This is a genomic window from Brenneria rubrifaciens, from assembly GCF_005484945.1.
In the GTDB taxonomy this organism is placed as follows: domain Bacteria; phylum Pseudomonadota; class Gammaproteobacteria; order Enterobacterales; family Enterobacteriaceae; genus Brenneria; species Brenneria rubrifaciens.
The window spans coordinates 2,939,813-3,401,185 of sequence record NZ_CP034035.1 but is presented as its reverse complement, the minus strand read 5'-3'; the positions used below and the strand labels follow the sequence as shown (position 1 = coordinate 3,401,185).

The following is a 461,373-nucleotide window of genomic DNA, read 5'->3' as shown; positions in this document are numbered from 1 at the left end:
GTTATAAATAGCGGCACTAAAAAGCGACAGGCTGGAGAAGAGACTTTATAATGGTCGCCTTAATAAACTGCCCCGACGATCAGCATGAAATACCGTGACTTACGCGAATTCCTCTCGCTGCTGGAAGAGAGGGGGGAATTGAAACGCATTAGCCAGCCCATTGATCCCTATCTTGAAATGACGGAGATTGCCGACCGGACCCTGCGTGCGGAGGGCCCGGCGTTGTTGTTTGAAAATCCGAAGGGCTACGACATGCCCGTGCTGTGTAATTTATTTGGCACGCCGAAGCGCGTCGCGCTTGGGATGGGGCAGGAGGACGTCAGTGCCTTGCGGGAGGTCGGGAAACTGCTGGCATTTTTGAAAGAGCCTGAGCCACCGAAGGGATTTCGCGATCTGGTGGATAAAATGCCGAAATTCCGACAGGTGTTGAATATGCCGACCAAACGGCTATCGTCCGCGCCGTGCCAGGAACAGGTTTGGCAAGGTGATGACGTCGATTTGCGGCGGATACCCGTCATGCAATGCTGGCTGGAAGATGCGGCGCCGCTCATCACCTGGGGACTGACCGTGACTCGGGGGCCGAATAAAGAGCGCCAGAATCTGGGCATTTACCGGCAGCAGATGTTGGGAAAAAACAAATTGATTATGCGGTGGTTGTCGCATCGCGGCGGCGCGTTGGATTTTCAGGAATGGCGTCAGGAAAATCCCGGCCAGCGTTTCCCTGTTTCCGTCGCGTTGGGGGCTGACCCGGCCACCATTTTGGGCGCGGTGACCCCTGTGCCGGATACCTTGTCCGAGTACGCCTTTGCCGGTTTGCTGCGCGGTCATAAAACCGAAGTCGTGAAATGTCTGTCTAACGATCTAGAAGTGCCGGCCAGTGCGGAAATTGTGCTGGAAGGCTATATTGAAGCAGGTGAGATGGCGCCGGAAGGACCGTACGGCGATCACACCGGCTATTATAATGAGGTCGATAATTTTCCCGTGTTCACGGTGACGCATATTACCCAGCGACATGGTGCGATTTATCACTCCACGTATACCGGTCGCCCGCCTGATGAGCCCGCTGTATTGGGCGTGGCGTTAAATGAAGTCTTTGTTCCCATTTTGCAAAAGCAGTTTCCTGAAATTGTCGATTTTTATTTACCGCCTGAGGGTTGCTCTTATCGTCTGGCGGTCGTTACCATGAAGAAACAGTACGCCGGTCATGCGAAACGCGTGATGATGGGCGTTTGGTCTTTTTTGCGGCAGTTTATGTACACGAAGTTTGTCATCGTCTGTGACGATGACATTAACGCCCGTGACTGGAAAGATGTGATCTGGGCGATCACAACGCGTATGGACCCGGCGCGCGATACCGTATTAGTGGAAAATACACCGATAGACTACTTGGATTTTGCCTCGCCGGTTTCCGGTTTGGGTTCCAAAATGGGACTGGACGCCACCAATAAATGGCCGGGCGAAACGCAGCGCGAGTGGGGACGCCCGATCAAGAAAGATCCGCAGGTGTGTGCCCGCGTTGATGCCATATGGGATGAGCTTGACATTTTTAGCGGCAGAGAACCCCGGCGTTAAGTGGCTGTTGCTCTGTTCTCCGTTTTGCTTTTATGACCCTACAGAGGGAATGCATGACAACATTGAGCTGTAAAGTGACTTCGGTAGAGGCCATAACCGATACGGTTTATCGCGTTCGCTTGTTACCCGGGGCGCCTTTTTCTTTTCGTGCGGGTCAGTATCTGATGGTTGTGATGGACGATCGCGATAAACGTCCTTTCTCGTTGGCATCCACGCCGATGGAGCGGAGTTTCATCGAGCTGCACATTGGTGCGTCAGAGCTTAATCTTTACGCAATGGCGGTGATGGAGCGCATCCTTAAAGAGAAAACGCTGACGGTGGATATTCCCCATGGTGAAGCCTGGTTGCGCGAAGATAGCCAGCGTCCGTTAGTCCTGATTGCTGGCGGAACCGGCTTTTCCTATGCCCGCTCTATTCTGCTTACCGCGCTGGCACAGCAGCCTGAACGCTGTATTTCCATCTACTGGGGCGGCAGGGAAAGCAAGCACCTTTATGACCTTGCCGAACTGGAAAAGCTGACGACCCAATATCCCAACCTACAGGTGATTCCCGTAGTCGAACAGCCCGAAGATGGCTGGAATGGCCGAACCGGGACGGTGCTAAGCGCGGTATTACAGGATTACGGTTCATTAGCCGATCAGGATATTTATATTGCTGGCCGCTTTGAGATGGCGAAAATTGCGCGGGAACGTTTCTGTAATGAACGCGGTGCGCTTGCAGCACACATGTTCAGCGATGCTTTTTCGTTTATTTGAAACGATTATCCTGATCTGTAGGGATAAAATCCCGCTAACATCAGTGGGATTTCCCACAGGGAAAAGTTGTAGGCTAACTCAAGTTCGCTCAAAAACCGTAGCAATGCCTTGTCCTAATCCAATGCACAGGGTTGCCACACCAAACTGGATATCGCGACGTTCCATGAGGTTGATTAGCGTAGTCGATATCCGGGCGCCTGAGCAGCCCAGTGGGTGACCGAGCGCAATGGCGCCGCCGTTAAGGTTGACTTTCTCATCCAGTTGTTCCAACAGCCCCAGATCTTTAATACAGGGCAGGATTTGCGCGGCGAAGGCTTCATTAAGTTCAAAGAGGCCAATGTCGGACAGGCTGAGCCCGGCGCGTTTCAACGCCAGCCTGGTGGCGGGTACAGGGCCGTATCCCATGATGGAAGGATCGCAACCAACGACGGCCATTGCCCGAATTCGTGCGCGCACCGTTAAGCTCAATGAAGCTGCGCGTGATTCGCTCATGATCAACATGGCTGAAGCGCCATCGGAAAGGGCCGACGAATTGCCCGCTGTCACCGTGCCGTTGACGGGGTCAAAGGCGGGTTTTAACACGGTCAGACTGGCAATGCTGGTTTCTGGGCGGATGACATCGTCATAATCGAAGCGCTGTAAAACACCCTCTGCGTCATGACCGGCGGTTGGCACGATTTCATTGTGAAAAGCGCCCGATTTCGTCGCGCTATCCGCCCTTTGATGGGAGCGGGCGGCAAACTGATCCTGCATTTCCCGGCTGATACTGTGCATATGCGCCAGCATTTCTGCGGTCAATCCCATCCTGACTGCGGCTTTAGCTACGGTTCGGCTGAGACCGGGATGAAAATCCATACCGTGACTCATGGGAACGTGTCCCATATGTTCAACACCGCCAATCAAACAGACATGGGCATCGCCGACCATGATGGCGCGGGCCGCATCATGCAGCGCCTGCATGGATGAACCGCATAGCCGGTTCACGGTCGCGGCAGGAACGCTCGCCGGAATTTCTGCCAGCAATGCGGCATTGCGGGCAATATTGAAACCCTGCTCCAGCGTTTGCTGCACACATCCCCAATAGATATCATCAATGCTGGTGGCTTCAAGCGCCGGGTTCCGGCTAAGCAGGCTGCGCATCAGGTGGGCGGACAAGTCTTCGGCCCGCACTTGTCGGAATGCGCCTCTTTTGGAACGGCCCATGGGGGTGCGCACGGCATCAACAATCACTGCGTTTTCCATATTTTCTCCCTTCATGCCGGTTGCCCTGAAAAATATCCGCGTGTGGTGCGACCAATGGGTAATAACTTTCATTACTTCTTGCTTTTAGTTTCAGGCCGTCGGGAACCTGATAAAGCGGCCCCAGTGATGACAGCCGCTGCGCCATTTCCAGATAACGCGCGCTGCCGAGCGTATCCAGATAGCGGCATGCTCCGCCGTGGAATGGCGGGAAACCCAGCCCATACACCAGCGCTATATCGGCTTCCGCCGGACTGTCGACAATGCCTTCTTCCAGACAGCGCGCCACCTCGTTAATCATCGGGATCATCATCCGGGCGATAATCTCTTCCGTGCTGAGAGGCTTTCCTGGCTGGCCGATCGCGGTCAGCAGCGCTTCGACGCTTTCATCCTGTTCTTTACGCAGTTTTCCTTTATTGTCGGTTTGATAGCGATAGAAGCCCTGCCCGTTTTTCTGGCCAAACCGCTGATTGTCGAACAGCACGTCGACAGCGTCCCGATAATTTTTGGCCATGCGCTGCGGGAACCCTTGCGACATCACGGCCTGTGCGTGGTGAGCGGTATCAATGCCGATTACATCCAGCAGGTAGGCCGGGCCCATCGGCCAGCCAAATTGCTTCTCCATAACGTTGTCAATTTCACGGAAATCCGCACCGTCGCGTATCAGCAAACTGAAGGCGGCAATGTAGGGAAACAGCACGCGGTTGACAAAGAAGCCAGCGCAGTCGTTGACGACAATGGGGGTTTTCCCCATTTTGCCGGCGTAGGCCACCACGCGGGAGAGGGTTTTTTCATCTGTTTGCGGGCCGCGAATAATTTCCACCAGCGGCATGCGGTGAACCGGGTTAAAGAAATGCATGCCGCAAAAGTTCTGTGGCCGCTTTAATGACGCTGCCAACTGTGCAATGGGAATCGTCGACGTGTTGGAAGTCAGCACAGTATGCAGGCCTACCTGAGATTCGGTTTCAGCCAGTACGCTGGCCTTCACTTCCGGGTTTTCAACCACCGCTTCAACGACGATGTCAATGCGTTCAAAACCGGCATAGTCCAACGTTGGATGAATATTGGCGAGTACCCGCGCCATTTTCATACCGTCCAGCTTGCCGCCTTCCAGTTGTTTATTCAGTAGTTTCGCCGCTTTGTTCATGCCAAGGGAGAGTGGTTTCTCGTTGATATCCTTCATGCGAATCGGGATGCCTTTGCAGGCGGATTGGTAGGCAATCGCGCCGCCCATAATCCCCGCGCCCAGCACGGCGGTCTGTTTCGGTGGCGACAACTCGCCGACGCGCTTTTTCGCTTTCTCTTTTACATACTGATCGTTGAGGAAGAGACCAATCAGCGCGCGGGCGGCATCTGAACGAGCCAACGGCACAAAGTTTTGCGTTTCAAGCCGCAACGCGGCATCGCGTGGCAGGGATGCCGCGGATTCGATGGTTTTTACTGCCGTCATCGGTGCCGGGTAATGTTTTCCTGCGGTCCGCAACACCGTGGCTTTCGCTGTGGCGAAACTCATGCGCGCTTCAATTTTGCTTAGCTTCAACGCTTCAAGTTTGGGGCGTCGACAGGCCTGCCAATCCAGATCGCCAGCAATCGCCTGCTTCAATATTTTCAGCGCGGCCGCGTTGAGTTTTTCCTCTGCGACAATCGCATGCACCAGACCTATCTTCAACGCTTCCTCTGCGCCGATCTCTTTGCCTGCGGCGATAATTTCCAGCGCACTGTCAGCCCCCAACAGACGTGGCAGACGTACCGAACCACCAAAACCCGGCATAATGCCCAGCCTGGTTTCGGGCAAACCGATGCGCAGATCTGTGGCGGCAATGCGAAAATCGGTGGCCAATGCACATTCACATCCGCCGCCGAGCGAATAGCCCTTAATGGCAGATAATGTGGGCACCGGCAAATCTTCCAGACGGTTGAAAATGCCGTTCGCGAAGCTCAGCCACTCATGAAGTTTGTCGACCGGGGCGGCAAACAAAGAGAGAAACTCGGTGATATCTGCGCCGACAATAAACGCAGGTTTGTCTGAACGTAATAACAGTCCCTGCAACGATTTTTGTGCCGCCAGAACGTCTAACGCTTTACCCAGGCTGGCAACCGTGCGGGTATCCAACTTATTGACGGAAGCTGTGGCGGCAAACACCAGCTCTGCAATGCCATCTTCAACCCAGCTAAGGTAGAGAGTTTCCCCTTGATAAAGCATGTTTATCTCCGAATTTAGGTAAGCAATCTGGTACGACCAGATGATTGAATTGTGGCTATAGTGTTAATTTATTGCAAACAATAGGTTGAGTTTTTGCTATTGGGATCACATCGGACCGGACACTGCCGTTGATTCATGGCTGTGTTAAAATGGAAAGATTGTGTTGTGACGAACAGGAAAATTCATGGAAAAGCTGGCTTTTTTATATCACCACCATTTGGCGACTTTGCAGCAGCGCACGCAGGTCGTTCTTGAACGTCATCAGCTTGATGCATTGTTGATCCATTCCGGTGAGTTCTTGAGCGTATTTCTGGACGATCACGACTATCCTTTCAAGGTCAACCCACAGTTTAAAGCTTGGGTTCCGGTCACGCAGGTTCCCAATTGCTGGCTTTGGGTAGATGGTGTTAATCCGCCAAAACTGTGGTTTTATTCGCCGGTCGACTACTGGCACAACGTCGCACCCGTACCGGACAGTTTCTGGACCAACGATGTAGAGATTTCGGTTTTGCGTCATGCCGACGACATCGGGAAGCGACTCCCGGCTTCGCGGCAACGCGTGGCCTATATTGGCTATACCCCGCAGCGTGCGATAGATCTGGGCATTCATGCGGAAAATATCAATCCTCAAGGCGTGCTTGATTATCTGCATTATCATCGTGCTTATAAAACGGACTATGAACTGGCCTGCATGCGGGAAGCGCAGAAAACGGCGGTACTGGGACACCGTGCCGCGCATGAAGCTTTTTTGTCCGGCATGAGCGAGTTTGATATTAATTTGGCCTACCTGACGGCAACCGGTCATCGCGATACCGATGTGCCTTATAGCAATATCATCGCGCTGAATGAACATGCCGCCGTGCTGCATTACACCCGCTTGGAGCACCAGGCTCCATCGGAGGTTCGTAGTTTTCTGATTGATGCGGGTGCTGAATATAACGGTTATGCGGCCGATCTGACCCGTACGTATTCTTCACTGGGTGATAATGCGTTTGCCGCTCTGGTGAAAGATCTGAATCAGGCGCAGATCGGTCTGATCGATACGGTTCAGGCTGGCGTATGCTATACCGATTATCATCTGCAAATGCACCAGCGTATTGCGAATCTGTTGAAATCACATCAGTTGATTCAAGGGGTCAGTGAAGAAGCGATCGTGGAAAACGGACTGACTTTCCCCTTCTTCCCGCATGGATTAGGGCACCTCTTAGGGTTACAGGTGCATGATGCAGCGGGCTTTATGCAGGACGATCGCGGCACTCACTTAGCTGCGCCTTCCCAACATCCTCATTTGCGCTGCACCCGGACGATTGAGCCTGGCATGGTATTAACTATCGAACCCGGTGTTTACTTTATTGATTCGCTGCTTGAGCCCTGGCGCTCTGGTGCATTCAGCCAGCATTTCAACTGGCAGAAAATTGATGCCTTAAAACCTTTTGGCGGCATCCGTATTGAGGATAATATCGTCATCCATGAAAAGCGTGTTGAAAATATGACCCGCGATCTGAATCTGGCCTGATGTAGTGCGATTCGGTTCCCATTGGATCAGTGAGTTTCAGTGCGAAACCAAGAAACGTCGTTTTATCACCATGCCGGGGCAACTATCGGGCAGCGGTATCGAAGAGATTACCGCAGTCGTCGTCCATTACTGTGTTGGTGTTCAACCGGGTACTGGCGGGATGGCCATGGCCTATGGCGGTGCGATTGCGCGGTCTGAACCGCGGTTGGTGGCATTAATTGCTAATTTCACAGTAATCTCAGCGCTGTTTTATGAATCACTAAGGAATTTTCTGCAATGCATTTGCGTGCCATAACTCGAATTGTGGGCCTGTTGGTTATCCTTTTTTCCGGGACAATGTTTATCCCAGGACTGGTGGCCTTAATCTATCGTGATGGCGCCGGTCGGGCTTTCACCCAGACATTTTTTGTCGCACTGGCTATCGGGGTCATACTCTGGCTACCTAATCGAAAGCAACGGCATGAATTGAAATCCCGTGAAGGATTCCTGATTGTGGTCCTGTTCTGGACCGTGCTCGGCAGTGTCGGGGCGATGCCTTTTCTATTTGCAGAACATCCGAATCTTGGTGTGACGGATGCCTTTTTCGAGTCTTTTTCCGGCCTGACGACGACGGGGGCAACCACGCTGGTGGGGCTGGATTCACTGCCCAAGGCAATACTCTTTTATCGGCAAATGCTGCAATGGTTCGGCGGTATGGGGATCATCGTTCTGGCCGTCGCCATTTTGCCTATCTTGGGCGTTGGTGGCATGCAGCTTTATCGTGCAGAAATGCCGGGACCGTTGAAAGACAACAAGATGCGTCCGAGGATTGCCGATACTGCAAAAACGCTATGGCTAATCTATTTGTTGCTTACCCTCGCTTGCGCCCTATCGCTATGGCTGGCCGGTATGCCGGTTTTTGACGCGATTGGTCACAGCTTTTCCACGGTATCGGTAGGCGGTTTTTCTACCCATGACGCGAGTATCGGCTATTTTAATAACCCGACGATTAATACCATCATTGCCATCTTTTTGTTGATTTCCGGCTGTAACTTTGGTCTGCACTTTGCCGTATTGAGCGGGCGCAGCCTCCGGGTTTACTGGCGAGACCCCGAATTTCGGATGTTCATTTTCGTCCAGATGTCTCTTGTCGTGGTATGTACTGTTGTACTGTGGTTTCACAATGTCTATGCCAGCGGTATGCAAACGCTGAATCAGGCATTTTTTCAGGTTGTTTCCATGGCGACGACGGCCGGTTTCATGACCGATAGTATTGCTTCATGGCCCTTGTTTTTACCTGTTCTTCTATTATGTTCCGCATTCATTGGCGGCTGCGCGGGATCTACCGGCGGGGGATTGAAGGTGATTCGTATCCTACTGCTTTTCCTGCAAGGTTCGCGTGAGTTGAAACGACTGGTGCATCCTAATGCGGTTTACACGATAAAATTGGGTCATCGAGCCCTGCCTGAAAGGATACTGGAAGCCGTATGGGGATTTTTCTCCGCCTACGCGCTGGTTTTCATTGTTAGTATGTTGGCGGTCATTGCTACAGGCGTTGATGATTTCTCTGCGTTTGCAGCTGTCGCGGCAACGTTAAATAATTTGGGGCCAGGCCTGGGCGTGGTCGCAGATAACTTCACCTCCATGAACGATGCTGCGAAATGGATTTTGATCCTGACGATGCTGTTCGGACGTTTGGAGGTATTTACTCTTTTGGTTTTGTTTACGCCGACATTCTGGCGTGATTAAAGCGGTAAAGGAATAACGTAATGAAAGCGTTAATTTTGTTTTCGAGCACAGATGGACAAACAAGAGTGATAGCCTCTTATATTGCCAACACGTTAAAAGGGAGGGTGGAGTGTGATGTCATTAATTTACTCAGGGCTCATGATATTGATTTGACTAATTACGATCGCATTCTGATAGGTGCTTCTGTTCGATATGGTCGGTTTCATCCTGCGGTTAATCAGTTCATCCGCCAAAATCTTTCATTCCTACAACACGTGCCCAGTGCTTTTTTCTCTGTCAATCTTACAGCCCGTAAACCGGAGAAGCGTTCAATTCAGACGAATGCTTATACGCGTAAATTTCTGTTGAGTTCGCCCTGGCAACCGGACTTATGCGGTGTGTTTGCGGGGGCGTTGCGTTATCCACGCTATCGCTGGTTTGATCGTGTAATGATTCAGCTCATTATGCGGATGACGGGCGGAGAAACCGATAGCAGCAAGGAAATCGAATACACGGATTGGCAGCAGGTAACACAATTCGCACAGGCATTCGGGCAGTTAGCGGCCCCAAAAGCCCCATAACGCTGGCTTTATCAGCCGGTTGATGAAAAAAAACGCACTCAATCATTTTTTTGCATTTAGCGCTTGTAAGCCGCCGTGAAGTCCCTATAATGCGCCTCCACTGACCCGGGAACAGCGGCAACGCGGTTATCGGGAAGATAGGAAGTCAGGCATCAATCGCTTGACTTTACAGCGGAACCGCGTAGATTATGCGGCCCGCGCCGCAGGATAATGCGGCACTGCTCTTTAACAATTTAATCAGACAATCTGTGTGGGCACTCACAAGACCGTATCTCAAAGATATACCAAGTCTTGAAGAGTGACTGACAGTAAATTCATTACGAATAAACAGTTATTGATTCTTTGAGCAAAGCTATTTACTTAGCGAATCAAACCATTCTTAAATTGAAGAGTTTGATCATGGCTCAGATTGAACGCTGGCGGCAGGCCTAACACATGCAAGTCGAGCGGCAGCGGGAAGTAGCTTGCTACTTTGCCGGCGAGCGGCGGACGGGTGAGTAATGTCTGGGGATCTGCCTGATGGAGGGGGATAACCACTGGAAACGGTGGCTAATACCGCATGACGTCGCAAGACCAAAGTGGGGGACCTTCGGGCCTCACGCCATCGGATGAACCCAGATGGGATTAGCTAGTAGGCGGGGTAATGGCCCACCTAGGCGACGATCCCTAGCTGGTCTGAGAGGATGACCAGCCACACTGGAACTGAGACACGGTCCAGACTCCTACGGGAGGCAGCAGTGGGGAATATTGCACAATGGGGGAAACCCTGATGCAGCCATGCCGCGTGTGTGAAGAAGGCCTTCGGGTTGTAAAGCACTTTCAGCGGGGAGGAAGGGGAAAGGTTTAAGAGACTTTTTCATTGACGTTACCCGCAGAAGAAGCACCGGCTAACTCCGTGCCAGCAGCCGCGGTAATACGGAGGGTGCAAGCGTTAATCGGAATGACTGGGCGTAAAGCGCACGCAGGCGGTCTGTTAAGTTGGATGTGAAATCCCCGGGCTTAACCCGGGAACTGCATTCAAAACTGACAGGCTGGAGTCTCGTAGAGGGGGGTAGAATTCCAGGTGTAGCGGTGAAATGCGTAGAGATCTGGAGGAATACCGGTGGCGAAGGCGGCCCCCTGGACGAAGACTGACGCTCAGGTGCGAAAGCGTGGGGAGCAAACAGGATTAGATACCCTGGTAGTCCACGCCGTAAACGATGTCGACTTGGAGGCTGTGGTCCAGAACCGTGGCTTCCGGAGCTAACGCGTTAAGTCGACCGCCTGGGGAGTACGGCCGCAAGGTTAAAACTCAAATGAATTGACGGGGGCCCGCACAAGCGGTGGAGCATGTGGTTTAATTCGATGCAACGCGAAGAACCTTACCTACTCTTGACATCCAGAGAAGACTTCAGAGATGAGGTTGTGCCTTAGGGAGCTCTGAGACAGGTGCTGCATGGCTGTCGTCAGCTCGTGTTGTGAAATGTTGGGTTAAGTCCCGCAACGAGCGCAACCCTTATCCTTTGTTGCCAGCGATTCGGTCGGGAACTCAAAGGAGACTGCCGGTGATAAACCGGAGGAAGGTGGGGATGACGTCAAGTCATCATGGCCCTTACGAGTAGGGCTACACACGTGCTACAATGGCGCATACAAAGAGAAGCGAGCCTGCGAGGGTGAGCGGACCTCATAAAGTGCGTCGTAGTCCGGATTGGAGTCTGCAACTCGACTCCATGAAGTCGGAATCGCTAGTAATCGTAGATCAGAATGCTACGGTGAATACGTTCCCGGGCCTTGTACACACCGCCCGTCACACCATGGGAGTGGGTTGCAAAAGAAGTAGGTAGCTTAACCTTCGGGGGGGCGCTTACCACTTTGTGATTCATGACTGGGGTGAAGTCGTAACAAGGTAACCGTAGGGGAACCTGCGGTTGGATCACCTCCTTACCAGCAGAGCGGATTGAGTGAAGTGCTCACACAGATTGTCTGATGAAAATAACGAGCAAAAGCGTCAACAAAGTACGGTGTCGTGTCCCCTTCGTCTAGAGGCCCAGGACACCGCCCTTTCACGGCGGTAACAGGGGTTCGAATCCCCTAGGGGACGCCAGCGCATCCGACCATTCCGGTGAAAGCGGGGGTCTTCAGTAAGTGTTCATGCTTATCTTTTATCTTAAAACTGACTAGCGATAGTCAGGGTTTGCGATATTGCTCTTTAACAATCTGGAACAAGCTGAAAATTGAAACGATGCGGCGGCATGAGTCTTTAGCGATAAAAAGGCGGTCGCATCAGAGTCTCTCAATAATCACGGCGCGAAGAGGCTTTGAAGAATCAAAGACACCTTCGGGTTGTGAGGTTAAGCGACTAAGCGTACACGGTGGATGCCTAGGCAGTCAGAGGCGATGAAGGGCGTGCTAATCTGCGATAAGCGTCGGCAAGGCGATATGAGCCGTAATACCCGACGATACCCGAATGGGGAAACCCGGTGCACTAGTGCATCATCGTTTGATGAATCCATAGTCAAACGAGGCGAACCGGGGGAACTGAAACATCTCAGTACCCCGAGGAAAAGAAATCAACCGAGATTCCCCCAGTAGCGGCGAGCGAACGGGGAGAAGCCCAGAACCTGAATCAGTTTGTGCCTTAGTGGAAGCGTCTGGAAAGTCGCGCAACAAAGGGTGACAGCCCCGTACACGAAAAGGCACAGACGGTGAGTTCGATGAGTAGGGCGGGACACGAGACATCCTGTCTGAAGATGGGGGGACCATCCTCCAAGGCTAAATACTCCTGACTGACCGATAGTGAACCAGTACCGTGAGGGAAAGGCGAAAAGAACCCCGGCGAGGGGAGTGAAACAGAACCTGAAACCGTGTACGTACAAGCAGTGGGAGCCTCTCTTAATGGGGGGTGACTGCGTACCTTTTGTATAATGGGTCAGCGACTTATATTCTGTAGCAAGGTTAACCGAATAGGGGAGCCGCAGGGAAACCGAGTCTTAACTGGGCGTTAAGTTGCAGGGTATAGACCCGAAACCCGGTGATCTAGCCATGGGCAGGTTGAAGGTTGGGTAACACTAACTGGAGGACCGAACCGACTAATGTTGAAAAATTAGCGGATGACTTGTGGCTGGGGGTGAAAGGCCAATCAAACCGGGAGATAGCTGGTTCTCCCCGAAAGCTATTTAGGTAGCGCCTCGTGAATTCATCTTCGGGGGTAGAGCACTGTTTCGGCTAGGGGGTCATCCCGACTTACCAACCCGATGCAAACTGCGAATACCGAAGAATGTTATCACGGGAGACACACGGCGGGTGCTAACGTCCGTCGTGAAGAGGGAAACAACCCAGACCGCCAGCTAAGGTCCCAAAGTCATGGTTAAGTGGGAAACGATGTGGGAAGGCCCAGACAGCCAGGATGTTGGCTTAGAAGCAGCCATCATTTAAAGAAAGCGTAATAGCTCACTGGTCGAGTCGGCCTGCGCGGAAGATGTAACGGGGCTAAACCATGCACCGAAGCTGCGGCAGCAATAGCGATATTGTTGGGTAGGGGAGCGTTCTGTAAGCCTGCGAAGGTGGCCTGCGAGGGCTGCTGGAGGTATCAGAAGTGCGAATGCTGACATAAGTAACGATAAAGCGGGTGAAAAACCCGCTCGCCGGAAGACCAAGGGTTCCTGTCCAACGTTAATCGGGGCAGGGTGAGTCGACCCCTAAGGCGAGGCTGAAAAGCGTAGTCGATGGGAAACAGGTTAATATTCCTGTACTGGGTGTTACTGCGAAGGGGGGACGGAGAAAGCTAGGTTGGCCGGGCGACGGTAGTCCCGGTTTAAGCGTGAAGGTGGATGACCCTGGAAAATCCGGGTCGTCATTAACACTGAGGCGTGACGACGAGCCACCAAGGTGGCGAAGTAACCGATGCTACGCTTCCAGGAAAAGCCTCTAAGCACCAGGTAACACGCAATCGTACCCCAAACCGACACAGGTGGTCAGGTAGAGAATACTCAGGCGCTTGAGAGAACTCGGGTGAAGGAACTAGGCAAAATGGTGCCGTAACTTCGGGAGAAGGCACGCTGGATTTGGTGAAGTCCCTCGCGGACGGAGCTGAGACCAGTCGCAGATACCAGCTGGCTGCAACTGTTTAATAAAAACACAGCACTGTGCAAACACGAAAGTGGACGTATACGGTGTGACGCCTGCCCGGTGCCGGAAGGTTAATTGATGGGGTCAGCCGCAAGGCGAAGCTCTTGATCGAAGCCCCGGTAAACGGCGGCCGTAACTATAACGGTCCTAAGGTAGCGAAATTCCTTGTCGGGTAAGTTCCGACCTGCACGAATGGCGTAATGATGGCCAGGCTGTCTCCACCCGAGACTCAGTGAAATTGAACTCGCTGTGAAGATGCAGTGTACCCGCGGCAAGACGGAAAGACCCCGTGAACCTTTACTATAGCTTGACACTGAACCTTGAGCCTTGATGTGTAGGATAGGTGGGAGGCTGCGAAATGCGGACGCCAGTCTGCGTGGAGCCGACCTTGAAATACCACCCTTTAATGTTTGATGTTCTAACGTGGGCCCCTGAGCGGGGTCGCGGACAGTGTCTGGTGGGTAGTTTGACTGGGGCGGTCTCCTCCCAAAGCGTAACGGAGGAGCACGAAGGTCAGCTAATCCTGGTCGGACATCAGGAGGTTAGTGCAAAGGCATAAGCTGGCTTGACTGCGAGAGTGACGGCTCGAGCAGGTGCGAAAGCAGGTCTTAGTGATCCGGTGGTTCTGAATGGAAGGGCCATCGCTCAACGGATAAAAGGTACTCCGGGGATAACAGGCTGATACCGCCCAAGAGTTCATATCGACGGCGGTGTTTGGCACCTCGATGTCGGCTCATCACATCCTGGGGCTGAAGTAGGTCCCAAGGGTATGGCTGTTCGCCATTTAAAGTGGTACGCGAGCTGGGTTTAGAACGTCGTGAGACAGTTCGGTCCCTATCTGCCGTGGGCGTTGGAAGACTGAGAGGGGTTGCTCCTAGTACGAGAGGACCGGAGTGAACGCACCGCTGGTGTACGGGTTGTGATGCCAATTGCATTGCCCGGTAGCTAAGTGCGGAAGAGATAACCGCTGAAAGCATCTAAGCGGGAAACTTGCCTCGAGATGAGTCTTCCCTGGGACTTTAGGTCCCCATAAGGGCCGTTGAAGACGACGACGTGGATAGGCTGGATGTGTAAGCGTAGCGATACGTTGAGCTGACCAGTACTAATGACCCGAGAGGCTTAACCTTACAACGCCGAAGGTGTTTTGAGAGAGAAGAGATAGTCAGCTTGTTCCGTGATAGGTTCTGGTGGTTGTGCGAGAGGAAAGGCGCATGACGGTCGGGACGGAAAAGAATTTGCCTGGCGGCGATAGCGCGGTGGTCCCACCTGACCCCATGCCGAACTCAGCAGTGAAACGCCGTAGCGCCGATGGTAGTGTGGGGTCTCCCCATGTGAGAGTAGGGAACTGCCAGGCATCAAATAAAACAGAAGGCCTCATGCGAAAGCATGGGGCTTTTTGCGTTGGGGCCGGTTATGAGCTGCCTCCAAAGCACTAGTTGGTACATCATTTTGCATTGAAAGTTTTCTGTAGGGTATGCGGTTAGTTTAATCCCGAGCTTTATATAACCTATTCATTAATATCATTATTTCCATCTTGTTGTTTCCTTTTTGCAATAACTCATCTTCTACATATATCAAAAGTGCATAAACTTATTTGAATAGTGATGAAACATTTTCACCTTAGTCAGTGACTACTCGACATTCGCATAAAAACTCGCTATCTTCGGGCATCTAGAAGTCTAAACGTATAAACGTATGTAGTGAGGATGTAAGGTTATGCCAATCCGGGTTCCTGACGAGTTACCAGCCGTTAATTTTCTGCGCAATGAAAATGTCTTTGTGATGACTTCATCGCGCGCCAAAACGCAGGAAATTCGTCCTTTGAAAGTGTTGGTACTGAACCTGATGCCGAAGAAAATCGAAACGGAAAACCAATTTCTGCGGCTGCTATCGAATTCACCATTACAGATCGATATTCAACTGTTACGCATAGATAGTCGTGAGTCGAAGAATACGCCAACTGAGCATTTGGATAATTTCTACTGTAATTTTGATGATATTCAGGATGAAAATTTTGACGGCTTGATTGTTACCGGTGCGCCGTTAGGGCTGATAGATTTTTGTGACGTTGTATATTGGCCACAAATCGAGAGAGTGATTAAGTGGGCAAAAGAGCATGTCACTTCAACATTGTTTGTGTGTTGGGCTGTGCAGGCAGCATTGAATATTCTGTATGGCATTCCCAAGATGACCCGTCAGGAAAAACTGTCAGGTGTATATTCGCATCAGACCTTACAGCCACACGCGTTGCTGACTCGTGGCTTTGATGAAACCTTTTTAGCACCACATTCCCGTTATGCGGACTTCCCAACTGAGGTCATTCGTCAGCATACCGATTTGGATATTCTGGTGGATTCTGAGCAGACAGGAGCCTACCTGTTCGCCAGCAAAGATAAACGTCTGGCTTTTGTTACCGGCCATCCTGAATATGAGGCGCATACCCTGGCAGGTGAATATTTCCGTGATTGCGAGGCAGGTTTGAAACCAAATGTGCCAGCGAACTATTTTCCCGATAACAACCCTGATATTGCGCCAAAAGCGACCTGGCGCAGCCACGGTCATCTGTTATTTGTGAATTGGTTGAACTATTACGTTTACCAGATCACTCCGTATGATTTACGTCGTATGAATCCAACATTGGAATAACTCCTTCCTCATGCTCTTTAGGGCGTTTTTTGCCTGCTTCTTCGAACTATGGGAATGCTTTTTGGCTATACGTCAAGGCAGCATGTGATACGTAAATTCTACTTATGTCTTTCGTTAAAAATGGGGACATTACCATGTGACACCATGTCAGCAGATTCGCAACGTATGTTAGGATAAATAAGCGCTCGCATTGGCGAGCTGTGTATCGGCTGGGTATGAGGTTCAAGTGATTAATCGGGTGGACGAATTGCGCCGTCACTTAGCGCAACGCATTATGGTGCTGGATGGCGGTATGGGAACCATGATCCAGAGCTACCGCTTGCAAGAGGAAGACTATCGTGGTGAGCGCTTTGCCGACTGGCCGAGCGACTTAAAAGGCAATAACGATCTTCTGGTATTAACTAAACCGCAGGTGATTACGGAAATCCATGATGCTTACCTGAAAGCTGGCGCTGATATTCTCGAAACCAATACCTTCAATGCCACGATGATCGCGATGGCGGATTATTCGATGCAGTCGTTGTCGGCGGAGATTAACACGACGGCGGCGAAACTGGCCCGAGCCTGTGCCGACAAATGGAGCGCGCTGACGCCGGATAAACCGCGTTATGTCGCAGGCGTGCTGGGTCCGACCAATCGAACCGCGTCGATCTCCCCGGATGTGAACGATCCCGCCTTTCGTAATGTCAGCTTTGATCAACTGGTGGATGCCTACCGCGAATCAACCCGCGCGCTGATCGAAGGCGGGGTGGATTTGATCATGATCGAAACCATCTTCGATACCCTGAATGCCAAAGCCGCAATATTTGCGGTTGAAAGCGAATTCGACGCATTGGGGGTCGAACTACCTGTGATGATTTCCGGCACCATCACCGATGCGTCCGGGCGAACCTTGTCCGGTCAGACCACAGAGGCGTTCTACAACTCACTGCGTCATTGCCGCCCGCTCTCTTTTGGTCTGAACTGTGCGTTGGGGCCGGATGAGTTGCGGCAGTATGTTGCTGAACTGTCACGCATCGCTGAATGCTATGTGACGGCGCATCCGAACGCAGGATTGCCTAATGCGTTTGGCGAGTATGATCTGGATGCGGCTGATATGGCGAAGCATATCAGCGAATGGGCGCGCGCCGGTTTCCTGAATATCGTTGGCGGCTGCTGTGGCTCAACGCCGGAACACATTGCGGCCATCGCCAGGGTTGTCGAGGGCGTCGCGCCAAGAAAACTACCGGAAATACCGGTTGCCTGCCGGCTTGCGGGTCTTGAACCGCTGAATATTGACGCCGGTACGTTGTTTGTCAATGTGGGCGAACGCACCAACGTGACGGGCTCTGCTCGCTTCAAACGGCTGATTAAAGAAGAAAAATATAATGAAGCGCTGGATGTCGCCCGTCAGCAGGTGGAAAGCGGCGCTCAAATCATCGACATCAACATGGATGAAGGCATGCTGGATGCCGAAGCCGCGATGATCCGTTTTCTGAACCTGATTGCCGGTGAACCCGATATCGCCCGCGTGCCGATCATGATTGACTCCTCGAAATGGGCCGTCATCGAGCAGGGGCTGAAATGTATTCAGGGTAAAGGTATCGTCAACTCGATTTCCATGAAGGAAGGGGTTGAGGCTTTTATGCACCACGCCAAACTGGTCCGGCGTTATGGCGCGGCCGTGGTGGTGATGGCGTTTGATGAGGTCGGGCAGGCGGATACCCGCGCCCGGAAAATTGAAATTTGCCGTCGAGCCTACCAGATTCTGACCGAAGAGGTGGGTTTCCCGCCGGAAGACATTATTTTCGACCCGAATATTTTTGCCGTCGCTACCGGGATTGAAGAGCACAACAACTATGCGGTGGATTTCATCGAGGCCTGCGCGGATATCAAGGCCCAGTTGCCCCATGCGATGATCTCCGGCGGGGTTTCCAACGTCTCGTTCTCCTTTCGCGGCAACGATCTGGTGCGTGAGGCGATCCACGCCGTCTTCCTTTACCATGCGATCCGCAACGGTATGGATATGGGGATCGTGAACGCGGGACAGTTGGCGATCTATGACGATCTTCCGACTGAACTGCGTGACGCCGTTGAGGATGTGGTCCTTAACCGCCGCGATGACGCCACTGAACGTATGCTCGATCTGGCCGAGAAATATCGTGGCAGCAAGGCAGGAGACGAAAGCAATAAACCGCAGGCTGAATGGCGGGGCTGGGAGGTTAATAAACGCCTGGAATACTCCCTGGTCAAAGGTATTACCGAGTTTATCGAACTGGATACCGAAGAGGCCCGCCGGCAGGCGGCACGCCCCATCGAAGTGATCGAAGGCCCTTTGATGGACGGTATGAATGTGGTCGGTGATTTGTTTGGCGCCGGGAAAATGTTTTTGCCGCAGGTGGTGAAATCTGCGCGCGTCATGAAGCAGGCGGTGGCTTATCTTGAACCTTACATTGAAGCCAGTAAAGCCAAAGGCAGCACCGCTGGCAAGGTACTGCTGGCGACAGTGAAAGGGGATGTGCACGATATCGGCAAGAACATTGTCGGCGTGGTATTGCAGTGTAATAACTACGAGATTATCGATCTTGGCGTGATGGTGCCGACGGATAAGATCCTGAAGACCGCGCGCGAAGAGAAGGTGGATATCATTGGTCTATCCGGTCTGATCACGCCTTCGCTGGATGAAATGGTTAACGTGGCGAAAGAAATGGAACGACAGGGCTTTACCCTGCCGCTGATGATTGGCGGCGCGACGACATCCAAAGCGCACACCGCGGTGAAGATTGAGCAGAACTACAGCGGGCCGACAGTCTATGTGCAGAATGCTTCCCGCACGGTGGGGGTGGTTTCCGCGCTGCTGTCCGCTGCCCAGTATGATAATTTCGTGGCCCGGACTCGCAAGGAATACGAAACGGTGCGTATTCAGCACGCCCGTAAGAAACCCAGAACGCCGCCGATTACGCTAGAGGCCGCCCGTGACAACGCTGCCGCACTGCATTGGGAAAGCTATACGCCGCCGGTTGCTCATCGTTTAGGGGTACAAGCGGTCACCGCCAGCATCGAAACGCTGCGTCATTATATTGACTGGACGCCCTTCTTCATGACGTGGTCGCTGGCGGGGAAATACCCGCGCATTCTGGAAGATGAGGTGGTGGGAGAAGAGGCGAAACGTTTGTTTGCCGATGCTAACACCATGCTGGACGATCTCTGCGCCGGTGGTTTGCTGAATCCTCGTGGTGTGGTCGGGCTGTTCCCAGCCAACCGGGTGGGGGATGATGTGGAGATCTATACGGATGAGCGGCGTAATGAGGTCCGGTTAGTCAGCCACCACTTGCGTCAGCAAACGCAAAAAACGGATTTCCCAAATTATTGTCTGGCCGATTTTGTCGCGCCAAAGTCCAGCGGCAAGCCAGATTATCTTGGGGCATTCGCGGTGACGGGCGGTCTGGAAGAGGGGGTGCTGGCCGACCAATGGGAGGCCCGGCATGATGATTATAATAAGATTATGGTGAAAGCGCTGTCAGACCGACTGGCGGAGGCGTTTGCCGAGTATCTGCACGAATGGGTGCGCAAAGTCTATTGGGGTTATGCGGCGTATGAAAACCTCGGTAACGACGAGCTTATCCGCGAAAGCTATCAGGGCATCCGCCCGGCACCCGGCTATCCGGCCTGCCCCGATCATACCGAAAAAGCGCAGATCTGGCGGTTGTTAGATGTTGAGAAACATACTGGTATGAAACTCACGGAATCGTATGCCATGTGGCCGGGGGCATCGGTATCCGGCTGGTACTTCAGCCATCCTGACAGCAAGTATTTTGCCGTGGCTCAGCTACAGCGCGATCAAATCGAGGACTACGCCAAACGTAAAGGTATGAATATCAGTGATATAGAGCGCTGGTTGGCGCCAAATCTGGGGTATGACGCAGATTGAATCTGCGCCTGACAGATGATGTCCGGGTACAGAGGGCAGCTGCGTTTGAGCGCCCGGCGTCAGAGGCGGCGTCTCGCTTGAGAATGGTTATCACTCTTATTGATGCTCGGAGGCGCTGATGATATGGTGATCCTGTTATTCATTTCTCTGGTAACGGTTTCTCCAGATTGATCAGGCCTGACGTTTGATACGAAACATGATGAACGCACACTCTCCCGCGATGTTGAAACGCCAATTTTCGATAGAGGATTTTTTTGATTTTGGTGAACGCTATGGGATTCGCTACCATTTTCCCGCGCTGGCAGGGAGCTGTGATCGTTATAAAGAAAAACGTCCTGTCGTTCAGGGAAACATTGAAGAGATGGTGCTGTCATCCGGCATTTGTCTGACGAATTCCAACGTGCAGGTTTTGCAACCCTATGAATCCACCTCGTTGCACTGCTCTCCGCTTTACACGTTGATTGTTCTTGAAGGCCGAGTGGTGATTCGGCTGAATAACCGTGAGGTTATCGTACAATCAGGGATGGCGTTTAGTACCCGGCTCGGCGAGCAACTGGTGATGAATGCCAGTCATCTGGCGGATGAACACCTCAAGACGTTAACGCTCGGCATCAATCCTGCCAGTTTCCGGCCCCAGCCGCTGATTTCCGCTTTGCTGCATGAATGGGAATGCGGAGAAAGCCCGGCATTTGTGTGGCAGGTGCCGGGCCATCTCCTGTCCGGTCTGCAATACGCGCTAGAAAGTAAGGCGTCCGGTATATCGCGCCAGTTTATGCTGGAAGGCGTCATGTTACAGCTTCTGGGGTATGGGCTGTCAGCGGAGCCGCTGGCGCTGGAGCGCGGCTGCCTGCTGTCTCCCGGTGAACAAAACCGGCTGGAGCATGTTCGTCAGTTATTACAGCAACAGCCGGAAAAAGCCTACACATTGCAGGAATTAGCGCAAACCGCCGCCATGAGCCCCAGTAGCCTGAGAACCAAGTTCCGCCAGACTTATGGCCACGCCGTGTTCGATTATCTGCGGGATTGCCGGCTGGAGCTGGCCCGCCGCTATCTGGAGCAGGGCTACAGCGTTCAGCAGGCAGCCTGGATGTCCGGCTATCAGCACGCCACCAATTTCGCCACCGCGTTTCGGCGGCGCTACGGTTTCGCACCGAGCGTGGTACGACTCCCTATCTGAGGACGATTCGTTCTTCTCTCTGGATGGCTTTTCTCTCAAAAGTTCCCGGCGCTGAGCACTTTTGTCATTGCTCATACGTAAGCTGTCATTGCGCATAGCCATGATGTCCGCAAAAACGGTAATAATTCTTATTTACAACAAAATGTCTTGCGGAGATTGTCATGTTCAGAAAAACGCGGCTGGCGCTGGTGGTTGGGTTTATAGCGGGCGGCTTTAGCGGATCGACGATGGCGGAGGAGGAGACGGCCTCGCCGTCCTCTGCCAAAAACGATACGATCGTGGTTGCCTCGCAAACACAAAGCGGTGCGACCAAGCTGGCTACGCCGGATATTGAAACACCGCAGGCGGTTTCTATCGTAACGCGCGATCAGATTCAGGAGCAAGGCGCGATCAGCGTACGACAAGCCGTGAGCTATACGCCCGGCGTGTTCAGCAACCAGATCGGGGCGTCCAACCGCTTTGACTATATGGTGCTGCGCGGTTTTTCTGACGGCAGTCTGGATAATGTCTATCTCGACGGTCTGAAAATGATGGGGGATACCAATTCCCACAGTTCTCTGGTTGTCGATCCCTGGTTTCTGGACAGCATTGAAGTGGTAAGAGGCCCGGCGTCCGTGCTGTATGGGCGTGCTTCCCCGGGCGGGATTGTCGCGTTGAATTCCCGTCAACCCTCGTTTGAGCGTAGCGGACAGATCAAACTGTTCGCCGGAAATAACGCACAGCGCGGCGCGGCGTTTGATGTCACCGGGCCATTGGATGACGACGACCGTCTGGCGTTTCGCCTCAGTGGTATGACGCGATACGCAGATACCCAGTTCGGACCGCTGAAAGAGGCGCGTTATGCCATCGCCCCCAGTCTGACATGGCGTATTTCCGATAAGACCCGGTTGGATCTGATGGCTTATCTACATCGCGATCCGGAAGGCGGCAGTCATTCAGGTCTACCGTATGAAGGAACGGTGGTTGCCCATAACGGTCTGAAAATCTCTAACAACTTCTTCGAAGGCGAAGAGGATAACGAGAAATATGACCGTAAGCAAAATATGGTGGGATACAACTTCGAGCACGGTTTTGATAACGGCTGGTCGGTGCGTCAGAAATTGCGTTACCTGCGAACTAAAGTTCATTTGGATCAGGTTTACGCCTACGGCTGGAGTACGGGCAACACGTTGAATCGCTATTTTTCCGGTGCGCGTGAGACGCTTTCTGCGCTAACGCTGGATAACCAGCTTGATGGCAGCTTTGATACGGGCGCGGTGAACCACCGTCTGCTGGTGGGGATAGACTATCAGCAACGCCATAATGATGTGGACTGGCCTTCAGGCGAATTCCCTGGAATTGATGCATTCAACCCCGTTTACGGCGCCTTGCCGACGGCCATGTATGCCTCAACGCTTGAGAAACATAAGCTGCAACAAACGGGCATCTACCTACAGGATCAGATGAGCTGGGATCGCTGGCGTTTCACGCTGGGCGGCCGCGAGGATCGGGTGAAAGTGACCAATATCAGTAAGAATGGGGGTTCACGCAGCGAACTGGATAAGGATAATTTTAGTTCACGTGCCGCCTTACTCTATTTATTTGATTCTGGCTTTGCTCCTTACGTCAGCTATTCCACCGCCTTCACGCCGACCAGTTTTGTTGGAGAGGATGGCAAGGTGCTTGAACCGATGGAAGGCAAACAGTGGGAAGCCGGGGTGAAATATCAGCCGGAAGGTTCGCAAAACCAGTACAGTATGTCGGTATTCCGCATCAACCAGAGGAATGTGGCAACCAAGAATCAGCCGACCGATCCGTATCGTTCCGTGGGTGAAATCGAATCCGAAGGAGTGGAACTGGAAGCCGTTAGCTATCTTACCGACAATCTGCGACTGCAAGCCGCGTATACCTATACGGATATTCGTTATAAGAAAAGCGATGATGCGAGCGAACAGGGAAATCGCGCGGTTTACGCCCCCCGCAATCAGGCCAGCGCCTGGGCCAGTTATGACGTGAAAAGCGGCCCGCTGGACGGTTTGACTATCGGGACGGGCGTACGTTATGTCAATGGGATAACCACCGATCGCGCCAATACTTACAGGCTGCCTTCTTACACGCTGGTGGATATGGCGGTAGGTTATGACCTGTCGAAAGTCGGTTTGAACGGATTGAGCGCGCAACTTAACGTAAATAACCTGACGGATAAACGTTACGTTGCGGCCTGTAACTCACTGGAGTTCTGCTACTTTGGCGCCGAGCGCAGCATTGTAGGCAGCGTGTCTTATTCATTCTGACGCCATTTTTTTAAATCGATAAAACTCATCAGGCCAGAGGTTATCCCGGCCTGATTTTTTTTTACACGTATTGCGCCTCCGGTTTTTTAATACAAGCCAATCGCTTTCCACCACAGCAAACCGGCGCCCATAAAAATCGCCTGATTGACGAGGCTAATCACGAAGCCCGTCCGCCACCAGACGGCTGTGGGGACATAGCCGGCACCAAACAGGATCGGGCCGCGAGCATGCGTATACTGCGTCAACGAGCAGTACAGGCTACTGGTGAAAGCCAGCATGAATGCCATAGGGACGGCTGGGATGTTCAGGTTAATCCCCACGCCGAGGAACACGGCAAACAGCGCGGCAATTTGCGCGTTGCCGCTGGCAAAGAAATAGTGGGTATAAAAGTAGGCGGCATTGAGCAGCAACAGCACCAGCACCCAGCTTGTGCCTTGCATCATGTGGCCGATACTGTTACCGATTAAGTCGCCAAACCAACTGGTAAAACCCAGTTTTTTCAACTGATTCGCCATCATCAGCAACGCGGCGAACCAGATCAGCGTATCCCATGCCCCTTTTTCACTCTTCACATCTTCCCAACTGAGGACACCGGTCAACAGCAGGAAGGACAGGCCCACGAAAGAAGCGGTGGTCGCATCAACCCCTAAATGTTCGCCGAAAATCCACAGAACCAGCAACAGGATAACCGTGAAAGCCATTAGCCACTCACCGCGGGTCATGCGCCCCATTTTTTCCAGCTCGCTGACCGCCAGTTTGGGCGCGTCGGGCGTATGTCGAATTTCCGGTTTGGTCAGCCAGTAAACAAACAAGGGAACAACGCTTAACGAGATCAGGCAAGGAACCAGCGCGGCAAGGAACCAACTGCCCCAGGTGATGGTGACTCCGGCGTTCGCGGCCAGCTTTACCGCCAGCAGGTTACCGGTATAGGCGGTCATGAACATGGATGCGGTAACGTCATTGACGTTACCGATACAGGTGATCAGGAATGTTCCGATTTTACTGCGTGAGGCGTCATCTGGTTTTGAATCAAAGCTGCGCGATAACGAATCCGCGATAGGATAGATAATACCGCCGCAGCGTGCGGTATTGCTTGGCATGGCCGGCGACAGCACCAAATCGGCAAAGGCCAGGCCGTACGCCAGGCCAAGCGTACGCTTACCTAGCAGACGGATCATTTGTAACGCGATACGGCGACCAAGGCCGGTTTTGATAAAGCCGCGAGCGATCATAAACGCCACGACGATCAGCCAGATCAGTGAACTGTTCAGATCGCTGAGTGCGGTTTGTATCGCGCCCGTCGCGGTGGTATCACCTGCCGCATATGTCAGGGCAAACAGCGTTATGCTGATAATACCGATGGCGCCAATGGGAAGAACATTGGCAACAATACAAACAATGGTAGCAACAAAAATGAGGGTCGAATGCCAGGCGGCCTGGCTCAGTCCTGTGGGGGGAGTAAATTGCCAAAGAACGCTGGCGATAGCCAAAATGATGACAAGCGGAAGCCAATTGAGGCCATATGATGTTTGGGTCTTCATCCATTTTCCTTACAGCTTAAGAGGTGTCTGGAGCTCGGTTATTTCCATAACCAATTATGGTTACAGGAGGTGAGAAAGCATAGCGTTTGTCATCTGACCAGAAAAAAGAAACAGACCTCTTATTGATTTAGGTTCTATTTTGTAAATATTGTCATTTTATTAATTATTTGTACTGAATCATGTCAGCAGATTTGTTCCACTCAAAGCTGGCCGGACATTTCAGGCGGGAAACATTTGGTAATATGTTGATTACCGAATGTTTAATTTATATTTGCTTAGAGGTATTAACTTTGTGTTAACACTGCTGCATTTACTTTCTGCAATTGCGTTGCTGGTTTGGGGGACTCACATTGTTCGTACCGGCATCATGAGGATCTATGGCGCCAACTTACGGCGGGTACTGAGCGAAAGTATCGAGAAGAAGCCTCTGGCATTTATGGCGGGAATTGGTGTCACGGCGTTAGTGCAGAGCAGTAACGCCACTGCGTTGCTGACAACCTCCTTTGTCTCGCAGGGATTGGTGGCGTTGCCGCCGGCGCTGGTCATTATCCTCGGCGCGGATGTCGGTACTGCGCTGATGGTGAGGGTACTGACGTTCGATTTCTCCTGGCTTTCTCCGTTGCTGATTTTTCTGGGGGTGGTTCTTTTCCTCGGCCGCAAGCAGACGCGTATTGGTCAGATTGGCCGGGTGGCTATCGGACTCGGACTGATTCTGCTGGCGTTGGAAATGATTGTGGCGGCGGCCACGCCTATTACCCAGACCGCAGGGGTTAAAGTGCTTTTCTCGTCGCTAACCGGCGACACGTTGCTGGATGCGCTGATCGGCGCCCTGTTCGCGGTAGTGAGCTATTCCAGTCTGGCGGCGGTGTTATTGACCGCAACCTTGACGGCCAGCGGTGTGATTTCCCTGGAGGTGGCGATGTGTTTGGTCATCGGCGCCAATCTGGGCAGCGGGGTGCTGATCATGATCGGCTCCACGTCGCAGAATGCGGCGGGCCGGCGGGTAGCGTTGGGCAGTGTGCTGTTCAAGCTGATTGGCTGTCTGGTTGTGCTGCCCTTTGTCTCGCCCTTGTCTCACTGTCTTAAGCGGTTACCGCTCGCCCCGGAAGAGGTGGTAATTTACTTCCATCTTTTCTACAACCTTATTCGCTGCTTGATACTCATTCCGTTTACCGAGATGGTGGCCCGTTTGTCCTGCATGATGATCGCCGATTCGCCAGAGGTGGATATCCAGATGAAACCCCGGCATCTGGATACCAGTGCGTTGGATACGCCAGCACTGGCGCTGACGAATGCCGCGCGGGAAACCCTGCGTATCGGTGATGTGCTTGAGCAGATGCTGCGGCTTTACCGGAAAGTTTTGCAGGGCGACCCTATGCAGCGGCGGGAGATTCGGCGGCTGAACGACGATGTCGATGTGCTCTATACCGCAACCAAGCTCTATCTGGCGCAGATCCGAAAAGATGATCTGGATGAACGGGATTCCCGACGCTGGGCCGAAATGATCGAAATGGCGCTGAATCTTGAGCAGGCGGGCGATATCATCGAGCGTATGGCGGATGAAGTCGCCGATAACGCGTCCAGAGTGCGTCGTGCTTTTTCTTCTCAGGGGTTGGAGGAGTTAAATCATTTGCACGAACAATTGCTGGCAAACCTACGGCTTGGATTGGCGGTGTTTCTTTCTGAAGATATCGCCAGCGCCAAACGTCTGCGCCGCGCCAAACACCGTTTCCGCATTCTGAAGCGACGTTATGCCCATGCTCACGTTGATCGATTGCATCAGCAGAATGTGCAAAGCCTGGAAACCAGCTCACTGCATTTGGGCTTGCTGGGCGATATGAACCGGTTGAATTCGCTCTTTTGCGCGGTGGCTTATAACGGGCTGCTCTTGTCGCATGATGGAGATGACGAGCGTGAGGAGATGCCGCTGACGTTGTAATGATTGTTGAGGGTTAAACAAATGGGAAAATGTTTCCCCATTTGTTTAAGACGCACAGTGAGCGCGAGGCTTGTTACTCGAACAGGCTGTGATGCAAGGTTTGCACGACGCGCTCGGCATCATTGCCGGGAACGAGAAAACACAGGTTATTGCTGCTGGCGCCGTAGCAAATCAAACGGATATTGAACGGCTCCAGTACGCCAAAAACTTCTTTACCCACGCCACAAGCCTGCGACAGTTTGTTGCCGATAAGCGCGACCAGCGACAGGTTTTCTTCCACTTCCACCCGGCACAGTGAAGACAGTTCGGTCAGCAAGGCGCTGGACAGCAGGCTATCCCCCGTTGACGTAGAGCCGGTGGTATCCAGGGTCAGGGCCACATTGACTTCTGATGTGGTAATCAAGTCCACGGAAATATTATGACGGGCGAGGATGCTGAATACTTCGGCCAGAAAACCGCGTGCATGCAGCATATTCAGGCTATGCAGGGTGAGCAGGGTTTGTTTGCGACGCAGCGCCAACGCACGGAATAACGGGAGGTTTTCGGTTTTATTGCACACGAGCGTGCCGCCTGCGGCCGGATCTTTACTGGAGCCGACAAACACCGGAATATCACTGCGGACGGCAGGCAAGAGTGTCGCCGGATGCAGGACTTTCGCACCGAACGTTGCCATTTCCGCGGCCTCTTCAAACATAATTTCGTCAATACGTTTTGCCGCCGGCACCACGCGCGGATCGGTGGTGTAGATGCCGGGAACATCCGTCCAGATATCGATGCGGCTGGCGTTCAAGGCTTCTCCCAGCAGCGCGGCGGTGTAATCGCTGCCGCCGCGCCCTAAAGTGGTGGTTCTGCCTTTGGCTTCGCTGCCGATAAAGCCCTGGGTGATGATTAACCCTTGTGCAAGACGTGGTTGCAACTGGCTGCGCGTCAGTTCGCCCAACGCCTGACAGTCGGGTTGCGCCCGGCCGAAATGATCGTCTGTACGCATGATCTTACGGACATCGAACCACTCCGCCGCCACATCACGCTGTCGCAGAACCTCAACGAACAGCAGAGTGGACATCACTTCGCCGTGACTGACCAGCTCATCCGTCAGGGCGTTGGACGTCGCCAGCGCAGCCGCTTCCGACAACGTGGAGATGTTTTCCAGCATCCGATCAATTTCATCCCGGATGACGTCAGGTTTTTCCAGACGATCGATAATGGCATATTGGATTTGACGAATCCTGGCCAGATGCCCAGTACGTTCTTCCTGACGCTGGCCTTCAGCCAGCGCGACCAGCAAGTTTGTCACACCTGCTGACGCTGACAGAACAACAACCCGTACCGCGGGGTTGGAAAGAACGACATCGGCGCTACGATTCATGGCGTCAAAATCGGCGACGCTGGTCCCGCCGAATTTGGCAATAACAATAGGATGCGCTGGTGCAACGACTTCAGTAGCAGACATTTAAAGAACCTCGTGTCAGGGGCGCGGTTGTTTCCGAGTGAACAACGGCAGTCCATTAATCAGCCTTGGCACAAGGGAAGAGCGGTAAGCAGGGAGCAGGCGTAGAAAGCGAAAACTACGATACACCCAGAAGCGCTCCACCTTGCTGAACGTCCTAATCAGGACGAACCGGGTGACAACCCAGGGGATTCAGCCCCTGCGGTCGATGATGTGCATACCGTATCGCACGTCATCTCGGCGTCGCTCCCCCTGGGGTATCATTATCGGATTACGGCTCCTCCGATACCCTACCTGGGCAACGCTCCTCTTCTGGCTTGCACACTGAATGTGCAAGTACGGCATTAGAAATAACGGGTAATTTTGCTGCTGTCAATAAGCAAAAGTGGGTGAGGGGCATTTAGCAAGAAAAGGGATCTCAATCGGCGTTTTACGGGATACAATCGGTTTAGTAACTTTTGAATTCAAACTGAGAGAGAACGAGTCGTTATGCAAAATATCAATCCAAGTCAGACTGCCGCGTGGCGGGCGCTGCAACAGCATTTTAAAGTGATTAAAGACCTGAAAATCAGTGAATTATTTGCACAGGACGACGAGCGTTTCACCCGTTTTTCCGCAACATTTGACGATCAGATTCTGGTGGATTACTCCAAAAACCGCATTACCGGTGAAACGCTGGAAAAACTCCAGGCGCTGGCGCGGGAAACGGATTTGGCCGGATCGATCAATGCTATGTTTTCCGGTGAAAAAATCAACCGGACGGAAGGGCGGGCCGTGCTGCATGTTGCGCTACGTAACCGCAGTAATACCCCGATTCTGGTCGATGGCCAGGATGTAATGCCGGAAGTGAACGCGGTGCTGGAAAAGATGAAACAGTTCAGCGAGCGCGTTATTGGCGGAGACTGGAAAGGATTTACCGGTAAAACGATAACCGATGTTGTGAATATTGGTATCGGTGGCTCCGATCTGGGGCCGTACATGGTGACCGAAGCGATGAAGCCCTATAAAAATCATTTGAATATGCATTTTGTCTCCAATGTGGATGGCACGCATATCGCAGAGACGCTCAAGCCGCTGAATCCTGAAACCACGTTGTTTCTGGTGGCGTCCAAGACCTTCACCACGCAGGAAACCATGACCAACGCACATAGCGCCCGTGAGTGGTTTCTGAAAACGGCGCAGGACGACAAGCATGTCGCAAAACACTTTGCAGCCTTGTCGACCAATGCGAAAGCCGTCAGCGAATTCGGCATCGATACCGACAATATGTTCGAGTTCTGGGACTGGGTCGGCGGACGTTATTCACTGTGGTCGGCCATTGGCTTGTCGATCGCTCTTTCACTGGGATTTGATCACTTCGAGCAACTGCTGAGTGGTGCTCACGCCATGGATAAACATTTCGCTTCAACGCCGGCGGAACAAAACCTGCCGGTATTACTGGCGCTGATCGGGATTTGGTACAACAATTTCTTCGGTGCGGAAACGGAAGCGATTTTGCCTTACGACCAATATATGCACCGTTTTGCCGCTTATTTCCAACAGGGGAATATGGAATCCAACGGGAAATATGTCGATCGCAACGGTAATCCGGTGGATTATCAGACCGGCCCAATTATCTGGGGGGAGCCGGGCACCAATGGTCAGCATGCGTTTTACCAGCTAATTCATCAGGGAACAAAACTGGTTCCCTGCGACTTCATCGCACCGGCATTGAGTCATAATCCGCTGGGCGATCACCACAGCAAACTGTTGTCCAACTTCTTCGCGCAAACTGAAGCGCTGGCATTCGGTAAGCGCCGTGACGTGGTCGACGCGGAATTTGCCGCAGCGGGTAAAACAGCGGAAGACATTCAGCATGTGGCGCCTTTTAAAGTCTTTGAAGGTAACCGTCCAACCAACTCGATTCTGCTGCGTGAGATGACGCCTTTTAGCCTGGGCGCACTAATCGCGCTTTATGAACACAAAATCTTTACTCAGGGCGCGATTCTGAACATCTTCACGTTCGATCAGTGGGGAGTGGAATTGGGTAAACAACTGGCTAACCGTATTTTACCGGAGCTGGAAGACGCAGCAGAGGTGACCAGCCATGACAGTTCAACCAATGGCCTGATTAACCGCTTCAAAAAATGGCGTGCCTGATTTATCTAATCGTTTATTTTTCAATTACATGGAGGGGAAAATGCAGATTCGCAAGTTACTGGCTATCTCTGCGGTCGTCTTGCTTGCCGGCTGTAATACAACCAATCAGCTCAGTGCCGCGGGACAGGCTGTCTCGTTTACGGATACCAAACCGGGGGATGAGTGTCAGTTACTGGGGCAGGCCAGCGGTAGCCAGTCTAACTGGTTATCCGGCAATGAAAGCGATGGCAGCTCAATGCGCGGTGCGGCGAACGATTTGCGTAATAAAGCCGCGGCGATGGGAGGAAATACCCTTTATGGCGTGACCAGCCCAAGTGAAACCTTCTGGTCAAGCTTCGCACCGCTGGACAGCGAGATGGTTGGCACCGTGTATAAGTGCCCCTAAGCGAGCGCTATTTTCCCTGACGGGAGCGTGTACTCAAAATACATAACCTGGCGAATGCACTCTGTGAATTCGCCGGTTCTTTTTACGCAAAGGGGCTGTCGTCCTGAGTTTGCCTGAGTCTCAGATCCAGCGGCGTTTTGCTGTCTTCGCCGCCGATTTCTCGCGCCAGACGGGGAACCAGATAGCCAGACACTTTTTTCATCAGTGATTTGACCAGCGAGCGGGCTTCATCGTCACTGACCAGAAAATGTGCCGCACCCTGCACTTTATCCAGCACATGGAGATAGTAGGGCAGTATACCTGCATCAAACAGCCTATTGCTCAGGTCTGCCAGCGTGTCCGAATTATCGTTCACCCCACGCAGCAAAACACTCTGATTCAGCAGGGTGACGCCTGCGCGACGCAAACGGGCCATACTTTGTATTACATCAGCATCAATCTCCTGCGGATGATTAATATGCGTGACCAGCAGAATCTGAAGTGATGTTTGTGATAACCGCTGGCACAACGTATCGGTAATCCGCGCCGGGATCACCACGGGCAAGCGTGTATGGATACGCAGCCGCTTCAGATGCGGTATGTTTTCCAGTTTGGCGATCAGCCAGTCAAGCTCATGGTCTTTCGCCATCAGTGGATCGCCGCCGGAGAAAATGATTTCATCCAGTTCGGTATGTGCCTGGATATAGTCCAACGCCTGGCGCCAGTTTGTCTTGTTTCCCTGATTGTCCTGATAGGGGAAATGCCGGCGAAAACAGTAGCGGCAGTTGACCGCACAGCCGCCTTTTACCAGCAGCAGCGCACGGGTGTGGTATTTGTGCAGTAATCCCGGAACGACGCTATGCTGTTCATCCAGCGGATCGCGGCTGAAACCCGGCGTGGCGATGAATTCTTCGCGTGAGGTAAGCACTTGGAGTAAAAGCGGGTCGTTCGCGTTGCCTTTTTGCATGCGTGCCGCGAATGCGCGGGGAACACGCAACGGGAAAAGTCGACGGGCATCATCGCCTTGCCGGAGTTTGGCGTTGTCACTCAGCGCCAAAAGTTGCAGTAATTCTTCCGGATCGGTAATTACGTCCGCAAGTTGCTGCAACCAATCTTCTCTGGAGGGTATATTTAGGGTTACAATGTTTGCCATTTTTTGGCTTAGTACCAGTATCAAATGTAGAGGGCCTTTATGGCGACTTATTTTAGCAACGATTTCCGTTCCGGTCTTAAAATCATGTTCGAGGGCGAGCCTTATGCCGTCGAATCAAGTGAGTTCGTCAAACCGGGTAAAGGTCAGGCTTTCGCACGCGTGAAAATGCGTCGTCTGCTGACGGGCAAGCTGATCGAAAAAACATTCAAATCCACTGATTCTGCCGAAGGTGCGGATGTTGTCGATATGAACCTGACTTACCTGTACAACGACGGTGAGTTCTGGCATTTCATGAATAACGAAACGTTCGAACAATTGGCTGCGGATGAAAAAGCAGTTGGCGATAACGCCAAATGGCTGCTTGATCAGGCCGAATGCATCGTGACGCTGTGGAACGGTCAGCCGATTTCCGTGACGCCGCCGAATTTTGTTGAACTGGAAATTACTGATACCGATCCCGGTCTGAAAGGTGATACTGCCGGTACTGGCGGTAAACCTGCGACGCTGAACACTGGCGCGGTAGTAAAAGTGCCGTTGTTTGTGCAAATTGGCGAAGTGATTAAAGTGGATACCCGTTCTGGCGAGTATGTATCTCGCGTTAAATAATTTAATTCTTTTTAAAACCGCCGCAATTATTCTGCCCACGAAAGTCGGACCGTTTAACGCAGGCGGTTTTTTCTTATTTGGACAGACCGGTTTGCATTAAGCATAAAAAATGCCACAGATATGGCCAATATTGACTACGCTTAAAGAGACGTTTTTTCTTATCACTAAGAAGGAATTACCTATGTTGAAGAAAAGTCTTGCCGTTATTCTTTCTGTGCTGATTCTATCTGCCGTAGCTGGGTGTAACACGACTCGCGGTGTCGGGCAGGATGTTGAGGCCGGTGGGGAAGCAATACAGCGTAGTACGCAGTAAGCAGGAAAAGGTTTTCCCATGAGGGAAGCGCCGTAATGGCTTTCCTCTGGTTGGCGATTTTAAAAGGCATATTCTGAATGGACTGTATTATAAACAGGTTATTTATAATTCTTCTTTGATTGATATTCCGTTTTTCTCATCCCGGTCTGATTATTAATTTCTGAGCTTTTTAACCCTTCACTTAATTATGTTTTCCAGTCTAGCCGACTTAGCAGTCATATAAATTAATCAATTAACCGGGAAACTATCAAGCGTTCAGCGGCCTTTGCTTGTTTGGATAAAAAACGGCCTGCGTAGAGGCAGGCCGTTAACGACGGGTAACGTCATTACAGCGTGACAACGCCAATGATCGTCACGATGCTCAAAATTGCCGCCAGACCGTAGAATACCCATTTCCCGGCAGGGATATGAATTTTCAAATCGTGCATGGCATGGTGAAGACGGTGCAAGCCACACCAGATTGGCAAGGTAATCATCAGCAACAGGAAAACACGGCCGATAAAGCTTTGGCTGAATGTGGCGATGCGCTCATAAGTCAGCGCGTTCGGGAACAGGCCTAGCGGCAACAGTACACCAACCAGCAGGATAATGACGGGAGCGAAAAATGCGCTCCACATACCACCGGCGCCGAACAAACCCCAGAAAGGGGGTTCGTCGGAACGTTTTGGCGTTTGATTAATCATGTTATTCCTCCTGATCAGAATAGTAAGGCGATAGCCAGTACCGCTAGCGTTACTACAATGGTGACAGCCCAGAGCCCCTTAATGATTGGCTCCGGCCCCATTTTCTCGTCATTTATCACGATGATGGATGCTTTCGGCGCCAGCTCAAACCAGGTTTTGGTATGCAGCACGGCAGCCAGCAACGCAATGATGTTGACAAGCAACACCAATGGGTTTTGCAGGAATTCAACAAAGCGCGCCCAGCTTTCCGGGCCATTTTTGAGTGAGAATACGCCATACAATAATATGATGCTGAACCAGACGGCAGGTAAGGCCGTCCCTTCGCGCAACATATAAAAGCGATAGAATCCCAGTTTCTTCCACCAGGTTGGCGACATGTCACGGACATACGCTTTACGTTTGGATGTCATTATTGCCCCTCCCTTATTGTGGTTTCAGCATGGCAATCATAAAGTCTTTAGCACTTTCAACCTTGCCTTGTTGGATTGCAGCGGCCGGATCGACATGCTTAGGACAAACCTCCGAGCAGTAACCCACAAAGGTACAACTCCATACCCCGTTATTACCGTTCAACTGCGCCATACGCTCTTTTTTACCGTTATCGCGGTTGTCCAGATTGTATCGGTGAGCCAGTGTGATCGCCGCCGGGCCAATGAATTCAGGATTCAGGCCAAACTGCGGACACGCGGCATAGCAAAGACCACAGTTGATACAGCCAGAGAACTGGTGGTATTTGGCCATCTGTGCCGGGGTTTGTTTGTTCGCGCCATCAGCCGGTTTACGATCGTTACCGATGATATAGGGCTTAATCGCTTCGAGACTTTCAATAAAGTGGGTCATGTCGACCACAAGATCGCGCTCAATGGGAAAGTTACCCAACGCTTCAACCTTTAGCCCGTCCTGATAATCACGCAGGAAGGTCTTGCAGGCCAGTTTGGGCACGTTGTTCACCATCATGCCGCATGAACCGCAGATTGCCATACGGCAGGACCAGCGGTAGGAGAGATCCGCCGCCAGGTTATCTTTGATATAACCCAGCGCGTCCAGCAAGGAGGTCTGCTTGTTGAACGGGACGTCAAACGTCTCGAAATGCGGCTCGCTGTCCTGTTCCGGGTTGTAGCGCATGACCTCCATTTTCAGGGTTTGCATCTCAGCCATTCGCCTGCTCCTTCTTGCTTTTATCCTGAGCATCGCCTTCGGCACCGTAAACGCGTTTGGCCGGCGGCAATTTGGTGATTTTCACATCGGAGTAATCCAGCCGGGGCGCCCCTTCGGGGTTATAAAAAGCCAGCGTGTGCTTCAGGAAATTAACATCATCACGCTCAGTGCAGCCTTCATCCAGACGTTGGTGGGCGCCTCGGGATTCTTTACGGTTAATGGCGGAGTGCGCCATACATTCCGCGACATCCAGACTGTGTCCCAACTCGATGGTATAAAGCAGGTCAGTATTGAATACGCTGGAATGGTCGGTAATTTTCACCCGCTTGAAGCGTTCTTTGAGTTCGGTCAGCTTGTCGACGGTTTTTTGCATTAGATCCGTTGTACGATAAATACCGCAGCCTTCTTCCATGGATAAGCCCATCTCATCACGGATTTTCGCCCAGCTTTCGGTGCCTTCCTGTTTCATCAGATCGTTCAGGCGTTGTTCCACATCGCGAGTTTGGGCATCGAGTGCGCGAGCGTTGGCTGGCGCGGCGGACTGCGAGCGTTGTACCGCGTGTTCGCCCGCCACGCGCCCAAATACCACCAGTTCCGCCAGCGAGTTGGAACCGAGGCGGTTGGCGCCGTGCAAACCGACAGAAGAACATTCGCCGACGGCAAACAGACCTTTGATGCGGGTTTCGCAGTTTTGATCGGTTTCGATCCCTCCCATGGTGTAGTGTGCGGTAGGTCGAATCGGAATCGGTTCTTTAACCGGGTCAACGCCAACATAGGCTTTCGCCAGTTCGCAGATGAACGGCAGGCGCTCTTTGAGTTTCTTCTCGCCGAGGTGACGCAAGTCAAGGTAGACCACGTCGCCTAGCGGAGTGGAAATGGTGCGTCCTGCCCGCCACTCATGCCAGAAAGCCTGAGAAACCTTGTCACGCGGACCCAGTTCCATGTATTTGTTTTTCGGCTCGCCCAGCGGTGTTTCAGGGCCCATACCGTAGTCTTGCAGATAACGGTAGCCGTCTTTGTTGACCATAATGCCGCCTTCACCACGACAGCCTTCCGTCATCAGAATACCGGAACCCGGCAGGCCGGTCGGGTGATACTGCACGAATTCCATGTCGCGCAAGGGTACGCCGTGGCGGAATGCCATGCCCATACCGTCACCGGTGACGATACCGCCATTGGTATTGTAGCGATACACCCGTCCTGCGCCGCCAGTGGCGAGAACCACGGCGTTTGCGCGGATCTGGATTAACGCGCCTTCCATCATATTGATGGCGACGACACCGCGTGCATGGCCGTCATCAACCAGCACGTCCAGAACAAAATGCTCATCGAAACGCTGAATTTGTGGGTATTTGAGGGAGGTTTGGAACAGCGTATGCAGCATATGGAAGCCGGTTTTATCGGCGGCAAACCAGGTTCGTTCTATTTTCATTCCGCCAAATCGACGAACGTTGACAGAACCATCTGGTTTACGGCTCCACGGGCAGCCCCATTGTTCCAGTTGGATCATTTCTTCGGGGCAGTGCTTGACGAAGTGTTCGACAACGTCTTGTTCACACAGCCAGTCGCCACCAGAAACGGTGTCGTTGAAATGATAATCAAAGCTATCGTGATCCTGAGTGACTGCTGCTGATCCGCCTTCTGCCGCCACGGTGTGGCTACGCATAGGGTAGACTTTCGAGATCAGCGCAATTTTCAGTTGGGGATTCGCTTCGGCGGCGGCAATCGCCGCGCGTAAGCCTGCACCCCCGGCCCCGATAATGGCCAAGTCGGCATTAAAGGTTTGCACTGCATTCCTCCAGTTACTTAAGTTAATTAAGTTAAAATAAAAAATAATATCTATTCATTTCTATCTTTTTATATCCGCATATATCTGCGAACGTTTTGTGCTTGTCACTGAATAAAAAATTGATTCGCAGGTATATGGGAATAGACATAACGCTATTTTTTGTATGGGATTGAGTATAACGAATTAGAGGTGGGTGAAATTTGATGTGATCCCGCATTTTGCAGTTTTTTCAGAGAGTATTGTAATAAGAGATAAAAACGTGATCGAAAGGCTCATTTTTATTAAAAGTGTGCTTTTATTTCTTTAATAACGCCTTTGCAGGCTTTATAGGAAAATGTTTCACTGGATATACCCGTCTCCTCTTTTTTCGCGTTGCAGGTGTGAGGGCTACCTCTGCTCGCCGCCGCGCCGATTTATTTTAAAATTTCCCTTAAAAAATTTTTGTTTGTCTGTGCAGGGACGAGTAGACTGCTCCACTTGTTTGACTTTGGAGTAACAACCATGAGCGAGACGGCAAGTTGGCAACCTAGTGCTTCTGTCGCTAATTTGTTGAAGCGAGCGTCGATAGTCGCAGTTATCCGGCGTTTCTTCACCGATCGTGGGGTACTGGAGGTTGAAACGCCGGCGATGAGCCAGGCGACGATAACGGATGCTTATTTATGCCCGTTTCAAACCCGCTTCATAGGGCCAGGTGCTGCTAACGGGATGACATTGTATTTGATGACCAGCCCTGAATATCACATGAAACGCCTGCTGGCCGCGGGCAGCGGTCCGATATTCCAGTTATGCCGCAGCTTTCGTAACGAAGAGTCAGGTAGACACCACAATCCAGAATTCACCATGCTGGAATGGTATCGACCGCATTACGATATGTACCGGCTGATGAATGAAGTCGACGATTTACTACAGCAGGTGCTGGATTGCGAAAGCGCGGAAATGCTTTCGTATCAACAGGCTTTCTTGCGCCATCTGGAAATTGATCCGCTGACTGTGGACAAAGCTCAACTGCGTGAAGCGGCGGAAAAGCTGGGGCTGGGCGATATCGCCAGCCGTGAAGACGATCGTGATGCGCTGGTACAAATGCTGTTTACCTTTGGTGTAGAGCCGAATATCGGCCGCGACAAACCGGCGTTTGTTTACCATTTCCCGACAACCCAAGCTTCGCTGGCTGAAATCAGTAGCGAGGATAATCGGGTTGCCGAACGTTTTGAAGTCTATTTCAAAGGCATTGAACTGGCGAACGGTTTCCGCGAACTGACCGACAGCGATGAACAGCGTCAGCGCTTCGAGCAGGATAACCGCAAGCGCGCAGCGCGCGGTTTGCCTCAACTACCGATTGATGAAAACCTGCTGGCCGCGTTGGAGCATGGCATTCCCGAATGCGCAGGCGTGGCGTTGGGCGTCGATCGCCTGATTATGCTGGCGTTAAACGCGGAAAAACTGAGTGACGTGATGGCGTTTTCGGTCGAGCGCGCCTGAACTTTCTGCGCGGAAAAGCGGGAGTGGTCTTGCTGTTCCCGCCTTAATCCTTCCTTCATATTATAAACTGCCTGTCGTTCGGTTACTGGATGTCAGGGTGTTCCCTTTACGCGATAGGTTATCCATGCGTACCTGGAATGGCGGGAAGGGCAACGCCATGTTGTGTTTACGGTAATTTTCCAGAATCAACTGGTGCAGTTCATGGCGTAATGGCATGCGGTGAATCATTTCCGCGGCAAAAATACGCAGCTCAAAAATTTGAATACCTTGCTGCAAATCGACCAGAAAGACTTCCGGCGGTGGATTTTCCAATATCAGCGAGCAGCGCCTGACTGCATCCATCAGTAAATCGGTGACCTCTTTGCTGTTCGCTTCGGCAGGGGCCGGAACCGTCAACACCACGCGCGTTACGGAATCCGACAGTGACCAGTTGATAAATTGCTCGGTAATAAAGGCTTTGTTCGGCACGATAATCTCTTTGCGGTCCCAATCGGAAATAGTGGTCGCGCGCGTATTGATGCGCATGACGCTTCCGGTGAGGTCGCGGATCGTGACGGTATCGCCGATACGTATCGGTTTTTCAAACAGGATAATCAGGCCGGAAATGAAGTTGGCGAAGATTTCCTGCAAACCAAACCCTAATCCCACACCCAGCGCCGCAACCAGCCATTGCAGTTTGGACCACTCAATCCCGATAAGTGAGAAACCCATCAGGCAACCAATCAACATCAGAACATATTTGCTGATGGTGGTGATGGCGTAACCGCTGCCCGGCGATAAATTCAAATGCTGCAACAGCGCCAGTTCCAGTAACGCCGGCAGGTTACGCACCAACTGGGCGGTAATCACAAAAATCAGCACGGCAATTAAGACGGAGCCCAGCGTAATCGGCTGAACGCTTTCCACGCCTTTTACCGTGCTGCTGACATCCCACAGACTGATATTTTCCAGGAACGCAAACGCGGAATGAATTTCAGACCACAACACGATAACGGAAACCAGTGCGATAAGGGTCAGAATGGAGCGAACCAGTTGCAGGGATTTGGCGCTGATCGTATCCAGATCCACCACGGGTTCTTCGATCGCTTCTGAATTGCCTTCGTGCGTTGAACCCGGCAGCGTTTCCTCTTCGCCACGGGCCCGCTGCGCCAAAATTTCCGAACGACGCTGCTTGGCACGGTCAAAGGCGATGCGCCGCCGTTGAATGAGCATCCACCGGCGGATGATGTGGTAAATAACCAACAGGAAAAACCAGATCGACACTGACTTTTCCAGACGTACCAACAGCGCCTGCGCCGTTGCCAGATAGCCGATGCAGGATGCTAATGCGGCAGCCAGAGGAACGCATATCAGCAGGTTCCACATGGCGCGATTGAGCGAATTTTCTCCTGACCCCTCTTTGTCCAGATAAAGTGGGATACCGGCACGTTTAAGACTGTTGGTCACCAGACTCAGCGCCATACAGAGCAGGATAAAACATAAACGTCCCAGCGTACTGGAAAACTCGCGATCGTTCAGCTTATCGAAAGTAATCAGCGCCATAATTAACGGCACAATAAACGCGATGGAAAGGCGGTAATAGCGCATTGCCCTGGCCACTCGATCAGGCGACCAGCGAAAGTGAACAATAAACAGCCCCTGAGGATGTGCGAATGACGCGCTGATCATCACCAGCCACATTAAAGGAACGGTGGCGGTAACGCTGTCGCCAATCGCCACCGCGACCGGGTAAGGCCAGGCATTTTGCAAACCATAGCCCAGCGCGGCCCAGAGCACCGGCAGGGGCAGCGCCGTCAGGATTGACCAGAAAACGGTACGCAGCGTCAACATGAAGTGGTCGAGCGTGACTTTACCCACCCGACTGCTGGCGCGTTCCAGAAATGCCAGGTAGTGGCGACGGGAACTGATACTGAATCCCACCAGTAACAGGGCACCCAGCAGCGGGATGACGGTTTCACGGCTGGTCACCATCATGATCATGGCGTTGCTGAGTTGGGTAAAGGTATCCAAAGACAGCAGGCGCGTCAGATCACGTGCCAGAGCCAGCGGATATGAGAAGGTGATCGGGTCAACGTCGGCCACCCAGAAAAGGTAGCGGTGGGCGGCTTCCTGCGTCTCTTTTAACGCGTCTTCCAACTGGTTATTGGCCACTTTGAGTTTGGTTAATTCCAAAATCTGGGTGTCGCAGCCGGAAATCAGCGAGGTCAGCAAATCGCGCTGGGTCCGCAACTGATCGGCCAGAATGCGTTGCTGCGCCGTGCTTAGTGGCGTGCCGTCATCCTGTTTGGCCTTCTCAACATCATGCGGCTTATTGATCAAATCTTCAAAATGCAGACGCTGCACCCGTAGCTGCGCCATATCGCTGTCCAGTAGCTGCGGCTTAGGCATTTCCGGTAGCCGTGAGAGCTGCGCACGTAAGGTTTCGCCCAAGACGGGCGAGACGCCAAGCCATTGCGCCTGTTCGCGGATAGTGCTTAGCGCCTGGCGGACCTGAAGCGTGTGCGTGGTGGCCTGACGCTGTTGAGAGGCGATCAGATCCATGCGTTGCGCTTGTTGATTCAGCGCAACCGAAAGTTCACGGTTAATCTTTAACTGGGCGCTGATCACGCCGGGCAAATCGCCGCCCTGTTCCGCCAGCAGTTCGGTTCGCTCCAGCACTTGTTCGGCTTCTTTTTGACGCTGGCTATTGATGCTGCTGCGTAACGCCTGTAGCTGAATATCCAGTCGGTCATGCCGTTTTTTATACAGTTCGGCGCGTAGTCGGGAGAGTTCCTGGCGATTGCTGGCTGATAGCTGCGCCAGTTCCAATTCGTCCACACGGCTTTTCCACATGCCGGCTTCGGCTTGTAACGCCGCCAACTGCGCCTGTGCCAGCGGGGTAGTTGGCGAACCGAGAGACTGGATACGGCGTTCCATGTCGTTCAGTGAACGACTGGCCTCGGTTTGCTGCTGGGGAAGCTGTCCGAGTGAATCACTGATTTCGCGTAACCGATCCTGTTCCTGCTGCAACTGGCGGCCTTGTTCCAGTAGCTGGCTGCTGATTTGCAGGATCTGCTGTTCAAGATCGTTAGTTGAAACGCTATCCGCGGTTGCGGTGGATGACAGTTTCTCTTCTTCCGCAGCCAACTGGCGGCGTAGTTCCTGAACCAGCTTGGGGAAATCATCAATAATACGTTGATACTGCGTCGCGCGTTCGCGCGACTCTTTGGCTTCCTGTGTCGTATTCAGCGCAGATTGCAGCTCTTCAACAATCTGCGTCTGATCGGCTGCGCCTTTATTGGACTCTGCCTGTTGCAGTTGCTGACGTAACTGCGTCTCGCTAGGGGCGGAGGCTGCCGACGCGATGGTTGATAATAAACAACTCAACAGAAAAGCCAGAATCAGACGCACGTTTAGTTTACCTTTCGCTCACAACTAGGGGGGGAATTGACGGCGTTCAGCCCGGATTATCTGATGCGTCAGTCTCAACATGCACATCGTCAGACTGCACCGGATCGACGATTTCGTCCTGCGATTCAGACACCCTCTCGGCAAAGAGTTCGCCCATGCGGGTAACGCTGAGACTATTGAGATGAGCCGCGAACTGTATCTGATTAGGGGAAAACAGGTTAATCACGGTCGAGCCCAGTTTAAAGCGGCCCATCTCCTGACCTTTTTCCAGAACAACCGCGCCTTCGCCTGCCTGCGGATATGTCCAGCGTTGAATAATGCCTTCCCGTGGTGGCGTAACGGTGCCCGCCCAAACGGTTTCGATGCTGCCGACGATGGTGGCGCCGACCAGAATCTGTGCCAGTGGGCCAAACTCGGTATCAAACAGACAGATCACGCGCTCGTTGCGGGCAAACAGATTCGGCACGTTGTCCGCGGTCAGCGGATTGACGGAGAACAGATCGCCCGGCACGTAAATCATTTCCCGCAGAACGCCGTCGCACGGCATATGGACGCGGTGATAGTCGCGCGGCGATAAATAGGTCGTGGCGAACAGGCCGTCACGGAACAGTTCCGCCATGACATAGTTACCGGCAAGCAGCGCTTCCAGTGAATAAAGATGGTTTTTGGCCTGAATCAGTTGGCCATCCGTGATGGAGCCCAACTGAGATAAAACGCCATCCGCAGGTTGAACCAGCCGGTGGGCATGCGGATCGACAGGACGTACTTCAGGTTTCAGCGGACGAACAAAAAACTCGTTGAACGTACGATAGGCGGCGGTATCCGGCTGCCGCGCCTCCTGCATATTGACCTTGTACTGACGGACGAACAGATCGATAACCAGCTTGGTGAGTTTACCCGCCGGTTTATTCGCTCCCCAGCCAGCCAAACGCGTCAGCCAGATTTTGGGAAGCCAATACTGTAGTTTGATTTTGATATTATCCAGCACAGTGAGCCTCTTGGGTTAATGGTGCGCCATGATGTAAAAGGGGCGCATTGTAGCGGTGGATACAATAAATGTCAGTTATCCGTATCGGAAAAGGTTTTACGCGTTTTTACCTGCGCCATGCTTTCCAAGATACGGTGATAGTTATCGAAACGCTCGGCGGCGATGTCGCCACGGTCGAGAGCGGCGCGAATGGCGCAGCCCGGATCGTTGTCATGCTTGCAGTCACGGAATTTACACGAACCGATGTATTGCCGGAATTCGATAAAACCACGGGTGATCTGATCGGGGGCCAGGTGCCACAGACCAAACTCGCGTACGCCCGGCGAGTCAATCACATCTCCGCCGTGGGGGAAGTGATAAAGACGGGCAGCGGTCGTGGTATGTTGCCCCAGTCCTGAGTTATTGGAAACCTTGTTAACCAGAATGCGTTCTTCACCGAGGGCGAGCAGGGCGTTGAGCAAGCTGGATTTGCCTACCCCGGATTGTCCGGCGAAGATACTGATACGGCCGGTTAACGCCTGCTCCAGTTCCGCCATCCCTTCCTGAGTGTGGCTTGATGCCATCAGTACGCGATAGTTAAGCGCCCGGTAGATATCCATCAGTTCATTGACGAACCGGCAGGCATCTTCATCCAGTAAATCGACTTTGTTCAGAACGATCAGCGGTTCGACGTCCAGTGTTTCGCAGGCCACCAGATACCGATCGATAATATTGAGCGAGAGCTCAGGTAAAATGGCGGAAACGATCACGATCTGATCGATGTTGGCCGCGATCGGCTTGACGCCATCGTAGTAGTCAGGACGCGTCAGGACGGAGTGACGCGGATGAACGGCTTCAACAATCCCGCTGATCCCGGCAAGCGCTTCATTACCGGCCCGCCACACGACGCGATCGCCCGTGACCAGTGATTTAAGGGTGCGGCGGATATTACAGCGATGTACGACGCCGTTTGCGGCTTCCACATCGGCATGCATACCGAATCGGCTGATGATAACGCCTTCCTGGGTGTCGCCCAGTTGACTATCTTCCCATTCGATTTTACTTTCAGAATGTTTAAGGCGGCGCTGATGATTCGCACTTACCCGTCGTTCCTGACCTTTCGACAGTTTCTTTTTGCTCACTGAGCCTCACTTAATACGCTATTGATCGTCATGGTGCGATGAATGCCATAAGACAGGGTTATCGCCCATAATGATTGAAGCGATTATAATACACCCTATTTGATTTTAATTAACTGATGCCGCCAGATAGCGTCCGGTACTGGCGTTACAATCGACGATGGCGGTTGACAATACACGGCAAAAATGGGAATACCAACGATGGTAGATGAAAATAACCTGATCTGGATCGATCTTGAGATGACGGGATTGAACCCTGAACAGGATCGTATCATTGAGATTGCGACATTGGTGACAGACGCCAATCTGAATGTGTTGGCGGAAGGGCCGGTTCTAGCCGTTCATCAGTCGGATAGCCAGCTCGCGCTGATGGATGACTGGAATGTGCGCACGCACGGGGCTAGCGGTCTGATCGACCGAGTGAAAGCCAGCCCGGTTGACGAGCGTGAGGCTGAACGGGTCACGTTGGCTTTTTTACAACAGTGGGTGCCCGCGGGTAAATCACCGATTTGCGGTAACAGTATTGGTCAGGATCGCCGTTTTCTGTTCCGCTATATGCCGGAGCTGGAAGCCTATTTCCACTATCGTTATCTGGATGTCAGTACGCTTAAGGAGCTGGCACGCCGCTGGAAACCGGAGATTCTGGCCGGGTTTAAAAAGCAGGGCACGCATCAGGCGATGGATGATATTCGCGAATCGCTGGCGGAACTGGCTTATTACCGCGAGCATTTTATTCAGCTTTAAGCTGATTCAGGCGTTCATGGACAGCTTGACCGTCAGAGATGTCGACCTGACGGTCTTCAGTGCGGGTAATGCGTGTTTTCACACCGCTTTGCTCTTTTTATCGGCAAACAAACATTTTTTCATTTTTCAGGGCTTGCGGTTGAAAGGATTTCTCGTATAATTCGCACCCCGTACCGATACAGAATTTTGTTTCCGGTGCGGCGGTATCCCGAGCGGGAATAGCTCAGTTGGTAGAGCACGACCTTGCCAAGGTCGGGGTCGCGAGTTCGAGTCTCGTTTCCCGCTCCAATTCAGTCATGCGGCCCTGTGCGGTGTGGCAAATAAAAGCAGTAACCCTGTGACGCGGGAATAGCTCAGTTGGTAGAGCGCAACCTTGCCAAGGTTGAGGTCGCGAGTTCGAGCCTCGTTTCCCGCTCCAGTTTCTTTTCTATAGATATTCACTGATGTCTGTAGCTCTCTGATTCAACAGGGTAATCGCTCTGTTGAGCATCAAGCGAAATCCACTGAAAACCACCCAAAGCCAGCCTTTTTAAGACCAGAATTGAGGCCAAACAAACAGGGCGGCAACACGTTGCGGATTGTTGCTGGGATCAAATAAAGGCAATGACAAGCATAGAGCCTGAGTCTCAACCTGGGCGCGCTTGTCATGGCACTTTCCGATCTGATTATCCGGCAGGCTAAAGCCATCACCCCTGCACCGTTCGCAAACAGAAGCGGCAGGCGGAGCGTCTGCCGCCGGACTCCGCTTCAAAGCCGGCTATTCTCTTCGGCCATTTCCTGCCTTTTTGTATTGCTACTTTAGCGTCAGAAAAAACCTTGCTAGCGTCCAACCGTGAGCAGCATAACTGTAACCTTTCATACCCCAGATCCCAACTGGTGGTCTGCGTGCCTGACGATCGGGGTTTCATTGCATTGGTGTCAGCGAGTTATGGCTGGGGACGCTGGCGGGTCGTTCGAAGGTTTCAGCGCATCATTACGATTTTGCCGGGCGCGTATCAATAGCGATGCCTCTCTGAATGTTTCATCGAACGATCAAAAAAAATTCATGCAATAACTGATGCTAATAAAGATTTTCAATTAATAATAAAATGTAACAATTTTCCTATCACTAAACGATAAGGAAGGTGTCTATGTTCATGGCCGCATGGCCGCATGGCCGCATGGCAGGATGCTCCGCCGGTGTGCAGATCTTTCCGTCAGGAGGTTTTGCGCTTGTATCTCCCCAAGGGTCGGTTAAGTGCCTGGGTCCTGATCCCGGAACAGATGCGATCCGACCTGCCGCCGTTGGTGGCGTTGCATGGGATATCTCGCGATGCCCGGGCGATCCGTGAGGCGTTCGCCGTCCATGCCCTGACGTCGGGGCGAGTGCTGGTCGCGCCGCGTTTTTCGCAAACCGACTGGCCGGGCTTTCAACGCATCGGCGCGCGCCGTCCCGATCACGCGTTGTTGGCGCTGTTTATGGAACTTCAAAGCATCGGCATCAATACTACGCGGGTAGAGCTGTTCGGTTTCTCGGGGGGCGCGCAACTCCCGCACCGCTTCGCCATGCTCTACCCGCAACGCATCGCTCGACTGCATGTCGCCGCCGCAGGTTGGTATTGCCTGCCCGATACCAGCATTGCCTTCCCCGCTGGCCTGGGGGATGGGGGCGGCAAGCCGGGGCCGGACCGGACCGATATAGCCGCGATCTGCCGGGTGCAGCTTCCCGAATACCTTCGCTTACCGTTGCGGCTCTACGTCGGCGCTGAGGACACCGAGCGTGATCCGGCACTGCGTGCCGATCCGTTGCTCGATGCAATACAAGGTTGTGACCGGGTGGCCCGAGCTCGAACCTATGCCGCGGCCTTTGCCTCCGCTGCGCGGGCGCATGGGATCATTCCCGACGTCACATTCTCGGTCCTGCCGGACAGCGGCCACAACTTTGCCCTCTGCGCACGCAGGGGAGGTCTTGCCGCCCGGGTGCTTGCCTGACCCCCGTTACAAGAAAACCAATATGACCTTTTCCATTTCGACTATCGCCCAGGCTAAATGGGCTTTTTCCACCCGGCGTATCGACCCCGCGCTCGTCGCCGGGATCAATGCCGACGTCACCGCTGCGACGGCGGGGCAACTTATCCTCGGTCGTGTGGTCTCCATCGGCCAGCACCAGCGTATCCAGCTTGTCGTCGGGCGGCACGCGACGCTTTATCCTGGCGATCTGGTGGTGCTGCCTTGCGGGGCGCGTTATGCGCCTGACCAATTCGAGGGGGTGGGCGATCTTGCCGCCGGGAACGGATACGGAAACATTGGCGCGGGTGCTTTCCGGCGCCGAGCCGGTGGAGAAGGGCCGGGTTCTGCTTCAGGGGGTCGATATTACCGGGGTTTCTCCGGGCACGCTGCGCCGGGGAGTGTCGGTACTGACTGCCTCGCCGGTGGTACTGCGCGGCAGTCTGCGCCGGGTGCTGACGCTCGGGCTAAGCATTCGGCCCCAAGATGAGGCGATCTTGAGGCAATTGAAAATCAAGGGACTCGACGGGGTTCTAGCGAGTTTCGGCGGGCTTGACCGTCAGATCGCCGAGGACGCTCAGGATGTGGCGCCGACGGGCCGCTTCGCGCTGAGCACGCTGCGCGCTGCGCTAAAATGTCCCGCGTTGATACTCGTGACCGAGCGGGTCGAGGACCCCGACATCGCCGCATGGCTCGACCGCCAGAAGGCCACCCGCCTGTTTTACGAACCGAAAGTGCAGGCGGGGGCAAAGCAATAAAGGCGCCTTCCGTATCAACGTTAATCGCCCAAATCATCAGGATAGTGCTTTATCCGTTCACGTAACGGTGCTCCGCAATGGAACAATAAATCCCTGATACACCAAAAGCGACTTCAAATTGCCCGGCTATGAGCGCGTGGCCGTTTCCCCGCCACCGGCTGACGGTGCCGGTTGGTTATCTACGGTCCCGTTCGATGCCGGTTTGTCGGCCGTTACAGCGGCGGCAATCCGACGCATGCCTTGGCTTACACCGCGATCCAGCAGACTCATCGCCTCGGTGGTGGCCTGGGGCGCGACCTGTAACACCCCACGCAATGCGTGGTAAGTGTTCTCCAGCGGGCGAAGACGGCTGTTCTCGCTGGTCGCACGCGGGAGCTGGGTCCGGTGTTGGGCTGCGATGTTGAACGCGGCGTTGGCAAGGCGATCGCCTGGTTCGATTTGCTTTTTGCGCGCTTTTATCTCCGCAGGAACGGCCTGATTGCTGTAGATAGAGGATAGATAGGTGATCGGCGCTGTCATCCCAAGTAAAGCATTTGTGGAACGCTGTCCGGCGCTGAGCGATGCCGAGCTGCTGGCTTCCGGCGTCAGATCGGTCAAGAGCGAACCCTGTACCGCCGATGCCATTTTGCTATAGAAATTGCTGCGCACCCTTTCTTGCGTGAGGTCCAGGCTCTGCTTGAGTTTGTCGCCGATGCTCGTCTGGGAGGTCTTCTGCGGCTCGAAGATTGAGAATTTACGTCCCTGAGGATCGGTATAGGTGGTATGAAGTTGCACCATCGCCTTAATCGCGCCTGCCGCAGCGGAACCGAGAGCGCCGAATAACGAGAGAAAATGCGGCGTTGACAGATTCGTGGCGCTGACATCATCAATGCCCTGACGCATTGCCTGAAGGGCGCTGCGCGGGATAAAGGCCATCGAATCCCCCAGTGCCAGGACGGTATCGCTGCGTAATTGTTTGTTGCTTACCTGCTGACGTTCTTGATCCGCTTTGCTCGTTTCCTCAGCCAGGGTGTGAGAAGATTTTTTCACCACCTCGCCGTACTCGCCTACTGCCGAACGCAGGGGTTTGGGTACGATAGTATCAGCCTTGATGGGTTTAAGCCCTGGGACCCCCAATGCCTGCAAACCGTTTTCCAGAATGGGTTTCGTCAGTCCGCCGACAGCTTCGTGTGCGAACCCGGTGACGCTGCCGGCCATCACTGCCCGCCCCAGATAACCCAGCGCGTCGTTTCGGGTAATCTTGTTGCTGGCGGCGACGTTCATCCAGGAGCGCACTTCCCCCAGGTGCAGGAAGGTCTGAACGCCCTGAACGATAGCCGACCCCATAATGACTTTGCCTTTGTCGGTTGCTTGCAGCGGCTTGGACAGGCGCTCCTGAACATCCTCCAGATTGAGGTGAGCCTGCACGGTAGCGAGATGCTTCACCTTAGAATGCTCCTGATAGTCGGCCTGTACGCCTTGCAGGAACGACAGCGTCTGCTCATGAGTTTTAAGTTCTGTCTGGATCGTCTTAACACGATCATCCGAAGGCGAGGTCTCGGTAAGCTCATGTTCCAGCAGCGTCATATTGGCTTTAACCTTGTTCTGGCTCGTTTCAAACGCGTCGGGGACGCGCTTGATTGCCTCTCGCGCCGTTGACGCCAGCGATGTCTGGCTGCGACGGATGTCCGCGCGATCCGTCTGGTTAAGGTCCGGCTCGCGCAACGCGGTATCGTGCAATAGATGAGCATGTTCCAGGTAGTCGCCCAACTTTCCTGCATATTCAACGAAAACCTTGGCGGTTTCCTTCACGTCCGGGGGCAAATGCGGTTCACTGCGTGCCGCAATCTCATTAAGCCGGTCGGCAATACTGGGATCGGTCAGGCGCGGCGGCGGCGACATTCCTGGCAGAAAAGCCGCCACATCGTCGAAACGCGAACCGGGGTTGGCTTCCAGCAAACCCCCTAACAGGCGGGGAAGCGCGCTATTGAGCTGGGACGTGTCCGGGCTGCCTCGTTCCATCAGATCCAACCGGTAACTATCAAAGAGTTCCTGATGACGCTCCGGCAATTTTAAAGCCTGATGTTGAGGGGCATTGAAGGATGCGGGGCGTTCACGCTGCCCGCTTACCAGAGGAGGATTATTGGATGGGCGGACATTGGCCGTTGATGTCGACGCGACGTCGGACGCCTTTGTCTGAGTGGGATGGTCGCCCAGTGTGAGTGGATGTGGCTGTGTGTTATTAATACGCATGTCTGTGTTCCTCTTAATAGGATTGACCGTGCGAAACGGCGGCTGGCATACGGGAAAAACCTGTGACGGTTGACTCGCGCCACTCGTGAACGAAGGCGGCGCAGGCAGAAAGCGCAGACAACAGTGTAGCCGCAGAGGGGTGCTCAAGGCTGACCGCGGCCATGAGCAGAATGTTCCCGGTTTTGGGATTGCGTGCCAACACCGCGCCATAGGGTGCGTCGAAAAGGTGAAAATTCATATTCAGCAGAGCGATGGATTGTTGTGTCGAATACTCGCTATGCAGCGCCCCCAGATCGGTGTGGATCGCCATGTGACCCGGCTCTGGCTGTGTGACATAAGGTAAGGAAAAATCGACACCATCGATTTCGAAATGGGGGCGTTCGTACAACACGCCGCTGCGGGGAATCTCGGCCAGGTCGCAGATACCATCTATCAGGGCCCGATAGGTTTCCAGACTCATCTTGTATTTTCCTGTCATGGTGGTAAAAAAGCCGTCAGCTTCAGGGTAGGAAGTTGGCGGCGCGAAGTAAGTTAGGGCAAGGTTTATTGAAACCTCAGTTCAGGCTCATAGGCGAAACCCGAAAGGGGGAACGTTTATCTTTCGTTCAATTCTGAGTTGCTATGGAAGAAAAGTGAGTTCCATTACGAATAAGTATTATTTATGACAGAATCTTCTATGCGGCGGCGCATCGGGAAAGGTGTAACGAGAGTTTACGCTAGCCGAGGTATGGTCGGTGACGCATGCCCGCACTGGCGCGGTTTGCGCCAGTGCGGTTTATTGATTCCCTGTCTGCGACAGGTCATATCGAATAGATTACCTTATGCTTCAAAGGTGGAGAGTTCTTCGCAGACCGTACTCAGCGCTTTGATGAAGTACTCGGCTTCGTCCAGCGATAGAACCAGCGGCGGCTGGATTCGCATCACTCGGTTATTGTTCGCCGTCACAAAGGTCAGAATGTTGTGTTCCTGAGAGAGCTTGGTCATGATGCGCAGCACAAACATGTCCGACATCGTGGATTCCAGCTCTTTCATGGCGGCTTCCAGATGTACTCGCGCTTTCATGGGCATCATTCGATAGGTTGCGGCGGCTTTGGCAGGCAGTCTGCTGGTCATTTCCCGTAAGAAGGCGTCCATACCGCCCGATACATCGTTCTGGAATTCAATGGCAAGCATTAATCCTCGCCCGCGGACTTCTTTGATGAAGTAGTGCTTGCGGGCTAAATCTTCCAACCCCTGCCGCAAATGCGCCCCGACCAGAAGAGCATTGCCGGCCAGATCTTCCTGTTCAATCACATCCAGTGAGGCCAGCGCCGCTGCCGCCGCAAAATTTCCTCCGCCAAACGTTGAGGTGTGCAAGGCAAAACGATCGATATTACCGTAGGCGCGTTGCCAGACTTCTTTCGAAGAAAGGGTGGCGCCAATGGGCACCAGTCCGCCGGAAAGGGATTTGGACAGCACCATGATGTCGGGAGAAACGCCTTCCCACTGGCAGGCGAACATCTTTCCGGTACGGCCAAGTCCTGTCTGGATTTCGTCAAGGATCCACAGGCATTGATGTTCGGAGCACAACGCCCTTACTGCGGAGAGGTAACCCTCCGGCGGCAGGGTGACGCCGCCTTCTCCCTGAATGGGTTCCATAATGAAAGCCATAACATCTCCTTTTTGCAACCGGGCTTGCAAGGCGGCGATGTCGCCGAACGGAATTTCCTCGCAGTGGGGCAGCAGCGGTTCAAATATCTGGCGGTGCTTCTCGCGGCCTGTTACCGACAACGCCCCCAGCGTTTTGCCGTGATAACCGTTAGCGCAATACAGCAGCGTGGGTTTATCGCTGGCGGCCATCGCCAGTTTCAATGCCGCTTCCACGGCTTCGGTTCCCGAGTTACTCAGAAACACGCGTTCCAATCCGTCCGGCGTCAGTGTGGACAGACGCCTGGCCAGAAGACTGGCATGCAGCGGTGCGGACAGATATTGCACAAAGGTGGGATGCTGCTGCGCGAGGTAGTGTTGTAGTTTGGCGGTCACGCCCAAATGATTATGGCCGGTATTGAGGCAACCGTATCCCGCTAAAAAATCCAGATAGCGGCGGCCATCCAGATCGGTGAGCCAGCATCCCTGCCCGTGGTTGAACACCCGTTCGATATGATTGAACGCATAGAATTCCTGCAAGACGGGGTTGATGTGTTCGCCAAAACAGCGCAGCACTTCCGCGCGGAGGTGTTGAGCGTCGTCTCCTATATCGAAGACGGCCGCTGGCTGTTTGCCGCCGTGGAATCGCCGTAATTTATGGAATTTCGCTTCGCTTACCGTTTCGCCATGACTTGTCAGGGGGCGGGGGGTAAAGCCGTGACGCCCGGCGATACGGCCAATTTCCAGCACCCGTTCAACGGGCAATTCACGGCCGATCGAAAAAGGCTCCGCCCGGCCCTCCAACGCGAGGATGATGGTTTCGGCGAGGCAACCGTTGAGGTTGCGCTTTGGGTCAAGCCCTAGCGCCAAAGCGCCGAAACTTACGGCGTCGGAGGCGGATACCAGTCCGCCGTCGATCACCAAAATGTCGTCACGCTTTTCCCAGCCTGGCTGCATGTCTTTCGGCAGCGCCGCGTCGACGATCACGCTGCCCGGCGCCAGCCGCAGTGGATCAATCACGCCGCCGCTGGACGTTGCGGCCACGAACAGTTTGGTTTCGTCATAGCAATCGTCCACGTTGTCGTAGAGCGTGACTTGTCCGTGCAACTGCGCCGGCAGGTAATCCAGCAGAAGGGCCGATTGCTGTTTTTTATCCCGATGCACCAGGCGCAACCTGCATCCTAATGGGATCAGTAACCGGGCGACAGCAAGGGCGATCGAACCGGGATATCCCAGTATGGCGACGTCTGACTGCGCTGGCGGGATATTAAGGGCGGACAGAACATCCAGCAGGTTCATATAGGCGGCATACGCTGTCAGCGAGTTGCCGGTGGTTACCGGAACCTGCGTACGTTCGAGTGTCTGTAGGCCGCGGTTGCCAACGATGGACGTAAAGCCGCCCAGCCCGACCAGTTCTGCGCCCTCGTTTTTGAGCGCATTGACGCCTTCGACCACGCGCTCGGCGATACGCTTTGGCTGGCTCAACATCTGTTCTGCCGTTAATGGCATGTATTGTAAAATGCCATCGCATTGCGCGCCGCAGGCGCTGACTATGCGGCCGAATTCAACGAAGGGAACCAGATTGCGCTGACGCCAAAGCGCAGGGTCGTAGCCGTTGGCCTGTTCCTCAAGCATACGGCCAGTCATATCAATCAGTTTGACCTGATGCAGCAGTTCCCTGGAAGTGGGATGGGCGATAAAACCGAATTTCATAGTGTTCCCTCGTTAGAAATAGGCAGACGGCTCCAAAAGTCCTCTGAGATTAGGCCCAAGCCGTCACCTTCAGAATTGTGTCCAAGCCAGACATCAAAGAAGTTGATGCGGTCAGGCGCGATTAACGCTTCGCGCCACTGTGCAGGGCAAAATTGCCGGAGTAGGCGGCGATGGACGCTGACGCCATTAATAACGCTGTCGCTAGGCTTGGTTTCCCACCCGGCCATCGGCACATCGACTTGCTTATAGCCGTTCGGCGTACAACGCTTGTCCAGATAGCTCTGGATCATGGAGAGCCCGCCATTGGTCAGGTACAAGACCGTGATGTTGCCGCCGCGGTCCACTACCCCTTTGGCCGACGACAAGATCAAACGCTGTTCTATGTCCGGCACGAGCGCACGAGCGCCATCGCCAATGAAAGCCAGCACGTTGCGTTCATTGTTAAGCGCAATGTAAGGCAGCGACATCAGGCCATCCCCCATCAAGGCGCGGCCATACCAACCGGAGAAGCCGGGATCGGTGCGCGCGACATTACGGATGGCCGATAGGCTGCAACGGCCCACATCGTAGACCCCGGTATAGCGATAACCCTGCCGTTGAATCAGGTCGGTTAGCAGCAGATTTAACTGGTGGAAGAAGTAATTGGGCGTCATCGGCATCGTTTCGATGAGATCGCTTGGCAATGCCGTCGGTATATTCCGCAATCGTTCAATGAATGTCCGGCGTTGAGACAGTACCGCGTCGTCGACCGCCAGACGCGGCTCGACATAGTCAAGAAAATCTGTCAGCCGCATATCCAGCGCCAGATGCGTAAAGGGAGACAGATGCGCGGCATTACAGTTGACCTGGGCAACGTTGAAGTTGCGCTTGAGCTTAATCGCCGAATAAGGCGTGGCTGACTGCTCAATCCTGCTTTTGAGGAAGAACAGCCAGGGCTTGCTTTCCCCTTGCTGAGGCGGGGTTTCCAGAAACTCGTAGATCGCGCGGTTAAAACCGTACAGAGAAAGCGTGCCAAGATAGTTCTCCACGGCGACGCCTTCCCGGTAAGCCGGTACGCTGCCGGGATGAATGATACTGTCGACCAGGCCAATGCCCGCTTTCTCCGACAGTTGCAGAACGCGATCCCGTTCGTCTGGGGTGAGCCGGTCACAGTGCCATAGCATCCGTGTATTATCATGGTTGATGGTTGCGACCGCCTGATCGAGCCGTTCACGCTGAGCCGCGGAAAGCGCCGTCGTTTTGATCGCGGGCAGCGGCGTGGCGATCGCGGGTTCATCCAGTTGCGATTCGAGGATGGCTTGCGTCGCCATGATAAAGGTTGGCGCCGGATGATTATCAAGCGCCTGGAAAGCGCCCTCCATGCAGACTGACATATCATCGGGCGAGACGATGAAACAATGCCACAGGCCGCGAGCGGCGATCACCGCATGACCGTTGTTATCCGCGTCAAGCGTTCCCTGAAACGGATACCAGATGGTTGACGGGGAGTCGGCGCAGACAATAATGCCTGGCGCGGCAGCGTGTTTGAGGTTTGCCAGGGTGCCGCGCATCTCGTCGATCATGCCGGAGGTCAGGGCTATCACATAGGCCCGGCCATATAATTGCCAGCCTGCCAATGCGCTGACGGCGAGAGCATGCTCGTTGTTGCCGGTCAGACAACGGTGGTCTGAATCCTGTAGTAATTCCTTCATGGAATTGATGAAGCGAGCCACCATCGATCCCGTAAAATAGTGAAAGTCCCACTGGTCGCCCCAGCGAGCGGTCATATGGCGGTGAATTGTCTTTGCCACTGTCACCGGATCTGTCGAATTCTGATAGATGCGCACCAGCATACGGTTGAAATAGGCGTGCTCCAGGTGGTCCAGAATCAATCGCAGCATGTCGGCACGACGTTGCCACGAATTGGGATGAAGTACCCGCACCAGCCTGTTGTTTCCCAACCGCCCAATCCATTCTCCCAGACATTCCTCTTGGCATAACAGCATCGCCGAATAAGGAGAAAACCGGGCATTTGGCTGGTTGTGGACAAACGGCAGAAAGGGATCTTCTTCGTCGGACGGTTTCTCGTGTCTGGCGTCAAGCAAAACGCACTCGATCCGGAATGACGGTTGATGACCAGCCGAGAACGGCTGAAGGGCCGCTGAAAGCGAGTCGAAACGCTGCAATGACAGGACGAGGTCCGTGTGTTGATGTTGCGATAGGTAATGGCTTGCCTGTTCAAGAATCCGGTTATATGGCATGCAATCGCTGTCAGGTGGCGTACATGATTGAGTCCTTGCATGATTGCCCAGCAATGTATTGATGTGACTAAGGACTACGTTTAAATCCTGTATCAACCCGTTATCCTGGCTGATCAAGCAAACGTTGATGGTTCGAGCTTCTGGTCGCATACGTATTACCTCTCCCTTTGATTGTTGCTAATGACGTCAATTTGGCTCAGGCAGGCAACAGCCCTGAGTGCGGCAACTCCTTCTGCAACTGCCGTATGGACCTTAGGCGCCAGCAACGCCTTCTTCCCTAATTTGAATTATTCAGTGTATTTATCGGGGAAGTTCCGGTTAAGTATTCAATGAGTGAATGCGCTTTTTCTCATCAGCAGAAAAAAATTTTTAATGTGCTTTTGTCGATTAAAAAACAGCGCTGTACGCTTGGGTATCTTCAGCGGTAATAAGGAATAAGTTTTATTTTAAATAGATTTAGCCGCTCGGTTTTTATTATTTCGATGAAGGTCAATATCTATTTGCCTGACGTTATCAATAGCAAGCAATATAGTCGAATGATTGGCACATTGAAATAAATACTTTGATACAAATTGAAATTATTTTGTTAAATTTATATTTATTGTTTTATTTCAATTGGTTATATATGATATCGCTATTTTGTGGAATAGATGGGGAAAAATAGTTACGATGTAAATTAAATAATCACTACCAATATTATTGTTAATACATCATTTTTTGCCAAATTATCAAAATATGTCCGTTATATTTCAAGTCACAGATGCGTTGGCTTCTCCCGTTTGTCGACTTTTCGTATCTTGCAATAAAGCGGATGAGGTGTTTTTACTATCTAAAATATTTTTGAGCGATTTATTAACTTAAATAATATCCATTGTTTGAGCATGCGATTTAGTGAATAAGTAAAGTGTGTTTTCGATCGGAAAATAAAAAGCAGCAGTATTAACGCTAACATATTCGGTGAGTCACGATTGCTTAAGGGCTGGCGGGCGAGGTGTTGGAGACCGTCTGACCTAAAGGCGAGCCGCCGAATATCCGCACGCGTTACGGAGCCTTTGTATCAGTTAAGTGGAGAACCGTCGTCAGAACCCGACTTCAACCTTCAGCGAGAGGTAACCGGCGGGCTTACTTGCGTCGCTGCTCTGGCTATCATCCTGACGAAAACGTGATGAGGGCATGAACCAGCCAAGAACTGATTCCACTTCAATATTGTCACGAGGACGCCAGCCAACCATCAATTCCACGGCTGAACCAAGATGTTTGGTCGAGAGGCGATCGTTTCTGGGGCTGATCTCGGTGGTGTCATCTCGCAATGCGGCGAGCCGGTCTTGCCTGTAATCATGATAGAGCAAATCCAGTGTTGCCTCTGGCGCGATATTGATACCGATACCACCGGTCAGGATATGGATATTGCTCAGTTCGGGATCAAAGGTGTTGCCGTAGACTTTATATTTACCTATCCCGCCGAAACGGGCTTCATTGGAATGCAATCCGGTTTGGCGATAGCTTTTATCAATCTGGTCGCTCTGTTTGTCGTCGCCGCTGCCCCAGGCATAGCCAAGCGTTATTCTGGGACGCAGCGCCGCGCGATCAAAGATATAGGTGCCGCCCGCATCAACGGCATAGCCGCGCAGACGGTGCCCCGCTTCGCGGCCATGCATTACGCCAAACTCAAACCAGTGCTGCAATCCTTTTTTGGGAAAAGCATGTGAGCGGATACCGGTATTGATCTGACGATCGTTATCCGTGGTGATATCGCGTTGCAGTAGGCCATAAATGCCCAGACGCCACGTTTTATCCAGAGAGTAACGAGCCAGAATACCGCCGGTGTTTACCGGGTCCTGCTTTGTGTCGCTGTCAAAAAGATCTTTTTGCCAATGATTGACTCGTCCGGCGATGGCATCCACTTCAATATCTCCTTGATTGATACGAGCGTGTACGCCATCCAGGTTTTCATCAAACAGCCACTCGCGCTCGTCACGTATTAACCATCGTCCCAGGCGTAATTCGGTATGCGGTATGATGGTGTCGCTGATCTTAATGTAAGCCTGATTCAGCTCCAGTTTGTCGGTTTCCACTTTTTCCTCGCGGGATTCGCGCTCAATTTTTTTTATCCATTCCAGTTCAGCGACCCCGGACACCGGCGCATCTTTCTTTAGCTGTAACTGTAGCCGCAGGGCGGGTTCAAGTTCTGTGGCGTTATCTTTTTTCTCGCCTTGCCTTAGATCTGTGTTGCGTTGGTGTTGTCCCTCCAGGATCAGTCGGGGTTTTGCCGTTATCCACGGTATCTCCTCTTCACGCTTCTCTTTGGCGGTACCGGATGATGAGACATTACCGACCGCTTCCACGGCCAATGGCATCAGAGATAAAAAAGGGAAAATAAGGTAATGACGTATCATAAATAATCCGTTGACTAACCAGACCTGACGCCAAGACGCGCTTCACAGCGATACAGCAGCGCTGCCGTTGTCTGTGCGCGGGCGGGGAATTGAGTGCTTAAAAAAATGTGGCGTGCCAGTGATAGCGTTGTCAGCGCCTGAATCTCTTCTGCGGCGACGGTCGGCGAGCGGGCCAGAAAAGCCTGAAGAAAGGCTGACTCATGGGCGGCCAGCGCCTGAATATCGCCGAATTGACGCAACGCGAGTTCCTGAACATGTGCGATGTAATTCCCTGCATCGATAGCGGGGCAGCCGATGCAGCACAAGTCAAAATCGAGCAATGCTACTTTAAATGGCGGCTCTGCATAGATCATGACTTGATCAGGATAAAAATCACGGTGGATCACCGTTGATTCCGAGGGGATCAGGGAGGCCGCCAGTTGTTCGCAGCCGGCCAGCACCTGCTTAATACGCGCCGACCACCGGGGGCGCAACGCCGCCGCCTGATTCAGCCGTTGTCGCAGTACCGCTACTTCATCTGATAAGCGCCACTGTTTAGCCGCCGATAACGCGCGTAGCGCCTGGCTCTGATGCAAGGCCGCCAGCGCCATCGCGACGCGGTTTCCTAATATCGATAAATCATGGCTGGCCGGGTGCAACAACTCGGTCAATAAACGTGCGCTGATTTTACGCTGTAGCCACAATTGTTCCGCTTCCATCAGCGCTAACGGTTCCGGTACGGATACCCATGACGATGCGTTAAACCCGTTCTGCCATAAAGCGCGCTGTTTGTTAAAAGCCGCGTGATCCACGCCTTTTGCCCGATATTTACCCAATACGGTCATCGGCGCCGTTTGTCCCGGCAACGACCACTGATAGGCGATTAACGCTCGGCGTCCGAGCTTATGGCGGATCACCTCCGCTTTCACCCATTGCGCGCTTTCAGGCAGCGACAGCGCCTGTCGCATGGGTTTTTCGATGGCGGACGGGTCCGTTAATGTCAGCAGCCGATCGGTGGGGATATGGAGAGTGGATGTTTGCGCCTGCGCCACATAGTGCGCCGCACGGGTTAGCAGGGCTTCAATCTGTTCAGGCCAATGAGGGGCGCGTTTGCGGAACGGTTCGGTGGCTAAACAGAGCAGTTTGGCCGCGACATGCCAGGTTAATTGCGACAAGGATTGCCGGACGTCAGGCGCGGCCCGCGCCGTGTAACCCGATAAAAAACAGGAGACGGCAAGATCTGCCTGAGCGTGCGTCACCACCTGTTCGATCGCCTGTAACTCAAGACGCGCCTGCAAGCTGGCGAGATCGGTCAGCGGATCGCCGTAAGCCGCGTGATCCCAGTCTAAAAAACACAGGGTCCGATCGGCCACATGGACAACCTGATCCAGCGAAAAATCGCCATGAATTAGCGCCGGCGCTGATTTCCCCGGCAGCAGCGCCTGTGCGATCCGTTGCGTCAACTGACGAAACCTCGCTTCTCCCGCCGGGTAAATAAATGACAAGGTATTGAGGACATTCCACAACGCCTGTATTTCATCCTGTAGCGTGCGCCGCGTGGACAGGGTTAATGCGGTTTGATGTGTTGTGGCCAGCGTTTCCCCAACCGGGCCGAGATCGCCCGGACGCCATTGCGCATGCTGTTCGGGACAGAGAATGTCGCCTGCCTGCCACTGGGTAAGCAGAAGGCGATGCCCGACATCGTGACCCAGCATGCGGGTATGTCCCAACGCTTCGCCCAGCGATGCGCCGGCTAGCATGGCGCCAAATGTTTCGCTGTGACAGCAGCGCAATACCGCATGGCGGCCTTCAGGGGTGTTCAGCGCCGCGACGAAACGTCGCTCAGGCTTATAGCGCAATAGCTGCCAGGTTAGGATAGCGCTTTGCGCGAACGGCCAAAGACCGCACAGCGCATTGGCTGCTGATTGTAGATAAAGTGGCCGGAGATGGCTGAAAACAGGATCGTTCAGCGGGTGAAACAGTATCAGGGAAAAGGCGGCGAGCGCGGCGGGCGCATAGGGATCTTCCGTCGACACCAGTGTCTGATAGCGGCGGCGATGCCAGGTTTGCATAAAACGTTCGGTTGTCAGCGCCTTAGCATAGTAATGACCCTGTTCTCCCGACGCGGAAACCAGCGTCAGCCCCGCCACGCAACTGGTTCGTGGTTTATAGCGCAAATAGGTCACGGTCAGGGATCGCGTGTCGGCGAAGCGCGGCAGGCGGCGCAGCGTCTCCAGCAACGCTTGCGTGTCCAGCAGTAATCTCAGGCCGGGAAGCGCCGTATCGGTCTGAATCATAGCGATATCCGCATCCTGTAACATCACGCAATCCTTATGCCCGGCCCAGGCCTTGCAGATGCCATAACTCCGCATAGCGTCCCTGACGGGCGAGTAATGCGTCGTGGCTGCCTTGCTCCATAACGCAACCGTTCTCAATGAAGAGGATTTTGTCCGTCAGTGCCGCGAACGCAAGATTATGGGTGATCAACAAGCTGGTACGATGCTGCATCAGCCGCACCAGCGCCTCGATAACGGCCTGCTCATTCTCACTGTCCAGCCCGGTGCTGGGTTCGTCCAGAATCAGAATCGGGCTATTGCGGATCGCCGCGCGGGCGATGGAAAGACGCTTTTGCTGCCCGCCCGATAAGGATTGCCCGCGTTCGCTCAAAATGGTGTCGTACCCCTGGGGTTGCGCGGTAATAAACTCATGGGCATTGGCCAGTTTCGCCGCATCGGTAATTTGCGTATCGGTCACTTCTCCCGGAACGGCCAGCGCAATATTTTCACGAATAGAGAGCCCGAACAGCAGGCTCTCCTGCGGCACAAAACCAATTTGTTGACGCAGGCTCTCCAGGGTGTAATCACGAATATCCCGCCCGTTGACCATGATGCGTCCGTCATGAGGGTCATACAACCGTAATAACAGACGTGCGATTGTTGATTTTCCCACGCCGGACACGCCGGTAATGGCGACGGATTCTCCCGTCTGTAGCGAGAACGTGGTGTGATCCAATATCCGGTGCTGGCGATCATCGCGCCCATAGTGAAAGCCGACCTGGTCAAAGCAAATTTCATCGATCACCTTGTTCAACGCGATAGCATTGGGACGATTGGTGATATCGGGCTGCCGTTGAAACAGGTCGACGATGCGCTCCCCGGCGGCCAGCGCTTTGGAGAGGCGGCCGGTATATTTTGCGTATTCACGTATCGGCCGGAATGAATTCTTTAAATAAGAGAAGAAGATCACCAATTCACCCACTGACATTCGGTCATTTAATACCGCCAGCGCCCCTTGCCATAACACCAGCGCGGTGGCAAAGGCGATAATCAGGTCAACGCTGCGCTCCAGACCGGCGGTTAACCGTTTCGAGCGTACGTTTTGTTGCAGGCTGTTGGCGTCATCGCCCTGAAAACGCTTGATGGTTTCGGTTTCCAAAGAGAGCGCCTGTACGGTGCTGATCGCCCCCATAAACTCGGTGACATTCGCCGCCAGGATGCCTTCGCATTTACGCTGTCTGCGGCTGGTATCGTGGATCTTCCGGCTGGTTCGGCGGGTGTGCCAGATTAACCACGGTATCGGCAGCAGCGCGCACAGCGTCAGTTGCCAATTGAGGTACAGCATAATGCTCAGCATTCCGCCCAGGATCAGGATATTCACCAGCATGGGCATCAGCGCGGTAATCGTGGTTTCACGCAGCATACCGATATCGCTGGTTAAGCGCATGGCGAGATCGCCCGTTTTCACCCTATAGTGAAAGTTCAACGACAGGCGCTGTAAATGCGCAAACAGGTCACTGCGCACCGCACTGAGTACGCGGCTTCCCGCCAGCGCCAGCCCGATAGTACTGAGATAACTCATGGCCGCTTGCAGCGCGGCAATCAGGATCACGCTGACAACGCTTACCATTAAAAGCGTTGATACATCCCAGGCGTTAAGCCAGTGCGCACGGTTTTTATTGGGGGATAAAATATGGTCGATGACAAACGCCAATGGCCAGGGTTCAAGCAGGCGCATGCCGGTTGAAAGCAGCAGGGCGGCCAATGCCCCGCTGATGAGCGGATAATGAACCCGGATATAGGGCCAGAATTGACGCGTGACCGCGCGCCAGGGGCGCAGTTTCATGCTTGTCCCTCCGGTAAAATGCTATTGGCAAGGCGGAAAATCCGTTGTACGACCGCATCCCAGCTCTGATTAGCGATGATGGCCCGGTGCCCGTTTTCGCCCAGTTGACAACACAGCGTGCGGTTGACGACCAGCTTTTCCAGGGTATGGCACAGCGCAAGCGGGTTATCCGGCGCGGCCAGCAAACCGGTTTTTCCCTCTTCGACGACACTGGCCAGATGCCCGACCCGGGTGGCGATAACGGGTAATCCCGCGGCCATATATTCATAAATCTTGAGCGGCGAAAAATAAAAATCTGGCAGGGCGGGGTAGGGGGCGACGGCGATATCCATTTCTGCTAGCCGGGCTGGAATCTCCGTATGGGGCAACGCGCCGGTGAAGTGAACCCTGTCGGATAGACCCAGCCGCGCGACCCTGTCAGAGAGTGACGCGTGTTGCGGGCCGTCGCCCACGATCAACAGACGTACCGGGTTGCCCCGTAGATGTAATAACGCAAACGCATCAATCAGTGTCTCTACGCCATGCCACGGTTTTAAGCTGCCTAAAAAACCGATCGTACTGTCGCGTGGCGGGCCGTGCGTCAGGCGTGCCTGTCTGATGCTAATCGCCTGACTAAAGCGCAGGGGATCAACCCCATTGGGCACCACATAAACTCGCTGCCTTGCCTGGGGAAACTGCGTTAAATAGGCTTTCACGCCCGGAGAAACCGCCACAATCGTGGCGGCATGAGTTAACACTGAACGCAGGATGCGCAGGGCTTCTGCCTCCAGCGGTAATACCCGATACCGTTTTTGTTCTTCAATCAACGGGGCGTTGACTTCCAGTATCCCCTTGCAGCCGGTCTGTCTGGCATAGGCCATTCCCGCGGCGCTCCACAGGGCGTAACGTTCATAAACCACATCAAAACGGGGATAACGCATTAAAGCCTGTTGCAGATGGTGGTTTGCGGCTAACGCCGCCTGAGCGCGTACCTCAGGGGTGTCGTCAGGCAATGCGGGTAACCGGTGCAGATGAACGCCAGCCAGTTCCGCCGGCGGTTCTCCGCCGGTCCGCTGTGCGAACAGGGTGATATCCGCGCCTGTTTTCAGCAGGCTGCGCAGCACTTCCTGAATATGGATTGAAGCGCCTTTACAGCCAAAAACAGGGATACCCGGATCAGTACAGATATACGCAATACGCATATGATGATTCCTTTTGAGTACCTGTTAACGATCATGGCCTTACGCTGGCAGAGAACATGTCGCGTAACCGGCTGGCATTCCGATTGATATCGTACTCCGCGCTTATCAGTGCGCGCGCGTGGTGAGACAAACTGAACCGCTGATCCGCATCGTTGAGCAGACAGGCGATCGCGTCCGCTAACGCATGGGGGTTCTGAGGGGGAATGCACAATCCCGTTTTCTGGTTTATCACCACTTCGGGAATACCGGCGACGGTGGTTGAAACCACGGGCGTTCCCAACGCCATCGCTTCCAGTAAAACAGTGGGCAGGCCATCCCGGTCGCCATCATCGCTGATTACGCACGGGGCGACCAACATCGCGGCTTGCCGCATCTCGGCAATGACTTCCTGCTGTGGTTTTGAGCCCGCCAGCGTCATACGGTCATGCAGCTTTAAGGTGTCGATCTGACGTTGCAGGGGGGCAAATAAGTCGCCGTTGCCTATCAGGGTACAGTGAAAATCCAGACCCCGCTGTTTCAGCAGCGAGACGGCTTCAATCAGTACATCAAATCCCTTTTTCCTGACTAATCGCCCTACCGCCAGAATTTCCTTTGAGTGCTGTGCGGGCGGTGAATACGGAAATTGTTGCAGATCCACCCCATTGTACAAACGCACCAGCCGCTCGGCGCAGGCGCCGTATTTTTTGCGCAAATAGGCGAGGTTATAATCCGATACGGTGACGACGCAAGCGGCATCACGCAGTTTGATATCCAGTTCGGTTGGCTCGCCGTAGCAGTAGTAGATATCTTTGGCATGCGCAGTAAACGAATACGTCACGCCGCTGAAAATCGCCGCCAGACGCGCCACGGTGGTGGCGAGCGTGCCGAAATGCGCATGAAGATGTTGAATGCCGCGGGCTTGCACATCCAACGCGAGCTTAATCGCTTGTGCAAACGAATGAGGCGATCCCCACTGCACCTGGGTCATCCTCTTGTCGAAATCGGGCAGTCGCTCACGTGCGGTTTGCAGCAATTGCCAAAAGATTTCCGGATCGTATTGTCTGTCCTTATAACGTGTGACGGGCGCTTTCACGCGGGCGATACCGTCCTGAAAATGCGTTTCGCTCACCGGGCCTAAAGCAAAAATATCAACTTTCATGCCCGCGCGTTCGTGAGCCAGGATCTCATTAACGACAAATGTTTCTGAAAATCGCGGATAACGTTTCAATACATAGCCGACATAGACCGTTTGACGGGGTGACGGCGCGCCATTGTCCATCAGATTAAGACTCCGTTGCGTATTTTGTTGCGTAAAACGCCGTCAACCTGCGTAGCAACATGCTCTAACCCCTGAAAATCCAGGACCTCCCGCGGGTTGGCGAAGGTCTGAGGCTGAGCCAGCCAGTGCTGAATAAACGCAGGACTTAATTGTTCAGGGGCCAGACAGGTCACCAGATTGTGTTCAGCCAGCTTTGTCGCCCGTATCCACTGTTCCTGACGCGGTGAGACGCGGGGTATGATCAACGCCGTTTTCTGAAGGGCCAGTATCTCGGTAACAGTGTTGTATCCTCCCATTGATACGATGCGCTCCGCCTGGCGTATCAGTTCCAGAGGTTCCGCCACAAATTCCGCCATCGTCATATCATCGCGCTGCCTGACCCAATGGTGCAGTTGACCGCGCTCCTCGTCGGGCATCATGGAGCCGGTAATCAGTACCCCGTGGCGGCCTGCGGGTAACTGCGCATGGACAAAGGCTTTCGCCAGCGCAAAGCCGTCTTGTCCTCCTCCCACCATGCACAAGACATAGGGAGCGTCGAGTTGGCAGGGGCGTTCAGCGGATACCGTTTTCCGACGCCGCTTTGCGGCATCCAGATAACCGACAAAGGTGATTTTCTTTGTCAGTTCGGCATCAAACCCGTATTGCCGCGGGAGATCGTAAAAGTTGGCATCTCCGTAAATCCACACCTGAGTAAAATAGTTCCGAATGGCCGCGGCGTTTCCCAGCTTTGCCCATTGGCGCTGAACGACCTCGGGATGATCAATAATATCCCGCAGGCCAAGCACCACGTCTGTGCCTTTTGCCGCCAGCACCGGCAAAATGGAGTCGAGTTCCGACATAGCGCCGCGCGGAACGTTATCCACCACGACGATATCCGGTTCGAACGCGTTAATGGCAGCATGAAGGATGTTCGAGCGAAGGGTGACCAAATGGTTGATATCCTTACCCAATGTCCTGGGCAGATAGCGCCCGTCAGCCGTTTTCAGGTAAGTTGGCAGCGTCACGACATCCGCGCCTTTGGGCAGAGGGAATTGCCCGGCTTCACGTACGCCAGTCGTTAACAGGATCGCCGCGTCAGACCATATATTTGCCACCGCCTGAGCAAGTAGCATATTTCTTCTTACGTGACCTAATCCCATCGTGTCATGGGAATAAAAGACTATCCTGGGCTCACGGGGTCGTTCTGCTTTAGTTAACATGGCAATATATCCCTATGATATTAAAAAATTAATTATCCTTGGAATACGGCTATGTCCTATTTACCTAACGCGAACCTTTATCATTACAGCCCGAGCAGCTCGGCTATTTATTAGATGGCTCATTATTTAAACCTAAACCCATCCCCGTCATAAAAATGTCAAGTGAGTCGTTTTTTTATTAATCTATGTTGTTTTGTAATTAAATTTAATCAGATCATTGAAATTGTTTCAACATTTATTATTTCGGGCGTTATATTTGTTGTGGACAACATTTCTGGCGAAATAAAAATATGTTCTCCAGTTTGATATTCATTTCCGCATTTTCGTTTTACAAATTTCTACTGCCGTCGATGTGCCGGGGGAGCGCGTTTAGCACCCTGGGCCGCGGAGCGAGGATGAAATGCCTGAGCCGGAAGCGGTGTTATGCTTCTCTGTATTGACGTCCTGTGTGTATTTTGCGTAAGGAGCTTGTTTATGACCGCGATCCTTCTGCTGGATCTTCGCGCTGATGAAATCCGCGCTGTGCTGCATGATGAAGCGCCGGAACTGGATCTGGTGTTGTCGGATGGAACCGCGACCCAAGCTGGCGACTGTTCGATCTGGCTTGGTGAACCCGATGCGGCGGCTGGCCTGCTGGCTCAGGGGGTCAAACCGAAATGGCTGCAATCTACCTGGGCCGGATTCAAGCCATTGTTGGCCGACAAGTTACCGCGGGATTATCGCCTGAGCCGTGCGGTAGGCGTTTTTGGTCAACCGATTGCCGAATATGTGATGGCCCATATGCTCAGGCATGAGCTACGGCTGGGCGAGCGTCAGGTCAGTCAACGGCAGCATGAGTGGAATCACCGTTTGCCCGGATCGCTGGCAGGCAAAAATGTACTGATTGTCGGTGCGGGTGAGATTGGGTGTGAGGTTGCCGATTTTCTGAAACCTTTCGGGGTTGCACTTGACGGGATTGTGAATACGCCCAGAGCCCTGCCGCATTTTCGGCGGGTCATGGGAATGGGCGAGCTGGAAACGGCGGTGCGGGATGCGGACTCCGTAATCAATATTCTGCCCGATACCACCGCAACGACCGACATCTTTCACGCCGACGTGTTTGCCGCCATGAAGTCGTCGGCCTTGTTTATCAATGTGGGACGGGGAACCGCGGTGGTGGATGGGGATCTGCTGGCTGCGTTGCGGGCAAAACAGATCGCGGGGGCGGTCCTGGATGTGTTTCGCCAGGAGCCATTACCCGCGGCGCATCCGTTCTGGGATGAGCCAAAGCTGACGCTTACCGGCCATATTGCCGGCCCGATGGTGCCAACCCTGATGGGGCGTTTATTCCTGCATAATCTGGCGCGTTTTCATGAAGGCGGCGCATTACGGGGCGAAGTGGACTTCTCCCGCGAATATTAAAAGCCGTTCACAGCACGGCCTACAATTATGCGCGGTATGTGGAACAGCGGCGGCGCAGGATGCGGCCGTGGGCGGATATGCTGGAACGCTGAGAGGCGAACGGTGCCGGTGAGGTCGATTAGGGTATTGCAAAATCAGCCTACTTGAAAACGCGCTGAAAGCGATGGCTGACGGTCGGATACCGCCCGGCGTGGGCATACCGTTTTTACGTGAATTTAGTTTGCAATGAGCGGGTTATCCCTTTTTCCACTGAACGACGTCACCGTCGTACAATTTCAGGATGATTTCCGCAAAGTCGTCATCAAGGGGATAAAAATGGCTTTCGGGGACGTTAAGAACGCGGGCAAAGGCGCACATCATTCAAATGCCGGGCGATGTATCCCGTTTTCGTACTGCGCGGTTTCCTCTTCAAAACCCGCCGGCGTCCCCCGTTTTTGCTGAGTAAGATGCGCGTTTAACCGCGCGGATTCAAGACGTCCGGGAAGCATGATTCACACCGTAGGTTAGCTTCAGCTACATTAGCAAATGCGCTGACGCGACACTGGCCGAAGGGCGAGCGCTTGATTGCTGAAGCGTTGAACAAACGGCCGAAGCGATCTGGCCTTCCCGCGATCAGGGCATCAGCCGTGGTCAGGGCAGGGAAGCGGGATTGAAAATCTGAGGGGGTTGGCCTGCCTGTTCGGTAAACTACTGTCGGGAGCCGTGAGTTCAGCGATCTTAAACCGAGGGTTAAGTCAGCGCTAACCGAGGGTTAATTAGCGCTGATGTCGACACGGTCGCTGAGTACGAGAGGAACTGGCTGCGGGATTACTTCGCCGCGAGCTCAGCCGCATTCAGGATGGCTTTGCGATATCCGTCGGCGGCATGATCGGCCCAAACGACCGGATAGCGGATATCCGGCACCATACCCACGCCTTCATGGTTCTTCCCGCGGGAGTCGCGATAAATTTCTGTAGACATGGACAGCGTCCACCCGTTGGGCAGGCTTTTTTCCGTTGAGTCTGAAAAAACGCCTTGCGTAGTTTCACCCACCTGAGTGACATGCGGAAATTCACGCATTCGCATAGTGAAGACTTCCGCTGCGCTGGCGGTGAGTTCGCTGGTGAGCAGAGAGATGGGTTTGAGGTAACGAACGCCGCGATGAGGGGTTGTCGCGAACGGCTGTTCTTCGCCATTGCGGAAAGCCCGTTTGTAATACGCTGGCCGATGTTTGTCGGCAAAACGTGAGGCGATATCGGCTGAGATTTCATCGTAACCGCCTAAATTGTGCGAAATATCCACTACCAGCGCGGGCGAGTTCTTGAGATCGGTGAGCGCCCGATCCAACGCGGGGCCGAGCAGGGCTCGGTCGGCGGCAAGATCGCCGTCGTCTGAGAATCCGCCCATTCTGTTGATGGCGAGATAGCCGATATTGCCTTGCAGTCTCCCCCAGACTAATCCGTTGTTGAGCGCCTGCCGCCTTGTGCCCGGCAACAGCGCCGCCGATGCCTGCTCAAGCTCTTTTGGCATCCACGAGCGCATAAACCAACTCAGGAAAAGTGTTTCCTGATTCTGCCGCGCGAACACCGTCTGCAACCATCGGAAATCGTCGCCGCGAAATCCCCTGATACTGAACGGACGGGCATTCAACGTGCCGGAGATGCTGGTATGCAAGTCCTCCACGCCGCGAAAAAGTTCCGTCAAAATCGCCTGTAACTCGCGGTCTGAACGTGCGGCCATCGCGCGCGCCTGCCATTCTTTTTTGCGCGACGCCCAATCGACATTGTGTTCTTTCTCAAAGGGATAGAAATCGATCAACGATGCAGTGATGGCGTTGAAAATATAGCCCGGCGCGGTGCGGTTTATCGTTTGGGCGCAAACGGACGGGATGGCGGTGACCGATCTGACGTGGTATTGCGTACCCTCGGGCGCCGAGGCGAATACCCTCGACCGCGATGACTCTGCCGTAGAGTAAAAAGGAATCAGACTGTTCAGCGATGGCGCGTTCACATAGCCGGAGTCGCGCCAGCACGCGCCTTTGGCGTAATTGTAGACAGTAACCGCATTATTTCTGAAGTCGAACAATCTGCCATAGCCCGGCGAAAGCCATAGCCCCTGCGCCGGCGGGTCGACTCTGTCTTTTCTGATGCTGGGAATAAAGGTGTCAGCAGGCAAAGGTTTCGCCCACCCGTGCTGCACGCCGCCGAACAGGATGGTCATTGCTATCATCGTCTTACATAATAGCGACCGTCGATTTCTGTATTTCATTGTCACTCCGGTTTGTGATTGATGTCGAAAAAGCCCGATGGTGTTAACGTCCGGCAAGGCCCGTTTCCCTTAAAAGGCCATCTCACCAGGGCTGTTTCGTTTGCGATTTGGGCTAGGTTTTCCACATGCCACGCTGACGGATTGCATGTATGCCGCAGCCGCCGAGTACGGGCCATGTCCCGATAGGCTGCGCCAATCGCCTACCGGGATTAACGTTGAGTGGCGCTGAGTGAGGAATTCGCGCACTCAGCGATAGATCACGCGACATCGAAAACGACGTTTATCGCGCCGCCGTCGCTGAAGGTGGCGAAAGTGGCTGATGTGCCGGTGTCGAAAAAAATCTCCACCACCTGTCGATCAATCAACACATCCCACCTGGTTGGCGTGGTAGGCAACGTCATCCGGTGAGGTTTGAGGAAGGGGGGGTTATTTTCCAATAAGACCGACCATCGGGTGACGGTGCAGACACCCGTGGCGCAAACCATCGCCAGTGAAATCCGCCACTTATCGTTGCCGAGGGTGAGCGTCAGATTTTCGGCGTTATTATCCTCCAGCGTGATGCGCAAACGGCCGCAGCCGTTGCTGAATGAATCAAGTGCGTAGCTGCCGGCGCTCGTCGCCGTTTTCGTGGTCATCAATGTTCCGAGCGGCATATCGCAGGCTGGTTCGGTTTCAAGACGATAACGGTTGTCGAGATACCGCAATGTCACCTTGCGCGGCATGCTGGCGCAACCGATGATGCCGTTTCTGTCGACGGCGGGCGGTGCCGCCGTATATTGCCAATAGCCCCAGTTGGATACCCATGCCAGACAGTGCAGATTGTCGTAAGCGCCTTCCGTCTGGTAGCCGATATGGGCACCGTAAAAATCGGCGCCGAGGTCAAGTGCAAGCGGCGTCGGTGTTTCGATCGCATGAAAAAGCATGTTGTCATCGAGTGTGCCGACATGCAGGAACGTTCCGCTGGTTTCGAGTCCGCCGCCGTTGCCGCCGAACACCAGCACCGCTTTGTCCATCTTGAGATCGGTGCAATGCAGCGTCGTTATTGCCGGGCATTCAACCATGCCCATATATTCTATCGGAACGCTGCCGAGGTAATCGAACGGCGCTTTGCCGTTCGCGGATCGATAAACCCCGAATTCGTTCTCTTCAGCCAGATAGAGATAAACGTGGTTGTTATGGATAAAGGCGAAAGGATCGCGGTAATCCGTTTTCTTAAGCGAATTCGGCTGCACCGGATTGGATTCGGAGGGAGAAAAGGTGTATCCGTTATCGGTGGAATACCAGAGATTCGTGGTCTGAATCCCGGCGCCGTAGCTGGTGACATACGCTAGCCAGGCACCCGCGCCGTACCCGCACAGATTGTCGTTATCAATCACGATCGAACCGCCGGAAATATCCCCTTCCTTGGTTTGGTATTTGTGGATAGCGATGCCATGATCGGTAAAGTTCTCCCAGTTCGATGTGATGTAATGACGCCAGGAAGAACCATTGCCTCCCCAGGAAAAGTCCCCGTTCCACAGATAGTATCCGTTCCACGAGCGTTGGTTTTCATCATAAAAGAGTGTTTGAATATCATTCATGAAGCCCGGCTCCGGGCTGGTCAGATGGAAACTTGCGTTGTACGCGTATTGCTCAAGAGTCATGTTCATCGGTGCGATTCCTGTATATTTGCTAATATTTTTAACTGTGATAAGCCAATGTAGATGGCTTAAATTGTGAGCTTCAATTAAAACTTGAAGCTATAATGATTTAAATTGAAGATGCTAAATAATGCAAATCGAACTTGATGCCATGGAAAAAAAAACGCATTCGCTCTCCGCCGCACGCATTGCGCAGGTTCTGGCTGAAAACGGCTGGAGCCAATCCGAGCTTGCCCGCCGACTGGGGGTCACGCCACAGTCCGTCCAGTACTGGGTAAGCGGGAAAAATGCGCCCGCCGGCAAGCGATTACAGGCGTTGTCGGCGCTGAGCGGTTATCCTGAATACTGGTTTTTTATGCCGATTGAGGCTGAAAGCGCTGACGCCAGCTATCGTGTGGACATTCTGGATATCAGCGCCAGCGCAGGCAGCGGGCAGATCGTCTCATCGGACTTCGTCGAAACGGTCAGAGCGATCGAGTACAGCCAGGGACAGGGAAGGGCTTTGTTCGGCGGCAAGCCTGACGGCGTGATCAAAGTGATTACGGTGAATGGGGACAGTATGTCGGGCACCATTGAACCCGGCGATCAAATCTTTGTGGATATTTCAGTCAATACTTTTGAGGGGGATGGCATTTACGTTTTCACGTATGGCGCTACGCTGCATGTAAAACGTTTACAGATGCTGAAAGATTGTTTGATGGTGCTTTCGGATAATCAGAAATACCGTCCCTGGTCTGTCGACAAGCATGATGAGGCGCAGTTTCACATTATGGCGAAGGTGTTGCTGCGTCAGTCGATCGACTACACGCGTTTGGGGTGAACGGATACCCGAAAATCGGGTGCGGCTTGTTCGCTAAGTCTCGATGAGCGGTTTATGGCTGGGGTGTTTGTCAGGTTACACAGGGAACTATCTCTGAAATGGCTGCACCCAATGCTGTTAATAATCGGCGGCGCAATAAGAACACTATTTCACCCGAACAATGAAAATTCGTAATTTCGATACTGCGTTTACCGCGAAGGCTTCCCCAGCATCTGAGTCAACCTCTCGTCCCCCTGAAGCAAAGAGAGTAAAAAGAGAATCCGTGGCGCAATCAGACCCCTCCGGCAGCCGGGGCAGGTCCGGGCGTCTTCTTCAACCGGGGCTGCGGGCGCAAATTATCGGAAATACTCACCCTAAAACCGGTTCATCATCCGGCGGCGAGGCGGGCTCCTCGCGAAAACGTCCGGCGGAAACCTCGTCGGAACATCTACATTCAGAGCACGCTTCTGGCGCGTCGCGCCCGATGCCGGAAGCGGGATGGGTCGAGGCGCTCGACTACCCTGAACATCATCTTGAACATCAAGAGGCGCAAACATTAAAAGCGCAGCGCGAGGAACAACGGCATGAACTTCATCGTCACAGCGATTCCGGGTTTCCGGAACGCTGTTTCGCCATGGCAGAAGATAATGTACTTGCCCGGCGTAATCATACCGGCAGGGCGCTCATTTTTTTGCAGTCGGCCAATGATGCCGGAACGAATAGTTATTGGCTCGCGCGGTATCTGGTGAAGCTGGCCGCGCCTCATGCCCCCCCTCATCAACCCTATCAGTTTCACCAATGCGTTATGGAATGTGCGGAGCTGGCCGCGCGTTACTTCGTGCTGCATCCCGACTGGTTTAAAGGCGAACCGCTGCATCAGTACGCGTCAATCGCCAGCCATCTGGGGAAATACCCGGACAGTGAGATCGCTATGCGGGCGCTGGCGTGCATTGCGGACGAGGCGCTGCATGTCCGTGATATCGGTTCGCTGGACATCAGATCACGCACGCAACTGGTCGGTTCGTTTGCCAAGAATGCGGGCAGCGGGCGCTGCCGTGATGCGGCCTTGAGAATTATCGCGGATTCTTTGCAGGATCGGCGCTGTGTCTTGGGTTCGCGTGACACGCTTATGTTTATCAATGCGCTGGGCAAATGGCCTGAACACCCCCGGGCGGAGGCGGCGGCCTGCATGCTGGCCGAGCGGATCGCCGATCCGCATTTACGGCTGAAACAAAAAATGCAGGCCGCCGATGTGACCGGGATGCTGAATGTTTTCAGTCAATGGCCGACGCGCGGGGTAATAAAACATCAGGCCATCGTACTGGGCAACGCCATCACCGAGGATCGTGATCTGCGACAAAATTTGGGATGCAAAGAGGTCAGTCGCGCTTTGCTCGCGTTGAGCCAGTGGGCGGGCGAGGGGTGGGCCAGGCAAGCGACGCTGGCGCTGGCGGCGGAGATGCGGTTGAACCGGTCGCTGCTGGATGAAATGAGTGCGGAAAGTCTGTGTGATGGGCTGAATGCCCTTGGCAAGTGGTCTGCTGAACCGAGGATAGCGGAGTTCATCCCGCTACTGGCCGGGAAAGTTTTCAAAGACGGCGGACTGCGCCGGGAAATGGATGCACAGGGCGTGAGCGTTACCCTGAACGCGTTGAGCAAATGGCCGACGGCGGTGAAGGTGCGGGAGTCGGTGCTGGCGCTGGCGGACAGACTGGCCGGGGATGCGCGCCTGAGATGGCAATTGGATGCACAGGGCGTGAGCGTTACCCTGAACGCGCTGAGCAAATGGCCGACGGCGACGCGCGTGACGGAGGCGGTACTGGCGCTGGCGGCGCGGCTGGTCAGCGATGAGGCGCTGCGGCGGCAAATGAGCGCTCAGAATTTGGGGAGTACCCTAAGCGCGCTGGGCAAATGGCCACAGCAGAGGCAGATCAGCGAGGCGGCGATGGTGCTGGCGGGCAGGTTGGCCGGGGACGAGGGCTTGCGGCGGCAAATGAAACCCCAGGGGGTGGGGGGAGCCTTAAATGCGTTGAGTAAGTGGCCGACGGCGCCGCAGGCCACAGACGCGGCGCTGGCGCTGGCGGGGCGGCTTGCCAGAGACAACATGATGCAGCGGCAAATGAATGATCAGCATGTGAGCAACAGCCTGAACGCGCTGAGTAAATGGCCGGCGGCGCCGCAAGCCGAAGACGCGGCGCTGGCATTGGCGGGACGGCTGGCCAGAGACGGCATGTTGCGGCGGAAAATGAATGCGCAGCATGTCAGCAACAGCTTAAATGCATTGAGCAAATGGCCGGCGGCGCCCCAAGCCGCAGACGCGGCGCTGGCATTGGCGGGGCGGCTGGTCAGGGACGGGGCGCTGCGGCGGCAACTGAGCGCGCAGCAGGTCAGCAACAGCCTGAATGCGCTGAGTAAATGGCCGGAAGTACCGCAGGCCGAAGACGCGGCGCTGGCAGTAGCGGGGCGGCTGGTCAGAGACGAGGCGTTGCGGCGGCAAATGAATGCGCAGGAGGTGAGTTCGACCTTAAACGCGCTGAGTAAATGGCCGGAAGTACCGCAGGCCGAAGACGCGGCGCTGGTGCTGGCGGGGATGCTCGCCAGAGACGGGACGCTGCGGCGGCAACTGAACGCGCAGCATGTGAGCAACAGCCTGAACGCGTTGAGCAAATGGCCAGAGGCGGCGCAGGCCGCAGACGCGGCGCTGGGGCTGGCGGGGCGGCTGGCCGGGGACGAGGCGCTGCGGCGGCAAATGAATGCGCAGAATGTGAGCAACAGCTTAAGCGCGTTGAGCAAATGGCCGGCGGCGGCGCAGGCCGCAGATGCGGTGATGGGGCTGGCAAAGAGGCTGGTCGGAGACGGTATGCTGCGGCGGCAAATGAATGCGCAGCATGTGAGCAACAGCCTGAACGCTTTAAGCAAATGGCCTGAGGCGCCTCAGGCCTTAGACGCGGCGCTGGCGCTGGCGGCGCGGCTGAACAGCGATGAAGCGCTGCAGAGGCAAATGAATGCGCAGAGCGTGAGCAACTGTTTAAGCGCGCTGAGTAAATGGCCGGCGGCGCCGCAGGCCGCAGACGTGGCGCTGGCGCTGGCAGACCGGGTTGTCAACGACGAGGCGTTGCGACGCAAAATGAACGCGCAGGATGTGAGCAACAGCTTAAGCGCGCTGAGCAAATGGCCGGCGGTGCCACAGGCCAGGGCAGCGGGGCTGGCGCTGGCGGAGAAACTCGGCCTCGACGAGACGCTGCGGCGGCAGATGAACGCTCAGGAGTTCAGCTCGGCCTTAAATGCGCTGAGCAAATGGCCGGAAGCGCCGCAGGCCAGGGAAGCCGCACGGGAACTGGCGAAGCGGCTGGCCTGCGATGATGCTCTGCTGCGGAAAATGAGTGTTCAGAATATAAGTAATAGTCTAAATGCGCTGAGCAAATGGCTGGGGCAAGCGCAGGCTAAAGACGCGGCGCTGGCGTTGGCGGGCAGGCTTTCCAGTGAGGATATTCTGCGGCAGCAAATGAATGCGCAGCATGTGAGCAACAGTTTAAACGCGCTAAGCAAATGGCCGGCGTCGCGGCAAGCCAGAGACGCGGCGCTGGGGCTGGCGGAGCGGCTTGGCCTCGACGACGCGCTGTGCCGGCAACTGAGCGCTCAGGAGTTAAGCTCGGCCTTGAATGCGCTGAGCAAATGGCCGCTGGAGCCGCAGGCCAGGGAAACCGCCTGGCTGCTGGCCGCGCCATTGGGCACGCGCGCCCGCGCCTGGGGAAGATTCGAGCTTTCCCACATATCGCAGATTGCCAATGCCATGCACACGATAAGCCGGAATGACGAGCAGGAGGCCGCCGAATGCCGGACGCTGCTGGAGGGACTTTCCGTCTATCTGGAGCTGCACCCGGAGCGTTTCGGCGATGCCGGCGCCCGTGCGATCGGCGTCTTGTTTAAAGCCTATGAAAGCCTGCATATGCCGCGCGCGCTCCGCCCGCTGGCCCGGCCGGCGCTGGCGAGAGTTGAGGCGCTGCTTCAGGAAAACAGGATGCGCGATGAGCCGCTGGAGTCCGTGGCGGCGCTCTGTATGGGGCTGTTGCCGCTGGCGCGCAGTTCGGATCTGCTGCGTTATCGTCCCCAGGCGCTAAAAACGCTTGAGGCGCTCCAGCCGGTGGTGGCGCGTAAAATCGAGGGGTATCTGCGTCGTGAAGGGACGCTGCCGTCAGGCAATGCGCTCCATCTGCGGGATGACGGCGAAGCTTGCGGGACGCGTCGTCCCGCGCTCAGCTTTTATCAGGTGCTGAAAGCCTACAGTCTGGTGGCCCGGCAATGGAAAATCCCGCATGTCGACGGCGAGCGAAACGCCACCAAAGCACGGCAGGAAGCGCTCACCCGTTGGGTGCAGGAGACGCTGGCGCGTACGCAGCAAACGATCCAGGCCGATCTTCAGGAGATGAGCTGGAATCTTATCGCCCAAATCGAAGCGGGCGATGGGTTGTATGATGCGCTGGATCTGCGGCTTAACAGGGAGACGGCGGCTATTGTGGCGCGCCATCCGCCCATCACTTTCGAGCTGGCGCAGCTCAGGCATCAGTTGCGCTCGCCCCCCGGTCGCCCCGGCGCGCTTGCGCCCGGTACAGGCGCCACGCGTCATATCATCGTGGACACCCTGGGCCGGCAAGTGAAAACGGATGATGACGAAACGCAGCGGCCCTATTCCTTTTATGCACGGCTGACGGGGCAGCCGCTGGTGGAGGTAGAGCTTCCCGGCGAGTTCAGCGCTTTCGTTCTGGCGCGCACCTTTCAGTTTCAGGGCGAGCCGTGGCGTTTCGATATGTTCGGCGGCAGCCACCTGAAGAAAGGGGCGCAAAACCAGGTCACGGACATTCTGAGCGGCAAAAAGCCTCACAAATCGCTGTTGCCCGCGGTCCGGTACGCGGATACCGTGCCAGGCAGCGACTTTATGCGTCTGGTTGAAAAGCTCTCGCCTCAGCGTGAGGACTGGTCGCGTATCCAGCGCGCCCTGTTGGAGATGGTGCCGCCGGATCATGTTGTCGAGGGCACATTGCGTCTGGGGTGGTGCGCGGATGTGCCGGGGCCGCAGCATCCCTTCAGGCTGACGGGGCCGTCCGGCGAGCGCGTGGCGTTGTGTCCCAATGATGGCTGCGGTTTTTTGAAATGGTCGGTGGCGCGGCAGATCCCCGCGGTGCGCGAAATGATGATGGCCTGGGAAGCGTCACGGGCGGGACAGGCCACGGCCTCCCAGCATCCGCTGCTGAAAACGCAGGTAGTGGGAATGAACACGATACCGCCCCAAGCGTTGATGCACTATCCGCGCAGTCAGGCCGTTCAGGAGGAAGCCCACGACGCGATGCAGCAAAGAGTGGCTGAATGGCGGGCAAAAAATGCGGCCCGGCAGCCGGGCGGCGCGGCGTCCTCATCAACCGGTCACAATGAAAATATTGACTCGTTAACGCTTTACCAGATGATTGTCAGCGGCGGTTATCAGGGCAGGCGGGTACGCGCGGTGCCGTCTGCCGATGAGCGGCTCTACCTGCCGACCATCACGCTGCCGGGATTCCAGCGGCCTGAAAGCGATGTGTTGCTGGGCAAACCGCCCTATGACAATGAAAACCTGCAACCGATTGCCGTCAGCCGGGTCGTGACGCCGGCCGACGGGGACAGCACCGCCCGTTTTCTTGACCAGTGTTTTTCCATCCAGTACAGCTATACCGGGTTTGACGAGGATTCCGGCGAGGACGCCGATATGCTGCACAGCAAAGGGATGCTGATTATTCCGCCGCCCGGCTACTGGTCACCCGCTCACGCCGGGCAGGATATGGTGTGTTCGCGGGAAGATCTGAAGATATTGTCGCGCTGGAAGTCCCGGCGTGAGCGGGACACACTGCCGGCGCAGATGCTCTGCACGGGCAGCCTGAGAGTCAAAGAGATCCTGGCGCCGGGCCGGTTGGGTGCGGTGCCCATCCCGGAGCTCCGCAAGCGCAGCATGGACACCGATGGCGACGAGGCGTTTGTCTATGCGGGCTATCCCGCGCTGGCGGCGCATATCCGTGAGGTGATGGCGGCGCGCGGGCGGCGGCGCGGCGCGGTGGTCTCTTTCAAACCGCCCAAGACCGCGACGGCGGCGTTTGACGAGCAGGGCCGTTATCATACCGGGCGGGCCCGGGAGATAATGAACCAGCAACTGGGCGGGAAACTGCTTGGCAAAGCGAGCATCGCCGCCAGACGGTTTCTTGCCCAGCCGGATGCGCTGCGTGAGAAGATGGCCCGCGGGATGATGTTCGGCGTCTATGACGGCGTGGAGCGCAGTCTGCGCAACGGTCTGCGGCGGTGGCTGGCCGACGGGCGCGACGCGCCCGCGCTGAATGACCTGCGCGGGCAGGCGAGAGCGGCCATTGACCGGGCGCATTTGCCGGAAGCGCGGGAAGCGGCGGCGCTGCTGCATCATCTGACGTTGCGACTGGGGGAGGGCGATGAAGAGAGGCCGCCGGCGATGTCCGACGCGCTGGCCCAGGCGATGCCCGGGCTGGCGATGGCTTACGCGCAGGCGACGGATGCCCCTTCGCGCATTCACGCCGTGCTGGACAATTATCCGGTTTGCCGGTTGTCGCATGAACAGTTTCCCCATGGTCAGCCGGGACTGGTGCCCGGCGAGCCGGAGCTGACGATCCGCAACCTGTTTACCCTGGCGGTGAAGGTGGGCACCGATGCCCTGAAATCGGATACCGGTGTCGGGCTGTTCAGTAAAATCATCGATCGGTGCGAAATGACCGAGCGCAATTATGCCGAGCGGATACGCAAAGTCCCCTACGGCAAACAGACGGCGTACGAGGTGCGAAACGGGCGGTTTAACCCCGAACAGGCGAAAACCACGCTGGCGTCAATCCCCACGCTGGCGGCGGCGGTGATGGAGGATGCCGTGGAGACGTTGCAGAAGGCCGGGCTGCTCAGCGCGCCGCCCACCGCTCAGGAGCAGGCGCAAACGCTGTCGCCGAAGACGTTGCGTAACACCGCGCTGGCGTTGAACGGTCAGGCACGGCAGGCGCAGCGGCGTATCACCCATACACTGCAACGGTTGCTGCCTGGCGGCGCGTATCTGGCGGGGCTTGAACACAGCGTTAAATCGGTGTCTTCGCTGGAAGACAAGCTCACAGACCAGTTTGCCCGACACCGGCAGGATTGGGAGCAGGCTGTCGCGCATATCAACGATGCACTGCGCTACAGCGTGGTGCTGCCGCACCACGCTTTTGTTGAGGCGTACCGCCAGGTCGTGGTGGCGCTGGAAGACGAAGGGCATGAGTTGCTCCAGCGCAAGAACTATTTTGCCCGGTGGAATATGCCGTTCCGGTCGATAAACGTCAGCCTGCGGGAGGCGGAGAGCGGGCAGCGCTGGGAGATCCAGTTCCATACCGGGGAAACCTTCCCGCTCAAGGCGCGTTACCATGACGTTTACAAGGATCAGCAGCGGCTGTCCCGTCAGGGCCAGACATCGGAGACGGTCAAGGCCCGGATGAATGAGGCGCTGCAAGCTTTCCGGCGCGTACCGGTTCCGGCGGGGTGCGAGGAGATTGATGACTGGCAGGCCACTACCGCGCCGGCGCGGGTTCCGCGTCCCGCGCCTGAACCGGCGGGCGCGTCTTCCACGGCGGGTCAGGTGGAGGCGATCCTCACACAAGCGCGTCAGCTTGAACACGAGGTGACCCCCCGGCTGGTTCAGGCGTTGCAGGCGCACGGCGGCCAGTTGCGCCGGGATGAACAGGGAGACTGGCGGGCGTTTATTTTCAAGAAACCCGCCTCTATCGCCCGCAAACTCGCCCTGATTCAGGCGTCCGGATCTCAGGGGGCAACGTCGACGGCCTTGTCCGTCCGTGATGCGCTGAGGTACGAAATTATCCTGCCTGCGGAAAAGTTCGCAGACAGGGCGCAGGCTATCCTGAATCTGCTGGAAAGAGAACGCTTCGAAGCGATGCGGTTACGCAACGGATTTGTGGAGCCGGATACCACTTATGCCGGGGTCAATGTCAAACTGCGCAGCACCGGGGCGCCATCGGGCGACCGGTATTTTGAGGTGCAGTTCCATACGCGTGACAGCCTGAAAGCCAAACTGAAGTCGCACAAAGATTATGAGTCCCTGCGTAAACTGCCTGGTGACCGGGCGGCGGATCACAGCGATGAAGCCTGGGCGGATATCCAGGACAAGCGGGCATACCTGTTGGAGAAGATTCAGGGTATGGCGGCCTGCGTGTCGTTGCCTGAACACATTCACCGTCTGCGGGCGTTTGAACATGAGTGATAAGCGTCTGAGGGTTGATCATGCTTAAGCTCGCTTCTCATGGGAAGCGAAGGGTAATTGAGCGGGTTATCTGCGGGAATAGAACATCAGTCGGCAGAGCGCCACCTTGCCAGGGTTGCGGTCGCGGGTTCGCGCCTCGTTCTCCACTCCAATTACTGGCTGGGTAAACAGAAGCGATTCTCTCTGGGGCGTTATCCTGAAATCGGCTATCCCAAAATCTGGATTGAGGCGCAGCTTCCCCATGTCGACCCCAACAAAGTCAGCGCGGCCTACAATCAAGCGCAGTATGTAGAACAGCGGCGGGGCATGATGCAGGCGTGGGCAGCATTTTAATAATAACCACGCCCAAGCCGCCATCAAATGCCAAAGTCCTCTCGAAACCGATCGATCTGATGCATCCGCTCGTGCAGAACCGTCACGATACCGATGTTGCCGTTTGATAGTCTGCGCCAGTAGACAACATGCCGCTCGTAGCGAAAGAAGAAACCTTCTACTCCAAATTCGGCGGGGACGGGCTGTGAAACGACCTCGTGGTTTTCTATCCTGGCAAATGCCTGAAACATGCCGGTAATGTAGCGGTCCGCTTGCTCTGTACCCCATCGCTCGCGCGTGTATCGGTAGATCTCGTCAAGACGATAAGAGGCGGCGTCCTGTATGCGAACATTAGCCATACGGTCAGCCCTTGTTGCGTGCAATGATATCTGCGGCAGTCAAGGATACGTATGAAGACTCTGGTGCAGCAAAGGCACTGGTCAATTCCACCTTGAGTCGTTCGAATGCTTCTGACTCCACCCGCTCTTTGTCCCGGCGGATCAAGTCCCGGACGTACTCGCTGACGTTGTCGTAAGCGCCGTTTTCGCCTACATTGGCGGCCACGAAGTCACTCAGCGGCCCTTTGAGGCGAACGGTCATTGTCGTGGTTCGGGACATGGTGTGTTCCTCATTTATGAATTTCGTATTGAATATAAGCAAAAAATAATACAAAAAACAACGCAGCGCTTATCTCGTTTCCCGCGCCAATTTCTCATCCATAGACATCCACCCACGCCTGTAGCGCGGTGATCCAACAGGGTAATCGCGCGGTTGCACCTCCAGCGCAATCCGCTGAAAACCACCGTCAACCACGCCGAAATCGTAAACAAATTCATCCACCAAAGTCGGGGGCGGTTTGTTTGCTAAGTCTCGATGAGCGGTTTATGGCTGGGGTGTTTGTCAGGTTACACAGGGAACTATCTCTGAAATGGCTGCACCCAATGCTGTTAATAATCGGCGGCGCAATAAGAACACTATTTCACCCGAACAATGAAAATTCGTAATTTCGACACCGCGTTTACCGCGAAGGCTTCCCCAGCATCTGAGTCAACCTCTCGTCCCCCTGAAGCAAAGAGAGTAAAAAGAGAATCCGTGGCGCAATCAGACCCCTCCGGTAGCCGGGGCAGGTCCGGGCGTCTTCTTCAACCGGGGCTGCGGGCGCAAATTATCGGAAATACTCACCCTAAAACCGGTTCATCATCCGGCGGCGAGGCGGGCTCCTCGCGAAAACGTCCGGCGGAAACCTCGTCGGAACATCTACATTCAGAGCACGCTTCTGGCGCGTCGCGCCCGATGCCGGAAGCGGGATGGGTCGAGGCGCTCGACTACCCTGAACATCATCTCGAACATCAAGAGGCGCAAACATTAAAAGCGCAGCGCGAGGAACAACGGCATGAACTTCATCGTCACAGCGATTCCGGGTTTCCGGAACGCTGTTTCGCCATGGCAGAAGATAATGTACTTGCCCGGCGTAATCACACCGGCAGGGCGCTCATTTTTTTGCAGTCGGCCAATGATGCCGCAACGAATAGTTATTGGCTCACGCGGTATCTGGTGAAGCTGGCCGCGCCTCATGCCCCCCCTCATCAACCCTATCAGTTTCACCAATGCGTTATGGAATGTGCGGAACTGGCCGCGCGTTACTTCGTGCTGCATCCCGACTGGTTTAAAGGCGAACCGCTGCATCAGTACGCGTCAATCGCCAGCCATCTGGGGAAATACCCGGACAGTGAGATCGCTATGCGGGCGCTGGCGTGCATTGCGGACGAGGCGCTGCATGTCCGTGATATCGGTTCGCTGGACATCAGATCACGCACGCAACTGGTCGGTTCGTTTGCCAAGAATGCGGGCAGCGGGCGCTGCCGTGATGCGGCCTTGAGAATTATCGCGGATTCTTTGCAGGATCGGCGCTGTGTCTTGGGTTCGCGTGACACGCTTATGTTTATCAATGCGCTGGGCAAATGGCCTGAACACCCCCGGGCGGAGGCGGCGGCCTGCATGCTGGCCGAGCGGATCGCCGATCCGCATTTACGGCTGAAACAAAAAATGCAGGCCGCCGATGTGACCGGGATGCTGAATGTTTTCAGTCAATGGCCGACGCGCGGGGTAATAAAACATCAGGCCATCGTACTGGGCAACGCCATCACCGAGGATCGTGATCTGCGACAAAATTTGGGATGCAAAGAGGTCAGTCGCGCTTTGCTCGCGTTGAGCCAGTGGGCGGGCGAGGGGTGGGCCAGGCAAGCGACGCTGGCGCTGGCGGCGGAGATGCGGTTGAACCGGTCGCTGCTGGATGAAATGAGTGCGGAAAGTCTGTGTGATGGGCTGAATGCCCTTGGCAAGTGGCCTGCTGAGCCAGTGATGTCGGAGTTTGTTTCCTTGCTGGCCGGGAAAGTTTTCAAAGACGGCGGACTGCGCCGGGAAATGGATGCACAGGGCGTGAGCGTTACCCTGAACGCGTTTGGTAAATGGCCGACGGCGCCGAAGGTGCGGGAGTCGGTGCTGGCGCTGGCGGACAGACTGGCCGGGGATGCGTTCCTGCGATTGGAGCTGGATGCATACAGTATGAGCGTTACGCTGAACGCGCTGAGCAAATGGCCGACGGCGACGCGCGTGACGGAGGCGGTACTGGCGCTGGCGGCGCGGCTGGTCAGCGATGAGGCGCTGCGGCGGCAAATGAGCGCTCAGAATTTGGGGAGTACCCTAAGCGCGCTGAGCAAATGGCCACAGCAGAGGCAGATCAGCGAGGCGGCGATGGTGCTGGCGGGCAGGTTGGCCGGGGACGAGGGCTTGCGGCGGCAAATGAAGCCTCAGGTGGTGGGGGGAGCCTTAAATGCGTTGAGTAAGTGGCCGACGGCGCCGCAGGCCACAGACGCGGCGCTGGCGCTGGCGGGGCGGCTGGCCAGAGACAACATGATGCAGCGGCAAATGAATGATCAGCATGTGAGCAACAGCCTGAACGCGCTGAGTAAATGGCCGGCGGCGCCGCAAGCCGAAGACGCGGCGCTGGCATTGGCGGGGCGGCTGGCCAGAGACGGCATGTTGCGGCGGAAAATGAATGCGCAGCATGTCAGCACCAGCCTGAACGCGCTGAGTAAATGGCCGGAAGCGGCGCAGGCGCTGGAGGCGGCGCTGGCATTGGCGGGGCGGCTGGTCAGGGACGGGGCGCTGCGGCGGCAACTGAGCGCGCAGCAGGTCAGCAACAGCCTGAATGCGCTGAGTAAATGGCCGGAAGTACCGCAGGCCGAAGACGCGGCGCTGGCAGTAGCGGCGCGGCTGGCCAGGGACGAGACGTTGCGGCGGCAAATGAACGCTCAGCAGGTCAGCACCAGCCTGAACGCATTGAGTAAATGGCCGACGGCGGCACCCGTGACCGAGGCGGCGCTGGTGTTGGCGGGGCGGCTGGTCAGAGACGAGGCGTTGCAGCGGCAAATGAATGCGCATGATGTGAGCGCCAGCCTGAACGCGCTGAGCAAATGGCCGGCGGCGGCGCAGGCGCTGGACGCGGCGCTGGCATTGGCGGGGCGGCTGGCCGGGGACGAGGCGCTGCGGCGGCAAATGAGCGCTCAGCATGTGAGCAACAGCCTGAACGCATTGAGTAAATGGCCGGAAGCGGCGCAGGCGCTGGACGCGGCGCAGGCACTGGCGGCGCGGCTGGTCAGAGACGGGGCGCTGCGGCGGCAAATGAGCGCTCAGGATGTGAGCAACAGTCTGAACGCGCTGAGTAAATGGCCGGAAGTACCGCAGGCCGAAGACGCGGCGCTGGCAGCAGCGGGGCGGCTTGCCAGAGACGGGGCGCTGCGGCGGCAAATGACCGCGCAGCATGTGAGCAACAGCCTGAACGCGCTGAGTAAATGGCCGGCGGCGCCGCAAGCCGAAGACGCGGCGCTGGCATTGGCGGGACGGCTGGCCAGAGACGAGGCGCTGCGGCGGCAAATGAGCGCTCAGCATGTGAGCAACAGCTTAAATGCATTGAGCAAATGGCCGGCGGCGCCCCAAGCCGCAGACGCGGCGCTGGCATTGGCGGGGCGGCTGGTCAGCGACGGGACGTTGAGGCGGCAACTGAGCGCGCAGCAGGTCAGCAACAGCCTGACCGCGCTGAGTAAATGGCCGGAAGCGGCGCAGGCGCTGGACGCGGCGCTGGCGCTGGCGGAGCGGCTGGTCAGAGACGAGGCGTTGCGGCGGCAACTGAATGCGCAGGAGGTGAGTTCGACCTTAAACGCGCTGAGTAAATGGCCGGAAGTACCGCAGGCCGAAGACGCGGCGCTGGTGTTGGCGGCGCGGCTGGCCGGGGACGGGACGCTGCGGCGGCAACTGAACGCGCAGCAGGTCAGCAACAGCCTGAACGCGTTGAGCAAATGGCCGGCGGCGGCGCAGGCCGCAGACGCGGCGCTGGGGCTGGCGGAGCAGTTGGCCGGGGATGAGGCGCTACAGCGGCAACTGAATGCGCAGCATATGAGCAACAGCTTAAACGCGTTGAGCAAATGGCCGGAAGCGGCGCAGGCGCTGGAGGCGGCGCTGGCATTGGCGGCGCGGCTGGCCGGGGACGAGGTGCTGCGGCGGCAAATGAATGCACATGATGTGAGCAACAGCCTGAACGCGTTGAGTAAATGGCCGGCGGCGCCTCAGGCCTTAGACGCGGCGCTGGCGCTGGCGGCGCGGCTGGCTGGGGACGAGGCGCTGCGGCGGCAAATGAATGCGCAGGGCGTGAGCAACAGCCTGAACGCGTTAAGCAAATGGCCGGAGAAGCAGCAAGCCTTAGACGCGGCGCTGGCGCTGGCGGCGCGGCTGAACAGCGATGAAGCGCTACAGCGGCAAATGAACGTTCAGGAAGTGAGCGCGACCTTAAACGCGCTGAGCAAATGGCCGAAGACGCCACAGGCCAGAAACGCGGGGCTGGCGCTGGCGGAGCGGCTGGTTGGGGATAGCGCGCTGCGCGAGCGAATGGATGCGTTGAACATGAGCAATAGCCTGAACGCGCTGAGCAAATGGTCGGAAGTGCCGCAGGCCGAAGACGCGGCGCGGGTGTTGGCGGAGATGCTCGCCAGAGACGGCATGCTGCGGCGGCAGATGAACGCTCAGGAGGTGAGCGCGACCTTAAACGCGCTGAGCAAATGGCCGGCGTCGGCGCAGGCGCTGGACGCGGTGTCGGCATTGGCGGAGCGGCTGGTCAGTGACGAGGTGCTGCGGCAGCAACTTAGCGCTCAGCATGTGAGCAACAGTTTAAACGCGCTAAGCAAATGGCCGGCGTCGCGGCAAGCCAGAGACGCGGCGCTGGGGCTGGCGGAGCGGCTTGGCCTCGACGACGCGCTGTGCCGGCAACTGAGCGCTCAGGAGTTAAGCTTGGCCTTGAATGCGCTGAGCAAATGGCCGCTGGAGCCGCAGGCCAGGGAAACCGCCTGGCTGCTGGCCGCGCCATTGGGCACGCACGCCCGCGCCTGGGGAAGATTCGCGCTTTCCGATATGTCGCAGATTGCCAATGCCATGCACACGATAAGCCGGAATGACGAGCAGGAGGCCGCCGAATGCCGGACGCTGCTGGAGGGACTTTCCGTCTATCTGGAGCTGCACCCGGAGCGTTTCGGCGATGCCGGCGCCCGTGCGATCGGCGTCTTGTTTAAAGCCTATGAAAGCCTGCATATGCCGCGCGCGCTCCGCCCGCTGGCCCGGCCGGCGCTGGCGAGAGTTGAGACGCTGCTTCAGGAAAACAGGATGCGCGATGAGCCGCTGGAGTCCGTGGCGGCGCTCTGTATGGGGCTGTTGCCGCTGGCGCGCAGTTCGGATCTGCTGCGTTATCGTCCCCAGGCGCTAAAAACGCTTGAGGCGCTCCAGCCGGTGGTGGCGCGTAAAATCGAGGGGTATCTGCGTCGTGAAGGGACGCTGCCGTCAGGCAATGCGCTCCATCTGCGGGATGACGGCGAAGCCTGCGGGACGCGTCGTCCCGCGCTCAGCTTTTATCAGGTGCTGAAAGCCTACAGTCTGGTGGCCCGGCAATGGAAAATCCCGCATGTCGACGGCGAGCGAAACGCCACCAAAGCCCGGCAGGAAGCGCTTACCCGTTGGGTGCAGGAGATGACGGCGCGTACGCAGCGAACGATCCAGGCCGATCTTCAGGAGATGAGCTGGAATCTTATCGCCCAAATCGAAGCGGGCGATGGGTTGTATGATGCGCTGGATCTGCGGCTTAACAGGGAGACGGCGGCTATTGTGGCGCGCCATCCGCCCATCACTTTCGAGCTGGCGCAGCTCAGGCATCAGTTGCGCTCGCCCCCCGGTCGCCCCGGCGCGCTTGCGCCCGGTACAGGCGCCACGCGTCATATCATCGTGGACACCCTGGGCCGGCAAGTGAAAACGGATGATGACGAAACGCAGCGGCCCTATTCCTTTTATGCACGGCTGACGGGGCAGCCGCTGGTGGAGGTAGAGCTTCCCGGCGAGTTCAGCGCTTTCGTTCTGGCGCGCACCTTTCAGTTTCAGGGCGAGCCGTGGCGTTTCGATATGTTTGGCGGCAGTCGCCTGAATAAAGGGGCGCAAAATAAGGTCAAGGATATTCTGGACGGCAACACGTCTCAAAAATCGCTGTTGCCCGCGGTCCGGTACGCGGATACCGTGCCAGGCAGCGACTTTATGCGTCTGGTTGAAAAGCTCTCGCCTCAGCGTGAGGACTGGTCGCGTATCCAGCGCGCCCTGTTGGAGATGGTGCCGCCGGATCATGTTGTCGAGGGCACATTGCGTCTGGGGTGGTGCGCGGATGTGCCGGGGCCGCAGCATCCCTTCAGGCTGACGGGGCCGTCCGGCGAGCGCGTGGCGTTGTGCCCCAATGATGGCTGCGGTTTTTTGAAATGGACGGTAGCGCGGCAGATCCCCGCGGTGCGCGAAATGATGATGGCCTGGGAAGCGTCACGGGCGGGACAGGCCACGGCCTCCCAGCATACGCTGCTGAAATCGCAGGTCGTGGGGCAGAACAGCATACCGTCCCAGGCGTTGATGCACTATCCGCGCAGTCAGGCCGTTCAGGAAGAAGCCCACGACGCGATGCAGCACAGAGTGGCTGAATGGCAGGCTAACAATGAACATTTTGATTTATTAACGCTTTATCAGATGATTGTCAGCGGCGGTTATCAGGGCAGGCGGGTACGCGCGGTGCCGTCTGCCGATGAGCGGCTCTACCTGCCGACCATCACGCTGCCGGGATTCCAGCGGCCTGAAAGCGATGTGTTGCTGGGCAAACCGCCCTATGACAATGAAAACCTGCAACCGATTGCCGTCAGCCGGGTCGTGACGCCGGCCGACGGGGACAGCACCGCCCGTTTTCTTGACCAGTGTTTTTCCATCCAGTACAGCTATACCGGGTTTGACGAGGATTCCGGCGAGGACGCCGATATGCTGCACAGCAAAGGGATGCTGATTATTCCGCCGCCCGGCTACTGGTCACCCGCTCACGCCGGGCAGGATATGGTGTGTTCGCGGGAAGATCTGAAGATATTGTCGCGCTGGAAGTCCCGGCGTGAGCGGGACACACTGCCGGCGCAGATGCTCTGCACGGGCAGCCTGAGAGTCAAAGAGATCCTGGCGCCGGGCCGGTTGGGTGCGGTGCCCATCCCGGAGCTCCGCAAGCGCAGCATGGACACCGATGGCGACGAGGCGTTTGTCTATGCGGGCTATCCCGCGCTGGCGGCGCATATCCGTGAGGTGATGGCGGCGCGCGGGCGGCGGCGCGGCGCGGTGGTCTCTTTCAAACCGCCCAAGACCGCGACGGCGGCGTTTGACGAGCAGGGCCGTTATCATACCGGGCGGGCCCGGGAGATAATGAACCAGCAACTGGGCGGGAAACTGCTTGGCAAAGCGAGCATCGCCGCCAGACGGTTTCTTGCCCAGCCGGATGCGCTGCGTGAGAAGATGGCCCGCGGGATGATGTTCGGCGTCTATGACGGCGTGGAGCGCAGTCTGCGCAACGGTCTGCGGCGGTGGCTGGCCGACGGGCGCGACGCGCCCGCGCTGAATGACCTGCGCGGGCAGGCGAGAGCGGCCATTGACCGGGCGCATTTGCCGGAAGCGCGGGAAGCGGCGGCGCTGCTGCATCATCTGACGTTGCGACTGGGGGAGGGCGATGAAGAGAGGCCGCCGGCGATGTCCGACGCGCTGGCCCAGGCGATGCCCGGGCTGGCGATGGCTTACGCGCAGGCGACGGATGCCCCTTCGCGCATTCACGCCGTGCTGGACAATTATCCGGTTTGCCGGTTGTCGCATGAACAGTTTCCCCATGGTCAGCCGGGACTGGTGCCCGGCGAGCCGGAGCTGACGATCCGCAACCTGTTTACCCTGGCGGTGAAGGTGGGCACCGATGCCCTGAAATCGGATACCGGTGTCGGGCTGTTCAGTAAAATCATCGATCGGTGCGAAATGACCGAGCGCAATTATGCCGAGCGGATACGCAAAGTCCCCTACGGCAAACAGACGGCGTACGAGGTGCGAAACGGGCGGTTTAACCCCGAACAGGCGAAAACCACGCTGGCGTCAATCCCCACGCTGGCGGCGGCGGTGATGGAGGATGCCGTGGAGACGTTGCAGAAGGCCGGGCTGCTCAGCGCGCCGCCCACCGCTCAGGAGCAGGCGCAAACGCTGTCGCCGAAGACGTTGCGTAACACCGCGCTGGCGTTGAACGGTCAGGCACGGCAGGCGCAGCGGCGTATCACCCATACACTGCAACGGTTGCTGCCTGGCGGCGCGTATCTGGCGGGGCTTGAACACAGCGTTAAATCGGTGTCTTCGCTGGAAGACAAGCTCACAGACCAGTTTGCCCGACACCGGCAGGATTGGGAGCAGGCTGTCGCGCATATCAACGATGCACTGCGCTACAGCGTGGTGCTGCCGCACCACGCTTTTGTTGAGGCGTACCGCCAGGTCGTGGTGGCGCTGGAAGACGAAGGGCATGAGTTGCTCCAGCGCAAGAACTATTTTGCCCGGTGGAATATGCCGTTCCGGTCGATAAACGTCAGCCTGCGGGAGGCGGAGAGCGGGCAGCGCTGGGAGATCCAGTTCCATACCGGGGAAACCTTCCCGCTCAAGGCGCGTTACCATGACGTTTACAAGGATCAGCAGCGGCTGTCCCGTCAGGGCCAGACATCGGAGACGGTCAAGGCCCGGATGAATGAGGCGCTGCAAGCTTTCCGGCGCGTACCGGTTCCGGCGGGGTGCGAGGAGATTGATGACTGGCAGGCCACTACCGCGCCGGCGCGGGTTCCGCGTCCCGCGCCTGAACCGGCGGGCGCGTCTTCCACGGCGGGTCAGGTGGAGGCGATCCTCACACAAGCGCGTCAGCTTGAACACGAGGTGACCCCCCGGCTGGTTCAGGCGTTGCAGGCGCACGGCGGCCAGTTGCGCCGGGATGAACAGGGAGACTGGCGGGCGTTTATTTTCAAGAAACCCGCCTCTATCGCCCGCAAACTCGCCCTGATTCAGGCGTCCGGATCTCAGGGGGCAACGTCGACGGCCTTGTCCGTCCGTGATGCGCTGAGGTACGAAATTATCCTGCCTGCGGAAAAGTTCGCAGACAGGGCGCAGGCTATCCTGAATCTGCTGGAAAGAGAACGCTTCGAAGCGATGCGGTTACGCAACGGATTTGTGGAGCCGGATACCACTTATGCCGGGGTCAATGTCAAATTGCGCAGCACCGGGGCGTCATCGGGCGACCGGTATTTTGAGGTGCAGTTCCATACGCGTGATAGCCTGAAAGCCAAACTGAAGTCGCACAAAGATTATGAGTCCCTGCGTAAACTGCCTGGTGACCGGGCGGCGGATCACAGCGATGAAGCCTGGGCGGATATCCAGGACAAGCGGGCATACCTGTTGGAGAAGATTCAGGGTATGGCGGCCTGCGTGTCGTTGCCTGAACACATTCACCGTCTGCGGGCGTTTGAACATGAGCGATGAGCGTCTGAGGGTTGATCATGCTTAAGCTCGCTTCTCATGGGAAGCGAAGGGTAATTGAGCGGGTTATCTGCGGGAATAGATCAGTCGGCAGAGCGCCACCTTGCCAGGGTTGCGGTCGCGGGTTCGCGCCTCGTTTCCCGCGGCAACTCTTGTTCCATAGACATCCACCCACGTCTGTAGCGCTGTGATTAAACAGGGTAATCTCTCTATTGAGCCTCCAGCGAAATCCGCTGAAAACCCCCATTAAACACGCCGAAGCAGTACACAAATTCGTCCATGAAAATCGGGTGCGTTATGGATCTTCCGGTGAAATTAAGGGAAGGTGCGCCAGATAGCCGTTAAAAAACAATGCCGGACAATTTAAGCGAACTGCATTGAACAAAGTGACCGATTTTCCCTGTCGTTTTTTTTCGACAACGGGAACCAGAAGATTCTTAACACTACTTAACTAACTGATGACATAGTTTACACTAGAAGGGCACTGGCTATCGAAAGTGTAAATAGCGTATTTGTGCCGCAATCAATAAGGCCGGCAGGTGTAAAGAACGACCATAAAAAACACGCCGCGCCAAATGAAGTCGTCGCGCAGTTCGAAACTCGACTGGCGTCAGAAAAAACGCAGTACCAATTATTAAGCGGCTACCGGCAACGATCCGTTTTTCCCGCTGGGTGTCAAAGAATCTTTTAAAAGCCATTTATCGGGCAGTATTCGACAAAAACGTTTGAGCATCAGAGCATTGTTAATGACTAACAGCAATAACAATAAATTATATTTAAACGGTAATCGGTTTTATCGAATGCTTCCAAAGACAGAGTATATTTTCAGATCGTTCAGGTGTCAGGAAAATGGCATTGCGGACGGCAGCCCTTATGAAAATATAAAGCTGATTTTCTTTTAATGGCGAGCGGGAAAAGAAGGGACCGCCAGAGAAATTGCTCAGGCCGGTGAATTTATTTCTCGCGGTCTTAATTAAGCAATTAAAAAAAGAGAATTGGGGGGAAGGATTGATTCACTGTTTTAACAACGGTAAGGAGAAAACAATAATGACACACTATCAACGACAGGTTGAACGCTGGTTGCAGCATCTTGCCAAACGCTATGGTACTTCACTCTCTCTGAAGAACGGCATATGCGCGTTGTGCGACGAAGAAGGGGGCGAAGCGGCGGTGATTGAGATGCCGGCGCAAAGCGATAGCCTGTTATTGCACTGCCAGATGCCGGTGTTGCCGGAAGAAATCTCCGAGGTGTACGCGCGTTTCTGTTTGCAACTGAATTTTGAAATGAACGCTATGCGCGGCTGTTGGTTGGCGCTGGATGACTATCAAACGCTGCGTCTCTGCACCCAATACACCGTGAATTCGCTGGATGAACAAACATTCACTGCCCTGGTCGAGGGCTTTATTCAGCAGGCTAAAGAAGCGGGCGATTTTTTGCGGGATGCGCTTGCTCGGTTTAACGCCGCATAAAACGCACTGAGTTTTATTTTTTAACTAAATAAACAATAAAAAAGTATATTAATTAATCGATAAGGATATCGAAATAATAAAAATAAAGGTTTTTACTAAAGAGTCTGAATAAATCTGACCTTGTTTTATACCCGACAATATTTATTTTTTGAGAAATAAACTGTTATTTTAAATTTATAAATAGGGGATTTTATGTTTGGGAGCAAGGGCCATATAACGTCTACATCGCACACTATTACGCCTGTCGTAATAGGATCGGAAACCACAGCAACGCCAAAACTGCAACAAAAGGGGATTCGGCATACGCCTAAAGCCGGTGCCGGATCGCTGATAGAAAAGAGCGAACAAACCGCCAGACGTTCGCCTGTCCACCAGGCTACAGGCAGCGAACAGGGAGACGCGCCGGCGCGTCAGCGCGGCCGTGGCGGAAAGCTCAGCGGCATATTTCACCGCTTGCCGTTTATGAAAAAAACGTCCCCCGCGCCAGCCCAGACAGACCCGCAGGGCGGCGTGCGGCAGTCGAATTCAAACCGTGCCGTGCTTGACAGGATGCAGGGCTGGCCGAAGGGGATTCTGCGTGACTTCGCCGCAACCCCATCTGTTAATCGCGAGCACTCATCTAATGGCGAGCACTCATCTAATGGCGAGCACTCATCGCCGCAAGATGTACAGCGCTATCAGAAAAACTTTGCCCAGGTGCGGCAAACTATTCTCAATAAAATCGCGCAAAATTCGCCGGCCGGAGAAATCGAGTCCAGCACGTCCTCTGGTTCATCCCGCTATGCTTCACCTCTTTCTTCGCCCAGCCGTTTTTCCACTGATTCATTGGTTCAGGAGTCGGACAACGAAGACGCAGACTTTGATCATTTGTATCGGGAAATGCAGCAACGGCAGGCTAAACAGCCAGCTAAGGTGTTTGACCCGGTTGAGTTTTATGGCGCGCAGGCGAATACGAGCGGTTCGGCCTCCTCTGAAGTGCCGGACGACGATGCGCCGCAACAGTCAGGCAAGATGGCGCAGCAAAATGATGAGGTTACCTCGACGGGAAGATCGTCAGGTTTTAAGCAAGACGGGCCGATGCACAAACGGTTTCAACTGTCGCTGCCCACTATCGCGGAAGACATTTCGTCACGCCAACTGCCGAATCAGGAGGTGGCGCTGAGCCTGGATAACAAAGGCCGACTCAAGGTGAACGAGGCGCCCTCACCGGCGATGAAGACGTTGCTGAATGAAACCCTGGGCAAAGAGAATCAGCGTTTTTTGGCCCATGCGACACTCGGCGGGGAGCAGGACGAACGGCGCCATCTGCTGCTGAACAACGAGGGTAAGTTGTTTGTACTGACGAGTGTGGAAAAAAACTGTACGGCCCTGCACTCCAGCGCACCCGGCGCGGATAAACCTACGCTGGCACTGGCGGAGAAAGGTAAAGCCGCCTATCGCCTTGAGCCATCCCAAGACGGCACCAGCGTCAGCGTGCAGGTGCGGGAGAAACACCATGTTCAAAATGTGACGCAATCGACGCTGGCGTTGCCGGGGAGGTTGCATAATTCCCTGTTGAGCGGCATTTACCGTCATCCTGCGACGCGGGCGAACCCCGCAGGGGAACAGGTACGTTTGCACGAAGGGAAACTTTACGCGTTGAACGAAGCGCGGGGCGAGTGGATCAAGAAGAGCGATACCGCGCTCGATAAACTGTCCGCCCAGGCGGATAACAAGCTGTATGCCGTGCAGGATAAAAAGACGCTCGTCAACTTGACGGACAACGTGCACGGCGGAACATTCAACGACGATATCGTCACGTTTGCGGTAAATAAGCGCGGACAGACTGCCGTGTTGACGGACAGCGGCACCAGCGCACAGGTCTTCATCACGCCGTCGCAGGGAGAGCCGTCAGCACCGATACCGGTGACCTTAAGGATGGCCGAGTCGTCACTGGCGTTGGCGCGCGGCGATGATCGGATTGATGCGAAAACCCTCGGCATAACGGATAACCAGATTTATGTGACCGACAGCGAAAATACGCTGTTCGTCGGCGAACTGCCGTCCCCAGGCCAGAAGGACGTGGTGTTGACGTCAGCGCCGCAGCCGGAACTGGAAAAAACGTTTCCGAAGCATTATCAAATTGAAGGATTTGCCAACGATGAGCATGGTCAGCTCAATGCGCTGGTGAAAGATCATCTCAAACAAATTCACACCAGTCCGTTGGACGAAAAAGGGCAATTCCACGCCGGCTGGAACCTGAGCGACACGCTGGTGATCAACAACCAGTCCGGGCTGATGCAGGTGCAGCCCAGCGTTCAGGAGTCCGTCGACCTGAAACATTTGGGCAAAGTCGCCCTACACGACGGGGCGCTGTACTACAGCGATAAACTCACCCAGGCTTGGGCCAAAGCGGATAGCGGCTTCGATCAGTTGAAACGGGGCGTTGACGGCATGGCTTATGTGTTGAAGGAGGGCGAGGTCAGAAAAGTAAGCATTTCGGTAACAAGCGGGGGCTTTAGGGAAGGCACGGATAACGTGTTTTCGTTCGCTCAGGTGCGCAACAAGCCCTCCGCCGGAGGAGGACTGCTGCCGGATGCGAAGCCCGACAAAGCGGTGGCGATGGCAGTCATCAATCCCTACCAGTTTCTGGTGGTGTCCGATAAGGGCGAAATCCGTTTCCATCAGGCCAAACCGAACACCAATCAGTCGCTGCATCCGGCGCAGACATTGCCTCAGACCGGCATTCGCGGCGAAGTTAAAGACATCGTGCTCGACCGCGATCAGAACCTGTTTGCCTTAACCAAGGAAGGCCGCGTGTTCACACTGGCGAAAGATCAATGGCAGCAACCGTCGCATTTGCAGGCGCGGGCCGTTTGGCAGCCGGTCGCGCTGCGTTATGAGGGCGCCCCGATAACCCATATTCACACTGACGACGACGGGCGCCTGGTGGCTGGCGGCAAGCATGGCAGCCATCAACGCATCGGCAATACGTGGCAGCCGTTCAAGGGCGCCGAGCCTGCACAACTACCGCTGCCGACGAAACTGCCGAAAGATGAAGTGTATGACCGGCTGGGGAAATCGATGATAGTGAGGCGTATCCCAAAAACCGATACGTCGGTGCAGAACTCGGTCACCGTCGGCGGAATGAGCGGCATTGAAAGCCGGAAGGTAAAGAGCAAGTTTTCCGATCGGGTCAGCGCACATATGTTTTCGCCTACCCTAGAGATGCCCCGGCCGATCAAAAATCTGGCTTACTCCGTTCAGCATCAGTGGCAAGGACGTGAAGGGATAAAACCGCTGTATCAGATGCAAAGCCTCCTGTTCAAACAGCTGGAAGCGGGAAGCATTCGCCATAGGATCGCTGTGGTGCCCATTGACGAAGAGGTTGCGGAAGATCTGCATACCCGCCTGCAAAAACTGGATTTGGGTGAAGGCGGCAAAGAAGTGGTGGCGCTGATGCAACGCTTCCTCGGCGAGCTGGAAAGCAGCGCGCTGAACGCCGCTACCCGGATTGGGAAATTGAAGGGTATCGTCAAGTCAAACGGCGATCTAAACGAAAAATTTAAGCCATCCTTGTTGAAACCGGTGGTACAGGCGTTCAACCCGCAGCGTTCCGGGCACGACCTAAGTCGTACTCTGCTGGATGCATGGAGGGCGCTGCCAGCGCCGAAGGACGATGTCCCCAGCGGCAGTCTCTATAAGAAAGTGGAGACGCTGCTGACCGGTTTTGTCGATAAACAAGCCAACATCAGCCACCAGAAAACGGATATGACGCGTCAGCGCGATCCCAACGATCAGAGTTCATTGCTGAAATCCCGCCTGATTCTGGACACGCTGACGTTGAAAGATTTTCAGCAGTTGGTGGACAAAGCGGAGCTGTTGTCCGGCAAGTCGCCGGATGCGGATCAGGTGACGCAAATAAAGAATACGGTTCTGAAAATGCGGAATCAGGAGTACGGCGAGAACCCGGTTAAGCAGTTCACCGACATGGGGTTCGTCAGCAACCGGGCGTTGGAATCCAATTACGATGTGGTCAAAGCGTTCCTCAACGGGTTCCGCAAGGAGGATCATGGGGTCAATATGACGACGCGTACGGTATTACAGGCGGAAAATCAGACGCAGTTGGCGTCGAAACTCGTCGACACATTACAGTCGCTTGAAGATGAAGAAGCGCTTGTTTTTGATAGAAATTATGGCGTTAACGTCAGTTTGTCCTATGGGATTGAGCCGAAAGCGATACCGCTACCGCTGTATCCTTCCGCAGGCATGGGGTTTAGCCGCATGCACTCGCTTTGGGTAACGCGCACCGGTGAGGAGTATCTGTTCGAATTCGACAGGAGAGGCAATACCAGCAGTACGCTTTCCCTATCAACGGGCCATAGCCTGATACCGAATTTAACCTCGGACAGCATTAAAGAGAAGATGAATGTTCAGATAAATGAAGAACATAATTTAGCGCTTGATCTCCGCGCCAGCGCATCGCTGGGTGGAACGCTTACCGCGGGACAAAAAAACGGCCTTTACTTCTATTTACCTGATGAAAAATTGCCTGAGTTTGTTAAAAAATTGACTGAAGGCACTCTGACTCCGGTGGATTTAATGCTCGCGGGGAACCGCCATCGGGTCATGGAGGGGAATAAACTCAGTTTCAGTATGGATGTTAGCGCTTCTCTGGAGGCCCGGGCCACCATCAATGTGACGGATAGCGACGCCGATCGCACGTCATTGCTGGCGCGCGTGGCTGGCGGCGTGAGCGCCGGAGCGAGACTGGTTTCGGTTAACCGGGAGCGCTCCACTGAAGAGAGCGAAAGACAGACCATCATCTCTCACCGGGACAGCCGGGTGCGCTTTTTCAATCAAGCGAGTGTGGATGTTCATGCTTCCGCTATTACCGGTCTAATCCATAACGTCAGCGACGATCCGCAGGATGGAATGGTGACATTTTTCACGCCGGTATCGGCCTCTTTCAGCGTCAGCATGGATAAAACCGCCACTAAGCGGCTGGATGTCACGATGAAGGATGCCGAACCGGTGACGGGGGACCGCGTGGCGAGTCTGGCCAAACTTGTGGGGAAACATTTTACGGACAACACCAGCCGCAAGGTTCTGGATGCATTGAAGGATGTGCCCGATATCACGGAAAAACTGACGGTTATGCACAAGCATTTCAGCGGGCAGCACATCAACAACGATGAGCGTTATGATGCCGTCAACAAGGTCAAGACCGCGCTGTACGAACATATCGCCGCTCAGAATGGCGAACGGGTCCTGTCCGTCGCGAGAACTCGCTCTTACTATAGCTGGGTGCCGGACCTGAAGCGGGAAGGGTTTACGCATTTTCTACACCGGAAGCTGGATAGCTCACTGGCGCCAGACACCGCCCAACGTATAAAAAAGCTGATGGACACCACGCCAGAGGCCAAATGGGTGATTGATAAGTTGAAGAAAGAAATCCCTATTCTTCTTATTTTCAGACAGGATTTGAAAGAGGATATCAAGCAGAACCTGATTGACGGTATCCATGAGAAGAAAGTCAGCCACCAGGATGTTGTCAACATGTTCAACGATCGCAACCATATCCGAATGGAGTACCTCGCGTTTTACCAATTGCTGAGTAAAAAGGAGGGGTTCAGCTCACCGACGCTGGTGTTAGGCGGAAACAGCAATGCCAGCATGTCCATGTTGAAAAATTTAGGTACTCTCCGTTTTCAGTACGGGAAGGATCCGGATATGCCGATCGGATTCATTCTGGAAGGGGACATCGCTAATGCCAGTGACGAAGTGAGCAAAGCGGTGAGTCAACTGAAAAAAGAGGGGAGGGAAATTAATTAATGAGGGAGAAAACGCGTTGACACGCCGTCAGCGGGCCGTGCTTTATCGGAGAGGCGTCTGACGCATTTTCCGGCATGGCGAAAGGTGGGGAGGGCGCCTGTAACGCAAGCGCCCTTTCCCTTTTCCTGATTGAAGGGGCCGACGCGGGAGTGGATTGGGGGCCAGGGTTTCCAGCCAGCCGGACAACACCGGCTAATGAGCCCGTAGCTCAGTGAGAAATTTTCGGGCGCGCTCGCTTTGCGGTCTGGAAAAAAACGCATCTGGCGCGGCGGTTTCCACCAGGCTTCCGTTATCCATGAACAGCACGCGGTCGGCGACTTCCCGCGCAAAATTCATTTCATGAGTGACGCACATCATGGTCATTCCTTCCCGCGCCAGTCCCTTCATAACCTGCAACACTTCTCCCACCATTTCCGGGTCCAGCGCGCTGGTGGGTTCGTCAAATAGCATGGCGGGCGGGTCCATCGCCAATGCGCGCGCGATGGCGACCCGTTGCTGCTGGCCTCCCGAAAATTGCCCGGGATAGGCGTCTATTTTCGCCGCCAATCCCACTCTGTCGAGCAACGCTTCGGCGCGTTCACGCGCTTCGCGCTTATTTTTCTTCAGCACATTTAATGGCGCCAGCATAATATTTTCTGCCACGGACAGATGAGGAAAGAGATTAAAACTTTGGAAAACAAACCCGACCTGGCTGCGGAATTTATTCAAATCCAACGCCGGCGAGTGAATATCCTGTCCGTCGAATTGTATTGAGCCTTGGTGTATATCCTCCAGACGATTCACCGTGCGGATCAACGTCGATTTCCCAGAACCGGAAGGGCCGCAGACAACCACGACTTCTCCTTTGGATATATGGGTCGTCACATCATTCAGCGCATGGTAATGCCCATACCATTTATTGACGGACTTAAAGTCGATCATCGGTACTTTACGCGTTGTGTTATTTGTCATAATAAGATTCCCCTGGTGTGGAATTCATGAGTGATTCAAGGCGTCGCGGTAGAGGATAGCGCTGCGGCCATCGTCTTTTTTTCGCCGTTGCGTTTTTTATTAATGCGCCGCTCTACATACCGCGCCAATTGCGTCAACGAAAAACACAATGCGAAGTACATTACCGTCAGGATGAAAAATACCTCAAAAGGTTTAGTCAACAGCGTGCTGTTGATTTGATTCGCGGCGAACGTCAGCTCATTAACGCTGATCACATACCCCAAAGAGGTTTCTTTAATGGTGGAGACAAACTGGCTGATCATCGCCGGCAGCATATTATAAAGCGCCTGTGGCAGAATGACTTTCACGGTCGTCTGCATATAGCTCAGCCCGACCGCGCGCGCGGCTTCCGTTTGTCCTTTAGGCAGACCTTCGATGCCTGCGCGGATGATCTCGGCAAGATAGGCGGCCTGATAAATGACCAGCGTCACCAGCATCGTGGTAAAGCCGTTTACCGAGCGGCCAATCAACTGAGGAATAAAAAAATAAACCCAGAAAATCAGCATGATCAAAGGTACGCCGCGCACGCCATAGACCAGAACCGCGGCCGGCAGGCGCAGCCAGCGAAAAGGGCTGACGCGTGCCAGCGCAATCGATACGCTGAGCGGAAAAGCAAGCAGCAGGCCGAAAAGAGACAGCAGAAAGGTAATCGCCAGTCCGCCAAGCGGACCGTGGGGATATTGGCCCACCAGCAAGAGTAGCCAGTTATCTTTCAGGATTAGCAGTAAATCGCTCATTCCTACCTCGCTTTAATACGGTAACGATGCTCAAGCATGGAACCGGTAAACATAATGAGCAAAGAAACCGCCAAATACAAAACGGTAACCACCAGATAGATTTCAACGGTACGAAATGATTGGTTTTCGATTTCCCTGGCGACGTAGGTTAACTCCGCGACGCCGACCGTCATCGCCAGACTGGTGTTTTTGAACAACAATACGGTGTGGTTGATCAATGTCGGCAGCGCAACGCGCACCGCCTGCGGGAGAACAACCAATCGGAAAGCCTGTATATATCCCAGCCCCAGCGCGCGTGACGCCTCAAGTTGTGACTTGGGGATGGTGCGTATGCCCGCGCGCAGGGCCTCCGAGACATACGCACCCATGCAAAGCCCAACCGCGATAAACGCAAACAGGAACTCGCTGTTATGTGCATTCGTCCACTGTTGTATGCTGTCGGGGAGCAGCGTGGGAATGCCGAAATACCACAGGAAAATCTGCACCAGCATTGGGACGTTCTGATGGTATTCAACATAGCTGGCCACCAGTATTTCCCCAATACGGCTATTACTCATGCGGATCAGGGCGAGCAGGATGCCCACCACCACCGCAATCATCCATGCCAATGCGGTCAGTTCAGCGGTGGTGAGAATCCCCTGGAGTATCCATCGCGGATACTCGCCTTGTGTCAGAATGGAGAAATCTAATTCAGTTCCCATGACGACTCCTGATATATTTCAGCGGGATCAACGCCTATCAGCCATTAATGGGCTTGATAGTAAAACTGCGTTGCAGGCCATAAGGTGTTTCTTCTCCCAGCCACTTATCAAAGATTTGCCGTGCTTCACCCGATGCTTCCATTGATTGCAGAATGCCGTTGACCTTGTCGATCAACGCGGTTTCGTCTTTTTTCATTCCGATACCCCATGCTTCCGTCATCAACTCGGGCTCAAGAATGTCGATCGGCGCACTGCTCTCAACCTGTTTTTTGAATTTCATCAACATAATTTCAGAAACGGCAAAACCTTCCACCTTACCCTGCTGCATGGCGAGAAAGGCGGCGGGAGGGTCCTGGAAAGTGACGACTCTGGCGCTGGGTAAACGACTTTTCACCGCCATTTCAGAGGTTGAGCCTTTGGGCGCGCTGACGCGTTTACCTGCGAGATCGTCCAGCGTTTTATAGCCCTGGCTGCGTTTAGCCGCGACTTTCTGCAAACTGACATAATAACTGTCGCTGTAGGCGATTTGCTGCGCACGCTCCGGCGTCCAGCCGAGATTAGCGACCAGCACATCGACCCGGCCCTGTTGCAATTCAGGGATGCGCGCGGCGACAGAGATCAATTTGAGCGCCGGTTTAACCCCCAGTTCTTTGGCGATAGCATGACAAAAATCAACGTCATATCCCTGAATTTCCCGTGACTGGGGATTGGGAGAACTAAACGGTTCGGCCGTGCCCAGTGTTCCACATACCAGCGTCCCTTTATTTTTGATATCGGCAAGCTGGTCGGCATGGGCAAATGTAGCCGTCAGCAAAGACATTGCCGCCGCGCCCAATGTCACTATTACTGTTTTACGCATTGTCATTCTCCTCGGTTAAAAGAAAGGTCTGTCCCCCATCAAAAAGAGGGTATATAGCTTCAAGCGATAGCCTATAAATATCAGTAATAGACTATTCATTGCGGTAAAAAAAGTGATTTTTTATGCTACTTTAAAATTACTTTTTTTCATGTTTCAGCCAGTGCAACAACCAGACCGACACCTATTTCTGATGGAGAATAAATATCAATTTTTATTATGGTACAAAGATAAAAAATAAAATTTTAATAGGTAAAAAAGGATGGTGAATGAAAGTACAGTTTCGAGCTAACGAACATGACAACATTGGTTTATTAAAAAGGGTATGGCTTTTATTTGTTCAGATGCGAACGTATCAATCCTATTTTTTCAGCAGCAATAAGTAGCCGGTATTCGGGTAATGCCGGGCGTGTGCAAAGGGCGCTCATCCTTGAGAATGCCCCGATAATCAGATCGCAACAGGCTGCGCGGCGATAGCATCATGCCAATAGGGATAACGCGCTTTTAATCCGGCGGCATCCCTCTTCAATATTGTCCAGCGAACTGGCAAAGGATACTCGGATATAAGGCGACATGCCGTAAGCGCGTCCGCTCACGGTGGCGACACCGCTTTCGTGGAGTAAATACGTCACCACGTCGTCATCCGAACGGATGTGTCGGCCTGTAGGCGTTGTTTTTCCCAATAGTCCAGCGACGTTGATAAATAAATAAAATGCGCCTGCTGGCGGCGTAAATTGCAACTCCGGCACCTCACCCAGCCGTTCCGATATCCGATTGCGGCGCTGGCGGTAAATTTCCAGCATATGTTGAACGGGGGCCTGGTCGCCGGAGAAAGCGGCAATGGCGGCCGCCTGGCTGACCGAACTGGGGCAGGTTGTCGTCTGCGAAATCAGTTTGGCAATGGCGGAAATCAGCCACTTCGGGCCGGCGCCATAGCCCAGACGCCAGCCGGTCATGGCATAGCCTTTAGAAGCACCGTTAATGATTAAAATGCGCGCTTTCAAGTCAGGGGCAATCGCCGCCATTGAGATGTGTTTATTATCCTCATAGACAAAATATTCATAGATTTCGTCCAGCATAATGAGCACGTTGGGATGTTTTCTCAACACATCGGCAAGGGCGGCAAGCTCGCCGGCTGTATACACGGCGCCGCTCGGATTGTTCGGCGAGTTTAATACCAGCCATTTGGTGTTAGAGGTTATCGCGTTTTCCAGTTCGTGCGGCGTAAGTTTGAAATCCGTCTCTTCCCGCCCTTCAATAATAATCGGACGTGCGTCGTTCAATAGCGCTAAATCCGGGTAAGAAACCCAGTACGGCGCATGAATGATGACGTCGTCCTGTTCAATCAATGTAGACGCAAACGCATGGAAAATAATGTGTTTGCCTCCGCAGCCGCAGACAATCTCATCCGGCGCGTAATCCAGCCGGTTGTCCCTGCTTAATTTTTCACTTACCGCTTTTCTCAGCGCCAGCGTCCCACTGGCAGGCGTATAGTGGGTTTCACCGTTGCGCATGGCGGAAATCGCCGCGGCGATGATATGTTCAGGCGTATCAAAGTCCGGTTCGCCGACGGTGAAATTGATAATATCCCTGCCTTCGGCGCGCAGTTGAGTGACCAGATCGTTGGCGGCAAGGCTGGGAGAGGGCTTGATACGGCTCAGGCGATCGGATATTTGCTGTTTATTTGCCATCATTTACATAAGACCTTTTTGTCTGAGTACATCGGTAAACCAGGTCTGGTCTTGCGCCTGGGAGGCGATTTGTCGTTTGATCGCGTGTTCTTTCGCGGCGTGCCGGGCCGCCAGAGCCAGTAGATCGTCAGCAAATTCAGGCGCAAAGCAGACAGCGCCGTCCTCATCGCCCACGACGATATCGCCTGGATTGACAATTTGACCGCCGATAAAAACCGGCACATTGACTTCGCCGGGGCCATCTTTATAAGGTCCCCGATGCGTCACGCCTCTGGCATAGCAGGGCGTATCGACAAAGCTGGCGACATCCCGTATCGCGCCATCCACAATGAAGCCGACGCAGCCGCGCCTTAACGATTCCAGTTTGATCAATTCACCGATCACTGCATTATTAAGACTTCCTTCGGCGTCGATCACCAGCACGTGGCCGGGTTTGATCATGGTCATGGCCTTATAGACTAAAAGATTGTCACCCCCGCGGGTTTTTACCGTAAGCGCGGTGCCTACCAGCTTCCCGCTTCGGTGATAACGAGTCAGACCGCCAATACCGATACTACGGGATACATTGTCACTGATATGGGGAGTGACGACATCCATAAAGGCGTCGCGGACTTGCGGGCTGATAGGGTTTGGCGCAGGATTGATCACGCTTCCGGGCAGGTTCATTTTTCCCCCTCTTCATCAAAGTATCCGTTTGTGTCTTGCTATTTACCGCGCTGTTGGGTGCGGGCGGACACAATCGTTGTCTGGTTGTTTGTTATCTGTACGTAACGCAGCAGTGATACTACTGATAGAATTTAAATAGTTTTAGCGATATTTTATAAAGAAAAACCATCACTTTTAGTAATGAGAGGCCGCAATGATTACATTCAAACAGATGGATGCGCTTTATTGGATAGTGACGTCAGGCAGTTTCGAGTCGGCCGCCAGTAAACTCAACATGTCCCAATCAGCGATCTCAAAGCGTATCCACGAACTGGAGGAGTCATTCAATATTGAAATTTTCGACAGAAGCAGTCGTAGCGCCCAACTGACAGAAAAGGGACGGGAATTGCTGGATTATTGCACAGACATTATCCATCGACGTGATCAACTGCTGGAAAGGATCAGCGACAAAAAAGTGCTGATCAGCCGGTTACGTCTGGGAGTAACGGAATTGACGGCCATGACCTGGCTGCCAAGTTTGATCGAATCGATCCGAACACTGTATCCCAAAGTACGGATCGAACCTTCAATCGAATTAAGTTCGGTGTTGTACGAAAATATAAACAACGACTTATTGGATTTAATCATCGTTCCCGATATCTTTAATGATGTACGGTTAATCTCCGTGCCGCTAAAAAACGTTGAAAATGCGTGGATGTGTTCTCCTAAGCTTATTCCTCCTGGGACTGAGTTGGACTTATTGGATATCCCCGAGTATTCCTTTTTATTACAAGGATCGCATTCCGGGACCGGCCTGATTTATGAACGCTATTTTTCAAGCCGGGGCGTAACGTTTAATAAACACATCATCAGCAACAATCTACTTGCCCAAATCGGACTGGCGATTTCAGGTATCGGCATCACCTACCTTCCTGTGAAATGTTTAAACTTTCTGGTAGAACAAAAAAAACTGGGAATTATAAGATTAAAACCGGCTCCTCCTCTGGTGCGTTATTCCGTTATGTATCGAACCGACCGTACATTTGGCATTGTTCCCGCCATTGCGGAAAAAGCGGTTGAATTATGTGATTTCTCAAACTTGCAAATAGCGGTGATGGCACAAGGGTACTAGCCGGAAAACTTCCTGGCCAGGAAGCGGGTTCACAGTTAACTCGGCCCTATCCGGCGATCGTCACGTGAAATGCCTCATACAGAATGCCGGCCACCTTATTGATGACCTCTTAGCCTTGCTCTTCGGGAAAGTGGCGATTCTGTCGCGGACGCGACGCGGAGATGCAAGGAGCGGATGTTTGCTCGTGACAACGCGGACTCGTGATCGAAGAGATCGCCTTAAATGCCATACGTCACATCTGGACATAGACCTATGAGGGTATTTGGTGCGGGATTGAATCAAGGAAAACAGCATATTCATGTTGTTCGGGGAAAAGCCTTATTCTGCCAGGTAGTATCTTCTTTAATTATACAAAATCTCTGAAATTATTACCCCTCGGCGAAAGCTAATATAACGATGAATGATCCATTTTTTTAGTGGTCCAGTGAATTGAAGTGATATTTTTATGGTTTTAATCGACGAATTTTCAAAATGGGTGTGTGTACTCAGTGTGGCGTATTTTTTATTTAAATAATTCGATCGTAATTCCATTAATATGGTTAATGCTATTATAAGGGAAAGTGCTCATCATCATGATGATATTATTCAGAGGCGATTGGTTATGCGTGTTTTAGCCCCCAATTATCCGTGTGGAAAAGAGCGAATTCCGCGTTGTAAAAAATTAATCAAAGAGACGAATGCTGATAATTTTTTCTATTCACAATATCTCTCATTGATAGTAGTGATCTTGATGGCGGCTGATTCGCGTCATTGAGTCTGTGTTTTACTGCTGAAATGCAAAGAAAAATTAGTTACGGCGCCGATTTTTAGAAAATGGCGTTAAGCAAAAATTCTTTGCGCCGCCTTGCATCTCGCTTGGCGTGTGCTAAATAAAATATACAGTACGTATTTTTTTCAGGTAATCACACCCATCAATTTTCGAGGAAATAAAATATATTAATTATAGTAATAGAAGGCAAGCAACTCAGCGGTAGACAGTTTTTTACCGCTATATATTCATTCGATTTTTCTAAAAAAAACAGGGTTTTCTTATTTGTCAGGAAGCTATTTCTTAAGGTTTCTTTAGCCCGGATCGCCATTTTGAGAAATTATTAATAATAAATTAATTAGTGTGTTAACTAATATTCTAGCAGATATGCCGAACCCGTATTCAATTATTCTTTTTTAAAACCGAAGATCATCAATACTCGATGGGGAGTGAAGATTAAATGAAAACTTTCTCCATCACCGCAAAGGACAGCGGTGTCAACTCTGTGGTTAATATCTCTTCGGGAGAACTGAATTTGCCTTCTCCTTCCATTGTGAAATTGCAGGCTGGTCGGCAAGAAATTAGTGCGATGACCCGCTCTGGCGGTGATTTGGTAGTGGAATTGCACACCGGTGAAAAAGTGGTATTAAAAAGCTTTTATGTCTCTGGTGAACCAGGTGTCAGTGAATTGGTGCTGGAGGACGAGGGTGCGCTCTGGTGGATAAAGGATCCTGCAAATCAACCTCAATTTGAATCTATTTTTAGTATTGATGAGATTATGGTCGGCGCCGAAGGCGCGGCCTCCGTCGGCGGTAGTGCACTGCCGTTTGCTTTGGCCGCGGCGGGCGTCGCCGGGGTAGCGGGCGTGATTGCTGTGATGTCTGATCACAGCAGTGATGGCGAACGCGCCGCCCCGAGATCCCCCGATGTGCCGACCGTCAATATCAGTGAGGATGGCTCCACCATTAGTGGTGGAGCGGAACCAGGCCATACGGTGACCGTGATGCTGCCGGACAACACCACCCTGACGGCAACCGCGGATGGGACGGGCGTTTACAGTCTTGATGTGCAGCCTGCATTGACTAACGGCGAAGTCGTGACGGTAACCGCAACGGATTCGGCGGGGAATGTGTCGGAACCCGCTACCGCGATGGCGCCGGATACTACCGCCCCGGCCGCCCCGACTGCCGCCGTCAGCGATGACGGCCAGATGGTGAGCGGGACGGGGGAGCCGTACCATACGATGACCGTGATGCTGCCGGATAACACGGCGATGACGGCAACGGCAGATGCGTTTCGCGTTTATCACATCTTTCTGCGAAGCGCATTGACCAATGGCGAAATCGTGACGGTGACCGCAACGGATGCGGCGGGGAATGTGTCGGCGCCTGCTACCGCGATGGCGCCGGATACTACCGCGCCGGCCGCCCCGACTGCCGCCGTGAGCGATGACGGCCTGACGGTGAGCGGGACGGCGGAGCCGTACAATACGATGACCGTGATGCTGCCGGATAACACGGCGATGGCGGCAACGGCAGATGTGACTCGCGCTTACCACATCTTTCTGCGGACCGCATTAACCAATGGCGAAACCGTGACGGTAACCGCAACGGATGCGGCGGGGAATGTGTCGGCGCCCGCTACCGCGACGGCACCGGACATCACCGCGCCTGCGGCGCCAGTTGATCTGCTGGTGTCGGAAGACGGTTCATCGGTGAGCGGCACAGCCGAAGCGGGGAGTACTGTCACCATCACTGACTCTGCCGGGGTTGAACTGGGCAGCGCCACTGCCGGAGACGATGGCGGCTATACCGTGCCGCTAACGCCAGCACTGATCAACGGTGAAGCCGTGACGGTAACCGCAACGGATGCGGCGGGGAATATCTCCGCACCGGCCACGGCGACCGCACCGGACCTCACCGCGCCGGATGTGCCGAATGCTTATATCACCGAAGACGGCGCTGCGGTAAATGGTACTGCTGAAGCGGGGAGTACCGTCACGGTGACGTTGCCGGACAACAGTACGCAGACCGTTACGGCAGCGGAAATTGGCACCTGGAATATCACGCTACCGGAAGCATTAACCGCCGGAGAACAACTGATTGTCACTGCCACGGACGGAGCTGGGAATATTTCCGCCCCCGCCACCGTGACGGCCCCGGATATATCCGTACCGGACACCACTGCGCCGGCCGTACCGGAAGCGGTGGTCAGTGATAATGGTCTGACGGTAAGGGGCACCGCCGAGCCGAACAGCACGGTGACCGTCACATTGCCGGACAACACGATTCTGACGGCAACCGCGGATACATTTGGTGTTTACAGTGTCGGTCTGCCGACCGCATTGACCAACGGCGAAACCGTGATGGTGACCGCAACGGATGCGGCGGGGAATATTTCCGCACCGACCACCGTGACGGCCCCGGATACCACCGCACCCGACGCCCCGGTCGCCGTCATCAGTGATAACGGTCTGACGGTGAGCGGCAGCGCCGAGCCGAACAGCACGGTGACCGTCACATTGCCGGGCAATACCACTCTGACGGCAAGCGCGGGCACGTCCGGCGTGTACAGCATCAATCTGCCGACCGCGTTGACCAACGGCGAAACCGTGATGGTGACTGCAACGGATGCGGCGGGGAATATCTCCGCCCCCGCCACCGTGACGGCCCCGGATACCACCGTACCTGCGGCGCCAGCCGATCTGCTGGTGGCGGAAGACGGTTCATCGGTGAGCGGCACAGCCGAAGCGGGGAGTACTGTCACCATCACTGACTCTGCCGGGGCTGAACTGGGCAGCGCCACTGCCGGAGACGATGGCAGTTTTACCGTGCCGCTGACGCCAGCGCTGACCAATGGCGAGGCGATAACGGCCGTCGCCAGCGATGCGGCAGGGAATATCTCTGTTTCAGTTACTGTCACCGCCCCGGATATCACCGCGCCGGATGTGCCGAATGCTTATATCACCGAAGATGGCGCTGCGATAAATGGTACAGCCGAAGTGGGGAGTACCGTCACGGTGACGTTGCCGGACAACAGTACGCAGACCGTTACGGCAGCGGAAAATGGCACCTGGAATATCACGCTGCCGGAAGCATTAACCGCCGGAGAACAACTGATAGTCACTGCCACGGACGGAGCTGGGAATATTTCCGCCCCCGCCACCGTGACGGCCCCGGATATATCCTTACCGGACACCACTGCGCCGGACGTACCGGAAGCGGTGGTCAGTGATAATGGTCTGGCGGTAAGGGGCACCGCCGAGCCGAACAGCACGGTGACCGTCACATTGCCGGACAACACGATTCTGACGGCAACCGCGGATACATTTGGTGTTTACAGTGTCGGTCTGCCGACCGCATTGACCAACGGCGAAACCGTGATGGTGACCGCAACGGATGCGGCGGGGAATATTTCCGCACCGACCACCGTGACGGCCCCGGATACCACCGTACCTGCGGCGCCAGCCGATCTGCTGGTGGCGGAAGACGGTTCATCGGTGAGCGGCACAGCCGAAGCGGGGAGTACTGTCACCATCACTGACTCTGCCGGGGCTGAACTGGGCAGCGCCACTGCCGGAGACGATGGCAGTTTTACCGTGCCGCTGACGCCAGCGCTGACCAATGGCGAGGCGATAACGGCCGTCGCCAGCGATGCGGCAGGGAATATCTCTGTTTCAGTTACTGTCACCGCCCCGGATATCACCGCGCCGGATGTGCCGAATGCTTATATCACCGAAGACGGCGCTGCGGTAAATGGTACTGCTGAAGCGGGGAGTACCGTCACGGTGACGTTGCCGGACAACAGTACGCAGACCGTTACGGCAGCGGAAATTGGCACCTGGAATATCACGCTACCGGAAGCATTAACCGCCGGAGAACAACTGATTGTCACTGCCACGGACGGAGCTGGGAATACTTCTGCTGCGGCCACGGTCACCGCGCCGGACACCACCGCGCCTGTGGCGCCAGCCGATCTGCTGGTGGCGGAAGACGGTTCATCCGTCAGTGGTACTGCCGAAGCAGGCAGTACCGTCACCATCACCAACTCTACCGGGACTGAACTGGGTAGCGTCACTGCCGGAGACGATGGCGGTTTTACCGTGCCGCTGACGCCAGCACTGACCAATGGCGAGGCGATAATGGTCGTCGCCAGAGATGTCGCAGGGAATGCTTCAGCTGCGGCCACGGTCACCGCGCCGGATATCACCGCACCCGTGGCGCCAGCCGATCTGCTGGTGGCGGAAGACGGTTCATCCGTCAGTGGTACTGCCGAAGCGGGGAGTACCGTCACCATCACCAACTCTAACGGGACTGAACTAGGTAGCGTCACTGCCGGAGACGATGGCGGTTTTACCGTGGCATTAACGCCAGCGTTAACCAACGGTGAAGTGATCACCGTTATCGCCAGCGATACGGCGGGGAATGCTTCTGCTGCGGTATCGGTCACCGCCCCGGATATCACCGCGCCGGATGTGCCGAATGCTTATATCACCGAAGATGGCGCTGCGATAAATGGTACAGCCGAAGTGGGCAGTACTGTCACGGTGACGTTGCCGGACAACAGTACGCAGACCGTTACGGCAGCGGAAAATGGCACCTGGAATATCACGCTGCCGGAAGCATTAACCGCCGGAGAACAACTGATAGTCACTGCCACGGACGGAACTGGGAATACTTCTGCTGCGGCCACGGTCACCGCGCCGGACACCACCGCGCCTGTGGCGCCAGCCGATCTGCTGGTGGCGGAAGACGGTTCATCGGTGAGTGGTACTGCCGAAGCGGGGAGTACCGTTACCATCACCGATGCCGCCGGGACTGAACTGGGCGGCGTGACGGTGGGTGACGATGGCGGTTTTACCGTGCCGTTGACGCCCGCGTTAACCAACGGCGAGGCGATAATGGTCGTCGCCAGAGATGTCGCAGGGAATGCTTCAGCTGCGGCCACGGTCACCGCGCCGGATATCACCGCACCCGTGGCGCCAGCCGATCTGCTGGTGGCGGAAGACGGTTCATCCGTCAGTGGTACTGCCGAAGCGGGGAGTATTGTCGTCATCACCAGCTCTGCCGGGACTGAACTGGGCAGCGTCACTGCCGGAGACAATGGCGGCTTTACCGTGCCGCTGACGCCAGCGCTGACCAATGGCGAGGCGATAACGGCCGTCGTCAGCGATGCGGCAGGGAATATCTCTGTTTCAGTTACTGTCACCGCCCCGGATATCACCGCGCCGGATGTGCCGAATGCTTATATCACCGAAGATGGCGCTGCGATAAATGGTACAGCCGAAGTGGGGAGTACTGTCACGGTGACGTTGCCGGACAACAGTACGCAGACCGTTACGGCAGCGGAAAATGGCACCTGGAATATCACGCTGCCGGAAGCATTAACCGCCGGAGAACAACTGATAGTCACTGCCACGGACGGAGCTGGGAATACTTCTGCCCCCGCCACCGTGACTGCCCCGGATATATCCGTACCGGACACCACTGCGCCGACTGCCCCGGTCGCCGTCATCAGTGAGGACGGTCTGACATTGAGCGGTAGCGCCGAGCCGAACAGCACGGTGACCGTCACATTGCCGGGCAATACCACTTTGACGGCAAGCGCGGGCACGTCCGGCGTGTACAGCATCAATCTGCCGACCGCATTGACCAACGGCGAAACCGTGACGGTGACCGCAACGGATGCGTCGGGGAATATTTCCGCACCCGCTACCGTGACGGCCCCGGACACCACCGCACCCGCGGCGCCTGCCGATCTGCTGGTGGCGGAAGACGGTTCATCCGTCAGTGGTACTGCCGAAGCAGGCAGTACCGTCACCATCACCAACTCTACCGGGACTGAACTAGGTAGCGTCACTGCCGGAGACGATGGCGGTTTTACCGTGCCGCTAACGCCAGCACTGACCAATGGCGAGGTGATAATGGCCATCGCCAGCGATGTAGCGGGGAATACTTCTGCTGCGGCAACGGTCACCGCGCCGGATATCACCGCACCCGTGGCGCCAGCCGATCTGCTGGTGGCGGAAGACGGTTCATCGGTGAGCGGCACAGCCGAAGCGGGGAGTATTGTCGTCATCACTGATGCCGCCGGGACTGAACTGGGCAGCGTAGCGGTTGGGAACGATGGCAGTTTTACCGTGCCGCTGACGCTCGCGCTGACCAATGGCGAGGCGATAACGGTCGTCGCCAGTGATGTAGCGGGGAATGCTTCTGCTGCGGTAACGGTCACCGCGCCGGACACCACCGCACCTGTGGCGCCAGCCGATCTGCTGGTGGCGGAAGACGGTTCATCGGTGAGTGGTACTGCCGAAGCGGGGAGTACCATCACCATCACCAACCCTGCCGGGACTGAACTGGGCAGCGCCACTGCCGGAGACAATGGAAGTTTTACAGTGCCGCTGACGCCCGCGTTAACCAACGGCGAGGCGATAACGGCCATCGCCAGCGATGCGGCGGGGAATGCTTCAACTGCGGCAACGGTCACCGCGCCGGATATCACCGTACCTGTGGCGCCTTCTGATCTGCTGGTGGCGGAAGACGGTTCATCGGTAAGCGGTACTGCCGAAGCGGGGAGTACCGTCACCATCACTGATGCTGCCGGGACTGAACTGGGCAGCGCCACTGCCGGAGACAATGGAAGTTTTACCGTGCCGCTGACGCCCGCGTTAACCAACGGCGAGGCGATAACGGCCATCGCCAGCGATACGGCAGGGAATGCTTCAACTGCGGCAACGGTCACCGCGCCGGATATCACCGCCCCAACTACCCCGGTCGCCGCCATCAGTGATAACGGTCTGACGGTAAGCGGCAGCGCTGAGCCAAACAGCACGGTGACCGTGACATTGCCGGGCAACATCACTCTGACGGCAACCGCGGATACGTCCGGCGTGTACAGTGTCGGTCTGCCGACGGCGTTGATCAATGGTGAAACCGTGATGGTGACCGCAACGGATGCGGCGGGGAATGTGTCGGCGCCCGCTACCGCGACGGCGCCGGACACCACCGCGCCTGCGGCGCCAGTTGATCTGCTGGTGGCGGAAGACGGTTCATCGGTGAGTGGTACTGCCGAAGCGGGGAGTACCATCGTCATCACTGATGCCGCCGGGACTGAACTGGGCAGCGTAGCGGTTGGGAACGATGGCAGTTTTACCGTGCCGCTGACGCCAGCGCTGACCAACGGCGAGGCGATAACGGCCATCGCCAACGATGCGGCAGGGAATATTTCTGTACCGGCCACGGCGACAGCGCCGGATATCACCGCGCCGACTGCCCCGGTCGCCGTCATCAGTGAGGAAGGTCTGACGGTGAGCGGCAGCGCCGAGCCGAACAGCACGGTGACCGTCACATTGCCGGGCAACACGATTCTGACGGCAACCGCGGATACGTCCGGCGTGTACAGTGTCGGTCTGCCGACGGCGTTGATCAATGGTGAAACCGTGACGGTAACCGCAACGGATGCGGCGGGGAATGCTTCTGCTGCGGTAACGGTCACCGCGCCGGATATCACCGCACCCGTGGCGCCAGCCGATCTGCTGGTGGCGGAAGACGGTTCATCGGTAAGCGGTACTGCCGAAGCGGGGAGTACCGTCACCATCACCAACTCTACCGGGACTGAACTAGGCAGCGCCACTGCCGGAGACAATGGCAGCTTTACCGTGGCATTAACGCCAGTGTTAACCAACGGTGAAGTGATCACCGTTATCGCCAGCGATACGGCGGGGAATGCTTCTGCTGCGGTAACGGTCACCGCGCCGGATATCACCGCGCCGGATGTGCCGAATGCTTATATCACCGAAGATGGCGCTGCGATAAATGGTACAGCCGAAGTGGGCAGTACTGTCACGGTGACGTTGCCGGACAACAGTACGCAGACCGTTACGGCTGCGGAAAATGGCACCTGGAATATCACGCTGCCGGAAGCATTAACCGCCGGAGAACGACTGATAGTCACTGCCACGGACGGAGCTGGGAATACTTCTGCCCCCGCCACCGTGACTGCCCCGGATATATCCGTACCGGACACCACTGCGCCGGACGTACCGGAAGCGGTGGTCAGTGATAATGGTCTGACGGTAAGCGGCACCGCCGAGCCGAACAGCACGGTGACCGTCACATTGCCGGACAACACGATTCTGACGGCAACCGCGGATACATTTGGTGTTTACAGTGTCGGTCTGCCGACCGCATTGACCAACGGCGAAACCGTGATGGTGACCGCAACGGATGCGGCGGGGAATGTGTCGGCGCCCGCTACCGCGATGGCGCCGGACATTACCGCGCCTGCGGCGCCAGTTGATCTGCTGGTGGCGGAAGACGGTTCATCGGTGAGTGGTACTGCCGAAGCGGGGAGTACCATCGTCATCACTGATGCCGCCGGGACTGAACTGGGCAGCGTAGCGGTTGGGAACGATGGCAGTTTTACCGTGCCGTTGACGCCCGCGCTGACCAATGGCGAGGCGATAACGGTCGTCGCCAGTGATGCGGCAGGGAATGCTTCTGCTGCGGTAACGGTCACCGCGCCGGATATCACTGTACCTGTGGCGCCTTCTAATCTGCTGGTGGCGGAAGACGGTTCATCGGTGAGTGGTACTGCCGAAGCAGGGAGTACCGTTACCATCACCGATGCCGCCGGGACTGAACTGGGCGGCGTGACGGTGGGTGACGATGGCGGTTTTACCGTGCCGTTGACGCCTGCGTTAACCAACGGCGAGACGATAACGGCCATCGCCAGCGATGCGGCAGGGAATATCTCTGTTTCAGTTACTGTCACCGCCCCGGATATCACCGCGCCGGATGTGCCGAATGCTTATATCACCGAAGATGGCGCTGCGATAAATGGTACAGCCGAAGTGGGGAGTACTGTCACGGTGACGTTGCCGGACAACAGTACGCAGACCGTTACGGCAGCGGAAAATGGCACCTGGAATATCACGCTGCCGGAAGCATTAACCGCCGGAGAACAACTGATAGTCACTGCCACGGACGGAACTGGGAATACTTCTGCTGCGGCCACGGTCACCGCGCCGGACACCACCGCGCCTGTGGCGCCAGCCGATCTGCTGGTGGCGGAAGACGGTTCATCCGTCAGTGGTACTGCCGAAGCAGGCAGTACCGTCACCATCACCAACTCTACCGGGACTGAACTGGGTAGCGTCACTGCCGGAGACGATGGCGGTTTTACCGTGCCGCTGACGCCAGCACTGACCAATGGCGAGGTGATAACGGCCATCGCCAGCGATACGGCGGGGAATGCTTCTGCTGCGGTATCGGTCACCGCGCCGGATATCACCGTACCTGTGGCGCCAGCCGATCTGCTGGTGGCGGAAGACGGTTCATCGGTGAGTGGTACTGCCGAAGCGGGGAGTACCGTTACCATCACCGATGCCGCCGGGACTGAACTGGGCGGCGTGACGGTGGGTGACGATGGCGGTTTTACCGTGCCGCTGACGCCAGCACTGACCAATGGCGAGGTGATAACGGCCATCGCCAGCGATGTAGCGGGGAATATTTCTGTACCGGCCACGGCGACAGCGCCGGATATCACCGCGCCGACTGCCCCGGTCGCCGTCATCAGTGAGGACGGTCTGACGGTGAGCGGCAGCGCTGAGCCAAACAGCACGGTGACCGTGACATTGCCGGGCAACACGATTCTGACGGCAACCGCGGATACGTCCGGCGTGTACAGCATCAGTCTGCCGACCGCGCTGACCAACGGCGAAGCTTTGACGGTGACTGCAACGGATGCAGCGGGGAATATTTCTGCACCGACCACGGCAACTGCACTTGACACCACCGCTCCAACTGCCCCGGTCGCCGCCATCAGTGATAACGGTCTGACGGTAAGCGGCAGCGCCGAGCCAAACAGCACGGTGACCGTCACATTGCCGGGCAATACCACTCTGACGGCAACCGCGGATACGTCCGGCGTGTACAGTGTCGGTCTGCCGACCGCGTTGACCAATGGTGAAGCCGTGACGGTGACCGCAACGGATGCGGCGGGGAATGTGTCGGCGCCAGCTACCGCGACGGCCCCGGATATCACCGCGCCTGCGGCGCCAGTTGATCTGCTGGTGGCGGAAGACGGTTCATCGGTAAGCGGTACTGCCGAAGCGGGGAGTACCGTTACCATCACCGATGCCGCCGGGACTGAACTGGGCAGCGCCACTGCCGGAGACAATGGCAGCTTTACCGTGCCGCTGACGCCAGTGTTAACCAACGGTGAAGTGATCACCGTTATCGCCAGCGATACGGCGGGGAATGCTTCTGCTGCGGCCACGGTCACCGCGCCGGACACCACCGCACCTGTGGCGCCAGCCGATCTGCTGGTGGCGGAAGACGGTTCATCCGTCAGTGGTACTGCCGAAGCGGGGAGTACCGTTACCATCACCGATGCCGCCGGGACTGAACTGGGCAGCGCCACTGCCGGAGACAATGGCAGCTTTACCGTGGCATTAACGCCAGTGTTAACCAACGGTGAAGTGATCACCGTTATCGCCAGCGATACGGCGGGGAATATTTCTGTACCGGCCACGGCGACAGCGCCGGATATCACCGCGCCGGATGCCCCGGTCGCCGCCATCAGTGATAACGGTCTGACGGTAAGCGGCAGCGCCGAGCCGAACAGCACGGTGACCGTCACATTGCCGGGCAACACGATTCTGACGGCAAGCGCGGATACGTCCGGCGTGTACAGTGTCGGTCTGCCGACGGCGTTGATCAATGGTGAAACCGTGACGGTAACCGCAACGGATGTCGCGGGGAATGCTTCTGCTGCGGCAACGGTCACCGCGCCGGATATCACCGCCCCAACTACCCCGGTCGCCGCCATCAGTGATAACGGTCTGACGGTAAGCGGCAGCGCCGAGCCAAACAGCATGGTGACCGTGACATTGCCGGGCAATGCCACTCTGACGACAACCGCGGATACGTCCGGCGTGTACAGCATCAATCTGCCGACCGCGTTGATCAACGGCGAAGCTTTGACGGTAACCGCAACGGATGTCGCGGGGAATGCTTCTGCTGCGGTAACGGTCACCGCGCCGGACACCACCGCACCCGTGGCGCCAGCCGATCTGCTGGTGGCGGAAGACGGTTCATCCGTCAGTGGTACTGCCGAAGCGGGGAGTATTGTCGTCATCACCAGCTCTGCCGGGACTGAACTGGGCAGCGTCACTGCCGGAGACAATGGCGGCTTTACCGTGCCGCTGACGCCAGCGCTGACCAACGGCGAGGCGATAACGGCCGTCGCCAGCGATGCGGCAGGGAATACTTCTGTTTCAGTTACTGTCACCGCGCCGGATATCACCGCCCCGACTACCCCGGTCGCCGCCATCAGTGATAACGGTCTGACGGTAAGCGGCAGCGCCGAGCCGAACAGCACGGTGACCGTCACATTGCCGGGCAATACCACTCTGACGGCAACCGCGGATACGTCCGGCGTGTACAGTGTCGGTCTGCCGACCGCGTTGACCAATGGTGAAGCCGTGACGGTGACCGCAACGGATGTCGCGGGGAATGCTTCTGCTGCGGCAACGGTCACCGCGCCGGATATCACTGCCCCGACTACCCCGGTCGCCGCCATCAGTGATAACGGTCTGACGGTAAGCGGCAGCGCCGAGCCGAACAGCACGGTGACCGTGACATTGCCGGGCAATACCACTTTGACGGCAACCGCGGATACATCCGGCGTGTACAGCATCAATCTGCCGACGGCGTTGATCAACGGTGAAGCCGTGACGGTGACCGCAACGGATGCGGCGGGGAATGTGTCGGCGCCCGCTACCGCGACGGCGCCGGATATCACCGCGCCTGCGGCGCCAGTTGATCTGCTGGTGGCGGAAGACGGTTCATCGGTGAGTGGTACTGCCGAAGCGGGGAGTACCGTCACCATCACCAACTCTACCGGAACTGAACTGGGCAGCGCCACTGCCGGAGACAATGGCAGCTTTACCGTGGCATTAACGCCAGTGTTAACCAACGGTGAAGTGATCACCGTTATCGCCAGCGATACGGCGGGGAATGCTTCTGCTGCGGCCACGGTCACCGCGCCGGATATCACCGCCCCAACTACCCCGGTCGCCGCCATCAGTGATAACGGTCTGACGGTAAGCGGCAGCGCCGAGCCAAACAGCACGGTGACCGTCACATTGCCGGGCAACACGATTCTGACGGCAACCGCGGATACGTCCGGCGTGTACAGCATCAATCTGCCGACCGCGTTGATCAACGGCGAAGCTTTGACGGTAACCGCAACGGATGTAGCGGGGAATGCTTCTGTTGCGGTAACGGTCACCGCGCCGGATATCACCGCCCCGACTACCCCGGTCGCCGCCATCAGTGATAACGGTCTGACGGTAAGCGGCAGCGCCGAGCCAAACAGCACGGTGACCGTCACATTGCCGGGCAATACCACTTTGACGGCAACCGCGTATACATCCGGCGTGTACAGCATCAATCTGCCGACCGCGTTGATCAACGGCGAAGCTTTGACGGTAACCGCAACGGATGTGGCGGGGAATGCTTCTGCTGCGGCAACGGTCACCGCGCCGGATATCACCGCCCCAACTACCCCGGTCGCCGCCATCAGTGATAACGGCCTGACGGTGAGCGGCAGCGCCGAGCCAAACAGCACGGTGACCGTCACATTGCCGGGCAATACCACTCTGACGGCAAGCGCGGATACGTCCGGCGTGTACAGTGTCGGTCTGCCGACCGCGTTGACCAATGGTGAAGCCGTGACGGTGACCGCAACGGATGCAGCGGGGAATGTGTCGGCACCCGCTACCGCGACGGCGCCGGATATCACCGCGCCTGCGGCGCCAGTTGATCTGCTGGTGGCGGAAGACGGTTCATCGGTGAGTGGTACTGCCGAAGCGGGGAGTACCGTTACCATCACCGATGCCGCCGGGACTGAACTGGGCAGCGCCACTGCCGGAGACAATGGCAGCTTTACCGTGGCATTAACGCCAGTGTTAACCAACGGTGAAGTGATCACCGTTATCGCCAGCGATACGGCGGGGAATGCTTCTGCTGCGGCCACGGTCACCGCGCCGGACACCACCGCACCTGTGGCGCCAGCCGATCTGCTGGTGGCGGAAGACGGTTCATCCGTCAGTGGTACTGCCGAAGCGGGGAGTATTGTCGTCATCACCAGCTCTGCCGGGACTGAACTGGGCAGCGCCACTGCCGGAGACAATGGCAGCTTTACCGTGGCATTAACGCCAGTGTTAACCAACGGTGAAGTGATCACCGTTATCGCCAGCGATACGGCGGGGAATGCTTCTGCTGCGGTAACGGTCACCGCGCCGGATATCACCGCACCCGACGTCCCGGTCGCCGCCATCAGTGATAACGGTCTGACGGTAAGCGGCAGCGCCGAGCCAAACAGCACGGTGACCGCCACATTGCCGGGCAATACCACTCTGACGGCAACCGCGGATACATCCGGCGTGTACAGCATCAATCTGCCGACCGCGTTGATCAACGGCGAAGCTTTGACGGTAACCGCAACGGATGTCGCGGGGAATGCTTCTGCTGCGGTAACGGTCACCGCGCCGGATATCACCGCCCCAACTACCCCGGTCGCCGCCATCAGTGATAACGGTCTGACGGTAAGCGGCAGCGCCGAGCCAAACAGCACGGTGACCGTCACATTGCCGGGCAATACCACTCTGACGGCAACCGCGGATACGTCCGGCGTGTACAGTGTCGGTCTGCCGACCGCGTTGACCAATGGTGAAGCCGTGACGGTGACCGCAACGGATGCAGCGGGGAATGTGTCGGCGCCCGCTACCGCGACGGCGCCGGATATCACCGCGCCTGCGGCGCCAGTTGATCTGCTGGTGGCGGAAGACGGTTCATCGGTGAGTGGTACTGCCGAAGCGGGGAGTACCGTTACCATCACCGATGCCGCCGGGACTGAACTGGGCAGCGCCACTGCCGGAGACAATGGCAGCTTTACCGTGGCATTAACGCCAGTGTTAACCAACGGTGAAGTGATCACCGTTATCGCCAGCGATACGGCGGGGAATGCTTCTGCTGCGGTATCGGTCACCGCGCCGGATATCACTGTACCTGTGGCGCCTTCTGATCTGCTGGTGGCGGAGGACGGTTCATCGGTGAGTGGTACTGCCGAAGCGGGGAGTACCGTTACCATCACCGATGCCGCCGGAACTGAACTGGGCAGCGCCACTGCCGGAGACAATGGCAGCTTTACCGTGGCATTAACGCCAGTGTTAACCAACGGTGAAGTGATCACCGTTATCGCCAGCGATACGGCGGGGAATGCTTCTGCTGCGGCCACGGTCACCGCGCCGGACACCACCGCACCTGTGGCGCCAGCCGATCTGCTGGTGGCGGAAGACGGTTCATCCGTCAGTGGTACTGCCGAAGCGGGGAGTATTGTCGTCATCACCAGCTCTGCCGGGACTGAACTGGGCAGCGTCACTGCCGGAGACAATGGCGGCTTTACCGTGCCGCTGACGCCAGCGCTGACCAATGGCGAGGCGATAACGGCCGTCGCCAGCGATGCGGCAGGGAATACTTCTGCTGCGGCAACGGTCACCGCGCCGGATATCACCGCCCCAACTACCCCGGTCGCCGCCATCAGTGATAACGGTCTGACGGTAAGCGGCAGCGCCGAGCCAAACAGCACGGTGACCGTCACATTGCCGGGCAATACCACTTTGACGGCAACCGCGGATACATCCGGCGTGTACAGCATCAATCTGCCGACCGCGTTGATCAACGGCGAAGCTTTGACGGTAACCGCAACGGATGTGGCGGGGAATGCTTCTGCTGCGGCAACGGTCACCGCGCCGGATATCACCGCCCCAACTACCCCGGTCGCCGCCATCAGTGATAACGGTCTGACGGTAAGCGGCAGCGCCGAGCCAAACAGCACGGTGACCGTCACATTGCCGGGCAATACCACTCTGACGGCAACCGCGGATACGTCCGGCGTGTACAGTGTCGGTCTGCCGACCGCGTTGACCAATGGTGAAGCCGTGACGGTGACCGCAACGGATGCGGCGGGGAATATTTCCGCACCGGCCACGGCGACAGCACTTGACACCACCGCGCCTGTGGCGCCAGCCGATCTGCTGGCGGCGCCAGACGGTTCATCGGTGAGTGGTAAAGCCGAAGCGGGGAGTACCGTTATCATCACCGATGCCGCCGGGACTGAACTGGGCAACGTGACGGTGGGTGACAATGGCAGTTTTACCGTGCCGCTGACGCCAGCGCTAATTAACGGCGAGGTGTTAACGGCCGTCGCCAGCGATGCGGCGGGTAACAGCAGCGTTTCGGCTACGATCACTTTACCTGACATTACCGCGCCGGACGCGCCGACCGCCACTATCAGCGACGATGGCGGCAGTATCAGCGGGGTGGCTGAAGGTGGCAGCAGTGTGGCTATCACGTTGGCGGACGGTACGGTCGCCAGCGTACAGGCGGATGCGGACGGTAACTACATCTACACCTTCCCGTATGCGCAAGCCAACGGCGAGCTGTTGTCGGTTACGGCCACCGATGCGGCGGGGAATGTCTCGGCAGCGATAAGTGTTACCGCGCCGGTGTTGGTGTTGGCGGCGAACGACAACGAGGTGTTATTGGCTTTGACCAGCGATGCGGCAGTCACCAGCGAATCGTACAGTGACTGGGGATTGTTGGTCGTGGGGGCGTTGGGCAATATCGCATCATTGCTGGGGGATGACAACGCGCAGGTTACCTTCACGATTGATGACGGCGCCACGGCGGATGTGGTGCTGGAGGCCAATGCCACCGGCGGGGTGCTGTCGCTGCTTAACACGATGGGCGTCATGGTGCAGCAATATAGCGCGGATACCGATGCCTGGAGCACGGTGATCGATACGTCGAACTCGCAGTGGGCCGGCCTGCTGACCATCGGCAATAACGGCGTTACGCTGAACCTTGAGAATTTAGGTGAAGGCACTTACCGCGTGCTGGCTTATAACACCACTTTGCTGGCGGTTGGCTCCTACATCAGCGTGGCGGCGGAGGTTATCCAGACCGCCGCAGGCGTGGTAAGCGGGGAAACCCGCTACACCGGTAACCTCATTACGGATGACGACCCTGCCCATGGTACGGATATCGCGCCGGCCGGTACGGTGGTGACGCAGGTCACAAACAGTGCGGGGGAGGTGGTTTCTGTCACGGCGGATGGCACCATTGTCCAGGGAGAATACGGCACGCTGACCATCAATCTGGATGGCAGTTATACCTACACGCTGACTAACACTTCCACGGCGGTGCTAGGCCAAACAGAAAGCTTTACTTATACGTTAACCGGGAATGGCGCAACGGTCGCGGCTGATTTGTTGGTATCGCTGGGGACGGAAATCAATGCGCCCGGTAATGTGATTGCCGTGGATGACTCGGCTTCCATTACCTTTGAAACCACGGTGGATGCGATCGATAACGGCAGTGGGTCGCAAGGCGGTTACACCGTGCTGAACATTGGACTGGGCAGTGTGCTGGATGTCGGCGTGTTGGACGATCTCACCAACCCGATCATTTTTGATGTGGAAGAGGGCGCAACCCGGACGATGACGGTTCAGGCGTCAGTGGGCGGTGTATCTGTGTTGTCCGGCTTTGATCTCTATATCTACAAATTTAATGACGCTACCCAGCAGTATGATCAGTACCGCACGGTGGAAGGCTGGCTGACCGTCCCATTGCTGGGTGGCTCATCCGATGAACTGACGCTGACGCTGACAGACGGTGAGTACCTGTTCCTGCTGGATACCGCTTACGGTATCAGTGTGCTGACGGGGTACACACTGAATATCCTGGAAGATCATGTTTATACCGTGGAAACGGTCAGCGCCAGCACCTCCGGCAACGTGATGGAAGATGACACCGCGCCTGTGGGATCGTCGATCGGCTCAGTGAACGGGATAGAGGTCGCCGCCGAGGGCAGCACCAGCGTTACCGGCGCGTACGGCGTGTTGAGCATCGACGCGCTGGGCAACTACACCTATACGCTAAACGCCGGTGTGGGCGCGGATAGCATTACCGCCCCGGACAGCTTCGTGTATACGGTGACGGCGCCGGATGGCGAATCCGACAATGGCACCCTGAACATCGCTCTGGTTTCCCGCCCGTTGATCGCGGTGGACGACAGCGTCACCCTGCCTGCGACAATGGTGCAGCAAGAGACGGATTACAGCGACAGCGATGCGGGCTCCGTCACCTGGAGCTCCAGACTTCTTAGTTCTACCTCAGCGAGCGCCAGCGGTATGGTTACGGTGGCGGAGCAGACGGCGGTGAAAGACGCCGTCATCACCTTTAATGTGGATTCATTACTCAGCTTGAGCAATCTGAGTATTAGCTGGACATTGCTGAGCAGCGACCGAACACAACTGGCATCGGGTACGGTGGCCAGCGGTACCTTGCTTGGCGGCAGCGCGACCGCCTCGCTGGGGAGTCTGGAACTTGCGGCTGGCGACTACACCTTAAACTTTACCGGTTCCATCGGCGCGTTAGCCGTGGGAGGGATTACGGTGAGCGCCGAAGTGACAGGCACCAAGGTGCTTCTGGGTGATTTCCAGACCGAAACCGCCACCGTTGCGGGGAATATCTTTGATGGCAGCGGTTCGGAAGAGAACGCTGCCGACCAACTCGTTTCCGTGGATACCACGCTTTCCATTACCGATGTCAATGGCAATGTCACTACGCTGGACTCCACCCTCACCAGCGACGCGACGGCGACGGTGCAGGGTAAATATGGCGTGTTGACGCTCAATATCGACGGCGGGTACAGCTATACTCTGAACAGCGATGTGGCGCTCACCGCCATTACCCAGAAAGAAACCTTCAATTACACCCTGAACGCCGCGGACGGGGAAACCGCCAGCTCTACGCTGACCATTGACTTGGCGCTGCAACTGAACGGCGGCAGCCATAGCGACATCACCATCAGTTCGGCTTATGACGACACTTTTACACTCGGCGGCGGCAGCGACTCATTAATTTTCAACCTGCTGGATACAGCGGACGCAACGGGAGGCAACGGCAGCGATACCTGGACGGACTTCTCGCTGGCGGATGGTGATCGGATTGATATCAGCTCGTTACTGCAAGGCTGGGACGCTGGAACCAGCGATGCCGGCGACTGGCTTTCCGTGGAAACCATTGATGGCAACACGGTGATCGCCCTCGACCGTGACGGCCAGGGTACGGCGTTCAACTCCGCACAATTGGTCATGTTGCAGGGAGCACGCGTTACGCTGGATGAATTGCTGGAACATGATTCCATTATTGTCTGACACATAACAAAAGCCCACGGGCGCAGTGATGCCGCCTCGCCGGTGGTGACTCTATTCATATTATTGATTTTTTTTAGGTATTGATATGAAAGGCAGTTGTGAATATACGATGGGATTAGCGTGTTTGCTGGCATCAGTCGGGGGGATTTACAACGGTGTCGGCACTGCGCGGGCGGCGTTACCGCCAGGTGTTATCAGCACCGGGCAGATCATTTATCGGGAGCAATTGCCTTCGCTTTCCGGCCCGGTTGCGCCGCCGGTCGCTTCCCGTGCGCCGGAACGCCTTGATATTCGCCTTGCGGTCGCACGCGCCGTCTCCTGGCATCCGAATATTCGTGAAGCTATCGGGCAGTTGTTCGAGCAATCGGAAGCGGTCGACGTGGCGCGATCGCAATATTATCCGCAAGTCAATGGCGGTATTAACAACGGGATAACAAATACATATAGCAACAGCGGCTTTAGCCCGTCGCTGGTATTGTCAATTTCTCAGATGTTGTATGACTTCGGTAAGGTGGAGGGTCAGGTGCGCGCCGCCAACGCCGGCGTGGCGCAGCAGCAGGCCAACGTACTGGTGAGTATTGATACGGTGGCGCTTAATACCGCCTCGGCGCTCGTCCAGGTACAGGGCTATCAGAGACTGGTGAAGGTAGCCAGAGAGCAACTGACGGCCCTTGACAATATCAGCCGGTTGGCGCGTCAGCGCAACGATGAGGGCGCCAGTTCGCTGTCGGATGTGGTGCAGACCGAGGCGCGTATCGAAGGCGCGCGCTCGACGCTGCTACAGTATCAGGCCAATCTCGACCGCTGGCGGGCGACGCTCGCGTCAAGTTTGGGCTGGGAGCGCATCCAGCAGGTCAGTGACGATTTCCCGAAAAGTCTGCAACGCGCCTGCGAGGTTAGCGAGCCGGATGACCGGCTGATACCGGCGGTATTAGCGGCTTACGCCCAGGCCAACAAAGCCCAGGCGCAACTGGATGAAGCCAATGCCCGGATGCTCCCCACGATCTCATTGCAGCCGGAAGTCAGCCACTACCTGAATGACCGTTACGCCAACAGTGAAACGCTGGATCGCACGCAATATTCCGCCTGGGTAAAAGTTGAAATGCCGCTTTATCAGGGGGGCCGGTTAACCGCCAGCCGTAATGCGGCGGCGCACTCGCGCGAAGCCGCCAACGCTGCGGTGCAGGCCGCGCGGCTGGACGCGCGCCAGCAACTGACGGAATCGCAAAACGAAGCCGAAAGCTTGGCGCGGACTCTGCAAATCCAGGTACGGCAACAGGAGCTGGGCAAGCAAACCCGCGAGCTCTATCAACAACAGTATCTGGAGTTGGGGACCCGGCCGTTGCTGGATGTGCTGAACGCCGAACAGGAGGTGTTTCAGGCGCGCTTTACCGAACAGCAAACGCTGATCCAGCTTCACCAACTGCAACTCCAGTGCCTATACAGCACCGGCAAGATGCGCAGTGCGTTCGCACTGAATAATCGCACTATCCAGACTGTGGAGATCCAGCCATGAAGCGGTTTACCGATGCAAAGGATGATGCGGTGCCGAAAAACGATGCGCACTCTTTGTCGCGCTGGGCCTCCGCCATCACTTATGTGGGCAGTCACTATCGGCTGGCTTTTTCACCAGGCGCAATCAAAGCTAGCACGCGGTGGCAGGAAGGGCAGCCGCTCCTCCGCGCATTGCAAAATCTGGCGCGCCAGGCGGGGTTGACGGCTCGCGTCCTTCAGGGGAATCAGGATATCGCCGCCTGGCGTCTGCCGCTGGTGGTACAACTGATCAGCGGCCAGGTGGTCGTCATCGAACAGTTTGACGGTCAGGACACCGTCAGTGTCTGTTTTATGGCGGACGGTAACCCGTTTAGCCGGCTGGCCCTGAGTAAGCTTTTGCCGGAGATCCGCTATGTGGTGGCGCTGAGGCCGTCGGCGGCGGTGAAAGACAGCCGTGCCGGATATTATCTGAAGGATTACCGCCCGGACTGGTTATGGGAACTGGTGCTGCGGGATCTCAAACCTTACGGCTATGTGATGTTGGCTTCGTTGCTGGTTAACCTCCTGTCGCTGGCCGGAATTCTGTTTTCCATGCAGGTGTATGACCGCGCGATCCCGGCGCAATCTTATCCGACGCTGTATGTCCTGGCGATTGGCGTGTTGATCGCGGTGATCTTCTCTTTTCTGTTGCGGCTGGGGCGCGGGCACATTATGGATATTCTCGGTAAACGTGCGGATCTCCGCGTTTCCGACCGCGTGTTTGGCCATGCCTTGCGATTACGTAACAGCGCCATTCCGCGATCTACCGGGAGTTTTATTTCCCAGCTCCGTGAACTGGAGCAGATCCGCGAAATGGTCACCTCCACCACGGTTTCCGCAGTGGTGGACCTGCCGTTCTTTCTGCTGTTTTTACTGGTGCTGGCGATCATCGCGCCGTCGCTCTCTTGGATCGCCCCCGTAGCGGCGCTGCTGATGATCCTGCCCTGCCTGCTGATGCAAAAGAAACTGGCGCAGTTGGCGCGTCAGTCCACCCAAGAAATCACGCTGCGTAACGCGGTGTTGGTGGAAAGCGTTCAGGGTCTGGAAGATATCAAACTGATGCAGGCGGAAGGGCGTTTTCAGCAGCAGTGGAACAGCTATATTCGTATCAGCGCCGAATCCGGGGTGCGCAGTCGTAAACTTACTCAGTGGCTGATGAGCTGGGGCGTGAGTGTTCAGGGGCTGGTGTACGCGCTGGTGGTAATGATTGGCGCACCGTTGGTGATTGAAGGCGGGATGACCACCGGGGCGATTGTCGCCGCTTCGTTATTGTCGTCGCGCATGATTGCGCCGATGACCACGCTGTGCAGCGTACTGGCGCGTTGGCAGCAGGTCAAAGCCGCGAAAGAGGGGCTGGACAACGTCATGCAATTGCCGGTGGAGAACGGCCATGATGAAAGCAAAGTGCATTGTGATGTGTTGTATGGTCATTACCAGTTCCTGAACGCGGCGTTCCGCTACCACATTGAAGATAGCGTCATCGCGCTAAAAATCGCCAAACTGGAAATCCGCGCTGGAGAGCGAGTGGCGATTCTGGGGGCCAACGGCGCCGGTAAATCCACCCTGCTTCATGCGATGGCTGGCGGTATGGCGTTGGTGGAAGGCGAGCTACGGCTCGATAACCTTAACTTGGCGCATATCGATATGGAGGATGTGCGTCGCAACATTGGCCTGATAACCCAGAACGCCCGGCTATTTTTTGGCACCTTGCGCGAAAACCTGACGCTGGGCGCGCCCCGCGCCAGCGACGCGGAGATCTTTGCCGCGCTGGAAGTTTGTGGCGCGGATCGTTTTGTGAAAAAACTGGCGCTGGGGCTGGATCACCCGTTGATGGAGGGCGGGATCGGGCTTTCCGGCGGCCAGCGGCAGTCGATCCTGCTGGCGCGCATGCTGCTGCGCGATCCGAATATTGTGCTGCTGGATGAACCCACCTCCTCCCTGGATGAACATACCGAACGGGAATTTATTCAGCGCCTCGCCAACTGGCTGGGCGGGCGCACGTTGGTGGTGGCGACCCATCGCGTCGCGGTGCTGGAACTGGTGGATCGCATCATCGTATTGAGAGAAGGACAACTGGTGATGGATGAACCGAAAGACCAGGCGCTGAATACGGGTCATCACCAAAACGGCCGTCAGGAGTCAAAGGATGAAAGAATACATAATTGATGACCTGGAAAACGAATATGACCGTGAAAACCGGTACACAGGTGCGGTGCGGATCATTGTGATCACCGCGCTGTTGCTGCTGGCGACGGGGATTTGGGCATGGTTTGGCACGCTGGACGAAGTTTCCACCGGCAGCGGGAAAGTGGTCCCCAGTATGCGCGAACAGACTTTACAGTCGCTGGATGGCGGGATTCTGGCGGAACTGAAAGTCCGCGAGGGGGATCTGGTGGAGGCCGGAACGGTGGTAGCGCGATTGGACCCGACCCGCCAGGAGTCCAACGTGGGTGAGAGCGCCGCCCGCTATCGGGCCGCGCTTGCCGCCGGCAACCGCCTGAACGCGGAGGTTAACAACGAACCGATAACATTCCCGGACACGTTAAGCAACTGGCCGGAACTGATCGCGGCGGAGACCCGGCTCTATAAAAGTCGCCGCGCACAGTTTGAGGACGCCGAATCACAGATAAAAAAAGCGCTGGAACTGGTTGAGAGCGAACTGACGATAACCGAACGGTTAGTGAAAACCGGGGCGGCGAGCCATGTGGAGGTTTTGCGTCTGCGGCGCCAGAAAGCGGAGCTTGATCTGAAACTGACCGATCTGCGTTCACAATATTATGTCCAGGCGCGCGAGGAGCTGGCCAAAGCCAATGCGGAGGTGAATATGCTCTCGGAAGTGATTAGAGGGCGAACGGACTCCGTTACACGTTTGGTGGTTCGTTCACCGGTGCGAGGTATTGTGAAAAATATCCAGGTGACCACCATCGGCGGGGTGATCGCGCCCAATGGTCATCTTATGGAAATTGTTCCGGTAGATGACCGCCTGTTGGTTGAAGCGCGCCTGTCGCCACGGGATATCGCGTTTATTCATCCCGACCAAAAAGCGCTGGTGAAAATCACCGCTTACGATTATGCCATTTACGGTGGGTTGAGCGGCGTGGTAAAAACCATTTCGCCGGACACGATTCAGGATGAAGTCAAACCGGAGATCTTCTATTACCGGGTATTTATTCTCACCGACCAGGACTATCTGCAAAATAAGGCCGGTCGCCGTTTTTCCATTGTGCCGGGGATGATTGCCACGGTGGATATCAAAACCGGTGAGAAAACGGTGATGGATTACTTAATCAAACCGTTCAACCGCACCAAAGAAGCGCTGCGCGAGCGCTAAATAACTGTCCATAATAGGCCCGGCGTATCGCTAAGTAAGGTATTACTTATCGATTCAATAATGACAACGGATTGGTGATGTCGGTCACAATTCTGTACTTTACACCTCATGTAAACACACATGAGGATAAAGTGATGTCTGTAATCAATACTAAAGTTAAGCCATTCAAAAACATGGCCTTCAAAGACGGTCAGTTCATCGAAGTGACTGAGAAAGATATCGAAGGTAAATGGAGTGTGTTCTTCTTCTATCCGGCTGACTTTACTTTTGTTTGCCCGACTGAGCTGGGCGACGTTGCTGATTTTTACGATGAATTCCAACAGCGCGGCGTTGAAATCTACTCTGTTTCCACCGATACCCACTTTACTCACAAAGCGTGGCACAGCAGTTCTGAAACTATCGCCAAAATCAAATACACCATGATCGGCGACCCGACTGGTCAACTGACTCGCAACTTTGAAAACCTGCGTGAAGCCGAAGGTCTGGCTGACCGCGGTACTTTCATTGTTGACCCGCAAGGCATTATCCAGGCTGTGGAAATCACTGCAGAAGGTATCGGTCGCGATGCGTCAGACCTGTTGCGCAAAGTGAAAGCGGCTCAGTACGTTGCTGCTCACCCAGGTGAAGTTTGCCCAGCCAAATGGAAAGAAGGTGAGGCAACGCTGGCTCCGTCTCTGGATCTGGTTGGTAAAATCTAACACAGGCCCATTGAACACATTGATGTTTTTATCGGGTGCCAGGCACCCGATTTTTCTGCACTGAGGATAACCCATGCTCGACAATAATATGAAAGTTCAGTTGAAAGCCTATCTGGAAAAGTTAACCAAGCCTGTTGAGTTGATTGCGACTCTGGATGAATCAGCTAAATCGTCTGAAGTAAGAGAGCTACTGACCGAGATCGCTGGGTTATCCGAACAGGTGAGTTTTATTGAAAACAACACCCTGGCAGTGCGTAAGCCTTCATTCCTGATTACCAACCCAGGTTCTGAGAGCGGCCCGCGTTTTGCCGGTGCGCCTATGGGACACGAGTTTACCTCGCTGATTCTGGCGTTGTTGCAGGTGGGGGGACATCCGTCAAAAGAAACGAAAGAATTACTCGATCAAATCCGTCATCTTGACGGTAAATTCCATTTTGAAACCTATTACTCGTTGTCCTGCCACAACTGCCCTGATGTGGTGCAGGCACTGAATTTAATGGCCGTTCTGAATCCGAATATTAGCCACACCGCGATTGACGGCGGCGTGTTTCAGGATGAGATCCAGAGTCGTAACGTCATGGGCGTGCCGACCGTGTTCCTCAACGGTGAGCATTTCAGCCAGGGGCGGATGAGCCTCGTTGAGATCGTGACCAAGATTGATAGCGGCGCGGGCGCAAAACAGGTTGAGAAACTGAATCAGCGTGACGTGTACGATGTGCTGATCATCGGCAGCGGCCCGGCGGGCGCGGCGGCGGCGGTTTACTCCGCTCGTAAGGGGATTCGCACCGGTCTGATGGGCGAGCGTTTTGGCGGCCAGATATTGGATACCGTGGACATTGAAAACTATATTTCCGTGCCGAAAACGGAAGGCGCGAAGCTGGCAACCGCGCTGAAAAGCCACGTTGATGACTATGATGTTGATGTAATTGATGCCCAGAGTGCCGAAGCACTGATCCCAGGTAGCGAACCGGGCGCGCCACACCAGGTGATAACCGTTTCCGGCGCAGTATTGAAATCCCGTAGCGTGATCATTGCGACCGGCGCACGCTGGAGAAACATGAGCGTACCGGGCGAAGATCAGTACCGCACCCGTGGTGTGACTTACTGTCCGCACTGTGACGGCCCGTTGTTTAAAGGCAAGCATGTGGCGGTGATTGGCGGTGGTAACTCAGGCGTGGAAGCGGCGATCGATCTGGCCGGGGTCGTCAAGCACGTTACCCTGTTGGAATTCGCACCGGAACTGAAAGCGGACTCCGTATTGCAGGATAAGGTGCGTAGCCTGCCGAATGTCGATGTCATTCTTAACGCGCAGACCACGGAAGTGAAGGGCGATGGACAGAAAGTGACCGGCCTGACCTATAAAGATCGCGTGAGCGATACGCAGCACGAACTGCCGCTGGAAGGTATCTTCGTCCAGATTGGTCTGTTGCCCAACACCGGCTGGCTGGAAGGTACGGTAGCCCGTAACCGGATTGGCGAAATTGAAATTGACGCCAAGTGCGAAACCAGCGTCAAAGGCGTATTTGCCGCCGGCGACTGTACTACGGTCCCGTATAAACAGATCATTATCGCCACAGGTGAAGGCGCAAAAGCTTCGCTGAGTGCGTTTGATTACCTGATAAGAACACAGCCCGCGGTGTGATATTGACCACATCGGCGACAAACTGCCGGTATGGTTGATTTGATAGCTAACACCCCATCCTTGTTATATTGAGATATACACAGGCAATGGCTGCGTAATGCATTGCCACATTTTTCTTGGTGTTTCTGTGCCTTTGCCCATTGAGTCATTGCTCAATGGGCCTTTTTGTTTTAAAGGCGCAAGCGATGCCTATAAGACGTTCCTGATGTTTTTTTCATGGGTAAAAATGATGGAGGGGCTTGTCAATGGTCGGCAACCACTCCATAATGCCGCCACTCTGATTCGCAGGATGCGGGGAAAATGATGATAATCAACGTATTCACAGCGAATGCTTATCGGTTTCCTGTTCTCTGTTTTATGGCTAATTTTTATCCTTGTAATTACTCCCCTTTTATTAATTCATATAAAAAATCATAATTTTTTGAACAGACTTATCCACAGGCTGTCTGTGAGTGTTTTACTCACGACCTTGTCTTGTTGACGATGCGATATTTTTCATTCTATTGATAAATAATGATAAAAATTAATTATAAAACATTATCTCGATCGCTTGTACTTTTTGTGACAATTGATTGTCAAAGACTTTTTATATTTATACACAGGCTGGGGTGAAAATTGACGACCTGGACGCCTATGTTTCAGGCATCACGCGGTAAGCCTTTTTCAACTGCCCGAATCAGCCTTTTTTTCTGCGGAGATTGAACCTCAATTCCCTGTTCGGCGTGGCGAGTCAATTGCTGTTTAATCGCCCAATGGATATGTTCATCCAGCAATTCGCTTTCACCGAGGCGATTGCGCAATGCCAGCACAATATGATCCTGATAAGGCGCGTTGCCGAGTGCGACCGCGATGTTGCGCAACCAACGGACGTGACCGATGCGGCGAATTGCCGAACCTTCCGTTATTCGCAAAAATTTTTCTTCGCTCCATAAAAATAGCGTCACCAATTCCGGTGCATGTAAAGCTGCACGCGGGCTGAAATCCGCCTCTTCGGTTAACGGTGAAAAGCGGTTCCAGGGGCAAATCAACTGGCAGTCATCACAACCGTAGATACGATTACCCATCAATGGGCGGAGTTCTTCGGGAATCGGACCTTCGAGTTCAATTGTCAGGTAAGAAATACAGCGTCGGGCATCCACGGTATAAGGCGCGATGATTGCCCCGGTGGGGCAAGTTGTCATACAGGCGACGCAGCGTCCGCACTGTTCTTCCTGTGGTTGATCAACCGGCAACGGCAGGTCGATCAGCAACTCGCCGAGAAAGAACCAGGAGCCGGATGCTCTGTTGAGTATAAGTGAGTGTTTGCCAATCCAGCCAATGCCCGCTTTGGCGGCCAGCGGACGCTCCATTATCGGCGCGGAATCGACGAACGGGCGAAAATTCAGCTCTCCGCAATAGTTCTGAATCCGATCGCCGAGCTTCTTAAGGCGCTGGCGCAGCAACTTGTGATAATCGCGGCCGAGAGCGTAGCGGCTGACGTAGCCCAACTGAGGATTCTTCAGCGTACTGGCAAAAGCCGCTTGAGCGGGGAGATAGTTCATGCGAACGCTGATGACTCGCAGCGTTCCCGGCAGCAGCTCATGCGGGCGGGCGCGCAGCATGCCGTGGCGAACCATCCACGCCATTTCGCCGTGATATTGCTTATCTAGCCAGTCCTGTAATTTTGGCTCTTCTTTGGACAGATCCGTGTCACAAATACCGATTTGCTGGAATCCCAGTGCCTGGCCCCATTGCTTGATAAGTTGCGCTAATTCACCGAGATCGTAGGGGTATGACATGACTAACCGTAAGAAGAATAAACACTCGCTTACTTTACCACATTACCTTTTGCTGGCCGACTTTGTAGGCGCGCCGTCTAACAGACGATCCCAATCGGCGCTAAGTCTGGCGATTACGTCAGTTGCTTGCTAAGTTGAAGTCATTCATTAGCCCCTCCAGGAGACGCGATGAGTGACCACCAACAACGGGGCGCGGACGCTTTGCCGTGCGCGGTATTTGGCGCAGGATGGCTGCGTGATGAAGAAACGCGCGCCGCCAGCGAGTCGGGCGTCACGCTAAGCACGCTGATGCAGCGTGCGGGCGAAGCGGCATTTCAGATTGCTTGCCAATCTTATCCCTCGGCCCGGCACTGGCTGATCCTTGCCGGACACGGCAACAACGGCGGTGATGGCTACGTGGTCGCAACGCTTGCGCTCACTGCCGGGATAACGCCGCATGTGATTGCCTGTTCCGGGCAGCGGCCTTTGCCTGCGCAGGCGCAGGCGGCGCGTCAGGCGTGGCTGGCTCAGGGCGGGAAAGTTCATGATGCTGACGGGGTATGGCCTGACGCTGTCGATCTGATCATTGACGGACTGCTGGGAACGGGTCTTTCTGCCGCGCCGCGCGCGCCCTACGACACGTTAATCGCCCAGGCAAACGCTCACCCTGCGCCGGTTGTCTCGCTCGATGTGCCTTCCGGGTTAAATGCGGAAACGGGCTGGTGTGCGGGCGAAGCCATTCGCGCGGCACATACGGTCACGTTTATTGCGCTGAAACCGGGCTTGCTGACGGGAAACGCGCGCGATCGTGTAGGGCAACTACACTGTAGCGCACTGGGTCTATCAAGCTGGCTGGCGGAACAGAATGCTCCAGTCAAGCGACTTGCTGCGCCAGCGCTGGTGGAATGGCTAACGCCACGGCGTCCGGCGTCCCATAAAGGCGACAATGGCCGGCTGCTGATCGTTGGGGGCAACAACGGCATGGGAGGCGCGGTGTTGATGGCGGGAGAAGCATCACTGCGAGCTGGCGCGGGACTGGTGCGAGTGCTCACTCACAAACAATATGTGCCGGCATTGTTGACGGCCCGTCCTGAACTGATGGCGCAGGAGCTGACGACGGATACGCTGCGGCAAGGGCTTGAGTGGGCGGATGTTGTGGTGATTGGCCCTGGTATGGGACAGGATGAGTGGGGGAAAAATGCGCTACGGTTGGCGGAAAATTGTAACAAACCCATGTTATGGGATGCGGACGCGCTTAACCTGCTGGCAATCAATCCGCATAAACGGCAGAATCGCGTGTTGACTCCACATCCTGGAGAAGCGGCCCGTTTGTTGAATTGCCGTGTGTCCGATATTGAAAGTGATCGCTTACTTGCAGCTCAAAAACTGGTAAAACGCTATGGTGGCGTTGTGGTGTTAAAAGGCGCGGGAACGGTGATTGCCAGCGAGCAAGGGCAGCTTGCCATTGCTGATGTGGGTAATCCGGGTATGGCGACCGGCGGCATGGGAGATGTGCTGGCTGGTATCATCGGCGGTTTGCTGGCCCAAAAGTTACCGTTGTATGATGCGGCCTGCGCAGGCTGCGTCGCGCATGGTGCGGCGGCCGACTGGCTGGCCGAGCGACGCGGAACCCGAGGTATGTTGGCAACCGAGCTGATGCCTGTATTGTCCCAATATGTGAATCCAGAGCGGATACCCTTAGAAAAGAAAGAATGAAAAAAATCGTATTACCTCTGCCGGATGAGGCAGCAACCCTCGCGTTGGGCGCGGCACTGGCTATAGCTTGCGATAGTGTCAGCGTTATTCATCTGTATGGCGATCTTGGGGCGGGGAAGACTACGTTCAGCCGCGGTTTTTTACAGGCGCTCGGTCATCGTGGGAACGTAAAAAGCCCGACATATACACTCGTCGAACCTTATGACCTTTCACCACTGGCGGTCTATCATTTCGATCTCTATCGTCTTGCCGACCCGGAAGAACTTGAATTTATGGGGATACGCGATTATCTGGATCAGGAGGCTATCTGTCTGATTGAGTGGCCTCAGCAAGGGACGGGGGTATTGCCCGACGCCGATGTCGAACTGCGTCTGCACTATCAGGATCAAGGTCGACAGGCTGACCTGTCCGCGGTATCGGCGCAGGGAGAGGCCATTCTGCAACGGATGGTCGATCAGACAGGGATAAACGCGCCATGATGAGCCGTATGATCAAACTGTTGCTGTGTGTGTGGTTAACGCTTGCCGGAACGGGCTGGGCGGCCAATCTGTCTGATATTAAAGTGGATAACGCTTCCGGTCAGGCGACGGTTAGCCTGAGTTTTAGCGGGCAGCCCATCTATGCGTTCTTTCCGCTCAGTAACCCTGCCCGGGTGGTGATTGATATTCGCCAGACCGCTTTAATTCAGGGGCTGCCGCTGGATTTCAGCGGACAAAATCTGATTAAACGTATTCGCACCAGTAATGCACAAGATGCGAAAAGCCTGCGTTTAGTGCTGGATTTGACCCGGCCCGCCAAAACCCGCGCGGTGACGCAGAAAACAGACTCCGGCTATACCGTGGTCTTCACCATGACGGGGAATAAACCGAAAACGGCGGCGAGAAATGCGCCGACTGTTTCCGTTCAGCAGCGTCCGGCGACATCTGAGCCGGCTAAAAACCCGTTTGCCAACAAGCCAACGGGGGTCGTTAACAGCAACGCGTCAGCCGTGATGCCTGCGCGTGCCACGGAGAGCAGTGAACGGGTGGTGGTTGCCATTGATGCAGGGCACGGTGGACAAGATCCCGGTGCGATAGGATTGAACGGACTGCGCGAAAAGAATGTCACCATTGCCATTGCGCGTAAACTACAAACCTTACTGAACCGCGATCCCGCCTTCAGACCGGTACTCACGCGTGATGGCGACTATTTTGTCTCGGTGATGGGACGCTCGGACGTCGCGCGTAGACAGGGCGCTAATATTCTGGTGTCGATTCATGCGGATGCGGCGCCGAATCGCAGCGCGACCGGCGCTTCAGTGTGGGTGTTGTCAAACCGCCGGGCGAACAGCGAAATGGCGACCTGGCTGGAACAACATGAGAAACAGTCTGAGTTACTGGGCGGAGCGGGCGATTTGCTGGCCAACAACAGCGCCGACCCGTATTTAAGTCAGGCGGTATTGGATTTGCAGTTCGGGCATTCGCAGCGTGTAGGGTATGACGTTGCGACCAACGTGTTGCGTGAGCTGCAACGCGTCGGCAGATTGCATAAACGCCGACCTGAACACGCCAGTCTGGGCGTGCTGCGTTCGCCGGATATTCCGTCGTTATTGGTTGAAACCGGGTTTATCAGCAATGTAGAAGAAGAACGTTTATTGGGAAGTAACGCCTATCAGGAGAAAATCGCCTATGCGGTTTATCAAGGACTAATAAGCTATTTCCAGACCCATCCGTTGCAATCTGCCCCAAAGCAGGAAAGCCCCAGGGTTCAGTCGGCGGCAAATAAAACGTCTGCCGCCGTCACCACGCCGGCAGATAAAAGCAGCGGGGATATGGGGAGCAATGCCACCACCCGACATACCGTTGTGCGTGGTGAAACGTTGTCTGCCATCGCGACGCGTTATGGTGTGAGCATGGCATCGATCCGCAAGATGAATAGGCTGAACAAGGATATCGTTTGGGTCGGGCAACGTTTAGCGATCCCCGTGACAGGCGCCAAACCGCCGGTTTCGACGACAAGTACGAAAAAAGCTGCGCCCGTGAAGCATAAAGTGGTGCGTGGCGATAGCCTGAGTACGATTGCCGCTCGCTATGGCGTCAGCATGAAAGCGATTCAGCAGGCAAACGATATGAGTTCAGGAACCGTGCAGTTAGGTCAGACGTTAATTATTCCTTCAGCCTGAGTTTACTTTTGATCTGATTTTTCATTCTGACCGTATTTTTTATTATGACGATGTAAGAGGGAAACGCCATGCCGATTCAGGTTTTGCCACCACAATTGGCCAACCAGATTGCCGCCGGGGAAGTGGTGGAGCGCCCCGCATCGGTGGTTAAAGAGCTGGTGGAAAACAGTCTGGATGCTGGGGCGACCCGTATTGATATCGACATAGAGCGCGGCGGCGCCAAACTGATACGTATCCGGGATAACGGCGCCGGCATTGAAAAAGACGATCTGGCACTGGCGCTGGCTCGTCATGCGACCAGTAAGATTGCCACGCTCGACGATCTGGAAGCCATTGTCAGCATGGGATTCCGTGGTGAAGCGCTGGCCAGTATCAGTTCTGTTTCACGTTTGACGCTGACTTCGCGGACCGCCAGGCAATCCGAAGCATGGCAGGCCTACGCGGAAGGCCGGGATATGGCGGTCACCATCAAACCTGCGGCGCATCCGGTTGGCACCACGCTGGAAGTGTTGGATCTGTTTTATAACACGCCCGCACGCCGCAAATTCATGCGCACGGAGAAAACCGAATTCACTCATATTGATGAGGTTGTTCGCCGGATTGCGCTGGCACATTTCGATATTGCCATCACGCTGCATCACAACGGTAAACTGATCCGGCAATATCGGCCTGCAAGCGATCCCTCCCAGCATGAACGCAGGTTGGGCAGTATCTGCGGCAGCGCGTTTTTACAGCACGCGTTGGCCGTGTCATGGCAGCATGATGATTTGACTATTCATGGCTGGGTAGCCGACCCTGCCGAAGCAAAACAACTGCCTGAAATGCAGTATTGCTATGTTAACCGGCGCATGATGCGCGATCGGTTGATCAATCATGCGATTCGACAGGCATATCAGGATCGGCTTGACAACGATCGACAACCCGCTTACGTACTGTATCTGGAGATTGATCCCCATCAGGTGGATGTCAATGTGCATCCGGCCAAGCATGAAGTCCGGTTTCATCAGGCACGTCTGGTGCATGACTTTATTTATCAGGCTGTGATGACAGTATTGCAGGAGGCCGCCGCCCCCAGGCTTGCCCCCTCTGAACCGGGAGCAGTTCAGCCGACGCCCTGGCGACAGGAAAATCGTACCGCTGCCGGTGAAAACCATTTTTCACAGTCGGCTTCCATACCGGCTGAGAAATCCGCCGGTCGGTCGGGTAAGGCCCGTGAGCCTCATTATCCCGCAGGGACTTCGTACCAGAAGAAACAGGGCGAACTGTACAGGAAACTGCTGCAAGCTGAAGATGTTGGTGACTCTTCCTCCTGCCAGGTTTCGTCAGCGCCGATTACCGCGCCCGCGCAACCTCGTTCCGGCGTGAAAGCTGAACCGACTGCGGTTCAGCCCGCCCACGGAGCGACGCCGATGACGGATACAGCTTGTGCGCAAGCCGAAAAAACACGTTCTTCGGTCGAGTCGCCGCTTGAAAGCAACACGGCTGGGTTTGGACGCGTGCTGACGGTTTATCCGCCTTGTTACGCTTTGCTGGAATATCGCGACGGGCTGGCCTTGCTTTCTTTACCGGTCGCGGCGCGTCATCTGAAAGTGGTGCAGTTGACGCCGCCCGACGAAGGACTACGGGCGCAGCCGCTTTTAATTCCGCAACGTCTGACGCTGAACAAGTTCGAACTTTCCGTACTGGCGACGCATCAAGCATTGCTGCAAAGATTTGGTATTCACGTGCAGGTCGAAGCGCAGCGCGCCACGCTAAGCGCCGTCCCTTTACTATTACGCCAACAAAATTTACAAAACTTGATCTCTGAACTGTTAGGCTATCTGGCCGATTACCAAACAGTAGAGCCGAAAGTTCTGGCAGGCTGGCTGGCGGCCCGGTTGAAGAGCGAACAGGAAGTCTGGGGACATTCTCAGGCGATACAACTCTTGACGGATGTCGAGCGACTTTGCCCGCAGTTGATGAAGTCCCCACCGCCGGAACTTTTACAGATGGTGGACATCAATACCCCCATCAAGGTTTTGCAGCATGAGTGATTTTGAAAAAACGTCGCTGCCAACCGCCATCTTTATTATGGGGCCGACGGCATCCGGTAAAACGGCGCTGGCGATGGCATTGCGTCAATATTTACCCGTAGAGTTGATTAGTGTGGATTCAGCCCTCATTTATAAAGGGATGGATATCGGAACCGCGAAACCGAGTGCGGAAGAATTGGCTCAGGCGCCGCACCGTTTGATCGATATTCTCGACCCGGCCGAGTTCTATTCGGCTGCGGATTTTCGGCGTGACGCGCTTCGGGAAATGGCGCAAATTAGTGCATCCGGGCGTATCCCCCTGTTGGTCGGGGGCACAATGCTTTACTTTAAAGCCTTGCTTGAAGGGTTGTCTCCCTTGCCTTGTGCTGATGCGGCAGTGCGTCAACGTATTGAAGCGCAGGCGAAAGAGGTGGGTTGGGAAGCCATGCATCGACAGTTATGTGAGATAGATCCGGATGCTGCGTTTCGGATTCATCCAAATGATCCACAGAGACTTTCACGGGCACTGGAAGTTTTTTTCGTTTCAGGTAACACTTTAACTGAATTGACAAAAATGTCTGGTGAAGCGTTGCCGTATCAGGTTCATCAGTTCGCTATCGCCCCGGCGATGCGCGAGTTGTTGCATCAGCGTATTGAACTGCGTTTTCACCAGATGTTGGCGGCGGGTTTTGAGGCGGAGGCCCGGGCGCTTTTTGCACGAAAAGATCTGCATACGGGGTTGCCTTCCATTCGCTGTGTCGGTTATCGCCAGATGTGGTCATATTTATCCGGTGAAATTGATTACGATGAAATGGCTTATCGTGGGGTTTGTGCGACAAGGCAACTTGCCAAGCGACAAATTACCTGGTTGCGTGGTTGGGATGAAGTCTGCTGGTTGGACAGTGAAAAGCCAAAAGAAGCGCTGGACAAGGTAATACAGGTTGTTAGTGCATAGGTTGGGTGATTGTGTACAATTGGCGGGTCTCAGCTCGCAAATTTTGACATCGTTATTTTAGAACCCTAGGGTTCTTTGTTACAAACAACAAACAAATAAGGAAAATATAGAATGGCTAAGGGGCAATCTTTGCAAGATCCGTTCTTGAACGCATTGCGTCGCGAACGTGTTCCGGTTTCGATCTATTTGGTTAATGGTATCAAGTTGCAAGGTCAGATTGAGTCTTTCGATCAGTTTGTCATTTTGTTAAAAAATACGGTGAGCCAGATGGTGTATAAGCATGCCATTTCTACCGTTGTTCCATCCCGCCCGGTGTCTCACCATAGCAATAATCCAGGCGCCAGCAACTATCATGGTAACAACACGGCTGGCCAGCAACAGCCACAGGAAAGTGATGACGCTGAATAAAGCGTATTGTCAATTCACCACGGCGGGGACACTGCATGCATCGCCAGTTGCCCTCGCTTTGGTGTTTTTTGTTTTTTTGAGAGGTTACTCGCTTGTTTGACCGTTATGAAGCCGGTGAACGGGCCATACTAGTTCATATTTACTTCTCGCAAGATAAAGATTCGGAAGATCTGCTGGAGTTCGAGTCTCTGGTGTCTTCCGCAGGCATTGAGTCGCTACAGGTTATTACCGGCAGTCGTAAGGCACCTCATCCCAAGTATTTTGTTGGTGAAGGCAAAGCCGAAGAAATTGCTCAGGTAGTGAAAGAAACAGATGCTTTTGTGGTGTTGTTTGATCATGCCCTGACACCCGCTCAGGAACGTAATCTTGAGCGCTTGTGTGAGTGCCGGGTCATTGATCGCACCGGATTGATTCTGGATATTTTTGCCCAACGCGCACGCACCCATGAAGGTAAATTGCAGGTAGAGTTGGCGCAATTGCGTCATCTCGCTACGCGTCTGGTTCGTGGCTGGACGCACCTTGAGCGTCAAAAAGGTGGGATCGGCTTACGCGGCCCGGGGGAAACCCAGCTTGAAACGGACCGTCGTTTGCTACGTAATCGCATCAGCCAGATTTTATCCCGGCTTGATCGGGTGGAAAAACAACGTGAGCAGGGACGACGGGCGCGAGTACGCGCGGATGTGCCGACCGTCTCATTGGTGGGATATACCAACGCCGGTAAATCGACGTTGTTTAACCGAATCACATCGGCGGGCGTGTATGCCGCCGATCAGTTATTTGCTACGCTGGACCCGACATTGCGCCGTATTGAGGTGGATGATGTCGGGGATACGGTGTTGGCGGATACCGTAGGTTTTATCCGTCAGCTACCGCACGATTTGGTGGCTGCGTTTAAGGCTACATTACAGGAAACGCGTCAGGCTTCCCTGTTACTGCATGTTGTCGATGCCGCCGATCCTCGTCTTGACGAGAATATCGATGCGGTAGATACCGTGCTGGCAGAAATTGAGGCGGATGAAATTCCTGCGCTGTTGGTAATGAACAAGATTGATATGCTGGAGGATTTCACACCGCGTATCGATCGAAACGAAGAAAATTTACCGGTCCGAGTCTGGCTTTCAGCGCAGACCGGTGAAGGTATTCCGTTGCTATTTCAAGCGTTGACTGAGCGTCTATCCGGGGAAATTGCACAATACACATTGTCTCTTCCCCCGCAGGCAGGACGTTTGCGAAGTCGCTTTTACCAGCTTCAGGCAATAGAGAAAGAATGGATTGAAGAGGACGGGAAAATCGGTCTGGTTATCCGTATGCCGATTGCCGACTGGCACCGCCTCTGTAAACGAGAGCAGGAACTGACGGATTATATTGCCTGACTGGCAGAACGGCGAAGTAGTCTGACGGACTCTGGGACATTGAACCTGAAGAACACCTATCATAAAAGAATGGAGTTAAAACATGGCGTGGAATCAGCCCGGTAATAACGGACAGGACCGCGACCCGTGGGGGAGCAGCAATAATAATAGCGGCAACTCTGGCGGAAATAACAATAAAGGTGGCCGAGATCAGGGGCCACCGGATTTGGACGATATCTTCCGTAAACTGAGTAAAAAACTCAGCGATCTGGGAGGCGGAAGAGGTTCGGGTTCCAACGGCGGTACTTCCGGCGGTTCTGGTCTTGGCGGCCGGGTAGTCGGGATTGTGGCCGTCGCTGCTGTCGTCATCTGGGCGGCCAGCGGCTTTTATACCATCAAAGAAGCCGAGCGCGGCGTCGTTACGCGTTTTGGTAAATTCAGCCATCAGGTTGATCCTGGCCTTAACTGGAAGCCCACGTTTATTGATTCTGTCAGAGCCGTTAACGTGGAATCCGTACGTGAACTGGCAACGTCTGGCGTAATGTTGACCTCGGACGAGAATGTCGTTCGTGTGGAAATGAATGTCCAGTATCGGGTGACGGAACCGGAACGCTATCTGTTCAGCGTGACGAATGCGGATGACAGTCTGCGTCAGGCCACAGACAGCGCTTTGCGCGGCGTGATCGGTAAATACACGATGGATAAAATCCTGACTGAAGGCCGGACCATCGTGCGAACCGATACCCAACGTGTATTGGAGGAAACGGTACGACCTTACAACATGGGAATCACCCTGCTGGACGTCAACTTCCAGACGGCACGTCCGCCGGAAGAGGTCAAGGCCGCGTTTGATGACGCCATTGCCGCCCGAGAAAACGAGCAGCAATACATTCGTGAAGCAGAAGCGTATGCGAACGAGGTTCAGCCGCGCGCGAATGGTCAAGCTCAGCGTATTCTGGAGGAGTCGCGCGCGTACAAAACGCGTACCGTTCTGGAAGCCCAAGGTGAAGTGGCTCGTTTTGCCAGAGTGTTGCCGGAATACAAAGCCGCGCCTGAGATTACTCGTGAGCGTTTGTATATTGAAACGATGGAGCGTGTTCTAAGCCATACCCGTAAGGTGCTGGTCAATGATAAAGGCGGCAACCTGATGGTGTTGCCGTTGGATCAGATGCTGCGCGGAGCGGACAGCGGCGAAAGCAACAGCAACAGCAATAGCAATAGCAGCAGCGCCAATCCGCTGCGTTTACCGGCAACATCGGGTAACAGTAGTGCGAGCAGTAATCAGACGCGAAGCGGTAACAGCGGAAATATCATGGATCAGCGCAGAGCGAATGCGCAGCGTGATGATGTCACTCGAGTAGGGAGAGAATAATCGATGCGTAAGCCCTTACTATTTATCCTGATCCTGGTACTGATGGTGGTCTATGCGTCACTGTTTGTAGTGCAGGAAGGCCAGCGCGGCATCGTGATGCGTTTTGGCAAAGTGTTGCGTGATGATGAGAATAAACCTCTTATTTATGCCCCGGGACTACAGTTTAAAATTCCGTTCATTGATTCGGTGAAAATGCTGGATGCCCGTATTCAGACTATGGAAAATCAGGCCGATCGCTTTATCACTAAAGAGCAGAAAGACCTGATCATTGACTCCTATATCAAATGGCGGATCAGCGATTTCAGCCGCTATTATCTAGCGACGGGCGGAGGGGATGTCTCTCAGGCGGAGGTGCTGCTCAAGCGTAAATTCAGTGACCGTCTGCGTTCCGAGATCGGTCGTCTGGATTTGCGAGGCATCGTTACCGACTCCCGTGGTCAGTTGATGACCGATGTGCGCAATGCATTGAACACCGGGACCGGTGAAACCACCGAAGCCGATAACGCGATTGCTTCGGCCGCTGCACGTGTTGCACAGGAGACGACTGGCGCGCAGCCTCATGTTAACCCTAACAGTATGGCTGCGTTGGGTATTGAAGTGATTGATGTGCGGATTAAACAGATTAACCTGCCGACGGAAGTCTCAGATGCCATCTACCAACGTATGCGTGCGGAACGTGAAGCGGTAGCGCGCCGCCACCGTTCACAAGGCCAGGAAGAAGCGGAGAAATTAAAAGCCACTGCCGACTATGAGGTCACCCGTACGCTGGCGGAAGCTGAGCGTCAGGGACGTATCACCCGTGGTGAAGGCGATGCGGAAGCGGCAAAATTGTTTGCCAGCGCATTCAGCGAAGATCCTGATTTTTACTCTTTCATTCGTAGCTTGCGTGCGTATGAAAGTAGCTTCAGTTCTAATCAGGACGTAATGGTATTGAGCCCGGACAGTGATTTCTTCCGCTATATGAAATCGCCGGAGACGACGCTTCGTCGTTAATTATTACCCTGTATCAATTCTATCTAAAGCCCGTGTTTGCGGGCTTTTTTACGACGGGCCATTCTGCCTGTCATCCTTACGGGCCGTGGCGGGCGACGTTTAAAATCGCGCTGGCGATATTTTATGGAGTTTTTATGAATGCAACCGTGTGGATGGCTCTGGGGCTGGTGTTGATTATCGAAGGGCTGGGCCCCTTGCTGTTTCCCCGTATCTGGCGGCGCATGATCCTAGCGATGGCACAGTTGCCTGATAACACATTACGGCGTTTTGGCGGAGGGATAGTGGTTGCCGGATGTGTGATCTACTATATGTTGCGTAGCCGAATAGAGGGCTAAAATTCCTTTGAAAAATGTGCGCAAACGTGTGCTAAAAGTACTGAAAGCGAGCAGATGAGATGTTAGAATCCTTTTTTAAGCAACCTGGTGATTTTTGAGATGGGTAAGAACGTCGTCGTACTGGGCACTCAATGGGGTGACGAAGGTAAAGGTAAGGTCGTCGACCTGCTGACTGAACGGGCTAAATATGTTGTGCGCTACCAGGGTGGCCACAATGCTGGTCATACTCTGGTTATCAACGGTGAAAAAACCGTTCTTCATTTAATTCCTTCGGGTATTCTGCGTGAAAATGTCACCAGCATCATCGGTAACGGTGTGGTGCTGGCGCCTGACGCACTGATGAAGGAAATGACGGATCTTGAAGCGCGTGGCGTCCCGGTACGTGAACGTTTGCTGCTCTCTGAAGCTTGTCCGTTGATTCTTCCTTATCATGTTGCGCTGGATAACGCGCGTGAAAAGGCGCGTGGCACCAGGGCAATTGGCACCACCGGTCGTGGTATCGGCCCGGCTTATGAAGATAAAGTCGCGCGTCGTGGTCTGCGAGTGGGCGATCTGTTCGACAAAGAAACGTTTGCCGTTAAGTTGAAAGAGATCGTTGAATACCACAACTTTCAGTTGGTTAACTACTATAAAGTCGAAGCGGTTGATTACCAGAAAGTGTTGGATGACGTTCTGGCGATTGCTGATATTCTGACCGCTATGGTGGTCGATGTTTCCGACCTGCTGTACAAAGCACACTTGCGTGGCGATTTTGTTATGTTCGAAGGGGCGCAGGGTACGCTGCTGGACATCGATCACGGTACTTATCCTTATGTGACATCTTCCAATACCACGGCAGGTGGCGTGGCGACCGGTTCCGGTCTGGGTCCACGTTACGTTGATTACGTCCTGGGTATTGTAAAAGCCTATTCTACCCGCGTTGGCGCGGGCCCATTCCCAACCGAGCTGTTTGATGATGTCGGCGAATATCTTACCCAGAAAGGGAATGAATTCGGCGCAACGACGGGTCGCCGTCGCCGAACGGGCTGGCTTGATGCGGTTGCTGTTCGCCGCGCGGTACAGATTAATTCCCTGTCCGGTTTCTGCATGACCAAACTGGATGTGCTGGATGGTCTGAAAGAGGTCAAAATCTGTGTGGGATATCGTATGCCTGATGGCCGCGAAGTGGATACCACACCGTTGGCCGCAGACGGCTGGGAAGGGATTGAGCCGGTTTACGAAACACTGCCGGGTTGGTCTGAAAGCACCTTTGGTGTTCAAGAGCGCAGCAAATTACCTCAGACGGCGCTGAACTACATTAAACGTGTGGAAGAAGTCACTGGCATTCCGGTGGACATTATTTCTACTGGCCCGGATCGTAGTGAAACGATTGTTCTGCGCGATCCGTTTAGCGTTTGATTCGCAAAGCGACAGGCGACGTCAAACACCGCCTGTTTATGACCTGGCGAACTCATCCGGCGGACATAAAACAGGACGGGATTCCCGTCCTGTTTGCTAGCTTCTCACTGTTCTATTTACCTGCGGCGATCCCTGCTTTAGCCTTGTTTTTCAAGGCATCCAGCAGTCGGTTATGGATGTTGCCAAAACCACCGTTACTCATTACCAGTATGTGATCGCCTGGCTGGGCGGTTTTCACAATCATATCGACCAGCGTATCGATGTCTGCGCTCCAGTGTGCTGGCTGCACGCACGATTCAGCTACCTCCGCGACCTGCCAGAGAATATGCGGTGGCTGGAATAAAAAGACTTCATCGGCACGGCCCAGTGATGGCGCCAGTTCATTTTTACACATACCTATTTTCATGGTATTCGAGCGGGGTTCAAGCACGGCCAAAATACGGGCAGTTCCGCCAACCTTGCCGCGCAACGCGGCCAGCGTCGCGAGGATCGCCGTGGGGTGGTGGGCGAAATCATCGTAAACGGTAACGCCGTATTCGGTGCCGCGTAACTCAAGGCGGCGGCGGGCATTGATAAATCCCCCCAGGGCGCGGCAGGCATCGGCGGGTAGTACGCCGACATGATGGGCGGCGGCGATGGCCATTAGCCCGTTGTGCATGTTGTGCTCGCCGACCAACGGCCAATGCACTTCACCTACCAGTTCGCCATTCAGGTAAACCTGATACTGGCTGGCATCGGTCGACAGTTTCTTCGCACGCCACACGCCTTCCTCACCTACCAGTTCCTGCTCGCTCCAGCATCCCATTCCCATGACTTGCTTGAGGTGAATATCATTGGTCGGCAAGATGATTTTTCCAGTACCGGGCACCAGACGTATCAGATGGTGAAACTGTTTTTGAATGGCTTTGAGATCGTCGAAGATATCGGCGTGATCGAATTCGAGGTTATTCAAAATAAGCGTGCGCGGGCTGTAATGAACAAATTTAGAACGTTTATCGAAGAACGCACAGTCATATTCGTCGGCTTCAACAACCATAAACGCGCTGTCGCCTAAGCGAGCTGAAACGGTAAAATTACCCGGCACGCCGCCGATGACAAAGCCGGGCTTATAGCCGCAATCCTCCAGAATCCAGGTCACCATGCCTGCGGTCGTTGTTTTACCGTGCGTCCCGGCAACGGCAATCACCCAGCGATCGCGTAAAACATAATCATGCAGCCACTGTGGACCGGACACATAAGGAAGCCCTTGTTCCAGCACGGCTTCAACACAAGGATTGCCTCGCGACATCGCGTTGCCCACAATCACCAGATCCGGGGCAGGATCGAGCTGTGCGGGATCGTATCCCTGAATCAGCGTGATTCCCTGCTCTTCCAGTAAGTTACTCATGGGGGGATAAACGTTTGCATCTGAGCCTGTTACCTGATGTCCCAATGAACGGGCCAGCAGCGCCAGGCCACCCATAAAGGTGCCGCAAATACCTAAGATATGAATACGCATACATTTTCCATTTATACTGTGAGTCTGCCTCACATTCCAACGCTATGAATACACCATAAAAATGGATTTGACTAGGTACTCGGTTTCTCTTTGGGCTACACTGCAAACGCAAACGTTAGCGGTGTAGTAATGAAGCCGCTTATCATCCGTAGATTCTGGAAGAGTGTTATGAAAACGCTAGGCGAATTTATCGTTGAAAAACAGCACGATTTCTCTCACGCCACCGGTGAGCTTACCGCGCTGTTATCAGCCATCAAGCTGGGCGCCAAAATTATCCACCGCGATATCAATAAAGCGGGTCTGGTGGATATTTTAGGCACCAGCGGTATCTCCAATATTCAGGGCGAAGTACAGATGAAACTCGATCTGTACGCCAATGAAAAATTGAAGGCCGCTTTGAAAGCGCGTGGTGAAGTTGCTGGTATCGCTTCTGAAGAAGAAGACGAAATCGTCATCTTCGACGGGGATCGGGCTGAGAACGCCAAGTATGTGGTATTGATGGACCCGCTGGACGGTTCTTCCAACATTGATGTTAACGTCTCCGTCGGCACCATTTTCTCTATTTACCGTCGTATTACCCCGCTTGGCATGCCGGTAACGGAACAAGACTTTCTACAGCCGGGCCACAAACAGGTTGCCGCTGGTTACATCGTTTACGGTTCCTCTACCATGCTGGTATACACGACGGGACACGGTGTCCACGCGTTCACCTATGATCCCTCTCTCGGTGTATTCTGCCTGTCGCATGAAAAAGTTTGCTTCCCGGAAAAAGGGAATATGTACTCTATTAACGAAGGGAACTACATTAAGTTTCCTACCGGTGTGAAGAAATATATCAAATACTGTCAGGAGCAGGACGAAGCGACGCAACGTCCTTACACCTCGCGCTATATTGGTTCACTGGTGGCGGATTTTCATCGTAACCTGTTGAAAGGCGGTATTTATCTTTATCCAAGCACCGCAAGTTATCCGAAAGGCAAACTGCGTCTGCTGTACGAATGCAACCCGATGGCGTTTTTGGCGGAGCAGGCGGGCGGTAAAGCCAGCGATGGCAAAAACCGTATTCTGGACATCACGCCGGAGAAATTGCACCAGCGTTCGCCTTTTTTTGTAGGGACAGAAACCATGGTGAATGATGTTGAGCGTTTTATCCGCGAGTTCCCGGACGCATAATCTCACCTTCGCCGTGGTGGTGTTCTGAGTAAGAGTTACATCAATTTTCCTTCAGTGTGCCCACACCGCTGGTGCACACTGAACACCTATTTGCCGTCAGCTTTTCCCGTCATTTCACGACGTTTGCGCATCAAACCAGCTTTCCAGAATAATGACCGCCGATTCAGCGTCGATGCTGTCTTTATCCAGTGCCCGAAAACCGCCGCGTTCGAACAGGTCGGCCCGAGCTTCCACGGTACTCAGACGCTCATCGTGCAGCGCTATCTGGACACCAAATCGTCCATGCAAGCGATTGGCGAATTTTCTGGCGCGTGCTGTCAGCGGCTGTTCCGTTCCGTCCATATTGAGCGGCAGGCCGACAACGACGAGGGCTGGCCGCCACTCTGCCATCAATTTTCCCACCTTCTGCCAGTCAGGTGTTCCATCTTGGGCTTTAAATGCGGTGAGCGGACGGGCGGTCCGCGTAATGTCCTGACCGATAGCCACACCGATGCTCTTGGTCCCGAAATCAAAAGCAAGAATCGTTCGGCTTGCCATCAGGCGTGCCCTACTTCAGTTGAAATGTTATGGATGTCTATTCCCAGCTTTTTCGCCGCCAAGCGCCAACGTTCTGCAATCGGCGTGTGGAACAGAATCTCTTTATCCGCAGGTATCGTCAGCCAGGCGTTTTCCAGTAATTCATCCTCAAGCTGGCCGCTCTCCCAGGCGGAATAGCCCAATGCGACCAGGGTATTTTGTGGCTGTTTAGCGGTTCCCAGTGTTTCCAGCACATCTTTTGAGGTGGTGATCATTGTGTCTTCAGAGATACCGATGCTCGAAGCAAAACCAGAGCAAGGCGTATGCAGAATAAATCCGCGATCGTCAGCCAACGGGCCGCCAGCAAAAACCGGCTTATCCAAACGGATGGAGGGTTCAAGTGGCGTGGGGGCTATTTTCAGCTTTTTCAGCACATTATCCACAGTAAACTGCTCCATCGGCTTATTGATGATTAGCCCCATGGCGCCGTCTTCATTATGTTCGCAAATATAGACCACCGAACGTTTAAATACCGTGTCTTGTAGTGCTGGCATAGCGATGAGGAAGTGATGCTGTAAATTCATTATGTAATTTTATCGATCCTTGTCAGCGTTTGATAAGCGGTTCGCCAAAAAGACGAGCCGTTTCCGGTTTAAGAAACAGATTAGCTGTTGCGCGTAGCCAGGCGTTTTTCAATGGCGTCCATCAGCATGCCCGTAATGGAGACATCCTGGTAAGCGGCTTCAATTTCGCGTACGCAGGTGGGGCTGGTGACGTTAATTTCCGTTAATCGATCGCCAATGATATCCAGACCAACAAAAATCAGCCCTTTTTGCTTTAGCGTCGGTGCGACGTCGCGGGCAATTTTCCAGTCGCTGTCGCTGAGCGGTCGGGCCTCTCCCCGGCCGCCGGCCGCCAGATTGCCGCGTGTTTCGCCAGTTTTCGGAATACGCGCCAGGCAATAAGGAACGGGTTCGCCGTCGACCACCAGCACGCGTTTATCACCCTCTTTAATCGCTGGCAGATAGTTTTGCGCCATACAGTAGCGGCTAGCATGTTCGGTCAGCGTTTCAATGATGACCGAAACGTTGGCATCATCCTGTTTCAAACGGAAAATCGACGCGCCGCCCATGCCATCCAGCGGTTTCAGGATCACATCCCCGTGTTTCTGATGGAATTGACGCAGCTTGTCCGCGCTGCGGGTAACCAGCGTATCCGGTGTCAGATGCGGGAACCAGGCGGTGAAAAGCTTTTCGTTACAGTCGCGTAGACTCTGGGGTTTGTTGACGATCAACGTACCTTTCTCTTCCGCGCGCTCCAGAATGTAGGTTGCGTAAATGAATTCCGTATCGAAAGGCGGATCTTTACGCATTAGCACGGCGTCCAGCTCTTCCAGCGCGATATCCTGTTCGCCGGAGAAATCATACCAGCCATCGTAATCGTACTGGACGTTCAAACGGCGGGTGGTTGCCCGTGCAACGCCTGCGTGCAGGTAGAGATCGTTCATCTCCATATAATGAAGTTCCCAACCGCGGCGTTGTGCTTCCAGCAGCATGGCGAAGCTGGTGTCTTTCTTGATATTGATGGCGTCGATAGGGTCCATCACAATACCGAGTTTAATCATTTTTTTCTCCTTTACCCCAGATCGCCGAAACGTACCTGTAAGGCTGTAATCACGGTGAGTGCAGTTGTTTCTGTGCGCAATATGCGCGGCCCCAGCAGGATGTCGGTAAATCCGTATTCTGAAGTCAGCAAAATTTCATTGGAGGAGAGTCCTCCTTCGGGGCCAATCAACAGCCGAACCTGACTGACCGACAGTGACAATGTATTGATACTCTGTGTCGCGCGCGGGTGCAAATTGAGCTTTAATGCCGCATCCTGTTCTGCACACCACGCTTCGAGCATCATGGGCGGACGGATGACGGGCAGGCGGTTACGGCCGCATTGTTCACAGGCTGAAATCGCGATTTTTTGCCACTGCCCGACTTTCTTCTCCAGACGCCCGGTATCCAGTTTTACGCCGCACCGTTCGGAAAACAGCGGGGTGATGATATTCACGCCAAGCTCAATGGATTTCTGAATGGTGAACTCCATTTTTTCTCCGCGCGACATGACTTGCCCGAGATGCAGGTGCAACGGTGATTCTTTGTCTTCCAACTTACCCGCTGTGAAACACACCCGCACACTTTTTTTTCCAGCCAGCACGATTTCTGCGTCAAAAACATGATTACTGCCGTCGAACAGTTGCAGGGGTTGGCCGGTATTCATCCGCAGCACGCGGCCAATATGGTTGGCGGCATCTTCGCTCAGTTCGACTTCCCCCCCGATAATGGGGAGCGTTTCGGGATGAAAAATGCGCGGTATTCGCATGCTGATGTTCTGACCTTATGAAGAATAAATTTGAGTTGGACAGCGTATTGTTAGAGATAATCGACTCACCGCCATCTTGAACGGTGATTTTACTGGTAAACCGTTATAGTAGGTAGGCCAGCCATTACTGGCAAGCCTGTTGAACGTAAGGGTTGTGGTTACCTTGTTTTGCGGCGATGCGCCGATCGCGCGTGCATTCCCACTGCGTTACCGGAAATTGTTCATTCCAGGCTTCAAACAACCGGGTTTGCTGGCGGGATAAACGCAATTGATAGCGGTCGCGCATATAGAAGTAAGTACGGGCAATGGCGCCACGGGCGCGGGCTGGCGGCTCCGCCCGATTATTTTTGAAATCGACTTTCATCTCACATTGACCATATTGACCGCCGCCGCCGTTCCACTGTCCATACATGGTGTTGCCGCGATCGCCGTTGACTTCACCGATGGCGGGTTGCAGGTTATGCAGGTCGGTTTCCATTTCACGATAAATATGGTCTTTGCTGCAATTTTTTCTGCCGCCATCCTGCCAGCATCGGCGCTGATGACCGAACTGCCAGGCAGGGACGATATGTTCCCATTCAATTCGGCTGGCGCGTTGTTCGTTTTTTCTGACCTTATAGCCGCAGGATTCAAGATCGGGAATCCCTTTTTTACCTTGCCATGTAATGGCGCAGCCACAATAAAATGTTCCCGGCGCGCCCTGATTGACCTCTACCGACGCCGCTTTTGCCTGCGTGAAGTTATTGATATTTTGACTCAATGCCGCGGCGGAAATGAAACCGACCCCGGCAGAGGCGGTAACAAGAATTTTGCGTAGCATATTCCAAATAATCCCCTGGTAATGAAGCTGGCAGACTACCGGATGTCATCACGGCAGGCAAATGCAAAAATTAGTTTTTTGGGCTGAAGATTTTCTTTTAAATAGGATTTATTACTTTGAATTGTAAGGTTTTCCCGCAATCACGGCAGCGATACTCTGTTTCGCCGCGCTGTACCCGGTTATGGCGTCGCACAGTCAACTCATGTTGTCGACAACTACACTGATAAGCGAAAGTTCGACCCTGTACGGATTTCACGGCAAAGCGATGTGTACGCCTTGCCGGAACCTGTAACACATTCTCCATCATCCAGCGCCACTCTTTACCATGTGGCTGCACTTTGCCGAAACGGGCAAAGACCAGCAGATGCGCCAGTTCATGGGGAACAACCTCATCGATGAAGGCTTGCTGGTTTTCCTGCAACAGTAAAGGATTCAGCCGAATTTCCCAGTGCTGTAGCCAGGCGCTGCCCGCCGTCGTACCGCGTTGCTGATAGTTGACCGCAGGTTCCGGGTAATGGGCGTTAAGGGCGAGATTAGCCAACAGTAGCTTATCGCGAAGGCAACGCATAACCGCCTGATGATGAGCGATGGGAAGTCGTGGTGTGTTCATTGAAGGAGCATAAATCGAGTCGCAGGGGGGATGCAATAGACAGGGAGACAGGAAAGAAACGGCAACACGGCGAGTTTTCATTCGCCGTGTTGCGCTAACCGTTTGAAGCAGGGAAATTATAAACCCGCGGCTTCACGTAATTGCACGGCCTTGTCGGTTTTTTCCCAGGGGAAGTGCTCGCGGCCGAAGTGACCGTAAGCTGCGGTTTCCTGATAGATGGGGTGCAGCAGATCCAGCATCTGGATTAATCCATAAGGCCGCAGGTCGAAAAACTCACGTACCAGTTGGGTGAGGCGTTCGGTGGAGATCTTTTCCGTTCCAAAGGTTTCGAGCATGATCGAAGTCGGCTCTGCCACGCCGATCGCGTAGGAAACCTGGATCTCACAACGATCCGCCAAACCTGCGGCAACGATATTTTTGGCGACATAACGCGCGGCATAAGCGGCTGAACGGTCAACCTTAGAGGGATCTTTACCAGAGAAAGCGCCACCGCCGTGGCGCGCAGCGCCACCATAGGTATCCACGATGATTTTACGCCCGGTCAGCCCGCAATCACCCATTGGACCGCCGATAACAAAGCGTCCGGTTGGGTTGATGAAGAATTTTGTACTGGCGGAGAGCCATTCAGCCGGAAGGACAGGTTTAATGATCTCTTCCATAACCGCTTCATGCAGGTCTTTCTGGGTAATCTCTTCCGCATGCTGGGTAGACAACACTACCGCATCAATACCGGCAATTTTACCATCGTCATACAGGAAGGTGACCTGGCTTTTCGCATCCGGGCGCAGCCACGGCAGCGTGCCGTTTTTACGCACTGCTGACTGACGTTGAACCAGAAGGTGGGCGTAAGTTATCGGCGCCGGCATCAGCACAGCCGTCTCGTTGGTTGCGTAACCAAACATCAGACCCTGATCACCTGCACCCTGTTGTAGCGGATCGCTGCGGTCAACGCCCTGATTGATATCAGGAGATTGCTTGCCAATGGCGCTCAGCACCGCACAAGAGTTGGCATCAAAGCCCATCTCGGAATTCACATAACCGATCTCACGTACGGTACGGCGCGTGATCTCTTCAATGTCGACCCAGGCGCTGGTGGTAATTTCACCACCAACTAACACCATTCCGGTCTTTACGTAAGTCTCGCAAGCGACACGAGCTTTAGGGTCTTGCCCCAGAATAGCGTCAAGTACCGCATCGGAAATCTGGTCAGCAATTTTGTCAGGATGTCCTTCAGAGACGGACTCAGACGTAAAAAGGTGTTTAGCCATGAGTTTCTTTACCTTCAAATCAAAGCCGTTAAGCAGTATATCAGTTAATCAGTATAGATGGATTAACATCTGGATGGCTATTCTAGGTTACATTTTGGCCTGAGTGCCAGTAGTTTTTCACTTCAGTGCGCCATCGTTCTTTAGTCATCGGTAATTTTTTCTTTTGTAATAGCACGCTGAGGACATTTTCATTTTGCTTTTCCTGTGTCATATCTGTATAAACGGCGAGCGGTTTGGGTTTGTTACCCGCGATGTGATAGTTGATGGTTTCATTGGTTGCTGACCGCATACCTTGCGGCGCGCGTGGAGGTGATAGGATTAATGATCCGCTGTTTACTGAGTATGTTGCGCTCGCAACGCTTTTTTTTTGACGCTATCGCGTCAATCGCTCAACCCTTCTTTTTATTTGCCCGAAGTTGCCTGTCGTTAAGTTCGACACAGGATTACAGGGCTGGTTAATCCGCGATTTTTCCTGGACCAGACGTGCACGGCGCTGTATTAGTAAGCGTTTTTCCTGTGATTTTCACAACGAGTTTTCCCTGACCCGTTCCACGGAGTCTGACAACGTGTTTTACACTAACAAGAGTAATAATACGGCGGCATACTGTTTTCAGCCGACTTTTTCACTGCCGCTGCTGCGTGTTGCAGGCACGATTATGCGGGTTACTTATGCAGGTACTGATGTGATTAGCAGTATAAAAGAAGAGGTTCGTTATGTCTGACGGCGTGATCCAACAAGGCTCGTCAGCGACGGGTAAACATGAAAATTTGCGCTCCATGCAGGAGGTTGCCATGAATGACCGGAATGCCAGCGAAATGCTTCGTACCTACAATATTGCCTGGTGGGGTAATAATTACTACGATGTCAATGAGTTAGGGCATATCAGCGTTTGTCCCGACCCCGATATTCCTGAGGCCCGCGTCGATCTGGCTCAATTGGTCAAAGCGTTGCAGGAAGAGAATCATCAGCGTCTTCCCGCATTGTTCAGCTTCCCGCAAATTCTTCAGCATCGTCTGCGTTCCATCAATGCCGCATTCAAACGGGCGCGTGAGTCGTTTGGTTACGAAGGGGGGTACTTTCTGGTTTACCCCATCAAAGTAAACCAGCATCGGCGCGTTATTGAATCTCTGGTCAGTTCGGGAGAACCACTGGGACTGGAGGCGGGTTCCAAGGCTGAGCTCATGGCCGTATTGGGTCATGCCGGTATGACGCGTACGGTCATTGTCTGTAACGGTTATAAAGATCGTGAATACATTCGGCTGGCCCTGATTGGCGAAAAGCTCGGGCACAAAGTGTATTTGGTCATTGAAAAAATGTCTGAGATCAAGACGGTTCTGGAAGAGGCGGAGCGTCTTAACGTGATCCCGCGCCTGGGTGTGCGCGCGCGACTGGCCTCGCAAGGTTCTGGTAAATGGCAGTCCAGCGGCGGCGAAAAATCCAAATTTGGTCTGGCTGCGGTCCAGGTGCTGCAACTGGTTGAAATGCTGCGTGCCGCAGGACGGCTGGAAAGTCTGCAACTGCTGCACTTCCATCTGGGCTCTCAACTGGCGAACATTCGCGATATCGCCACGGGCGTGCGTGAATCTGCCCGCTTCTATGTGGAGCTGCACAAACTGGGCGTCAATATTCAGTGCTTCGACGTGGGCGGCGGTTTGGGCGTGGATTATGAAGGAACCCGCTCGCAGTCGGATTGTTCCGTAAATTACGGTCTGAATGAATATGCCAACAATGTGATTTGGGGCATCGGTGACGCCTGTAATGAACACGGATTGCAGCATCCAACCGTCATTACGGAATCGGGTCGCGCGGTGACCGCACACCATACCGTGTTGGTGTCCAACATTATTGGCGTCGAACGCAACGAATTCAGCGAACCAACAGAGCCGGACGAAAATGCGCCGCGCGCATTGGAGAGCCTGTGGTCAACCTGGCAGGAAATTAAACAGCCTGGGAACCGGCGTTCGCTGCGCGAGTGGTTGCATGACAGCCAGATGGATTTGCATGATGTGCACACCCAATATACGCACGGCATGCTGGATTTAACTCAGCGGGCAAAAGCGGAACAGCTCTATCTGAGCATCTGCCAGAAAATTCAGCAACAGTTAGATCCCAGCAATCGCGCTCACCGCCCAGTGATTGACGAATTGCAGGAGCGTATGGCGGATAAGCTCTATGTAAACTTCTCCTTGTTTCAGTCCATGCCGGATGCGTGGGGGATCGATCAGTTGTTCCCGGTCATGCCGTTGGAAGGGCTGGACAAACAGCCGGTACGTCGTGCGGTTTTGCTGGATATTACCTGTGACTCTGATGGCACCATCGATCACTATATTGATGGCGACGGTATTGCGACCACGATGCCGATGCCGCCTTACGATCCAGATAATCCGCCGCTGTTGGGGTTTTTCATGGTTGGCGCCTATCAGGAAATTTTGGGAAATATGCATAACCTGTTTGGCGACACCGCTACCGTCGACGTCTTTGTGTTCCAGGATGGTTCTGTCGAGATTGAAGAGTCTGACGGAGGGAATACGGTTGCCGAAATGCTGGAGTATGTTCAACTGGATCCTGAAGTGCTGATGGCGCGCTTTCGTGATCAGGTTAAAGAAACCGATCTGGACACGGCGTTGCAGTTGCAGTTTCTGGAAGAGTTTGAAACTGGCCTTTACGGTTATACCTATCTGGAAGATGAGTAATTCGTCACGGTTGATAAAAAGGAGGATGGGGCGACACATCCTCCTTTATTAACGTCTTTTCATCAGATGAAAGATCCCATGGTATTGTTGTTTTTCAATGAGTTATGGCTATCCCCGGATTCTTCGATTATGTTATCTCTGAAGAGAATCTTTGCAATAAGCAGTAAGGAGTTTTTATCCTGAAGCCCATATTTATTCAGTAATCTTGATTTACTGTTCAGGACTGATTTTTTATTTAGCCCGGTGATTGCGGCGATCGCTTCTGCTGTGTAACCCGCACACCAATACTGAAAAACCGCATACTCCGATTTGGATAACCTGACAGGATTGAAGAAACGCCTGTCATTAAGGTGCACGGTGTCGAATAGTTGATAAAGGTAATCTATCGGTGTTGACTTAGAAATAAGAATCGTTTTTTTATCAATACACACCGGCTGATGGTTAAGTGAGTTATTGATGATAATGAATGATGAGGCCATATTATAAAAATGCGTTCTTATGGATTCGTAGTATTCCTCAAACCCTTCACTGCTGCCATCAATGATGAAAATACACTGCTTTCTTGCTTGTTGCAGCGTAAACCTATTAACAGGCTTTACGGATAGCATCGGCGTGCCGGTGAGCACTTCTCGCAAGCCCACCGTTGTAAAGTGACATTTACTAAAAATTCTCACATCCATGATTTTTAACACATATGAGCTTATCTTTAAGAAAAAACACAAACCAGTGATGGTTGCCAATGTTACCCAGCTATGAATAATGCGTCACCCTGCGCTACGCATATAGTCGTCACCTCTACGTTGCCGGCGCGCCATCGGGATTATTCTCTCACTTGCCGTCTTTCTGCAACTCGAAATTTATAGGGTGGAGTTTTTATAAGATGGATTTCTTGAGATGATCACGGATACGATAATATGGTTAATCGATATCCCTATGATTATATTTAGAAAATTATTTTCGCTGATTCAAGGCAGTATGCTCGATTCGCAAAACCATTTCTATCTTTAAAATAGATTGGCCGGGTATTTTGACGCTCGCAGGTGAAGACTTGAATTTTAATCAGAAAAAACTAGTAAATTTTACTCACTCATTTCATAAGGCTATTGGCGCCGCTGGAGGATTCGGGTTCGTATCGCTAGTCAGGACTAAGATATGCGACATATTGGCATCCGAATAGACCTTAATGCCAATGTGCCGGTGTGATGAGCTAACGGGTTTTGATGGCTAATTGTGACTAGATCCGCCGGTATTACTTTTCGGCCGCAATGCGCTCACGAATGTGATTTGCACGCTCCACCGATGAAGGATGCGAGTCAAACAGGCTGCTTTGACGTCCTTCGTCTAATTTGGCCAATTTCTCAAAACTGGTTGCCAGCCCTTCGAGTTTAACGCCGCGTTTCTTCAGCAGATCGAATGAATAATCATCGGCTTCGCGTTCCTGTGTCTGTGAGAATTGAGCATTAACCAGCTTTTCACCCAGATCGGCAAGCTGTGACTGTGATAAAGAGGCGGCGACACCGCCGGCGGAAGAGAGCGCGGTACGTGCTGCCGTGGCGGCATAGGCCACCTGCATTGCTTTACGTGTGTGTCCAAGCGCAACGTGGCCCATCTCGTGACCCAGAACCCCTTCGACTTCGTTATCGGTCATCATATCCATCAGGCCGCTGTAGACGCGGATGCAACCATTGGCCATCGCCCACGCGTTCACGTCTTTTGTCAGATATACCTTATAATTGGCCGGTGTACCGTTAATCTCGTGGCCCAGCGCATCGGCAATTTTATTCAATCGTTTGGTGTACGTACTGCTGTCGGGCGCGATTTGGGCCTCTTTATCCATTTGCTCGCAGGATTGATTACTGAAGGCTTTCACCTGCTCATCATTCAGCGTGGCGGCTTGAAATGCCTGAGCGCCGGATTGAACCAATGTATCGGTATTAAGATTCTGACAACCGCTCAGCAATGTTGTGAGACACAGAGCGAGGGTGGAAGTACGAATGGTAGAAGTATGAAGCGCCATAACATCATCTCCCGACGATAGTGGTTACAAATGTTAATCATTAAATTGAAACAGCCGGTGTTCAGAAAAACCAGCGTCAACGTAACTGAAAACCGTGGAGATAACTAGATGTTAATTCTGATTTATGCGCTATTGCGCGCCTGTCGAGCAGAACAAATGAGGTGTTATTTCTTTGTGGAATGTTTGGAAAAAGCACGGTGAATTTGCCAATCATTAAATCCTCTTTTTTGCTCACGGTTCCATGTGCATTCACCTTGATTTTAATGTACATTTGTAATCATATTTTCTTTGCCTTTTTTATATAACGTATTGATTAGTATACCATATATCTAACAAGGCATCTGTTCAATCCGATCTGGAGTAAAGCATGTCCTCTCGTAAAGATCTTGCCAATGCTATTCGTGCGCTGAGTATGGATGGCGTGCAAAAAGCCAAATCCGGTCATCCGGGCGCACCGATGGGTATGGCGGATATCGCTGAAGTGTTGTGGCGCGATCACCTGAACCATAATCCCGCCAACCCCAACTGGGCCAACCGCGATCGCTTCGTCCTGTCCAACGGTCACGCCTCCATGCTGATTTACAGCCTGCTGCACCTAACGGGCTACGACCTGCCGATCGAAGAGCTCAAAAACTTCCGCCAACTGCACTCCAAAACCCCGGGCCACCCGGAATACGGTTACACCCCTGGGATCGAAACCACCACCGGCCCGCTGGGGCAGGGGATTGCCAACGCGATCGGGATGGCGATTGCCGAGCGTACGCTGGCGGCGCAGTTCAACCGTCCGGGTCATGAAATTGTCAACCACCACACCTACGCGTTTCTGGGGGACGGCTGCATGATGGAAGGGATTTCCCATGAAGTCTGCTCGCTGGCCGGCACCATGAAGCTCGGCAAACTGACCGCGTTTTATGATGATAACGGCATCTCCATCGACGGCCACGTCGAAGGCTGGTTTACCGATGACACCGCTACCCGTTTTGAAGCCTACGGCTGGCATGTGGTGCGCGGCGTAGACGGTCACGATACGGATGCCATCGAAGCCGCCATCGCGCAAGCCCAACTGGTGACGGACAAACCGTCGCTGCTGATGTGCAAGACCGTGATTGGCTTTGGTTCGCCGAACAAAGCGGGCACGCACGATTCTCACGGCTCGCCGTTGGGTGACGCGGAAGTGGCCGCATCACGCGAGCAACTGGGCTGGTCTTATCCGGCGTTTGAAATTCCGGCCGAGATTTACGCCGCCTGGGATGCCAAAGCCGCCGGACAGCGTAAAGAAGCCGCCTGGAATGAAGCGTTTGCCGCCTACGCCGGCGCCTACCCGGAACTGGCTGCTGAGTTCAAACGCCGCACCGCGGGCGACTTGCCGGCCAATTGGCAGGCGGATGCCCAAAAATTCATTGAGCAGTTGCAGGTCAACCCGGCGAAAATTGCCAGCCGTAAAGCTTCTCAGAATGCGCTGGAAGCCTACGGTAAACTGCTGCCTGAGTTATTGGGCGGCTCGGCTGACCTGGCGCCCAGCAACCTGACCATCTGGTCTGGTTCCAAATCACTGGATAAAGACGCGGCGGGCAACTACATCCACTATGGCGTGCGCGAATTCGGCATGACCGCTATCGCCAACGGAATAGCGTTGCACGGCGGTTTCCTGCCGTACACCGCCACCTTCCTGATGTTTGTGGAATACGCCCGTAACGCGGTGCGTATGGCGGCGCTGATGAAAATCCGCAGTATTTACGTCTATACCCACGACTCCATCGGTCTGGGGGAAGACGGCCCGACGCATCAGCCGGTCGAGCAGTTGGCCAGTCTGCGTGTGACGCCGAACATGAGCGTATGGCGTCCGGCGGATCAGGTGGAAACGGCGATAGCGTGGAAATATGCCATTGAGCGTCAGGACGGCCCGACGGCGCTGATTCTGTCCCGACAAAATCTGGCGCAGCAGGAGCGTACTGCACAGCAACTGGCGGATGTGGCTAAAGGCGCGTACGTGCTGAAAGACAGCGGCGGCCAGCCGGATGTCATCCTGATAGCCACCGGTTCGGAGGTCGAGCTGGCGGTTGGCGCATATGACAAACTGACGGCGGCAGGGCATAAGGTTCGCGTGGTGTCGATGCCGTCAACGGATGCATTTGACAAACAGGATGCGACCTATCGTGAGGCGGTGCTGCCGAAATCGGTGAGCGCGCGGGTAGCGGTTGAGGCGAGTATCGCCGATTACTGGTACAAGTACGTGGGCCTGAACGGGGCTATTGTTGGAATGACGAGCTTTGGTGAGTCTGCGCCCGCTGAGCTGCTGTTTGAAGAGTTCGGCTTCACTGTGGATAACGTGGTCGCAAAAGCGCAGGCATTACTGAAGTAATCACGTTTTGCTTTACCGCACGAAGTCTTGAAACCGCCAGCATTTTGATCTGGCGGTTTTTTTATGACGCAGGTCACTCTTCTGAGGTGTGTCGAGCGAGAATATTTCTTTTTAAACACTAATTCGTTTATGCTGGCTGAAGCGTTTCAGTTGTGATGTTGATTGCATTCTGACAAGGGATTTCCGGCATCGTTTTGGCCTTGCGTTCGAGAAGCGGCTTCCCCCTTGCAACTCACTGACTCTCTTCGAAGGAAGGGGCGCAACTGTGCTGCAACTTCATGCAAGAAGGGTATATCCTATGGCGATGATATGAACACCACAACACAGGGAACGCCATGACAATCCGTATTGCGATAAACGGCTTTGGCCGTATTGGTCGCAGTGTTTTACGTGCGCTGTATGAATCGGGCCGCCGGGCAGAAATTAGCGTTGTTGCCATTAATGAACTGGCGAGTGCGGAGGGGATTGCCCACCTGCTCAAATACGATTCGAGTCACGGTCGTTTCCCCTGGGATATTCGCCAGGAGTGCGATCAGCTATACGTTGGGGATGATTGCATCCGCCTGTTGCACCAGGCGGAGATCGAGCAGTTGCCCTGGGGTGAACTTAGCGTAGATGTGGTGCTGGATTGCAGTGGCGTATATGGCAGTCGCGCCGATGGCGAAGCGCATTTGGCGGCAGGAGCGAAGAAAGTCTTGTTCTCACATCCGGGAACCGCGGATTTGGATGCAACGGTGGTATTTGGCGTGAATCATCAACAATTAATGGCCGAACATCGCATCGTTTCCAATGCCTCCTGCACAACCAATTGTATTATTCCTATAATTAAACTGCTGGATGATGCATTCGGCATTGAAAATGGAACGGTGACCACAATCCATTCATCAATGAACGATCAGCCGGTGATTGATGCCTATCATCATGACCTGCGGCGTACCCGTGCGGCCAGTCAGTCCATCATTCCGGTGGACACCAAACTGTCGGCAGGGATAACCCGGGTTTTCCCGCAGTTCCTCGATCGTTTTGAGGCGATATCGGTGCGGGTCCCCACGATTAATGTCACGGCGATCGATCTAAGCGTCAGCGTAAAGAAACCAGTAAATGTTAATGAAATTAATGCATTACTGCAAAAATCAGCGCATGAGGCATTTCGTGGTATAGTTGACTACACCGAATTGCCGTTAGTTTCGGCTGATTTTAACCATGATCCGCACAGTGCTATTGTTGATGGCACGCAGACCCGGGTCAGTGGCCGGCACCTGGTTAAAACACTGGTCTGGTGCGATAACGAATGGGGCTTCGCCAATCGAATGTTGGATACAACACGGGCAATGGCGGCCTGCGGTTTCTAGTACGACGATATTGATCAGGGATCAATATCTCGCTCAAGCAACTTTAAAAGAGAATCAACAAGAGGATTCACCATGTCTGTAATTAAGATGACCGATCTGGATCTGGCTGGCAAACGCGTACTTATCCGTTCCGATCTGAACGTGCCGGTAAAAGAAGGTAAAGTGACGTCTGATGCGCGTATCCGCGCTTCTCTGCCGACCATTGAACTGGCCCTGAAACAGGGGGCGCGCGTGATGGTGACTTCCCACCTGGGGCGTCCGACCGAAGGAGAATACAACGAAGAGTTTTCTCTGCTGCCCGTCGTTAACTATTTAAAAGATAAAATCTCTTCTCCGGTACGTCTGGCTAAGGATTATCTGGACGGCGTGGATGTCGCGCAAGGTGAGCTGGTTGTGCTGGAAAATGTTCGTTTTAATAAAGGTGAGAAGAAAGACGACGAAGTTCTGGCGAAGCAATATGCCGCGCTGTGTGACGTGTACGTCATGGATGCATTTGGTACGGCGCACCGCGCTCAGGCGTCGACACACGGCGTGGGTAAATTCGCGCCTATCGCCTGTGCGGGCCCGCTGTTGTCTAATGAGCTGGAAGCATTGGGTAAAGCGCTGGGCAATCCGGCCCGTCCGATGGTTGCCATCGTCGGCGGCTCCAAAGTTTCCACCAAACTGACCGTATTGGACTCTTTGTCCAAAATCGCCGATAAACTGATTGTTGGCGGCGGTATCGCCAATACCTTCGTCGCCGCTCAAGGCCACAACGTGGGTAAATCGCTGTATGAAGCAGACCTGATTCCTGAAGCGAAGAAATTGCTGGAAACCTGCGATATTCCGGTGCCGAGCGATGTTCGCGTTGCGTCTGAATTTTCTGAAACTGCCGCCGCGACGCTGAAATCGGTCACGGCAATCAAGGATGAAGAGCAGATTCTGGATCTGGGCGACGTTTCCGCCGAGCGCCTGGCGGAAATTCTGAAAAACGCCAAAACCATTCTGTGGAATGGTCCGGTCGGCGTATTTGAATTCCCGAACTTCCGCAAAGGCACCGAGATTGTCGCCAGAGCCATTGCGGAAAGCGACGCCTTCTCTATTGCCGGTGGCGGCGACACACTGGCGGCGATCGATCTGTTCGGCATTGCCGACCAAATCTCCTACATCTCTACCGGTGGCGGCGCTTTCCTGGAGTTTGTTGAAGGGAAAAAACTACCGGCGGTCGTTATGCTGGAAGAACGTGCCAAGCAGTAATATTTTGATTTAAGCGGAGCGTAAGATATTACCTTCGCTTCGGCTACTCTGGCGTGTGCCTGAGTAGCCTGTCGATTTAAACATCGATATCTCTAAACCCTCTACGACCAACGAAACAGGACACGTAACATGTCTAAAATTTTTGATTTCGTAAAACCTGGTGTCATCACTGGTGATGACGTTCAGAAAGTTTTCGCAGTAGCAAAAGAAAACAAATTCGCCCTGCCAGCAGTAAACTGCGTCGGTACTGACTCTATCAATGCGGTTCTGGAAGCCGCGGCCAAAGTACGCGCGCCGGTTATCGTTCAGTTCTCCAACGGCGGTGCGGCATTTATCGCTGGTAAAGGTATGAAGGCTGAAGGTCAGCAGGCGGCTATTCTGGGCGCGATTTCCGGCGCTCACCATGTCCATCAGATGGCGGAACACTACGGCGTGCCGGTGATTCTGCACACTGACCACTGCGCTAAAAAACTGCTGCCGTGGCTGGACGGATTGCTGGATGCGGGTGAAAAACATTTTGCCGCGACTGGTAAGCCACTGTTCTCTTCACACATGATCGATCTGTCTGAGGAGTCACTGGAAGAAAATATTGAGATTTGTAGTCAGTATCTGGTTCGCATGGCCAAGTTGAATATGACGCTGGAAATCGAACTGGGCTGTACCGGTGGTGAAGAGGATGGCGTGGACAACAGCCATCTGGACAACTCCGCGCTCTACACTCAGCCGGAAGATGTGGCTTATGCTTATGAAAAGCTTAACGCCATCAGTCCGCGTATTACTATCGCGGCATCATTCGGTAACGTCCACGGCGTCTACAAGCCGGGTAACGTGCAACTGACGCCAAAAATCCTGCGTAACTCTCAGGATTACGTGTCAGAAAAATACAACCTGCCGCACAATAGCCTGGATTTCGTGTTCCACGGCGGTTCTGGTTCTTCTGCCGAAGAGATTGAGGAAGCCGTCGGCTACGGCGTGGTGAAAATGAATATCGACACCGATACCCAATGGGCGACCTGGGAAGGTATTCTGCACTACTACCAGAAGAACGAAAGCTATCTGCAAAGCCAATTGGGTAACCCCGAAGGTGCGGACAAGCCAAACAAGAAATACTATGATCCTCGTGTGTGGTTGCGTGCTGCCCAGGCTTCGATGGTGGCGCGTTTAGAAAAAGCCTTTAAAGAACTGAACGCGGTTGACGTTCTTTAAGCTTAAGGTTCATAAAGATTTATCGCTAAGGCTCCAATTGGAGCCTTAATTGTATGCGGATTTTGCCGCAGATTGCGGTTCTTGGCGTGAAGATTATGCTTTGTCAGAGAGTACAAGAAACAGGAGTGAATAAATGGAAGAACTGAATGTTGGTGTAGAACAGGCGACGGGCTGGTTGGCCAGCCATCAGAATATTTTTTTGCAGTATGCTGTTAACATCGTTGCCGCGTTAGTGATCCTCATCGTTGGTCTGGTTGTGGCCCGTGTGTTGTCGGGGACGCTGAATAAAGTGATGGTCAGCCGTTCCATTGATTCCACCGTGGCGGATTTTCTTTGCGCGCTGGTACGTTATGGCATTATCGCGTTTACGCTAATTGCCGTGCTGAGCCGGGTCGGTGTGCAGACGGCCTCGGTGATCGCAGTACTGGGTGCGGCGGGTTTAGCGGTGGGGCTGGCGTTGCAAGGATCGCTGGCCAACTTTGCCGCCGGTGTACTGTTAGTAATTTTCCGGCCTTTTCGGACCGGCGAGTGGGTGGATCTTGGCGGCGTGTCCGGATCAGTGACGCAAGTCCAGATCTTTTCCACCACGCTGCTTACGGCTGACGGTAAAATCATCGTGGTGCCGAATGGTAAGATCATCGCCGGGAATATCATCAACAGTTCGCGTGAACCGGATCGCCGTACCGAGATCGTCGTCGGGGTGGCCTACGATGCAGACATTGATGTGGTGAAAAAGCTGCTGGGCGACATCGTCGCCGCGGATAGCCGTATTCAGCATGATAAGGGCGTCACTATTCGTCTGAATGAAATGGCGGCATCCTCTCTGAACTTCGTGGTGTGGGTGTGGACGAAAAATGGCGATGCGCAGGCGGTTTACTGGGATCTGCTGGAAACTTTCAAGCGCGTGCTGGACGAGCACCGCATCGGCATCCCTTATCCGCAGATGGATGTGCATCTGTATCGTGCCGATCAGCAGGAAGCCCACTGATTTATCGTCTGACATATCCGGGATTTGTATTCCCGGATATGTTGTCGTATCCGCATAGTCAATATTGCGCAAAAGGCGTTTTAACAGTATGCGACCGCCTAAAAGGTGAAAATTTTCCTCTGTTTTTGTTTTACCTTATCTCACCCTATTTTGCCTTTGTCTGAAAATTATAATGAAGCTAGACCGTTCGATCTCTTCGCACACTGTCGCCATTTTTCTTTTTGCCTTGTTTCTGCCTTATATCGGGCATCATTCTTATGCAGCCCGACAGGAAGTAATCAATGTCGTTGAGTTGCTTCAATCTCTGTTGCTGTTATTTGGCGCGTTATTCACCTGGTTTTATATCAAACCGCTCAGGTGCAAGAGGGATAAACGCATTTTCTGGTTATGGAGCATCAGTTGGTGGGTTTTACTTTTTGCCCGAGGGATCAGCTGGGGCAGAGACTATTTTCCGGACTTCCCGAGGAGCTATTTTCGGGTGATATCTGTCGTGCTGATAGGCATTACTCTGTTGATGTTTTTGCTCCCTTCTCTCCGGCGTGAAATTGTGCGCCGTGTCCGAACAGAAGTCATGCCTGTTTGGGATGGGGGGTTAATGGTAGTTTATTTTCTGATTTCCGACACAATAGAGCATCATCGCCTGTTATCGTTTCTGTTTGTGTATGACACGCAATATAAGGATTTGATGGAGGAGCTATACGAGCTGCCATTTATTTTCTCACTTTTTTTTGTCGCGTTCTATTTGCAGAAAAGAGATCGCTATGCCTGCTGAAAATCCGCAGGATTGGCTCAACTGATTTGGTTTCTCTATACGCAATCTTTTCCAGCACAACGGCACGGCGGACTTCTCAGTAACTGGGGTTGTTACCGATGGTTTGTTATTCATTATGCTAATGAATAATTAGAAGTATCCATTTCACCTAATGATTTTCTCTTCGTATGATACCGGCTCTGAACCGGGAACCGGGCCTGCCGGATCGCCGCAAGCGGCGTTAAAAGCATTCCCGATGTTTCAATACGAGGAGCAATCAATGTTAGCGGTTTTTCTGCAAGGCTTTGTGCTTGGCGCGGCAATGATTTTGCCTCTGGGACCGCAAAATGCGTTTGTGTTGAACCAGGGCATTCGTCGCCAATATCATTTGATGATTGCGCTGCTATGTTCACTCAGCGATGTCGCGCTTATCTGCGCCGGTATTTTTGGCGGGAGCGCTTTGCTCAGCCAGTCTTCGATGCTGTTGGCGCTGGTGACCTGGAGTGGCGTCGCGTTTATGCTGTGGTATGGCTGGGGCGCGCTGAAGATGGCTTTCAGGAAGGATCTGACGCTGGCCGGCGCGGAGATCATGAAGCAGAACCGCTGGCGGATCATTGTCACTATGCTGGCGGTAACTTGGCTTAATCCTCATGTCTATCTGGATACGTTTGTCGTGCTCGGGAGCGTGGGAAGCCAGTTTAGCGGGGGGGCTCGCAGTTGGTTTGCGATGGGGACGATTGCCGCGTCGTTTATCTGGTTTTTTGTGCTGGCCCTGCTTGCCGCCTGGCTTGCGCCATGGCTGAATACGCCCCGTTCGCAGCGCATGATTAACCTGTTTGTGGGCTTGGCGATGTGGGGAGTTGCTTTACAATTAGCCCGATACGGCTGGCAATAGCCTACTCTGATTTACAGCAGGTTTCAGAAATTAACCTATATTTTGTTGTGTCAGCAATGCGTTATGTTAACCGGCATTCAGCATTTACCGTCAATGCGGGAAACGGTTTATCGGTAAACGAAGTTTGTGCCTGTCTCAGCGACAAAACATGAGGGAAGGAGATATTGTGAAGCTAAAAGCACTGGCATTAGCCGCGATGGTGGGGTTAGGTTTGTCGCCGCTGGCGATACAGGCCGCGGAACTGCCGGATGGCCCGCATATTGTGACGTCTGGCACCGCCAGCGTTGAGGCCACGCCGGATATTGCTCGTTTGGCCATCGAAGTGAGCGTGTCATCGAAAGATGCCGCCGATGCGAAAAAGCAGGTTGATGACCGCGTCGCTCAATATTTTGATTTTCTCGGCAAGAACGGCATCGAGAAAAAAGATATCAACGCCGCCAATTTACGCACACAGCCTGAATATGATTACCTGAAAACCGGAGGATCGGTGCTGAAAGGGTATCGTGCGGTACGTCAGGTGGAAGTGACGTTGCGTCAGTTGGATAAGCTCAATGAACTCTTGGATGGCGCGTTGAAGTCAGGTCTGAATGAGATCCGCACCGTCGATTTAGGCGTGGCGAACCCGGAAACCTACCGCGAAGAAGCCCGTAAAAAGGCGATGGAACAAGCGACGGCGCAGGCGCAGTCCCTGGCGCAAGGATTTAATGCCAAGTTGGGGCCGATCTACAGTATTCGCTATCATGTCGCCAACTATCAGCCTATGCCGGTGGCCCGGATATTTAAAACCGCAGACGTCGCGGCGCAGAGCGAAGCCGCGCAAACCTACGAGCAGCAAAACATTAACTTTGACGATCAGGTTGATGTGGTGTTTGAATTACAGCGTAATCCCTAACGCCTGGTGACACAGGTGTTGACGAGCGTTAAGACTGTCTCAGTACCTGATGTCCGTGCGCGAGCAGGGCATCAGTGACTTTTTTCATCATCCTGCTCTCCGGGGCGAAGCGGTGCCAATAGAGCATACGGCGCTGAAACAACCCAGGGGTCAGATCAATCAGTTCATTATCAGCCAGTTCTTTTTCGATTTGCAGATGCGGGATCATGCAACAGGTCGTGCCTTGTCGGGCTAACTGCACGAACGCCTCTGAAGAGTTCACAATATGGCAGGGTACGCTGCCGGGCGATAAATCGAAGTTTTGCTGTAAAAATGCCTGATGCATATCATCAAGATGATCAAACGCGACCGCCGGGGCGAGCAACAGCGCCGAACGCGTTACACCGTTTCTGAAATAGCGGGCGGCAAACGAGGGCGACGCGACGAACAGATAATCCAGCGCGCCCAGTTTATCCACCAGACAGCTCGGCAGCGGCTGTGGCTGAATACTCACGGCGCCAACCACTTCACCACGGCGTAACCTCTCCTGGGTACGCGTTTCATCCTCCACCTGTAAGTTCAGACGGATGGGGGAATCAGCCAAAACGGGTTGTAGTGCGGGTAGCAGCCAGGTCGCCAGACTGTCGGCGTTTACCGCCAGCGACAGCAGCAACGGAATATCGCTGCTGGTTTCATTGCCCAGCCATTGTTCTTCCAGCAATTCAACCTGATGCAACAACGCCAACAGTTTCTGCCCTTGCTCGGTAGGGCGTGGCGGAATCGTTCTGACTAACAATGGCTGTCCGAACAAATTCTCCAGTTGTTTAATGCGCTGGGATACGGCTGATTGGGTAATACATAGTTTTTGTGCGGCGCGTTCAAAACCACGTTCACGGATGACGGCATCCAGAGCCTGAAGCGTTCGATAGTCCGGGCGTTTCATGAAAGTAAAAAATCCTCTGAATGAAGTCTGCTTTTTCACTATGCCACATTTTGCTGTTTTACCATGCAGAAATCTTATTCCCTGATTTAGTGTTTATGCGATGAGTTTGCTGCCCGTGAAATAATACAAGGGTGGCAAAATGAATTCGCGCCATTTCTCTGGGTGCTTGTTCTATAATACGCACTCGTTTCGTATCTACGGGCCTGAAGCAGACTATGACACAAGATGAACTGAAAAAAGCGGTGGGATGGGCGGCACTTGATTATGTCCGTCCTGATACCATTGTTGGGGTGGGCACGGGTTCCACCGCAGCCCATTTTATTGACGCGCTGGGTTCGATAAAGCACCAGATCAAAGGTGTGGTATCCAGCTCGGATGCTTCAACGGCCAAGCTTAAAAGCCTGGGCATCCCGATTTTTGACTGCAATGACGTTGATTCTCTGGATGTCTATGTGGACGGCGCGGATGAAATCAACGGGCATATGCAGATGATTAAAGGCGGAGGCGCCGCGCTGACCCGCGAAAAAATCATCGCGGCGATTTCCCGTCAGTTCGTCTGCATTGTTGATGCCTCAAAACAGGTGGATGTGCTGGGCAAATTCCCGTTGCCGGTTGAAGTAATCCCGATGGCCAGAGCCTATGTAGCCCGTGAGCTGGCAAAAATGGGCGCGCAGCCTGAATACCGTCAGGGGGTTGTGACGGATAACGGCAACATCATTCTGGATGTTCACAACCTGAACATCATGGACGCGGTGGCGGTAGAGAACCATATTAACGGGATTGCGGGCGTCGTGACCGTCGGGTTGTTCGCCAACCGTTGCGCAGACGTGGCGCTGGTCGGCACCGCCAACGGTGTGAAAACCGTGGTGAGGTGAGCCTCTGATTGTTGCGGGCGCGGGTGCGTCCTGTTTCTGAAAATTTCTCCATAATGAACTTTTTATTTAACAGTTCATTTTTGGTACTTAATATCACTTTTACTTATTTTGTTCGTCGTCGATATGGCAATGCACCTTTCTGGCAATATTTTTCGCCAGAAATCTTTTCTCTGCCTGTGTTTGCTGTCTCAGCAAAGCAATCGTTTGTATTGATGACTGCGTAATTTTTGTTATGTTGGCAGGGGCGATTTAGCAAACTGCCGCATCTGAAGTCTGAAAATAAGGTCGGGAAATGGCAAAGGTATCACTGGAAAAAGATAAAATTAAGTTTCTGCTCGTAGAAGGTGTACACCAGAGTGCGTTGGAGAATCTGCGTGCAGCCGGTTACACCAACATTGAATACCATAAAGGGGCACTGGCTCCAGAAGCGCTGAAAGCATCCATTCGTGATGCGCATTTCGTGGGTATTCGTTCGCGTACGCATCTGACGGAAGAGATTTTCGCCGCCGCTGAAAAACTGATTGCGGTTGGCTGTTTCTGTATCGGTACGAATCAGGTTGAGCTACCGGCAGCGGCGAAACGCGGTATTCCGGTATTCAACGCGCCATTTTCCAATACCCGTTCCGTGGCGGAAATGGTAATCGGTGAAATGCTGCTGCTGCTGCGCGGTATTCCGGCGGCGAATGCGAAAGCGCACCGGGGTGTTTGGCATAAGTTGGCCGTTGGCTCCTTTGAAGCGCGCGGCAAAAAGCTGGGCATCATTGGTTACGGTCATATCGGAACCCAATTGGGCATTCTGGCCGAAGGGCTGGGGATGCATGTTTACTTTTATGATATCGAAAGCAAGCTGCCGCTCGGCAATGCGCAACAGGTTCGGCATCTCTCCGACCTGCTGAATATGAGTGACGTGGTCAGTCTGCATGTGCCGGAAACCAGCAGCACACAGAATATGATGGGCGTCGAAGAACTGGCGCTGATGAAGCCAGGTTCCATTCTTATCAACGCTTCGCGTGGTACGGTGGTGGATATTCCAGCCCTGTGCGATGCGCTGAGCAGCAAACACCTTGCTGGCGCTGCGATTGACGTATTTCCGCAAGAGCCTGCCACCAATAGCGATCCGTTCCTGTCGCCGCTGTGCGAGTTTGACAATGTGCTGCTGACGCCGCATATCGGTGGTTCAACGCAGGAAGCGCAGGAAAATATCGGTGATGAAGTGGCCGGTAAACTGGCGAAGTATTCGGATAACGGCTCGACGCTGTCTGCGGTCAACTTCCCTGAAGTTTCACTGCCGACGCATGGCGAACGTGCCAGCCGACTGTTGCATATCCATGAAAACCGCCCCGGCGTTATTACCAAGATTAACCAGATTTTCGCTGAGCAGGGCATCAACATTGCCGCACAGTATCTGCAAACCACGGCCGAGATCGGTTATGTGGTGATTGATGTGGAAACTGACGGCGCACAGACGGCATTGCAACTGATGAAGGCGATCCCCGGCACTATCCGTGCCCGTCTGTTGTATTAAGCGCCAATGAGAGGCATTGTTGTGATGGCCCGCGAGTGCGGGCCATTTTTTTATGCTATTACTTGGACATCTTTTTGTATTTGATGCGGTGGGGTTCTAGTGCTTCCGCGCCGAGCGTACGTTTTTTGTACTCTTCGTATTCGGTGAAGTTGCCCTCGAAGAACGCCACTTTACCTTCATCCTGATAATCCAGAATGTGGGTTGCGATGCGGTCCAGGAACCAGCGGTCGTGCGAGATAACCAGGGCGCAGCCCGGGAACTCCAACAGGGCATTTTCCAGCGCGCGCAGGGTTTCGATATCCAGGTCGTTGGTCGGTTCGTCAAGCAGCAGAACGTTGCCGCCAACCTGCAACAGCTTCGCCAGATGCAAACGGCCACGTTCACCGCCAGACAATTCGCCTACGCGTTTGCCCTGATCAACGCCTTTGAAGTTGAAACGGCCCACATAGGCGCGGCTTGGCATCTCGGTGTTGCCAATTCGCATAATATCCTGCCCGCCGGACACTTCCTCCCACACGGTTTTACTGTTATCCATCGCGTCGCGGAACTGGTCGACTGACGCCAGTTTCACCGTTTCACCCAGCTCAATACTGCCGCTATCCGGTTGTTCCTGACCTGACATCATGCGGAACAGCGTTGATTTCCCCGCGCCGTTCGGTCCGATGATCCCGACAATCGCCCCTTTCGGTACGGAAAAGGACAGGCCGTCGATCAACTGACGTTCGCCATAGGACTTGCTCAGGTTGGTGACTTCAATCACCTTATCGCCGAGACGTGCGCCGGGTGGAATAAACAGTTCATTGGTTTCGTTACGTTTCTGGTATTCCGTGTTATTAAGTTCTTCAAAGCGAGCCAGACGCGCCTTGCCTTTGGACTGCCGGCCTTTGGCGCCCTGACGCACCCACTCAAGCTCTTTCTCGATGGATTTACGGCGCGCTGCTTCCTGAGAGGCTTCCTGCGCCAGCCGCTGATCTTTCTGCTCCAGCCAGGAAGAGTAGTTGCCTTCCCACGGAATGCCTTCGCCACGGTCCAGTTCCAGAATCCAGCCCGCGACGTTATCGAGGAAGTAACGGTCGTGGGTAATGGCGACCACGGTGCCTTCAAAGTCATGCAGGAAGCGTTCCAGCCAGGCGACGGATTCCGCGTCCAGGTGGTTGGTCGGTTCGTCGAGCAGCAGCATGTCCGGTTTTTCCAACAGCAGACGGCACAGTGCGACGCGACGGCGTTCACCACCGGAGAGATTGGCGATTTTTGCATCCCACTCCGGCAGGCGCAGGGCATCCGCCGCACGTTCCAACTGGTTGTTCAGGTTATGGCCGTCATGGATCTGAATGATCTCTTCCAATTTGCCCTGCTCTGCGGCCAGTTTGTCGAAATCAGCATCTGGATCGGCGTACAGCGCGTAGACTTCATCCAGACGTTTCAACGCGGTAACCACTTCGGCAACGGCTTCTTCAACCGATTCGCGTACGGTGTGTTCCGGGTTCAGTTGCGGTTCCTGCGGCAGATAGCCAATTTTAATACCGGGTTGCGGGCGAGCCTCGCCTTCAATGTCCTTATCAATGCCGGCCATAATGCGCAGCAGCGTAGATTTACCGGCCCCGTTCAAACCCAATACGCCGATCTTGGCGCCAGGGAAGAAACTGAGGGAGATGTTTTTCAGAATATGACGCTTCGGCGGAACGACCTTACCGACGCGATGCATGGTATAAACATATTGAGCCACGTTGCGACTTCGCCTCTTTCTGTCTGTGTAATTGTCGACACATCGTTATTGACACAGGGTTATGGGTTATAGACACGCTGATTCATGTGCCACATTGGGGTGGCGATGTTGTAACTTATTGCCGAAGATAGCGGCCGTCCGGCTGGTGATAAACCCTCTTCGGCGGATCGATAATTCTGATAACGGAGTGTAGCTGGTTTCGAAGTCTGATCCCAGCTATCCGGCGATTTGCTGTTTTCGGGATGTGAAGCAGTAGCTCTGCCGGCAAAAAGAGGGCGTATCGTTGTTCGTTATGATGTGCCACACTTGAGGCTGACAGGATGAAAGCGAGCGTGCATGGCGTTTTGACCGGCACGGTTTGATAGTGGAAGGTTTCATAGCGGAACCGAAAACGGATAAGGTTAGCGCAGATTATGGTTAAAGCAGGTTATTGGCGGTTCGTTATTGCGGCGGTGTGTCTGGCAGGGGTTTCGGGTCATGTGCTGGCGGATTCTTTGGATGAGCAACGTCAGCGCTATCAACAGATTAAACAGGCATGGGATGGCAACCAGTTGGATACTGTCGCTCAACTTATGCCGACGTTACGCAACTACCCGCTTTATCCCTATCTTGAATATCGCGCATTAACGCAGGATCTGACGCAGGTCAGCGCCGCTCAGGTCAGGCAATTTATCGCCACGCATCCGACGTTGCCGCCGGCGCGTAATTTGAATACCAGCTTTGTCAACGAACTGGCCCGTAGACAAGATTGGCAAGGGCTGTTGGCGTTCAGCCCGCAGCCGCCCAAGCCGGTCAGCGCCCGTTGTAATTTCTATTATGCTCAATGGGCGACGGGGCAGCGTCAGGGCGTGTGGGATGCGACGCGCGAGATCTGGCTGACCGGGCGTTCTCTGCCTTCCGTCTGCGACAAACTGTTTTCCGCCTGGCAAGCGGCGGGTGAACAAAGCCCGTTGACGACGATGGAGCGCATTCGTCTGGCGATGGACGAAGGCAGTACCGGGCTGGTGAATTATCTGGTCAAACAACTTCCCGCCGATTACAAAACGATCGCTGATGCGTTGATGAAACTTCAGAATGAACCGAATACGCTGGAAAGTTTTGCCCGTTCCGTTGGACCAACGGATTTTACCCGCAAAGTCACATTATCAGCATTCAGCCGCGTGGCGCGCCAGGATATCGAGAATGCCCGCTCAATGTTGCCGGTCATTGCGCGTTTGCAAAAAATGAGTTCGACCGAACGTCAGGAAATGAAAGAAACCGTTGCCTGGCGTCTGATGGGAAATGATGCCACGCCTGAGCAGGCGCTTTGGCGCGACGGCGTGGTGCAACACAGTGCGTCGACGAGCTTGATTGAGCGTCGCGTGCGGATGGCGCTGGGGAGCGGCGATCGGCAGGGATTGATCAACTGGATGGCGCGTTTGCCAGCGGATGCTTTGCAGAAGGATGAATGGCGTTACTGGCGGGCTTCGGCGATGCTGGATCAGGGTAAACGCCAGGAAGGCGAAGCGCTGCTGCGCGATTTGATGAGAGAACGCGGTTTTTACCCTATGGCGGCGGCACAAAGGCTCAATGAGCGTTATACCCCTACCATCATGACGGCGGTCAAACCTGACCGTTCATTATCGCAACTGCCGGAAATCACTCGCGTAAGGGAGTTAATGTTCTGGCAAATGGATAATCTGGCGCGAAGCGAGTGGGTGGGATTGGTCGCCAACAGCAGTAAACCGCAGCAGGAAGCGCTGGCCCGCTATGCGTTTGAACAACGTTGGGCGGATTTGAGTGTGCAAGCCACGATTGTCGGCAAACTGTGGGATCATCTGGAGGAGCGTTTTCCGCTTGCCTGGAACGACGAGTTCCGACGCGCCACGCAGGATAAAGGGATCAGCCAGAGCTATGCGATGGCGATTGCGCGGCAGGAGAGCGCCTGGAATCCCAAGGCGCGTTCGCCCGTTGGCGCGTCCGGTCTGATGCAATTAATGCCCGCCACCGCGCAACAGACGGCTCGGATGAGCAACGTTGCCACTTATATGAATAGCAGCCAACTATTTGACCCTCAAACTAATATTCTGTTGGGAACCCACTATCTGGAATATGTCTATCAAACATTTGGCCGCAACCGTATTCTGGCCTCAGCCGCCTATAACGCCGGACCGTCCCGCGTGAATACCTGGCTAAGAAACAGTTCCGGCCGCATTGACCCCGTGGCGTTTATTGAGAGCATTCCGTTCTCTGAAACGCGCGGATACGTAAAAAACGTACTGGCCTATGATGTCTTTTATCGTTATTTCCTGCATCAGCCTGCACGCGTCTTGACGGATGCGGAGTGGCAGCGTCGTTATTAAGGCTTGCCGTGCGTTCATTTTCCGCATTTTGTGCTATGCTGCCGTACTAGTTAAATAGTATGGCAGCCTGTTATGAATCCGTTATTCCCTACCGATCCTGTGCTTTCTGAACAAGACAATGAGAACTGGTTGCGTTTTGTGGCATTGCTGCAACAGTCCATGCATGAAGATCTGCAACAACCGTTATTACAGTTGTTGCTGACGCCGGATGAGCGAACGGTGCTGGGAACGCGAGTACGGATTATTCAGGAACTGATGCGGGGAAAAATGAGCCAGCGTGAGTTGAAAAACGAGTTGGGTGCTGGAATTGCCACGATTACCCGTGGCTCCAACAGTTTGAAAGCCGCGCCTCCCGCACTGAAACACTGGCTGGAGGCACAACTGCTATCTGCGGAACATGGTTGTGCAGAGAAAAGAAGGCGCTAATTCGCGGTCTTTACCGGGGTCTGATAGATAGGATTATGAAACGGAACTAATGCCAGCAGCAGAGCCTGATGATACACGCTGGTGCGCGACAGTTTTCCATCTGTGAAAACACCAATTGCGCCGCCTTTGTGTTTGATATTCTGTACACCCGTCAGGCGTTCCATTTCATCCCCCAATTCCCGCCCTTCACGAATACCTTGTAATATACTTTCGGGAAGAACCAGGCTTGCAGAGCGAGACTCGCCACGCAAATAAGCGTTTTCGACCACCATCCAGGCAAATGTCATGCATTCTTCAATCCCTGCTTCAACGCCGACCCAGAAATCGGCTTCCGGGCGCACCTGCCGGGCCATCATTACGCGATTTCGGGCGCCTGTGCGGGTTTCTAACGAACCGAGAGGCTGGCGTGGGACGCCGCTGTCGACGTCAACACCTTCAATGTGGCAATTGTCTGCGCCAAAGACGTCCGTGAATGCTAAAGTAATAGCTTTGATTTTTGCCGGATTGGTAGTTGCAGCGACAACATGATACATACGGTTTCGTACTCTTTAGTTAATTTGACGCATTATAACGGAAAATAACCATGTTACAGGTATATCTTGTTCGCCACGGCGAAACAGAATGGAATGTGGCGCGACGTATTCAAGGTCAATCCGACAGCCCACTGACGCCACGGGGTGAGCAACAGGCTTATCAGGTGGCCGAGCGTATCAAGACACTGGGTATTACGCATATCTTTACCAGCGATTTGGGCAGAACTCGGCAGACGACGGACATTATCGCCAAAGCCTGTCATGACTGCCGCATCGTGCTGGAACCGGGGCTGCGGGAATTGAGTATGGGTATTCTGGAAGAACGTGATATTGATTCATTAACCCCTGAAGAGGAAGCGTGGCGTAAACAACTGGTAGACGGTACGCCTGACGGCCGCATTCCCGAAGGGGAATCAATGGTTGAACTGGCGGCGCGTATGCACCGCGTTCTGGCCCGCTGTCTGGAATTGCCAGAAGGTAGCCGACCGTTACTGGTTAGTCATGGCATGGCGTTGGGCTGCTTGCTCAGTACGATCTTGGGATTACCCGCGTCGGCTGAGCGACGTTTGCGTTTGCGCAACTGCTCCCTGTCGCGCATTGATTATCAGCAGAGCCCGTGGCTGGCTTCCGGGTGGGTGGTTGAAACCGCCGGAGATATTTCGCACCTGGATATTCCGGCACTGGATGAACTACAGCGCTGATTGGCCTTCAGGGTGCAGGATGGGTATAAAGTATTCGCACTGGATGATTTCGGGAACCTGATCGGGCTCTGTCTCGGCGTTAGGATGAAAACGCTCCGCATCAAAACCTTTCCGGCGGGTGAGCTGGAAGGTTGGCAGACAGGTGTCATACAGCGTAATAATAAAATCCTGTAGTCCGTCTGTCGGGCCGTTATAGATAAATAAGGCGTAATCCCCGCCGGGTAAGGTCATCGCCTCGCCGGGATGTACGCCTTCTGACAGATGTCGCGGCTCCAGCGCCGTGGTATAAAGCACTTCCTGTTCATCATCTTTTTCCTTGCTGGGCTGTGAGTGATGCAGGCCGTATAGTACCGGAGGAACCGCTTGAGTCTCTCCCAGGAACTGACGCCAGTAATGAAGACGAATTTCAGTCCTGAAGTTACTGATCTGTTCCAGACGGCAGTTATAAGTTTGCGTCAGCCCAATCAACTGCGTTTCAGGCAGTTCAACGAATCGAAGCTGCGGCAGCATGAATTCACCTAACCTGATGGGGGGATGAAGGCCAAAAGTATTCCAGTTATCGGCCCGGCGATAGGATGCGGGTGTCTGGGCGAACTGTTTTTTGAATGCTCGCGTGAATGTTTGCTGGGAATCAAAGCGATATTGCAGAGCAATATCCAGGATCGGTCTACTGGTCAGGCAAAGGGCGACAGCGGCTTTGGTAAGGCGGCGAGCACGAATATAGGAGCCAATAGCGTGGCCTGTGACATCTTTGAACATTCGTTGTAGATGCCATTTTGAATAGCCAGCTTTCGCCGCTACATTATCGAGCGATAAAGGCTGGTCGAGATGACTTTCCAACCAGTTGAGCAGATCTCGTATAATACCGGCTTGATCCATAGAACTTCCTCATCAAACACATTGAGCATTAACTATTAAATGTATAGAGATCTTGCATCATAGCAATTTTTTCACATTGTCACCGCTTAAGATTTCTAAAGCTATTCGGCAAGTAATTTAGATAATGTAAACGATGATGTTGGTTTATTTAGTAAATGTCGTGTGATGAGTAATTTGTGATGAACAACCAGAGAATCTGAAATATGAATAAAAAGTTAATGATAGGTATCGGTTTGTTGATGTTATCGGTGTCGGGAGCAGTGCGGGCAGAACAGATCGGTTCTGTCGACACGGCGTTTAAGCTGCTGGGGCCGGATCATAAAATTGTGGTGGAAGCGTTTGACGATCCCGATGTGAATAATGTCACCTGTTATATCAGCCGAGCAAAAACCGGTGGCATCAAGGGGGGGTTGGGACTGGCGGAAGATACCGCAGATGCGGCGATTTCTTGCCAACAGGTCGGGCCTATTGTATTGACGGATAAAATTAAGAATGGCGGCGATCGGGGCGAGGTGGTTTTCCAGAAACGGACATCGCTGGTTTTCAAAAAATTACAGGTTGTGCGGTTTTACGATCAAAAGCGTAATGCGCTGATCTACCTGACCTACTCGGATCGTCTGGTCGACGGGTCGCCGAAGAATGCGTTGAGCGCGGTTCCGGTTATGCCGTGGGTTAAAAACTAAAAGCGCACACGGAGGGTAAAAGAACGGTTGCATGACTCGGTATGGTGGAGTGAAAGCGCCGAAGCAGTCAATTGCTTCGGCGGGAGGATATTAGTCTTCCAGGTCACCACAGAAACGATAGCCTTCACCATGGATAGTGGCGATGATTTCCGGCGTATCAGCCGTTGACTCGAAGTGTTTACGGATACGGCGAATCGTCACGTCGACGGTGCGGTCATGAGGCTTCAGCTCACGTCCGGTCATTTTCTTCAGCAATTCCGCACGAGACTGGATTTTTCCAGGGTTCTCGCAGAAATGCAGCATGGCGCGAAACTCGCTGCGCGGCAGTTTGTATTGCTCGCCCGCGGGGCTTACCAGCGAACGGCTGTTGATATCCAGTTCCCATCCATTGAAACGATAGCTTTCAACCAGACGGCGTTCTTCTGTGCCACTGCCCAGATTCATGGTGCGGGAGAGCAGGTTACGAGCGCGAATCGTCAGCTCACGCGGATTGAACGGCTTGGTAATATAGTCATCCGCGCCAATTTCCAGACCAAGGATTTTATCGACTTCGTTATCACGCCCGGTGAGGAACATCAATGCAACGCTGGCCTGCTCACGCAGTTCGCGGGCTAGCAACAAGCCGTTTTTACCTGGCAGGTTGATATCCATGATGACCAGATTGATGTCGTTTTCCGACAGGATGTGATGCATTTCTGCGCCGTCAGTGGCTTCGTGGACAATGTATCCTTCCGCCTCAAAAATACTTTTGAGGGTATTACGAGTTACCAACTCGTCTTCAACAATTAGAATGTGCGGCGTCTGCATGTTTGCTACCTAAAATTGCCAACTAAAATATAGAGTTCGGAAGTACAGAAGTCGCTGTTATCATTGGTGCTATATGAGGTTAAGGTCACCATCTCACTCAACATTAGACTAAAGTACGTAAAAACGATCCTGGCGCACTTTTTCCCGCCAGAGGATTAACAAGGGTGCGCGACGCTGATTTAACAGCACTCAAAAAGTGGTGCACAGTTTAACCTTATTAACAGCAACATAACAGTAAGCACTGATTTTGCTGGCTAACAAATCTACGGTTCCGTTGACATATATCAAATTTCATTGTGGCACGTTAACTCTTTTGTGAAAAAGACTTACAGGATTGCCAGTTTGAGTCACAATTTAGCATCTTTTGTGAACGATTCAGCATAGCAAATGCTGATGACAGGAATAAGAGCGTTCGGCTGAAAATACGTGGCCCAGTTGGGATGGAGTGAAATTAATCATTTAATTTCTATTGAAAATAATCAGGCAGGGTGGCGTATCTACGATAAATCCCCGTTTCTCTTCAGAGGCAGAATACTGCCCGGCAAATTGTTGTGTGGTTGTTAATTCCTCACGCGATTAATGTCCGGTATTTTTCCTGTTGAAAACGTTTTCGCAAGCGTGTTTTTATACAGCAGAGGACATTTATGCAGTTCCATATCATTTTGGTCGCTCCCGCACGTGCGGAGAACGTTGGCGCGGCGGCTCGGGCAATGAAAACCATGGGATTCAGTAGCTTGCGTATCGTTGACAGCACCGTGCATCAGGAACCCGCAGCGGGCCGGGTGGCGCACGGTTCCGGGGACATACTTAAAACTGCCGCCATGTTTTCCACTTTGCAGGAAGCGCTGGTCGATGTAGATTTTACCATTGCGGCCTCCGCGCGCAGCCGTGCCAGATTTCGCTATTATTGTACGCCAGCCGAATTGCTGGGCGTCATGCGGGAAAAGGCGCATTGGGTAGGCTCCGCCGCCCTAATTTTTGGGCGTGAAGATTCCGGGCTGACCAATGAAGAACTCGAACTGGCCGATGTGTTGACCGGCGTGCCGATGCAGGCGGACTACCCGTCGCTGAATCTGGGACAGGCGGTGATGGTGTATTGCTATCAACTGGCCGAATTAATGCAGGTCCAGCCGGATAAGGCGCTCCCGCCGCAGGCAGGCGCGTTGTCGGCGTTGCGACAGCGCCTGGAACGGTTGCTTTTAACGCTGGGCGTGAGCGATGATCAGAAACTGCGCGACTGGATTCATCAACGGCTGGGGCGATTAGAACAGCGCGACACGGCAATGCTGCACACCCTGCTGCATGACGTCGAGAAAATGATATCCAAAGAAAATAGCGGCAAGTGATTTTTTTTAGTGAAATATATCGACTTACTTTTTTGGGTAAATAATCATCTTGCCTATTCTCTGCCTTATGGTTGATTTAACGTTTTTTGCTGGTCGGTCAATTGGATGAAAAAAAAAGAAATCCATTGACTTCAAGAGGCGATTGCCCTAACTAATAGGGCAGAATTTTTTTTAAATATTTTGAGACAAGCTTTTACCATGCGTACTGTCAGTCTGATCACCACGATTATTACCATCACCGGTACGACCAGTAACGGTGCGGGCTGACGCATACAACGAATCTGAATAAGCCCGCACCGAATAGTGCGGGCTTTTTTTTTGCGGCGGGCTACCGTCCGCCGCCAGTTGAACCGTCATAGACGGCGCGCAAAAACGCCCTAGGCGTTTTTGCAGGCAGAAATTCAGGAGAAAAGATAAAAATGCGAGTGTTGAAATTTGGCGGGACGTCAGTAGCAAATGCGGAACGTTTTATGCGCGTTGCCGACATTATCGAAAACAATGCGCGCCAGGGACAGGTTGCCACCGTACTGTCAGCCCCGGCAAAAATTACCAACCACCTGGTCGCGATGATCGATAAAACCGTCGCCGGACAGGATTTACTGCCGAATCTTAACGACGCTGAAGCTATCTTTTCCGCTTTATTGCAAGGCCTTGCCCAGTCTCAGCCCGGTTTCGATCTGGTTCGTATCAAGGCGCTGGTTGATCAGGAGTTCGCCCAGTTAAAACAAGTTTTGCATGGTATCGCGCTGCTGGGGCAGTGCCCTGACAGCGTGAATGCCTCCATCATCTGCCGCGGCGAAAAATTGTCGATCGCCATCATGGAAGCGGTATTCCAGGCGCGCGGCTATGCGGTTTCCGTCATTAATCCGGTAGAAAAACTGCTGGCTCAGGGGCACTATCTTGAGTCCACCGTCGATATCAGCGAATCTTCCCGCCGTATTGCTGAAAGCGCCATCCCGAACGATCATGTGATCTTGATGGCGGGTTTTACTGCCGGCAATGATAAAGGTGAACTGGTGGTGCTGGGCCGTAATGGTTCTGATTATTCCGCTGCGGTGCTGGCCGCCTGCCTACGTGCCGACTGCTGTGAAATCTGGACGGATGTCGATGGCGTTTATACCTGCGACCCTCGCCAGGTGCCGGACGCCAGGCTGTTGAAGTCGATTTCTTATCAGGAGGCGATGGAGTTATCCTACTTCGGCGCCAAAGTTCTTCACCCACGTACTATCGCTCCCATCGCCCAGTTCCAGATCCCTTGCCTTATCAAAAATACCGAAAATCCTCAGGCTCCTGGCACGTTGATCGGCATGGTGGATAGCAGCAGCACGCCATTTCCGGTCAAGGGCATCACCAACCTAAATAACATGGCGATGTTTAACGTCTCCGGCCCCGGTATGAAAGGCATGGTCGGTATGGCGGCGCGCGTGTTTGCGGCAATGTCCAGCGCTGGTATCTCCGTGGTGCTGATTACCCAGTCATCCTCCGAATACAGCATAAGTTTCTGCGTATCACAAAACGAATTGGCGCTCGCCAGAAAGACGCTGGAAGATGAGTTTTATCTGGAACTGAAAGAGGGCGTTCTGGAACCGTTGGATGTGATGCAGCGTCTTGCCATCATCTCCGTGATCGGTGACGGTATGCGTACGCTGCGTGGTCTTTCCGCACGTTTATTTTCCGCGCTGGCGAGCGCCAATATCAATATCGTTGCCATTGCTCAGGGGTCGTCCGAACGTTCCATTTCGGTTGTCGTTAATAATGACGTGGCGACAACCGGGGTGCGTGTGGCGCACCAGATGTTGTTTAACACCGATCAGGTTATTGACGTGTTCGTTATCGGTGTCGGTGGTGTCGGCGGCGCGTTGCTGGAACAAATTCAACGTCAGCAGCCGTGGCTTAAACAGAAACACATCGACCTGCGGGTGATCGGGATTGCCAATTCCAAAGCGTTGCTGACCAATGTCAACGGTATCCCGATGAACGGCTGGCGCGATGAACTGGCAAAAGCCCGTGAGCCTTTTAATCTGGGGCGTTTGATTCGTCTGGTAAAAGAGTATCACTTGCTGAACCCGGTGATTGTCGATTGTACCTCGAACCAGGCTGTGGCCGAGCAATACGCAGACTTCCTGGCCGATGGCTTCCATGTGGTCACGCCGAACAAGAAAGCCAATACCGGTTCCATGAGCTACTACCAGCAACTGCGCAGCGCCGCCGCGAAATCACGCCGCCGCTTCCTGTACGATACCAACGTGGGGGCGGGGCTGCCGGTTATTGAAAACCTTCAGAACCTGCTGAACGCGGGGGATGAACTGATTCGCTTCACCGGTATTCTGTCGGGTTCGCTGTCCTTCATTTTCGGCAAGTTGGATGAGGGGATGACCTTGTCGGAAGCGACGGCGCAGGCCAAAGAGAAAGGCTATACCGAGCCCGATCCCCGTGATGATTTGTCCGGTATGGATGTGGCGCGCAAATTGCTGATTCTGGCGCGTGAAGCGGGTTATGAGCTGGAGTTGGATGATATTGAGGTCGAGTCTGTTCTTCCAGCCGGTTTCGACGCCTCCGGCGATGTGGACAGTTTCATGAGCCGTCTGCCGTCAGTCGATGATGAATTTGCCAGCCGAATCGCACAAGCGCGCGATGAGGGTAAGGTGTTACGCTATGTCGGCATGATCGAGGAAGGGCGCTGCAAAGTGCGGATCAGTGCGGTCGGTGGAAACGATCCGTTATTCAAAGTTAAAGATGGCGAAAACGCGCTGGCTTTCTACAGCCGTTACTATCAACCATTGCCGTTGGTGTTAAGAGGGTATGGCGCAGGTAATGATGTTACCGCCGCCGGCGTGTTTGCAGATTTGCTGCGTACCCTGTCATGGAAGTTGGGAGCTTAATATGGTTAAGGTTTATGCACCTGCATCGATTGGTAACGTCAGCGTCGGGTTTGATGTGCTGGGTGCGGCGGTCTCTCCGGTTGATGGTTCACTGCTGGGGGACTGTGTCACGGTTGCTGTCGCAGATCAATTCAGTCTGCGTAGCGAAGGCCGGTTCGTCAGCAAGCTGCCTGATGATCCAAAGCAAAACATTGTTTATCAATGCTGGGAACGTTTTTGTCAGGAGATCGGTAAAACCGTGCCGGTCGCCATGACGCTCGAAAAAAACATGCCGATAGGGTCGGGACTTGGCTCCAGCGCCTGCTCAGTGGTTGCTGGTCTGCTGGGGATGAACGAGTTTTGTGGCAGACCACTGGATGATACCCGGTTGTTGACCCTGATGGGCGAGTTGGAAGGCCGTATTTCCGGCAGCGTGCATTATGATAATGTGGCGCCCTGCTTTCTCGGCGGTATCCAACTGATGCTGGAAGAGGGCGGCATCATCAGCCAGTCCGTACCGGCTTTTGACGATTGGCTATGGGTGATGGCGTATCCGGGAATCAAAGTTTCAACGGCCGAGGCGCGGGCGATTTTGCCCGCGCAATATCGTCGTCAGGATTGCGTTAGCCACGGTCGTTATCTGGCTGGGTTTGTTCACGCCTGCCATACCGGACAAGCGTCGCTGGCGGCCAAACTGATGAAAGATGTTATCGCAGAACCTTATCGCACCAAACTGCTGCCCGGTTTTGCCGAAGCACGCCAGGCCGCGGAAGATATCGGGGCGCTGGCTTGCGGTATTTCTGGTTCCGGCCCGACATTATTTTCCGTATGCAGTGATATGGATAGCGCGCAGCGTCTGGCCCATTGGCTGCGGGACAACTATTTGCAGAACGACGAAGGTTTTGTTCATATTTGCCGTCTGGATACAACAGGCGCACGACAACTGGGATAATGCATGAAACTGTACAACCTTAAAGATCACAACGAGCAGGTCAGCTTTGCTCAGGCCATCAAACAGGGCCTGGGAAGCCAGCAAGGGCTATTCTTTCCGCTGGAATTGCCTGAGTTTGAGCGTACTGAAATTGATGAACTGCTGAAGCTGGATTTTATCGCCCGCAGCAGCCGTATTCTTTCCGCTTATATCGGTGATGAAATTCCGGCGGAAACGGTATTTCAGCGTGTGAAAGCGGCGTTTGCGTTCCCGGCCCCTGTCGCGCCTGTCACAGAAGCTATCGCCGCGCTGGAACTGTTCCACGGTCCGACGCTGGCATTTAAAGATTTTGGCGGCCGTTTTATGGCGCAGATGCTGACGGAAGTCTCCGGCGGCGACAAGATTACGATTCTGACGGCGACCTCCGGCGACACCGGCGCGGCAGTCGCACATGCGTTTTACGGTTTGGAAAATGTTCGTGTGGTGATCCTTTATCCGCGCGGCAAAATCAGCCCATTGCAGGAAAAACTGTTCTGTACGCTGGGTGGCAATATTCATACCATCGCGATCGACAGTGATTTCGACGCCTGTCAGTCGCTGGTTAAACAGGCTTTCGATGACGAAGATCTGAAAAAGGCTATCGGGCTGAACTCGGCCAACTCCATTAACATTAGCCGCCTGCTGGCGCAAATCTGCTACTACTTTGAAGCGGTCGCACAGTTGCCGCAGGAAGCGCGTAACCAATTGGTTGTGTCTGTACCGAGCGGTAATTTTGGCGATTTGACCGCGGGGCTGCTGGCCAAATCATTGGGGCTGCCGATTAAACGCTTTATCGCGGCGACCAATGCGAATGACACTGTACCGCGCTTCCTGAGCAGTGGCGCCTGGGAACCGAATAAAACGGTCGCTACGCTATCCAACGCGATGGATGTGAGTCAGCCGAATAACTGGCCACGCGTGGAAGAACTGTTCCGCCGTAAAAACTGGCAGTTGAAAACGCTGGGCTTTGGCGCGGTGAGTGATGAAACCACCAAACAAACGCTGCATGAACTTGACGCGCTGGGCTATACCTCGGAACCCCATGCGGCCATTGCTTATCGCCTGCTGCGCGATCAGCTCCAGCCCGGGGAATTCGGTTTGTTCCTGGGAACGGCGCATCCGGCGAAATTCAAAGAAAGTGTGGAAGCTATTCTGGGTAAAGAGTTGGCCCTGCCGGAAGCGTTGGCGAAACGTGCCGATCTGGATTTGTTGTCGCATAGCTTCCCGGCTGATTTTGCGACATTGCGTCAGTTCCTGATGTCGTTGCCGCAATAATCTCTTTTCAAGGGCGGAGCCTTCCGCCCTTGTCTGGTGACGCGTCTTATTGCTGGTGGCGTTTAAATACCAGTTCGTGATCGGATGACTCCGCCTCTTCAAAAAAATAACCTTCCAAATCAAAGTATTTTAGTTGATCTGGCTGTGTCAGACGATTCTGGATAATAAAGCGGCTCATCAACCCGCGTGCTTTCTTGGCGTAGAAACTGATGACTTTGAATTTGCCGTTTTTCTCATCTAAAAATACCGGCTTGATCAGTGTCGCTTGCAGTTTTTTCGGCTGCACCGCTTTGAAATATTCGTCAGAGGCCAGATTGACCAGAATGTCGTCGCCTTGTTCGCTTAAAGCCTGATTCAGCTTGTCGGTTATGGTGCCGCCCCAGAAGCTATAAAGATCTTTACCTGCTTTATTACTGAGTTTGGTACCCATTTCCAACCTGTAGGGCTGCATTAAATCCAGCGGTCGCAAAACGCCGTATAAACCGGACAGCATGCGCAAATGCTTTTGGGCAAAATCAAAATCTTCCTCGCTGAAGTCTTCGGCAGCCAATCCGGTATAGACGTCCCCTTTAAACGCTAATAAAGCCTGACGCGCATTGTCGGGTGTAAAGTCAGGATGCCAGTCATTGAAGCGTGCAGCATTCAAACCCGCCAGCTTGTCACTGAGACGCATGAGCGAGGCGATTTCTGCCGGCGTCAGTGTTTTGCAAACAGCAATCAACTGGCTGGAGTAGTCCAGCAGTTCCGGCTGGCTATAGCGCTGTGTTGGTAACGGACTGGTGTAATCAAGCGTTTTTGCGGGTGAAAGGGTTATCAGCATGCGCTATGTCCTGTAAGTCTGTTCTTGTTGCTCTACTGTAGCAAATATCCGACAAGAAAACGGCGATGGTTATAACAGGAGAGGGTAATCATCGTGACGTCGGTATGAAGGGCAAAAGGCTGGCTTGCGCGGGGGAGCGCGCGTGTTATTATCTGGCTCTGGCTAAAACATGATGCCGCCGGTTCATGCCCTAGACATTCATGTACAAATAATTCATGTAAAAACAATGAGAAATACCAACATGACGGATAAACTGACTTCCCTGCGCCAATTTACGACGGTAGTGGCTGACACCGGCGATATCGCAGCCATGAAATTATATCAACCGCAAGACGCGACAACTAACCCTTCCCTGATTCTGAATGCGGCTCAAATTCCTGAATATCGCAAACTGATTGACGATGCGGTTTCTTGGGCCCGTTTGCAGAGCAACAATCGCGACCAGCAACGGGTGGATGCAACTGACAAACTGGCGGTGAACATTGGCCTTGAGATTTTAAAACTGATCCCCGGCCGTGTTTCCACGGAAGTCGACGCACGCCTGTCTTACGATACGCAAGCCAGCATCACCAAAGCAAACCGCCTGATTAAGCTGTATAACGAGGCTGGCATCAGTAATGACCGCATACTGATAAAACTGGCGTCTACCTGGCAGGGTATTCGCGCAGCGGAGCAGTTAGAAAAAGACGGGATCAACTGTAACCTGACGCTACTGTTCTCCTTCGCTCAGGCTCGAGCGTGTGCTGAAGCGGGGGTGTTTCTGATCTCTCCGTTTGTAGGTCGTATCCTGGATTGGTACAAAGCTAATGGCGACAAGAAAGACTTTGCGCCGAGCGAAGATCCTGGCGTGGTTTCCGTCAGTGAAATCTACAGCTACTATAAAGAACATGGCTATGAAACCGTTGTTATGGGCGCAAGCTTCCGTAACGTAGGCGAAATTCTTGAGCTGGCTGGATGTGACCGCCTGACTATCTCGCCGTCTCTGCTGAAAGAGCTGTCTGAAAGCGAAGGAGAAGTGGTTCGCAAACTCTCTTACTCGGGAAATGTGAAAGCGCATCCGACGAAGATGACTGAAGCACAGTTCTACTGGCAGCATAATCAGGACCCCATGGCGGTGGATAAATTGGCTGAGGGTATCCGCAAATTTGCTGTCGATCAGGAAAAACTGGAAAAAATGATTATCGAATTACTGTAATCAAACAGATATTGATGCGAGAAGCCGGATGGTATCCGGCTTCTTAAAATCTGTTGAAAATAAGCTGCTTACCGCTGCGGTTATTTTTCCACGGTATTTCGGATTTTTTTTGCAATATAAAGATTTTCGTCGGCTCGTTTCATGACTTTTATTAAATCTTCTTCGCCAATATTATATTCAACCAGCCCGATGCTAACCGCCAGGTTTATGTTGTTTTCTCTCATTTTTACATCATTGCTATCGTTGACCCGTCTTCTGGCCCGTTCCGCCACCTTGTAGGCATCATTCAGTCCAATATTCGGTAAAACAATAGCAAACTCATCGCCGCCAATGCGTCCATAAATATCTTCCCGGCGGAATGATTTTTTTAAAATATCAGCAACGTACTTCAAGGCGTCGTCGCCCGCGCTGTGGCCAAAGGTGTCATTCACATTCTTGAAATGATCAATATCAATCAGGAGCACGCAAACCGGATGCTTGGTAAGATTGGCGATATCCAGGGCTTTATTCGCCGCCACAAAAAAGGTATCCCGCCGGAGGTATCCCGTCAGATCGTCATATCGGGCGATGGTGGGTAATTCGATTAGGTATTTTTTGGCCAATACCGATAAAAGGCTGCCTGAAATAGCGGAAATAAGCACAATAACCAGCATGCCGATGATCGTGGACCATGAATCAAACGTATCCAACAAAGAGGGAGGCGGTGCTTCTGAATTGCTTCTTATACGTATGCCCAGCAGTTCATCCGTAGGCGACAAAATAGGAACGATGCTGGTTAATGTGCCCTTTCTCTCGAATTCACCAGTAAAAGGTAATTTATTCTGGCAGATTCTGATGACCAACATATCATTAAATTTTAGTTCTGTTTCTGACAGTCGATGAATACACTCGCTGCGCGCATCTTTGGTATTAAATGCAAGGGTTCTGATGCGGGAAAAAATATAGTTGCCCGTTTTATAGGTAAAATCGCTATCTTTGACGTCCACCCCTAATTTATAGGATTCATAGGCTTTAATCGTTGTGACAAGGCGTTGTTTTTCCATCTTCCAGGCGCTTTTGTCTGATTCATGCATAAAAGCGATAGCGATAAAAAAAGCCAAAGTGCCGACCAGAAGAAAGGCTGAGGTTGGATGGGAAAGTGCCTTTATTATCTTATAGTTAGTTTTGTTCATAGGTGCTTCCTTGATATGGCCTTTTCTACTTGTTAAGGCCCTGTCGGGCGCGTTGATTTTATCATATGATGTAAAATTCAGGTTACGGTAAATCGCCCCCTATTCCGTTATTTTTCTTTCCCTTACGTGATGTTTTATCCTGTAAAAGTCACAACTGGCCCCTGTGGGTGAAAGACGCTCATTGTATTGCTGTTATTTGGTTTTTTGTTTTAGATTTCAGTTTGTTATTTTTTTTGCACCGCATTTCATTTTTGAGGTGCTATTTGATCACTATTATCTTAAGTGGCGAAAGTCGCTTTCCAAGACGGTCTCGATTGCACAAATTTTTTATCCGCATAATGGTCTGGTGGCATGAATCACATAACATTTTAATATAAATGGGTTTTAGCGAGGTTTTATGAACACATTGTACATTGGCTTGGTATCCGTTTCTGACAGAGCATCCAGCGGTGTGTATCAGGATAAAGGAATACCGGCACTGGAAACGTGGTTGTCCAGCGCCCTGACCACGCCTTTTGAAATTGAAACCCGATTGGTGCCTGATGAACAAACGGTGATTGAACAAACGCTATGCGAATTGGTGGATGAACGCGGCTGCCATCTGGTATTAACCACGGGAGGCACCGGTCCTGCCCGCCGCGATGTGACGCCCGATGCAACGCTGGCGATCGCCGATCGCGAAATGCCAGGGTTTGGGGAGCAGATGCGGCAGATAAGCCTGCGATTCGTCCCCACGGCCATTTTATCAAGGCAGGTTGGCGTGATTCGTAAGCAGGCGTTAATTCTCAATTTGCCGGGACAGCCCAAGTCGATCAAAGAAACGCTGGAAGGGTTGAAAGCTGAAAGCGGCAAGGTGGTGATGGCGGGGATTTTCGCCAGCGTGCCTTATTGCATCCAGTTATTGGAGGGGCCTTACGTTGAGACCGACCCGAAGGTGGTCGTCGCTTTTCGTCCTAAAAAAGCCATACGTGAAATACAAAATGGAGGTTAGAGGATTTCAAACACAAGATTTAGCGTTGCTGGTGTATCATAATTTTGCCGCTAGGGTAATTTTGCTTTACATAAAGCGGAAGGATTTCACTGATCACTCTCGCACGACACGGTAACTTATGACTCACGAGCATCTTCACCCCCATTCACCACATCGCCGATTAAACCGGCAAGATTATAAAACGTTGTCTCTGGCTGCGCTGGGTGGCGCGCTGGAGTTTTATGATTTCATCATCTTCGTTTTTTTCGCGGCGGTCATCGGCAATCTCTTCTTTCCGGCAGATATTCCTGAGTGGTTACGTCAGGTTCAGACCTTCGGCATCTTTGCCGCTGGCTATCTCGCTCGTCCGCTGGGGGGCATCGTTATGGCCCATTTTGGCGATCTGGTCGGGCGTAAAAAAATGTTCAGCCTGAGCATTTTGCTCATGGCTTTGCCCACGCTGGCAATGGGGATGCTCCCTACTTACGAGGCGATGGGCATCGCGGCGCCGCTACTTCTGTTGCTGATGCGTGTGCTTCAAGGCGCGGCAATCGGCGGTGAAGTCCCAGGGGCATGGGTATTCGTCGCCGAACATGTCCCACGTTCACGTATGGGTTTTGCCTGCGGCACCCTGACCGCGGGGCTGACAATGGGTATTCTGCTAGGATCGTTGGTCGCCACGTTACTGAATACCCTACTGACACCTGAGCAGATGTCGGGCGGCGGCTGGCGATTGCCATTCTTTATCGGCGGGATCTTTGGACTGGTGGCGATGTATTTGCGCCGCTGGTTGCAGGAAACGCCGATTTTTATGGCAATGCAGGCTCAAAAGAAACTGGCGGAGGCGTTACCGCTAAAAATGGTCGTAGTGAATCATCGCAGAGAGGTGGTGATTTCCATGTTGCTGACCTGGATGCTGTCCGCTTGTATTGTCGTGGTGATTCTTATGGCGCCGACCTACCTGCAAAAAGTGCACGGCGTTTCTGCGGCGCTGGCACTACAGGCAAACTGCCTGGCGACAATTATGTTGATGGCGGGCTGTATTGGCGCCGGCCTGTTTGTCGACCGCTTCGGCGCCAGTAAAATGTTTATCCTGGGCAGTTCGTTGCTGGCGCTATGCAGTTGGTTCTTCTACAGTACGGCGGCGAGCGACCTGAGTCTGCTTTTCGTCGGCTACGGGATTGTGGGATTAAGCGTCGGCGTTGTTGGCGCGGTGCCTTACGTGATGGTTCGCGCGTTTCCGGCGGAAGTCCGTTTCTCTGGCATCTCATTTTCCTATAACGTCTCCTATGCAATTTTTGGTGGTTTAACGCCGATCTTTGTCACGTTGATTATGAAGGTGACCCCGTTGGCGCCGGCATACTATGTGCTGACGCTGTCAGGCGTCGGTGTGCTGGTGGGGATTTATTTGCACCGTGATTTGAATAGTGAAAGGAGCGGCAAAGCGGACGAAGAAAAGCGTTCCCGTTCGCACGTCAGTGCGTAAGGGGTTTGCTTGCCATTCTAAAATAAAGCCCGGTCATTTGGCCGGGCTACGTCTAGCGCTGAATCGCCGTGAAACTCAGTGTGCGCCGCGAGCGCCAATTGGCAGGATGGTACGGCCGTATTGCTGGTTCAGCACTTCAGCCATCGCGAGATAAATCGCGCTTGCGCCGCAGATAATGCCTTCATAACCCGCAAAGATCAGAAGGGAGTGGTTACCGGTAAAATTACCGATGGCCAGTAAAGCAAACAGTACGGTCAGGCTGGCGAACACAAACTGCAACGCGCGGTTGGCGCGCAATGTTCCGAAGAACATAAATAGGGTGAAGATCCCCCACAGTCCAAGAAAAACACCGAGGAATTGTGCATCGCTGGCTTCCGCCAGGCCCATTTTCGGCAGCATGATAATGGCAACCAGCGTCAGCCAGAAAGCGCCGTAAGAGGTGAATGCGGTCATGCCAAAGGTATTCCCTTTTTTATATTCCAGTAATCCCGCCAGGATCTGGGCAATACCACCGTAAAAAATGCCCATGCTGAGAATAATGGAAGAAAGCGGGAAAAATCCTGCGTTGTGCAAGTTCAATAAAATAGTGGTCATCCCGAAGCCCATCAGCCCTAATGGACCGGGATTCGCCAATGTGTTCGTATTCATAAAACCTCTGTGATAACAGATAATCAAAATAATAGATGTTTTTTAAGGTGTTATCGTCCGCCATAACGCCGGGAATTTTCTTTTTTTGTGTCAGGCTATCCTGCCTTTTACCCTTGCGGGCTGTTGCGGGACAATGACAAAAGTTTTTCCTGAAAATTTTTTACAGCGAGCGCCGCATCATATCGGGCGTGCAGAACGGACACAACATGGCGAAGAAAGAATAATTTGATCCTACAGGGGATAAAGGTCATTTTTTTCATCTCTCCCCCTTGATGATGGAATTGTTGACCCCATCTTATTTTCAACCAAAACAGTTTAACCGCACCGCAAAGGTGTATGTGGGGTTGTTGAACTTGTCTGGCTGCGGTGTAACAGGCGCGGCGATGCAAGAAAAAACAAAGTTATGGCGTTGAAAAACGACATACCGTCCGCATAGTAGGTTGAGCTACCACACCGAATATGACTTTTTAGTGGAGATGTTTAGATGGGTAAGATTATTGGTATCGACCTGGGTACAACCAATTCTTGTGTCGCGATTATGGACGGTACGCAGGTTAAAGTACTAGAAAATAGCGAGGGCGATCGCACGACGCCTTCAATCATTGCTTATACGCAAGACGGCGAAACTCTGGTTGGCCAACCGGCTAAACGTCAGGCGGTCACTAACCCGAAAAATACCCTTTTTGCGATTAAGCGTCTGATTGGTCGTCGTTTTAAAGATGAAGAAGTGCAGCGTGACACCAATATTATGCCGTACAAAATCATTGCGGCTGATAATGGCGATGCCTGGTTGGAAGTGAAAGATCAGAAAATGGCGCCGCCGCAGATTTCGGCTGAAGTGCTGAAGAAAATGAAGAAAACGGCTGAAGATTATCTGGGTGAAACGATCACCGAAGCGGTGATTACCGTTCCGGCCTACTTCAACGACGCTCAGCGTCAGGCGACCAAAGATGCAGGCCGTATCGCAGGTCTGGAGGTTAAACGTATCATTAACGAACCGACGGCAGCGGCGCTGGCGTACGGTTTGGATAAAGAGGTGGGTAACCGCACCATTGCCGTATATGACCTGGGCGGCGGTACTTTCGATATTTCTATCATCGAAATCGATGATGTGGATGGCGAAAAAACCTTTGAAGTGCTGGCAACCAACGGTGATACCCACTTGGGTGGCGAAGACTTCGACAGCCGTCTGATCAACTATCTGGTTGATGAGTTCAAGAAAGACCAGGGCTTTGATCTGCGTAACGATCCGCTGGCTATGCAGCGTCTGAAAGAAGCGGCGGAAAAAGCCAAGATTGAATTGTCTTCCGCGCAACAGACGGATGTGAATCTGCCGTACATCACCGCGGATGCCACTGGCCCGAAACACCTGAACATCAAAGTGACTCGCGCCAAACTGGAATCGCTGGTGGAAGATTTGGTGAATCGTTCTCTGGAACCGTTGAAAGTGGCTTTGCAGGATGCCGGGTTGTCTGTGTCAGAGATTCAGGACGTGATTCTGGTTGGCGGTCAGACTCGTATGCCGCTGGTACAGAAGAAAGTGGCTGACTTCTTTGGTAAGGAGCCGCGCAAAGACGTGAATCCGGATGAAGCGGTTGCTATCGGCGCCGCGGTTCAGGGCGGTGTTCTGTCTGGTGATGTGAAAGACGTTTTGCTGTTGGACGTGACTCCGCTGTCTTTGGGTATCGAAACCATGGGGGGGGTGATGACGGCGCTGATTGCCAAAAACACCACTATCCCGACCAAACACAGCCAGGTGTTCTCGACGGCGGAAGACAACCAGTCTGCGGTAACCATTCACGTGCTACAGGGTGAGCGTAAACGTGCGCATGACAACAAGTCGCTGGGCCAGTTTAACCTGGATGGTATCCAGCCTGCGCCGCGCGGTATGCCGCAGGTCGAAGTGACCTTTGATATTGATGCCGATGGTATCCTGCACGTTTCCGCGAAGGACAAAAACAGCGGTCGCGAGCAGAAGATCACCATCAAAGCTTCCTCCGGTCTGAATGAGGAAGAAATCCAGAAGATGGTTCGTGATGCTGAAGCAAATGCAGAATCAGATCGTAAGTTTGAAGAGCTGGTTCAGACGCGCAACCAGGGCGATCACCTTTTGCACAGTACGCGCAAACAGTTGGAAGAAGTGGGCGATAAACTGGCTTCCGACGATAAAGCCGCCATTGATGACGCACTGAAAGCGCTGGAAGGTTCGCTCAAAGGCGAAGACAAAGCGGATATCGACGCCAAGATCCAGGCGCTGGTTCAGGTTTCCGGCAAATTGCTGGAAGCGTCTCAGCCGCAGGCTCAGGCCGGCGCTGAAGGCGCCAGCGGTGATGCTTCTGCTGGTAAAGACGACGACGTCGTTGATGCTGAGTTTGAAGAAGTAAAAGATAAAAAATAATCGCCCTTTGAGCGGGCGTAGTGACAGTGACATACCCGAATTTAAAGGGAGAAAGACTGTTGCTGACAACCAGCACGGGCGTTGAGGAAACTCTGCGCCCGTGCACGCATGTTGAGGGCAGGATAAAAGCATGGCGAAGCAAGACTATTACGAGAGTTTAGGCGTTTCTAAAGGTGCCGATGAGCGTGAAATAAAGAAGGCGTATAAGCGTCTGGCAATGAAATATCACCCGGATAGAAACCCGGGAGATAAAGAAGCGGAAGCTAAGTTTAAAGAGATCAAAGAAGCCTACGAAATTCTTACCGATCCTCAGAAACGCGCTGCTTATGATCAATATGGTCATGCCGCCTTCGAGCAAGGCGGTATGGGAAGCGGCGGCGGCGGCTTTAGTGGCGGCGCCGATTTTGGTGATATTTTTGGCGACGTTTTCGGTGATATTTTTGGTGGCGGACGCCGCCAGCGCGCAAGCCGCGGTTCCGATTTACGCTATAACATGGAACTGTCATTGGAAGAGGCTGTCCGTGGCGTCACCAAAGAGATCCGTATTCCTACGCTGGAAGAGTGCGACGTGTGCCACGGCAGCGGCTCGAAGCCGGGCAGTTCACCGGTTACCTGTCCGACCTGTCACGGTAACGGTCAGGTACAGATGCGTCAGGGCTTCTTTACGGTGCAGCAGGCTTGTCCGCACTGTCATGGGCGCGGCAAGATTATTAAAGATCCGTGCATTAAATGCCACGGTCATGGCCGCGTAGAGAAGAGCAAAACACTGTCGGTGAAGATTCCTGCGGGTGTGGATACCGGTGACCGTATCCGCCTCTCTGGGGAGGGAGAAGCCGGAGAGCACGGCGCGCCAGCGGGTGATTTATACGTCCAGGTACAGGTGAAAGCGCATCCGATTTTCCAACGCGAAGAGAACAACCTCTATTGCGAAGTGCCAATCAATTTTGCGATGGCGGCGCTGGGTGGCGAAATCGAAGTGCCGACGTTGGATGGACGGGTGAAACTGAAAGTTCCGGCGGAAACCCAAACCGGAAAACTGTTCCGTATGCGTGGTAAAGGCGTTAAGTCTGTTCGCGGCGGCGCACAGGGTGATTTACTGTGTCGGGTGGTGGTGGAAACGCCGGTTAATCTGAACGAGCGTCAAAAGCAACTGTTGCAAGAGCTTGAGGAAAGCTTTGGCGGCCCGTCAGGAGAAAGGAACAGCCCGCGATCCAAAAGCTTTTTCGACGGTGTGAAGAAGTTTTTCGACGATCTGATTTAAGCTAAATAGTCGTTCGGCGGTGGTAAAACAAAAAAACCGGCTGGTAGCAACAACCAGCCGGTTTTTTATGGTTCTAACCAAATTGTTATCTTTTTCTCTTACCCGTTTTTTTCGTTTTGAACCGCTTTCAATGAGTGGTGGAGTTGCGTAACTTTACTCTATACGATGAGGGTACAAGGCAGGAGTGTCCAGCTCCTTGAAATGGAGATTGCATCACATGATAAATATGCTTCGCCGCTTTACCAGTCTTGATGCCGCGGCGGGTTTGATGCTGCTTGGTGCGACGGTACTGGCCATGATGTTGGCGAATCTTTCTTTTAGTGCGGATGGCTATCAGCAGCTTTTGACGATACCGGTGGAAATCCGCTTTGGCGCATTGGAAATCAACAAGAATCTGCTGTTGTGGATCAATGACGGCCTGATGGCGATTTTCTTCCTGATGATTGGCCTTGAGGTCAAACGCGAGTTGATGGAAGGCACATTGGCAAGTCGCAGTCAGGCATTACTGCCTCTCGTTGCGGCTGTTGGCGGTATGATATTCCCCGCACTGATCTTTCTATTATTTAACTTTAACGACGCCGATACGCGTTCTGGCTGGGCGATCCCTACGGCAACGGATATCGCGTTTGCTATTGGCGTTCTGATTTTATTAGGAAAACGCGTTCCTCCCGGATTGAAAGTATTTTTATTGGCGCTGGCCATTATCGACGATCTGGGGGCAATTCTGATTATCGCGCTGTTCTATACCCAGCAGATATACTGGCCGGCATTAGGTGGCGCTATATTGGCTGTTGCAGTATTGGCGTACATGAATAGTCAGAATGTGATGAAAACATCCGCTTACTTGCTGATAGGGATCGTGCTGTGGATCTTCATTCTGAAATGCGGCGTGCATGCGACGTTGGCTGGCGTGATAGTTGGTTTTTTTATTCCTTTACGCGCCGCAGATAGTCAGCATTCGCCGGCAACCGCGCTGGAACATGGCCTGCATGTTTGGGTTTCTTTCCTGATTATTCCGCTCTTTGCTTTTGTTAACGCGGGGATCGCGCTGGAGGGCATCGAGATCGGGAGACTTTTTTCACCGCTGAGTTTCGGTATCGCGGCGGGATTGCTGATTGGTAAACCGTTAGGCGTCACGTTGTGTAGTTGGCTGGTGATAAAATCAGGGTATGCCCGATTGCCTGCTGGCGTGAACTTCGGTCAGATCATGGCGGTGTCTGTGCTGTGCGGTATAGGCTTCACAATGTCAATTTTTATCACACTGCTGGCGTTTACCAATAGCGATGCCGAATTTATTACTTATGCAAAACTAGGGATCTTGCTGGCGTCAGGATTGGCGGCATTTTGGGGCTATATCGTGTTGCGTTGCACGCTACCTAAACTGCACCACGCGCTGGATTCCGTGCCCCAGCGTTAACAAGCGTGGATGAGCAATTTATAGAAGACGCAAAAAAACCGGCCTGGGCCGGTTTCTTTAACAATAATACACGAAACGCGATTATTGCATGGCGTTGATGCGTGCGATCAGATTGGATTTATGACGCGCAGCTTTGTTTTTGTGGATCAGGCCTTTGCTTGCCTGACGATCCACGATCGGTTGCATATCATTAAACGCATTCTGTGCCGCTTCTTTATCGCCAGTAGCGATCGCCGCATATACTTTCTTGATGAAAGTACGCATCATGGAGCGACGGCTTGCATTATGCTTACGGCGCTTCTCAGACTGTACGGCGCGTTTCTTAGCTGATTTGATATTAGCCAAGGTCCAACTCCCAAATATTTTCTATTGAGGACAATTCAAAGGCCGAGGAATATGCCCTTTTAGCCTTCGTTTGTCAATGGATTTGTGCAAATAAGCGCCGTTTGTACGTCGACGCTTGTTACGTTGTGATGGCGCAGGATTTTAACAGCTTCACGCGGTGGAATACAGCTTTTCGCATCATAAATTCCCTCCGATGCTATCAAACCGCGATAAAACAATTAATCATGGATAAACCCTTTGTCGGAATACCCTGGTTCTTGGGGGTAATCGCCGATGATCCGTGCCAAAACAGCAAAAATAGCAACAGCATCCAAAATGCTGACGGCAAAAGGCGTTAATCGCGGGTTAACCTTACTCGCTGTACAAGGTATAATCCGCCGATTTCCATTATTTTAACCCATATTGTTCTGAGCCAGCCATGCAGCTAATTCGCGGTATACACAATCTTCGGACGCACCATTATGGCTGTGTGCTTACTATTGGTAATTTTGACGGCGTGCACCGCGGACATCAAATGTTGCTGGAACGCTTGAAGCAGGAAGGGCAATCGCGCGGTTTACCCGTCATGGTAATGATTTTTGAACCGCAGCCGCTGGAGTTGTTTTCTGCTGAAAGAGCGCCCGCGCGTCTGACTCGCCTGCGCGATAAAGTGAATTACCTGGCAAAGGCTGGGGTGGATTACCTGCTGTGCGTGAAGTTTGATGCGCGTTTTGCCGCCAACGATGCCCAAACGTTTGTATCCAAACTGCTGGTGGAAAAACTGGGCGTCCGGTTTCTGGTGGTTGGCGATGACTTTCGTTTTGGCGCTGGTCGGCAGGGTGATTTCCTGTTATTACAAAGCGCCGGGCTCAAGGCAGGGTTTGAGGTCATCAGCACCGACTCATTCTGTAACGGCGGCAAACGAGTGAGCAGTACGGCGGTTCGTGAGGCGCTCAGCCATGATGACTTAACGCTGGCGGAAAGTCTGTTGGGGCATCCCTACAGTATTTCCGGGCGTGTAGTGCATGGTAATGAATTAGGGCGGACGATCGGTTTTCCGACCGCCAATTTGCCGTTAAAACGCCAGATTTCGCCAGTCAGCGGCGTTTATGCCGTCAGTGTATATGGTCTGGGCGATGTACCCTTGCCAGGCGTTGCCAATATTGGTACGCGTCCGACGGTAACGGGAGACAAGCGCCAGCAGCTTGAAGTGCATTTACTGGATGTGACGATGGATCTGTATGGTCGTTATATTGAAGTGGTACTCCGTAAAAAGATACGTAATGAACAGCGTTTTGCCTCGCTTGAAGCATTAAAGCAGCAAATCGCTGATGATGTGGTGACGGCCCGGATATTTTTTGGGTTAAAGACACCGGTTTAATTTTTCTAGCCGAAAACGAAATCGAGAATCTAATGAGTGATTATAAGACTACCCTGAATTTGCCGGAAACAGGGTTCCCGATGCGTGGCGATTTGGCCAAGCGTGAACCTGACATGCTGAAACGCTGGTATGAGCAGGATCTGTACGGGGTTATTCGTAATGCCAAAAAAGGTAAAAAAACCTTCATTCTGCATGATGGTCCTCCGTATGCGAATGGCAGCATTCACATTGGTCACTCGGTTAACAAGATTCTTAAAGATATTATCGTCAAGTCTAAAGGTCTATCCGGCTACGACTCTCCTTACGTACCGGGCTGGGACTGCCATGGCTTGCCTATCGAACTGAAAGTCGAACAACTGATCGGTAAGCCGGGAGAGAAGGTGAGTGCGGCGGAGTTCCGCGCCGAGTGCCGTAAATATGCCGCCGAACAGGTCGAGGGTCAGAAAAAAGACTTTATTCGCCTGGGCGTGTTGGGTGACTGGACGCATCCTTATCTGACGATGGATTTTCAGACTGAAGCGAACATTATCCGTGCGCTGGGCCGTATCATTGAAAACGGCCACCTGCATAAAGGCGCGAAGCCGGTTCACTGGTGTGCCGACTGTGGTTCTGCGCTGGCCGAAGCAGAGGTGGAATATTACGATAAGACCTCTCCTTCCATTGATGTGGCGTTTGGCGCCATTGATGCCGCTGCGGTTTGTGCAAAATTCGGCGTGAGTCAGGTCGAAGGGCCGCTTTCGCTGGTTATCTGGACCACCACGCCGTGGACACTGCCCGCGAACCGTGCGATCGCGCTGAATTCAGAATTTATTTATCACCTGGTGCAAATCGAAGGACAAGCGCTGATTTTGGCCGCCGATCTGGTTGAGAGCGTCATGAAGCGTCTGGGTGTGGCGCATTGGCAGGTTCTAGGCGAATGCAAAGGCAGTGATCTGGAGCTGCTGCGCTTTCAGCATCCGTTTATGGGCTTTGATGTTCCGGTGATTCTGGGTGAACACGTCACGCTGGACGCGGGGACGGGGGCGGTGCATACCGCGCCGGGACATGGCCCGGAAGACTATGTTATCGGTCAGCAATATGGATTGGAAATCGCCAATCCGGTAGGGCCGAACGGCTGCTATCTGACCGGGACTTATCCTGAGCTGGACGGTAAGTTCGTCTTTAAAGCCAACGACATCGTTGTTGAAATTCTGCGTGAAAAAGGCGCTTTGCTGCATATTGAAAAACTGCTGCACAGCTACCCGTGCTGCTGGCGTCACAAAACGCCCATCATCTTCCGTGCGACGCCGCAGTGGTTTGTCAGCATGGATCAGAAAGGCCTGCGTCGGCAGTCGCTGTCTGAAATCAAAGGCGTGCAGTGGATTCCTGACTGGGGACAGGCGCGTATTGAAGCGATGGTGGCTAACCGTCCTGACTGGTGTATTTCCCGTCAGCGCACCTGGGGCGTACCGATGTCGCTGTTTGTTCACAAAGAAACGGAGGAACTGCACCCGCGTACCGGTGAACTGATTGAGGCCGTCGCCAAACGTGTTGAGCAGGACGGCATCCAGGCATGGTGGGATCTTGACCCGGCCGATGTGCTGGGGGCCGACGCCGAGCATTACGTCAAAGTCCCGGACACGCTGGATGTGTGGTTTGACTCCGGCTCGACGCATGCTTCCGTGGTGGGTGTGCGCCCTGAGTTTAACGGGCACGCGGCGGATATGTATCTTGAAGGTTCCGATCAGCATCGCGGTTGGTTCATGTCTTCACTGATGATTTCGACGGCGATCAAAGGCAAAGCTCCCTACCGTCAGGTGTTGACGCACGGTTTCACCGTTGATGGTCAGGGACGTAAAATGTCCAAGTCGATCGGCAATACCGTCAGCCCTCAGGACGTGATGGATAAGCTGGGCGCCGACATTCTGCGTTTATGGATCGGCTCAACCGATTACTCAGGCGAGATTGCGGTTTCCGATGAAATTCTGAAACGCTCCGCCGATGCCTATCGCCGTATTCGTAACACCGCGCGTTTCCTGTTGGCCAACCTGAACGGGTTCGACCCGAAGTTGCATAGCGTGAAACCTGACGAGATGGTGGTCTTGGATCGCTGGGCGGTTGGCTGCGCGAAAGCGGCGCAGGAAGAGATTATCGAAGCTTACGAGAGCTATGATTTCCACCGTGTCGTACAACGTCTGATGCAATTCTGCTCCATTGAAATGGGGTCGTTCTATCTGGACATCATCAAGGATCGTCAGTACACGGCAAAAGGCGATAGCGTTGCCCGCCGCAGTTGCCAGACGGCGCTGTATCATATTTCCGAAGCATTGGTTCGCTGGATGGCGCCGATCCTGTCGTTCACCGCGGACGAGATCTGGAACTACCTGCCGGGTGAGCGGGCTCAATATGTCTTTACCGAGGAGTGGTATGACGGCTTGTTCGGCCTGGATTCGGCTGAAACCATGAATGACGTTTTCTGGGCGGATATTCTGAAAGTGCGTAGCGAAGTAAACAAAGTGATTGAGCAGGCGCGTAATGACAAACGTGTCGGCGGATCGCTGGAAGCTGCCGTCACGTTATATGCCGATGCTAATCTGGCGGGTAGATTGAATCGATTACATCAGGAACTGCATTTTGCGCTGTTGACCTCGAAAGCGTTGGTTGAGCGGTATGAAAATGCGCCTGTCGAAGCGCAAGATACGGAACTCTCCGGCCTTAAAATTGCCTTAAACAAGGCGGAAGGGAACAAGTGTCCTCGCTGCTGGCACTATGAGTCAGATATCGGAACTCACGCCGATCATCCTGACATTTGTGGTCGCTGCGCAACTAACGTCGGCGGCAATGGAGAAGAGCGTAAATTTGTCTGATGAATAAATCGATCTGTTCGAGTGGATTGCGCTGGCTTTGGCTGGTGCTGGTTGTTTTCGCTATCGACTTTGGCAGCAAACAGTGGATTCTCACTCACTTTGCCCTGGGGGATACGCAGCCTCTGTTTCCTTATCTAAACCTGCACTATGCGCGGAATTATGGCGCGGCGTTCAGCTTTCTGGCGGATAAAGGCGGCTGGCAGCGCTGGTTCTTTGCGGGGGTCGCGGTGGCGATTGTGGTCGCTTTACTGGTGATGATGTATCGTGGCAGTGCGCAGCAAAAGTTAAATAACATTGCTTACGCACTGATTATCGGCGGTGCGTTAGGCAATCTGTTTGACCGGACATGGCATGGATTTGTGGTGGATTTCATCGACTTCTATGTGGGGGACTGGCATTTTGCCACCTTCAATCTGGCAGACACGGCCATTTGTATCGGCGCGGCTCTGATTGTGCTGGAAGGCTTTTTCAATCCGCATGGTGATACCGTCAAACAAAAAGGTCACTGATGTCTGAGACAGTACAAAGTAACAGCGAGGTGCGGGTGCACTTTATCCTGACGCTGGCGGATGGTTCTGCGGCGGAGTCCACCCGTGAAAGCGGTAAACCTGCGCTGTTCCGCCTGGGTGATGGCAGTTTGTCCAGTGAACTGGAAAAGAACCTACTGGGACTCAAGTGCGGCGACAGGCGTCAGTTCACACTATCGGCAGAATCCGCTTTTGGCCTGACGAATCCCGATCTGATTCAATTCTTTCTGCGTCGTGATTTTGCCGAAACCGGTGTGCCGGATGTGGGCACCATTATGTTGTTCAGCGGTATAGGCGGTGATGATATGCCAGGGATTATCCGTGAAGTGGCGGAGGAGTCCATCACGGTGGATTTCAACCACCCGCTGGCAGGTCAGGCTATTACGTTCGATCTGGAAGTATTGGCGATCGCCCCTTCTCGGCAGGAGGTTCCCCATGCAAATTTTGCTGGCTAACCCACGTGGTTTCTGTGCTGGCGTCGATCGGGCTATCAGCATTGTCGAACGGGCGCTGGAGATATACGGCACGCCGATCTACGTTCGTCACGAAGTGGTGCATAATCGCTATGTGGTTAACGGGTTACGTGAGCGTGGCGCGATATTCATCGAGCAGCTCAATGACGTGCCGGATGGTTCGATTCTGATTTTCTCTGCGCATGGCGTTTCTCAGGCGGTGCGCGCTGAAGCAAAAAGCCGTGATTTGACGGTCTTTGACGCCACCTGTCCTTTAGTGACCAAAGTGCATATGGAAGTAGCCCGGGCCAGCCGCAAAGGCACTGAGGCGATTCTTATCGGGCATGCGGGTCATCCTGAAGTGGAAGGCACGATGGGTCAGTACAGTAACGCCGAGGGCGGGATGTACCTGGTTGAGTCGCCCGAAGATGTCTGGCAGTTGCAGGTCAAGGATGCAACCAACCTCTGCTTTATGACGCAGACAACGTTATCGGTTGACGATACATCGGCGGTGATTGACGCGCTGCGCGCACGGTTCCCGCAAATTGTCGGTCCGCGTAAAGATGATATCTGCTATGCCACCACGAATCGTCAGGAAGCGGTGCGCAATCTGGCGGAGGAAGCGGATGTCGTGCTGGTGGTAGGGTCAAGGAACTCTTCCAATTCCAACCGTCTGGCTGAATTGGCTCAGCGGGCGGGCAAGGCGGCCTATCTGATAGATGCGGCGGAAGACATTCAGGAAAGCTGGTTAATCGGCGTATCGCGCGTCGGCGTTACGGCAGGCGCCTCCGCGCCGGATATTCTGGTTCAGCAGGTCATTAAACGTTTACAGGCGCTAGGCGGCAGGATTGCTGTTGAAATGCAGGGGCGTGAAGAGAATATCGTCTTTGAAGTACCGAAAGAGCTACGTGTGGAAGTGAAACAAGTCGATTAAGTTTATTCTGACGGTGGCGCGTTCCGCTCCACCGTCCTTTCCATTTTTGTCTGTCTTTAACCTGTGCAGTGTTTGATTAACCATTGGTAACGAGTAACGAAAAATGCATGTTTATGCGTTAACGTATTTGATGGTTTTTTTTGTGCGCAGAGGTATCCTGAAGATATCTTTATGGCGATTCACGTGTCTACCGACGGTTTTCACGATGATGAACGCATGGTTTTCCCGGTTTTACTCCTCTTCGCGCATAATTTTCTAATCTGGACATAAATACACTGGCGATAGCGCTTCACGCCCGTTAACCTGATGTCATGTTCAAAACGGAATTATTTAAAGAGAGAGAGAAATTATGAAGGATTCATCCATCCGTATTGCGATTGCGGGCTCTGGCGGTCGTATGGGACGTCAGTTGATTCAGGCTGTCGCTCAAACCGAAGGCGCCGTATTGGGTGCCGCGCTGGAGCGAGCCGGGTCGTCTCTGGTCGGGACTGACGCAGGGGAACTGGCCGGGCTGGGCAACACGGGAGTGGTGGTCAGCGATAGTCTGGATGCTGTGCGCGATCGCTTTGATATTCTGATTGATTTCACTCGTCCCGAAGGCACACTGGCGCATTTGGCTTTTTGCCGTCAGCATCGTAAGTCCATGATTATTGGCACTACGGGATTCGATGAAGCAGGTAAAGCGGCGATTGCGCAGGCCGCTGAAGATATCGGCATCGTGTTCGCGGCCAACTTCAGCGTGGGGGTCAACGTCATGCTTAAGCTGTTGGAGAAAGCCGCCAAAGTCATGGGGGACTATACCGACATTGAGATCGTTGAAGCGCACCATCGGCACAAAGTGGATGCGCCTTCAGGGACGGCGCTGGCGATGGGCGAAGCGATTGCCGGTGCGTTGGGGCGCGATCTTAAAACGTGTGCAGTATATGCGCGGGAAGGCCATACCGGTGAACGCCATCCGAAAAGTATTGGTTTTGCCACTATTCGGGCGGGCGATATCGTTGGCGAGCATACGGCGATGTTTGCGGATATCGGCGAGCGCATCGAAATCTCCCATAAGGCTTCCAGTCGCATGACCTTTGCAAATGGCGCAGTGAGGGCGGCTGTTTGGCTGAGTGATATAAAAAGTGGTCTTTTTGATATGAGGGATGTGCTCTCGCTTGATGATTTATAGTAGTTTACTTATTTTTTTAAGTTTATAACCTAATGATAAAAGTAGCGATTTATAACCGTTACTTTTATTAAATTCATTTCTGATTAATTTTCACATTGTGATATTTATTTTATCCATTTTTATTCGTTTTTCAGACCTTATTGATCCGTTCGAAATCCACAAACGGCCTATGTTGGTTGATTATCAATCATATTTTAGCAATCTCGGTTAGCAACCGTTTACTTGACCCAGTTAATGTGTTTTTTCAGGGTTGTGAGCGGTTATTTACGCCAGAAAGCATAAAAAGGCGAGAAAAAAGACGGTTGGAGTAGACAAGTTGGCAGGGCATCATTAAAATGCGCCCAATTTGCCAAAAATTTACCTGACAGGTAATTTTTGCATTGATTTAGAACGGTGAGTCTGAATTAATATGCAAATAACATGATTTTTTATTCCTTGGAGGGTGTTTTGATTAAGTCAGCGCTATTGGTTCTGGAAGACGGAACCCAATTCCACGGTCGGGCCATTGGGGCGCAAGGGACGGCAGTGGGGGAAGTGGTCTTCAATACGTCGATGACCGGTTATCAAGAAATCCTTACTGATCCTTCCTATTCTCGCCAGATAGTCACGCTCACTTATCCTCATATTGGTAATGTCGGCACAAATGCCAGCGACGAAGAATCTCCTTCCGTACATGCTCAGGGCCTTGTTATTCGCGACCTGCCGCTGATTGCCAGTAACTACCGCAGTGAAGAAAACCTGTCCGATTACCTCAAGCGCCATAACATTGTCGCCATCGCTGATATTGATACCCGCAAACTGACCCGTCTACTGCGAGAAAAAGGCGCCCAGAACGGCTGTATTATCGCGGCCGATGCGCCGGATGCGGCCCTGGCGCTGGAAAAAGCCAAAGCGTTTCCGGGTTTGAAAGGAATGGATTTGGCAAAAGAAGTGACGACGGCTGACAGCTATGGCTGGTTGCAGGGGAGTTGGACGCTGGAAGGTGAACTGCCCGTCGCCAGACAGGAAGCCGAGTTGCCTTACCATGTTGTCGCTTATGATTACGGTGTGAAGCGCAACATCCTGCGCCTGCTGGTGGACAGAGGCTGCCGTCTGACCGTCGTTCCGGCGCAAACCTCTGCGGAAGACGTATTGAAACTTAACCCGGATGGGATTTTCCTGTCCAACGGTCCGGGCGACCCAGAGCCTTGTGACTACGCTATCCGCGCGATTAAAACTTATTTGGAAACGGATATCCCGGTGTTTGGTATTTGTCTGGGTCACCAGTTGCTGGCATTGGCCAGCGGCGCACAGACGATAAAAATGAAGCTTGGTCACCACGGCGGCAATCATCCGGTGAAAGATCTGGATAACAACCGCGTGATGATCACCGCACAGAACCACGGTTTTGCCGTTGATGAAAATAATTTGCCCGACACGTTGCGTGTGACCCACATATCGCTGTTTGATCATACGGTACAGGGGATTCACCGTACCGATAAGCCGGCGTTCAGTTTCCAGGGGCACCCGGAGGCCAGCCCCGGCCCGCATGATGCGGCGCCCTTTTTCGACCACTTCATTGAATTGATTCAGACTTACCGTTCTTCAGCAAAATAATCAGGAGCGAGAAAATGCCAAAACGTACAGATATTAAAAGCATCCTGATCCTCGGCGCCGGTCCGATTGTTATCGGGCAGGCGTGTGAATTTGACTACTCAGGCGCGCAGGCGTGTAAAGCGCTGCGTGAAGAGGGCTACCGCGTCATTCTGGTGAACTCCAATCCGGCCACCATTATGACCGACCCGGAAATGGCCGATGCGACCTATATTGAGCCGATTCACTGGGAAGTCGTGCGCAAAATCATTGAGAAAGAGCGCCCGGACGCGGTACTGCCGACCATGGGCGGCCAGACGGCGCTGAACTGTGCGCTGGAACTGGAGCGTCAGGGCGTGTTGGCCGAATTCGGCGTCACGATGATTGGCGCGACCGCCGATGCGATTGATAAAGCGGAAGATCGTCAGCGCTTTGATAAAGCGATGAAGAAAATTGGTCTGGATACGGCGCGTTCCGGTATCGCACATAATATGGAGGAAGCGCTGGCTGTGGCGGCGGACGTGGGTTTCCCCTGCATTATTCGTCCTTCCTTTACCATGGGCGGCACCGGCGGCGGTATCGCCTATAACCGTGAAGAGTTTGAAGAAATCTGCGAACGCGGTCTGGATCTTTCCCCGACGAAAGAACTGCTGATCGACGAATCTCTGATTGGTTGGAAAGAGTATGAGATGGAAGTGGTTCGCGACAGGAACGACAACTGCATCATCGTCTGCTCCATCGAAAACTTCGATGCGATGGGTATTCACACCGGCGACTCCATCACCGTAGCCCCGGCGCAAACCCTGACCGACAAAGAATATCAAATCATGCGTAACGCTTCGATGGCGGTACTGCGTGAGATTGGCGTGGAAACCGGCGGTTCCAACGTGCAGTTCTCGGTTAACCCGAAGAACGGCCGTCTGATTGTCATCGAAATGAACCCGCGTGTTTCCCGCTCTTCGGCGTTGGCATCCAAAGCGACCGGGTTTCCGATCGCGAAAATCGCCGCCAAGCTAGCGGTGGGTTACACGCTTGACGAACTGATGAATGATATTACCGGCGGTCGTACGCCAGCGTCCTTCGAGCCGTCCATTGACTATGTCGTCACCAAGATCCCGCGCTTCAATTTCGAGAAGTTCGCTGGTTCAAACGATCGCCTGACCACGCAGATGAAATCCGTCGGTGAAGTCATGGCGATTGGCCGCACGCAGCAGGAGTCATTACAGAAAGCGCTACGCGGCCTGGAAGTCGGCGCTACCGGCTTTGATCCGAGAGTCGGACTGGACGATCCCGAAGCGTTGACCAAAATTCGTCGTGAGCTGAAAGACGCCGGCGCCGAGCGTATCTGGTATATCGCCGATGCGTTTCGTGCGGGAATGTCCATTGATGGCGTATTCAACCTCACGAATATCGATCGCTGGTTCCTGGTTCAGATTGAAGAACTGGTTCGTCTGGAAGAACAGGTGGCGGAAAAAGGCGCTGCCGCGCTGGATGCCGACTTCCTGCGGCTGCTGAAGCGTAAAGGCTTTGCCGACGCGCGTCTGGCGAAACTGGCGGGCGTGGCGGAAAGCGAAATCCGCAAGTTGCGGGACAGGTTCGATCTGCATCCGGTTTATAAACGTGTCGACACCTGTGCGGCGGAATTCTCAACCGATACCGCCTATATGTATTCCACTTATGAAGATGAGTGTGAAGCCAATCCGAATCAGGATCGCGACAAAATTATGGTGTTGGGCGGCGGTCCAAACCGTATCGGTCAGGGCATTGAATTCGATTACTGCTGCGTACACGCTTCGCTGGCGCTGCGTGAAGACGGTTATGAAACCATTATGGTCAACTGTAACCCTGAAACGGTTTCTACCGATTACGACACCTCCGATCGTCTGTACTTTGAACCGGTGACGTTGGAGGACGTGCTGGAAATCGTCCGTATCGAAAAACCGAAAGGCGTGATCGTTCAGTACGGCGGTCAGACGCCGTTGAAGCTGGCGCGAGCCCTGGAAGCCGCAGGCGTTCCGGTGGTTGGCACCAGCCCGGACGCCATTGACCGCGCTGAAGACCGCGAGCGTTTCCAACAGGCGGTAAACCGTCTGGGGCTGAAACAGCCGGCGAACGCCACCGTAACGGCGATTGAGCAGGCCGTGGAAAAAGCGCGCGATATCGGTTATCCGTTGGTGGTGCGTCCTTCATATGTGCTGGGCGGCCGCGCAATGGAGATCGTCTATGACGAAATCGACCTGCGCCGTTACTTCCAGACCGCCGTCAGCGTTTCCAACGATGCGCCGGTATTGCTGGATCGCTTCCTTGATGATGCTATCGAAGTCGACGTGGATGCCGTCTGTGATGGTGAGCGCGTATTGATCGGCGGCATTATGGAACACATCGAGCAGGCAGGCGTCCACTCCGGTGACTCGGCCTGTTCTCTGCCGGCTTATACGCTGAGCAAGGAAATTCAGGATGTGATGCGTCAGCAGGTTGAAAAGCTGGCGTTCGAGCTTGGCGTTCGCGGACTGATGAACGCGCAGTTCGCGGTGAAAAATGATGAAGTTTATCTGATTGAGGTTAACCCGCGTGCGGCGCGTACCGTCCCGTTTGTCTCTAAAGCCACTGGTGTTCCGTTGGCGAAAGTGGCTGCCCGCGTGATGGTCGGACAAACGCTGGCTGAGCAGGGCGTTACCCAGGAAGTCATCCCGCCGTATTACTCAGTGAAAGAAGTGGTACTGCCGTTCAATAAATTCCCTGGCGTTGACCCGCTTCTGGGACCGGAGATGCGTTCTACCGGTGAAGTGATGGGCGTGGGGCGCACCTTTGCGGAAGCCTTTGCCAAAGCGATGCTGGGCAGCAATTCGCAGATGAAAAAAAATGGGCGTGCGCTGTTGTCAGTGCGTGAAGGCGACAAAGCTCGCGTGGTGGATTTGGCCGCTAAGCTGATAAGGTTCGGTTTTGAGCTTGATGCGACGCACGGCACGGCGATTGAGCTGGGTGAAGCCGGCATTAATCCTCGTCTGGTAAACAAGGTTCATGAAGGACGTCCACACATTCAGGATCGCATCAAAAACGGTGAATACACCTATATTGTCAACACCACGGCAGGTCGTCAGGCGATTGAAGATTCCAAACTGATTCGCCGTAGCGCGTTGCAGTATAAGGTTCACTACGATACGACCATGAACGGCGGTTTCGCCACCGCGATGTCGTTAAACGCCGATCCTACCGAGAAAGTGACCTCGGTGCAGGAAATGCACGCGTTGATCAAAAGTTGCTAATCAAGCGGCGTGTATGAGAAATAGAAAGGACCGGCGTTAATACGCCGGTCCGAAAACCAATTACGTCTCCCCTTTCGGATCATGTTCGCCTCCTCTAAGCCTCTTTTGATGTCAGGCTCGTGTCCGGCATGGCGCAACTGCCTGATTTTATCTAGGTCTTTTTGTTCCACGGACGGGTGAGAAGAAAGTTGTTCCAATATTCTTTTTCTATTCACTATGCGTTATGCAACTTTCATGAACATCCCCGGATAATCGTCTATTCTTACCGATATTGTTTGAATTTTTATAGGGTGAATAATATTTTCAACAATAAGAGGTGAATATGAATTTCAACGAAAAGGATCAAACAGTAACCCAAGAAGCACTATCGCCACTGACAGGAAAACATCCGTCAGAGGCGTATCCCAAGCCCCCTTTTGCAAGTCAGCCGCAGGAGCCGCCGGGTCTTGCCAGCAAAATGAAGCCTATCCCCGATCATGGTGAAAAAAGTTACCGGGGAAGCGGACGTCTGAATGGTCGTAAAGCGTTAATCACCGGGGGAGATTCGGGGATTGGGCGGGCTGTTGCCATCGCCTACGCCAGAGAAGGGGCGGATGTTGCGATTAATTATCTGCGGGAAGAAGAGTCAGATGCGAAGGAAGTGATTGCGTTGATCCTCGCCGAAGGGCGCACGGCGGTGGCGATCCCTGGTGATATTCGCTCAGAGGATTTTTGTCAGCAACTGGTCAATGAGGCGGTTGAAAAACTGGGGGGATTGGACATTCTGGTGAATAACGCCGGCCGGCAGCAGTATGCTGAATCTCTTGAGGATCTCACAACGGAAGCCTTTGATGCGACGTTTAAAACCAATGTGTACGCGCCATTCTGGATCACGAAAGCCGCGATGAAACATTTGAAGGCGGGTTCTGTGGTCATTAATACCTCATCCGTGCAGGCATACAAACCTAGCGCGATCCTGCTGGATTATGCCCAGACCAAAGCCTGTAATGTCGCGTTTACCAAAGCGTTGGCCAAACAGGTAGCAGAAAAAGGCATTCGTGTTAACTCGGTGGCCCCCGGGCCTTATTGGACGCCTTTACAGCCGAGCGGCGGGCAGCCGATGGACAAGGTGATGGAATTTGGCGCCGATGACCCAATGGGCCGCCCTGGTCAGCCAGTGGAGATCGCGCCGTTGTATGTGACGCTGGCGTCTGCGGAAACCAGTTTTACATCGGGACAGGTATGGTGTTCAGATGGCGGAACGGGGACTGTCTGACCGGACTCAACAAGGCCCGTAGTGAATTATGCGGGCCATAACCGGTTACCCCAGAGCAACTTTAATACCCAGCGCGATCAAAATGCCCCCCAGCAGTTTATCCACCAGTTTCTGCATTTTCGCCAGAACCTGACGTACTGGCTCACTTTGAAAAATAACCACCAGCAATGGCCACCAGATGACTGATAAACTCCAGATAATCATGGCATACCACAGTTTTTCACCGAAGCCGGAATTGATGCTCAGTACCTGAGTAAACATCGCCAGGAAGAACAACGTTGCCTTTGGGTTCAGCAGATTGCATAAGTAACCCTGTAAAAAGGCTTTCTTCAAGCTGACGCGCTGCTTGGTTAAATGCAAGGCATCCATTTTACTCCCGTCACGAGACAGCAGTGCCTGAATACCCACCCAGATCAGATAAGCGGCGCCTGCGTATTTCAGTATACTGAACAGCCACGGGGTGGTGGTAATCACCACCGCCAGCCCTGCCACGCAGTAAGCCATGTGTGTCGCCACGCCGCAGATCACGCCGCATGCCGTCATGAGTGCCGCGATACGTGGATAGCGTGCGGCATTTTTAATCACCAGAAAAAAATCAGGACCAGGGGAAATCATACCCAGCGTGGCAATCGTAGCGACAAATAACGACGTTTCTAACATGATGTGTTCCAGGTGGAGAAAACTGAAGGAATAACCGGGTGGAATGATAGCGCCGGAATCATCAATTGGCATCTTCATTATTGGCTATTTGCCCGCAATGTGTTAACACTTTCCCTTTCTTGATTTAGGGTTGTTTTTTCGTGAGTCGAGGTTGGGATAGCATTATGGTGAAGGAAACATCACAGCAACTTGAAATTACCCGGCTGTGTATTGAGTGTGCGCTTTTGCTGCTACAGCACGGTGCCGAAAGTATGGTTGTGGAGAAGCTATCTACCCGTCTGGGCGTCGCGTTGGGAGTGGACAGCGTTGAAAGTTCAATCTCGGCAAATGCGATTGTTCTGACAACCATCAAGCAGGGACATTGCCTGACATCCACGCGTAAAAATGTCGATCGCGGCATCAATATGCATGTGGTCACCGAGGTACAGCACGTGGTGATTATGGCTGAGCATAAACTGCTGGATGTTGCAGGCGTTGAGAAACGTATTTCTCACATCAAGCCGCTTCGCTATCCACGCTGGGTGATGGTGTCTATCGTGGCGCTATCCTGTGGTTGTTTTAGCCGGTTGAATGGAGGAGGCTGGGATGCCTTTATTGTCACGATGATTGCCAGTGGTCTGGCGATGTATGTTCGCCAGGTCTTTACCGCTCGTCACCTTAATCCGTTGATTAACTTTTGTATTACGGCGTTTGTCGCGACCTCGGTTTCGGGGCTGTTGATGAAGTTGCCGGTTTTCCAACACGCCTCAACCGTGGCGATGGCGGCCAGCGTGTTGCTGTTGGTTCCCGGTTTTCCGCTGATTAACGCGGTGGCTGACATGTTCAAAGGACACGTCAATACCGGTCTGGCCCGTTGGACGATCGCCAGTCTGTTGACGCTGGCGACCTGTATCGGTGTGGTGATGGCGCTGGCGCTATGGGGGTTACGCGGATGGTCTTAAGTCTGTTGTGGGCGCTGTTACAGGATATGGCATTAGCGGCGGTGCCAGCGATTGGGTTCGCGATGGTTTTCAATGTTCCGCTCAGAGCGCTGCCCTATTGCGCCCTGCTCGGTGCGGTGGGACATGGCGTGCGGTTTTTAACGATGCATTTCGGTTTGAATATCGTATGGGGCTCGTTTCTGGCGGCGATTGCGATAGGGATTATCGGTATCCACTGGTCGCGCTGGCTATTGGCGCACCCGAAAGTGTTTACCGTTGCTGCGGTGATCCCCATGTTCCCTGGGATCTCGGCCTACACTGCGATGATTTCCCTGGTGGAAATTTCTCATCATGGCTACAGTGAAGAATTGATGCGCGTCATGATGACCAATTTTCTGAAAGCCAGTTTCATTGTGGGCGCGTTGTCTATCGGGCTGTCTTTGCCGGGGATATGGTTGTACCGCAAACGCCCGGGGGTGTAGCTTGCATGCGAACGCTCTTATATTGCGGATCTGCCGGGTATCTGTATCGACGAGGGAGAGGGCTTTCCGTATAGTGTCAGCAATTTTCTGACCTACAGGGTTTCACCATGGTTATTAGTTTGATTGCTGCATTGGCGGTGGATCGCGTTATCGGTATGGAAAATGTCATGCCGTGGCATTTACCGGCGGATTTGGCGTGGTTTAAGCGCAATACATTGGGTAAACCAATCATTATGGGACGCACTACATTCCGCTCTATAGGCCAGCCGTTACCCGGTCGGCACAATATTGTCGTCAGTACGCACCCTGGCGATGATGATCGCGTTACCTGGGTTTCTTCGTTGGAGGAGGCGCTGGTCGCGGCAGATGAGGCGGCAGATGAGGCGGAAGAAGTGATGATCATCGGCGGCGGCAGTATCTACCAGCAGATGTTGCCTCAGGCTAATCGTCTGTATCTGACCCACATTGACGTTGAAGTAGAAGGCGATACGCATTTCCCGGATTACGAGCCTGACGAGTGGCACTCGACCTTCAGCGAGTTTCACGATGCGGATGAGCGCAATTCGCACAGCTACTGTTTTGAGATTTTAGATCGCCGATAGTTTCTGGTTCTTTCCAGCGCTGATGTTTGAACCCGCTATTAATGGCGGGTTTTTTGTTGTGTGCCACGATGACAGGATTCGTCGACTTGATGATGGCTTTCTAACCCCGGTAAAAACAGTTTTGTCACATTGCCGTCGTAGTATGACAATCCAACGGAATACTGAAATCTATTGGGTAGATTAAAAGAGGAAGCCGTACCGATGACAAAAAAACGCGAGCAACTGAATTGCGATCGTCTGGTTGATCCGAGCCGCCGTGAGTTACGGCACGACAATATTGAGATAAATCGATTGGTGGGATTCCTGGGCGGCGGCATTTGGTCGATTCCTGCTGAAGAAATCGCGCAAGCCTCACCTTATCCTGATCGGCGTGACGTTTCTCAAACGGTCGCCGTGTCCCCGGCGCCATAATGAGGTTTTCGCCGGAGAGAAAGACTCCGGCAAAACGGCCAATTTAGTTGGCGGTGTCGTCATTTTGTTGTGTTTTATCGTATGACAGGGATTTTTGCGTGAAATAGCGTTTGTCTTCCCAACGCAGCATGGTCAGTTTGCCTCCCCAGCAGCATCCGGTGTCCAGTGCGTAGATGTTCTCTGGCGTGCCTTTTCCTTCCAGCGAAGCCCAGTGTCCGAAAGCGATCGCGTATTCCCCGGCGATTTTGCCGGGCAGCTCAAACCACGGCTTCAATAAAGAAGGGGCCTGATTGGGGGAATCTTTGCAAAGCATGTCCAACTGACCGCCGGAGAAGCAGTAGCGCATACGGGTAAAGACATTGGTGCTGTAGCGTAAGCGAGGCAGGCCGCTGAGTTCGGGGAACCAGTAATTCGGCATATCTCCATACATGGAATCCAGGAACAAAGGGTAGCAATCGCTTTTCAGAATGGATTCAACTTCACGGGCGCACATTTTAGCCGTATCAAGATCCCACTGTGGCGTAATGCCTGCATGCGCCATCACCAGCTTGAGATCTTCATCCACCTGTAAGAGCGGTTGTTTACGCAGCCAGTTAATCAGTTCGTCCGCATCGGGAGCTTCCAGCAAAGGGGCAAGACGATCTTTGGGTTTATTGCGGCTAATCCCCGCATAGACGGCCAGTAAGTGTAGATCGTGATTGCCCAGAACGAGGCGGACGGAGGAGCCCAGGGAACGGACAAAACGTAGCACCTCAAGCGAATCCGGCCCACGGGCCACCAGATCGCCCGTCAGCCACAGCATATCTTGCGCGGGATGAAAAGAAACTTGCGCCAATAGCGCTTCAAGTTCAGCTAAACAACCGTGAACATCGCCAACTAAATAGGTAGACATAATTAATGTATCAGTGAGGGAATGGCCAGACGAAAGACAGGGATGCTGACCTGAAAGGTGTCGCCTTGTTGATCGACCATCTGGTAGTGACCTTCCATTGTCCCCAGCGGCGTTTCCAGCACCGTGCCGCTGGTATACTGAAATTCGCTACCGGGGGGGATCAGCGGTTGTTCGCCGACCACGCCCTCGCCTTGAACTTCAGTCTGACGGCCGTTGGCATTGGTAATGAGCCAGTAGCGGCCTAGCAAACGCACCGGATGCCGCCCCAGATTGCGGACAGTGATGGTATAGGCAAAGACAAAACGTTCTTCATCGGGTTGTGACTGCGACTCAACGTAGAAGCTTTGAACCTGTACACAAACACGGGGCGCATTAATCATCACAACGACTCCAGTTATTCCTGTATTGCAGTATGCTCGGTCAACCAGTTTGCCAACCGGCAGTATTGTTCTACGGTCACGTTTTCTGCCCGGCTGCCGGGATTCACGCCCCATTCAGTCAATTGCTCCGGGGTAAAGAGATTGCCCAGGCTGTTACGTAATGTTTTACGGCGTTGATTAAAGGCTTCTGTCGTGATCCGGCTTAACGCGCGAATATCGTTCACCGGATAGGGAACCTGTATATGAGGAACCAGACGCACCACGGCAGAGTCCACTTTGGGTGCTGGTTTGAACGCCGTAGGCGGTACTTCCAGCACCGGAATGATCTGACAATAATATTGCGCCATGACGCTTAAGCGACCGTAAGCCTTGCTGTTCGGTCCGGCGACCAGACGGTTAACCACTTCTTTCTGCAACATAAAATGCATGTCGCGAATAGACTGAGTATAGCTGAACAGATGGAACATCAATGGCGTTGAGATATTATACGGCAAATTGCCAAATACACGCAGCGGCTGCCCGGCTTGCTCCGCCAGAGCAGAGAAATCAATCGTCATCGCGTCCTGCTGAATAATGGTCAGCTTGTCTTTCAGCGTTGGATGCGTTTCCAGTCTGGCCGCCAGATCCCTGTCCAGCTCAATTACCGTAAAATGGTCGATACGTTCGCACACCGGTGCGGTAAGAGCGCCCAGGCCGGGGCCGATCTCCACAATCGCCTGTCCTGCTTGCGGATGAATGGCGGAAACAATATTGTCGATCACGAAATGATCGCTTAAAAAGTTTTGCCCAAAGCGTTTACGGGCGAAGTGACCTTGGTGTACTCGATTATTCATTAATGTGTTTTATCATTTTAATGGCAAGATTTAGCGCCGTGGTGAAGCTGCCGTGATCGGCGCCGCCTGTTGCGGCAAGCTCCAGGGCCGTGCCGTGATCGACCGAGGTTCGGATAAACGGCAGTCCCAGCGTGATGTTGACGGCGCGCCCAAATCCCTGAAATTTCAAAACGGGCAGACCCTGATCGTGATACATCGCCAGTACCGCATCAGCGTGTTGCAGGTATTTAGGCTGGAAGAGCGTATCCGCAGGCAGCGGACCAATAAGCGCGATACCCTGCTGGCGCAGTTCATCCAGCGCGGGCGTAATAACATCCAGTTCTTCTCGGCCCATGTGACCGCCTTCGCCTGCATGCGGATTCAAACCGCAAACGTAGATTTGCGGCTGGACGAGTCCAAACCGGGTCTGTAGGTCACGATGCAAAATCGTGATGACTTCATGCAGACTTTGCCGGGTAATGGCTTCTGATACTTTAGACAACGGTAGATGGGTGGTGGCCAGCGCTACCCGTAATTCTTCCGTAGCCAACATCATGACGACCCGATCGCATGCGCTGCGATCGGCGAAAAATTCGGTATGGCCGCTGAACGGCATGCCGGCGTCGTTAATAACGCCTTTATGCACCGGTCCGGTAACCAGGGCGGCAAATTCGCCGCTCAGACAACCATCGCATGCCCGCGCCAGGGTCTCGACAACATAGGCGCTGTTGCTGACATTAAGCTGTCCTGCAATCACCATTGCCGGGGTTGTGAACGGCAGTATGGTTAAACTTCCCGCTTGCTGTGGCTGCGCGGGTTGTTCTGGCTGGTAGTGGCGCAAAGTTAACGGCCTATTCAACTGTAGCGCACGGCTTAGCAACAGATCGGGATCGGCGCACACCACCAATTCAACCGGCCATGAGTGCTGGGCCAGCGCAATGATCAGGTCGGGACCAATCCCGGCGGGTTCGCCGGGGGTGATCGCGACGCGTGGGATACCAATCTCAGTTTGCATCAGTTCGCGCCATTGATAATTTTCACGTAGGCCGCCGCACGTTGTTCCTGCATCCAGGTTTGCGCTTCTTCGGCGAATTTACGATTAAAGATCATGCGGTATGCCTGCTCTTTCTGCGCGGCGTCAGTTTTATCCACCTGACGGGTGTCCAGTAACTGAATCAAGTGCCAGCCGAAAGAAGAATGAACCGGCTGGCTGATTTCACCTTTTTTCAGCTTTAACAAGGCATCACGGAATGCCGGATCGTATATGTCTGGAGAGGCCCAGCCGAGGTCGCCGCCCTGATTGGCCGAACCGGGGTCCTGTGAAAGCTGTTTAGCCTGAGCCGCGAAATCCGTAGCGCCATTCTTGATCTGCTTCAGCACCTCTTCCAGCTTGGCTTTCGCCTGACCGTCCGTCATCACCACAGAGGTTTTCAGCAGAATATGGCGGGCGTGGATTTCAGTGATTGAAACCGTTTTATCGCTGCCGCGAATGTCGTTAACCCGGAGAATATGGAAACCCACGCCAGAACGAATCGGGCCGACAACCTGGCCTTTCTGCGCCTGGGTCAGTCTGTCTGCAAACAGGGTGGGGATCTCCTGTAACTTGCCCCATCCCATTTGTCCGCCATTCAGCGCTTGAGAATCCGCGGAATAGGTCATCGCCAGTTTACCGAAGTCGGCGCCTTCGCTGATTTGTTTTATCAGTGAGGCGGCCAGGTTTTCTGCTTCATCCACCTGCTGCTGGCTGGGATTTTCCGGCAGAGGGATCAGGATATGACTCAGGTTTAACTCCGCGTCTTCACCGGTCTGGTTGGCAATCTGTTTGGCAAGGGTATCGACTTCCTGCGGCAACACGGTCACTCGGCGACGAACTTCATTATTGCGAACTTCCGCAATCAGCATCTCTTTACGGATCTGGCTACGGTAGGTGTCGTAGTTAAGGCCTTCATAAGCCAACTGGCTTTTGAGCTGATCAACGGACATGCGGTTTTGCGCCGCAATGTTGGCGATAGCGCGATCCAATTGTTCATCCGTAATCTGGAGGCCCATTTTTTGCGCCATTTGGAGGATAATGTTATCCATAATCAGACGATCGGTAATTTGATGGCGTAACGTCGCATCATCCGGTAACTGCTGCCCGGCCTGCTGCGCATTCAATTTTACTGACTGCAAGAGGCTATTGACATCGCTTTCCAACACAACACTGTTATCCACCACCGCCGCGACTTTATCAACCACCTGTGGTGCTGCGAACGCGGTAGAGGCACCTATCAGTGCCAATCCGAGAATAAGCGTTCTCCAGTTATTCATACCTTTCCCATTATCTCATCCGCAAGGCGGGTTTAAAGTTTCATTGATACAACCAGTCTGTCGCACTCGCACTGGCTCACGCCCGCTGTGGCAGGGTCATCAGAATGCACGCTGGTAGGGTAAAATACCGGAACGCAGCATCTTTTCAGAGCCCAGACTGTGATTATTGCTTAAACCACGTAACTCGATATTAAATGATACTTTGTTGTCATATTCACTGCTGCGGCTGGCGGTGTCCCAGTCGGTGATTTTACGTTCATAACCGACGCTGACGGCCCAGCAGCAGGTATTATATTGCACGCCAATGAGCTGACTGGCGGGCTGATTGGCCTTGGTATCATAATAATATGCGCCGACAACGGCCCAGCGATCGGCAATCGGCCAGCTTGCTGTCAGGCCTATTTGCGAAATGCCCTGCTGGAAGCCAGGGTTCTGTACATTGGGCAGCATCGCCTGAATGTACTTGGGGCTGGCAAAACGGTAGTTCAACTGCACCAGACGCTCGGCATCTTTGCGATATTCCACCACGGCATCACCCAATGCGACTTCGTTGAGACGATTGTCGTACTGCAAACCACCGCGCAGACCCCAGCTATCGTCGATTTTCAGGTAACTGTCGCCGGCCCACACCAGACTGCCGTTGTCTTGACTTTGATCGACCGAGGTATTGTTGTCGCCGGTACGCGGGCGATCGAAGTAATAAATTTGACCTATGGAAGCATTAAAACGTTCAACCAGCGCATCATCATAAATACGCGACGTTACCCCGGTCGCTATCTGATTGGCCGAGGCGATACGATCCAGCCCCCCATAGGTACGCTCACGGAACAGACCGGAATAATCGGCTTGCAGCAGCGTCGAGTCATAAGTATGGATGTTGCTTTGATCCCGGTAAGGCACGTACAGATATTGCGCTCGTGGCTCCAGCGTCTGGGTATAGCCCTGCGACCAGTTCATTGCCCGCTCGAAAACCAGTTTGCCATCGATCTTGTACTGCGGTAACACGCGATTTACCGAATCTTCCAACGCGTTTTTATTGGTGTTGCTGACGGTAGGGTCGGCACGGTAGCGATCCAGATTGTCCTGTTCATAATGTGTCGCCAGCAGGCGCGCTTCTGTCGTCAGGCTGCCCCAGCGATTGATCAGCGGCAGGTTTAAGGCGGGTTCAAGATGCACTCGCGTCGCTTTAGGCCGGTTATCGTTAACGTTGGTGAATTTTACCGCCTGACCGTAAACATGCAGATCGACCGGGCCGATATCATTCTGATAATAATTGATATCCAACTGCGGCTCGGCACGATAGACGTCCCGGTTGGTCGATGTGGAGAAAACCTGAAACTGTTTGGTGGAAAGCTTCGTGTCCCAGTTCTGGTTGGCATAGCCGACGCTGAGTTTTTGTGTGACATAGCCATCGGTGCTTGAGCCGTATTCGGAGTCCAGATCGGTAAAGTAGCGATCGTCACTGACTTTGGTGTAATCGGCGTCAAAACGCCACACCTGATCCATGACGCCGCCATGGGCCCAGTGGAATAACCAGCGGGTATCGTTGTCGTCCTGCGGCGCGACCTTGGCGTATTCATTGTCGCTGGGCAGCCAGTCAAATTGAAGGGTGCCGAGGCCCGGCGCCGTCAGGTAGCGGAACTCGTTTTGCCACTGCACGCCGCGTTTGGTGAGCAGGTGGGGGGTGAACGTTGCATCAAAGTTTGGCGCGATATTCCAATAGTATGGCGTCAGAAACTCGAAACCGTTGTTGCTGCCGAATTTGGCATTCGGGATAAGGAAGCCCGAGCGGCGTTTGTCGCCAATCGGTAATTGTAGGTACGGACTGTAGAACACGGGGACGTTGGCAATCTTGAGACGGGCGTTCCAGATTTCAGCAACCTGCTCTTCCCGATCCTGAATCACTTCCGATCCGACGACGATCCAGCTATCGTCACCCGGCAGGCAGGAGGTAAACGAACCGTTCTCCAAAATGGTATAGCGGTTACTGTCGCGCATTTTCATTTTGTCGGCGGAACCGCGTCCCTGACGGCCGACCATCTGGTAGTCGCCCTCATAAACATCGGTATCTTTGGTATTCAGGTTCGACCAGGCTTTGGGACCTTTCAAAACGACTTGATTGTCATCATAGCGCACATTTCCCGTTGCGGTGATGGTTCGAATGGGCGCGGCGCCCTGATCGCCGGCGTCAACCTGGTTCAGTTCCACCTGCTCGGCGGTTAAAATACCGTTGCCTTGCTCAATGTTGACATTGCCGATGAATCGGGCGTTACCGGGATAGTCCGCTTCCGTTTTGTCGGCTTGAATATTGACTGGTAGTTGATTGGGATCGCCGGTTACCAGCGGTCTGTTGTACGTAGGTACGCCCAGCATGCACTGTTCGGCAAGATCGGCCAGCGCGTGCTGGCTGTAAAGCGCCGACCAAATCAGGCTGGCCAGCAGGGTTGGGAAACTTTTTTTCATACGCGGTATCAGGTGTTCCGTCATAAGAGGCATCATGCCGGCAAACGGTCAGAGACTATATCACTCGTCAGCGTTGCGCCAGTGTTAAATCCCCACAGCTTTCTATGCACTGCCGTTAGGCGCAAAGATAAATGACAGGTATGATAAAGCAATTTTTAGCCGACGGCATGAGGATTTGAGGAGTATATGCGGTATTGGGGAAAGTTGCTGGGGCTTGCGCTGGGAATTATGTCGAGCGGCGGCATCTGGGGAATGATAATGGGACTGCTTATGGGGCATGTGGTCGACAAGGCCAGTGCATTGCGTCGGCGTAACTTTTTTTCAGCCCAATCGACCCGTCAGGCGCTGTTTTTTCTCACCACTTTTCAGGCGATGGGGCACCTTACTAAGTCCAAGGGCAGGGTAACGGAAGCCGATATTCAGATCGCCACCAGGATGATGGATCGCCTCGAACTGTTTGGCGAAGCGAGAAGCGCGGCACAGCAGGCTTTCCGTGAAGGAAAGGCCAGCCATTTCCCCTTGCGTATCAGATTACGTAAACTGCGTGACGCCTGCCTCGGCCGTTTTGATTTGATTAAGATGTTTCTGGAAATTCAGCTTCAGGTGGCGTTTGTGGACGGTGTGTTGCATCCGAACGAAAGGCGCGTGCTGTATGTAATTGCCGACGAGTTGGGCCTCACCCGGGAGCAGTTCGAATTTTTCCTGCGCAATATGGAAAGTACCGCCGGCCAGTCCAGGCAGGGCGGGGCGAAACAGGGCAATAAATCCTATCAGCGGCGCAGCCACCAGTCCTCCGGCGGACACTCTTATGGCGGCCAGCGTCCCTTTACGTCGCCGCGTGGACCAACGGTGGAGAGCGCCTGTCGGACGCTAGGGGTGCGCAGTGGCGATGATGTAGTGACGATCAAGCGCGCCTATCGTAAGCTGATGAGCGAGCACCATCCAGACAAACTGGTGGCGAAAGGGCTATCGCCGCGGATGATGGAGATGGCCAAGCGCAAAGCACAGGATATTCAGGCCGCTTATGAGCTACTAAAAAGTGGAAACCAAGTGAAATAACGCCACGCCTTTCCCCCGCTTGTTGATTTTTCCCTTCTTCTATATTCCCGCTTTCTTACTGCTTTCGCGTTTTTAGCCTCTCGCCGCAGATGAGTGATGCACTTAAAACTCCGCTTCACAAAAAAAGTGCATCGGCGAGTTGAATTCAGGATGCGTGATGCAGAGTTCTCGTGCGTGCAGCAGCAGACGAGGCGCCAGAGCTTTGGCTTCGGGATGCGCGTAGAAACCATCGCCGAGAATGGGGTGGCCGAGCGCCAGCAAGTGAACCCGAAGCTGATGAGAGCGGCCGGTTATTGGCATCAGTTCGGCTCTGGTGGTGCCATCGCGATCGCGGGACAAAACCCGGTATTCGGTCTGTGCGGGTTTTCCCTGTTCAAAACAGACTTTCTGTTTGGGACGATTCGGCCAGTCGCAAATCAGCGGCAGGTCGATTAATCCGTCATCGTGCTCTATCCATCCCCACACGCGGGCCAGATAGGATTTTTTTGGTTCACGTTCGCGGAACTGCCGTTTTAACTCACGTTCAGCCGCTTTGGTCAGCGCGACGACAATCACCCCGCTGGTGGCCATATCCAGACGGTGCACCGATTCGGCCGTGGGATAGTCGGCCTGAATACGGCTCATCACGCTGTCCCGGTGTTCTGGCGCCCTGCCGGGAACGGACAGCAAGCCGCTGGGCTTATTCACCACCATAATGTGCCGATCCTGATACAGAATATGCAACCAGGGATCGGCGGGGGGATTGTACGGTTCCATTTATCACGCCTTTTTCAGACTAATGATGCGTGACCACCACCAGACGGATGGCGTCCAGACGCCAGTTTGCCTGATGAAGATTACGCAGCACCAACTCGCGCTGCTCTTCCAAAGCATTCAACTCATCTTCGCGAATATTAGGGTTAACGGCCTTCAATGCTTCCAGACGCGCCAGTTCGCGCCGCAGTTGTTGATCGGCCTGGTGCTGAGCATCCGTAATCAACTGGCGCGCCTGTTCCTCCACCTGTGACTCCGCCTGCTGGAGCATGGCATGGACATCCGCCTGCACCGCATTGACCAGTTTGCTGGCAGTATGGCGGTTTACGGCATTGAGCTGACGATTGAAGCTTTCAAATTCAACCTGTCCGGCAAGGTCGGCGCCTTTGCGATCCAACAGCAAACGAACCGGCGTCGGTGGCAGGAACCGCGTCAGTTGCAGGTGCTTCGGTGCTTGCGCTTCCACCACATAAACCAGTTCAGCCAGCAACGTACCCACCGGCAGGGCTTTGTTTTTCAACAATGACACGGCACAACTGCCGGTATCGCCGGACAGAATCAGGTCAAGACCATTACGGATTAACGGATGTTCCCAACTGATAAACTGTGCGTCTTCACGGGATAGCGCCTGTTCGCGATCAAACGTGATGGTGCACCCGTCCTGCGGCAAGCCGGGAAAATCCGGCACCAGCATATGATCGGACGGCGTCAGCACAATCAGATTATCGCTGCGATCTTCCTGATTGATACCGACGATATCAAACAGGTTCAGCGCAAACGTCACCAGATTGACATCGTTATCCTGCTCGGCAATACGCTGCGCCAACAGTTGTGCCTGTTCGCCGCCGTTGGAATGCATTTCCAGCAGACGGTCGCGCCCCTGCTCGAGTTGCTGTTTTAACTGCTCATGTTGTTGACGGCAACGGTGGATAAATTCATCCAGACCTTGTTGTTCGCCAGGCGTCAGCAATCGTTCGATCAGTTGCGTATAGTGAGCGTCATAGATGGCACGACCTGTCGGGCAGGTGTGTTCAAAGGCATCCAGTCCTTCGTGGAACCAGCGGACCAGTATGGCCTGCGCGGTGTTTTCCATATAGGGGATCAAAATCTGGATCTGCTGCGTCTGGCCAATACGATCCAAACGACCGATACGCTGCTCCAGCAGATCCGGGTTGAACGGCAGATCAAACATGATTAGCTGGCTGGCGAACTGGAAGTTGCGGCCTTCGGAGCCGATCTCGGAACAAATCAGCACCTGCGCCCCTTCTTCTTCAGAGGCGAAATAGGCGGCTGCGCGATCGCGCTCAAGAATGGACAGCCCTTCGTGGAAAACGGCCGCTCGGATAGCTTCGCGGGTACGCAGCACCTGCTCCAACTGTCGTGCTGTCACGGCTTGTGCACAGATCACCAGCACTTTCTCATCACGATGGGTTGTCAGATAGTTGAGCAGCCACTCAACGCGCGGATCGAAATTCCACCAGGTCGCGTCGTCACCTTCCAATTGCTGATAAATTTGTTCCGGGTAAAGCATGTCGCGGGCGCGGGCTTCGTGCGGCTTGCCGGCCTGCATGATCCCGGAGACTTTGATGGCCGTTTGGTACTGTGTCGGCAGCGGCAGACGAATTTGGTGCAGAATACGTTGCGGGAAACCTTTTACACCCTGACGGGTATTGCGGAACAGCACGCGGCTGGTGCCATGACGATCCATCAGCATGGCGATCAGTTCCTGACGCGCCCGCGGGTTGTCCTCGCTATCACTGTTGATGGCCTTCAACAAGGGTTCGATATCCTGTTCACCCAGCAGTTCACTCAATGCGTTTAGTTCGGCGGTTTGCGCCTTCTCGCCTGCCAGCAGCAGGGTAACGGCATCGGCAACCGGGCGGTATTGCTGTTGCTCGGCAATGAATTCCCGATAGTCATGAAAACGGTCCGGATCGAGCAAACGCAGGCGTGCAAAGTGGCTCTGCTGCCCTAACTGCTCTGGTGTCGCGGTCAGCAGCAGCACGGCGGGGATATTTCCGGCCAGTTGTTCAACCGCCTGATACTCAGGGCTCGGATTCGCTTCACTCCATGCCAGATGGTGAGCTTCATCCACTACTAGAAGGCCCCAGTTGGCGTTAACCAACTGCTCGAAACGTTGCGCGTCGCGCTGAACGAAGCCCAGTGAACAGATCACCAACTGCTCGGTTTCAAAGGGGTTGCTGCTGTCCAGTTTTGCCTCGGCATAGCGCGCATCGTCAAATAGCGAGAACAACAGATTAAACCGGCGCAACATTTCCACCAGCCACTGGTGTTGCAGGGTTTCCGGCACAATAATCAATACCCTTTCCGCGCGGCCGACCAAGAGTTGCTGATGGATAATCATCCCGGCTTCAATGGTTTTACCCAGACCCACTTCATCCGCCAGCAGTACGCGCGGCGCGTGGCGTTGCCCCACTTCGCCGGCGATATGCAACTGGTGCGGAATCAGGCTGGCGCGCATGCCGCGCAGACCGACCCACTGTTGCAGAGCCTGTTCATTCTGATGCTTGCGGGCACGATAGCGCAGGGCAAAGCGATCCATCCGATCGATCTGACCCGCAAATAGCCGATCCTGCGGCTTGTTGAAGGTCAGTTTACTGTCCAGCAGCACTTCGCGTAGTTCCGCCGGTGATTCATCGTCCAGACGCAGTCCGCAGTACACCAGAAGTCCGTTTTCTTCGCGGATTGCCTCAACCTTTAGCTGCCAGCCTTCGTGACTGGTGACGGTATCGCCGGGGTTAAACATCACTCGCGTGATGGGCGCGTCGCTGCGGGAGTAAAGCCGGTTTTCACCGCTGGCTGGGAAAAGCAGTGTGATCATACGCGTATCGACGGCCACCACCGTCCCCAATCCGAGTTCGCTTTCCGTATCGCTGATCCAGCGTTGACCAAGTGTAAAAGGCATAAATTCTTAGCTCGATTTTTGTCTGTGTCGAAGAAATGTCTCGTCATCCTTCCCGGATGACGACGAAATGTTGCGCGGCAATGCTGTTTCCCCGTCTGTCATGTCGAAGGAGTGATTGTGCCGATGCCGCTAATTCAGAAAGGGCGCTATGGTAATGGAAGGCGGCGCGTTCGTCACCTGCTCAGACGTGCCGAGCAGATTCCGGTCATTAAAATAACCCCATCTGTCCGGTAACCAGTGTAGTAAAATCATCATGAAGGAAGGGAAGAATCGCATCGGCGACCGGCTGTAACTGACGCTCGACATAGTGCTGATAATCCAGCGGCGAATGCCGGGTTTCCAGCGGTTCTGGCCCGTTGGTGGTGATCACATAACTGATCCAGCCGCCGTTCTGGTATTGCAAAGGCCGTCCCTGCCGCCGGTTATAGTCGTCGGCGATTTTGGCCGCTCGCGCATGCGGCGGGATATTGCGTTGATAATCATCGAGACGGCGGCGTAGCCGTTTGCGATAGATCAGCAGGTCGTCAAATTCGCCGTGCAGGGTTTGACTGACGTACTCCCGCAACCACGCCTGATAGGGTTTTTGCTGAAAAATGCGTAAATAAAGTTGCTGCTGGAATTGCTGTGCCAGCGGCGTCCAGTCTGTTCGCACCGTTTCCAGCCCTTTAAACACCATTTTTTCGCCTTGCGGCGTTGCCATCATCCCCGCGTAACGCTTTTTGCTTCCCTGTTCCGCACCGCGGATGGTCGGCATCAGAAAGCGGCAAAAGTGGGTTTCAAACTCCAGCTCCAGTGAACTGGTCAGCCGTTGGGTTTGCTGTAAATGCCGCCGCCACCATTGATTAACGTGTTGTATCAGCATGTTGCCAATACGCGCGGCGTCTTCTTCGGCATGAGCGCCTTTAAGCCAGACGAAGGTGGAATCGGTATCGCCATAAATGACGTCATAGCCTTGTTCTTCAATCAGTTCACGCGTTTTACGCATGATTTCGTGACCGCGCAGGGTAATTGATGATGCGAGGCGGGGATCGAAAAAACGGCAGCCGGTGGCGCCCAGTACGCCGTAAAAGGCGTTCATGATGATCTTCAGCGCCTGCGACAGCGGTTTATTGTTGGCTAGCTTGGCGGCTTCGCGTCCTTGCCAGATGTGATCGACAATGGCTGGCAGACAGTGCGTGTCACGGGAGAACCAGGCGCCGCGAAACCCGGAGACGGCGTGCTGTTCATCCGGGTGTTGCATCCCGACGGCCAGCCCCACCGGATCGATAAGAAAGGTGCGGATGATGGAGGGATAGAGGCTTTTATAATCGAGCACCAGCACCGAATCGTACAAACCGGGCCGTGAGTCCATGACAAACCCGCCGGGGCTTGCCGCTTGCGCGACGTCTCCCAGGTTCGGGGCGACATAGCCAACCCGGTGCATCCGTGGCAGGTACAGATGGGTAAACGCCGCGACGGAGCCGCCGCTGCGGTCGGCGGCCAGGCCGGTGACGCTGGCGCGTTCCAGCAAAAAAGCGAGTAACTCGGTTTTGTCGAAGATGCGCGTGACCAGCTCGCAATCTTGCAGGTTATAGCGGGCGAGGGCGGGTTTGTCTTCGGCAAAGCGGCGATCGATTTCATCCATGCGCTGGTAGGGCGTATCGATGGCTTTTCCTTCTCCCAGTAACGTCTGTGCGACAAACTCCAGGCTGAAAGAAGCGAAATTCCAGGTGGCGGACTTCAGGGCCTCAATGCCATCAATAATTAACCGGCCTGCGGCGCTGGCAAAGTAATGTCCTTGTTTGAAGCCGTGTTCGCGCCATTCCAGTTCGCTGCCGTTGCGTCCCAAACGCAGCGGGATACGATAGCGTTCAGCGTGTTTTTGCAGTACGCGCAGGTCAAACTGCACCAGATTCCAACCGATGATGGCATCGGGATCGTGCCGTTGCAGCCAATGATTCAGTTTTTCCAGTAGCTGGGGGCGGCTGGCGACATATTCCAGCGAGAAATCGTCCGGGTCGACGGGGCGCCCGTTCGCCGGGCCGAGCATATAAACCTGGCGCTGCCCGCAGCCTTCCAGCCCAATGCAATATAGTTCGCCGCGTCGGTTGGTTTCTATATCCAATGAGACAAGCGTCAGTTTGGGACGATAGTCGGCGCACGGCTTCATGCGAACCTGCGTTAAACGATCAAGTGACACGCGCTCGCCGCTGAACCATACCGGGGCGGTAATAAAACGCTCCATCAGGAAACGTTCCGGCGGGCGGATATCGGCCTCGTAAACCTGAACGCCGCCTTCACGCAGCCGTTTTTCCAACCTCAGAAGCTGACGGTATTGGGGGCAATACAATCCAAGCAGCGGTTGATGTTGAAAGTCCTGCAATGCCAGCGGGCGTAGCTGCCAATGCTTATCCTGACTTAATAACGCTCGGGCCCGTGATTCCTGTGAGGCGGGAATGAAAGCGACGGCTTGCTGGACGGGAATACGCGCCAGCACGGGTCCGTCATCGGTCGCCAGCCAGAATTCAACCTGTGTACCAGCAGATGTATCGTGCCAGTGGCGGGTAAGCAGAAAACCCTGACGAGTTTGCGTCACGAAAGCGGCCTTTTTATTCAAAGAGAGCGGTCGGTGATAAGTAATGAAAATCAGGTATAAGTATGGTTATTTATACAGGTAATGTCCAGCCGTTGACGGACATTACCTATTGTGGGCAAGAACGAAATGGGGGGCGGACAAGGTGTCGGAGAGAGGCTAAGGTGTCTCTGGCGGGGCGGTGACAACCCGATTACGGCCCTCCTGCTTGGCTCTATATAGCGCTTTATCCGCCATTTTAAAGGTGCGTTCAATCGTCATTTCACTGGCTTCCGGCGACCACAGGGCGACACCCAGCGAGATGGTGATATGACCGACCTGCGGGATCTGCGTGTCTTGTGTGCACTGGCGAAGCCGTTCGGCAATGTCCGTGGCGATATCCAGATCGGTTTCCGGCAACAGGATCAGAAATTCTTCGCCGCCGCTGCGGCACAGGGTGTCCGTATTACGTGAACTGGTGCGAATGAACTGAGCAAGGTATTTGATCACGTTGTCGCCCACGTCGTGGCCGTATGTGTCGTTGATATGTTTGAAATGGTCGATATCCAGCGCGATCACGGCAAACCTTTTCTGACTGAGCAGCCAGAGTTGCAGAATGATTTCCAGACCCCGACGATTGAGCAGACCGGTCAGGGGATCGGTTTGTGCTTCAGAGCGCAGCTTGCCGATTTTTTTCTGTAACAATTCGATGCCAATCAGCATCGCCTGTTTGAGCTGTACCACCTCAAAATACCAGGAGTGAATTTTTCGGATATCGTCGGAAACACTGATCGAGTCCATTTTATTGGCGCTACGGGCCAGCAGCCACAGCGGTTGAGCAATGAGCCGGGCAAGCAACCAAACGCAGAATAGCGTCAGAATAGCCGCTGGGAGAGTATGCCGTAACACGCTAAGCATCAGGCTGTCCAGAGGCTTCAATGTTTCACTGGTTGAACGCAGCACAACCACTTCCCAACCGTTGGAGGGAATCACGGCGTAGCCGACGAGCATATCTCTACCCTGATCATTCTTCATCTTCCGGCTGCCGTTGCTGCCTGTGCGGCTATCCCTTATCGGGCTGTTGCGGACGACGGTGCCGATTTGAGCAGGATCTTTGTTGTACAGCATTTTTCTATAGTGGTCGGTCACATAGATGTAAGAACCGTCCCGATAATAGTGTTTGTCAAGCAATTCATTGAGAATACTGGGTTTTTGCAAGTGAATGGCGCCACCGATAAACCCCTTGTAGCGTCCGTCCCGGGTAAATATCGGCACTGAAACCAGTACGATCAGGTTATTCGCCACGGAAACGTAAGGCGCACTGATCAGCGGAGTCTTTTTCTGTAAGGCTTGCTTTACGCCAGCCGTGGTGATCTTTTGTCCTATCCATTGAGGCGCCTCGGGAAAGGTCGATTTGACTACGCCATGTTCATCGGCGATCGATACCGTGTTAAAACTGCGGCTTTGTAATGTGACACGTTTGGTTTCTTCGTTCAGGGTGCCAATGTCATCCATTTTTTCCGCAACTTTGTCAGCGCTATAAGTCAATTGTTGAAGGGATGTTCTGAAGAAAGTATCGGTTGTGGCCGCCAGCTTCGCGGCATATACGCGATTGGCTTCCAGGGTATTGTCGATCAGCAGTTGGCGTTGCACGCGGTAACTGGCATAAAAACTGTTCGCCAGCATAATCAGCGCGCTCGTGACGGACAGGAGCAAGATGAGTCGTCGTAATCCGATGTGATTGAATAGTTTTAACAACATATTGGGAAGAGTGACGCCGTGAGAAAAAGGCCGATATCATAAGTGGTGGGTGCAGAGCTGTAAAATAATTGTCCAGAAAAAAAAGGTCAGTGAAATTGTTTTTAATAGGGGCTGTGCACCCGATTGGCCGACATGCGGGGGCGCCGTGTCAAATGTCTGATGATTCTCAATGGGTTGACCTGTCGGTTTCTGATGACGTTTTCCCTTTCTCTTTTCCTGTTAATCATAAACGCGGCTACAGTTTCTTCGGAGTCGGAAGCATACTCGTTCTATTTGCAGCATAAAATATTGTGAAATCTTATATCGCAGAAATAATAACTGAAAAATGATTTTCATCGAAGAATAAAAGGGAGAGTGATTCATCTCTACTATTTATGAAAACGAGCGGGGCGTTATTTGCAGTCAACGACTGATTTGTTTAAAGAAACTGGCGATATAGGAATACGCACTTTTTAAAAGCAATGACGAAACGAATTGGTGCATTCTGGTTCATTATATTTTTTCCTTATGATGGCGCTCTGCATAATAAATTCGTTTTTTTCTTTGTTATTAACTTCTTAATGATTGATTTTGCGTTCTGGCATATTTATTGCTGATTTTAATTTCGCCAGCAGGATATATCTCTGTGGCTCGTTCATACTCGTATTGTCAGGCAGGACGGTTTTATTCCACGACTGGAATTTGAATCTCTCATTATTAAAGAGGCGATCATGAATAACAAATTTGTCAAATTATCGTTAGCAGCAGCATGGGTTTCCTCCGTCATTTGCGCCAACAGCGCGCTGGCGGCTGAAGTAAAAATCGGGGTGGTTCTGCCGCTGAGCGGACCGCTGAGCGGTTTTGGGCAACCCTCCCAAAAAGGGGTTGAGCTGATTAACAGCATGGAGCCGACGCTGAAAAACGGCGATACGATTAAACTTGTCATTATTGACGACAAAAGCGACAAGGTTGAAGCGGCCAACGCCATGCAACGTCTGGTTTCCAGTGATAAAGTCGATGCGGTGATTGGCGAGGTCACCTCAACCAATACGATGGCAATGACCAAAATGGCTGAAGACACCAAAACCCCGATGGTTTCCCCGACCGCCACCAATGACCGCGTAACCCGCAACCGCCAGTATGTCAGCCGCGTATGCTTTTCCGATAGTTTCCAGGGCGTGGTGGGGGCGAATCTGGCGTCGCGCGATTTAGGGGCGAAAACCGCCGCCATCATGTTCGACAGCAGCAACGACTATTCCGTCGGTCTGGCGAAATCTTTCCGCACCCAGTTTCTCAAAAATGGCGGCACCATTCCCGTCGAAGTTCAGGTTCCGGGCGGCAGCAAGGATTTCAAAGCTCAACTCTCCACCGTCAAAGCCAAAAATGTCGATATGATCTATATGCCGATCTATTACACCGAAGCGGCGCTGATCGCGGTACAGGCCAAACAACTGGGGCTGAAGGTGCCGGTGGTCGGCGGTGATGGTCTGGCGGCTGACCAAATCTTCTTTACGCTTGGGCAGGATGCGGTTGAAGGCTATATGGCTACCGACTACTACTCGCCGGACGCCAAAGAACAGACGCCGGCAGGTGAGGAATTTATCAAAGCTTGGGAAGAGAAATATAAAGAGCCGACGCATACCTGGGGCGCCATGACTGCGGATGCTTACAAAATGATCGTCAACGGGATGAACCAGTGCAGCAATCCGAAAGACCGGGTTTGCGTGAATGAAAAAATTCGGGCCACCAATAACTTTAGCGGCATTACCGGTACGCTGACGCTGAACAACGGCGATGCCATCCGTAGCGCCGTTATCAACGAAGTCAAAGACGGAAAAATGGTCTTCAAGACGGTGGTTAACCCTTAATTATCCCTGCTGTTTTTCAAGCTGCGGCGGTGACGGCGTTCTCGAATGACGCGGTTCTTGCCTGAAAGGGCTGTCTGCCGCGTTCCCCGCCGCAGTTTGAAATCTATCGGGTCGTTACTCTAAATAATTTGAGTTGCAGGAAGGCGGCAACGCAGCGAATTTCCAGGAACTGACATCAGCGAGTGACTGGGGTGAGTGAGTAAAGCCAACGCAAAGGCAACTTGAAGTGGGACGGGTATAGAGGCAAATAAGGATTAAATTTATGGATGCTGCCATTTTCTTCCAGCAAATGGTTAACGGCATGAGTCTGGGCAGTATGTATGCGCTGATTGCTATTGGTTACACCATGGTTTACGGCGTTTTACGGCTGATCAACTTCGCTCATGCCGATATTATGATGGTTGGCGCGTTTCTTGCCCTATTTGGGTCAACCTCATTTGAGATGCCTTTCGGAGCGGCTATTTTATTTGCGGTTCTGTTTTCGGCATTGCTGGGCGTATGTATCGATCAGATAGCCTATCGCCCTTTGCGTCAGGCGTCTAAAATATCCATGTTGATCACCGCGATTGGCGTGAGCTTTTTTCTAGAGAATTTGTTTAACGTTATTTTTGGCGGAAGCCCGCGTTTCTTTTCGACCCCCGAGTTTTTCAATCAGACCATCTCGATGGGCGGCATTATCATTACCAATGTCGCCTGGCTGGTGCCGCTGGTGACGCTGATTTTGCTGGGATGCATTCTTTTTATTCTCTACCGCACCCGTCAGGGAATGGCCATTCGCGCTGTGGCATTTGACGTGAATACCGTGCGCTTAATGGGGATCGATGCCAATCATATTATCGCCTTTGTCTTTGCGCTCGGAAGCTCGCTGGCTGCGCTTGGCGGGATTTTCTATGCCACCAGTTATCCGACGATCGATCCCTTGATGGGGGTATTGATTGGTCTGAAGGCGTTTGCCGCCGCCGTATTGGGGGGAATAGGCAGCGTAACGGGGGCGGTGATCGGCGGTTTTATCCTGGGGTTCACCGAAGTGGTCGCCGTCGCGGTATTTCCTGAGCTGGGCGGATATAAAGACGCCTTTGCGTTTATGTTTCTAATCTTGGTTCTGCTATTCAGACCGGTAGGCATTATGGGTGATGAAAGACTGGAAAGGAGCCGTTTCTGATGAGAATGCCAACAAATTCATTTTCGCTGTTAATCGGCTACGTCGTGTTATTTGGAATAATGCTGCTGGTCTTGCTGACCTTGCAGAGTGTGTTTGACGATTACATCATCCGTATTGTCAGTAATGTTTTTATTTTTATGATCCTGGCGGTGAGTTACAACCTGATTAACGGCGTCACGGGGCAATTATCCCTTGAGCCCAACGGCTTTGTGGCCGTCGGCGCCTACATTACCGCCATTCTGCTGTTAAGCGCGGACACCAAGCTGGAAATGTATGAGATGGCGTCCCCCAGCGCGCTGGTGCTGGCGCTGCATACCTCTTTTTTGCCCGCGTTGATTATCAGCGGGATCTGCGCCTCGCTGCTGGCCGTGTGTCTGGCCTTTCCGGTTTTCCGGGTGCGCGGCGACTATCTGGCGATTGTGACGTTGGGGTTTGGTTTTATTATTAAAATCCTGGCAATTAATAATCCGCAAATCACCAATGGCGCCATTGGTCTGAATGAAATTCCCCAGGCCGGCAATATGCTGTACTGGTGCGGTTTTATTGCCCTTATCGCCGTGTTGCTCATTTTACAGATCGTGTATTCAAAATATGGACGGGCGATGAAAGCCGTGCGTGATGATGAAGACGCCGCGATTGCAATGGGGATTAATACCTTCAAAATTAAAACCTGCGCCTTTGCCACCAGCGCCTTTCTGGAAGGAATTGGCGGCGGTCTACTGGCATCGCTGCTGACGATTATTTCGCCCGATCTGTTTGACTTCATGCTGACGTTCCAGTTGCTGATCATCATTGTCTTGGGTGGGTTGGGCAGTACCACCGGCGCGATTCTGGGAACGATTGTGGTGGTGGGCAGCGGCGAGTGGCTGCGTTTCCTCGATCAGCCGCTGAGTCTGTTTGGCGAGGATCTGGGGGCTTATCCCGGTTTGCGTATGGTTGTTTTTTCATTGGTACTGCTGATCATTATGCTTTTTGCCCGCGAAGGGTTGTTGGGTAAGCAAGAGATCTGGGAAATTAACAGGAAGCGTCAACATGGAAAATAAACCTATTCTCAGTGTTGATAACGTCATTATGCAATTTGGCGGATTACGGGCTATTGATGACGTCAGCTTTACGCTGAATCAGGCGGAAATATTTGGCCTGATTGGGCCGAATGGCGCGGGAAAAACCACGTTATTTAATGTCATTACCTCAAACTATAAACCGACATCGGGAATGGTGATGTTGGGTAATGAAAAAATTACCGGATTAAAACCGAATCAGGTGGTCAATCGCGGCATTGCCCGTACTTTCCAGAATATTCGTTTATTCAATTCAATGACGGTGCTGGAAAACGTATTAATCGGATTTGATCGCGCCATTCATTACTCTTTTATTGAAGCGGCATTGCATCTGGGGCGTTTTTTCTCCGCGGAAAAACGGGCAAAAGCGCAGGCCATGGAAATTCTGGAATATATCGGGATTGCCGAACATGCCGATTCGCTGGCAACCAACCTGAGCTATGGCAATCAGCGCAAGGTGGAAATCGCCCGCGCGCTGGCGACCTCGCCCACGTTATTATTACTGGATGAGCCGGCGGCCGGGATGAACCCCAGAGAAACCAATGAACTGGCGCAACTGATTTTTAAAATGCGTGAGGATTATAAATTAACGGTGTTATTGATTGAGCATGACATGTCATTTGTTAATACCCTGTGCGAGCGGGTATTGGTGCTGGATTACGGCAAGCCGCTATTCAGTGGCACGACTCATGAGGCAATCAATAACAAAGAGGTGATCGCCGCCTATCTCGGAGACGTGGATTATGCTTAAAGCCGATGATCTACAAGTATTTTATGGGCTGATTCAGGGATTAAAAGGCATTGACATTGAGGTAAATAATAGCGAGATCGTTACGCTGATTGGCAGTAATGGCGCGGGAAAAACCTCAACGCTCAACGGTATTATCAATCTGGTAAAATCGACCGGCAAAGTCAATTTCCTGAATGAAGATATATCCAACAGCCTGACCCATCAGATTGTACGCAAAGGTCTGGCGTTAGTGCCGGAAGGACGCAAGGTTTTCACCAATTTGACCATTGAAGAAAACCTGCGGATGGGGGCCTATAACAACCCGGTTAATTTCGAGTATCTGAAAGAGAAAATGTACGCGCTGTTTCCCCGGCTAAAAGAACGGCGCAGCCAGTTAGCCGGCACCATGAGCGGCGGCGAGCAGCAGATGCTGGCGATCGCCAGAGCATTGATGAGCGAACCGGTGTTATTGATGCTGGATGAGCCAAGTCTGGGGCTGGCCCCGAAGATTGTGGGCGAAATGTTTAATATCATTAAACAACTGCAAAAAGAAAAAATTACTATTCTGCTGGTTGAGCAAAATGCCACGGCCGCGTTGAAAATTGCCGATCGCGCTTATGTGCTGGAAAACGGCAAGATTGTACTGCAAGGCCAGGCGCGGGATATTCTGGCTAACCCTGAAGTGAAAAAAATGTATTTAGGGGGGTAAATTTTCCATCTTTGATGTTTGCATCAGAGGGAAAAAGTTGTTTTTCCTCTGGTCTGAACGGGGCTGAGCCGGAAGATGCCTTCAGGTGCGTCTTCCGGCGAAGGCACGAAATGACCCTGAACTCATCACCCTCGCCGACAAACTTGGGACGAATCCTCGAATGAGACAGCCTCCTTCACAGGGATGACAGACAGGTCGTGCGGCCGTCGCGCCCTTACAGAGAATGACCAGTTGACTCTATCCGCGATGATCCAGACAATCCTTTTTTGCACAAACGTCGAGTAAGGATTTATGGACGCGTGGCTGGATCATCTGGTTACTCAATCATTAGCGTATTCACTTATCGCCGTCATGCTGGTGGCCTTTCTGGAATCGCTTGCTCTGGTTGGCCTTTTGCTGCCAGGCACCGTGATGATGGCAACGCTGGGGGCACTGATCGGCGGCGGGCAAATGGGGTTATACCCAGCGTGGGCGGCGGGTATTATCGGCTGTTTGCTGGGAGATTGGATTTCCTATTTTATTGGCAGCAGATTTAAGCAAACGCTGCACCAATGGTCTTTCCTGAAAAGACATCAAACCTTGCTGATTAAAACCGAGCATGCCTTGCATCACCATCCCGTTCCGACGGTGTTGATTGGACGGTTCGTCGGCCCGACGCGTCCGCTGATCCCGATGGTCGCCGGTATGCTGGGGCTGCCGCCTTATAAGTTTGCCGTGCCGAATATCATTGGTTGCCTGCTGTGGCCCCCGGCGTATTTTTTACCCGGTATATTGGCGGGCGTAGCGATTGACATTCCCGCAGGGGTCAACAGCACCGGTTTTAAATGGCTGTTGCTGGTTACGGCGTTACTGGTATGGAGCGGCGCGTGGCTGGGCTGGCGCTGGTGGCGCGGCGATAAACGCAAAAAACGCGACTGGCTGAGTGATCGGCTGCCGCTGAGCCGCTTACGCTGGCTTGCTCCATTGGCGCTGGCGTCGTCGGCGGTGGCGTCGGCGGCGTTGATCGCGCATCCGCTGATGCCTGTCTATCGCCATCTGTTGTGGCAGGTGTTGCAGGGGTAATTTAATCACGCTGTAATCGGGTAAAAAAAGCGTTGCCGTACCCACGGAATTTCAAAAGATGGGAAAGCGGTGTGAAACGCATCCCTGGGGGCATAGGTAATCAAGCGACGAGGGCAAGAGCGCCAGCGTCCTGGGTTAATGGAGATAATTATCATGGTATCAAAGGATGACCGACCCCATATCAGCGGGCGGGATGCGTCTCGGTCGGAAGACGCCGTCGATATGCCTCGTCGTCGGCAGCTCTTAAAGGGCGGCGTTTCCGTTGTATTGATGGGAACACTAGGCGGACGGATCTTATCGACAGGAAGTCTCGTTCTGGCGGTCGCCAGCCCGGAGGTTGCCGCGGCTGAACGGACGTTTGTTCATCCCGGGCTGTTGCACACGGAAGATGACTTTGCGCGCATCAGAAAGAAAATCGCAGTTTCCGCACAACCCTGGCTGGATGGCTGGAACGCGTTACTCACGGATGGATACTCTCAGCTTGAGGGCGCCCCAAGACCGTTGGAAACAGTGGTTCGCGGCGGGAGCGGCAGTAATTTCGCTCAATTGCACATTGATATTCAACGGGCTTATCAACTGGCGGTACGCTGGAAAATTTCTCAGGACGCACGCTATGGCGATCAGGCGGTGGCTTATCTGAATGCCTGGTCATCCACGCTGAAAACCCTCACGGGTAATGCCGATCGCTATCTTGCGGCGGGTATCTACGGTTATCAGTTCGCCAATGCCGGTGAAATCATGCGGACTTACCCGGGATGGTCGTCCGCTGAATTCGCGCGCTTTCAGGAAATGATACTGACGGTGTTCTACCCGCTGTCGTCACGCTTTTTGCGCGAACATAATGACGCTGAAATAACCAACTACTGGGCAAATTGGGATCAGTGCTCCATTGCCTGCATTCTGGCCACCGGCGTCTTGTGCGATCGACCGGACATCTATGAAGAGGCGATAACTTATTATCAATACGGACAAGGCAACGGCGCGGCGCTTCAGGCGGTTTATCATGTTCACTCCGGTTATCTTGGGCAGTGGCAGGAGAGCGGACGCGATCAGGGACATTGTACGCTGGGTATCAGTCTTGCCGCCGCATTCTGCGAAATGGCCTGGAATCAGGGTGATGATATGTACGGCTATGACAATAACCGTTTCCTGGCCGGGGCGGAATATGTTGCCAAGTCTAACCTGAAAGACGGGAACGGCGAATTTTATACGCTGCCGTGGCGCGACTATAGAAACCGGCATGGATTGGCGGCAGGCATTTCTTCCGCCGGGCAGGGCAACGCACGGCCGACCTGGGAGTGTGTTTACCACCATTATGCGATGCGTAAGGGCATTGCCGCGCCTTATGTTCGTCAGCAGGCGGATCTGTTGTACCCGGAAACCAACAATCGTAATGGCGATCAACTCGGTTTCGGCACGCTGCTGTTTTCGCGTGAACGCCAGGCGCTTTCCGCTTCGCCTTCCGGTCTGAGGGGATACTTGCGCGGCGATAGCGTGGTGTTGTCGTGGTGGGGCGTCGTCAATGCGCAACGCTATCAGGTTAAGCGTTCCACGGCGGCTAAGGGTGATTTCGTAACAGTAGCTGACGATATCGCAGACCTGTTGACCTATGAAGATACGGCTATCGCCGGCGCTTCTGAATACTTTTACGCGGTGACCGCCATCGTTGATGGTGTGGAAAGCGCCGCTTCAGAGGTAGTCGGCGTCGGCATAAAAGCGAAGACAATCTTCCAGCTTGATTTTGACGATGCTGCCGGTCGGGTTGCGGTGAGCGGTATGGCAAACCAGGGGAATGGCGAACTGAATGGCGGGGCCGGATGGGGAAGCGGCGTGAGCGGCAGCGCCGTTGTACTTGATGGCGTTGACGGTTACATCAATCTGCCAAAAGGATTGTTTGCGATGCTTGCCGACTTTACGCTTGAAACGCGATTTTACGCCGATGAGCAAAGAAAATGGGCGCGAGTGTTTGACGCGGGCTCCGGTCCTCGCCGTTGGATGATGCTAACGCTGGAAGGTGAAGATGGCAAACCCGAGTTCGGTATCAGTACGGTTCATAGCTATAACACCCAGCGGGTGGTATCGGATGTGGCGATGCCGTTGGGACGGTGGGTGCATCTTGCTGTTACGCTGTCCGGCACGGTTTGCACGCTCTATCTGGACGGTGTGGCAGTGGGTCGCAATGATCGGTTTACGCTGGCGCCCCATCATCTGGGGCCAGAAAACGACACCTATCTCGGGCGGTCGCAATATGCGGCTGACCCCTACACCGCAGGACGTTATGACTATTTTAAACTTTGGCATGGCGCGCTTGACCATGACGAGATTGCCGTGTTGAGCGAGGGAAGCGGCTAGCCTGCATGTTCCAACAAGGCCAGATCACGGGGCGCTGACGTCCCGTGACGGCCGGTTTTAGACAGGTATCATCGGTGGCGGCCGCTTATCAGCGATAAAACTCCGCCACTTGATCAAAGATACGCTTTTCATCGCCGTGGCGCTGTACCTGAATCACATCCTCCAGTTTTTCGACCTGGCTGATCATCTGCGGCAATCGCCGATCGTCCTGCACCAAAAGCCAGATGCGGCTTTCGCCGCCGCCGGCCAGCGGCATACAAAGAATCCCTTCCACGTTGAAGGCCCGGCGGGCAAACAAGCCGCAAACGTGCGACATTACGCCGGGATGGTTGCGCACCGAGAGTTCCAGCGTCACCTGTTTTGGGGGGGATTGATGTGGCATGGTCTTAATCTCCGATCATATCGATATTGGCAGCGCCCGGCGGCACCATGGGATACACTTTTTCATTCGCATCTATCGAGACGTGGATCAGCGTGGGGCCGGGGCGATTCAGCGCTTCCGCCAGCGCCGTTCGCGGGTCGTCCGCCGCGTTCAGATCGCAGGTGGCGAAGCCGAAACCGGCGGCAATGGCCAGGAAATGGGTTCTGTACCGATAGTCTGCGGCAAAAATGCGTTTCTGGAAGAACAGATCCTGTTGCTGATGAACCAAACCCAGCGACTGGTTATTCATCAGGATAATTTTAACGTTCAGCCCCTCTTCCGCAGCGGTCGCCATTTCCTGAATGTTCATCATCAGGCTGCCGTCACCGGAAAAACACACTACGGTGCGTTCAGGTTCGGCTAATGCGGCGCCTATCGCGGCAGGCAAGCCGAAACCCATCGTGCCCAGCCCGCCGGAGGTCAGCCACTGTCGCGGTCGGCGCAGCGGATAGGACTGGGCGACCCACATCTGGTGCTGCCCGACATCGGTGGCAATGATGGCATCATCCGTCAGCGCCTGTGATACCGCCCGGATCAGCCCATAATGACTCAGCGGATCGTCAGCGTCCGGCATATTGAACGGGAACGCATGCTGAAAGTCGCTGACCGTTTTACGCCATACATCGCGGCGCTGGAAGTGGATCAGCGGCAGCAACTGATCCAGCGCTTGTGCGACATCGGCGTTTAGGGCGACATGAGGCTGGCGGATCTTGCCCAGCTCAGCCGGATCGATATCAATATGAATGACGCTGGCCTGCGGGCAGAACCGCTCCGCTTTGCCTATCGCCCGGTCGTCAAAGCGCGCACCCAGCACAATTAACAAATCTGCCTGCTGCAAAATCAGATTGGTTGAGCGTGCGGCGTGCATGCCTAACATGCCAAGCGACAGCGGATGATCCATCGGCATGGCCCCTAGCGCCATCAGCGTCATGGTGGTGGGCAGGTTTGAACGTTCCGCCAGTTGAACGGCCTGTTCGTGCGCCGAGGCGTTGATAATACCGCCTCCCAGATAGAGAACCGGGCGCTGCGCCGCATTAATCATGGCGGACGCCAGCGCGATTTTCTGCGCGTCGATAGCCGGCGGCCTGTCGTTCCGGTTTAACGGCGGCAGTGTATCCAGCTCGATTTCAGCGGTTTGTACATCTTTGGGAATGTCGATCCACACCGGACCGGGGCGGCCAGATTGTGCGATGCGAAAGGCTTCCGGGATGACGCGCGTTAACGCTTTGATATCCCGTACCAGATAGTTGTGCTTGGTAACCGGGATGGAAATGCCATAGGTGTCGACTTCTTGAAAGGCGTCCGTGCCGATCATACTGGCAGGCACCTGACCGGTAATGCAGACCAGCGGAATGGAGTCGAGTTTGGCATCGGCAATGGCGGTCAGCAGGTTGGTGGCGCCCGGGCCGCTTGACGCCATACAGACGGCGGCGCGGCCGTTGGTTCTCGCCATGCCCTGAGCCATAAATCCCGCGCCTTGCTCGTGACGCGCCAGTACGTGCCGGAGAGTGTTGCTCTGGCTGAGCGCATCGTATAACGGCAGGGCCGCTCCACCGGGAATGCCCGTCACTGTTGTGATGCCCTGCTGTTCGAGTAGCCGGACGATCAACTGGGCGCCTGTGTAACGCATAGTTATATCCTTCATCAAGGCCGGTGCGTTTTCAGAGCGGGGAGGGTAGGAAACAAGAAACCCCGCTCGGCTGGCGCCGGCGGGGTTTGGGAATCTTTGGTTTGATTCGGAACCCGTTACGGCGCGCTGCCGACGACGACGACGACCACGCGCACGACGACGACCGCGTCAACATGCGCGGTGCTTACTCGTGCTGAAAGGGGGGAGTTGTGCGTCACGGGAATCCTGTTGCTAACGATTAACTAACCGATTCATATAAATAAGCACAGTTGGTGAAAAGGACACAAGACCTGCAAGGAATAAAAAATCAAAATTCGTGTGAGATCACATTTCTACCGGGAAAGCGAAAACCACTTCAGGGCGCAATCCCCAGAATCCGCGCAGCGTCGGCGGTTCCGTCCTGCAAGGCCCGTGTTGCTCCATCATAGTCAATCCGGCCATCAACAATAAGTACCGTGCGTTTCGCCATGCGGACCGCATCATCCAGATTATGGGATACCATCAGCAGCGTGAGCTGGCGCTCCAGGCAGATCTCGTCGAGCAGTTCCAGCATTTCCAGACGTAACGCCGGATCGAGCGCGGAAAACGGTTCATCCAGCAGCAGAATGGGACGCTGGCGCACCAGACAACGCCCCAGCGCGGCGCGCTGGCGCTGTCCTCCCGACACCTGTGCGGGCAGACGGCCGAGCAGTGCCGTTAATCCCACTTTGCCGGCAATGTGACGCAGCGTTTCGCGCTGTGCGCCATTCAGATGCAGACCGGGGTTCAGGCCCAGCGCGATATTCTGTTCGATTGTCAGGTGGGGGAACAGATTATTTTCCTGGAACAGGATCGAGACAGGCCGTTTGGCGGGCGGCGTATGCCGATGATCCTCGCCATTCAAACGCAATGTCCCGCTGTTCGCCATCAGAAAGCCGGCGATCAAATTCAGCAGCGTACTTTTCCCCGCCCCGCTGGGACCAAGAATCGCAACGCGCTCGCCGGATTGAACCTGCAAATCAAAGCGCATTGGAAAGTGCTGATAGAGGTATGTCAGCTTATCGAGAGAGATCATGACGGCCCGCCAGTTTTTCAATCAGGGTGAACAGCGTAAAGCAGATAAGCATCAATAACAGTGCGGTCACGGCACCATCGGCGCTGCGATAGGAACCAATCTGCTGATAAAGATAAAAAGGCAAGGTGCGGAACTGCTCGCTGCCGAACAAGGCGATGACGCCAAAATCGCCAATCGACAACACGCTGGCGAAGGCCAGCGCCTGTGTCAGCGGTTGTTTCAATGCTTTTAATTCAATGATTTTCAACCGATTCCAGCATCGGATATCCAGTGATGAACACAGTTGGTTATAGCGTTCGGCCACGTCGTACATGGGGTTTTCCAGCACTTTGAGCGCATAGGGGATCGCCATCAGCGCATTGGTCATCACGACCAATGCATAAGGGGATTGCGGCAATCCCACCGTATTGTTGAGTAACAGGAAAAAGCCGGTCGCCAGCACAATACCAGGCATGGCGAGGATCAGCATGCCGCTCAGATTCATTAACTGACTGTACAACGGCTGCTGACGCAGCCTCAGCTCCCGGCTACTCCAGAGCAGCATCATGGTCAGGAGGATACACAGCAAACCCGCGCTCAGCGCAATACGCAGCGAGGTCAACACTGTTTGCCATAAAACGGGCTGTTGCAGCACCGAGATCAGTGAAAGGTTAACGCCGTCGACGATCACCGCCAGCAAGGGCGGGACCACCAAAAGCAATAGCGCGCCAATTAGCAAGCCGTCGCAAAGCTGGCTAAACAGACTGTCCTGCGGGTTACGCCATACCAACTGCTGTGTACTGCCGATTGGCAAAATACGTCCCAGCCGCTGGCTTAGCAGCACCAGCCCAAGACAGCAACTCATCTGGATCAACGCCAGCAGAGCCGCGCGTGAGGGATCGTAATCAAAACTCAGCGCTTGATAGATGGCCAGCTCAATGGTTGTGGCTTGCGGACCGCCGCCAAGAGACAGTACGGTGGCGAAACTGGCAAAGCAAAGCATGAAAATCAACGCCGCCGTTGGCGGAATCTGCCTGCGCAGCGCGGGCCACTCGACGAGACGAAAATGTTGCCAACCGCTCATGCCCAATTGGGCGGCCAACTGCCGCTGTTCCGTGGAGATGCTTTCCAGCGATTGTAATAACAGTCTGGTTGCCAGCGGCAGGTTAAAGAAAATATGCGCCAGCAGAATGCCTTGCAGACCATAGGGCGAAAACGGGTAGGGCAGGCCCCAAAAGCCGAGAAACTGCGCCAGCCAACCCTGGCGGCCGTACACGCTGAGCAGGCCGAAAACAGCGACCAGCACCGGCAGAACCAGCGTCATAGCGCACAGCCGCAACAGCCAGCGGTAGCCGGGGAAACGACGGCGGTACAAGGCTCTGGCGAGGAAAATCGCGGGTAAGGTGGAGAGCAGGGCGGACAAGCCTGCCTGCCAGAAGGTGAAACGAACCACATGCCACAGATAGCTGTCCTGCCATAAATCCGGCCACTGGTCCGCGGGCGCCTGTAGCCATAGCGCCCCGCAGGCCAGAGCGGCGACGGCAATCAACAGTGCGGCGGCCAGCAATCCCGGCCACAGACTGCCTGCCGTCAGCGGCTGACAGCGCGTTGCCATGCCTGAATCCAGTTATTCCTTTGCTCCGCCACCTGTTGCGCACTGTATTGCAATGCTTTCTCCGGCACGGTGAGGGTGGCGAACCCGGCAGGCAGTTCAGTCGGGGTAACCGGGTACATCCAGTTGGTGGTGGGAATGGCCTGCTGGAATGCCGGGCTCAGAATGAATTGCATGAATCGTTTTGCCAATTCCGGCTGTTTGCTGGCCGCCAACTGTCCGGCGACTTCAATTTGCAGGTAATGTCCTTCACTGAAGTTTGCCGCCGCGTAATTTTCTTTTTTCTCTTCAATGCGGTGATACGCCGGAGACGTCGTGTAACTGAGCACCAGATCGGCTTCTCCTTTCAGGAACAGGCCGTAGGCTTCGCTCCAGCCTTTGGTGACCGTAACGGTTTTCTTTGCCAGCTTTTGCCACGCTTGCGGAGCGCGATCGCCATACACTTTCTGCATCCATAACAGCAGCCCCAGGCCAGGCGTACTGGTGCGCGGGTCCTGATAGATCACTTTCCACGGCTCCGGGCTGTCGATCAGTTCATGCAGGCTTTTGGGCGGATTCTTTAGCTTTTCTTTGTTGTAAACAAACGCGAAATAGCCGTAGTCATAGGGCACAAACGTGGTGTTCGTCCAGCCGCCAGGCACCTTGACGGCGCGGGTGTTCAGATCGCTTTTGGTGAACAAACCGGTCTGTTCCGCGGCTTGCAGCAGGTTATTATCCAGCCCTAAAATAATATCCGCCTTGCTGTTCTTGCCTTCCATGCGCAGACGGTTCAGCAGCGAGGCGCCGTCTTGGAGCGCCACAAAATTCAATTCGCACTCGCACTCTTTTTCAAACGCGGTTTTGATTACTGGGCCGGGTCCCCATTCCGAAGCAAAAGAATCGTAGGTATAAACGGTGAGCGCGGGTTTGGCGAAGGCGGCGGAGGAAAGCAGTAACAGACAAGGCAGGACTCTCTTCAGCACGGCGGCTGAACGTTTTAGTAAAGATGTATTTAACACTTTGCGCTCCTGAGAATCATGGGGGCAAAAGGTCTTTGAGTCAGCGATAAGCACTCTCAAATCCCTTCGCCGGTATTAACCGGATCAGGTTCGACGGGTGTTTTCTCAGCAAAAAATCAGCCGCGCCAGTGTCAATCTGCGGCAAAACATTTTCCGCACCCCGTTGAGAACGGCCCATTGTAAAGGGTTCAGGGTAGCAGGGGAAGGTTATCCGTTTTCCGGCGGTGTAAACCAGGCGGATTTGAAGTCAAACCAGCCCAGCATATTCATGCTGATGCCTCGCATACTGCGCTGCCCTTGAAGTTTCAGCCAGTGATGCAGCAGGGGATGTAGCTGACCGCTGTTGACCAGCTTATCGCACCACTCGGCCATCGGCAGGGTGTGATTGCGCCATAGATGTACGTCATGGTGCAGATCGTCATCCAGGCAGTACTGCATCAGCGGATGTTCGTAGAACATGGCGAACAGCGAAAATTCGATCGGAAAATAGCAATTCACGCTACTGAACCAGATGTCGCTTTCGCTATTTCCCTGATACCAGTCTTCGTAACTGACGGTTTGGACGCGTAGCGCCACACCCTGTTTTGCCAGCAGTGTACGCATGATTTCACTGAGTATCCGATATTCAGGGTGTTCATGATAAAAGGTCAGCGTAATTTGCTTAAGTCCTGGCGGCATGGGCAGAGGTTCGTGCGGCTGGTGGTGGTGCCAGCGGGGAAGCAGGCTATAGGCGGGTGACCAATCACGCTGATGGGTTGCATCTGCGTGGCTTAGTAAGGTAATAGGGTTAAACACCTGCCAGAGCCAGCGGCGGATTTCCGGGCGTTTTGCCAGCGGCGAACGTCTATCGAACATCAGGAAATAGCATCCCTCTTCCATTCTGCTTTCCAACTGCTCACGGCGGGAATCGTCGGACTGCAACTTGACGGAAACGCGCATTTCCTCAGGTTCGTCCGGCAATACCCAGATGTCCACTTCATCAATCAGCGCCCGATAACCCAAATAGTCATCGAATGCGCGAATTTTCATGTGGCTGTTGTTATTGCTTACGACGGCGTAAGGACCGGTGCCGATGGGACGTCTGGCAAAATCGGGCAAGGTGCGCCACTCCTGCGGCAGGATCATGGCGGGTACGCTGCCAAGTAGCCACGGCAGCCAGCGATCGGCGCTGCGCAATCGCACGTCGATGACAAACGGCATCGGCGAGGTGACTTTCTCGATATGGGAAAACAGCGGCATCTTGGTCAACCGGGTAAGCGAAAGGATGACATCGTCCATCGTCAACTCCCGTCCATGATGAAAACGGATGGAAGGACGCAGATAGAATCGCCAATGCAGCGGTTCCAGCATTTGCCAGTGATGCGCCAGATCGGGTGTCAGTTCCCCATTTTCCTCATTTATGTTGGTCAACCCGCTGAAAATCTGCCGAGCAATGTGCATTTCCGATCGCCGCAGCGCTGAGCCCGGCAGTAAATTACGCAGCGGACGATAATAAAGAATACGCAGGAGGTGTTTACCCTGCCGGAAGCTGCGGCCGAGGTGGGCGAGCAGCATTTGACGCACCGCGTCTTTGTCGCCGATCAGTTGTACCAACTGTTCGATGCGATTTTGCTCCAGTAAATCCTCCGCGCGCTGCTGTTGCAGCGTTAAACCGGTATAGATGAACGATAGCTGCGAGCGCTTGCTTCTGCCTGCTTCCGCCTGCCAGCTCAGCCAGCCCTGTTGCTGCATCGCGCCCAACAGAGAACGGATATGGCGGCGCGAACAGCTTAAAACGCCCGCCAACTCTTGCAGCGTCGTGTGGGTGGTTTGCCCTTGAAAGTGTTGCCACAGGCGGATGAACTGTTGTTGCAGACGGTTGGAAGACATAAAAGAGGAACTCCCGGCCTTAAAGTCATCAATTTATCTTTCCCTATATTACGCCGATACTTTTCCATAATGAAAGCGAGGAGGTGGCTTGTGGCGATTTCCCAATTGTATCGGTTCTATCAGACCTATCTTTTGACGTGCAACGCGAAATGGCTGCGCTGGATGTCTGCTGAGCAGCGCATGGCATTATTGCAGCAAGCGACGCAGTGGCGAATTGAGGCGATGTCGGAAGAGGAATACCGTCACTGGATATAGTGGTTAGCAAGAGAGAAAACTTCTGAGTAATGGTGCTTTTCGCCAGCCAGCAAGTCGTTTGCTGGCTTTTTTTGTGATTTTAAAAGGAACCAGATGATTTGAAAGTATACACAGACGCTGAATCAATTATTTGAGGATGAGTAATGGGACATTGTGTATCGAAATCGTCGGCACCAGGCTTTATTCCTGTTAGTGGTGGCGGCATTGAGGGAAGCGCGAGTACCTCCAGCGGCAGTACATCCTGGTCTAATGTCGTGTCGAATATTAAAAATCCAGATGGCGACAGCAGAGTCGATACGCTGATCGATATGATTGGCATGATATATGACGCATCAAAAACACTCCGGGAAAGAGTGAATCGTGTTGATAGGGAAGGCGGCGTCTCCCTGCGTATTGTGCCTGACAGCGATATCGGACAGAGTTTCGGGCATGCGGAAACCCGGTTTCCCAGCCGGGAAGCGGTGATAGCCGAATCCACGGCGCAAAACGCGAAGGGCAACTATTTTCGTCCTTTGAATATTATGCTTTTGGAATTAAGCAACATGAGCAGAGCCGCGGAGTTCAAGCAAGTCAGAGACAAATTTTCTCAGGGCTTGGCCGGCCCCGAAAGGACTGCTCATGATAGCGAAAAGGTTGAGTATCAGACCGCGCTGGATATGGGCCGGTATTACAAGGAAGCAAAATCGGTTATTCAGAGCCTGGATTACGGTTCTCCCTCTTTATGGGTTTTAGATGAATATGAAGACCCGCGTTATTCCACCTTTGATGCGTATTTCAGAACCATGTGTGAAACAGGGCACACGGATGCCTACAGAAATAATTTGCAACGCTACATAGACGAGCATCGTTAACGCGGGATCATCAACGCGGGAGAGAACGTATGTCGGGGTTCAGTTTGTCTTTCTGGCTGGGGGAGCGTCGTAGTCATGCCGGATTGATGGACGGGAGCGCCCGTGCACAGTCAGCGATTTCCCGCGGGATCGCAAAGAGGGGGATCAGTGATGTCGGCGCTGGGACGTGTCATCGTCAGCGTGTCGGCGGGGGCATGTGGTGTTGTAAAAAGCCGGCCTGTTCAATGGCCCCGGCCGTGATCGGTTCGGGGCTCTCTGTGTGTCTGGGAAGGCGAATTAAAAGACGGCGGAATAGGTCAGACCAAAGGTACGGCCGCGTCCTTTATATTCATATAGCGATGTTGGGCCATAGGTCGGGCTGTATTGGAGCGGCGCCCGTTGCCCCCAGGTAGTGGTGTACTGCTTGTCCAACAGGTTTTCCACGCTAAAGCTGATTTTGCCGACCGGTAGCGCATAGCTGCCGATAAAATCGAGGGTATTGTAGCCGTCGATTTTCCGGCCGGCCGCATCCGAAACGTCGAACGTTTGCTGGGTTTGCAGACGCAGCGACCAGTCATCAGGCGCCCAGTTGACATAAGCGACGGTTTTTGACGCGCTGGCATCCCGCACGTCCAGCTTATCCCACGAGCCATTGGATTTGAGTTCGGATTTGACCAGATTGAAGTTCACCCCGGTGCTCCAGTCGCTGTCGCTAAAGAAATAATCAGCGGCGCCTTCCACACCATAGATGCGGCGTTCATTGGGTTTGACGAAAATGGTCATGTCTGCCCGGTTAACTTCGACCGACCTATCCGAAAGGGAATAATAAGCCGCAATTTGGGTATGCAGATTATCGCCGGTGTAGCGCCAGCCCAGTTCATAGGAGTCGACCTTGATGCCTTCCATTTTGGACTGGTTAATGTTGACGCTGTTAAGCAACTGGTAATGGCCGTTAACCAACTGGTAATTTCCCAGCCCATAGTATTTGCCAGGGTCCGGTAACTCGATGCCCTGTGAAAAATTAAACCATGCCTGCTGTTTTTCCGTCAGATGGGCGAGGATACCCGCGTTAAACAATACGTTGTTGTAGTCGGTGCCGCCGCCGGGGATCGTGTCCGCGGATGTCGCGGTGCCATTGGCGATACCCTGCTGCTGGGTGTAACCGATAAAATCCTTTACCTTATTTTTGGTCCACTGATAGCGTACGCCACCGCTGAGCGTAAACATCGGCGTGATGTCGTAGCTGGTTTGCAGGAACGGCGCCAGATTGGTGATGCTATAGTCTGGGTAACGCGCAACGCTGAAAATCTGCTGGTTGTCCAGTCCCCCGGACTGGCTGGCGCGCGCCAGATCGAAGAACATCTGGTTAGCGTCGAACGTTTCATGATCGGCGTCAATACCGTAGGTCAGCGTTAACGCGTCAAGCGGGGTGCTGTTAAAGGTGAGTTTGGCCCCATACTGGCTGGTGTTTTGCTCGGAGGATGACAGGCTGCTTACCCTGCCGCTGCTTAGCGTCGGGAAGGGGTAGAAGGACTGTGCTTCGTCGCGGTAATAAACCTGCGCCACCAAACTCTGTCCCCAGAAATCGGTGTTGCCGTATTGCAGACTGATCAGATGACGTTCGGTGCCGGAGAGACGGTCTGAATGCAGGCCGCTGCTGTTGCCAGCCTGCCCGTTGCCGGTCACGGCGGAGAAGTTTTCGCCAAGATAAAGCCCATGTTTGCCGTCGCCCTCGCTTTTATAATACTGGGTAACCAATTGAATTTGCTGATTTTCATCAATATTCAACGTGCCGGTTCCCATCACGTCGAGGCGATCGGAGTATTGCAGACCGGTCTGGGTATTATCCAGTAATACGTCATTGCCTTTGCCGTCGTACCAGGCGCCAAATTTTTGATAAGCGACGGAAAGTCGGCCGGCGATATTCTCGTTACCGCCGCCCACCGCCGCCGCGACGCGATCGTCATGATCGCGATTGCCGCCGAAACCGCTTTTGCTGCCCAGCTCCAGCTCGACCTGCCGATCCGCCTGTCCTTTTTTGGTCACCAGATTGATCAATCCGCCGGTGCTGCCGCCGCCGTAGAGTGAGGTCGCCCCGGATATCACCTCGATATGGTCGATGTTGAACGGATCGATTGAGTCAAGCTGTCGGCTGTCCGAACGCGAGGAGTTCAGGCGGACGCCATCGACCATGACGATGATGCTGCGTCCGCGCATGTTCATGCCGTAGTTTGTCCGGCTCTGGCTGCTGACGTCCAGACCTGGAATCAACTGCGCCAGCACGTCCTTCAGTTCTTTGCCGCCTTGCACCTGCTGTTCAATCTGATCGCTGTCAATGACCCAGGTGGTTTGCGCCATCTGTTCGACCGTGCGAAGCGTACGGCTGGCGCTGACCACCATCTGGTCATTAGCGGACTGCGCCTGTCCGATGCCCGGAATAAGCGCGGTCAACAGCGATGGAGGGATTACCCAGTGTATTTTTTTTATCTTTAACATCTTCACTCTCTCATAAAAATCGTGATTATCATGCTGTGTTGCTGTCACGCGTCATCTTATCGTGACTTGCCGTGGTGGGATTGATCCCGCTGCGCCATTCGATAAACGAAGGGGGCATGCTGAGATCGAAATATTCTTTTCCCAGCGCCCGATTAAGAATACTGGCGGAACGCCAGGCCATCAGGCTTAACTGCGGCTCGGCGATACCGTGCTGCTGCATGCTGGAATTGACCGCGAACAGGTGATTTTCTCCGGGACCGCGCCAGTCCAGCGTGAAGTCGGGGTTAATCTGATAGCTGCCCTCGTCGGAGACGGACAGACGGCGGTGCATCGGTGACAGTACCTCAGGCCGGGCAGAGCGATAGCCGGTCGCAAAGATCACTACGTCGCTTTGCAACAGATCCTGGCCGTTGTCCAGCTTATGGTGAAGCTGGAGCTGGTAGCCCGATCCGGTTTGGTATAAGGCCGTCAGGGAACGGCTAGGCAGCAGTATGGCGTTGCGCGGCTGCCGTAGCACGTCAAAGCGATGGTACAGTTCGCGATAGATCGCCAGCAGTGACTCCGCGGTAATGCCGTCCGACGTCATTTTCTGTTCCGTCAGCATACCTTGTTTGGTGTTTTCCTCCAGGCCGAGGAAACTGGTGACATAGTCCGGCGTGAAGTATTCGTTGGCGAACGGCGCTTCATCCAGCGCATTGAAATTGTTACGCCGCGATACCCAGTTGATGTGCGCAGGGTCGCCCCATTCACCGCGCAATATATTCAGGAAAAGATCGGCGCCGCTTTGCCCGCCGCCGACCACGGTGATGGTTTTGCCCGCCAGCGTTGGTTTGCGCAGATTCATTTCACTGGCGTGGAAGCAGTCGTCTGTGATGTTGCTGACGCACTCCGGCAGATAGGGCTGTTTGCCGATACCCACGCAGACATGACGCGCCTGCCAGACGCCATCCTGCGTCTCGACGATGAAACGCTGCCGCTGGTCGTCGAAGTCGACGGCATAAACCGGCACGTTGAAGGAGAGGTTATCCATGTTATCGGCGGCCCAGCCGAGATAGTCGGAGAATTCGTCCCGTGAGACGGTGCGCATCTCGGTTGTCAGAAAACGGTAGAATTTCTTTTTCTGCACCAAATAGTTGATGAAACTGAAAGGGCTGCAAGGTTCCACCGCGCTGACCAGATCCTTCAGAAACGAGGTCTGCATATGGCAGTCGGGCACCAGCATGCCGGGGTGCCAGGCAAAGTGGGGTTTACGTTCAAAAAAGCGGGTACGGAAATCGGGCAACGGCTGCGCCAGGGCGGAAATACTCAAGTTGAACGGACCAATGCCGATGCCGATGAAATCCAGTTGTTCTTTCATTGTACTGACTCCTGTGTGACTAGCCACAGCGGGTTTAGCAAATCCTGAAGATAATTGGGCAACATGCGGCTGCCGCCGTCATGTTCGCAGAAGGTTAACTTCACGGGGTTGAGCACCACTCGGATGATCTCGGGTTTGAAGAGATCAAACAATGCAAAGCGTTCGGCCAGGTGGGGATGGTCGGTCATGTAGGCGCGTAGCTCACCGGCCAGCAGTTGGTAAAACCGGGTTTCGCTGACCCCCAACCGTTCGGTGAGCGGGGAGATAAAGCGCAGTACCGTGACGAAATGACCGGTCTGCAAGTCGTGGATCAGATAATCGGCGCTCAGGCGCACCGTCACGTCGCTGACCGCGTCAGGCAGGGAGCGCTTCTCGGGGAAATCGTCTTCCACCAGCCGCATATCGCCCTGGAAATCTTTCAGCAGCACCCGCTGCGGGCGACCATCTTTCATGGCCAGCGTAATGTTCTGACCGTGGGCGATAAGTGATACGCCATAGCAGCACAGCAGGTGGTAAAGCGGCACCACCGTGACGCGGAACAACTGCCGCAGCCACGTCCCGGCGTCGAGTCCTGACTGGGCGATGTAGGCGCCGATCAGCGGCTGTCCCTGTTCGTCACACTCCATCAGTGTCGCCATGAGGATCGCCTGCTCGCCGGGACGCAGATAGCGGGAGGGGTTTTCCCGCCAGATGATCCCCAGCATTTCCTGATACCGATAGGGCGCCTGCTCGAGCGCCTGATAGCCTGAATGCGCCAGATAGCCCGCCGCCGGTTCGCCGAGGATAACGGCGCCGCTGGCGTTGAGCGTCGAATCGCTGGCGACGATCTGCTGTAGCCAGCGCGAGGCGAGCGGACCTGCGGCTATGTACTTGCCGGGAATGCCGCGATAACACGAGGTGTTGTAAATGGTTAACGGTAGTTTGATATCCAACGGGCTGCGCCGGCTGGCGTTGGTCAGCGTGCGCAGCGATTGTTGCGCCAGATAGCGATCGCCGAATTCTCCCAGCGACACGATCTCCTGTTGCGCCAGTTGAGGCAGAAAGTTCAGGGCGATTTTCTGCTGCCACTGCCAGGGATGTACCGGCATCGGCAACCACGCTTCCGTCAGGCCCAGCGTCTGCCAGTGCTGTTGGAAGCGCTGATATTCAGCCTCATCCATAGCGCTTTGCAGTAAAGTATCCACCGACACCTCGTCGTCGTGGCTCCACACCGTGCGTTCACGCCGCACCGCCAGCCAGTGCAGGCGGAACGTTTGCCGATATTCCGGGGCGTAGCGGCGCAGGTCGTCCAGTCCCCAGCCGCGACGCCCTTTGTTGAAGATGAATTTAGGGTGGCCGGACAGCAGGCACTGTAGCGTATCGGCGTCCAACGCGATCAGATCCTGCGCCCGCATGCCCCGACGGCGGTGCAGCAGTTGCAGGTCGCCACGCAGCGTGGCGTACAGATCTTCCAGGTGCTCCGCTATCTGCGCGTCATTCATCCCGATCAGCGGGGCGAGTTGTCTGAGCAGCAGGTCCGCCGCGATGGAAGACTGCTCGCAGCGCACGCTGTCCGCGTCGATCCACAGCCAGCCCCAAATCCCGCGGCGGGCGGCAAAGCACCAGTCGCTTTCCGGCAGCGAAATCCGCCACTGGCCTTCGCCTTCGGGCCGAGCCAGCAGCGTACGCTCGTACTCCAGCTCCGCCAGCATTTTAGCGACCAGCAGCCGGTTAACCCGCTGCCAGTCTTCGCGGTGATCCATCGTCACAGTCCCACCTCCGTGAAAAAGGCGTGGCGCTGGTTCAAGATCAGACGCGAACGTTTGTGCGGAAAATCGAATTCTTTGACGGTGCGGTAGCCTGCTTCCGGCAGGTGGCGGAACAACCGCTGATTATCCGCGCGCGGTTCGGCCACTATCCGCCCGGTTTGCGGGGCATCCAGGTAAAGGTAGTGCGTTAGCCCGCGCAGCCAACTGCGAACGAACATTGCGCCGCGCCAGTTCTGCTCACCGACCAGCATGTGCAGACCACGATCGAACGGTTGCCAGCGGTAGTGGCGGCCAATGCGATCTTCGGCTGCCCAGTAAACTTCAAAATAGCCGAAGAGCCGATCGTCATAACAACCGATGAGCGGGTACAGATGAGCGTCTTCAAGTTTGCTGGTCAGGTAATCATATTGCAGGGTTTCCGGGCCGCGCTGTTCCCAGAAGAACGCAACGCGATCGTCGTTCATCCAGCGGGTAAACAGCGGCGTGTCGCGATCGGCGTCAGGCAGGCGGAAGCTCAGCGTCTGCCTGACGCGCGGGTCATAACGACAGTAAACTTCGCCCTGCGGCCGCGCCGGGCGCAGCGGATAGCAAAGCGCGCGCGCGGCGTCATATTGCAGGGCTGGCGCCGGCGTCGGCAAGGCGCGCGTACCGCGCAGCCACAGCGGGAGTTGCCAGAATGTTTCCCGCGCCAGAAAATCGCATTGGATCTGTTCAAACAGCGCCAGCGCGTCCGGCGCGTCGCGCCATTCCTGCCAGGGGAGCGTCACGCCGGACAACGTGGGCAGCGCAATGAACAACTGGTCCAGCGCCTCTGTCAGCCAGCCGGACGGCATTGCGCCGGGGTAATGCAGTTGCGCGCTGTTATCCAGCCCCCAGCTCAGCAACAGGGGGCGCGCCTGCATCTCGCAGTACATTCCATTGATTGCGTGGACGATGTTGGCCTGTGGCATCATATCGTTTCCTGAGTTAACAAAGGGTTGGGAAAATCGAAATAGATCACGGCGGGATCGACGATGGTGTTTTCGTTGTGATCGTGCAGATAGCAGAAAAAGTTGCCCTTACAGTTCCAAACCGGATTATCCAGCACATAATCCAGACAATCGGTGGTCAGGGCCGTGGCGCGCAGTTCGGCAAGGGCCGAGCGTACCTGCGTCATCAGTTGCTGTTCGTTGCCGAAGCCGGCGGCGGCTAAGGCGGCGGTGACCGCCAGCGTCGAATTCACCAGCAGGTAGTAGGGGAAATAGCGCAGCAGTTGTTGCGTGGTAAAGCGATTCTCCGCTTCGCCTTCACCGATTTCCGCCAGCCACGCCTGAGCCTGTTGCGTAAAGCCGCTGCCCTGACAATCGCGATACAGCATGCCGATCGGCAGGTCGTGCTTCATTTCCACCAGAATATTTTGCTGGTGCGCCAGCAGCACCAGACCATAATCCGCCTCAGCGCCGAACAACGGCGCCAGCACATGCTGACAGTAGGCGCTCAGCCATACCTGTGCGGCGCGGGCCGGAGGCATGGACAACCGCACAGCCAGCCGCCGGACGGCGGCGACCAGCAGGCTATCACCACCGTCCGGGGCGGCCTGCGTCAGCGTGACCAGCACGTTGGTCTGACTTCCCGCATCGCCAAACAGCAGATTGTTGCGCAGGGCGAACAGGCTTTCGTTTTCTATCTCGCCGTCAAGATTCCGCAGCCCGGCCCAGCCATCTTCCTGCATCACGCGGAACGTGGGATAGCGGGCCTGCAAGGTCTGCCAGCGCGACGTTTGCCCCAAACGGGCCAGCCGCATGCCCCGTTTGAGCTCTTTGATGGAGAGCGTGCGAATCGAGTTGGTCAGCCGTACGCTGAGGGAGAACTTGATCATATCGCGGCTGGTGGGGCAGTAGAGCGAGCGCGACGAAGTGGTCGGAAGCCAGTGCTCTCCGGCCTCGCCCATGTCACGCAGCAACCCGTTCCGCATCAACTGCTGACATCCGCGCTGTTGCAGGAGGTAATCCGCCTGCCACGGGTGCATCGGCAGCAGCCAGACCTCGTCGGTGAAATGGCCTATCAGCTCTGGCGCGTTCTCCACCGCGAACCGCATCAGACGCTGCTGTAGGCTGATACCGAGACTCTCTCCGCCAATCTGCTCTTTGGCTACGGCGAACCAGCGTAGCGGGAAATGGGCGGCGAAATCCGGTAAATAGCGCTGAGCCTGAGTCTGGTTGAAAGGTTCGTGAGATTTCGGCGCCGGGTGAAACGCATGGCCGACCAGCAGACCTTGCTCCGCCTGGGCGAAGGTGAGCGGTTTGCGGCGCAACGCCGGCCAGTCGAGTCGCTGCGCGATGGCTTGATGCGTGTGCCGATGGCTTTCCAGTACCCGCTGACGGAAGCTGGACAGCACATTATCGGGCAGATGACCGACAATATCCGGTTTCTCCAGCAGCGTGGAAACCAGCGTGGGGAAATCAATATCCCGCACACTGCCGTCAGACACGAGTTGAGCCGGAAACCGGTAGCGGTGATGCTGGGTGGCAGAAAAATAGATGAGCGGTAATCTGAGCGTCCGGGATGGCGACAGTGGGATAATTAATGCCGCTGGATCATGGGCATGAGGGGCTTGTTCCACATACCAATCCTTAGTTTCTCTTATCAATGAATTAATAAAACATTGAGCGGCCACATCATATACCTGATTTAATATCTGCATATTCATAATGAGCAGAGTTCTCGTGCGTCCAAATGAGAACTTGAATTCTGGCAATAATAATTCTTATTATCAATACAAATGTTAATTTATTATCAAAATTGTGTTTGTATACATACACAAAAACTACGGGTTAGTTACATATTGTGCGATATTTACACTTTTTCGAATCGGGGAAACCCACATCATCCACCAGGATAAATTATTGGCCGCTGGCGCTATGCGCCGGACTGTTGGGTATCGGCCAGAATGGGCTGCTGGTGGCGTTACCTGTATTGGTAAGTGAAACTAAACTGTCACTGTCAGTTTGGGCGGGTTTATTGACGTTGGGCTCAATTCTTTTTCTTCCCGCCTCGCCGTGGTGGGGACGACGAATCGATCGATACGGTTGCAAACCGGTGGTGGTGGCGTCGTTGGGCGGGTATTTATTGAGTTTTATTCTCTTGGCGCTGGCCTGCTTGGGGATGAGTCAGGGAGGGTTGTCCTCGTCGCTGGGTTTGTGCGGATTGATTGCGGCGCGAATTGTTTACGGGCTGACGGTTTCTGGTATGGTGCCTGCCTGTCAGGTATGGGCCCAGCAGCGGGCGGGGCCGGACCATCGCATGAGGGCGCTGGCCGCGATCAGTTCCGGCTTAAGCTGCGGACGTCTGTTCGGCCCGCTGTGCGCGTCGGCGGTGCTGGTGTTGCATCCGCTGGCGCCGCTGTGGTTGATGGCGCTGGCGCCTTTGCTGGCGTTGCTGATTATCTGGCGTGAGCGGGGCGAACCGCCTCAGATATCGGCCGCCCGTTTACCGGTGCGGCTGCGTACCAATATGTTGCTCTATTTGTTCTGCGCGCTATGTCTGGCCGCCGTCGTCAGCCTGATGCAGCTTGGGTTATCGCCTGCGCTAAAAATTCGGCAGTACGCCAGCGGCCAAGCGCTCAGCCATCAGGTGGCGCTGCTGCTGAGCCTGGCGGCCATTACCGCGCTACTGGCACAGTTTATGGTGTTAAGGCGGCAGCTTTTTACACCCTATGTGCTGTTGATCCTGTCGGGCGGCATCATGACGTTGGGGTTGGTATTGATGGTATGGGGAGGCGTGACCCTGTTTTATCTTGGCTGCGGGATTACCTCGTTCGGCGCGGCGCTCGCTACCCCATCCTATCAAATGCTGCTGAGCGATCGGCTCCAGGCCGGGGCCGGGGCCGGGTGGATCGCTACCAGCCATACGCTGGGTTATGGCCTGAGCGCCTGTCTTGTTCCGCTGGTGACGATGTGGTGGGGAGAGGCCGCGCTCATCGTGTGCGCGCTGGCGATGGCGTTGCTCTTTTGCATAATGAGCGGGGGCATTTGGCGCCAACGGCCGCGTTAGCGGGGGCGGAACCACAGGGGGCACCTGACGGTGCCCCTGATTAAGCGATCAATGCAGGAATGACGGCTGATTTTTCTCGTATTCTGAGATGGACGCTTCGTGTTGCAGCGTCAGACCGATACTGTCCAGCCCGTTGAGCATGCAGTGGCGACGGAAACTATCGATTTCAAATGGATAGCGCTTGCCCCCACACTGCACAACCTGATTCTCCAGATCGACGGTAAAGGTAATGCCTTCCTGTCCGTCTACCAGTTTAAACAATTGATCCACGTCAGCTTCGCTCAGCGTCACGGGCAGCAGTTGGTTGTTGAGCGCGTTACCGTAAAAAATATCGGCGAAGCTTGGCGCGATGACGACCTTGAAGCCGTAATCAGTTAACGCCCACGGCGCGTGTTCACGCGACGAACCACAGCCAAAGTTTTCACGGGCCAGCAAAATGCTGGCGCCTGTATAGCGTGGTTTGTTCAGCACGAAGTCAGGATTGGGTTCCTGACCGGCTTCATCCAGAAAACGCCAGTCGTTAAACAGATGCTGGCCAAAACCGGTACGGGTGACCTTTTGCAGAAACTGTTTAGGAATAATGGCGTCGGTATCGACGTTGGCGGCATCAAGGGGAACCACCAGACCGGTATGTTGGGTAAATTTAGCCATGTTGGTTTCTCCCTTAATTCAACTTGCGGATATCGGCAAAATGCCCCGTCACAGCCGCGGCCGCGGCCATCGCCGGGCTGACCAGATGCGTACGTCCGGCACGGCCCTGACGACCTTCAAAATTGCGGTTACTGGTTGACGCGCAGCGTTCGCCGGGGTTCAGACGGTCATTGTTCATCGCCAGACACATGGAACAACCGGGCAGACGCCATTCAAAACCTGCTTCAATGAACACTTTATCCAGCCCCTCCAGCTCCGCCATCGTTTTAACCGGGCCGGAGCCTGGCACCACGATAGCCTGAACGCCTTGCGCCACCTTGCGCCCTTTGGCGATTTCGGCCGCCGCGCGCAGGTCTTCGATGCGCGAGTTAGTGCAGGAACCGATAAACACTTTATCGATCGCAATATCGGTCAGTTTTATGCCGGGCTGCAAATTCATATAAGCCAGCGCTTTGGCGGCGGAAGCGCGTTCCACGGGATCGTTGAAGGATTCAGGAGACGGGATGGCCTGATCGACAGCGATAACTTGACCGGGATTGGTGCCCCAGGTCACCTGAGGCGCGATCTGCGCCGCATCCAGTGTGACAACGGTGTCGAACTGCGCGTCGTCGTCGGACTTCAGCGTGCTCCAGTAAGCGACCGCCGCATCCCAACTCGCGCCTTTCGGGGCGAACTGCCGCCCTTTGACGTAGTTGAACGTGATTTCATCCGGCGCCACCAGACCTGCTTTGGCGCCCATTTCAATCGCCATGTTGCACAGTGTCATACGGCCTTCCATACTCAGCGACTGAATGGCTTTACCACAGAATTCAACCACATGACCGGTGCCGCCCGCGCTACCGGTTTTTCCGATAATGGCCAGCACGATATCTTTCGCGGTAATACCCGGCGCGGTATCGCCCGTCACTTCGATCTTCATGGTTTTGGCGCGGCCCTGTTTCAAGGTTTGCGTCGCCAGTACGTGTTCTACTTCTGACGTACCGATCCCAAATGCCAGCGAGCCAAACGCCCCGTGAGTCGCTGTGTGGGAATCGCCGCACACAATGGTCATCCCCGGCAGCGTCATGCCCTGTTCCGGGCCGATAACGTGGACAATGCCCTGGAACGGGTGGTTCAGATCGTACAATTGTACGCCGAACTCAGCACAGTTCTTGATCAGCTCCTGCATCTGAATACGTGCCATCTCACCGCTGGCGTTAATGTCTTTAGTCTGGGTCGAGACGTTGTGATCCATGGTCGCAAAGGTTTTACCCGGCTGACGAACCTGACGGCCCATCGCACGCAGGCCGTCAAAAGCCTGCGGCGACGTGACTTCGTGTACCAGATGGCGATCGATATACAGCAGAGGCGTTTCATTCGGCGCTTCGTGAACAACGTGCGCATCGAACAATTTTTGATATAACGTCTTACCCATGGTTATGCTCCTTGCGCCACAAAACGGGCAATGGTGTCGCCCATTTCATTGGTACCCACTGTGCTGTTTTCACTGGCCAGGTCAGCCGTACGATACCCTTCAGCCAATGCGGTATTGACCGCTGTTTCGATAGCCTCAGCCGCGTTATCCGCCTCCAGGCTATGACGCAGCAGCAGCGCCAGCGATAAAATTTGTGCGATCGGGTTGGCAATGTTTTTGCCCGCGATATCCGGGGCGGAACCGCCCGCAGGCTCGTACAAGCCAAACCCCTGATCGTTGAGGCTGGCGGACGGCAACATCCCCATGGAACCGGTAATCATGGCGCATTCGTCTGACAGAATGTCGCCGAACAGATTGGAACACAACATCACGTCAAACTGGGACGGATCTTTGATCAACTGCATGGTGGCGTTGTCGATATACAGATGGGACAGTTTCACATCGGGATAATCTTTGGCGATTTGATTAACGATCTCACGCCACAGGATAGAACTCTGCAAAACATTGGCTTTATCGATTGAGGTCACGATTCCGCGGCGTTTGCGCGCGGATCTAAACGCGATATGCGCGATGCGCTCAATCTCGAAACGGTGATAAACCTCGGTATCGAAGGCACGCTCGTATTGACCGCTGCCTTCGCGTCCCTTTGGCTGACCAAAATAAATGCCGCCCGTCAGTTCCCGTACGCACAGAATATCGAACCCTTTGGCCGCGATATCGCCACGCAGCGGACAGAAAGCTTCCAGCCCTTGATACAGGCGGGCCGGGCGCAAATTGCTGAACAGTCTGAAATGTTTACGCAGCGGCAATAACGCCCCGCGTTCCGGCTGTTCCTCAGGGGGCAGATGTTCCCATTTCGGGCCGCCCACTGAACCAAACAAAATCGCGTCCGCCTGTTCGCAGCCGGCGATGGTCGTCTGCGGCAGCGGCGTTCCCTGACGATCGATGGCAATGCCGCCCACGTCATATTCACTGGTGGTGATACGCAGATTAAAACGTTGGCGTACGGCGTCTAAGACTTTATGGGCCTGCGCCATTACTTCCGGGCCGATACCGTCTCCGGGTAAGACGGCGATATGGTAGCTCTTGGTCATCACACTGTTTCCTGACTATTTTGTTGTTTGCTGTTGTACTGTTGCAGGCGCTGAAGTTCTTTTTCTACCTGCTGAGCGCGTTTGATGTTGTTTAGTACGTTTACCATCGCCTGAGCGGAAGCCTCGACGATATCCGTTGCCAGGCCGACGCCGTGGAAACGCCGCCCCTGAAAATCCGTGACGATGTCCACCTGCCCCAGGGCATCCCGGCCTTGTCCTTTGGCGGACAATTGGTATTTGACCAGTGAAATCTGGTAGCCGGTAATCCGGTTGATCGCCTGATAAACTGCATCAACCGGTCCGTTGCCTGTTGCGGCTTCCGCCTGTGTTTCATCACCGCAGTTCAGTTTGACCGATGCGGTCGCCATCACGCTTGAGCCGGACTGCACGCTGAAATAATCCAGACTGTAAAAATCCTGCTCTTCCTGCTGGCTATTGATAAACGCCAGCGCTTCCAGATCGTAATCGAAAACCTGACCTTTTTTATCGGCCAATTTCAGAAAGGCGGTATACAAATCGTCCAGATTGTAATCACTTTCCTGATAGCCCATTTCCTCCATACGGTGTTTGACCGCCGCCCGACCGGAGCGGGAAGTCAGATTCAGTTGGACTTCTTTGAGACCGATGGATTCCGGGGTCATGATTTCGTAATTTTCGCGGTTTTTCAGCACGCCATCCTGGTGGATACCGGAAGAGTGGGCGAACGCATTGGAACCCACCACGGCTTTGTTGGCCGGAATCGGCATGTTGCAGATCTGGCTGACCAGTTGGCTGGTACGGTAGATTTCCTGATGATGGATATCGGTGTGGATATTCAGGATGTCATGACGGGTTTTAATCGCCATGATCACTTCTTCCAGCGAGCAGTTGCCGGCGCGTTCGCCGATGCCGTTCAGCGTGCCTTCCACTTGGCGCGCGCCCGCATGAACCGCCGCCATCGCGTTGCCTACCGCCAGACCCAGATCGTCGTGAGTATGGACAGAAATGATGGCTTTATCGATATTGGGAACACGTTCATACAGCGAGGCAATGATGTTGCTGAATTCATGGGGCAGGGTATAGCCGACAGTATCGGGAATGTTAATCGTACGGGCGCCGGCATTGATCGCCGCTTCCACGACGCGGCACAAGTCCGCGATCGGCGTACGGCCGGCGTCCTCACAGGAGAACTCGACGTCGTCGGTATAGTTACGGGCGTGTTTGATCATGTAGACGGCGCGTTGGATGACATCGTCCAGCGTACTGCGCAGTTTGGTGGCGATATGCATCGGCGAGGTGGCGATAAATGTATGGATGCGAAACGCATCGGAGACGCGCAGCGCCTCGGCGGCGACATCAATATCTTTCTCGACGCAGCGGGTGAGGCCGCAGACCCGGCTGTTTTTGATGTTGCGGGCAATAGTCTGTACGGATTCAAAGTCGCCAGGCGAGGAAACGGGAAAACCCACTTCCATAACGTCAACGCCCATACGCTCCAGCGCCAACGCAATCTGGAGCTTTTCTTTCACACTCAAACTGGCCTGTAACGCCTGTTCGCCGTCACGTAATGTAGTATCGAAAATAATGACTTGCTGGCTCATCAGTTTGGTTCCTTGTCATGTTTCTTGGCGCCGACGCGTAAAAAAAAACCCGCGCATCAGCGCGGGTTTTTATTGGGTGGCGTGAAATCAGTTCTGAATCCTGCCCACCAGCATACCGCGCAATAGAGATGCGTTTAGTAGTAGGCCTAGTAGGAGAGTGAAATTGAACATAATGCCCCGTCATTTGAAATTTGATAACGCTCTATTGGTACTTGATTTTCGGGGTTATGTCAATCGTTGATTGACGTGACGCACGTTAAGCAGTCTCTCGATAGCCCGCTGTTTATGTCAGAAATAGCGTTGCGGTTTTGAACAATGACGGTAGACTGCGAACCAAATAATGTACGATTGTATGGCTGAAATTTTTTCCTATAAGTCGCCTGTTGCAAATACAGAATCCTTTATGGGCATGGAGCTGTGTCGCATGGTGATCGATCAATGCCTCGAGTTGAAAATCGATGCTGTATATCTGGAATCATGATGGTCTGCGTTGTAAGGAAGGCATTTTGCCTCTGGATAATTATTTGTTTTAGTCTCAAGATTTCATGCTGGATTTTGTGAAGAATGTATAAGGTATAAAAGTTTATTTTCAGTTTGTTGTTTGAAATATTGTTCTTTCTGCGACTTATTCTCTATAAGAACCTCAAGGCGTGGTGGTTTTTTGCTGTGAGCCTGAGTCATAATCCCGCATTACGTTAATTGGTTATATTTAAAACCCTGTTGTGTTAAGAGGCAAAACCATGGAGATGTTGTCAGGCGCCGAGATGGTGGTCCGATCGTTGATCGATCAGGGCGTAAAACATGTGTTCGGCTATCCCGGCGGTGCTGTGCTGGATATTTACGACGCCTTGCATACGGTCGGCGGCATTGAACATATTTTGGTTCGCCACGAACAAGGCGCTGTGCATATGGCCGATGGCTATGCGCGTGCCACGGGCGAGGTTGGGGTGGTGCTGGTGACGTCCGGCCCTGGTGCAACCAACGCGATTACCGGTATTGCGACTGCCTATATGGATTCAATTCCTCTGGTGGTGCTGTCCGGTCAGGTGGCGACATCGCTGATTGGCTATGATGCGTTTCAGGAATGCGACATGGTGGGGATTTCCCGGCCTATCGTGAAACACAGCTTTTTGGTCAAACAACCGGAAGATGTACCGACGGTACTGAAAAAAGCGTTTTATCTGGCATCAAGCGGACGCCCCGGCCCGGTGGTGGTGGATTTGCCGAAAGATGTGATGAACCCGGCTAATAAGCTACCTTATGTTTACCCCGGTCATGTCAGCATGCGTTCCTACAACCCGACGGTGCAGGGACATAAGGGACAGATTCGGCGCGCGTTGCAAACGCTGCTGGCGGCTGAAAAACCGATTATCTACAGCGGTGGCGGCGTTATTAATTCAGGCTGTCACGAGGAGCTGTTGGCGTTTGCCGAAAAGCTCAATCTTCCCGTTACTTGTTCATTGATGGGGCTGGGCGGTTTCCCGGGGACGCATCGCCAATGTCTTGGCATGCTGGGTATGCACGGTACGTATGAAGCCAACATGGCGATGCATAACGCCGACGTTATTTTCGCGGTCGGCGTGCGTTTCGACGATCGCACCACCAATAATCTGACGAAGTATTGCCCTAATGCCACCGTGTTGCACATTGATATCGATCCCGCGTCCATTTCCAAAACGGTAAAAGCGGATATTCCGATCGTAGGCGATGCCAGACAGGTACTGGGCCTGATGCTCGAATTGCTGGCTCAGGATGAGGCGCAACAGCAGTTTGATGCGTTGCGCGACTGGTGGCGGAACATTGAACAATGGCGTACCCGGCATTGCCTGAAATACAGCACCGACGGTGACAGCATCAAGCCACAGGCGGTGATCGAAACGCTGCACCGTCTGACCGGCGGTAAAGCTTATGTCGCGTCGGATGTGGGCCAGCATCAGATGTTCGCCGCGCTCTATTATCCCTTTGATTTGCCACGCCGATGGGTGAACTCCGGCGGATTGGGAACCATGGGATTCGGTCTGCCCGCAGCGCTGGGGATCAAGCTCGCTCTGCCGGAAGAAACCGTTATCTGTGTCACCGGCGACGGCAGTATCCAGATGAATATTCAGGAGTTGTCCACCGCGTTACAGTATGAGTTGCCAATCGTGGTGGTTAACCTGAATAATCGTTTTCTGGGCATGGTAAAACAGTGGCAGGATATGATTTATTCTGGTCGTCACTCTTACTCCTATATGGAATCGCTGCCGGATTTCGTGAAGCTGGCCGAGGCTTACGGACATATCGGCATTTCCATCAATACGCCGGATGAACTGGAAAGCAAGTTGGCGCAAGCACTGGCGCAGAAAAATCGCCTGGTCTTTGTCGATGTCAATATCGACAGCAGTGAGCACGTTTATCCTATGCAGATTCGCGGCGGGGCGATGGATGAAATGTGGCTTAGCAAAACGGAGAGAACCTGATAATGCGTCGGATTTTATCAGTATTACTTGAAAATGAATCAGGTGCACTGTCGCGTGTCGTCGGCCTGTTTTCACAGCGTGGCTACAATATTGAAAGCCTGACGGTCGCGCCCACTGACGATCCAACGCTATCACGCATGACGATTCAGACCGTTGGTGATGAAAAAGTGCTGGAGCAGATCGAGAAGCAACTGCACAAGCTGGTGGACGTATTGCGCGTTAGTGAATTGGGGCAAGGCGCGCACTCTCACGTTGAACGTGAAATCATGCTGGTTAAATTACAGGCAACCGGATACGGCCGCGAAGAAGTAAAACGCTGCGCGGATATTTTCCGCGGACAGATCGTCGACGTGACGTCTTCGCTATACACCGTTCAACTGGCGGGCACCAGCGATAAACTGGATGCCTTCCTGAATGCCGTGCGTGAAGTGGCTGAGATTGTGGAAGTGGCGCGTTCTGGGATTGTAGGCGTCGCCCGGGGCGATAAGGTCATGCGCTGATATCTATTTTTCGCTGCTTTTTTTCTTTAGAGGCCCGATAATATTATCGGGCCTCTAAGTTTTTTCCGGCTATATCCTTATATATCGATTTAACAGGCGTAAAGAAAGCGGGCGAGCGAACACGTTCAGCCACATCACTTCACTTGTAATCTGAAGGATATATGATAAAAGCGGTTGCCGTTCGGCAACTTCTGCTGTTAGATCTACGCGATATCCATGATGAGCTTATGGTCATCGCCATTTTATTTATCCGGCTTACTAAGGGGTTAACGTGAAACTGGATGAAATCGCGCGTCTTGCGGGTGTTTCACGCACTACTGCCAGCTATGTGATTAACGGGAAGGCCAAGCAATATCGTGTCAGTGATAAGACCGTTGAGAAAGTCATGGCTGTGGTCAGGGAACATAATTATCATCCCAATGCCGTCGCTGCTGGATTACGTGCCGGGCGCACCCGCTCTATTGGTTTGGTTATTCCGGATCTGGAAAATACCAGCTATACCCGAATTGCCAATTATCTGGAACGTCAGGCCCGTCAACGCGGCTACCAACTTTTGATCGCCTGCTCCGAGGATCAACCTGATAATGAAATGCGCTGTATCGAGCATCTGTTGCAGCGTCAGGTTGATGCGATCATCGTATCCACGGCGTTGCCGCCCGAGCATCCCTTTTATCAACGCTGGGCAAACGGCGGCCTGCCGATTATCGCGTTAGACAGAGCGTTGGATCGTGAGCACTTTACCAGTGTGGTTGGTGCCGATCTGGATGATGCCGAGATGCTGGCGCAAGAGCTTAGAAAAGTACCGGCGGAGTCCGTACTTTACCTGGGCGCACTGCCGGAGCTTTCCGTCAGTTTTCTGCGCGAACAGGGTTTTCGCCAGGCCTGGGCGGATGACCCCCGGAAGATTAATTACCTTTATGCCAACAGTTATGAACGCGTAGCGGCCGCTGCGGTGTTTGCTGATTATCTTAAAGATCATCCTATGCCAAAGGCGTTGTTCACCACGTCTTTTCCGCTGTTGCAAGGGGTGATGGATGTGACGCTGAAACAAAACGGGCGCTTGCCGAATAATCTGGCTATAGCGACCTTTGGTGATAATGAGTTGCTGGATTTTCTGGAATGCCCGGTTTTGTCTGTCGCCCAGCGTCATCGTGAAGTCGCTGAGCGCGTGTTGGAATTGGTGCTGGCCAGTCTGGATGAACCGAAAAGGCCGAAGCCGGGCCTGAATCGTATTCGGCGAAATCTGTATCGCCGTGGCTCACTCAGCCGGCACTAAATTCCGCTTTTATTGCTATCGCGCCATGTCTCTGAGGATGGCGCTCATTCCTTATACTGTCTGTTACCCCGAAGCTTATTACCCTGAAACGGTCACCCGGAAGAGCCGGCGGCAATATTCCAGAAAATAGCCGTACAGGATGCCCATCACCATCGAAATTACCACATTGCTGCTAACTGCCGTCAGTATTTGTGATGAGTCAGCGCCGATTATCCGGAGAATGGCGACATACACCGGAGACTGGAAACTGACATAGGCAAACAGATCGGCCAGATTGCGTACAATAAAGTGGCTTGAACCGTGGCGTTTGGCAAAGCACAGGAGACGATCCCGATAAACGCCATAGGGCCAGGCAATAACAATATTGACAGGAATGGATAATAGTCTTGAAGAAAGCGACTGTTCAAAACTCATACCTGACAGCACAAGCTCGATCATCATGCCGGTGATGAAACAATACACGACTAATGCAAAGGTATCTGCCGTTGCACTGCGCAGTCTTGATGTGGGGGAAAACATACTGATTCACTCCGGATCGAAGCATAGAATAAAAAGCAGATAATGATTCTTTATAAAGGCTTTTATTTCGGTTTTATTTAATTTGTGTAGTTTACATCACTAGTGGTTAGCGAGATAAGTAGGGATAAATTTTTATTTTTTTCTTCTTGGTAGGCTTTTGCGCTATTTTATATTTTATTAGACGATTTTTTACGTATTTACGGCGATTATCTGATTAAAAGCCTTTTTTAACAATGAGTTGATTTTCTCATAGGGCAGGGGGGCAGTGAGAAAAATAGCATCAAAGAAAGGGGGTGGAAATTGCCGGTAAAAAATGACGAGGTAAAGCTGTTCTCTTTTTTTGACGGCATGGGAGGGATGCGAAAAAGAGTATTTGCTCTCTGTCGACCAAATAAAGCTTGTCATTTTTACTGACTAATTCCACTCATAAGAAAACGAACATTAAAGTGAATAGACCGATGAATATAGAATTGATGATGTCAATGTCAGAAAAGTGATATTGAGCAAGTATTAACAATCGCGATATAATTCGCGCCCTAAGTGAAAGCCTTGTGAAGCAAGGCCTGACAGGGAATAGGACTATTCTGGAAATATTTCTATTTAGTATCATCCTGTGACAATAAAAATAATCAGTTAGCATGAAATTATTACTATATCTTTACACAGTCTAATTGCGTCAGTGAATTTCTCCTAAATTTTCATAATGTTAATCTTTATTAATTCTCCGCCGTTATTATTTTTACCTTCATGACAGCCTTAAATCGTGCAGAAATAATCCTCAGGCGCGTCCGCTCTGGCTTGACAAGGTTTTAATACCCTCCGTACACTCATTGATGTGGGAATTTGTGGGATAAAGTGGTGAAAAAGGTTATATAAGGGGTAAATCACGCATGTTTCGTGGTGCTACGCTGGTTAACCTCGACAGCAAAGGGCGGCTTGCCGTACCAACCCGTTACCGGGAAACGCTGAATGAGGAATCGCAAGGTCAACTGGTTTGCACCATTGATCTTCATCAGCCGTGCCTGCTGCTTTATCCCTTACCCGAATGGGAAATTATTGAACAAAAGCTTTCTCGTCTGTCGAGTATGAACCCAGTTGAACGGCGTGTTCAGCGTTTATTGCTGGGGCATGCCAGTGAGTGTCAGATGGATGGCGCCGGGCGTTTGTTGTTAGCGAACACGCTGCGGCAGCATGCAGGTCTGAAAAAAGAAGTGATGCTGGTCGGGCAGTTCAACAAGTTTGAATTGTGGGATGAACAGACTTGGTATCAACAAGTCAAGGACGATATCGACGCTGAACAATCGACTCAGGAACCGTTGTCTGAGCGGTTGCAGGACTTATCGCTATAGTCATGCTGGAAAATTATAAACATACCACCGTACTGCTGGATGAAGCCGTTAACGGTCTGAATATTCGCAGCAACGGTATTTATATAGACGGTACTTTTGGCCGTGGCGGTCATTCCCGCCTTATTCTTTCCCAATTGGGAGCGGAAGGACGTTTACTGGCTATCGATCGCGATCCTCAAGCTATCGAAGCGGCAAAAACAATAGACGATCCTCGTTTTTCCATTATTCACGGCCCCTTCTCCGCGCTTGCTGATTATATGGCGGAGCGCGATCTCGCGGGACGCATTGACGGTGTGCTGTTGGATTTGGGCGTTTCCTCTCCGCAGCTTGACGATCCCGAACGCGGCTTTTCATTTATGCGTGACGGACCACTGGATATGCGTATGGACCCTACCCGTGGGTTGTCTGCCGCCGAGTGGCTGATGAAAGCGGAGGCCGATGATATTGCCTGGGTATTGAGAACATTTGGCGAAGAACGTTTCGCCAGACGAATAGCTCGGGCGATTGTTGAGCGTAACCGCACGGAACCAATGATGCGGACGAAAGAGTTGGCTGAGCTGATTGCCGCCGCCAGTCCGATTCGTGAAAAACATAAACACCCGGCGACGCGCAGTTTTCAAGCCATCCGAATTTATATCAACAGTGAACTGGAAGAGATTGAGCAGGCTTTGAACGGCGCATTGAGCGTATTGGCTCCGCAAGGCCGTTTGTCCGTGATCAGCTTCCACTCGCTGGAAGACAGAATCGTTAAGCGTTTCATCCGTCATCAAAGCCGTGGTCCACAAGTCCCGGCAGGCATGCCGCTGACGGAAGAACAGTTGCGTAGTCAGGGCGGGCAAACGTTGAAAGCCGTGGGAAAAATGATGCCTTCCGCTGAAGAAGTCGCGGAAAACCCGCGCGCTCGCAGTTCTGTGCTGCGGTTCGCCGAGAGATTGCCGGGATGATGGGTAATGAGCGTCATGGGTTGGTCGGCGTTATCGGCGGGGATTTGCTTCGCCACGCCAAGTTGCCCATGTTGCTGATGATTGCGGTTTTGGTGTCAGGCGTGTTCGTCGTGACGACGGCGCACAAGACGCGCTTGTTGACAGCGGAACGTGAGCAATTATTGCTGGAGCGAGACGCGCTGGATATCGAGTGGCGCAACCTGATTCTGGAAGAGAATTCGCTCGGGGATCATAGCCGTGTAGAGCGGATCGCGACGGAAAAGCTGCAAATGGGGCATGTCGATCCGTCACAGGAAAATATTGTGGTTAAGCAATGAACTGAATAGGCACCCAATACAGCATGAAAGCAACACGTATAGGAAAGTCAAAACACCAGCAAGATAGAGCCAGCTTTGTTAGCTGGCGTTTTGCGTTGCTTTGCTGCTGTATTTTGCTGGCGATGATCGCATTGATGGTGCGGGCGGCTTATCTTCAAGTGATTAACCCCGATCAACTGGTTCGCGAAGGCGATATGCGTTCTCTTCGAATACAGGAAGTGCCGACGGCGCGCGGTATGATTAGCGATCGCGCCGGACGGCCATTGGCGGTCAGCGTGCCCGTGAATGCGGTCTGGGTCGATCCGAAAGTATTGAACGATCATGGTGGCATTACGCTGGATACGCGCTGGAAGGCGCTCTCCGACGCGCTGAAAATCCCTCTCGACCAGATGGCCGCCAAGATTAATGCCAGTCCCAAAGGACGCTTTGTTTATCTTGCCCGTCAGGTTAATCCCGCTATCGGCGAATATATCCATAAACTTAAACTGCCCGGCATTAATCTTCGTCAGGAGTCCCGCCGCTATTATCCCTCGGGTCAAGTGACCTCCCATCTGATTGGTTTTACCAATATTGATGGCCAGGGTATTGAAGGGGTTGAGAAAAGTTTCGATCGCTGGCTCACCGGGCAGCCTGGTGAAAGAACCGTGCGTAAAGATCGGTTTGGACGGGTTATCGAGGATATTTCCTCGGTCGACAGCCAGGCTGCGCATAATCTGGTGTTAAGTATTGATGAGCGGTTACAGGCACTGGTCTACCGTGAGTTGAACAACGCAGTCGCGTTTAACAAAGCTGAATCCGGCACCGCGGTTCTGGTTGATGTGAATACCGGCGAAGTGCTGGCGATGGCGAATAGCCCTTCTTACAACCCAAATAATCTGGCCGGTACGCCTAAAGACGTTATGCGTAACCGTGCCATTACCGATATTTTTGAACCGGGTTCTACCGTCAAACCAATGGTGGTCATGACCGCGCTACAGCGTGGCGTGATAAAGGAAAACAGCGTTCTCAACACGTTACCCTATTACATCAATGGTCATGAAATCAAAGATGTAGCACGCTACAACGAATTGACCCTTACGGGGGTTTTGCAGAAGTCGAGTAACGTCGGTGTTTCGAAGCTGGCGTTGGCGATGCCTTCCTCTGCGTTAGTAGATACTTACTCTCGTTTTGGATTGGGAAAAGCGACCAATCTGGGGTTGGTCGGAGAAAGCAGTGGCTTATATCCTCAAAAACAACGGTGGTCTGACATAGAGAGGGCCACCTTTTCTTTTGGCTACGGGCTGATGGTAACGCCGTTACAGTTGGCGCGAGTCTATTCCACCATCGGCAGCTTCGGGATTTATCGCCCGCTGTCGATTACCAAAGTTGACCCGCCTGTTCCCGGCGAGCGTATCTTCCCCGAAGCGTTGGTGAGAGCGGTGGTTCATATGATGGAAAGCGTTGCGCTGCCTGGTGGAGGTGGAACCAAAGCAGCCATCAAAGGCTATCGGATTGCCATAAAAACCGGTACGGCAAAAAAAGTCGGTTCGGATGGCAAGTACATCAACAAATACATTGCTTACACCGCAGGTGTCGCACCTGCCAGTAACCCAAGATTTGCTCTGGTCGTTGTCATCAACGATCCACAGGCAGGAAAATATTACGGCGGTGCGGTTTCAGCCCCGATATTTGGCGCCATCATGGGAGGAGTTTTACGGACGATGAACGTAGAACCTGACGCATTACCCTCCGATGACAAGAATGAGTTTGTAATTAATAGAGAAGAGGGGTCAGGTGACAGATCGTAATTTGCGCGATTTATTAGCGCCGTGGGTGCAAGGCACGCCGGCGTGTGCGCTGCGGGAAATGATATTGGACAGCCGCGTTGCGGCTGCCGGGGATCTGTTTGTTGCCGTTGCTGGTCACCAGACAGATGGGCGGCGCTATATTCCGCAGGCGATTGCGCAAGGTGTGGCGGCGATAGTCGCCGAGGCTGAAGGCGATGCCAGCGATGGCGCTGTGTGTGAAATGCACGGCGTGCCCGTGGTTTATCTGAGTAATTTGAATCAGCGTCTTTCGGCACTGGCCGGGCGTTTTTACCGGCAACCCGCGGAGCGGTTACAGCTAGTGGGGGTGACGGGTACGAATGGAAAAACCACAACGACGCAACTGTTGGCGCAGTGGAGTCAGGCGTTGGGTGAAACCAGTTCAGTGATGGGTACGGTGGGTAATGGTTTATTGGGGCGCGTTGTGCCGACAGAAAATACCACCGGTTCCGCTGTGGATGTACAGCAGGTGCTAAGCCAACTGGCCGATCAGGGGGCAACCTTCACGGCGATGGAAGTTTCTTCTCACGGACTGGTTCAACACCGGGTTGCCGCATTACCCTTTGCCGCGGCCGTCTTCACTAATCTGAGCCGAGATCATCTTGATTATCACGGTGATATGGAAAGCTATGAGGCGGCTAAGTGGTCTCTGTTTGCCGATCATCGCGTTGGGCAGATGATTATCAATGCGGACGATGAAGCAGGGCGTCGCTGGCTGGCAAAACTGCCGGATGCTGTCGCCGTCACCATGGAAAATAATCTGGTTCCCGGCTGTCGGGGCCGCTGGCTAAAAGCGACCAGTGTCGATTATCACGACGGTGGTGCCACCATCCGTTTCGATTCATGTTGGGGGCAGGGAGAGATTCAGAGCAGATTGATGGGGGCCTTCAATGTCAGCAACATGCTACTGGCATTGGCGACCTTACTCTCTTTGGGATATCCGCTGAGTCAGTTAATTATCGCCGGCTCACAGCTTCAGCCCGTATTCGGCAGGATGGAGGTGTTCCATGCCGAAGGTAAGCCGACGGTAGTGGTGGACTATGCCCATACCCCGGACGCGCTGGAAAAAGCCCTTGAAGCGGCGCGGCTGCACTGTCAGGGGCAACTATGGTGTGTCTTTGGCTGCGGTGGAGATCGCGATAAAGGTAAGCGCCCACTTATGGGAGGCATCGCGGAGCAGTTGGCCGATCGCGTGGTCGTCACTGATGACAATCCCCGTAGCGAGGAACCGCAGGCCATTGTAGCGGATATTCTGACGGGATTAGTGGATGCCGGTCGCGTACAGGTTATTCACGGTCGTTCCGAGGCGGTTACCAGCGCCATTATGCAAGCAAAAGAAAATGACGTGGTGCTGGTCGCAGGTAAAGGACATGAGGATTATCAACTGGTTGGCAATCATCGTTTGGATTACTCGGATCGCGTTACCGTCGCGCGTTTGCTGGGGGTGATCGTATGATTCGCGTTTCCCTTGAACAACTTGCCGCCATACTGAGCGCTCAACTGATTGGCGACAGCATTGACATCGACGAGGTGTCGACAGACACCCGTCAACTGTCCTCTGGCTGCCTGTTTATCGCGTTAAAAGGGGAGAAATTTGATGCGCACGATTATGTATCGGATGCGGTGAAAAATGGTGCGTCGGCTCTTCTGGTCAGTAAACGCTTACCAGTCGAGGTGCCGCAGTTGCTGGTGCAAGACACTCGCCTGGCACTAGGTAAGCTGGGCGCGTGGGTAAGAGCGCAATCGAAGGCGCGCGTCGTGGCGTTAACCGGCTCTTCCGGTAAAACGTCGGTCAAGGAAATGACGGCGGCCATTTTGCGTCAATGCGGCGATGTGCTTTATACCGCAGGCAACTTTAACAATGATATTGGCGTACCGTTAACATTATTGCGTCTGAAGCCGGAACATCAGTTTGCCGTCATTGAATTGGGCGCCAACCATATCGGAGAGATAGCTTACACCACCGATCTGGTGCGCCCTGAAAGTGCGTTGGTCAACAACCTTGCAGCGGCGCATTTGGCAGGGTTTGGTTCTCTGGCCGGGGTTGCGCAGGCAAAAGGGGAAATTTTTGCCGGACTGCCCGCTGACGGCGTGGCGATTATCAATGCCGGCAGCCATGACTTTCCACACTGGCAGGGGATGTTGAACCATAAAACGGTATGGCGCTTTTCGCCACAGGCCGCCGGTGATATCGACTATTTTGCCACCGACGTACAGGTTTTGACGCAAGGCGCCCGGTTCAATCTGCATACCCCGTTCGGGCAGACAGAGATCACCTTACCGTTGCCGGGACGCCATAACGTGGCCAATGCTTTGGCCGCCAGCGCATTAGCGATGTCCGTTGGCGCCACGCTGGAAGCGGTAAAAGCGGGGCTGGCGCAGCTTAAGGCGGTTCCCGGACGCTTGTTCCCGATTGCATTAGCCGACGGCAAGCTGGTGCTGGATGACAGCTACAATGCCAATGTGGGCTCGATGACGGCAGCGGCACAAGCGCTTTCCGACATGCCGGGATACCGAGTGATGGTGGTGGGCGATATGGGCGAATTGGGTGACGATGCTGCCGAATGCCATCGTCAGGTCGGTGAAGCGGCGCGTGCGGCTGGCATCGACAAAGTATTGAGCGTGGGCACGTTGAGTGAACTGATAAGCGGGGCCAATCGTGATGGTGAACATTTTCAGGACAAAACCGCGCTGATTTCTCGTCTGAACGCATTGGTGTTTGAACACAGGATTATCAGCGTACTGGTTAAAGGCTCCCGCAGTTCCGCGATGGAGCAGGTCGTACACGCATTAAAGGAGAATGCAAAATGTTAGTGTGGCTGGCCGAGCATCTGGTCAAACTTTATTCCGGCTTTAACGTTTTTTCCTATTTGACGTTTCGCGCCATTGTCAGCCTGCTGACCGCATTGATTATTTCTTTATGGATGGGGCCGCATTTGATTGCCTGGCTGCAACGTTTGCAAATCGGCCAGGTTGTACGTAACGACGGGCCGGAATCGCATTTCAGCAAGCGCGGCACGCCGACCATGGGCGGGGTCATGATCCTGGTGTCCATCATTATTTCGGTGCTGATGTGGGTCGATCTCTCTAATCCCTATGTCTGGTGCGTGTTGTTTGTTCTGATGGGATATGGCGTGGTCGGTTTTGTCGATGACTATCGCAAAGTAGTACGTAAAAACACCAAAGGGCTGATCGCCCGTTGGAAATATTTTTGGCAGTCAGTCATCGCGCTGGCGGTTGCTTTCATCATGTACTCGATTGGTAAAGAGACGCCAGCTACGCAGTTGGTTGTACCGTTCTTTAAAGACATTATGCCTCAATTGGGGCTGCTTTATATTGCACTGGCCTATTTTGTCATTGTCGGGACCAGTAATGCGGTAAACCTGACTGACGGTCTGGACGGCCTGGCGATCATGCCGACCGTGTTCGTCGCCGCCGGGCTTGCTCTGGTTGCCTGGGCTACCGGGAACATGAATTTTGCCGGTTATCTGCATATTCCGTATATCCGCCACGCCAGTGAACTGGTGGTGGTTTGTACCGCAATTGTCGGCGCTGGACTAGGGTTCCTGTGGTTTAACACTTATCCGGCACAGGTGTTCATGGGCGATGTGGGTTCTCTGGCGCTGGGTGGCGCGTTGGGCACTATCGCCGTTCTGCTGCGTCAGGAGTTTTTACTGGTCATCATGGGCGGCGTGTTTGTTGTCGAGACACTGTCGGTCATTTTGCAGGTTGGGTCCTTTAAGCTACGCGGTCAGCGGATTTTCCGCATGGCGCCGATTCATCATCACTATGAGCTTAAAGGTTGGCCCGAACCGCGCGTGATCGTGCGGTTCTGGATTATTTCATTGATGCTGGTTCTGATTGGCCTGGCAACGCTGAAGGTACGGTAAAAGATGGTGGACTATCAGGGTAAAAAAGTTGTCATTATCGGGCTGGGGCTGACCGGGCTCTCCTGTATTGATTTCTTTCTCGCACGCGGCATCGTACCGCGCGTGATGGATACCCGTGTTAGTCCGCCTGATTTGGATAAATTGCCGCCAGCGGTAGCGTTCCATACAGGCGGTTTCAATGATGACTGGCTAATGGATGCCGACCTGATTGTGGCAAGCCCGGGGATTGCCCTGGCAACGCCAATATTGTGTAAGGCCGCGGAAGCCGGGATTGAGATTGTTGGCGATGTCGAATTGTTCTGCCGTGAGGCCCAGGCGCCTATTGTGGCGATTACCGGTTCTAATGGTAAAAGCACGGTGACAACGCTGGTCGGTGAAATGGCGCGGACTGCCGGATGGCAGGTGGGGGTTGGCGGTAATATCGGTGTGCCGGTACTGAAATTGTTGCAGCAAGCGTGTCAGCTTTATGTCCTTGAACTGTCGAGCTTTCAGTTGGAAACCACCCATAGCCTGCATGCTGCCGCGGCGACAATTCTGAATGTGACAGAAGATCACACCAACCGTTATCCCTTTGGTTTGCAACAGTATCGTGCAGCAAAGTTAAAGATTTATGAACGTGCCGATGTTTGTATTGTTAACGCCGACGATGCGCTGACCATGCCGGTGCGGGGTGCGGACGGACGTTGCCGGAGTTTCGGTGTGGATGTCGGCGACTACCATCTGAATCGGCAGCAGGGTGAAACCTGGCTGCGGGTGAAAGGCGAACGCGTATTAAACACCCGTGAGATCAAGCTGGTAGGTCAGCATAACTACACCAATGCGCTGGCTGCCCTGGCGTTGGCGGACGCTGTCGGCATTCCCCGTGCGTCTGCCTTGACAGCCCTGACGGCCTATACAGGATTGGCGCACCGATTCCAGCTGGTGTGGGAACGCAACGGCGTACGCTGGATAAACGACTCCAAAGCGACCAATGTCGGCAGCACGGAGGCGGCGCTCAGCGGTCTGCAAGTTGAGGGTACGCTGCATCTGCTGTTGGGCGGAGACGGCAAATCTGCCGATTTTTCGCCACTGCTGCGTTACTTCCAGGAGGGCAATATCCGTTTGTATTGTTTCGGTCGTGACGGTGCACAACTGGCGGCATTGCGGCCGGAGATTGCCGAGCAAACCGAAACGATGAAACAAGCCATGCAATTGATCGCTGCACGCGTAAAGCCCGGTGACCTGGTTTTACTGTCACCCGCTTGCGCCAGCCTCGATCAGTTCCGAAGTTTCGAACATCGGGGTGATGAATTTGCTCGACTGGCGGAGGAATTAGGCTGATGCGGTTTTTCGGACTGGCGTTTATCGAGCGTCTAAAAAGCTGGGTTATGGGAACACGTGAAAGCGATACGCTGAGCATTGTTCTGTATGACCGTACGTTGGTGTGGCTGACGTTCGGGCTGGCCGTGACCGGATTTGTAATGGTGACTTCAGCATCAATGCCCGTCGGACAGCGTCTCGCCAGCGATCCTTTCCTGTTCGCCAAGCGTGATGCGTTGTATTTGGGGTTGGCGTTTGCTTTGTCGTTGTTGACGCTTCGCGTGCCAATGGAGATCTGGCAGCGTTACAGCCCGGTGTTGCTGTTGGCATCAATGGTGATGTTGCTGGTGGTGCTTGCGGTAGGCAGTTCGGTTAACGGTGCGTCTCGCTGGATTTCATTGGGGCCATTGCGTATTCAGCCTGCGGAGTTATCGAAGCTGTCGCTGTTTTGTTACCTTTCCAGCTACATGGTCCGCAAGGTAGACGAAGTGCGTAACAACTTCTGGGGTTTTTGCAAACCGATGGGCGTCATGGTGGTGTTGGCCGTGTTGCTGCTGGCCCAACCGGACCTGGGTACGGTCGTTGTACTGTTTATTACGACGCTGGCGATGCTGTTTTTGGCCGGGGCAAAACTGTGGCAGTTTCTGGCGATTATCGGGTGTGGCATGTTTGCGGTTGGCCTGTTGGTTGTGGCCGAGCCCTACCGCATGCGGCGCGTCACGTCCTTCTGGAATCCGTGGGAAGATCCTTTCGGCAGCGGCTACCAGTTGACGCAATCTCTGATGGCATTCGGACGTGGCGAACTGTGGGGGCAAGGGCTGGGCAATTCGGTGCAGAAATTGGAATATTTGCCGGAAGCGCATACCGATTTTATTTTCTCTATTTTAGGTGAAGAACTGGGCTATATCGGTGTGGTTTTGGCGCTGTTAATGATATTCTTCGTCGCTTTTCGTGCGATGTCGATCGGACGGCGAGCGCTGGAGATCGGGCAACGTTTTTCGGGGTTTCTGGCCTGTTCCATTGGCATCTGGTTTAGCTTCCAGACGCTGGTCAATGTCGGCGCGGCAGCCGGTATGTTGCCCACGAAGGGGCTGACGCTGCCGTTGATTAGCTACGGTGGTTCCAGCCTGATCATTATGTCGACGGCGATCGTTTTACTGTTACGCATTGATTTTGAAACGCGTTTGACCAAAGCGCAGGCGTTTACGAGGAGTGCCCGATGAGCGGTGAAGGTAAGCGTTTGATGGTGATGGCGGGCGGAACCGGCGGACATGTATTCCCCGGGCTGGCTGTGGCGCATCATCTGATGGCGCAGGGCTGGCAGGTTCGCTGGTTAGGTACTGCCGATCGAATGGAAGCCGATCTGGTGCCGCGGCACGGTATTGAGATCGACTTTATCCACATTTCTGGTTTGCGCGGCAAAGGGCTTCGTGCCCAATTAAGCGCGCCATTGCGCATCTTCCGCGCGGTTCGTCAGGCGCAAGCGATCATGCGCGAGTATAAGCCTGATGTGGTGCTGGGAATGGGCGGCTATGTTTCCGGCCCCGGCGGATTGGCGGCATGGCTGTGTGGTATCCCAGTGGTGTTGCATGAGCAGAATGGTATCGCCGGACTAACCAACCGTTGGTTATCGCATATTGCCAAAAAGGTTTTACAGGCTTTCCCAAGCGCGTTTCCCAAGGCTGACGTCGTCGGCAATCCGGTCAGAGTGGAGGTACTGGCATTGCCTGCTCCTGAGATTCGTCTATCCAATCGTACCGGCCCTGTGCGGGTATTGGTCGTCGGGGGGAGCCAGGGGGCGAGAGTGCTTAACCAGATATTGCCCGGTGTAGCGGCACGTTTGGGCGATCGCATTACGATTTGGCATCAGGTTGGTAAAGGTGCGCGGCCGGAGGTTGAACAGGCTTATCAGCAAGCGGGACAACCGCAGCACAAGATTACGGAATTTATTGACGATATGGCCGCCGCCTATGCCTGGGCGGATGTGGTGGTTTGTCGCTCCGGCGCGCTGACGGTCAGTGAAATTGCCGCTGCCGGGTTGCCGGCGTTATTTGTGCCGTTCCAGCACAAAGACAGACAGCAGTACTGGAATGCCCTGCCGCTGGAAAATGCGGGCGCGGCAAAAATTATCGAGCAGCCGCAGTTCAGCGTTGACGCAGCGAGTGAAACGTTGGCGGGATGGGATCGCGCGGCATTGATGAAAATGGCGCAGCAGGCTCGGGCGGCCGCGATTCTGAATGCCACCGAACGTGTGGCGGCGGAAGTGAGCGCCGCAGCGAGTAGTCGCTCTCCCCGTGCCGTTCATGGATAAAAGAGCTCATGGTTAATTTATACAGTTTGCCGGGCGATAGTATTGCCCGGGCGATGAAACAAGGTAGCTATAGAAAAAAGTGAATACTCAACAACTGGCGAAACTGCGTTCAATCGTGCCCGAGATGCATCGCGTCCGGCACATACACTTTGTCGGCATCGGTGGTGCTGGCATGGGGGGTATCGCCGAAGTGTTGGCCAATGAAGGTTATGAAATCAGCGGTTCCGATCTGGCTCCTAATGCGGTAACGCAGCAGTTGAGCGAACTGGGCGTGCAGATCTATTTCCATCATCGTGCCGAGAATGTCCTGGACGCCAGCGTCGTGGTGGTGTCGACGGCGATTTCGGCGGATAACCCGGAGATTGTCGCCGCCCACGAAGCGCGCATCCCGGTGATTCGCCGGGCCGAAATGCTGGCTGAATTAATGCGCTTTCGCCATGGCATTGCCATTGCGGGAACCCACGGTAAGACCACGACGACGGCGATGGTGACCAGTATTTATGCCGAAGCGGGGTTGGACCCAACGTTTGTGAACGGTGGATTGGTTAAGGCGGCGGGAAGGCATGCGCGTTTGGGGTCAAGTCGTTATCTGATCGCCGAAGCAGACGAAAGCGATGCGTCTTTCCTGCATTTGCAGCCAATGGTCGCGATCGTCACCAATATCGAAGCTGACCATATGGATACCTATCAGGGCGATTTCGAAAACCTGAAACAGACGTTTATCAACTTTTTACATAATTTGCCCTTTTATGGTCAGGCCGTGATGTGTATTGACGATCCGATTATCCGGGAACTGTTGCCGTGCGTCGGGCGTCATATCACGACTTACGGATTCAGCGACGATGCAGACGTTCGTGTCGCTCACTATCAACAAACCGGCGCGCAGGGGTATTTCACGTTAGAGCGCCGGGATAAGCCGGTGCTGAATGTGACATTGAATGCGCCTGGTCGTCACAATGCGTTAAATGCGGCCGCAGCAGCGGCGGTGGCGACAGACGAAGGAATTAGTGATGAGTCTATCCTGCGTGCGCTGGCGTGTTTTCAGGGGACAGGGCGTCGGTTTGATTTTCTGGGTGAATACCCGCTTGAAACGGTAAACGGGCACAGCGGCAGCGCCATGCTGGTGGACGATTACGGGCACCACCCGACAGAAGTTGACGCGACAATTAAGGCGGCACGGGCTGGCTGGCCGGACAAACGTCTGGTGATGGTTTTCCAGCCGCATCGCTATACGCGTACCCGCGATCTCTATGATGATTTCGCTCATGTGTTATCGCAGGTTGATGTTTTATTGATGCTGGATGTCTATCCCGCCGGTGAGTCGCCGATTCCAGGGGCGGATAGCCGCTCTCTGTGCCGCACGATCCGCGGGCGGGGTAAGATTGATCCGATTTTGGTGACCGATGTGGATACCTTGCCTGAACTGTTGTCACAGGCCCTACGGGGCGGGGATCTGATTTTGGTTCAAGGGGCCGGAAATATCGGCAAGCTGGCGCGTAAATTGGCTGATTCCAGATTGCAGCCACAGATAATTGAACGAGGACATCATGACTGAGAAAGTTGCCGTACTGCTTGGTGGAACCTCTGCTGAACGTGAAGTGTCGTTACTTTCGGGTCAGGCGGTATTGGATGGTTTGAAAGAAGCGGGGATTAATGCCCATGCTGTCGATACCCGCGAGTTTTCAGTTACGCATTTAAAAGATGAAGGGTTTACCAAAGTCTTTATCGCTTTGCATGGGCGCGGTGGCGAGGATGGCACATTGCAGGGTGTTCTGGAGTTTTTGCAACTGCCCTATACCGGCAGCGGCGTAATGGCGTCTGCACTGACGATGGATAAATTGCGCACCAAACTGGTGTGGGAGGCGTCAGGTTTACCCGTTTCTCCCTATGTCGTGCTGCATCGTCAGCAATTTTCCCTGCTTAGTCAGGGGGAGTTGCTGAAAGAACTCGCTCCTTTGGGATTACCGCTGATTGTGAAGCCAAGCCGCGAAGGTTCCAGCGTTGGCATGAGTAAGGTGAATCAAGCCAGCGAATTGCATGAGGCGATTGAAGAAGCGTTTCGCCATGACGACGATGTGCTGGTGGAGAAATGGCTCAGCGGGCCGGAATACACTGTCGCGATCCTTGGCGATGAGGTATTGCCCTCTATTCGTATTCAGGCGGCGGGCACGTTTTACGATTACGAAGCGAAATATCTGTCGGATGATACTCAGTACTTTTGCCCGAGCGGATTGTCGGTCGACAAAGAGCAGGAACTGGCTGCGCTGTCGATGGCGGCATACCGCGCGCTCGATTGCCGCGGCTGGGGACGTGTTGACCTGATGATTGATAGCGATGGCGAATTCTATCTGCTGGAGGTGAATACGTCTCCGGGCATGACAAATCACAGCTTGGTGCCGATGGCGGCTCGACAACGCGGTCTCAGTTTCTCACAACTGGTGGTAAAGGTGCTGGAGTTGGCTGACTAATATGTCGCAGGCAGCGCTGAATACACGCGGCAGAGAGCCGGAAGTTAAAGGGGCGCGCCGCAGTAACGGGGGGCAGTTGGCGGGAATACTTTTCCTGCTGATGGTGATAGGGACAATCGTCTGGGGAAGTTGGATGGTTGTCGGGTGGATGAAAGATGTTAGCCGTTTGCCCTTGTCCCGGATGGTGGTGACAGGCGAGAGGCAATACACCACCAATGACGATATCCGTCAGGCGATTTTAGCGCTGGGGTCGCCGGGCACATTCATGACACAGGATGTGAATGTTATCCAACAGCAGATCGAACGTTTGCCGTGGATAAAACAGGTCAGTGTTCGTAAGCAGTGGCCGGATGAGTTAAAGATTCATCTGGTTGAATATGTTCCGGTGGCGCGTTGGAATGACCTGCTGATGATCGATGCGCAAGGCAATTCTTTCAGCGTGCCCGCTGAGCGGGTGGGTAATCGCAAGATGCCATTGCTGTATGGCCCCGAAGGGAATGAAACCGATGTGCTGGAGGGTTACCGGACAATGAATCAGGCGCTGGCGGCAAGGAAGTTTACGTTAAAAATGGTTGCCATGAGTGCGCGTCATTCTTGGCAACTGGGATTGGATGACGACATCCGTCTTGAATTAGGCCGGGACGATAGGGCGCGGCGGTTGGAGCGCTTTATTGAGCTTTATCCGCTGTTGCAACGGCAGGCGCAAAGCGAGGGCAAACGCATCAGCTATGTTGATCTGCGTTATGACTCTGGCGCATCCGTAGGTTGGGCGGCGGCCTTGTTTGATCAGCAAAGAGCCGATCAGCAACAAGACATTGATCAGCAACAGAACAGTAATCAGAAACAGAATCAGGCACAGGCTAAACAACAATGATCAAGTCGACGGACAGAAAACTGGTAGTTGGGCTAGAGATCGGTACAGCAAAAGTGGCTGTGCTGGTAGGGGAGGTTCTGCCCGATGGCATGGTCAATATTATCGGTGTAGGCAGTTGCCCGTCACGCGGTATGGATAAAGGCGGCGTCAACGATCTCGAATCTGTCGTCAAGTGTGTGCAGCGGGCCATTGATCAGGCTGAACTGATGGCAGACTGTCAGATCTCCTCTGTGTATCTGGCGTTATCGGGAAAACACATCAGCTGCCAGAATGAAATAGGGATGGTGCCTATTTCCGAAGAAGAAGTGACCCAGGAAGATGTGGAAAGCGTTGTGCATACCGCCAAGTCCGTGCGTGTGCGAGACGAGCATCGTGTACTCCATGTGATCCCGCAAGAGTATGCCATCGACTATCAGGAAGGCATTAAGAATCCGGTTGGACTATCCGGCGTGCGTATGCAGGCGAAAGTCCACCTGATTACCTGCCATAACGATATGGCGAAGAACATTGTCAAAGCGGTAGAACGCTGTGGCTTGAAAGTGGATCAGTTGATTTTCGCTGGTCTGGCATCCAGCTACGCCGTGCTGACGGAAGATGAACGCGAACTGGGTGTGTGCGTAGTGGATATCGGCGGCGGAACGATGGATATCGCCGTTTATACCGGAGGTGCTCTGCGTCATACCAAAGTTATCCCTTATGCGGGTAACGTGGTAACCAGCGATATTGCCTATGCGTTCGGTACGCCTCCCACGGATGCGGAAGCGATCAAAGTTCGCCACGGTTGCGCATTGGGCGCGATTGTCAGCAAAGATGAAAACGTCGAAGTCCCAAGCGTGGGGGGACGTCCGCCACGCAGTTTACAACGGCAGACATTGGCTGAAGTGATAGAGCCGCGTTATACCGAGCTTTTGAATTTGGTAAACGACGAACTTTTACAGTTGCAGGAGCAGTTACGTCAACAAGGCGTCAAGCACCATCTGGCGGCAGGTATTGTACTGACCGGCGGGGCGGCGCAAATCGACGGATTGGCCGCTTGTGCTCAGCGTGTATTCCATACGCAGGTGCGCATTGGGCAGCCGTTAAATATTACAGGTCTGACCGATTATGCCCAGGAGCCTTATTACTCCACAGCGGTAGGGTTATTGCACTATGGCAAGGAATCCCACCTTGGCAATGAGCATGAAGTAGAAAAACATGCCTCAGTGAGCAACTGGTTCAAAAGAATCAATAGCTGGTTGAGGAAAGAATTTTAATTTTATCAAAGAGATCACTTGGCACAGTTTATGATCTCGCAGTTACAGGCACAAAACGGAGAGAAACTATGTTTGAACCAATGGAATTAACCAACGACGCGGTGATTAAAGTCATCGGCGTCGGCGGCGGCGGCGGTAATGCTGTCGAACACATGGTGCGCGAGCGCATCGAGGGCGTTGAATTCTTCGCGGTCAATACGGATGCGCAAGCATTACGTAAAACGGCCGTGGGCCAGACAATTCAGATCGGTAGCGGTATTACCAAAGGTCTGGGGGCTGGCGCTAACCCGGAGGTGGGGCGTAATTCTGCGGAAGAAGATCGTGAAGCATTGCGTGCCGCGCTTGATGGTGCGGATATGGTGTTTATCGCCGCCGGCATGGGCGGTGGGACAGGTACTGGCGCGGCGCCTGTTGTGGCTGAAGTCGCGAAAGATCTCGGTATTCTGACGGTAGCCGTTGTGACCAAACCCTTCAATTTTGAAGGCAAAAAGCGCATGGCTTTTGCTGAGCAGGGGATTGCCGAACTGTCCAAGCACGTCGATTCCTTGATCACCATTCCAAATGACAAGCTGCTGAAAGTCTTGGGACGCGGTATTTCCCTGCTGGACGCATTTGGCGCAGCCAATGATGTGTTGAAAGGCGCGGTGCAGGGTATTGCCGAACTGATCACCCGTCCTGGCCTGATGAACGTTGACTTTGCAGATGTGCGTACCGTGATGTCTGAAATGGGTTATGCCATGATGGGGTCCGGTGTGGCTCGCGGTGAAGATCGCGCTGAAGAAGCGGCTGAAATGGCGATTTCCAGTCCGTTGCTGGAGGATATCGATCTGTCTGGCGCGCGGGGCGTATTGGTTAACATCACCGCCGGCTTCGATTTGCGTCTGGATGAGTTTGAAACGGTGGGTAATACCATCCGTGCCTTTGCTTCCGACAATGCGACGGTTGTTATCGGTACTTCCCTTGATCCTGACATGAATGATGAACTGCGTGTAACCGTGGTTGCCACGGGTATCGGTATGGACAAGCGTCCTGAAATCACGCTGGTGACCAACAAACAGGCCAGCCAGCCAGTGATGGATCATCGCTATCAGCAGCATGGCATGGCACCGTTGACTCAGGAAAAATCGGTTGCGAAGGTGGTTAATGACCAAAATCCGCAAGCCAATAAAGAGCCAGACTATCTGGATATCCCGGCGTTTCTGCGTAAGCAGGCAGATTAATCCTGCCGCATAACGTTGGAATCTCCGCTCTTTGTGCTAAACTGTCCCGCCGAGCCCAGTATACACTAGGCCGGTAGGTTCAGTAACATGCGAGATAAAATGATGATCAAACAACGTACATTAAAACGTATTGTTCAGGCGACAGGGGTCGGATTACATACCGGCAAAAAAGTCACCCTGACCATGCGTCCTGCACCGGCAAATACCGGGGTCATCTATCGTCGTACTGACTTGAATCCCCCGGTTGATTTTCCGGCTGATGCAAAATCCGTGCGTGATACCATGCTCTGTACTTGCCTGGTTAATGAGCATGACGTGCGTATTTCTACGGTGGAGCATCTTAACGCTGCCCTTGCAGGGTTGGGAATTGACAATATTGTCATTGAAGTTGATGCACCGGAAATTCCAATTATGGACGGTAGTGCCAGTCCTTTCGTTTACCTGCTGTTGGATGCCGGTATCGAAGAGCTGAACAGTGCCAAGAAATTCGTGCGTATCAAACAGCCTGTGCGTGTCGAAGACGGTGATAAATGGGCCGAATTGGTGCCGTTCAATGGTTTCAGCCTTGACTTCACCATTGATTTTAACCACCCGGCTATTGATGCGGGTTCACAGCGCTTCCGTTTGGACTTTTCGGCTGATGCGTTCGTGCGCCAGATTAGTCGCGCGCGTACCTTCGGTTTTATGCGCGATATCGAATACTTGCAGTCTCGTGGGTTGTGCCTGGGCGGCAGTTTCGATTGTGCAATAGTCGTAGATGATTATCGGGTACTCAACGAAGACGGTTTACGTTTTGAAGATGAATTTGTCCGCCATAAAATGCTGGATGCTATCGGCGACCTGTTTATGTGCGGTCATAATATCATCGGCGCATTTACCGCGTTTAAGTCAGGCCATGCCTTGAACAACAAACTGTTGCAGGCTGTTCTGGCTAAGCAGGAAGCGTGGGAATACGTCACCTTTGAAGACGAAGCTGAAATGCCATTGACATTTAAAGCGCCGTCAACAGTATTGGCGTAACGCTTGGCGAAGTCATTTCTTATTACGACTGGTTTTACTGGTACTCTCTCCGGCCAGTGAAGCCAGTCGTTCTAATATCTTGCGTAATTTCTCCGGGCTGTGACCAGCCAAACTTCTTAATGTTTCCGCGCTTTGCTCACTTAACTGGCGTACCGGTTTGCTTTCTGCTTCATTGGTCGTCGGCGTGTCGTGATTTTTCAGAATTTCATGCCCTTTTGCGGCGAGCGATGGATTAATCCTGATGTCGATCGAAGCCAATGATGGTAATATTTGTGCGCGTAATGCAGAGAGCAGGGCGGATTGTTCGTAACGTAACCGCATCAACCAGTTAGCGTTGGCGGTTTCCAGAACAAGCAGGCCTTTACGATAATTTGCTACGCGGCACCATGGGTGCAATTGTGCAGGAAGCAACCCGCGTACGGCGCGGTTGAGTTTTAGTAAGGCGATAGCGCGTTGTTGCACGTCACGCAGTGGACCAGCGTCCGAACCTGAGGTGCTTTCAAACAGGGACTCCAGTGATTGTGGGCGGCTATCACGCATAAATCAGGCTCCGACGGATATTAAACTAGTGATCGGTATTCTAAATCGTTGGCGACAATTTGGCAGACGTTATTTCTGGCCGCATCTTCTGTTGGGGATGGTCGCGGCGAGTGTTGGTCTGCCGATAAGTTTGAATGAAGCGCGGGATTTGGCTTCATTGCCCAACTCTGCGTCCAGCGTCAGCCGCCAGAACAGCGTATCGTTCAGCCTTACCGATCTCGTGGCGCTGAAAGAGGCGCATCGCCGCTCGTCTTTGGGCGTGGATTACTGGCATCAGCATGCCATTCGTACCGTCATTCGTCACCTGTCTTTTGCGCTGACGACGCCGCAACAAATCAATGCGCGGCAGGCCGATGAGCTGCAATCGCACTCGCAGGTGCTGCTGGATACGCTTAATTCGCTGCTGACGCGTGAAGAAAAACCCCCACTCGCCGTTCATCAAACTGGTCGCCTATCCTTTTTTCCCCTGACACTTCATCGGACAGGACTCTGGCTTGCCCGAATTCATGGTATTCGTGCCGGTCCGCACGTCCAACGCTGAGAAATATTTTATTGATAATTAACAGCTGTAGGACTTTTCTCCAGCATTCTAGTGTTGTGTAGCCGCTGGATGAGTGGCATTTGTGAGATTAAAATTATTATGGTCATGAATATACTAACCAAAATTTTTGGTAGCCGTAACGATCGTACTTTGCGCCGTATGCGCAAAAACGTGGAAGTGATTAACCGTTTAGAACCTGAAATGGAAAAGCTTTCGGATGAGGAATTGAAAGCAAAAACCGACGAGTTCCGCACCCGTCTGGAACAGGGCGAAACGCTGGAGAGACTGTTACCTGAAGCCTTCGCTGTCGTGCGTGAATCGAGTAAGCGCGTATTCGGCATGCGTCATTTTGACGTCCAGCTTATTGGCGGCATGGTTCTGAACGAGCGTTGCATTGCAGAAATGCGTACTGGTGAAGGTAAAACGCTGACGGCGACCCTGCCTGCTTACCTCAACGCGCTGACGGGACGCGGAGTGCATGTGGTCACGGTGAATGACTATCTGGCACAGCGTGATGCCGAAAATAACCGTCCTCTGTTTGAATTCCTCGGCCTGAGCGTCGGGATTAACCTGCCTGGCATGCCAGCCCCTGCCAAGCGCGAAGCCTATGCAGCAGACATTACTTACGGCACTAACAACGAATATGGTTTTGACTATCTTCGTGACAACATGGCCTTCAGCCCGGAAGAGCGGGTACAGCGTAAACTCTACTATGCGCTGGTGGATGAGGTGGACTCGATTCTGATCGATGAGGCCCGTACGCCGCTGATTATTTCCGGCCCAGCTGAGGACAGCTCTGAGCTTTATACTCAGGTGAATATGATCATTCCTCACCTGATTCGTCAGGAAAAAGAGGACTCGGATACGTTCCACGGTGAAGGCCACTTCTCTGTCGATGAGAAATCCCGCCAGGTTAACCTCACCGAGCGCGGCCTGGTGCTGGTTGAAGAGTTGCTGGTCAAGGAAGGCATTATGGAAGAAGGCGAGTCGCTGTACTCCCCGGCGAATATCATGCTGATGCATCATGTCACCGCTGCGTTGCGCGCCCATGTGCTGTTTACCCGCGACGTGGATTACATTGTTAAAGACGGCGAAGTCATCATTGTCGATGAGCACACCGGCCGTACCATGCATGGTCGCCGCTGGTCGGATGGTTTGCATCAGGCGGTGGAAGCGAAAGAGAATGTGGCGATTCAGAACGAAAACCAGACGCTGGCTTCCATCACTTTCCAGAATTACTTCCGGCTGTATGAAAAACTTGCCGGGATGACCGGTACGGCGGATACCGAAGCGTTTGAATTCAGCTCCATCTATAAGCTGGACACGATTGTCGTACCGACCAACCGTCCAATGATCCGTAAAGATTTGCCCGATCTGGTTTATATGACGGAGCAGGAGAAAATTGACGCGATCATTGAAGACATCAAAGCGCGTACCGGAAAAGGCCAGCCCGTGCTGGTCGGTACAATTTCCATTGAGAAATCGGAAGTGGTTTCCCATGCGCTGGAGAAAGCCGGCATCAAGCACAATGTGCTGAACGCCAAATTCCATGCGATGGAAGCAGACATAGTTGCTCAGGCAGGTCAGAGCGGTTCGGTTACTATTGCGACCAACATGGCCGGACGTGGTACGGATATTGTGTTGGGCGGTAGCTGGCAAGCTGAAATCGCGCATCTGGAAGACCCAGATGAAGAACAAATCGCGGCAATCAAGGCCGCCTGGCAGACGCGTCACGATGCTGTGCTGGCGGCGGGCGGTTTGCATATTATTGGTACTGAGCGTCATGAATCCCGTCGTATCGATAACCAGTTGCGTGGCCGTTCCGGTCGTCAGGGGGATGCGGGCTCTTCTCGTTTTTACCTGTCGATGGAAGACGCGCTGATGCGTATTTTTGCCTCCGAGCGCGTATCCAACATGATGCGCAAGCTTGGGATGAAGCCGGGCGAGGCGATTGAACACCCCTGGGTAACCAAAGCGATTGCCAACGCCCAGCGTAAAGTAGAAAGCCGTAACTTCGATATTCGTAAGCAATTGCTTGAGTATGATGATGTTGCCAACGACCAACGTCGTGCTATCTATAGCCAACGTAACGAGTTGCTAGATGTTTCCGACATCAGTGAAACCATTAACAGCATTCGTGTGGATGTGTTCAAAGTCACTATCGATAGCTATATTCCGCCACAGTCACTGGAGGAAATGTGGGATACGGAAGGGCTGGAACAGCGTCTGAAAAACGACTTTGATCTGGATATGCCGATTAAAGAATGGTTGGATAAAGAGCCTGAGCTGCACGAAGAAACGCTGCGCGAGCGTATTTTCCAACAGGCTATCGAAGCGTATCAGCGTAAAGAAGAGGTTGTTGGCGGCGAGGTGATGCGCAACTTCGAGAAAGGCGTGATGCTACAGACGCTGGATTCGCTATGGAAAGAGCACTTGGCGGCAATGGATTACCTGCGTCAGGGTATTCACCTGCGTGGTTATGCCCAGAAAGATCCCAAGCAGGAATACAAACGTGAGTCATTCTCGATGTTTGCCGCTATGCTTGAATCACTCAAGTATGAAGTGATCAGCACATTGTGCAAAGTGCAGGTCCGTATGCCGGAAGAAATTGAGGCGCTGGAACAGCAACGTCGTGAAGAGGCGGAGCGTCTGGCGCTTCAGCAACAGTTGAGCCATCAGGAAGAAGATAGCCTGAACGCAGGCTCTCCAGTGCAGGCAGAGCGTAAAATAGGTCGTAACGACCCTTGTCCTTGCGGATCGGGTAAAAAGTATAAGCATTGCCACGGTCGTTTAGAAAAATAAGGCTAATGTTGTCTTGAGTCATAATGAAAAGGCGGTCACAGATCGCCTTTTACTCGATAGGTAAGTATTACATGGTGCAAAAACAGTTATCTGTTGCGGTGGGTATCATTCGCAGTGCTGAGCAACGGTTTTTTATTGCTCGCCGCCCCGATGGGGTTCATATGGCGGGGATGTGGGAATTTCCTGGCGGAAAAGTAGAAGAGGGAGAAACGCCTGAGCAGGCATTAATTCGTGAGCTACGTGAAGAAACCGGGATTGAAGCCGCGAACCCAACGCCTCTGGACAAAAAGACCTTTTCTACGTCAGAGCGCCTTATTACGCTGCACTTTTTCCTGGTGGAAAGCTGGCAGGGTGAACCCTATGGCCGTGAAGGACAGGCGTCTCGCTGGCTGAGCGTAGATGAACTGCGTGAAGACGAATTTCCGCCAGCGAATGCGGAAATGATCCGCTGGTTGAAATCGAACTAGCGGTTTGGCAGAGCAAATTCAGATACCGTTTTACTTGGGGTATCTGAATGGACTAGTGTTGCTGGTCGTCGCTCCACTCTTCATTATCTGAAACGATATCGTTGCTGGGAATACGTTTCTCCTCATCAGCCCATTCTCCGAGATCAATAAGCTGGCAGCGCTTGCTGCAAAATGGTCGATAAACGCTCTGTCCATTCCACACTACCGACTTTTTACATGTCGGACACTGTACCGTCGTAATTTCATTATCCATTTATATTCTCCTGACCAAATGCCTTATAATTCATTGATTATAATAGTGATATTTTCTTCGTTGTCGCGTTAACAACAGGCTAAATCGAATGTTAAGTGAGAAGGGATCTGGCCGTTTTCACTATCAAGAGCGAGGAAGCGAATAGCATAACGCGTTTTATGACCGGAGATTTGTGGGTAAAGCTGGAACGCCAGTTCGATGCGTAAACGTAACAGGTCGGCATCGGACGCATTATCCTGAAAGAAACCATTCTGGCTAATCTGCGGACGGAAGGTGCCGGAATGACGGATCAGCTCCAGTATCATATCCAGTGATTTCTTTAAGGGCGCTAATGAGGTCAGCCAGCCTGACACCAGATGTTCACGCAGATCCTGTGGCTGATAGAGCCAGATATGCAGCGTCGGTAAATCGAAGCTGCAACATCCGCCAGGAATATTGAGTCGCTGGCGAACCATGCTTATCAGGCGATCCTCTCGCAGTATTTGTCCCATCCGCGGTGCTGCCATCAGTACGGCGGACAGATCTTTTAGCTGGTGCCGCAAGGCGTGAATTCGCTCCATATCGACGCCTGGCACGTCGCTCCATTGCAGCAGTTTTTGTTGCTGGCGTTCCAGCTCTTTTAACAGTTCGGTACGGACATCTCCACGCTCCAACACATCCAGCAGATCTGAAATGGAACGAAAGAACGTCAGGGCGCTTCCCATATCGGTCAGCGCATAATTTTGATGCAATTGTTGTAGCAACGATTCGATTCGTAACCAGGTACGCATCTTTTCGTTAAGAGGGTATTCAAATAAAATGGTTGAAGGAGCGTCACTCATTCTTAGTAATCCTGTCAGCAGCAGAGGCGGCCAGCTCAAGGTAATGGCGATGCAATTCGGCAACGCGTGGAGCAAGTTGTCTCTGACTACTATTATTGTCAATAATATCATCGGCATAAGTCAGGCGTTGCTCTCGGTCCACCTGCGCTGCCAGTATGTTTTCTACCTGTTGGCGATTGATTTCATCTCGCGTCAGTGTGCGTTCGAGCTGCGTATCCCGGCTGACATCCACTACCAGAACACGCTGTGCCTGTTGTTGCAAGCCGTTCTCAATCAACAATGGTATCACCCAAAGAAGATACGGTCCGGTTGATAATTGAAACTGCCGCTGAGTTTCTGCATGAATCAATGGATGCAGCAGGTTGTTAAGCCACTGTTTTTCCTCTGGTGAAGAAAAAATTCGTTGACGCAACACAGAGCGATTGAGGGAGCCATCAACATTCAGGATGTTGTCGCCGAATCGGTGCTTGATCGCTTCCAGCGCAGGCGCGCCGGGTTCGACCACCTGACGCGCAATAACATCTGCGTCAATGATGGTTACCCCCAGTTTTGCAAACTCATTGGCAACGGTGCTTTTCCCGCTGCCGATACCCCCTGTCAGAGCTACAATATATGTCATGGCGCCGATTCTGAAATGAATATATCCATCATCTTTCAAGTTGCAGACACGTTGGTTTCCTGCATTTTTAGAACGATTGGATACAGATAAATTTCATTGATTTTATCCCAAATAAAGGCAAATTCGCAGTCTTGCCGAAGGATTATTACTGCGTATGATAACGTTACTGGAAATGGCATTAATCATTCGGCCCCGTGTCGCTGAAAACCTCGTTGCCCACGTCGCCACTAACCAGGAATTCAAAGCCCATGCGTATCGAAGAAGATTTGAAGTTAGGCTTTAAAGACGTTCTCATTCGCCCTAAGCGTTCCACCCTCACAAGCCGCTCTGAAGTGGAGCTTGACCGTCGGTTTACCTTTCTCCACGCCGGGTTTGACTGGTCTGGCGTGCCGATTATTGCTGCTAACATGGATACGGTCGGTACTTTTCGCATGGCGGAGACGCTGGCGTCATTTGATGTGCTGACCGCGGTTCACAAACATTACTCGCTGGAACAATGGACGCAGTTTGTTCAGCGTTCATCGGCGGCGATATTGCGTCATGTCATGGTTTCGACGGGAACGTCTGACGCGGATTTTTCCAAACTAAAGCAAATTGCCGCGTTGTCGGCAGAACTGAGATTTATCTGTATTGATGTGGCGAATGGTTATTCCGAGCACTTTGTCACTTTTCTGCAAAAGGCGCGTGAAGCTTTCCCGGGTAAGGTGATTTGTGCGGGCAACGTTGTGACAGGGGAAATGGTTGAGGAATTGCTCCTTTCTGGTGCGGATATCGTGAAAGTGGGAATTGGGCCTGGTTCGGTTTGTACCACCCGAGTCAAAACCGGGGTTGGCTATCCGCAATTATCTGCGGTGATTGAATGTGCTGATGCCGCGCACGGACTGGGTGGACAAATCGTTAGCGACGGCGGTTGTTCGGTTCCGGGAGATGTTGCCAAAGCATTTGGTGGTGGTGCTGATTTTGTCATGCTGGGCGGAGTGTTGGCGGGGCACGATGAATGTGAGGGCACGATTATCGAGGAGAATGGCGACAGAATGATGCTGTTTTATGGCATGAGTTCGGCTTCTGCAATGGAAAGACACTTAGGCGGCGTTGCCGAATACCGCGCGGCGGAAGGTAAAACCGTTAAGTTGCCGCTTCGCGGGCCGGTGGATAATACGGTGCGCGACATCCTGGGTGGATTGCGCTCGGCCTGTACCTACGTCGGGGCATCACGTTTGAAAGAGCTGACCAAACGCACGACGTTTATCCGCGTTGCTGAACAGGAAAACCGTGTTTTCAACGGTGCGTGACAGATCCAACTGATGATGTTGGCCGGTCACCCCCCAGCCAACACATTGCCCAACTGAAAGATAGGCAGATACATGCCTGTCACGATTGCCCCAACCATACCGCCAACGATCACCATCAGTAGGGGCTCCAGCGTTTGAGTGAGATTTTCTGCCTGCTGCTCGGTCTTTCTTTCATACCACTGCGCCAATTGTGCAAATAGCATATCCAACGCCCCCGTCTCCTCGCCGACGCGAATCAGTTGCTGGCAGGGCGCAGGAAACAACAGGATGAATGGCTGAATTGCGCGGTGCAGCGTAATGCCCTGCTGGATCTGCTGTTGTATCCGCTGTACCGCGGACTGGTAGGGGAGATGAGATATCGTGCCCGCCGCATCCAGCCCGGCAGGTAAGGTCAGCCCGGCATATTGCGTCATGGCCAATATCTTGAAGGTCTGGTGCAGGCATTTCCCGCGTATCAAGTCTGAAATGACCGGTATTTTGAGTAAGCACGCCTGTTCCCTTTCCCGCCATGCCACCCTGTTGCGCCGCATGCCGAGATAAATGAGTAATAAGGCAGCGAGGCTGAGTAGCGTCGCCAAACCGTAATCGGCGACCCAGGCCGCCAGGTGAATCAACCGTTGGGTAAACCAGGGAAGCGGGGTATCAAATGACGCATACAGGTTGGCAAACTCCGGCAATACCAGTGTTAACATCAGGGTGCAGACCAGCGTGGCAACAATTAGCACGAAGCAAGGATAGCGTAGTGCTTTAATAACTTTTCGTTGTAGATAGCATTGTCTTTCCTGCTGGTGGGACAGTTGCAGGCAACATTCATCAAGTTTCCCAGTGAGTTCGCCAACGGCGACCAGAGAACGATAGACGACAGGAAAGATGTGCGAGTAGTCGGTAAGTGTCTCAGACAGCGACTTACCCTGCGCGACCTGGTCGCCGATGTCTTTGAGAACGCAGCGCCATCCGGGGCGCTGATGTTGTTCTGCCAGCAGTTTCAGAGCGTCCAGTAATGGGAGTCCTGCCTGTAATAACATCCCCAACTGTTTGAACACTTCTCCGACATGCTCCCTTTTCCAGTAACGCGGTGATAAATATTGCTCCGTTTTGAGAGACAAGGGCTGATATCCGCGGGCGATGAGACAGGTATAAGCCTGCTGCCTATGGAAACCAATCATTTCGCCATGCGCGAGTTCCCCTTCGGGAGTCATCGCTCGCCAGCGATATAAGCGCGTCAGTTTCATGGTGTTTCCACCTTGTCCATAATGCCGTCGCCAACGACACGATACACTTCGGATAGTGAGGTAACGCCTTTATCAACCAGTGATAATCCCGTCACAAACAGTGTGGGAAAGCCAGCCTTACGCGAGAGTGCAGCTAACTGACTGACATTGACGTTGCCGGCCAGTGCCTGCTGGAACGCGGGTGTAACAACCAATAATTCGTAAATGGCAACGCGGCCGTAGTAGCCAGAAAAGCAGTGGCTACAGCCCTGGGCTTGCCAGTTACTCAATGGTCCGTGCCATATTGCATCAGGAAAATGACGGAGTATTCCTGCCTGAGTTTTACAGTGCGGACATAAACGGCGGACCAGACGCTGCGCAATGACCAGCTTCAGCGCGGCGGCAAGCAGATAGCCGGGAATGCCGAGATGACTCAACCGACTCAGCGTTTCTATTGCGGAATTGGTATGCAGGGTGGACATGACCAGATGTCCGGTCTGCGCTGCTTTAACGGCAATTTCCGCGGTTTCGGCATCACGGATTTCGCCAATCATGATGACATCCGGGTCCTGACGAAGCAGGGCTCGCAGTATCCGGCTGAAATCCAGGGAGGCTTTCGGGTTGACCGCCGTCTGGTTGATCCCGGGCAAGGGGATCTCAACAGGGTCTTCAACGCTACAGATGTTGCGGCTGACGTTATTCAGCCACCGAATGGCGCTGTAGAGCGTCATGGTTTTTCCACTGCCTGTCGGCCCTGTGACCAGAATCATCCCCTGCGGAGCGCTGAGCGTCTGGATAAACTGCGCCAGCGCATCGTCGGACAGCCCCAATTTCTCCAACATCCATTCCTGTCGATCGATATGTAAAATACGCAGCACCACTTTTTCACCCTGCTGTACCGGCAGCGTGGCGATGCGCAATGAGTAACGCTGCTGATCCAGTATCAGACTGAATTGCCCATCCTGAGGTAAACGGCGTTCAGCGATATTCAGATTTCCCATGATTTTCAGCCGTGCGCCAAGCCGCGCCGTCAGTTCCGCAGGCGGCGCTGATATTTCCTGTAACACGCCGTCAATACGCAGCCGAATGCGGTAGCCAGTCAGCAAAGGTTCAAAATGAATATCCGAGGCCCGGCGCTGAACGGCCAGACGTAAGGTCTGGTCAATAAACCGGACTACCGGGGGATCGTCGTCACTGACTGGGCTATCCGATTGGGTGGGGTATGCCACCGCGGGCTCGGCAATGGCTTTGGCCGGATTAAGCAGTTGCTCCATTTTAGCCCGCGGCCATTGCTCGACCAAAATTCTGCGGTTACCCGCAAAACGCAGGGCGGCGATCATCTCCGCTGGGGGAGGGGCGCAGACCGCAATGGAGATGGTCTGTTCATCCAGCGCCAGCAAGAGGGCATGATAGCGACGGCACAGCAATTGTAATTCGTCCGTCAGATGCTCGGCGTCTACCATGATCAACCTGCCGTATTATCAAAGCGGAAAACATCCTGACACGCTGACTGTAGGCTTTCAGCCTTACCGTCCGTGGCGCAGTTTTTTGTCCAGCGCGAAGTGCTGGTCACCGTATCCCATTCGGGAGTGAGTATGACGCGCAGCCCTTGTAAGGTGGATTGCCCGGTTAAGGTGATGATGCCTTGATTTACCGTGACTTCACTGACGTAGCGTGAGGTTCTGCTATCGGGTATGCCCTGATTGCCCGCATTGCAGCTTGAAAACGCCGTATTTTCCAGACCACACAAATCAACCGCCGTTTTATAGGACGCCATAAGTTGCAGCATGTCGGTCATGGCGGCTTTTTGCAGATATCCCCGATAAGCCGGTACGCCAGTGGCGCTGAGGATGGCGACAATCGCAATGACGACCATCAACTCAACCAGCGTAAATCCCCGTTGTTGCTTCATTTTTGCTTTCCCTGCCGTTGTCTGTGGCGGCAGGATAGAAAACTGAGCAAGTGCTGGCGACAAGGCATGCTTCAAACCGGAAGGCGCGATGAAAAAGATTTTTGGGTTTGCTGTCTGGCGAGCGATTTTTACGAGCCGATGCGCAAATTTTGGCGGGCAGGTATGGGAAATGTCGGGGTGATGGGCCCGGTAGCCTGATGGATACCGGACAAAAGAGAGGCAGAAAAGCGGGCTTAGAGGAAACGCATGGATAAGTCCAGCGCCCGGACGTGTTTGGTCAGTGCGCCGACAGAGATATAGTCCACGCCGGTTTCGGCGTATCCGCGTAATGTCTCAAGGGTGACATTGCCGGATATTTCCAGAAGCGCTTGGCCTTGCGCGATCGTGACCGCTTCGCGGATCTTCTCCAGACTGAAGTTATCCAGCATGATGATATCCGCGCCTGCATCCAACGCTTGTTGCAACTCGTCAAGCGATTCGACCTCGACTTCTACCGGCACATCACCACGCAACAAGCGGGCTTTCTCCACCGCTTGCCTGATGGAGCCTGCGGCAATGATATGGTTTTCTTTGATCAGGAATGCGTCAGATAACCCTAAGCGATGATTATCGCCGCCCCCGCATACAACGGCGTATTTTAGCGCCGTTCGCAGCCCAGGTAAGGTCTTGCGGGTATCAAGCAGGCGGGTGCGGGTTCCCTGTAGTAAAGACGCATAATGGCTGACTTCGGTGGCGACGCCGGAAAGTGTTTGCAGGAAGTTCAGGGCGGTACGTTCCCCGGTCAGAAGCTGTTTGGCCGGGCCTGTTATTTCACACAGTGTTTGGTTGGGCGTAATGGCGTCACCGTCGGCGACATGCCAGGTTATGGACGTGGTCCCTCCGAGCTGGGAAAATACTTCCTCAAGCCAGCGTTTGCCACAGAAAATACCGGCCTCACGGGTGATAATGCGCGCGTGCGCCTGGGTTTCGTCCGGAAGTAAATGGGCGGTAATATCCTGGGCGGCATCAACGACGCCGCCCAAATCTTCACTTAAGGCCAGATGAACGCTGGCGGGGATATCACGCGTAATACGCGCGAGCAGATCGGTTTGGCGCTGTTCCTGACTGTAACGACGAGTTGGCATCACAAAAACTCCGAAGGGGGATTCGGGACGATATGCTACCTTGTTTACAGGCAGACATCCAGAATGAATACTCTTTATAATTCAGTTGGTTATTCTGTTTTTGATGATTTATCGGAAATTGAGGGCGCACTGTCACCGAGCGGGGGAAAGTTTAAATGCGGGCGGCGGGGCAAGGCGTTTTGATAAATCGCTCCGCCCCGTTTTTAATTTATCAGATTGAAAAGACTAGAAATTATAACCTACGACCAGATAGTAGCCCCAGCCTGTGGATTTCACTTCAAATGGTCCCTGACCGAAGTTAAGTTCGGCGCCATCCGCCCATTGTCCGCCATTATGGAAGTAGCGGGCGACGACGGAATAATGCCAGCGGTCATAACCCAGTGCCAGAATATGGCTGGAGGCAATGGCGTTACCGGTACGAGAACGTCCGTCCTGATTGCGCAGGTCAGAACCGAAGTCAAAGTTAGTGAAACCGATATAAGTGAGGTTACCGCCCCACAGCGTCCCTAAAGGATAGAAGTATTTAATTTTAGCGCGGTAGCCGTCCCATTCGTTCTCATTGCCCGCCCCATAGTTCTTCCATTGGTATTTGGCATAGATATTGGCGGAAAGCGATAAGTCCGTGCCGGTATCGATATCCGTGCCCAGTCCCATGTACCAAGTGCTTTGCCGTGAATCACTGCTTCGCCCGTGATCGTAAATGATATTGTTGGCGACATACCACTCTTTGAACGGGCCGACGCCGAGGTCGGCGCCTGTCAGCTTATCAATGGAAAAGCGCGGTTCAATTTCCACGAACAGCGGTGAGCCATCGTCCCAGGCGCCGCGATCGTTTGAATTTCCCACGCCGAAAAATTTCGGCACGTCGGCATAGCCATAAAAATCGAACCAGTCTTTGCGGGCAAATGCCTCATATTCCAGGTATACATCATTGTTCAACTGCGGCCCGAAGCGCGTGTGGTAACTGCCCACTACATTGACACTCTGGTGCCACCAGTCGGAAAGATAGGCTGTTTTATTACTGTCAGCGAGCGTTGGCACACTATAAGACAACGTGATTAAAGCAGCTGCGGTGAGTGTTTTTTTCATGTCAATTACCGTGTAGTTAGCGAAACCTTGTGGTGTCTTATGTTTTGAAATAAGTTTTTGTAATATCTGAAAAACAGGAGATGATTCTCGCGGGTTATTTTAAATAAAAATTGATTCGATACATGGAGGCTGGTTCATATATTCATAATATTGCAATCATATTGTGATCTGCATCACAAATTAAAGGTGGTGAATTTTCGAACAATATTATTTGTCCACGAGTGAGATCTGGATGGTTTTCGCTCTTTAAGAGGATGGCGGATATCGCATAGCAGGTAAAGAAACAATAAAACCTTTTTGTATCCAGTTGGTTAGGTATGATGTTAGAAACATGATAGGCTATCGACTACGGCATTTTTGTTAAACGCAGATCCAATTCACCGCACCTTATTCAGCCCGGCAAACGACATGATGCGAGGTTATCGCCGATGCTTTTGGAAAATGGCTGGTTATCTGGAATAAAACACATTGCGTCACCGCACTGCGATAACCGCCCGGAAAATGAAGCGCCTTCCTTGCTGGTGATCCACAGCATCAGCCTGCCACCGGGTGAATTTGGTGGACCCTATATCGATCAGTTATTTACCGCTACGCTTGATCCCACCGCTCATCCCTATTTTGCCGCTATCGCACATTTGCATGTTGCCGCTCATTGCCTGATTCGTCGGGACGGGGAAGTAATTCAGTATGTTTCTTTTGACCAGCGTGCCTGGCACGCGGGCGTTTCCTGTTTTGAAGGTCGTGAGCGGTGTAACGATTTTTCAATCGGCATCGAATTGGAAGGAACGGATACGCTACCTTTTACTGCAGAGCAATATCTTCAGCTGACAGCGATAACGCGGCTATTGCTCGACGCTTACCCGATTACACCATCAAGAATCACCGGACACAGCCATATCGCGCCAGGACGTAAAACCGATCCGGGCCCTGCCTTTGATTGGGACCAATATCATCGCCTGATTCTGGAAGGCCAGCGAGAAAACGAAGGGAGTATAAAACGATGACGTTATTTACATTGTTGCTGGTCCTGGCGTGGGAGCGTTTATTCAAACATGGCGAACATTGGCAGATCGATCACCGTCTTGAAGTGGTGTTTCGCCGTTTGCCTTCTCCTTCTTTATTTCAGACCCTGTTCCTGACCTTGTGCTGTATGGGGGGGGTGGCCGTCTTGCTCTGGCTGGCGAGCGGCGTGCTGTTTGGTCTTGTTCTACTGTTACTGTGGGTTGTCATCAGCCTGATGTGTATTGGCGCTGGCGAGATCCGTCGGCATTATCGTCGTTATCTCCAGTCGGCGCTACGTGGTGAAAACGGTGCGAGTCAGGAATTGGCGGAAGAGTTGGCGTTGATTCACGGCTTGCCGGTGGGGACGGGGGAAGGTGAACGCCTGAAAGAATTACAGAATGCGTTGATATGGATTAACTTCCGTTTCTATCTGGCGCCGCTGTTCTGGTTTGCGGCGGCGGGCCCTTATGGTCCGGCGGCGCTGGCAGGTTATGCTTTTTTACGCGCCCGGCAAACTTGGCTGGCGCGCCATCATACGCCGCTGGCGCGTGCGCAGTCCGGGGTCGATTCATTACTGCACTGGCTTGACTGGATTCCGGTGCGTCTGGCTGGCGTGGCTTACGCACTGCTGGGACACGGTGAGAAAGCGCTACCGGCCTGGTTTGCTTCATTGTGCGACACCCGTAATGCTCAATACTGGGTGTTAACTCAACTGGCGCAGTTTTCTCTGGCGCGTGAACCGCATATTGATCCGGTTGAGGCGCCGAAGGCTGCCGTGATGTTGGCGAAAAAAGTCACCTTAGCGCTGGTGGTGGTGGTGGCGTTGCTGACGATTTATGGGGCGCTGGTCTAAGTCGCATCGGCGGTCGGATAACAAGCCTGCTAAATGAAAAATGGCCGATATCCTCGGCCATTTGTCTGTCCGTCGGATGAAACCTTAACGACGCTGTTTTTTCTGTTTAAAGAAGTAACCGATACCCAGGATAATTAGCCAGACCGGAATCAACAGGACTGAAATCTGGATGCTTGGCGTCAGATACATAATGACCAGAATACCCGCCAGAAAGAGCAGACAGATATAGTTGCCCAGCGGATAAAGCAGGGCTTTGAACTTGGTCACCGTTCCTTCTTTATCTTTCTGCGCCCGGAACTTCAAGTGCGCCAGACTGATCATCGCCCAGTTGATAACCAGAGCGGAAACCACCAGCGCCATCAGTAGCCCAAAGGCCTTGCCTGGTATCAGGTAATTGATCAGCACGCAAAGCGCCGTTGCCAGCGCCGATACGCCGAGCGCCGCGACCGGCACGCCGCGTCGGTCAATGTTTTGCAGCGCTTTCGGGCCGTTGCCTTGTTTCGCCAGGCCGAACAGCATGCGGCTATTACAATAAACGCAGCTATTGTAGACCGATAAAGCCGCAGTCAGTACCACGATGTTCAGCACGGTAGCCACCACGTTGCTGTTCAGTTCATGGAAAATCATCACAAACGGACTGCCGCCTTCAACCACTTTACCCCACGGGTAGAGTGACAGCAGGATAGTCAGGGAGCCAATATAGAAAATCAGGATACGGTAGATAACCTGATTGGTGGCGCGCGGAATGCTTTTTTCCGGTTCGTCGGCTTCGGCCGCGGTAATTCCGACCAGTTCCAAACCGCCAAACGAGAACATGATGACGGCCATCGCCATGACCAGCCCCGAAACGCCGTTCGGGAAAAATCCGCCCTGCGCCCACAGGTTGGTGATCGTTGCTTCCGGGCCGCCGGTGCCGCTGAGTAACAGCCAACCGCCGAATGCGATCATACCGATAATGGCCGCCACTTTGATGATGGCAAACCAGAATTCCATTTCACCGTAAATTTTGACGTTCGCCAGATTAATGGCGTTAATCACCAAAAAGAAAACGGCGGCGGAAACCCAGGTTGGGATATCAGGCCACCAATATTGCACGTAAATACCCACGGCGCTCAATTCGGCCATTGCCACCAGAACGTACAAAACCCAATAGTTCCAGCCAGAGGCGAACCCGGCAAAATCACCCCAGTATTTATAGGCAAAGTGGCTAAAAGAACCTGCTACCGGCTCTTCCACCACCATTTCGCCAAGCTGACGCATGATAAGAAAAGCAATCAGCCCGCCGATCGCGTACCCCAAAATTACCGACGGTCCAGCCATTTTGATGGTCTGGGCGATACCGAGAAACAAACCAGTACCTACCGCGCCACCTAAGGCAATCAACTGGATATGACGGTTTTTTAAGCCACGCTTTAGCGCGCCGTCCTGATGTTGATCATCCATCAAATTTCACCCTCTGCCATTATGAGTAAATAAAGACTGACGCCACAAGCACAGTTGTATTAACTCTTTTACGTTTGCGTAATTTTATTTTTACGGTAAAGCGCAGGCTAATATCCTGAGACCTCTACCGTTTGTCAGAGAATAATGATAAGCCCACCAGATTGCACTGATTTCTTGCTCAGAAACAAATAAAATCACCGCCGCATTAAGGTTCTGTTCATCGTTATGGCCAACAGCGTTTTGAACGCGTTTTCGTGTCTGATTCATCGACAATTCTGGTTGTTATTCCCTTTTACCAGAGGCAGAGAAATAGCGTGTCAAAAGGTGGGTTTACCACGAGACTAAATGAATTAATATTCAATATCTTTGCATTTTAATTCACCAGTATCATGGTTTAATTGATTAACAATTTCTGCCTCATGTTTCATAAAAGTTAAATATTAATTAGGGGGATCAAGGTGATACCCCACAAGCGTATTATTACGTTGCCTAATATTTCGCATGCGTTTGTTAAAATCTGGTGGAATTGGTGGTTTTGCTCAACGTCCTTATGGACATAAGGTGAATACTTTGTTACTTTAGCGTCACGTTTTTTAAATTGGTATTACCAATTGACTCCGCGCCGTTCGCAGAGAAGAATCCACCATGGCATACAGCAAGATCCGTCAGCCCAAGCTGTCGGATGTGATTGAGCAGCAATTGGAGTTTCTGATCCTTGAGGGAACCTTGCGTCCCGGCGAGAAGCTCCCCCCAGAGCGCGAGCTGGCGAAACGGTTCGACGTCTCCCGCCCTTCTCTCAGAGAAGCCATTCAACGCCTGGAAGCCAAAGGGTTACTTTTGCGCCGTCAGGGGGGGGGAACTTTCGTTCAAACCAATCTATGGCAAAGCATCAGCGATCCGCTGACAGAATTACTGAATACCCATCCCGAATCACATTACGATCTGCTGGAAACCCGCCACGCGTTGGAAGGTATCGCTGCGTATTACGCCGCGTTACGCGGAACCGAGTCGGATTTGCAACGCATCCGGGATTGCCATGCGGTGATTCAGCAAGCCAGAGAAGCGGGGAATTTGAACGCGGAATCGGAAGCGGTCATGAAGTATCAGGTTGCAATCACCGAGGCCACGCATAACGTGGTGTTGCTGCACCTGATGCGCTGTATGGGACCGATGCTGGAACAAAACGTAAGACAGAATTTTGAATTGCTTTATCTAAGTCGTGAAGTACTGACGCAGGTAAGCATTCATCGCGCTGGAATTTTTGAGGCGATTGTCGCTCGCGAACCGGAAAAGGCCCGCGAAGCGTCGCACCGCCATCTGGCGTTTATTGAGGAGGTACTGCTGGATCTCAACCGGGAAAATAGCCGACAGGAAAGGTCATTACGCCGGCTCCAGCAACGTAAGGATTGAGTGTCCTAACCCTAATGGATTTCGAGATGCAACTTGAAGGCCGACGGGGATGTTATGGACTCTGAATGCGGTAACTTTGACGATGAGCCTGTCTTCGTGTGCTTTAACTGATAAACCCGAGCACAGGAAGACAGGCTCCAATAAACCAACTTATTAGAGAAGATAAGGAATAACCATGTCAGATCGTTTAAATAATGACGTGGATCCGATCGAAACCCGCGACTGGTTGCAGGCTATCGAATCGGTCATCCGTGAAGAGGGTGTTGAGCGCGCGCAGTATCTGATTGATCAGGTACTGAGTGAAGCGCGTAAAGGTGGGGTGAGCGTTGCTGCTGGCAGTGCCGCGCGCCAATACGTCAACACCATCGCAGTGGAAGACGAGCCGGAATACCCAGGTAATCTGGATCTTGAAAGTCGTATTCGCTCCGCTATTCGCTGGAACGCGGTCATGACAGTGCTGCGTGCTTCGAAAAAGGATCTGGATCTGGGCGGCCACATGGCGTCTTTCCAGTCCTCCGCGACTTTCTATGAAGTGTGTTTCAACCATTTCTTCCGTGCGCGTAATGCGCAAGACGGCGGCGACCTGGTTTATTTCCAGGGCCACATTTCCCCTGGCGTCTATGCCCGCGCATTCCTTGAAGGGCGTTTGACTGAAGAACAGATGAACAACTTCCGTCAGGAAGTTCACGGTAAAGGTTTGTCTTCTTACCCGCATCCCAAACTGATGCCGAACTTCTGGCAGTTCCCGACCGTTTCTATGGGACTGGGGCCGATCGGCGCGATCTATCAGGCTAAATTCCTGAAATATCTGGAACACCGTGGTCTGAAAGATACATCCAAACAAACCGTTTACGCTTTCCTGGGTGACGGTGAAATGGACGAGCCGGAATCCAAAGGTGCTATCACCATCGCGACCCGTGAAAAACTGGATAACCTGGTCTTCGTTATTAACTGTAACCTGCAACGTCTGGATGGACCGGTTACGGGGAATGGTAAAATCATTAACGAGTTGGAAGGCATCTTCGGCGGCGCCGGCTGGGAAGTGATCAAGGTTATCTGGGGGGGACGCTGGGACGAACTGCTGCGTAAAGATACCAGCGGTAAACTGATCCAACTGATGAACGAAACCGTTGATGGTGACTACCAGACCTTCAAATCCAAAAGCGGCGCCTATGTTCGTGAGCACTTCTTCGGTAAATACCCGGAAACGGCTGAACTGGTCAAAGACTGGACCGACGATCAGATTTGGTCGTTGAATCGTGGCGGTCACGATCCGAAGAAAGTTTACGCCGCACTGAAAAAAGCGCAGGAAACCAAAGGTAAACCGATTGTTATTCTGGCGCATACCATTAAAGGCTATGGTATGGGCGAGGCTGCCGAAGGGAAGAACATCGCTCACCAGGTTAAGAAAATCAATATGGACGGCGTGCGTTACTTCCGCGATCGTTTCAATGTGCCGGTCAGCGATGAAAACATCGAAAAACTGCCGTATATCACTTTCGACAAAGATTCTGCGGAATACAAATACCTGCACGAGCGTCGTCAGGCGCTGGAAGGTTATCTGCCAAGCCGTCAGCCGAACTTCAGTGAAAAACTGGAACTGCCGACGCTGGAAGATTTCAGCACGCTGCTGGAAGAACAGAACAAAGAAATTTCCACCACTATCGCTTTCGTGCGCGCCCTGAACGTGATGTTGAAGAACAAGTCGATCAAGGATCGTCTGGTTCCAATCATCGCCGATGAAGCACGTACCTTCGGTATGGAAGGTCTGTTCCGTCAGATTGGTATTTACAGCCCGAACGGTCAGCAGTACACCCCGCAGGACCGTGAGCAGGTTGCTTACTATAAAGAAGATAAAAAAGGTCAGATCCTACAGGAAGGGATTAACGAACTGGGCGCAGGTTCGTCCTGGCTGGCAGCGGCGACGTCATATAGCACCAACGATCTGCCGATGATCCCGTTCTACATCTACTACTCCATGTTCGGTTTCCAGCGTATTGGCGATCTGTGTTGGGCAGCCGGTGACCAACAGGCCCGCGGCTTCCTGATCGGCGGGACTTCCGGTCGTACCACGCTGAACGGTGAAGGCTTGCAGCACGAAGACGGCCACAGCCACATTCAGTCTCTGACTATCCCGAACTGTATTTCCTACGATCCGGCCTATGCTTACGAAGTGGCTGTCATCATGCACGACGGTCTGCATCGTATGTATGGCGAAGCGCAGGAAAACATTTATTACTACATCACCACGCTGAACGAAAACTATCACATGCCCGCGATGCCGCAGGGTGCGGAAGAAGGTATCCGTAAAGGTATTTATAAGCTGGAAACGGTTGAAGGCAGCAAAGGTAAAGTTCAGTTGTTGGGCTCCGGTTCTATTCTGCGTCATGTGCGTGAAGCGGCGCAGATTCTGGCGAAAGACTACGGCATTGGCTCTGATGTCTTCAGCGTCACCTCCTTCACTGAACTGGCTCGTGATGGTCAGGATTGTGAACGCTGGAACATGCTGCACCCGACCGAAGAACCACGTGTTCCTTATGCGGCTCAAGTGATGAGCGATGCGCCAGCGGTCGCGTCGACCGACTACATGAAGCTGTTTGCCGAGCAGATCCGTAAATTCATCCCGGCTAGCGACTATCGCGTACTGGGTACTGACGGTTTCGGCCGTTCCGACAGCCGTGAAAACCTGCGTCACCATTTTGAAGTGGATGCGTCGTACGTCGTGGTTGCGGCACTGGGTGAATTGGCTAAACGCGGTGAAATCGATAAGAAAGTGGTTTCTGACGCCATCGTCAAATTCGATATCGATGCAGATAAAGTCAACCCGCGTCTGGCATAAGAGGTAAAGATTCATGGCTATCGAAATCAACGTACCGGACATCGGTGCAGATGAAGTTGAAGTCACCGAAGTGATGGTGAAGGTGGGCGATAAAGTTGAAGCTGAACAGTCGCTGATAACCGTAGAAGGCGATAAGGCTTCTATGGAAGTGCCTTCTCCGCAGGCCGGTGTAGTAAAAGAGATCAAAGTCGCAGTCGGTGACAAAGTGGAAACCGGCAAACTGATTATGATTTTCGATTCCGCCGACGGTGCAGCCGAAGCGGCGCCCGTTCAGGCTGAAGAAGGGAAGAAAGACGAGGCGAAACCGGCCGCTGCTGCCAGCGCCAGCAAAGAGGTTGAAGTGCCGGACATCGGCGCTGACGAAGTGGAAGTGACCGAGGTGCTGGTTAAAGTCGGCGACAGCGTTGAAGCCGAGCAGTCTCTGATTACCGTAGAAGGCGACAAAGCTTCCATGGAAGTGCCTGCGCCGTTCGCCGGTAAAGTGAAAGAGATAAAAGTCAGCACTGGCGACAAAGTGAAAACCGGCTCGCTGATCATGGTGTTTGAAGTTGAAGGCGCCGCCCCTGCCGCGGCTCCGGCGGCCAAGCAAGAAACGGCTGCTCCGGCCAAGAAAGAAGAAAAAGCCGCGGCGCCTGCTGCGAAAGCGGAAAGCAAGGGTGAATTCGCCGAGAATGACGCCTATGTTCACGCGACGCCGCTTATCCGCCGTCTGGCTCGTGAATTCGGTGTGAATCTGGCAAAAGTGAAGGGCTCCGGCCGTAAAGGTCGTATCCTGCGCGAAGACGTTCAGGCTTACGTCAAAGAGGCGGTGAAACGCGCTGAGTCCGCGTCCACTTCTACCGGCGGCGGTTTGCCCGGTATGTTGCCGTGGCCGAAAGTGGACTTCAGCAAGTTCGGTGAGATTGAAGAGATCGAACTGGGCCGTATCCAGAAAATCTCCGGCGCCAACCTGAGCCGTAACTGGGTGATGATCCCGCACGTTACACACTTCGACAAAGCGGATATCACCGATCTGGAAGCGTTCCGTAAACAGCAGAACGTAGAAGCCGAGAAGAAAAAGCTGGAGGTGAAGATCACCCCGGTTGTCTTCATCATGAAAGCCGTTGCCTATGCGCTGGAGCAAATGCCGCGTTTCAACAGTTCTCTGTCTGAAGATGCGCAGAAACTGACGCTGAAGAAATACATCAATGTCGGTGTGGCGGTTGATACGCCTAACGGTCTGGTGGTTCCGGTGTTCCGCGATGTGAACAAGAAAGGCATCATCGAGCTGTCTCGTGAACTGATGGAAGTTTCCAAGAAAGCGCGTGCCGGCAAGCTGACCGCCGGCGATATGCAGGGCGGCTGCTTCACCATCTCCAGCCTGGGCGGTTTGGGTACGACGGCGTTCACGCCTATCGTGAATGCGCCGGAAGTCGCGATTCTGGGCGTGTCTAAATCATCCACCGAGCCGGTCTGGAACGGTAAAGAGTTTACGCCGCGTCTGATGCTGCCGCTTTCTCTGTCGTTCGACCATCGTGTCATTGACGGTGCGGATGGTGCACGCTTCATTACCATCATCAATAACATGTTGTCTGACATTCGCCGTCTGGTGATGTAATCGAAAAAGCCGGCCTGACGGCCGGCTTTTTTCTGGTAAGCTGTCGTTTGTTTGCCATAGCTATCAGTGATTAAGGACAAATCGTTAGTCGCTTGTTGTTTCAAAATTGTTAACGATTTTGCAAACTACCGCGGCCAGGACACGTCCCGGTGGAAGAGGGCGTTAAGACTCAATAACAATGACGTCACAGACCCGCCGGAAATTAATTAAGAGGTCATGATGAGTACTGAAATTAAAGCTCAGGTAGTGATACTGGGGGCCGGCCCGGCAGGTTATTCCGCAGCGTTCCGCTGCGCGGATTTGGGCTTGGACACCGTATTGGTAGAGCGTTACTCCACGTTGGGTGGGGTATGTCTGAATGTAGGTTGTATCCCTTCTAAAGCTTTGCTGCACGTCGCTAAAGTGATTGAAGAAGCGAAAGCGCTGGCAGAGCACGGCATTGTGTTCGGCGAACCGAAAACCGATATTGATAAAATTCGCTCGTGGAAAGAGAAAGTTATTAAGCAACTGACCGGCGGTCTGGCGGGTATGGCGAAAGCCCGCAAGGTTAAAGTCGTTAATGGTCTGGGCAAATTCACCGGCGCGAACACGCTGGTGGTTGACGGTGAAAGCGGTAAAACGACGATCAATTTTGATAACGCAATCATCGCGGCGGGTTCACGCCCGATCCAACTGCCGTTTATACCGCATGATGACCCGCGCGTATGGGATTCCACCGATGCGTTGGAGCTGAAATTCGTCCCTGAACGTCTGCTAATCATGGGCGGCGGTATCATTGGTCTGGAAATGGGCACCGTTTACCATGCGCTGGGCTCACAGATCGACGTGGTTGAAATGTTCGATCAGGTGATCCCGGCTGCGGATAAAGACATCGTTAAAGTGTTCACTAAACGTATCAGCCAGCAGTTCACGCTGATGCTGGAAACTAAGGTGACTGCGGTAGAAGCCAAAGAAGACGGTATCTACGTGACGATGGAAGGCAAAAATGCGCCGAAAGAACCTCAACGTTACGATGCGGTGCTGGTTGCTATCGGTCGTGTACCGAACGGTAAACTGGTGGATGCGGGTCAGGCCGGCGTTGAAGTGGACGATCGCGGTTTTATCCGCGTTGACAAGCAACTACGCACCAACGTGCCGCACATTTATTCTATCGGCGATATCGTCGGTCAGCCCATGCTGGCTCACAAAGGCGTGCATGAAGGTCACGTCGCGGCCGAAGTTATCGCGGGCAAGAAACACTACTTCGATCCGAAAGTCATTCCTTCTATAGCGTATACCGAGCCAGAGGTTGCGTGGGTCGGTCTGACCGAGAAAGAAGCGAAAGAGAAAGGGATCAGCTACGAGACGGCGATCTTCCCGTGGGCGGCGTCTGGCCGCGCTATCGCGTCCGATTGCGCGGACGGTATGACCAAACTGATTTTCGATAAAGAGACGCACCGCATTATCGGTGGCGCGATTGTCGGTACTAACGGCGGTGAGCTATTAGGTGAAATCGGTCTGGCGATCGAGATGGGTTGTGACGCGGAAGATATTGCGCTGACTATCCATGCCCACCCGACGCTGCATGAGTCTGTTGGTCTGGCGGCTGAAATTTTCGAAGGCAGCATTACCGATCTGCCGAATCCGAAAGCGAAGAAAAAGTAATCTTTCGCTGAAGAGGCTATAGGGATATAAAAGTTATGCTGGTCACTTAGGTGGCTGGCATTTTTTATGGCTGCTTTACGCGTTTTATTCTCATCACCTGAAATTGTTTGCCGCCTATCGGAGACGTTAATGATGTAAGTAGATATGAATATCCTATTATATATTTTTCAATTTGTAATCTAATGTAATGGAACTGCAACGCGATAAATGTAACTTAATCAGCGGTATCAATCATATAAGCAGTCTCAACAATAAGGATGATTTAAACATGGAAAAACTCAGAAACTATGCAATTAAAGGTGTAGCGACCTCAGCACTGTTTTTAGCTCTTCAATCCTCGGCGTTCGCTATTACCTGGGTTTGCGCACCGCCTGATGCCAAGATGGCATTGTGTGGCCCTATAATCTGTGAAGTCCCTTGCTAACGGGCGCGTAAGTCTTAGGTATCGATTTCTGATTTATTACACTTGAGAGCGATCTCATCCCTATTGGCGCAGTACCCATACATCGGATTCACATGTACGCTGCGCCAATTTCTTTACACCGAATACGGCAATGTCCGGGTTAAATCAATAGCGTGATCAGATAGTGCAGATCGCCTTCCTTTTTTTTAACGCGCAGCAGTCGGCAAAGTGTTCGCTGTTAAGATGCGGCAACACGCCGAGCGTATGATACCGCTTAGCGCGAAGATCGGTGGTTTTGGCCGCAGTTTCCTGACGAGTCACTCGCCTTGAGGGTTGAGCCTTCGCCTAGACTAGAACGGTAAACTGGTGGATGCGGGTCAGGCCGGCGTTGAAGTGGACGATCGCGGTTTTATCCGTGTTGACAAGCAACTGCGCACCAACATGCCGCACATTTATTCTATCGGCGATATCGTCGGTCAGTCCATGCTGGCTCACAAAGGCGTGCATGAAGGTCATGTCGCCGCCGAAGTTATCGCGGGCAAGAAACACTACTTCGATCCGAAAGTCACTCCGTCTATTGCGTATACCGAGCCAGAGGTTGCGTGGGTCGGTCTGACCGAGAAAGAAGCGAAAGAGATCAGCTACGAGACGGCGATCTTCCCGTGGGCAGCGTCTGGCCGGGCTATCGCGTCCGATTGCGCGGGACGGTATGACCAAACTTTTATGGCTGCTTTACGCGTTTTATTCTCATCACCTGGAATTGTTTGCCGCCTATCAAAGCCGGTAACGATGTAAGTAGATATGAATGTCCTATTATATATTTTTCATTTTGTAATTTAATTTAATGCAACTGCAACGCGATAAATGTAACTTAATTAGCGGTCTCAATCACATAAGCAGTCTCAACAACAAGGATGATTTAAACATGGAAAAACTCAGAAACTATGCAATTAAGGGTGTAGCGGCCTCAGCACTGCTGTTAGCTCTTCAATCCTCAGCGTTCGCTGTTAAATACGTTTGCGCACCGCCTGGTGCCAAGATGGCAAAGTGTGACCGTTATGTCTGTGAACAACTTTGCGAACCACCGGTGTTTAAATTGGGTTAGGTATCGCTTTCTGATTTATTACACTTGAGAGCGATCTCATCCCTATTGGCGCAGTACCCGTACATGGGATTCACGTGTACGCTGCGCCAATTTTTTTATACCGAATACGGCAATGTCCTGGTTAAATCAATAGCGTGATCAGATAGTGCAGATCGCCTTCATTTTTTCAACGCGCAGCGGTCGGCAATGTGTTCGCTGTTAAGATGCGGTAACACGCCGAGCGTATGATGCCGCTTAGCGCGAAGATTAGTGTGTTTGGTCGCTATTTCCTGACGAGTCACTCGTCTGGTGAGGGTTGAGCCGTCGCGTATAGCGTTTGAATTCAAGATCAGGGAAATGATGGTGTTACGGTGTTCCCTAGAACACAGTCAGTAACGGTGATTGCTGCTTTACGCGTTTTATTCTCATCACCTGGAATTGTTTGCCGCCTATCAAAGCCGTTAACGATGTAAGTAGATATGAATACCCTATTATATATTTTTCATTTTGTAATGTAATGTAATGTAACTGCAACGCGACAAATGTAACTTAATTAGCGGTATCAATCACATAAGCAGTCTCAACAACAAGGATGATTCAAACATGGAAAAACTCAGAAACTATGCAATTAAGGGTGCAGCGGCCTCGGCATTGCTGTTAGCTCTTCAATCCTCAGTGTTCGCTTATACCTGGGTTTGCGCGAAGCCTGATGCCAAGGTGCTGAGGTGTGACAGTAGAATCTGTGAACGCCTTTGCTAACCGGCGCGTGAGGCTTAGGTATCGCTTTCTGATTTATTACACTTGATAGCGATCTCATCCCTGTTGGCGCAGTACCCGTACATGGGATTCACGTGTACGCTGCGCCAATTTCTTTATACCGAATACGGTAATGTCCTGGTTAAATCAATAGCGTGATCAGATAGTGCAGATCGCCTTCCTTTTTCAACGCGCAGCGGTCGGCAATGTGTTCGCTGTTAAGATGCGGTAACATGCCGAGGGTCTGATGCAGCTTAGCGCGAAGATCAGTGGGTTTGGCCGCTGTTTCCCGACGAGTCACTCGCCTGGTGAGGGTTGAGCCGTCGCGTAGATAGAGTGTGACTTCATGGAAACGGGCATCCGGGTCAAGTTCGTCCGGCGGCGCGGTGTGGTCTGTTATGCGCGTAACCTTATCAGCCAATGTCAGAATCAGTGGGTCCGCCGCACCTTCCGCAAAACGCGTAAGTTTGAGTTCGCCTTCCAGCAGCGCCGCGGCAATCACATATTCCAGACTAAAACGCGCTTCTACGCCGGTGGCCGCTTTGCGGATAAAAGGGGCAATATCGCCGCCGGGCGGGAAGGCGACGGTGATGCTTTCTACACTGTCGGCAATCGATGCGCCGGTATTGTTTTGCGCTGCCCACTGTGCTCTCAGAGCGAAAGCGGCTTCCGCCGCACTATGTGTGCCGCCGCAGGTCGGGTAGCGTTTGAATTCCAGACCAGGGGAAAGGATGCGCCACGGTGTTCCCCAGGACTCGGTCAGTAACGATGGTTGCTGCTTTTGGTCGCCATGTGCGGCCAGAAAAGCCTCGATAACCTGCCCGGTATTGCCATTAAAACCGGCCTGCCCCAGCTTGACCGCTGTGACGCCAGCTCTGGCCGCGAGTCCTGCATGTAGCGGTTTTACCGCTGAACCAAACTGAGCGCGTAAACCTGCCGCCTGTGTAGCCGCCAGACCGAGGATATTTTTTGTCTGTTCAACAGATGTCTCTAGCAGACGTGCCGCCGCCGCCGCCGCCGCAACAGCGCCCAACGTGGCGGTGTTGTGGTAGCCCAGACTGTAATGGCGAGGCCCGCAGGCCAGACCGATTCTGCCGGCGACTTCGACGCCGATGACATAGGCAGTCAAAAAGGTATCTTCGGTGATTTGCGGATTTTCCGCTGCCAGCGCAAACAGCGCTGGCAGGATCACCGTGCTGGGGTGACCGCGAAACGCCGGGTGATAATCATCAAAGTCCAGCGCATGGCCAACATAACCCAGAATCAAGCTATTCGTCAGGCTGTCCGTACCATTGAAAACCTGTTTCAGCGGCGGCAAACCGCTATCGGCGATGGCGCCCTGGGTAATGGGCAGGGCCGTGGCGACAAAATCGGTTACCCCGAGGCGCGCGGCATCTATCGCCGCCTTGCTAGGTGAACTGTGTGAAATAAACTGGGCAAGGGGGGGGGTCAAGTCAGTCTGGTTAGTCATAAGCGGCAGTAAATCGGCAACAAGGATGTCTTAATCTACTGTGCTCTATTGACAAGGGATTAATAACTAAATGGAATGAATTATTTCTTTTAGTTATAAAACCTTCTAAATCAGGTTCAGAAACGACCTTTTAACTGTCCCGGTGTAATACCAAATGCGCGCCGCAGGGCGGTGGCAAAGTTGGCCGGGCTGTTATATCCCGCAATACTCGCCGCCTGCGCGATACCGACGCCGTCTTTTTTCAAAGCTAGCATGGCGCGCTGTAAACGGCAGTTACGCAGGTATTCAAATACCGTCATGTTGAATGTCTGACGAAAATGACGTTGCAGCGTGCTTTCACTCATATTGAAACTTTTGGCAATCTCGCGCATTGAAAGCTGGTCGGCCGTTCCGCTTTCCAGCATGTCTCTGACCTGCTGAATACGGTGGAATCCCCGCAGCGTAACGCCATTGGTTTTTTCCTGTACCGCGCTGGCCGTCAGGGAGGTGAAGGCTTCAATAATCAGACTCATGCACTGGGTTTCAAGATAAAGACGCTGGAGCGGTGTTTTACAGGGTTCCGAGTTCAAGATTTGCATAGCAATCGCCAGCGCCTGGCGGGAGGGCGTCCACAGGTGGGTGGCGAGGTGTGTCTGGGTAAAGTCATAGATTGTCCGCCAGTCACTGACGCTATCCAGCAGGTTACCGTATAGCCATTCGCGGCTGAAGGTCAGTGAAATAGTGCGCTCATATTCATCACGCTTACCAACGCGCGTAAAAAAGGTAGGTTCGGTCAGCATGACCAGTGAGGCGGGCTGATGTTCCCCCAGATGGAAGTGTTGTTCACCAAATGTCACATGCGCCGTGCCATTCACCACGATGGCGAGTTTTATCGCACCATTAAGCATGCCCTGAGTTTTCATATTATGCAGGTTGATAACGTCGGCGGTATGTAACGTCACATGCTGATTCAACGCAATAACGCTGAAACTGCCAAAGAGTACGGGCTTATCATCCCCCCATTTGGGACCGAGCAGACGATAGTCATTCGTTAGCAGGCTGGATTGCTCAACAATGTGATTTTTATAGATGGATTTCGACGATGGAATATCATGTAGCATGATTCTCCCCTTGTGGTGTCTGGTTATTCCCCGCCATTTTGATGTTTTGGCAAAACAATTTGCTGTTAGTGCAAACCTCATCCCGAATCACAAATGTAACAATGACTGCGCCAAAATGGTAATGCAAATACTTCTCAATAGCATTTTTCGTTGAGGAGTCGCGCTGAGTTGATCATGTGCATTCTCCATTTTCGGCAAAGCGGAGAAGAGGGGCTAATGATTATAACGATTCGCGGTTGGCGCTAATGCGCCCTGAGATCAACACGTGATGCTTTCCTTCCCGTTTTCTCCCTGTCGCTATCGAGCACTTTTTTCTGGTTGCCGTTAGGTGTGGCGGTGTCCGTGACGGCGACGGGAACGTTTATTCACAAGACTTATCGATCTATTACAGGGCAGGATGATTTTGATGAAATTACCATCACAACGCCGTTATCTGGCGATGCTCATTGGCGCTAGCTGTGGGATGACCTCTTTTTTGACCGTTGCTCAAACGGTGACGGCAACATCTGATGAACCTGCCGCACAGGTTCATCATCAGGCCGAAAATCGTAAGGCATCAGATGATACGATAGTGATTACCGCAGCCGAGCAGACCCGGCAGGCTCCGGGGGTGTCGGTGATTACCGCGGAAGATATCAGTAAACGTCCCCCAGCTAACGATCTGTCAGAGCTGATTCGTACCATGCCGGGGGTGAACCTCTCTGGCAACTCAAACAGCGGCTCCCGTGGAAATAACCGCCAGATCGATCTGCGTGGTATGGGGCCGGAAAATACCCTGATTCTGGTGGACGGTAAACCTGTCTCCAGCCGCAATGCGGTGCGCTATGGCTGGCGCGGCGAACGCGACACCCGCGGCGACACCAACTGGGTGCCGGCCGATATGGTGGAGCGGATCGAAGTGCTGCGCGGCCCGGCGGCAGCGCGTTATGGCAACGGCGCGGCGGGCGGGGTGGTTAACATTATTACCAAACAGCCAACCCAGGAACTGCACGGCACCTGGAATACCTATATGAATATGCCGGAGCATAAGTCTGAAGGGGCGACGAAACGTACCGATTTCAGCCTGATGGGGGGGCTGACCGATAATCTGAGTTTCCGTTTGTTCGGTAATATCAATAAAACGCAGGCCGATGCCTGGGATATCAATGACGGTCATCAATTGAATTCCAGCGCAACGACGGTTCCCGCAGGTAGGGAGGGGGTGCGCAACAAGGATATCAACGGTCTGCTGCACTGGGCGTTTATGCCGCATCAGACGCTGGAAATTGAAGCGGGCGTCAGCCGTCAAGGTAATATTTACGCTGGGGACACTGAAAACAATAACAGTAATGCCATGTCGCTGGATAAATATGGTCTGGATACCAACCGCATGTACCGGCAGAACTTTACCGTCGCACATCGTGGCTATTGGGACAGCGGCGTCAGCGCGCGTTCTTACGTCCAGTATGAAAACACCCACAATACCCGCATTTTTGAGGCGTTGTCCGGTGGGCCAGCAGGCCGTCCGACGGGAGATGAGTACACCACGATTAAGCTGGACGCTTATACGGCTCATAGCGAGGTGAATATTCCGTTTGAGACGCTGTTTAACCAGACGGCCACCGTGGGGGCGGAGTGGGTCGAACAGAAGATGAATGATCCGGCGTCCAATACGCAAACGACCGCTGAGGGCGGCAGCATCGGCACGATCGGCGATACTAAACGCAGTGACAAGATTTCGGCCCGCATCGCATCCGTCTTCGTAGAAGATAATATCGAAATGACCGATAGCACGATGCTGACGCCGGCGTTACGTTACGATCATCACAGTATCGTCGGCAACAACTGGAGCCCGTCGCTGAATCTTTCCCAGGCCCTGGGCGAAGATTTCACCTTAAAAATGGGGGTTGCCCGGGCGTATAAAGCTCCGAATCTCTATCAGTTGAATCCCAACTATCTGTTGTATAGCCGTGGCAATGGGTGTTATGGCGGCGGTTCCTGCTACTTGATGGGGAATGACGATCTGAAAGCGGAAACCAGTATCAATAAGGAAATTGGCGTTGAATTTCACCGCAACGGCTATCAGGCGGGCGTGACCTATTTCCATAATGATTATCGCAATAAGATTGAGTCGGGTGTCAATTCGATAGGGAATGCGGTCGGTGGAACCGGAAGTTATGCCGACTCTAATATCTATCAGTGGGAAAATGTGCCCAAGGCGCTGGTGGAAGGGCTGGAAGGTACGCTGAAAATCCCTGTGACGGAAGATATCACCTGGAACAATAATTTAACCTGGATGCTGCGTTCGGAAAATAAAACCACCGGCGACCGGTTGTCGGTCACGCCGGAATTCACCCTGAATTCCGCTGTGGGTTGGCAGGCAACCCACAGCGTTTCCTTCCTGGCCGACATGACCTGGTACGGGCGTCAGAAGCCGAAAAAATACAATTATCAGGGAACCCCCACGACAGGCAATGATCGGCATGAAGTCCCCCCCTATGCCGTCTTTGGCCTGAGCGGGACTTATGACGTCAACAAGTATGCCAGTGTAACGGCCGGGGTGGATAACCTGTTCGATAAGCGTCAGTTCCGCGCCGGCAATGCGCAAAGCCTTAATAACAATGGCGCGGGCGCGGGCGCCGCCACCTACAACGAGCCGGGCAGAACCTTTTTTGTTAGTCTGAATACCCGCTTTTAAGCGGCCATGTTCAGCCGGAGCGCCGCGCGTTGGTGACGGCTGGAAATGAGACATGATCAGGGGGATCGCGTTATGGTTTCCGGTGCGGGGCGTTTACTCCAGCGGATTTTTTGGGCGCTCATCCCTGTCGGGCCAACGTTGAACGTTGTCAAAAAAACGCGCCCGGCGTTTTTTTGACTTACCCCCTCCATGGGGTTCGTCCTGCGGACCGTTGCTGCGCAACGTTGGAAAACGCGCCCGGCGTTTTTTTGTTTGGCAGGTAACGTCGATGAGTAAGGGAGGAGGTGTGTACCCGCTACAGAATACGCGTGATGAGTGGTTTGACTCGGCCGATTGCGGCCGCTACCGCCTGCTGTCTTTTTGTCCTGATATTGCGCCGCCGCCGCAGGGGTGGCCGATTATTTATCTGTTAGACGGCGAACGTTATTTCCCGGTCGCGGTGTCATTGCTGGGGGCGTTAGGGAATCCGCGTTGCGGCATGGGGCAGGGTATTATTGTGGCGATTGATTACGATGGCCCGACCCGGCGTGAGCGGGACTACCGTCCTGCCGTGGAGCGCATCGTGCCGGAAGCGGACCCGCAAGGCGGGTATTATCCGTCCGGTATGGCAGGGAACGCGACCGGATTTCGTCGTTTTATTCAGGACGAACTAAAGCCGTTTATTGCACGGATATATTCGGTTGACCCTCAGCGTGACGCGTTATTTGGTCATTCTTATGGCGGTCTGTTTACTGTCGATACACTGTTGACTTCGCCGAACGGTTTTCAGCATTTTTATGCCGCCAGCCCGTCGGTCTGGTGGAATGGGGGCTACCTTATTCAGCAAGCCGAATTTTTTCCGGCAAACGCTGTGCCGCAAACGATTTCACCAGTCAATCTGGCGCTGTCGGTGGGAGAGTATGAACAGTCTCTGGCCCCCTGGGAATTGAATTTACCCGGCGTACAGCGTCTCGCGCTGCGCCAGCATCGTCTTCAACGGCGAATGGTCGACGGGATCAGGGAACTGGCGTGGGCGTTGCGGAAAGGTTCGCCGAATTTATGTGTTACGCTGGATATTTATCCTGAACAGTCGCATCAATCGGCTCCGTTATTTGCTTTGCAACACGCGTTGCGCGACCATTTCCGGCAGGCGCCTGCCGGAAATGGTCTATAAGATCTCAGAAAAAGTTTTTGATATCCCGTTTACGATACGCTGAGTAGAGCGTCTGGAGGTATTGATGGCTGAAAACGATAAACTATCGGGCAACGCATTGTCGGCATGTGATGCGGTCGGTCGTGATAACGGCTTGTGGGATGATAACTTCTGGAACCAGCGCTATGCCACGGGAGATTATGTTTATGGCACGGCGCCTAATGCGTTTCTGGTTTCACAAGCGCATCGGTTTCGTCCTGGAATGCGCGTATTGGCTGTGGCTGATGGTGAAGGACGTAACGGTGTCTGGCTGGCTGAACAAGGATTGGATGTTGTGTCGGTAGACGTTTCTCCCGTAGGACAACAAAAGGCCAAAGCGCTGGCGGCAGCGCGCAGCGTAAATCTGATCACGGTATGTGCCGATCTGGGCGAATGGGATTGGCGGAACGCCCGTTTTGATGCGGTTGTCGGCATCTTTATCCAGTTCGCTGGTCCGGCGCTACGCCGGAAAATTTTCTCTGGAATGTGCGCGGCGTTGAATCCAGGCGGGTTAGTGATATTGCATGGCTATAGGGAGGAACAACTGGGTTACGCGACCGGCGGCCCTTCCGCCATTGAACATCTTTACAGCGAATCGTTGCTACAGAATGCGTTTGGCGAGTTGGACATTCTTCATTTACGTTCTTATGACGCCGTGCTGGATGAAGGGCAGCGTCATTGCGGCCCGTCGGCCTTAATTGATTTGGTGGCGCGGAAACGGTAATGAGCGCGGCTCGGTGAATGCGATGGTGACGAAAAGCGCACCACCGCCTCAAGGATTTTCAATACTCAGGATGTCGTTCCGAGCATCGATAATCGCGGAATAGGCTGCGTGGGCGTATTGCTCTCTTCCTGACGCTCGTCCTGATCCAGGTGGAATATTGCCGCCGCCTGGGTGAGTTGATGAGCCTGCTCTTCGAGCGATGCGGCGGCGGCGGCGGATTGTTCCACCAGTGCGGCATTCTGCTGTGTGACGCTGTCCATCTCCGTAACCGCCTGGCTGACCTGATTGATTCCCTGTGCCTGTTCGTCGGAAGCTGATGCAATCTCCGCCATCAGGTCGTTCACCTGCTGAATAGAGGTAATCACGCTGTCCATCACCTCGCCGGTTCGCACCACTTGTTTAGAGCCGGCGTCGACACGGTCAACGGATTCGGCAATCAGACCCTCGATTTCTTTCGCGGCCTGAGCGCTTTTTTGCGCCAGGTTACGCACTTCACCCGCGACAACGGCGAAACCCCGTCCTTGTTCTCCGGCACGCGCCGCTTCCACGGCGGCGTTTAGCGCCAGAATATTGGTCTGGAAGGCAATGCTATTGATCATGCTCGTGATTTCGGTGATTTTGTGCGAGCTGGTGGCGATACTCTGCATCATGACACCCAGTTCGCGCTCCATTTCCCAGCCTTGTTTGGCGACTGTGGCGGCATTCTCCGCCAGTCTCGTGGCCTGATGCACATTATCGGCGTTATGTTTTACCGTGATACCCAACTCTTCCATGCTGGCGGCCGTTTGTTGCAACGCCGAGGCCTGCTGTTCCGTGCGGGAGGAGAGATCGTTATTACCGGCGCTGATCTCCGCGGTTCCCTGATAAATGGAATGGGCGCTGTCACGGATGGTGGAGACTGTTGATTTCAGGCTTTCCTGCATTTCTTTTAGATAAGGGATCAACTGACCCGCGTCGTTGCGGCCAAACTCTTCCAGGGAGCGATCGAGCCGTCCATCGGCCAGCGTGCGGAAATGTGACTTAATCAACGCCAGGGGTTTGACCACGTAGCTCGCCAGATAACGATCGGTCAGCAGCAGGATAATCGCGCCCGCGGTCATGGCGGCAATCAGGATCTTTTTACACCAGTCGACCAGTTTATAGATTTGCTGAAGCGTATGATTATCTGCTGACAACGCCTGATAACGGTTAAGCTCGGCAATAAAGGCTTCGTTCAAAGACTGAAAATCATCACGGAATAAACGGCGGTACTCGGCAAAGCGTTTTTCTTGCAGCGTCGCCAGCATGGGCTGTAATCCCTGTTCGAGCAGTTTGCCCCAGGTCGTTGTCACGTTATCCACGACCTGCCGATCGATCTGCGGATGGGGCTGTTGCTTGAATTTCTCATAGTTGTCCTGGCTGGTCTTCAAGGCATTGACGGCGGATGACACCGTGACGTCAATGTCATCCAGTTTTCCGCTCTGCATCAGCGTCATGGCCTGATTGAGACGGATTGCCGCGCGTAACGCCTGATTATTGCCGTCGGTCAACGTATTCAACCCGTCGATCTGCGTATTGCCGATAGTCAGGAAATGCGTCGCCTGATTAAGTGATGACAGTGTGAACCATGAGACGCCACCCCATAACAGCAGAAAAAGGCTGAGAATAATCAATAACACTTTTCTGATGGTGATATTCCGCAAAAAAGACATAACGACTCCCGATGTGTCAATATTGTCCTAACTATTAATAGCCTATCGGCAACCAGAGAAATTATTTGCATACTGATTTATTATGAGCATGGCGCTAATGTATGCCGTGCGATCCTTGATTCACCAAAGCCAGAAAGTTGTGGGAGGATCTGTGCCTAACAATGTTATTCTGCTCATCGTCGGCAATGATCGTGCCGTGTTTTTGAACCGGTTAAAAAAACATTAATGTTGCTATTATGTGAACAAATTAACAATCGATTCAAATCCTGATATGCTGACGAGGCTGGGCCGGACACTCTACTACCTTACCTCCACACGCTTACATCCAGGCATGGACATCAAGAGCGGAAACAAGAGCGCCGGGCATAACGAAGACAATGAGAGCGAGGATAAAGTCGTGCTAGAAGAATATCGTAAGCACGTAGCCGACCGGGCTGCACTGGGAATTGTTCCCAAGCCGTTAGATGCGACGCAAATGGCAGCGCTGGTTGAGTCACTAAAGAACCCACCCGCAGGCGAAAAAGATGTTTTACTGGATCTGTTAGCCAACCGCGTTCCCCCTGGCGTTGATGAAGCCGCGTACGTAAAGGCGGGTTTTTTGGCTGCCGTTGCAAAAGGTGAAACCGCTTCTCCCCTGGTAACACAGGAGAAAGCCGTTGAACTGCTGGGCACCATGCAGGGGGGTTACAACATCCACCCGTTGATTGACGCGCTGGATAGTGGCGCGCTGGCGCCGATTGCCGCCAAAGCGTTGTCTCACACCTTACTGATGTTCGACAACTTTTATGATGTGGAAGAGAAGGCAAAAGCCGGCAACGATTATGCCAAACAGGTTATCCAATCCTGGGCGGATGCCGAGTGGTTCCTGTCCCGCCCTGAGCTGGCGGAAAAGATTACCGTAACCGTATTTAAAGTGACCGGCGAAACCAATACCGATGACTTGTCGCCTGCGCCAGACGCCTGGTCGCGCCCGGACATTCCTCTGCATGCGCTGGCGATGCTAAAAAACGCCCGCGAAGGCATTGAGCCCGATCAGCCGGGCGTGGTTGGTCCAATCAAACAAATAGAAGAACTGAATAAAAAAGGCTTTCCGCTGGCTTACGTAGGGGATGTGGTCGGCACCGGATCTTCACGTAAGTCCGCCACCAACTCCGTGCTGTGGTTCATGGGGGACGACATTCCCTTTGTGCCTAACAAACGCGGCGGCGGCGTAGTGCTGGGCGGTAAAATTGCGCCCATTTTCTTCAACACCATGGAGGATGCCGGCGCGCTACCGATCGAGGTGGACGTCAGCGACCTGAATATGGGGGATGTGATTGATATCTACCCATACAAAGGGGAAGTTTGTCGCCATGACACCCATGACGTGCTGGCCAGGTTTGAACTGAAAACCGACGTACTGCTGGATGAAGTGCGCGCGGGCGGACGTATCCCGCTGATCATTGGCCGTGGACTGACCGCCAAAGCCCGTGAATCTCTGGGACGGCCGCACAGCGACGTCTTCCGTATTTCTAAAGCGGTGGCGGCCAGCGCCAAAGGCTTCTCGCTGGCTCAGAAAATGGTTGGTCGCGCCTGCGGTGTTGCCGGTATTCGTCCCAACGAATACTGCGAGCCGAAAATGACCTCAGTCGGGTCGCAGGACACCACCGGGCCGATGACTCGCGATGAGCTGAAAGATCTCGCTTGTCTGGGCTTCTCCGCCGATCTGGTGATGCAGTCTTTCTGCCATACGGCAGCGTATCCGAAGCCGGTTGATGTGACCACGCACCACACCCTGCCTGATTTCATTATGAACCGCGGCGGGGTTTCCCTGCGTCCGGGCGATGGCGTTATCCATTCCTGGCTGAATCGTATGCTGCTGCCGGATACCGTGGGAACCGGCGGTGATTCCCATACCCGTTTCCCCATTGGTATTTCTTTCCCGGCGGGATCGGGGCTGGTGGCTTTCGCCGCCGCAACGGGGGTGATGCCGCTGGATATGCCGGAGTCCGTGCTGGTTCGTTTCAAGGGCAAAATGCAGCCGGGCATTACGCTGCGCGATCTGGTGCATGCCATTCCGCTGTACGCCATCAGGCAAGGTCTGCTGACCGTAGAGAAAAAAGGGAAGAAAAACATTTTCTCCGGTCGTATTCTGGAAATCGAAGGCTTGCCGGATCTGAAAGTGGAGCAGGCGTTTGAATTGACGGACGCCTCGGCGGAACGTTCCGCCGCGGGCTGCACCATCAAGCTGGATAAAGCGCCGATCGTTGAGTACCTGAATTCCAACATCGTTCTGCTCAAATGGATGATCTCGGAAGGCTACGGCGATCGCCGTACGCTGGAGCGCCGTATTCAAGGCATGGAAAAATGGCTGGCCGATCCGCAACTGCTGGAAGCGGATGCCGATGCGGAATATGCGGCGGTGATTGATATCGATCTGGCAGAAATCAAAGAGCCGATCCTGTGCGCGCCAAACGATCCGGACGATGCGCGCTGGCTGTCTGACGTGCAGGGCGCAAAGATCGATGAGGTCTTTATTGGTTCCTGTATGACCAACATCGGTCATTTCCGGGCGGCGGGTAAACTGCTGGACAGTCACAAGGGCCAACTGCCCACGCGTCTGTGGGTGGCGCCGCCGACTAAAATGGACGCGGCTCAACTGACGGAAGAAGGCTACTATAGCGTGTTCGGCAAGAGCGGCGCGCGGATAGAAATCCCTGGCTGTTCGCTCTGTATGGGAAATCAGGCGCGAGTGGCCGACGGTGCGACGGTGGTTTCCACCTCCACGCGTAATTTCCCGAACCGTTTAGGAACCGGCGCCAATGTTTATCTGGCTTCCGCGGAATTGGCGGCCGTCGCGTCGCTGCTGGGCCGTCTGCCGACGCCGGAAGAGTACCGGATCTATATGGATCAGGTCGATGAAACGGCGCAGGACACCTACCGCTACCTGAATTTTGATCGTCTGGGTCAATATACGGAAAAAGCGGATGGGGTGATCTTCCAGACCACCGTATAAATCGCTATAGTCCATCTCTTCGGGGAGGCCACTGTGCCTCCCTTTTTTATGACGGGCGCCACCCTTCGGAACGCCGCGGGCGACATTGAAAATCGCGCCCGGCGATTTTTCACCGTCAACTTTGCGGGTTGTCACTGCGGTGAGGCGGGATGGCCGTTACACTCATTACATTCATATTACTGAGGATGACATCATGGACTATGAATTCTTGCGGGACGTTACCGGCCAGGTGATTGTACGTGTGTCGATGGGACATGAAGCGATTGGTCATTGGTTAAATGAAGAAGTAAAAGGCCAGTTGGCGCTGCTCGATGAGGTGGAAGACGCGGCCCGTTTAGTCACGGGGAGTGAGCGCCAGTGGCGTAAAGTCGGGCACGAATACACGCTGCTGCTGGACGAAGAGGAGGTGATGATTCAGGCGAATCAGCTTGAATTCACGGTAGATGAAATGGAGGAAGGCATGAGCTACTATGATGAAGAAAGCCTGTCTCTTTGTGGGTTGGAGGACTTTCTCAGGCTAGTGGCGAAATACCGCGAGTTTGTGCAGCAGTACTAATATCGAGTTTGGCGATGACTTAGCAACGTGGACAGGCTCGAAAATTCCTCTCCTTCCCAGATGAGGGGCGTTCTGCTGTACCCATCAGGAATGATAAATTAATTATCCTCGGTAAAATCCAATGCCGCCGTCCCGGTCAGAGACGATCTTTTGTTAATCGGCGACGGCCGATGCCCTCTTCTTGTTCTGTCCAAGCCAGGCTGCGCCGCGAACGCCGCTGCTGTCTCCATGCTCCGCCTGAAGAATAGGGGTGGTAAAGGTATTGCTGAAAACATAGCGGGCGACCTGCGTCTCCAGTCCCCGATACAACAGGCTACGATTTGACAGCCCGCCGCCAATCACGATGACATCGGGATCGAGCAGATTGACTACGCCCGCCAGTGAACGAGCCAGTTGATCCTGAAACAGTGCAAAGTGCGTGCAGGCGTCGCTATCCCCCCTGTCAACGGCGTCCAGAATAGCTTTGGCTGTCAGCGTACAGTTATAGCGTTGGTTGTAGCGTTGTGATAACCCCGTACCGGAAATAAAGGATTCAATACAATTAACTTGCCCGCAGTAACAGGTAACGGCAGGGCCGTCCCGTTCCGGGGCATAGCGCGGCAGGTCGTTATGTCCCCATTCACCGGCCGAACGGTTGCGCCCGTCGAGCACCTGCTGATGAATGGCAATGCCGCCGCCGCAGCCAGTGCCGAGGATCACGCCAAACACGGTATCGTATCCTTTTCCCGCTCCGTCTATGGCTTCCGACAGCGTGAAACAGTTCGCGTCATTACTGATGGCGATCGGCTGCCGGTAGTATGTTTCAAGCATGGCGGGCAGCGGCTGCTGGTTGATGACCAGAATATTGGAGTTTTTGATTTCGCCGTTGCCGGACTCGACGGTTCCCGGTAGGCAGATCCCCAGGCTAAAGGGCGTTGGCAGTGCCTGACGAGCCTCGTCGATAACGTGGCACAGCAGGTCAAAGAACGCGGCGTAGCTTTGCTTTTCCGTGGGGTAGCGCTGTTTGTACACGACCTCGCCGCGGGGATTCAGCGCGACGGCTTCTATTTTCGACCCACCGATATCAATACCCAGACTTAACATGCTTATCGTTCCTGCTCAAAACCTGACGGCACACCTGTTTCGTAAATAGTCTACTTATTTTAGTTAACTAAACCCACAGATATTTGTTAAGGAAGCGGGCAGCGCTTGCAGGGGGGAAATTCGCTTGCCGTGTTGGAACGCCTGATTCACTATCCAAAGACACGATACTGAAACAATGTATGCTAATAATCTATTGTTTTATCAATAAAAAACCCCCGTAATAACGGGGGCTTATATATTTTTTTACTAAAAAGCTTTAGGTAAATCCTAAAACGGAATGTCGTCATCAAAGTCCATTGGTGGCTCATTGCTTTGCGCCGGCGCGTTATTCTGCGCAGGACGTGACGGCTGTGGCTGAGCGCCGCCGCTGAATGAGGCGCCGCCCTGTGGCTGCTGAGGTTGTCCCCAACCGCCTTGCTGCTGGCCGCCGCTTGCAGGCGCACCGCCGCCGCCCTGACGCCCGCCCAGCATTTGCATGGTGCCGCCGATGTTGACCACGACTTCGGTGGTGTAGCGATCCGCACCCGCCTGATCGGTCCATTTGCGGGTTTGCAGTGAACCTTCAATATACACCTGAGAGCCTTTGCGCAGGTATTCGCCCGCCACTTCAGCCAGCTTGCCGAACAGGACGACGCGGTGCCATTCGGTTTTCTCTTTCTGCTCGCCGGTTTGTTTGTCACGCCAGCTTTCGGACGTGGCCAGTGTGATGTTGGCAACTGCACCACCATTCGGCATATAGCGAACTTCCGGGTCCTGCCCCAGATGTCCGACAAGAATCACTTTATTAACGCCTCTGCTGGCCATGCTCGTGTCTCCTGATGAATCAATAGATTTATTTTAAGTCTAAACGAACAATCTTAACATGGGAAAAGTATCTGTCATACCTGCGTAACGCGATCAAAAATGTAGGAAACGTTTGCAACACTTGCAAAGGAATTGTCTTGAATGCTGTATATCTATTCAGTGTTTTTGATGATAGGCTTGCCCTGCCTACCACGTTTGTGGAGCCGTCGACGGCGACGTTAAAAAACGTTCCTGACGTTTTTTTTGTGCCATAATTGCACGTTTCGTACCCGTTGTCTCCGTCAGCGAGATGACGCAAAAACAGTCTTTATTCCGGGAAGTGTGTGAATGGATAAGATCGAAGTTCGTGGTGCCCGTACTCATAATCTTAAGAATGTCAATCTGATCATCCCCCGCGACAAGCTGATTGTGATCACCGGGCTGTCCGGTTCAGGCAAGTCGTCGCTGGCGTTTGACACATTGTATGCCGAAGGGCAGCGGCGCTACGTCGAGTCACTTTCCGCTTATGCGCGTCAGTTCTTGTCGCTGATGGAAAAACCGGACGTCGATCATATCGAAGGGCTCTCTCCCGCCATCTCCATTGAGCAGAAGTCCACTTCCCATAACCCACGCTCAACAGTGGGGACGATCACCGAAATTCATGACTATCTGCGCTTGTTGTTTGCGCGCGTGGGTGAGCCGCGTTGTCCTGAGCACGATGTGCCGCTGGATGCCCAGACGGTCAGCCAGATGGTGGACAACGTACTGGCGCAGCCCGAGGGTAAACGCCTGATGCTGCTGGCGCCGATTGTGAAAGATCGTAAAGGCGAGCACACCAAGACGCTGGAGAATCTGGCGACGCAAGGATATATCCGCGCGCGCATCGACGGTGAAGTATGCGATCTGTCCGATCCGCCGAAACTGGAGTTACAGAAAAAGCATACCATTGAAGTGGTGGTTGATCGTTTCAAAGTCCGTGACGATTTGGCTCAGCGTCTGGCGGAGTCGTTTGAGACGGCGCTGGAACTTTCCGGCGGCAGTGCGGTGGTGGCGGACATGGATGACCCGACGACGCCGGAACTGCTGTTTTCAGCCAACTTCGCCTGTCCGGTCTGCGGCTACAGCATGCATGAGCTGGAACCGCGTATGTTTTCGTTCAATAACCCCGCCGGGGCTTGTCCGAGCTGCGACGGCCTGGGGGTGCAGCAATTTTTCGATCCGGCGCGCGTGGTGCAGAATGGGGAACTGTCGCTGTCGGGGGGGGCAATCCGCGGCTGGGATCGTCGTAACTTCTATTATTTCCAGATGCTGCGTTCGCTGGCCGATCATTACAAATTTGATGTGGACGCGCCGTTTGAAAGCCTGAGCGCCTCCGTCCAGAAGCTGATTCTGTATGGTTCAGGCAAAGAAAATATCGAGTTTAAATATATCAATGATCGCGGCGATACCTCGGTGCGCCGCCATCCGTTCGAGGGCGTCCTGCACAATATGGAGCGCCGTTATAAAGAGACGGAGTCCAGCGCGGTGCGGGAAGATCTGGCGAAATTTATCAGCAATCGTTCCTGCGCCAGTTGTGGCGGTACGCGTCTGCGTGAAGAAGCGCGCCATGTGTTTGTCGAACAGACCACGTTGCCGCAGATTTCCGATATGAGCATCGGCCATGCGATGAGTTTCTTCCAGAATATGAAGCTCAGCGGGCAGCGTGCGCAGATTGCGGAGAAAGTGTTGAAAGAAATCGGCGATCGCCTGAGATTTCTGGTCAATGTCGGGCTTAATTACCTGTCGCTGTCGCGTTCGGCGGAAACCCTGTCCGGCGGCGAGGCGCAGCGTATTCGTCTGGCAAGCCAGATTGGGGCGGGGTTGGTGGGGGTGATGTATGTGCTGGATGAACCGTCCATCGGTTTGCATCAGCGTGATAACGAGCGTTTGCTGGAAACCCTGATTCATCTGCGTAACCTGGGTAATACCGTGATTGTGGTCGAGCATGATGAGGATGCGATTCGGGCCGCCGACCATGTGATTGATATCGGTCCGGGGGCGGGGGTGCACGGCGGTCGAATTGTCGCCGAAGGCACGATGGCGCAGATTATGGCGGTGCCTGATTCGCTGACCGGGCAGTTTCTGAGCGGCAAACGCAAAATTGACGTGCCGGAACATCGCGTTCCGGCTGATCCGACCAAAGTGCTAAAGCTGATTGGCGCGAAAGGCAATAACCTCAAAGATGTGACGCTGACTTTACCCGTCGGGCTGTTCACCTGCGTGACTGGCGTGTCGGGATCGGGGAAATCCACCCTGATCAATGATACGTTGTTCCCGCTGGCGCAGCGTCAGCTAAACGGCGCAACGCTGGCGGAGCCGGAGGCATACCGTGAGATTCAGGGGCTGGAGCATTTCGACAAGGTCATTGACATCGATCAGAGCCCGATTGGGCGCACGCCACGCTCCAACCCGGCGACCTATACCGGTATTTTCACGCCGATCCGCGAGCTGTTCGCCGGCGTGCCGGAAGCGCGCTCCCGTGGCTATAACCCCGGCCGTTTCAGTTTTAACGTTCGCGGCGGACGCTGTGAAGCCTGTCAGGGTGACGGCGTGATCAAAGTGGAAATGCATTTTCTGCCGGACATTTATGTGCCTTGCGATCAGTGCAAAGGCAAGCGCTATAACCGCGAAACGCTGGAAATCAAGTACAAAAGCAAAGGTATCCACGAAGTGCTGGATATGACCATCGAAGAGGCCCGCCAGTTCTTTGATGCAATACCCGCGCTGGCCCGTAAGCTGCAAACGCTGATAGACGTTGGCCTGTCGTATATTCGTCTGGGGCAGTCGGCAACCACGTTATCCGGCGGTGAAGCGCAGCGTGTGAAACTGGCCCGCGAACTGTCGAAACGCGGTACCGGGCAGACGCTCTACATTCTTGATGAGCCGACGACGGGCCTGCATTTTGCCGATATTCAGCAATTGCTGGCGGTTTTGCATCAGTTGCGCGATCAGGGAAATACCATTGTCGTGATTGAGCACAACCTTGATGTGATAAAAACCGCCGACTGGATCGTCGACCTGGGGCCGGAAGGCGGTAGCGGAGGGGGAGAGATTCTGGTTGCCGGCACGCCGGAAACCGTTGCCGAATGTGAAAAATCGCATACGGGGCGTTTTCTGAAACCGATTCTGGCGCGCAAAGCGTGATCACCGCAGATGCGGTGAGGCGGTTATGGCTATTGTCGTAAGATGAACCGATAGAGGTTTTGCGATGTGGGTACAATATGAAATCCGTCTTAAGCCGAAAGCCAGAGGGTTTCATCTGATTACCGATGAAGTGCTGGCGCAGGCGGCGGCGTTACGGCAGGTCAATGTTGGGCTGATGCATGTTTTCATTCAGCATACCTCGGCGGCGCTAACGATAAATGAGAATGCCGATCCTACCGTGCGGCAGGATTTCGAACGTTTCTTTAATCATCTTGTACCGGAGGATGAACCCTATTATCGCCATGTATACGAAGGCAGCGACGATATGCCCGCGCATTTGAAAGCAAGCTTGCTGGGTAATAGCCTGACTCTGCCAATCACGGGTGGACGATTGAATATCGGTGTTTGGCAGGGCATTTATTTATGTGAGCACCGTAATCATGGGGGGAGCAGGACGCTGATTGTTACTATTCAGGGTGAATAGCGGTGACCCATAAATGAGTACTCATTTGCCACGTATTGAGCTGAAGTCCTATTAGAAGCGCCACCGGATTAACCAACCTCCTAATCTGTTACACAGTGTCAGTCAGCTAAGTCCGGTGGCTTTCAGATATCACATCCGCGGTGACTGAATGGCGGCGAAAGCCGCCGCAACGCGTTGAACGTTACCGTGGTTCAGCCCTGCAAGGCACATACGGCCGCTGGCAATCAGGTAAACGCCGAACTCTTCACGCAACCGATCGACCTGCTCCGCGCTGAAACCGGTGTAGCTGAACATACCGCGCTGGGTCAGCAGATAATCAAAGTTACGGTGTGGCAAAGCCGCTTTCAGCGCGGCGACCAGCGTCTGACGCATTTCAATGATGCGCGTGCGCATCTCTTCGACTTCTGTGCGCCAGTTGGCACTCAGTTCCGCATTGTTCAGTACTTCAGAAACCACCTGCGCACCAAAATTCGGGGGAGAAGAGTAATTGCGGCGAACGGTGGCTTTCAACTGCCCCAGGACGCGCTGGGCGCTGTCGGCATCGTCACAAACGACGGACAGTCCGCCGACGCGCTCGCTGTACAGCGAGAAGATTTTGGAAAACGAGTTGGCGATTAACGCCGGAACGCCCGCGCTGGCAATAGTACGAATGGCGTAGGCATCTTCTGCGATCCCCGCGCCAAAGCCCTGATAGGCGATATCCATAAACGGAATCAGTTCACGGCCGATCACCACTTCAATAACACGATCCCACTGCGCGTTGGTCAGGTCCGAGCCGGTCGGGTTATGGCAACAAGGATGCAGCAGTACAATGCTGCGTGCGGGTAACTGTTGCAGCGCGGACAGCATGGCGTCAAATTTCACGCCCAGGCTGTCGGCATCGAAATAAGGATAGGTATGAACCTTAAAACCGGCGCCGGAGAAAATGGCGATATGGTTTTCCCAGGTCGGATCGCTGACCCACACTTCGGAATCCGGGAAGTAGCGCTTCAGGAAATCGGCGCCGATTTTCAGCGCGCCGGAACCGCCCAATGTTTGGATGGTGGCGACTCGATTGGCGTTCAGCGCCGGATGGTCCTCGCCAAACAGCAGGTGCTGAATAGCCATACGATAAGATTGCAAACCTTCCATCGGCAGGTAAGAACTTGCACTCTTGGGTAATTGTTGCAGCGCGTCTTCTGCGGCGCTGACGGCACGAAGCTGGGGAATAAGATTTTGCTCGTTATAGTACAGCCCGATACTCAAGTTTACCTTATCCGCGCGCGGCTCCTGTTTAAACTTCTCCATCAGTGACAGGATGGGATCTCCCGCGTAGGCATCAACATTTTGGAACACAGTTAATTCTCCTGCAAATAGTTAGGGTATCGGGTAACTCAAACAGTGAATCACTTCTTACCTGATCTCAGACCGCATAGCGGCCGGGACGGTGATTCATTGCAATAATCAGGTTCAAAATGGTTGCTCCGAGGATGGAAGCAACCAGCATAGGTATGCTTACCACGAACAGGGAAGCCAGTACAATCACAACGTCGAGGCCCATTTGTAATTTTCCCGCTCGCAGTCCGTATTTATCCTGTAGATAGAGGGCCAGTATATTGACGCCGCCCAGACTGGCTTTGTGGCGGAACAGCACAATGAACCCCATCCCCATGATGATATTGCCGAACAGGGTGGCATAAAACGGGTTGAGCCGATCGAAATGAATGTATAGCGAATGCAGATCGGAAAACACGGAAACCAGCCCAACGGCGCAAAAGGTTTTCACCGTGAATGTCCAACCCATGCGGCGAACGGCCAGATAATAAAATGACAGATTCAACAAGAAAAAAGCCCCGCCAAATGAGATCTGAGTCAGATAGTGCAGCAGAAAGGCGAGGCCCGCAGTGCCGCCGGTCAGCGCCCCCGCCTGACGCAGTAAAATGACGCCAAAGGAAACCATCAGCGTGCCCATAATGATGGCCACAACATCTTCCAGCAAGGTATGCGACAATTTTTCGGTAGTAATAATGTTATCCATAAAAATATTCAATGCGCGATCGGTAGACACGTGCCTGTTAAGCAAAAATCGCACCAGATGATGAGGGGAGTGGGCTTAAAAAAGCTGGGATAAGGGCAACTTATTGAATTATAAAGTTGAATGTTTTGCACAAAAAACGCATATATTGTCTTTTTCATGGGTGATTTGTGCGTTTAGTTCGTTCAAAAGGAGAGGTTTGATTATTTTGTTGCACTGATCAGAAGCGAATTGCGCTATATCAGGGCAACGGCGGCATGTCGGGAGCCATCAGACCATTCTCTTTGAGCCGGTTGAGCACCACGGAGGTTTTCAGGTGCGCCACGCTTTTGTTTTGCGACAGAATCTGGCTAATCAGCGTACTTAATCCCGACAGGTCGGCGACGGCCACTTTGAGCAGGTAATCGGCATCGCCGGTCGTTTTGTAAGCATCGATAATGGCATCCACTTCCCCCAGCATTTGATGGAATCTTTCAACATATTCGGTGGTGTGATTTATGAGCCGGATTTCGATCAATCCCAGACATTCCAGCCCTACGGCGTGAGGAGACAGGCGGGCATGGTAGCCGAGAATCAACTGTGCCTGTTCCAGGGCTATACGACGCCGGGAGCACTGAGAGGCCGAAAGCCCGACCAGTTCACTTAGCTCCTGATTGGTCAGGCGGGCATTGGCCTGTAGCAGCGTCAGGATTTTCAGATCGAAGTCATCAATGGTGTACATAGTTCTCTCTAAATGGCATCAAACAGTTGAATTGACAGACTAACAGTTTTTTATCTCTCTTTGCCTACGACTTTTTTATTGCCGTGCAGACGCTGCATATTGGTTTGCACCATGATGGGCCGTTAGTATGCATATCTGGTGCAATAAAATGCTAGTTCAAGCAAAAAATAGCCAAGATATGCACTAAATAAACAAAATTACGAATTTTATGCGTGAAGTGTGAAAATTTGGCTAAATATAAATTACCACTGTTTTCATTATGTTACCGATTTTATGCCCGGCGGGCCTGACGCGCTATCTGTAACTGGCCCGATAGTTGCTAATTAATCCGGCAAAATTTTTATTGTTGACGGGGAAAAGAGATAGATAAGCAGCAGTCGAAAGATCAACTGAAAAGAGGGTTAAAAAACCGTCATATCCAGTTGATCGCATTAGGCGGCGCGGTAGGAACCGGTTTGTTTCTGGGAATTGCCCAGACGATTAAGATGGCCGGACCATCCGTTCTGCTCGGTTATGCCATTGCCGGGATAATCGCATTTTTCATTATGCGCCAGTTGGCGGAAATGGTGGTGGAAGAACCGGTTGCCGGCTCTTTCAGCCATTTTGCCAATAAATACTGGAGTCACTTTGCAGGTTTCATGTCCGGTTGGAATTACTGGGTGCTTTATGTGCTGGTGAGTATGGCCGAGTTAACGGCAGTGGGGATCTATATTCAATACTGGTGGCCGGATGTGCCGACCTGGGTGTCGGCGGCCGTTTTCTTCGTGCTGATTAACACCATCAACCTGACCAACGTGAAGGTCTTTGGTGAAATGGAGTTCTGGTTCTCCATTATCAAGATCGCGGCGATCATGGGCATGATCCTGTTCGGCGACTATCTGCTGATCAGTGGCGCGGGTGGCCCGGAAGCGACGGTGGCAAATTTGTGGCAGCACGGCGGCTTTTTCCCGAACGGTATCGGCGGCATGGCGATGGCGATGGCGGTGATCATGTTTTCCTTCGGCGGGCTGGAACTGGTGGGGATCACGGCGGCGGAAGCCGACGATCCGCAGAACAGCATTCCGCGCGCGACCAATCAGGTCATCTATCGTATCCTGCTGTTCTAAGTGGGGGCGCTGGCGGTGCTGTTATCGCTCTACCCGTGGGGTAAAGTCGTGGAAGGCGGCAGTCCGTTTGTGCTGATTTTCCACGCACTGGATAGCAATGCGGTCGCCACGGTATTGAATCTGGTGGTATTGTCCGCCGCGCTGTCTGTGTACAACAGTTGTGTTTACTGTAACAGCCGTATGCTGTTCGGTCTGGCGAAACAGGGGAATGCGCCACAGGCGTTGTTGACGGTGAACAAACGCGGCATTCCGCTGGTGGCGCTGGGTGTTTCCGCGCTGGCGACGGCGTTGTGCGTGCTGATCAACTACCTGATGCCGGGTAAGGCGTTTGAACTGCTGATGGCGCTGGTGGTGTCTGCGCTGGTCATCAACTGGGCGATGATTTGCATCACCCACCTGAAATTTCGCGCGGCGAAAAAGCAGGCGAATCAGGAAACGCGTTTTAAAAGCCTGGGTTATCCCATCACCAATGTGATCTGTTTACTGTTTCTGGCGGGTATTCTGGTAATCATGGCGATGACGCCGGGGATTCGGGTTTCGGTCTTGCTGATACCGATCTGGCTACTGGCTCTGGCAATAAGTTATGTAATTAAGAACAAAAATAAGACTGCAACCTATCGGGCTGCAAAAGCGAATTATTAACGTAATAATAAAATCTGAAAATCTTTTACAAGGGGAAAATCATAATGAAATGGGTTTCGTTTGCATTGTTGCTGGTCGCCGGGGGCGTGAGCGCCGAATCTCATCTGGATAAGGTTCAGCAGCAAGGCGTGTTGAATGTGTGTACCACAGGCGATTACAAGCCGTACACCTTTCTGCATGACGATGGCCGTTACGAAGGGATCGATATTTCCATGGCGGAATCACTGGCAAAAAGTCTGGGCGCTAAGGTGAATTTTGTGAAAACCACCTGGAAAACGCTGATGCCTGATTTTCAGTCCGGCAAATGCGATATCGCTATGGGCGGAATTTCCGTCACGCTGGAGCGGCAGAAAAAGGTGTTTTTTACCCATACGCTGGACGTGGACGGGAAAATTCCGCTGGCGCGTTGCGAGAATAAAGCTAAATACCAGACCATCGAGCAACTCAATCGACCATCCGTGCGGTTGATTGAACCGGCGGGAGGAACCAACGAAGCGTTCGCGCGTGCTTACTTGCCGCAAGCAACGTTGATGTTGCATGACAATGTGACTATTTTTCAGCAATTGGTGGATAAGAAAGCGGATGTGATGATCACCGAGGCGTCAGAAGCATTGTTCCAGCAGAAACACTATCCTGAACTGTGCGCGATTAACCCGGACAAACCGATGCAGTATGGGGAAAAAGCGTATATGTTGCCGCGCGAAGATATGAGCTGGAAATTGTATGTCGATCAGTGGTTGCACTTGACCAAAGCGACGGGCGCGTATCAGAAAATTGTCGGCGAGTGGCTGGCGGTCGGGCAGTAATCACGTTCCAGATAAGGAAGCGCGCTGGCGCTTCCTTGCGCATTTATCCATTCGTCTTCTTGCCTTTTACGGCGCGGCTAATCGTCCAGGTATTCCAGCTTTGTGCGCTGCGTTAAGCGGGTAATCAACTCGTAGGCGCTGACGCCGGTATGCGCGGCGATTTTCTCAACCGGCAGGACTTGTCCCCACAGGATAACCTCATCGCCCACCTGGTCCTGGGCATCCGGGCCGAGGTCGACGGTGATCATGTCCATGGAAACCCGGCCGGAGAGCGGAACTTCACGCCCGTTTATCCACACCGGCGTACCCGCCGGCGCGCATCTCGGATAGCCGTCACCATAGCCGATAGCCACGACGCCGAGCCGTGTGTCGCGCTTGCTGGTCCAGGCGCCGCCATAGCCGACGGATTCCCCCGCTTTGTGCTCGCGCACGGCGATCAAATGTGACGTCAATGTCATGGCGGGCTGAAAGTCGAAATGGGCGGCGGCTAGGTGATCGAGTGGGGAAACGCCATACAGAATGATACCGGGACGAACCTGATCGCGGTGTGCCTGCGGCCACAGCAAAATACCGCCGGATGCCGCGATGGATCGCGCGCCGGGTTTACCCTGCGCAAACGCGTCAAAACAGGCCAGTTGGCGTTCCGTCATGTCGCATTCCTGTTCATCGGCGCGGCAAAAATGGCTCATGATGTTCACCGGTTGCACCACGTTGTGGCATGCGGTCAGCCGCTGCCAGAACGCTTCCGCCTGTTCCGGCAGGACGCCGAGGCGATGCATTCCCGTGTCGAGTTTCATCCACGCGCGGATCGGCCGGGGCAGCGAGGCCTGTTCCAGCGCCGCGAGTTGCTCGGCACTGTGAACGGCGGTTTCAAGCTGATTGGCTGCCAGCAGGGGAAGATCGTCGGAGGAGAAAAAACCTTCAAGCAGCAGGATAGGTTTGGCAATCCCCGCTGCACGCAGCGCCATCGCTTCCGAGAGCCGTGCGACGCCGTAGCAGTCAGCGTCGTGAAAGGTTTGTGCCGCTTCAATCAGTCCGTGACCGTAAGCATTGGCTTTTACCACCGCTACCAGACGGCTTTCAGGCGCCAGTTGGCGGATTCGTTGCAGGTTATGACGCAAAGCACGGCGGTTAATGACGGCAGTTGCCGTTTTCATTCTTCATCCTTAACGCATGATTATCATTGTGCGCTATTCATCATCGTATTGTGGGCCGGCATAGTTATCAAAGCGCGACCACTGTCCGTTAAAGGTCAAGCGCACGGAACCAATGGGGCCGTTACGCTGTTTCCCTAAAATAATTTCCGCAATTCCCTTCATGTCGCTGTTTTCATGATAAACCTCATCACGATAGATAAACATAATCAGGTCGGCATCCTGCTCGATGGAGCCGGATTCTCGCAGGTCGGAGTTTACCGGCCGTTTATCCGCGCGCTGTTCCAGGCTTCGGTTAAGCTGGGACAGCGCGACAACGGGAACTTGCAATTCTTTTGCCAATGCTTTGAGTGAACGGGATATTTCCGCAATTTCCAACGTACGGTTGTCCGACAGGGACGGTACGCGCATCAATTGCAGGTAGTCGATCATAATCAGGCTCAGGCCGTCATGTTCGCGGAAGACCCGACGGGCGCGGGAGCGGACTTCTGTGGGCGTCAGGCCGGAAGAATCGTCGATGTACATGTTGCGTTTTTCCAGCAAAATGCCCATGGTGCTGGAAATCCGCGCCCAGTCTTCATCATCCAACTGACCGGTACGAATACGGGTTTGATTGACGCGAGACAGCGAAGCCAGCATACGCATCATAAGCTGTTCGCCGGGCATCTCCAGACTGAAAATCAGCACCGGCTTATCCTGCATCATTGCGGCGTTTTCACACAGGTTCATGGCGAACGTGGTTTTCCCCATGGAAGGACGCGCCGCCACGATAATCAGGTCGGATTTTTGTAAACCGGCGGTCTTTTTGTCCAGATCCTGATAGCCGGTGGAAACACCGGTCACGCCGTCATGCGGACGCTGATAAAGCTGTTCGATACGTGAAACGGTATCTTCCAGAATACGATCGATGCTTTTCGGACCCTCATCTTTGCTGGCACGGTTTTCGGCTATTTGGAAAACGCGGGATTCGGCCAGATCGAGCAGGTCTTCACTACTTCGCCCCTGCGGATCATAGCCCGCGTCGGCGATTTCATTGGCGACGGCAATCATTTCACGCACCACCGCGCGTTCACGCACGATGTCGGCATAAGCATTAATGTTGGCGGCGCTGGGGGTGTTTTTCGCTAACTCGGCCAGATAAGCGAAACCGCCGGCCGACTCCAGATCGCCTTTCTGCTCCAGTGACTCAGACAGCGTGATCAGGTCGATCGGTCTGTTCATTTCCAACAGACGCTGCATTTCGGTGAAGATCAGGCGGTGGGCGCGATTGTAGAAATCGTTGGCGACGACGCGCTCCGCCACGTTATCCCAGCGCTCATTATCGAGCATCAGTCCACCCAATACCGATTGTTCCGCTTCCAGCGAGTGTGGCGGAAGCTTCAACCCTTCCACTTGGCGGTCACGGGGTTCATTCGATTTCTTGGTTGGTCTTTTTTCTGCCATGAAAAGCGTTCTTTACCGGTTGATTTGCCATTGGATAAGGGAGCATTGTATATCCGAACGCACGAAATGACACACTGCAATACGCATTGTGACGAGACAACGAACCAGTCATGGTTGAGGAGATGGCATGGCAAAACGTGTTCAATTCAGCGCTTATGGCGGCCCTGAAGTTCTGCAATATGTTGATTTTACACCTGATGATCCTGCGGCAGGAGAAGTTCAGGTGGAAAATCGCGCAATCGGCATCAATTATATTGATACCTATATCCGCAGCGGATTGTATCCGCCACCGTCGATGCCGTCGGGCCTGGGAACCGAAGCGGCCGGCGTGGTAACCAGAGTGGGGGCGGGCGTCAGTCACCTCAAGGTCGGTGACCGTGTGGTTTACGCGCAATCTGCGCTAGGCGCCTACAGCGATGTGCATAATGTGGCGGAAGAGAAAGTCGCCATTTTGCCGGATGCACTTAGCTTTGAGCAGGCCGCGGCGTCTTTTCTGAAAGGGCTGACGGTGTACTATCTGCTGCGTCAGACCTATGAGATCAAACCCGGTGAGACCTTCCTATTTCATGCCGCGGCGGGCGGCGTCGGGTTGATCGCCTGTCAGTGGGCGAATGCGCTTGGCGCCAAACTGATTGGTACTGTGGGTTCTGATGAAAAAGCGCAGCGCGCTAAACAGGCGGGAGCCTGGGCGACGATTAACTACCGTACTGAAAACATCGCCCAACGGGTTGCGGAGCTGACTAACGGCAATAAGGTTCCGGTGGTGTATGATTCGGTGGGGAAAGATACCTGGGAAGCCTCTCTGGACAGCCTGCGCCGCCGCGGGTTGATGGTGAGCTTTGGGAACGCCTCCGGCCCGGTGACCGGCGTCAATCTGGGTATCCTCAATCAGAAGGGGTCGCTGTACGTGACCCGTCCGTCGCTGTATGGCTATGTCACTAACCGTGCCGAACTGGATCAGGCGAGCAGCGAACTGTTCTCGATGCTCGCCAGCGGCGCGATCAAGGTAGACGTCGCACCGGAGCAGGCATTCGCGCTGGGCGATGCTCAGGCCGCGCACCGTGCTCTGGAGAGCCGCAGCACGCAGGGTTCCTGTTTGTTGATACCGGAGCGGTAACCAAACGACACGGATGTCGGAATAGCAAAAAGCCTTCCGTTGGAAGGCGGCGAATTTTATTTCGTTGTAAACTGGGTGCAATTAATATGCGAGTGGAACTTCAAGTTGCAAATTCTTGACACTTTCAATGAAGACTACGACGTAGTGAATTACCTGATGAGGTAAGCTATTTGCATCCTGATGTTTGCAAGAAATGGCAATATATAAAAATCTATTTTAAAGGGAGTTATTATGGAACGACACTTCTATTTTTTATATATAATAGCGTTTGTTTTTTATCTCTTTTAAAGGAGACGCAGAAACTGAAAGTAAAGACGCAGTGAGTTCGCAATGTTTGGGGAATCAACATGATAACTATCTTGGTTGGTGGAAAAACGCTGTCTTTTATCAGGTTTATTTAAGTGATCTGTCCTTGATTTAGCGCCCACCTTGTTTTCAAATCAATCAACGAAAGCCAGGTTACTATGTTAAGACAACAATATACCCCGGAGTTCAAGCGCAGGGCCGTGGAGTTGCTGCTCGAAAGCGGCAAATCTATTGCGCGTATGGCACAGCATATTGATATAAAAGATAATATTCCCTACAACTGGAAAAATCACGTTCAAACTGGATTGGTTCGTTCTGATGAGTTTATGAAAAACATCAAAACTACAGCCAGACAAAACAGCAGAATGCCTTATCCGTGGGATAATAAAGTCACTGCTGGGTTTACGACTGGGATACCCTGGTTAAAATTAAATCCTAATTGCCAGACGATTAATCTTGCCGTTCAGATAAACGATCCTGATTCAATTTATAGTTATTATAAAAAATTAATAAAAATTCGGCATGATATACCAGCTATGACATAGGGCAGTTACCATGATGTGGTTATGGGTAATGACGCTGTCTACTCTTATACGCGAGAGTTAGATAAGAAAATTATTTCGTCGTCGTTAACTTCAGATCGGAGAAAGTGAGTTTTCGACTGCCTGAAAATATTATCACAGATTCTGTGATAACGGGAAATAATGGCAAAATACCGGTAAGAGGAAATATCAAAATATGCTACTGCAACCCTGGCAGTCTGGTATTTATAAAATTACTTATAGTAAAGAATCAGTATGATACGGCCTAAATAATTCGAGCCGCCGAAAGGCGGCTATCGAAGGATCAGTTCGTCGGGAACAGGCTTGAATGCCGATTGCGGCGGCCCCTTTGGGGCGAAGCCAGGTATGGGCCGAGTAACAAAGGCAGCGGACATGCGATTTACGCTATGACGGGTATTAAACATCGTATTCGGCAAAGTCGGTTTTGCCCCAAAAACCGTGCGTTATACAGATTTCACTATGATTTACCACTCATTGCTTTTGCGGTTGCGGAAAGCGTAGCGGTGTGAATTGTATCGCGGTTTGCGCTGCCACCGACGCCACAACCATACTACGGCCACCGCCAACAGCAACCACGGCAGCACTTTAATCGCCATAGCAAACAGCCCGCCAATCAGCATAAAAAGGGAAGCGACAAACAATGCCGCGATAACACCCAACAGCGACACGCCCGTCACCATCAGCATGATAAAAAATCCAATAACAAAGAAAAGCTCCAACATTGGTGTGCTCCTGTGGTGGTTGAATATTTTTGCTTGTTAAGCGTGATTCATCGCCTGTCGTCGATAGCGAAACGCCATGGCGGTTATAATGTAATACAAGAATCGTGCCAGAATTTTTCGCTGATAACTTGTTGATTTATCAGCGACAGTCAGAGGCGGGAGAGGACGCTGTTAGTCAAAAAGACTAACTGTTCGTTTTTTCAATCTGTGGAATGGTTTACCAAAGCCAGTGCGCGCCCAACCACCGCGGCATCCGCGCCGGGCTTGTGCGCATTTTCACTTAGGTAACGCCGCCACTGACGCGCGCCCGGCACCCCCTGAAACAGACCGAGCATATGGCGGGTGATATGGCCTAACGCGGCGCCATTTGAGAGCTCCCGTTCGATATAGGGATACATGGATTCCACGACGGCGACGATATTCGGGCTGGCCGTCTGTTCGCCGAACAGTTCGCGGTCCACCTGCGCCAATATGCCGGGGTTTTGGTAAGCTTCGCGCCCCATCATCACGCCATCCAGATATTGCAGATGGGTTTTGGCCTCTTCCAGCGTTTTGATACCGCCGTTAATGACAATCGTCAGCGCCGGAAAATCTCGTTTAAGTTGGTAAACGCGTGGATAATCCAGCGGCGGAATTTCGCGGTTTTCTTTTGGACTCAGGCCGGATAGCCAGGCTTTACGGGCGTGGACGATAAACGTATTGCAGCCGCCGCGAACGGCCACGGTCTGGATAAAATCGCACAGAAATTCATAGCTGTCCCGATTGTCGATACCAATGCGCGTTTTCACCGTGACCGGGATCGAAACCCGATCCTGCATGGCTTTGATGCAGTCCGCCACCAGCGCCGCTTCCGCCATCAGGCAGGCGCCGAAGCGACCATTTTGCACGCGATCGGACGGGCAGCCGACGTTCAGATTCACCTCATCATAACCACACTCTTCGGCCATCCGCGCGCAGTCGGCCAGTGCCGCAGGATCGCTGCCGCCCAACTGTAACGCCAGCGGGTGCTCTTCCTCATTATAAGCCAGGTAGTTTCCCTTTCCGTGAATAATGGCGCCGGTGGTGACCATTTCGGTATACAACAGAGTATGGCGGCTCAGCCGGCGAAGAAAATAGCGGCAATGGCGATCGGTCCAGTCCAGCATCGGCGCGACGGAGAAGCGTCCCAGAGAGAATGCGGTGGGGGAGGCTATGCGCTGATGTTGGGTGGCTTGGCTATGATGTTGCGGCATGGCTTTTATCAGGTCAGTGGTTGCGTCAGTTTCCCCCTGAGGGGAAATGTCATAAAAGAAAGAAGTAGCGCGCACTATACCATAAAATGGCTGCTTTTCTGGAGGGGACGTCAGAGAAAGCCCGGCGGCGATGAGGGCGATCAGTGTCCAGGGTATTGACTGACGCGCCAGCCGCAGAGCGGATCGTCAATATCATGCTGCATTCATTAGCGCACTATACCCAATCGCTTTTACTCCGGGTTATAAGCCTTACCCGCTCAACGGCGCATGTTTTTCCTTGCCCCGGTAAATCATTACTGTGTTCAGTTCGTCAAGGTTGTAGCGCCTGCCGTAAACGCACGGTGACGCCAGCGGCATACTGTTTAAGCTGATGAATAAAGGTATCCACCAGCGCCGAGGCGGGGCGATGCAGGGGACGGATCAGACTGACGGTGAAAGGAACCTCAATACTGAAAGGGCGCACGACAACGCCGGATGTGGCGTAATCCAATGCGGTCAGCGGATTGACCATCGAGATGCCGACGCCTGCGCGAACCATCGCGCAGACCGAGGCCGCGCTGTGTGTTTCCAGCACCATTTGTCGCGCCACGCCATGTTCCTGAAACAGTTTATCCAGTAGTTGACGATAGCTGTCGGCGCTGGACAGGCTGATAAATGGTTCACCGGCAAAATCGGCGGGAGTGAGTACGGTTTTTTCCGTCAAAGGATGCCCGGCGGGCAATACGCAGACTTCATTCAACTGCATCAGCGTCTGCCTCTCCGTGCCGGCCGGGGCCAGGTTATTTTCTGTCAGCCCTAGATCGTATCGTTGCGCGGAGAGCCACTCTTCCAGCAGCGGCGATTCTTGCGGAATGATATGCAGGCTGAGCCGGGGATAGCGGGTCAATAACGGTTTACACACGTCAGGCAACAGCGACTGAGAAAATACAGGCAGGCAGGCGATTGAAAGCTGAGCCTGCTGAAAACGGCGGATATCGCTGGCGGCGTTGATAATTCTGTCCAGCCCGTAATAGGAGCGCTGCACCTCTTCAAACAACTGCAACCCTTGCGCCGTGGGATACAACCGCCCACGCACCCGCTCGAACAGGGGCATCTGAATCAGCTTTTCAAACCGCGCCAGTTCACGGCTGACCGTCGGCTGTGACGTGTTCAGCAACGTCGCCGCCTCCGTCACATTGCCCGTGGTCATAACCGCATGGAAAATCTCAATGTGCCGCAGTGATATTGCCGCCATGCCCCCTCCTGATCCAGTGCCTCAATCCATATCATAAATGAATAGACTCTGCCTTAAACGATATTTGTTTACCATTTTGGTAATTTTTATAGTGGTAAACAATAATTTCAAACCCTAATGCATAATTGGTAATAAAAATCATGCCGCACAATCTGAATGACATGACGCACGCGCTGAACGCTCAAAACCTGCGTCAACTTCCCGCCCGTTTTGGCTGCCCGGTCTGGGCTTATGATGCGCAAACCATTGTTGAACGCATCGCGCAACTGCGCCAGTTCGATACCATTCGTTTTGCGCAGAAAGCCTGTTCCAATACGCACATTCTACGTTTGATGCGTCAGCAGGGCGTGAAAGTGGACTCGGTGTCGCTGGGTGAAATTGAACGCGCGCTGGCGGCGGGTTTTGTGCCGGGCACCGAGGCGCACGAAATCGTCTTTACCGCCGATGTGCTTGATCGCCCGACATTACAGCGGGTCGCGGCGCTGAATATTCCGGTCAACGCCGGTTCGGTGGATATGCTGGAACAGTTAGGGTGTCAGTCGCCGGGCCATCCGGTCTGGCTGCGGGTTAATCCTGGTTTTGGTCACGGCCACAGCCAGAAAACCAATACCGGCGGCGAAAACAGTAAGCATGGCATCTGGTACGGCGATTTGCCGCTGGCGCTGGCGCAAATTCAGCGCTATCGCCTGGAATTGGTGGGAATTCACATGCACATTGGTTCCGGCGTAGACTACGGCCATCTGGAACAGGTGTGTGACGCGATGGTCCAGCAGGTTATCTCGCTGGGGCAGGATGTGCAGGCAATTTCCGCCGGCGGTGGATTGTCTATTCCCTATCGTGAAGGTGAGGAATCGATTGATACCGGACACTATTTCGGTTTGTGGAATGCGGCGCGTGAAAAGATAGCGGCCCATCTGGGGCATCCGGTGACGTTGGAAATCGAGCCGGGCCGCTTTCTGGTCGCGGAGTCTGGTGTGCTGGTGGCCGAAGTTCGGGCCGTAAAAGCGATGGGAAACCGCCATTTCGTGCTGGTCGATGCGGGATTTAATGACCTGATGCGCCCGGCGATGTACGGCAGTTATCACCACGTATCCCTGCTGGCGGGGGACAGCCGCGATCTCGGCCAGGCCGCGCTGCGCGACAGCGTCATTGCCGGGCCGCTGTGCGAATCCGGGGACGTGTTTACTCAGCAGGCGGGCGGCGGCGTGGAAACCATCCCATTGCCGGATGCACGGGTAGGGGATTATCTGGTCTTTCACGACACCGGCGCTTATGGCGCCTCCATGTCCTCTAATTACAACAGCCGACCGCTACTGCCGGAAGTGTTGTTCGAACATGGCGAACCGCGGTTGATCCGCCGCCGTCAGACGCTGGAAGAATTGTTGGCGCTGGAGTCGGTTTAGTCGGGAGATTTGAGGATGCGAGGTAGATAAAGAGGCTTATTGAGCACGCCAGTCATTAATATCCTCGCATCCTGCCGGTATCGTCACGTTACGGCAAGCCCTCACCGCTTCATTCAACTGGGAGCGCACCACACTCGATGACGTGCCCTGAAAACTTAACCTGCTTTGCTGCTTGTAAAGGTCATGGTAGCGCTCTTTGAGTGGGAAGGATTCCGCGGTATGGAATTGGATCTCCCAGTTCAGACCGTTGTCCGGCCCGCGCAAGTGGACGTTAATCGCCTTGAATGGCGAATTCCAACGGGCGAAATAGTTTTTACACTTAAGCAGTTCATGCCCTTCGCCTTCCAACGTCGCCAGCACTTTCCGATACCCATCCGCAAAGGACGTGTCCGGCAGCACGATGCTGTAGCGCAGCATGTCGTTGACCAGCGACGCGGCCTGCGACAAATTCTGCTGATGTTCGGCATAGAGGCGCTTTACTTTATCCTCCAGCGAAGACACTGACTTGACGCAGTGGTCCAGCCCTGCCAGATAAGCGCCAGCGGGCAGTAACCGTTGTAGCATAAGCGTCATGCCTGGCTCCGCCTGCCTCGCCTGATTATGTAACGACAGCGATGTTTCGCGCAGCGCTTTCAACGACAGCGACTGAGCCTGATCTTGTAGGGTGGGCGCCGCTTTGACCAACCCCTCCTGCTGCAACATCTCCACGCCAACTTCCATCACCGACGCCGCCAGCGTGGGGATGGATGCCAGTGTTTTTTTCGCTTGTTCGGGATCAAAATGCCCGTCCCGCAGCTCACGCGCAGTCTTTTTGCTATAAGGCACATCACGTATTCGATCATGAAAGCCGCGTTCGGTCATTTCACAACTGTCTATGACTTTGGTGAACAGCCGGACGCCGGTGTCCGATTTCAGCGCATCGGTGCCAATCTTCACCGCCAGGGTGAAGAGATTACGTATTGTTAACTCTGGTTCGCCGGAGACCAGCCCCGGTTGACCATTAGGGAACTGTTCGTGAGATATCCGGCAGACCGGATAATTATCCAGTATGGCGTTAATGCGCGACGGCGTATCCGTTGCCTGTGCGTAAGCTATTGCCAACCGCGGCATCGCTATCGCCAGCTCACTGGATATTTCAGGCGGCGACTTGTCTCCGGGGCCGCCCAACTGTAACGTCAGATAATGAAGTAGCTTCGCCGCCTCCCGCGCTTCGGGTAGATGTGCGCGATCAGTGGCGCTCAGCGCCTGAGCGCGCAGACTCTTCAGCGCCTGCGCATCGTTTTCGCCAGCCAGCCACTGGCGCAAACCGTTACGCAGGCTACGCTCGATGCCATCATACACACCGAACATCATGGTATGGGCCATTTTCTCACGCAGATCATCCGGTTGAGCTAGAAAACGGTTGGCTAAGGTGCTGGCTCTGCCGAGCAGTTTGCTGCCAATCTGTTCGTTCATGATCTCTCTGGACCGTCCAAAATGGTAGCGCCCCTGATCGTCAATGGCCGCCGTGGCGGTTTTTTCCGGCTTAAACGATTTTTCGGCGCCGCGCCGTTGTGTACGCTCAGCCATCACCTCGCGGATATGCGTCGTCAACGCCGGATATCCCATGTAGACATAGGCTTCATCGCCGTCGGTATCCATATTTCGCTTGCGCATTTCTGGAATCGGCAGCGCCCCCAACCGGCCGGGTATCAGCGTATCCTTCACCCTCAGGTTGCCGGTACTGAGCATTTGATCCGGCAGGCTGCCACGGTCGCGCCGCATTTTCCAGCGCGACAAAATCTTCAGGTCTTCGCGCGAACACACCATATCCTGCTCTGCATGATCGGGAGACCAGTAGCCTGGCGGTGGAATGATCAACATTCCCTTGCTGTGCAGCATCTCGGTATCCTCGTCGGCATCATCGTTGAAACCGGTATAGCTGTACTGGATGGAAAAGCACTGATCCAGGAAGCGGGCGGTCGCGTTACCGTCAACTGGCGTGATCACCTTGTCGGCCGAAATCGCCTGTAAGTTCTCCTTATCATAAGGGGGCTTGCCCAACAGCACATCGCAAGTCGGCCGCTGAAATCCCGGCATATTGATCGTCGGCAGGTATAACCGGTCATCCGCCGACGGCACCGCGCGTACGCGCCGGCCCTCATAGCCGCTGCTGACCAGCATATGATAAAGCGTCTGCAACCCAATCATTTGATTGTGGGGTTGAGATTGAGATGTCGTCGGCTGTTGGGCCTTTTTCTTCCCCAGCATTCCGGCCAATTTGTTTTGCAGTGCTTCATAGGCTTCGGCTCGTACCGCGTCACTACGCGGATAGTGCATCATCGCCTGCGGCGGTACGCTGTTCGGATGGACCTCCTGCGATTTAAGCAGCGTACGCTGCGCCTCGTTGACCTGCCCCGTCTGTGAGGCCGCCCAAGCTTCCATGTGTGCCTTAACCACCGGGATGCGCTGCGCCACTTCCCATTTTAAAAAGCCGCAGCCGTCGTTGGGGCACAGCGCCAGACGTTCGCCGGATGGACTGGTGAGTTTAAAGGGATGCTGCGGCCCCGGTACGTCCGCGCACCAGCCCAGACGCAATGTGCCCTCAATGACATGATCCGCCGGCACCATCTCCAGTAGAGCGCGTTGCATACGCGACCAGTCCTCGCGCTGCGGAGAGAGCTTTTCAACCAGACGCATAAAATCGCTGCCCGGCATGGTGTCGGCGTACCGGATGGCGGGCAACTGCGATTTCGCCGTCTCTCTGTGCTCCAGGATATCGGAGACCGTATTGCGCCGCGCTTTTTGCAGGCGGCTACCGCCGAACAGGTCGAAACGCCACGGCTCATTCTGATAGGTGAACGTACGCGACAGCATAAAGCTGCTCAATTCGCCGGGAAGCTGTACTTCCACCAGTGGCTGATTCGTCAGCCGCGTATAAAATGAATACGGCGGCGGCCCGTCACTGTCGCCATCCGCCTTTTTTACCTCCTGGCCATTAATATCGACAATGATATGCCATGTCGCGCCCATACCTGCCGGGGGCACCACCGGTCTGCCCGGCGGTGTGCGCAGCTGTTCCCTAATGTCCGCCAGGTCGAAAGTGATAGGCGGATGGCGTGCCGCTATCGCCGCCGCATCTCTGTCTATGTGCATGTCCAGCGCGTCATACAGATTATCGCCCGCTTCGATTTGGGCGATAAGATTCCAGCTCATATCCTGAAGATCCGCCGAAATTGCATCTTGCGTGCGTGCCAGCGTCTCCTGTACCCAGGTTTTAAGCTCGTTCTGCCTTTCTTTGATCGCGTCGCGATCGCCTTCGATATAAGTCGGTTTCCATTGTCGCGCCACCAGATGGTAAGTCTTGAGCACCTGATAAAAGCTGAGCGCGGGGCGGCGAGTGCCACAGGCTTCTCCGTTGTTATCTCTCAGATGAAGCACATTACTTAAAGACGCCGAATTTGCATGGCGAAGATAGGCATCTATTTTACGCGCCACCACGGGCAGGAGCGCCTCGAGCGTTTTTAACGTCTTGCTGCGGTAGCGTTGTAACTCACCGCTGCGCGCCAGCGGCAACAGCCCAAGACAAATTGTCGCCACCGACTCCAACGATGCGTCGCGCAGCGCGTCACTTTTCAGCAGCGCCTCTGTTCTTGCCAACGCAGGCAACGCCATCGGACGTAGCGCGCGCTGCATATGCAGACGATTATAGGCTTTAAATAGGACGCTGATATCACTGAGATTGGCCTCCTTTAAACGTTCAGGATGCAGCTCCAAATGGAAGGAAAAACGCTCCAGCATGGCGATTTCCCGCGTCTCGTCTTTGCTCAACGCATTCAGGGCGTTGGCGATCTGAGCAATATTGGCGATCCCGACATCACGCCAGGGACGCAGGTTGGAGCCCAGTGGCGCGATCAGCAGGTCTGCCGCCTCTCTGACCGGCGTCAGTTTCGGCCATTTACTCAACGCGTTTAGGGTGATACTCATATTCTGAGTAGTCATTCCATTGCGTAATTTATCGTCTTTGATCAACCTTTCCGCCAGCGGCAGAATGACGTTCTGAACTTGCTCTTCACCAGACCATTTACTCAGTGCGTTCACCACATTGCTGGTATTTTGAGCGTTCAGTTCGTCACGTAATTTACCGTCTTGGGCAAGCCTTTCCGTGAGTGATAGCGCTGCCATCTTCGTCTTTTCAGCATCCGGCCATTTGCTTAACGCATTTAGCGCATTACTGATGTTCTGAGCATTCATTTCCCTGCGTAATTTACCGTCTTGAGTGAGCTTTTCCGCCAGCGACAGCACCGCCTCGCTCGCCTGTGTATCTTCCGGCCATTTGCTCAGCGCGTTCAGGGCATTGCTTATTCCTTGTGCGTTCATCTGTGCCCGCAGCGCCTCATCTCCGGCCAGTCTGCCCGCTAATGCCCGCAATACCTCATCGGTACGACTATCTCCCGGCCATTTGCATAGCGCATTTAAGGTAATACTCAACTCCTGCTCATTCATTTCTCCGCGTAACCGACCTTCTTCGGTTAACCGTACCGCCAGCGACAGCCCCGCCTCCCTGGCATGCTTATCTTCCGGCCATTTACTTAGCGCGTTAAGCACGTTACTCACGCCTTGCGCGCTCATCTGCGCCCGCAGCGCCTCATCCTCCGCCAGCCGGTCCCCCAGCGCCAGCGACGCTTCCGCCGCCGGTGTTGCCGACGGCCATTTGCTTAGCGCGTTAAGCACGTTACTCACGCCCTGGGCGTTCATCTGTTCACGTAGCGCGCCATCCTGGGTCAGCCGGTCTGCCAGCGCCAGCGCCGCCTTTTTCACGTGTGCTTCTGTCGGCCATTTGCTCAACGCGTTAAGCGTATTTCCCACCTGCTGGGCACCCATTGACCAGCGCATTTTGTCGTCGTTAACAACGATCTTAGCCAGTATGGAAATGAACTCACCCATTTCCGGCTTGTCCGACCATTTGCTCAGCGCGTTTAAACAACTGGTCAGACTTTCGGCACCAATTTGGTTAAAGAGAGCGCGATTAACTCTCATCTCTTTAGCAAGGCTATGTGTCGCTTTCCATGCCCAGTGTTCACCCGTCCATTGGCTCAACGCGTGCAGAGCGCTCCCCATTTCCTTATGACCCAATTTCTGCCTAAGTCTGGGTTCCGTGACAATGATTCCCCCCAGTTCAACGGCCTGATCTTTTATCACCCGCTGCTGCGGCCATTTACTGAATGCGTGTAGGATGTTGGCCACCTGTGTGGCATCCATTTTCTGCTTCAGCCGTAAATGCGGGTCCGCTATCTTTTCCGCCAGCAGGCAGGCTGCCTCCTCAGCCTGCCTGTTATCTGACCATTTGCTCAATGCATTCAGAAACATATGTATATCCTGTGAACCGAATACGCAGCGCCGATCTTGCAATGCGTGCCCGACAATGCTTAATACCGCATCGCGGCAGCGCTCGCTGTCCTTGTTTTTAGCGAACGCGCCGACCAGCAATGCCTGCGATTTGACGTTTGGCGAACGAAGATCCCGTACGCTTAGAACCTCGCCCGCAATCCGCGCCAGCGCCCGCATACAAACGGGGTTTTCTGGATGTTTGCTCAGTCGGTTGGCCATTGTCGCGTACAGTTGGATCGGCTTGCCTTTGAACCAGTCGCTATGCTGCACGATATAGCGCGCGCCCAGTTCCGCGCACTCCATCACGCGATGGTTAATGCGTGGCGAGGGGGGAGGACTCTGATGGGCTCCCAGTTTCACCAGATAACGCGTGAGCCAGTGAATATTCGTTTCCGGATCATTGGACGATTGGAGAAAAATAAGCGCTCTGCCAACGTGATTGCGCTGTGCAAGCACGTTATCGTTCGCCATGCTGAAACAGCGTTCTGGAAACCCCGCGTCGCTGAAACTACTGAGTTCATGCTGTTGTGCTACGCGCTGTGCTTTTAACCTGCTTGCTTCCTGATGGCTAAGGTTGTGTTCAGGGTAATCAAGCGCCCGGCTCCATCTTATCTCCGTCGATGGTCGGGATAGATCAGGGTGGTGTTCCGAACGAAGCTGTTCAGGAGATGTTTCCGCCCGGCGTTTTCTGGATGTATGTTCTGCATCGCCCGATGTTGAACCGGTTGCCTGATAACGCCTTTCTATAATTTGCGCTTGCGGCCCCGGTCGGAGACGTTTTGTTCCCATTGGGAGGTGGGGTGGCTCTGTTTCTTCGGTAAATTCTCTCTTCGCTCTTTTAAGTTCACGCGGATGAGACGTTGACTCAGAAGCTGAAAAGTGTGCTGTATCAAAATCGCGGTCGGAGTTACGAATTTTCATTTTCTTAACACCGAAATCTGAATGATATGATTTGGTATTATTACCAAGGTTATATTATTTAGTGGAAATGACTAAAATGGAGTTCCCGGCTTGTCCTTCATTAAGATAAGGGCGAAAACAGGTAACAGTAGTGATCAGGTAATAATGCTTTGATAGCTTAGGCATCACCTCTGTAGCCTTGCACGTCAAGATGTGAAAATAGAATAGAATTATAACTTATGGGACATGTTTCGGAATGGATGAAGTATGCTTGCTATAGTTTAAAATTCATTTTTTTACTTCTTTTTGTAGGGATAAATAAAAAAGGAACTCGTTGATATTATTCGACACTTATATATGGATTTACCAACCCATCAATGTCAATATTAAGGGATCAATCGATGAACAAGAAAACAGTTCAATTCGCTAAGACCGTTCTATTAGCTGGTATCACCGTGATTAGCTTCTCTGGCTCTGCTTTTGCTGGGGCTAATCTGGGAAAAATGCCGTATTGCAACTTTGTAAGTTCAAATGGCTATTGCGAAGGTGGGCCTGGGCCAATGGCCAAGATTGCTAAATAATTAAAAAACTTATTTTCCTGTTGATTTTTTTAGCCTGGTGGTAAATTATCAAGCGCGGCAAATGGGATGGCCTAAGTGGTTACCTATTTGCCAAATACCCTGGCTTTAAATAGCAACATGGACTGCCGTCTGGCGGGCGTTTCTATCTTCAGCCTTTGGACGCAAGCATCGTAATAGTCATCTTTTCAGAAAGCCAGTTTCTTTTTTTCTCGTGTCGGGATAAATAAAAAGAAACCTGTTAAGACTATTCGATATGTATATAACGGATTAATCCACTCATCAATATTAAGGGATCAATCGATGAACAAGAAAACAGTTCAATTCGCTAAGACCGTTCTTTTAGCTGGTATCACCGTGATTAGCTTGTCTGGCTCTGCATTTTCCGCCGTCAATATGGGGGACTATAAGCCACCTTGCAGCCCGACGAGCGCAAGGGGTCATTGTGCATAAAAGCCGATAGGTGAGTATCGTTAATAATTGAAAAATAATCAGGTATTGATTATTTGATTATAGTTTGGTGATAAATTGGCAAGCACGGCGAAGGGAATAGCCTAGGTGATTTTCACAAGCCTGTTTGCCAAATCCCCCAGGTTTTAAATGCAATATGGGCATCTGCCAGATGCAGGTTTTCTGACGAAGCCTCACGATATATACCCGGCTTTAATAAGCGCCAATAAATATCCACATTTTCTGCCTCCATTACTGCGTTGCCATAACCGGTTATAACCGAGCTATTTCTCTGATCTTCAGAGAGTCGGTTTTACCTTCACCTTATTCTCTACGGACATCGCCGCGTTTCTTACAGGATACGGCTGAATTTTACAGTTGGTTGCATTTCTGCCAAATCTCTTTCGATTACTCACTGGTTTATCGGACAGCGACTCTTTAGAGTGAAAGTCCCAGAGGTATTGATTGGTGATGTATCAATGTGCTCTGTACATTGAACCCTTTGATTACACCGACCTACGCGGATGCGTAGGTTTTTTTTTGCCTGTTGCTCGCCGGTGTTGTCGCGGCGGATAGCGCGGCAACAATTCATCCAGCCATCGTGTCGCCGTGAGAGAAACGGGAAGAAACGTCTTATCACTCTGGTGATGAGCCGTGCGCTAAGGTATTTTGATACCGAGCGCTTTTGGTTACGGTAACCAGCAGGCCCGCCTGTTAAGCGGGCTACACCGTTTATCTGTCTATTGGAGAAGACATGATTTATACCCTGTTACGCTGGGTGTTCCGGCGTCTGTACCGCATCAGGATTGAGGGCGACAGCAGCAGTTTCCAGCGATCCAAATTACTGATTACACCTAACCACGTTTCCTTTCTTGATGGGGCGTTGCTGGCGTTGTTCTTGCCTATAAAGCCTGTTTTTGCGGTGTACTCCTCCATTTCAGAACGCTGGTTTATGCGCTGGCTGAAACCCTATATTGATTTTGTGCCGCTTGATCCGACCAAACCATTAGCCATCAAAGGACTGATTAAGGTGATAGAGCGCGGCCAGCCGGTGGTGCTCTTCCCGGAGGGACGGATCACCGTGACCGGGTCGCTGATGAAAATTTACAGCGGCGCGGCGTTTATCGCGGCCAAATCCGGCGCGACCCTTATTCCCGTGCGGATTGATGGCGCGGAGCTTTCGCCCTTCGGTCGTTTGGGCGGGATCTTCAAACGTCACTGGTTTCCACAAATCACCATCAGCTACCTGCCGCCGACCCTGCTGCCAATGCCTGGGGCAAGCAGCGCCAGAGAACGTCGCATACTGGCGGGTGAGCATCTGCATCAGATCATGATGGCGGCGAGGATGGCCACGCGCCCGCGTCAAACGCTGTATCAGGCGTTTCTTGCCGCCCGCCAGCGCTATGGCCGCCGCTCTCCCTGTATTGCGGATATCGCGTTCAAAGAAGATAACTATCAAGGATTACTGAAAAAATCGCTCGGCGTATCGCGCATTTTGCAACGTTTTACTCAGGCGGATGAACATGTCGGATTGTTATTGCCCAATGCGACAATTACCGCCGCCGTGATTCTGGGGGCGACCTTGCGCAACCGCGTTCCTGCGATGCTCAATTACACGGCGGGAGCCAAAGGGCTGCAAAGCGCGATGAAGGCCGCGACGATCAAAACCATTGTGACGTCACGCCAGTTTTTGGAAAAGGGGAAACTCACCGACCTACCCAGGCAGGTGAATGATGCCAACTGGGTTTATCTGGAAGATTTGAAGGACACGGTGACGCTGGCGGATAAACTGTGGATCCTGTTTCACCTACTGTTTCCTGCTAAAGCTATGTTGCCGCAACAGGCGGACGATGCCGCGATTGTACTGTTTACCTCCGGTTCGGAGGGAAATCCGAAGGGCGTGGTGCACGCCCATGACAGCCTGCTGGCGAACGTCGAGCAGATCCGCACCGTGGCCGATTTCACCCCGCGTGACCGCTTTATGTCCGCGTTGCCGCTGTTTCACGCTTTTGGACTGACGGTCGGGCTGCTGACCCCGTTGATGACAGGTGCCAGAGTCTTCCTCTATCCCAGCCCCTTGCATTACCGTATTGTGCCGGAACTGGTCTACGATCAGAACTGCACCGTGCTGTTCGGCACGTCCACCTTTCTGGGCAATTATGCGCGTTTTGCGCATCCTTATGACTTCGCCCGTTTACGCTATGTGGTGGCCGGGGCGGAAAAACTGTTGGAATCAACCCGCCAACTGTGGCAGGACAAATTCGGCATTCGTATTCTGGAAGGGTATGGCGTAACGGAGTGTGCGCCGGTGGTGGCGATCAATGTCCCGATGGCCACAAAAATCCATACCGTGGGCCGTCTGCTGCCGGAAATGGAGTCGCGTTTGATCGCGGTGCCGGGTATCGAACGCGGCGGTCGCTTACAACTGCGCGGACCGAACATCATGAAAGGCTATTTGCGGGTTGAAGATCCGGGCGTACTGGAAGCGCCTGCGGCGGAAAACGCACAGGGTGAATTGCAGATGGGCTGGTATGACACGGGCGACATCGTCGAACTGGACGACAACGGGTTTTGCACCATCATCGGGCGGGTGAAACGCTTTGCCAAGCTAGCGGGCGAGATGGTTTCTCTGGAAAGCGTGGAACTACTGGCGACAGCGGTTTCCCCGGACGCGCAGCATGCCGCCAGCGCTAAAAGCGACAACAGCAAAGGGGAAGCGCTGGTGTTGTTTACCACCGACAGTCAACTGACCCGCGAGAAACTGCTGGCGCGGGCGCGCGGCAGCGGCATGCCTGAGCTGATGGTGCCGCGGGATATCCGGCACGTGCAGGCATTACCGCAACTCGGCAGCGGGAAACCCGATTTTGTCACCTTACGTCAGATGGCCGACCAACCGGAGCAGGCATCATGAATCAGACGCCGCAATCCGCGACGCCGTTGATGTCGCGTAGTATGAGCGCGGTGATTATCGCGCAGTTTTTTTCCGCTTTTGGTGACAATGCGCTGCTGTTTGCCACGCTCGCGCTGATCAAACAGCTTGTTTACCCCGACTGGAGTCAGCCGTTTTTACAGATGGGCTTTGTGGCGGCGTATATCATTCTGGCGCCTTTCGTTGGGCAGGTAGCGGACAGTTTTGCCAAAGGGCGGGTGATGATGTTCGCCAATAGCCTGAAGCTGGTTGGCGCGCTGCTGATTTTCGCCGGGGGAAATCCGTTTCTGGGATACACGCTGGTGGGTGTTGGCGCGGCGGCCTATTCGCCCGCCAAGTACGGGATTCTGGGCGAGATCGCCCGCGGCGATCAGCTTGTTAAAGCCAACGGCTTGATGGAAGCCTCCACCATCGCGGCGATCCTGACCGGATCGGTTGCCGGTGGCGTGCTGGCCGACTGGAACCTGTATGCGTCGCTGGCGATTTGCGCTGTGGCCTATGGTATCGCGTTGGGGGCTAACCTGTTGATCCCGCGTCTCACGGCGGCGCGGCCGGGGCAGCCCTGGCACCCTACTCGGATGACGCGCAGCTTTTTCTCTGCCTGCCGCGTGCTGTGGCGTGACGGGGAAACCCGTTTTTCGCTGGTCGGCACCAGCCTGTTCTGGGGCGCGGGCGTGACGCTGCGTTTTCTGCTGGTGCTGTGGGTGCCGCTGGCGCTGGGCATGACGGATAACGCGACGCCGACGCTGCTGAACGCGATGGTGGCGGTGGGGATTGTGGTCGGCGCTGGCGCGGCGGCCAGGCTGATTACCTTGAACACGGTTCAGCGCTGCCTGCCCGCAGGGGTGTTGATTGGCGTCGTGGTGGTGATCTTTACCTTTCAGCACAACCTGATTGGCGCATACTGCCTGCTGGTTTTGCTTGGCGCGCTGGGCGGTTTTTTCATTGTGCCGCTCAATGCGTTGTTACAGGATCGCGGTAAAGCCAGCGTCGGAGCGGGTAACGCCATTGCCGTGCAAAATCTGGGCGAAAACGCCGCGATGCTGCTGATGCTGGGACTTTATTCGCTGGTGGTAAAACTGGGGGTCTCGGTGATCGCCATCGGTGTGGGCTTCGGCGTATTATTCGCGCTGGCGATTGCCTTGCTGTGGGTGTGGCTGATTTTCGCCAAGCGACGTGAAAGTCATCACCAATAGGATTTAAAAGATGAATCTGATATGGCATGACTGGTGCATTGAGGATCTGAATGTCTACTCCTTGCATGATATTCTGGCCCTGCGTAATCAGGTTTTCGTGGTTGAGCAAACCTGTCCGTATCTGGATATCGACGGAGGCGATTTGGCTGACGGGAATCGCCATATCGCGGCGTATGATAACGGTAAACTCGCTGCTTATGCGCGTCTGCTGGCGCCGCGACCGGATAAGGGCGCGGTGACCATTGGGCGGGTAACCGTCGCGCCTCACGCCAGAGGGCAACAACTGGGACATCAATTAATGGAACATACGCTGCTTGCCTGCGCGCGCCATTGGCCGCAGAAAGCGATTTTTTTGTCCGCTCAGGCGCATCTGCGACCGTTCTATGCCGGCTTTGGCTTTGTGGCGGCCGGTGAGGTCTACGACGAAGACGGTATTGCGCATATTGATATGCGGTCTGCACGCTGAGCGTGTTGGCATCGCCCTGAAACGCAAAACCCGCGGCTGACGCCTACGGGTTGTTTGAATAGCGTTCAGCCAAAGTCAACTGGCTGAATTAGAGATTTTGCTGCCTAATTTCTCCACGTCCTGACCAAAACCGCGCGTGGTATTGCAACCACTTAGCGTTGCTGCCATCAGCAGGGATACCAGTATTAATTTCGTCAATCTCATCATCGTTACCAGCAGGGTTGTACATCACTACACTTTGTCATAACACTGGGCAGAAATTCAATCTCAGCAACCCCGAAAAGGTTGATATTTATCATCTTAGTCAGCCTGAGGGTGGGTGGTGGCGCGTAGGGGATGTTAATCGGGTATGGCCTACCCACGGATGAAGGCGGTGCATTACTGTTCTTCCGCCAGAAACAGCTCCAGCAGCGAATTCAAAAACAGCTTGCCGTGTTCGGTAATCTGCCAGTGCGTGGCGGATTCAATCAGATAGCCCTGTGCCAGCGCTTGATCCAATTGCGCGCGAATGATGCTTTCATCCAACCCGGTGTAAGCGGTGAAATCGCCGCGCGGCGCGGCTTCCAGCAGACGAAAACGGTTCATGAAAAACTCAAAAGGCCGGTCTTCGTTCGCTACGTCATGCTGCCTGTCCAGATAATTGCCCTGCATGTAACCGCGCGGATGGCGGGTTTTTACCGTACGCAAAATGCGCCCGTCGCTGAAGGTAAGCTTGCCGTGCGCGCCACAGCCGATCCCCAGATAGTCGCCAAAACGCCAGTAGTTGAGATTGTGCCGGCATTGATAACCGGGTTTGGCATAGGCCGAGGTTTCGTATTGCTGATAACCCGCGGCGCTGAGTAACCGGTGGCCCTGCTCATAAATGTCCCACAGCGCGTCATCGTCCGGCAGCGTCGGCGGGCGCGAGCTGAACAGCGTGTTGGGCTCGATGGTCAGTTGATACCACGATAAATGGGGCGGACTCAGCGCGATGGCCTGACGCAGATCGTCCAGCGCGTTTTCAAGCGATTGATCCGGCAGCCCGTGCATCAGGTCGAGGTTAAAACTGCGCAGCCCCAGCCCGGCGGCCAGCTTAGCCGCGCGTTTGGCCTCGTTCGGGCCGTGAATACGTCCCAGCCGGGTCAGCTTTTGTGAATCGAAGCTTTGCACGCCGATGGAAATGCGGTTGATGCCCGCCCGTTGATAGCCGCTGAAACGATCGGCCTCGACCGTACCCGGATTGGCTTCCATGGTGATTTCGGCATCCGGCGTCAGCGCCAGCCGCGCCCGCACGCCGTCCAGCAGCCATTGCATGGCTGGCGCGCTCAGCAGGCTCGGCGTGCCGCCGCCGATAAAAATCGAATGCAGCGCCCGGCCGCCAGTCAGCGGCAGATCGGCATCAAGGTCGGCCAGCAGATGTTCAACATATTCCTGATGCGGCACATCGCCTTTCAGCGCGTGTGAATTGAAATCGCAATAGGGACATTTCTGCACACACCAGGGAATATGGATGTACAGGCTGAGCGGCGGCCGTTTAAGCATGTCGCAGGGCATCCAGCAATAAACGCAACGCCTGACCGCGGTGGGAGCGGGCGTTCTTCTCTTCAGGCGTGAGCTCGGCGGACGTTTTGCCCAGTGCCGGCACGAAGAAGATCGGATCGTAACCAAAACCGCCCACGCCCGCGGGTTGATGCGTCAATACCCCTTTCCAGCGACCGTGGCACACCAGCGGAGTAGGATCTTGCGCATGGCGCAGATAGACCAACACGCAGTGAAAGCTGGCGCCGCGCTGTGCGTCAGGCACATCTTTCAGGGTATGCAGCAGCTTATCCAGATTTTGCCGATCGCTGGCGTCAGCACCGGCATAGCGTGCGGAATAAATACCCGGCGCGCCGCCCAGCGCATCCACCGCCAGCCCGGAGTCGTCCGCAATGGCGGGCAAGCCGGTAATTTGCGCGGCATGACGCGCCTTCAGGATCGCATTCTCAATAAACGTCAGCCCCGTTTCTTCGGCGGAATCGACCCCCAGTTCGGTTTGAGCCACGATATCCAGGCCAAAGTTTGCCAGCAGACTGGCGAGTTCGCGCACTTTACCGGGGTTGCCGGTCGCCAAAACCACTTTTTGCATGCTGTTTTCCTGCGTCTTTATTGAATGAGTTCCGCGACTTCAGCCGGGATAGTTTGCGGGTTGATGATTTTAATCTGTTTATGCCGCCCAAGTTCACCTTTTTCGATAACGACCTGACTTTTGGCGACACGGAATTGTTTGGCGAGGAATTTGGTCAGATGGGCGTTGGCCTGCCCATCGACCGGCGGGGCGGTCACGGCGACTTTCAGTTCGTCGCCGTGCAGCCCGATAATCTGATCGCGACTGGCTTTCGGCTGAATATACAGCCGAATCACCAGATCGTCATGTTGGCGGACGACGGCGCTCACAGCAGGAACCACAGTCCCGGAAACAGATCCATACCCAGATAATTGAGCAAATACAGGATCAGGATCACCACCATGGCGGAGAAATCGATGCCGCCCATCGCCGGGATAACGCGGCGGATCGGCGCCATAAAGGGTTCAGTCAACTGATGCAGCAGATACTCGACCGGGCTGCGGCCCTGGCTTATCCAGCTCATCAGCGAGCGAATAATCACCACCCAGAAAATCAGGTAGCCCGCCGATTTGATCAGGGAGAGTAAACCGACCAGCAGATTCATCGGGCTGAGCGACAGCGCCCCCACCTGAATCAGCAGCAGCAACGGATACTTGATGGTAGTCAGAACAAACGCCAGCAGCAGCGAGGCGCTGTCAATCGGACCCAATGACGGCAGAATGCGGCGCAACGGTCCGACAATCGGCTGGGTGATTTTGACCACAAATTGCGACAGCGGATTATAAAAGTCGCTGCGCGACCACTGCATCCAGATGCGCAACAGCAATACCATCACATAAAGGTCAACCAGCGTTTTGACCAGAAAAGTCAGGGTGAGCATAGATACGTCAGTTCCTTATTAAGAGTAAACGGGCGGATGATTAACGCGGTGCGTTAAAAAAGCTTTTCCATTTCCTGTGCGCGGTTGACGGCGGCCTGCATCGCAGCGGACACCGTTTGCGTCAACTGGCGCTCGTTGAATACCTGTAGCGCTTGTGCCGTGGTGCCCCCTTTGGACGTCACATTTTCGCGCAGCGTTGACAGCGGCGTATCGGGGTTCGCTTCAACCAGCGCGGCGGCGCCGGTTGCCGCCTGCTGCACCAACAGACGCGCGGTATCCTGATCGAATCCCTGACGCATCGCTTCCTGCTGCATGGCCTCCATAAACAGGAAGAAATAGGCGGGCGCGCTGCCCGCCGCGGCGATAACCCCGTTAATGCCGGATTCATTCTCGACCCAGCATACTTTGCCAACGCTTTCCATCAGCCCGGCGGTGAATGCCCGATCGGTTTCACTGACGACGGCAGGCGCATACAGCCCGCTCATGCCTTTGCCCACCAGCGAGGGCGTATTGGGCATAATGCGCACGATATTCAGTTGCTCGCCTAACAGCGCCTGAAAACGGGCGATGCTGATACCGGCGGCAATCGACAGCACCAGCTTGCCGGTGAAATCCACCTGTGGCCGTAACGCTTCGCACACGCTCGCCATCAACTGTGGCTTGACGGCCAGCACAATGACGTCCGCTTCCTGCGCGCAACGTGCGTTATCGTCGCTGCTGGTCACGCCATATCGGGCCGCCAGGACGTCACGATGTTTGCCGGAAGGCGCGCATACGCTGACCTTACTGGCGGGGTAGCCCCCTTCAATTAATCCGGCGACAATGGCCTGCGCCATATTCCCGGCGCCAATAAACGTTATTTTACGTTGTTGCATCTGAATTCTCGCTGATTACCGTGTTTTGCGAAAGGCGGTACTGTGATTCGGGCTATGCGGCTGAATAATCGCGCGCGCCGAAAATGGCCGTGCCGATCCGCACCAGTGTACTGCCTGCGGCGATGGCCGCTTTCATATCATCGGTCATCCCCATCGATAAGGTATCAATGTGGGGATAGTGTAATGCCAACTGTTTGAACAGGTCATCCATTCGCCGGAAAACGTCAAGCTGAAGCTGATAATCCGTTTCCGGCGCCGGGATAGCCATCAAACCACGCAGGCGTAGATTCGGCAAGTCGGCGACGCTGGCGGCCAGTCCGGTGAGTTCTTCAATCATGATGCCGGACTTGCTCTCTTCGTTGCTGATATTGATCTGCAACAGAACGTTTAACGGCGGCAGCGAGGCAGGACGCTGTTCACTCAGACGCTGGGCGATGCGCAGGCGATCGACGGTATGAAACCAGTCAAAATGTTCCGCCACCAGCCGACTCTTATTCGACTGGAGCGGGCCGATAAAGTGCCATTCCAACGGCGTATCCGGCCGGTTTTCCCGAAAGTAACGGATTTTGTCCACGCCTTCCTGAACATAGTTTTCGCCAAACGCCCGTTGTCCGGCGTTGATCGCCTCTTCGATGGCCGTCACAGGTTTGGTTTTACTGACTGCAAGCAGCGTAACTTTCTCTGGCGCCCTTGCGCACCGTTGCGCGGCCGTTGCGATCTGCTGGCGGATGTCCTGTAGATTCTGCTGGATAGTGGTCATAGTGATTCAGGAGGTTAATTTATGGATGTGGGTGAATGGGTGGCGCTTAGTGTAAAACATAATGCCTCGGATCTGCACCTGTGTAGCGGACATCCTCCGGTGCTGCGCGTTGATGGCCGACTTCGGTCTGAAAATACCTTACCACGTTTGTGTGCTGAACAACTGGAACAATGGTGTGCGGCGTGGCTGTCGACGGCCCAACAACGGCAACTGCGGCGGTCAGGGCAGGTTGACGGCGCGCAGACGCTGGCGGACGGCCAGCGTCTGCGGGTTAACGTTTTTCGTCAGCGCCACGGGCTCTCTGTCGCGCTGCGGCTCATTCCCTCATCCCACTTCTCTCTGGCCGCGCTGCGGGCGCCTGCGATCCTCTCCGAACTGATTGAGCGGCAGGATGGGTTGGTTTTAGTGACGGGGGCGACGGGGAGCGGGAAATCCACTACGCTGGCGGCGATGATTGCCGCCCTGAACGAACGGCATGCCCGCCATGTCATCACGCTGGAAGATCCGATCGAGTTTATCCACGCCAGCCGGCAGTGCCTGGTTCAGCAGCGACAAATCGGCCAACACAGCGCATCGTTTGCACAAGCGTTGCGTGCCGCGCTGCGTGAAGATCCCGATGTTATTCTGCTGGGAGAATTACGCGATACTGAAACTATCCGGCTGGCACTGACCGCGGCGGAAACCGGTCATCTGGTGCTCGCCACTCTGCATACCCGTAGCGCGGCGCAGGCGGTCGACAGGCTGATTGATGTGTTCCCCGGCGAGGAAAAAGCCTTTGTTCGCAGCCAACTGGCGGCGTGTTTACAGGCGGTGGCGGCGCAGAAACTATTGCCGATGCCGCAAGGGGGAAGGGTGGCGTTGTTTGATGTGTTGACCGCGACCCCGGCGGTCAGCAATCTGATTCGGGAAGGTAAAAGCCACCAGTTGCCCAGCCTGATACAGACCGGGGCGCAGGCGGGCATGCAGACCTTTGAGCAAAGCTGGCAGCAGCGCCGCCGGGAGGGGTTGCTGGAGTGACGGCCTGCGTGCCTTATCTGTCGGCGCGATACGTTGGGGGCCAGTGGCTGGCCCTGCCGGTTATTTCACGCAATTACGCCCCTGTCGTTTGGCGGCGTACAGGTTTTCGTCCGCACGTTGAATCCAGTCATCCACCGAGGCAAAGTCCGGGCGCCAGGGCGCGATGCCCATGCTGACCGTAAATTTCAGCGTTTTCTGTTCATACGACAACGAATGCTGTTCAACCCGCTTGCGGATGCGCTCTATGATCGTCAGCGCCGTTTTGTAAGAGACATTTCTGAGCAGAAGAATAAACTCTTCGCCGCCAATGCGGGCGACCAGATCGTCATTACGCAGTGATAATCGCATCAAACCCGCCAGTTCCTTGAGCACCGCGTCACCCGCTAAATGGCCGTATTTGTCGTTTATTTTCTTGAAAAAATCGATATCCAGCAGTGCCAGGCAGCTTTTTTTTACGTTGACGTTCCGTTGGCTGGACTGAAAAAACGCGTTGGCTTGCTCAAAAAAATTGCTGCGGTTGGGTAGCCCGGTAAGATAATCATGACCGGCATTGAAACGCAGCGTTTCTTCTGTTCGCCTGCGTTCATCTTCCAGATCGCGGGCGTGAATGATGATGCCCAGCGTTTTCACCAACGGAGCCAGCAGGTCAATCAGATTTTGGTCATAGCCACTTGGACGATTCGCCAACGCTATCATGCCGATAGGCTTGCCATTGTGGGTGATGGGAATAGCGAGAAACGAGTATAGCGGCGGGTGTCCGGTCGGAAAACCCTGGCCGGCCGGGTGAGTCGCCAGATTGTTGGTACAGACCACCGTGTTGTGGGTGACGGCATGGCCAAACAGATTGTCGAGCTGGCGGAATACCAGTCCGCCATGGGTTTTACGCTGCCGGTTATACCATGCCCGTATTTTTTTATCCCATGACAGGTTGGAGATAGAGGGAATAAAGAGGGCCTTGCCTTTTTTATCTTCCAGCACTTTGGCGATAAAGCCAAATTCGCTGTTTGTCACATTCAGCAGGCGGGAAAACACTTTATCACAGGCGGAAGGCAAATCGTGATCGAGAAGAAAACTGTCGTGCGCGGAGAGCAGAATATCGAGAATCGCGCCTTGCTGTTCAGCTTTTTTTTCCGTCTGAACATTTTGCGTTATATTCTGGGCGTATTTAATGACTTTGCTAATATTGCCATGATCATCCATTATCGGATTGTAAGTAGCCTGTATCCAAAGCGACATATTATTTTTTCCCAGACGGTGAAAGCGACCGCTAATAGATTGGCCGCGCCGTAATGTCCTCCAGAACTTTTTGTATTCCGATGATTGAAGATAGGCTTCTTCGTATAATAATTTGTGATGCTCTCCAAGTAATTCCTCGCGTTTATAGCCTGTTAGCGTGAGGTAATTATCGTTGACATGAATGATGTATCCTTCCCGATCAAATTCAATCACACACTGTGAATTATCGATGGCTTCTAATTTTATGCGGTGCTCGGTCGTGAAATATTTTTGCCGGGTAATATCCAGCGCCAGTTCAATGATTCCGATGTTTTGGCCGTGGTCATCGACAATCGGCGTATAGGCGGCATGAATCCAAATTGGATCGCCGTGCCGGGTTCGGCGTTTGAATTCCCCGAAGCGGATATCGCCATTAATCACGCTGGGCCAGAAATGGTCGTGCTCCTGCCGCTGTTGTTCGAGTAAAAATGTCTTGTGGTGCTGATTGATAATCTCGGCTTTGTCGAAGCCTAACATGTTGCAAAAACAGGTGTTCGCTTCGACCAACCTGCCGAATGGATCGAACTCGGCGATAGCGTACGCTTTATCCAGCGCCACCAATTTGTCCTGACTGTAAAGTCGGGTAATCAAATCAGTATCCGATAGTTGACTATTCATGTTCATCTTTAATCTCTACCTAATTATTCCTGCCACAATATTTATTCAATATATTACTCTGTATTCGGCCGAGAATAACGCTCAAGCGAATGCATGGAATGACGGTGAACCGCCTGAATGCCCCTTTCTTTTTTGAATTGAAGATTATTTTAATTTTGTATCCCAAAAGCACGCATTATGCGTATTCCACAGCAGACGTTTGGAAAACGTTGGAGAATCGCTTTTAATTTATTTGAGAGTATAACGCAGGAATTTTTTTTTGTGGCTTAGATCGATTTTTTATTAAATTTATCTTTTCCCTTATCCAATTTTTTCTATCCATTCCGATCCGGACGTGGCAAACGGTAGCGGCATCCGGGCGTCAACCGGATGCCTGGCTTCTAATCCTGATAGCTGAATTGCTCCGGCGTCCGGCGCATAATAACCTTACCGCCACGAATCGACACGCTGGCTTTGGCCTGGCGGCGTATGGCTTCGTAGTCATTCTCGGCGTCCAGTATCACCAGATTGGCCGGGCGGCCGACGACAATACCGTATCTCTCACCCAGATTCATCGCTTTGGCACTGTTATCGGTGACAAAATCGAGGCAGCGTTGCAAATCTTCATAGCCCATCATATGGCAGATATGCAATCCGGCATCCAGCACGCGCAGAATGTTGCCGTTTCCAAGCGGATACCACGGATCTTTGATGGAGTCCTGTGCGAAGCAGACATTCATGCCCGCGCGGTCGAGTTCGGCTACCCGGGTTACGCCGCGTCGTTTGGGGAAGGTCTCGAAACGTCCTTGCAGGTGAATACTTTCGGTTGGGCAGGAAACAAAATGGATCTCCGACATTTTAAGCAAGCGGAACAGCTTATAGCAGTAGGCGTTGTCGTAAGAGCCCATGGCCACCGTATGGCTGGCTGTGACCCGATGTCCCATCCGACGCACCCGCGCTTCTTCAGCCAATACTTCCAGAAAGCGTGATTGGGCGTCATCGGTTTCGTCACAGTGTACGTCTACCAGGCAACCGGTGCGTTCGGCCAGGTCCATCAGGAACTTGATGGAACTCACCCCCTGATCGCGGGTGTTCTCGAAATGGGGAATACCGCCGACCACATCGGCGCCCATTTCAATGGCGCGCATCATCAATTGGCGTCCGTTGGCAAAGGACTCAATGCCTTCCTGCGGGAAAGCCACAATTTGCAAATCAATCAGATCGCGCGCTTCCTGCTTCACCTCCAGCATGGCTTTCAGCGCCGCCAGGCTGGGATCGGTAACGTCAATATGCGTTCGCACATGCTGAATACCGTGATCGCGCAGCATACCGATGGCGGTGTGCGCCCGGCGTTTGGTGTCGTCGTGGGTGATGCTGGCCTTGCGCTGGCCCCAGCGTTCAATGCCTTCAAACAGCGTGCCGCTCATGTTCCATTCCGGTTCACCCGCAGTCAGCGCGGCATCCAGATGAATATGCGGCTCGACCAGCGGAGGAATGACCAACCGGCGGTTGGCGTCGATCGCATCGCGGTTTTCCGCCGCGGTTAAGTACTCAGTCTGGGCATCAATCGAACCAATCAACCCGCTATCTAAGGTGATAGTGAAAAGTCCGTTTCGCCGACGAAGCGCGGCATTGATAATTTTCATAAAAACTCCCGCTGTTGTGTATTTGACCTGCGCCAGATAAGCAAGGCGACGGACGCATTTAAACAAAATAGCGGATTGACTGGCCTGACTGCCGTTCAATCCGCTGTAGACGCAGGTTTAGCGTATTCCGGCGAATCGCCAGGCGTTCCACTGCCTTGATGAGATTACCGTTCTCTTGCTGTATGGCATCCCGTGTTACCAGCAACAGTGCCGGTTTTTTACGATGTTCGTCAAATAAATATCCCAGGGTTTTTTTCATAAACCGGGTGCTCAAACGACAACCGGCGTGAGCTGTTTGAGCACCCGGTTCGCCGTAGGCGCGCATACCTTTAGCGGGGCGTGGGATCTCGGCGACATGGCGTACCCGGCCGGATTCGCTAAATGCAGTTCGATAGGGTGGCGCGATTTGCGAACCCGATGAATCATGGCGAGCCACATCATTTATTATCGTTAAAATAACAGCTAACACTTAGCATCACTGCCAATAAAAATATTTTAACTAGACCGCTAATTATTAATGCATTTTTTCTGTTAATTTTGTTAAAAGTCATATTTTCCCGGATGAAATTTTGACGCTGAAATAACAGTTTTTAGGTGGTTTGATTAAAGCGTATTTTAGATTTTGAAATGGAAAAATGAATATTCGCATCGATTAGCGTTAACAAACAATGGGTTACCTCTTCCGGCTGCGGCACGCATCCGTCAATCGACAATAAACATCAGCAAGACCAGGAAACGAAAATTTTATTTATAATTCAATCAGCCACCTGGAACTTCATGACAACATCAGTATTTTCATCTGTCACAATATAGGGATGAGAGAGATATCTTTGTTTTTTAAGATGTGGATATTTATATTATTTAGAACATAAAAGAAATGTTTAATCTCATCAGGCCGCCGGGCGGTGAAAATGGTTGCCCGAAAACATCCGGAAGCATTTCCCGAATGCTTCCGGATTAGGGATAGTTACACCTGAAATACCGCCATTGAACGCATGAGTTGCCGGGATTGTTCTTCCAGCGATTGGGTGGTGGTTGAAAACGATTTCACCAGTTGCGTATTTTGCTGCGCCGCTTTGTCGATTTGGGTGAAGGCGATATTGACCTGTTCAATGCCCCGGTGCTGCTCTTGTGTCGCACTGGAGATATTTTTCATCAATTGCGTGATCTGGGTGATCGCCTCATCCATTTCGTTCATGGTTTCGCCTGCGCGCGCAGCCAGATTTAGCCCTTCTGAAATGCGTGTTTGCGAATCAGCGATCAGGGCGCGGATCTCTTTGGCGGCCTGTGCGCTGTGCTGCGCCAGATTGCGGACCTCGCCGGCGACGACGGCGAATCCCCGGCCCTGTTCGCCCGCGCGGGCCGATTCCACCGAAGCGTTCAGCGCCAGAATATTGGTCTGGAAGGCGATGCCGTCAATCATGCCGAGAATGTCATTAATCCGTTTGGCGCTGGCGTCGATTTCGTGCATTTTTTCAATGACATTACCGACGGATTCACTGCTGAGACTGCTGGTATCCGCTGCGGAATTGGCGATCTGATGCGCCAATTCCGCATGTTCGGCGTTGTTTTTCACGGTTGCGCTCAGTTGCTCCATGCTGGCCGCGGTTTGCTCCAGCGACGCGGCGGACTCTTCAGTTCGCTGGGAAAGATGGATATTGCTTTCAAAGAGTGCGTGGCTGGCATGGTCGATCTGGGTGCTGGCGTCACGCACCTGGCTGACGGAGTCCAACAGCGCCCCTTGCATACGGCCGATGGCGTCGTTAAGCCGCCCCAATTCATTACTGCCGCCCAGCATCAGGCGATGCGTCAGATCGCCCGTGGCGACGCGCTCCAGTTGCTCAATGGCGAAATCCAGCGGTTTTAACAGCATGTGCCGCAGCGCTAGCCAGGCAAGGCCGGCCAGCGCGACCGACAGCAGACAGGAAATCGCGATCAGCAGCAGCATCAATCGTTCATTGTGTTCCGCGAGCGCGAGCCGCTGTTCGGAGAGTTGTTGCGCATGCATCCGGAAAGCCTGAATGGATTGATCGAAAGCATCGCTCAACGGGCCGAGCTGCTTTTCGAGCACGTCGTAATATTCGTCGGTGTATTGTTTTTGCAGAGCGTTCAGCATCGGCGTCATACCCTGGTCGAGGTAGGCCTGATAGGTTTTTTGTACGTCCTGCGCTAGCCCGAATCTTTGGGTATCCGGCTTGACGGAGGCCATCACGTGAGTGATTTCCTGTTGGGACTGGCGCAGATTTTTTTCCACGATCCCTGTTTCCTGCGTGCCCTCTTCAAGCCGGCCCATTTCAATTTTTCTGACGGCCAGCGTTGCCGATGCTCTGGCCCTGAGCGTGAGATTATATCCGTTCATCAGGCTACTGAGCTCGGTTCCCTGAATTTGGTTCAGCGCCAGCAGCGCTTCCTTGTCCTTTTTAATCGCCAGAATGCCCATACCGCTGACGATAAGCAGCAGCAGGGTTGCTAATAACAATAATGTCAGTAATCCGGTGCGAATAGAGATATTTTTCAGGCCCATCGTTTCCCTTTTCCTTGTGTGTGCAGCATTAAAGCGACAACAGTCGTAAACTTGCCGACCCGTTAAACGTTGCGTTGTTTCCGAGGCGGTGAATAAAACAGAAAATACGAGGTTACTTCTGTGGAAGCATACTTGATGACGGTAAGACAAAGATAAAATTAAAAATATATGGTAAATCGGAAAAGCCGGCACGATCGGGTTCCCTGTCCGCCGGTTAGGGATTCTGCGCCTGGGCCAGCCGTGGGATGGGCGCTAAGCGCATTGTTGCGCTGTTCCTGAAATCGTTATTTAAAAGAGATAGCCGGTTCTGGCAATATCGGATGGCAAACCAATAGACATGCCGGTCAAATAAACCGACCTCCGAGTGTGGCGGCCGGGCCGGTTTCCCCTGGGAGAATAGCGGATGAAAACTGCGCTGGCGTTGCGTCATGTTCACTTTGAAGATTTGGGCATTCTGGAAGCATTCTTACACAAACGCGGCTACCTCTGCCGTTATCTTGATCCGGCGGTGGACGATCTGTCGACGGTCGACCTCGTTGATTACGATTTGCTGGTGGTATTGGGCGGGCCGATTGGCGCGTTCGATCATGAGACGTACCCCTTTTTAGTCGCGGAGTTGGACCTGATCCGTCAGCGGCTGGAGAGTAAAAAGCCTGTGCTGGGGATTTGCCTGGGGGCGCAACTGATGGCCCGGGCGCTGGGTAAGCGCGTGGCGCCAATGGGCGTCAAAGAAATCGGCTTTAGCCCTTTGACGCTCACGCCCGCCGGAGCGCGCTCGGCGCTATCCGCACTGGATGGCAAGGCGGTTCTGCACTGGCACGGCGATCGGTTCGAGGTTCCCGACCAGGCGCAACTGCTGGCCGGAACCTCCGTTTGCCCGCATCAGGCGTTTGCGATTGGCGATTATGCGTTGGGGTTGCAGTTTCATCTGGAAGTCTCCCCCAGAAATCTTGCCTACTGGCTGGTGGGGCACGCCTGTGAACTGGGACAGGCAGGCATCGATCCGCGTTTATTACGGGAACAGGCGGAGCGTCACTGCGCGGAACTGGCCGATGCAGCCTATCGCATGATGGATAATTGGCTGACGCAGTGTGAGACGGCCCAATAAACCCGGTCTATCCCCTTCATCCTTCAAGTGGCCTGCGCGTTGGCTTCGCTCGCTCATCCCATTGTTTACTGGTGTCCGCTTCAGGGGATGCGTTGCGTCGCCGCCTGCCAGCAACGCGAATTATTCAGGGATATGACATTCAGGAACGATCGCCGATAAAATCGTACCTGCGTGAACCAAATCGTATTGTGAATAACCGTGGATCGCCGCGTTATGCTTTGCCATTGTCGGCTTTTTTAATGCGCGCGCTTGATAAATGATCATATTTATCAAGCGCTGACTCATGCTCCCTTTCATTGTATTCATCATAACGCCAGCGCTGGCACAACCTTTGCTCTATGGGTTTTGAACATTGAAACCAGAATGCATGGCTTTTTAACGTTTATTTAAACAGAGGTGTGTGATGACGCGGAAATTAGCGATTTATGGCAAGGGCGGGATTGGTAAATCAACCACCACCCAAAATACAGCGGCGGCATTGGCTTATTTTCATGGAAAAAAGATTTTTATTCACGGTTGCGATCCGAAAGCGGATTCGACCCGTTTAATATTGGGAGGGAAACCGCAGGAAACATTAATGGATGTATTACGCGATCAGGGCGCAGAAAAGGTCACCAACGATATGGTGGTGAAAAAAGGCGTGTTTGATATTCGTTGTGTCGAGTCTGGCGGTCCAGAGCCGGGCGTGGGCTGCGCGGGTCGTGGCGTTATTACCGCTATCGATTTGATGGAGAATAATAAAGCCTATACCGATGATTTAGATTTTATTTTCTTTGATGTGTTGGGGGATGTGGTCTGCGGCGGGTTCGCCATGCCGATTCGCGATGGCAAGGCGCAGGAGGTCTATATCGTGGCTTCCGGTGAAATGATGGCGATCTACGCGGCCAACAATATATGCAAAGGGCTGGTGAAGTATGCCAAACAGAGCGGCGTCCGCCTCGGCGGTATTATCTGCAACAGCCGTAATGTGGATGGCGAAAAAGCGTTTCTGGAGGAATTTACCGCCGCCATCGGCACGAAAATGATCCATTTTGTGCCGCGTGACAATATTGTACAAAAAGCGGAATTTAATAAAAAAACGGTGACGGAATTTGAGCCGGAAGCGAATCAGGCAAAAGAGTATTGCGAATTAGGCCACAAGATTATTGAAAATAAAGACCTGGTTATTCCTCGCCCGTTAACCATGGATCAGTTGGAATCCATGGTGGTTAAATATGGTCTGGCCGACTGATCGTTCGTTGTTCTGAATAAATGCCGCATGCGGCTTTATTGATGATTTTCATTTAGCGTGGGGAATATATTATGCCTTACCATGAATTTGACTGTAGTCAGTGTATTCCTGAAAGGAAACAGCATGCGGTCGTAAAAGGCCCGGGTGAAGATTTAACGTCGGCGTTGCCGCTGGGATATTTAAATACCATTCCGGGCAGTATTTCCGAGCGCGGTTGCGCCTATTGCGGGGCGAAGCATGTCATCGGCACGCCGATGAAAGATGTGATTCACCTCAGTCACGGGCCGGTCGGCTGTACTTACGATACCTGGCAGACAAAACGCTATATCAGCGACAATGATAACTTCCAGCTTAAATATACGTTCGCCACGGATATGAAAGAAAAACATATCGTGTTCGGCGCGGAAGGCATCCTGAAGAAAAATATCATTGAAGCCTTTGACGCGCATCCGGCCATTAAACGTATGACGATTTATCAGACCTGCGCTTCGGCGCTGATTGGCGATGATATTGCCGCCGTTGCGCAGGAAGTGATGGATGAGCGGCCCGAGGTGGATATTTTTGTCTGCAACTCGCCCGGCTTCGCGGGGCCGAGTCAGTCTGGCGGCCATCATAAAATCAATATTGCCTGGATTAACCAGAAGGTGGGCACGGTCGAGCCGACAATCACCAGCGACTACGTCATTAACTACGTCGGCGAATACAACATTCAGGGCGATCAAGAAGTGATGGTCGATTACTTTAAACGGATGGGCATTCAGGTGCTGTCCACCTTTACCGGCAATGGCGCCTATGACGACCTGCGGGCCATGCACCGGGCGCACCTGAACGTGCTGGAGTGCGCGCGCTCAGCGGAATATATCTGTAATGAACTGCGGGTGCGCTACGACATTCCGCGTCTGGATATCGACGGATTCGGTTTCGTGCCTCTCGCGGACTCGTTGCGTAAAGTCGGTCTGTTTTTCGGCATTGAAGATCGGGCGCAGGCGATTATTGATGAAGAGATCGCTCGCTGGAAACCGGAACTGGACTGGTATAAAGCCCGTCTGAAAGGGAAGAAAGTTTGTTTGTGGCCGGGCGGTTCTAAACTGTGGCACTGGGCGCATGTCATTCATGAGGAGATGGGCGTTGAAGTGGTGTCGGTCTATACCAAATTCGGCCATCAGGGGGATATGGAAAAAGGCATTGCCCGCTGCGAGGCCGGGGCGCTGGCCATTGATGATCCCAATGAGTTGGAGTCGCTTGAAGCCATGTACCGGCTGAAGCCGGACGTCATCTTTACCGGCAAACGTCCGGGTGAAGTCGCAAAGAAAATCCGCGTGCCCTATCTGAATGCTCACGCCTACCACAATGGCCCCTATAAAGGATTTGAAGGGTGGGTGCGTTTTGCCCGTGATATTTACAACGCCATTTATTCACCGATTCACCAGTTGGCCAAGCTGGACATCAGTCAGGACGAGATCCCGACCGATCGCGGTTTCGTCACCGCCAGGATGCTTTCCGACGCCAGCCTGAGCGATGAGATGCGCAACGCGCCGGATTTGCGTGAATACAGCGGCGGTTATGACAGCGTATCCAAACTGCGCGAACGGGTTTATCCCACGTTTGCGGCGGATCAATCCTCCTTAGCCGTTGGCGGGTAAGGGGGCGTTATGAGCAATCCAAATGAGACGAAGGTTGACGCGCTGGTGGACTACATCATGAAGAACTGCCTCTGGCAGTTCCACTCCAGGGCATGGGATCGCGAAAAGCAAAACGCCGGTATTTTGCTGAAAACGCAGCAACTGCTGTGCGATGAGCCGGTGGATCTGAGCACCCCGGCCGATCGCTGCTATTGGGTGGACGCGGTGGTGCTGGCGGATGCGTACCGATCGCGTTTCCCCTGGCTTAACGACATGGATCACGACGCGATTCGTGTGCTGATGAAGGCACTGCATGAGCGGATGGATTATTTGACGATCACCGGGTCGCTGAACGCAGAGCTCACCGACCAACGTTATTAAGAGGTGCCTGATATGTCTTGTGAATTGAAAGCCAAAGATCGCGCCGGCGTGATCAATCCGATCTTTACCTGCCAGCCAGCCGGGGCGCAGTACGCCAGTATCGGCATTAAAGACTGTATCGGGATCGTACATGGCGGGCAGGGATGCGTCATGTTTGTCCGTTTGCTGATCTCCCAGCACCTGAAGGAAAGTTTTGAAATTGCCTCGTCTTCCGTCCACGAGGACGGGGCGGTTTTCGGTGCGCTGGATCGCGTGGAGCAGGCAGTGGATGTGTTGCTGATGCGTTATCCCCATGTGAAGGTGATCCCCATCATCACCACCTGTTCCACCGAAGTGATCGGCGACGATGTGGACGGGGTGGTGATCAAGCTGAACGAGGGACTGTTAAAGGAGAAGTTCGCCGATCGCGAGATCCATCTTATTCCAATCCATTCCCCCAGTTTTGTCGGCAGCATGGTCAGCGGCTATGACGTGGCGGTAAGAGATTTCATCAAATACTTCGCCAAAAAAGGGGAGCCAAACGGCAAGCTGAATGTGATTACCGGCTGGGCCAATCCCGGCGACGTGACGGCCATTAAACATTTGCTGACGGAAATGGACATTGATGCAACGGTGCTGTTTGAAATCGAGGCGTTTGACTCGCCGCTGATGCCTTCCGGCAATACGGTATCACACGGCAATACCACCATCGAGGATCTGACCAGTACGGCCAACGCGCTTGGCACTCTCGTACTGAATCGATACGAAGGCGCAAAAGCGGCCGGCTATCTGGAAGAGACGTTTAATGTCCCGGCCCTCATCGGGCCTTCGCCCATTGGTATTCGCAATACGGATACCTTTTTGCAGAACCTGAAAAAAATGACGGGTAAACCGATCCCGCCTTCACTGGTGCGCGAGCGGGGGATTGCCATCGATGCGCTCACCGATCTGGTTCATATGTTCCTTGCGGATAAAAAAGTGGCTATTTACGGTAATCCCGATCTGGTGATTGGCCTGGCGGAGTTTTGTCTGGATTTGGAAATGAAGCCCGTACTGCTGCTGCTGGGGGATGACAACGCCAGCTACGGCAGCGATCCCAGAGTGACGGCGTTGCAGGAAAAAGTGAGTTTCGGCATGGAGATTGTCACCAACGCCGATCTGTGGGAGCTGGAAAATCGCATTACTCAGCAGTCGCTGGAACTGGATCTGATTCTTGGTCATTCCAAAGGGCGGTTTACCGCGATTGATAACCAGATCCCCATGGTCAGGGTGGGGTTTCCGACCTATGACCGCGCCGGGTTGTATCGTTATCCTGTGGTCGGCTACGCGGGGGCGACCTGGCTGGCGGAGCAGATGGCCAACGCCCTGTTTACGGATATGGAGTACAAGAAAAATAAAGAGTGGATTCTGAACGTCTGGTAACGGCGTTTTCAGTAAAAATCGATCTTGCCCGGTCGTTGATTGCCGGACAAGGCTCCGTGATGTTTTGCCTGAGCGGGATCTTGCCATGTCGACATATCTTTTTGAGAAGGATGAAGAGCGGTTTACGCGCTGTCGTCAGGATGCGCAGAGCTATCACCGGCGGGCGGTGCTGTTTGCTGAACAGCAACAGTCGCCCAGTCTGGTATTTAACGTGGCGGCGATAGCGGTTGAAAACTATTTGATCGCGCTGTGCGCGCGGCATGGAACGATGCCGTTTAACCATAATTATACCAGCCTGCTGGCGGCCGTGGCGGAGTTGATGCCGTTGCCTGAAGCGCTATGCGAGGGAATTCGTCATCTGGACAGCATCTTCGGCATTTGCTCGGTGGATAATTACCACCACGGCACGCCCGGCATCGCAGACAAAGAGGCGATTTTGACTATCTGCCATGTGCTTTCAGCCCTGCTGGATGCGGCGGAATAACCGGGAGTTAGCATGATAGTGACAGGAAAACACCCTCCGCACGGGGACATGCGCCGGGATGACCGGGAAATTACCGATGCGCGGGAAATCGAACAGATTATTCAGGCTGCCAGGGTGATGTACCTGGGGTTGTCCAGTGACGATATTCCTTTTGTCGTTCCGGTGTTTTACGCCTGGGATGGACAGGCGCTCTATTTTCATTCGGCAAGAAGCGGGACCAAAATCGAGATCATGAAACGCAATAACAAGGTCTGTTTCGTGATATCCGTCGATCAGGGCGTGATTGACGATGCGATGGTGTGTAATTTCGAGGCCCGTCACCGTACGGTGATCGGTCTCGGCGAAGCCGTCTTTATCGAAGATGAAGAAGAAAAAATAACGGCGCTGAGCCGCATTGTGGAGCGCTTTACGACGCGGCCATCTGGTTTCCCGGCCGCCAACCTCAAAGCCACACAGGTCATCCGCATTAATATTCTTTCGCTGAAAGGAAAGAAGCACGGATACTGAGAGACACAGGAGCCAATGATGAAAATTGCCGTTTTTGTCGACTCGCAGGGTGAAATCGCCCCGTTATTCACCCCCGGCGTGGTGCGCGTCTTTGCCCATTGCGGCAATCATTGGCAGCCGGTCAAAGACATTCCTTATGCGCTTTGTCAGGATATGGGCTTGGCGGAAATCCGTACCCGGACGCTCGCGATGCTGGCTGAGCTTGCGGCGTGTCGGCACTTTGTCGCGCAGGACATACATGGCGCGCTGCTTGCCTGGTTTGACGGGATGGGGATCGCCATGTGGCGATGTCGCGGCGCGCCGGAGGCCTGTCTGACCGCCATTCGCGGCGCGGTGGGGCAAGGTCGCCCGGAGCGGGTTTCCGTGCAGCAGGCGTTTATTCAGCCAGGGATGGATGACGGCGAGTATCACATTAATCTGATGTCGGCGTTGGCAAGCGATGCCGGGTTGACGTCGAAACAACTGTTGTTGCCTTTTTTGCAAACGCAAGCCTTCACCCGGATCAATATCATCTGCGACCACCTGCCAAAATGGTTTGCGCAAAAACTGCCGGCGTTAAATCTGGCGATTGAGGTTGAGCGCCAACCTCAAGGTTATCTTCTCGCCACCCTCCACCCGGCTCCGGCAGGATCGATCGACTGAAACAGTAGGCCTTGAAACATAATGTACCAAAACGTACAGACGCCAACGCAGGTGTTCGCTTGAGAACACTTTTATCTTCCCGATTCGGGGACTAAATAAAAATTTATTATAAATCAATTAAATAAAACGCATTGCCCACGCGACGAAAGTGGCTTCTATTTTGCAATGATTCTGGTTCCTCATCCAGACCGTTCACGGTAACGCCAAAATATGGCGGTGGTGCGGGCGAGCAGGCGTGAATTCAGGTGGGATAGCCGTTGTGTCTTTCGGGGAAAAAAGCCATGAGTCGCAGAAAAGAGAGTACGACAGAGGCGAATTCAGGGCGGCATATTTTAAAACCGCTTTCGTTTACCTGTTTGTTGGGGGAGTGCCGTTCAGAGCTATTGCCGCTATTGTCGGAGGTCAGCAAGGTCGTCAGCGCGGAGGGATCGTTATCCAAGACATTAAAATTGGTTTTGGAACTGATGAAGCTGCACCTTCAGGTTACCCGTGCCATGATCACGCTCTATGATGCGAGTTGCGACCAGATTTTTATTCACGAAAGTTTCGGCCTGTCGCCGGAGGAAGCCGAACGGGGCGTCTATTATCCCGGTGAGGGGATTACCGGGAAAGTGGTTGAAACCAAACAACCGATCATTGTGCCGCATATTGCCGACGATCCCCGGTTTTTGAATCGTACCGGTAGCTGGGATAAGTATGAAGATCGTCATCTCTCCTTTATCTGCGTGCCGATTATGCGCGGAATGAAAGTGATGGGCACGATCGGTATCGAGCGCTTGTACAACAATGAACAACTGCTGTATCTGGACTTGGAAGTCTTGCGGATTATCGCCACCACTATCGCTCAGGCGGTGGAGCTGCACCTGCTGGAAAGGGCGCACCAAAAGGTGCTAAGGGAGCAAAATTCGCTACTGAAGCAGGCGCTACAGGAGAAATTCAAACCCGCCAACATTATTGGTAATTCGCGGGTGATGCAGTCCGTTTATCAGTTGATCGAAAAAGTCAGCCATGCCCGCACCACCGTTTTGATTCTGGGTGAAAGCGGGGTCGGCAAGGAGCGGGTGGCGAGTGCGATTCACTATAACAGTCACTGCGCCAATGGGCCGTTCGTGAAGTTCAATTGTTCCTCGTTGCCTGAAGGCGTGATTGAAAGCGAGCTGTTCGGTCATGAAAAAGGGGCGTTTACCGGCGCATTATCACGCCGGGCCGGGCGTTTTGAAGAGGCGGACGGGGGAACCATTTTCCTCGACGAGATCGGCGAACTAACGCCCTCGGCGCAAGCCAAATTGCTGCGGGTATTACAGGAGCGCTGTTTTGAGCGGGTGGGCAGTAACGAAACCCTTAAGGTGAATGTGCGTATTTTGGCGGCAACGCACCGCAACTTGCAGGATATGGTCGCCAGCGGGACGTTCCGCGAAGATCTGTTCTATCGCCTGAATGTTTTCCCCATCACCATTCCCCCGTTGCGTGAGCGCGGGAACGATATCCTGATCCTGGCCGATCACTTCAACGCGCATTTTGCCAAAGAGCAGGGGGTTGATGTGCCTTCGATTGCTACCCCGGCGTTGAATTTGCTCTTGAACTATAGCTGGCCGGGCAATGTGCGGGAGCTGGAAAATACGATGGAGCGGGCCGTCTTACTGGCGGACGAAGGAGTGATCCACAGCTACCATTTACCGATCAATCTTCAACCCGTGGTGCTGGGCGAAGCCGTAACCGGGCTGGAGGCTCAGTTGGCCAGAATCGAGTATGACATTATTGTCGAATCGCTTTCTCGCCATCAGGGGAATATTTCCCAGGCGGCGGCGCATCTGAATATGACGCGCCGTGCGCTGAGTTTAAGAATGGAAAAATATCAACTGGATTACAAAACCTTTCGATGTGGACACCGGTGATGAAAGTCGCTATCGGGCTGTCGCAGCGTAGAAAAAAAGCGGCCGGCCAAAGACCACGCCGCGCGCAGATTAAACTTTGCTCCCCCGCCAGAGGGATGACACCCTGCAAAAATTGCAGGCCGCCGTCAAAAGGATGTGATTGGCGGCTTTTGAGTCGCCGCTTGCAGCCTGTATCCGAAGATATCCCGCTGTTGCGGTTAAATAATTAGCCGAAGCGTCGGCGGCTGGTTTATCATCTGCCTATATATCCGCTATCTTTCACGTTACAGTGGTATGCCTTCTCCCACTGACGCCGATCGTCGTGCCAATTTGATGTTCGGAATGTCATGACGTTAACCGATAAGTAGCGCGATCGATTTCTTTAGTGCGACTTCAGGTCGCAAATCCATGATACCCAGAGGTATCCGAGGTTTATGTGCAGTTAACGAGTTTCACGGATTATGGCTTGCGGGCGCTGATTTATATGGCGTCTCTACCCGGTGAAAGAATGACCAGCATTTCGGAAGTGACGGAAGTGTATGGCGTGTCGCGTAATCATATGGTCAAAATTATCAATCAGCTCAGCCGTGCCGGATTTGTGATGGCCCTACGTGGAAAAAATGGCGGGATACGGCTGGGCAAACCGGCCGCTGCGATACGGATTGGTGATGTGGTGCGTGAGCTGGAGCCACTTTCGTTAGTTAACTGCGGTAGTGATTTCTGTCATATCACATCGGCTTGCCGGCTCAAACAGGCGCTCGATCAGGCGTTACGCCATTTTTTGCAGGAGCTCGATCAATACACGTTGGCTGATATGGTCAAAGAAAACCCGCCGCTTTACAAATTATTGTTGGTTGAATGAGTACTGTTCAGCCTCCTGCTGATGACAACGGAGGAACCGCAATGTCACAAGATCCCTTTCTGGAACGAGAAGCAGAAAAATATCTATCCCCTATCCCAAGCCGTGAATTTATTCTGGCCCATATCGCCAAACGGGATACCCCGATTAGCCGCGAAGAGCTGGCCGCCGATTTGCAATTATCGGGTGAAGAGCCGTTGGAAGCGTTGCGCCGCCGTTTACGGGCGATGGAGCGCGACGGGCAATTGGTGTTTACCCGCCGCCAATGCTATGCGCTGCCGGAAAAGCTGGATCTGCTGCGTGGTACGGTAATCGGCCACCGTGACGGTTTTGGTTTCCTGCGCGTCGAAGGCCGCAAAGATGACCTGTATCTGTCCGCTGAGGAGATGAAACGCGCCATTCACGGCGACGTGGTGCTGGCCCAGCCATTGGCCGCCGACCGTAAAGGCCGCCGTGAGGGGCGTATTGTGCGCGTCCTTGAACCGCGCACCGGGCAGATTGTCGGACGTTATTTTGTTGATGCCGGGGTGGGCTTTGTCGTCCCGGACGATAGCCGGTTGAGTTTCGATATTCTGATCCCGAAAGAAGCGATCAACGGCGCCCGCATGGGCTTCGTGGTTGTCGTGGAACTGACTCAGCGCGCCACCCGCCGAACTAAAGCGGTCGGGAAAATTGTCGAAATCCTCGGCGATAATATGGGCACCGGGCTGGCGGTCGATATCGCGCTGCGCACGCACGATATTCCGCATAGCTGGCCGCCGAAAGTGGAAGAGCAGGTTAAAGATCTCGCCGAAAGCGTACCGGAGAGCGCGAAAAAAGGCCGGGTGGATTTACGCAAGCTGCCGCTGGTGACCATTGACGGTGAAGACGCCCGCGATTTTGACGATGCGGTTTATTGCGAGAAGAAACGCGGCGGCGGCTGGCGGCTGTGGGTGGCGATAGCGGATGTCAGCTACTATGTGCGTCCGAATACGCCGCTGGATCAGGAAGCGCGGGCGCGCGGAACCTCGGTCTACTTCCCGTCGCAGGTTGTACCGATGCTGCCTGAAGTGCTGTCCAACGGCCTTTGTTCGCTCAACCCGCAGGTGGATCGCCTGTGTATGGTCTGCGAGATGACCGTATCGGCGCAGGGTAAATTGACGTCCTACAAGTTCTACGAAGCGGTGATGAGTTCGCACGCCCGTCTGACCTACACTAAAGTGTGGCATATTCTTCAGGGCGACGCGGAACTGCGCCAGCACTATCAGCCGCTGGTGGGCGGACTGGAAGAATTGCATAAGATGTACAAAGTGCTGGAGCAAGCCCGTGAAGTGCGGGGCGGCATCGCGTTTGAAACGGAAGAAGCGAAGTTTATTTTCAACGCCGAGCGTCGGATTGAACGGGTTGAGTCGGTGGTGCGCAACGATGCGCACAAACTGATTGAAGAGTGCATGATTCTGGCGAATATCTCCGCGGCGAGATTCGTGGAGAAAAATGAAGAGCCCGCCCTGTTTCGCGTTCACGATCAGCCGAGTGAAGACCATGTGCTGGCATTGCGCAGCGTGCTGGGTGAACTGGGCCTCTCGCTGAAAGGCGGCATGAAGCCGCAACCGAAAGACTATGCCGAACTGATGACGGAAATCGCCGAGCGCCCCGACCACGGAATGCTGCAAACCATGCTGCTGCGTTCCATGAAACAGGCGGTTTACGATCCCGAAAACCGGGGGCATTTCGGGCTGGCGTTAACCTCTTACGGGCATTTTACCTCGCCTATCCGCCGCTATCCCGATTTATCGTTGCACCGTGCCATCAAATATTTGCTGAGCGACCGTAAATCGCGCTCAACCCCGACCGGCGGCTGGCACAGCGAGATGAATGAAATGCTGCAACTGGGCATGCATTGTTCAATGACCGAACGCCGGGCCGATGAAGCGACGCGTGACGTGGCGGACTGGCTGAAGTGCGATTTCATGCAGGATCACGTCGGTGAAGTGTTTACCGGGATTATCGCCAGCGTCACCGGTTTTGGTTTCTTTGTCCGCCTGAACGATCTGTTTATCGATGGGCTGGTACACGTTTCCACGTTGGATAATGACTACTATCGTTACGATAATATCGGCCAGCGTTTGATCGGCGAATCTCGCGGTCAGGTTTACCGTTTGGGCGATGAAGTGGAAATTCGCGTTGAGGCGGTCCATATGGATGAGCGCAACATTGATTTCGCGCTGGTATCAAGCGCGCGTAAACCGCGGGGCGAAGGTAAAACGGCACGCGACAGAGCGAAAAAACCGGATAGCCGGGAGGCGAAACCGAGCCGCCGCCGTAATGCCGCGCGTTCGCCGGCCAATTTTGAGCCTGACGCGGCTTTCCGCAACGACGGCGAACGCAAGGTCAAACCGGAAAAGGCGAAGCCTAAAAAGAATGTGGATAAGGCGAAAAAGAACGCTGAGAAAACGCGTAAGATTGCCGCGGCCGCCAAAGCCAAACGCGCCAGAAAAAAATCTGCGGAGTAATAAGTCACTGCCTGATAACGGCGTCGTCAGGCTATGAAATTGTTATGGTATCTGAATTCCTAAAGGAACGGCGCGGCGGGTCCGTGCCCGTTCATGATTAATCTGAAGAGTGTCAATGAGCGAAGTTATTTACGGTATTCATGCGGTTAACGCATTACTGGCGCGAGATCCCCAGCGCTTTCAGGAAGTCTTTATTCTCAAGGGGCGCGACGATCGTCGCCTTCAGCCGGTCATTGCCGAACTGGAAGCTCAGGGGATTGTGATCCAGGTGGCTAACCGCCAGTGGCTGGATAGCCAGGTTGGAGGGGCGGTGCATCAGGGGATTGTCGCTAAAGTCAAAGAAGGGCGTAAGTATCAGGAAAATGACCTGCCGGCGCTGTTGGAAAAGCTGGATACCCCTTTTTTACTGGTGTTGGACGGCGTTACCGACCCGCATAATCTTGGCGCCTGCCTGCGTAACGCTGACGCGGCAGGCGTGCATGCGGTGATTGTGCCGCGCGATCGCTCGGCGCAGATGAACGCGACGGTGAAGAAGGTGGCCTGTGGCGCGGCGGAGAGCGTGCCGTTGATCAGCGTGACGAATTTGGCCCGTACCATGCGGCTGTTGCAGGAACACCATATCTGGATCGTCGGGACGGCGGGCGAAGCCGATCACACGCTATATCAAAGCAAGCTGACGGGACCGCTGGCGCTGGTGATGGGGGCTGAAGGCGAAGGTATGCGCCGTCTGACGCGCGAGCACTGCGATGAGCTTATCGGTATTCCGATGGCGGGCAGCGTGTCGTCATTGAACGTATCGGTGGCCACGGGCGTGTGCCTGTTTGAAGCGGTGCGTCAACGCGGCTAACGGTGACTCGCGCCGGGCTGCGCCGCGATATCTCAGCCATAAGCGTCATCGCGATATTCAGAACAACCACAACTCACAGGAATTTTCGGTATGACATTTGTTAGCGCTTTACTGGCGTTTGTTTCTTACTTCTCCATTGGATTTGTCATGATTCTGGCATTCCTGTTTATTTATACCCGCATCACGCCCCATGATGAGTGGACGCTGATTAAAGCGAATAATAGTGCGGCGGCGGTGGGGTTTGCGGGGGCGCTGATAGGCTACGTGATCCCGCTGGCGAGTGCGGCGGTCAATTCGGTAAGCCTGATCGATTACATCACCTGGGGAGCCGTGGCGCTGGTGATCCAACTGTTGGTGTATGGTGCGGTGCGGCTATACATGCCGGGGATCAGCCAGCATATCCGCGATAACGATGTGGCGACCGGAGTATTTCTGTGCGCGGCCTCTTTGAGCGGCGGTATCCTCAATGCGGCGTGTATGTCCTATTGAGGCGCGCGCCGGTCGGACATAACGGCGTGAACAGGGAGGCGATAACATCACGGTTATTGCCCTCTGGCTAATATCAGCGATACAACACGGCACGGGAGAACCAGGTGCCGGGAAGCGTTGTTTTTTCAGATTTCATCACGATGGTGTAGTAACGGGCGCCTTTTTCATCCGCCTGACGCTGAATCGCCCGATCCGCATCATCCGGGCCGCCGCTTACGGTAACGGATACCGTCCCGATTTTTTTCAGCGTGGTGGTTTGTGCGTAGCCAATCAATTGAGCCTGTTCTGTCGGCGGCGGCAACGGCGCGTCGGAAAGCATGCCGCATGCGGTAACCGATAGCGAGAAAGTTACCGCGGGTAAAGCTCTCAGCATGGTGCCGCTCCATAACGTGTGTCAGCCTGGTGAGTGTAGCGTGCTTTATACGCCGAGGGTAGGCGGGCGTTCCGTCAACGGCAGTATTCGCGCGTTTTGCAGAACGCCGCATTGCAATATTTGAGCTAATCATTGCGCGTTTGTGTTTAAAAAGAACGCATTTTTGATGCTATGGTGTTTGTGATGGTGGCTGATGTTCAAAAATATGAGATGACGGGTAGGGAAACAGTACATGGTTGAAATTTCACTGGATACCGCTAACGGTATTGAGGTTTTGCATGCCGCTCCGGGGGGGGAACATGCTTTTCCCTTGCCGACCATTTTTTTCTTTCACGGTTATCACTCTTCAAAAGAGGTCTATTCCTATTTTGGCTATGCGTTGGCGAAAGCAGGGTTCCGGGTCGTTCTGCCGGATGCCTTGATGCACGGTGCGCGTTATGACGGTGATGAAGCCCATCGACTGCGCCATTTCTGGGATATCTTGCAGTCAAATATCAAGGAGCTCCCCGGCTATGTGGATGAATATCGGCAGCGCGGGCTGATTGCCGGAGATCGTATCGGCGTGTGCGGCGCTTCGCTGGGCGGTATGAGCGCACTGGGTTGTATGGCGCGTTACCCCTGGATCTCCGCCGTCGCCGCTTTTATGGGGTCGGGCTATTTTTCAACGCTGTCGCGTAAGCTGTACCCGCCGGTAACGGTTGGCGAGAAGGGGGCTGAGGAAGTCTTACGGCAGCTGTCGGCGACGCTTGCCGATTATGATGTCTCCACCCGGCTGGCGGCCTTGTCCGACCGGCCATTACTGGTGTGGCATGGCGAAATGGATGAGGTGGTGCCGGCAGAGGAAAGCGCGCGTCTCTATCGTGCGTTACACGCCAGCCAACAGGATAAGAAGCTGGTCTATCTGACCGAAGCGGGCGTCGGACACCGTATCACGCCTGTTGCTTTGCAGGCAGGGGCTGATTTTTTTCAGCGGCATTTATAGGGATGTGAAGAAGTAAAAAAAAGGTGAATCATATCTGAAAGCGATCATTGATATCATTCATTTTTATATTTTTATATTTGGTAGTTCATTTTTGGTGCAAGATTATATCTTGAAAAAATATGGCTCGTGAAGGAGTGATGAACAGGATAAATATATTTATATTTAACGGGTTAACGTTTAATTAAATATATTTTCCTGACGTGTTTTGGAGGGTTGATGGTTATTTCATACGAAAATTTTATAATTTTTAATTAGCGGTAAACATTACGCTTTTTAATATTTATCGTCAGCTTTACCGTACGCTTCTTGATATTTATCGTTAGCTTTTCCGCGAGAACCTGATACGTTCATCCCCCCGTTTGCGGCCGAATGCCTAAGATAATTGCAATCTTGCTATTGCTGCGGCTGGGCACTATACTTACGCGTCATTTTTTCAGCCGCACACATACACACGTTCCTTGCTTCCATGGGCCGCGGTTGACCCTGACAGGAGGCTGAATAATCCGTAAGGAGCAATTCGATGCGTCATTACGAAATCGTTTTTATGGTTCATCCTGACCAAAGCGAACAGGTTCCAGGTATGATCGAGCGCTACACGGGTGCTATCACCGGTGCGCAGGGCACGATCCACCGTCTGGAAGACTGGGGCCGCCGTCAACTGGCTTATCCGATTAACAAACTGCACAAAGCTCACTACGTTCTGCTGAACGTTGAAGCGCCGCAGGAAGTTATTGATGAGCTGGAAACAAACTTCCGCTTCAACGACGCCGTTATTCGCAGCATGGTTATGCGCGTTAAACACGCGGTAACTGAAGCATCTCCAATGGTTAAAGCGAAAGACGAACGCCGTGAGCGTCGTGAAGATTTCGCTGAAGCCGGCGATGATGTGGATGCAGGGGATTCTGAAGAGTAATTGTTGTGGTGACGACTAACCGTCTGGTGTTGTCCGGCAGCGTGTGCATGGCCCCCATTCGTAAAGTCAGTCCTTCGGGTATTTCGCACTGCCAGTTTGTGCTTGAGCACAGATCCGCGCAGGTGGAAGCCGGATTTAACCGGCAAGCATGGTGTCGTATGCCCGTGATTGTCAGTGGACCAACGTCACAAGCATTTACCCACAGTATAACGGTCGGCACGCAACTCATCGTGCACGGGTTTATTAGCTGTCATCAAGGACGCAATGGCCTGAGTAAGCTGGTGTTACATGCCGAGCAGATTGAATTGATAGATTCTGGAGACTAGCCAAATGGCACGTTATTTCCGTCGTCGCAAATTCTGCCGTTTCACCGCGGAAGGCGTTGTAGAGATCGACTATAAAGACATCGCTACGCTGAAAAATTACATCACTGAAAGCGGCAAGATTGTGCCGAGCCGTATTACCGGTACTCGTGCAAAATACCAGCGTCAGCTGGCCCGCGCTATCAAGCGTGCGCGTTACTTGTCTTTGTTGCCGTATACTGATCGTCATCAGTAATCGGCCACTGTCCATTAACGAGACTTTGAGAGGATAAAGTAATGCAAGTTATTCTGCTTGATAAAGTAGCAAACCTGGGCAGCCTGGGCGACCAGGTCAGCGTTAAAGCGGGCTATGCCCGTAACTTCCTGGTTCCGCAGGGTAAAGCTGTGCCGGCAACCAAGAAAAACGTTGAGTTTTTTGAAGCACGCCGTGCTGAACTGGAAGCTAAACTGGCTGACGTTCTGGCTGCTGCTGAAGCTCGCGCTGCCAAGATCAAAGAACTGGGTAACGTTACTATCACGTCTAAAGCAGGCGATGAAGGTAAACTGTTCGGTTCCATCGGTACTCGCGATATCGCTGATGCGGTAACTGCGGCCGGTGTTGACATTGCGAAGAGCGAAGTTCGTTTACCGAACGGCGTTTTGCGTACCCTGGGCGAGCACGAAGTGAGCTTCCAGGTACACAGCGATGTTTTTGCTACGCTGAATGTTATTGTCGTTGCTGAAGCGTAATTAACGTTTTTTGCTAACGCGTAAAACGCTGGCCTTGTGCCAGCGTTTTACATTTCTGAAGAAGTAAAATCTGGTGAGATGAAATCGGCGCCGCGGTTTTTCTCGCGTTGAATAAGCGTTAGCGCGTACGCGTAAATGCGCCATCAGCGTTACGGGTGAATCTAACGGGCTGATTATCCGTGGTCGTGGTTTCCAGTACCGTAATTATCCCTTGCGCATTTATCTGCAATTTAACTTCCTGTCCCGCCCGCAAGTTACTGAGCGGTTGGTCCTGACCTTCCACCCTCGCCATCGCGAAAACATCGCCAACGGGCAGGTTGTTATCACGAAACAACTGTGCCAGTGTCTGGCCGGAAGCGATTTGATAGCTGCGCCAATTTGTTTCCGTACTTGGCGGCGAAGGCGGTGAAGAGGGTTGTTCTTTCACCGGCCGGTTTTCAATGAGTTCGGCCTGAACGGGCGCACGGTTGTCGGCTTGCTTAACCGGTGCGGTCATTGACCGGGGCGTTGGTGTTTGCGGTGGGCTATAAGGCCACAGTAATGTCGCCAGCACGATAACGACAACCACCAAAATCCAGCGGCGGTGGAAGGCGGGGAGGGGAGCCAACCAACTGTAGCCATCGGGCAGGTGCCAGATTTTTTTCAATGACGCCTTAATCCGCTGGCCTGATGATGCCACCGATAACGTCGGATGCTCTTGAGCATCCCCGCCGGCACGCTCCGGGCCGCGACGGATTAAACGCCGGCAAAAGCGTAACAGCGCTTGGTGATCCCAGGTGGTTTTTCGCTTCCTGGGCGCAATTCTGCCCATGGTGACCTCTCTTGCAACGGTATAAGGATAAAAACACGATTGAGTATATCGGTAACCAATGCATGATGACCAGTTAACGCTTTGATGATTAAGGTAACGGCGGCTTGTCTCCCTCTGAATTAATAGTATAGGCCAGCCTGCCGCGATTATTTCGCCTATTGGCGGGTTGCGTCTTTATCCGCACACAGATTTTACCCCAATCTCCTGCACTGTTATGCTGCGCTTTCGGTTTTTTACAGATTAAAAGGAACATCCATGACAACCCCTTCTTTTGAAAGCGTCGAAGCGCAGGCAAGTTACGGCATCGGCTTACAGGTCGGTCAACAACTGCAAGAGTCAGGTCTTGAAGGTCTGCTACCGGAAGCCCTGGTCGCAGGTTTGCGTGATGCTTTGGAGGGTAATGTGCCGGCAGTCCCTGTGGATGTGGTTCACCGGGCTTTGCGTGAGGTGCACGAGCGTGCGGATTCAGTACGTCGTGAACGTCAGCAGGCGCTGGCGGTTGAAGGGCAGCAGTTTCTGGCTGAGAATGTCCGTAAAGAGGGCGTAAGCAGCACAGAGTCGGGTTTGCAGTTCCGCGTATTAACTCAAGGCGAAGGGGAAATTCCTGGGCGCCAGGATCGGGTTCGCGTTCACTATACCGGCCGTCTGATTGATGGCAGCGTGTTTGACAGCTCCGTTCAACGCGGTCAGCCAGCCGAGTTCCCGGTCAGCGGCGTGATCCCAGGCTGGATTGAAGCGTTAACGCTGATGCCGGTCGGCTCCAAATGGGAGCTGTTTATCCCTCATCATTTGGCTTATGGTGAACGTGGGGCGGGCGCGTCTATCCCGCCATTCAGCGCATTGGTTTTTGAAGTTGAACTGCTGGAGATTCTGTAAATCTCATTGTGGTAAAAGGCGCAGGCGCTCATTTGAGCGCCTGTGGTTAATATCCCGCGTTATGTTTCTCAAGCGATTGAGTAAGGGATCGCAGTAAATCCGGTATAGCCATTTTAGTTAAAACCACCTCGATCAAAGAAAAGCGACGGTCTTTCTCGTCCAGAGCCTGAACCAACTGGTTTGGCGTACAGGTTTTCCGGGTAAGTATTTTGTCATTTTACCCGATCAATTTCAGTTGTGGCATGGTTGATAGTCAAACTGGCGTAGGCGGCGGTGACGTCCGTTGCCATGCGCAGAAAGTGACTAAAATCGCCATCGCCCAGCATGGGGTGAAGTCATTCTCCTTTACTATTGGGGTAACAGTTTGGGCGCTACCACGATGTGAATAACGCAGACGTTTTCTGCATAGCCGCCGGCAATCCCATTGATGGCACTGAGCTCACCGGCGCCAAAAGCAGTAGGCAGTGCTCCCGCGGGTTTGCAACGCGCATAGCCATCGGCAGCATAAGCGGCATTGAGTTCATTGGCACAACTAACTCTGGGGATGTTGGGGTGGCCGATAACATGATCAAGAAATCGCAGGTTGTAATCACCCGGAACACCGAAAATATGCCGGATGTCCGTTTGTGCAATAATTGCCGAGAGTATAATTTTCGTTCATCGCTGCGTATTCGCCTTAGTCGTCGCATCCCTATGGAAAAAGTATTCAGCCATAACTCAAACTCTCCTAATATTTTTATTCATGTTATACAAATACGTTGATAAATATTTCCATTTTTATAAATGGTTTGATTGTTATCGTTAATCATTTCAAGGCTGGTTTATTAAACGCGGGCTCTTCGTAGATAACCGCGGGGGTAAAAGGAGAGTGTCAGCGAATCGTTAAGAACCGTAAAACCAGGAAAATGGGATGCTGTCTGATAGTGGAGGTGAATGATTTTCCGTATACCTTTGCCAATCCGCAGTAGCGGCAAGGTAAGGAGTTATCCTATGTTTAAGCCAATATTAGCCAGTACCCTGTTGGTTGGGATGTTCGCCATGACGCCAGCGGCAGAAGCGGCCAGCGTCAGTATTGATATTATGCCCGGTGTGACGCTGAATATAGGCGATCGCGATCGACGCGGTAATTACTGGGACGGTTATGATTGGCGAAGTGAACGCTGGTGGCGTGAGCACCGCGGCTATTACCGAGGGGAACGTAACCGACATGGTTACTATTGGGACGGTTGGCGCTGGCGCGACGTGAGCTGGTGGCGCGAACAGCAGCGTGGTCCCAGAGATTTTGATAACCGCCGTTTTGACGATCATCGTTTTAGCGGTCCAAATCGCATTGATGATCGCGGCCCGCGTCGGGAATTTCGGGACTATCGGCAGGCTCGGGGGCCGGATCGAGGTGGGCGACGCCATGATCGTGGTGACAGAGATGCCTTCCGTCATTAAAAAAAAGACATGAAAGCCACGCCTTTGCGCCTAGCTTTCATGTCTTTGATGCAGGCTGCGAGTAAAGCGCCGCTTTTATCCAGTAATGTAAAAACACATATTATTTTCCCGCTACCCTGCCATGCGCCAGCGGATGCATAATGACATAATCCCTTTGCATATTGTCAGGAAGTGAATCTGTCCGTAAAGGCTAATTATCCGGGATATATCGCATATCATTACCCATTCAGTAGGGGAGATAATCACGGCCAGTTGTGAGGGTGTCCTAGAATAACGACCATAATCGTAGACCACTTCACCGTTGTATAATGAATAACAAGAAAGCCCGGGTGACAGGTGTATCCGTCGCTCGGTATACAACCCGTAACGATGAGGTAGAAAATGCTAGAACATATTTGCCGACTGGCCCGCGATGCAGGCGCCGCTATTATGCAGGTTTATGAGGGGCACCGACCCACCGAAGTCGCGCATAAAAAGGATGATTCGCCTGTAACGGCGGCCGATTTGGTTGCGCATCAGGTTATCCGGGAAGGGTTGGCGGCGGCATTTCCTGATGTTCCGTTATTGTCGGAAGAAGATCCGCCACAGTGGTCGGAACGTCAGCATTGGCAGCGTTACTGGCTGGTTGATCCGCTGGATGGCACCAAAGAGTTCCTCAGCCGCAACGGTGAATTTACGGTAAATATTGCCTTGATCGAAAATGGGCAGGCGGTGCTGGGGGTGGTGTATGTCCCGGTAACCGGCGTGATGTATGCCGCGGCAGACGGAAAAGCCTGGAAACAAGAGAAGGGCGAACGCCATCAGATCCAGGTACGGGACGCGCGTCCGCCGCTGGTTGTGGTCAGCCGCTCCCATGCGGATCAGGAACTGAAAGATTACCTCAGCCAGTTGGGGGAGCATCAGACCGTTGCGATCGGTTCGTCGTTGAAATTCTGTCTGGTGGCGGAAGGAAAGGCTCAGCTTTATCCACGCTTCGGGCCGACCAATATTTGGGATACGGCCGCCGGTCATGCGGTTGCGGAGGCGGCCGGGGCGCAGGTTCATGACTGGCAGGGTAAACCCTTGTCTTATGCGCCCCGTGAGTCATTCCTGAACCCCGGCTTTCGCGTTTCGCTGTTCTGAACAACGCGATTTTTCATCAGCAACTGTTGCAGCAGAGATATTGCCTGCTGCTTCTCCTGTCCATTCAGCGTTCCGTCTGCGACAACACTCACCTTGCTCTGCTCGTTTATCCTGTATGACGACTGTCGTTGTTTGGTCATAATCGAATGGTAGATTGACGGGCTTAAGCGCGGTCTAGTGACGCCAGCGAGCAGGCTGGTTCTTGGCTTGCGGCAGTGTACAACCCCTCATGGTTTGAATATTTACACTGATATAAGGGAAATTAGTTAAAAATTACTCTGTAAAAATGTGTAAAAGCAGTTAGGAATACTAAGTGGTGTGGAACTAAACCCTGTTTTTTATCCCTAACTACAGTATCCGTTATCTCAATTAGCGCTCAGCGTCCTGAGTCATATTGGCAGCAGGACGAGCGTAGAAAAAAACGGGAGGAGAGTAACAAAAATGAAGATCTTCGAACGTTACAACCCGATGAAAGTCGCCAAGTATGTGAAAATCTTGTTTCGCGGGCGGTTGTATATCAAAGGCGTTGGCGCTTTTGAGTTCGACTACGGTAAGATTTTACTGCCGAAAAAACAGGATAAACAGCATTTGCTGGTCATGTCTGAAGTCAACCGCCAGGTCGTCAGATTACAGGCCGAAATGGGATAACTGACGCAGACATTCAGCAGGTTGCAGACAAATGTTTCAAGGTTATTGGCACATACCCGCTTATCAGGCGGGTATTTTTTTACCTGTGCGGAGGCGGCAAGCGGCCCTGGTGGGACTATCGCCCGTCTTCCTTCGTTTCTTCGGTTTTCACCGTGCCTGGTCGTTCTTCCAGACGGGTGACCAGCAACTGATCGATCTTATAGCTATCGATATCCACCACTTCAAATTTAAAACCGGAGAAGCGGACAAAATCCGTGCGTTTCGGGATCTTACGCAGCGTATACATCATGAAGCCGCCGATAGTTTCATAGTTGCCCGAATGAGGGAAGTCATCAATATTTAGAGCGCGCATCACATCTTCTATCGGCGTGCCGCCTTCGATTAACCAGGAGTTTTCGTCACGGGAAACGATCTGTTCTTCCTGCCCCTGGCCAACGAGATCCCCCATAAGCGTGGTCATGACGTCGTTCAGCGTAATAATCCCGACGACCAGCGCATATTCATTCAGAATGACGGCGAAATCTTCACCGGCGGTTTTGAAACTTTCCAACGCTTCAGAGAGTGTGAGCGTATCAGGCACAATCAGCGCCGGACGGATCTGCACACCGCTGTGCAACTCAAGGCTCTGGTTGCCCAGAACCCGGTTCAGCAGATCTTTCGAATCGACATAGCCAACAATCTGATCGATGTGGCCGTCACAAACCAGGAATTTCGAGTGCGGCTGTTCGGCAATCTTCTCTTTGATTTGATTTTCCGCTTCGTGTAAATCGAAGAAGACGACGCTTTCACGTGAGGTCATGGAAGAGGGAACCGTGCGTGATTCAAGCTCGAACACGTTTTCAATCAGCTCGTGTTCCTGTTTACGCAGCACGCCGGCCAGCGCGCCGGCTTCGACCACGGCGTAGATATCATCGGAGGTGATGTCGTCTTTTCGCACCATGGGTAATTTCAGTAAACGGAAGATCACGTTTGCCAGCCCGTTGAAAAACCATACCAGCGGGCGAAAGACAAACAGGCAGAAGCGCATTGGGTTGATAATACGGATAGCGACGGCTTCCGGTGCAATCATACCAATCCGTTTCGGGGTGAGATCGCCAAACAGTATAAACAGGCTGGTGACCAGTACGAACGAACAGATAAAACTGGCTTTGCCGGCTGTTTCCGGGGACATGAACTGCTCAAACAGAATGGCAAACGTCGGGGAGAATGCCGCGTCGCCAATGATACCGGCAAGAATGGCGACGGCATTGACGCCAATTTGAATAACGGTAAAGAAAATTCCCGGTGTTTCCTGAAACTTCAATACCAGGTCGGCGTTGAGGTTGCCCTCATCAGCCATCAATTTAAGTTTTACTTTGCGGGACGCAGCCAACGATATTTCAGACATTGAGAAAAAAGCGCTGACGGCAATAAGAAGAACGATCAGTAATAGACTGTTTAACATGTTTTTTTCGCATTTCCCTGAAAAGGAACAGGCGATCCTCAGATAAGATAAATCATCTCAAATAACGCACTAAAAGCCGTTAACAGGGCTGGAAGCCGGCCCGTATTGGATAAATAACGAACGCAGTATAACAGGAGCGGTGAAAGTACCGCCAGAGATCAGCGCTGAGGCGGCAGGCAGACCCCGATACCGCCCAATCCGCAATAGCCGCCGGGATTTTTGTGCAAATATTGCTGATGTTCGTCCTCGGCATAGTAGAAGGGGCCTACGGGTAAGATTTCAGTCGTGATGGTCCGGTTATCGCCGCTCGCTTTCATCGCCTGCTGAAATTGCTGATAGCTTTGCTGCGCAGCCTGTTCCTGCTCTGGCGTGAGAGGATAAATACCGGAACGATACTGGGTGCCGGTATCCCCGCCCTGACGCATGCCCTGCGCGGGATCGTGATTTTCCCAAAACAGCTTCAATAGTTGGGGATAGCTGATGACGGCCGGATCGAAAACCACCCGCACGGCTTCGGCATGATCGGTTTTTCCACTGCAAACTTCGCGATAGGTGGGATTAGGCGTGTAACCACCGGTATACCCTGCCGCGGTGCTGTAGACGCCCGCTTGCTGCCAGAACAAACGCTCGGCTCCCCAGAAACATCCCATTGCAAACAGGGCAACCTCCATATTATCCGGGACATGCGTCATTGAGTGTTCCTTTACCGCATGCAATCTGGCGACCGGCATGGGGGTTGTACGCCCAGGTAAGGCGTCGGCGGGGTTTATCCGCAACGTTTTATCGACATGAAATATCACTTTGTTAACTCCTGAAATAGCATTGGATATCATGGTTTCTGGCGAACAGGGCTGTTTAGAGCATAACTGAGAAGTTTCGCTCTGTCTTTATAACCTAATGTTGTTTACTGTTGAGATAATGTTTATCCATAATGCAGCATTTTGTTCCCGGCAGGTTTAAATTTATGTTTAAGGGAAAACATCAGCATTTCCTACTGACCTTTACCGGTCATACTGCCTTGACCACTGCCAAGCCGGGTTTTTTACCCCGCCAGTGCAATTGAATACTGTGATAAAACCGATGCTCAAGCGGCGATGTTATAAAAGTCATGCTATAGATTTGATGTGACAGATTATTGATGTGATTAGGGGTGTAGTGACCATTTTTACAGGACAAAATTACGGCCTTCTGGGCTCAGGTATGCCACGATATTCTCTCTTCCGCGTATTGTGCGCATTCGGTTTATTATGGGCATCGCTCTTTGCATCGGCGGCTTATGCCGCCAATGTCCGCTTACAGGTAACGGGGCTGGAAGGGGCGCTACAAAAAAACGTGCGGGCGCGCTTATCCACCATTGCTGCCGATGAAGTGAACGCCGATGGCCGCTTTCGCGCCAGGGTCGACGAGGCGATTCGTCAGGGGCTGCGGGCGCTGGGCTATTACGATCCACAGATTGCGTTTGAATTCCGTCCTGCGGTCAACGGCGGCCGGCCGGTTCTGATTGCCAGCGTGACGCCCGGCGAACCGGTCAACATCGCCGAAGTGAATGTGGTTTTACGCGGTGGCGCACGCGACGATAGCGATTATCAGCAACTGCTGCGGGACGATCGTCCGGCTATCGGTTCGGTGTTGAACCACGGCGACTATGATCGCTTTAAAAGCGGACTGAATAATCTCTCCCTGCGTAAAGGCTATTTTGATGCCCATTTCCAGCGCAGCCAACTGGGGATTATTCGCGAAGAGAAAAGGGCGTTCTGGGATATCGATTTTGATAGCGGCGAGCGTTACCGCTTTGGTGCGGTGACGTTCCAGGGCTCGCAAATCCGTGAAGATTATCTGCAAAATCTGGTGCCATTTCATACCGGCGACGTATACAGCAGTGAAGAACTGGGCGAATTAAACCGCCGCTTATCTGCGACGGGCTGGTTCAACTCTGTTGTGGTGTCGCCTGATTTTGAACAATCCAAAACCAACAAAGTTCTGCCGCTGGAAGCGGTTGTGACCCCACGAACCCGTAACCGGGTAGAAACCGGGGTCGGGTATGCGACGGATGTGGGGCCCCGCTTCAAAACAACCTGGAATAAACCCTGGCTCAATTCACGTGGCCATAGTCTTGAGAGCAGCCTGAGCGTTTCGGCGCCGGAGCAGTCCCTCGATCTGAGTTACAAAATTCCGCTATTGAAGAGTCCGTTGGAGCAGTATTACCTGTTGCAAGGGGGCTTTAAGCGGGAAGACCTCAATGATACGCAATCCGATTCAACCACGCTGAATGTGGCTCGCTACTGGGATCTGTCCAGCGGCTGGCAACGGGCGATCAACCTGCGTTGGAGCCTTGACCACTTTACGCAGGGGAGCGTGACGGACACGACCATGCTGATTTATCCCGGCGTCAGCATTAACCGTACCCGTCAGCGGGGGGGATTGATGCCGGTATGGGGCGATTCTCAGCGTTACTCAATCGATGTTTCTGACACCGCATGGGGATCGGATATTGATTTTGCGGTTTTTCAGGCACAAAACGTCTGGATCAGGACGCTGGCTGAAAAACACCGCTTCGTCGTCCGCGGCAATCTGGGGTGGATTGAAACCAACAGCTTCTCTCGCGTCCCCCCTTCTCTGCGCTTCTTCGCTGGTGGCGATCGTAGTATTCGCGGCTACAAGTACAAATCGATTTCACCGCGCGACAGCGACGACAAGCTGACCGGGGCGTCCAAGCTGGCGACCGGTTCGCTGGAGTATCAGTACAACGTCTCGGGAAAATGGTGGGGTGCGGTGTTCGTGGATTCCGGTGAAGCGGTGAATGACATCAGGCAAAGCGATTTTAAAACAGGCGCCGGCGTGGGTATTCGCTGGGCGTCGCCGATTGGCCCGGTGAAATTAGATATTGCCACGCCCGTTGGCGATCCTGAGAAAAACGGCGTGCAGTTCTATATCGCGTTGGGGCCTGAATTATGACAGACATGAAAGAGAATAAAACCTCGACTCAGGATGACGCTGCAACACAACAAGTCACTGCCAAGAAAAAGGGCAATTGGCTCAAAAAACTGGGCATTGGCATTGGCGCTTTCCTGCTGTTAATCCTGATCTCGGTGGGTTTACTGGTTGGGACGACCCCGGGTTTACATCTGCTGTTGAACAGTGCGGCCCGGTTTGTGCCGGGGCTGGATATTGCGCAGGTTAGCGGCGGTTGGCGTGATTTGACGCTCAGTCGGGTCAGTTATCAGATGCCGGGCGTGACGGTGAACGCGGGGGAATTCCATTTATCGCTGGCGCCGGGATGTTTGCGTAAAGCTCAGCTTTGCATAAATGACCTGTCGGCGACAGATGTCGATGTGGTGGTGGATACTACCGCGCTTCCTGCGACGGAGGAGCCTGCCGCGTCCAGCGAACCGCTGACGGAACTGTCGGCGCCATTTCCCCTCTTTCTGAGTCAACTGACGCTGGATAATGTAAAAGTTACCGTGGATGACACGGCTTTTTCGCTGGGATCGTTCCGCACCGGAATGCAGTGGGAAGGACGGGCGCTCACGCTGTTGCCAACCAGAATCAGCGCGCTGCTGGTCGCATTACCGAAAACGCCGGTGGATGTGCTGGAAAAGGGAAACGTGACGGCAACCGAACTGGCTACTGTGGTAAAGCAGACGGCCGCGACGGTACGCGAATCGGCTGAGAATGGCACGGCACAAACGATTCAGATTGATAAACCCCTCCCGTCTGCCCCTGTTCAGCCTAGCGCGAAGGCGGCCGCCGAATCCGCCAGTCAGGAACCGCCGGCACAACCGCTAGGCGAGCGTCTCACCGAACTGTTCTCCAAACCGCTGCTGCCGGATTTGCCGCAGTTCACGCTACCGTTGGATTTGACCATTTCAGAAATCCACGGAGAGCAACTGCGACTGACCGGGGATCAGGACATCCTGATTTCCGACCTGATGATTCAGGCTGCAACGAAAAATCAGCATCTGCGTGTGGATCGGCTGGTGGTTCAATCGCCACTGGGCGGACTTAATGTGCGGGGCGAGGCGACGCTTAGTGAAAATTGGCCGATAACACTGTCGGCAAACGGCGTCCTGAACGTTGATCCGCTGAAAGGTGAAAAGCTCAGGTTGACGGTGGACGGCGGATTACGCGAAAAGCTTAACGTGGCCCTGAATCTGTCTGGCCCGCAGCGTGCACAGCTAACGATGCAGACTGAACTGGCGGAAGCGGGATTGCCGCTGGCGCTAACGCTGGAAAGCAGGCAGGTGCGCTGGCCGCTGACGGGGCAAGCGCAATATCAGGCGAACGATTTGCATTTGCGGTTTAACGGTAAGGCGACGGACTATACGCTGTCGTTACGCAGCGACGTTCGCGCGACGGATCTGCCCCCGGCAACGCTGCTGCTGGACGGTAAAGGGAATGTGCAACAATTCGAACTGACCCGGCTGCGTATCGCGGCATTGCAGGGTAATGCCGATCTGAGCGCGCTGGTGGACTGGAGCAAAGCCATTAGCTGGCGCAGCGAACTGTTGATCAATGGCATCAACACGGCAAAGCAATGGCCTGAATGGCCGGCGAAAATCAATGGCAGGATCGCCACGCGCGGCAGCGTCTATGGCGGGAGCTGGCAGCTACAGGTGCCGGAGCTGCGTCTGGATGGCAATGTGAAGGAGAACAAGCTGACTGCCAGAGGCGAACTGCGGGGAAACGCGGCCGGCCAGTGGCGTATTCCGGGGCTGAATTTGGCGCTTGGAAATAACCAACTGAATATCAAAGGTGACTTGGGCGATAAGTGGCAATTGGACGCCAATATCAACGCGCCATCGTTGACCGGAACGCTGCCCGGCCTTGCCGGTCGTGCGCAGGGAACCCTGAAGCTGCGCGGCAGTCTGCGTGAGCCGCAGATTCTGGCGGATATCACCGCATCGGGGCTGCGCTGGCAAACAATGAGCATCAGCCAGATAATGGTCGATGGCGATATCCGTTCAGAGCGATTGTCTGCTGATTCATCGTCTTCAAAACAGCAGATTGCGGGCAAACTTGCTGTTCGCCTTGAACAACTGCGTCAGGATAGCCTGAGCATCGGCCTGCTGACGTTAAATGCCGAAGGCAGCGAGCAGCAGCATCAACTGCGTTTGAATCTTGAGGGGGAGCCGGTTTCGGGCCAATTGTCCCTGTCTGGCCGTTTCGATCGTCAGGCGCAGCGCTGGCGCGGTTCACTGAGTAATACCCGGTTTGATACCCCGGTTGGCGAATGGCGTCTCACACAGGCGATAGCGCTGGATTATCACCATGAACAGCAAAAAATCAGCATTGGCACGCACTGCTGGCGTAACCCGAATGCTGAACTCTGTGTGCCGAGAACCATTGAGGCTGGACCGAGCGGACAGGCCAGTATCCGCTTGAACCGCCTTGATTTGGCGATGATTAAGCCGTTTCTGAGTGCGGATACGACGCTGGCAGGCACATTTACCGGCAGCGCCGATATTAGCTGGCAGGCCGATCAAGCCTTGCCGCAGGCGAAAATCACGCTGGTGGGAAACAATGTGAATGTTCGTCAACAGGTGCAAGGGAACACGTTGCCTGTGGCGTTCGACACCTTTACGCTGAATGCCGGTATTGATCGCGGGCGCGCGCAGCTTGGCTGGCTGATGGCTATTCGGGACAACGGGCGTTTCAGTGGTGACGTACAGGTCACCGATCCGCAGGGAAGGCGTAATCTCGGCGGTACGATCGCCATTAATAATATCTCTCTGGCGCTGCTGAATCCGGCCTTGCGAACCGGGGAGAAAGCCTCGGGGTTGCTAAATGCCAGCCTGCGGCTGGCCGGAAATGCGGAGCGGCCGCAAATCTTTGGCCAGATGGTACTGGAGAGACTGGATATTGACGGCAGTTGGATGCCGATCGATCTCACCACGGGACGGCTGGCGTTGAGTTTCAGCGGCATGTCGTCCACTTTACAGGGGTTCCTGAAGACCGATCACGGCCAATTGAACCTGGGCGGGAACGCGGACTGGTCGCAGCCTGACGCCTGGCGCGCGCGCATTGCGGCAAAAGGCCAGCGGCTGCGGGTAACCGTGCCGCCGACTGCGCGTCTTGATGTTTCGCCGGATATCGTATTCGAGGCAACGCCGCAGTTGTTCGCCCTGAATGGTTCGGTCAGCATCCCCTGGGCGCGTATTGTGGTTAAGGATATGCCGGAAAGCGCGGTGGATGTTTCGTCAGATGAAGTGCTGCTCAATGCGCAACGTCAGCCGCTGGAGACAGTGTCCACGGCGATTCCCATTAACAGTAATCTGATCATTCGTGTCGGCAATGATGTACGGCTGGATGCCTTCGGGCTGGTGGCCCGTTTGCAAGGCGATCTGAAAATGGTTCAGGATGAACGGGGGCTGGGTCTGAACGGCCAGATAGATATCCCTTCCGGCCGCTTCAAGGCTTACGGGCAGGATCTGATTGTCCGTAAAGGTCAGATACTGTTCTCCGGCCCGCCGGATCAGCCCTTGCTAAACATTGAAGCTATCCGTAACCCTGACAATACTGAAAACGATGTGACGGCGGGCATTCGGATCACCGGCATGGCAAGCACGCCGAAACTCGACGTTTTCTCTGACCCGACAATGTCGCAGCAGGAGGCTTTGTCTTATTTGCTTCGCGGGCAAGGACTGGACAGCAGCGGCGCGGATAGTTCAGCCATGACATCCATGTTGGTGGGTTTAGGGGTTGCGCAAAGTGGTCAAGTTGTGGGTAAAATCGGCGAGGCCTTTGGCGTAAGTAATTTAGCTCTGGATACACAGGGCGTTGGCGATAATTCTCAGGTTGTTGTCAGCGGTTACGTTCTTCCTGGTCTGCAAGTCAAGTATGGCGTAGGTATCTTCGATTCTTTGGCGACGTTAACGTTGCGTTACCGATTGATGCCAAAGCTTTATTTGGAAGCGGTGTCTGGGATCGACCAGGCATTGGATGTGCTCTATCAGTTTGAGTTTTAGCGATGCGAATTATTGTCTACGGCAGTTTACGGCGCAAACAGGGAAATAGTCACTGGATGACCAACGCTCAATGGTTGGGAGATTGTCAGCTCAATGGGTACGAGCTATATCATCTCGGTCATTATCCGGCGGTGGTTGCGGGTGATGGGGAGATTCATTGCGAGGTATATCGCATCAGTTCGTCAATACTGACCGAGCTTGATGCGTTAAAGCGAGACGGCCACGAGTACCAGCGTGAATTGATCTCGACCCCTTTGGGGAACGCCTGGATCTATCTTTATAGGCACTCGGTAGAAGGATTACCGCGCATCACCAGCGGGGACTGGTTGAAACGTGATGAGGAACCTTAAAACGTAATATCGTGATGGTTTGAAAGAATAAAAGACGTGCAATGCAGCGACCCTAAAAACACCGCGCAAGGCGGTGTTTTTAGGGTCGATAACAGGCGTTCTCCGCCGTTTATTTCCGGCGGAGGGGGAATGAAATCTTACTTGTTTTTGGCGCGTTCAAAGGAAGCGACGATTTCTGCTTTGGCCGCTTCCGCGTTATCCCAACCTTCCACTTTGACCCACTTGCCTTTTTCCAGATCTTTGTAATGTTCAAAGAAATGGCCGATCTGCGCGCGCAGCAATGCCGGCAGGTCGTTAACGTCTTTAATGTGATCGTATTCTTTAGTCAGTTTGCTGTGCGGAACGGCAACCAACTTGGCGTCTTCGCCTGCTTCGTCAGTCATTTTCAGCACGCCAACCGGACGACAGCGAATCACGGCGCCGGGCTGCAAGGGATACGGGGTTGGCACCAGCACATCAACCGGGTCACCGTCCAGTGACAGAGTGTGGTTGATGTAGCCGTAGTTGCACGGGTAGAACATGGCGGTAGACATGAAACGATCTACAAACAGCGCGCCAGTGTCTTTATCAATCTCGTATTTGATTGGATCGGCGTTAGCAGGGATTTCAATAACGACGTAAATATCTTCCGGGAGATCTTTGCCCGCCGGGACATTGTTCAGACTCATGTCGGTTTCCTTCTCACTTTAAACCTGAAATTGCGTGGCGGTTATTATAGCCAAGTCACGGAGAAAGTCGCCGATTTTTAAGGGGGGATTTCTTGCTTCTCATGGCACTGGTAACGCTTTATTAATATGATCGTAATAATAAAAAAAACTTATTAACACGTTGTTAAGTTACTAAACGGTGGCCGAAGTTAAAGAAAAAAAAGGATTAATCCGATAGGTAGGAGAGAAAATTTCTCTAATCGGTTTTACTCATTAATAAAATTGCTTCATTAATACAGGGTGTAACAACAATAATGTTAAGAAATATTACTATCAAAGTAAACTTGATTGTTTTGTTAGGGACCATGGTATTGCTTTTAACGCTGGTCAGCGGTATCGGCGTTAACTCCATTAATCAGGGAAAAGAATCAATTACCACCATCGACAAAATCCAGGGCAAAGAGGTCGCGGCGCTGTCGGGCAGCTATACCGCTGCGTTACGCGCCCGGACAGGCTTGGCGCTGGCCGCTCGCCAGATGGAAAGCGGAATGACCGAGTTGGCTGAGGCATCGATGGCCCGGGCGCAAAGCTACGTCGAACTGTCGCGTCGGGAGATGACCCGCTTTCTTGCGTACGGCACAGTGACTGAGCAGGGCGCAAGACTGGCCGCCGCGGTGGAGAATAACTATAGCCCCTTTATTGATAAGGGTATTCAGCCAATGATTGATGCGCTGAAAGGCGGCCGCGTGGATGAATACTATCGTTTGCTTGAAAACGTTGTTCCGCCGCTTAGCGTAAATATGGATAAGGCGAATAACGGCTTCCGCGATTTTGCCCTGGAAATCGGACAGAATATGGTTGATAAGGCGGAAGCTTTCGCCTTTGGCCGCCTGGTTACTATCGGAATTGCCTGTGCGCTGGTGCTGGTGCTGGTGTTGGCTGCCTGGGTAGCCCTGAAGCGTCTGGTTCTGTCTCCGCTTGGGGTGGCGGTGACGCAGTTGGAGTTTATCGCCAGCGGCGATCTAACGCAGGAGATTGAGGATGGCGGCAGAAATGAGATTGGCCGCCTGATGCATTCGATGAGAGCGATGCAACATTCGCTCTCTGTTGCGGTGGGTCGGGTACGTGATGCTGGCGGGCAGATTGATATCGGCACCAGCGAACTGTCAACGGGGAATACGCATTTGGCGGCGCGCACTGAAGAGTCGGCGGCATCGATCGAACAGACGGCGGCCAGCATGGAACAGTTGAACGCGACCGTGAAGCTGAACGCCGAAAATGCGGAACAGGCCTACAATCTGGCGCAAAATGTTGCGGATATCTCCGGCCGGGGGGGGGATGCGGTAGGTCAGATGGTTGAGAAGATGGGGCTGATCTCCAACAGTTCGGAGCGCGTTGCCGATATTCTGACGGTCATCGACGGTATCGCTTTCCAGACCAACATTCTGGCGCTGAACGCGGCGGTGGAAGCCGCACGGGCCGGAGAGCAGGGGCGGGGATTCGCGGTGGTGGCCGGCGAGGTGAGAAATCTGGCCCAGCGCAGCGCCCAGTCAGCCAAAGAGATTAAGGCGCTGATGCTGGATTCTCAGGGGCGGGTCACCGAAGGAACTCAAATGGCGAAAATGGCGGGTGAAATTATGAAGGAGGTTTCCGAAGCGGTGGTGCACATGACCATGCTGATGCGCGAGATTTCCAGCTCGTCACGCGAGCAGAGTCATGGAATTGAGCAGGTCAATGTCGCCGTGTCGCAGATGGATAAGGCGGCTCAGCAAAACGCGTCACTGGTTGAGGAGTCAGCGGCGGCGACGCGTTCACTGGAGGAGCAGGCGCGGCAGTTGGCGGAAAGCATGGCGGTATTCAGATTACAGCGGCAGGATATGATGGCGATAAGCCGGTATTGACTCTGACCGGTTATCCCCGGGCCGGTTGTACGCTTACCATTCCCGCGGTGGCGGGAGTGGTTTTTTCTTACCGGACCTTAATCGTCTGCGGTTTTGTTCTTACGCAGACTATGCCAGATTTTCCCTTCCCGCCCGCGCCACAGGCGCTGAATGTTGTCGTGATGGCGCATTAAAATCAGGCATGACAGCATCGCCACGGGAAAGGTGAACTGCGGTTTAAACCACCAGACGTAGAACGGCGCAATCAGCGCGCTGATGATGGCGCCGAGAGACGAATAGCCGCTAAGCAGGACGGTTAACAACCAGGTGCCGGTCATCAGCCCGGTCAGATCCCAGCCGATTGGGGCAATGGCGCCGAAGGCGGTGGCGACGCCTTTTCCACCATGAAAGTGAAAAAAGACCGGATAGATATGTCCCAGGCAGGCGGCGATGGCGGTCAGGCCGAGGTAAAGCGGAGGAACGCCAAGCCTATAAGCTATCCAGACGGGCAACATGCCTTTCAGCACATCGAAAACCAATACGGCGGCGGCGGCGGCTTTACCGCCGATACGCAGGACGTTGGTGGCGCCAGGGTTTCCTGAACCAAGCTTCCGAGGGTCCGGCAACCCGGCGATCCGGCACACCAGAATCGCACTGGAAATGGCGCCACACAGATACGCGATTAATATCATACCAAGTGCGGTAGCACTCATAACGCGGTTCCGTTTAATAAGGGTCGTTTTACTCTTCTCATCTGTGGATAATACGCATAATCCGTCGGAAGTGGTATCCGACAACGACAAAAACAGAGAATGGCGTGATGGATATCGTATTTATTGAGGAACTTACCGTCATTACCACCATTGGTGTTTATGACTGGGAACAGACCATTCAGCAAAAGCTGGTGTTCGATATCGAAATGGGATGGGACAACCGTCGGGCGGCGGTCAGCGATGATGTTAACGACTGCCTGAGCTATGCTGATGTCAGCGACGCTGTGATTGAACATGTCGCCGGGCAGCGCTTTGCGCTGGTGGAACGCGTCGCTGAAGAGGTGGCGCAGATTCTGATGCAGCGTTTTCCAATTCCCTGGCTGCGTATCAAAGTCAGTAAACCGGGGGCGGTGGCGCAGGCGCGTCAGGTCGGGGTGATCATCGAGCGTGGCACGCGATAAATCTGATTTGACTGAATCAATGCTGATTTACCCGCAACTAAACGGTAACCTAGTCGGTCTATAACCTTTGTGCCCGCCATGCTCCAGTCGGGAATAGAGCGGCTCGCTAAGCAGTGCAGCCGCTTTTTTATGCCGGACAAGCTTTGTCCGTCACCCTGCGGGCCGTCGCAAGCGACGTTGAAAACTGCGGTGCAGTTTTTTATGCCGGACAAGCTTTGTCCGTCACCCTGCGGGCTGTCGCAAGCGACGTTGAAAACTGCGGTGCAGTTTTTTATGCCGGACAAGCTTTGTCCGTCACCCTGCGGGCCGTCGCAAGCGACGTTGAAAACTGCGGTGCAGTTTTTTATGCCGGACAAGCTTTGTCCGTCACCCTGCGGGCCGTCGCAAGCGACGTTGAAAACTGCGGTGCAGTTTTTTATGCCGGACAAGCTTTGTCCGTCACCCTGCGGGCCGTCGCAAGCGACGTTGAAAACTGCGGTGCAGTTTTTTATGCCGGACAAGCTTTGTCCGTCACCCTGCGGGTCGTCGCAAGCGACGTTGAAAACTGCGGTGCAGTTTTTTATGGGGCTGTTTTCATTGTTTACAACAAGAGGCAAGGATTTAGATGGTTGACCTGCATTCGTTGTTCATCGCGTTTATTCTCGGGGTGGTTGAAGGGCTGACTGAATTTTTACCCGTTTCTTCGACAGGGCACATGATTATTGTGGGTCACTGGCTAGGCTTTGCCGATGAAAAAGCCAAAACCTTCGAGATTATTATCCAGTTGGGCTCCATTCTCGCTGTGGTCGCGATGTTCTGGCGTCGGCTTTTCGGACTTATCGGTATTCATTTTGGTCAGGTTGTGCATGAAGGACAAACCTCTGGCCGTTTAAAACTAACCCATATTCTGTTGGCAATGATTCCGGCGGTGGTGCTGGGCATGGTTTTCCATGACGTCATCAAATCGTTGTTTGAACCTAAAAATGTGATGTATGCGTTGGTGGTGGGAGGCTTCCTGCTGCTGGCGGCGGAATGGTTAAAGCCAAAGCAGCCGCGTGCTGTCGGGTTGGATGATATTACCCATCGTCAGGCATTCATGATTGGCTGTTTTCAGTGTCTGGCGCTGTGGCCGGGCTTTTCCCGTTCAGGGGCGACGATTTCCGGCGGGATGCTGATGGGCGTCAGCCGCTATGCCGCGTCAGAGTTCTCTTTTATTCTGGCGGTTCCCATGATGATGGGCGCCACCGTTCTGGATCTCTATAAAAGCTGGCATTTCCTGTCGCTGGCGGATTTGCCGATGTTTGCGGTGGGATTTATGACGGCGTTTGTGGTCGCGCTGATCGCGATTAAAACATTCCTGCATATTATTAAACGCATTTCTTTCGTTCCGTTCGCTATTTACCGCTTTATTGTGGCGGCGGTGGTATACATGGTGTTCTTCTAACCGGATCGCAAGGCAAAAAAGCCACGCCGCGTGGCTTTTTGCTATACGGTCGGCGGCGATGTCCGTTGCTGTTGCGCTTTCCACTGTTCCAACGCCCTAATGCGGCGGCGTGACAATTCGTTGCGGACCTCAATGCCCTGATAACCGTCGGCGACCACTTCCGCGCTGCTCACGCGACTAACCACCTGAAATGCTTCGCGCAGATACTCTCCCTGCGGATAGGGGCTCTCTTCAAAACCGGTACGGCCTCTGGCATCGGCTTCGCTGGCGAGCGCCAACTGTTCCAGGCGCTGTGGCTTGCGCCAGACATCGATAGCGTCGAACAGCTTTATCAACGTGTTGGGCTGTAATTTCTGGACGGTGTGGATCAGGTCGTGGTATTCCGACACCAGCTTTGCCAGATCCCGTATGTGGTTGGGAACCCGCAAACGTTGGCACAGTGACTCCACCAGTTTGACGCCGGCGGGACCATGACCGTGATGTCGGGGCCATAATTCCGGCGGGGTCAGGCCTTTTCCCAGATCGTGGCACAGTACGGCGAAACGGACATCGATATCGGGGCTGAGCCGTGCGGCAACCGCCAGCGTCATCAGCGTATGAATGCCGGTATCAATTTCAGGATGCCATTTGGCGGGCGCCGGGATGCCGAAAAGTTTATCGACTTCGGGGAACAGCACCGCAAGGGCGCCGCAGTCGCGCAGTACTTGAAAGTAAACCTGCGGCGAGCGGGTGCCAAGCGCTTTTTCTGTTTCTTTCCAGACGCGTTCAGGCGTCAGGTAGTCGAGTTCTCCTGTACGGGTCATGCTTTGCATCAGCGTCATGGTGGCTTCCGCAACCTGAAAACCCAGATAGGCAAAGCGAGCGGCAAAACGGGCAACGCGCAACACCCTTAACGGATCGTCGCTGAACGCATCGGAAACATGGCGCAGCAGGCGGTTTTCCAGATCGTGCCGGCCATTATAGGGATCGACCAGTTCTCCCTGTTCCGTTTGCGCCATGGCGTTAATCGTCAGATCGCGGCGCAGTAAATCCTGCTCCAGCGTAACGTCCGGCGCGGCATGACAGACAAAGCCCGTGTAGCCGTTGCCTGATTTTCTCTCGGTACGGGCCAGAGCGTACTCGTCACGGCTGACAGGATGCAAAAAGACCGGAAAATCCTTCCCCACCTGTTGATAGCCCTGCGCCAGGAGTTGTTCCGGCGTTGCGCCGACAACCACCCAATCTTTCTCGGTGACGGGTAAATCAAGCAGGCTGTCCCGAACAGCGCCGCCGACAAGGTAAATATTCAATGTCGGGCTCCTGAAATTAGGTTGCGATATTCACGGCATATTAACATCTTTGGTTCCCAGTATCGTCAACGCATAAAAATGCCTGCGTATGCAGGCAAAATTGATTAAGCGCAGCCAGGCGGGTAAACGAACCTGTCGTTTTATCCCATCCAGCGATCGTTCTTTTTTCGGCGGGGGACAATGTGCGGCAGCAGCAGGCCCAGCAGCAGTCCCGCCCCGGCAACCCCACCACCGTACAAAAACCATTGCAGAATGATCGTACGTTGTTTGTCATCAAGCTGCACATTGGCTGCGCTGACTTTTTTCTGGGCGACAATCAGCTGATTTTTCAAGTCCTGATTTTCTTTACGTAACCCGTTGATAATCCCATCGCTGGCGGCAATTTTCTGCTGCATCTCGGTTGTGCGCTGATTCCAGCTTTGATCGGTATTCTTCAGTTTTTCGGTCAGATCTTTGACCTGGCTTTCCAATTCAGGTACGCGAGTGCGCAAGCTGGGGGTTTCGCTCAACTGATCGCGCGGAATCCAACTGGTGCGGTTTTTGTCATCGCGAATTTGTGCATAACCGGCCCCCTCATTAATACTGAGTACCGTCACCGGATCGCCGGCGTTCAGTGTGCCGACGATGCGGTACTGGTTACCGGGGCCACTGTGGATGTAGGTCAGTAACTCGTCAGAAACATAGCGTTTTTCTTCGGCGTGAACCGTCCAACTTAATGTAAAGGCAATCAAAGTAAAGCAAGTTAGGCATAATTTCTGCATAAGATCATCATGTTGCGTGAATCGAAGAGTGATAGTAGAGGCTTAAGTCTGACGAGGCAATGATTAATCCGAAATGAGAAATATCTTACTCTTGCACGAGCGGCGGCGTTGGCGCCTTTAGGTCTGTTTCCTGCGTTTTCAACATTGAATGACAATCTGGCGGCGGGTGGAAATGCGCGCGTGCTCGCAGGGGCGAAAGAGAGAGTGCCGTAACAGTGGCAAGCTGAAGTAAAATGTTATTTACTGGCGCGATTGGCGCTGAACCCGGCATAGTAAATATTATGAGTGAAGAAATAGAGCTGAAGTTTATTGTTCATCCCGACAGCGTCGATTCTCTGCGCAAACAGTTGACTGAGTGGCAGACAGAGTACAGTCAGACTGAACACCTGCAAGCCGTTCGGCTGACCAACATCTACTTTGAAACGGCAGATAACTATTTGCGTCAAAACGGCATCGGTCTGCGGATTCGCGGTGAGAACGAACGTTATGAGATGACGGCAAAAACCGCTGGCAAAGTGGTCGGCGGGTTACATCAGCATCCAGAATATAATGTGGCGTTGGAAAAAGCGGAACTGGATCTCAGTCTGCTTCCTGCGGATATCTGGCCGGAAAATTGTGATTTGACCGCCTTGCAGCACTCGCTGAAGGCGCTGTTCAGTACGGATTTCACGCGTGAAAGGTGGGTGATCACTTACCATCAGAGCATTATTGAGATTGCATTTGACCGTGGGGAGATTCGTGCCGGAGAACAAAGTGAACCGCTTTGTGAGCTGGAGATGGAGCTCAAAGTCGGGCTGACGTCACATCTGCTGGACCTGGCGAAGGAAATTGCGGATTTCGGCGGCTTGCGGCAGGGCAGTCTCAGCAAGGCCGCGCGGGGATATCATCTTGCCAGAGGCAATCCGCCGCGTGAGTGCCGCCCTGTCACGGTACTTGCGGTCGAACCCAAGGCCAATATCGATCAGGCGATCAATACCGCGCTGGAGTATGCGTTGGCGCATTGGCAATATCATGAAGAACTCTGGGTCAGAGGCGACCAGTCCGCGCGTGAGGCTTTGCCGCAAGCCAGCGCGCTGATCCGCGAGATGCTGGTGCTGGTCGGCGGGCTGGTTTCCCGTAAGATAACCACGCTTTTCCGGGCCGCGTTGACCAGTCTGGATACAAAAATCGAAGGGCCGGGTGATGCCGAAACGCTGTGCTACAGCGTTGATTATTTGCAAAGTAAGCTGGTGCTCACTTCCTGGTTGATTAACGCAGGCTGGCGCGACTACATGGATAACAAAGATCGCATCCGATTGCAGGGTTCCTATAAACGCTTTGCCGATATTATGTTGAGCCGAAGCGCTGCCGACCTGCGGAGTACCTTCAACAACGCCCTGAGTGAAGTGCAATACGTGCAGCAATTACCCCGGCTGCATCGCAATATTAGCGCTTTTTATCTGCTGTCCGGGGCTTATCCGACAGAACAGGTCGAAGCCTATATCGGGTGCTGGCGGGCATTGATCCACGCAATCGAACAGTTCACCGTCGACCATACGCCGCCGCCGTATCTGGAAGCTTGCCGTAAACAGGCACGGGATCAGCCGCCGTTCTGGTTACACAGCGCCAGTAATTAACCGTGGCGGAAATTCAATGTTAATTGTGTTCACCCGCTATTTATGGCGGGTGGCAGACCAAGGGAATCACCATGTCGACACTTCCTTTGCCATCGCTACCTGCATTATTGGCGGAACAGTCTCAGCGGGCCTTATTACGCTTACAGGAAAATGCCTTCCGCCCTGACCTGGTCACAGAGGACGATCTCGCGGTATTGGCATTCAGCGACTTTGTCAGTGATGCCCTGACGATGCATCCAGACTGGCTGCGGTCACTCCATCAGCAACCGCCGCAGCCAGAGGAGTGGCGGCACTATCCTGATTGGTTGAATGCGGCCTCGGCGGAGGTTAACGATGAGGCCGCGCTGATGAAAGCGCTACGCCAGTTCCGTCGCCGGATGCTGGTACGGATTGCCTGGTCGCAGATATTGCGCACCAGCACAACCGAACAAACCCTCAAACAGCTCAGCGAACTGGCGGAAACGTTGATTGTTTTTGCCAGAAACTGGTTATATGCGATGTGCTGCCGTGAATGGGGCACGCCCTGTAATGCGCACGGCGTCCCTCAACCCCTGTTAATCCTCGGAATGGGGAAACTGGGCGGCGGCGAACTGAACTTCTCTTCCGATATCGATCTGATTTTTGCCTACCCGGAAAACGGCCAGACGCAAGGCGGACGGCGTGAACGGGACAACGCTCAGTTCTTTACCCGATTAGGGCAGCGATTGATTAAAGTGCTGGATCAGCCGACGGTGGATGGCTTTGTCTATCGCGTTGACATGCGTTTGCGTCCCTTTGGCGACAGTGGTCCGCTGGTGCTCAGCTTTGCGGCGATGGAAGATTATTATCAGGAACAGGGACGCGACTGGGAACGTTATGCGATGGTCAAAGCCCGTCTGCTGGGGGGAATTGACGACGCTTACAGCCAGGAACTGCGCGATACCCTGAAGCCCTTTGTTTTTCGCCGTTACATCGATTTCAGCGTTATCCAGTCATTGCGGAACATGAAAAGCATGATTGCCCGCGAAGTCCGCCGCCGGGATTTAGGCAACAACATCAAACTGGGCGCTGGCGGGATCCGTGAGATTGAATTTATCGCCCAGGTGTTTCAATTGATTCGCGGTGGCCGGGAGCCCGGCTTACAGCAGCGTGCGCTGCTGCCTACACTCCAGCACATCGGCGCGCTGGGATTGTTAGCGCCAGAGAAAGTGTTGGCGCTCAGTGAGTCTTATCTGTTTCTGCGCCGCCTGGAAAATTTATTGCAGGCGATTGCGGATGAGCAAACCCAAACTTTGCCCGAAGATGAACTCAATCAGCTACGGTTGGCATGGGGAATGGGATATGGCGTTTGGCGTGCGCTCCAGGAGGCGTTGTCGCGGCACATGCAGGCGGTGCGCGGCGTCTTTAATGATTTGATTGGCGACGATGCGCCGGACAGCAATGATATTTCTGAATATGGCGGCTATAACAGCCTGTGGCAAGATACGCTGGATGACATCGATCTGGTGCCGTTAACGCCGCATCTGATTGAACCGGTAAGGGAAAAACTGTTGCGGGCGATCGTCGAGTTTCGTCATGACGTCGCGAAACGGACGATTGGACCGCGCGGCCGGGACGTACTGGATCAACTGATGCCGAAGCTGCTGGCGGAAGTGTGCGCCCGCCAGGAAGCGGACGCCGTGCTGTCACGGTTGACTCCCCTCTTACTGGGGATCGTGACGCGTACAACCTATCTGGAGTTATTGCTTGAATCGCCTGCCGCGCTGACCCAGTTGATCCGTTTGTGCGCCGCCTCGCCGATGGTGGCCAGCCAACTGGCGCGTTATCCCTTGCTGCTGGATGAGCTGCTCGATTCTGCAACGCTGTATCGACCGACGGCGCCCGGCGCGTATTCTGACGAGTTGCGCCAGTATCTGATGCGCATACCCGAGGAAGATGAAGAACAGCAATTAGAGGCGGTGCGCCAGTTTAAGCAGGCGCAGCAGTTGCGTATCGCCGCCGGAGATATCGCGGGTGTACTCCCCGTAATGAAAGTGAGTGATCACTTAACCTATCTGGCCGAGGCCATTATTGCCGCCGTCGTGCAACGGGCGTGGGGGCAAATGGAGGCACGCTACGGTCAGCCTTCACATTTGCAACAGCGTGAAGGGCGGGGCTTTGCGGTTATCGCCTATGGCAAGTTGGGCGGTTGGGAACTCGGTTACGGATCAGATCTTGATTTGGTCTTTCTGATTGATTGTCCGTCAGACGTGATGACCGATGGGGAGCGTAACATTGATGGCCGCCAGTTTTACCTGCGGCTGGCCCAGCGCGTTATGCACCTGTTTAGCACGCGGACATCATCCGGCATTCTTTATGAAGTAGATGCCCGGCTGAGGCCGTCGGGGGCCGCCGGTATGCTGGTCAGTACCGTTGAAGCGTTTGACGAGTACCAGCGCAATGAGGCCTGGATCTGGGAACATCAAGCTTTGGTGCGGGCGCGAATGGTGTATGGCGAATCTGGCGTACAGCAGCAGTTTGAGTCTATTCGGCGTACGATCCTTTGCCGGGAACGTGATGCGGACAGGTTGCGTAAGGAAGTTCGCGAAATGCGTGAAAAAATGCGCCAACACCAGGCTAACAAAGATCGTTCGTTGTTTGACCTGAAAACGGATGTCGGGGGAATCACCGACATTGAGTTTATCGTGCAATATCTGGTGCTGCGTTATGCCGCGCAGGAACCGCGCCTCACCCGCTGGTCTGATAACGTCCGCATTCTGGAATTGATGGCGCAGTATGGCGTGATGGAAGCGAGTGAGGCGGACGCGCTCAAACTGGTCTATGTCACACTGCGTAACGCGTTGCACCATCTGGCATTGCAGGAACTGTCGGGGCGGATCGGCCAGGACCGGTTTGTAGCCGAGCGGCGGCAGGTGCGACAGAGCTGGAATAAGTGGTTAGGCTGAGGCTGTGATATTATCACGCGCAATATGAGAAATAAGTTTGGAGTATGGGATGAAAATTACGCTGCCTGACTTCCGCCAAGCGGGAGTGTTAGTGGTTGGTGATGTGATGCTGGATCGGTACTGGTATGGACCAACCAGCCGGATTTCTCCCGAAGCTCCGGTGCCGGTGGTCAAGGTCGACACCATCGAGGAGCGTCCCGGCGGCGCGGCAAACGTGGCGATGAATATCGCGTCGTTGGGCGCGGGTTCCCGTCTGGTAGGCCTGACAGGGATCGATGACGCCGCGCGGGCGCTGAGCGAGAAACTCTGCGAGGTTAACGTAAGGTGTGATTTTGTGCCCGTGCCGACGCATCCGACGATCACGAAACTGCGCGTTCTGTCACGTAATCAACAGCTTATCCGCCTGGATTTTGAAGAAGGATTTGACGGTGTCGATCCGCTGCCGATGATTGAGCGTATCCGGCAGGCGCTGCCCCATATCGGCGCGCTGGTGCTGTCTGACTATGCGAAAGGGGCGTTGACCCACGTCCAGGCGATGATCCAGACCGCGAAAGCGGCCGGCGTAGCGGTTTTGATCGATCCCAAAGGAACGGATTTTTCTCGCTACCGCGGTGCGACATTGCTGACGCCGAACCTGTCCGAGTTTGAAGCGGTCGCGGGGCGCTGTAAGAGCGAAGATGAAGTGGTGTCCCGTGGTATGAAGCTGGTGGCTGATTATGAACTGTCGGCGCTGCTGATTACCCGTTCAGAGCAGGGAATGACGTTGTTGCAGCCGGGTAAGGCGCCGTTGCATTTGCCGACGCAGGCCCAGGAAGTGTATGACGTGACAGGGGCGGGGGATACCGTGATTGGCGTGCTGGCCGCGTCACTGGCGGCAGGTAACTCGCTGGAAGAAGCCTGTTTCCTGGCTAACGCGGCGGCGGGGGTCGTGGTAGGTAAGCTGGGTACATCAACGGTAACGCCGATTGAACTGGAAAATGCGATTCGCGGCCGTGCCGAAACGGGTTTTGGCGTGATGAGCGAGCAACAGTTGAAAGACGCCGTTGCGCTGGCGCGCCAGCGTGGTGAAAGGATTGTCATGACCAATGGTTGCTTCGATATTCTTCACGCGGGACACGTTTCCTACTTATCAAACGCCCGCAAGCTTGGCGATCGGCTGATTGTTGCGGTGAACAGCGATGCCTCGACCAAAAGGCTGAAAGGGCCGAGCCGGCCGGTGAATCCGTTGCCGCAGCGCATGATTGTGCTGGGTGCGCTGGAAGCCGTGGATTGGGTGGTGCCGTTTGAGGAAGACACGCCGCAGCGTCTGATTGCCGAGGTGCTGCCCGATGTGCTGGTGAAAGGCGGCGATTATCAGCCGCATCAGATCGCCGGCAGCGAAGAGGTGTGGGCCAACGGCGGGGAAGTTAACGTCCTGAATTTTGAGGATGGGTGCTCCACAACCAACATCATTAATAGTATTAAAGCGGGTAAATCTGAATAACGGATGACGTCGCGTTTTTGAAACAGGTATGAAACCATTGAATCCAGAATCAGCCGAAGTACGTGAGGCTACGTTACGCATCGCAGCACTGCGAACCACGTTGCGTCATCATGAATACCAATATCACGTTGAAGATGCGCCTGAAATTCCTGATGCGGAATATGATCGTCTCATGCAGGAACTGAAAGATTTGGAAGCGGCACACCCTCAGTTGGTGACGACCGACTCACCGACTCAGCGCGTAGGGGCCGCGCCGCTGGCCGCTTTCGAGCAGGTGCGGCATGAAGTGCCGATGCTCTCGCTGGATAACGTCTTTGATGAAGATAGCTACCTGGCGTTCAGCAAGCGTATCGGCGATCGACTGAAGAATGCCGATGATTTGACGTTCTGCTGTGAGCTGAAGCTGGACGGTCTTGCCGTCAGCCTGCTGTACGAAGAAGGCGTTCTGGTTCGCGCCGCGACGCGCGGAGATGGCGCCACCGGCGAAAATATCACCAGCAACATCCGTACCATCGGCGCAATACCGCTTTGCCTTAAAGGTGAGCACATCCCGCGGCGGCTGGAAGTTCGCGGGGAAGTGTTCATGAAGCATCGCGGTTTCGAAAGGCTGAATGATGAAGCGCGGCGTACCGGCGGCAAAGTGTTCGCCAACCCGCGTAATGCGGCGGCAGGTTCGCTGCGTCAGCTCGATCCCCGGATTACGGCCAGACGTCCGCTGACTTTCTACTGCTATGGCGTCGGTTTGCTGGAAGGCGGCGAATTGCCCGCCAGCCATTGGGAACGGCTGATGCAGTTTAAACAGTGGGGACTCCCGGTCAGCGATCATACCCGTCGTTGTACGGGTAGCGCAGAAGTTCTTGATTTTTATCATCAAGTTGAACATAACCGCCGTTCGTTGGGGTTTGACATTGATGGCGTGGTTGTCAAGGTTGACGATTTGGCGTTGCAGACGCGTCTTGGATTTGTCGCGAAAGCGCCTCGCTGGGCCGTGGCCTTCAAATTTCCGGCCCAGGAGCAACTGACCTGGATTCGTGATGTCGAGTTCCAGGTCGGGCGTACCGGGGCGATTACGCCCGTTGCCCGCCTTGAACCGGTCGCGGTAGCCGGGGTGATGGTCAGCAATGCGACGCTGCATAATGCGGATGAAATCGAACGCCTCGGATTGCGGATTGGCGATCGGGTTATCGTCCGGCGCGCGGGTGATGTTATTCCGCAGATCGTGGGGGTGGTGGAGTCTGAACGGCCAGAGGAGGCCCGGCCGATAGTCTTCCCTGGGCATTGCCCGGTGTGTCATTCCGACGTGGAGCGCGTTGACGGCGAAGTGGTGACCCGTTGCACCGGCGGTCTGATTTGCGGCGCGCAGCGGAAAGAGGCGTTGAAGCATTTTGTTTCACGCAGGGCGCTGGATGTGGAGGGCATGGGCGATAAAATCATCGATCAACTGGTGGAAAAACAGTACGTCGAAACGCCGGCCGATCTGTTCCGGCTCACGGCGGGGATCTTGACCGGCCTCGATCGCATGGGACCCAAGTCTGCACAGAATTTGGTTAACGCGTTGCAGAAAGCGAAAAGCACGACGCTGGCGCGCTTCCTGTTCGCGTTGGGGATTCGTGATGTTGGTGAAACCACGGCAGCGAATCTGGCCGCACACTTTGGCTCGCTCGATACGCTATTTGCCGCGGACGAAGAAGCGTTGCTTGAAGTGGCTGACGTGGGGAAAGTGGTCGCCGCCCATGTGCGTCATTTTCTTGATGAAGCGCACAATCAGAAAGTGATCCGCGAGTTAACCGATCCCGAGGGGATCAATGTTCACTGGCCGGCGCCGGTGATGATCAAGGCCGAAGAGATCGACAGCCCGTTCGCGGGAAAAACCGTGGTGCTGACTGGCTCGTTGCGTCTCTTGTCCCGTGATGAAGCCAAGGATCGTCTGACGGCGCGGGGTGCGAAAGTCAGTGGCAGCGTCTCGAAAAAAACCGATATGGTGATTGCCGGGGAAGCGGCGGGATCGAAACTGGCCAAAGCGCAGGAACTGGAGATCCCGGTTATTGATGAGGCCGAAATGGTGCGTTTATTGGGGGAGTAAGCCGGTGGAAAAAGAAGACCTGATTGAGATTGCCAATATGCCAATGCCGTTTGGTAAATATCAGGGGCGTGCTCTGATCGATCTGCCGGAAGAATACCTGTTATGGTTCGCCCGCAAAGGGGAGTTTCCCAATGGACGGTTGGGGGAGTTGATGAAAATCACGCTGGCGATCAAGATAGAAGGTCTACAGGGACTGGTGAAACCACTGAAGCGAACCGACGGTTCATAAAATATAGATTTAAATAAAGTGACCCGCTCCCCGCAGCCGTCATGGAGATGATGCAGGCGCTGGGAGCGGACGATCTGGGCACGGCCGATCACAGCGCGCTGGCCTGCTATTATGAAAAGTCGGCTAAAATTGAAGTTACGCGGTAGGCTGATTGAGGGTTATCGGATCGGCATACGCGGTGGTATGCCGGTCTGGTTGTCGGGGTAATCATTCAGATAAGCGCCGATTCTGCAACACGGACCATTGATTCAATCGGGACGTATATGAAATCGGGACGTTTATGAAAATAGTTATTGCACCGGATTCTTATAAAGAGAGCTTATCTGCGCAAGAGGTTGCCGCTCAGATCGAAAAGGGATTTCGTGACATCTTCCCCGATGCCTGCTACGTCAAACTGCCGGTCGCCGATGGGGGCGAGGGCACTGTGGAGGCGATGGTGGCGGCCACCCACGGCAAGATTGTAGAGGTGGAGGTGACGGGGCCGTTGGGGGACAGGATTGACGCATTTTTTGGCCTGTCGGGTGATGAAAAAACGGCGTTTATCGAGATGGCCGCGGCGAGCGGGCTTGAGCGCGTGCCCGCCCAGCAGCGCAACCCGTTGCTGACCACCAGCTATGGTACGGGCGAGTTGATTCGCTGCGCACTGGATCATGGCGTTAAGCACTGCATTATCGGCATTGGCGGCAGCGCTACCAATGACGGCGGTTCGGGAATGGCGCAGGCATTAGGTGCAAAACTGCTTGATGATACCGGCAGGCAGATTGGTTATGGCGGTGGCGCGCTGGAAAAGCTGGCAAGCATAGACATTCATAAATTGGACCCGCGCATTAACGATTGCCGTTTTGAAGTAGCCTGCGATGTGACCAACCCCTTGACTGGGCATCAGGGCGCATCGGCGATATTTGGTCCGCAGAAAGGTGCGACGGCTGAAATGATCGAACAGCTCGACAACGCTCTGAAGCATTATGCCGCGGTTATCCGCCGCGATCTGGATAGGGACGTTGAACAGGTGCCCGGCGCTGGCGCCGCGGGCGGTATGGGCGCGGCGTTACAGGCGTTCTGCGGCGCCGAATTGCGCCAGGGCATTGAGATTGTGACCGAAGCTCTGGGGCTGGATGAACTGGTCAGGGACGCTACGCTGGTGATTACCGGCGAAGGACGGATTGATAGCCAGACGATTCATGGCAAAGTGCCGATTGGCGTCGCCAGGGTAGCGAAACGTTACAAAAAGCCGGTGATCGGTATTGCCGGCAGCCTGACCAAAGATGTCGGCGTGGTGCATGAACATGGTCTGGATGCGGTATTCAGCGTGTTGTACAACATCTGCTCGCTGGAAGAAGCATTGGATAACGCTGCGGAAAATGTGCGTCTGACTGCGCGCAACATTGCCGCCACCATCAAATTATCGAAGGATTTGGGGTAGCGCATCAGGATGAAAGGGCAGGGGCGTCCCTAAAGCCCTTGCCCGCCGCGGCAGAGGGTTTGAAAATGTAACTTCGCCGCGTCGGTGACGTTTTCTATCTCATCCAACAGTTCCAGCCATTCCGGTTCCAGCACGCTGACATGAACGCCTGCGCGTAACTGCTGTTCCAGATAATGGCAAATGCGTTGTAACCGCGGAACGCCGCTGTAACTGCAACTTCCATGTAATTTGTGGACTAAATCAATAAGTTTATCGTCCTCCTGACCGCTCAACATATCTTCAATCCTGTGGCGAACTTCCGGCAGAAAATCCAGAAGCATCTCTAACAGGTCGTTCGCCAATTGGGGTTTATTGCCGGCCTGACGTTGCGCCAGCGTCCAGTCCAGCGAGAGCTGGCTGTCATCGTGTTCCTCCGACGGATGCGCAACGCCTTTGGTATGCGAGTATCTGGTCAGCACGTTTTTCAGCATCTGCTCATCAATCGGTTTGGCAAGATAATCATCCATGCCCGATTGCAGCAGGTGTTTGCGTTCGTCATCCATCGTGTGTGCGGTGACGGCGACGATAGGGGTATGGGCATGATGGGGTAACTGGCGGATCAGTTCGCTGGTACGGATACCGTCCATGTACGGCATCTGGATATCCATAAGAATGATATCCACAGGGTAATTATTGGCCTGAGAAATGGCATCGGCGCCGTTTTCACACAAAATGATTTTTTCGACCTGCTCTTCCAGCAACGCGCCGATCAACTTGAGGTTGGCCGGATTGTCATCCACGGCCATCACGCTCAACGGCAGTGGGGCCGGATGTGGCGTCCGGGACGGGAGATCCGGCGTGTTTACCGGCAACAGCGAGGGTTGGAACAGGGAAGGGTCTTGCAGCAGCGGTAATAACCGCGGCGCGGAGATGGGTTTACTCAGGCAGTCATGAACACCAAATAGCTTGAGCTGCTCTGCGTCCATTTGAGCGAGGCTGGGCAGCGCCAGGATCACACAGGGCGCACGACGGCAGACGTCACGCAACTTCGGCGTATAGTCCAGCAGGGTGTTGCGATACTTCACAGGAATACCAAGCAACAGGATATCGAATGCGGCTTCGGGGAGCTGTTCCAGCGTCGGGCTATAGCTAACGCTCACCGGCGCCTGACTCAGGATGTCCAGCGTTGCCTGAGCCGCCGCCGGGTTGGATTCAACATACGCCAGATGTTTGCCCTGCAACAGGCCGTAATCCGGCTTGCGGGTAATCGCATGTGGGTTCAGCGGTAAATTGATACGGAACCAGAAGGTCGAGCCCCGGTTTAACTGGCTCTGGAAACTGATCTCTCCCCCCATCTCTTTGACCAGACGCTGGGTAATCACCAGCCCCAGCCCCGTACCGCCGTGGCGCCGGGATATGCTGGTGTCGGCCTGACGGAAAGCCTGAAACAGTTGCGACTGCTGCGACTCGGCAATGCCAATCCCGGTATCGCGGATTTGAATTTCCAACTGAACGTCATTGTGCTTCTGCCTGCGTTTTTCAACCCGAATGTCAATGTTGCCCTGTTCGGTAAATTTAATGGCGTTGCCCAGCAGATTGGTGATGATTTGCTGTAGGCGCAGCGGGTCGCCGACGAACTGTTCCGGGAGATCTTTCTGGATATCCAGCGTCAACTCCAATCCTTTTTCGTGGGCGGTATGGGCCAACAGCACGACCACTTCATCCAGCGTATCGTGCAGCGAGAACGGGATATGCTCCAGAACCAGTTTGCCCGCCTCCAGCTTGGAAAAGTCCAGCACATCATTGATGATAGTCAACAGGTTGTTGGCGGAGCGCTCAATGGTGCGCAGATAATCAGTTTGCGTGGTATTCAACGGCGTTTTCAGCGTCTGGCGGGTAAAGCCAATCACGCCGTTCAACGGCGTTCTCAGCTCATGCGACATGTTCGCCAGAAACTCGGATTTAATACGTGCCGCTTCCTGGGCGCGTTTTTTGGCAATATCCAGCTCAACGTTCTGGATCTCCATCTGTTCCAGCGTTTCACGTAAATCGTACGTAGCCTGATCGATATTTTGTTGCATTTCTTCGTGGTAGGCGGTGAGTGACATGGCCATGGAATTGATGCCATTTTTCAGCATATCCAGTTCGCCCAACATGTGACCTTCCACCCGGCTGTCCAACTGACCGCGGCGGATACGATCCACGGTATCGACCATATTACGAATCGGTACCGTCACATTCTGCATCAGATGATAGGCAAACAGCACGGCCACACCCAGACAAAGCAAGAGCATAAAGGCGGCGATGAAAACTTCCTTATATTGCTGGAGCTTAAACTCGGTAAGATCCAATTCAATGACGATATAGCCGATCGGCGCGCTGCTGCCATGGATGGAAGGCGGGATACTGCTGGCGATAAATTCACTGTCGGCCCGGATGGGCATATGCAGGATCAGCAAATTATCCATCTGGTGCTGGTGCAAATCGCGCTCGACGGAGACATCATTGATTAACGACGACAGTACTTCAATGTGGCGCACATTGCTGGTTGCCAGCAGTTGGTTTTTCTCATTAAACACGCTGATGGTTCGGATAATGCCGGAATGATTGCGGTGGATCGTATTGATCAACGGCTGGATGGTTTTTTGCTGTTGCTGCGCCATGAGGTAAGCGCTGGTGATGGCCAGCGGTTCGATGATGCTCGTACCGACCTCGGCCAACTGCGTCTGGAGTTGGTTAAAGCGATGGACGACGAAAAAGGCGCTGAGCAGCAGTCCGATAATTAATGTCGGAGCCAGAATCATTATCAACATGCGTGCGCGCAGACTGTATTTGGTCATGGGGTTCCAATGTGGGAGAATTAAGCACGTCTTACCCGTTATCTTCCGAATGACAGGTGTTTTGGGTTTCCGGCATCTTGAAATCTGTTGGGTAGATAAAGTTTAAAAAAATCATTGTACAGATAAAACAATCGTAAACTATGGCGCAATTCTACTCTTCAAACCGGCGCGTGACGACCCGGCGAACAATCACGGTGACGGTGGACTCTCTCGATCCTTTTGGTCAGGGCGTGGCACGGCATCAAGGGAAAACCATTTTTGTGACCGGTGCTCTGCCGGGAGAACGGGCCGAAATTCAACTGACCGATGAAAAGCGCCAGTTCGCTCATGCAAAACTTAAACGTATTTTGACGCGCAGCGCTGAACGCGTTGAACCGGCGTGCCCGCATTTCAATACGTGCGGCGGCTGCCAGCAGCAGCATGCCGATATTGAACTGCAACAGCGTAGCAAAGCGTCGGCGCTCAAGCGCATGATGTCCTATGAAATGGACGGCGCTTCACTGCCGGTGACGATGCTCGCCGGGCCATCTTATGCCTACCGGCGGCGCGCCCGGCTTGCATTATACTATTTTCAGGGAAAACAGCAGGCGAAACAGGACCGGCTGATTATGGGCTATCGACAGGCGGGTTCCCACGATCTGGTGAACATCAACGCCTGTCCGGTATTGCGCCCGGAGCTGGAAAATCTGCTGACGCCGCTGCGTGACTGCCTGAGCCGCCTGCAAGCGGTGAAACGGCTGGGGCATGTGGAGCTGGTGCTGGCGGACAACGGGCCGCTAGTGGTATTGCGCCATCTGGACTCGCTGAGTCCGGCCGATACGCAGGCGCTGCGTGATTTCGCGCAACGGCGCGGCGTCGCGGTTTATCTGGCGCCCGATGCGGCGTCGCTGATGTGTCTTTCCGGCGAAACGCCGGTGTATCGGATTGCGGGATTGGAGCTGGCGTTCAGTCCGCGGGATTTTATTCAGGTCAATGATGCGGTTAACCAGCAGATGGTCGCGCAAGCGCTGGCCTGGCTGGATGTTCAGCCACAGGACAGCATCCTGGATCTGTTTTGCGGCATGGGCAATTTTACCCTCCCGCTGGCGCAGCGGGCGGCCCGCGTGGTTGGCGTGGAAGGCGTCGTGGCCCTGGTGGAAAAAGGGCGCGAGAATGCCCGGCGTAACGCGATCGGTAATGTCACATTTTTTCACCAAAATCTCGAAGATGATGTCACTCGGCAGCCCTGGGCTGCCCAGGGTTTTGATAAAATATTGCTAGATCCGGCACGAGCTGGCGCAGCGGGCGTGATGGCGCAGATCGTCAAACTCGCGCCTCAGCGTGTGGTTTACGTATCCTGTAATCCCACGACGCTGGCGCGCGACAGCAAAATATTGCTCGCGGCCGGTTATCGGCTGGCGAACGTCGCCATGCTGGATATGTTTCCACATACCGGGCACCTTGAATCTATGGCATTGTTTTTGCAAGGTTCTGGCCGACGGTAACGTAGGGAGAAATTATGGTTGCGGTAAGAAGTGCGCATTTGAATACGGCTGGTGAATTCGCACCTGACGCGTGGATTGCTTCGCTTGGCATAGCCAGTCAACAGTCATGTGAACGTTTAGCCGAAACCTGGCGCTACTGTGAACAGCAAACGCAAGATCATCCCGATGCCTTGCTGCTGTTATGGCGCGGCATTGAAATGGTGGAAATCCTCTCCACCCTGAGCATGGACAATGACAGCATGCGCGCGGCGATGCTGTTTCCGCTCGCCAATGCCAATGTGGTGGATGAGGCCACGCTACGGGAAAAGTTTGGCAACAACATCGCAGAGCTGGTGCACGGCGTGCGTGATATGGATGCAATCCGCCAACTGAAAGCCACGCAACATGATTCAGTTGCCTCTGAACAGGTGGATAACATTCGCCGTATGCTGCTGGCGATGGTGGAAGATTTCCGCTGTGTGGTCATCAAACTGGCCGAACGCATTGCGCACCTGCGCGAAGTGAAAGACGCTCCCGAAGAAGAACGGGTGCTGGCGGCCAAAGAATGCACCAATATTTACGCGCCTCTGGCCAACCGGCTGGGGATCGGGCAGCTCAAATGGGAACTGGAGGACTTCTGCTTCCGCTATTTACACCCTGAAGAGTACAAGCGTATCGCGACGCTGCTGCACGAGCGCCGTATCGATCGCGAACAGTACATTGACGACTTTGTCAAAACGCTGCGTACCGCGATGAAAGAAGAGGGGGTACAGGCGGAAGTCTACGGCCGTCCCAAACATATCTACAGTATCTGGCGCAAGATGCAGAAAAAATCCCTGTCGTTCGATGAACTGTTCGATGTGCGGGCGGTGCGTATCGTAGTGGAACGCTTGCAGGATTGCTACGGCGCGCTGGGGATTGTACATACCCATTACCGTCATCTGCCGGATGAATTTGACGACTATGTCGCCAACCCGAAACCGAACGGTTATCAATCCATTCATACCGTGGTATTGGGGCCGGGCGGGAAAACCCTTGAGATTCAAATTCGTACCCGCCAAATGCATGAAGATGCCGAACTGGGCGTCGCCGCACACTGGAAATATAAAGAAGGCACGGTGGTAGGCGGACGCTCCGGCTATGAGGGCCGCATCGCCTGGCTGCGCAAGCTGATTGCGTGGCAGGAGGAGATGGCGGATTCCGATGAGGTACTGGATGAAGTCCGCAGTCAGGTGTTTGACGACCGCGTCTATGTATTTACGCCAAAAGGGGACGTGGTCGATTTGCCCGCAGGCTCAACGCCGCTCGACTTTGCCTACCATATTCATAGTGATATCGGCCACCGCTGCGTCGGGGCGAAAATCGGCGGGCGCATCGTGCCGTTCACCTACCAGCTGCAAATGGGCGATCAGATCGAGGTGATCACCCAGAAGCAGCCGAATCCGAGCCGCGACTGGCTGAACCCGAATCTGGGGTACATCACCACCAGCCGCGGACGTTCAAAGATCCATAACTGGTTCCGCAAGCAGGATCGCGATAAGAATATTCTGGCGGGCCGCCAGATTCTGGATAACGAACTGGAGCATCTGGGCATTAGCATGAAGGCGGCGGAAAAGCTGCTGTTGCCGCGTTATAACGTGAACTCGCTGGACGAGCTGCTGGCGGGTATTGGCGGTGGCGATGTGCGCCTCAACCAGATGGTTAATTTCCTGCAATCGCAGCTTAACCAGCCCAGCGCCGAAGAGCAGGATCGAGAGGCACTGCGCCAACTGACGCAAAAATCCCAGCAGTCGCCGCCACGGGGCAAAGATAACGGCCGCGTGGTGGTTGAAGGCGTTGGCAATCTGATGCACCACATTGCCCGTTGCTGTCAGCCGATTCCGGGTGACGAGATCACCGGGTTTATCACCCGCGGCCGGGGAATTTCCATTCACCGCGCCGACTGCGAGCAGTTGGACGATCTGCGCAGCCACGCGCCGGAGCGAATTGTCGACGCGGTGTGGGGCGAGAGCTACTCCAGCGGCTATTCGCTGGTGGTGAGGGTGATTGCCAATGATCGCAGCGGGTTGCTGCGCGACATCACCACCATTCTGGCGAATGAGAAAGTCAATGTGTTGGGCGTGGCAAGCCGCAGCGATACCAAACAGCAACTGGCCACCATCGATATGGATATCGAGATATACAACTTGCAGGTGCTGGGCCGCGTGTTAGCCAAACTCAACCAACTGCCGGATGTGATTGATGCCCGTCGCCAGCAGGGAGGGTAAGGATGCGGTGTTTTCCTTTGCGTAAATATGCGCGGAGGAAAACCGTTATCTGGGATAAATGGCATGGAAGCGACGAAACCCTCGTTTTACCTGCATCATCCACCGTAGAACAATCATCGTTTAATTTTCAGGAACACTATGACCGTATCCGCTACACTTTCACCCGCTATCGAACGCCTGCTCGCCATCATGAAAACCCTGCGCGATCCGGAAAACGGTTGTCCGTGGGATCGTAAACAGACCTTTGACACCATTGCGCCTTACACGCTGGAAGAAACTTACGAAGTGCTGGACGCCATCAGCCGTAAGGATTTTGACGACCTGCGTGGCGAACTTGGCGATCTGCTGTTTCAGGTGGTGTTTTATGCCCGGATGGCGCAGGAACAAGGACTATTTGATTTTTCCGATGTTTGCAACGCCATCAGCGATAAACTGGAACGCCGCCATCCGCATATTTTCGCCGATGCCGAACTCGCCGACAGCGAAGCGGTGCTGGCGAACTGGGAGCAAACCAAAGCACAGGAGCGCGCGGAAAAAGATCGCCACTCCCCGCTGGACGATATCCCCGACGCATTGCCTGCCTTGATGAAAGCGCAAAAAATTCAACAGCGCTGCGCTGCCGTTGGTTTTGATTGGCACAGTTTGGGACCGGTTGTCGACAAAGTGTATGAAGAGATCGAGGAAGTCATGCACGAAGTGCGGCAACCCATTGTCGATGAAGAAAAACTGGGCGAAGAGATTGGCGATTTATTGTTCGCGACAGTCAATCTCTCTCGTCACCTGGGACATAAGGCCGAGAGTGCGTTACAGGCTGCAAATCGCAAGTTTTCTCGCCGTTTTCGTCAGGTAGAACAAATAGTTAAAGCATCAGGTAAATCACTTGAACAGGCGTCGCTGAGCGAAATGGAAGCCGCGTGGCAAAAAGTGAAAGCGCAGGAAAATACCCACTGACAGGCTATTTGAATGCTTGCTGCTTTTTTTTGGGGCTAGTTAAATGTAATTGGTTGATTTTTTACCACTAATAAATTAGTGAATTTTTAGGATTACATCCCCAAGACCGCGGGGGCGTGAGCGCCACGATGAGCAAAACGAACATTTGTGGCGTTCAGCAGGTTCCGGTATACTACTTTCCCGTCTTGGTACTTCCATCGTCTTTAAACCTAAACTCTCAGGTTCAGCATGACAACTAATTATATTTTTGTGACCGGCGGGGTCGTTTCCTCTCTGGGTAAAGGCATTGCCGCAGCCTCCCTGGCGGCTATTCTTGAAGCCCGTGGCCTCAACGTTACCATCATGAAACTGGACCCGTATATCAACGTGGATCCGGGCACGATGAGCCCGACGCAACACGGCGAAGTGTTTGTCACCGAAGACGGCGCGGAAACCGATCTAGACTTGGGCCATTACGAGCGTTTCATTCGCACCAAGATGTCGCGCCGTAACAACTTCACCACCGGTCGTATCTACTCCGACGTATTGCGCAAAGAGCGCCGTGGCGACTATCTGGGCGCCACGATTCAGGTTATCCCGCACATCACCAACGCCATTAAAGAACGCATTCTGGAAGGCGGTGAGGGGCATGATGTGGTGCTGGTCGAGATTGGCGGAACGGTCGGCGATATCGAGTCTTTGCCGTTCCTTGAAGCGATTCGGCAAATGGCGGTTGAAGTCGGCCGTGAGAATACGCTGTTCATGCATCTGACGTTGGTTCCTTATCTGGCGGCGGCGGGCGAAGTAAAGACTAAGCCTACTCAGCACTCGGTAAAAGAACTGTTGTCCATCGGTATTCAGCCGGATGTGCTGATTTGCCGTTCCGACCGTACTGTGCCCGCCAACGAGCGGGCAAAGATTGCTTTATTCTGCAACGTGCCGGAAAAAGCCGTAATATCCCTTAAAGACATTGATTCAATTTATAAAATTCCGGCGCTATTGAAATCACAGGGGTTGGATGATTATATTTGTAAACGATTCAGCTTGAACTGTCCCGAAGCAAACCTGTCAGAGTGGGAGCAGGTCGTTTACGAAGAAGCGAACCCGGGTGGCGAAGTCACTATCGGGATGGTGGGCAAATATGTTGCGTTGCCGGATGCTTATAAATCGGTGATCGAGGCGTTAAAGCACGGCGGACTGAAAAACCGTGTGACGGTGAACATTAAGCTGATTGATTCGCAGGATGTGGAAACGCGCGGCGTGGAAGTGCTGAAGGATCTTGATGCAATTCTGATCCCTGGCGGTTTCGGTTATCGGGGCATCGAAGGAAAAATCATGACGGCGCGCTATGCCCGCGAGAACAATGTCCCTTATCTGGGCATTTGCCTGGGGATGCAGGTCGCATTAATGGAATTTGCCCGTAACGTCGCCGGGATGAATGAGGCAAATTCAACGGAGTTTAAGCCTGATTGTAAATACCCGGTAGTGGCGTTGATCACGGAATGGCGCGATGAAAATGGCAATATTGAAGTCCGGGACGAAGCAAGCGATCTGGGCGGAACCATGCGGGTTGGCGGACAGCAATGTCATTTGATCGAAGGCAGCCTAGTGCGTCAGCTTTACGGTGAGCCGACGATCATTGAACGTCACCGTCACCGTTATGAAGTCAACAACATGTTGTTGAAACAGATTGAAGCGGCGGGATTACGGGTCGCGGGTCTTTCCGCCGATCGCAAGCTGGTGGAAATCATTGAGTTACCCGATCATCCGTGGTTCGTGGCCTGTCAGTTCCATCCGGAATTTACCTCAACGCCGCGTGATGGACATCCACTGTTTTCCGGCTTTGTGAAAGCCGCTGGCGTGTACCAAAAGCGCCAGATGAAGTAAGGATTTTGTCGGCAACGCGCGATCTATACCCAATAAATTTCGCGGTGCGGGAAGGCGGTAAGCGGGCGAATCCCGATGAACTCACAATAAGTCAGTGATTGGGGGGGGGAGCGCAGCCGACGCGCCTGCAACGTGAAAGATGACGGATATAACGGCCGTGCGTTGTTTGTCTGAGGTTTTAGTTTAACTTGTACTGAGGAAAATCTAATGTCCAAAATTATTAAAGTCATTGGCCGTGAAATTATTGACTCGCGCGGAAACCCGACTGTTGAAGCGGAAGTCCATCTGGAAGGCGGTTTTGTCGGTCTGGCTGCTGCGCCATCAGGGGCTTCTACCGGCTCCCGCGAAGCGCTGGAACTGCGTGACGGTGATAAATCCCGTTTTCTTGGCAAAGGCGTAACCAAAGCCGTTGCCGCGGTTAACGGCCCAATTGCTCAGGCTGTTCTGGGTAAAGACGCCAAAGATCAATCGAACATCGATAAAATCATGATCGAGCTGGACGGCACTGAAAACAAGTCCAACTTCGGCGCTAACGCCATTCTCGCGGTTTCTCTGGCTAACGCTAAAGCCGCCGCCGCGTCCAAAGGCCAGCCGCTGTACGAACATATCGCTGAACTGAACGGAACGCCGGGCAAATTCTCACTGCCTCTGCCAATGATGAACATCATCAACGGCGGCGAGCACGCGGACAACAACGTTGATATTCAGGAATTCATGATTCAGCCCGTTGGCGCGAAAACCGTTAAAGAAGCAATCCGCATCGGTTCTGAAGTTTTCCACAATCTGGCAAAAGTGCTGAAAGCCAAAGGCCTGAACACCGCTGTCGGTGATGAAGGCGGCTACGCGCCAAACCTGGAGTCTAACGCCGCGGCGCTGGCTGCCATCAAAGAAGCGGTGGAAAAAGCCGGTTACGTATTAGGTAAAGACGTTACGCTGGCGATGGACTGTGCGGCTTCCGAGTTCTACAACAGAGATACCGGTCAGTACGAACTGAAAGGCGAGGGCAAGACTTTCACTTCTCAGGAGTTTACTCACTACCTGGAAGGTTTGACCAAAGAATATCCGATCGTTTCCATCGAAGACGGTTTGGATGAATCTGACTGGGATGGTTTTGCTTACCAGACCAGCGTGCTGGGCGACAAAATCCAGTTGGTGGGTGACGATCTGTTCGTTACCAACACCAAGATCCTGAAAGAAGGTATCGAAAAAGGCATCGCGAACTCCATTCTAATCAAGTTCAACCAGATCGGTTCTCTGACCGAAACGCTGGCTGCGATCAAGATGGCGAAAGACGCAGGCTACACTGCGGTTATCTCTCACCGTTCCGGCGAAACGGAAGATGCCACCATTGCTGACCTGGCGGTAGGTACTGCTGCCGGCCAGATCAAAACAGGTTCCATGAGCCGTTCTGACCGCGTTGCCAAATACAACCAGTTGATCCGTATTGAAGAGGCGCTGGGCAGCCGTGCACCGTTCAACGGCCTGAAAGAAGTAAAAGGTCAATAATCGCGGCTTGTTGCATTTGTCGGAATCGGGGCTGGCCCCGAGTCTGACAAACGCATCGCGTGATTGACTGGAGAATCCAGAAGCGTGGGTCTGCTTCTGGATTTTTTTATGCCATAAGGTCAGGTTTCCCGGTTTTTACTATTTAGTACTTTTTTAACTCGCCTGTTTATTTATTCAAGATGCTGCGGCAATGAGGTCTATACTGAAATACCTCCTCTTCTCATTAATGCTTTCAGCCGTATGAAAGTCTCATCCTCTTTCTCTGCGATATTCAATGATCACGCGATAGCTATCAATGGCCTCCAATGGCCGAATTATTTGATATATTTGGAAGAAATCGCCAGTTTTTTAATATTGATGACCTGCCTTTGCTTTTTGATAAATACGTTGCGAGATAGATTCTGGAATATTTTCAAATATCATAAAAATTCAATCGTTAATATTCACCAATAATTCATAGTTGATAAGAAGATAGCTTCTACCTCAAAAAATAATTCCGGGATTCGCGCTGAATAAAAAAGATATTTTCTTATTAAGGTGGTATTGGCTTTCTCTCCTATAATAGCGGCTAAGTTCAAAGTCATTTTGGATAAATAGATCTTTCCAGAACCTTACCTTGTAATTCATCCACGGCGGTCGCGCCGCGGTCTGTTATTATCGCCTGATAATCATGAAAACGCGCCAGCACGGTAACAGGATAACCCATATTGAGTTATCTGGATTGAATAAGATATTTCACCTGTGGGCGTCAGTCACCCCGTCAGACATCGCGGCATATTCATAAATTCCTTATTCTGCTTATTATAAAGATCATTCCTTTTGTATAGGATAAACACTGTATGATAATTTATAAAATATTCGAAGCCGATCGGGTCATTCTCACTTGTCATCCCCGTGAGTAATATCCGGCGGCAAAACCACAACGGTTTTCTAGCGAAACAGGAAGTTGCTTCAACGACTGCGGCGGCAATATAGATGCCATCTTGAACCAATGAGATAGGGCTCTTCCGACTCGCCACGGCAACTTCATAAATAAACATGACCAAGGAAGGATGAAAATGAAAACACGTAAAATCGGGCTGGGTAATTACTTAGCCTATGGCTCTGGCGATTTTCTTGGGGCAGGCACCACCGCGCTGACGGCCGCCTGGTTACTCTACTTTTACACCACGTTTTGTGGTTTAACACCGATTGAGGCAACCTCAATTTTTGCGATGGCCCGCGTAATGGATGCCGTCTTCAGCCCGCTGATGGGTTTTTTGAGCGATAACTTCGGTTCGACCTGGCTCGGAAAACGCTTTGGGCGCCGTAAATTCTTTATTCTGTTGGGTATTCCCTGCGTCTTCAGCTACAGCTTTATGTGGGTGGGCGATATGGGATATTGGTACTACCTGCTGACTTACCTGGTGTTTGATGTGGTCTATACCATGGTGCTGGTGCCGTATGAAACCCTGGTGCCGGAAATGACCGACGATTTCAAACAGAAAACCAAATTCTCCGGCTCGCGTATCGCGATGGCTCAGCTATCCATTACGCTGGCGACGTTTTTGCCGGGGATTTTGCTGAGTTATTTCGGCAAGGACAATACGGTTTCGTTCTTCTATTCCGGTCTGGTTTTCTCCATTATTTGCGCCACAGTGCTGACGCTGGTCTATCTCTTCACCTGGGAGCGGCCGCGGGATCAAATGTCGGAAGCCTCTCTGCGGGCGGAAAAGGAGCGTCAGTCCCTGTCACTGGTTGACAGCCTGAAACAGCTAAGTGTTGAGCTGTTGTCTACGCTGCGCATCCGTATTTTCCGTTTGCATCTGGGGATGTACCTGGGCGGGTATATCGCGCAGGACGTGTTTAATGCGGTGTTTACCTACTATGTGGTCTTTGTTCTGATGCAAAGCCCGACGGTCGCCTCCAATCTGATGGGGACAATGGCGATCCTGCAATTTATTTCCGTGATTGTGATGATCCCGTTGTGTATCCGTTTCGGACCCGCGCCGCCTTATCGCCTCGTGGTGATCTTGTTCGGACTGAGTGCGATTTCCTATACCATTCTGTGGTACAGCAACCAGCATGATGTGTTCGCCTTATTGCTGCTGATTTCCGCGCTGGCGGGATTGGGCCGCGGCGGGATCAACTACGTGCCCTGGAACATCTATACCTATATCGCCGATGTGGATGAAGTGATTACCGCGCAGCGTCGTGAAGGTATTTTTGCCGGCATCATGACGCTGACCCGCAAGGCGTCTCAGGCCGGTGCGGTGATGCTGGTGGGGATTATGTTGCAGTCATCCGGTTTTGTATCAGGGCAGAGCGTGCAGGCGCCGGGCGTCAGTCATACTCTTGTGATGATTCTGTGCTTCGGTACGGTGGGGTTTCTGGCGTTGGGATTCCTGGTTTCCCTGCGCTTCAAGCTCAACTTGCAAACGCACACTATTCTGCGGCAAGAGACAGTGAAAATGCATGAAGCCGGACGACCGGTTCCCGAAAAGATTACGCCGGAGGCGCGAGCGGTTGTCGAAATGCTGGCGGGGATGCCGTATGAGTCACTGTGGGGCAACAACAATATTGGCTACCTTAATCGTCACAAGAAAACCGCACTACCCACACGGGTAACCCAGCCTTGAACGTCTTGAACCGTTGACTGCTCATTAAATTGGATGAACAACTATGGACGTATTCAGTGTGAAACATAGCCCGCTCTTACGTCAGCCGGAACACTTTATCGCCCGCGATGAGCTGAAGGCGCTGATTTACCGCATCACCGAGAATCTGGCGAATATTGAAGATAAAACCGGTGAGTTTTTATTAAGGCTGGACGATGACCGGGTGATTGATACCAAAGGCTGGATGGGTTGGGAATGGACGCACGGTATCGGTTTGTACGGCATTTATCAGTATTACCAGCAAACGGGTGACGAGCGAATGCGGGCTATCATTGATGACTGGTTTACCGCGCATCTGTCAGAAGGGACCCCGGCGAAGAACGTCAACACCGTTTGTCCTTTCCTGACGCTGGCCTATCGCTATGAAGAAACGCGTGATGCTCGTTGGGCGCCATATCTGGAGCGCTGGGCCGAGTGGGTGATGTATGAAATGCCGCGCACGCAAAAGCAAGGGTTGCAACACATTGTTTATAACAATGAAAACCACCAGCAACTGTGGGATGACACGCTGATGATGAGCGTGCTGCCGCTGGCGAAAATCGGCAAGCTGTTGAACCGGCCTGAATTTGTGGAAGAGGCCGTCTATCAGTTCCTGCTGCACGTTCAGTATCTGATGGATCGCGAAAGCGGCCTGTGGTTTCACGGCTGGACGTTTGAAGGACAACATAACTTTGCCCTGGCGCGTTGGGCGCGTGGCAACAGTTGGCTGACCGTGGCTATCCCCGACTTTATCGAGTTGCTGGCATTGCCGGAACGGAATGCGATGCGTCGTTTTCTGTTGCAGGTGCTGGAAAGCCAAATCGAGGCGTTGGTCAAATATCAGGATGATAGCGGCCTGTGGCACACATTGCTCGACGATCCTGAGTCGTATCTCGAATGCTCGGCAACCGCCGGTTTTGCTTACGGTATTCTTAAGGCGGTACGCAAGCGCTATGTGGATCAACGCTACCTGCCGGTGGCGGAAAAAGCGATCCGCGGCGTGATTGGCAACGTGAATGCCGAAGGGGAACTGGAGCAGGTGTCGTTCGGCACCGGGATGGGACAGGATCTGGATTACTACCGTCAGATTCCGCTGACCGCTATGCCCCACGGACAGGCGATGGCGATTCTCTGCCTGTCGGAATATCTGCGCGTGTATTTATAAATCGTTGCGCAGGACATCCTGATGGGGATGTCCTGCGTTGTCGCCTGCGGTTAGTTTGCTAACCCGGTCAGACTGTAATTAGCCATGACCCAGCGATAGCCGTCATTGCCTGGTGCGGCTTTGATATGGCCGATGCCGGGGAAGGAAATGTGTGAACTGGCCACCCAGAATCCCTGGTTCGCCGCGTCAGCGAGCAGTTTGGCGCGCGTCTTGGCGGCGGCATCCATATCGTAGTCAAAACTGATGGTGGTGGCGGGAAGCGCCATCTGCACCGCTTCTGCGTGGACGGTATCGCCCCATAACAGCATCTTCTTGCCGTCGCTTTCCGCCCGATACGCGGTGTGTCCTGGTGTGTGACCGAGGGCGGGTTGCGCAACAATACCGGGATGAAGGGTTTCGTCGCCGGAAAAGGTTTTCAGCTTGTTGGCCGCGATAATCGGCCGGAAGATCGCCTGCGCCCGCTGAAAAGCGGGTTTACGATCCGCTTTGGCCTGCTTCAGATTTTCTTCGCTGAGCCAGTAATCGGTTTCCCGCTCATTGACGTACACCGTGGCGTTTGGATAAGCCAGTTTACCTTCGTTAAGCAGGCCGCCAATGTGGTCGCCGTGCAGATGGGTCAGCAACAGCGTATCCACCTGTTCCGGTCTATAGCCCGCTGCTTGCAGGTTATTCAATAAATGCCCGACGGAAGGATTGGCTTGTTTACCGTTGCCGGTGTCGACCAGGATCAGGTTTTTGCCGGTATTGATCAGATAGGCATTAATTGAGGTTTCCACTGGCGAAGTCAGCGATTTTTCCGCCAGTAGTTGGTTTATTTTTTCCGGTGAGATGCGGGTCAGCAGTTTGTCCATTGGCAGCGTGTTGGTGCCATCGGATAATGCGGTGATTTCAAACTGACCCAGCATCAGCCGGTAATAACCCGGTTGAGTTTTTACCTGAGCCACCGTTTGTGCCTGCGTAAAGGCCGGTGAGCAGGCGAACGCCAGTAGTAGTAATGTTAACGGCTTCAATAGCGTCATGTGTTTATCCCTTGTTGATGATGCATGGTTGACGGGGCGGGGGAAGCGAAATTAGCAGATTGATTATTGACTGCCTTGCGCCATTACTCAAATTGAATGCCGCGGACAAGTCCGGTTTGGCGTGTCGACCTGCGATCTGCGATAATGCCTTTTTGAGCAAAGGTGATAGTGAAAAAACATGCAGTACCCGATTAATGAAGTGTTCCAGACGTTACAAGGCGAAGGCTATTTTACCGGTGTTCCGGCGGTGTTCGTGCGGTTGCAGGGCTGTCCGGTAGGCTGTAGCTGGTGTGATACCAAACATACCTGGGACAAACTGGCCGATCGGGAAACCTCTCTGAATGAGATCGTCGTCAAAACACAGGAAAGCGACGCCTGGGGCGCCGCCACCGCCGAGGATATTCTGGCGCTGATGTCGCGCGAAGGTTATACCGCCCGCCATATCGTGATTACCGGCGGTGAGCCTTGTATTCACGATCTGGCGCCGCTGACGCTGCTGCTGGAAAAGTATGGGTTCAACTGTCAGATTGAAACCAGCGGAACGCATGAGGTGCGCTGTTCTCTCAATACCTGGGTCACGGTTTCGCCCAAAGTGAACATGCGTGGCGGTATGCAGGTGCGCGATCAGGCGTTGCAACGGGCCGATGAAATCAAGCATCCCGTCGGCAGAGCGCGGGATATTGAGGCGCTGGATACGCTGCTGGCGCGTCTGAATGACGACAAGCCACGTGTTGTGGCGCTACAGCCGATCAGCCAGAAAGACGAAGCAACCAAACTGTGTATAGCGACCTGCATTGCCCGTAACTGGCGGCTTTCCATGCAGACGCATAAATATTTGAATATTGCCTGACGGCAGGGGCGTGAAGCGATCGTTTCACGCCGGGCGATAAACACAGCCTGCGGTACAGGTTTCTTTTACCGTCACGGCGCTCAATGCCGGCAATAACGGTTTCAACTGCTGCCAGACCCAGTGGGCCAGCACTTCGCTGGTCGGGTTTTCCAGTCCGGGAATATCATTCAGATAATGATGATCCAGTCTTTCCCACGTCGGTTTAAACGCGGCTTTCAGTTCAGCGAAATCCATCACCCAGCCGGTGTGCGGATCGACCTCGCCGGTGATTTCCAGCCGAACCATAAAGGAATGCCCATGCAGCCGCCCGCATTTATGTCCCGGCGGGACATGGGGCAGACGGTGGGCGGCTTCAAACTGAAAATCTTTAAATAGCGTAGTGACCATGTCGGATGTTCCCGATTTCCTAAAAATAACCTATAAAAATCTCTTGCATACTACCGGAAAGCGCGGCGTGAAGCACGTTCCGTGATGGGCGGGGGAGAGGGCTTAAAACACGCAATACCGCTTGTAACGCGATGGCTGGCGCAATAAATGTGATCTATAACACTTTAAGCAATAAGGTTTATCAGAAAAACCATTTAGTCATTTTGGTTATTTGATATGTCCATCATTTCTTTAATTGTTAAGATGCTGATGGTTAACCTTATGCTCCACGCAGCTTTTTATTTCACCTTTTTGTATTAGTTCCGGCTATAGAGACAAGGAAATAGTGTTCATAATGAAAACTCCGGTTTCTCCCACTCCGTCGCTTCCGTTGAGTGCGGAGCAATTATCGCGTTTGCAGGCGGCAACCGGTGATTTTTCACCTGCGCAGCTTGCCTGGCTTTCCGGCTATTTTTGGGGGCTTCTGCAACAGCCGGGAGCGCAAACGCATCCAGGCGTTGCGGCAGACGCCGCCAATCCGGGGGCAGCGACGGCGATCGCGGCGTCTGTCCCAAATATCACCCTGATTTCCGCGTCTCAAACCGGTAATGCCCGTCGGGTTGCCGAGCAACTGCGTGACGATCTGCTGGCCGCGAAACTGACGGTCAATCTGGTTAATGCCGGCGACTATAAATTCAAGCAAATCGGTCAGGAGAAATTGCTGCTGATCGTGACGTCAACGCAGGGAGAAGGGGAACCGCCGGAAGAGGCCGTTGCGTTGTATAAATTTTTGTTCTCCAAAAAAGCGCCGTCGTTGAAAGAAACCGCATTCGCCGTTTTTGGTCTGGGCGATACGTCATACGAATTTTTCAGCAAAGCGGGCAACGATTTTGATCGTCGCCTTGCCGAACTGGGCGCGGAACGGTTGCTGGATCGCGTTGATGCCGATGTGGATTATCAGGCGCCTGCGGAGCAGTGGCGGCGCCAACTGGTAGATCTGTTGCAGGCGCGTCTGCCGGCACAGAACGAGACGAGGGTACAGGCCAGCACCCGCGGCGCGCTGGATGAAATCACCAGCAGTCCATACAGCAAAACCTCGCCTTTGCATGCCACGTTTTCGGTGAATCAAAAAATTACCGGGCGTAATTCAGAAAAAGACGTGCGCCATATCGAAATTGATCTGGGCGATTCTGGCTTGCGTTATCAGCCGGGCGATGCACTCGGCGTATGGTTTGATAACGATCCGGCGCTGGTGGGGGAAATTCTCGAACTGCTCTGGTTGAAAGGCGATGAGCCGGTGGACGTTGACGGTAATACGCTGCCGCTGTCTCAAGCGTTGAAAAGCCACTTTGAACTGACACAGAATACCGCGCCGATGGTTGAAAAATATGCCGCGCTGTCCCGTGACGAAACGCTGCTGGCGCTGGTGAGCGATAAACCCGCGTTGCAGCAGTTTGCCCAGCGCACGCCGCTGGCGGACATGGTGCGTCAGGCGCCGGTGGAACTCACCGCTGAGCAGTTAACGGGCCTGTTGCGTCCGCTGACCCCGCGTTTGTACTCCATCGCGTCTGCACAGGCGGAAGTGGAAAATGAAGTCCATATTACAGTGGGCGTTGTGCGCTATGACATTAATGGCCGCGCCAGAGCGGGCGGCGCTTCCAGTTATCTGGCCGACCGCCTGAATGAAGATGATGAAATTCGGGTGTTTATCGAACATAACGATAATTTCCGTCTGCCTGCCGACCCGGATGCGCCGATCATCATGATTGGCCCCGGCACGGGGATTGCGCCGTTCCGCGCCTTTATGCAGCAGCGTGAAGCCGAAGGCGCGGAAGGCAAAAACTGGCTGTTTTTTGGCAATCCGCACTTTACCGAAGATTTTCTGTATCAGGTTGAGTGGCAGCGTTACGTGAAAGAAGGGTTGCTGACCAACATCGACCTGGCGTGGTCGCGCGATTGGGCGCAGAAAGTGTATGTGCAGGATAAATTGCGGGAAAAGGGCGCGGAAGTCTGGCGCTGGCTTCAGGAAGGCGCGCACCTGTATGTCTGTGGCGATGCCAACCGCATGGCGAAAGATGTCGAACAGGCGTTACTGGAGGTGGCGGTTGAGCACGGTGGCATGGATATCGAGCAAGCCGACGAATTTTTAAGTGACCTGCGCCTTGAGCGCCGTTATCAGCGAGATGTGTATTAATGAGCAAAAAGCTATCCTCAAATGAAGAACAGTCGGTAGATGAAAAACATCCTGGCCCGTTAGTGGTGGAAGGCAAACTCGCTGATGCCGAACGTCTGAAACGGGAAAGTAACTTTCTGCGCGGCACCATTGCCGAAGATCTGAAGGACGGACTGACGGGCGGTTTCAATGGCGACAATTTTTTACTGATCCGTTTCCACGGCATGTATCAGCAGGATGACCGCGATATCCGTGCCGAACGCGTCGAGCAGAAACTGGAACCCCGGCATGCGATGATGCTGCGTTGCCGTTTGCCCGGCGGGGTGATCACGCCGCAGCAGTGGCTGGGCATTGATAAGTTTGCCGCCGAAAGTACGTTGTACGGCAGCATTCGCCTGACCAACCGCCAGACGTTCCAGTTTCACGGTATCCTGAAGCCGAACGTGAAACCCGCACACCAACTGCTCAATAGTCTGGGGTTGGATTCGCTGGCTACCGCCAACGACGTTAACCGCAACGTCCTGTGCACCTCGAACCCGGTGGAGTCCGAACTGCACCAGCAGGCGTATGCGTGGGCGAAAAAGATTTCTGAGCATCTGCTGCCTCGCACTCGTGCCTACGCCGAAATTTGGCTGGATCAGGAGAAGGTGGCCACCACGGATGAAGAGCCGATTCTGGGCGCCACCTATCTGCCGCGTAAATTTAAAACCACCGTGGTGATCCCGCCGCAGAACGATGTGGATCTGCACGCCAACGATCTCAATTTTGTGGCGATAGCCGACAATGGCCGGCTGGTCGGTTTCAACGTGCTGGTAGGCGGCGGATTATCGATCGCTCACGGTGACAAAGCCACTTATCCCCGCACGGCCAGCGAACTGGGCTATATTTCCATTGAGCATACGCTGGCGGTTGCCGAAGCGGTGGTGACCACCCAGCGCGACTGGGGCAACCGTACCAATCGTAAAAATGCCAAAACCAAATACACGCTGGAGCGCGTAGGCGTTGAGACGTTCAAGGAGGAAGTGGAAAAGCGAGCCGGCGTGAAATTCGGTGCGGTTCGTCCCTATCAATTCACCGGGCGGGGCGACCGTATCGGTTGGGTCAAAGGCATTGATGGCAAATGGCACCTGACGCTGTTTATCGAGAATGGCCGTATTCTGGATTATCCTGGGCGTCCGCTGAAAACAGGTCTGGCGGAAATCGCCAAAATTCATAAGGGCGATTTCCGTCTGACGGCGAACCAGAACCTGATCGTCGCCGGCGTTCCCGCGCGGAGCAAAGCGAAGATTGAAGCGCTGGCGCGCGAACACGGCTTGATAGATGATGGCGTCACCGAGCAGCGCAAAAACTCCATGGCCTGCGTATCCTTTCCGACCTGTCCGCTGGCGATGGCGGAAGCGGAGCGTTTCCTGCCGGAGTTCGTGACCCGGGTTGAGGATATCATGCAGCGGCACGGCGTGGGCGATGAGCACATCATACTGCGCGTAACGGGATGTCCGAACGGCTGTGGCCGTGCGATGCTGGCGGAAATCGGTCTGGTGGGGAAAGCGATGGGACGCTACAACCTGCATTTGGGCGGCAACCGTGAAGGAACGCGTATCCCGCGCATGTATCGCGAAAATATCACTGAAACCGAGATCCTCGGCGAAATCGATCGGCTGATTGGTCTTTGGGCGCAAGAGCGTCTGGATAATGAAGGGTTTGGTGATTTCACCCTCCGCGCCAACATTATCAAACCGGTGCTGGACCCGGCCCGCGATTTCTATGACTGACAGGAGAGCCTGATGTCTGAATTTAATCTTGAAGCGCTTAATGCCTTGCCGAAAGCGGAGCAGGCCGCGGCGCTGGCCGCCGTGAACAAGCGGCTTGAGGCGCTATCCGCGCAGGAAAGGGTCGGTTGGGCGCTGGAACACCTGCCGGGGGAATATGTACTTTCCTCCAGTTTTGGGATTCAGGCGGCGGTATCGCTGCATCTGGTGACGCGGCAGCGGCCCGGTATCCCGGTCATCCTCACGGATACCGGCTATCTTTTCCCGGAGACCTATCAGTTTATTGACGTGTTGACAGATCGGTTAAAGCTGAATCTGCAAGTGTATCGCGCCGCGCAGTCCCCCGCCTGGCAGGAAGCGCGTTACGGTAAACTGTGGGAACAGGGCGTTGAGGGGATTGAGCGCTACAATCAGATAAATAAGGTTGAGCCGATGAACCGCGCGCTGAGCGAACTCAAGGCGCAGACCTGGTTTGCGGGACTGCGCCGGGAGCAATCCGCCAGCCGTGAGCATCTGCCGGTGCTGGCGGTACAGCACGGCGTGTTCAAATTGCTGCCGATTATCGACTGGGACAACCGTCAGGTTTATCAATACCTGCGACAAAACGGTTTGAGCTATCATCCGCTGTGGGAGCAGGGCTATTTGTCCGTGGGGGATATACATACCACCCGCAAATGGGAGCCGGGCATGAGCGAGGAGGAAACGCGCTTTTTCGGCCTCAAACGGGAGTGTGGTTTGCACGAAGAGTGACCGGGTATGCCGAGGTGAGAGGCCGGGCCTCGTCCGGTTTCTTCAGGTGTTATTCCATTACGGAACTTGTCATTCCAATTCGGCATTTCATAAGTGCGATGTCTGCAACTTATAGTCGCATTATCCATTTTTTTGCTTAGTTAAGGCGATTGTGAACTATCTACCTTTATTCGCCGATCTTCGGGGACGTCCGGTGTTGGTGGTCGGCGGCGGTGAAGTCGCCTCCCGTAAAATTGGACTATTGCAACGCGCGGGCGCCGAGGTGAAGGTTGTCGCACAGGCGCTGGCGGACGATCTGGCCGAACAGCACGCGTCCGGCCGGATTCAGTGGCTGGCCCGGAGTTTTACGCCGCAATTGTTGTCCGGCGTGTTTCTGGTTATTGCCGCAACGGATGACTCCGCGCTGAATGCCGCGGTATTTGACGCAGCCAATCAGCGTCATATGCTGGTCAACGTGGTGGACGATCAGCCCAAGTGCTCCTTTATTTTTCCCTCTATCGTCGATCGCTCTCCGTTGCTGGTGGCGATTTCGTCCGGCGGACGAGCCCCGGTGCTGGCGCGTCTGTTGCGTGAAAAGCTGGAGTCGTTGTTGCCCACCAGTCTGGGAACCATGGCGGAGATCGCGGGCAGTTGGCGCGACCGTATTAAATCTCGACTCCATTCTATGAGCGCGCGGCGTCGTTTCTGGGAACGGCTGTTTGTGGGGCGTTTTGCCACGCTGGTATCCGCAGGGCAGCTCTCGCAGGCCGAAGAGGAACTGCAACGGCAACTGGATCAACAGCAGGATGAGCAGCAACAGCCCGCTTCCGCGCATGGCGAGGTGGTGCTGGTGGGCGCCGGTCCGGGTGATGCCGGACTGCTTACGCTGCGTGGCTTGCAGGTTATCCAGCAGGCGGATGTCGTACTGTATGACTATCTGGTCAGCGACGAGGTACTGGAACTGGTGCGCCGTGACGCCGAACGTATTTGCGTGGGGAAACGGGCGAACGCCCATTCTCTTCCCCAGGAAGAAATCAACCAACTGTTGGTGACGCTGGCGCGGCAGGGTAAGCGGGTGGTGCGGCTGAAAGGCGGCGATCCGTTTATTTTCGGGCGTGGCGGAGAAGAGTTGCAAGAGGTCGCGCAGGCGGGCATTGCCTTCCAGGTTGTGCCTGGCGTGACCGCAGCGGCAGGGGTCACCGCCTATGCCGGTATTCCGTTGACACACCGGGACTATTCCCAGAGCGTGGTATTTATTACCGGTCATTGCCGGCCTGATGGCGATGCGCTGGATTGGTCGACGCTGGCGCGTGGGCGGCAGACGCTGGCGATTTATATGGGAACGGTGAAAGCCGCGGAAATCAGTCAGCAGCTAATCGAGCACGGCCGCCCGGCACAAACGCCTGTCGCCGTGATTGGGCGTGGCACCCGGCACGATCAGCAGGTGCTGATCGGCACGCTGCGGCAGTTGGAACAATTGGCTCAGCAGGCACCGACACCGGCTCTGCTGGTGATTGGTGACGTGGTGAACTTGCATCATCAAATCGCCTGGTTTGGTCAGCAGACGCTGGCGGCACCGCAAGACGGCCGTCCGGCGGTAGTAAATATGGCTTAAGGAATAGGTATGGACGAGAAACGACTCACTCATTTACGGCAGCTCGAAGCCGAGAGCATTCACATCATCCGCGAGGTGGCGGCGGAGTTCGGCAACCCGGTAATGATGTATTCCATCGGTAAAGATTCCTCGGTCATGCTGCACCTGGCGCGTAAGGCGTTTTATCCGGGATCGCTGCCGTTTCCGCTGTTGCATGTGGATACCGGCTGGAAATTCCGTGAAATGTACGAGTTCCGTGATCGGACGGCCAAAGCCTACGGTTGCGAACTGCTGGTTCACCGTAATCCTCAGGGAGAAGCGCTGGGCATTAACCCGTTTATCCACGGTAGCGCCAAACATACCGATATCATGAAAACCGAGGGATTAAAGCAAGCGCTGGACAAATATGGTTTTGACGCCGCGTTCGGCGGCGCTCGCCGTGATGAAGAGAAGTCTCGCGCCAAAGAGCGCATTTATTCCTTTCGCGATCGTTTTCATCGCTGGGACCCGAAAAGCCAACGTCCCGAACTGTGGCATAACTACAACGGCCAGATTAACAAAGGGGAAAGCATCCGCGTTTTCCCGTTGTCCAACTGGACCGAACTGGATATCTGGCAATATATCTACCTGGAAAATATCGATATTGTGCCGCTTTATCTGGCGGCTCCGCGCCCTGTGGTGGCGCGTGACGGCATGTTGCTGATGGTGGATGACGATCGTATCGATCTGCAACCGGGCGAAGTGATTGAGCAGCGAATGGTTCGTTTCCGTACGCTGGGCTGTTGGCCGTTAACGGGCGCGGTGGAGTCAAATGCGCAAACGCTGCCGGAAATCATTGAAGAGATGCTGATTTCTACCACCAGTGAGCGTCAGGGACGGGTGATCGACCGCGATCAGGCGGGTTCAATGGAACTGAAAAAGCGTCAAGGGTATTTCTGAGGAGCCGCCGAATGAGTCATGTTGTACAAGAAAGCGCGATTGCGAAACAGATCGCCGAGCAAGGGGGCGTTGAAGCCTATTTGCATGCCCAGCAGGATAAAACGCTGCTGCGTTTCCTGACCTGCGGCAGCGTCGATGACGGTAAAAGTACGCTGATTGGCCGTTTGCTGCACGATACTCGCCAGATTTACGAAGATCAGCTCACTACGTTGCACAGTGACAGCAAGCGTCTGGGGACGCAGGGCGAGAAGCTGGATCTGGCTTTGCTGGTGGATGGGCTTCAGGCAGAGCGTGAGCAGGGCATCACCATTGATGTGGCATACCGTTACTTCTCAACGGAAAAGCGCAAATTCATTATTGCCGATACGCCGGGGCATGAACAGTACACCCGCAATATGGCCACCGGTGCATCCACCTGTGAACTGGCTATTCTGCTGATAGACGCGCGTAAAGGCGTGCTGGATCAGACTCGCCGCCACAGCTTTATCGCCACGTTGCTGGGCATTCGCGATCTGGTGGTGGCGGTTAATAAAATGGATCTGGTGGATTATCAACAAGCGGTATTTGAACAGTTTAAACAGGACTATCTGGATTTCGCCCAGCAGTTGCCAGCCGATCTGAATATTACCTTTGTGCCGATTTCCGCGCTGGATGGGGATAATGTCGCCATGCCGAGCACCACGATGAGCTGGTACACCGGGCCGACGCTGCTTGATGTGCTGGAAACCGTGAATGTGGCGCAGCGTAGTCTGAAATTGCCTATGCGTTTCCCGGTTCAGTACGTGAATCGGCCTAATCTGGATTTCCGCGGCTATGCGGGAACGCTGGCATCGGGTGTCGTCAGTGTGGGGCAGCGCGTTAAAGTGCTGCCGTCAGGCGTGGGATCAACGGTTAGCCGAATCGTAACCTTTGATGGAGATCGCCAAGACGCGCAGGCGGGGGAGGCCATTACGCTGGTTCTGGCGGATGAAATTGATATTAGCCGCGGCGACCTGCTGGTCGACAGCGGCGAACCCCTGAAAGCCGTGCAGAATGCGCTGGTGGATGTGGTGTGGATGGCGGAACAGCCGCTGGTGCCGGGACAAAGCTACGATATCAAGATTGGCGGCAAGAAAACGCGTGGTCGGGTAGAGAACATCCAGTATCAGGTGGAGATCAACTCGTTGACGCAGCGCGTGACGGAAAGTTTGCCGCTTAATGGGATCGGGCTGGTTGAACTGGCCTTCGATGAACCGCTGGCACTGGATAATTATCAGCAAAATCATGTCACTGGCGGCATGATCTTTATCGATCGTCTGAGCAATGTCACCGTCGGGGTCGGTCTGGTAAGGGAGCCTATCGAACAGGTCTATCAGGAACCCGGCGCGTACAGCGCATTTGAACTGGAACTCAATGCATTGATTCGACGCTATTTCCCGCACTGGGGCGCACGCGACCTGCTGGGAGGAAAATAACGTGTCTTCAGGCCATTCATCATCTGCCGGCGAAAATGTGGTTTGGCATTCGCACGCCGTGTCATGCAAGGCACGCGAGCGACTGCATGGTCATCAGGGTGTGGTGCTCTGGTTTACCGGGCTTTCCGGTTCCGGTAAATCCACACTGGCGGGCGCGTTGGAGCAGGCGTTGCATCAGCATGGGGTGAGCACCTACTTGCTGGATGGCGATAATGTGCGGCACGGTCTGTGCCGTGATTTGGGATTCAGCGATGACGACCGGCGGGAAAATATCCGGCGAGTCGGCGAAGTGGCCAAACTGATGGTTGACGCCGGGCTGGTGGTGCTGAGCGCTTTCATCTCGCCCCATCGCGCCGAGCGTAAAATGGTGCATGATCTGCTGGATGAAGGGAAATTTATCGAAGTGTTTGTCGATACGCCTTTGGCGATTTGTGAAACACGCGATCCCAAAGGATTGTACAAGAAAGCCCGTGCGGGTGAACTACGTAATTTCACTGGTATCGATGCGGTTTATGAGGCGCCGGAAGCGCCGGATATTCATCTGGATGGTGAACAATTAGTAACAAATTTGACGGGGCAATTATTAGATCTGCTGCGTGGCCGAGCTATTATCAAACTCTGACGTCTCCGCGATATCACCTAAGATTTGCAGAGCGATGCGGAAGAATAGTGGGAAAGACCATGCCAAATGTCACGCAGCTAACGATCAACAAGACAAAAACGATTTTAGACGATGAGGAACGCGTCTCGTATCCTTTTATGGGCGCGGTGGCGGGCTTTACTTTTTACTGGCTGGCTTTCACCCTTCCTTTTCTTGTGTACGGCTCCAATACCACGTTGTTCTTCATGCTCTACACCTGGCCTTTTTTTCTGGCCTTGATGCCGCTGTCGATTGTGATGGGAGCGGCCTTCAGTTTTATGCTGAGGGGAAACGTGTTTTATACTCTCGCCGTGACAGGCCTGTCAGTGGTGTGCTTGTTCTGGCTGGTTTTCTCCTTTCTGACCGGCTGGTAATTGACCAGTCTGAAACCAAAATATCAGGTTGTATTCTGCTATTTCCCCGCTTGTTTTCGCTGACCTGCCGCGAATCTTTTCGTCTGCCGACTGACAGTATGGAGTCGGAGCAAAAGTTATGGGATGATTAGGCGGTTTTTCAGGGGGCGGGATGGGAAAACTTACGCTGTTATTATTGGTATTGCTTGGCTGGCTTCAGTATTCGCTGTGGCTGGGCAAAAATGGTGTTCATGACTATGTGCGGGTAAAAGATGACGTTGTTGTCCAGCAGGGGAACAATGCCAAACTAAAAGCCCGTAACGAACAGTTGTTTGCGGAAATTGACGACCTGAACGGCGGACAAGAAGCAATTGAAGAGCGTGCGCGTAATGAACTGGGCATGATTAAGCCTGGTGAGAGCTTCTATCGTCTGGTGCCGGAGTCCGGCGATCGTACTGCGACGACCTCTTCATCCTTACCTAACCACCCATCACGTTAACACATGTCAAAACAGCGTGTTTCCCAGCCAGAGATTGTCGCTGTCCTGCCTGCTGCCGGTAATGGCAGTCGGATGCAAAGCGACCGTCCCAAACAGTATCTGACCATCGGTCATAAAACCATTCTTGAACATGCGGTGAGCGCGCTGCTGGCCAATCCACGGGTTCAACGCGCCATTATTGCCATCAGCCCCGGCGATCTCTTGTTTCATACTTTGCCTGTTGCGCGCAATCCTCGCGTCAGCGTCGTCATAGGCGGTAAACAGCGCGCCGATTCCGTATTGGCGGGGTTGCAGGATGTCGCTGATAATGAATGGGTCTTGGTGCATGACGCCGCGCGTCCGTGTTTGCATCAAGACGATCTGGCGCGCTTGCTGCGCCTGGTCGGACACAGTGAGGCGGGCGGCATTCTGGCTGCGCCGGTTCGTGATACCATGAAGCGCAGCGCGGGGCCGCTTATCGAGCATACCGTGGATCGCTGTGATTTATGGCATGCGTTGACGCCGCAGCTGTTTCCGTCCGCATTGCTGAAAACCTGTTTACGCCGCGCTTTAAACGATGGTGTGACGGTCACCGACGAAGCCTCGGCGCTGGAGTATTGCGGCTATCACCCGCAGATTGTCAGCGGTCGGGCTGATAATATCAAAGTGACCCGCCCGGAAGATTTGGCGCTGGCTGAGTTTTATTTAACGAATTTGCATCACTGACATACGATTGGATAATGATAAAAGGAGCATGCGCAATGCGTATCGGTCACGGTTTTGACGTTCATAAATTCGGTGGAGCAGGTCCGCTGGTGATCGGTGGTGTGCGTATTCCCTATGCACAGGGATTACTGGCGCATTCCGACGGCGATGTTGTTCTGCACGCGGTGACGGATGCTTTATTGGGGGCGATGGCGTTGGGCGACATTGGCAAACTGTTTCCCGATACCGACCCGGCGTTTAAAGGCGCCGACAGCCGTGGATTATTGCGTGAAGCGTGGCGGCGTATTGGCGAGAAAGGTTACCGTCTGGGAAACCTGGATGTCACGATTATTGCGCAGGCGCCTAAAATGGCGCCGCATATCCCGCAAATGCGCGTCAATCTGGCCGAAGATCTGCAATCTCACATGGATGATGTGAACGTTAAAGCCACTACAACCGAACAGTTAGGTTTTACCGGTCGGGGCGAAGGGATTGCCTGTGAAGCTGTGGCGCTGTTGATAAAGAGTAAAACGGGCGAAATTGTCGCAGGGTAAGTACTCTCACATGGTAACGATGGATAACAATGAAGCGCTAGTCTGGCTGCACGGTGAGCCGCAGGCATCAGGGAGGCTGAAGTCTACCGCGGAAGACTTTGGCGTTATTGAAGATCTGGGGTTTCAGCCGGATGGCGATGGTGAGCATATTCTGGTTCGTATCCGCAAGCGTGGTTACAATACACAATCTGTGGCTGAAGCGCTGGCAAAATTTTGCCGCCTGCCGCAACGTGCGGTGAGTTACGCGGGCCTGAAGGATCGCCATGCCGTTACAGAACAATGGTTCTGCCTCCATATTCCAGGTAAGACATCACCGGATTTGAACGCCTTCCAGATGGAAGGTTGCGACGTGCTTGAATTTGCTCGTCATCGCCGTAAATTGCGTATTGGCGCATTACAAGGCAACGACTTTTCGCTGGTATTACGTCAGATAAGCGATCGTGCGGACGTGGAGTCCCGCCTGCGACAGATTGCTGAGCGCGGCGTACCTAACTATTTTGGCAGCCAGCGATTCGGCAGAGAAGGGAATAATCTCGAACAGGCCCGACGCTGGGCGAACAATGACATTCAGGTAAAAGAACGCAGTAAACGCGGTTTTTATCTTTCCGCCAGCCGCAGTGCGCTATTTAATCAGGTTGCCAGCGCAAGAATTGCGCGGCAGCAGGCTAAAACCGTCTGGTGCGGCGATGCGTTACAATTAACCGGCCGAGGAAGCTGGTTTGTCGTCAAACCGGATGAATTGCTGGATTTACAGACGAGACTTGATGCGGGCGAGCTTCAGGTGACCGCGCCATTACCCGGTGACGGTGCGCTGGGTACTCAAGATATCGCATTGGCTTTTGAGCAACAAACGCTGATCGGGCAAGAAACGTTGCTGTCGTTATTACAGCGCGAACGGGTCGAACCCGCCCGACGCGCGATTTTACTGTATCCGCAGCGTATGCGCTGGAACTGGCCGGATGAAAGTACGGTTGAACTGACATTCTGGTTGCCGGCGGGCAGTTTTGCGACCAGCGTGGTACGTGAAATTATCAACCAGCAACAAGAATCGGATATTGTTGCCTGATGTATTGCGGTTTATTTGTCTTGATAGGATCTCTGTGACTATGAGGGTCGCTGCAAGTTTTGCCCCAACCGGGTATAGGCGCGCATTAACGACGAGGTTAACCAAAGCTGAGGTTTGCGGGGAATGGTGAACAAGCGCATGCAAACGTTGCTGGTGCAGTTGCGTCAGTTGGGAATACAGGATGAACGCCTGCTGAAAGCTATTGAAGCCGTTCCCAGAGAGCGCTTTGTCGATGAGGCGTTTGAACACAAAGCTTATGAAAATACCGCGCTGCCGATAGGCTCCGGTCAGACGATTTCTCAACCCTACATAGTGGCGCGGATGACGGAGTTGCTATGTTTGACGCCGGTTTCCCGCGTATTGGAAATTGGTACGGGTTCCGGTTATCAAACGGCGATTCTGGCGCATCTGGTTAAGCACGTTTGTTCCGTCGAGCGAATCAAAGGATTGCAGTGGCAAGCTAAACGTCGGCTTAAGCAACTTGATCTGCACAATGTGTCTACCCGCCACGGCGATGGTTGGCAGGGCTGGGATTCTCGCGGACCTTTTGATGCCATTATCGTGACCGCCGCACCGCCTGAGATCCCTAAAGCTTTGCTGGCACAGTTGGACGAAGGCGGCGTGATGGTTTTGCCGGTTGGTGATCAATCACAAATGTTGCAGGTGGTGCAGCGTCATGCGGGAGAGTTCATTATCCGGGCTGTTGAAGCAGTTCGGTTTGTTCCGCTAGTCAAAGGAGAATTAGCCTGATACCGTTGCGGCGCGGGGGATATCCGCCAGGCTACAATGGGCGCGAGGTGCAAATGTCAGAATTGGTTAATGAATTCTATAGTTATAGGGGAGTGGGCGCATGGGAGTCCGAATGATGAGTTTGCGTCAGATTGTTGCTTGTACGGTGATTATCTTGGGCGTGGCCGGGTGTTCGAACAATGACACTAAATCCGCACCGATAAGCAGCGTAGACGGAAATACGGGCGGGAGAGGGGGGATATCATCTGCGCCCCCATCACGTATATCGACATCAGGTGACTCATCAGTTGCCACGCATGATGGCCCAATTGTTTATAACCGTCGCTATGACAATATCCCAAAAGGAAGTTATAGCGGCGGCAACAGCTATACCGTCAAACGGGGTGATACCCTGTTCTATATCGCCTGGATTACGGGGAACGATTACCGGGATCTGGCGCAGCGCAACAATATTCCAGAGCCTTATAGCCTGAACGTTGGTCAGACGCTGAATCTTGGCAACGGTTCTGGTGGTACATTGGCTGGCAGTAGTGGTATGCTGGCAGCGTCGAGTGCGACAACGGGCGGGGTTCCTGTTCCGCCGTCAAACTCTCAAATACAAACTGCGCCGGTTGATTCTCAGTCAACTAATGCGTATTCTGGTAATGCAGGTAAACAGAATGTAGGTAAAATGTTACCTAAGGCAGGAGCAACAGCCACCGCTCCTGTTACCGCACCAGCGGCTGTTGCCAGCAGCAATACAAGTAGTACTGCTGCTGTCGGCAGTTGGCGTTGGCCTACCGAAGGGAAAGTCATTGATAGTTTCTCCGCATCTGAAGGGGGAAACAAAGGGATTGATATCACCGGCTCACGTGGGCAACCGATTATGGCTACCGCCAAGGGGCGGGTAGTCTACGCGGGCAACGCTCTGCGTGGTTACGGAAATCTGATAATCATCAAACATAATGATGACTACCTGAGTGCCTATGCCCACAACGACACCATGCTGGTCCGTGAACAACAAGAAGTCACGGCAGGGCAGAAAATCGCGACGATGGGCAGTACTGGCACAAGTTCAGTTCGTTTGCATTTTGAAATTCGTTACAAGGGGAAATCCGTAAACCCGCTGCGTTTTCTTCCGCAGCGATAAATCGGGCAGAGTATTTCGGTATTCTGCCAAGGGATCACGGGTAGGAGCCACTTATGAGCCAAAGTACGCTGAAAGTTAACGAGTTACATGAAGATGCCGATTTTGAAGAGAATGGACTTGATGTTTTTGACGATAAAGCGCTGGCAGAGGAAGATACCAGTGATAATGACTCGGCTGAAGACGAGTTGTTATCTCAGGGCGTTCCCCAGCGTGTTTTAGACGCAACTCAGCTCTATTTGGGAGAGATTGGTTATTCGCCGCTTTTAACCGCACAAGAAGAGGTCTATTTTGCCCGGCGCGCGTTGCGCGGCGATATCCCATCGCGACGCCGGATGATCGAAAGTAACCTGCGACTGGTCGTGAAAATTGCCCGGCGTTACAACAATCGTGGTCTGGCGCTGCTGGACCTGATTGAAGAAGGGAACCTTGGACTGATTCGAGCCGTTGAGAAATTTGATCCGGAAAGAGGATTTCGTTTTTCAACTTACGCCACATGGTGGATTCGGCAAACAATTGAACGGGCAATCATGAACCAAACCCGTACCATTCGTTTGCCTATCCATATCGTCAAAGAACTGAATGTTTATCTGCGTACCGCACGCGAACTTTCTCATAAACTGGATCACGAGCCGAGCGCGGAAGAAATTGCCGAGCAGCTTGATAAGCCAGTCGATGATGTCAATCGCATGCTGCGTTTGAACGAGCGCATTACGTCCGTTGATACGCCGCTGGGTGGCGATTCGGAAAAAGCGCTGTTAGACATTCTGGCAGATGAAAAGGATAACGGCCCGGAAAATACCACTCAAGATAATGATATGAAACAGAATATCGTGAAGTGGTTGTTTGAGCTTAACGCTAAACAGCGTGAGGTCCTGGCCCGGCGCTTTGGGTTGTTGGGTTATGAAGCCGCAACGTTGGAAGATGTTGGCCGTGAGATCGGTTTGACTCGCGAACGCGTCCGTCAGATCCAGGTTGAAGGCTTACGTCGGCTGCGAGAAATTTTACAGGTGCAAGGCCTGAATATCGAAGAATTGTTCCGTGAGTAACGTCGGTTCAATACGGTATTCGCCAAAGCCAAAATGGTGGGGTAACCCACCATTTTGGCTTTGGCGCGTTTGAACACGTTTTCAACGGCCATTATCAGGCCTATCCCCATCCCCTGCGGGAAGTGCGATTGACGCGAGATCAGCGGGCAACGTTTGCCAGCAGAAAATCGACGATGTCGCTCGTTTTAATCATCTGCTTTTCGCCGCTGCGGCGGTTTTTATATTCAATCTCTTCGTTATCCAGATTACGATCGCCGATGACGATGGTATGCGGTACACCGATCAGTTCCATGTCGGCGAACATAACACCCGGACGTTCTTTACGATCGTCAAGCAGAACTTCAATGCCTTTGGCAAGTAGCTGCTGATAGATATCTTCAGCGACCTCTTTCACACGGAAAGATTTGTGCATATTCATTGGCAGAATCGCCACTTGAAAAGGCGCGATTGCATCTGGCCAAATAATACCGCGATCGTCATGGTTTTGCTCAATGGCGGCAGCGACCACGCGAGTGACGCCGATGCCATAGCAACCCATCGTCAGGATCTGATTTCGTCCGTCTTCTCCCTGAACGGTGGCGTTCAACGCTTCTGAATACTTGCTGCCCAATTGGAAGATATGACCTACTTCGATGCCACGTTTGATTTGCAGCGTGCCTTTACCATCCGGGCTGATATCGCCTTCCACTACGTTGCGGATATCTGCGATCGGCGGCAGGGCAACATCACGTTCCCAGTTGATGCCAAAAAAGTGTTTACCATCAATGTTGGCGCCAGCACCGAAATCGCTCATTGCGGCAACGGTTCGGTCGACGACGGCTGGGATCGGCAAATTTACCGGCCCCAGAGAACCAGGACCCGCCCCAACGATAGCGCGTATTTCTTCTTCAGTTGCGAAGGTCAGCGGGCTGGCAACGAGCGCGACTTTCTCAGCTTTGATTTCGTTCAGTTCATGATCGCCACGTACCAGTAGCGCCACCAGCTTATGGCCGCTTTCTTCTGTCGCTTTTACCAGCAGGGTTTTGACTGTTTTTTCAATCGGCAGTTTAAACTGCTCAACCAACTCGGCAATAGTTTTGGCGTTCGGCGTATCAACCAGAAGCATCTCGTGTGTTGCTTCGGCACGGCCTAACTGTGGGGCGACTGCTTCTGCCAACTCAATGTTCGCCGCATAGTCAGAATCAGTAGAGAAGACAATATCGTCTTCGCCACTGACGGCCAGTACCTGGAATTCATGGGAAGCGTTGCCGCCAATGGAGCCAGTGTCAGCTTGAACGGCCCTGAAATCCAGATCCATGCGGCTGAAAATTTTGCTGTAGGCGGCATACATCGCATTGTAAGTGGCTTGCAATGATTCCTGCGAGGTATGGAAAGAATAGGCATCTTTCATCAGAAACTCTCGGGCGCGCATTATCCCGAAGCGCGGGCGGACTTCATCGCGGAATTTGGTTTGAATCTGGAAGAAATTCAACGGCAACTGTTTGTATGAGCTAATTTCATTGCGAATCAAATCAGTAATAACTTCTTCATGTGTAGGGCCGAGCACAAAAGGGCGTTCACCGCGATCGACAAAACGCAGTAACTCAGGCCCGTATTGTTCCCAGCGACCACTTTCCTGCCAAAGGTCGGCAGGCTGAACGATAGGCATGGATACTTCAATCGCGCCAGCATTGTTCATTTCTTCGCGCACGATGGTTTCAACTTTTTTCAAAACCCGCAAGCCCGTAGGTAACCAGGTGTAAAGGCCGGAGGCCAGTTTGCGAATCATCCCGGCCCGGAGCATCAACTGATGGCTGATAACTTCTGCATCGGCAGGCGTCTCCTTGAGTGTGGAGAGCAAATATTGACTAGTACGCATGGTGTTTTAGTTCCGTCAGAACGAGAAATAGCATCGCGCTGCCTGAGGCAGCCGAAGGCATAAAAAGTGGCTTAGTTTAACAGTGTGTGCCGTTCGTCAAAAGAGAGCCGAAAGAATTTTATGGCGGACTGTCGGCTGAGCAGCGGATGGTTTCCCATATCTCAGGGGCTGACGATGGCCGTTTTGCCCGCCGTCTTATCTCTCGGCTTCCGTTATAAAACGCTTTAAATATTTTTTAACGGGAGTCGAGAGATAAAACCTTGGTTTGCTTACCGGATACTTGCCAACGAACGTTAAACTCCAGCAGTAAAACAGCATATTCCCGTTCAGTCTCTTCGCCTTTTCGGTAGGCGGGGCGCGGGTCCTGAGCTAATACCTGACTAATGAAGCGTTTTAAATGCGGATACTTATGCAGATTGCTGGCGATCTGTTGTTCCGCAAGCGGGGAGAAGCTGACTGGCATATCGGCTTCCGGGGTCAACTGTGCAAAGCTTGCCAATGCGTTGGGATGGCTTTCAGCAAAGGGGAGATAAGGTTTGATATCAACGACCGGCGTGCCGTCGACCAGATCGAGACTGCCTAATTCCAGCGTGACGTTATCGCTTTTCGCATGGATTGCTTTCAACTCAATCAATGACATGCCGATTGGATTGGGCCGGAATGTTGAACGTGTCGCAAAAACGCCCACACGCGTATTTCCGCCCAATCTGGGAGGACGGACCGTGGGACGCCATCCAACCGCCATGGTTTGATGGAAAATGAATAGAACCCATATATGACTAAAATCTGCGAGACCGCGTACGCATTCCGCCTGATTGTAAGGCGGTAATAGCTGGAGTTCGCCTCCGCCATCTTCAATCAGACCCGGCTGCCGTGGAATGGCAAATTTTTCTTTATACGGAGAGTGGATAATACCGATCTGATTGAAAACGAACGGACTCATTGCGCTGAAACTTGTAACGCGGTGCCCTGACAGACTGTCTGGCGATAGCAACCGGCGACGTCAGCGATGATCTGGCATTCATGCAGTAAAACGGCATTGGCCTTTATCGCTGTGGCACGGCTCTGCATTCTCTTACGCGCATTAGCGATGCTGGGCGGCGCATCCTTAGCGGAGACTTGACATGATGAGCCGGAGACTTCTCCCATATCACGAAATGGTTTGCCGACCAATTCTTCAGCGCTTTGATATAACACGGCAGGCGCGGGGCGTGGGGCAGGTTTTGGTTTGGCTACCGGTTCTGCTTTAGTCTCGCTAACAGGCTGGGAATCGGGTGCCGGCGACTTTTCGATTAGAGAACAGCCTGTTAGCGATACCGTTAACAGAATAAGAGGGACTACGCGCATAGAATTTCCTCTGATTTTTCTTAAAGAGCGGATATTGAAGCAAGCTATTGCACAAATAACAAGACGGGCCATAGCCCGTCCTGAGGATATATAATAAAACGGTTAACGAGGGCGTTACCAGCCTTTGACAGCACCGCCGCTAAAGATTTCATTCGCGGCTTCGTTAACTTCGTCTGACTGATAGGCCTGAACGAATTTTTTCACGTTTTCCGCATCTTTGTTATCTTCGCGGGAAACCAGCAAGTTTACGTAGGGGGAGTCTTTCTCTTCTACAAAGATGCCATCCTTAGTTGGCGTCAGGTTAATCTGGCTGGCGTATGTGGTGTTGATGATGGCCAAAGCAATTTGCGCATCGTCCAGAGAGCGCGGTAATTGTGGCGCTTCGAGCTCAACCAGCTTCAGATTTTTCGGGTTCTCGGTGACATCCAGAACGGTTGGCAGCAGGCCGACATTATCTTTCAGTTTAATTAAGCCGACTTTTTGCAGCAGCAGCAACGAACGGCCCAGATTGGTTGGATCGTTTGGCAGCGCAATCTGTGCGCCATCCTTTAGTTCATCCAGTGATTTTATTTTTTTGGAATAGCCAGCAATCGGATAAACGAAGCTATTGCCAACGGAAACCAATTTATAGCCGCGATCTTTGATTTGCTGATCCAAATAAGGTTTATGCTGGAAAGCGTTCAGGTCAATATCACCTTTGCTCAGCGCTTCGTTAGGCAAGACATAATCATTGAATGTCACCAGTTCAACGTCCAAACCATATTTGTCCTTTGCCACTTTCTGAGCAACTTCAGCTACCTGCTGTTCGGCTCCAACAATGACGCCGACTTTAATATGATTTGGGTTCTTTTCTTCCTGACCACATCCCGCCAGCGCCAGGGCACCAATCATTGCGCCAATGGTCGCAATGGATTTCAATTTAATAGCCATATCCTTACCTCTGATTAAAAGTCTTCATAACATCTGTTCGGAATAAACAAATGTGAATTTAACGATTACTTGTGCGTGACAGCTCTAACAGCCCGATCCCCACAGAATTGAATCAGGTAAACCAGAACAACCAATAATATTAATACCGCATTCATTACCGTGGCGTTATAACCAATATAGCCATACTGATAACCAATTTGACCTAAGCCTCCGGCACCAACGGCGCCACCCATAGCAGAATAGCCTACAAGCATAATGAGGGTGATCGTCGCGGCGTTAATAAGACTAGGTAAAGCTTCCGGCAATAAAACTTTGCTAATGATCTGTATCGGCGTCGCACCCATCGCGCGTGCTGCTTCAACCAGCCCTGTCGGGATTTCCAACAGCGAGTTTTCAACCATGCGGGCAATGAACGGCGCTGCGCCAACGGTCAGTGGAACAATCGCTGCTTGCAGGCCGATAGACGTGCCGACGAGGATTCGAGTAAAAGGAATCATCCAGACCAGCAGAATAATAAAGGGGATGGAGCGGAAAATATTTACCAGTGCTGAAATCACGCGGTAGAGTCTAGGGTTGGAAATAATCTGGCCTGGGCGCGTGGTATACAATAACACGCCTACCGGCAAGCCAAGCACAAATCCAAAGAAACCGGAAACGAGGGTCATTGCAACGGTTTCCCATACTCCTCGCGCCATTAACCACAACATTGCTTCAGACATAACCCAGAACCTCAATATTGACGTGATTTTCCAGCAGGAACGTTATTGCCGCTCGCGTATCTGCGTCTTCACCATGCATCTCCGCAAGCATGATGCCGAATTTGACGCCGCCGGCATAATCCATCTGGGCGCTGATGATGTTATTATTGACGTTAAAACGCCGGGCAATTTCAGAAAGTAATGGTGCATCAACCGACTGGCCGGTAAATTCCATACGCAGCAACGGCGTGATATTGACGCCGCGTTCTGGTAACAAACGAGAAATATAGTCGTCGGGAATATCGAGATGTAAAGTGGATTGAATGAATTTTTGCGCCAATGGTGTTTTCGGGTGCGAGAACACTTCGCTTACCGTGTCCTGTTCAATAAGTTGTCCGTTGCTGATCACCGCGACCTGATCGCAAATACGCTTTACGACATCCATTTCATGCGTAATGAGAAGAATCGTCAGCCCCAGACGGCGGTTGATATCTTTAAGCAGTTCCAGAATTGAGCGGGTAGTTGCGGGATCCAGGGCGCTGGTCGCTTCGTCACACAGCAATACTTTGGGGTTGCTGGCCAATGCGCGTGCAATCGCGACGCGCTGTTTTTGGCCGCCTGAAAGATTTGCCGGGTAAGCATCATGCTTATCAGTCAATCCCACCAACTCCAGCAATTCATTTACCTGGCGCGTGATTTCTGCTTTTGGGGTGTTATCCAACTCAAGTGGCAGAGCGATATTGCCAAACACCGTACGTGAAGCGAGCAAATTAAAGTGTTGGAAAATCATGCCAATCTGACGGCGTGCGCGCGTTAGCTGGCTATCTGAAAGTACAGTAAGATCCTGTCCATCAACCAGCACTTTACCCTGTGTGGGGCGTTCTAACAGATTAACGCAGCGAATAAGCGTACTTTTTCCAGCACCCGATGCGCCAATAACCCCATAGATCTGCCCCGTTGGGACATGAAGATTGACATCAGCAAGGGCGGTAATCGAGCGGCTGTTTTGCTGAAAAACCTTAGTAATATTAGCAAGTTCAATCATATATTTTTATCGTGGGTGCCTATGGCTGGAATAAATCAGATTCCGCGGAAACGGAATGATAATTGGATGTTAAGGCGTCTAGATGTCTCAGTCAATTGAGATTGATATTACCCGACATTCTCTCTACCGATGAAAACATGCGATAATAACGGGTAATTTACGCCATTGGGAGCCAAGTAAGTGGCACAAAGTATTCCAGCAGTTTTTCTTGACCGTGACGGTACGATCAACATCGACCGCGGTTATGTGCATGAGATTGATCAGTTTCAATTTATTGATGGTGTGATTGAAGCCATGCAGGAGCTGAAAAAAATGGGATTTGCTCTGGTGGTTGTCACGAATCAATCCGGTATTGCGCGCGGTAAGTTTACCGAAGATGAGTTTATGCAACTGACCGAGTGGATGGATTGGTCTTTGGCAGATCGCGATGTCGATCTGGATGGCATCTACTTTTGTCCACACCATCCAGAACAGGGGGAAGGCGATTATCGTCAGACATGCGATTGTCGTAAACCTGCGCCTGGCATGCTGCTCTCTGCACAACGTCATCTGAATATTGATATGGCCGCTTCCTATATAGCGGGAGATAAAGTAGAGGATATGCTGGCCGGGATCGCTTCCGGTGTTGGAACGAAGATCTTGGTGCGCAGTGGGAAACCCATCACCGAACAAGGGGAAACACTGGCGGATGGCGTCATTGATAGCCTTGCTGACCTGCCTCAGTGGATAAAAAAGCGTAGTTAATCGACTAAGTGAATGAAAGTTGCGCAAACAGGAAAAAGTTTAATATATTTGCTTGCGCTTCCTGATCCGCTCTCTATAATGCGCCTCCATCGACACGGCGCTGTGAGTTTAATCACAACGGGGTGGCGAGAGGAAAGAGTTATGCTCAAAATAAGCATTGACTCTGAGAGAGGAATGCGTAATATACGCCACCTCGCGTTAGCGGTTCAGGCCGCAATGCAACGCTCTTTAACAATTTAATCAGACAATCTGTGTGGGCACTCACAAGACCGTATCTCAAAGATATACCAAGTCTTGAAGAGTGACTGACAGTAAATTCATTACGAATAAACAGTTATTGATTCTTTGAGCAAAGCTATTCACTTAGCGAATCAAACCATTCTTAAATTGAAGAGTTTGATCATGGCTCAGATTGAACGCTGGCGGCAGGCCTAACACATGCAAGTCGAGCGGCAGCGGGAAGTAGCTTGCTACTTTGCCGGCGAGCGGCGGACGGGTGAGTAATGTCTGGGGATCTGCCTGATGGAGGGGGATAACCACTGGAAACGGTGGCTAATACCGCATGACGTCGCAAGACCAAAGTGGGGGACCTTCGGGCCTCACGCCATCGGATGAACCCAGATGGGATTAGCTAGTAGGCGGGGTAATGGCCCACCTAGGCGACGATCCCTAGCTGGTCTGAGAGGATGACCAGCCACACTGGAACTGAGACACGGTCCAGACTCCTACGGGAGGCAGCAGTGGGGAATATTGCACAATGGGGGAAACCCTGATGCAGCCATGCCGCGTGTGTGAAGAAGGCCTTCGGGTTGTAAAGCACTTTCAGCGGGGAGGAAGGGGAAAGGTTTAAGAGACTTTTTCATTGACGTTACCCGCAGAAGAAGCACCGGCTAACTCCGTGCCAGCAGCCGCGGTAATACGGAGGGTGCAAGCGTTAATCGGAATGACTGGGCGTAAAGCGCACGCAGGCGGTCTGTTAAGTTGGATGTGAAATCCCCGGGCTTAACCCGGGAACTGCATTCAAAACTGACAGGCTGGAGTCTCGTAGAGGGGGGTAGAATTCCAGGTGTAGCGGTGAAATGCGTAGAGATCTGGAGGAATACCGGTGGCGAAGGCGGCCCCCTGGACGAAGACTGACGCTCAGGTGCGAAAGCGTGGGGAGCAAACAGGATTAGATACCCTGGTAGTCCACGCCGTAAACGATGTCGACTTGGAGGCTGTGGTCCAGAACCGTGGCTTCCGGAGCTAACGCGTTAAGTCGACCGCCTGGGGAGTACGGCCGCAAGGTTAAAACTCAAATGAATTGACGGGGGCCCGCACAAGCGGTGGAGCATGTGGTTTAATTCGATGCAACGCGAAGAACCTTACCTACTCTTGACATCCAGAGAAGACTTCAGAGATGAGGTTGTGCCTTAGGGAGCTCTGAGACAGGTGCTGCATGGCTGTCGTCAGCTCGTGTTGTGAAATGTTGGGTTAAGTCCCGCAACGAGCGCAACCCTTATCCTTTGTTGCCAGCGATTCGGTCGGGAACTCAAAGGAGACTGCCGGTGATAAACCGGAGGAAGGTGGGGATGACGTCAAGTCATCATGGCCCTTACGAGTAGGGCTACACACGTGCTACAATGGCGCATACAAAGAGAAGCGAGCCTGCGAGGGTGAGCGGACCTCATAAAGTGCGTCGTAGTCCGGATTGGAGTCTGCAACTCGACTCCATGAAGTCGGAATCGCTAGTAATCGTAGATCAGAATGCTACGGTGAATACGTTCCCGGGCCTTGTACACACCGCCCGTCACACCATGGGAGTGGGTTGCAAAAGAAGTAGGTAGCTTAACCTTCGGGGGGGCGCTTACCACTTTGTGATTCATGACTGGGGTGAAGTCGTAACAAGGTAACCGTAGGGGAACCTGCGGTTGGATCACCTCCTTACCAGCAGAGCGGATTGAGTGAAGTGCTCACACAGATTGTCTGATGAAAATAACGAGCAGAAATACCTTAATAGGCTTGTAGCTCAGGTGGTTAGAGCGCACCCCTGATAAGGGTGAGGTCGGTGGTTCAAGTCCACTCAGGCCTACCAACTCTACTTATCCTTGAAATCTTCGCTGCTGCGTTGCTCATGTGCGTTTGCGCACAGCAGGGCTACTCGCAACGAACCTTTCGTCGGCTAAGCGAGTGGAGAGAGGTATGACTGATTTGGGGCTATAGCTCAGCTGGGAGAGCGCCTGCTTTGCACGCAGGAGGTCTGCGGTTCGATCCCGCATAGCTCCACCATTAAAAAGACTTCAGAGCGTATTGGCGACAGTATGCTGCGAAGTATTTTGCTCTTTAACAATCTGGAACAAGCTGAAAATTGAAACGATGCGGCGGCATGAGTCTTTAGCGATAAAAAGGCGGTCGCATCAGAGTCTCTCAATAATCACGGCGCGAAGAGGCTTTGAAGAATCAAAGACACCTTCGGGTTGTGAGGTTAAGCGACTAAGCGTACACGGTGGATGCCTAGGCAGTCAGAGGCGATGAAGGGCGTGCTAATCTGCGATAAGCGTCGGCAAGGCGATATGAGCCGTAATACCCGACGATACCCGAATGGGGAAACCCGGTGCACTAGTGCATCATCGTTTGATGAATCCATAGTCAAACGAGGCGAACCGGGGGAACTGAAACATCTCAGTACCCCGAGGAAAAGAAATCAACCGAGATTCCCCCAGTAGCGGCGAGCGAACGGGGAGAAGCCCAGAACCTGAATCAGTTTGTGCCTTAGTGGAAGCGTCTGGAAAGTCGCGCAACAAAGGGTGACAGCCCCGTACACGAAAAGGCACAGACGGTGAGTTCGATGAGTAGGGCGGGACACGAGACATCCTGTCTGAAGATGGGGGGACCATCCTCCAAGGCTAAATACTCCTGACTGACCGATAGTGAACCAGTACCGTGAGGGAAAGGCGAAAAGAACCCCGGCGAGGGGAGTGAAACAGAACCTGAAACCGTGTACGTACAAGCAGTGGGAGCCTCTCTTAATGGGGGGTGACTGCGTACCTTTTGTATAATGGGTCAGCGACTTATATTCTGTAGCAAGGTTAACCGAATAGGGGAGCCGCAGGGAAACCGAGTCTTAACTGGGCGTTAAGTTGCAGGGTATAGACCCGAAACCCGGTGATCTAGCCATGGGCAGGTTGAAGGTTGGGTAACACTAACTGGAGGACCGAACCGACTAATGTTGAAAAATTAGCGGATGACTTGTGGCTGGGGGTGAAAGGCCAATCAAACCGGGAGATAGCTGGTTCTCCCCGAAAGCTATTTAGGTAGCGCCTCGTGAATTCATCTTCGGGGGTAGAGCACTGTTTCGGCTAGGGGGTCATCCCGACTTACCAACCCGATGCAAACTGCGAATACCGAAGAATGTTATCACGGGAGACACACGGCGGGTGCTAACGTCCGTCGTGAAGAGGGAAACAACCCAGACCGCCAGCTAAGGTCCCAAAGTCATGGTTAAGTGGGAAACGATGTGGGAAGGCCCAGACAGCCAGGATGTTGGCTTAGAAGCAGCCATCATTTAAAGAAAGCGTAATAGCTCACTGGTCGAGTCGGCCTGCGCGGAAGATGTAACGGGGCTAAACCATGCACCGAAGCTGCGGCAGCAATAGCGATATTGTTGGGTAGGGGAGCGTTCTGTAAGCCTGCGAAGGTGGCCTGCGAGGGCTGCTGGAGGTATCAGAAGTGCGAATGCTGACATAAGTAACGATAAAGCGGGTGAAAAACCCGCTCGCCGGAAGACCAAGGGTTCCTGTCCAACGTTAATCGGGGCAGGGTGAGTCGACCCCTAAGGCGAGGCTGAAAAGCGTAGTCGATGGGAAACAGGTTAATATTCCTGTACTGGGTGTTACTGCGAAGGGGGGACGGAGAAAGCTAGGTTGGCCGGGCGACGGTAGTCCCGGTTTAAGCGTGAAGGTGGATGACCCTGGAAAATCCGGGTCGTCATTAACACTGAGGCGTGACGACGAGCCACCAAGGTGGCGAAGTAACCGATGCTACGCTTCCAGGAAAAGCCTCTAAGCACCAGGTAACACGCAATCGTACCCCAAACCGACACAGGTGGTCAGGTAGAGAATACTCAGGCGCTTGAGAGAACTCGGGTGAAGGAACTAGGCAAAATGGTGCCGTAACTTCGGGAGAAGGCACGCTGGATTTGGTGAAGTCCCTCGCGGACGGAGCTGAGACCAGTCGCAGATACCAGCTGGCTGCAACTGTTTAATAAAAACACAGCACTGTGCAAACACGAAAGTGGACGTATACGGTGTGACGCCTGCCCGGTGCCGGAAGGTTAATTGATGGGGTCAGCCGCAAGGCGAAGCTCTTGATCGAAGCCCCGGTAAACGGCGGCCGTAACTATAACGGTCCTAAGGTAGCGAAATTCCTTGTCGGGTAAGTTCCGACCTGCACGAATGGCGTAATGATGGCCAGGCTGTCTCCACCCGAGACTCAGTGAAATTGAACTCGCTGTGAAGATGCAGTGTACCCGCGGCAAGACGGAAAGACCCCGTGAACCTTTACTATAGCTTGACACTGAACCTTGAGCCTTGATGTGTAGGATAGGTGGGAGGCTGCGAAATGCGGACGCCAGTCTGCGTGGAGCCGACCTTGAAATACCACCCTTTAATGTTTGATGTTCTAACGTGGGCCCCTGAGCGGGGTCGCGGACAGTGTCTGGTGGGTAGTTTGACTGGGGCGGTCTCCTCCCAAAGCGTAACGGAGGAGCACGAAGGTCAGCTAATCCTGGTCGGACATCAGGAGGTTAGTGCAAAGGCATAAGCTGGCTTGACTGCGAGAGTGACGGCTCGAGCAGGTGCGAAAGCAGGTCTTAGTGATCCGGTGGTTCTGAATGGAAGGGCCATCGCTCAACGGATAAAAGGTACTCCGGGGATAACAGGCTGATACCGCCCAAGAGTTCATATCGACGGCGGTGTTTGGCACCTCGATGTCGGCTCATCACATCCTGGGGCTGAAGTAGGTCCCAAGGGTATGGCTGTTCGCCATTTAAAGTGGTACGCGAGCTGGGTTTAGAACGTCGTGAGACAGTTCGGTCCCTATCTGCCGTGGGCGTTGGAAGACTGAGAGGGGTTGCTCCTAGTACGAGAGGACCGGAGTGAACGCACCGCTGGTGTACGGGTTGTGATGCCAATTGCATTGCCCGGTAGCTAAGTGCGGAAGAGATAACCGCTGAAAGCATCTAAGCGGGAAACTTGCCTCGAGATGAGTCTTCCCTGGGACTTTAGGTCCCCATAAGGGCCGTTGAAGACGACGACGTGGATAGGCTGGATGTGTAAGCGTAGCGATACGTTGAGCTGACCAGTACTAATGACCCGAGAGGCTTAACCTTACAACGCCGAAGGTGTTTTGAGAGAGAAGAGATAGTCAGCTTGTTCCGTGATAGGTTCTGATGGTTGTGCGAGAGGAAAGGCGCATGACGGTCGGGACGGAAAAGAATTTGCCTGGCGGCGATAGCGCGGTGGTCCCACCTGACCCCATGCCGAACTCAGCAGTGAAACGCCGTAGCGCCGATGGTAGTGTGGGGTCTCCCCATGTGAGAGTAGGGAACTGCCAGGCATCAAATTAAGCAGTAAACCAGAGTTGTTCTGGTGTATTAAGAAATTCGGTGGAGCGGTAGTTCAGTCGGTTAGAATACCTGCCTGTCACGCAGGGGGTCGCGGGTTCGAGTCCCGTCCGTTCCGCCACTTACCTATTCCGGGATGTTCCCATACATCTCTGGATGAATGAAAACCGTATCGCTGTCAAAGGCATACGGTTTTTTTTCGTCTCAAGAACTCGCTTTTTCATACCTGGATGACAGGCGCTGTACTCGTACTCAAGTTGAAAACTGCTGCGGCATGTCTGATAGCGATAACGCTGATGGCCGGTATTTTCATTTGCGCGTTGGCTATCGCGGCCGGCCGCCTGTCATGGTCCGACGCACAGGAACCGGTGGACCGCTCCGCTCTCATCGCGCTGGTCGGCGACGACGATCAGGCCATAATAACGGTATTAATGGAAGGATTGGGGCGCAGTGTGGAAAAAGGACTGGATCGGGTTCGCACCGCTGCCCAGGTCAATGATCTTGCCGCCATTGTTGACGCTTGCCATGCGTTGAAGCCGAGGCCGCACGGGGCTTGCGTCACCTTGGCGAGCAGGCGGGGACGAGGGTTCAGATGCCGACTTCATGGCCGGGTGCTGATATCGCCGCGCACGATTTGATCCGCGTGCTCGTCAATGTGGAGGATGAGATCGTCTTACCTGAAACCCTGAGTCATCACTGATTCAGGGTTTTGGCATTTAAGCGCCTGCGCCGCTAGAAGTCCCAGTCCTCATCTTCCGTATTCACCGCTTTGCCAATCACGTATGAAGAACCGGAACCGGAGAAGAAGTCATGATTCTCGTCAGCATTAGGCGAAAGCGCGGAGAGGATCGCCGGGTTCACGTCCGTCATGCCGGCAGGGAATAACGCTTCATAACCCAGGTTCATCAACGCTTTATTGGCATTATAGTGCAAGAATTTTTTGACATCCTCCGTCCAGCCGACACTGTCGTACAACTCCTGGGTATACAGCACTTCATTGTCATACAAATCCTGCAACAGGTCGTACGCGAAATTTTTAACCTGCTGCTGACGTGCGGTATCCGCTTTTGCCAGACCTTGCTGGAATTTATAGCCGATGTAATAACCGTGCACGGCTTCATCCCGGATAATCAGCCGTATCAGATCCGCGGTGTTGGTTAATTTGGCGCGGCTTGACCAATACATCGGCAGATAGAAGCCCGAATAGAACAGGAAAGACTCCAGAAAAACGCTGGCGACTTTTTTCATCAGCGGGTCGTCACTGCGGTAATGCGCCAGAATAATGGATGCTTTCTTCTGTAGCGCCGGATTTTCTTCGCTCCAGCGGTAGGCGTCATCCACTTCGCTAGTCAGGCACAGTGTTGAAAAAATGGAACTATAGGAACGGGCATGAACCGCTTCCATAAAGCTGATGTTGGATAGCACTGCCTCTTCATGAGGCGTAACCGCGTCAGGCATGAGTGTTGGCGCACCCAGCGTGTTCTGAATGGTGTCCAACAGCGTCAGTCCGGTGAAAACCCGGATCGTCAACTGGCGTTCATGGGCGTTCAGCGTTCCCCATGAAGGAATATCATTGGAAAGCGGCACTTTTTCCGGCAGCCAGAAATTCGATGTCAGCCGATTCCAGACCTCCAAATCTTTCTCATCTTCAATTTTGTTCCAGTTGATGGCCTGGACGCGCGTCAGCAATGTCATAATCAAATTTCCTTCAACGATGGCTATAGCGCGCAGGACACACAGCCCTGCACCTCTGTACCTTCCAACGCCATCTGTCGTATTCGAATGTAATAGATGGTTTTGATACCCTTGGTCCACGCGTAAATTTGCGCTTTATTGATGTCCCGCGTGGTGGCCGTGTCGCGGAAGAACAGCGTCAGCGACAGCCCCTGATCGACATGCTGGGTGGCGGCGGCGTAGGTATCAATAATTTTCTGCGGGCCGATTTCGTAGGCGTCCTGGTAGTATTCCTGATTGTCATTGGTCATATAAGGCGCAGGGTAGTAAACCCGTCCGATCTTGCCCTCTTTACGAATCTCAATACGCGACACAATCGGATGAATGCTGGAAGTAGAATGATTGATATAAGAAATCGAGCCAGTTGGGGGCACGGCCTGCAAATTCTGATTATAAATGCCATAAGCCATGACCGACTCGCGTAAGGCCGCCCAATCCTGCTGGGTGGGAATGGCAATCCCTGCCTGTGCGAACAGCGTCTGTACGCGTTCTGTTGCGGGCTGCCATTTCTGTTCGATGTATTTGTCAAAATATTCGCCAGACGCATACTTCGAATTTTCAAAGCCTTTAAATCGCTGACCCCGTTCTATCGCCAGTTGGTTTGAGGCGCGCAGTGCGTGGTAGGCAACGGTATAAAAATAGATATTGGTGAAATCAACGCCTTCCTCGGAACCGTAAAAAATGCGCTCTTTCGCCAGATAACCATGCAGATTCATCTGGCCGAGGCCAATGGCGTGAGATTCGTCGTTACCTTTCTCGATAGAAGGCACGCAACGGATGTGGCTCATATCGGAAACGGCGGTTAGTGCGCGAATGGCCATTTCCACCGTTAGCCCAAAGTCGGGGGACGACATCGTTTTGGCGATGTTCAGCGAGCCGAGATTACAGGAGATATCCTTGCCGATATGTTGATAGCCCAGGTCTTCATCGTACAGGCTGGCGTCATTAACCTGTAAAATCTCAGAGCACAGGTTGCTCATGTTGATGCGTCCCTGAATCGGGTTCGCCCGGTTTACCGTATCCTCGAAC

Annotated in this window: 333 protein-coding genes, 6 tRNA genes, 6 rRNA genes, 7 pseudogenes, 2 riboswitches and 1 other annotated feature (1 of these 355 running past the window's edge); of the genes and pseudogenes, 215 read left to right on the top strand and 137 right to left on the bottom strand. The window is 53.6% G+C overall.

Features of this window, described 5'->3' with window-relative positions:
• The first annotated feature begins 84 nt into the window (after positions 1 to 84).
• Positions 85 to 1,572 (top strand): 4-hydroxy-3-polyprenylbenzoate decarboxylase, encoded by a 1,488-nt coding sequence (ubiD, locus tag EH207_RS15140; protein WP_137714744.1) that lies wholly within the window; start codon positions 85 to 87, stop codon positions 1,570 to 1,572.
• Positions 1,573 to 1,625: 53 nt separating this feature from the next.
• On the top strand, positions 1,626 to 2,327 hold the full coding sequence (gene fre, locus EH207_RS15135; RefSeq protein ID WP_137714743.1) for an NAD(P)H-flavin reductase: 702 nt from the start codon (positions 1,626 to 1,628) through the stop codon (positions 2,325 to 2,327).
• 78 nt (positions 2,328 to 2,405) lie between these two features.
• Here fre and fadA read toward each other — a convergent pair whose 3' ends face one another.
• Entirely contained in the window at positions 2,406 to 3,569 is a 1,164-nt protein-coding gene (gene fadA / locus EH207_RS15130) for an acetyl-CoA C-acyltransferase FadA (RefSeq protein ID WP_137714742.1), read from the bottom strand.
• Positions 3,547 to 5,769, bottom strand: coding sequence for a fatty acid oxidation complex subunit alpha FadB (fadB, locus tag EH207_RS15125; protein ID WP_137714741.1), 2,223 nt, complete (start codon positions 5,767 to 5,769; stop codon positions 3,547 to 3,549). The genes fadA and fadB overlap by 23 nt, the downstream gene beginning before the upstream one ends.
• A 184-nt stretch (positions 5,770 to 5,953) precedes the next feature.
• Between fadB and pepQ the strand changes: the two genes are divergently transcribed.
• The 11 genes from pepQ (at position 5,954) to foxA (ending at position 23,686) form a co-directional block, all read left to right on the top strand.
• The gene (gene pepQ, locus EH207_RS15115; RefSeq protein WP_137714740.1) at positions 5,954 to 7,285 is read left to right on the top strand and encodes a Xaa-Pro dipeptidase; all 1,332 of its coding nucleotides are present in this window, start codon (positions 5,954 to 5,956) and stop codon (positions 7,283 to 7,285) included.
• A gap of 276 nt (positions 7,286 to 7,561) precedes the next feature.
• Entirely contained in the window at positions 7,562 to 9,013 is a 1,452-nt protein-coding gene (gene trkH / locus EH207_RS15110) for a Trk system potassium transporter TrkH (protein ID WP_137714739.1), read from the top strand.
• A gap of 20 nt (positions 9,014 to 9,033) precedes the next feature.
• Positions 9,034 to 9,573, top strand: coding sequence for a menaquinone-dependent protoporphyrinogen IX dehydrogenase (gene hemG, locus EH207_RS15105; protein ID WP_137714738.1), 540 nt, complete (start codon positions 9,034 to 9,036; stop codon positions 9,571 to 9,573).
• A 381-nt stretch (positions 9,574 to 9,954) separates the two neighbouring features.
• Positions 9,955 to 11,496, top strand: a 16S ribosomal RNA gene (locus EH207_RS15100).
• Positions 11,497 to 11,580: 84 nt separating this feature from the next.
• Positions 11,581 to 11,656 (top strand) — tRNA-Glu (locus EH207_RS15095).
• A gap of 245 nt (positions 11,657 to 11,901) precedes the next feature.
• Positions 11,902 to 14,807: ribosomal RNA gene (locus tag EH207_RS15090) — 23S ribosomal RNA — on the top strand.
• Positions 14,808 to 14,918: 111 nt separating this feature from the next.
• Positions 14,919 to 15,034 (top strand): 5S ribosomal RNA (gene rrf, locus EH207_RS15085).
• The 16S, 23S and 5S rRNA genes sit together here with 1 tRNA gene alongside, the layout of an rRNA operon.
• A gap of 362 nt (positions 15,035 to 15,396) precedes the next feature.
• Positions 15,397 to 16,326, top strand: coding sequence for a homoserine O-acetyltransferase MetA (gene metA, locus EH207_RS15080; protein WP_137714737.1), 930 nt, complete (start codon positions 15,397 to 15,399; stop codon positions 16,324 to 16,326).
• 226 nt (positions 16,327 to 16,552) lie between these two features.
• Positions 16,553 to 20,236, top strand: a complete 3,684-nt coding sequence (metH, locus tag EH207_RS15075; protein ID WP_137714736.1) for a methionine synthase — start codon at positions 16,553 to 16,555, stop codon at positions 20,234 to 20,236.
• A 220-nt stretch (positions 20,237 to 20,456) separates the two neighbouring features.
• Entirely contained in the window at positions 20,457 to 21,413 is a 957-nt protein-coding gene (locus tag EH207_RS15070) for a helix-turn-helix transcriptional regulator (protein ID WP_137715377.1), read from the top strand.
• Positions 21,414 to 21,574: 161 nt separating this feature from the next.
• Complete coding sequence (gene foxA, locus EH207_RS15065; RefSeq protein ID WP_137714735.1) at positions 21,575 to 23,686, top strand: ferrioxamine B receptor FoxA; 2,112 nt, start codon at positions 21,575 to 21,577, stop codon at positions 23,684 to 23,686.
• Positions 23,687 to 23,772: 86 nt separating this feature from the next.
• Here foxA and EH207_RS15060 read toward each other — a convergent pair whose 3' ends face one another.
• Entirely contained in the window at positions 23,773 to 25,227 is a 1,455-nt protein-coding gene (locus tag EH207_RS15060) for a DASS family sodium-coupled anion symporter (RefSeq protein WP_137714734.1), read from the bottom strand.
• Positions 25,228 to 25,519: 292 nt separating this feature from the next.
• Here EH207_RS15060 and EH207_RS15055 point away from each other — a divergent pair, with 292 nt between their 5' ends.
• Positions 25,520 to 27,166, top strand: a complete 1,647-nt coding sequence (locus EH207_RS15055; RefSeq protein ID WP_137714733.1) for a Na/Pi cotransporter family protein — start codon at positions 25,520 to 25,522, stop codon at positions 27,164 to 27,166.
• A 73-nt stretch (positions 27,167 to 27,239) separates the two neighbouring features.
• Here the strand turns inward: EH207_RS15055 and lysC are convergent, their stop codons facing one another.
• A complete protein-coding gene (gene lysC, locus EH207_RS15050) occupies positions 27,240 to 28,616 on the bottom strand; it encodes a lysine-sensitive aspartokinase 3 (RefSeq protein ID WP_137714732.1) in 1,377 nt (458 codons plus the stop codon).
• 122 nt (positions 28,617 to 28,738) lie between these two features.
• Positions 28,739 to 28,933: riboswitch (Lysine riboswitch) on the bottom strand.
• Between the two features lie 169 nt (positions 28,934 to 29,102).
• On the opposite strand from lysC, the gene pgi reads away from it, so the two are divergent.
• The gene (gene pgi, locus EH207_RS15045; RefSeq protein WP_137714731.1) at positions 29,103 to 30,752 is read left to right on the top strand and encodes a glucose-6-phosphate isomerase; all 1,650 of its coding nucleotides are present in this window, start codon (positions 29,103 to 29,105) and stop codon (positions 30,750 to 30,752) included.
• Between the two features lie 40 nt (positions 30,753 to 30,792).
• The gene (locus EH207_RS15040; RefSeq protein WP_137714730.1) at positions 30,793 to 31,137 is read left to right on the top strand and encodes a DUF4156 domain-containing protein; all 345 of its coding nucleotides are present in this window, start codon (positions 30,793 to 30,795) and stop codon (positions 31,135 to 31,137) included.
• 82 nt (positions 31,138 to 31,219) lie between these two features.
• Here the strand turns inward: EH207_RS15040 and epmB are convergent, their stop codons facing one another.
• A complete protein-coding gene (gene epmB / locus EH207_RS15035; protein WP_137714729.1) occupies positions 31,220 to 32,269 on the bottom strand; it encodes an EF-P beta-lysylation protein EpmB in 1,050 nt (349 codons plus the stop codon).
• A 39-nt stretch (positions 32,270 to 32,308) separates the two neighbouring features.
• On the opposite strand from epmB, the gene efp reads away from it, so the two are divergent.
• Positions 32,309 to 32,875 (top strand): elongation factor P, encoded by a 567-nt coding sequence (gene efp, locus EH207_RS15030; RefSeq protein WP_137714728.1) that lies wholly within the window; start codon positions 32,309 to 32,311, stop codon positions 32,873 to 32,875.
• A 181-nt stretch (positions 32,876 to 33,056) separates the two neighbouring features.
• Positions 33,057 to 33,188, top strand: coding sequence for an entericidin A/B family lipoprotein (locus EH207_RS15025; protein WP_137714727.1), 132 nt, complete (start codon positions 33,057 to 33,059; stop codon positions 33,186 to 33,188).
• Positions 33,189 to 33,514: 326 nt separating this feature from the next.
• Here the strand turns inward: EH207_RS15025 and frdD are convergent, their stop codons facing one another.
• Genes frdD through frdA form a run of 4 tightly spaced genes read right to left on the bottom strand, consistent with a single transcriptional unit; the run spans position 33,515 to position 36,818 of the window.
• Positions 33,515 to 33,871 (bottom strand): fumarate reductase subunit FrdD, encoded by a 357-nt coding sequence (gene frdD / locus EH207_RS15020; RefSeq protein ID WP_137714726.1) that lies wholly within the window; start codon positions 33,869 to 33,871, stop codon positions 33,515 to 33,517.
• Between the two features lie 14 nt (positions 33,872 to 33,885).
• Positions 33,886 to 34,281: a fumarate reductase subunit FrdC gene (gene frdC, locus EH207_RS15015; protein WP_137714725.1), complete on the bottom strand. Its 396-nt coding sequence runs from the start codon at positions 34,279 to 34,281 to the stop codon at positions 33,886 to 33,888.
• 13 nt (positions 34,282 to 34,294) lie between these two features.
• Positions 34,295 to 35,029 carry a succinate dehydrogenase/fumarate reductase iron-sulfur subunit gene (locus EH207_RS15010; RefSeq protein ID WP_137714724.1) on the bottom strand — a complete coding sequence of 245 codons (735 nt, stop codon included), beginning with the start codon at positions 35,027 to 35,029 and terminating at the stop codon, positions 34,295 to 34,297.
• A complete protein-coding gene (gene frdA, locus EH207_RS15005) occupies positions 35,022 to 36,818 on the bottom strand; it encodes a fumarate reductase (quinol) flavoprotein subunit (RefSeq protein ID WP_137714723.1) in 1,797 nt (598 codons plus the stop codon). The genes EH207_RS15010 and frdA overlap by 8 nt, the downstream gene beginning before the upstream one ends.
• 501 nt (positions 36,819 to 37,319) lie before the next feature.
• On the opposite strand from frdA, the gene epmA reads away from it, so the two are divergent.
• Entirely contained in the window at positions 37,320 to 38,297 is a 978-nt protein-coding gene (epmA, locus tag EH207_RS15000) for an elongation factor P--(R)-beta-lysine ligase (protein ID WP_137714722.1), read from the top strand.
• Between the two features lie 60 nt (positions 38,298 to 38,357).
• Here epmA and mscM read toward each other — a convergent pair whose 3' ends face one another.
• The 3 genes from mscM to rsgA all read right to left on the bottom strand — a co-directional run bounded on the left by mscM (position 38,358) and on the right by rsgA (position 43,796).
• On the bottom strand, positions 38,358 to 41,687 hold the full coding sequence (gene mscM, locus EH207_RS14995) for a miniconductance mechanosensitive channel MscM (RefSeq protein ID WP_137714721.1): 3,330 nt from the start codon (positions 41,685 to 41,687) through the stop codon (positions 38,358 to 38,360).
• Positions 41,688 to 41,733: 46 nt separating this feature from the next.
• Entirely contained in the window at positions 41,734 to 42,675 is a 942-nt protein-coding gene (gene asd, locus EH207_RS14990) for an archaetidylserine decarboxylase (RefSeq protein ID WP_137714720.1), read from the bottom strand.
• 71 nt (positions 42,676 to 42,746) lie between these two features.
• On the bottom strand, positions 42,747 to 43,796 hold the full coding sequence (gene rsgA / locus EH207_RS14985; protein ID WP_137714719.1) for a small ribosomal subunit biogenesis GTPase RsgA: 1,050 nt from the start codon (positions 43,794 to 43,796) through the stop codon (positions 42,747 to 42,749).
• Positions 43,797 to 43,994: 198 nt separating this feature from the next.
• Between rsgA and orn the strand changes: the two genes are divergently transcribed.
• The 6 genes from orn to EH207_RS14955 all read left to right on the top strand — a co-directional run bounded on the left by orn (position 43,995) and on the right by EH207_RS14955 (position 47,281).
• On the top strand, positions 43,995 to 44,537 hold the full coding sequence (orn, locus tag EH207_RS14980; protein ID WP_137714718.1) for an oligoribonuclease: 543 nt from the start codon (positions 43,995 to 43,997) through the stop codon (positions 44,535 to 44,537).
• A gap of 212 nt (positions 44,538 to 44,749) precedes the next feature.
• Positions 44,750 to 44,825: transfer RNA gene (locus EH207_RS14975), tRNA-Gly, on the top strand.
• Between the two features lie 54 nt (positions 44,826 to 44,879).
• A tRNA-Gly gene (locus EH207_RS14970) sits at positions 44,880 to 44,955 on the top strand.
• A gap of 794 nt (positions 44,956 to 45,749) precedes the next feature.
• Positions 45,750 to 46,508, top strand: a complete 759-nt coding sequence (locus tag EH207_RS14965) for an alpha/beta fold hydrolase (RefSeq protein ID WP_137714717.1) — start codon at positions 45,750 to 45,752, stop codon at positions 46,506 to 46,508.
• 22 nt (positions 46,509 to 46,530) lie between these two features.
• Entirely contained in the window at positions 46,531 to 47,013 is a 483-nt protein-coding gene (locus tag EH207_RS14960; RefSeq protein WP_137714716.1) for a hypothetical protein, read from the top strand.
• 7 nt (positions 47,014 to 47,020) lie between these two features.
• Positions 47,021 to 47,281 carry a hypothetical protein gene (locus tag EH207_RS14955; RefSeq protein ID WP_137714715.1) on the top strand — a complete coding sequence of 87 codons (261 nt, stop codon included), beginning with the start codon at positions 47,021 to 47,023 and terminating at the stop codon, positions 47,279 to 47,281.
• A 126-nt stretch (positions 47,282 to 47,407) separates the two neighbouring features.
• Here the strand turns inward: EH207_RS14955 and EH207_RS14950 are convergent, their stop codons facing one another.
• The 10 genes from EH207_RS14950 to EH207_RS14905 form a co-directional block, all read right to left on the bottom strand.
• On the bottom strand, positions 47,408 to 49,513 hold the full coding sequence (locus EH207_RS14950) for a hypothetical protein (RefSeq protein ID WP_137714714.1): 2,106 nt from the start codon (positions 49,511 to 49,513) through the stop codon (positions 47,408 to 47,410).
• 13 nt (positions 49,514 to 49,526) lie between these two features.
• Positions 49,527 to 49,973: a CesT family type III secretion system chaperone gene (locus tag EH207_RS14945; protein WP_175413691.1), complete on the bottom strand. Its 447-nt coding sequence runs from the start codon at positions 49,971 to 49,973 to the stop codon at positions 49,527 to 49,529.
• Positions 49,974 to 50,332: 359 nt separating this feature from the next.
• On the bottom strand, positions 50,333 to 52,852 hold the full coding sequence (pigE, locus tag EH207_RS14940; RefSeq protein ID WP_137714712.1) for a prodigiosin MAP biosynthesis aminotransferase PigE: 2,520 nt from the start codon (positions 52,850 to 52,852) through the stop codon (positions 50,333 to 50,335).
• Positions 52,849 to 55,092, bottom strand: a complete 2,244-nt coding sequence (locus EH207_RS14935; protein WP_217496099.1) for a thiamine pyrophosphate-dependent enzyme — start codon at positions 55,090 to 55,092, stop codon at positions 52,849 to 52,851. The genes pigE and EH207_RS14935 overlap by 4 nt, the downstream gene beginning before the upstream one ends.
• A gap of 1,079 nt (positions 55,093 to 56,171) precedes the next feature.
• Entirely contained in the window at positions 56,172 to 57,488 is a 1,317-nt protein-coding gene (locus EH207_RS14930) for an alginate export family protein (protein ID WP_137714710.1), read from the bottom strand.
• A gap of 14 nt (positions 57,489 to 57,502) precedes the next feature.
• On the bottom strand, positions 57,503 to 59,788 hold the full coding sequence (locus EH207_RS14925; RefSeq protein ID WP_175413690.1) for an aminoglycoside phosphotransferase family protein: 2,286 nt from the start codon (positions 59,786 to 59,788) through the stop codon (positions 57,503 to 57,505).
• 10 nt (positions 59,789 to 59,798) lie between these two features.
• Positions 59,799 to 61,589 carry an ABC transporter ATP-binding protein gene (locus EH207_RS14920; protein ID WP_137714708.1) on the bottom strand — a complete coding sequence of 597 codons (1,791 nt, stop codon included), beginning with the start codon at positions 61,587 to 61,589 and terminating at the stop codon, positions 59,799 to 59,801.
• A complete protein-coding gene (locus EH207_RS14915; protein WP_137714707.1) occupies positions 61,586 to 62,770 on the bottom strand; it encodes a glycosyltransferase family 4 protein in 1,185 nt (394 codons plus the stop codon). The genes EH207_RS14920 and EH207_RS14915 overlap by 4 nt, the downstream gene beginning before the upstream one ends.
• A 31-nt stretch (positions 62,771 to 62,801) precedes the next feature.
• Positions 62,802 to 64,028: a glycosyltransferase gene (locus EH207_RS14910; protein WP_137714706.1), complete on the bottom strand. Its 1,227-nt coding sequence runs from the start codon at positions 64,026 to 64,028 to the stop codon at positions 62,802 to 62,804.
• On the bottom strand, positions 64,028 to 65,140 hold the full coding sequence (locus tag EH207_RS14905; protein ID WP_246048895.1) for a glycosyltransferase family protein: 1,113 nt from the start codon (positions 65,138 to 65,140) through the stop codon (positions 64,028 to 64,030). Before EH207_RS14905 ends, EH207_RS14910 begins: the two co-directional genes overlap by 1 nt.
• Before the next feature lie 561 nt (positions 65,141 to 65,701).
• Here EH207_RS14905 and EH207_RS14900 point away from each other — a divergent pair.
• Entirely contained in the window at positions 65,702 to 66,628 is a 927-nt protein-coding gene (locus EH207_RS14900; RefSeq protein WP_137714705.1) for a D-2-hydroxyacid dehydrogenase, read from the top strand.
• Positions 66,629 to 66,862: 234 nt separating this feature from the next.
• Here EH207_RS14900 and EH207_RS18435 read toward each other — a convergent pair.
• Positions 66,863 to 67,116, bottom strand: a pseudogene (locus EH207_RS18435) (helix-turn-helix domain-containing protein).
• A 15-nt stretch (positions 67,117 to 67,131) separates the two neighbouring features.
• Between EH207_RS18435 and EH207_RS14890 the strand changes: the two are divergent.
• Positions 67,132 to 67,289: pseudogene (locus EH207_RS14890) on the top strand (helix-turn-helix domain-containing protein); the annotation flags it as partial.
• Between the two features lie 146 nt (positions 67,290 to 67,435).
• Here EH207_RS14890 and EH207_RS14885 read toward each other — a convergent pair.
• Entirely contained in the window at positions 67,436 to 68,875 is a 1,440-nt protein-coding gene (locus EH207_RS14885) for a S41 family peptidase (RefSeq protein WP_137714704.1), read from the bottom strand.
• A 257-nt stretch (positions 68,876 to 69,132) separates the two neighbouring features.
• The gene (locus EH207_RS14880; protein WP_137714703.1) at positions 69,133 to 70,524 is read right to left on the bottom strand and encodes a glycoside hydrolase family protein; all 1,392 of its coding nucleotides are present in this window, start codon (positions 70,522 to 70,524) and stop codon (positions 69,133 to 69,135) included.
• Between the two features lie 121 nt (positions 70,525 to 70,645).
• Here EH207_RS14880 and EH207_RS14875 point away from each other — a divergent pair, with 121 nt between their 5' ends.
• The 3 genes from EH207_RS14875 to EH207_RS14865 all read left to right on the top strand — a co-directional run bounded on the left by EH207_RS14875 (position 70,646) and on the right by EH207_RS14865 (position 79,934).
• Positions 70,646 to 71,335: a LexA family transcriptional regulator gene (locus EH207_RS14875; protein WP_246048894.1), complete on the top strand. Its 690-nt coding sequence runs from the start codon at positions 70,646 to 70,648 to the stop codon at positions 71,333 to 71,335.
• A gap of 262 nt (positions 71,336 to 71,597) precedes the next feature.
• The gene (xopAD, locus tag EH207_RS14870; protein ID WP_175413689.1) at positions 71,598 to 79,601 is read left to right on the top strand and encodes a XopAD/skwp family type III secretion system effector; all 8,004 of its coding nucleotides are present in this window, start codon (positions 71,598 to 71,600) and stop codon (positions 79,599 to 79,601) included.
• 57 nt (positions 79,602 to 79,658) lie between these two features.
• Positions 79,659 to 79,934, top strand: a complete 276-nt coding sequence (locus EH207_RS14865) for a hypothetical protein (protein WP_137714701.1) — start codon at positions 79,659 to 79,661, stop codon at positions 79,932 to 79,934.
• Positions 79,935 to 79,957: 23 nt separating this feature from the next.
• Here EH207_RS14865 and EH207_RS14860 read toward each other — a convergent pair whose 3' ends face one another.
• Together EH207_RS14860 and EH207_RS14855 are read right to left on the bottom strand one after the other, a co-directional pair.
• Complete coding sequence (locus tag EH207_RS14860; protein ID WP_137714700.1) at positions 79,958 to 80,272, bottom strand: type II toxin-antitoxin system RelE/ParE family toxin; 315 nt, start codon at positions 80,270 to 80,272, stop codon at positions 79,958 to 79,960.
• Positions 80,273 to 80,276: 4 nt separating this feature from the next.
• Complete coding sequence (locus EH207_RS14855; protein ID WP_137714699.1) at positions 80,277 to 80,531, bottom strand: ribbon-helix-helix domain-containing protein; 255 nt, start codon at positions 80,529 to 80,531, stop codon at positions 80,277 to 80,279.
• Between the two features lie 474 nt (positions 80,532 to 81,005).
• On the opposite strand from EH207_RS14855, the gene xopAD (EH207_RS14850) reads away from it, so the two are divergent.
• From xopAD (EH207_RS14850) to EH207_RS14835, 3 genes are all read left to right on the top strand, one after another.
• Positions 81,006 to 89,846, top strand: a complete 8,841-nt coding sequence (gene xopAD, locus EH207_RS14850) for a XopAD/skwp family type III secretion system effector (RefSeq protein ID WP_175413688.1) — start codon at positions 81,006 to 81,008, stop codon at positions 89,844 to 89,846.
• Positions 89,847 to 90,890: 1,044 nt separating this feature from the next.
• Positions 90,891 to 91,313 (top strand): type III secretion system chaperone, encoded by a 423-nt coding sequence (locus EH207_RS14840; protein WP_137714697.1) that lies wholly within the window; start codon positions 90,891 to 90,893, stop codon positions 91,311 to 91,313.
• 192 nt (positions 91,314 to 91,505) lie between these two features.
• Entirely contained in the window at positions 91,506 to 97,127 is a 5,622-nt protein-coding gene (locus EH207_RS14835; RefSeq protein ID WP_137714696.1) for an AvrE-family type 3 secretion system effector, read from the top strand.
• A gap of 192 nt (positions 97,128 to 97,319) precedes the next feature.
• On the opposite strand, the gene EH207_RS14830 is transcribed toward EH207_RS14835, so the two are convergent.
• From EH207_RS14830 to EH207_RS14805, 6 genes are all read right to left on the bottom strand, one after another.
• Entirely contained in the window at positions 97,320 to 98,078 is a 759-nt protein-coding gene (locus EH207_RS14830) for an amino acid ABC transporter ATP-binding protein (RefSeq protein WP_281279131.1), read from the bottom strand.
• A gap of 35 nt (positions 98,079 to 98,113) precedes the next feature.
• Positions 98,114 to 98,854 carry an amino acid ABC transporter permease gene (locus EH207_RS14825; protein ID WP_137714695.1) on the bottom strand — a complete coding sequence of 247 codons (741 nt, stop codon included), beginning with the start codon at positions 98,852 to 98,854 and terminating at the stop codon, positions 98,114 to 98,116.
• Between the two features lie 2 nt (positions 98,855 to 98,856).
• On the bottom strand, positions 98,857 to 99,555 hold the full coding sequence (locus EH207_RS14820; RefSeq protein ID WP_137714694.1) for an amino acid ABC transporter permease: 699 nt from the start codon (positions 99,553 to 99,555) through the stop codon (positions 98,857 to 98,859).
• 37 nt (positions 99,556 to 99,592) lie between these two features.
• Positions 99,593 to 100,414 (bottom strand): ABC transporter substrate-binding protein, encoded by an 822-nt coding sequence (locus EH207_RS14815; protein WP_137714693.1) that lies wholly within the window; start codon positions 100,412 to 100,414, stop codon positions 99,593 to 99,595.
• A 476-nt stretch (positions 100,415 to 100,890) separates the two neighbouring features.
• Positions 100,891 to 102,105, bottom strand: a complete 1,215-nt coding sequence (locus tag EH207_RS14810; RefSeq protein WP_246048893.1) for a pyridoxal phosphate-dependent aminotransferase — start codon at positions 102,103 to 102,105, stop codon at positions 100,891 to 100,893.
• The gene (locus EH207_RS14805; protein WP_137714692.1) at positions 102,106 to 102,768 is read right to left on the bottom strand and encodes an RraA family protein; all 663 of its coding nucleotides are present in this window, start codon (positions 102,766 to 102,768) and stop codon (positions 102,106 to 102,108) included.
• A gap of 193 nt (positions 102,769 to 102,961) precedes the next feature.
• On the opposite strand from EH207_RS14805, the gene EH207_RS14800 reads away from it, so the two are divergent.
• The 7 genes from EH207_RS14800 (at position 102,962) to ahpF (ending at position 130,120) form a co-directional block, all read left to right on the top strand.
• The gene (locus EH207_RS14800; RefSeq protein WP_137714691.1) at positions 102,962 to 103,879 is read left to right on the top strand and encodes a LysR family transcriptional regulator; all 918 of its coding nucleotides are present in this window, start codon (positions 102,962 to 102,964) and stop codon (positions 103,877 to 103,879) included.
• Between the two features lie 1,208 nt (positions 103,880 to 105,087).
• Positions 105,088 to 122,916, top strand: coding sequence for a BapA/Bap/LapF family large adhesin (locus tag EH207_RS14795; RefSeq protein WP_137714690.1), 17,829 nt, complete (start codon positions 105,088 to 105,090; stop codon positions 122,914 to 122,916).
• A gap of 85 nt (positions 122,917 to 123,001) precedes the next feature.
• On the top strand, positions 123,002 to 124,432 hold the full coding sequence (locus tag EH207_RS14790; RefSeq protein WP_377805029.1) for a TolC family outer membrane protein: 1,431 nt from the start codon (positions 123,002 to 123,004) through the stop codon (positions 124,430 to 124,432).
• Entirely contained in the window at positions 124,429 to 126,615 is a 2,187-nt protein-coding gene (locus EH207_RS14785; protein ID WP_137714689.1) for a type I secretion system permease/ATPase, read from the top strand. The genes EH207_RS14790 and EH207_RS14785 overlap by 4 nt, the downstream gene beginning before the upstream one ends.
• Complete coding sequence (locus tag EH207_RS14780; protein ID WP_137714688.1) at positions 126,596 to 127,780, top strand: HlyD family type I secretion periplasmic adaptor subunit; 1,185 nt, start codon at positions 126,596 to 126,598, stop codon at positions 127,778 to 127,780. Before EH207_RS14785 ends, EH207_RS14780 begins: the two co-directional genes overlap by 20 nt.
• A gap of 134 nt (positions 127,781 to 127,914) precedes the next feature.
• On the top strand, positions 127,915 to 128,478 hold the full coding sequence (gene ahpC / locus EH207_RS14775; protein WP_137714687.1) for an alkyl hydroperoxide reductase subunit C: 564 nt from the start codon (positions 127,915 to 127,917) through the stop codon (positions 128,476 to 128,478).
• Positions 128,479 to 128,551: 73 nt separating this feature from the next.
• Positions 128,552 to 130,120 (top strand): alkyl hydroperoxide reductase subunit F, encoded by a 1,569-nt coding sequence (ahpF, locus tag EH207_RS14770; protein WP_137714686.1) that lies wholly within the window; start codon positions 128,552 to 128,554, stop codon positions 130,118 to 130,120.
• Between the two features lie 638 nt (positions 130,121 to 130,758).
• Here the strand turns inward: ahpF and queG are convergent.
• On the bottom strand, positions 130,759 to 131,898 hold the full coding sequence (gene queG / locus EH207_RS14765) for a tRNA epoxyqueuosine(34) reductase QueG (protein ID WP_137714685.1): 1,140 nt from the start codon (positions 131,896 to 131,898) through the stop codon (positions 130,759 to 130,761).
• A gap of 168 nt (positions 131,899 to 132,066) precedes the next feature.
• On the opposite strand from queG, the gene nnr reads away from it, so the two are divergent.
• The 11 genes from nnr to EH207_RS14710 all read left to right on the top strand — a co-directional run bounded on the left by nnr (position 132,067) and on the right by EH207_RS14710 (position 144,579).
• Positions 132,067 to 133,593 (top strand): bifunctional ADP-dependent NAD(P)H-hydrate dehydratase/NAD(P)H-hydrate epimerase, encoded by a 1,527-nt coding sequence (gene nnr, locus EH207_RS14760; RefSeq protein WP_137714684.1) that lies wholly within the window; start codon positions 132,067 to 132,069, stop codon positions 133,591 to 133,593.
• Positions 133,590 to 134,072 carry a tRNA (adenosine(37)-N6)-threonylcarbamoyltransferase complex ATPase subunit type 1 TsaE gene (tsaE, locus tag EH207_RS14755; protein WP_137714683.1) on the top strand — a complete coding sequence of 161 codons (483 nt, stop codon included), beginning with the start codon at positions 133,590 to 133,592 and terminating at the stop codon, positions 134,070 to 134,072. Before nnr ends, tsaE begins: the two co-directional genes overlap by 4 nt.
• A complete protein-coding gene (amiB, locus tag EH207_RS14750) occupies positions 134,069 to 135,754 on the top strand; it encodes an N-acetylmuramoyl-L-alanine amidase AmiB (protein WP_137714682.1) in 1,686 nt (561 codons plus the stop codon). Before tsaE ends, amiB begins: the two co-directional genes overlap by 4 nt.
• 68 nt (positions 135,755 to 135,822) lie before the next feature.
• Complete coding sequence (mutL, locus tag EH207_RS14745; RefSeq protein WP_137714681.1) at positions 135,823 to 137,787, top strand: DNA mismatch repair endonuclease MutL; 1,965 nt, start codon at positions 135,823 to 135,825, stop codon at positions 137,785 to 137,787.
• Positions 137,780 to 138,721, top strand: coding sequence for a tRNA (adenosine(37)-N6)-dimethylallyltransferase MiaA (miaA, locus tag EH207_RS14740; RefSeq protein ID WP_137714680.1), 942 nt, complete (start codon positions 137,780 to 137,782; stop codon positions 138,719 to 138,721). The genes mutL and miaA overlap by 8 nt, the downstream gene beginning before the upstream one ends.
• A 111-nt stretch (positions 138,722 to 138,832) precedes the next feature.
• Positions 138,833 to 139,129 carry an RNA chaperone Hfq gene (gene hfq, locus EH207_RS14735; RefSeq protein ID WP_137714679.1) on the top strand — a complete coding sequence of 99 codons (297 nt, stop codon included), beginning with the start codon at positions 138,833 to 138,835 and terminating at the stop codon, positions 139,127 to 139,129.
• A gap of 92 nt (positions 139,130 to 139,221) precedes the next feature.
• Positions 139,222 to 140,502 carry a ribosome rescue GTPase HflX gene (hflX, locus tag EH207_RS14730; RefSeq protein ID WP_137714678.1) on the top strand — a complete coding sequence of 427 codons (1,281 nt, stop codon included), beginning with the start codon at positions 139,222 to 139,224 and terminating at the stop codon, positions 140,500 to 140,502.
• A gap of 82 nt (positions 140,503 to 140,584) precedes the next feature.
• Positions 140,585 to 141,853, top strand: coding sequence for an FtsH protease activity modulator HflK (gene hflK / locus EH207_RS14725; RefSeq protein ID WP_137714677.1), 1,269 nt, complete (start codon positions 140,585 to 140,587; stop codon positions 141,851 to 141,853).
• Between the two features lie 3 nt (positions 141,854 to 141,856).
• Positions 141,857 to 142,846, top strand: coding sequence for a protease modulator HflC (gene hflC / locus EH207_RS14720; RefSeq protein WP_137714676.1), 990 nt, complete (start codon positions 141,857 to 141,859; stop codon positions 142,844 to 142,846).
• 134 nt (positions 142,847 to 142,980) lie between these two features.
• Positions 142,981 to 143,181: a DUF2065 domain-containing protein gene (locus EH207_RS14715; RefSeq protein ID WP_137714675.1), complete on the top strand. Its 201-nt coding sequence runs from the start codon at positions 142,981 to 142,983 to the stop codon at positions 143,179 to 143,181.
• A 99-nt stretch (positions 143,182 to 143,280) separates the two neighbouring features.
• Positions 143,281 to 144,579, top strand: a complete 1,299-nt coding sequence (locus EH207_RS14710; RefSeq protein ID WP_137714674.1) for an adenylosuccinate synthase — start codon at positions 143,281 to 143,283, stop codon at positions 144,577 to 144,579.
• 112 nt (positions 144,580 to 144,691) lie between these two features.
• Here the strand turns inward: EH207_RS14710 and mpl are convergent, their stop codons facing one another.
• A complete protein-coding gene (mpl, locus tag EH207_RS14705) occupies positions 144,692 to 146,077 on the bottom strand; it encodes a UDP-N-acetylmuramate:L-alanyl-gamma-D-glutamyl-meso-diaminopimelate ligase (RefSeq protein ID WP_137714673.1) in 1,386 nt (461 codons plus the stop codon).
• A 168-nt stretch (positions 146,078 to 146,245) separates the two neighbouring features.
• On the opposite strand from mpl, the gene fbp reads away from it, so the two are divergent.
• A complete protein-coding gene (fbp, locus tag EH207_RS14700) occupies positions 146,246 to 147,250 on the top strand; it encodes a class 1 fructose-bisphosphatase (protein ID WP_137714672.1) in 1,005 nt (334 codons plus the stop codon).
• Positions 147,251 to 147,364: 114 nt separating this feature from the next.
• Here the strand turns inward: fbp and ruvX are convergent, their stop codons facing one another.
• The 7 genes from ruvX to metK form a co-directional block, all read right to left on the bottom strand.
• Entirely contained in the window at positions 147,365 to 147,787 is a 423-nt protein-coding gene (ruvX, locus tag EH207_RS14695; RefSeq protein WP_137714671.1) for a Holliday junction resolvase RuvX, read from the bottom strand.
• Positions 147,787 to 148,350 (bottom strand): YqgE/AlgH family protein, encoded by a 564-nt coding sequence (locus EH207_RS14690; protein WP_137714670.1) that lies wholly within the window; start codon positions 148,348 to 148,350, stop codon positions 147,787 to 147,789. The genes ruvX and EH207_RS14690 overlap by 1 nt, the downstream gene beginning before the upstream one ends.
• A gap of 80 nt (positions 148,351 to 148,430) precedes the next feature.
• Positions 148,431 to 149,390, bottom strand: coding sequence for a glutathione synthase (gene gshB / locus EH207_RS14685; RefSeq protein ID WP_137714669.1), 960 nt, complete (start codon positions 149,388 to 149,390; stop codon positions 148,431 to 148,433).
• Between the two features lie 11 nt (positions 149,391 to 149,401).
• Positions 149,402 to 150,136 (bottom strand): 16S rRNA (uracil(1498)-N(3))-methyltransferase, encoded by a 735-nt coding sequence (gene rsmE, locus EH207_RS14680; protein ID WP_137714668.1) that lies wholly within the window; start codon positions 150,134 to 150,136, stop codon positions 149,402 to 149,404.
• A 124-nt stretch (positions 150,137 to 150,260) separates the two neighbouring features.
• Positions 150,261 to 150,956, bottom strand: coding sequence for a deoxyribonuclease I (gene endA / locus EH207_RS14675; protein WP_137714667.1), 696 nt, complete (start codon positions 150,954 to 150,956; stop codon positions 150,261 to 150,263).
• Between the two features lie 97 nt (positions 150,957 to 151,053).
• Entirely contained in the window at positions 151,054 to 151,566 is a 513-nt protein-coding gene (locus EH207_RS14670) for a SprT family zinc-dependent metalloprotease (RefSeq protein ID WP_137714666.1), read from the bottom strand.
• 116 nt (positions 151,567 to 151,682) lie between these two features.
• Positions 151,683 to 152,834 carry a methionine adenosyltransferase gene (gene metK / locus EH207_RS14665; RefSeq protein WP_137714665.1) on the bottom strand — a complete coding sequence of 384 codons (1,152 nt, stop codon included), beginning with the start codon at positions 152,832 to 152,834 and terminating at the stop codon, positions 151,683 to 151,685.
• A gap of 714 nt (positions 152,835 to 153,548) precedes the next feature.
• Here metK and speA point away from each other — a divergent pair.
• Positions 153,549 to 155,528 carry a biosynthetic arginine decarboxylase gene (speA, locus tag EH207_RS14660; RefSeq protein ID WP_137714664.1) on the top strand — a complete coding sequence of 660 codons (1,980 nt, stop codon included), beginning with the start codon at positions 153,549 to 153,551 and terminating at the stop codon, positions 155,526 to 155,528.
• Between the two features lie 62 nt (positions 155,529 to 155,590).
• Here the strand turns inward: speA and EH207_RS14655 are convergent, their stop codons facing one another.
• Positions 155,591 to 156,136, bottom strand: coding sequence for a helix-turn-helix transcriptional regulator (locus EH207_RS14655; RefSeq protein WP_137715371.1), 546 nt, complete (start codon positions 156,134 to 156,136; stop codon positions 155,591 to 155,593).
• Between the two features lie 641 nt (positions 156,137 to 156,777).
• On the bottom strand, positions 156,778 to 157,545 hold the full coding sequence (gene loiP, locus EH207_RS14650; RefSeq protein ID WP_137714663.1) for a metalloprotease LoiP: 768 nt from the start codon (positions 157,543 to 157,545) through the stop codon (positions 156,778 to 156,780).
• Between the two features lie 367 nt (positions 157,546 to 157,912).
• Here loiP and tkt point away from each other — a divergent pair, with 367 nt between their 5' ends.
• From tkt to EH207_RS14610, 8 genes are all read left to right on the top strand, one after another.
• The gene (gene tkt, locus EH207_RS14645) at positions 157,913 to 159,907 is read left to right on the top strand and encodes a transketolase (RefSeq protein WP_137714662.1); all 1,995 of its coding nucleotides are present in this window, start codon (positions 157,913 to 157,915) and stop codon (positions 159,905 to 159,907) included.
• A gap of 335 nt (positions 159,908 to 160,242) precedes the next feature.
• Entirely contained in the window at positions 160,243 to 161,259 is a 1,017-nt protein-coding gene (gene epd / locus EH207_RS14640) for an erythrose-4-phosphate dehydrogenase (protein WP_137714661.1), read from the top strand.
• 72 nt (positions 161,260 to 161,331) lie between these two features.
• Complete coding sequence (pgk, locus tag EH207_RS14635) at positions 161,332 to 162,495, top strand: phosphoglycerate kinase (protein WP_137714660.1); 1,164 nt, start codon at positions 161,332 to 161,334, stop codon at positions 162,493 to 162,495.
• Between the two features lie 129 nt (positions 162,496 to 162,624).
• Positions 162,625 to 163,701 carry a class II fructose-bisphosphate aldolase gene (gene fbaA, locus EH207_RS14630; RefSeq protein ID WP_137714659.1) on the top strand — a complete coding sequence of 359 codons (1,077 nt, stop codon included), beginning with the start codon at positions 162,625 to 162,627 and terminating at the stop codon, positions 163,699 to 163,701.
• Between the two features lie 133 nt (positions 163,702 to 163,834).
• Positions 163,835 to 164,689 carry a small-conductance mechanosensitive channel MscS gene (gene mscS, locus EH207_RS14625; protein ID WP_137714658.1) on the top strand — a complete coding sequence of 285 codons (855 nt, stop codon included), beginning with the start codon at positions 163,835 to 163,837 and terminating at the stop codon, positions 164,687 to 164,689.
• A gap of 172 nt (positions 164,690 to 164,861) precedes the next feature.
• Positions 164,862 to 165,461, top strand: coding sequence for a hypothetical protein (locus EH207_RS14620; RefSeq protein ID WP_137714657.1), 600 nt, complete (start codon positions 164,862 to 164,864; stop codon positions 165,459 to 165,461).
• A 259-nt stretch (positions 165,462 to 165,720) separates the two neighbouring features.
• On the top strand, positions 165,721 to 166,335 hold the full coding sequence (gene argO / locus EH207_RS14615; RefSeq protein WP_137714656.1) for an arginine exporter ArgO: 615 nt from the start codon (positions 165,721 to 165,723) through the stop codon (positions 166,333 to 166,335).
• Positions 166,336 to 166,483: 148 nt separating this feature from the next.
• Entirely contained in the window at positions 166,484 to 167,227 is a 744-nt protein-coding gene (locus EH207_RS14610; RefSeq protein ID WP_137714655.1) for an oxidative stress defense protein, read from the top strand.
• A gap of 28 nt (positions 167,228 to 167,255) precedes the next feature.
• Here the strand turns inward: EH207_RS14610 and EH207_RS14605 are convergent, their stop codons facing one another.
• The gene (locus EH207_RS14605) at positions 167,256 to 168,149 is read right to left on the bottom strand and encodes a LysR family transcriptional regulator ArgP (RefSeq protein ID WP_137714654.1); all 894 of its coding nucleotides are present in this window, start codon (positions 168,147 to 168,149) and stop codon (positions 167,256 to 167,258) included.
• A 215-nt stretch (positions 168,150 to 168,364) separates the two neighbouring features.
• Here EH207_RS14605 and rpiA point away from each other — a divergent pair, with 215 nt between their 5' ends.
• Positions 168,365 to 169,024 (top strand): ribose-5-phosphate isomerase RpiA, encoded by a 660-nt coding sequence (rpiA, locus tag EH207_RS14600; RefSeq protein WP_137714653.1) that lies wholly within the window; start codon positions 168,365 to 168,367, stop codon positions 169,022 to 169,024.
• Between the two features lie 292 nt (positions 169,025 to 169,316).
• A complete protein-coding gene (gene serA / locus EH207_RS14595) occupies positions 169,317 to 170,549 on the top strand; it encodes a phosphoglycerate dehydrogenase (protein ID WP_137714652.1) in 1,233 nt (410 codons plus the stop codon).
• A gap of 58 nt (positions 170,550 to 170,607) precedes the next feature.
• Here serA and ettA read toward each other — a convergent pair whose 3' ends face one another.
• Positions 170,608 to 172,275 (bottom strand): energy-dependent translational throttle protein EttA, encoded by a 1,668-nt coding sequence (gene ettA, locus EH207_RS14590; protein ID WP_137714651.1) that lies wholly within the window; start codon positions 172,273 to 172,275, stop codon positions 170,608 to 170,610.
• 413 nt (positions 172,276 to 172,688) lie between these two features.
• Here ettA and sltY point away from each other — a divergent pair, with 413 nt between their 5' ends.
• A complete protein-coding gene (gene sltY / locus EH207_RS14585; RefSeq protein ID WP_137714650.1) occupies positions 172,689 to 174,617 on the top strand; it encodes a murein transglycosylase in 1,929 nt (642 codons plus the stop codon).
• Positions 174,618 to 174,689: 72 nt separating this feature from the next.
• Complete coding sequence (gene trpR, locus EH207_RS14580) at positions 174,690 to 175,043, top strand: trp operon repressor (protein ID WP_137714649.1); 354 nt, start codon at positions 174,690 to 174,692, stop codon at positions 175,041 to 175,043.
• On the opposite strand, the gene yjjX is transcribed toward trpR, so the two are convergent.
• A complete protein-coding gene (yjjX, locus tag EH207_RS14575; RefSeq protein ID WP_137714648.1) occupies positions 175,040 to 175,576 on the bottom strand; it encodes an inosine/xanthosine triphosphatase in 537 nt (178 codons plus the stop codon). The genes trpR and yjjX overlap by 4 nt on opposite strands.
• Before the next feature lie 50 nt (positions 175,577 to 175,626).
• Between yjjX and gpmB the strand changes: the two genes are divergently transcribed.
• Positions 175,627 to 176,277, top strand: a complete 651-nt coding sequence (gene gpmB, locus EH207_RS14570; protein ID WP_137714647.1) for a 2,3-diphosphoglycerate-dependent phosphoglycerate mutase GpmB — start codon at positions 175,627 to 175,629, stop codon at positions 176,275 to 176,277.
• Here gpmB and robA read toward each other — a convergent pair.
• Complete coding sequence (gene robA / locus EH207_RS14565; RefSeq protein WP_137714646.1) at positions 176,266 to 177,156, bottom strand: MDR efflux pump AcrAB transcriptional activator RobA; 891 nt, start codon at positions 177,154 to 177,156, stop codon at positions 176,266 to 176,268. The genes gpmB and robA overlap by 12 nt on opposite strands.
• 218 nt (positions 177,157 to 177,374) lie before the next feature.
• Here robA and creA point away from each other — a divergent pair, with 218 nt between their 5' ends.
• The gene (creA, locus tag EH207_RS14560) at positions 177,375 to 177,839 is read left to right on the top strand and encodes a protein CreA (RefSeq protein WP_137715370.1); all 465 of its coding nucleotides are present in this window, start codon (positions 177,375 to 177,377) and stop codon (positions 177,837 to 177,839) included.
• A gap of 90 nt (positions 177,840 to 177,929) precedes the next feature.
• On the opposite strand, the gene arcA is transcribed toward creA, so the two are convergent.
• Complete coding sequence (gene arcA, locus EH207_RS14555) at positions 177,930 to 178,646, bottom strand: two-component system response regulator ArcA (RefSeq protein ID WP_137714645.1); 717 nt, start codon at positions 178,644 to 178,646, stop codon at positions 177,930 to 177,932.
• 644 nt (positions 178,647 to 179,290) lie between these two features.
• Between arcA and EH207_RS14550 the strand changes: the two genes are divergently transcribed.
• The 4 genes from EH207_RS14550 to thrC all read left to right on the top strand — a co-directional run bounded on the left by EH207_RS14550 (position 179,291) and on the right by thrC (position 185,098).
• Positions 179,291 to 179,992 (top strand): tRNA/rRNA methyltransferase, encoded by a 702-nt coding sequence (locus tag EH207_RS14550; RefSeq protein WP_137714644.1) that lies wholly within the window; start codon positions 179,291 to 179,293, stop codon positions 179,990 to 179,992.
• A 205-nt stretch (positions 179,993 to 180,197) separates the two neighbouring features.
• Positions 180,198 to 180,312: a sequence feature (Thr leader region), on the top strand.
• Positions 180,313 to 180,411: 99 nt separating this feature from the next.
• Entirely contained in the window at positions 180,412 to 182,874 is a 2,463-nt protein-coding gene (gene thrA, locus EH207_RS14545; protein ID WP_137714643.1) for a bifunctional aspartate kinase/homoserine dehydrogenase I, read from the top strand.
• A 1-nt stretch (position 182,875) separates the two neighbouring features.
• Positions 182,876 to 183,805: a homoserine kinase gene (gene thrB / locus EH207_RS14540; RefSeq protein ID WP_137714642.1), complete on the top strand. Its 930-nt coding sequence runs from the start codon at positions 182,876 to 182,878 to the stop codon at positions 183,803 to 183,805.
• 3 nt (positions 183,806 to 183,808) lie between these two features.
• On the top strand, positions 183,809 to 185,098 hold the full coding sequence (gene thrC / locus EH207_RS14535; RefSeq protein WP_137714641.1) for a threonine synthase: 1,290 nt from the start codon (positions 183,809 to 183,811) through the stop codon (positions 185,096 to 185,098).
• A 46-nt stretch (positions 185,099 to 185,144) separates the two neighbouring features.
• On the opposite strand, the gene yaaA is transcribed toward thrC, so the two are convergent.
• Positions 185,145 to 185,918 (bottom strand): peroxide stress protein YaaA, encoded by a 774-nt coding sequence (gene yaaA, locus EH207_RS14530; protein WP_137714640.1) that lies wholly within the window; start codon positions 185,916 to 185,918, stop codon positions 185,145 to 185,147.
• 241 nt (positions 185,919 to 186,159) lie between these two features.
• On the opposite strand from yaaA, the gene tal reads away from it, so the two are divergent.
• Positions 186,160 to 187,113, top strand: a complete 954-nt coding sequence (gene tal, locus EH207_RS14525) for a transaldolase (RefSeq protein WP_137714639.1) — start codon at positions 186,160 to 186,162, stop codon at positions 187,111 to 187,113.
• Between the two features lie 80 nt (positions 187,114 to 187,193).
• On the opposite strand, the gene EH207_RS14520 is transcribed toward tal, so the two are convergent.
• On the bottom strand, positions 187,194 to 188,285 hold the full coding sequence (locus EH207_RS14520; protein WP_137714638.1) for a GGDEF domain-containing protein: 1,092 nt from the start codon (positions 188,283 to 188,285) through the stop codon (positions 187,194 to 187,196).
• Between the two features lie 397 nt (positions 188,286 to 188,682).
• Between EH207_RS14520 and mog the strand changes: the two genes are divergently transcribed.
• Positions 188,683 to 189,276: a molybdopterin adenylyltransferase gene (mog, locus tag EH207_RS14515; RefSeq protein ID WP_137714637.1), complete on the top strand. Its 594-nt coding sequence runs from the start codon at positions 188,683 to 188,685 to the stop codon at positions 189,274 to 189,276.
• 118 nt (positions 189,277 to 189,394) lie between these two features.
• On the top strand, positions 189,395 to 190,741 hold the full coding sequence (locus tag EH207_RS14510) for an MFS transporter (RefSeq protein WP_137714636.1): 1,347 nt from the start codon (positions 189,395 to 189,397) through the stop codon (positions 190,739 to 190,741).
• A gap of 75 nt (positions 190,742 to 190,816) precedes the next feature.
• On the opposite strand, the gene satP is transcribed toward EH207_RS14510, so the two are convergent.
• On the bottom strand, positions 190,817 to 191,389 hold the full coding sequence (gene satP / locus EH207_RS14505) for an acetate uptake transporter (protein ID WP_137714635.1): 573 nt from the start codon (positions 191,387 to 191,389) through the stop codon (positions 190,817 to 190,819).
• A gap of 484 nt (positions 191,390 to 191,873) precedes the next feature.
• Here satP and dnaK point away from each other — a divergent pair, with 484 nt between their 5' ends.
• From dnaK to nhaA, 3 genes are all read left to right on the top strand, one after another.
• The gene (gene dnaK / locus EH207_RS14500) at positions 191,874 to 193,787 is read left to right on the top strand and encodes a molecular chaperone DnaK (protein ID WP_137714634.1); all 1,914 of its coding nucleotides are present in this window, start codon (positions 191,874 to 191,876) and stop codon (positions 193,785 to 193,787) included.
• Positions 193,788 to 193,917: 130 nt separating this feature from the next.
• Positions 193,918 to 195,048, top strand: coding sequence for a molecular chaperone DnaJ (gene dnaJ, locus EH207_RS14495; RefSeq protein ID WP_137714633.1), 1,131 nt, complete (start codon positions 193,918 to 193,920; stop codon positions 195,046 to 195,048).
• A gap of 217 nt (positions 195,049 to 195,265) precedes the next feature.
• Entirely contained in the window at positions 195,266 to 196,465 is a 1,200-nt protein-coding gene (gene nhaA / locus EH207_RS14490; protein WP_137714632.1) for a Na+/H+ antiporter NhaA, read from the top strand.
• An 81-nt stretch (positions 196,466 to 196,546) separates the two neighbouring features.
• Here the strand turns inward: nhaA and rpsT are convergent, their stop codons facing one another.
• Positions 196,547 to 196,810, bottom strand: a complete 264-nt coding sequence (rpsT, locus tag EH207_RS14485; protein ID WP_137714631.1) for a 30S ribosomal protein S20 — start codon at positions 196,808 to 196,810, stop codon at positions 196,547 to 196,549.
• A gap of 418 nt (positions 196,811 to 197,228) precedes the next feature.
• Here rpsT and ribF point away from each other — a divergent pair, with 418 nt between their 5' ends.
• The 9 genes from ribF (at position 197,229) to EH207_RS14435 (ending at position 210,193) form a co-directional block, all read left to right on the top strand.
• Complete coding sequence (gene ribF / locus EH207_RS14475; RefSeq protein WP_137714629.1) at positions 197,229 to 198,170, top strand: bifunctional riboflavin kinase/FAD synthetase; 942 nt, start codon at positions 197,229 to 197,231, stop codon at positions 198,168 to 198,170.
• Between the two features lie 32 nt (positions 198,171 to 198,202).
• Positions 198,203 to 201,016: an isoleucine--tRNA ligase gene (gene ileS / locus EH207_RS14470; RefSeq protein WP_137714628.1), complete on the top strand. Its 2,814-nt coding sequence runs from the start codon at positions 198,203 to 198,205 to the stop codon at positions 201,014 to 201,016.
• The gene (gene lspA, locus EH207_RS14465; protein ID WP_137714627.1) at positions 201,016 to 201,525 is read left to right on the top strand and encodes a signal peptidase II; all 510 of its coding nucleotides are present in this window, start codon (positions 201,016 to 201,018) and stop codon (positions 201,523 to 201,525) included. The genes ileS and lspA overlap by 1 nt, the downstream gene beginning before the upstream one ends.
• A complete protein-coding gene (gene fkpB / locus EH207_RS14460) occupies positions 201,525 to 201,998 on the top strand; it encodes an FKBP-type peptidyl-prolyl cis-trans isomerase (RefSeq protein ID WP_137714626.1) in 474 nt (157 codons plus the stop codon). Before lspA ends, fkpB begins: the two co-directional genes overlap by 1 nt.
• Entirely contained in the window at positions 201,979 to 202,929 is a 951-nt protein-coding gene (ispH, locus tag EH207_RS14455) for a 4-hydroxy-3-methylbut-2-enyl diphosphate reductase (RefSeq protein WP_137714625.1), read from the top strand. Before fkpB ends, ispH begins: the two co-directional genes overlap by 20 nt.
• A gap of 349 nt (positions 202,930 to 203,278) precedes the next feature.
• Entirely contained in the window at positions 203,279 to 204,100 is an 822-nt protein-coding gene (gene dapB, locus EH207_RS14450; RefSeq protein WP_137714624.1) for a 4-hydroxy-tetrahydrodipicolinate reductase, read from the top strand.
• A 447-nt stretch (positions 204,101 to 204,547) separates the two neighbouring features.
• Positions 204,548 to 205,696, top strand: a complete 1,149-nt coding sequence (carA, locus tag EH207_RS14445) for a glutamine-hydrolyzing carbamoyl-phosphate synthase small subunit (RefSeq protein ID WP_377805024.1) — start codon at positions 204,548 to 204,550, stop codon at positions 205,694 to 205,696.
• 14 nt (positions 205,697 to 205,710) lie between these two features.
• Complete coding sequence (gene carB / locus EH207_RS14440; RefSeq protein ID WP_137714622.1) at positions 205,711 to 208,938, top strand: carbamoyl-phosphate synthase large subunit; 3,228 nt, start codon at positions 205,711 to 205,713, stop codon at positions 208,936 to 208,938.
• Positions 208,939 to 209,260: 322 nt separating this feature from the next.
• Positions 209,261 to 210,193 carry an SDR family oxidoreductase gene (locus tag EH207_RS14435; RefSeq protein ID WP_137714621.1) on the top strand — a complete coding sequence of 311 codons (933 nt, stop codon included), beginning with the start codon at positions 209,261 to 209,263 and terminating at the stop codon, positions 210,191 to 210,193.
• 45 nt (positions 210,194 to 210,238) lie between these two features.
• Here EH207_RS14435 and EH207_RS14430 read toward each other — a convergent pair whose 3' ends face one another.
• Positions 210,239 to 210,853, bottom strand: a complete 615-nt coding sequence (locus EH207_RS14430; protein ID WP_137714620.1) for a LysE family transporter — start codon at positions 210,851 to 210,853, stop codon at positions 210,239 to 210,241.
• A gap of 164 nt (positions 210,854 to 211,017) precedes the next feature.
• Between EH207_RS14430 and EH207_RS14425 the strand changes: the two genes are divergently transcribed.
• The 4 genes from EH207_RS14425 (at position 211,018) to EH207_RS14410 (ending at position 213,268) form a co-directional block, all read left to right on the top strand.
• Positions 211,018 to 211,794: a threonine/serine exporter family protein gene (locus EH207_RS14425; RefSeq protein ID WP_137714619.1), complete on the top strand. Its 777-nt coding sequence runs from the start codon at positions 211,018 to 211,020 to the stop codon at positions 211,792 to 211,794.
• Positions 211,785 to 212,255: a threonine/serine exporter gene (locus tag EH207_RS14420; protein WP_137714618.1), complete on the top strand. Its 471-nt coding sequence runs from the start codon at positions 211,785 to 211,787 to the stop codon at positions 212,253 to 212,255. Before EH207_RS14425 ends, EH207_RS14420 begins: the two co-directional genes overlap by 10 nt.
• A gap of 107 nt (positions 212,256 to 212,362) precedes the next feature.
• A complete protein-coding gene (folA, locus tag EH207_RS14415) occupies positions 212,363 to 212,857 on the top strand; it encodes a type 3 dihydrofolate reductase (RefSeq protein ID WP_137714617.1) in 495 nt (164 codons plus the stop codon).
• 201 nt (positions 212,858 to 213,058) lie between these two features.
• A complete protein-coding gene (locus EH207_RS14410) occupies positions 213,059 to 213,268 on the top strand; it encodes a hypothetical protein (protein WP_137714616.1) in 210 nt (69 codons plus the stop codon).
• A gap of 43 nt (positions 213,269 to 213,311) precedes the next feature.
• Here the strand turns inward: EH207_RS14410 and apaH are convergent, their stop codons facing one another.
• The 6 genes from apaH to lptD form a co-directional block, all read right to left on the bottom strand.
• Complete coding sequence (gene apaH, locus EH207_RS14405) at positions 213,312 to 214,160, bottom strand: bis(5'-nucleosyl)-tetraphosphatase (symmetrical) ApaH (RefSeq protein WP_137714615.1); 849 nt, start codon at positions 214,158 to 214,160, stop codon at positions 213,312 to 213,314.
• A gap of 2 nt (positions 214,161 to 214,162) precedes the next feature.
• Positions 214,163 to 214,540 carry a Co2+/Mg2+ efflux protein ApaG gene (apaG, locus tag EH207_RS14400; protein WP_137714614.1) on the bottom strand — a complete coding sequence of 126 codons (378 nt, stop codon included), beginning with the start codon at positions 214,538 to 214,540 and terminating at the stop codon, positions 214,163 to 214,165.
• A gap of 14 nt (positions 214,541 to 214,554) precedes the next feature.
• On the bottom strand, positions 214,555 to 215,373 hold the full coding sequence (gene rsmA / locus EH207_RS14395; RefSeq protein WP_137714613.1) for a 16S rRNA (adenine(1518)-N(6)/adenine(1519)-N(6))-dimethyltransferase RsmA: 819 nt from the start codon (positions 215,371 to 215,373) through the stop codon (positions 214,555 to 214,557).
• Positions 215,366 to 216,367 carry a 4-hydroxythreonine-4-phosphate dehydrogenase PdxA gene (gene pdxA, locus EH207_RS14390; protein WP_137714612.1) on the bottom strand — a complete coding sequence of 334 codons (1,002 nt, stop codon included), beginning with the start codon at positions 216,365 to 216,367 and terminating at the stop codon, positions 215,366 to 215,368. The genes rsmA and pdxA overlap by 8 nt, the downstream gene beginning before the upstream one ends.
• The gene (gene surA / locus EH207_RS14385) at positions 216,367 to 217,662 is read right to left on the bottom strand and encodes a peptidylprolyl isomerase SurA (protein WP_137714611.1); all 1,296 of its coding nucleotides are present in this window, start codon (positions 217,660 to 217,662) and stop codon (positions 216,367 to 216,369) included. The genes pdxA and surA overlap by 1 nt, the downstream gene beginning before the upstream one ends.
• A 99-nt stretch (positions 217,663 to 217,761) precedes the next feature.
• The gene (gene lptD, locus EH207_RS14380) at positions 217,762 to 220,125 is read right to left on the bottom strand and encodes an LPS assembly protein LptD (protein WP_137714610.1); all 2,364 of its coding nucleotides are present in this window, start codon (positions 220,123 to 220,125) and stop codon (positions 217,762 to 217,764) included.
• Positions 220,126 to 220,311: 186 nt separating this feature from the next.
• Between lptD and djlA the strand changes: the two genes are divergently transcribed.
• Positions 220,312 to 221,184, top strand: a complete 873-nt coding sequence (gene djlA, locus EH207_RS14375) for a co-chaperone DjlA (RefSeq protein ID WP_137714609.1) — start codon at positions 220,312 to 220,314, stop codon at positions 221,182 to 221,184.
• A gap of 102 nt (positions 221,185 to 221,286) precedes the next feature.
• Here the strand turns inward: djlA and rluA are convergent, their stop codons facing one another.
• From rluA to EH207_RS14355, 4 genes are all read right to left on the bottom strand, one after another.
• A complete protein-coding gene (gene rluA / locus EH207_RS14370) occupies positions 221,287 to 221,940 on the bottom strand; it encodes a bifunctional tRNA pseudouridine(32) synthase/23S rRNA pseudouridine(746) synthase RluA (RefSeq protein WP_137714608.1) in 654 nt (217 codons plus the stop codon).
• A gap of 19 nt (positions 221,941 to 221,959) precedes the next feature.
• Positions 221,960 to 224,863: an RNA polymerase-associated protein RapA gene (rapA, locus tag EH207_RS14365; RefSeq protein ID WP_137714607.1), complete on the bottom strand. Its 2,904-nt coding sequence runs from the start codon at positions 224,861 to 224,863 to the stop codon at positions 221,960 to 221,962.
• Between the two features lie 208 nt (positions 224,864 to 225,071).
• Positions 225,072 to 227,438 (bottom strand): DNA polymerase II, encoded by a 2,367-nt coding sequence (locus EH207_RS14360; protein WP_137714606.1) that lies wholly within the window; start codon positions 227,436 to 227,438, stop codon positions 225,072 to 225,074.
• A 156-nt stretch (positions 227,439 to 227,594) separates the two neighbouring features.
• Positions 227,595 to 229,175, bottom strand: coding sequence for a sensor domain-containing diguanylate cyclase (locus tag EH207_RS14355; RefSeq protein ID WP_137714605.1), 1,581 nt, complete (start codon positions 229,173 to 229,175; stop codon positions 227,595 to 227,597).
• Between the two features lie 710 nt (positions 229,176 to 229,885).
• Here EH207_RS14355 and EH207_RS14350 point away from each other — a divergent pair.
• From EH207_RS14350 to EH207_RS14320, 7 genes are all read left to right on the top strand, one after another.
• Positions 229,886 to 231,022 (top strand): ABC transporter substrate-binding protein, encoded by a 1,137-nt coding sequence (locus EH207_RS14350; protein WP_137714604.1) that lies wholly within the window; start codon positions 229,886 to 229,888, stop codon positions 231,020 to 231,022.
• Between the two features lie 262 nt (positions 231,023 to 231,284).
• Positions 231,285 to 232,184, top strand: coding sequence for a branched-chain amino acid ABC transporter permease (locus EH207_RS14345; protein ID WP_137714603.1), 900 nt, complete (start codon positions 231,285 to 231,287; stop codon positions 232,182 to 232,184).
• Positions 232,185 to 232,243: 59 nt separating this feature from the next.
• Positions 232,244 to 233,227, top strand: a complete 984-nt coding sequence (locus EH207_RS14340; protein ID WP_246048979.1) for a branched-chain amino acid ABC transporter permease — start codon at positions 232,244 to 232,246, stop codon at positions 233,225 to 233,227.
• Positions 233,217 to 233,996 carry an ABC transporter ATP-binding protein gene (locus EH207_RS14335; RefSeq protein WP_137714601.1) on the top strand — a complete coding sequence of 260 codons (780 nt, stop codon included), beginning with the start codon at positions 233,217 to 233,219 and terminating at the stop codon, positions 233,994 to 233,996. The genes EH207_RS14340 and EH207_RS14335 overlap by 11 nt, the downstream gene beginning before the upstream one ends.
• Complete coding sequence (locus EH207_RS14330) at positions 233,989 to 234,684, top strand: ABC transporter ATP-binding protein (RefSeq protein WP_137714600.1); 696 nt, start codon at positions 233,989 to 233,991, stop codon at positions 234,682 to 234,684. Before EH207_RS14335 ends, EH207_RS14330 begins: the two co-directional genes overlap by 8 nt.
• Positions 234,685 to 234,975: 291 nt before the next feature.
• Positions 234,976 to 235,746, top strand: coding sequence for a DedA family protein (locus EH207_RS14325; RefSeq protein ID WP_137714599.1), 771 nt, complete (start codon positions 234,976 to 234,978; stop codon positions 235,744 to 235,746).
• Positions 235,747 to 235,899: 153 nt separating this feature from the next.
• Positions 235,900 to 238,098 (top strand): LamG-like jellyroll fold domain-containing protein, encoded by a 2,199-nt coding sequence (locus EH207_RS14320; RefSeq protein ID WP_217496097.1) that lies wholly within the window; start codon positions 235,900 to 235,902, stop codon positions 238,096 to 238,098.
• Positions 238,099 to 238,186: 88 nt separating this feature from the next.
• Here the strand turns inward: EH207_RS14320 and ilvN (EH207_RS14315) are convergent, their stop codons facing one another.
• The 6 genes from ilvN (EH207_RS14315) to sgrR all read right to left on the bottom strand — a co-directional run bounded on the left by ilvN (EH207_RS14315) (position 238,187) and on the right by sgrR (position 245,661).
• Positions 238,187 to 238,480, bottom strand: coding sequence for an acetolactate synthase small subunit (gene ilvN, locus EH207_RS14315; RefSeq protein ID WP_137714597.1), 294 nt, complete (start codon positions 238,478 to 238,480; stop codon positions 238,187 to 238,189).
• A gap of 4 nt (positions 238,481 to 238,484) precedes the next feature.
• Complete coding sequence (gene ilvB / locus EH207_RS14310) at positions 238,485 to 240,149, bottom strand: acetolactate synthase large subunit (RefSeq protein ID WP_175413686.1); 1,665 nt, start codon at positions 240,147 to 240,149, stop codon at positions 238,485 to 238,487.
• A 355-nt stretch (positions 240,150 to 240,504) separates the two neighbouring features.
• Complete coding sequence (gene thiQ / locus EH207_RS14300; protein WP_137714594.1) at positions 240,505 to 241,203, bottom strand: thiamine ABC transporter ATP-binding protein ThiQ; 699 nt, start codon at positions 241,201 to 241,203, stop codon at positions 240,505 to 240,507.
• Positions 241,187 to 242,797 (bottom strand): thiamine/thiamine pyrophosphate ABC transporter permease ThiP, encoded by a 1,611-nt coding sequence (thiP, locus tag EH207_RS14295; protein ID WP_137714593.1) that lies wholly within the window; start codon positions 242,795 to 242,797, stop codon positions 241,187 to 241,189. Before thiP ends, thiQ begins: the two co-directional genes overlap by 17 nt.
• Positions 242,773 to 243,756: a thiamine ABC transporter substrate binding subunit gene (gene thiB / locus EH207_RS14290; protein ID WP_137715369.1), complete on the bottom strand. Its 984-nt coding sequence runs from the start codon at positions 243,754 to 243,756 to the stop codon at positions 242,773 to 242,775. The genes thiP and thiB overlap by 25 nt, the downstream gene beginning before the upstream one ends.
• Before the next feature lie 79 nt (positions 243,757 to 243,835).
• Positions 243,836 to 243,965: riboswitch (TPP riboswitch) on the bottom strand.
• Positions 243,966 to 243,999: 34 nt separating this feature from the next.
• Positions 244,000 to 245,661 (bottom strand): HTH-type transcriptional regulator SgrR, encoded by a 1,662-nt coding sequence (gene sgrR, locus EH207_RS14285; protein ID WP_137714592.1) that lies wholly within the window; start codon positions 245,659 to 245,661, stop codon positions 244,000 to 244,002.
• A 90-nt stretch (positions 245,662 to 245,751) separates the two neighbouring features.
• Between sgrR and sgrT the strand changes: the two genes are divergently transcribed.
• Both sgrT and EH207_RS14275 read left to right on the top strand, forming a co-directional pair.
• Positions 245,752 to 245,916 (top strand): glucose uptake inhibitor SgrT, encoded by a 165-nt coding sequence (gene sgrT / locus EH207_RS14280; protein WP_137714591.1) that lies wholly within the window; start codon positions 245,752 to 245,754, stop codon positions 245,914 to 245,916.
• A 143-nt stretch (positions 245,917 to 246,059) separates the two neighbouring features.
• The gene (locus EH207_RS14275; protein ID WP_137714590.1) at positions 246,060 to 246,767 is read left to right on the top strand and encodes a type III effector HopF2; all 708 of its coding nucleotides are present in this window, start codon (positions 246,060 to 246,062) and stop codon (positions 246,765 to 246,767) included.
• Between the two features lie 276 nt (positions 246,768 to 247,043).
• On the opposite strand, the gene EH207_RS14270 is transcribed toward EH207_RS14275, so the two are convergent.
• From EH207_RS14270 to EH207_RS14250, 5 genes are read right to left on the bottom strand one after another with little or no spacing between them, the layout of a single operon-like run.
• Positions 247,044 to 249,233 carry a TonB-dependent siderophore receptor gene (locus EH207_RS14270; RefSeq protein ID WP_137715368.1) on the bottom strand — a complete coding sequence of 730 codons (2,190 nt, stop codon included), beginning with the start codon at positions 249,231 to 249,233 and terminating at the stop codon, positions 247,044 to 247,046.
• A gap of 37 nt (positions 249,234 to 249,270) precedes the next feature.
• Positions 249,271 to 250,599: a lysine N(6)-hydroxylase/L-ornithine N(5)-oxygenase family protein gene (locus tag EH207_RS14265; RefSeq protein ID WP_137714589.1), complete on the bottom strand. Its 1,329-nt coding sequence runs from the start codon at positions 250,597 to 250,599 to the stop codon at positions 249,271 to 249,273.
• The gene (gene iucC / locus EH207_RS14260; RefSeq protein WP_137714588.1) at positions 250,596 to 252,341 is read right to left on the bottom strand and encodes an IucA/IucC family protein; all 1,746 of its coding nucleotides are present in this window, start codon (positions 252,339 to 252,341) and stop codon (positions 250,596 to 250,598) included. The genes EH207_RS14265 and iucC overlap by 4 nt, the downstream gene beginning before the upstream one ends.
• 2 nt (positions 252,342 to 252,343) lie before the next feature.
• Entirely contained in the window at positions 252,344 to 253,297 is a 954-nt protein-coding gene (locus tag EH207_RS14255; protein WP_175413734.1) for a GNAT family N-acetyltransferase, read from the bottom strand.
• Entirely contained in the window at positions 253,297 to 255,036 is a 1,740-nt protein-coding gene (locus EH207_RS14250; RefSeq protein WP_137714586.1) for an IucA/IucC family protein, read from the bottom strand. The genes EH207_RS14255 and EH207_RS14250 overlap by 1 nt, the downstream gene beginning before the upstream one ends.
• 137 nt (positions 255,037 to 255,173) lie before the next feature.
• Here EH207_RS14250 and EH207_RS14245 point away from each other — a divergent pair, with 137 nt between their 5' ends.
• A complete protein-coding gene (locus EH207_RS14245; RefSeq protein WP_246048892.1) occupies positions 255,174 to 256,379 on the top strand; it encodes an MFS transporter in 1,206 nt (401 codons plus the stop codon).
• A 48-nt stretch (positions 256,380 to 256,427) separates the two neighbouring features.
• Here the strand turns inward: EH207_RS14245 and leuD are convergent, their stop codons facing one another.
• Genes leuD through leuA form a run of 4 tightly spaced genes read right to left on the bottom strand, consistent with a single transcriptional unit; the run spans position 256,428 to position 261,118 of the window.
• Positions 256,428 to 257,030: a 3-isopropylmalate dehydratase small subunit gene (gene leuD / locus EH207_RS14240; RefSeq protein ID WP_137714585.1), complete on the bottom strand. Its 603-nt coding sequence runs from the start codon at positions 257,028 to 257,030 to the stop codon at positions 256,428 to 256,430.
• Between the two features lie 13 nt (positions 257,031 to 257,043).
• Positions 257,044 to 258,444, bottom strand: coding sequence for a 3-isopropylmalate dehydratase large subunit (gene leuC, locus EH207_RS14235; protein ID WP_137714584.1), 1,401 nt, complete (start codon positions 258,442 to 258,444; stop codon positions 257,044 to 257,046).
• Between the two features lie 2 nt (positions 258,445 to 258,446).
• Positions 258,447 to 259,538, bottom strand: a complete 1,092-nt coding sequence (gene leuB, locus EH207_RS14230) for a 3-isopropylmalate dehydrogenase (protein WP_137714583.1) — start codon at positions 259,536 to 259,538, stop codon at positions 258,447 to 258,449.
• The gene (leuA, locus tag EH207_RS14225) at positions 259,538 to 261,118 is read right to left on the bottom strand and encodes a 2-isopropylmalate synthase (RefSeq protein WP_137714582.1); all 1,581 of its coding nucleotides are present in this window, start codon (positions 261,116 to 261,118) and stop codon (positions 259,538 to 259,540) included. The genes leuB and leuA overlap by 1 nt, the downstream gene beginning before the upstream one ends.
• A 740-nt stretch (positions 261,119 to 261,858) precedes the next feature.
• Between leuA and ilvI the strand changes: the two genes are divergently transcribed.
• The 3 genes from ilvI to cra all read left to right on the top strand — a co-directional run bounded on the left by ilvI (position 261,859) and on the right by cra (position 265,353).
• Complete coding sequence (gene ilvI / locus EH207_RS14215) at positions 261,859 to 263,577, top strand: acetolactate synthase 3 large subunit (RefSeq protein ID WP_137714581.1); 1,719 nt, start codon at positions 261,859 to 261,861, stop codon at positions 263,575 to 263,577.
• A 2-nt stretch (positions 263,578 to 263,579) separates the two neighbouring features.
• Entirely contained in the window at positions 263,580 to 264,077 is a 498-nt protein-coding gene (gene ilvN / locus EH207_RS14210; RefSeq protein ID WP_137714580.1) for an acetolactate synthase small subunit, read from the top strand.
• Between the two features lie 271 nt (positions 264,078 to 264,348).
• The gene (gene cra / locus EH207_RS14205) at positions 264,349 to 265,353 is read left to right on the top strand and encodes a catabolite repressor/activator (protein ID WP_137714579.1); all 1,005 of its coding nucleotides are present in this window, start codon (positions 264,349 to 264,351) and stop codon (positions 265,351 to 265,353) included.
• Between the two features lie 78 nt (positions 265,354 to 265,431).
• Here the strand turns inward: cra and EH207_RS14200 are convergent, their stop codons facing one another.
• Positions 265,432 to 265,872, bottom strand: a complete 441-nt coding sequence (locus tag EH207_RS14200; protein WP_137714578.1) for an L-alanine exporter AlaE — start codon at positions 265,870 to 265,872, stop codon at positions 265,432 to 265,434.
• Between the two features lie 890 nt (positions 265,873 to 266,762).
• Between EH207_RS14200 and mraZ the strand changes: the two genes are divergently transcribed.
• The 16 genes from mraZ to lpxC all read left to right on the top strand — a co-directional run bounded on the left by mraZ (position 266,763) and on the right by lpxC (position 284,622).
• Positions 266,763 to 267,221: a division/cell wall cluster transcriptional repressor MraZ gene (mraZ, locus tag EH207_RS14195; RefSeq protein ID WP_137714577.1), complete on the top strand. Its 459-nt coding sequence runs from the start codon at positions 266,763 to 266,765 to the stop codon at positions 267,219 to 267,221.
• 2 nt (positions 267,222 to 267,223) lie between these two features.
• Positions 267,224 to 268,165: a 16S rRNA (cytosine(1402)-N(4))-methyltransferase RsmH gene (gene rsmH, locus EH207_RS14190; RefSeq protein ID WP_137714576.1), complete on the top strand. Its 942-nt coding sequence runs from the start codon at positions 267,224 to 267,226 to the stop codon at positions 268,163 to 268,165.
• Positions 268,162 to 268,482: a cell division protein FtsL gene (gene ftsL / locus EH207_RS14185; protein ID WP_137714575.1), complete on the top strand. Its 321-nt coding sequence runs from the start codon at positions 268,162 to 268,164 to the stop codon at positions 268,480 to 268,482. The genes rsmH and ftsL overlap by 4 nt, the downstream gene beginning before the upstream one ends.
• Before the next feature lie 23 nt (positions 268,483 to 268,505).
• Positions 268,506 to 270,269 (top strand): peptidoglycan glycosyltransferase FtsI, encoded by a 1,764-nt coding sequence (locus tag EH207_RS14180; protein WP_137714574.1) that lies wholly within the window; start codon positions 268,506 to 268,508, stop codon positions 270,267 to 270,269.
• Positions 270,256 to 271,743 (top strand): UDP-N-acetylmuramoyl-L-alanyl-D-glutamate--2,6-diaminopimelate ligase, encoded by a 1,488-nt coding sequence (gene murE / locus EH207_RS14175; RefSeq protein ID WP_137714573.1) that lies wholly within the window; start codon positions 270,256 to 270,258, stop codon positions 271,741 to 271,743. The genes EH207_RS14180 and murE overlap by 14 nt, the downstream gene beginning before the upstream one ends.
• The gene (gene murF / locus EH207_RS14170; RefSeq protein ID WP_137714572.1) at positions 271,740 to 273,101 is read left to right on the top strand and encodes a UDP-N-acetylmuramoyl-tripeptide--D-alanyl-D-alanine ligase; all 1,362 of its coding nucleotides are present in this window, start codon (positions 271,740 to 271,742) and stop codon (positions 273,099 to 273,101) included. The genes murE and murF overlap by 4 nt, the downstream gene beginning before the upstream one ends.
• Positions 273,095 to 274,177, top strand: coding sequence for a phospho-N-acetylmuramoyl-pentapeptide-transferase (gene mraY / locus EH207_RS14165; protein WP_137714571.1), 1,083 nt, complete (start codon positions 273,095 to 273,097; stop codon positions 274,175 to 274,177). The genes murF and mraY overlap by 7 nt, the downstream gene beginning before the upstream one ends.
• A 3-nt stretch (positions 274,178 to 274,180) precedes the next feature.
• The gene (murD, locus tag EH207_RS14160; RefSeq protein ID WP_137714570.1) at positions 274,181 to 275,497 is read left to right on the top strand and encodes a UDP-N-acetylmuramoyl-L-alanine--D-glutamate ligase; all 1,317 of its coding nucleotides are present in this window, start codon (positions 274,181 to 274,183) and stop codon (positions 275,495 to 275,497) included.
• The gene (ftsW, locus tag EH207_RS14155; RefSeq protein WP_137714569.1) at positions 275,497 to 276,699 is read left to right on the top strand and encodes a cell division protein FtsW; all 1,203 of its coding nucleotides are present in this window, start codon (positions 275,497 to 275,499) and stop codon (positions 276,697 to 276,699) included. The genes murD and ftsW overlap by 1 nt, the downstream gene beginning before the upstream one ends.
• Positions 276,696 to 277,787 (top strand): undecaprenyldiphospho-muramoylpentapeptide beta-N-acetylglucosaminyltransferase, encoded by a 1,092-nt coding sequence (gene murG / locus EH207_RS14150; protein WP_137714568.1) that lies wholly within the window; start codon positions 276,696 to 276,698, stop codon positions 277,785 to 277,787. The genes ftsW and murG overlap by 4 nt, the downstream gene beginning before the upstream one ends.
• Positions 277,788 to 277,866: 79 nt before the next feature.
• Positions 277,867 to 279,342 carry a UDP-N-acetylmuramate--L-alanine ligase gene (gene murC, locus EH207_RS14145; protein WP_137714567.1) on the top strand — a complete coding sequence of 492 codons (1,476 nt, stop codon included), beginning with the start codon at positions 277,867 to 277,869 and terminating at the stop codon, positions 279,340 to 279,342.
• Positions 279,335 to 280,255, top strand: coding sequence for a D-alanine--D-alanine ligase (locus EH207_RS14140; RefSeq protein WP_137714566.1), 921 nt, complete (start codon positions 279,335 to 279,337; stop codon positions 280,253 to 280,255). Before murC ends, EH207_RS14140 begins: the two co-directional genes overlap by 8 nt.
• Position 280,256: 1 nt before the next feature.
• Positions 280,257 to 281,129, top strand: a complete 873-nt coding sequence (gene ftsQ / locus EH207_RS14135) for a cell division protein FtsQ (RefSeq protein ID WP_137714565.1) — start codon at positions 280,257 to 280,259, stop codon at positions 281,127 to 281,129.
• Positions 281,126 to 282,382, top strand: a complete 1,257-nt coding sequence (ftsA, locus tag EH207_RS14130) for a cell division protein FtsA (protein ID WP_137714564.1) — start codon at positions 281,126 to 281,128, stop codon at positions 282,380 to 282,382. Before ftsQ ends, ftsA begins: the two co-directional genes overlap by 4 nt.
• Positions 282,383 to 282,450: 68 nt before the next feature.
• Positions 282,451 to 283,602 (top strand): cell division protein FtsZ, encoded by a 1,152-nt coding sequence (gene ftsZ / locus EH207_RS14125; protein WP_137714563.1) that lies wholly within the window; start codon positions 282,451 to 282,453, stop codon positions 283,600 to 283,602.
• 102 nt (positions 283,603 to 283,704) lie between these two features.
• The gene (gene lpxC, locus EH207_RS14120) at positions 283,705 to 284,622 is read left to right on the top strand and encodes a UDP-3-O-acyl-N-acetylglucosamine deacetylase (RefSeq protein ID WP_137715365.1); all 918 of its coding nucleotides are present in this window, start codon (positions 283,705 to 283,707) and stop codon (positions 284,620 to 284,622) included.
• Between the two features lie 12 nt (positions 284,623 to 284,634).
• Here lpxC and EH207_RS14115 read toward each other — a convergent pair whose 3' ends face one another.
• Positions 284,635 to 285,162 (bottom strand): DUF721 domain-containing protein, encoded by a 528-nt coding sequence (locus tag EH207_RS14115; RefSeq protein ID WP_137714562.1) that lies wholly within the window; start codon positions 285,160 to 285,162, stop codon positions 284,635 to 284,637.
• Positions 285,163 to 285,190: 28 nt separating this feature from the next.
• Between EH207_RS14115 and secM the strand changes: the two genes are divergently transcribed.
• The 3 genes from secM (at position 285,191) to mutT (ending at position 288,972) form a co-directional block, all read left to right on the top strand.
• The gene (gene secM, locus EH207_RS14110) at positions 285,191 to 285,703 is read left to right on the top strand and encodes a secA translation cis-regulator SecM (protein ID WP_175413684.1); all 513 of its coding nucleotides are present in this window, start codon (positions 285,191 to 285,193) and stop codon (positions 285,701 to 285,703) included.
• A gap of 99 nt (positions 285,704 to 285,802) precedes the next feature.
• A complete protein-coding gene (gene secA, locus EH207_RS14105; protein WP_137714561.1) occupies positions 285,803 to 288,505 on the top strand; it encodes a preprotein translocase subunit SecA in 2,703 nt (900 codons plus the stop codon).
• A 71-nt stretch (positions 288,506 to 288,576) separates the two neighbouring features.
• The gene (gene mutT, locus EH207_RS14100; protein WP_137715363.1) at positions 288,577 to 288,972 is read left to right on the top strand and encodes an 8-oxo-dGTP diphosphatase MutT; all 396 of its coding nucleotides are present in this window, start codon (positions 288,577 to 288,579) and stop codon (positions 288,970 to 288,972) included.
• A 52-nt stretch (positions 288,973 to 289,024) separates the two neighbouring features.
• Here the strand turns inward: mutT and yacG are convergent, their stop codons facing one another.
• From yacG to coaE, 3 genes are all read right to left on the bottom strand, one after another.
• Positions 289,025 to 289,225 (bottom strand): DNA gyrase inhibitor YacG, encoded by a 201-nt coding sequence (yacG, locus tag EH207_RS14095; RefSeq protein WP_137714560.1) that lies wholly within the window; start codon positions 289,223 to 289,225, stop codon positions 289,025 to 289,027.
• A 68-nt stretch (positions 289,226 to 289,293) separates the two neighbouring features.
• Positions 289,294 to 290,046, bottom strand: a complete 753-nt coding sequence (gene zapD / locus EH207_RS14090; protein ID WP_137714559.1) for a cell division protein ZapD — start codon at positions 290,044 to 290,046, stop codon at positions 289,294 to 289,296.
• Positions 290,039 to 290,665, bottom strand: a complete 627-nt coding sequence (gene coaE, locus EH207_RS14085; RefSeq protein WP_137714558.1) for a dephospho-CoA kinase — start codon at positions 290,663 to 290,665, stop codon at positions 290,039 to 290,041. The genes zapD and coaE overlap by 8 nt, the downstream gene beginning before the upstream one ends.
• Positions 290,666 to 290,913: 248 nt before the next feature.
• On the opposite strand from coaE, the gene EH207_RS14080 reads away from it, so the two are divergent.
• Positions 290,914 to 291,957, top strand: a complete 1,044-nt coding sequence (locus EH207_RS14080) for a GMP reductase (RefSeq protein WP_137714557.1) — start codon at positions 290,914 to 290,916, stop codon at positions 291,955 to 291,957.
• Positions 291,958 to 291,983: 26 nt separating this feature from the next.
• Here EH207_RS14080 and hofC read toward each other — a convergent pair whose 3' ends face one another.
• From hofC to EH207_RS14055, 5 genes are all read right to left on the bottom strand, one after another.
• Complete coding sequence (gene hofC, locus EH207_RS14075) at positions 291,984 to 293,189, bottom strand: protein transport protein HofC (RefSeq protein WP_137714556.1); 1,206 nt, start codon at positions 293,187 to 293,189, stop codon at positions 291,984 to 291,986.
• Positions 293,186 to 294,631 carry a type II secretion system protein GspE gene (gene gspE / locus EH207_RS14070; RefSeq protein WP_137714555.1) on the bottom strand — a complete coding sequence of 482 codons (1,446 nt, stop codon included), beginning with the start codon at positions 294,629 to 294,631 and terminating at the stop codon, positions 293,186 to 293,188. The genes hofC and gspE overlap by 4 nt, the downstream gene beginning before the upstream one ends.
• A gap of 2 nt (positions 294,632 to 294,633) precedes the next feature.
• Complete coding sequence (gene ppdD, locus EH207_RS14065; RefSeq protein ID WP_137714554.1) at positions 294,634 to 295,080, bottom strand: prepilin peptidase-dependent pilin; 447 nt, start codon at positions 295,078 to 295,080, stop codon at positions 294,634 to 294,636.
• A 233-nt stretch (positions 295,081 to 295,313) separates the two neighbouring features.
• A complete protein-coding gene (gene nadC / locus EH207_RS14060) occupies positions 295,314 to 296,204 on the bottom strand; it encodes a carboxylating nicotinate-nucleotide diphosphorylase (protein WP_137714553.1) in 891 nt (296 codons plus the stop codon).
• Positions 296,205 to 296,429: 225 nt separating this feature from the next.
• The gene (locus EH207_RS14055; RefSeq protein WP_137714552.1) at positions 296,430 to 297,293 is read right to left on the bottom strand and encodes a nucleoside-specific channel-forming protein Tsx; all 864 of its coding nucleotides are present in this window, start codon (positions 297,291 to 297,293) and stop codon (positions 296,430 to 296,432) included.
• A gap of 428 nt (positions 297,294 to 297,721) precedes the next feature.
• Here EH207_RS14055 and ampD point away from each other — a divergent pair, with 428 nt between their 5' ends.
• Entirely contained in the window at positions 297,722 to 298,297 is a 576-nt protein-coding gene (gene ampD, locus EH207_RS14050) for a 1,6-anhydro-N-acetylmuramyl-L-alanine amidase AmpD (protein ID WP_137714551.1), read from the top strand.
• The gene (gene ampE, locus EH207_RS14045) at positions 298,294 to 299,148 is read left to right on the top strand and encodes a beta-lactamase regulator AmpE (protein WP_137714550.1); all 855 of its coding nucleotides are present in this window, start codon (positions 298,294 to 298,296) and stop codon (positions 299,146 to 299,148) included. The genes ampD and ampE overlap by 4 nt, the downstream gene beginning before the upstream one ends.
• Positions 299,149 to 299,232: 84 nt before the next feature.
• On the opposite strand, the gene EH207_RS14040 is transcribed toward ampE, so the two are convergent.
• The gene (locus EH207_RS14040; RefSeq protein ID WP_137714549.1) at positions 299,233 to 300,591 is read right to left on the bottom strand and encodes an amino acid permease; all 1,359 of its coding nucleotides are present in this window, start codon (positions 300,589 to 300,591) and stop codon (positions 299,233 to 299,235) included.
• A 645-nt stretch (positions 300,592 to 301,236) separates the two neighbouring features.
• Between EH207_RS14040 and pdhR the strand changes: the two genes are divergently transcribed.
• From pdhR to EH207_RS14015, 5 genes and pseudogenes are all read left to right on the top strand, one after another.
• Complete coding sequence (gene pdhR, locus EH207_RS14035) at positions 301,237 to 302,001, top strand: pyruvate dehydrogenase complex transcriptional repressor PdhR (protein WP_137714548.1); 765 nt, start codon at positions 301,237 to 301,239, stop codon at positions 301,999 to 302,001.
• Between the two features lie 175 nt (positions 302,002 to 302,176).
• The gene (gene aceE, locus EH207_RS14030; RefSeq protein ID WP_137714547.1) at positions 302,177 to 304,840 is read left to right on the top strand and encodes a pyruvate dehydrogenase (acetyl-transferring), homodimeric type; all 2,664 of its coding nucleotides are present in this window, start codon (positions 302,177 to 302,179) and stop codon (positions 304,838 to 304,840) included.
• A gap of 13 nt (positions 304,841 to 304,853) precedes the next feature.
• Positions 304,854 to 306,437 carry a pyruvate dehydrogenase complex dihydrolipoyllysine-residue acetyltransferase gene (gene aceF / locus EH207_RS14025; protein ID WP_137714546.1) on the top strand — a complete coding sequence of 528 codons (1,584 nt, stop codon included), beginning with the start codon at positions 304,854 to 304,856 and terminating at the stop codon, positions 306,435 to 306,437.
• Between the two features lie 219 nt (positions 306,438 to 306,656).
• A complete protein-coding gene (gene lpdA / locus EH207_RS14020) occupies positions 306,657 to 308,081 on the top strand; it encodes a dihydrolipoyl dehydrogenase (protein WP_175413683.1) in 1,425 nt (474 codons plus the stop codon).
• Positions 308,082 to 308,838: 757 nt separating this feature from the next.
• Positions 308,839 to 309,211 (top strand): annotated as a pseudogene (locus EH207_RS14015) (FAD-dependent oxidoreductase); the annotation flags it as partial.
• Between the two features lie 1,255 nt (positions 309,212 to 310,466).
• Here the strand turns inward: EH207_RS14015 and EH207_RS14010 are convergent.
• Both EH207_RS14010 and EH207_RS14005 read right to left on the bottom strand, forming a co-directional pair.
• The gene (locus EH207_RS14010) at positions 310,467 to 311,795 is read right to left on the bottom strand and encodes an MmgE/PrpD family protein (RefSeq protein ID WP_137714544.1); all 1,329 of its coding nucleotides are present in this window, start codon (positions 311,793 to 311,795) and stop codon (positions 310,467 to 310,469) included.
• Between the two features lie 116 nt (positions 311,796 to 311,911).
• The gene (locus EH207_RS14005) at positions 311,912 to 312,895 is read right to left on the bottom strand and encodes a helix-turn-helix transcriptional regulator (protein WP_246048891.1); all 984 of its coding nucleotides are present in this window, start codon (positions 312,893 to 312,895) and stop codon (positions 311,912 to 311,914) included.
• Positions 312,896 to 313,301: 406 nt separating this feature from the next.
• Here EH207_RS14005 and EH207_RS14000 point away from each other — a divergent pair, with 406 nt between their 5' ends.
• The 3 genes from EH207_RS14000 to EH207_RS13990 all read left to right on the top strand — a co-directional run bounded on the left by EH207_RS14000 (position 313,302) and on the right by EH207_RS13990 (position 317,467).
• Positions 313,302 to 315,572, top strand: a complete 2,271-nt coding sequence (locus tag EH207_RS14000; RefSeq protein ID WP_137714542.1) for a TonB-dependent siderophore receptor — start codon at positions 313,302 to 313,304, stop codon at positions 315,570 to 315,572.
• Between the two features lie 268 nt (positions 315,573 to 315,840).
• Positions 315,841 to 316,725 (top strand): alpha/beta hydrolase, encoded by an 885-nt coding sequence (locus EH207_RS13995; RefSeq protein ID WP_246048890.1) that lies wholly within the window; start codon positions 315,841 to 315,843, stop codon positions 316,723 to 316,725.
• A gap of 64 nt (positions 316,726 to 316,789) precedes the next feature.
• Positions 316,790 to 317,467 carry an SAM-dependent methyltransferase gene (locus tag EH207_RS13990; RefSeq protein ID WP_137714541.1) on the top strand — a complete coding sequence of 226 codons (678 nt, stop codon included), beginning with the start codon at positions 316,790 to 316,792 and terminating at the stop codon, positions 317,465 to 317,467.
• A gap of 65 nt (positions 317,468 to 317,532) precedes the next feature.
• Here EH207_RS13990 and EH207_RS13985 read toward each other — a convergent pair whose 3' ends face one another.
• Positions 317,533 to 319,158: a methyl-accepting chemotaxis protein gene (locus tag EH207_RS13985; protein WP_137714540.1), complete on the bottom strand. Its 1,626-nt coding sequence runs from the start codon at positions 319,156 to 319,158 to the stop codon at positions 317,533 to 317,535.
• Between the two features lie 397 nt (positions 319,159 to 319,555).
• Here EH207_RS13985 and acnB point away from each other — a divergent pair, with 397 nt between their 5' ends.
• Together acnB and yacL are read left to right on the top strand one after the other, a co-directional pair.
• Entirely contained in the window at positions 319,556 to 322,153 is a 2,598-nt protein-coding gene (acnB, locus tag EH207_RS13980; protein ID WP_137715361.1) for a bifunctional aconitate hydratase 2/2-methylisocitrate dehydratase, read from the top strand.
• A gap of 193 nt (positions 322,154 to 322,346) precedes the next feature.
• Positions 322,347 to 322,709: a protein YacL gene (yacL, locus tag EH207_RS13975; RefSeq protein ID WP_137714539.1), complete on the top strand. Its 363-nt coding sequence runs from the start codon at positions 322,347 to 322,349 to the stop codon at positions 322,707 to 322,709.
• A gap of 153 nt (positions 322,710 to 322,862) precedes the next feature.
• On the opposite strand, the gene EH207_RS13970 is transcribed toward yacL, so the two are convergent.
• Together EH207_RS13970 and ssb1 are read right to left on the bottom strand one after the other, a co-directional pair.
• Entirely contained in the window at positions 322,863 to 323,792 is a 930-nt protein-coding gene (locus tag EH207_RS13970) for an ROK family protein (RefSeq protein ID WP_137714538.1), read from the bottom strand.
• Between the two features lie 267 nt (positions 323,793 to 324,059).
• Complete coding sequence (ssb1, locus tag EH207_RS13965; RefSeq protein ID WP_137714537.1) at positions 324,060 to 324,596, bottom strand: single-stranded DNA-binding protein SSB1; 537 nt, start codon at positions 324,594 to 324,596, stop codon at positions 324,060 to 324,062.
• A 327-nt stretch (positions 324,597 to 324,923) separates the two neighbouring features.
• On the opposite strand from ssb1, the gene uvrA reads away from it, so the two are divergent.
• Together uvrA and EH207_RS13955 are read left to right on the top strand one after the other, a co-directional pair.
• Positions 324,924 to 327,758, top strand: coding sequence for an excinuclease ABC subunit UvrA (gene uvrA, locus EH207_RS13960; RefSeq protein ID WP_137714536.1), 2,835 nt, complete (start codon positions 324,924 to 324,926; stop codon positions 327,756 to 327,758).
• Between the two features lie 64 nt (positions 327,759 to 327,822).
• The gene (locus tag EH207_RS13955) at positions 327,823 to 328,242 is read left to right on the top strand and encodes a secondary thiamine-phosphate synthase enzyme YjbQ (protein WP_137714535.1); all 420 of its coding nucleotides are present in this window, start codon (positions 327,823 to 327,825) and stop codon (positions 328,240 to 328,242) included.
• A 129-nt stretch (positions 328,243 to 328,371) separates the two neighbouring features.
• Here EH207_RS13955 and EH207_RS13950 read toward each other — a convergent pair whose 3' ends face one another.
• From EH207_RS13950 to EH207_RS13940, 3 genes are all read right to left on the bottom strand, one after another.
• On the bottom strand, positions 328,372 to 329,577 hold the full coding sequence (locus tag EH207_RS13950; protein ID WP_137714534.1) for an amino acid aminotransferase: 1,206 nt from the start codon (positions 329,575 to 329,577) through the stop codon (positions 328,372 to 328,374).
• Between the two features lie 67 nt (positions 329,578 to 329,644).
• Positions 329,645 to 330,259 carry a YitT family protein gene (locus EH207_RS13945; RefSeq protein WP_137714533.1) on the bottom strand — a complete coding sequence of 205 codons (615 nt, stop codon included), beginning with the start codon at positions 330,257 to 330,259 and terminating at the stop codon, positions 329,645 to 329,647.
• Between the two features lie 238 nt (positions 330,260 to 330,497).
• The gene (locus tag EH207_RS13940) at positions 330,498 to 330,977 is read right to left on the bottom strand and encodes an Lrp/AsnC family transcriptional regulator (protein ID WP_137714532.1); all 480 of its coding nucleotides are present in this window, start codon (positions 330,975 to 330,977) and stop codon (positions 330,498 to 330,500) included.
• Between the two features lie 362 nt (positions 330,978 to 331,339).
• Here EH207_RS13940 and EH207_RS13935 point away from each other — a divergent pair.
• A pseudogene (locus tag EH207_RS13935) lies at positions 331,340 to 332,725 on the top strand (amino acid permease).
• 44 nt (positions 332,726 to 332,769) lie between these two features.
• On the top strand, positions 332,770 to 333,531 hold the full coding sequence (locus tag EH207_RS13930; RefSeq protein WP_137714531.1) for a transporter substrate-binding domain-containing protein: 762 nt from the start codon (positions 332,770 to 332,772) through the stop codon (positions 333,529 to 333,531).
• 77 nt (positions 333,532 to 333,608) lie between these two features.
• Here EH207_RS13930 and alr read toward each other — a convergent pair whose 3' ends face one another.
• Together alr and dnaB are read right to left on the bottom strand one after the other, a co-directional pair.
• Entirely contained in the window at positions 333,609 to 334,688 is a 1,080-nt protein-coding gene (gene alr / locus EH207_RS13925; RefSeq protein WP_137714530.1) for an alanine racemase, read from the bottom strand.
• Between the two features lie 33 nt (positions 334,689 to 334,721).
• Entirely contained in the window at positions 334,722 to 336,128 is a 1,407-nt protein-coding gene (dnaB, locus tag EH207_RS13920; RefSeq protein WP_137714529.1) for a replicative DNA helicase, read from the bottom strand.
• A 127-nt stretch (positions 336,129 to 336,255) separates the two neighbouring features.
• On the opposite strand from dnaB, the gene EH207_RS13915 reads away from it, so the two are divergent.
• Positions 336,256 to 337,245 (top strand): quinone oxidoreductase, encoded by a 990-nt coding sequence (locus EH207_RS13915; RefSeq protein ID WP_137714528.1) that lies wholly within the window; start codon positions 336,256 to 336,258, stop codon positions 337,243 to 337,245.
• Positions 337,246 to 337,709: 464 nt separating this feature from the next.
• On the top strand, positions 337,710 to 338,096 hold the full coding sequence (locus tag EH207_RS13910) for an alpha-amylase family glycosyl hydrolase (protein ID WP_137714527.1): 387 nt from the start codon (positions 337,710 to 337,712) through the stop codon (positions 338,094 to 338,096).
• A gap of 482 nt (positions 338,097 to 338,578) precedes the next feature.
• On the opposite strand, the gene pspG is transcribed toward EH207_RS13910, so the two are convergent.
• The 3 genes from pspG to EH207_RS13895 form a co-directional block, all read right to left on the bottom strand.
• Entirely contained in the window at positions 338,579 to 338,836 is a 258-nt protein-coding gene (gene pspG / locus EH207_RS13905; protein WP_137714526.1) for an envelope stress response protein PspG, read from the bottom strand.
• Between the two features lie 200 nt (positions 338,837 to 339,036).
• Positions 339,037 to 339,981: a tRNA dihydrouridine(20/20a) synthase DusA gene (gene dusA / locus EH207_RS13900; protein ID WP_246048978.1), complete on the bottom strand. Its 945-nt coding sequence runs from the start codon at positions 339,979 to 339,981 to the stop codon at positions 339,037 to 339,039.
• 397 nt (positions 339,982 to 340,378) lie between these two features.
• The gene (locus EH207_RS13895) at positions 340,379 to 341,302 is read right to left on the bottom strand and encodes a LysR family transcriptional regulator (protein ID WP_137714524.1); all 924 of its coding nucleotides are present in this window, start codon (positions 341,300 to 341,302) and stop codon (positions 340,379 to 340,381) included.
• Positions 341,303 to 341,442: 140 nt separating this feature from the next.
• On the opposite strand from EH207_RS13895, the gene lysA reads away from it, so the two are divergent.
• Positions 341,443 to 342,705, top strand: a complete 1,263-nt coding sequence (lysA, locus tag EH207_RS13890; protein ID WP_137714523.1) for a diaminopimelate decarboxylase — start codon at positions 341,443 to 341,445, stop codon at positions 342,703 to 342,705.
• A 36-nt stretch (positions 342,706 to 342,741) separates the two neighbouring features.
• Here lysA and xopAD (EH207_RS13885) read toward each other — a convergent pair whose 3' ends face one another.
• Positions 342,742 to 348,864, bottom strand: coding sequence for a XopAD/skwp family type III secretion system effector (xopAD, locus tag EH207_RS13885; protein WP_175413682.1), 6,123 nt, complete (start codon positions 348,862 to 348,864; stop codon positions 342,742 to 342,744).
• Between the two features lie 512 nt (positions 348,865 to 349,376).
• Between xopAD (EH207_RS13885) and EH207_RS13880 the strand changes: the two genes are divergently transcribed.
• The 4 genes from EH207_RS13880 (at position 349,377) to EH207_RS13865 (ending at position 354,594) form a co-directional block, all read left to right on the top strand.
• Entirely contained in the window at positions 349,377 to 349,556 is a 180-nt protein-coding gene (locus tag EH207_RS13880) for a hypothetical protein (RefSeq protein WP_137714521.1), read from the top strand.
• Positions 349,557 to 350,757: 1,201 nt separating this feature from the next.
• A complete protein-coding gene (aas, locus tag EH207_RS13875) occupies positions 350,758 to 352,914 on the top strand; it encodes a bifunctional acyl-ACP--phospholipid O-acyltransferase/long-chain-fatty-acid--ACP ligase (RefSeq protein ID WP_137714520.1) in 2,157 nt (718 codons plus the stop codon).
• Complete coding sequence (lplT, locus tag EH207_RS13870) at positions 352,911 to 354,128, top strand: lysophospholipid transporter LplT (protein WP_137714519.1); 1,218 nt, start codon at positions 352,911 to 352,913, stop codon at positions 354,126 to 354,128. The genes aas and lplT overlap by 4 nt, the downstream gene beginning before the upstream one ends.
• A 10-nt stretch (positions 354,129 to 354,138) precedes the next feature.
• Positions 354,139 to 354,594, top strand: coding sequence for a GNAT family N-acetyltransferase (locus tag EH207_RS13865; RefSeq protein ID WP_137714518.1), 456 nt, complete (start codon positions 354,139 to 354,141; stop codon positions 354,592 to 354,594).
• Positions 354,595 to 354,669: 75 nt separating this feature from the next.
• On the opposite strand, the gene EH207_RS13860 is transcribed toward EH207_RS13865, so the two are convergent.
• From EH207_RS13860 to EH207_RS13830, 7 genes are all read right to left on the bottom strand, one after another.
• On the bottom strand, positions 354,670 to 354,801 hold the full coding sequence (locus EH207_RS13860) for an entericidin A/B family lipoprotein (RefSeq protein WP_137714517.1): 132 nt from the start codon (positions 354,799 to 354,801) through the stop codon (positions 354,670 to 354,672).
• A 171-nt stretch (positions 354,802 to 354,972) separates the two neighbouring features.
• Positions 354,973 to 356,115: a radical SAM family heme chaperone HemW gene (hemW, locus tag EH207_RS13855; RefSeq protein ID WP_137714516.1), complete on the bottom strand. Its 1,143-nt coding sequence runs from the start codon at positions 356,113 to 356,115 to the stop codon at positions 354,973 to 354,975.
• Positions 356,108 to 356,701, bottom strand: a complete 594-nt coding sequence (gene rdgB, locus EH207_RS13850; protein ID WP_137714515.1) for an RdgB/HAM1 family non-canonical purine NTP pyrophosphatase — start codon at positions 356,699 to 356,701, stop codon at positions 356,108 to 356,110. Before rdgB ends, hemW begins: the two co-directional genes overlap by 8 nt.
• Before the next feature lie 17 nt (positions 356,702 to 356,718).
• The gene (gene yggU, locus EH207_RS13845) at positions 356,719 to 357,009 is read right to left on the bottom strand and encodes a DUF167 family protein YggU (protein WP_137714514.1); all 291 of its coding nucleotides are present in this window, start codon (positions 357,007 to 357,009) and stop codon (positions 356,719 to 356,721) included.
• Positions 357,006 to 357,560, bottom strand: a complete 555-nt coding sequence (locus EH207_RS13840) for a YggT family protein (protein WP_137714513.1) — start codon at positions 357,558 to 357,560, stop codon at positions 357,006 to 357,008. The genes yggU and EH207_RS13840 overlap by 4 nt, the downstream gene beginning before the upstream one ends.
• Positions 357,561 to 357,613: 53 nt before the next feature.
• On the bottom strand, positions 357,614 to 358,435 hold the full coding sequence (proC, locus tag EH207_RS13835) for a pyrroline-5-carboxylate reductase (protein WP_137714512.1): 822 nt from the start codon (positions 358,433 to 358,435) through the stop codon (positions 357,614 to 357,616).
• Between the two features lie 52 nt (positions 358,436 to 358,487).
• Entirely contained in the window at positions 358,488 to 359,195 is a 708-nt protein-coding gene (locus tag EH207_RS13830) for a YggS family pyridoxal phosphate-dependent enzyme (RefSeq protein WP_137714511.1), read from the bottom strand.
• A gap of 21 nt (positions 359,196 to 359,216) precedes the next feature.
• Between EH207_RS13830 and EH207_RS13825 the strand changes: the two genes are divergently transcribed.
• On the top strand, positions 359,217 to 360,212 hold the full coding sequence (locus tag EH207_RS13825) for a type IV pilus twitching motility protein PilT (protein ID WP_137714510.1): 996 nt from the start codon (positions 359,217 to 359,219) through the stop codon (positions 360,210 to 360,212).
• Between the two features lie 60 nt (positions 360,213 to 360,272).
• On the opposite strand, the gene EH207_RS13820 is transcribed toward EH207_RS13825, so the two are convergent.
• The 4 genes from EH207_RS13820 to EH207_RS13805 all read right to left on the bottom strand — a co-directional run bounded on the left by EH207_RS13820 (position 360,273) and on the right by EH207_RS13805 (position 366,254).
• Positions 360,273 to 362,105, bottom strand: coding sequence for a sensor domain-containing diguanylate cyclase (locus tag EH207_RS13820; protein WP_137714509.1), 1,833 nt, complete (start codon positions 362,103 to 362,105; stop codon positions 360,273 to 360,275).
• A gap of 380 nt (positions 362,106 to 362,485) precedes the next feature.
• Positions 362,486 to 363,730: a cytosine deaminase gene (gene codA / locus EH207_RS13815; RefSeq protein WP_137714508.1), complete on the bottom strand. Its 1,245-nt coding sequence runs from the start codon at positions 363,728 to 363,730 to the stop codon at positions 362,486 to 362,488.
• Positions 363,731 to 363,788: 58 nt separating this feature from the next.
• Positions 363,789 to 364,199, bottom strand: coding sequence for a hypothetical protein (locus EH207_RS13810; protein ID WP_137714507.1), 411 nt, complete (start codon positions 364,197 to 364,199; stop codon positions 363,789 to 363,791).
• Positions 364,200 to 364,697: 498 nt separating this feature from the next.
• Positions 364,698 to 366,254 carry a methyl-accepting chemotaxis protein gene (locus EH207_RS13805; RefSeq protein ID WP_137714506.1) on the bottom strand — a complete coding sequence of 519 codons (1,557 nt, stop codon included), beginning with the start codon at positions 366,252 to 366,254 and terminating at the stop codon, positions 364,698 to 364,700.
• A gap of 403 nt (positions 366,255 to 366,657) precedes the next feature.
• Here EH207_RS13805 and EH207_RS13800 point away from each other — a divergent pair, with 403 nt between their 5' ends.
• Complete coding sequence (locus EH207_RS13800; RefSeq protein WP_137714505.1) at positions 366,658 to 367,362, top strand: glutamine amidotransferase; 705 nt, start codon at positions 366,658 to 366,660, stop codon at positions 367,360 to 367,362.
• A gap of 120 nt (positions 367,363 to 367,482) precedes the next feature.
• Here EH207_RS13800 and EH207_RS18180 read toward each other — a convergent pair whose 3' ends face one another.
• Entirely contained in the window at positions 367,483 to 367,647 is a 165-nt protein-coding gene (locus EH207_RS18180) for a hypothetical protein (RefSeq protein WP_175413681.1), read from the bottom strand.
• A gap of 118 nt (positions 367,648 to 367,765) precedes the next feature.
• On the opposite strand from EH207_RS18180, the gene nifH reads away from it, so the two are divergent.
• From nifH to EH207_RS13740, 12 genes are all read left to right on the top strand, one after another.
• A complete protein-coding gene (nifH, locus tag EH207_RS13795) occupies positions 367,766 to 368,593 on the top strand; it encodes a nitrogenase iron protein (protein WP_137714504.1) in 828 nt (275 codons plus the stop codon).
• Positions 368,594 to 368,664: 71 nt separating this feature from the next.
• The gene (gene anfD, locus EH207_RS13790) at positions 368,665 to 370,236 is read left to right on the top strand and encodes a nitrogenase iron-iron protein, alpha chain (protein WP_137714503.1); all 1,572 of its coding nucleotides are present in this window, start codon (positions 368,665 to 368,667) and stop codon (positions 370,234 to 370,236) included.
• 9 nt (positions 370,237 to 370,245) lie between these two features.
• Entirely contained in the window at positions 370,246 to 370,596 is a 351-nt protein-coding gene (gene anfG / locus EH207_RS13785) for a Fe-only nitrogenase subunit delta (protein WP_137714502.1), read from the top strand.
• A gap of 12 nt (positions 370,597 to 370,608) precedes the next feature.
• Positions 370,609 to 371,997 carry a Fe-only nitrogenase subunit beta gene (gene anfK / locus EH207_RS13780; RefSeq protein ID WP_137714501.1) on the top strand — a complete coding sequence of 463 codons (1,389 nt, stop codon included), beginning with the start codon at positions 370,609 to 370,611 and terminating at the stop codon, positions 371,995 to 371,997.
• Between the two features lie 85 nt (positions 371,998 to 372,082).
• Positions 372,083 to 372,481: a hypothetical protein gene (locus tag EH207_RS13775; RefSeq protein ID WP_137714500.1), complete on the top strand. Its 399-nt coding sequence runs from the start codon at positions 372,083 to 372,085 to the stop codon at positions 372,479 to 372,481.
• A gap of 12 nt (positions 372,482 to 372,493) precedes the next feature.
• Entirely contained in the window at positions 372,494 to 372,988 is a 495-nt protein-coding gene (locus tag EH207_RS13770; RefSeq protein WP_246048889.1) for a pyridoxamine 5'-phosphate oxidase family protein, read from the top strand.
• 15 nt (positions 372,989 to 373,003) lie between these two features.
• Positions 373,004 to 373,630 (top strand): Fe-only nitrogenase accessory protein AnfO, encoded by a 627-nt coding sequence (gene anfO / locus EH207_RS13765; protein ID WP_137714499.1) that lies wholly within the window; start codon positions 373,004 to 373,006, stop codon positions 373,628 to 373,630.
• Between the two features lie 281 nt (positions 373,631 to 373,911).
• Positions 373,912 to 375,525: a sigma-54 interaction domain-containing protein gene (locus EH207_RS13760; protein ID WP_137714498.1), complete on the top strand. Its 1,614-nt coding sequence runs from the start codon at positions 373,912 to 373,914 to the stop codon at positions 375,523 to 375,525.
• A gap of 415 nt (positions 375,526 to 375,940) precedes the next feature.
• Positions 375,941 to 376,366, top strand: a complete 426-nt coding sequence (gene nsrR / locus EH207_RS13755) for a nitric oxide-sensing transcriptional repressor NsrR (RefSeq protein WP_137714497.1) — start codon at positions 375,941 to 375,943, stop codon at positions 376,364 to 376,366.
• A 41-nt stretch (positions 376,367 to 376,407) separates the two neighbouring features.
• A complete protein-coding gene (gene rnr, locus EH207_RS13750; protein WP_137714496.1) occupies positions 376,408 to 378,855 on the top strand; it encodes a ribonuclease R in 2,448 nt (815 codons plus the stop codon).
• 115 nt (positions 378,856 to 378,970) lie between these two features.
• Entirely contained in the window at positions 378,971 to 379,702 is a 732-nt protein-coding gene (rlmB, locus tag EH207_RS13745) for a 23S rRNA (guanosine(2251)-2'-O)-methyltransferase RlmB (protein ID WP_137714495.1), read from the top strand.
• A 90-nt stretch (positions 379,703 to 379,792) separates the two neighbouring features.
• The gene (locus EH207_RS13740) at positions 379,793 to 380,191 is read left to right on the top strand and encodes a DUF350 domain-containing protein (RefSeq protein ID WP_137714494.1); all 399 of its coding nucleotides are present in this window, start codon (positions 379,793 to 379,795) and stop codon (positions 380,189 to 380,191) included.
• Between the two features lie 73 nt (positions 380,192 to 380,264).
• Here the strand turns inward: EH207_RS13740 and bsmA are convergent, their stop codons facing one another.
• Positions 380,265 to 380,564 carry a biofilm peroxide resistance protein BsmA gene (gene bsmA / locus EH207_RS13735; protein ID WP_137714493.1) on the bottom strand — a complete coding sequence of 100 codons (300 nt, stop codon included), beginning with the start codon at positions 380,562 to 380,564 and terminating at the stop codon, positions 380,265 to 380,267.
• Positions 380,565 to 380,796: 232 nt separating this feature from the next.
• Between bsmA and yjfP the strand changes: the two genes are divergently transcribed.
• The 5 genes from yjfP to rplI all read left to right on the top strand — a co-directional run bounded on the left by yjfP (position 380,797) and on the right by rplI (position 383,511).
• Entirely contained in the window at positions 380,797 to 381,546 is a 750-nt protein-coding gene (gene yjfP, locus EH207_RS13730; protein ID WP_137714492.1) for an esterase, read from the top strand.
• 520 nt (positions 381,547 to 382,066) lie between these two features.
• Positions 382,067 to 382,459: a 30S ribosomal protein S6 gene (gene rpsF, locus EH207_RS13725; RefSeq protein WP_137714491.1), complete on the top strand. Its 393-nt coding sequence runs from the start codon at positions 382,067 to 382,069 to the stop codon at positions 382,457 to 382,459.
• Between the two features lie 47 nt (positions 382,460 to 382,506).
• Positions 382,507 to 382,785 carry a primosomal replication protein N gene (gene priB, locus EH207_RS13720; RefSeq protein WP_246048977.1) on the top strand — a complete coding sequence of 93 codons (279 nt, stop codon included), beginning with the start codon at positions 382,507 to 382,509 and terminating at the stop codon, positions 382,783 to 382,785.
• A 4-nt stretch (positions 382,786 to 382,789) separates the two neighbouring features.
• Complete coding sequence (gene rpsR, locus EH207_RS13715) at positions 382,790 to 383,017, top strand: 30S ribosomal protein S18 (RefSeq protein WP_005974788.1); 228 nt, start codon at positions 382,790 to 382,792, stop codon at positions 383,015 to 383,017.
• Between the two features lie 41 nt (positions 383,018 to 383,058).
• On the top strand, positions 383,059 to 383,511 hold the full coding sequence (rplI, locus tag EH207_RS13710; RefSeq protein ID WP_137714489.1) for a 50S ribosomal protein L9: 453 nt from the start codon (positions 383,059 to 383,061) through the stop codon (positions 383,509 to 383,511).
• Between the two features lie 118 nt (positions 383,512 to 383,629).
• On the opposite strand, the gene EH207_RS13705 is transcribed toward rplI, so the two are convergent.
• Positions 383,630 to 384,322, bottom strand: a complete 693-nt coding sequence (locus tag EH207_RS13705; RefSeq protein WP_137714488.1) for a LysM-like peptidoglycan-binding domain-containing protein — start codon at positions 384,320 to 384,322, stop codon at positions 383,630 to 383,632.
• 255 nt (positions 384,323 to 384,577) lie between these two features.
• On the opposite strand from EH207_RS13705, the gene bamJ reads away from it, so the two are divergent.
• Complete coding sequence (gene bamJ / locus EH207_RS13700; protein WP_137714487.1) at positions 384,578 to 385,198, top strand: BamJ family beta-barrel-assembly machinery protein; 621 nt, start codon at positions 384,578 to 384,580, stop codon at positions 385,196 to 385,198.
• Between the two features lie 218 nt (positions 385,199 to 385,416).
• Here the strand turns inward: bamJ and EH207_RS13695 are convergent.
• Positions 385,417 to 385,849, bottom strand: a pseudogene (locus tag EH207_RS13695) (thiamine pyrophosphate-binding protein); the annotation flags it as partial.
• 339 nt (positions 385,850 to 386,188) lie between these two features.
• On the opposite strand from EH207_RS13695, the gene EH207_RS13690 reads away from it, so the two are divergent.
• The 3 genes from EH207_RS13690 (at position 386,189) to EH207_RS13680 (ending at position 388,408) form a co-directional block, all read left to right on the top strand.
• Positions 386,189 to 386,638 (top strand): DUF2502 domain-containing protein, encoded by a 450-nt coding sequence (locus tag EH207_RS13690; protein ID WP_137714486.1) that lies wholly within the window; start codon positions 386,189 to 386,191, stop codon positions 386,636 to 386,638.
• A gap of 381 nt (positions 386,639 to 387,019) precedes the next feature.
• On the top strand, positions 387,020 to 387,760 hold the full coding sequence (cysQ, locus tag EH207_RS13685) for a 3'(2'),5'-bisphosphate nucleotidase CysQ (RefSeq protein ID WP_137714485.1): 741 nt from the start codon (positions 387,020 to 387,022) through the stop codon (positions 387,758 to 387,760).
• Positions 387,761 to 388,201: 441 nt separating this feature from the next.
• Positions 388,202 to 388,408: a DUF1107 domain-containing protein gene (locus EH207_RS13680; protein WP_137714484.1), complete on the top strand. Its 207-nt coding sequence runs from the start codon at positions 388,202 to 388,204 to the stop codon at positions 388,406 to 388,408.
• Between the two features lie 115 nt (positions 388,409 to 388,523).
• On the opposite strand, the gene paeA is transcribed toward EH207_RS13680, so the two are convergent.
• Together paeA and msrA are read right to left on the bottom strand one after the other, a co-directional pair.
• Entirely contained in the window at positions 388,524 to 389,852 is a 1,329-nt protein-coding gene (gene paeA, locus EH207_RS13675; RefSeq protein ID WP_137714483.1) for a polyamine export protein PaeA, read from the bottom strand.
• A 158-nt stretch (positions 389,853 to 390,010) separates the two neighbouring features.
• Positions 390,011 to 390,649, bottom strand: a complete 639-nt coding sequence (gene msrA, locus EH207_RS13670) for a peptide-methionine (S)-S-oxide reductase MsrA (RefSeq protein ID WP_137715359.1) — start codon at positions 390,647 to 390,649, stop codon at positions 390,011 to 390,013.
• Between the two features lie 403 nt (positions 390,650 to 391,052).
• On the opposite strand from msrA, the gene tamA reads away from it, so the two are divergent.
• From tamA to EH207_RS13655, 3 genes are read left to right on the top strand one after another with little or no spacing between them, the layout of a single operon-like run.
• Positions 391,053 to 392,807 (top strand): autotransporter assembly complex protein TamA, encoded by a 1,755-nt coding sequence (gene tamA / locus EH207_RS13665; protein WP_137714482.1) that lies wholly within the window; start codon positions 391,053 to 391,055, stop codon positions 392,805 to 392,807.
• A gap of 5 nt (positions 392,808 to 392,812) precedes the next feature.
• Entirely contained in the window at positions 392,813 to 396,817 is a 4,005-nt protein-coding gene (tamB, locus tag EH207_RS13660; RefSeq protein WP_246048976.1) for an autotransporter assembly complex protein TamB, read from the top strand.
• Positions 396,818 to 396,819: 2 nt separating this feature from the next.
• The gene (locus tag EH207_RS13655) at positions 396,820 to 397,167 is read left to right on the top strand and encodes a gamma-glutamylcyclotransferase family protein (protein ID WP_137714480.1); all 348 of its coding nucleotides are present in this window, start codon (positions 396,820 to 396,822) and stop codon (positions 397,165 to 397,167) included.
• 137 nt (positions 397,168 to 397,304) lie between these two features.
• Here EH207_RS13655 and ppa read toward each other — a convergent pair whose 3' ends face one another.
• Positions 397,305 to 397,835: an inorganic diphosphatase gene (gene ppa, locus EH207_RS13650; protein WP_137714479.1), complete on the bottom strand. Its 531-nt coding sequence runs from the start codon at positions 397,833 to 397,835 to the stop codon at positions 397,305 to 397,307.
• 293 nt (positions 397,836 to 398,128) lie between these two features.
• On the opposite strand from ppa, the gene EH207_RS13645 reads away from it, so the two are divergent.
• Positions 398,129 to 399,715, top strand: coding sequence for a methyl-accepting chemotaxis protein (locus EH207_RS13645; RefSeq protein WP_137714478.1), 1,587 nt, complete (start codon positions 398,129 to 398,131; stop codon positions 399,713 to 399,715).
• Between the two features lie 77 nt (positions 399,716 to 399,792).
• On the opposite strand, the gene plsY is transcribed toward EH207_RS13645, so the two are convergent.
• Complete coding sequence (plsY, locus tag EH207_RS13640) at positions 399,793 to 400,407, bottom strand: glycerol-3-phosphate 1-O-acyltransferase PlsY (RefSeq protein ID WP_137714477.1); 615 nt, start codon at positions 400,405 to 400,407, stop codon at positions 399,793 to 399,795.
• 107 nt (positions 400,408 to 400,514) lie between these two features.
• Between plsY and folB the strand changes: the two genes are divergently transcribed.
• The 3 genes from folB (at position 400,515) to bacA (ending at position 402,291) form a co-directional block, all read left to right on the top strand.
• The gene (folB, locus tag EH207_RS13635; protein ID WP_137714476.1) at positions 400,515 to 400,868 is read left to right on the top strand and encodes a bifunctional dihydroneopterin aldolase/7,8-dihydroneopterin epimerase; all 354 of its coding nucleotides are present in this window, start codon (positions 400,515 to 400,517) and stop codon (positions 400,866 to 400,868) included.
• Between the two features lie 113 nt (positions 400,869 to 400,981).
• The gene (locus EH207_RS13630) at positions 400,982 to 401,530 is read left to right on the top strand and encodes a hypothetical protein (protein WP_137714475.1); all 549 of its coding nucleotides are present in this window, start codon (positions 400,982 to 400,984) and stop codon (positions 401,528 to 401,530) included.
• Complete coding sequence (bacA, locus tag EH207_RS13625; protein ID WP_137714474.1) at positions 401,473 to 402,291, top strand: undecaprenyl-diphosphate phosphatase; 819 nt, start codon at positions 401,473 to 401,475, stop codon at positions 402,289 to 402,291. The genes EH207_RS13630 and bacA overlap by 58 nt, the downstream gene beginning before the upstream one ends.
• Positions 402,292 to 402,332: 41 nt before the next feature.
• Here the strand turns inward: bacA and EH207_RS13620 are convergent, their stop codons facing one another.
• Positions 402,333 to 403,580 (bottom strand): multifunctional CCA addition/repair protein, encoded by a 1,248-nt coding sequence (locus tag EH207_RS13620; RefSeq protein WP_137714473.1) that lies wholly within the window; start codon positions 403,578 to 403,580, stop codon positions 402,333 to 402,335.
• Positions 403,581 to 403,720: 140 nt separating this feature from the next.
• Complete coding sequence (locus EH207_RS13615) at positions 403,721 to 404,341, bottom strand: TIGR04211 family SH3 domain-containing protein (RefSeq protein WP_137714472.1); 621 nt, start codon at positions 404,339 to 404,341, stop codon at positions 403,721 to 403,723.
• A 281-nt stretch (positions 404,342 to 404,622) separates the two neighbouring features.
• Between EH207_RS13615 and EH207_RS13610 the strand changes: the two genes are divergently transcribed.
• From EH207_RS13610 to EH207_RS13580, 7 genes and pseudogenes are all read left to right on the top strand, one after another.
• Complete coding sequence (locus EH207_RS13610) at positions 404,623 to 405,957, top strand: CYTH domain-containing protein (protein WP_137714471.1); 1,335 nt, start codon at positions 404,623 to 404,625, stop codon at positions 405,955 to 405,957.
• 71 nt (positions 405,958 to 406,028) lie between these two features.
• Positions 406,029 to 408,881 carry a bifunctional [glutamate--ammonia ligase]-adenylyl-L-tyrosine phosphorylase/[glutamate--ammonia-ligase] adenylyltransferase gene (gene glnE, locus EH207_RS13605; RefSeq protein WP_137714470.1) on the top strand — a complete coding sequence of 951 codons (2,853 nt, stop codon included), beginning with the start codon at positions 406,029 to 406,031 and terminating at the stop codon, positions 408,879 to 408,881.
• A gap of 49 nt (positions 408,882 to 408,930) precedes the next feature.
• Positions 408,931 to 410,364, top strand: coding sequence for a bifunctional D-glycero-beta-D-manno-heptose-7-phosphate kinase/D-glycero-beta-D-manno-heptose 1-phosphate adenylyltransferase HldE (hldE, locus tag EH207_RS13600; RefSeq protein ID WP_137714469.1), 1,434 nt, complete (start codon positions 408,931 to 408,933; stop codon positions 410,362 to 410,364).
• Positions 410,365 to 410,392: 28 nt separating this feature from the next.
• Positions 410,393 to 412,447: an NAD-dependent DNA ligase LigA gene (gene ligA, locus EH207_RS13595; protein WP_137714468.1), complete on the top strand. Its 2,055-nt coding sequence runs from the start codon at positions 410,393 to 410,395 to the stop codon at positions 412,445 to 412,447.
• 4 nt (positions 412,448 to 412,451) lie between these two features.
• Positions 412,452 to 412,676 (top strand): DUF3820 family protein, encoded by a 225-nt coding sequence (locus EH207_RS13590; RefSeq protein ID WP_137714467.1) that lies wholly within the window; start codon positions 412,452 to 412,454, stop codon positions 412,674 to 412,676.
• Between the two features lie 23 nt (positions 412,677 to 412,699).
• Positions 412,700 to 412,822: pseudogene (gene garR / locus EH207_RS13585) on the top strand (2-hydroxy-3-oxopropionate reductase); the annotation flags it as partial.
• 134 nt (positions 412,823 to 412,956) lie between these two features.
• Positions 412,957 to 414,099, top strand: a complete 1,143-nt coding sequence (locus EH207_RS13580; RefSeq protein WP_137714466.1) for a glycerate kinase — start codon at positions 412,957 to 412,959, stop codon at positions 414,097 to 414,099.
• 29 nt (positions 414,100 to 414,128) lie between these two features.
• On the opposite strand, the gene barA is transcribed toward EH207_RS13580, so the two are convergent.
• A complete protein-coding gene (gene barA / locus EH207_RS13575; protein ID WP_137714465.1) occupies positions 414,129 to 416,918 on the bottom strand; it encodes a two-component sensor histidine kinase BarA in 2,790 nt (929 codons plus the stop codon).
• Between the two features lie 140 nt (positions 416,919 to 417,058).
• Between barA and rlmD the strand changes: the two genes are divergently transcribed.
• The 7 genes from rlmD (at position 417,059) to bglB (ending at position 428,772) form a co-directional block, all read left to right on the top strand.
• Positions 417,059 to 418,402 carry a 23S rRNA (uracil(1939)-C(5))-methyltransferase RlmD gene (rlmD, locus tag EH207_RS13570; RefSeq protein ID WP_137714464.1) on the top strand — a complete coding sequence of 448 codons (1,344 nt, stop codon included), beginning with the start codon at positions 417,059 to 417,061 and terminating at the stop codon, positions 418,400 to 418,402.
• Between the two features lie 14 nt (positions 418,403 to 418,416).
• Complete coding sequence (gene relA / locus EH207_RS13565; RefSeq protein ID WP_137714463.1) at positions 418,417 to 420,648, top strand: GTP diphosphokinase; 2,232 nt, start codon at positions 418,417 to 418,419, stop codon at positions 420,646 to 420,648.
• A gap of 138 nt (positions 420,649 to 420,786) precedes the next feature.
• A complete protein-coding gene (mazG, locus tag EH207_RS13560; RefSeq protein ID WP_137714462.1) occupies positions 420,787 to 421,599 on the top strand; it encodes a nucleoside triphosphate pyrophosphohydrolase in 813 nt (270 codons plus the stop codon).
• A 228-nt stretch (positions 421,600 to 421,827) separates the two neighbouring features.
• Entirely contained in the window at positions 421,828 to 423,465 is a 1,638-nt protein-coding gene (gene pyrG / locus EH207_RS13555) for a glutamine hydrolyzing CTP synthase (RefSeq protein ID WP_137714461.1), read from the top strand.
• 207 nt (positions 423,466 to 423,672) lie between these two features.
• Positions 423,673 to 424,971 (top strand): phosphopyruvate hydratase, encoded by a 1,299-nt coding sequence (gene eno, locus EH207_RS13550; protein WP_137714460.1) that lies wholly within the window; start codon positions 423,673 to 423,675, stop codon positions 424,969 to 424,971.
• Positions 424,972 to 426,029: 1,058 nt separating this feature from the next.
• Positions 426,030 to 427,589, top strand: coding sequence for an MFS transporter (locus EH207_RS13545; RefSeq protein ID WP_137714459.1), 1,560 nt, complete (start codon positions 426,030 to 426,032; stop codon positions 427,587 to 427,589).
• A 43-nt stretch (positions 427,590 to 427,632) separates the two neighbouring features.
• On the top strand, positions 427,633 to 428,772 hold the full coding sequence (gene bglB / locus EH207_RS13540; RefSeq protein ID WP_137714458.1) for a beta-galactosidase BglB: 1,140 nt from the start codon (positions 427,633 to 427,635) through the stop codon (positions 428,770 to 428,772).
• A 50-nt stretch (positions 428,773 to 428,822) separates the two neighbouring features.
• On the opposite strand, the gene EH207_RS13535 is transcribed toward bglB, so the two are convergent.
• Complete coding sequence (locus EH207_RS13535) at positions 428,823 to 429,791, bottom strand: MBL fold metallo-hydrolase (RefSeq protein ID WP_137714457.1); 969 nt, start codon at positions 429,789 to 429,791, stop codon at positions 428,823 to 428,825.
• A 178-nt stretch (positions 429,792 to 429,969) separates the two neighbouring features.
• On the opposite strand from EH207_RS13535, the gene queE reads away from it, so the two are divergent.
• Positions 429,970 to 430,641, top strand: coding sequence for a 7-carboxy-7-deazaguanine synthase QueE (gene queE / locus EH207_RS13530; protein WP_137714456.1), 672 nt, complete (start codon positions 429,970 to 429,972; stop codon positions 430,639 to 430,641).
• Between the two features lie 24 nt (positions 430,642 to 430,665).
• Here queE and queD read toward each other — a convergent pair whose 3' ends face one another.
• On the bottom strand, positions 430,666 to 431,028 hold the full coding sequence (queD, locus tag EH207_RS13525; protein ID WP_137714455.1) for a 6-carboxytetrahydropterin synthase QueD: 363 nt from the start codon (positions 431,026 to 431,028) through the stop codon (positions 430,666 to 430,668).
• A 334-nt stretch (positions 431,029 to 431,362) separates the two neighbouring features.
• Between queD and cysJ the strand changes: the two genes are divergently transcribed.
• From cysJ to rpoS, 15 genes are all read left to right on the top strand, one after another.
• Positions 431,363 to 433,201: an NADPH-dependent assimilatory sulfite reductase flavoprotein subunit gene (gene cysJ, locus EH207_RS13520; protein ID WP_137714454.1), complete on the top strand. Its 1,839-nt coding sequence runs from the start codon at positions 431,363 to 431,365 to the stop codon at positions 433,199 to 433,201.
• Complete coding sequence (gene cysI / locus EH207_RS13515; RefSeq protein ID WP_137714453.1) at positions 433,201 to 434,952, top strand: assimilatory sulfite reductase (NADPH) hemoprotein subunit; 1,752 nt, start codon at positions 433,201 to 433,203, stop codon at positions 434,950 to 434,952. Before cysJ ends, cysI begins: the two co-directional genes overlap by 1 nt.
• 12 nt (positions 434,953 to 434,964) lie before the next feature.
• Positions 434,965 to 435,699 (top strand): phosphoadenylyl-sulfate reductase, encoded by a 735-nt coding sequence (locus EH207_RS13510; RefSeq protein WP_137714452.1) that lies wholly within the window; start codon positions 434,965 to 434,967, stop codon positions 435,697 to 435,699.
• 151 nt (positions 435,700 to 435,850) lie between these two features.
• Positions 435,851 to 437,293, top strand: a complete 1,443-nt coding sequence (gene cysG, locus EH207_RS13505) for a siroheme synthase CysG (protein ID WP_137714451.1) — start codon at positions 435,851 to 435,853, stop codon at positions 437,291 to 437,293.
• A 9-nt stretch (positions 437,294 to 437,302) separates the two neighbouring features.
• Entirely contained in the window at positions 437,303 to 438,211 is a 909-nt protein-coding gene (gene cysD / locus EH207_RS13500; protein WP_137714450.1) for a sulfate adenylyltransferase subunit CysD, read from the top strand.
• A gap of 11 nt (positions 438,212 to 438,222) precedes the next feature.
• Complete coding sequence (gene cysN, locus EH207_RS13495) at positions 438,223 to 439,665, top strand: sulfate adenylyltransferase subunit CysN (protein WP_137714449.1); 1,443 nt, start codon at positions 438,223 to 438,225, stop codon at positions 439,663 to 439,665.
• Between the two features lies 1 nt (position 439,666).
• Positions 439,667 to 440,287 (top strand): adenylyl-sulfate kinase, encoded by a 621-nt coding sequence (cysC, locus tag EH207_RS13490; RefSeq protein WP_137714448.1) that lies wholly within the window; start codon positions 439,667 to 439,669, stop codon positions 440,285 to 440,287.
• A 59-nt stretch (positions 440,288 to 440,346) separates the two neighbouring features.
• The gene (locus EH207_RS13485) at positions 440,347 to 440,679 is read left to right on the top strand and encodes a DUF3561 family protein (RefSeq protein WP_137715358.1); all 333 of its coding nucleotides are present in this window, start codon (positions 440,347 to 440,349) and stop codon (positions 440,677 to 440,679) included.
• Between the two features lie 151 nt (positions 440,680 to 440,830).
• Complete coding sequence (gene ftsB, locus EH207_RS13480; protein ID WP_137714447.1) at positions 440,831 to 441,157, top strand: cell division protein FtsB; 327 nt, start codon at positions 440,831 to 440,833, stop codon at positions 441,155 to 441,157.
• A gap of 3 nt (positions 441,158 to 441,160) precedes the next feature.
• Positions 441,161 to 441,862, top strand: a complete 702-nt coding sequence (ispD, locus tag EH207_RS13475) for a 2-C-methyl-D-erythritol 4-phosphate cytidylyltransferase (RefSeq protein WP_137714446.1) — start codon at positions 441,161 to 441,163, stop codon at positions 441,860 to 441,862.
• 35 nt (positions 441,863 to 441,897) lie between these two features.
• Complete coding sequence (ispF, locus tag EH207_RS13470) at positions 441,898 to 442,395, top strand: 2-C-methyl-D-erythritol 2,4-cyclodiphosphate synthase (RefSeq protein ID WP_137714445.1); 498 nt, start codon at positions 441,898 to 441,900, stop codon at positions 442,393 to 442,395.
• 19 nt (positions 442,396 to 442,414) lie between these two features.
• Positions 442,415 to 443,461, top strand: a complete 1,047-nt coding sequence (truD, locus tag EH207_RS13465; RefSeq protein ID WP_137715357.1) for a tRNA pseudouridine(13) synthase TruD — start codon at positions 442,415 to 442,417, stop codon at positions 443,459 to 443,461.
• A 123-nt stretch (positions 443,462 to 443,584) separates the two neighbouring features.
• Complete coding sequence (locus tag EH207_RS13460) at positions 443,585 to 444,211, top strand: protein-L-isoaspartate(D-aspartate) O-methyltransferase (protein ID WP_137714444.1); 627 nt, start codon at positions 443,585 to 443,587, stop codon at positions 444,209 to 444,211.
• Positions 444,212 to 444,323: 112 nt separating this feature from the next.
• Positions 444,324 to 445,340, top strand: a complete 1,017-nt coding sequence (gene nlpD / locus EH207_RS13455; protein WP_175413680.1) for a murein hydrolase activator NlpD — start codon at positions 444,324 to 444,326, stop codon at positions 445,338 to 445,340.
• A 53-nt stretch (positions 445,341 to 445,393) separates the two neighbouring features.
• Positions 445,394 to 446,386: an RNA polymerase sigma factor RpoS gene (rpoS, locus tag EH207_RS13450; protein ID WP_137714442.1), complete on the top strand. Its 993-nt coding sequence runs from the start codon at positions 445,394 to 445,396 to the stop codon at positions 446,384 to 446,386.
• Positions 446,387 to 446,525: 139 nt separating this feature from the next.
• On the opposite strand, the gene proS is transcribed toward rpoS, so the two are convergent.
• The 6 genes from proS to metN form a co-directional block, all read right to left on the bottom strand.
• Positions 446,526 to 448,244: a proline--tRNA ligase gene (gene proS / locus EH207_RS13445; protein WP_137714441.1), complete on the bottom strand. Its 1,719-nt coding sequence runs from the start codon at positions 448,242 to 448,244 to the stop codon at positions 446,526 to 446,528.
• A gap of 235 nt (positions 448,245 to 448,479) precedes the next feature.
• Positions 448,480 to 449,187 carry a tRNA (N6-threonylcarbamoyladenosine(37)-N6)-methyltransferase TrmO gene (gene tsaA / locus EH207_RS13440; protein ID WP_137714440.1) on the bottom strand — a complete coding sequence of 236 codons (708 nt, stop codon included), beginning with the start codon at positions 449,185 to 449,187 and terminating at the stop codon, positions 448,480 to 448,482.
• Positions 449,184 to 449,591 (bottom strand): Rcs stress response system protein RcsF, encoded by a 408-nt coding sequence (gene rcsF / locus EH207_RS13435; RefSeq protein ID WP_137715356.1) that lies wholly within the window; start codon positions 449,589 to 449,591, stop codon positions 449,184 to 449,186. Before rcsF ends, tsaA begins: the two co-directional genes overlap by 4 nt.
• A gap of 114 nt (positions 449,592 to 449,705) precedes the next feature.
• The gene (locus EH207_RS13430) at positions 449,706 to 450,521 is read right to left on the bottom strand and encodes a MetQ/NlpA family lipoprotein (RefSeq protein ID WP_137714439.1); all 816 of its coding nucleotides are present in this window, start codon (positions 450,519 to 450,521) and stop codon (positions 449,706 to 449,708) included.
• A 65-nt stretch (positions 450,522 to 450,586) separates the two neighbouring features.
• Positions 450,587 to 451,240 (bottom strand): methionine ABC transporter permease MetI, encoded by a 654-nt coding sequence (locus EH207_RS13425; RefSeq protein ID WP_137714438.1) that lies wholly within the window; start codon positions 451,238 to 451,240, stop codon positions 450,587 to 450,589.
• Entirely contained in the window at positions 451,233 to 452,264 is a 1,032-nt protein-coding gene (gene metN, locus EH207_RS13420; protein ID WP_137714437.1) for a methionine ABC transporter ATP-binding protein MetN, read from the bottom strand. The genes EH207_RS13425 and metN overlap by 8 nt, the downstream gene beginning before the upstream one ends.
• 180 nt (positions 452,265 to 452,444) lie before the next feature.
• Between metN and gmhB the strand changes: the two genes are divergently transcribed.
• The 7 genes from gmhB (at position 452,445) to EH207_RS13385 (ending at position 458,731) form a co-directional block, all read left to right on the top strand.
• The gene (gene gmhB / locus EH207_RS13415; protein ID WP_137714436.1) at positions 452,445 to 453,008 is read left to right on the top strand and encodes a D-glycero-beta-D-manno-heptose 1,7-bisphosphate 7-phosphatase; all 564 of its coding nucleotides are present in this window, start codon (positions 452,445 to 452,447) and stop codon (positions 453,006 to 453,008) included.
• 384 nt (positions 453,009 to 453,392) lie between these two features.
• Positions 453,393 to 454,934 (top strand): 16S ribosomal RNA (locus tag EH207_RS13410).
• Positions 454,935 to 455,005: 71 nt separating this feature from the next.
• A tRNA-Ile gene (locus tag EH207_RS13405) sits at positions 455,006 to 455,082 on the top strand.
• Between the two features lie 118 nt (positions 455,083 to 455,200).
• Positions 455,201 to 455,276: transfer RNA gene (locus tag EH207_RS13400), tRNA-Ala, on the top strand.
• Between the two features lie 194 nt (positions 455,277 to 455,470).
• Positions 455,471 to 458,376: ribosomal RNA gene (locus tag EH207_RS13395) — 23S ribosomal RNA — on the top strand.
• A 111-nt stretch (positions 458,377 to 458,487) separates the two neighbouring features.
• Positions 458,488 to 458,603 (top strand): 5S ribosomal RNA (rrf, locus tag EH207_RS13390).
• Between the two features lie 51 nt (positions 458,604 to 458,654).
• Positions 458,655 to 458,731 (top strand) — tRNA-Asp (locus EH207_RS13385).
• 70 nt (positions 458,732 to 458,801) lie between these two features.
• Here the strand turns inward: EH207_RS13385 and EH207_RS13380 are convergent.
• Positions 458,802 to 458,915: pseudogene (locus tag EH207_RS13380) on the bottom strand (IS1 family transposase); the annotation flags it as partial.
• Here EH207_RS13380 and EH207_RS13375 point away from each other — a divergent pair.
• Positions 458,868 to 459,248 (top strand): hypothetical protein, encoded by a 381-nt coding sequence (locus EH207_RS13375; RefSeq protein WP_137714435.1) that lies wholly within the window; start codon positions 458,868 to 458,870, stop codon positions 459,246 to 459,248. The pseudogene EH207_RS13380 and the gene EH207_RS13375 sit on opposite strands and share 48 nt — an antisense overlap.
• A gap of 94 nt (positions 459,249 to 459,342) precedes the next feature.
• Here EH207_RS13375 and nrdF read toward each other — a convergent pair whose 3' ends face one another.
• Both nrdF and nrdE read right to left on the bottom strand, forming a co-directional pair.
• A complete protein-coding gene (gene nrdF, locus EH207_RS13370) occupies positions 459,343 to 460,305 on the bottom strand; it encodes a class 1b ribonucleoside-diphosphate reductase subunit beta (RefSeq protein WP_137714434.1) in 963 nt (320 codons plus the stop codon).
• A gap of 23 nt (positions 460,306 to 460,328) precedes the next feature.
• On the bottom strand, positions 460,329 to 461,373 hold the 3' end of the coding sequence (nrdE, locus tag EH207_RS13365; RefSeq protein ID WP_137714433.1) for a class 1b ribonucleoside-diphosphate reductase subunit alpha. 1,106 nt of this gene lie beyond the right edge of the window; 1,045 of the gene's 2,151 nt are visible here — the last part of the coding sequence; the start codon falls outside the window, past its right edge; its stop codon occupies positions 460,329 to 460,331.

Coding starts and splice junctions, on each gene's coding strand:
- ubiD (WP_137714744.1), top strand. CDS start 85: ATGAAATACCGTGACTTACGCGAATTCCTCTCGCTGCTGGAAGAGAGG.
- fre (WP_137714743.1), top strand. CDS start 1,626: ATGACAACATTGAGCTGTAAAGTGACTTCGGTAGAGGCCATAACCGAT.
- fadA (WP_137714742.1), bottom strand. CDS start 3,569: ATGGAAAACGCAGTGATTGTTGATGCCGTGCGCACCCCCATGGGCCGT.
- fadB (WP_137714741.1), bottom strand. CDS start 5,769: ATGCTTTATCAAGGGGAAACTCTCTACCTTAGCTGGGTTGAAGATGGC.
- pepQ (WP_137714740.1), top strand. CDS start 5,954: ATGGAAAAGCTGGCTTTTTTATATCACCACCATTTGGCGACTTTGCAG.
- trkH (WP_137714739.1), top strand. CDS start 7,562: ATGCATTTGCGTGCCATAACTCGAATTGTGGGCCTGTTGGTTATCCTT.
- hemG (WP_137714738.1), top strand. CDS start 9,034: ATGAAAGCGTTAATTTTGTTTTCGAGCACAGATGGACAAACAAGAGTG.
- metA (WP_137714737.1), top strand. CDS start 15,397: ATGCCAATCCGGGTTCCTGACGAGTTACCAGCCGTTAATTTTCTGCGC.
- EH207_RS15070 (WP_137715377.1), top strand. CDS start 20,457: ATGTTGAAACGCCAATTTTCGATAGAGGATTTTTTTGATTTTGGTGAA.
- foxA (WP_137714735.1), top strand. CDS start 21,575: ATGTTCAGAAAAACGCGGCTGGCGCTGGTGGTTGGGTTTATAGCGGGC.
- EH207_RS15060 (WP_137714734.1), bottom strand. CDS start 25,227: ATGAAGACCCAAACATCATATGGCCTCAATTGGCTTCCGCTTGTCATC.
- lysC (WP_137714732.1), bottom strand. CDS start 28,616: ATGTCTGCTACTGAAGTCGTTGCACCAGCGCATCCTATTGTTATTGCC.
- pgi (WP_137714731.1), top strand. CDS start 29,103: ATGCAAAATATCAATCCAAGTCAGACTGCCGCGTGGCGGGCGCTGCAA.
- EH207_RS15040 (WP_137714730.1), top strand. CDS start 30,793: ATGCAGATTCGCAAGTTACTGGCTATCTCTGCGGTCGTCTTGCTTGCC.
- epmB (WP_137714729.1), bottom strand. CDS start 32,269: ATGGCAAACATTGTAACCCTAAATATACCCTCCAGAGAAGATTGGTTG.
- efp (WP_137714728.1), top strand. CDS start 32,309: ATGGCGACTTATTTTAGCAACGATTTCCGTTCCGGTCTTAAAATCATG.
- EH207_RS15025 (WP_137714727.1), top strand. CDS start 33,057: ATGTTGAAGAAAAGTCTTGCCGTTATTCTTTCTGTGCTGATTCTATCT.
- frdD (WP_137714726.1), bottom strand. CDS start 33,871: ATGATTAATCAAACGCCAAAACGTTCCGACGAACCCCCTTTCTGGGGT.
- frdC (WP_137714725.1), bottom strand. CDS start 34,281: ATGACATCCAAACGTAAAGCGTATGTCCGTGACATGTCGCCAACCTGG.
- EH207_RS15010 (WP_137714724.1), bottom strand. CDS start 35,029: ATGGCTGAGATGCAAACCCTGAAAATGGAGGTCATGCGCTACAACCCG.
- epmA (WP_137714722.1), top strand. CDS start 37,320: ATGAGCGAGACGGCAAGTTGGCAACCTAGTGCTTCTGTCGCTAATTTG.
- orn (WP_137714718.1), top strand. CDS start 43,995: ATGGTAGATGAAAATAACCTGATCTGGATCGATCTTGAGATGACGGGA.
- EH207_RS14960 (WP_137714716.1), top strand. CDS start 46,531: ATGACCTTTTCCATTTCGACTATCGCCCAGGCTAAATGGGCTTTTTCC.
- EH207_RS14950 (WP_137714714.1), bottom strand. CDS start 49,513: ATGCGTATTAATAACACACAGCCACATCCACTCACACTGGGCGACCAT.
- EH207_RS14945 (WP_175413691.1), bottom strand. CDS start 49,973: ATGAGTCTGGAAACCTATCGGGCCCTGATAGATGGTATCTGCGACCTG.
- pigE (WP_137714712.1), bottom strand. CDS start 52,852: ATGAAATTCGGTTTTATCGCCCATCCCACTTCCAGGGAACTGCTGCAT.
- EH207_RS14935 (WP_217496099.1), bottom strand. CDS start 55,092: ATGCCATATAACCGGATTCTTGAACAGGCAAGCCATTACCTATCGCAA.
- EH207_RS14930 (WP_137714710.1), bottom strand. CDS start 57,488: ATGATACGTCATTACCTTATTTTCCCTTTTTTATCTCTGATGCCATTG.
- EH207_RS14925 (WP_175413690.1), bottom strand. CDS start 59,788: ATGTTACAGGATGCGGATATCGCTATGATTCAGACCGATACGGCGCTT.
- EH207_RS14920 (WP_137714708.1), bottom strand. CDS start 61,589: ATGAAACTGCGCCCCTGGCGCGCGGTCACGCGTCAATTCTGGCCCTAT.
- EH207_RS14915 (WP_137714707.1), bottom strand. CDS start 62,770: ATGCGTATTGCGTATATCTGTACTGATCCGGGTATCCCTGTTTTTGGC.
- EH207_RS14910 (WP_137714706.1), bottom strand. CDS start 64,028: ATGGACAATGGCGCGCCGTCACCCCGTCAAACGGTCTATGTCGGCTAT.
- EH207_RS14905 (WP_246048895.1), bottom strand. CDS start 65,140: ATGCTACTTGCTCAGGCGGTGGCAAATATATGGTCTGACGCGGCGATC.
- EH207_RS14900 (WP_137714705.1), top strand. CDS start 65,702: ATGACCGCGATCCTTCTGCTGGATCTTCGCGCTGATGAAATCCGCGCT.
- EH207_RS14885 (WP_137714704.1), bottom strand. CDS start 68,875: ATGAAATACAGAAATCGACGGTCGCTATTATGTAAGACGATGATAGCA.
- EH207_RS14880 (WP_137714703.1), bottom strand. CDS start 70,524: ATGAACATGACTCTTGAGCAATACGCGTACAACGCAAGTTTCCATCTG.
- EH207_RS14875 (WP_246048894.1), top strand. CDS start 70,646: ATGCAAATCGAACTTGATGCCATGGAAAAAAAAACGCATTCGCTCTCC.
- EH207_RS14860 (WP_137714700.1), bottom strand. CDS start 80,272: ATGGCTAATGTTCGCATACAGGACGCCGCCTCTTATCGTCTTGACGAG.
- EH207_RS14855 (WP_137714699.1), bottom strand. CDS start 80,531: ATGTCCCGAACCACGACAATGACCGTTCGCCTCAAAGGGCCGCTGAGT.
- EH207_RS14840 (WP_137714697.1), top strand. CDS start 90,891: ATGACACACTATCAACGACAGGTTGAACGCTGGTTGCAGCATCTTGCC.
- EH207_RS14835 (WP_137714696.1), top strand. CDS start 91,506: ATGTTTGGGAGCAAGGGCCATATAACGTCTACATCGCACACTATTACG.
- EH207_RS14830 (WP_281279131.1), bottom strand. CDS start 98,078: ATGACAAATAACACAACGCGTAAAGTACCGATGATCGACTTTAAGTCC.
- EH207_RS14825 (WP_137714695.1), bottom strand. CDS start 98,854: ATGAGCGATTTACTGCTAATCCTGAAAGATAACTGGCTACTCTTGCTG.
- EH207_RS14820 (WP_137714694.1), bottom strand. CDS start 99,555: ATGGGAACTGAATTAGATTTCTCCATTCTGACACAAGGCGAGTATCCG.
- EH207_RS14815 (WP_137714693.1), bottom strand. CDS start 100,414: ATGCGTAAAACAGTAATAGTGACATTGGGCGCGGCGGCAATGTCTTTG.
- EH207_RS14810 (WP_246048893.1), bottom strand. CDS start 102,105: ATGATGGCAAATAAACAGCAAATATCCGATCGCCTGAGCCGTATCAAG.
- EH207_RS14805 (WP_137714692.1), bottom strand. CDS start 102,768: ATGAACCTGCCCGGAAGCGTGATCAATCCTGCGCCAAACCCTATCAGC.
- EH207_RS14800 (WP_137714691.1), top strand. CDS start 102,962: ATGATTACATTCAAACAGATGGATGCGCTTTATTGGATAGTGACGTCA.
- EH207_RS14795 (WP_137714690.1), top strand. CDS start 105,088: ATGAAAACTTTCTCCATCACCGCAAAGGACAGCGGTGTCAACTCTGTG.
- EH207_RS14790 (WP_377805029.1), top strand. CDS start 123,002: ATGAAAGGCAGTTGTGAATATACGATGGGATTAGCGTGTTTGCTGGCA.
- EH207_RS14785 (WP_137714689.1), top strand. CDS start 124,429: ATGAAGCGGTTTACCGATGCAAAGGATGATGCGGTGCCGAAAAACGAT.
- EH207_RS14780 (WP_137714688.1), top strand. CDS start 126,596: ATGAAAGAATACATAATTGATGACCTGGAAAACGAATATGACCGTGAA.
- ahpC (WP_137714687.1), top strand. CDS start 127,915: ATGTCTGTAATCAATACTAAAGTTAAGCCATTCAAAAACATGGCCTTC.
- ahpF (WP_137714686.1), top strand. CDS start 128,552: ATGCTCGACAATAATATGAAAGTTCAGTTGAAAGCCTATCTGGAAAAG.
- queG (WP_137714685.1), bottom strand. CDS start 131,898: ATGTCATACCCCTACGATCTCGGTGAATTAGCGCAACTTATCAAGCAA.
- nnr (WP_137714684.1), top strand. CDS start 132,067: ATGAGTGACCACCAACAACGGGGCGCGGACGCTTTGCCGTGCGCGGTA.
- tsaE (WP_137714683.1), top strand. CDS start 133,590: ATGAAAAAAATCGTATTACCTCTGCCGGATGAGGCAGCAACCCTCGCG.
- amiB (WP_137714682.1), top strand. CDS start 134,069: ATGATGAGCCGTATGATCAAACTGTTGCTGTGTGTGTGGTTAACGCTT.
- mutL (WP_137714681.1), top strand. CDS start 135,823: ATGCCGATTCAGGTTTTGCCACCACAATTGGCCAACCAGATTGCCGCC.
- miaA (WP_137714680.1), top strand. CDS start 137,780: ATGAGTGATTTTGAAAAAACGTCGCTGCCAACCGCCATCTTTATTATG.
- hfq (WP_137714679.1), top strand. CDS start 138,833: ATGGCTAAGGGGCAATCTTTGCAAGATCCGTTCTTGAACGCATTGCGT.
- hflK (WP_137714677.1), top strand. CDS start 140,585: ATGGCGTGGAATCAGCCCGGTAATAACGGACAGGACCGCGACCCGTGG.
- hflC (WP_137714676.1), top strand. CDS start 141,857: ATGCGTAAGCCCTTACTATTTATCCTGATCCTGGTACTGATGGTGGTC.
- EH207_RS14715 (WP_137714675.1), top strand. CDS start 142,981: ATGAATGCAACCGTGTGGATGGCTCTGGGGCTGGTGTTGATTATCGAA.
- EH207_RS14710 (WP_137714674.1), top strand. CDS start 143,281: ATGGGTAAGAACGTCGTCGTACTGGGCACTCAATGGGGTGACGAAGGT.
- mpl (WP_137714673.1), bottom strand. CDS start 146,077: ATGCGTATTCATATCTTAGGTATTTGCGGCACCTTTATGGGTGGCCTG.
- fbp (WP_137714672.1), top strand. CDS start 146,246: ATGAAAACGCTAGGCGAATTTATCGTTGAAAAACAGCACGATTTCTCT.
- ruvX (WP_137714671.1), bottom strand. CDS start 147,787: ATGGCAAGCCGAACGATTCTTGCTTTTGATTTCGGGACCAAGAGCATC.
- EH207_RS14690 (WP_137714670.1), bottom strand. CDS start 148,350: ATGAATTTACAGCATCACTTCCTCATCGCTATGCCAGCACTACAAGAC.
- gshB (WP_137714669.1), bottom strand. CDS start 149,390: ATGATTAAACTCGGTATTGTGATGGACCCTATCGACGCCATCAATATC.
- rsmE (WP_137714668.1), bottom strand. CDS start 150,136: ATGCGAATACCGCGCATTTTTCATCCCGAAACGCTCCCCATTATCGGG.
- endA (WP_137714667.1), bottom strand. CDS start 150,956: ATGCTACGCAAAATTCTTGTTACCGCCTCTGCCGGGGTCGGTTTCATT.
- EH207_RS14670 (WP_137714666.1), bottom strand. CDS start 151,566: ATGAACACACCACGACTTCCCATCGCTCATCATCAGGCGGTTATGCGT.
- metK (WP_137714665.1), bottom strand. CDS start 152,834: ATGGCTAAACACCTTTTTACGTCTGAGTCCGTCTCTGAAGGACATCCT.
- speA (WP_137714664.1), top strand. CDS start 153,549: ATGTCTGACGGCGTGATCCAACAAGGCTCGTCAGCGACGGGTAAACAT.
- EH207_RS14655 (WP_137715371.1), bottom strand. CDS start 156,136: ATGCTATCCGTAAAGCCTGTTAATAGGTTTACGCTGCAACAAGCAAGA.
- loiP (WP_137714663.1), bottom strand. CDS start 157,545: ATGGCGCTTCATACTTCTACCATTCGTACTTCCACCCTCGCTCTGTGT.
- tkt (WP_137714662.1), top strand. CDS start 157,913: ATGTCCTCTCGTAAAGATCTTGCCAATGCTATTCGTGCGCTGAGTATG.
- epd (WP_137714661.1), top strand. CDS start 160,243: ATGACAATCCGTATTGCGATAAACGGCTTTGGCCGTATTGGTCGCAGT.
- pgk (WP_137714660.1), top strand. CDS start 161,332: ATGTCTGTAATTAAGATGACCGATCTGGATCTGGCTGGCAAACGCGTA.
- fbaA (WP_137714659.1), top strand. CDS start 162,625: ATGTCTAAAATTTTTGATTTCGTAAAACCTGGTGTCATCACTGGTGAT.
- mscS (WP_137714658.1), top strand. CDS start 163,835: ATGGAAGAACTGAATGTTGGTGTAGAACAGGCGACGGGCTGGTTGGCC.
- EH207_RS14620 (WP_137714657.1), top strand. CDS start 164,862: ATGAAGCTAGACCGTTCGATCTCTTCGCACACTGTCGCCATTTTTCTT.
- argO (WP_137714656.1), top strand. CDS start 165,721: ATGTTAGCGGTTTTTCTGCAAGGCTTTGTGCTTGGCGCGGCAATGATT.
- EH207_RS14610 (WP_137714655.1), top strand. CDS start 166,484: ATGAGGGAAGGAGATATTGTGAAGCTAAAAGCACTGGCATTAGCCGCG.
- EH207_RS14605 (WP_137714654.1), bottom strand. CDS start 168,149: ATGAAACGCCCGGACTATCGAACGCTTCAGGCTCTGGATGCCGTCATC.
- rpiA (WP_137714653.1), top strand. CDS start 168,365: ATGACACAAGATGAACTGAAAAAAGCGGTGGGATGGGCGGCACTTGAT.
- serA (WP_137714652.1), top strand. CDS start 169,317: ATGGCAAAGGTATCACTGGAAAAAGATAAAATTAAGTTTCTGCTCGTA.
- sltY (WP_137714650.1), top strand. CDS start 172,689: ATGGTTAAAGCAGGTTATTGGCGGTTCGTTATTGCGGCGGTGTGTCTG.
- trpR (WP_137714649.1), top strand. CDS start 174,690: ATGAATCCGTTATTCCCTACCGATCCTGTGCTTTCTGAACAAGACAAT.
- yjjX (WP_137714648.1), bottom strand. CDS start 175,576: ATGTATCATGTTGTCGCTGCAACTACCAATCCGGCAAAAATCAAAGCT.
- gpmB (WP_137714647.1), top strand. CDS start 175,627: ATGTTACAGGTATATCTTGTTCGCCACGGCGAAACAGAATGGAATGTG.
- robA (WP_137714646.1), bottom strand. CDS start 177,156: ATGGATCAAGCCGGTATTATACGAGATCTGCTCAACTGGTTGGAAAGT.
- creA (WP_137715370.1), top strand. CDS start 177,375: ATGATAGGTATCGGTTTGTTGATGTTATCGGTGTCGGGAGCAGTGCGG.
- arcA (WP_137714645.1), bottom strand. CDS start 178,646: ATGCAGACGCCGCACATTCTAATTGTTGAAGACGAGTTGGTAACTCGT.
- EH207_RS14550 (WP_137714644.1), top strand. CDS start 179,291: ATGCAGTTCCATATCATTTTGGTCGCTCCCGCACGTGCGGAGAACGTT.
- thrA (WP_137714643.1), top strand. CDS start 180,412: ATGCGAGTGTTGAAATTTGGCGGGACGTCAGTAGCAAATGCGGAACGT.
- thrB (WP_137714642.1), top strand. CDS start 182,876: ATGGTTAAGGTTTATGCACCTGCATCGATTGGTAACGTCAGCGTCGGG.
- thrC (WP_137714641.1), top strand. CDS start 183,809: ATGAAACTGTACAACCTTAAAGATCACAACGAGCAGGTCAGCTTTGCT.
- yaaA (WP_137714640.1), bottom strand. CDS start 185,918: ATGCTGATAACCCTTTCACCCGCAAAAACGCTTGATTACACCAGTCCG.
- tal (WP_137714639.1), top strand. CDS start 186,160: ATGACGGATAAACTGACTTCCCTGCGCCAATTTACGACGGTAGTGGCT.
- EH207_RS14520 (WP_137714638.1), bottom strand. CDS start 188,285: ATGAACAAAACTAACTATAAGATAATAAAGGCACTTTCCCATCCAACC.
- mog (WP_137714637.1), top strand. CDS start 188,683: ATGAACACATTGTACATTGGCTTGGTATCCGTTTCTGACAGAGCATCC.
- EH207_RS14510 (WP_137714636.1), top strand. CDS start 189,395: ATGACTCACGAGCATCTTCACCCCCATTCACCACATCGCCGATTAAAC.
- satP (WP_137714635.1), bottom strand. CDS start 191,389: ATGAATACGAACACATTGGCGAATCCCGGTCCATTAGGGCTGATGGGC.
- dnaK (WP_137714634.1), top strand. CDS start 191,874: ATGGGTAAGATTATTGGTATCGACCTGGGTACAACCAATTCTTGTGTC.
- dnaJ (WP_137714633.1), top strand. CDS start 193,918: ATGGCGAAGCAAGACTATTACGAGAGTTTAGGCGTTTCTAAAGGTGCC.
- nhaA (WP_137714632.1), top strand. CDS start 195,266: ATGATAAATATGCTTCGCCGCTTTACCAGTCTTGATGCCGCGGCGGGT.
- ribF (WP_137714629.1), top strand. CDS start 197,229: ATGCAGCTAATTCGCGGTATACACAATCTTCGGACGCACCATTATGGC.
- ileS (WP_137714628.1), top strand. CDS start 198,203: ATGAGTGATTATAAGACTACCCTGAATTTGCCGGAAACAGGGTTCCCG.
- lspA (WP_137714627.1), top strand. CDS start 201,016: ATGAATAAATCGATCTGTTCGAGTGGATTGCGCTGGCTTTGGCTGGTG.
- fkpB (WP_137714626.1), top strand. CDS start 201,525: ATGTCTGAGACAGTACAAAGTAACAGCGAGGTGCGGGTGCACTTTATC.
- ispH (WP_137714625.1), top strand. CDS start 201,979: ATGCAAATTTTGCTGGCTAACCCACGTGGTTTCTGTGCTGGCGTCGAT.
- dapB (WP_137714624.1), top strand. CDS start 203,279: ATGAAGGATTCATCCATCCGTATTGCGATTGCGGGCTCTGGCGGTCGT.
- carB (WP_137714622.1), top strand. CDS start 205,711: ATGCCAAAACGTACAGATATTAAAAGCATCCTGATCCTCGGCGCCGGT.
- EH207_RS14435 (WP_137714621.1), top strand. CDS start 209,261: ATGAATTTCAACGAAAAGGATCAAACAGTAACCCAAGAAGCACTATCG.
- EH207_RS14430 (WP_137714620.1), bottom strand. CDS start 210,853: ATGTTAGAAACGTCGTTATTTGTCGCTACGATTGCCACGCTGGGTATG.
- EH207_RS14425 (WP_137714619.1), top strand. CDS start 211,018: ATGGTGAAGGAAACATCACAGCAACTTGAAATTACCCGGCTGTGTATT.
- EH207_RS14420 (WP_137714618.1), top strand. CDS start 211,785: ATGGTCTTAAGTCTGTTGTGGGCGCTGTTACAGGATATGGCATTAGCG.
- folA (WP_137714617.1), top strand. CDS start 212,363: ATGGTTATTAGTTTGATTGCTGCATTGGCGGTGGATCGCGTTATCGGT.
- EH207_RS14410 (WP_137714616.1), top strand. CDS start 213,059: ATGACAAAAAAACGCGAGCAACTGAATTGCGATCGTCTGGTTGATCCG.
- apaH (WP_137714615.1), bottom strand. CDS start 214,160: ATGTCTACCTATTTAGTTGGCGATGTTCACGGTTGTTTAGCTGAACTT.
- apaG (WP_137714614.1), bottom strand. CDS start 214,540: ATGATTAATGCGCCCCGTGTTTGTGTACAGGTTCAAAGCTTCTACGTT.
- rsmA (WP_137714613.1), bottom strand. CDS start 215,373: ATGAATAATCGAGTACACCAAGGTCACTTCGCCCGTAAACGCTTTGGG.
- pdxA (WP_137714612.1), bottom strand. CDS start 216,367: ATGCAAACTGAGATTGGTATCCCACGCGTCGCGATCACCCCCGGCGAA.
- surA (WP_137714611.1), bottom strand. CDS start 217,662: ATGAATAACTGGAGAACGCTTATTCTCGGATTGGCACTGATAGGTGCC.
- lptD (WP_137714610.1), bottom strand. CDS start 220,125: ATGAAAAAAAGTTTCCCAACCCTGCTGGCCAGCCTGATTTGGTCGGCG.
- djlA (WP_137714609.1), top strand. CDS start 220,312: ATGCGGTATTGGGGAAAGTTGCTGGGGCTTGCGCTGGGAATTATGTCG.
- rluA (WP_137714608.1), bottom strand. CDS start 221,940: ATGGAACCGTACAATCCCCCCGCCGATCCCTGGTTGCATATTCTGTAT.
- rapA (WP_137714607.1), bottom strand. CDS start 224,863: ATGCCTTTTACACTTGGTCAACGCTGGATCAGCGATACGGAAAGCGAA.
- EH207_RS14355 (WP_137714605.1), bottom strand. CDS start 229,175: ATGTTGTTAAAACTATTCAATCACATCGGATTACGACGACTCATCTTG.
- EH207_RS14350 (WP_137714604.1), top strand. CDS start 229,886: ATGAATAACAAATTTGTCAAATTATCGTTAGCAGCAGCATGGGTTTCC.
- EH207_RS14345 (WP_137714603.1), top strand. CDS start 231,285: ATGGATGCTGCCATTTTCTTCCAGCAAATGGTTAACGGCATGAGTCTG.
- EH207_RS14340 (WP_246048979.1), top strand. CDS start 232,244: ATGCTGCTGGTCTTGCTGACCTTGCAGAGTGTGTTTGACGATTACATC.
- EH207_RS14335 (WP_137714601.1), top strand. CDS start 233,217: ATGGAAAATAAACCTATTCTCAGTGTTGATAACGTCATTATGCAATTT.
- EH207_RS14330 (WP_137714600.1), top strand. CDS start 233,989: ATGCTTAAAGCCGATGATCTACAAGTATTTTATGGGCTGATTCAGGGA.
- EH207_RS14325 (WP_137714599.1), top strand. CDS start 234,976: ATGGACGCGTGGCTGGATCATCTGGTTACTCAATCATTAGCGTATTCA.
- EH207_RS14320 (WP_217496097.1), top strand. CDS start 235,900: ATGGTATCAAAGGATGACCGACCCCATATCAGCGGGCGGGATGCGTCT.
- ilvN (WP_137714597.1), bottom strand. CDS start 238,480: ATGCCACATCAATCCCCCCCAAAACAGGTGACGCTGGAACTCTCGGTG.
- ilvB (WP_175413686.1), bottom strand. CDS start 240,149: ATGCGTTACACAGGCGCCCAGTTGATCGTCCGGCTACTCGAACAGCAG.
- thiQ (WP_137714594.1), bottom strand. CDS start 241,203: ATGATCTCTCTCGATAAGCTGACATACCTCTATCAGCACTTTCCAATG.
- thiP (WP_137714593.1), bottom strand. CDS start 242,797: ATGGCAACGCGCTGTCAGCCGCTGACGGCAGGCAGTCTGTGGCCGGGA.
- sgrR (WP_137714592.1), bottom strand. CDS start 245,661: ATGTCTTCCAACCGTCTGCAACAACAGTTCATCCGCCTGTGGCAACAC.
- EH207_RS14275 (WP_137714590.1), top strand. CDS start 246,060: ATGGGACATTGTGTATCGAAATCGTCGGCACCAGGCTTTATTCCTGTT.
- EH207_RS14265 (WP_137714589.1), bottom strand. CDS start 250,599: ATGAAAGAACAACTGGATTTCATCGGCATCGGCATTGGTCCGTTCAAC.
- iucC (WP_137714588.1), bottom strand. CDS start 252,341: ATGGATCACCGCGAAGACTGGCAGCGGGTTAACCGGCTGCTGGTCGCT.
- EH207_RS14255 (WP_175413734.1), bottom strand. CDS start 253,297: ATGCCACAGGCCAACATCGTCCACGCAATCAATGGAATGTACTGCGAG.
- EH207_RS14250 (WP_137714586.1), bottom strand. CDS start 255,036: ATGAATATGCAGATATTAAATCAGGTATATGATGTGGCCGCTCAATGT.
- leuD (WP_137714585.1), bottom strand. CDS start 257,030: ATGGCTAAATTTACCCAACATACCGGTCTGGTGGTTCCCCTTGATGCC.
- leuC (WP_137714584.1), bottom strand. CDS start 258,444: ATGGGTAAGACGTTATATCAAAAATTGTTCGATGCGCACGTTGTTCAC.
- leuB (WP_137714583.1), bottom strand. CDS start 259,538: ATGACCAAGAGCTACCATATCGCCGTCTTACCCGGAGACGGTATCGGC.
- leuA (WP_137714582.1), bottom strand. CDS start 261,118: ATGAGCCAGCAAGTCATTATTTTCGATACTACATTACGTGACGGCGAA.
- ilvI (WP_137714581.1), top strand. CDS start 261,859: ATGGAGATGTTGTCAGGCGCCGAGATGGTGGTCCGATCGTTGATCGAT.
- ilvN (WP_137714580.1), top strand. CDS start 263,580: ATGCGTCGGATTTTATCAGTATTACTTGAAAATGAATCAGGTGCACTG.
- EH207_RS14200 (WP_137714578.1), bottom strand. CDS start 265,872: ATGTTTTCCCCCACATCAAGACTGCGCAGTGCAACGGCAGATACCTTT.
- mraZ (WP_137714577.1), top strand. CDS start 266,763: ATGTTTCGTGGTGCTACGCTGGTTAACCTCGACAGCAAAGGGCGGCTT.
- rsmH (WP_137714576.1), top strand. CDS start 267,224: ATGCTGGAAAATTATAAACATACCACCGTACTGCTGGATGAAGCCGTT.
- ftsL (WP_137714575.1), top strand. CDS start 268,162: ATGATGGGTAATGAGCGTCATGGGTTGGTCGGCGTTATCGGCGGGGAT.
- EH207_RS14180 (WP_137714574.1), top strand. CDS start 268,506: ATGAAAGCAACACGTATAGGAAAGTCAAAACACCAGCAAGATAGAGCC.
- murF (WP_137714572.1), top strand. CDS start 271,740: ATGATTCGCGTTTCCCTTGAACAACTTGCCGCCATACTGAGCGCTCAA.
- mraY (WP_137714571.1), top strand. CDS start 273,095: ATGTTAGTGTGGCTGGCCGAGCATCTGGTCAAACTTTATTCCGGCTTT.
- murD (WP_137714570.1), top strand. CDS start 274,181: ATGGTGGACTATCAGGGTAAAAAAGTTGTCATTATCGGGCTGGGGCTG.
- ftsW (WP_137714569.1), top strand. CDS start 275,497: ATGCGGTTTTTCGGACTGGCGTTTATCGAGCGTCTAAAAAGCTGGGTT.
- murG (WP_137714568.1), top strand. CDS start 276,696: ATGAGCGGTGAAGGTAAGCGTTTGATGGTGATGGCGGGCGGAACCGGC.
- EH207_RS14140 (WP_137714566.1), top strand. CDS start 279,335: ATGACTGAGAAAGTTGCCGTACTGCTTGGTGGAACCTCTGCTGAACGT.
- ftsQ (WP_137714565.1), top strand. CDS start 280,257: ATGTCGCAGGCAGCGCTGAATACACGCGGCAGAGAGCCGGAAGTTAAA.
- ftsA (WP_137714564.1), top strand. CDS start 281,126: ATGATCAAGTCGACGGACAGAAAACTGGTAGTTGGGCTAGAGATCGGT.
- ftsZ (WP_137714563.1), top strand. CDS start 282,451: ATGTTTGAACCAATGGAATTAACCAACGACGCGGTGATTAAAGTCATC.
- lpxC (WP_137715365.1), top strand. CDS start 283,705: ATGATCAAACAACGTACATTAAAACGTATTGTTCAGGCGACAGGGGTC.
- EH207_RS14115 (WP_137714562.1), bottom strand. CDS start 285,162: ATGCGTGATAGCCGCCCACAATCACTGGAGTCCCTGTTTGAAAGCACC.
- secA (WP_137714561.1), top strand. CDS start 285,803: ATGGTCATGAATATACTAACCAAAATTTTTGGTAGCCGTAACGATCGT.
- mutT (WP_137715363.1), top strand. CDS start 288,577: ATGGTGCAAAAACAGTTATCTGTTGCGGTGGGTATCATTCGCAGTGCT.
- yacG (WP_137714560.1), bottom strand. CDS start 289,225: ATGGATAATGAAATTACGACGGTACAGTGTCCGACATGTAAAAAGTCG.
- zapD (WP_137714559.1), bottom strand. CDS start 290,046: ATGAGTGACGCTCCTTCAACCATTTTATTTGAATACCCTCTTAACGAA.
- coaE (WP_137714558.1), bottom strand. CDS start 290,665: ATGACATATATTGTAGCTCTGACAGGGGGTATCGGCAGCGGGAAAAGC.
- EH207_RS14080 (WP_137714557.1), top strand. CDS start 290,914: ATGCGTATCGAAGAAGATTTGAAGTTAGGCTTTAAAGACGTTCTCATT.
- hofC (WP_137714556.1), bottom strand. CDS start 293,189: ATGAAACTGACGCGCTTATATCGCTGGCGAGCGATGACTCCCGAAGGG.
- gspE (WP_137714555.1), bottom strand. CDS start 294,631: ATGGTAGACGCCGAGCATCTGACGGACGAATTACAATTGCTGTGCCGT.
- ppdD (WP_137714554.1), bottom strand. CDS start 295,080: ATGAAGCAACAACGGGGATTTACGCTGGTTGAGTTGATGGTCGTCATT.
- nadC (WP_137714553.1), bottom strand. CDS start 296,204: ATGCCAACTCGTCGTTACAGTCAGGAACAGCGCCAAACCGATCTGCTC.
- EH207_RS14055 (WP_137714552.1), bottom strand. CDS start 297,293: ATGAAAAAAACACTCACCGCAGCTGCTTTAATCACGTTGTCTTATAGT.
- ampD (WP_137714551.1), top strand. CDS start 297,722: ATGCTTTTGGAAAATGGCTGGTTATCTGGAATAAAACACATTGCGTCA.
- ampE (WP_137714550.1), top strand. CDS start 298,294: ATGACGTTATTTACATTGTTGCTGGTCCTGGCGTGGGAGCGTTTATTC.
- EH207_RS14040 (WP_137714549.1), bottom strand. CDS start 300,591: ATGGATGATCAACATCAGGACGGCGCGCTAAAGCGTGGCTTAAAAAAC.
- pdhR (WP_137714548.1), top strand. CDS start 301,237: ATGGCATACAGCAAGATCCGTCAGCCCAAGCTGTCGGATGTGATTGAG.
- aceE (WP_137714547.1), top strand. CDS start 302,177: ATGTCAGATCGTTTAAATAATGACGTGGATCCGATCGAAACCCGCGAC.
- aceF (WP_137714546.1), top strand. CDS start 304,854: ATGGCTATCGAAATCAACGTACCGGACATCGGTGCAGATGAAGTTGAA.
- lpdA (WP_175413683.1), top strand. CDS start 306,657: ATGAGTACTGAAATTAAAGCTCAGGTAGTGATACTGGGGGCCGGCCCG.
- EH207_RS14010 (WP_137714544.1), bottom strand. CDS start 311,795: ATGACTAACCAGACTGACTTGACCCCCCCCCTTGCCCAGTTTATTTCA.
- EH207_RS14005 (WP_246048891.1), bottom strand. CDS start 312,895: ATGCTACATGATATTCCATCGTCGAAATCCATCTATAAAAATCACATT.
- EH207_RS14000 (WP_137714542.1), top strand. CDS start 313,302: ATGAAATTACCATCACAACGCCGTTATCTGGCGATGCTCATTGGCGCT.
- EH207_RS13995 (WP_246048890.1), top strand. CDS start 315,841: ATGAGTAAGGGAGGAGGTGTGTACCCGCTACAGAATACGCGTGATGAG.
- EH207_RS13990 (WP_137714541.1), top strand. CDS start 316,790: ATGGCTGAAAACGATAAACTATCGGGCAACGCATTGTCGGCATGTGAT.
- EH207_RS13985 (WP_137714540.1), bottom strand. CDS start 319,158: ATGTCTTTTTTGCGGAATATCACCATCAGAAAAGTGTTATTGATTATT.
- yacL (WP_137714539.1), top strand. CDS start 322,347: ATGGACTATGAATTCTTGCGGGACGTTACCGGCCAGGTGATTGTACGT.
- EH207_RS13970 (WP_137714538.1), bottom strand. CDS start 323,792: ATGTTAAGTCTGGGTATTGATATCGGTGGGTCGAAAATAGAAGCCGTC.
- ssb1 (WP_137714537.1), bottom strand. CDS start 324,596: ATGGCCAGCAGAGGCGTTAATAAAGTGATTCTTGTCGGACATCTGGGG.
- uvrA (WP_137714536.1), top strand. CDS start 324,924: ATGGATAAGATCGAAGTTCGTGGTGCCCGTACTCATAATCTTAAGAAT.
- EH207_RS13955 (WP_137714535.1), top strand. CDS start 327,823: ATGTGGGTACAATATGAAATCCGTCTTAAGCCGAAAGCCAGAGGGTTT.
- EH207_RS13945 (WP_137714533.1), bottom strand. CDS start 330,259: ATGGATAACATTATTACTACCGAAAAATTGTCGCATACCTTGCTGGAA.
- EH207_RS13940 (WP_137714532.1), bottom strand. CDS start 330,977: ATGTACACCATTGATGACTTCGATCTGAAAATCCTGACGCTGCTACAG.
- EH207_RS13930 (WP_137714531.1), top strand. CDS start 332,770: ATGAAATGGGTTTCGTTTGCATTGTTGCTGGTCGCCGGGGGCGTGAGC.
- alr (WP_137714530.1), bottom strand. CDS start 334,688: ATGAAAACGGCAACTGCCGTCATTAACCGCCGTGCTTTGCGTCATAAC.
- dnaB (WP_137714529.1), bottom strand. CDS start 336,128: ATGGCAGAAAAAAGACCAACCAAGAAATCGAATGAACCCCGTGACCGC.
- EH207_RS13915 (WP_137714528.1), top strand. CDS start 336,256: ATGGCAAAACGTGTTCAATTCAGCGCTTATGGCGGCCCTGAAGTTCTG.
- EH207_RS13910 (WP_137714527.1), top strand. CDS start 337,710: ATGTTAAGACAACAATATACCCCGGAGTTCAAGCGCAGGGCCGTGGAG.
- pspG (WP_137714526.1), bottom strand. CDS start 338,836: ATGTTGGAGCTTTTCTTTGTTATTGGATTTTTTATCATGCTGATGGTG.
- dusA (WP_246048978.1), bottom strand. CDS start 339,981: ATGCTGGACTGGACCGATCGCCATTGCCGCTATTTTCTTCGCCGGCTG.
- EH207_RS13895 (WP_137714524.1), bottom strand. CDS start 341,302: ATGGCGGCAATATCACTGCGGCACATTGAGATTTTCCATGCGGTTATG.
- lysA (WP_137714523.1), top strand. CDS start 341,443: ATGCCGCACAATCTGAATGACATGACGCACGCGCTGAACGCTCAAAAC.
- xopAD (WP_175413682.1), bottom strand. CDS start 348,864: ATGGGAACAAAACGTCTCCGACCGGGGCCGCAAGCGCAAATTATAGAA.
- EH207_RS13880 (WP_137714521.1), top strand. CDS start 349,377: ATGAACAAGAAAACAGTTCAATTCGCTAAGACCGTTCTATTAGCTGGT.
- aas (WP_137714520.1), top strand. CDS start 350,758: ATGATTTATACCCTGTTACGCTGGGTGTTCCGGCGTCTGTACCGCATC.
- lplT (WP_137714519.1), top strand. CDS start 352,911: ATGAATCAGACGCCGCAATCCGCGACGCCGTTGATGTCGCGTAGTATG.
- EH207_RS13865 (WP_137714518.1), top strand. CDS start 354,139: ATGAATCTGATATGGCATGACTGGTGCATTGAGGATCTGAATGTCTAC.
- EH207_RS13860 (WP_137714517.1), bottom strand. CDS start 354,801: ATGATGAGATTGACGAAATTAATACTGGTATCCCTGCTGATGGCAGCA.
- hemW (WP_137714516.1), bottom strand. CDS start 356,115: ATGCTTAAACGGCCGCCGCTCAGCCTGTACATCCATATTCCCTGGTGT.
- rdgB (WP_137714515.1), bottom strand. CDS start 356,701: ATGCAAAAAGTGGTTTTGGCGACCGGCAACCCCGGTAAAGTGCGCGAA.
- EH207_RS13840 (WP_137714513.1), bottom strand. CDS start 357,560: ATGCTCACCCTGACTTTTCTGGTCAAAACGCTGGTTGACCTTTATGTG.
- proC (WP_137714512.1), bottom strand. CDS start 358,435: ATGCAACAACGTAAAATAACGTTTATTGGCGCCGGGAATATGGCGCAG.
- EH207_RS13830 (WP_137714511.1), bottom strand. CDS start 359,195: ATGACCACTATCCAGCAGAATCTACAGGACATCCGCCAGCAGATCGCA.
- EH207_RS13825 (WP_137714510.1), top strand. CDS start 359,217: ATGGATGTGGGTGAATGGGTGGCGCTTAGTGTAAAACATAATGCCTCG.
- EH207_RS13820 (WP_137714509.1), bottom strand. CDS start 362,105: ATGAATAGTCAACTATCGGATACTGATTTGATTACCCGACTTTACAGT.
- codA (WP_137714508.1), bottom strand. CDS start 363,730: ATGAAAATTATCAATGCCGCGCTTCGTCGGCGAAACGGACTTTTCACT.
- EH207_RS13805 (WP_137714506.1), bottom strand. CDS start 366,254: ATGGGCCTGAAAAATATCTCTATTCGCACCGGATTACTGACATTATTG.
- EH207_RS13800 (WP_137714505.1), top strand. CDS start 366,658: ATGAAAACTGCGCTGGCGTTGCGTCATGTTCACTTTGAAGATTTGGGC.
- EH207_RS18180 (WP_175413681.1), bottom strand. CDS start 367,647: ATGAGTCAGCGCTTGATAAATATGATCATTTATCAAGCGCGCGCATTA.
- nifH (WP_137714504.1), top strand. CDS start 367,766: ATGACGCGGAAATTAGCGATTTATGGCAAGGGCGGGATTGGTAAATCA.
- anfD (WP_137714503.1), top strand. CDS start 368,665: ATGCCTTACCATGAATTTGACTGTAGTCAGTGTATTCCTGAAAGGAAA.
- anfG (WP_137714502.1), top strand. CDS start 370,246: ATGAGCAATCCAAATGAGACGAAGGTTGACGCGCTGGTGGACTACATC.
- anfK (WP_137714501.1), top strand. CDS start 370,609: ATGTCTTGTGAATTGAAAGCCAAAGATCGCGCCGGCGTGATCAATCCG.
- EH207_RS13775 (WP_137714500.1), top strand. CDS start 372,083: ATGTCGACATATCTTTTTGAGAAGGATGAAGAGCGGTTTACGCGCTGT.
- EH207_RS13770 (WP_246048889.1), top strand. CDS start 372,494: ATGATAGTGACAGGAAAACACCCTCCGCACGGGGACATGCGCCGGGAT.
- anfO (WP_137714499.1), top strand. CDS start 373,004: ATGATGAAAATTGCCGTTTTTGTCGACTCGCAGGGTGAAATCGCCCCG.
- EH207_RS13760 (WP_137714498.1), top strand. CDS start 373,912: ATGAGTCGCAGAAAAGAGAGTACGACAGAGGCGAATTCAGGGCGGCAT.
- rnr (WP_137714496.1), top strand. CDS start 376,408: ATGTCACAAGATCCCTTTCTGGAACGAGAAGCAGAAAAATATCTATCC.
- rlmB (WP_137714495.1), top strand. CDS start 378,971: ATGAGCGAAGTTATTTACGGTATTCATGCGGTTAACGCATTACTGGCG.
- EH207_RS13740 (WP_137714494.1), top strand. CDS start 379,793: ATGACATTTGTTAGCGCTTTACTGGCGTTTGTTTCTTACTTCTCCATT.
- bsmA (WP_137714493.1), bottom strand. CDS start 380,564: ATGCTGAGAGCTTTACCCGCGGTAACTTTCTCGCTATCGGTTACCGCA.
- yjfP (WP_137714492.1), top strand. CDS start 380,797: ATGGTTGAAATTTCACTGGATACCGCTAACGGTATTGAGGTTTTGCAT.
- rpsF (WP_137714491.1), top strand. CDS start 382,067: ATGCGTCATTACGAAATCGTTTTTATGGTTCATCCTGACCAAAGCGAA.
- priB (WP_246048977.1), top strand. CDS start 382,507: ATGGCCCCCATTCGTAAAGTCAGTCCTTCGGGTATTTCGCACTGCCAG.
- rpsR (WP_005974788.1), top strand. CDS start 382,790: ATGGCACGTTATTTCCGTCGTCGCAAATTCTGCCGTTTCACCGCGGAA.
- rplI (WP_137714489.1), top strand. CDS start 383,059: ATGCAAGTTATTCTGCTTGATAAAGTAGCAAACCTGGGCAGCCTGGGC.
- EH207_RS13705 (WP_137714488.1), bottom strand. CDS start 384,322: ATGGGCAGAATTGCGCCCAGGAAGCGAAAAACCACCTGGGATCACCAA.
- bamJ (WP_137714487.1), top strand. CDS start 384,578: ATGACAACCCCTTCTTTTGAAAGCGTCGAAGCGCAGGCAAGTTACGGC.
- EH207_RS13690 (WP_137714486.1), top strand. CDS start 386,189: ATGTTTAAGCCAATATTAGCCAGTACCCTGTTGGTTGGGATGTTCGCC.
- cysQ (WP_137714485.1), top strand. CDS start 387,020: ATGCTAGAACATATTTGCCGACTGGCCCGCGATGCAGGCGCCGCTATT.
- EH207_RS13680 (WP_137714484.1), top strand. CDS start 388,202: ATGAAGATCTTCGAACGTTACAACCCGATGAAAGTCGCCAAGTATGTG.
- paeA (WP_137714483.1), bottom strand. CDS start 389,852: ATGTTAAACAGTCTATTACTGATCGTTCTTCTTATTGCCGTCAGCGCT.
- tamA (WP_137714482.1), top strand. CDS start 391,053: ATGCCACGATATTCTCTCTTCCGCGTATTGTGCGCATTCGGTTTATTA.
- tamB (WP_246048976.1), top strand. CDS start 392,813: ATGAAAGAGAATAAAACCTCGACTCAGGATGACGCTGCAACACAACAA.
- EH207_RS13655 (WP_137714480.1), top strand. CDS start 396,820: ATGCGAATTATTGTCTACGGCAGTTTACGGCGCAAACAGGGAAATAGT.
- ppa (WP_137714479.1), bottom strand. CDS start 397,835: ATGAGTCTGAACAATGTCCCGGCGGGCAAAGATCTCCCGGAAGATATT.
- EH207_RS13645 (WP_137714478.1), top strand. CDS start 398,129: ATGTTAAGAAATATTACTATCAAAGTAAACTTGATTGTTTTGTTAGGG.
- plsY (WP_137714477.1), bottom strand. CDS start 400,407: ATGAGTGCTACCGCACTTGGTATGATATTAATCGCGTATCTGTGTGGC.
- folB (WP_137714476.1), top strand. CDS start 400,515: ATGGATATCGTATTTATTGAGGAACTTACCGTCATTACCACCATTGGT.
- bacA (WP_137714474.1), top strand. CDS start 401,473: ATGGTTGACCTGCATTCGTTGTTCATCGCGTTTATTCTCGGGGTGGTT.
- EH207_RS13615 (WP_137714472.1), bottom strand. CDS start 404,341: ATGCAGAAATTATGCCTAACTTGCTTTACTTTGATTGCCTTTACATTA.
- EH207_RS13610 (WP_137714471.1), top strand. CDS start 404,623: ATGAGTGAAGAAATAGAGCTGAAGTTTATTGTTCATCCCGACAGCGTC.
- glnE (WP_137714470.1), top strand. CDS start 406,029: ATGTCGACACTTCCTTTGCCATCGCTACCTGCATTATTGGCGGAACAG.
- hldE (WP_137714469.1), top strand. CDS start 408,931: ATGAAAATTACGCTGCCTGACTTCCGCCAAGCGGGAGTGTTAGTGGTT.
- ligA (WP_137714468.1), top strand. CDS start 410,393: ATGAAACCATTGAATCCAGAATCAGCCGAAGTACGTGAGGCTACGTTA.
- EH207_RS13580 (WP_137714466.1), top strand. CDS start 412,957: ATGAAAATAGTTATTGCACCGGATTCTTATAAAGAGAGCTTATCTGCG.
- barA (WP_137714465.1), bottom strand. CDS start 416,918: ATGACCAAATACAGTCTGCGCGCACGCATGTTGATAATGATTCTGGCT.
- rlmD (WP_137714464.1), top strand. CDS start 417,059: ATGGCGCAATTCTACTCTTCAAACCGGCGCGTGACGACCCGGCGAACA.
- relA (WP_137714463.1), top strand. CDS start 418,417: ATGGTTGCGGTAAGAAGTGCGCATTTGAATACGGCTGGTGAATTCGCA.
- mazG (WP_137714462.1), top strand. CDS start 420,787: ATGACCGTATCCGCTACACTTTCACCCGCTATCGAACGCCTGCTCGCC.
- pyrG (WP_137714461.1), top strand. CDS start 421,828: ATGACAACTAATTATATTTTTGTGACCGGCGGGGTCGTTTCCTCTCTG.
- eno (WP_137714460.1), top strand. CDS start 423,673: ATGTCCAAAATTATTAAAGTCATTGGCCGTGAAATTATTGACTCGCGC.
- EH207_RS13545 (WP_137714459.1), top strand. CDS start 426,030: ATGAAAACACGTAAAATCGGGCTGGGTAATTACTTAGCCTATGGCTCT.
- bglB (WP_137714458.1), top strand. CDS start 427,633: ATGGACGTATTCAGTGTGAAACATAGCCCGCTCTTACGTCAGCCGGAA.
- EH207_RS13535 (WP_137714457.1), bottom strand. CDS start 429,791: ATGACGCTATTGAAGCCGTTAACATTACTACTACTGGCGTTCGCCTGC.
- queE (WP_137714456.1), top strand. CDS start 429,970: ATGCAGTACCCGATTAATGAAGTGTTCCAGACGTTACAAGGCGAAGGC.
- queD (WP_137714455.1), bottom strand. CDS start 431,028: ATGGTCACTACGCTATTTAAAGATTTTCAGTTTGAAGCCGCCCACCGT.
- cysJ (WP_137714454.1), top strand. CDS start 431,363: ATGAAAACTCCGGTTTCTCCCACTCCGTCGCTTCCGTTGAGTGCGGAG.
- cysI (WP_137714453.1), top strand. CDS start 433,201: ATGAGCAAAAAGCTATCCTCAAATGAAGAACAGTCGGTAGATGAAAAA.
- EH207_RS13510 (WP_137714452.1), top strand. CDS start 434,965: ATGTCTGAATTTAATCTTGAAGCGCTTAATGCCTTGCCGAAAGCGGAG.
- cysD (WP_137714450.1), top strand. CDS start 437,303: ATGGACGAGAAACGACTCACTCATTTACGGCAGCTCGAAGCCGAGAGC.
- cysN (WP_137714449.1), top strand. CDS start 438,223: ATGAGTCATGTTGTACAAGAAAGCGCGATTGCGAAACAGATCGCCGAG.
- EH207_RS13485 (WP_137715358.1), top strand. CDS start 440,347: ATGCCAAATGTCACGCAGCTAACGATCAACAAGACAAAAACGATTTTA.
- ftsB (WP_137714447.1), top strand. CDS start 440,831: ATGGGAAAACTTACGCTGTTATTATTGGTATTGCTTGGCTGGCTTCAG.
- ispD (WP_137714446.1), top strand. CDS start 441,161: ATGTCAAAACAGCGTGTTTCCCAGCCAGAGATTGTCGCTGTCCTGCCT.
- ispF (WP_137714445.1), top strand. CDS start 441,898: ATGCGTATCGGTCACGGTTTTGACGTTCATAAATTCGGTGGAGCAGGT.
- truD (WP_137715357.1), top strand. CDS start 442,415: ATGGATAACAATGAAGCGCTAGTCTGGCTGCACGGTGAGCCGCAGGCA.
- EH207_RS13460 (WP_137714444.1), top strand. CDS start 443,585: ATGGTGAACAAGCGCATGCAAACGTTGCTGGTGCAGTTGCGTCAGTTG.
- nlpD (WP_175413680.1), top strand. CDS start 444,324: ATGATGAGTTTGCGTCAGATTGTTGCTTGTACGGTGATTATCTTGGGC.
- rpoS (WP_137714442.1), top strand. CDS start 445,394: ATGAGCCAAAGTACGCTGAAAGTTAACGAGTTACATGAAGATGCCGAT.
- proS (WP_137714441.1), bottom strand. CDS start 448,244: ATGCGTACTAGTCAATATTTGCTCTCCACACTCAAGGAGACGCCTGCC.
- tsaA (WP_137714440.1), bottom strand. CDS start 449,187: ATGAGTCCGTTCGTTTTCAATCAGATCGGTATTATCCACTCTCCGTAT.
- rcsF (WP_137715356.1), bottom strand. CDS start 449,591: ATGCGCGTAGTCCCTCTTATTCTGTTAACGGTATCGCTAACAGGCTGT.
- EH207_RS13430 (WP_137714439.1), bottom strand. CDS start 450,521: ATGGCTATTAAATTGAAATCCATTGCGACCATTGGCGCAATGATTGGT.
- EH207_RS13425 (WP_137714438.1), bottom strand. CDS start 451,240: ATGTCTGAAGCAATGTTGTGGTTAATGGCGCGAGGAGTATGGGAAACC.
- metN (WP_137714437.1), bottom strand. CDS start 452,264: ATGATTGAACTTGCTAATATTACTAAGGTTTTTCAGCAAAACAGCCGC.
- nrdF (WP_137714434.1), bottom strand. CDS start 460,305: ATGACATTGCTGACGCGCGTCCAGGCCATCAACTGGAACAAAATTGAA.